Here is a 461373-nt window from a genome sequence, read left to right as displayed (position 1 = left end):
CAGTTCTTCTGATGAACACCACCCGTACGGTGCAATCGGCGTCGTAAATCGTGAGATATGCCGCCCCGCGCGAACGCCGCAGGGCGGCTTCTTCCGCTGTCCCGGGCGGCCCTTTCCGCCCGTCCCGTACGGCGTCCGCGTTCGCGAACCGGCGGGTCCTGGTGTAGGCCGGAATCCACGCTGCCGGGGTGGCCGTCCCCCGTGCTCCTCCTGAGAAGGAAGGAGCCGGACCCGGCCGTGCCTACCCACAGCAGGGGCAGGCTGCGCCGTCCGGGTCGTCCCATACTCGGATCCATGAACGGAAAATCGCGGCTCGGGGACTTCCTGCACACCCGGCGCTCCCAGCTGCGTCCGGAGGACGTCGGGGTGCCCACGTACGGGGAACGCCGACGGGTGCCGGGCCTGCGGCGCGAGGAGCTGGCGCTGCTGGCGGGGGTGAGCGTCTCCTACTACACGCGGCTGGAGCAGGGGCAGTCGCTGAGCGCGTCGCCCGAGGTGCTGGACGCGATCGCCGGGGCCCTGCGGCTGGACGAGTCGGAGCAGCGGTATCTGTACGACCTGGCCCAGGCCGACCGGCAGCGCACCCGGAGCAGGCGGCCCGCGCCGGAGCGCGTGACGGCGGCGGCCGGTCAACTGCTGGACGCGCTGGCGGACGCCCCCGCGATCGTGCTGGGGCGGCGCGGCGACGTACTGGCGTGGAACCGCCTGGGCCACGCGCTGTTCGCCGGTCATCTGGACCCCGGCGCTCCGGATCATCCGGGGCGGCGGCCCAACATGGCCCGGCTGGTGTTCCTCGACGGCCACACCCGCGACCTGTACGTGGACTGGCCGGCCAAGGCACGGGCGGTCGTGGGGAATCTGCGCCTGGTGGCGGCCCAGTATCCGCAGGACCCGGCGCTGCACGCGCTGCTGGGTGAGCTGAGCGCCACGAACGCGGAGTTCGCGTCCCTGTGGGCCGATCACCGGGTCAAGGCGTGCACCGTCGCCACGTACGAGATGCGGCACCCGCTGGTCGGACCGCTGACCGTGGTCCAGCAGACCCTGAGCCACGGGCCGGGCCCCACCGTCGTGGCCGCCACCACGGAGGCCGGCTCACCGTCACGGGCCGCGCTGACCCTGCTCGCCCAGGCCGTCACCGGGACCACGGCCCCGGCCGCCCCGGCGACCCCCTCCACCCCCATCCGGACCGGGCACCCCCGCACCACCAGGGCCTGACCCCCGGGCCCGTCGGGCCCACGTCCCCATCCCCGGCCGAGCCTTCCGTTCCCTTCCCTGCCGACCCACGCGTCGGCTCCCTCCCGACCCACGCGTCGGCTCTCTCCCCACCCATGCGTCGGCGCGTCGCTGCCGCATGCCCGAAAACAGATGAAGGAACCATGTTCTCCACCTTTTCCACGCTCTCCACGTCCGCCGTCTCGGCGGCGGTCCTGGTCGCGACCCTGACCGGAACCCTCGCCGGGACCACCCCGGCCTCGGCCTCGGCGCCCCGCCCGGCTCCGGCCGCTTCGGCGTCGGCCGGTCCCGTCACGGTGACCGGCGCGCGTATCGCCGTCCACTTCGACCTGGCCGGGGGCCAGACACCGGAGAACGTCGCCCTGGCCCCCGACGGCTCCTCGTACGTCACCTTCGCCAAGGCCCGTCGGATCGCGAAGCTCTCCCCCGACGGCACCAGCCGGATCCTGGCCACCCTGCCCGCCCCCGCCGACGGCGGTGTCCACACCCCGGCCATGGGCTTCCCGCTCACCACCGGCATCGTCCGCGCCTCGGACGGCACCCTGTACTTCCTGTACGCCACCGGCACCGCCGACCTGACCGGCGTCTGGCGCCTGCGCCCCGGCGGCCAGCCCCGGCGTATCGCCGCGCTGCCCGCCGACGGCCTCCCCAACGGGCTGGCCCTGGACTCCCGGGGCCGTACCCTCTACGCCGCCGACTCCGTACTCGGCACCGTGTGGAGCGTGCCCACCGCCGGCGGCACCCCCACCGCCTGGTCCACCGCGCCCGAGCTGGCCGCCGCCGGCTTCCTCGGCGCCAACGGTCTGAAGTTCCACGACGGGTCGGTGTGGACCACCAACACCGACCGGGGCACCGTCCTGCGTATCCCCGTGCGCCGGGACGGGAGCGCCGGTCCGGTCCGGACCGAGGCCACCGGACTGCCGGGGATCGACGACATCGCGTTCACCGGCTGCGGCGACCAGCTGCTGGCCGCGATCGACGCCACGAGCGAAGTCGCCCTCGTGCGCTCCGACGGCAGCCACACCACCGTGCTCACCCCGGCCGACGGCCTCCAGAACCCCACCGCCATCGCCCTGCGCGGCAGCACCGTCCACGTGATGAGCGCCGCCTGGCTCACCGCCGAGGACCCCAACCTCGTCGTCGCCCGGCTGAACCGCTGACGCCGCCGCCCGACACCCACCGCACCTCAGGAGAAGACCCCATGGAAACCACGCAGGCCACCACGACGGCGACAGGGACCGCGCAGGCCCCCGCGACGGCCACGGAAACCGGGCCCGACCTGATATTCGGCGCCGTCACCGTCACCCGCGTCGAGGAGACGCACGGTCCGATCATGCCCCCGGACCAGTTCTTCCCGGACCTGCCCGCGCACGCCTGGCAGGACCACCGGGAGATGCTGGTGCCCGACCACCTCGGCGCCGACGACGGCCTGGTGAACGTCGCCATGCAGACCTGGCTGCTGCGCAGCGGGGGCCGGACCATCCTGATCGACACCGGCGTGGGCAACGACAAGAGCCGCCCCGCCGTCGCCGGTTGGGACCATCAGCGGCTGGACTACCTCGGCAACCTCGCCCGTGCCGGGGTACGGCCCGAGGACGTCGACCTCGTCGTCAACACGCATCTGCACGTCGACCACGTCGGCTGGAACACCCGCCTGGTCGACGGTGCCTGGGTGCCGACGTTCCCGAACGCCACCTATCTGATGCCGCGCGCCGACTTCGAGTTCTGGAACCCGGCGAACAACGCGGACATCGCCGGGGGAGTCAACGAGAACGTCTTCGAGGACAGCGTCGCCCCCGTGCACGCCGCGGGGCAGGTGCTGCTCTGGGAGGGCAGCCACACCATCGACGGCGCCCTGCGGCTGGAGGCGGCTCCCGGCCACACGCCGGGCTCCGCCGTCGTCAAGCTCGTCTCCGGCGGCGACCGGGCCCTGTTCGCGGGCGACCTGCTGCACACGCCCCTCCAGGTCGCGCACCCCGACCACAACAGCTGCTTCTGCGAGGACCCGGTCCGGGCCCGTACCTCCCGCCGTGCCCTGCTCGGCTGGGCCGCCGACGCCAACGCCGTGGTCCTGCCCGCCCACTTCGGCGGCCACAGCGCCTTCGAAGTGGAGAACGTCACGGACCTCACGAACGTCGAGCACACCGACGGCGGCGGATTCGCGATCAAGAAGTGGGCGCCCATCCCCCGTTACTGACCCTCCGCCGCCGCCCCGGCCACCCCGGGGCGGCGGCACCCGACCGCTCGACCAGCGACCAGCGACCAGCGACCAGGAGAGCCGAGTTGGCACCCAGCGATCCCCCGGCCACAACCACCGCAACCACCGCCACCGTGGCCACCACCTCCGGCCCGGTCCTCGGCCGCCGCCGTCCCCACGGAACCGTCTTCCTCGACATCCCGTACGCCGCACCACCCACCGGGGGCGCCCGGTTCACCGCCCCGCGCCCGCACGAGCCGTGGACCGGGGTCCGTGACGCCACCCGGCCGGGCCCGACCGCGCCCCAGCCCGCCCGCGACTCCTTCGGCGTCCTCGACATGTCGCCGTACTTCGGCCCGGGATGGCGGCGCGGCGACGACTACCTCACCCTGAACATCTGGACCCCGCAGCCGGACCCGGCGCCCCGGCCGGTCATGGTGTTCGTGCACGGCGGCGGGTTCGTCGCCGGCTCCGGCACCGCGCCCCTCCACGACGGCACGGCCTTCGCCCGCGACGGCGTCGTTCTGATCACCGTCAACTACCGCCTGGGCATCCCCGGTTTCCTGCGTCTGCCCGACGCCCCGGACAACCGCGGCCTGCTCGACGTCCTGGCCGCCCTGCGCTGGATACGGGAGAACGCCGCCCGCTTCGGCGGCGACCCCGGCAACGTCACCCTCTTCGGGCAGTCCGCCGGGGCCATCGTCGTCGGGGGCGTCCTCGCCGACCCGGCCTCCGCCGGGCTGATCAGGCGGGCAATCGTCCAGAGCGGCAGCGGCACCGGCGCCTTCACCCCCGAACAGGCCGGCGTCGTCACCTCGGCGGTCGGCCGCGCCCTGGGCGTCGAGCCGACCGCCGCCACCCTGGCCGGTGTCCCGGACGAACGCCTCGTCGCCGTCACGGCCGGGCTGACCGGCCTGGACCTGCGTACCGCCACCCACCACGACCCGCTCGGCGGCATCACCGCCTTCAGCCTGGTCGGCGAGGAACAGCCCGCCACCGGGGTGCTGGCCGGGCGCGGAGCAGACGTCGACCTGCTGATCGGCGGCAACCGCGACGAAGGCAGCCTCTATCTGGCCCCACCGGGACTTCTGGCCGGCACCACCGACGCCGATGTCCTGGCCACGGCGGCCCGGTTCCACCCCGACCCCGGCGCGGCCGTCCGCGCCTACCGGGCACGGCACCCGGCCGCGTCGCCCGCCGAGCTGCGCACGATGATCCTCGGCGACGGACTGTTCGGGACCGGCACCCACCAACTGGCCGCCGCCCACGCGACGGTCGCCCCGGGACGGACGTACCGCTACGAGTTCCGCTGGCGCTCCGACGCCGTCGACGGACACCTCGGCGCCGCGCACGTCATGGAGCTGCCCTTCGTCTTCGACCGCCTCACCCTGCCGTCGCTGCGCGGCCCGTACGCGCTTCTCGGCACCACCGAACCACCCGCCGAACTGGCGGCCGAGATCCACCGCTCCTGGGTACGTTTCGCCGGGACCGGCAACCCCGGCTGGCCCGCCTTCACCCCGGCCGATGGCCACATCCGGCCACTCGGCGCCCCTTGACAACGGCCGACGAGAACGCAGAAGCGCCCTCCCGGCCTACGTTTCCGCAGGCCGGGAGGGCGCGTTATGTGGAGCCTAGGGGAGTCGAACCCCTGACATCTGCCATGCAAAGACAGCGCTCTACCAACTGAGCTAAGGCCCCGGAAGGGACATACGACGACATCGCGGGATGGCGCGGTGTCCGTCGGGGACCAGAGTACCGGTTGTCCACCCTGATCTCGCAAAAGGACAGGGACTCCCGGTGCGGGACCCCGCTCCGTAGGATGCCCCAGAGGTTCGCAGCAGCGAAGCTGCCGCCTGGGGAAGCGATGGGGAGACGCGAATGGACGCCGCACAGCAGGAATCGACAGCCAGAGCCAGAGAACTTCAGCGCAGCTGGTACGGGGAGCCGCTGGGGGCGCTCTTCCGGCGGCTGATCGACGACCTGGGGCTGAATCAGGCCAGGCTCGCCGCGGTGCTCGGTCTCTCGGCCCCGATGCTCTCCCAGCTGATGAGCGGCCAGCGCGCCAAGATCGGAAATCCCGCCGTGGTCCAGCGCGTTCAGGCGCTCCAGGACCTCGCCGGGCAGGTCGCCGACGGCAGCGTCAGCGCCGCCGAGGCCACCGCGCGGATGGACGAGGTCAAGAAGTCGCAGGGCGGCTCGGTCCTGACCGCCACCAGCCAGACGACGAACAGCTCCGGCGCACCGGCCGTGCGGCGGGTCGTCCGCGAGATCCAGTCACTGCTGCGGTCGGTCGCCGCCGCCGGTGACATCATCGACGCGGCGGATTCCCTCGCACCGAGCCACCCCGAACTGGCAGAGTTCCTCCGGGTGTACGGGGCCGGGCGCACCGCCGAAGCGGTCGGGCACTACGAGGCGCACCAGGGGTGAGGCACACCGGAGGTCGGGCCTGAGCCGGACGACGGGCCCCGGGTCCGTCCCGGCGGACCGGACCCGCACCGCGGCCGGGGGGCGACGGCCCGCCGGACAGGACGACTGGGAGCGAGCGCGGCACGATGGGTGAGGTCTTCGCTGGTCGGTACGAGTTGGTCGACCCGATCGGACGTGGCGGTGTGGGCGCCGTGTGGCGCGCCTGGGACCACCGGCGCCGCCGTTACGTGGCGGCCAAGGTGCTTCAGCAGAGCGACGCGCACACCTTGCTGCGTTTCGTACGGGAGCAGGCCCTGCGGATCGATCACCCGCATGTGCTCGCGCCGGCCAGCTGGGCCGCCGACGACGACAAGGTCCTGTTCACCATGGACCTGGTCGGCGGGGGATCGCTGGCCCATGTCATCGGCGACTACGGGCCGTTGCCCCCGCGCTTCGTGTGTCTGCTGCTCGACCAGTTGCTGTCGGGGCTGGCGGCCGTGCACGCGGAGGGCGTCGTCCACCGCGACATCAAGCCCGCCAACATACTGCTGGAGGCCACCGGGACCGGCCGGCCGCATCTGCGGCTGTCCGACTTCGGCATCTCCATGCGCAAGGGCGAGCCGCGTCTGACGGAGACCAACTACGTGGTCGGCACGCCCGGTTACTTCGCGCCGGAGCAGATGACGGGCGCGGAACCGGACTTCCCGGCCGACCTCTTCGCCGCCGGACTGGTCGCGCTCTATCTGCTGGAGGGCCGGAAGCCGGACGCCAACGCCCTGGTGGAGTACTTCACCGCGCACGGCACCCCCGGGGCGCCGCAGGGAATTCCCGAACCGCTGTGGCAGGTCCTCGCCGGGCTGCTCCAGCCGGACCCGGACGCCCGGTTCCGTACGGCGACGGGCGCGCGCAAGGCCCTCGCGGCGGCCGTCGAACTGCTGCCGGAGCCGGCGGAGGACGACGAGCCCGTCGAGGTGTTCGACCAACTCGGGCCGCTGCCTTCCCCGTTCGGCCCCGACGGGCCCGTCGCCGCCGCACCGGACCAGGACGGGCGGGCCGCCACGGCGCCCCCGTACCCGGACCCGTACGCGGGTCCGCACACGGGCAACGGGGTGACCGGGGGAGCTGTCACCGGCGGGGTCGGGGGCGGGGCCGCGGTCACCGGCGGGGTGACGGGCGGCGTCACGGACAGCCCGACGTCCACGGGCTCCATGTCCGAGACCGGCTCCTTCCATCTCCCCCCGCCGACCGCCGCGGAGCACCCGCACCCGCACCCGCAGTCGCAGTCGCAGTCGCAGTCGCAGCCACAGCCACAGTCGCAACCGCAGCAACATCTCCAAGAGCCCGTACACCCGCACGCGTCCCCTCCGCCCCTCACGCCGAGCGCACCCGGCGCACCCGACCCGTCCCAGGCGACCACCGCCGCCGTGCGGCACGACGTACCGCACACTCGTCAATACACCGCCCAGCGGCCCGGCGTTCCCGTGCCGTACCCGTACCCACAGACGCCGCCCCCCGTCCCGGCTCCCGTCCCGGCTGCCGCGCCCGCTTCGCACAGACGACCGGGACCGCCCCCGAAGGTGACGATCCCGGTTCTGCTGCTCGCACTGCTCTGCTTCGCCGTCGGCTTCTGGGCCCTCGCCCAGTCCTGAACACGGACACCTCACCCGGCGGTCCTGAACGGACCCCGCGCCCGGCCTGATCAGATCCTCACCGGTTCCTGATCAGGCGCCTCGCCCCGGCCGGTCCACGTTCTCGCCCCGTCCTGATCAGGTACTCACCCGTTCACGATCAGGTCCTCACCGCCCGATTCAGGCCCGCCGCCGGGCGAGCAGCGTCCACCCGCCGAGGCCCAGCAGCAGCACCGTCCCCAGTCCGATCCCGCCCGCCGCGACCAGCTTCATCGTCCCGCTGTCCCCGGCGGCCGGGGTGTCCCCGTTCTCCGCCTGGTCCAGGCTCTCGTCCGACACCGCGAACTCGCCGGCCGGGCCGTCGTACTCCGGCCCGTCCACCGCCGCGCCGTTCACCGTCAGGCTCAGCGTCACGTCGTACGGCCTCTGCCCGAACTTCTCGCCCACCTCCGGGTTGAGGCTCACGCGCACGTAGTACCAGCCCGCGAAACGCATCGCCCGCTCGCGCGCGGAGGAACGGAACCGGTTCGCGTAGTCCACCGGCGGCGCCGGATCCGTCGAGACCGACTTCGGCCGGCCGCTGTACGACGTCGACTCCGCGCTGTCGACCAGCCCTCTCGCCGGGTTGTGCACGGCGAGCGACATAGCCCCGCCGACGATGCCGTCCCCCTCCGAACTCCCCAGCTCCGCGGTGGCGAACAGTTGCTGGCCCCAGTCGACCGGTACCCGGTAGAAGACCGACTCACCGGGAACGACGCTCGCCGTCCAGGCACCCGCCTCCAGCCCGACGGCCGTACTGAACCCGGCACCGCCCTCCCGCGCCTCCGGAGCGGCGGACGGCGGCTCGGGAACCGCGCTCGACCAGTCACCGGCCGGCTCCGTGGGCCCCCCGGACCTGAGCCCCGGCTCGGACAGACGGCGCAGCTCCATCTCCCACGGATCCTGCGTGGACGTGGCCTTGGACTCACGCTCCACGACCACGCGGTACGTACCGGCCGCCGTGCAGGGGCCGGACTCCTCACCGTCGAGGGTCCGGGACGCGTACGCGGTCAACGGCCGCGGATAGTCGCCCGTGGGCGGGACGCGCGCCTCCTCGGAGTCACAGGTCCGGCCGTCGGGGTCCTCCACGGTGACCGTCAGCTCGTCACCGAGCCGCACCCGCGAACCCAACGCGGGTACGGCGGTGGCCGACACGTACGCGTTCTCCGCCGCGTCCAGGTCGATCAGGTAGTGGAGCCGCTCGCCCGGCCCGATCGAGTCGCGGTAGGTGACGCCCTCGTCGAGCGGTGGCGCGTCACCGTCGCTCTCCGCGCCCTCGATCACGTCGGCCTCCGGGTCGAAGGCGTACGGGCTCGGCCCCTCGGCAGCCCACGCCGCACCGGCCGGCCTGTCCGCACCGTCCGGCCCGGACAGGCCCGGCAGCACCGGAGCCCCCGCCTGCGCCGCCACCGCGCACACCGCCGCCACCGCGACCAGCGCGCCCCGGCCCCCGCTGCGCAGCCTCTTCACGAGCTTCCCCTTGTCGTCCCCTGGAACGGCCCGGCCGCCCACCACCAACAGCCCGCCCCCGACGCTCCTCGGCGTCCCGGGGCACCGCCCCATCCTGCCCCGCCACGCCCACCGCTGTCTCCGCGGACCGATGATCCGCCCGGCCCGCCCGCCCCGGCGTTCCACCGAAGCAACCGAACCGGCCGCCCCGGCGGATCCACGACAACACGAAGCCCCGGCCGCCTCAGCGACCGGGGCACGCGTACCGACTACCGGTTCTCACACACCCGAACCTGCGGGCACGGAGTCGGTCGCCTCCGTCCACAGATCCTGCTCGGCGCGATCCGCCTGGATCTGGCGGTACACGAGGAGCCCGCCGATGGCGGCCAGTGCGACCAGGAGAAGCTTCTTCACCGCGCGACCTCGTCTTTCGTTGTCTGGGGGCCTTCTGGCGCCCGACTATACACACCGGCCGAGACCGATCAGTGACCTGCGTACGCGCCCCACCGGGCCCCCGGAACACCTCGTCAACCCCCGCCGGACACAAAGCGATCCGCCCGGACGGAAGTCTCTCCGTCCGAACGGATCGTCGGGGCATGGCCGACCCCGCGGGGCCGGGCCCTCCACCGAACCTCACGGGCCGCACGAACCGGCGGCCCAGGTCCTCAGCAGGAAGCGATGCTGTTGAAGGTGCCCGTGACGCCGATCCACTGGTGGACCGTGGATGTCCTCGCACCCATCACGTAGCAGTCGCTGTCGCCGCCCCAGTCGACGATGACCCTGACCCGGACCGTGTAGTTGCACCCGTTCGTGATGGAGGTGTTGAAGCCCCCAGGAACGTTGTAGTGCGAGGCCCGGACACAGGACGGCAGCGCCGTCGCCCCTGCCGGAGCCGCCGAGGCGGCGGGAGCCGTCGCGACCAGCCCTCCGCCGGCCATTGCCACGGAGGCGATCGCCGCCGCGGCCTTCCTACGTACACGCATGATCTGCCCCTCGGATTGCACGGAGGCCCGGAGATTCGGGCCGTCACGTGCAGCATGCGGGGGCGTCCTTCGGAGAACCTTGCGCGAACCTTGAATCCACCGGTCAGCGGGCCTCGGTGTTACGGGGTAGTAGCGGGCAATCGAGATCCACACACGCAGACGGCCGGTAGATCCCGAGGATCTACCGGCCGTCCGACCTGCACTACAACCGCGGTGGGGCTAACAGGATTTGAACCTGTGGCCTCATCCTTATCAGGGATGCGCTCTAACCAACTGAGCTATAGCCCCGCGCTGCCCCTGAAGATTAGCGCACTCCAGGGCCAGTCCCAAAATCGGTAACGGAGCCTCCGTGACCCTCCCGGCCGGGCGTTACTCGTCCTCGGCGAGCGTCAGCTCGACGCCGCCCACGAAGCCCGCCGACAGGTTGTAGATGAAGGAGCCGAGCGTCGCCAGGGCCGTCGCCAGGACCACGTCGATCACCGCGATCACCGACGTGAAGATGAGCACCCGCGGCAGCGAGAGGAACGACTGGAGATCGAAGCCGTTGCTCTCGTTCGAGCCCGTCGCCTCGCTGATCGTCCCGCCCACCGTGGAGAAGACGCCCATCGCGTCCATGACCATCCACAGCACCGCCGCCGCGATCACGGTGCAGACGCCGAGCGCGATGGACAGCAGGAAGCTGACCTTCATCACCGACCACGGGTCGGCCTTGGCCACCCGCAGTCGTGCCTTGCGGGTGCGCGGAGTCGTACGCGCCCCCGTGCGCGGCAGGCGTACGCCCGCCGTCGAGGACGGCCGGCCACCACCCGCGTGCGCCTGTGCCGGCTGGCCCGGTGCCACGCCCGGTCCTGCGGCCTGGCCCAGCTGAACGTGCGGCTGGCCGCCCGGCGTGTGCGGTGCGGCCCCGGTCCCCCCGCCCGACGGCGTCGGATACGCCTGCGGCGGGTGGTACGGCTGCTGAGACTGCTGCTCGGCTGATCCGTATGTCTCGTAAGGGGGCTGCTGCCCCCGGGTGTCGGTCACCGTAACCCCCTGGGAGTCCGTGGCAGGGCCACGGGCACCGTTCGCTCCGGAAGCGGCCGATCCGGCGCCCGTGGCTCCACTCACGCTGTCTACTCCTCGTGCTCCGCGACCGAGGGCTGGGCGCCCTCGGTGTCCTCGGCAGGCTCGGCCCCTTCGGTCGCCGGAGCCCCGTCGGCGTCCTCGCCGACGACTCCTTCGACCTCTTCAGCCTCACGACCGGCCTCGGCATTACGAGCGATGCCGACGACGGCATCGCGCTTGCCCAGGTTGATCAGTTGGACACCCATCGTGTCACGGCCCGTCTCCCTGACTTCGTTGACCCGCGTACGGATCACGCCGCCGCCCAGGGTGATGGCGAGGATCTCGTCCGTCTCCTCCACCACCAGCGCACCCACGAGCGACCCGCGGTCCTCCACGATCTTCGCGGCCTTGATACCGAGGCCGCCACGTCCTTGGACGCGGTACTCGTCGACGTTGGTTCGCTTCGCGTAGCCACCGTCGGTAGCAGTGAACACGAACGTACCGGGCCGCACCACATTCATCGACAGCAGTTCGTCCCCTTCGCGGAAGCTCATCCCCTTCACCCCGGATGTCGCCCGCCCCATCGGCCGCAGGGAATCGTCCGTCGCGGTGAACCGGATGGACTGCGCCTTCTTACTGATGAGCAGCAGATCGTCGTCCGCCGACACCAGCTCGGCGCCGATCAGCTCGTCGTCCGCGCCCGAGTCCGTCTCCCGGAGGTTGATCGCGATCACACCACCGGAACGAGGGGAGTCGTAGTCCTTCAGCGGCGTCTTCTTCACCAGGCCGGCCTTGGTCGCCAGCACCAGGTACGGCACCGCCTCGTAGTCCCGTACGGCCAGGATCTGCGCGATCTTCTCGTCCGGCTGGAACGCCAGCAGGTTCGCCACGTGCTGGCCGCGCGCGTCCCGCCCGGCGTCGGGCAGTTCGTACGCCTTCGCCCGATACACCCGGCCCTTGTTCGTGAAGAACAGCAGCCAGTGGTGGGTGGTGGACACGAAGAAGTGGTCCACGATGTCGTCCGACTTGAGCTTCGTGCCGCGCACGCCCTTGCCGCCGCGCTTCTGCGAGCGGTAGTCGTCCGTCTTCGTACGCTTCACATAGCCGCCGCGCGAGATCGTGACGACGATGTCCTCCTCGGCGATCAGGTCCTCGATGGACATGTCACCGTCGAAGGGCACCAGCTTGGAACGCCGGTCGTCACCGAACTTGTCGACGATCACCGCCAGTTCCTCGCTGACGATCTGGCGCTGCCGCAGCGGCGACGCCAGGATCGCGTTGTACTCGTTGATCTTCTCCTGGAGCTCGTCGTGCTCGGCGACGATCTTCTGCCGCTCCAGCGCCGCCAGCCGGCGCAGCTGCATCTCCAGGATCGCGTTCGCCTGGATCTCGTCGATCGCGAGCAGCTCCATCAGACCGCCGCGCGCCGTCTCGACGGTGTCGCTGCGCCGGATCAGCGCGATGACCTCGTCGATCGAGTCCAGCGCCTTGAGCAGACCGCGCAGGATGTGCGCGCGCTCCTCGGCCTTGCGCAGCCGGAACTTCGTCCGCCGGACGATGACCTCGATCTGGTGCGTCACCCAGTGGCGGATGAACGCGTCGATCGACAGCGTGCGCGGCACCCCGTCGACCAGCGCCAGCATGTTCGCGCCGAAGTTCGACTGGAGGTCGGTGTGCTTGTACAGGTTGTTCAGCACGACCTTGGCGACCGCGTCGCGCTTGAGCACGACCACCAGCCGCTGCCCGGTGCGCGAGGACGTCTCGTCGCGTACGTCGGCGATGCCGCCGACCTTGCCGTCCTTCACCAGGTCGGCGATCTTCTGCGCGAGGTTGTCGGGGTTGGTCTGGTACGGCAGCTCGGTGACGACCAGGCACTGCCGGTTCTGGATCTCCTCGACGGCGACGACCGCGCGCATGGTGATCGAGCCGCGCCCCGTGCGGTACGCCTCCTCGATGCCCTTGCGGCCCACGACCAGCGCGCCCGACGGGAAGTCCGGGCCCTTGATCCGCTCGATCAGCGCGTCCAGCAGTTCCTCGTGCGAGGCGTCCGGGTGCTCCAGCGCCCACTGCGCGCCCGCCGCGACCTCGCGCAGGTTGTGCGGCGGGATGTTGGTGGCCATGCCGACGGCGATCCCGGCCGAGCCGTTGATCAGCAGGTTCGGGAACCGGGCCGGCAGGACCGTCGGCTCCTGGTTGCGGCCGTCGTAGTTGTCCGTGAAGTCGACGGTCTCCTCGTCGATGTCCCGGAGCATCTCCATCGACAGCGGCATCAGCTTGCACTCGGTGTACCGCATGGCGGCGGCCGGGTCGTTGCCGGGCGAGCCGAAGTTGCCGTTGGAGTCCACCAGCGGCATCCGCATCGACCATGGCTGCGCGAGGCGGACCAGCGCGTCGTAGATCGAGGAGTCGCCGTGCGGGTGGTAGGTGCCCATCACGTCGCCGACGACGCGCGCGCACTTGTAGAAACCCTTCTCGGGCCGGTACCCGCCGTCGTACATCGCGTACAGCACCCGGCGGTGGACGGGCTTCAGCCCGTCCCGTACGTCGGGCAGCGCGCGCGACACGATGACGGACATCGCGTAGTCGAGGTACGAGCGCTGCATCTCCGTCTCGAGCCCGACGGGCTCGACACGCATGCCCACGCCTTCCACGGCGGGCACCTCTTCGGGCATCACAGGGGTGTTCTCGTCGGCCATTGCTGGTCAGTGGTCCTTTCGGCCTGTTCGGAACGGTCAGAACGGTCAGCGGGAGACCGACTCAGATGTCGAGGAAGCGGACGTCCTTGGCGTTGCGCTGGATGAAGGAGCGCCGGGCCTCGACGTCCTCGCCCATCAGCACCGAGAACAGGTCGTCGGCCTGCGCCGCGTCGTCGAGCGTGACCTGGCCGAGGACCCGGTGGTCGACGTCCATCGTCGTGATGCGCAGCTCCTCGGCGTTCATCTCGCCGAGGCCCTTGAAGCGCTGGATCGAGTCTTCCCTGATCCGCTTGCCGTTCTGCTTGCCCAGGGTGACCAGGGCGTCGCGCTCCCGGTCCGAGTAGGCGTACTCGAAGTCGTCACGGCCCCACTTGATCTTGTAGAGCGGGGGACGGGAGAGGAACACGTGCCCCGCCTCGACCAGCGGGCGCATGAAACGGAAGAGGAACGTGAGCAGCAGGGTGTTGATGTGCTGGCCGTCGACGTCGGCGTCCGCCATCAGAATGATCTTGTGATAGCGGAGCTTCGCGATGTCGAAGTCCTCGTGCACGCCGGTGCCGAACGCCGAGATCAGCGCCTGCACCTCGGTGTTCTGGAGGATCTTGTCGATCCGCGCCTTCTCGACGTTCAGGATCTTGCCGCGGATCGGCAGGATGGCCTGGTACTGCGGATTGCGGCCGGACTTGGCGCTGCCGCCGGCCGAGTCGCCCTCCACGATGAAGATCTCGCACTTGGCCGGGTCGTTGGACTGGCAGTCGCTCAGCTTGCCCGGCAGCGACGCCGACTCCAGCAGCCCCTTGCGCCGGGTCAGGTCACGGGCCTTGCGGGCGGCGACCCGCGCCGTGGCGGCCTGGATCGACTTGCGGATGATGTCGGCCGCCTCGTTGGGATGCCGGTCGAACCAGTCCGTCAGGTGCTCGTGCACGATCTTCTGTACGAAGGTCTTCGCCTCCGTGTTGCCCAGCTTGGTCTTCGTCTGGCCCTCGAACTGCGGCTCGCCCAGTTTGACCGAGATGATCGCGGTCAGCCCCTCGCGGATGTCCTCGCCCGCCAGGTTGTCGTCCTTCTCGCGCAGGAACTTCTTCTCGCGCGCGTAGCGGTTGACCAGGCCGGTCATCGCCGCGCGGAAGCCCTCCTCGTGCGTACCGCCCTCATGCGTGTGGATCGTGTTCGCGAAGGAGTACACCCCCTCGCTGTACTGCGAGTTCCACTGCATCGCGATCTCCACCGAGAGCATCCGCTCCTTGTCCTCGGCGTCGATGTCGATGACCGTCGGGTGGATCAGCTCGCCCTTGCGGGAGTTGAGGTACTTCACGAAGTCGACGATGCCGCCCTCGTAGAAGTACGTGACGGTGCGCACCGGCTCCTCGGCGGAGGACTCGGCCGCGTCCGTGCCCGCGACGTCGGCGCCCACGACGGCCTTGGCCGATTCGCGCTCGTCGGTCAGCTTCAGGGTGAGGCCCTTGTTGAGGAAGGCCATCTCCTGGAAGCGGCGCGACAGGGTCTCGAACGAGTACTCCGTCGTCTCGAACACGTCGGGGTCGGCCCAGAAGGTGACCGAGGTGCCCGACTCGTTCGTCTCCTCGTTGCGCGCCAGCGGCGCCGTGGGCACCCCGAGCTTGTAGTCCTGCGTCCAGCGGTAGCCGTCGGTCTTGACCTCGACGGCGACCCTCGTCGACAGCGCGTTGACGACGGAGACACCCACGCCGTGCAGACCGCCGGAGACGGAGTAGCCGCCGCCGCCGAACTTGCCGCCCGCGTGCAGCACCGTCAGCACGACCTCGACGGCCGGCTTGCCCTCGGACGGCACGATGCCCACGGGGATGCCGCGGCCGTTGTCGACCACGCGTACGCCGCCGTCGGCGAGGATCGTGACGTCGATGGTGTCCGCGTGCCCGGCCAGAGCCTCGTCGACGGAGTTGTCGACGACCTCGGTCACCAGGTGATGAAGCCCACGTTCACCGGTCGAGCCGATGTACATACCGGGACGCTTGCGGACCGCGTCCAGGCCCTCCAGCACCGTGATCGCGTTGGCGTCGTACGAGGCCGATACCTCGCCGTTCTCACCGGTGGCTACGGACGGAGTCTTCTCGTTGGGGTTGCCGGAATCGGCCACGAAGCGCCCTTTCTGGCACAGCACAGGCCGTTCTCCGGACAGGGCGGGAGCGGCTGCGTCGTTCGGCTTGCGACAGTGTTTGTCAGTCTCAGGGGACGAGTCCCGCCGACGAGGCGGGATTCTTCATCAGTCTACCGGTAGCGGCGACCCGAATGGGGGTTTGCCGGTACCTGAGTCCGCATGTGCCGCCCTGAACCGGCGGTTGCCGACTCCCCATATTCGGGCAGGGGCTCCAAGAGGCTCACACGGGCTTTGAGCGCTTCTCGCTGTCAACCTCCCGCTACCGTGAGGGACGCCTCACGCTCCGCAGCGGTACGCGGGGGTCCCGGTGCCCTCCGGAGGGCACCGGAGCGATGCGGCGATACGGGGGTGAAGTGGGCCTCACGACGGGGTTGTTGGGGCGCTGACGAGGCGTTGCCGGGGAGCCGACCGGGGCGTTGCGGCACCGGCCGGGAGGGGTCGGCGGGGGCTCGTGTGGGGGCGGCCGGGACGCGTACGGGTGTGCGGGGGGTGCGGTTGGCCGTACGGGGGGCGTGGGGGGCCTGGGGCGGCTGCGGGACGTCTGCGCCCGGGGCGTCTGCCGTCCGGTCCGGTAGCCCCGGCGTACGCCTCCGGCGAGGGGTACGCGGGCGGGGCGGACGCGGCCGTACGTACGGGACGGGCCTGGCGTACGGCGACGGCCTATCGGCTCGGCTTCCGCGGGGCGGCGCCGGAGAGGCGGCGGGCGGGTGGCCGGCCCGGTCGTGAGAGGCGGCAGCCGCGCGGGAGTCGGTTCGTCCGACGGATCGGCGGCGGGGCAGGGACGGCGGCGGGTAAGGCCGTACCGGAACAGCCCCGCTCGCACCGGCTGCCGGGCCAGGCGGCCCCGGGCCGCCCCGCCTCACTCGTACGTGTCCCCCGGCCCCTTGCTCCCCGGGGCGCGCAGCCCGCCGAAGCGGCGTGGGGGCCCGCCCGGACCCCGTACCTTGATCATCTTTACCGTGCCGTGCCCCAGGTCCTCGTTCAGCCGGGCCACCAGCCGGGGGGCGAACAGCCGCAGTTGTGTCGCCCAGGGTGTGGAGTCGCAGACCACCGTCAGGATCCGCTCGTCCTCCTCGTACCGCTCGGGCACACAGTGCTTGGCGAGGTCCTCGCCCACGATCTGCGGCCAGCGGCCCATCACGCCGCCCACGGCGGCGGGCGTCTCCCAGCCGCGCTCGGCGATGAGGCGGCTGATCGCGGCACCCAGCGGCAGCGGGTCGCGGCCGTCGGCCCCCGCGCCCGAGCGCAGGCCCCCGCCCCGCCGGGCCTGCTTCTTCTGCTGGGCCGCGGTGCCCCGGGCCCGCGCCTGCTCCTTCGCCGCCCGCAGCGCGACCCGCGCCAGATCGACGCCCGACGGCTCGGCGGGCGCGGCACCGGACGCCGCCGGATCGGACGCCCCGCCCGTTCCCTCCGGCCGCGCCGCGCCGCCGCTGATGCCGCTGATGCCGCCGGTGCCGCTCATGTCCGCTCCACCGTGCCGTCGGCCACCGTGAACCGCACCCCGGCCAGCACCCCCGGCACGTCGTCGTCCACCGCCGCCGTCACCAGCACCTGCTCGCCGGGCGCCACCAGCTCCGCCAGCCGCTCCCGGCGCCGCGCGTCCAGCTCGGCGAAGACGTCGTCGAGGACCAGCACCGGTTCGTTCCCCTCGGCGCGCAGCAGGTCGTACGAGGCCAGCCGCAGGGCCAACGCGTACGACCAGGACTCGCCGTGGCTCGCGTAGCCCTTGGCGGGCAGCTGGCCGAGCTTCAGCAGCAGTTCGTCCCGGTGCGGGCCCACCAGCGTGACTCCCCGCTCGATCTCCTGCTTGCGCGAGGCCGCCAGCGCGGCCATCAGCCGGGCGTACAGCTCCTCACGCGAACGCGGCACGTCGGCCTGGCCGTCCGCGCCCGGCGCCTCGGGGCCGACCGACGAGGAGCGGTACTCCAGCGTCACCGGCCCGCCACCGGGCGCCAGTTGCTCGTACGCCTTGTCCGTCAGGGGCTGGAGCGTCTCGATCAGGTCCAGCCGCCGCGCCAGCAACTCCGCGCCCACCTGTGCCAGATGCTGGTCCCACACGTCGAGCGTGGAGAGATCCATGCCACGCCCGCCGTGCCGCCGCGCCATCGCCGCCGACTTGAGCAGGGTGTTGCGCTGCTTGAGCACCCGGTCGTAGTCGGAGCGGACACCCGCCATGCGCGGGGAGCGCGCCGTGATCAGCTCGTCCAGGAAGCGCCGGCGCTCGCCGGGGTCGCCCTTCACCAGCGCCAGGTCCTCGGGCGCGAACAGCACCGTACGGACTATCCCCAGCACATCACGGGGCCTGACCTGCGACGACCGGTTGATCCTGGCCCGGTTGGCCCGGCCGGGATTGAGTTCGAGCTCGATCAGCTGCGACCGCTCGCCCTGGGTGACGGCGGCCCGGATCACCGCGCGCTCGGCGCCCATCCGCACCAGTGGGGTGTCGGAGGAGACCCGGTGGCTGCCGAGGGAGGCGAGATAGCCGACCGCCTCGACCAGATTGGTCTTCCCCTGCCCGTTGGCCCCCACGAACGCGGTGACGCCCGGATCGAGCGGCACCTCGATCCGGGCGTACGAACGGAAGTCGGCCAGCGACAGATGCGTGACATGCATGGACCGGTGCCGACCTCCCCTGTTCCGCCCCGTCCGCGTGTGCGAACGGCTACTTCTTGTTCTTGGGTCCGGGCTGCTTGCCCGGCTTGACGGGCTTACCGGGCTTGCCGCCCGGACCGCTCTCGTCCGCCTGCTCGACCGCGTGGCCACCGAACTGGTTGCGCAGCGCGGCGACCATCTTCATCTGTGGCGAGTCGTCCTGCCGGGACGCGAAGCGGGCGAACAGCGAGGCCGTGATCGCGGGCAGCGGCACCGCGTGGTCGATGGCCGCCTCGACCGTCCAGCGGCCCTCGCCGGAGTCGTCGGCGTACCCGCGCAGGGCGTCCAGGTGCTCGTCGCCGTCCAGCGCGTTGACCGCCAGGTCCAGCAGCCAGGAACGGATGACCGTGCCGTCCTGCCAGGAGCGGAACACCTCGCGGACGTCGGTGACCGCGTCGACCTTCTCCAGCAGCTCCCAGCCCTCGGCGTACGCCTGCATCATGGCGTACTCGATGCCGTTGTGGACCATCTTCGCGAAGTGGCCCGCGCCGACCTTGCCCGCGTGGACCGAGCCCTTGTCGCCCTCCGGCTTGAGGGCGTCGAAGACGGGCTTGACCTTCGCGACGTGCTCCGGGAGGCCGCCGTACATCAGCGCGTAGCCGTTCTCGAGGCCCCAGACGCCGCCCGAGACGCCGCAGTCGACGAAGCCGATGCCCTTGATGCCCAGCTCCACCGCGTGCTTCTGGTCGTCCGTCCAGCGGGAGTTGCCGCCGTCCACGACCACGTCGCCGGGGGACAGCAGCCCCGACAGCTCGTCGACGGTCGACTGGGTCGCCGCACCCGAGGGGACCATCACCCAGACGACGCGCGGCGCCTTGAGCGCGTTCACCAGCTCTTCGAGGCTGTGGACGTCCGCGACGTCCGCGTTCCGGTCGTATCCGATGACGGTGTGGCCTGCGCGGCGGATGCGCTCACGCATGTTGCCGCCCATCTTGCCGAGGCCGACGAGACCGAGCTCCATCAGTGCTTCCTTACGCGTTGGGCCGACAGTCGTTCAGGCACGGGACGGGCGGCGACAGTGCCGCGAGGCCCCGCCCGAGCCTACGCCTGACCTGGTGGAACGGCCCGGCGACCCGGCCCCGGCCGCCGGGTGGCACCCCGACGGACCGGTGGGAGGGTGGGTCAGCCCGACAGGCGCACCGGCATGATCAGGTACTTGTACGCGTCGTCGGCCTCGGCGTCCACGGCCGGCTTCCCACTGAGGAGCGCGGGCTTGGTGGAGGTCGTGAAGGAGAGCTGCGCGACGGGCGAGTCGATGGCGCTGAGCCCGTCGAGCAGGAACGTCGGGTTGAAGGCGATCGAGATGTCGTCGCCGTCCAGCTTGGCGTCGACCCTTTCCACAGCCTGTGCGTCGTCGCTGGAACCGGCCTCCAGGATGAGCACGCCCTGCTCGAAGCTCAGCCGCACCGGGGTGTTGCGCTCGGCGACCAGCGCCACACGCTTGACGGCCTCGACGAACGGCGCGGTCTCGATCACCGCGACCGAGTTGAACTCCGTCGGGAACAGCGTCCGGTACTTCGGGAGGTCGCCTTCGAGGAGCCGTGTGGTCGTCCGGCGTCCGGCGCCCTCGAAACCGATGAGCCCCTCGCCCGCGCCGGAGCCCGAGAGCGCCAGGGTGACCGTGTCGCCGCTCGTGAGCGCCTTCGCGGTGTCCAGCAGCGTCTTGGCGGGCACCAGGGCGACCGCGGAGATGTCGGCGACCTCCGGCTTCCACAGGAACTCGCGGACGGCGAACCGGTAGCGGTCGGTCGAGGCGAGGGTGACGGTGTCGCCCTCGATCTCGATGCGTACGCCGGTGAGCACCGGGAGCGTGTCGTCGCGGCCCGCCGCGATGGCGACCTGGGCGGCGGCCGAGGCGAAGACCTCACCGGGCACGGTGCCGGTGGCGGTCGGCATCTGGGGCAGCGCCGGGTACTCCTCCACGGGAAGGGTGTGGAGGGTGAACCGCGAGGAGCCGCAGACCACCGTCGCCCGTACCCCGTCGGTGGAGATCTCCACCGGCCGGTTGGGCAGGGCGCGGCAGATGTCGGCGAGCAGCCGGCCGGAGACGAGGACCGTGCCGTCCTCCTCGACCTCGGCGTCGACCGAGACCCGGGCCGAGACCTCGTAGTCGAAGCTGGAGAAGCTCAGTGCGCCTTCCTCGGCCTTCAGCAGAAGGCCCGCAAGAACGGGCGCCGGCGGACGGGCCGGGAGGCTGCGGGCCACCCAGGCCACCGCCTCCGCCAGTACATCGCGCTCCACCCGGATCTTCACCGGAACCGCCTCCTGCTGTTGCTGACTCGCCGTGCCGGCCTTCTTCGTCCGTCGGCATGAGCTCACTCCGCCATGGGCAGGGTGAGGTTGCCGGGGACCAGTCTGACGTACGGCACCGACACTCGGTGCTCCTCGGGGTCAAGTCGGGACGGGCGGCCCGGTGCGGTCCGGCGCCGAGTTGTGCACAGCACCCACTTTCAAACGCCATTCCAGGTAACTCAGGGTGTTAGTAGTAGTAGGTCCTGTGGATTCCGTGGATAACCCCGTTTTCCCAGGTCAGGACCGTTTTTTTGTCCACCGGTCCTGTGGGCGACGACAGTGGATAACCCCGTCGCTCTGTGGACGGCCGAAAGTTCTGCACAGGCGGTGCACAGGGCACCCCGACTTCTCCCCAGGGTCGTCCCCAGCTTTTCCGAGGTTCCCCACAGGGCCCTCGGCAACCTCGGTGTGACGCCTTTCACTCTCCCCGGTGAACAGTCGTGTTTTGTTGCCGAACAGTGGACAGCGGTGTGGAGAAGTGGGCCGAGGCTGTGGGCAACAGGCCCCCGCCTGTGGGTTGCCGGTGGACAACCGGACCCGGTGTTCGCGGGCGGAAAAACTGTCCACAGGCTGTGGAGGAAAGTTGGCCACAAATCCCCAGGGGTCTGACCTGGCAAGATCCATTCCCGGCCGGTCCGCCTGTGGACACAGTCTGGACAACTTATCCATCCCCAGGGTGTGGACGGGAGATCGGGCCGCTTCCTGTGGAGAAGTGGCCCTCAACACCCCTTATTCGAACAGCGGTTGACCGGCTGCCGGATCCCGCCGACGCGCCGGACACCCCGCGGACGCGACGCCGGCCACCCCCGTGGACATGACCCGGGGCGGCCCGCCGACGCGACGAAGGGCGCCGCACGGACATGACGAAGGGCGCCCCCGGGGACGGTGTCCCGGGGGCGCCCTGGAGCCGGTCGGCCGACGCGGCCGGCCGCTCAGCCGTTCTTGATGCGGTTGGTGAGTTCGGTGACCTGGTTGTAGATCGAGCGCCGCTCGGCCATCAGCGCGCGGATCTTGCGGTCCGCGTGCATCACGGTCGTGTGGTCGCGGTTGCCGAACTGCGCGCCGATCTTGGGCAGCGACAGATCCGTCAGCTCCCGGCAGAGATACATGGCGATCTGCCGCGCCGTCACCAGCACCCGGCTGCGCGACGACCCGCAGAGGTCCTCCACGGTCAGCCCGAAGTAGTCCGCCGTCGCCGCCATGATGGCCGCCGCGGTGATCTCGGGGGCCGAGTCCTCGCCGCCGGGGATCAGGTCCTTGAGCACGATCTCCGTCAGCCCGAGATCCACCGGCTGGCGGTTGAGCGAGGCGAACGCCGTCACCCGGATCAGCGCGCCCTCCAGCTCACGGATGTTGCGCGAGATCCGCGAGGCGATGAACTCCAGCACCTCGGGCGGGGCGTTCAGCTGCTCCTGCACCGCCTTCTTACGGAGGATCGCGATACGCGTCTCCAGCTCCGGCGGCTGCACATCGGTGGTCAGCCCCCACTCGAAGCGGTTGCGCAGCCGGTCCTCCAGGGTGATCAACTGCTTGGGCGGCCGGTCCGAGGAGAGCACGATCTGCTTGTTCGCGTTGTGGAGCGTGTTGAAGGTGTGGAAGAACTCCTCCTGCGTCGACTCCTTGCTCGCCAGGAACTGGATGTCGTCGACGAGCAGGATGTCGACGTCCCGGTAGCGCTTGCGGAAGGTGTCGCCCTTGCCGTCGCGGATGGAGTTGATGAACTCGTTGGTGAACTCCTCCGAGCTCACGTACCGCACCCGCGTGCCGGGATAGAGGCTGCGCGCGTAGTGACCGATGGCGTGCAGCAGGTGCGTCTTGCCGAGCCCGGACTCGCCGTAGATGAAGAGTGGGTTGTACGCCTTGGCCGGCGCCTCCGCGACGGCGACGGCCGCCGCGTGCGCGAACCGGTTCGACGCCCCGATCACGAAGGTGTCGAAGAGGTACTTGGGGTTGAGACGCGCGTGCGGCTCACCGGGTCCCGGCGGCGGCGACGCCTGGGCGCCCAGCGGTCCGGCCGCCCCGCCCCGGCCGCCGTGCCGCTGCTGCTGCGGATCCAGGTCGTGCCGGTCCGGGCGCTGCTGGTCGTACGGCCGGCCCTCCGGCGGCTGCGGCGGCCGGTAGTCGTGCGAGGGTCCCCCCGGCCGGGCCGTCGCGTACGGGTCCCGGTCGTGGAAGCCGCCGTGCCGCTGCTGCTGCCAGGACAGGTCCTCCTGCGTCCGGGGCCAGGCGCCGGGCTCGGGGCGCTGCTGCGGGTAGTCGGGGTACGCGGGCCGGGCGGTCGGCATGCCGTCGTCGTCGGACGGGCGGCGGCCGTAGAGGAGGTAGCCGGTGTCGGGGCGCCCGTCGTCGTGGCGGGAGTCGTCCGGGCGGGGGTCGTCGTGACGCGCGTCACGGTCGCGGGGGTCCCGGGGATCACGGTCACGCGGGTCGCGGTCGCGGGGATCACGGCCGTCGTCGTGCTGCGGACCCTGGTAGCGGTTCTGGTGCGGCAGCGGCAGGGGATCCCCGGCCGAGTCGTCCACGGTGATGGCGATCCGGATGGGCCGGCCGCACTCCCGGCTCAGGGTCTCGCTGATGAGCGGGGCGAGGCGGCCTTCGAGCACCCGCTTGCCCCACTCGTTGGGCACGGCCAGCAGTGCGGTGTCGGCCACCAGCGCCAGCGGCTGGCAGCGCTCGACCCACTGCTTGTCCTTGGGCTCGACGCCCTGCTGGCCCTCCGTGAGGAGCTGCTCCAGGACTCGCGGCCACACTGCGGCAAGATCGGCAGGTACATCAGCCACAGGGCACGCTCTCTCGCTGGTCCCACGAATGTGTGGTTCTCGGGACGGGGTGGGAAGACCGGCGGAAAAGAATCCGGAGTCCGGTCACGGTAGTCAGGCGTTCCACGCGGTTCAAGTTGTTGTCCACAGGCTGTGCATAATGGAACGTGGCAGCTGACTGGTTTGACCGTATGGCGTAGCCGCGCGTACCGTGACCCGGTCGAGTTGTCGATGGCTGCTGCCGCCTGCCTCCGAAGGGCAAGGATCACGATCCGTGGTCGTGAAGCGGTGCACTTGGGCGTAATCGCGAGCTACTCGTGGGCGCACGGTGACAGCCAGGCGACGTCCCGCCCTTCCCATCATCACCTCTGGAGCCCCCGAGTGAGCAAGCGCACCTTCCAGCCGAACAACCGTCGTCGTGCCAAGACCCACGGCTTCCGGCTCCGTATGCGCACCCGCGCCGGTCGCGCGATTCTCGCGAACCGCCGTGGCAAGGGTCGCACCAACCTGTCCGCCTGATCGCCAACAGGTTATGACGTGCTGCCTACCGAGAATCGGCTGAGGCGGCGCGAGGACTTCGCGACCGCGGTACGCCGAGGACGCCGGGCCGGACGCCCGCTTCTGGTCGTACATCTACGCAGCGGTACTACGGGCCCGCACGCGTCTGGGGAGAGCGATCCCCCGACGCGGGCGGGTTTCGTCGTAAGCAAAGCCGTGGGCGGGGCCGTCGTCCGGACCCGCGTGAAGCGTCAGCTTCGTCACCTCGTACGCGATCGGCTGCCCCGGTTGGCCCCCGGTAGCCTGGTTGTCGTACGAGCGCTGCCCGGTGCGGGCGACGCCGACCATGCACAGCTGGCCCGAGACCTGGACGCCGCCCTGGAGCGGCTACTGGGAGGGGGCGCGCGATGAAGTACCCGCTGCTGGCTCTGATCAAGCTGTACCAGTGGACGATCAGCCCGTTGCTCGGGCCCGTCTGCCGGTACTACCCGTCGTGTTCCCACTACGGCTACACGGCCATCGACCGGCACGGCGCCGTCAAGGGCACCGGTCTGACGGCCTGGCGCATCCTGCGGTGCAATCCGTGGTCGCCGGGTGGCGTGGATCATGTGCCACCGCGCAAGCGCCCGCGGTGGCACGAACTGCTGCGCGACGCGTGGCGCGGCACCAGGGGCGGACAGTCCGCCGCCGGCGTGCCTTCCGGGGATTCGGCCTCGGCCCCCGAAACCCCGAGTCCGGCCGCAGAGACCTCGTCCCATGCTCAAGGAGCCTGATTAGTGGACACGATCGCCAGTTTCTTCAGTTTCATCACCACGCCTGTCTCATGGATCATCGTCCAGTTCCACAGCCTGTACGGGGCCCTCTTCGGCCCTGACACGGGCTGGGCCTGGGGCCTGTCCATCGTGTCCCTGGTGATCCTGATCCGGATCTGTCTGATCCCGCTGTTCGTCAAGCAGATCAAGTCGACCCGGAACATGCAGGTCCTTCAGCCCAAGATGAAGGCGATCCAGGAGCGCTACAAGAACGACAAGCAGCGCCAGTCCGAGGAAATGATGAAGCTGTACAAGGAGACGGGTACCAACCCGCTCTCCTCGTGCCTTCCGATCCTGGCGCAGTCACCGTTCTTCTTCGCCCTGTACCACGTGCTCTCAAGCATCGCCTCCGGCAAGACGGTCGGCGTCATCAACCAGTCGCTGCTCGACAGCGCGCGGCAGGCGCACATCTTCGGCGCCCCGCTGGCGTCGACGTTCACCGACAGCAGCGCCGAGGTCGCGTCCCTGGACGCCTCGCTGACCGCCGTACGCGTGGTCACCGCGATCATGATCGTCATGATGTCGGCGTCGCAGTTCTACACGCAGCGCCAGCTGATGACGAAGAACGTCGACCTCACCGTCAAGACGCCGTACATGCAGCAGCAGAAGATGCTGATGTACATCTTCCCGGTGATCTTCATGGTGATGGGCATCAACTTCCCCGTCGGTGTCCTCGTCTACTGGCTGACCACCAACGTGTGGACCATGGGCCAGCAGATGTACGTGATCAACCAGAACCCGACGCCCGGCAGCAAGGCCCAGGACCAGTACCTGGAGCGCCTGCTCAAGACCATCACCACGCACAGCGAGGTCCGCTCCAAGCGCCGGCGCACCATCGTCTCGGCGATCGTGGCCAAGGGTCCCGACCGTAACGACTACGAGCGCAAGTTCATCACCAGCCTCTCGAAGACCGGTCTGGTCGCCCAGGCGGACGGCACGGTGATCAAGGGCGAGGCACTCCCCGAGGGTGAGTCGCAGGCGGCGAAGCGGCAGCAGCCCAAGCGTCAGCCCAAGTCGAAGCGCCAGGCGGGAGCCGGACACCCGGCCGCGCCGGGGGCCGGTACGAAGCCGTCCGGCGCCGGTGACGAGACGCCCAAGACGTCGCTCCAGAAGAACGACGAGCCGCAGGACGCCCAGCCCAAGCCGCGCAAGACCGGCAACGGTGCCGCGCGGGCCAAGACCGGGCCGCGCAAGGGCCAGCAGCGGCCCAAGCACCCGACCAAGAAGTAAGCGCAGCGCCCCGAAGCCCGTAGCCAGCCCGTAGCAAGAAGGAGTCCATCCGTGTCGGAAGGCACCACCTCCGCCGCCGAGGGTAGTGACACCCTCACCCGCCTTGAGCAGGAAGGCGAGATCGCAGCCGACTATCTCGAAGGACTGCTGGACATCGCCGACCTCGACGGCGACATCGACATGGACGTCGAGGCCGACCGGGCCGCGGTCTCGATCATCAGCGACGTCAGTGGCCGTGATCTTCAGAAGCTCGTCGGCCGCGACGGCGAAGTGCTCGAAGCGCTCCAGGAGCTGACGCGGCTGGCGGTGCACCGGGAGACCGGCGACCGCAGCCGGCTGATGCTGGACATCGGGGGCTTCCGGGCGAAGAAGCGCACGGAGCTGGCCGAGCTGGGAGCCAAGACCGCCGACGAGGTCAAGAGCACCGGTGAGCCCGTCAAGCTGAATCCCATGACGCCCTTCGAGCGCAAGGTCGTGCACGACGCCGTCGCGGCGGCCGGACTGCGCAGCGAGTCGGAGGGCGAGGAGCCGGGGCGCTTCGTCGTCGTGCTCCCCGCCTGAGCGGTATTCCCCTTGCCGGCCCCGTCTGTCCACAGGCGGGGCCGGACGTGTGTCAGCCCGAGACAGTGACTGTGAATCACCGTGTGGTGGTTCGTACGGAAGGACGGTTCCCGTGACGGAGCCAGTAGAGCTTCCCCCTGCGCCGGACGAGGCGAGGACGGTGTTCGGGGACTCCCTCCCGACAGCCGTCCGGTACGCGGAGCTTCTCGCTGACGCGGGAGTCACCCGTGGTCTCATCGGGCCACGTGAGGTGCCACGGCTCTGGGAGCGGCACCTGATGAACTGCGCGGTGCTCTCCGAGGTGGTCCCCGAAGGAGTGAGCGTCTGTGACGTCGGCTCGGGCGCCGGGCTGCCGGGGATCCCGCTGGCCCTGGTACGGCCCGATCTTCGGATCACGTTGCTGGAGCCGCTGCTGCGGCGGACGAACTTTCTCCAGGAGGTCGTCGAGCTGCTGGGCCTGGATCATGTGACCGTGGTCCGGGGGCGCGCCGAGGAAGTCCTCGGGACCCTCCAGCCCGTCCATGTGGTGACGGCCCGCGCCGTGGCCCCGCTGGATCGGCTGGCCGGCTGGGGCGTGCCGCTGTTGCGTCCGTACGGAGAGATGCTGGCGCTCAAGGGGGACACGGCCGAGGAAGAACTGAAGGGCGCCCGGTCGGCCCTGAGCAAGCTCGGGGTGATCGACGTCTCGGTGCTGCGGGCGGGTGAGGGACTGGTCGATCCGCCCGCCACCGTGGTGCGCGCGGAGGTCGGGGAGAGCCCCGGCGGGGTGCGGTTCGCGGCGAAGCGGGCCAAGGCCGCCCGTGCGGACCGGGTGCGCCGCCGCCGCTGACGCGGTCACGGGCGTCGGTGGGACGCCGACTGCCCGTGATGCTCCATCGAAGGAGCGCTGACCGCCCTCCCCGGAGTGTCGGAACGACCCGGCCCCTCGGCGAGGGCATCGTGTTTCACGTGAAACGTCGCTCACTGCTCCAGGGCATCATCGACCGGGGTCGCGCCGCGTCCGTACCTCGGAGTAAGAAACCCCTCGTGAGGGGTAGCGGACTGGCCACGGAGAGGGAGTTATCCACAGAACCACGGGCCTCGCTGGTTCCCGACCCCGAAAGCATGGCAGGCTCTGTTCATTGCGAGCCTGAAGTCGAGGAGAGTGAATCCTTGCGGTCCGACGCCAACATCGCGGGACCGATGACCGATCCGGTCCCCGGCCCCCGTTCCGAGTCGTCGGGCGGCGATGTTTCACGTGAAACATCGCCGCCCCCGATCGACGACACCCCCATCGGCCGTGCCGCCCAGCTGGCCGTGGAAGCCCTGGGACGTGCCGGTGAGGGACTGCCACGCCCCGAACAGACGCGAATCATGGTGGTCGCCAACCAGAAGGGGGGCGTCGGCAAGACCACGACCACGGTCAATCTTGCCGCGTCGCTCGCGCTGCACGGCGCGCGCGTTCTTGTGGTCGACCTCGATCCCCAGGGCAACGCCTCCACGGCGCTCGGGATCGACCACCATGCCGAAGTCCCCTCGATCTACGACGTCCTGGTGGAGAGCAAGCCGCTCGCCGAGGTGGTCCAGCCTGTCGTGGACGTCGAAGGTCTCTTCTGCGCACCCGCCACCATCGATCTCGCCGGTGCGGAGATCGAGTTGGTGTCGCTGGTCGCACGCGAGAGCCGGCTTCAGCGGGCGATCGAGGCGTATGAGCAGCCGCTGGACTACGTCCTGATCGACTGCCCGCCGTCGCTCGGCCTGCTGACCGTCAACGCGCTGGTCGCGGGCGCCGAGGTGCTGATCCCCATCCAGTGCGAGTACTACGCGCTCGAAGGACTGGGACAGCTGATCCGGAACGTGGACCTGGTGCGGGCACATCTGAACCCCACCCTCCATGTGTCCACAATCCTGCTGACCATGTACGACGGCAGGACCCGGCTGGCCTCCCAGGTGGCGGAGGAGGTCCGCGGTCACTTCGGTGACGAGGTGCTGCGGACGAGCATCCCCCGGTCGGTCCGTATCTCGGAGGCACCGAGCTACGGGCAGACGGTACTGACCTATGATCCGGGTTCCAGCGGTTCGCTGTCGTACCTCGAAGCCGCTCGTGAAATCGCCCTGCGTGGGGTCGGCATGAGGTATGACGTCAAGCACGCCCACGCGATCGGCAACAGTCAGCAGAGCATTTCGGAGGGGACGCAGTGAGCGACCGACGTAGAGGCTTGGGGCGTGGGCTCAATGCACTGATCCCCCCTGCTCCACAGGAGAAGCAGGGAGCCTTGTCCGGGGAGACCAACTCCTCCGGAACGGCACCGGTGCTGACGGCGGAGCGGGGCGTCGCGGCGGCCAAGGTCACCACGCTGCCTCAGTCGCCGGCTCCGGCGTCGGCGGAGATCCCCGCACAGGAGAGCCCGGCCTCGTCCGAGGTGAAGGCACCGGACGGCGTGTACTTCGCCGAGGTGCCGATGGACTACATCACGCCGAACCCGCGGCAGCCCCGTGAGGTCTTCGACGAGGACGCGCTGGCCGAGCTGGTCACCTCCATCAAGGAGGTGGGTCTGCTCCAGCCCATCGTCGTCCGGCAGTTGGGGCCGGAGCGGTTCGAGCTCATCATGGGTGAGCGGCGCTGGCGAGCCTGCCGGGAAGCGGGCCTGGAGCGCATCCCGGCGATCGTCCGGGCCACCGAGGACGAGAAGCTGCTGCTGGACGCGCTGCTGGAGAACCTGCACCGCGCGCAGTTGAACCCGCTGGAAGAGGCCGCGGCCTACGACCAGTTGCTCAAGGACTTCCACTGCACGCACGATCAGCTGGCCGACCGGATCGGGCGCTCGCGTCCGCAGGTCTCCAACACCCTCCGGCTGCTGCGACTCTCCCTTCCCGTACAGCGCAGGGTCGCCGCCGGGGTGCTCTCGGCCGGGCACGCGAGGGCGCTGCTCTCCGTGGAGGACTCCGACGAGCAGGACCGGCTGGCCCACCGCATCGTGGCCGAAGGGCTCTCCGTACGGGCCGTCGAGGAGATCGTGACCCTGATGGGATCACGGCCGACAAGCCCGTCCCGGTCGAAGGGGCCTCGGGCCGGCGCGCTGCCGTCGCCCGCGCTGAACGATCTGGCGTCCCGGCTGTCGGACCGCTTCGAGACCCGGGTGAAGGTCGACCTGGGCCAGAAGAAGGGCAAGATCACCGTCGAGTTCGCCTCGCTGGTCGATCTGGAGCGCATCCTCAGTACGCTCGCCCCCGGTGAGGGGCGCGTCCTGGAGCGGGGACTCGACGCGGACGGCGACGCCGAGGACGACGAGGGCACGGAGGGCGTCGACCGGTCGAACGGCCCGGCTGCTGACGCGAACTGACGTTTCTTCCTTCCGCCGCACCGCCAACAGGGCGGGCCTGGTCCGGTGAACGCCGGACACGGCCCGCCCTTTGCCGTCCCTCGGTGTGCGGGGCATCTCTGGGTGGATACGATGCGTTCTGGTATGGCGCATCCACCTTGATCCATCGCAGAGGAAGGGCGGGGCCATGCAATCGGTGAGCCGGGGCCAACTGATGTCAGCTGGACTGGGCCTGGGGGTGGTCGGCGGCTTCGTCGGCAGCCTGATTCGGGAGCGCAGTGCGCTGACCGCGGCTCGTGGCGCGGCAGGCGCAGGAAGTGAGGATCTGCCTCAATGGGGCGTCGGCTCGTACCGCTCACGCTGGACAACCTTCCCGATCTCCCCCACCGGTGCGGGGAGTGTGTCTTCTGGGAGCTTGATCCGGTCAGAGGAAAAGCGGCGGTAGGAGCCGGTCGGGCGCGCGAGGAGAAGGAAGCCTGGATCTCGGGGGTCCTGCTGGAATGGGGATCGTGCGGCCGGCTGGTCTATGTGGACGACGTGCCCGTCGGGTTCGTCCTCTACGCGCCTCCGGCCTACGTACCGCGCGCCACGGCGTTCCCGACAAGTCCCGTCTCTCCCGACGCGGTCCAGCTGATGACGGGGTGGATCATGCCGGGCTATCGGGGGCAGGGACTCGGCCGGGTGATGGTGCAGACCGTCGCGAAGGATCTGCTGCGACGGGAGTTCAAGGCGATCGAGGCGTTCGGGGACGCGCGCTGGAAGGAGCCGGCCTGTGTGCTGCCGGCGGACCATCTGCTGGCGGTGGGGTTCAAGACGGTACGGACCCATCCCACCTACCCGCGTATGAGGCTCGATCTGCGCACGACGCTCTCCTGGAAGGAGGACGTCGAGCATGCGCTGGACCGACTGCTGGGCGCGGTGCAGAAGGACCCGGCGCTCAGACCGCTCTGAGACATGAACGGGCCCGTCCCCCTGCCGAGGGGGACGGGCCCGTTTCACGTGAAACATCGCGCGTGATGCGCGTGTGCCGCGCGCAGTTGTGCGGTGTCTCAGCCGGTCGCTTCCTTGCTCACCGGCGCGTCGCTGCCGATGAAGCTCTCCAGATCGCGCACGATCGCCGCCTTGGGCTTGGCGCCGACGATGGTCTTGGCGACCTCTCCGTTCTGGTAGACGTTCAGCGTCGGAATGGACATCACTCCGTACTTGGCCGCCGTGCCCGGGTTCTCGTCGATGTTGAGCTTGACGATCTCGATCTTGTCGCCGTACTCGGCCGCGATGGCTTCCAGAGACGGAGCGATCTGGCGGCACGGTCCGCACCAGGCGGCCCAGAAGTCCACCAGGACGGGCTTGTCGCTCTTCAGGACGTCCTCGTCGAACGAGGCGTCGGTTACATGCTTCAGGGCGCCGGCCACGGCGGCCTCCTCACTTCGGGGGTGTGCAGGGCAGTGGTGATGGTCAGACGGAGGCGGTCTTCTCCGCCTCGGCGCTCTTCTCCGGCTCGGGGGCGTTCTCGCTGTCGCCGAGGGCCGCGAGGAACCGCTCGGCGTCGAGAGCCGCGGAACAGCCGGTACCGGCAGCGGTGATCGCCTGACGGTAGGTGTGGTCCACGACGTCACCGGCGGCGAAGACACCCGTGAGGTTCGTGTGCGTCGAGGGCGCGTCCACCGTCAGATATCCCTCGTCGTCCAGGGCGAGCTGACCCTTGAAGAGCTCCGTACGCGGGTCGTGGCCGACAGCGATGAACAGGCCCGTCACCGCCAGCTCGGACGTCTCGCCGGTCTTGGTGTTGCGCAGTGTCAGACCGGAGAGCTTCGGGTCGCCGTGGATCTCCTCGACCGCGCTGTCCCAGGCGAACCGGATCTTCGGGTCGGCGAAGGCCCGGTCCTGCATGGCCTTGGAGGCCCGCAGGGTGTCCCGCCGGTGGACGATCGTGACCGTCTTGGCGAACCGGGAGAGGAACGTCGCTTCCTCCATCGCCGTGTCGCCGCCGCCGACCACGGCGATGTCCTGGTCCTTGAAGAAGAACCCGTCACAGGTGGCACACCAGGAGACACCGCGTCCGGACAGGGCGTCCTCGCGGGGCAGCCCGAGCTTGCGGTGCTGCGACCCGGTGGTCACGATCACGGCCTTGGCCCGGTGTACGGTGCCCGCCGTGTCGGTGACGGTCTTGATCTCTCCGGTGAGGTCGACGGAGACGACATCGTCGGGAACGAGCTCGGCACCGAAGCGCTCCGCCTGGGCCCGCATGTTGTCCATCAGATCCGGGCCCATGATGCCGTCGCGGAAGCCGGGGAAGTTCTCCACGTCGGTCGTGTTCATCAGCGCGCCACCGGCGGTGACGGCGCCTTCGAACACCAGCGGACGCAGTGACGCGCGCGCGGTGTACAGCGCGGCCGTGTACCCGGCCGGACCGGAGCCGATGATGATCACATTGCGGACGTCGCTCACGGGTTTCTTCCTCGTCTCTGCTGACTGCCTGCTACTGCCTGGGGGCGGTTCAGACTCTCACCCCACCCAACGGATCCTAAGGGCCGCGCATTCCCTTGGGGCCCCGGCAGCACCGGGTGGTCGGTCAGCGGCGGGGAAGGGCCTGCGTCAGCAGAAGTTCGCCCTTGACGGGCGGGGTGGCGTTCACACAGGCGGCGTCGATGACATAGGCCTGCACCATGCTCCCGTCGTTCGGGTCCGACAGGACGACGAGGAAGGCTTCCATGCCCTCGTACGTGCCTCGTTCGGCCGCGAGGGGGATGTCCGTACGGCCCGTTCCCTGCTGGACGCAGGGCGGCAGCTGCGCCATCACCTTCGGCGAGGTCTGCACAGTGGGGCCGTCCAGGGGCGAGCTCCCTTCATCGGCCGCGCGTGGTTCGCCGGTCGCCGGCGTGGACGCGAGAAGGGTGCGGACCTTGTCCCGGATCTCGGAGCCGGAGAAAGCCCCGACTCCGCGGTCGGCCAGACTCGATCCGGCGTCGGCCTTGTACGACGACTGGGTGTCATCGGTGGACGAGGACATCGTCTGGAACAGCAGGACACTCACGCCTATCGCCGCCGTGCCGAAGACGGCGCCGAAGATCGCACCACGGCGGCGGCGCGCCGGTCGGGTGCGGCCGGGTCCGGTGGCCGCGCGCGGGCGCCCTGCGGGGCGGTCCGCCCGAGGTGTATCGGCGACGGTCGCGCCGACGCGCGTTGTTTCACGTGAAACATCGCTCGACGCATCCGCGTCGAAGGGCTCGTGCTCCGACACGGCAGGGGGCACGGACACCGGCGTGGACGCTGGCGTGGACGTGCTCGGCAGTGTCTCGGCGGCGAGGGCGGCGTCGATCCGCGCGGCCACGTCGGCGGGCATCCGGGGTGCGCCGGGCAGCGAGCCCAGCAGCTCGCGGATTTCCTCCAGTGAGGCGTACACCTCCGCGCAGGACGGGCAGCCGTCGAGATGGCCGCGTACCTCGGTGCTCCGTTCGGGGGAGAGCAGGCCCTCGGTGAGATCGGAGAGCTCCGAGACATCCGGGTGCTCTGTCGTGCCGGTCGTCGCTGTCACGCGCGCCCACCTCCTCCCTTCACGGTGGCAGGACCGTGTGGTCCTCCATCTGGTCCGGTGTCCGGCTCACTGTCCGGTGTTCTGTCCGGTCCTCTGTTCTGTGGTCCCGGCTTCGATGGGACGGATGAGCCCGCCGTCCGGTTCCTCTGTGGTCCCACTCCGGCTCTTTCACCCGTGCCACCGGTGTTTTCCCGCAGATGGGTGAGGAGCGGCAGCAGTCGGGCCCGGCCACGCGCACAGCGGCTCTTGACGGTCCCGACCGGGACATCGAGGACCCGCGCGGCTTCCGCGACGGGGTATCCCTGCATGTCGACCAGGACCAGCGCGGCCCGCTGGTCGGCGGGCAGCTTGGCGAGGGCGGCGATCAGCTGCCGGTGCAGGTCCTGGCGCTCGGCAGGGGCCGCGGCGGACTCGTGCGGTTCGAGAAGCTGCTCCAGCCGCTCCGTGTCGTCCACGGGGGAGGTCTTGCGGGAGGCGGCTTTCCTCGCCCGGTCCAGACAGGCGTTGACGGTGATGCGGTGCAGCCAGGTCGTGACGGCGGACTGGCCGCGGAAGGTGTGGGCGGCGCGGAAGGCGGAGACGAGCGCGTCCTGGACGGCGTCGGCGGCTTCCTCGCGGTCTCCCAGCGTGCGCAGGGCCACGGCCCACAGCCGGTCCCGGTGGCGTCGTACGAGCTCACCGAAGGCGTCAGGATCCCCTTCGACGTGACGTGCCAGGAGATCCTGGTCGTTCACGCCGCCGAGTGCGGCGTCTTCCAACGGTGAGCCCCCTCCCCTGGTCCGCAGGGTCAGCCTATGACCTTGATCTCCGAGATCCCGCCCCGGAACTTGTTCGCGGACACGTCCGGCGCGAGTTCGGTGATGTGGATCAGTACGTACCTGGTTCTGACGGGCTTGTCCAGGGTGGCCTTGACATTGCTGCCGGTCTGCCCCAGTTCGGTGATGCGCTGGGAGAAGTCCGACAGGCCCGCCGGGGACGAGGCGTCCTCACCGGCGGCGAGGACCTGGACCTTCTGGCCGGCCCGGTACATGGCCACATCCACGCCGTACACGTCCTGCACGTCGCCGAGATCGACCACTATGCCGCTGCCGCCCTTGCGGTTGGGCAGATTGCCGTAGTTCGGATAGCCCGCGTACTCCGGGGTGATCCAGGCCGTGCCGGTGTCGCCGTCGGTGGCCAGGCCGACGGTCTCCGCCTTCACACCGGAGCCGTCGGGGGCGAACACCGACGTGCCGCTGATCTTGAGGTTCTTCGGCGTGCGGGGCGCGGGCTTCTCCTGCTCGCCCTCCGTCAGCTGGGACTGGCTCGTCTCGTCGCTCGCCGTGCGGTTGAGCAGATGGTCGGCGACCTGCCAGCTGGCGAGTCCGAGCGCGGCGATGAGAAGCGCGGAAACCGTCCACTTCAGTGCCTTGCCGGTCCGGCTCTGGAGCGGCGGGGGCGGGACGGGCACCGGCTGCGGGACGGCCCGGCCCACCGGACCGGAGGCCGGCCGGCCGTACGAGCCCTGCTGGTAGGTGGTGCGCTGGTAGTCGGGCGGCGCGGTGAACGTGGGCTCCGGGGGCCGGACGCGGGGCATCTCCGCGACGGCCCTCGCCAGCTCGTCGGGGGTGGTGCAGGGCGGTTCCTGACGCGAGGCGGTGGCGCCCTCGTTCACCAGCGCCCGCATGGCCAGCTCGGACAGTCCGCGGTGGACCCCGGCGCGGACCTGGTCGGGGGCGAGCAGACCGACGCCCTTCGGCAGGCCCGCGAGGCCGTACGCGTCCGTCTCGTACGGCCAGCGGTGCGTCAGGGCCGCGTACAGGAGGGCGCCGATCGCCTCGGTGTCGGTGCGCTGGGGGCGGTCCGCGCTGATGCCGCGCAGGGCGGCGTTCACGGCCAGGCCGCGGATCCGGTACTGGCCGGTGGAGCTGCGCAGCACGGAACCGGGGGTGAGCTTCAGATGGGCCAGGCCCTCGCGGTGCGCGGCCGCCATGGCCTGGGAGAGCTGGCTGACGAGCTGGTAGGCGTCGTGGGCGTCCATGGGGCCCGCGGCGAGGATCGCGGTGAGCTCCGTCGCGTCGGGCAGCCATTCGTGGACGACGTAGACGAGGTCGTTCTCCTCGACGGCGTCGAGGACCTGGACGAAGCGGGGGTCGCCGAGGAGCGCGGAGGAGCGGGCCGCCGCGAGGACGGAGCGGGCCCGGGGATGGTCGGCGGGCAGGAGATGGACCCCGACGGCACGGCGCAGCTTCTCGTCGACGGCGCGCCAGCTGCTGAACCCGTCCAGCCGGGTGAGGCACTCCTCGAGACGGTAGCGCCGGGCGAGCTTGTGGCCGCTGTGGAGCTCGGGCGGCGCCACGGTCGGCCGGGACTCTTGGCGCTTGTCGCCGTCCGGCTTGTCCTTCGCGGACCCGGCCGGTTTCCCGGTCCCGGTGCCACCGCCGGTGCCGTCGGCCGTGTCGGTCTCGTCGTCTGTGGTCTGGGCTTTCGCCACCCCGTCGGTGGTGGCCTTCTCCGCCTGGGCGGTCGGCGGTGTGTCACCGCTGTCGCCGGCCACCTCGACGGCGGTCGTGCTCCGTTCCGCCACCGTCGCTCCTGCCTCCCCATCCGTTGCGCACTGTCCAACAGCCACGCCAATTGTGCCCACAGTTGGACGCTATGCACGACACACGGCGGCCGGGGATGGTTGTGCCCGGCCTGCCGCCCGCTAGCGTCCGAGCCGGCCCCGGACCATTCCGACCAGCGCGTTCATCTCTTCGACACGCAGTTTTCGCGCGACCACGAAGAAGCCGCCCAGCAGGACGATCCCGCCGGCGGCCAGTGCGGCGAACGAGCCCAGAACCTCGCTGCCGAGCGCGCCCAGCACGTAGTACGCGACGGCTCCTGCGGCGATCGTGCCGGGGACGGACGCCAGGCAGAGCCGCGCGTACGTACGCACCACGCGCGAACCGTCCAGATCGCCGCCCAGCCGCTTCTTGAGCCTGCTCCAGGCGATACCGACGCCCACGGCGTACGCGAGGCCGTAGGAGGCGGCCATGCCCACGACGGCCCAGCGGGAGGGCAGGACGACGAAGCAGAGCGCGGAGGCGGCGGCGTTCACGGCGGCCACGATGACCGTGTTGTAGAAGGGAGTCCGGGTGTCCTCGTACGCGTAGAAGGCGCGCAGCACCACGTACTGCACGGAGAACGGGATCAGTCCGAGGCCGAACGCCATCAGCATGTAGCCCATGGAGCGCGCCGACTCGATGCCGGAGGACCCGAAGATCAGGGTGCACATCGGGATGCCGAGCGCGACGAAGCTGAAGGCGACGGGGACGATCGCGACGGCCGAGTTGCGCAGACCCTGCGAGATGTCGTCGCGTACGGCCCCGGCGTCGCCGTCGTTCGCCGAGCGGGAGAGCCGGGGCAGCAGGGCCGCCATGACCGAGACGGTGATGATGGCCTGCGGCATGCCCCAGATGAGCTGGGCGTTGGAGTAGGCGATGTACCCGGCGCCCTGGGTGCCCGAGTCGACGCCCGCCGCCGTGGAGAGCTGGGAGACGACCAGCACACCGGCCTGGTTGGCGAGGACGAACAGCACGGTCCACTTGGCGAGCTTCGCGGCCTTGCCGAGGCCGTGGCCCCGCCAGTCGAAGCGCAGCCGGATCCGGAAACCGGTCTCCCGGAGGTAGGGGATCATCGCGAGGGCCTGGACGGTCAGGCCGAGCACCACGCCGACCCCGAGGAGGCGCTCCGCCTCGGGGGGGATGGTCGCGACCGTCATCCCGGAGTCCTCGGCGGTGCCGTACACCCAGATGAACATGATGAGGGTGGCGATGATGATGATGTTGTTGAGGACCGGGGTCCACATCATCGCGCCGAACCGGCCGCGGGCGTTGAGGATCTGCCCCATCACCACGTGCACGCCCATGAAGAAGATGGTGATCAGGCAGTAGCGCACGAACGTGACGGCGACGTCGTTGGCGGCCGGGTTGTCGGCGATGCTCACCGACATGAGGCGCACCAGCAGCGGGGCCGCGAACACCGAGGCCGCGGTCAGCGTGCCGAGGATGACGACGACCAGGGTGAGCAGGCGGTTCGCATACGCCTCGCCGCCGTCGTCGTCGTTCTTCATCGCGCGGATGAGCTGCGGGACGAAGACGGAGTTGAGACCGCCGCCGATGGTCAGGATGTAGATCATCGTCGGCAGGGTGATGGCGAGCTGGAAGGTGTCGCCGAGGGTGGCGGCGCCGATCGCGGCCACGATCAGCGCGGACCGTACGAAGCCGGTGAGCCGGGACACGAGCGTGCCCGCCGCCATCACCGCGCTGGACTTCAGCAGTCCGGACGCCCGCCCGGCCTTCTTCGCGGGCGCCGGAGCGGGGATCGCCTCCGGCACGGCGGCGGCCTGCGGCCGTCCCATTCCCTGCTGGTCACGGAAGAGGTGGGCGAAGGCGTCGGGCTCCTGGTCACCGGTGCGCGCGTGGGTGACGAGCTCGTCGACGCCCGTGAACTGCGTGGTCCGGGCGTCGTCGCCGTACGGAAGACGCTGCGAGAGCCCGTCGGGCTCCGGCGGCGGGGGCTGGGCCCAGACGCGCGGATCGGGGCCGTACTGCTGCGCCGGCGGCTGCTGGTGGAGCGGCGGCGCCTGCGGGTGGGTGCCGGGCGGCGGCGGGGGATGCGCGGCGCGGTCGTACAGCGCCTCGGACACCGGGTCCTGCGCGGAGAGGTCCTGCGCGCGGTAGGGGTCCTGGTGGTAGGCGTCCTGGACGTACGGATCCTGGGCGTAGGCGTCCTGGGGGTACGGGTCCGGGGCGCCCGGCCCCGGCGCGTACGGGCCCGCCGCCGGAGCGTTCGGTCCGGCGCCGGGGGGCTGGGGCGGAACATGCCCTGCCGGATCGCCGCCGGGCCCCTGCCCGCGGTCACCGTCGTACGGCGCGTTCATCGTTACCCCACCTCATCGTCCCCGGCCGGCCGGCCACGACATCGCTCAACGGTCCACTTTCTCACCCTTGCCCGACGGGTCCCCGCTTTCCGGACGGGTGTCCGGGGTCGGGTCACTCGGCTGCCCGGGTCCGGCGCCGTCGCTCCCGGGGCCCGTGCCCAGGGCGTCGCCGGGTGCGTCCTCGCGTACCCCGGCACTGCCGGGGCCACCCTCGGCGCCGCCGTCAGTGTCCCCCGCGCCGTCGGGCGCCGTGTCACCGGTCTCGCCGTTCGCCTGCGCGGCGGCCAGGTCCTCGGCGGCCTTCGCCGCCACCGCGCGCTTGCGCTGGCTGTACATCTTGACCCCCGCCAGCACCAGCAGCAGCACACCGCCGGCGATGACGAGCATCACGGTCGGGGTCAGTTCGGAGACCCGTACCTGGAACGACATCGGGTCGCCGTACGGCCGCCCGTCCTTCGTGTACAGCTGCGCCGTGAGCCCCACCGGGCCGTTGGCGTTGGCCGCGCCGGTGAACTTCACCACCTGGGTGTGGCCGCCGTCGACCTTGATCGGCTGCGTGGCCACCGCGTTGCCGTCGTCCAGCTTCAGCCGGGTCGCGTTGGTGGACTGGAGGCGCAGGACGAGGTTGTCGACCCCTTGCAGCAGCTGATTCTGGACCGTCACCGGGATGGTCGCGCTGCGCCCGGACAGGGTCAGCTCCGACTTCTGGATGAGCTGGACCTCGCCGGAGAGGCTTCTCAGATAGCGGTTCACCGCGCCGCGGTACTTCGCGGCTCCCGCCTCGTCGCCCCGCCAGGACGTGGAGACCGCCCGGTTGACGGCGTTGGCGAACGGCGTCGCCACCCGGTCGGGAAGGGTCAGGATCGCCTTGAACTTCCCCAGCCGCTCGTCGATCCCCCGCAGTTCCTCGAACGCCGCCGGGGGCAGCTCCTGCTTGCGGAGCTTCGCCGGATAGCGCGAGGCACCGGGCACCTTCGTGGAGGCGTTGCCGTCGGGCTTCGCCGCCGCGGCGGCGACCAGGTCGAGCGGCTGGGTCCAGCGCTCCCCGTCCAGCCCCTGGAGAGCGCGGGCCATGGACTGCGCCTGGCCGGCCGACGGCGTCCGCTGTGGGGCGACGACGACGGTGCGCTGCTTCCCGGTGTCCTGGAGGGTCAGGGCCAGCGACTGGGCGAGGAACTTCTGCACCGCGAGGGTGGAGCCCGCCGCCGTGCTCACATCGCCCTCGAAGGCGGTGGACAGCCGGGTGTCGCTGACCACGGCCGTCGTACCGCCGCCGAGGGGGCGCGCGGCGCTCGCCGTGTACGGCAGGTTGTCCTGGATGCTGTCGCTGCGCGCGATCACCTTGTCGGCGCCCGCGGACGTGGCCACATCGACGATCGACGGGTCGACGGCCCCGTTCACCGGCCACGCGAAGTCGGTGGCGGGTGTCACGTGGAGGATGGTCTCCACGGTCCCGGCGGCGACCTCGCTGGAGCTCTGGAGATGGCCGAGGGTGCCGGAGACCTTCTCACCGCCGTGGGCGAGCGACGCGAGGTCGGGGTCGCCGAAGGGCAGCACCACGATGTTCGGGTTGGCGCGGACGGCCTTGTCGAGGGAGTTGAGCCAGTTCCTGGCCACGAGCTGGTTCTGGCCCGGGACCGTGGATCTGCCGCCGCGCACCTCGTACGGGTCGGTCATCGCCTCGACGGTGGCGAGCAGGTCCGGGTCCACGACCCAGGTGACCGGAAGCTGGCTGCCGAGGGAGACGAGCTGCTCCAGCCGGCCGCCGGGGGCCAGCTCCTGCGCCAGGTCGTCGTTCTCGAACACCGGGGTCTGCTGGTCGTCGGAGCCGGTCTCGGCGGAGACGTGCGAGGTGGAGATCAGCGGCCAGAGATAGGTGAACCTGGTCTTGGTGTCCACCTCGTCCGGCTGCCACGGCAGGAACGTGCGCCGGATGCCGAGGGTGTGGTCGTACGGCTCGGCGGACGTCCGGCCGGTCAGCGTCACGCCGAGCTGGTAGACGCCGTCCGCGCCGAGACCGAGCTTGCTCACCGGCACCGACAGGGCGAAGTCGTGGCTGATCCCCGAGGGGAGCTTGGCGAACTCGACCGTGTAGGAGCCGCCCAGCGGTGGCGGGTCGTTCGTGGTGTCGTTCGAGCGCTCGTCGGCGTCGTCGATGGCGGTCCGGCCGGTGAGCCGGGGACCGACCCGGAGGTCGACGCGGGCGTCGGTGACCGCCTTCTTGCCCTTGTTGGTCACCGTGCCGGAGATCGTGAGGGTGTCGCCCTTCTTCGGCGCGCTGGGTGCCAGGGTGTCGAGGGCGACGGCGACGGTGTTCGGACCGGACGGGGCGGCGGTGACACCCGCGGGGGCAGCCGCGGCGGCCGAAGTGGCCATCGGGCCGGCGGCGGCTGCCTGGGGCGCCGCCAGGCCCCCCAGCAGACCGGCGAGGAGCGGCACCCCCGCGGCTGCGGCGGCGGTGCGCCCCAGCCATCGGCGGGCAGGAGAGTGGTTCATCCCCTGGAAGTCTGCCGCCTCCGCCACGCGCCCGCCCGTTCCTCGTCGTCAATGGTCGTCGATTGTGCGTCCACGCATGGTAACGAGGTGCGCCGGGGCGAAGTGCCGGGGACCGCCTCTCATGATCGGAAGAATCTCACGAGGCGCGGAAAACCCGTACGACGGGAGCCCGCGCGACAGAACGGGCAGGGCTGGATCCGGTACGACGGCGGTGCGGACCGGGGCGGAGGCCGTACGGGCAGGTCCGGAACCCGGCGCGGGCCGGGGCGGAGAAAACGCGGACGACCGGGCCGACGGGGGCACGTACCCTTTTCTGTTGTGCCGAACGCCAACGAAGAGACCTCCCCCGCACTGAGCCAGGTGCAGCGCCGCGCGGTCAGCGAACTGCTGCGGGTGTCCCCTGTCGCCGACGACCTCGCACGCCGATTCCAGGAGGCGGGATTCACTCTCGCCCTGGTCGGAGGCTCGGTGAGGGACGCCCTCCTCGGCCGCCTCGGCAACGACCTCGACTTCACCACCGACGCCCGGCCCGACGACGTACTGAGAATCGTCCGGCCCTGGGCGGACGCGGTGTGGGAGGTCGGGATCGCGTTCGGCACGGTCGGCGCCCAGAAGGCGGGCACGGTCGGGGACACCCGGCAGGAGTTCCAGATCGAGATCACGACCTACCGCTCCGAGTCCTACGACCGCACGTCGCGCAAGCCCGAGGTGGCGTACGGGGACTCCATCGAGGAGGACCTCGTCCGCCGGGACTTCACCGTCAACGCGATGGCCGTCGCGCTGCCGCAGAAGACGTTCATCGATCCGTACGACGGCCTCCAGGACCTCGCGTCCGGCGCCCTGCGCACGCCCGGCACCCCCGAGGCGTCCTTCTCCGACGATCCGCTGCGCATGCTCCGGGCCGCGCGGTTCGCCGCGCAGCTCGACTTCGAGGTCGCCCCGGACGTCGTCTCCGCGATGAAGGCCATGGCCGAGCGGATCGAGATCGTCTCGGCGGAGCGCGTACGGGAGGAGCTGAACAAGCTGATCCTCTCCGGCCACCCGCGCAAGGGCCTGGCGCTGCTCGTCGACACCGGCCTCGCGGAGCGCGTGCTGCCCGAACTGCCCGCGCTGCGGCTGGAGAGCGACGAGCACCACCGGCACAAGGACGTGTACGAGCACTCGCTGACCGTCCTGGAGCAGGCCATCGACCTGGAGGAGAACGGGCCGGACCTGGTGCTGCGGCTGGCCGCGCTGCTCCATGACATCGGCAAGCCCCGGACGCGGCGCTTCGAGAAGGACGGCGGGGTCTCGTTCCATCACCACGAGGTGGTGGGGGCCAAGCTGGTCAAGCGGCGGATGACCGAGCTGAAGTACTCGAACGAGCTGGTGAAGGACGTCTCCCGGCTGGTGGAGCTGCATCTGCGGTTCCACGGCTACGGGACGGGCGAGTGGACCGACTCGGCGGTGCGCCGGTACGTACGCGACGCCGGCCCGCTCCTGGACCGGCTCCACAAGCTGACCCGCTCGGACTGCACGACCCGCAACAAGCGCAAGGCGACCGCGCTCTCGCGTGCCTACGACGGCCTGGAGGAGCGGATCGCGCAGTTGCAGGAGCAGGAGGAGCTGGACTCCATCCGGCCCGATCTGGACGGCAACCAGATCATGGAGACGTTGGGAGTCGCCCCGGGTCCGGTGATCGGGGCCGCGTACACGTTCCTGCTGGAGCTACGGCTGGAGAACGGGCCGATGGGGCACGACGACGCGGTGAGCGCGCTGAAGGAGTGGTGGGCCCGGCAGGGCTGAGCCCACGACGAAGCGCGGAACGTTGCGGTTCGGGTCGGGGTTCGAGTCGGGTGGACCGAGCCCACGACGGAGCGCGGAACGCGCGGATCGATGTTTCACGTGAAACAACGGCCGGGGAGCGGGGTGATGTTTCACGTGAAACATCACCCCTTCTCCGTGAGCGGCCGGTGCTTCCGCCAGCGGAAGAGTCCGGCCGCGATGCCCGCGTACAGCACCGCCACCCCCACGACGAGCGGCGCCGAACGCCCGTCCGGCGGCAGTATCAGGGCCGCCACTCCCGCCGCTCCGACGAAGGCGACGTTGAACAGCACGTCATAGAGGGAGAAGATCCGCCCCCGGTACGCGTCGTCCACCGAGGTCTGCACCACCGTGTCCGTCGCGATCTTGGCGCCCTGGGTGATCAGACCGAGGACGAACGCCGCGATCAGCATCGGGACGGGGGAGAACGGCAGCCCCAGTGCCGGCTCCAGTACGGCGGCGGAAGCGGAGCACGCCACCATCCAGCCGAACGAGCCGAGCCGGCCGACCGCCGACGGCGTGACGAGGGCGGCGACGAAGAAGCCCGCGCCGGAGACGACCAGCGCGATGCCCAGCAGCCCCAGCCCGTCCTCCTCGCCGAGCGACCAGGCGTAACGGCAGAGCATCAGTACCATCACCGTCAGCGCCCCGTAGCAGAAGCGTGTCAGCGTCATCGCGATCAGCGCGATCCCCGCGTCCCGCCGCTCCGCCAGATGGCGCACCCCGGCGGCCAGGCCCTGCGCGGTGGAGGCGAGGGCGGCCTTCAGCCGGGGTTGTACGAGCCCCGGATCGGGGCCGAGCAGATCGCGCCCCAGGGTGACGGCGGCCAGTGCCGACGACAGATACAGCGCGGCGCCCAGCAGCATCACGGCAGCGTCGGACTCGGAGATGAGCAGCCGCACCACGAAGGCGAGCCCGCCGCCGGCGGTCGCCGCGAGCGTTCCGGCCGTCGGCGAGAGGGAGTTGGCGACCACCAGTCGCTCGTCCTCGACCACGCGCGGCAGCGAGGCGGAGAGCCCGGCGAGCACGAACCGGTTGACGGCGGTGACGGCCAGCGCGGAGGCGTAGAAGAGCCAGTCCGGCAGGGAGCCGAGGATCAGCAGCGCGGTGCAGGCGGCCAGGAAGGCCCGCAGCAGATTCCCGCAGAGGATGATCTGCCGCCGCCGCCAGCGGTCGAGCAGTACCCCCGCGAACGGGCCGACGAGCGAGTAGGGCAGCAGCAGAACGGCCATGGCCGACGCGATGGCGCCGGGGCTGGTCTGTTTCTCGGGGGAGAAGACCACATGCGCGGCGAGTGCGACCTGGAAGACCCCGTCGGCCGCCTGCGAGAGCAGCCGTACGGTCAGCAGACGGCGGAAGTCGGGCAGACGCAGGAGCACGCGCAGATCGCGTACGGCAGACATGGGGATCAGCGTCACACACGCCGTCCGCACCCCATGCGAAGGGTCCCCGGACAGCCTGTCCGGGGACCCTTCGGCGAAGACACGGGGCGGGTACGGGTACGGGACCCCCGTACCGGACCGGTTCTAGCGCTCGACCTCGCCCGCGATGAACTTCTCGACGTTGTTACGGGCCTCGTCGTCGAAGTACTGCACCGGCGGGGACTTCATGAAGTACGAGGAGGCGGAGAGGATCGGGCCGCCGATGCCGCGGTCCTTGGCGATCTTGGCGGCGCGCACGGCGTCGATGATGACACCGGCGGAGTTCGGGGAGTCCCAGACCTCCAGCTTGTACTCCAGGTTCAGCGGGACGTCGCCGAAGGCGCGGCCTTCGAGGCGGACGTAAGCCCACTTGCGGTCGTCCAGCCAGGCCACGTAGTCCGAGGGGCCGATGTGGACGTTGTCGGCGCCCAGGTCGCGGTCCGGGATCTGCGAGGTGACGGCCTGCGTCTTGGAGATCTTCTTGGACTCCAGGCGCTCACGCTCCAGCATGTTCTTGAAGTCCATGTTGCCGCCGACGTTCAGCTGCATCGTGCGGTCCAGGACCACACCGCGGTCCTCGAACAGCTTCGCCATCACACGGTGCGTGATGGTGGCGCCGACCTGGGACTTGATGTCGTCGCCGATGATCGGGACACCGGCCTCGGTGAACTTGTCCGCCCACTCCTTGGTGCCGGCGATGAACACCGGGAGGGCGTTGACGAAGGCGACCTTGGCGTCGATGGCGCACTGCGCGTAGAACTTCGCGGCGGCCTCGGAGCCGACCGGCAGGTAGCAGACCAGGACGTCGACCCGCTGGTCCTTGAGGACCTGGACGATGTCGACCGGCGCCTCGTCCGACTCCTCGATGGTCAGGCGGTAGTACTTGCCCAGACCGTCGTAGGTGTGGCCGCGCTGGACCGTGACACCCGTGTTCGGGACGTCGCAGATCTTGATGGTGTTGTTCTCGCTGGCGCCGATGGCGTCCGAGAGGTCGAGACCGACCTTCTTGGCGTCGACGTCGAAGGCGGCGACGAACTCCACGTCACGCACGTGGTATTCGCCGAACTGCACGTGCATCAGGCCGGGCACCCTGCCGGCCGGATCGGCGTCCTTGTAGTACTCGACGCCCTGCACCAGCGAGGCGGCGCAGTTGCCCACGCCGACAATGGCTACGCGAACGGAACCCATCCTGGTTGCTCCCTGTGTGTGATCTCAATGTTGCGATGAAGTCCCGCGGTGATGCGGAACCTCATGGGGTGGTGTCCCCGGACGGATCCGGCCGGCCGGAGGTCTCCGGAGGCGAACCCCCGGAAGCCCCCGGCGGCCGGGGCAGGCCGTCCGGTTCTCCCGTTGTACCGCTGGTGGTGGTGCTGCGGGCCGTACCGCCCGCCGCGCCGTCGTGCCGGGCGGCGGAACTTCCCGGACCGGCCTCAGGGCCGGCCCCCGAAGCGGAGGAATCGGAGGAGCCGGAAGGATCGTCGGACCGTCGCTGGTCCCGTCCAGCCCGCTCGCTCTCGATCAGCTCGTTGAGCCAGCGCACCTCGCGCTCCACGGACTCCATGCCGTGCCGCTGAAGTTCGAGCGTGTAGTCGTCGAGACGTTCCCGGGTGCGGGCCAGGGACGCGCTCATCTTCTCCAGCCGCTCCTCCAGCCGGCTGCGACGGCCCTCCAGCACGCGCATCCGTACCTCGCGCTCCGTCTGTCCGAAGAAGGCGAAGCGGGCGGCGAAGTGCTCGTCCTCCCAGGCGTCCGGGCCCGTCTGCGACAGGAGTTCCTCGAAGTGGTCCTTGCCGTCCGCCGTGAGGCGATAGACGATCTTGGCCCGCCGGCCCGCCAGCGATGTGGCGAGCGCCTCCTCGGGCGCACTGCCCGGTTCCTCGATCAACCAGCCGCTGGCGACGAGCGTCTTCAGGCAGGGATACAGCGTCCCGTAGCTGAAGGCCCGGAAGATCCCCAGCGAGGTGTTGAGCCGTTTCCGCAGCTCGTAGCCGTGCATCGGAGACTCGCGCAGCAGCCCGAGGACGGCGAACTCAAGGATGCCCGAGCGTCTGCTCACTGCTCGCCTCCTCCGTCGTCCCGGCCACTTCTATCGTTCCGATGTATCGACTCGATACATCGGAACGATAGAACACCGATGCTCATGGGACAAGAGGGGTCATCGTGAACGGCGTCACATCAACAATTAGCCACGTCCAACTTGCCTGGTTTGGTGCGAAGTTCGGCCCTCGGAGAGGTTTGACCCTGCGTAGTCTGTGCGGCATGCAGACCACCGGGAACCGCGTGACGCGTGAAAGCGTCGTCGTTCTGGATGCATGCCGGATGAGCCCGACGCCGGGCGCATCCGTATTCATCTCGGGGGACCGGAACTCAACTGCCGCTTCCAGGCGTACGCGCCTGCCCGAGGAGTAGTCGTTCGATGAGCGAGCACCGTCGCAAACAGCCACAGCCGCAGGGTGGCCAGGGTGGCGGACGAGCCGCGGCCAGGCGTGCCGCACAGCGGCCGGCCGGCCGCCGCGCGGACCCCTCCCGCGGAGTCCCCACGGCTTCCCACGCCGAGTCCCACTCCGAGCCTTATGAACCGGAGCCTTCTTACGGAGGCCGGGCCGAAGCTCGCAGGGCACAGCGAGGCCGCCGGCGCGCGGCCGAGGGTGCCGCCGGAGCGGCGGCCCGGGGACGGCGTGGCGCCGGTCCCGCCCCCGGACGGCCGCGCGCCGGGCGCCCCGGCAGGAAACGCCTGATCGACTACCCCCGCCACGACAGGGACGGCTGGCAGCGCTGGGTCCCGTCCTGGAAGCTGGCGACGGGGATCTTCATCGGCTTCTTCGGCGGCATGATGGCCGCGGCGACGATCGCGTACGCCATGGTCGGCATCCCCCAGCAGAACCTCGCCTCCAAGGCCCAGAACAACGTCTACCTGTGGGACGACGGCTCCCAGATGGTCGCCACCGGCGGTGAGGTCAACCGCCAGATCGTCGGGATCGACCGCATCCCCAAGGACATGCAGAACGCCGTGATCTCCGCGGAGAACAAGACGTTCCGCGAGGACGCCGGCGTCGACCCGATGGGTATCGGCCGGGCCCTCTTCAACATGGCCCGGGGCGGCCAGACGCAGGGTGGTTCGACCATCACCCAGCAGTTCGTGAAGAACACGCGGCTCAGCCAGGAGCAGACCCTCAGCCGTAAGTTCAAGGAGTTGTTCATCTCCATCCGCGTCGGTGCGGAGATGAACAAGGAAGAAATCATGGAGGGGTACCTCAACACCTCCTACTACGGACGCGGCGCCTACGGCATCCAGGCGGCGGCGCGTACGTACTACGGCACCGACGCCATGAAACTCAACGCCAGCCAGTGCGCCTTCCTCGCCACCCTGCTCAAGGGCGCGACGTACTACGACCCGCACGGTTCGGAGGCGATCGACCCCAAGGCCGACGCCAAGTCCAACACCGAGCGGGCGAAGCGGCACTGGAACTGGATCCTCGACGAGATGGTGAAGGACAGTCACCTCGGCGCGGCCGAGCGCGCGACGTACAAGACCTTCCCGATGCCGGAGCTTCCCAAGAAGAACGCGCAGCTCAGCGGTCAGATCGGCTATCTGGTCGACCTCGCCAAGGCGTACTTCATCAACAACAGCGGGGGGAAGTACACGACCGACGACCTGGCCAAGGGCGGCTTCGAGATCAAGACGACCTTCAACAAGAAGAAGGTCGAGGCGCTGAACAAGGCCGTCACCGAGGTCTACAAGAAGAACATCGACCCGAAGAAGCGCCCGGACAAGGACACCCACGTCGAGTTCGGCGGCGCCTCGGTGGAGGTCGAGACCGGCAAGATCGTCGCCATCTACGGCGGTCAGGACGCCACCAAGCACTTCACCAACAACGCCAACGAGACCGGTGCCCAGGTCGGCTCGACCTTCAAGCCGTACGTGCTGGCGGCGGCGATGCGCGACGGAGTGCGTGATCCCGATCTGGAGCCGGAGCAGGGCGCCGACTCCCGCAGGCTGGTGTCGCCCGACGACAGTGAGTACAACGGCGAGAACAAGCTGAAGATCAAGGAGTACGACGGCTCGATCTGGACCAACGAGGAGGGCAAGGAGTGGCACCAGCGCAACGACGGCGACAAGGACTACCCGGAGATCAACCTGCGTGAGGCCATGAAGGTCTCGGCCAACTCCCCCTTCGTCCAGCTCGGCATGGACGTCGGCATCCCGCAGGTCCGGCAGGCCGCCGTGGACGCGGGACTGCTGGAGGACAGCCTGCCGGGCGGCAACAACCCGTCGTTCTCCATCGGCATCTCCGACCCCAGCGCGATCCGGATGGCCGGTTCGTACGCCACCTTCGCCGACAGCGGCACCCAGCGCGACCCCTACTCCGTCCAGGAGGTCAAGCGGGAGGGGACCGTCGTCTACAAGCACGACCAGAAGCCCGAAAGCGCGTTCACCTCCGCTGTCGCGGACAACGTCACGGACGTCCTGAAGTCCGTGGTCATGGAGGACGGCGGTACGGGCACCGCCGCACGGCTGCCGGACGGCCGCGAGGTGGCCGGCAAGACCGGTACGACCGACGGCAACAAGTCCGCCTGGTTCGTGGGCTACACCCCGCAGCTCTCCACCGCCATCGACATGTACCGGCTGGACGACAACGCGGAGAACAAGAACCGCGAGTTCCTGGAGATGTTCGGCACCGGCGGCCAGGAGAAGATCCACGGCGCCTCGTTCCCGGCCGAGATCTGGCAGGACTACATGACGGTCGCGGTGAAGGGCACGAAGATCCTCACGTTCCCCGAGCCCGAGCCGGTCGGTGAGGCCGTCTACGGAGGCGGTCTGAGCAGCCCCGAGCCGAGCCCGACCGAGACGCCCTCGGAGACGCCCTCCGAGTCCCCGTCGGAGTCGCCGTCCGAGTCGCTCGAACCGTCCCCGACCGAGTCCGAGACCTGCCAGCCGGGGGACAACGGCTGCCAGGACGGCGGCCCCGGCGGTCCGGGCGGCGAGGACCAGGGCGGCGTCATCGGAGACCCGGGCGCCACGTCCAGCGGACCACCCGAACCCGGCGACCCGCAGGGCGGTGACGGCGGAGGCTTCATCAACGGCGGTGGCGGCGGTGGTGGCGGCCGCGGGGACGAGGACGACAACTGACGAGTGACCCTGACCGGACCCACGACCGGGACCGGATCGGCGACTGATGGCTGACGACCGGGCCCGGACCGACCACCGGGACCGGTGAGAGGCCCCAGCGGGGCCCGGCAGCGAGACGAAGGCCGTCGCACCACAGGACGTACACCGCGCGTGTACGGCCCCGGTGCGGCGGTCTTCGCCGTGCCCGGGACGCCGTACGGCAGGATGGGCGCCATGCCGAGCACAGAAGACACCGCGCTGCCCACGGACCGGCCGGTCGTACCGCCCACCAGGCGGGACAGGATCGCCGCGGCCGGCAGCGAGCTGATCGGCGGTCCCATCGGCCGCTGGGCCTGGTACGGCGGCAGCCGGCTGACCCCGGTCCGGGTGGTCGCGCTCGTGATGATCGGGATGTTCGCGCTCGGCATGGTGCAGAAGATGCCCTGCTACGAGTGGGCGTGGTTCCGGGGCGCCAGTTCCCAGTACACGCACGCGTGCTACTCCGACATCCCGCACCTGTTCCTCGGGCGGGGATTCGCCGACGGCCTCGTGCCGTACTTCGACCGGCTCGACGGCGACATGCAGTACCTGGAGTACCCCGTACTGACCGGGCTGTTCATGGAGGTCGCCTCCTGGCTCACCCCCGGCGGCGGCTCCATCCAGCACCGCGAGCAGATGTACTGGATGGTCAACGCGGGCATGCTGATGATCTGTGCGGCGGTCATCGCCGTCTGCGTCGCCCGCACCCACCGGCACCGTCCCTGGGACGCCCTGTTCCTCGCCCTCGCGCCCGCGTTCGCGCTCACCGCCACCATCAACTGGGACCTGCTGGCCGTCGCGCTGCTGGCCGCCGGGATGCTGATGTGGTCGCGTGGCCGGGCACTGGCCTTCGGCGTGCTCATCGGTCTCGCGACGGCGGCCAAGCTCTATCCCGTACTGGTGCTTGGGCCGCTGCTGCTGCTGTGCTGGCGCGCGGGGCGGCTGCGGGCGTTCGCGGTCGCGCTGGGCGGTGCGGCGGGCTCCTGGCTGGTGGTGAACCTGCCGGTGATGCTGCTCGCGCCGGAGGGGTGGAAGAAGTTCTACACCTTCAGCCAGGAGCGGCAGGTGGACTTCGGATCATTCTGGCTGATCATCACCCAGCGCTCCGGACAGTCCCTGGAGGTCGACACCGTCAACACCTGGTCGATGGTGCTGATGGTCCTGGCGTGCGCGGGGATCGCGGCGCTCGCGCTGTCGGCGCCGAGGCGGCCCCGGTTCGCGCAGCTCGTCTTCCTGGTCGTGGCGGCGTTCATCCTGACCAACAAGGTCTACTCGCCGCAGTACGTACTGTGGCTCGTCCCGCTCGCCGCGCTGGCCCGGCCCCGGTGGCGCGACTTCCTGATCTGGCAGGCGTGCGAGGTCATGTACTTCCTGGGCATCTGGATGTACCTCGCGTACACGACGAGCGGCGACGCCCACAAGGGACTGCCGACGGAGGGCTATCAACTGACCATCGCCCTGCATCTGCTGGGGACGCTGTACCTGTGCGCCGTCGTCGTACGGGACGTCCTGACGCCGGAGCGCGACGGCGTACGGCGCGACGGGTCGGACGATCCGTCCGGCGGGGTGCTGGACGGGGCGCGGGACGTGTTCGTGCTGGGGCGGGCCGCCCGGCCCGGGGAGCGCGTGGCGCACGGCGTGGAGACCGCGCAGCGGGTGTCGTGGGGGGTGCGGCCGCCGGGGGCCGCCTGAGAGGCGTGCGACGCGTGTGTGACGTGTGCGTGCGCCGTAAGGTGTGCGCGTCGGAAACGGCGGGGGCCGGGCTTTCTCAAGCCCGGCCCCCGCCGTTTCGTCACGTCCGCCGTTTCGTCACCTCGGTCCCGCCCGGCGGTGTTCCGGTGAAACCGGCGGCCCGCCGCTCCGGTGGCTCAGCGGTCCACGAGCCGGTCGAACTGCGTCGTCGTGTGGCGAAGATGCGCCACCAGTTCGTCGCCGACCTTCGGCTCCTGCGCGTCGGCCGGCACGAACAGGATGGACACCTGCATGTGCGGCGGCTCGGCGAACCAGCGCTGCTTGCCCGACCAGACGAACGGCGAAAGATTCCGGTTGACCGTCGCCAGGCCCGCCCGCGCCACGCCCTTGGCCCGCGGCATGACTCCGTGCAGCGCCTTGGGCGCCTCCAGCCCGACCCCGTGCGACGTACCGCCCGCGACGACCACCAGCCAGCCCTCGGAGGCGGTCTTCTGCTGGCGGTAGCCGAACCGGTCGCCCTTGACGACGGGCGTCACGTCCAGCACGGCGCCCCGGTACTGCGTCGCCTCGTGGTCGCCCAGCCACAGCCGCGTCCCGATGCGGGCGCGGAACCGCGTCTGCGGGAACTGCCGCTGAAGACTGGCGAGCTCCTCGGCGCGCAGATGGCTGACGAACATGGTGTGCAGCGGAAGCCGGGCCGCGCGCAGCCGGTCCATCCAGCCGATGACCTCCTCGACGGCCTCGGAGCCGTCCGTACGGTCCAGCGGCAGGTGGAGGGCGAAGCCTTCGAGCCGTACGTCCTCGATGGCCGTGTGCAGCTGGTTCAGCTCCTCCTCGCGGACGCCGTGCCGCTTCATGGAGCTCATGCACTCGATGACGACACGGGCGCCGACCAGGGCGAAGACGCCGTCGACCGAGGAGACCGAGCGGACGACCCGGTCGGGCAGCGGTACGGGCTCCTCGCCGCGCCGGAAGGGGGTCAGCACGAGCAGGTCGCCGCTGAACCAGTCCTTGATGCGGGCGGCCTCGTAGATGGTGCCGACGGCGAGGATGTCGGAGTCGAAGCGGGACGTCTCCTCGGAGAGCCGCTCGTGGCCGAAGCCGTATCCGTTGCCCTTGCAGACGGGGACGATGCCCGGGAACTGGTCGATGACCGACTTCTGGTGCGCCCGCCAGCGCGCGGTGTCGACGTAGAGGGAGAGCGCCATGCCGGTCCGGAACCTTTCTCGTGGCTGCGGTGTATGAAGAACATGAAGAATATGGGCGTTCTTGGGGTGTTGGGGGCCTTGCGCGATATTCGTCGTCGCGTCCGGCGATGGGCGGCCCGGTCCCGGTTCCGGGCCGGTGTCAGGGACGGGGCCGGTGTCGGTGTCGGGCTCGGGTCAGCGGCGGGACATGTACATGTCGAGAGCCTTGTGGAGGAGCTTGTTGAGCGGGAAGTCCCACTCGCCGACGTACTCGACGGCCTCGCCACCCGTGCCCACCTTGAACTGGATGAGACCGAACAGGTGGTCCGTCTCGTCGAGGGAGTCGGAGATACCGCGCAGGTCGTAGACGGTCGCGCCCATCGCGTACGCGTCCCGCAGCATCCGCCACTGCATCGCGTTCGAGGGCCGGACCTCCCGCTTGTGGTTGGCCGACGCCCCGTACGAGTACCAGACGTGGCCGCCCACGATGAGCATCGTCGCGGCAGCGACGTTCTCCCCCTCGTGCCGGGCGAAGTACAGCCGCATGCGGTTGGGGTCCTCGGAGTTGAGGACGGTCCACATCCGCTGGAAGTACGAGAGGGGCCGCGGCCGGAAGTGGTCGCGCTCGGCCGTGATCTCGTACAGCCGCTGCCACTCCTCCAGGTCGTCGTAGCCGGCCTGGACGACCTCGACACCCGCCTTCTCCGCCTTCTTGATGTTGCGCCGCCACAACTGGTTGAAGCCCTTGAGGACATCGTCCAGGGAGCGGTTGGCCAGCGGCACCTGGAAGACGTAACGCGGCTGTACGTCCCCGAAGCCCGCCCCGCCGTCCTCGCCCTGCTGCCAGCCCATCTTCCGCAGCCGGTCGGCCACTTCGAAGGCACGCGGCTCGATGTGGGTGGCCTCGACGTCGCGCAGCCGCTTGACGTCCGGGTCCTGGATGCCGGACTTGATGGCCACGGAGTCCCAGCGGCGGATCACCACCGGGGGGCCCATCTTCACGGAGAACGCGCCCTGGTGCTTCAGATGGGCGAGCATCGGCTGGAGCCAGTCGCCGAGGTTGGGGGCGTACCAGTTGATGACCGGGCCCTCGGGCAGATACGCCAGGTAACGCTTGATCTTGGGCAGTTGGCGGTAGAGCACCAGCCCGGCGCCGACCAACTGGCCGTCCCTGTCGAACCAGCCCAGGCTCTCCGAGCGCCACTCCGTCTTCACGTCCGCCCACGCGGGGACCTGGCAGTGGCTGGCCGCGGGCAGGCTCTGGATGTAAGCCAGATGCTGCTCGCGACTGATGGTGCTCAGCGTCAGGGTCATGCGGGGCGCTCCTCGCAGATGTGTCCCCATGGAGATAGGGGGGCTCCGGCTCTCGCGCCGAAGCCTACTTGCAGCGGGAGCGCCCCGGCTTGGGCACGGGGCGGACCAGGACACGGCGGGTCCCGGTCCGGGGACCCGGTGGGTCAGTCGAACACGCCGCCGAAGAGGCCGCCGTGCGCCATGCCGAGGTAGAAGCCGACCGCCGACGACCCCAGGCCCATGATCAACGCGAACCGTTCGTGGGTCGTCACCGAGTGGAACTGGCCGTACAGCCCCGTGAGGATGCCGACGAGTCCCGCCCAGGAACTGAGCAGATGCAGGTTGTGGAACATTCCGGTGATGAAGGCGAGGACGCCCAGCACCCCCGTCACCCAGAGCAGGGTGTCCTGGAGCGGATGGGGCCGGTGATCGGTGGCGAAGAGGGAACCGGTCGGCTTCGACCGCGTCCTCGGGTGCACTGCCTGTGCCATGGGGCACCTCCTGGCGCCTTGCCGGAGGGCGGCGCATCGTAGCGTCGCCCGTCCCCGATGTGTCCAGAGTGCGGTCGAACCCGGCCGGATTTCAACCGGAAGCCGGTCTGCGGGTAGTCTGTACGGTCTGCACCGGTGTCTGCCCTGGCCAGAACGCGATCGCCGCTCGTCGAGCGGGATCGCCGAGGCGTTGTCAGTGGTGGCCGATACCGTTGCGCACGCATCACGACCCTCCTGCCACGGAACGACCGTGGCCGCTGAGTCCAAAGGAGGTGGGTTCCACATGCGTCACTACGAGGTGATGGTCATCCTCGACCCCGATCTCGAGGAGCGAGCAGTCTCCCCGCTGATCGAGAACTTCCTCTCCGTCGTCCGTGAGGGCAACGGAAAGGTGGAGAAGGTCGACACCTGGGGCCGTCGTCGTCTCTCCTACGAGATCAAGAAGAAGCCCGAGGGCATCTACTCGGTCATCGATCTGCAGGCCGAGCCCGCGATCGTCAAGGAGCTCGACCGACAGATGAATCTGAACGAGTCGGTCCTCCGGACCAAGGTCCTCCGTCCCGAGACCCACTGAGCCCTCGGCTCAGCGGTCATCGGTCCGAGTAGCAGCCAGCAGCAGCCAGCAGTAGAAGCAATCCCCGCCGAGAGGTTCACCCAATGGCAGGCGAGACCGTCATCACGGTCGTCGGCAATCTCGTCGACGACCCCGAGCTGCGTTTCACCCCGTCCGGGGCGGCGGTCGCGAAGTTCCGTGTCGCGTCCACTCCCCGCATCTTCGACAAGCAGACCAACGAGTGGAAGGACGGCGACGGCCTGTTCCTGACCTGCTCGGTCTGGCGTCAGGCTGCGGAGAATGTCGCCGAGTCGCTTCAGCGGGGCATGCGCGTCGTCGTGCAGGGCCGGCTGAAGCAGCGGTCCTACGAGGACCGCGAGGGCGTCAAGCGCACGGTCTACGAGCTGGACGTCGAGGAAGTCGGCCCCAGCCTGAAGACCGCGACGGCCAAGGTCACCAAGACCACCGGTCGCGGTGGCCAGGGTGGTTACGGCGGCGGTGGCGGCGGCCAGCAGCAGGGCGGCGGCAGCTGGGGCGGCGGCCCCGGTGGTGGTGGCCAGCAGGGCGGCGGAGGTTCCTCCGACGACCCCTGGGCGACCAGCGCGCCGGCCGGCGGCCAGCAGGGCGGCGGCGGAGGCGGCGGCTGGGGCGGGAACTCCGGGAATTCCGGCGGTTCCGGTGGCTCCGGTGGCTCCGGCGGCGGCTACTCGGACGAGCCGCCCTTCTAGGGCAGCTCGCTCCACACTTTCTTGATCACACAGGAGAAACACCATGGCGAAGCCGCCTGTGCGCAAGCCTAAGAAGAAGGTCTGCGCATTCTGCAAGGACAAGACCCAGTACGTGGACTACAAGGACACGAACATGCTGCGGAAGTTCATTTCCGACCGCGGCAAGATCCGTGCCCGCCGCGTGACCGGCAACTGCACGCAGCACCAGCGTGACGTCGCCACGGCCGTCAAGAACAGCCGTGAGATGGCGCTGCTGCCCTACACGTCCACCGCGCGATAAAGGGAGGGTGACGCAACCATGAAGATCATCCTCACTCACGAGGTCTCTGGCCTCGGCACCGCCGGCGACGTCGTAGACGTCAAGGACGGATACGCCCGCAACTACCTGGTCCCGCGTGGTTTCGCGATCCGCTGGACCAAGGGTGGCGAGAAGGACGTCGAGCAGATTCGTCGTGCTCGCAAGATCCACGAGATCGCCACCATCGAGCAGGCCAACGAGATCAAGGCCCGCCTCGAAGGCGTGAAGGTGCGTCTGGCTGTTCGCTCCGGCGACTCCGGCCGCCTCTTCGGCTCCGTCACCCCGGCCGACCTCGCCTCGGCGATCAAGTCCGCCGGTGGTCCGGACGTCGACAAGCGTCGCATCGAGCTCGGTTCGCCGATCAAGACCCTGGGCTCGCACCAGGTGTCCGTGCGTCTGCACCCCGAGGTCGCCGCGAAGTTCGGCGTCGAGGTCGTGCCCGCCTAGGCTTTCGCGCCCAGGCGTGTTCAGTCGCTCAGGTCGCCGGGTTCGCCCGGTGACCGGCAGACAGTGAGAGGGCCGCACCCCAGCCGGGGGTGCGGCCCTCGGTCGTGGCCCTGCTGGTCTTGGTTTCACGTGAAACCGTACGGGGGCGAGGTGGCGCGCGCCGTGGGTGCCGGGCCCGGCGCGGGGTGCTCGTGGCGTTCAGCGGGTGGCACCGGTGACCAGCCAGTGGCCGGACCGGGTACGCAGCCACAGCGTCAGCATGCGGACGCCCATCATCAGTGTCATGGCCCACCACAGGGCGGTCAGCCCGCCCCCGAACACGGGCACCAGCAGGGCGACCGGGGCGAAGACGGCCAGAGTGACGACCATTGCCCTGGCCAGATACGGGCCGTCGCCGGCGCCCATCAGCACACCGTCCAGCACGAAGACGACGCCCGCGACAGGCTGGGTGACCGCCACCACCAGCAGAGCGGGCAGCAGGGTGTCCTGGACCACCTGGTCCCCGGTGAACAGCGGGACGAACAGCGGACGCGCCAGCACGATGAGCACCCCGAGCCCCAGGCCGGAGACCACGCCCCACTGCACCATGCGGCGGCAGACCTCTCTGGCCCCTCGTGTATCGCCCGCCCCCAGATAGCGGCCGATGATCGCCTGCCCGGCGATGGCGATGGCGTCGAGCGCGAAGGCCATCAGGCTCCACAGCGAGAGGATGATCTGGTGCGCGGCGACATCGGCGTCCCCGAGGCGGGCGGCGACGGCGGTGGCGATCATCAGGACCGCGCGCAGGGAGAGCGTGCGGACCAGTAGGGGGACGCCCGCGTGGGCGCTCGCCCGTATACCGGCGAGGTCCGGCCGCAGCGAGGCGCCGTGGCGGCGGGCGCCCCGTACGACCACCACGAGATAGGCGGCGGCCATGCCGACCTGGGCGACGACGGTGCCCCAGGCGGAACCGGCGATGCCCAGCCCGGCGCCGTAGACGAGGGCCACGTTCAGCACCGCGTTGGCGGCGAAACCTCCGATGGCGACGTACAGCGGGGTCCGGGTGTCCTGGAGGCCGCGCAGGACACCCGTCGCCGCCAGGACGACGAGCATGGCGGGGATACCGAGACTGGAGATGCGCAGATACGTGATGGCGTACGGGGCGGCCGTGTCCGAGGCACCGAAGAGGTCGACGAACCAGGGCGCCAGGGGGAAGGTCACGGCGATCACGACGGTGCCCAGCAGCAGGGCGAGCCAGATCCCGTCCATCCCCTGCCGGATGGCCGCCGGGAGATCGCCCGCGCCGACGCGGCGGGCGACGGCGGCCGTGGTGGCGTACGCGAGGAAGACGAAGACGCTCACGGCGGTGCCGAGCAGGGCCGCGGCGATGGCGAGACCGGCGAGCTGCGGGGTGCCGAGATGGCCGACGATCGCACTGTCGACCATCAGGAAGAGGGGCTCGGCGACGAGCGCGCCGAAGGCGGGCAGGGCGAGGGCCACGATCTCGCGGTCGTGCCGTCGGCGGCCGGCCGTGGACCGGTCGCCGGAGTCCGGCCCGGGTGCCGTGGGGACCTGTGTCATGCGCTCAATCTAATCTTCCACAGGTAAGAGACACAATGCCGATGGGGTCCTTACCTTGCAGCGGGAGGCGGGCGCTGCTGTGCGCCGTTTGCTCGGATCGTGGACCGGTCGGAAAAGTTTTTCTCCCCCACAGCCGGTGGATGGAGAAATCGCAGGTCAGAGCCATGGTGTGGCGAGCGTCGCGAGGTTGTCCACAACGCTGTCCCCCGGTCCGTGCACAGGTTCCCCGGAGTTCTCCACAGCATATGGTCCTTCGTCCACATGGCCTGTGGATAACCAGATTGGCGGACGGTCCCGACGGGCCTACCGTGGACCGACGTCCGACGCGCCGGAACCGGAGCCTGGCCACCAGATTTGTCAGTGCCGTGCCGTAGAAAGAGGGCACGGCGAGGTCCGCCGGGCGGACGGGAGGAGGTGGCCGGTGAGCATTCCCGAGCCGTTGGAGGGCCCCTGGACCGAAGCCGGACCGAGCGATCGTCTGCCCGTCTCCCGCCAGCGCCGGGGCGAGGGCAGAGGCCGCGAGGAGCAGCACGAACGCGGCAGGGACACCCCGTGGGAGGGCGGATCGCCCGGCTTCGAGCGGGTGCCGCCCCAGGACCTCGAAGCCGAACAGTCCGTGCTCGGCGGCATGCTGCTCTCCAAGGAGGCCATCGCCGACGTCGTGGAGATCATCAAGGGCCACGACTTCTACCGCCCGGCGCACGAGACGGTCTTCCAGGCGGTCCTCGACCTGTACGCGAAGGGCGAGCCGGCCGACCCCATCACGGTGGCCGCCGAGCTGACCAAGCGCGGGGAGATCACCCGCGTCGGCGGGGCGCCGTATCTGCACACCCTGGTCCAGACGGTGCCGACGGCGGCCAACGCGTCGTACTACGCGGAGATCGTCCACGAGCGCGCGGTGCTGCGCCGGCTGGTCGAGGCGGGCACCAAGATCACGCAGATGGGATACGCGGCGGACGGCGACGTCGACGAGATCGTCAACTCCGCTCAGGCGGAGATCTACGCGGTGACCGAGCAGCGCACCAGCGAGGACTATCTGCCGCTCGGCGACATCATGGAGGGCGCGCTCGACGAGATCGAGGCGATCGGTTCACGCAGCGGTGAGATGACCGGTGTGCCGACGGGGTTCACAGACCTCGACTCGCTGACGAACGGGCTGCACCCCGGTCAGATGATCGTCATCGCGGCCCGTCCCGCGATGGGCAAGTCGACGCTCGCGCTGGACTTCGCGCGCGCGGCGTCCATCAAGAACAACCTGCCGAGCGTGATCTTCTCCCTGGAGATGGGGCGCAACGAGATCGCCATGCGCCTCCTCTCCGCCGAGGCGCGGGTGGCGCTGCACCACATGCGCTCGGGCACGATGACGGACGAGGACTGGACCCGGCTGGCCCGCCGGATGCCGGACGTCTCCCAGGCCCCCCTCTACATCGACGACTCGCCGAACCTGTCGATGATGGAGATCCGCGCCAAGTGCCGCCGTCTCAAGCAGCGCAACGGACTGAAGCTGGTCGTCATCGACTACCTCCAGCTGATGCAGTCCGGCGGCGCCAAGCGGGCGGAGAGCCGCCAGCAGGAGGTCTCGGACATGTCGCGAAACCTCAAGCTGCTGGCGAAGGAACTGGAACTGCCGGTGATCGCGCTCTCCCAGCTGAACCGTGGCCCCGAACAGCGCACCGACAAGAAGCCGATGGTCTCCGACCTCCGCGAGTCGGGCTCCATCGAGCAGGACGCGGACATGGTCGTCCTCCTGCACCGTGAGGACGCCTACGAGAAGGAGTCCCCGCGCGCGGGCGAGGCGGACCTGATCGTGGCCAAGCACCGTAACGGCCCGACGGCGACCATCACGGTGGCCTTCCAGGGCCACTACTCCCGCTTCGTGGACATGGCGCAGACCTGAGCGGTCGTGCTGTAGGGCCTCACTTCCCGTGTCGGAATCTCAGGATTGATGTCGGATACGACATCGTCGTGAGATTCGCCAGGCTCTTGAGGCCGAATTCGCTCAAATGTATGGACCTTCCAAGCTCTCTTGGTGCACGTACTGCCGTACGGCCCAGGCGCCCGCGACGCAGGCCGCCTCGGTGATTACGACAGCAGATTCGGGATCACCGCCGAGCTGCCCGTCTCGGAATGGGAAGGCCACGGCCCCGAACAACTCACCTTCGAGGAGTTCGAGGAAGTCCGGGGGTCTGCCCGTCGCCAAATTGCGGCCCGGCCAAGCTGACCTCTCGGTCCCGCGTGTTGGCGTACTCGCCTTTGTGCAGATCCGCCTACGGATGAACGTGCAGAGCAAGGAGACCTGTGAAGCGCGAGAGTCCAGGTTCGAGATGATGGAGCGGTGTCTCTTCGCTATTTCAATCAGACTGGCTGGACCGCGATCTTCAACGGCACCGACACCGAGATCGGCCGCATGGTGCGTGTGGAGGGCTGGGACCAGGCGACCGGGACGGCCTTGGTCGCCGATCCCAAGCGCGGCGCCCTGCGTCCGGTAACGGACTACGAGGACTTCTCCCACTTGGAACGAGCTGACCAGGTCGTGGCCGCGGTGCCGGGTGGAGGGTGGCTGGTGCACTGGAAGGATGAGGGGCCAGGAGGAACGCCGCTGACGAAGCAGGTACTGGCCTGGCTCATCACCTCGCAGGGGCGGGCGACAGCCATCACGGTCGATGCCCAGGGGCATGTCGAGGATGCCGATGGCGCCGACGCCTTCATCCCGCCGGGCGAGGGCCCGGTGTCCTGATCGGAGCTGGTCAGGCCACGTCGCTTCCGCCGACCGGGCACTCGATCAGTCGCTGACCACCCGCTGAAAGATCTCGGAGAACTCGCCGCTCCCAATCAGTCCGGCGATCACGGCGGTCATGTTGTCGATGCCCGGATCCCTGACGATCAGACCGTCCGAGACCCAGAAGTACCGGCCCCCAAGGGCCTCGTCGGTTCCTGCCCAGAGCTTCATCAGGCGCTCGACTTCCGCGACGGTGAACACAGTCGCAGTCCAACGAGATCCATCCTTCAGAGTCACGAAGACATCGACGTTGCAGACATCGTCCAAGCCCTCGCCGTCGCTGGGCAGGAACGACGCCTGGAAGTCCTCCGTGCGGACCCGATACCAGGGCTCGTCCCACCCTCGCTCGATCGCTTCAGACGATGTGCTGTGGCTCATCGCGCGAGTGTCCCTGGTCGGAGCATCCATCTCAACCGAGATCCTCTGCCGCACTGCTTCCGCGGTCAGAGCCGGGGACATTCGTCCGTACGCAACTGGGGAGGTTCGTATGCCGACACCGCGGGGGGTTCTTGGCATCATCGCGGCATGACCCCGACCTCCCCCGCACCGTCCGAGCCGTCGACACTGCTCAGCTCCTAAACCTGGCCCAGGAGGCCGCCATGCATGGCTTCAGCCAGCGGCTCCCGGTCTACTGGCTCCGGGATCACCTCGCCGCAGAGGCGACACACTGCCTGTTCCCGACGCTCGTGCAGCGGCTCACGCACCATCCCGAGACGCCGCTGCAGTGGAGGTGCCAGCAACTGCTGACCGTCAACACCGGCGAACAGATCTGGGGTCTGCTCGACGTCCTTCCGGTCACCTTCGACAAGATCCCGGAGACCTTGGACACGGCGTCCAAGAAGAACATCGTCAGCCGCATCGAGCGAGCAGTGAAGGTGCGCGAGTGGATGGAACGGATGGCTGACGGACAGTCTGAGGAAACGACATCGCTCTGAGACAGCAGCTGGCCGACACGTCGTGAGACTGAAGGGAAACATCCTTGTCACAGCGGCGGCGCCTGACACCGAAAGTGAGAACCTACACGTGCGTTCTCACTGGTCCTTTCAGCGTCCCACTGTGCTGCGCGCGGCACTGGCGAAGTCCCGGGCGGCGGCCTCGCTCACTGGCTGGTCCGCCTCGGTCTCGCCGGCCCGGGTTGTTCTGAGGCTCATCGGGCTTGGCGTTTTTCATCGGGCCTGCCGTGACCGATGAGTTTTGTGCGGATCCGTGGTCGATACGGCAGGACACACCGACAGCGGTGGTCCTGTGCCGGGGACGTTCCGGTGCGGGAGGAAGCACATGGAGGCTGTGATGAGCGTCGACGACTCCGACCAGGGGCACGCGATCCGGACGGGCGGGCAGGAGACACGGGTGAGCGGTCCCAGGGTGCTGGTCGCGGGGGCGAGCATCGCGGGACCCGCGCTGGCCCACTGGCTGCGCCGGCGGGGGGCCGAGGTGACCGTGGTGGAGCGGGCTCCCGAGCTGCGTCCCGGCGGGCAGGCGGTGGACGCACGCGGGGTCGCCAAGGAGGTCATCGGGCGTATGGGGTTGGACGCGGCGGTGCGGGCGGCGTGCACCGACACCGCCGGCGCGCACACCGTGGACGCGGACGGGCAGGTGCTGGAGACCTTCCGTGCCGACGACGACGGTGGCGACGGGTTCATCGCGGACATCGAGATCCTGCGCGGGGACCTGTCCCAGGTGCTCTACGACGACACCCGCGAGGGCGTCGAGTACGTCTTCGGCGACCGGATCGCCGAGCTCGCCCAGGACGCGGACGGCGTCGACGTGGTCTTCGCGGGCGGCGACCGGCGGCGCTTCGACTTGGTGGTCGGGGCGGACGGGCCGCACTCGGAGCTGCGAGCGATGGTCTTCGGGCCGCACGAGCGGTTCCTCCGCCACCTCGGGCACATGCTGGCCTTCTACAGTGTGCCCAACGAGTTCGGGCTGGACCGCTGGCTGCTGGAGTACCAGGATCAGGAGTCCGGGCGCTCCGCCCTCCTGCGGCCCATCCAGGACGCCACCCGGGCGATGGCCATGTTCTACTTCGCCCCGGCCGACTTCGACGTCGACCACCGTGACGTCGCGGCCCAGAAGATCCTGCTGAGGGAACGGATGGCGGGCCTGGGCTGGTTGGCCCCGGACATCCTCGCGCACCTGGACGACACCCCGGACTTCTACCTCGACCAGGTCGCCCAGGTGGTGATGGACCGCTGGTCGAGCGGACGGGTGGGACTGCTCGGGGACGCGGCGTTCAGTTCGTCGCCGATGTCCGGGCAGGGCACCGGGCTGGCCCTGGTCGGTGCCTACCTGCTGGCCGGAGAGCTGGCCGCCGCCGGATGGGACCCCGACGCCGGGTTCGCCCGCTACGAGGCGCGGATGCGCTCGTTCGTCGAGGCCAACCAGGAGATCGGCCGGTTGAACGCCCGCAGCCGCGACGTCTCCGGGCCGGACGCCGAGCCGCTCCCCGATTTCGCCGGCGACTGGTTCACGGAGCTGGTCGGGCGCGCGATCAACGGCGTCGAGCTGCCCGACTACGCGGGGGTGCCGGACTCCGCAGCTCCGGTGAGCGCCGATCACCTCGGCGCTCACCGGAGCTGACAGGATCATGGGGACATCCACCCGTGACGTCCAGGCCCGTTGATCCCAGCCGGAGTGCTCACCCGTCTCGTCTCAAGGCAGTTGTCAGTACGCGGCTCGCCGGCGTGGCTCGCTGACACGATGGATGAGAACGTACAAAGCCGCCCACTTGTACGGGTGATGGGGCTCCGGCGCCGGCGGGAAGCCGCTCAGCGCCTCGTCTCGTACCTGGTCAGGACCACGCCGTGGGGAAACGTCCGTGTCTCCACCAGGTTCAGGTTCACCCAGCTGTCCAGCGCGCTGTAGAACGGCGTGCCGCCGCCTACCAGGACCGGATGGGTGACGACCACGTACTCGTCGATCAGCCCGGCGCGCATGGCCGCCCCGGCGAGCGTCGCGCCGCCGATGTTCATGGGGTCACCGTCCTCGGCCTTGAGCCGCGTGATCTCGGCGATCGCGTCACCGGTGACCAGGCGGGCGTTCCAGTCGACCGTGTCGATCGTCGAGGAGAACACCACCTTCGGCGTGTCCCGCCAGTTCCGCGCGAACTCGATCTGCGCCGGGCCGGCGTCGGGCAGCTGGTCGCCGGTCGGCCAGTGGGAGCTCATCGCCTCCCACAGTTTGCGCCCGTACAGCGCCACGCCGCTCGCCTGCTCGTGGTCGAGCCACAACTGGAACAGCTCGGGGCTCGGCGGTCCGCCCCAGCTGATGTCGTCGCCGGGCGCGGCGATGTAGCCGTCCAGGGTCAGGTTCGCGCCGTAGATCAGTTTCCGCATGGCTCTGCCTTCCGTCCGTGGGTGTCCGGCGTATGGACCAGCGAGGCGCGGAAAACTCATCGGCACGCGACCCGGGCTCGCCGGTTCTCCTCGCACCCGGGGCTCAGCGTGGTGCACTCGACCGACTCGGGCAACCCGCCTGATCCCGGCCGCGACCTCGCGAGGAAGTGCCACGGAAGTGACACCGATCATGGGTGAGACAGCCGAGAACGCCCAGGTCACGCAAGATCGACATGTCACGAGGGGCGAGATCGTACAGGCCGGTCGCCCGTCAGCGAAGGCTCCTCGTCATCAGTCGTTCTCTGACCCCGTCCTCGGGCAGAAGGTCTCCGAGCTCTCCGGAGAAGTCGAAACCGTGGCGTCGATACAGCGTCACGGCGGGCTCGTTGCCCGGGAGCACCGTCAAGCGCAGCGTGGTGGCGCCCGTTCGTCGGGCCCATTCCTCCACCGTTGTGACCAGGAGGTCTCCGACGCCGCGGCCCCGGGCCTCGGGGCTGACCCAGACCGATCTCAGCTCGCGGGTGTCGCCGTCCACCGGCAGCCCGCAGGCCATTCCCACCGTCCGCCCGCGAAGAAGCGCGACGAGGTTGTGCGATCCCGGCACGGCCAGCCGCGCCCGCCACCGGTCCTCCCCGCCGTGGTGCCAGTCCCCGAGGCGGGACTTGAAGGAGTGCGGAGCCTCGGTCAGGGCGGCGAGACGCACGTCCCGCCACAACGGCCAGTCGTCGGTCGTGAGAACGCGCAGGCGCACCATGTGCGCGAGTCTGCCGCGTCGTCCCTGGAGCGGTCCACCATCGCTCCGCGGTGTGCCGCGTACAGGACGGCTTCCGGCACGACGTGGCGGCCGTGAACGGGCGTGCGGTGGGCGGCCGATGCCGGATCCGTCCAGGCTCACCTTTCGCCGCCGCGTACGGCCGGGGCCGCCCGGAGCTAGTCGGAGCCCCCGCCTCCCCCGCCTCCCGAGTCGAAGCCGCCCGAGCCCGAGCCCGTGTCCTGGTCGTGGTGGGTGTCGCGGTCACGGTCCGGGTCGGTGGAGTTGGCCAGGCGGATCAGCGACCGTCCCAGCCCGGAGGGGACCGAGGTGGCCGCGACGACGCGGCGCAGTCGTCGGTCGGGGTGGGCGGGAGGGCCGTCGATCACGTACGCGGGGAAGGTGCCCGCACGCTTCGCCTCCTCCAGGCGTCGCACGCCCGCCCGGGTCGGGCGGCGCCGTGCGAGGGTGAGCAGGCCGAGCGCCACCAGGGTGCGCCGGATCTCCGCGACCTCCGGTCCACCGCGCACGGAGGCGGCGACGCCCGCCAGGCTTCTCCCCCAGGGGCAGGCGGCGAGGACCGCCTCTTCCACCGGGTGTTCCACGAGCCCGTCGCCCTCCTCGGCCGGGCGGACCCGGGGGCCGGCGACGGTGACGGCCCCCCGGTCGCGCAGGGCGAAGAGCGCCGTGTCGCACACGCGTTGAGGTCCGCCGGCCAGATAGGCCACCTCGTACGCGTCCAGCGGTCGTTCGGCCGCCGAGACACGCCGCCGGATCGTTTTCCGCACAGGAATCCCCCCTGTCCCCGATGTCGCCTTTCGCCAGTATGGGGCTGATGCCCCGAACAAGGCACAGCACGGCGGCAGTTCAGAGGAAGACTTGAGGTGCGGGACGCGGGGGCACCCGCCCCGGTAGGAGGGCAGCCCGCACGGGTCCGTATATGAAGTCGACGGGGCCGTGTCCTACCGATAGATGTGGACCATGACCTCACCCTTCGAAGAACTTCTCCCCGGTACGCGGCGGGCCTTGCTGCACCGCGTCGCCACCGCGCAGGCCGAGGGCCGCGCCCCCTCGCTCGTCGGCGCGGTCGGGCGCGACGGGCACACCGTCTGGTCGGGCGCGCGCAGTTGTGTGGACGGGCACGAGCCGGACGCGGACACCCAGTACCGGATCGGCTCGATCACCAAGTGCTTCACCGCCGTTCTGGTGCTGCGGCTGCGCGACGAGGGGCTGCTCGATCTGGCGGACCCGCTGGAGAAGCATCTTCCCGGCACGGGCGTCGGCGAGGTCACCGTTGCCCAACTCCTCAGCCATGGGGCCGGTCTGGCCGCCGAGACGCCCGCGCCCTGGTGGGAGCGGACGCCGGGAACGACCCGCCCCGGTCTGGCCGATGTGCTCGGCGAGCGGCCCCTGCTGCATCCCGCCGGCCGACTGCACCACTACTCCAACCCCGGCTACACGCTGCTCGGTTCGCTGGTCGAGGCCGTACGGGGCGCCTCCTGGGAGGAGGTGCTGCGGCGGGAGATCCTGGAGCCGCTGTCGATGCGGCGTACGACCGTCGAGCCCGTCGCCCCGGCGGCCGGCGGCTGGGCCGTGCACCCGTGGGCGGACGCGATCCTGCCCGAGCCCAGCGAGGATCTGGGCCTGATGGCCCCGGCGGGCCAGCTCTGGTCGACCGCCGACGATCTGTGCCGCTTCGGCGCGTTCCTCGCCGAGGGCGACGACCGGGTGCTGAGCGCCGCGTCCGTACGGGAGGCCCGCACACCCGCCACGCCGCCCGAGGGCGGGGAGTGGGACGGCGGTTACGGGCTCGGCCTCCAGCTCGTCCGTCACGGCGGACGCACACTCGTCGGGCACACGGGCTCCCTGCCGGGCTTCGTCGCCGCGCTCTGGGTGAGTGTCGAGGACGGACTGGTCGCGGTGTCGCTGGCCAACGCCACCTCGGGGCCGGCGGTCGGTGCCGTCGCCGCCGAGCTCCTCGGCATCGTGGCGGACGCCGAGCCCCGGATCCCCGAGCCCTGGCGGCCTCTGCCCGAGGTCGATCAGGAACTGCTGTCGCTGACCGGACCCTGGTACTGGGGCGCGGCCCCGTTCGTCCTGCGGGTGACGGCGGACCGCGGCCTGGACTTCAGGCCGATGCGGGCGGCGGGCCGCCGCTCCCGGTTCGTGGCGCAGCCGGACGGCACCTGGAAGGGGCTCGACGGCTACTACGCGGGGGAGACGCTGAGGGTCGTCCGACGCCCGGACGGCGGGGTGAGCCATCTCGATCTCGGCTCCTTCGTCTACACCCGTGAGCCGTACGAACCGGGGGACGCGGTGCCGGGCGGGGTGGATGAGCAGGGCTGGCGCGGTCTGTGATGTTTCACGTGAAACCGGACGAACGGCCTCACCGAACCCCCTGCCACCTCTCGATCGGGGTCTAGCTGCCGGTCTCCAGGCTCAGTTTGAAGCCGACGTGCGACGCGACGAAGCCGAGCCGCTCGTAGAAGCGCAGGGCGTCCGTACGCGTCGCGTCGGACGTCAGCTGCACCAACTGGCAGCCCTGGCGGGCGGATTCGTCGATGGCCCACTGGATCAGCCGGGTGCCGAGGCCGGAGCCGCGCTCGTCGGCGTGCACGCGTACGCCCTCGATGACCGACCGGGTGGCGCCCCGGCGGGAGATACCCGCGATGATCGTCAGTTGCAGCGTCCCGACGACCCGGCCGTTCCGCTCGGCGACGGCCTGGTACTGGTTCGGGTCATCGGCGATCCGATCGAAGGCCCGGCGGTACAGGGCCAGGTCGTCCGGCGACTCGCGTGCCGCGCCCAGCGGGTCGTCGGCGAGCAGCGCCACGATCTCCGGCAGGTCACCGGCGTCGGCCGGTCGTATGTGCAGATCGTCCATGGGCCGCAGATTACGCCCGGCCCGTGTCCTCGCGTCACGCCGGGATGTTTCGCGCGCGCGTCCGCAGCCGGCGCCCCCGCCGGGTCAGTCCCCAGGGCTTCAGCACCGAGACGACGGTCATGAAGAGATACGCCGAGGTCGCCACCGACGGCGCGACGACCAGGCTGATGTCGGGCACGCCGCCGTTGTCCGCCGCGTGCTCGATCTCCGGCCGCAGCGAGAAGATCGTCGCGGCGGCGGTGGCGAGCGTGAGCCAGAACTTCACCCAGACCCAGCGGTGCCGGGCAAGGCCCCAGGGAGTCCCCAGGGACAGCACCAGACCGCTGCCGAGGGTGATCAGGGCGACGGGCGCCAGCAGCCACTCCGCGAAGACCCTCATCGCACGGTAGGAGGCTTCGGTGAGGGTGGAGTCGCCGGTGTCGTACGCGGTGATACCAAGGGTGAGCAGGCCGAGGGTGAGGCCCAGCCAGCTCACGGAGACGGCGACATGGACGACAAGGAGGGCCCGGCGGACGGGTCGCTTCAGTGGTTTCACGTGAAACACGGTGTCGTGCTTCGGACCGGAGGTCGTCTCACCGGGGGAGTAACCAGCCGTACTCGCCTCGGCGTACGCGGCGAGCCCAGGGGGCCGTGGACGGACCGCAGGACCGCTCCGGCCCGAGCGGGCGAATTCGGCCGGTTCGGCGGCCGAGCCCCGGTCCGCGGCCTCGGCCGGGTCTCCTCAGCCCAGGTCGGGAGCGTGCATCGCCCGTACGCCCTCGATGTTGCCGTCCAGATAGTGCCTCAGCGACAGCGGTACGAGATGGACGGCGGCGATCCCGACCCGGCTGAACGGGACCCGTACGATCTCGTACTCCCCGCACGGCTCGTCCATCTCCGGCCCGTGCCGCAGGTCCGGGTCCATCGATTCGAGGCGGCAGACGAAGAAGTGCTGCACCTTCACCCCGGTGACTCCGGCGTTCGCGATGTGTTCGACGGTGTCCACGAAGCAGGGCACGACGTCGGTGATCTTGGCGCCGAGTTCCTCGTCCACCTCGCGGTGGAGCGCGGCGACCACGGTGGCGTCGTCCGGCTCGACCCCGCCGCCGGGCGTCACCCAGTACGGATCCACACCCGGCTTGGTGCGCTTGATGAGGACGAGATGGTCGCCGTCGAGCAGGATGGCGCGTGCGGTGCGCTTGACCACGGGCCGTTCGGTCATGGGAAGAGGGTGGCCCGATACCGGCCGGTCGAAACTCCCCGGGGCTCGGCGGTCACCAGTCGACCGAAGCGCGCAGCAGCCATTCGTGCGCCCGCGCGATGTGCGGCAGAGCGAGCGTGCCGGTGCGTACGACGAGGAAGTAGGTGCGCAGCGGGGGCACCGGCGGGTCGTAGAGCGCGACGATCTCGCCGCGTTCCAGCGCGGGCGCGCACAGATAGCGGGGCAGTACGGCCAGTCCGGCGCCCGCCGCGGCGCTCTCCAGCACGGCGCGCAGGTCGGGCGCGATGACCGCGCCCGCCGCGGCCGGCCGCGAGTCGAAGACCGACGCCCAGTAGCGGGAGACCAGCGGCAGCGACTCGTGGACCTCCACCACCGGCAGCTGTTCCAGGACGACATGGCCCTCGCGCAGCACGTCGTGGCCCAGCCGGGCCGCCCAGCGCGGCGAGGCGACCAGGACGTGCTCCTCGTCGCAGAGCGGGGTCGCGGTGAGCAGTCCGCCGCGTGGCCGTGCGGTGGTGATGCCGAGGTCGTGGTGCCCGGCGGCGAGGCCGTCCAGGGTCTCCTCGGGGTTGGTGAAGAAGGAGGCGCGGAGCGCGAGGCCCTGGCTGATCAGCGGGGTGAGCGCGGGCAGGGCGCGTACGGAGGTGAACTCCGGTGGTCCCGCGAGATGGAGCGTCCGCACCCCCGACTCCTCGTCGAGCCCGGTCTCGGTGATCTCGATCAGTGCGTCGAGGTGCGGCGCGGCCCGGTGGGCGAGTTCGTCGCCGATGGTGGTGGGGGTGACGCCCCGGGCCTGGCGCAGAAAGAGCGGGCGGCCCAACTGGCGCTCCAGGGTGCGTATCTGGCCGGTGACCGCGGGCTGGGAGAGCCCGAGCAGGGCGGCGGCGCGGGTGAACGAGCCGGCGCGGTGGACGGTGAGGAAGGTGCGCAGCAGGGTCAGGTCCACGGCGGCCCTCCTCACGTTCCGGTCCCGCGCGGACCCGTCCCGGGGCCCGTCGTCGGGACATCCAACTATAAATAAGTCGATAGGTCGCTGTCGTCAGGGTGATTGGACACTGACGCAGAGTCAATTAGCCTTGTGGACGTGGTTCTTCGCGCGTGGAACCCGTGGGCGGCCCGAGTCACGAGGGGGGAGGCTCGGGACCGCCCGTCTCACGTCGGGACGTCGGGACGTCGGCCGGGATCGGGGCCGGCCGATCAGCGCGCGGCGCCGTCCAGGGCGCGCAGCACGTCGGCGATGAGGTCGTCGGGGTCCTCGGCGCCCACGGAGAACCGGATGAAGCCCTCCGGTACGTCGTCCCCGCCCCACCGTCCCCGCCGTTCCGCCGTCGACCGCAGTCCGCCGAAGCTCGTCGCGTCGTCCACCAGCCGCAGCCCGTCCAGGAAGCGCTCGGCGTGGTCCAGGCCGGGCAGGACGAACGACACCACACACCCGTAACGCCGCATCTGCGTGGACGCGAGGGCGTGCGAGGGGTCGTCGGGCAGCCCGGGGTGGCGCAGACCGGTCACGTCGGGGCGCCCGCGCAGCGCCCGCGCGAGGAGCAGGGCACTCGAACACTGCCGGTCGATCCGTAGCTGGAGCGTGGCCAGCGAACGGTGGGCGAGCCAGGCTTCCATCGGTCCGGGGATGGCCCCGGCGATCTTGCGCCAGCGCCGTACGCCCGCGGCCAGTTCGGGATCCTCGCAGGTCACATGGCCCAGCAGGATGTCGCCGTGCCCGGTCATGCCCTTGGTGTCGCTGGCGACCGAGAAGTCCGCGCCCAGTTCCAGGGGGCGCTGGCCGAGCGGGGTGGCGAGCGTGTTGTCGACGGCGACCAGGGTGCCCTGGTCGTGCGCGGCCCGCACCAGCCGGCGGATGTCGCAGACGTCGAGTCCGGGGTTGGACGGGGTCTCGATCCACAGCAGCCGGGCGCCGGCCAGCACGTCGAGCTGCGCGTCACGGGCGGTGGGCGCGGTGCGTACCTCGATCCCGTACGCGGTGAGCTGCTCACGCAGCAGTGGCAGCGCCTGATACCCGTCGTCCGGCATCACGACCGCGTCGCCGGTGCGCAGCTGGGAGAAGAGCACCGCGGAGATCGCGGCCATCCCGGAGGCGAAGGTGACCGTCTCGACGGCCCGGCCGGGGGCCTCCAGCTCGCCGATGGCACGTTCGAGATGGGTCCAGGTGGGGTTGGTGTCGCGGCCGTAGGTGTACGGGCCGGTCGGCTCGCCCGGCAGATGGAAGTGGGCGGCGAACACCGGACCCGGCAGGGTCGGTTCGTACTTCACCGGCTCGGGCAGCCCGGCCCGTACGGCGCGGGTGCCCTCTCCCACCCCGTGCGCGGGGTCCGGCGTGGTGCCGGTCTCGCTCGCCACGGCGATCAGTCCTTGTCGTCGGGCAGCGCGACGTTCAGCGCCCACGACACGACAGAGATGATGAGGCCGCCGAGCAGGGCGGTCCAGAAGCCCTCGACGTGGAAGCTCAGGTCGAACACGTCGGCGAGCCAGGAGGTCAGCAGCAGCATCAGCGCGTTCACGACCAGGGTGAACAGGCCGAGGGTGACGATGAACAGCGGCAGCGTCAGCAGCTGGACTATGGGCTTGACGACGAAATTGACCACACCGAAGATCAGCGCGACCACCACCAGCGCCAGGACCTTCGCGCCGGTGCTGTCGCCGGTCAGGGTGATGTCATTGATCAGCCAGATCGCCACGGCCAGCGCACCCGCGTTGGCGATCGTCTTGACTACGAAATTCTTCATGATGTGATCGTGGCATGAAGGCTTTCCGACTTGACGAGCTGGAGGCGGAACGTGCCGCCAACGACGGCGCTTATCTGCAATTTGTCCGGGAACGGAACATGTCCGTCGGTCTGTACGCGCTGGACGCCGGCACCGTCGACCCGCAGCAGCCGCACCGCCAGGACGAGGTCTACCTCGTCATGAGCGGGCGCGCCTCGATCACCGTGGGCATGGAGACGACCCTCGTCGGGCGCGGCAGCGTCGTCTACGTCCCGGCCGGGGTGCCGCACAAGTTCCACCACATCACCGAGGACCTGCGGGTGATGGTCGTCTTCTCGCCACCGGAGGGCTGAGGCCGCCGCGCGTACCGCCCTCGGCGCCCGGCCGGTACCGCCCCGGGCGCGCCCGGCGGGCGCCGACCCCACCCCGGCGTCAGGGTCGGATCAGGGGAGAGCCAGGGCCGCGGGCCCTCCGCTCCGGTCCGCGCCGCTCTAGCATCGGAGACAGTGGGGGCGGACCTCACGCGGGCCACGCGCCTCACGCGGGCACGCACCTTCAGGCACCTTCACGCACCGGGGCTTCAGGTGCTGAGGGCTTCGGGCACTCACGGAACGAGGTAGGGACGATGGCGGTGCGGGAGATTGTCGCGGGAATGCCCTGGTGGGTGAAGTGGATCGCGTTGCCCCTGATCGTCCTCTTCGTGTTCGGCGGACTGATCGCGACCGTGGTCGGCTTCGTGATCGGGCTGCTCTTCAAACTGCTGATCCTGGTGGCGCTGGTCGGCGGGCTCGTCTACGCCGTACGCACGTTCACGTCGTCGTCCTCGCACCGCGACTGACCGGCCCCGCCGACCGCCCCTCGCCCGGCGCGCCGGGGCAACCCAACGCCCCGGCCGTTAGCCCGCGCGGGGGAAAGGCACGGACGAAACGACTCCCACTCCAGAAGCTGCCATTAGAGTGGCAAGCCTCCGCCACATCCTGCGAAAACAGCGTCCATGGTCGATCTGACCAGCGCATTGTGCGAATGAGCGGTGCCGGACCTCGGACTCCGGTCCCGGTTCCCCGGGATGTGGCAGACGCGGGGGCGGCCCCCGCGAGCGGGCGCACGCCCGTCAGTACGCCTGGGGGTGACCTTTGGCCACAGCGTCCACGGCAGCTGCCCCTACCCTCATCGGTTCGGTGCGGCGCGCGCTGCGTCTGCTGGAGTCGGCCGGTGCCCATCCGAACGGCGCCCCCGCGAAACAGCTCGCACGGGAGGCGGGGCTGCCCCTGCCCACCGCGTACCACCTGCTGCGGACGCTGACCCACGAGGGCTATCTGCGCCGGGAGAAGGGCGTCTTCTTCCTCGGGGACGCGGTGGACCGGCTGGTGAGCGGCGCGGGACCGGGGCCCGGTCCGGCCCGGCGCACGATGGCCGAGTCGATGGAGCGCTGCCGCGACCTGATCGGCGCCCCGGTGTACTTCGGCGTCTACCGCGAGGGCGAGATCGAGATCGTCGCGGTGGCCGACAGTCCCGCCGCGCCGGCCGTCGCCGAATGGGCCGACTTCCGCGAGACCGCGCACGCCCACGCGATCGGCCAGTGCCTGCTGAGCCAGCTCGACGAGGACGCCCGCCGGGACCATCTGGACCGGCACCCCGTGGGCCCGCTGACCCCGTACTCCGTCGCCGACCGGCGCACCCTGCTCTCGCGCCTGGGCACCATGGGGCGTACGGGTCCTGTGCTGGAGAGACAGGAGTACGCGCTCGGCCATGTCTGCGCCGCCGTACCCATCCGGGCCGGGGCGACCGTCGGCGCCCTCGCGACGTCCCTGCCCCTCCATCAGGAGGAGCGATTGCTCCCCGCCGTCGAACGACTATGCAAAGAGTTCGAAAACTTGATCGGATCTCTGGAATTCTCTATCAGTATCTGAAATATCACTCCTTGTGATCCGTTTCTGCGTGTTGGACGATAAAGAAGAGGATCAAGGGGCTTCAGTAGTGGCAGTTCCACCACTAAACCCCTCAAAAACCCTCTGAATTTCTTACTCTCCGTAACTTTCCGTCATCCACTGCGGGGTCCACGATGCGCGAGTTGGTCCAGGCCGAAGTCCTGATGAATTTTCTTGTGTCGGAAGAGCTCTCCTTCAGAATTCCCGTGGAACTCCGTTACGAGACGACGGACCCCTACGCGGTGCGCATGACCTTCCATCTGCCCGGCGACGCCCCCGTCACCTGGGCCTTCGGCCGCGAACTGCTGGTCGACGGCATCAACGAGCCCAGCGGCGACGGCGACGTGTACATCTCGCCGACCGAGCCCGAGGAGCTCTCCGACGTTCACATCAGGCTCCAGGTCGGCTCCGAGCACGCCCTGTTCCGGGTCAGCGCGCCACCGCTGGTGGCCTTCCTCGACCGTACGGACCGGCTGGTGCCGCTCGGTCAGGAGATGACGCTCGGGGACTTCGAGACCGATCTGGAGGAGACCCTCGGCCGGATCCTCGCCGAGGAGAACGCCGGCTGAGCCACCCGGCGCACGGGCCCCGTCCGCCCTGCGCCGGTCCACCCCGCGCCGCTCGCCGCACACCGCCGGCACACGGGCTACGCCTTACGGCGCCGCCCGCCGCCACCGCGCGTCCGGAGCCCGCCGAACGGCCCTCCGGACGGTGACCCCGACGGAGCCTGTGACGGCACCTGTGAGGGCATCTGCGGCGGCGCCCCGGAAGGCGCGCCCGACGAGGCCACGGGCATCTCCCCGCCTCCCGACGACGACCCCGGCCTGTCGGCCGACACCACCAGCGCCGCCAGCGCCGTCGTCACCGGCACCGACGCCACCAGACCGATGGACCCCACCAGCGTCCGTACGATCTCCTCCGCCACCAGCTCGCTGTTGGCCACCGCCCCCACACTCGACTCCGCGATCGAGAAGAGCAGCAGCAGCGGCAGCGCCGCACCCGCGTAGGCCAGTACGAGCGTGTTGACCACCGACGCGATGTGGTCCCGCCCGATCCGGATCGCCGCCCGGTACAGCGCGCGCGGGCCCATGCCGGGGTCCGCCTGGCGCAGCTCCCACACCACCGAGGTCTGGGTCACCGTGACGTCGTCCAGCACGCCGAGGGAGCCGATGATCACGCCCGCCAGCAGCAGACCGCTCATGTCGATCTCCGGATACAGCCCGTGGATCAGTCCGGTGTTGTCGTCCGTGTTGCCCGTCAGGCTCGCCCAGCCGATGAACACCGACCCGAGCAGACCGATCAGCAGCAGCGAGATCAGCGTCCCCAGCACGGCGACGGACGTACGGGCCGTCAGCCCGTGGCACAGATACAGCGCGATCAGCATGATCGCGCTCGCCCCGACCACCGCGACGATCAGCGGATTCGAGCCCTGGAGAATCGCCGGCAGGATGAACAGGGTCAGTACGGCGAACGAGATGACCAGCGCGACCAGCGCCATCAGCCCGCGCATCCGCCCCACCACGATCACCGCGAGCGCGAAGATCCCGGCGAGCACGGCCATCGGCACCGTACGGTCCACATCGGTGACCGAGTACTGGAGATCGCGCGGCGCGTCCGGGGCGTAGGCGACCACCACGCCTTGTTTCACGTGAAACTGCCGCGGCGCGTCCGGCTGGACCACCTCGACGAACCGGCGCCCCGTGTCCTTGCCGGACATCACCTCGACCGTCGCCTTGACGCAGTCCCCGTTCTGCGCACGCTGCGCCGCACGCCCCTGGGGCGCGGAGGTGTCGTCCGTCGGCGGGACCTGAGCGGCGTTGACGTCCTTGCAGTCGACCTGTTCGATCTTCACCACCTGGCCCTGCTCGGTCTGCCGGTCGAAGCCGACACCGGTGCGTTCATGGGCGGGGGCGCCGCCGGGCCAGAGCACCACGAGTCCCACGACGACCGCCGTGGCGAAGGGAATCAGCACCGCGGCGATGACCTTGCGCAGGTGCTGCGAGACCGGCGCGGCCGGTCCATGGCTGTGCGAATGGCCGTGCGAGTGGCCATGCGGATCGGGTCTCTGCTGGGGTGAGGTCACCGACCGATCATCGCAAGACAGGGCAGGCCCTCTGTTCAGCACGCCGGACATCGCGTTAGCGTGGTCATGCCTTTACACACGCGGGAGCTCGGAGCACCGGGCTGAGAGGACGCTGACTGTGGAGTTCCGGGGCTTCCCCGGACCCCTGAGCTGCGTCGACCGCCGAACCTGTTACCGGGTAATGCCGGCGTAGGGAGTAGGTCTCCAATGACCGTTCAGGACACACGCACGTCTGCCTCCGACAGCTCCGACGGTTCCCACAGCTCCGACACCTCCAGCAGGCCCGTCGGCTGGCACAAGGGATATCTGGCGGGCTCGCGCCCCGACCTCCGGGTGCCGGTCCGTCAGGTGCGCCTCACCAACGGCGAGGACGTCACGCTGTACGACACGTCCGGGCCGTACACCGACCCCACCGTCGAGACCGACGTACGGCGCGGACTCGCACCGCTCCGGGAGAACTGGATCGTCGCCCGCGGCGACACCGAGGAGTACGCGGGGCGGCCCGTCCGCCCCGAGGACGACGGCCTCAAGCACACCTCGCCCCGGGGCGGCCTGCGCAATCTCGACGCGGTCTTCCCCGGCCGTCCGCGCCAGCCGCGCCGGGGCCGCGAGGGCCGGGCGGTGACCCAACTCGCGTACGCCCGGCGGGGCGACATCACCCCGGAGATGGAGTACGTCGCCCTCCGGGAGAACGTCCCGCCCGAGGTCGTACGCGAGGAGATCGCCGCCGGCCGCGCGGTGCTGCCCGCCAACGTCAACCACCCCGAGATCGAGCCGATGATCATCGGCAAGCGGTTCCTGGTGAAGGTCAACGCCAACATCGGCAATTCGGCCGTCACTTCCTCCATCGAGGAGGAGGTGGACAAGATGACCTGGGCCACCAAGTGGGGCGCCGACACGGTGATGGATCTCTCCACCGGCCGCAACATCCACACCACCCGTGAGTGGGTGCTGCGCAACTCCCCCGTTCCCATCGGCACCGTGCCGCTCTACCAGGCCCTGGAGAAGGTCGACGGCCGCGCCGAGGAGCTGACCTGGGAGATCTACAAGGACACCGTGATCGAACAGGCCGAGCAGGGCGTCGACTACATGACCGTGCACGCGGGCGTCCTGCTGCGCTACGTGCCCCTGACGGCCCGTCGCAAGACCGGCATCGTCTCGCGCGGCGGCTCGATCATGGCGGCGTGGTGTCTGGCGCACCACAAGGAGTCGTTCCTGTACGAGAACTTCGAGGAGCTCTGCGACATCCTCGCCACGTACGACGTCACGTACTCGCTCGGTGACGGCCTGCGCCCCGGCTCGATCGCCGATGCCAACGACGAGGCGCAGTTCGCCGAACTGCGCACGCTCGGCGAGCTGAACACCATCGCCAAACGGCACCAGGTGCAGACCATGATCGAGGGTCCGGGCCATGTCCCGATGCACAAGATCAAGGAGAACATCGACCTTCAGCAGGAAATATGCGAGGAGGCGCCCTTCTACACGCTCGGCCCGCTGACCACGGACATCGCCCCGGCGTACGACCACATCACCTCGGGCATCGGCGCGGCGATGATCGCCTGGTGGGGGACGGCGATGCTCTGCTACGTGACCCCCAAGGAGCATCTGGGCCTGCCCAACCGCGACGACGTGAAGACCGGCGTGATCACGTACAAGATCGCGGCGCACGCGGCTGACCTGGCCAAGGGGCATCCGGGGGCGCGGGAGTGGGACGACGCGCTGTCGGACGCGCGGTTCGAGTTCCGCTGGGAGGACCAGTTCAATCTGGCACTCGACCCGGACACGGCACGGGAGTTCCACGACGAGACGCTGCCCGCCGAACCGGCGAAGACCGCGCACTTCTGCTCGATGTGCGGGCCGAAATTCTGTTCGATGAAGATCAGCAGAAGCATCACAGAGCAGTTCGCCCCTGACCTGCTCTCTTCCGCTTCGGACGACGAGATCGAGGCGGGGATGCTGGAGAAGTCCAAGGAGTTCGCGGCGAACGGCAACCGCGTGTACCTGCCGCTGGCGGACTGACTGACCGACCGGCCGCCGCTCGGCGGTCGTGGGTTCCCGGCCGGTCCGTGGTCCGGCCGGGGACCCGCCCGTCCGTCCGTGGGACGCCCCGGCTCATTCCGGGTGGTGCTCGGGCCCGCCGTAGTCGGGGCTGGAGAAGTCCGGGCTGGAGTAGCTGGGGCGGCGGCCGGCCGGCGCGCCGTCGCCCGGACTGGAGAAGTTCGGGCGGCTGTAGCCCATTTTCGGCAGATGCTGGGCCGGGCGGGCCTTCGGCGCCGGCTTCACGGCGGGTGCGGCCAGGGCGTCGCGCAGGAAGGGCAGCAGACCGCGTACCAGTACGGCCTCCCGCCACGCCTCACGCGCCCCGGCCACCTCGTCGGGCCACGCGGGGTCCGACGCGTCGGCCGTGACCTGGGTCGCGCCGTTGCGCAGGGCCGTGATCAGCAGCCCGGCCGCCGCCACGGCCAGGCCGACGGCCGTGACGGCACCGAAGAACCAGCCGACGGTCAGCAGCGTCGCGGAGAAGGCGGGGACCGGGCTGAGCATTCTCAGCACGTAGCCGACGCACAGGAAGACGACGGCCGCCGCGGCCGCCAGGATCGGCACCAGGACGGCGACGATCGCGGCCAGCCCCGCGCCGGTCTCGGTGGCCCCGGCCACCGAGGGCGCGGAAACGGAGTCGGCCGACGGCGGGGCCGGGTGGCGGAACTCCTCGCGGACCTTCGTGTAGTACTCGTACTCGTCGGCGGCGGTGGCGGTTATCAGAGACGTCGCGTGGAGAGCCATCGTGCGCAGTTGTTCGGCGGTGAGCCGCTTTCCGACATCGGCCAGGTCCGGACGGTCGTGCGCGTGGCGCAGCGTCTCGTCGAGAATTCGCTCGAACTCGGCGCGATCCTCGTTCAGCAGATGCGGAGCGCTGTTCATGTGCATCCCCCGGTGCTCCGTCGGCCGGATCGCCCGCTCGTGGCGGGCGGTGGGCGAGAACGGAGGAGAGCCTGCTACGGATGAGCCGATGGTAGAGCGGTTGGGGCAGGAGGTGAGAGGGAGTTCACCGAAAACGCCTGCTCCCACTCTTCTCAGTTATCCAGGGGGAGCCTGACGACCAGTAGCTTTCCGGCCATGGTCACTCCGCCGTCCATGGCGACGGCGAGCCCGTCGGCGTAGACGTGCGGCCCGTCGACCACCGGCCCGGAGCTGTCCTCGCCGTCCGACGCGTCCTCGGTGCCCACGTCGCCGAGCAGATACGGGATCGGGCTGTGGCCGTGGACGATACGGCCCCCGCCGTACGCGGCCAGCAGTTCCCTGGCCGCTTCCGGGCCGCCGTTGTCGCGGAACGCGAAGCGCTTGGTGAGCTTGCGGAAGATGTCCCAGCACTCGTCGGCGTCGTTGCGGGTGAGGATGGCGCGGACGTTGTCGTTGACGTCCTCGATGGTGGTGCCGTAGTCGAGATACGCGGTCGTGTCGGAGTGCATCAGCAGGTGCCCGTCCTCCGCCACCAGGGCGTCGAGGCGGGACATCCACTGGAGGTGGACGTCCTGGAGGCGCTCCATGTCCACCTTCTGGCCGCCGTTCAGCAGCCAGGCGGCCTGGAAGGTGGCGGTGCCGGCGCCGGAGTTGACGGGGGTGTCGCCGAACCGCCGCGCGCCCAGCAGGAGCAGTTCGTGATTGCCCATCAGGGCCTTGCAGTAGCCGCCCGCCGCCGCGGCCTCGGCGGAGAGCCGCATGACGAGGTCGATGACGCCGACGCCGTCGGGGCCCCGGTCGGTGAAGTCGCCGAGGAACCAGAGGCGGGTGTTGCCGGCGGCCCAGTTGCCCGCACTGTCGATGAGGCCCTGTGCGGCGAGGGCGGCGACGAGTTCGTCGAGGTAGCCGTGGACGTCGCCGACGACGAAGAGCGGGCCGAGGCCGTCCTGGGTGCCGGGGCTCTCGACGGGGTCGACACGGACCTGCACGGTGCTGCCGGGGCCGATCACCGGGAGGTCGCGCTCGGTGGGGGTGTAGCCCTCGGGGATCTCGTCGCGGGGGATGGCGTTGCCCGGGTGGTCGGAGGGGGCCGCCTCGGCGACGGGCGGTGCGGGCGTGGTCGGTGTCGACGCCGGCGCGACGGGTGGTGCGGGAGGGAGCGGCGGGGCGGCTGCGGCGGGAAAGGCCGGTGCGGCGGGCGGGAGCGGCGGTACGGGCGGGTCAACAGGCACCGGCGGTACGGGTGCGGCAGGAGGGACCGGCGGCGCGGGCGCCACCGCCGTACCCGTACCCGCGACTGTGCCCGTGCCCGTGGCTGAACCCGTGCCGGGGACTGTGCCCGTGGCCGGAACCGTACCTACCAGGGTGCGTGGATCCGTACGCGGCACCTCGGCGTCGCCCTGCTGCCCCGGCATCACGGGGACCTGCGTGTACGGCGGCACCCGGAAATCGCGCAATGTCGCCGTCCGCACCACGGGTCCCTGACCGGACCCGGCCCCCTGAGTCATCGACCCCTCCACCACCGTCGCGCCTCCGTACACCTCTCGGGCCCCGCCTGGTCGGGCGGGACATCCCCACCGGAGGTAGGGGACGGTCCGCGGTGTCGTGCGCCCATCATAGGAATGCAGTGACCCCTCTGTGACGCACCAGGGGTGGTCAATCCGATTCCACCCGCGTTTCATCGACAGTTTTCACGCGGATCGCCCGAAATGCGCGATTCGGGCCTCTCCGTCTCAGTCTCTGGACGGAGACCTCGGGGCGCTGACCGTGGTGCGGGGCGGACGCCGCTGGGACGAGGTCCGGACGATCAGCTCCGTCGGTATCACCTGCTCCACCGGACGCCCGGTGTCGACTCCCTCGATGGCGTCGATGAGGAGCTGGACGACGGCGGTGCCGATCCGGCGCGGCTTCAGCGAGAGGGTCGTGATCGGCGGTTCGGTCGTCGCGTAGACGGTGGACTCGCTGCAACAGACGAGGAGGAGGTCCTCGGGGACCCGCAGGCCGTAGCGCCGGGCCGCGGCGAGCAGATCCGTGCCGTTGGGGTCGAACAGCCCGTACACCGCGTCGGGGCGGTCGGGGCGGGCGAGCAGCCGGTCGGCGGCGACGGCGCCGGCGCAGGGGTCGTGCGCGGGGTAGGACTCGTAGACCGGGTCCTGTCCGACCCGCTCGCACCAGCGCAGATACGCCGTGGTGGAGAGCCGGGTGTACGTGTCGGTGGTCGTCCCCGTGAGCAGCCCGATCCGGCGGGCGCCCGCCGCGGCGAGATGGTCGAGCAGGTCCAGTACGGCGGCCTCGTGGTCGTTGTCGACCCACGCGGTGACGGGGAGGGTGCCGGCCGGGCGGCCGTCCGAGACGACGGGCAGGCCCTGGCGGACGAGTTCGGTGACGACCGGGTCGTGGTCGGACGGGTCGATGACGACGGTGCCGTCGAGTGCGACGTTCGACCAGACATCGTGGCGGGAGGTGGCGGGAAGGATGACGAGGGCGTAGCCCCGGGCGAGTGCCGCGGAGGTCGCGGCCCGTGCCATCTCGGCGAAGTAGGCGAACTCGGTGAAGGTGAAAGGTTCATCCCCGTACGTGGTGACGGTCAGGCCGATCAGTCCCGACTTGCCGGTACGGAGGGTTCGGGCCGCGGCGGACGGGCGGTAGCCCAGCCGTTCGGCGACTTCTCGGACATGGCGGCGTGTGGCGTCGGGTAACCGCCCCTTGCCGTTGAGCGCGTCGGAGACGGTCGTGATGGAGACACCGGCTGCGGCGGCCACGTCCCGGATGCCCGCCCGACCTTGCCGGCTGCCCCGTCGGGATGTGTCCGTCCGGCTCACCTGGTGTTTCCCTGCTGGTGTCATGGCGAGCCGATAGTAGGGCTCATCACGGTGGTCAGGCCGGTCGCATATTCACCTACCTAGAGTCACGTTTCTGCATGATCATCAACGCTCAATAGACATGGAAAACAAGGGTATTGAGCGATCCTGTTGTGGTCTGTCAAGCGTGGAGCTGGATGGGCCTGGCGAGTCCCCGATGTTTCGAAGAGGTCTCAACTCACCCCCACGGGGGATGCGCGCCACGGAGTGAGCCACCGGCGCGCGCCAGGTCGGCGAACGCTCCCCCTGTCGGGGCCCGCCTTCCGGGCCTCTCGGACTCCCCGTTCGCGGTCGTGCGGAGACCGGTCCCGCGAGGGTTCCGCGTGCGTCGCGCGGCCGTTCCGGCGGGCGTCCCGGGGCCGGGCCGGCGAACGTCCGAGCGGCGTTCCGCGAGCCGTCCCGGGGCCGGGGCGGCGGGCGGTATTCGCAGGGCCCGTCAATCCTCTTAAGGTAAGCAGTATTGGTACATCCGCATGAGGTGAGCCGATCATGTGACCGGCCCCCGGAAGCGACAGAAGCGCCGGAAGCCCCAGAAGCCACAGAACGCCCGAGGAGGACCCGCGGTGAGCGAGACGAGCCCGAAGCTGCGCGCCGAGCTGGACGGCATTCCCACCTACAAGCCGGGCAGGCCGGCGGCGTCCGGCGGGCCCGCCGCGTACAAGCTGTCGTCCAACGAGAACCCCTACCCGCCGCTCCCCGGGGTGATGGAGAAGGTGCTGGCCTCGGCAGGCGCGTTCAACCGCTACCCCGACATGGCGTGCACCGGGCTGATGGGCGAGCTGGCCGAGCGCTTCGGGGTGCCCGTCTCGCACCTCGCGACGGGCACGGGTTCGGTGGGAGTGGCCCAGCAGTTGCTTCAGGCCACCTCGGGCCCCGGCGACGAGGTGATCTACGGCTGGCGGTCCTTCGAGGCGTATCCGATCATCACGCAGATCTCCGGGGCCGCGTCGGTGCGGGTGCCGCTGGACGCGAGCGACACCCACGACCTGGACGCGATGGCGGACGCGATCACCGAACGGACCCGGCTGATCTTCGTCTGCAACCCCAACAACCCCACGGGCACCGTGGTGCGCCGGGCCGCGCTGGAACGGTTCCTCGACCGGGTGCCGGGCGACGTGCTGGTGGTGCTGGACGAGGCGTACCGCGAGTTCATCCGGGACACCGACGTGCCCGACGGCGTGGAGATCTACCGGGAGCGCCCCAACGTGGCCGTACTCCGGACCTTCTCCAAGGCGTACGGCCTCGCGGGGCTGCGCGTCGGCTTCGCGATCGCCCACGAGCCGGTCGCCGCCGCGCTGCGCAAGACGGCGGTGCCGTTCGGGGTGAGCCAGATCGCACAGGACGCGGCGGTCGCCTCACTGCGCGCCGAGGACGAGCTGCTGGGGCGGGTGGGGTCACTGGTCGCCGAGCGCACCCGGGTGTACGACGCGCTGATCGGGCAGGGCTGGACCGTGCCGGAGACGCACGCGAACTTCGTGTGGCTGCGGCTGGGGGACCGGACGACCGACTTCGCGGCGGAGTGCGAGCGCGCGGGCGTGACCGTCCGGCCGTTCGCGGGCGAGGGGGTGCGGGTGACGATCGGTGAGTACGAGGCGAACGACCTGTTCTTGCGCACGGCGGAAACGTTCCGCAAGGAGCTCTGAGGATCGAGGGTCTGAGGATCCGCGGCCGAGGTCCTGTCCGCCGGGCGGGACCGAGGAGCTGATACGCGACGGATGCCTGTCCCGGGTCCGGCCTGCCCGGCCGGTCCCGAGCGGGGTGCCACGGCGCGCGGCCACGGCGGGACGTACGGAGGGGGACCCCCCCTTGAAGATCCCGTCGGACCGTGCGCCATACTTTTGCTTGTGAATGTGAACGCGTTCACAAGCGAGTGTGAGGTGTCCTGCTTCGCCCCGTTCTCATCGGGACGTTCGGGACACGTCGCCGCCCCCGGCAAGGGGCCCGCAAGGAGAAGGAGAGAGACGACGTGGACATGGCACTGGCCCCCGAGACTCTCGCGCGATGGCAGTTCGGCATCACCACCGTCTACCACTTCCTCTTCGTCCCCCTCACGATCTCCCTCGCCGCGCTGACCGTCGGCCTGGAGACCGCGTGGGTACGGACGTCCCGTCCCAAGTACCTCAGGGCGACGAAGTTCTGGGGCAAGCTCTTCCTGATCAACATCGCGATGGGAGTCGTCACCGGCATCGTGCAGGAGTTCCAGTTCGGCATGAACTGGTCGGACTACTCCCGCTTCGTCGGCGATGTCTTCGGCGCCCCGCTCGCCTTCGAGGCGCTGATCGCGTTCTTCTTCGAGTCCACCTTCATCGGCCTGTGGATCTTCGGCTGGGACAAGCTGCCCAAGAAGATCCATCTGGCCTGTATGTGGATGGTCTCGATCGGCACGATCCTCTCCGCCTACTTCATCCTGGCCGCCAACTCCTGGATGCAGCACCCCGTCGGCTACCGGATCAACGAGGAGCGCGGCCGGGCCGAGCTGACCGACTTCTGGGCCGTACTGACGCAGAACACCGCCCTCGCCCAGTTCTTCCACACCATCACGGCGGCCTTCATGGTCGGCGGCGCGTTCATGGTCGGCATATCCGCCTTCCACCTCGCGCGCCGACGGCGCGACGGGCGGCGGACCCACGTCGCGGTGATGCGCACCTCACTGCGGCTCGGTCTCGTCACCCTGGTCACGGCCGGCCTGCTCACCGCCGTCAGCGGCGACACCCTCGGCAAGATCATGTACGAGCAGCAGCCGATGAAGATGGCCTCCGCCGAGGCCCTGTGGGACGGCGAGGCGCCCGCGCCGTTCTCCCTCTTCGCGTACGGGGACGTCGACCAGGGCCACAACAAGGTCGCCGTCGAGATACCCGGCCTGCTCTCCTTCCTCGCCCACAGCGACTTCGACTCGTTCGTCCCCGGCATCAACGACGTGCAGAAGGCGGAACAGGAGAAGTACGGCCCCGGCGACTACCGGCCCAACATCCCCGTCGCCTACTGGGGCTTCCGCTGGATGATCGGCTTCGGCATGGCGTCGCTGGGCATCGGACTCCTCGGGCTCTGGCTGACCCGCCGGAAGTTCCTGCTGCCGAAGGCGCTGCGCACCGGCGAGGACGAGGTCCCGCATCTCGTGCTCTTCCGTTCCAAGGCCCTCGGCCCCCGCTTCGACCGGATCTACTGGCTGGTCGCCCTGTGGACGATGCTCTTCCCGCTCATCGCCAACTCCTGGGGCTGGATCTTCACCGAGACCGGCCGCCAGCCCTGGGCGGTCTACGGCGTACTGCGCACCGCCGACGCCGTCTCCCCCGGCACCTCCACCGCCGAGGTGCTCACCTCGATGATCGTCTTCACCCTGCTCTACGCGGCGCTCGCCGTCGTCGAGGTGCGGCTGCTCGTGACGTACGTCAAGGCGGGTCCGCCGGAGCTCACGGACGACGACCTCAACCCGCCCACGAAGATCGGCGGCCACGACAGCGAGGACGCCGACCGCCCGATGGCGTTCTCGTACTGACCCGTGCCGACCCGATGCCGACCGTGCCGATTCGCAATGCCCGTACCGACCCGTACCGAGGACTTTGAGGAGCTGATGTGAGTCATGGAACTCCACGACGTCTGGTTCGTCCTGATCGCCGTCCTGTGGACCGGCTACTTCTTCCTTGAGGGCTTCGACTTCGGGATCGGTGTCCTGACGAAACTCCTCGCGCGCGACCGCAAGGAACGCAGGGTCCTCATCAACACCATCGGCCCCGTCTGGGACGGCAACGAGGTGTGGCTGCTGTCGGCGGGCGGCGCGACCTTCGCGGCGTTCCCCGAGTGGTACGCCACCCTCTTCTCCGGCTTCTATCTGCCGCTGCTGCTCATCCTGATCTGTCTGATCGTGCGCGGAGTCGCCTTCGAGTACCGGGCCAAGCGTCCCGAGGAGCGCTGGCAGCGCGACTGGGAGCACGCGATCTTCTGGACCTCGCTGCTGCCGGCGGTGCTCTGGGGCGTGGCCTTCGGGAACATCGTGCGCGGCGTGAAGATCGACGCCGACATGGAGTACGTGGGCGGCCTGACCGACCTGCTCAACCCGTACGCGCTCCTCGGCGGGCTGGTGACGCTGACCCTCTTCACCTTCCACGGCGCGGTGTTCGCCGCCCTCAAGACGGTGGGGGACATCCGGGTGCGGGCGCGGAAGCTGGCCTTCGGGCTGGGGCTGCTCACGGCCGTGGCGGTGCTCGGGTTCCTCGGGTGGACACAGGCCGACAGCGGGGACGGCGTGAGCCTGGGCGCCCTCGTGGTCGCGGTGGTGGCGCTGGCCGGCGCGGTCGTGGCGATCAGGATGGGGCGGGAGGGGTGGTCGTTCGCGCTCTCCGGACTCACGATCGTGGCCGCAGTGGCGATGCTCTTCCTGACGCTCTTCCCGAATGTCATGCCGTCGTCGCTCGACCCGGCGTGGAGCCTGACGGTGACCAACGCGTCCTCGACGCCGTACACCCTCACGATCATGACCTGGTGCGCGGGCATCGCGACGCCGCTGGTGGTGCTCTACCAGGGCTGGACGTACTGGGTCTTCCGCAAGCGCATCGGCACCCAGCACATCGCCGATATCCAGCACATCGCGGACACCCAGCACAATGCCGGACCCCGCCCATTGCAGGCCCCCGGCACCTCGCCGACGCGTACCACCACGACTGACGCGCACCACTAGACCGTGTCCGACAAGACCTCGGACTCTGGTCCCGAACCGGGCGGGTGTTTCACGTGAAACCAATCGATCCGCGTCTGCTGCGGTACGCACGGGCCACCCGGCGTTTCCTGGTGGCACTGGTGCTTCTGGGACTGGCCGGTGCCGGGCTGATCGTGGCTCAGGCGGTGATCGTCGCCGAAGTGGTGGTGGGGGCGTTCGAGCGCGGACTCGATGTCTCCGGGCTCGGTACGCCGCTGGTCCTGCTCGGCGCGGTCGCCGTCGGACGCGGACTGGTCGCGTGGCTGACCGAACGTGCCGCCCACCGGGCGAGCGCGGCGGTCATGTCCGAGCTGCGCGGGCGGCTGCTGGAGCGGGCCGCCGAGCTGGGACCCGGATGGCTGAGCACGCGGCGCACCGGCTCACTCGTCGCGCTGGCCACCCGTGGCGTGGACGCGCTGGACGACTACTTCGCGCGCTATCTGCCCCAGCTCGGTCTCGCGGTGGTGGTGCCGGTCGCCGTACTCGCGCGGATCGTCACCGACGACTGGGTGTCGGCGGCCGTCATCGTGGCGACCCTGCCGCTCATCCCGCTCTTCATGGTGCTCATCGGCTGGGCCACCCAGTCCCGGATGGACCGTCAGTGGCAGCTGCTGTCGCGGCTGTCGGGGCATTTCCTGGACGTGGTCGCCGGGCTGCCGACGCTGAAGGTCTTCGGCCGGGCGAAGGCACAGGCGGAGTCGGTGCGGGAGATCACCTCGGCGTACCGGCGGGCCACGCTCCGTACGCTGCGGATCGCCTTCCTGTCGTCCTTCGCGCTGGAACTGCTGTCGACCCTGTCGGTCGCCCTGGTGGCCGTGGGTATTGGGATGCGCCTGGTCCACGGGGAGTTGGACCTCGCCACCGGACTCGTCGTGCTCATCCTGGCCCCGGAGGCGTATCTGCCGCTGCGGCAGGTGGGCACGCAGTACCACGCGGCGGCGGAGGGGCTGGCGGCGGCGGAGGAGGTCTTCGCGGTGCTGGAGACGGACCCGGCGACCCTCTCCCGCACCGACCCGGCGACCGGGGGACGGTGTACGGCCGAGGGGGCGGGCCCGCCCCGGCTGGAGCTGGCGGGTGTGACGGTGCGCCACGAGGGCCGGGCCGAACCGTCCCTGGACGCGGCCACGCTGGTGGTCGAACCGGGGGAGACGGTCGCCCTGGTCGGCCCGAGCGGCGCGGGCAAGACGACCCTGCTGAACGTGCTGCTCGGCTTCACCGTGCCGGACGAGGGTCACGTACGGGTGGGCGGCAGGGACCTCTCCGCCCTCGACCTGGACCGCTGGCGCGCGCAGATCGCCTGGGTGCCGCAGCGCCCGTACCTCTTCGCGGGGACGATTGCCCAGAACGTACGCCTGGCCCGCCCGGACGCGGATGACGCCGTCGTACGGAACGCGCTGCGCGACGCGGGGGCGTACGACTTCGTGAGCGCGCTGCCCCGGGGGACGGAAACCCAACTGGGCGAGGACGGTACGGGCCTGTCGGCGGGGCAGCGTCAACGCCTCGCACTGGCGCGCGCGTTCCTGGCGGACCGTCCGGTGCTGCTGCTGGACGAGCCCACGGCGGCACTGGACGGCGAGACGGAGGCGGGCATCGTGGCGGCGATCCGCCGCCTGGCGGAGGGCCGCACCGTGATCCTGGTGATCCACCGCCCGGCGCTGCTGCCCCTGGCGGACCGAGTGGTCGAACTGGGCGGTTCCGGTGCGCCGGTGGACCGGCCCTTGGGTGGCGGGCGGACACCGGGGCTCCGGCACGGGGGCGGCGTTTCCGTTACGGGGACCACTGACCGTACCGGCGGCGGCAGCAGCATCGGTACGGGAGCGGCCGGCGCAGGCCCAGACACCGGCACCACAGGCACAGGCACCGGCGGCGGCGCCACCTCCGGTCCAGGCACAGGCACCGGCGGCGGCGCCACCTCCGGTCCAGGCACAGGCACCGGCGGCGGCGCCACCTCCGGTACAGGCACAGGCGCCGCCGGGGGCCCGTCCGTGTTCGCGGACCAGACCGCCGCCCCGGACACTGACGCACGCCGGGGACGCGGCGCCACACCACGCCCGCTCGCCCGGATGCGCGCCGCCGCCGGGGCCCTGCGAGGTCGGTTCGTACTCGCGCTGGTGCTCGGGAGCCTGGCACTCGGGTCCGCCGTCGGGCTGATGGCCGTCTCCGGATGGCTCATCTCACGGGCGTCCGAGCAGCCACCGGTGCTGTATCTGATGGTCGCCGTGACCGCGACCCGCGCCTTCGGGATCGGGCGCGCCGTCTTCCGCTACGCCGAGCGGCTCGTCTCCCACGACGCGGTGCTCCGGATGCTCGCCGACCTGCGCGTCTCCGTCTACCGACGGCTCGAACGGCTCGCCCCCGCCGGGCTGCGCCACACCCGGCGCGGGGATCTGCTCACCCGGCTCGTCGCCGACGTCGACGCCCTCCAGGACTACTGGCTGCGCTGGGTGCTCCCGGTCGGCTCCGCCCTGCTCGTCGGCGCGGGCACCGTCGGCTTCACCACCTGGCTGCTGCCCGAGGCGGGCGCCGCGCTGGCCGTCGGCCTGCTCGCGGCAGGCGTCGGCGTGCCGCTGATCGGCGCCGCCCACGCGCGCCGCGCCGAACGGCGGCTCGCCCCCGCGCGCGGCCTGCTCGCCACCCGGGTCACCGAACTCCTCGAAGGCTGCGCCGAACTGACGGTCGCCGGCGCCCTGCGGAGCCGTATCCGCGCGGCGCGCGACGCCGACACGGCCCTCACGGCCATCGCCTCGCGCGGCGCCGCCGCCACCGCACTGAGCGGCGGCCTGTCCGCGCTTATCTGCGGCCTGACGGTGACCGCCGCCGCGTACACCGGTGTCGGGGCCGTGCACGACGGGCGGCTGCCGGGAGTCGCGCTCGCCGTTGTCGTCCTGACGCCGCTCGCCGCGTTCGAGGCCGTGGCCGGGCTGCCGCTCGCGGTGCGGTACCGGCAGCGGGCCGCGCGCAGCGCCGAGCGGGTGTGCGGGGTACTGGACGCGCCCGACCCCGTACGGGAGCCCGAGCGGCCTGCCGTCACTCCCGAATCGCCGTTCCCACTGGAGGTACGGGGGCTCTCGGCCCGGTACGCGGGGCAGGAGCGCGACGCGCTCGCCGGGGTCGACCTGACCCTGACCGCCGGGACACGGCTCGCCGTGGTGGGTCCTTCCGGCTCGGGCAAGACGACGCTCGCCCAGGTGCTGCTGCGTTTCCTCGACGCGCGCGAGGGCGTCGTCCGGCTCGGCGGGACGGACACGGCCACGCTGGACGGCGACACGGTGCGGCGGTTCGTCGGGTTGTGCGCGCAGGACGCGCACCTGTTCGACAGTTCCGTACGCGAGAACCTCGCCCTCGCCCGCCGGGACGCGACCGACGACGACCTGCGCGAGGCGCTGCGCCGGGCCCGCCTGCTGGACTGGGTCGACACGCTGCCCGCCGGACTGGACACCCTCGTCGGCGAGCACGGCGCGCGGCTCTCCGGCGGCCAGCGCCAGCGTCTGGCGCTGGCACGGGCGCTTCTCGCCGACTTCCCCGTCCTGGTGCTGGACGAGCCCGCCGAACACCTCGATCTCCCGACGGCCGACGCGCTGACGGCGGACCTGCTGGCGGAGACGGAAGGGCGGACGACCCTGCTGATCGCCCACCGGCTCCAGGGGCTCGACGCGGTGGACGAGGTGCTGGTGCTCGACGAGGGGCGGGTGGTGCAGCGGGGCCCGTACACCGATCTGATCGCGGTGGACGGTCCATTGCGCACGATGCGCGAGCGCGAACGAGAGCAGCGGCAGGGGCAGGCCCGGGGGCAGACGCGGGCCGTACGGGTCGATCAGCCGTCCTGATCGGCGAGACAGCCGCCGATAACCGACTTTCCATGTCAAATGCGACTCACTAGGGTCGACGGTATGACAGCCCCCGACCCCCGGGACCACCCCGACGCCGACGCGGCTCGCCGTCTCCAGGGCCTGTCCACCGAACTCACCGCGCGCGTCCCGCAACTGCTCGAAGCCATGCGCTCCGTCGGCACCGGACTCGAACTGCGCTCCACCCTCGACCGGATCTGCGAGACGGCGGCCCGTCTCACCGGGGCCCGTTACGCGGCGCTCGGCGTCGTGGACGAGACGGGCCGCGGTCTCTCCGACTTCGTCACGTACGGCGTGGACGAGGCCACCGCCCGGCGGATCGGCCACCGCCCGGACGGCCGCACCGGGCTGCTCGGCGCACTCATCCGCCACCCCGAACCCATCCGTCTCACCGACCTCGGCCACGACTCGCGCGCGGCCGGTTTTCCGCCCCACCACCCCGTGATGCGCTCGTTCCTCGGCGTCCCCATCCGCGTCCAGGGCGAGACACTGGGGAATCTGTATTTCGCCGAGAAGCGCGACGGCGCCGAATTCACCGACCACGACCAGCACTTGGCGCGGGTCCTCGCCACCGAAGCGGGCCTGGCGATCGGCAACGCCCGGCTGTACGAGGCGGCCCGGCGGCGCGAACGCTGGATCGACGGCTCGGTCGCCGTCACCACGGCCCTGCTGTCCGGCGAGGACGTCGCTCACCCCGAACACCCCGAACACCCCGACCCCACCGCCCCCACGGACGGCGACGCCGACGCCGACTACACCGCACACGCCCGCCACGCCCTGACCGTCGTCGCCGAACAGGCCCGCAAACTCGCCGACTCGGCCGCGGGCGTCGTCCTGCTGCCCACCTCCGACGGGGATCTGGAGATCGCCGCCGTCTCCTCCGACAACCCCGACGCCTCCATCGGCACCCGGATCACCGGACAGAGCGAGGTGGTCGCCCAACTGCTGGCGGGCGAATCCGTCTACGTGGAGGACTCCAGCACCGACCCGCGCCTGATCTCCCCGCTCTCCGCCCATTTCGGCCCGAGCATGCTGCTGCCGCTGCACAGCGACGGGCGGGTGCTCGGCGTCCTCGCGACCCCGCGCCATATCGGCGCACGCCCCTTCACCGAGTCGGAACGCGCCCTCGGCGCCCAGTTCGCCTCGCAGGCCGCCCTCGCCCTCATGATGGCCGAGGCGCAGCGCGACCGGGAACGGCTCGCGGTGTTCGAGGACCGCGACCGGATCGCCCGCGACCTGCACGATCTGGTCATCCAGCGCCTGTACGCCACCGGGATGATGCTGGAGACCGCGCAGCGGCGGTCGGCCGTGCCCGAGGTCCGCGCGGGTGTCGGCAAGGCGGTGGACGAACTGGACGTCACCATCCAGGAGATCCGTACGGCCATCTTCGCGCTGCAACAGGGCCCGGCCGAGGCGCCGTCCGGGCTGCGCACCCGCGTCCTGCGCGAGATCAACATGGCGGCCGTGCCGCTCGGCTTCCGGCCGACCCACCGTTTCGCCGGCGCGGTCGACTCGTCCGTCGGCGATCTCACCGGCAAGAACCTCATCGCGGCGCTCCGCGAGGCCCTGTCCAACGCCTTCCGGCACGCACGGGCGTCGCGGATCGAGGTCACGGTGGACGCGAGCGCCCACCTGCCGGACGGCACACCCGCCGTACGGCTGTCCGTCGCCGACGACGGGGTGGGCATCCCGGACGGCGGCCGGCGCAGCGGTCTGCGCAACCTGCGGCGGCGCGCCGAGTCACTGGGCGGATCGAGCGAGGTCGGACCGGGCCTCGCCCCGGACGGCGGCGGCACGACGGTGATCTGGCAGGCGCCGCTGTAGGCCACCGGACCGGGGTGTGTCCGCGCTGGGCGGGTCGATCTTGGGCGGTGCGCCCGGACCTGGGTGGTGCGCCGGACCTGGGCGGTGCCGTACCCGGCCGTGCCGGACCTGGGAGGTGCGCCCGGACCCGGGCCGTGTCCGGATTCAGTCGGTGTCCGGCACCTGGAGGGCGTCCCGCGCCCGTGCCACCAGCTGTTCGATGATCACGGCGACCCCGTCCTCGTTGTTGGCGACGGTGCGGCCGGACGCCGCCGCGATCACGTCCGGGTGGGCGTTGCCCATCGCGTACGACGAACCGGCCCATGCCAGCATCTCCACGTCGTTCGGCATGTCGCCGAACGCGACGACCTCGTCGGAGGAGATGCCCCGCTCGGCGCAGCAGAGCGCGAGGGTGCTCGCCTTGCTCACGCCGAGGCCGCTGATCTCCAGGAGCGCGGTGGGGCTGGAGCGGGTGAAGGAGGCGAGATGTCCGGCGGCCGTGCGGGCCAGGGTGAGGAAGGCGTCCGGTGCCAGGGTCGGGTGGTTCGCCAGCACCTTGATGACGGGATCCTTGTCCGTCGCCTCCTGGAGAAGCTTCTCGGCGACGGCGATGTGCGAGCCGGGGTCGTTCACGAAGGGCGGGTAGTCGGGCTCGTGGTCGAAGCTCGTCGTCTTCTCGACGGCGAAGGACGTGCCGGGAGCGGCGTCCCGGAGCGCCTGGACGACATCGAGCGCGGCGTCCGGGTCCAGGCCGCGGACCATCACCGCCTCGCCGACTCCCCCGCCGGCCCGCAGATCCACCACGACGGCGCCGTTGGCGCAGATGGCGAGGCCGTGCCGGTGCACATGGTCGCTGACGACCCCCATCCAGCGGGCCGGCCGCCCGGTGACGAAGAAGACCTCGATCCCGGCCTCCTCGGCGGCGGCGAGCGCGGCGACGGTGCGCTCGGAGACGGTCTTGTCGTCGCGCAGCAGCGTTCCGTCGAGATCGGTGGCGATCAGCCGGGGGCGGGCGGGCAGCGAGGATTCGATGGGGGAGGTCACCGGCTCATTCTCCCGTACCCGCGTGCACGGGCGTGCGCGGGGGCGCACACCTGAGCCGGCACGACAGCGGGCATTGCGGGCGAGCGGGGTGACACCGGGAGGTTCGCGCCCGAACGTCCCCACGCGTCACCGTCCGAACGCTCTCACGACGTAGCCACGACGTAGTCCCGACGTACTCACGCGTTCCCCGGGGGACGGCGAGGCGCCGTCAGCGCAGCTGGTCGGCCGCCTCGGTCGCGACGCGCTCGAAGACGTCCTGGTCCACGGCGAAGTCCGAGTCGGGGATCGGCCAGTGGAGCACGATCTCGGTGAAGCCGATCTCCCGCTGCCGGCCCGCGAAGTCCACGAAGGCGCCGACCGAGTCGAGCATCGTGGACCGGTCCGGCGTGAAGGCGGTGAGCAGGATCCTGTCCAGCTCAGCCGCGTCGCGGCCGATCGCCTCGCACGCCGCGCCGAGCTTCGCGACCTGCCCGCGCAGCGCTTCGTCCGACTGCGCGGGGGTGCCCTCGTCGAAGAGTTTCGGGTCGCCGGTGGTCACCCACGCCTGGCCGTACCGTGCGGCGAGTCCGAGGCCGCGCGGGCCTGTCGCGGCGACGGCGAAGGGGAGGCGGGGGCGCTGTACACAACCCGGCAGATTCCTGGCCTCGACCGCCGAGTAGAAGCCGCCCTGTTGGGTGACCGCGCCCTCGGTGAGCAGGCGATCGAGCTGGGGCACGAATTCGCCGAAGCGGTCCGCCCGCTCGCGCGGTGTCCACGCCTCCTGCCCGAGCGCCGTGGCGTCGAAGCCGTTGCCGCCGGCACCGATGCCGAGCGTGACGCGCCCGTCGGAGATGTCGTCGAGCGAGATCAGTTCCTTGGCGAGCGTCACGGGGTGGCGGAAGTTCGGCGACGTGACGAGGGTGCCCAGCCGGAGGCGTTCGGTCACCGTGGCGGCGGCGGTGAGGGTGGGCAGGGCGCCGAACCACGGGCCGTCGCGGAAGGTGCGCCAGGAGAGATGGTCGTAGGTGTACGCCGTGTGAAAGCCGAGCTCCTCGGCACGCTGCCACGTCGCCCGGCCTCCCTTGTGCCAGCGGTCGACGGGGAGGATCACGGTGCTCAGACGCAGACTCATGGGCCGAGCTTACGTTTCCGCCTGACCGGCCTGACCGGCCTGACCGGCCTGACCGGCCTGACCGGGCCGCGCCGGTCGGGCGCGTGGTGGGTGCGTGGTGGGTCGGCGGGGATCAGTCGCCGAAGCGCAGGTAGTCCGGGGGGACGGCGTCGGCCAGCCAGACGCCGTTGGCGCTGACGCGGAAGACGTGGCCGTCGCGGTGCATCGCGCCCGCGTCCACCGGGAGGACGATCGGCCGGCCTCGGCGGGCGCCGACGCGGGTGGCCGTCTCGCGGTCCGGGGAGAGATGGACGTGGTGGCGGTTCATGGGGCGCAGGCCCTCGGCGCGGATCGCGTCGAGGCTGCGGGCGACCGTGCCGTGGTAGAGGTACGCGGGCGGCTCGGCCGGTGGCAGGTCCAGGTCCACCTCGACGGTGTGGCCCTGGTTCGCGCGGATTCTGCCGCCCTCGACGGTGAAGCGCCGCTTGTCGTTGACGGCCACGACATGGTCGAGTTCCGCGCGGGTGACGGGAAAGTTGTGGGCGGCCGTGGCGCGGAGCAGCGCGTCGACCGTCACCCAGCCGTTCGGGTCGAGCGTGAGCCCGATTCGCTCGGGCTGGTGCCGCAGATGCTTCGAGAGGTACTTCGACACCTTGACGGTGCGCCGTTCGTCGGGCGTTCCCGTGCCCGGTGGGGTATGCGTTCCGGTCATCCGACCAGAGTGCCGGGAGGCACCGGGGAGGCGCCACCCATTTCGATCCGGTTCGACATGCGCACCGATCCGATTCGTTCCGACTTGTTTCGACTCGATCCGATCGAAAAAGATCAGTGTGAAAATGTTTGATCCACAGTCAACTCAAGTTATCCACAGGCGATTTGACGAATCTGTGGACAACCGACCTCCCTGTCAGCCCATTTGATCAAGTTGTCCGCGCTGCGAGTGGGTTGTGGCAAGGCTGTCCAACGTCCTTGCCTGTAACTCCCGTTCGGCCGCCGCGGTGACGAAGGCCGAGACGCCCTCCTCGCCAACCAGGCTCCGCAGAGCCTCGACCGTCCCGGCCGGCAGCGCCACCGACCGGGTCCCGGAGCGTGACAGCTCCACCTCGCCCGCCAACCGGCGCTGCTCCCGGTGCCGGGCGGCGAACAACCTCATGGCGCGAGCCAGTTCGGCGTCGACGGTCTGCCCGGCGAGGGGGCGCAGGCGCCGCAGGAGCGCTGCCGCCTCGGCGGCTTCCGCATCCGTCGTCGGCGGGTGGACCGGATACCGCGCGAAGACATGCTCCCTGGCGAACTCCAGGAAACGAACGGCGATGTGCTCGACCTGGCCGCGAAGTTCCCGCAGATGGGCGGAGAGAGCCGACAGCGGCACCCCCGCCGCGTACAACTCGGCCGCCACCGACAACTCTTGGGAGCTCGGTACGAGGAACTCGTCGTCCCTGCCCGCGATCGGCTCCAGCACCCCCAGCTCCACCGCCTCGATGAGCGCCGCCTCGCCGGGGGAGCCGCCGAACAACTCGTCCAGCTCGGCGCGGGTGAGCCGGGCGGGCCGCTCGTCGGTGCCGGGGGCGCGCGCCTCGGCGACCAGACCCAGCACCCCGCCGAGTCCGCGCCCGGTGTCCCACGCCTCCAGCAGTTCCTTGATCGAGGCCAGGGTGTAGCCCCGGTCGAGGAGATCCGAGATCTGGCGCAGCCGGGACAGATGGGTGTCCCCGTACATGTTGGCCCGGCCCCGCCGCCTCGGGGCGGGGAGCAGCCCGCGGTCCTGGTAGGCGCGGATGGTGCGGACCGTGGCGCCGCTCGCGTGCGCCAGGTCCTCGATCCGGTACCGGTCCACGTCCGTGGCCCCGGTCGTGCCCCGGGCTCCCGACGTACCTGCGTTCTCGGACACGCTCACCCCTCCCAGGGCTCAGGAACGGTGTGCCGCGTGGTGGACCGGCCGGCCGCCCCGGCTGCCGCGCGGGCCGCGGGCGAGGCCGCGAGATAGTCGACCGCCCTGCGGAGCGAACCCTCGTGCGAGGGATGGTAGGACCGCCGTAAGTACCGGGGTACGGCCGCCCCCAGCTCGCGCCAGGTCGGCAACAGGCCCTTGGCGACGGCGCGGTTGTGCTCGCGGAGCGAGTAGCGCGACCGGCCCCCGAGGCTCGGGTCGTGCCGGATCAGATACGCCGCTCCCCACCCCCACAGCCAGAGCATCACCGGCGCGGTGACGAGCATCGTCTCCAGCCGGCGGGCGTAACGCACCGGACCGGGGCCACCGCAGTGCTCGTACATGTCGAAGGCCACCGACCGGTGTTCGACCTCCTCGGCGCCGTGCCAGCGCAGCAGATCGAGCATCACCCCGTCCGCCCCCGCCCGGTCCAGCGCCTCCGCACGGAGCACCCAGTCGCCCAGCACGGCCGTGAACTGCTCGATCGCGGCGACGATCGCCAGCCGGAAGCGCAGCCAGTCCCGCGCCGGCCACGGCACACCGAACGGCGGCTTCTCCCCGAGAAGTTTCCCGAAGAGCAGGTCGACGTGCCGGGTGTACGGCTCGGTGTCCAGCCCCTGCTCCGCGAGGTGGCGCAGCACGTACGTGTGCTGCACGCTGTGCGTCGCCTCCTGTCCCATGAAGCCCTTGACCTGCCCGAGCAGCACCGGATCGTCCACCAGGGGCAGCGCCTCCCCGAAGACCCTGACGAACCACCGCTCACCCGCCGGGAGCAGCAGATGCAGCACGTTGACGACATGCGTGGCGGTCGGCTCGTCCGGTATCCAGTGCAGCGGGGTCCCGTGCCAGTCGAAGGACACCCGCCGGGGCGCGATCCCCCGAGGTCCGTCCGCCGCGCCGTTTCCGTCGGGGCGGCCGGGCGGCGGCTCCGACGCCTCCCCGTGCGGATCCGCCCGCTCCTCCCGCGCGTTCACAGCGGCGGATCCAGCCGGGCTATCGCGCGCGCCGTCCCGGGCGCGAAACGGGACAGCAGCCGGGCGCCGCGCGCCTCCGGAGTGACCGGTACGACGGCCTCGTTGCGGACGACGGCGCGCAGGATGGCGTCGGCGACCTTCTCCGGCGGGTAGTTGCGCAGCCCGTACAGCCGGGTCGCCCGTTTCCGGCGCCGCTTCTCCTCCTCCGCCGAGACACCGGTGAACCGCGCGGTGGAGGTGATGCCGGTGTTGACGAAGCCGGGGCAGACGGCGCTGACCCCGATGCCCTGCCCGGCCAGCTCCGCGCGCAGGCACTCGCTGAGCATCAGCACGGCCGCCTTGGACGTGCTGTACGCGGGCAGCGCCTTCGACGGCTGATAGGCCGCCGCCGACGCGGTGTTGACGATGTGCCCGCCCTGGCCGCGCGCCGCCATCCGGCCGCCGAATATCCGGCACCCGTGGATCACGCCCCAGAGATTGACGTCCAGGACCTGCTTCCAGTCCTCCGTCGTGGTCTCCAGGAACGGGCCCGACAGGCCGATCCCCGCGTTGTTCACCAGGACGTCGACCGTGCCGCCCTCGTCGGCGATCTTCCCGGCCAGCTTCTCCATCGCCTCTTCGTCGCTGACGTCGACGGTCTCCGCCCACACCTGGGGCGCGCCGATCAGCCGGGCCATCTCGGCGGTCCTGGCGACCCCTTCGGCGTCACGGTCGACCGCCACGACCCGGGCGCCCGCCTCGGCGAACGCGAACGCGGTGGCCCGCCCGATCCCGCCGGCCGCCCCGGTCACCAGGACGAGCTGCCCGCCGAACCGCTCCCCGTACGGGCCGCTCGCCACCAGCTCCCGCGCCCGGCGGTCCCGGTTCGCCCGGCGTGCCTTGCCGACGGTCCCGATGGCTGCCGCCGCGTCGTCCTCGTCGTCCGGATCGGGCTCGTGGGCCAGTACGAAATCGGTGATCCAGCGCGCCAGTTGATCGGGCCGGGACCGGGGGACCCAGTGCGTGGCGGGAAGCGTCCTGCGGACGAGCTGCGGCGCCCACCGTTCCAGATCCTCGTAGAGCCGCTCGGAGAGAAAGGGGTCCCCCGTCGGGGTGATCAGCTGGACGGGCACCCGCGCGTGCGCGTCGGCGCGCGGACTGCGCAGCCGTGCGCGGATGTTGTCCCGGTAGAGCCAGGCGCCGTGCGCGGCGTCGTCCGGCAGCGAGGAGGTCGGATACGCCTCGGCCCCGCGTGCCGCACCCTGAGCCGAGGTGGGCCGGCTCCCTCGCGGTGTCTTCTCGGCGCGCTCCAGCAGCTTCGGCCACCGCCGGCCGAGCGGCCCGCGCCACGCCAGCTCGGGCAGCCTCGGCGTGTGCAGCAGATACACGTACCAGGACTTGGCGCCCTGACCGAGCAGTTGACCCACCGCGCGCGGGGTGGGCCGGGTCATCCGCTGTTTGATCCAGTGCCCGAAGTGGTCCAGCGAGGGCCCCGAGATCGAGGTGAAGGAGGCGATACGGCCCGACGCGCGGCGTACGGTCGCGAACTCCCAGCCCTGCACGGACCCCCAGTCGTGCCCCACCAGGTGGACCGGTCTGCGCGGGCTCACCGCGTCGGCGACCGCCAGGAAGTCGTCCGTCAGCTTCTCCAGGGTGAAGCCACCGCGCAGCGGCTTCGGCGCCGTCGACCCGCCGTGCCCCCGGACGTCGTACAGCACCACGTGGAAGCGGTCGGCGAGCGACTCCGCGACCAGCGACCAGACCTCCTTGCTGTCCGGATAGCCGTGCACGAGGACGACCGTCGGCCGTGCCGGGTCACCCAGCTCGGCCACACACAGATCGACCTCGCCCGTGCGCACCCGGCGCTCACGCGCGCCGCCCGGCCCGGCCGCCGACGGAACTGACTGAAGCGACATCACGCACCCTCCGCCCAACGCCGCACATGCGGCAGATCGTCATCCAGCCAGAACGCGCTCTCGGCCGGGTCCCTGGAGTCGGTGACCACCAGGATCTCTTCGAACTTGGCTCCCGTACCCCGGAAGCCGAGGTGTGGCTCGACCGCCCACAGGCCGGGTCTCGGCGGGTGGTCGGAGAATCTGTACGGACTCCACAGGGGTGACCAGCCGTCCCGGTGCCCGTGCAGGGCGTCGCTCGCCAGACCCCTGAGCGCCTGCGTACCGAACCCGAACACGTGCGGCGACCAGCGCCGGTCCTTCACCCGGTCGACCTTGTGGGCGATCACCCCGAAGGGATACGCCCGGTGTCTGTTCTCATACCCCTGCCGGACCATCAGCCGGTCCACGTCCTCGTAGATCTCCCGCAGCGGGCGCCGCTCGCGCACCTCGGTCAGCAGCAACTCGCGATGCGCCCGGAGATCGGCGAGCAGCTTGTCGTGCAGCGGATGGGGGCCCAGACAGCCCGAGTAACCGACATCGGCGGGATATCCCCGGTACACCGGCGCCAGATCGAGGATGAACGGCATCCCCTCCGCCAGCCTGCGACCGGTGGGGAAGAACTGGAGCGGCACGCGGAACCCCGCGAAAGCCGTACGGTCCCCGAACCAGGCGAAGGGCAGATGGAACCAGTCGCGCACACCGCGCGCACGCAACCATTCGCGCTGCATCCGGGCGGCGTCGCGCTCCGTGACCCCCGGCCGCAGGCGCGCGGCCACTGCCTCGGCGCACTCGTAGGCCAGCCGCTGCGCGGATCTGAATCCCCGTAGCTCCGTGGCCCGTTCGCCCGCCACCGCTGAAGCCATGACCCGCCCCTCCGTGCCGCACCGATCGCCGTACGCGTTCGTAACATGACACTGATGAATGTGACAATGTCCGGCGGCGGCGTCAAGTGCGCTGATCAACCTGTGGATAACTCCCTGTGGACAACTCCTCGCGCACCCCTCCGACCGGGCTTTTTCCCCACCTCCGAGCGGAATTCCGGAAGATCTCCGGGGCCCCCGCCCGTACTTCTTCCCGGGACTCGCCCGGATCCTCGCCGGCGCCGCCCGACCCCGGTCGCACGTGCCCCCGCCCCGTCCCGCGACCTTCGGCCTGACTTTTGACGCGGCCCTTACGGGCCCGTACACCTCAAGACGGAGTCCGAGACAGCCGCCAGGGCTGACGCCCGCTGTGGCGCACACCACTACCGTCAGTCCCGTGACTGTGATCGCCACTGAAGCCCTGAGTAAGCGGTTCCCCCGGGTAACCGCGCTTGACCGGCTCTCCTTGGACATCGGACCGGGCGTGACCGGTCTGGTGGGTGCCAACGGAGCCGGCAAGTCGACCATGATCAAGATTCTGCTGGGTCTGTCCCCCGCCACGGAGGGCCGCGCCACCGTGCTCGGCCACGACGTCGCCACCGAAGGCGCCGCCATCCGCGAACGCGTCGGATACATGCCCGAGCACGACTGCCTGCCGCCCGACGTCTCGGCGACCGAACTCGTCGTCCACATGGCGCGGATGTCCGGCCTCCCCCCGACCGCCGCCCGCGAACGCACCGCGGACACCCTGCGCCATGTCGGCCTGTACGAGGAGCGCTACCGTCCCATCGGCGGCTACTCGACCGGCATGAAGCAGCGCGTCAAGCTCGCGCAGGCGCTGGTCCACGATCCGCAACTCGTCCTTCTCGACGAGCCGACGAACGGCCTCGACCCCGTCGGCCGCGACGAGATGCTCAGCCTGATCCGCCGTGTCTACACGGACTTCGGCATCTCCGTCCTCGTTACCTCGCACCTCCTCGGCGAACTCGAACGCACCTGCGACCACGTCGTCGTCATCGACGGCGGCACGCTGCTGCGCTCCAGCTCCACCCGGGACTTCACCCAGGACACGGCGACACTCGCCGTCGAGGTCACCGACACCGACACGCACCCCGACGGGACCCTCGCGCTGCGCCGGGCACTCGGTGCGGCCGGGCTCACGCTCCACGACAGCGAGGAGGACGGTCTCCCCGGCGCCGGGCACATCCTGCTCATCGAGGCGGCGGGCGAGGAGACGTACGACGTCGTACGCGACACCGTCGCCGAACTCGGCCTCGGCCTCGTACGGATGGAGCAGCGCCGCCACCGCATCGCGGAGGTCTTCCGTTCCAAGGACGCGGCAACGGCCGCAGCCGCCGCCGGACAGGCCCTCCCCGCCCAGCCCGGAACGGCCCCGCCCGCGACAACCCCCGGAACGGCCGCACCGGACACCGCGGATCTCGCACTCCAGAAGGGAGGCGGCCGCGATGAGCGCTGACCTCACCCAGATCCACAACATCGGCTACCGCAACTACGACGGCCCGCGCCTCGGCCGTGCCTACGCCCGCCGCTCCCTCTTCTCGCAGTCCCTGCGCGGCTCCTACGGCCTCGGCCGGTCCGGCAAGTCCAAGGTCCTGCCGATGATCCTGTTCGGCGTGATGTGCCTGCCCGCGGCGATCATGGTGGCCGTCGCCGTCGCCACCAACCTCAAGAGCCTGCCCGTCGAGTACACGCAGTACGCGATCTTCACCCAGGCCCTCATCGCCCTCTTCCTGGCCGCCCAGGCGCCCCAGTCCGTCTCGCGCGACCTGCGGTTCAAGACCGTCCCGCTGTACTTCTCACGCCCCATCGAGCGCGTCGACTACGTCCTCGCCAAGTACGGCGCGATGGCGTCCGCGATCTTCGTACTGACGGCCTCGCCGCTCGTCGTCCTCTACATCGGTTCGCTGCTCGCCAAGATGGACTTCGTCGACCAGACCAAGGGCTTCGGCCAGGGACTCGTCTCCGTGGCACTGCTCTCGCTGCTGTTCGGCGGGCTCGGCCTGGTCATGGCCGCCCTCACCCCGCGCCGGGGTTTCGGCGTCGCCGCCGTCATCGCCACGCTGACCATCACCTACGGCGCCGTCTCCACCATCCAGGCCATCGCCTCCGAGACCGGCTCGGACGGCGCCGTCCAGTGGTTCGGGCTGTTCTCGCCCATCACGCTCATCGACGGCGTACAGACCGCCTTCCTCGGCGCCACCTCGTCGTTCCCCGGCGAGGCCGGCCCCTCGGCCGGTGTCGGCGCCGTCTATCTGCTGGTCGTCCTCGCGCTCATCCTCGGCTCGTACGCCGTCCTCATGCGCCGTTACCGGAAGGTCGGGCTGTGACCACCATCAACATCGAGCACGCGTCGCGCTGGTTCGGCAACGTGGTCGCCGTCAACGACGTCACGATGACCGTCGGCCCCGGCGTCACCGGACTGCTCGGACCCAACGGCGCGGGCAAGTCCACCCTCATCAACATGATGGCGGGCTTCCTGGCCCCCTCCAACGGAAGCGTCACCCTCGACGGCGACACGATCTGGCGCAACGAGTCCGTCTACCGAAAGATCGGCATCGTCCCCGAACGCGAGGGCATGTACGACTTCCTGACCGGTCTCGACTTCGTCGTCGCCAACGCCGAACTCCACGGCCTCGGTAAGAAGGAGGCCCAGAAGGCGCTCGCCACCGTCGAGATGGAGTACGCGCAGGACCGCAAGATCGCGACGTACAGCAAGGGCATGCGGCAGCGCGTGAAGATGGCGTCCGCGCTCGTCCACGAACCGTCCGTGCTGCTCCTGGACGAACCGTTCAACGGAATGGACCCGCGCCAGCGCATGCAGCTGATGGACCTGCTGCGGCGGATGGGCGCGGCCGGCCGTACCGTCCTGTTCTCCTCGCACATCCTTGAGGAGGTCGAGCAACTCGCCGCCCACATCGAGGTGATCGTCGCGGGCCGGCACGCCGCGTCCGGCGACTTCCGCAAGATCCGCCGGCTGATGACCGACCGGCCGCACCGCTATCTCGTGCGGTCCAGCGACGACCGCGCACTGGCCGCCGCCCTGATCGCCGACCCCTCGACGGCCGGCATCGAGGTCGACGTCACCGAGGGCTCGCTGCGCATCCAGGCCGTCGACTTCGGCCGCTTCACCGAACTGCTGCCGAGGGTCGCCCGCGAGCACTCCATCCGGCTCCTCACGGTCTCGCCGTCCGACGAATCCCTCGAATCGGTCTTCTCGTACCTCGTAGCGGCCTGAGCGGCCTGAAAGGAGCTGTGACGTCCATGTACCACCCCACCGTCGCCCGGCTCACCTACCGGGCCCTGCTCGGCCGGCGCCGGGCCGCAGTCCTGCTGATCCTGCCTGCCCTGCTGATCGTCATCGCCGTGGCCGTACGGGCCTTCAACGGCGTGGACGACCAGATCGCGTCGGACATCCTCGGCGGCTTCGCCCTCGCGACCATGATCCCGCTGATCGGTGTGATCGCCGGAACGGGTGCCATCGGCCCCGAGATCGACGACGGATCGATCGTCTACCTGCTGGCGAAACCGGTCACCCGGCCGTCGATCATCTTCACCAAACTGATCGTCGCGATCGCCGTGACCATGGTGTTCTCCGCGGTCCCGACCTTCATCGCCGGCTACATCCTCAACGGCAACGGCCAGCAGATCGCGGTCTCGTACACCATCGCCGCGCTGGTCGCCTCCATCGCCTACAGCGCGCTGTTCCTGCTGCTCGGCACCGTGAGCCGGCACGCGGTCGTCATCGGCCTCGTCTACGCGCTGGTGTGGGAGACGCTGTTCGGCAGCCTGGTCAGCGGCGCGAAGACGCTCAGCGTCCAGCAGTGGTCCCTGGCGGTCGCCGAGAAGACCAGCGACGCGGGCATGATCTCGTCGGAGGTCGGACTGCCCCTGGCCGTCGGGCTGCTGGTCGGTGTGACGGCCGTGGCGACCTGGTACGCGGGGCAGAAGCTGCGCACGCTGACGCTCGCCGGCGAGGAGTGAACCGGCCCGGGGACCTACGTCGCGCGTCCCGATACGGGTAGGACGCAGGCAGTTGGTGAGGGGCCGCTTCTGGTCCCCACGTCCGATACGCCCCCCGACGCCCGCGCCTAGCGTCGGGATCATGCGCATCGGATTTCTCGGAACAGGATTTGTCGCCCGCGCGGTGGCCGTCGCGGCGGCCACCGCGGGCCACGACGTCGTGCTCGGCTCACGCCACCCGGAGGCGGCGGCCGACAGGGAACCGCCCCTGCCCGTCGTCGGTCTGACCGCGGCCGTCGAGCACGGCGAGATCGTCGTCAACGCCACGCCCGGCACCGTCTCCCTCGAACTCCTCGGCGGCCTGCGGGAGAAGCTCAAGGGCAAGGTGCTGCTCGACATCGCGGTGGGTCTCACCGGCGAGCGGGGGCTGGCGCACCCCAACTCCAGCATCGGCGAACAGCTTCAGCGGGCACTGCCCGCGACCAGGGTCGTCAAGACGCTCTGCACGATGGACTCCGCCACGATGACCGACCCCGGCGCGCTCAGCGGCGGAAGCACGGTCTTCCTGTCCGGCGACGACGCGGAGGCGAAGGCCCGGGTGGTCGCGCTGCTGGAGGACCTGGGGTGGCCCGCCGACTCCCGGCTGGACCTGGGCGGCATCGAGACCTCGCGCGGGCAGGAGCACTTCGCGCTGCTGTTCCTCGGTATCGCGGACGCCCTGGGGACGTACACCTTCAACATCAGGGTCGTCCCTCCCAAATAGGGCGCGCCGGACCCGTGCACGACACGACGCACCACGCCGGGGCACGAACGCGACCCGTCGACGGGGCCGTTCACGTCGTCCCCCCGAAGGGGGCTGTGGTCTCGACGTGTCCCGTACCGACATGTCGCGTAATTGAGTGGCGCGCCGGGCCCCCGGAGGTGCACAGTGGTGTTGTCAAGGCACCACTGGACCGGGAGAGGAGCGCGGCGATGACCGGTAGTTCGAGTCCGTCGAGCTCCCGACAGGGCAGTCCCGACACGGCACCGGAGTAACCACTTCCGCTCCGCGCAGCCGACGGTGACCCGCCCAAGGGGGCGGTCGCTTCGAGCGCGCGCGTCAGCGCGCGGACCGCCCCCTCCCACCACGTTCGCCTCAGGACTGCCGAAGCAGCCGCTCCAGCACCACCGCGATGCCGTCGTCGTCGTTCGACGCGGTCACCTCGTCCGCCACGGCCTTCAGCGTCCCGTGCGCGTTGGCCATCGCGACACCGTGCCCCGCCCAGCCGAACATCGGTATGTCGTTCGGCATGTCGCCGAACGCGATCGTGTCCGCCCCCGCCACCCCGAGCCGGCGCGCGGCCAGCGAGAGCCCCGTCGCCTTGCTCAGCCCCAGCGGCAGGAGTTCCACGATCCCGGGGCCCGCCATCACCACGGCGACCAGCCCGCCGGCCGTCTCCTCCGCGACCCGCGCCAGCGCGTCGTCGCTCAGCTCCGGATGCTGGAGGTAGACCTTGTTGATCGGTTCGGTCCACAGGTCGGCGGCGTCGTCCGGGAAGACGGCGGGCAGCCGGCCGCCTCCCGGCCGGTAGCCGGGCCCGAGGAGCACGTCACCGTCGAGACCGTCCCGGCTCACGCCCAGCGCGAGGGGGCCCGTCTGCGCCTCTATCTTCGCCAGCGCGAGGGCGGCCACCTGCCGGTCCAGCGTCACCGACGTCAGCAGTCTGTGCTCACCGGCGTGATAAACCTGCGCACCCTGGCCGCAGACGGCCAGTCCCTCGTACCCGAGATCGTCGAGGATGCTCCGCGTCCACGGCACGGCCCGCCCGGTGACGACGATGTGCGCCGCGCCCGCCGCCGTGGCGGCGGCGAGCGCGTCCCGTGTCCGCGCGGAGACCGTGTGGTCCTCGCGCAGCAGCGTGCCGTCGAGGTCGGTCGCGACCAGCCGGTACGGGAAGGCGGTGCCGGAGCCCGCCGGGCGGTCCCCGGAACTCACTTGGCGGTCTTGGCGGCGATCGGTTCCAGCGTCTCGCGCCCGCCCAGATACGGCCGGAGCACCTCGGGCACCCACACCGAGCCGTCGGCCCGCTGGTGGTTCTCCAGCAGCGCCACGATCGTGCGCGGTACGGCGCAGAGCGTGCCGTTCAGCGTCGCGAGAGGCTTGACCTGCGGCTTGCCGTCGGTGGTCGCGCGCATCCGTACGGAGAGCCTGCGGGCCTGGAAACCGTCGCAGTTGGAGGCGGACGTCAGCTCGCGGTACTTGCCTTGCGTCGGGATCCACGCCTCGCAGTCGAACTTGCGCGACGCCGAGGCGCCCAGGTCACCCGTGGCCACGTCGATCACCTGGAAGGGCAGCCCCAGACCGCTCAGCCACTGCTTCTCCCACTCCAGGAGCCGCTGGTGCTCGGCCTCGGCGTCGTCCGGCGCGACGTACGAGAACATCTCGACCTTGTCGAACTGGTGGACCCGGAAGATCCCACGGGTGTCCTTGCCGTACGTGCCCGCCTCCCGCCGGAAGCAGGGCGAGAAGCCCGCGTACCGCAGCGGCAGCTTGTCGGCGTCGATGATCTCGTCCATGTGGTACGCGGCGAGCGGCACCTCCGACGTACCGACCAGGTAGTAGTCGTCCTTCTCCAGGTGGTACACGTTCTCGGCGGCCTGGCCGAGGAAGCCGGTGCCCTCCATCGCGCGCGGGCGCACGAGCGCGGGGGTCAGCATCGGGACGAAGCCGGCCTCGGTGGCCTGCGCGATCGCCGCGTTCACCAGGGCGAGTTCGAGCAGGGCGCCGACGCCCGTCAGGTAGTAGAAGCGGGAGCCGGAGACCTTCGCGCCGCGTTCCATGTCGATGGCGCCGAGCGCCTCGCCGAGTTCGAGGTGGTCCTTGGGCTCGAAGCCCTCGGCGGCGAAGTCGCGCGGGGTGCCGATGGTCTCCAGGACGACGAAGTCCTCCTCGCCGCCCACGGGCACGTCCGGGTGAACGATGTTCCCCAGCCGCAGGAGCAGCCGCTTGGCCTCCTCGTCGGCCTCGTGCTGGGCCGCGTCGGCGGCCTTCACCGCCGCCGCCAGCTCCCGCGTACGGGCGAGCAGTTCGGTCTTCTCGTCGCCGGTGGCCCGGGGCACGAGCTTGCCGAGCGTCTTCTGTTCGGAACGGAGCTCGTCGAAGCGGACGCCGGACGCCCTGCGCCGCTCGTCGGCGGAGAGCAGGGCGTCGACGACGGCGACGTCCTCTCCACGGGCGCGCTGCGAGGCGCGGACACGGTCGGGGTCGTCTCGGAGCAGGCGAAGGTCAATCACCGCACCAGGCTACCGGTGCGGGGTTCCACCGCCCCACCCCCAATTTCTTCGCGTACCGCTTTGCCTGAATTGCGGCAATTGGGGAGAGTGGGAAAAGCGTGAAAAGCGAGGCGGTCTCGCGTCAATGGCGGGCGGTCAATTCCCCGGAATGAGGTGACTGTGATGCTGGGTTGACTCATATCCCTTGTGGCGCGCGGCATTTGAGGCGGCGTTGTCCACAGAGGCGGGCCGCTCCGAAAAGTTATCCACAGGCTGTGTGGGGAATCTGTGGATCGTGGACGACCTCGCGGTGAAGCCCCAGATGGGGGCGGGAGGATTCCCTACTTAAACCCGTTTCACACACTCATTCGGGTGGGACTTCATCCCTCCAACGAGTTGGTCGATGGAATGGAGATGACAGGGGGATGACGCGGGTCACATCGCGCCCTGTGGACGGAAGTGTGGCGACTGAGGCGATTTGTCGACCATGTCGGCCGCGACTGTCGACTTGTCCCCAGGGGAGGCGATGAGCCTGTGGATAACTCTGGGGACAGTGGACGGAGGGACGACGCGGGCCGGCGGTGAGCGGTGGGGCGAACGGCGGGTGAGCGGCGGAACGAGCGGTGGGCGAACGGTGGGGTGAGCGGTGGGGCGAACGGCGGGTGAGCGGCGCAAGGGCCCCGCCGTCCCGCCGTCCGGCTCTCCCGTCGGCTCAGATCCGGCCGTCCTGGCTGCGGGCCAGCCAGTCGGCGGCGTCCATGAACGCCGCGTCCGACGTCCCCGGGCGCGGCCCCCGTACGTCCCCCGACGCCACACCCGCCCTCGGGTACGACCCCAGGAACCGCACCTTCGGACTGATCCGCTTCAGCCCCATCAGCGCCTCACCCACGCGCCGGTCCGCGATGTGCCCCTCGGCGTCCACGGCGAAGCAGTAGTTACCGATGCCCGCGCCGGTCGGCCGCGACTGGATGAGCATCAGGTTGACCCCGCGCACGGCGAACTCCGTCAGCAGTTCGAGCAGCGCGCCCGGCTGGTCCTCCCCGAGCCAGACCACCACCGATGTCTTGTCCGCGCCGGTGGGCGCCGACGGCCGCGCGGGCCTGCCAACCAGGACGAAGCGCGTCTCCGCGTTCTCGGCGTCGTGGATGTCGGTCACCAGGGCTTCGAGCCCGTACGTCGCCGCCGCGAACTCACCCGCGAACGCGCCGTCGAACCGGCCTTCCTGGACCAGACGCGCGCCGTCCGCGTTCGAGGCGGCCGACTCCCACAGCGCGTTCGGGAGGTTCGCCCGCAGCCAGTTGCGCACCTGCGGCTGCGCCACCGGGTGCCCGGTGACCGTCTTGATGTCCGACAGCGACGTGCCGGGCCTCACGAGAAGCGCGAAGGCGATCGGCAGCACCACCTCGCGGTAGATCATCAGCGGCTCGCCCGAGGCGAGTTCGTCGACGGTCGCGGTGACACCGCCCTCAACCGAGTTCTCGATCGGTACGAGGGCCGCGGCGGCGTCCCCGTGCCGTACGGCGTCGAGAGCCGCGGGGACCGAGACCATCGGGATCAGTTCCCGGGTGGCGGCTTCCGGAAGGGTGCGGAGGGCGGCTTCGGTGAAGGTGCCCTCGGGGCCGAGGTACGTATAGCGCGTGGCCGACATGTGGTCACTTTAGTCCGATCGGCGGACGGCGGGGACGCGGGCGGTGCGGCGTGTGTCGTACGGGCGGACGGCAGGGACGCGGGCGGTGCGGGCGTGACGTGTCCGGGCCGACCGCTCTCGTACGCGTCGGCTCGGCCTCCCGCACGGGCGCGAGCGGCCTTCCGTACGAAGGCGCCTCGGTTCGTACGCGCGGGCCCGGCCGTACGCGCGCGTACCGGCCCTCAGGACTCCAGCAGCCGCTGGCCCACGTACTCGCCCTCGCGCGGCCCGCCCGGCACCGCGTACAGCCCGCTCGCCTCGTGCCGGACGAACGGCGACAGCGCGTCGCCCCGGTCGAGCTTGCGCTGCACGGGTACGAAGCCCTTCAGCGGATCGGCCTGCCAGCAGATGAACAGCAGGCCCGCGTCGGGGGTGCCGTCCGGGGCGATCCCGTCGTGGAAGGAGAACGGGCGGCGCAGCATCGCCGCCCCGCCGTTCTGCTCCGGCGCCGAGATCCGGGCGTGCGCGTTGTCCGCGATGACGAGCCTGCCGTCCGGACCGGCCCTGTCGAGATCCGGGGCGGTGGTCTCGGTGCCGCCGGTGAGCGGGGCGCCGTCGGACTTGCGACGGCCGATGACCGCCTCCTGGCGGTCGGCCGACAGGGCCTCCCAGTCGTCGAGCAGCATCCGGATCCGGCGGACGACGGCGTACGAACCGCCCGCCATCCAGTCGGGTGTTCCGGCCGGCGGCGATGCCGGGACGAAGATCCGCCGCTCGAAGTCGGGCTCCTCCGGCCCGGGGTTGTTGGTGCCGTCGACCTGGCCCATCAGATTGCGGGCCGTCATGGGACGGGCGGTGGCGCCGGGCGAACGGTTGAAGCCGTTCATCTGCCACCGCACGTGCGCCGCGTCGCCCGCCTCTTTAAGAAGGGCGCGCAGCGCGTGGAAGGCGACGAGGGCGTCGTCGGCACCGATCTGCACCCACAGATCGCCTTCGCCGCGGCGTGCGTCGAGCCGGTCCGACGAGAAGGCCGGCAACGGGTCGAGCGCCGACGGGCGGCGGTCGGCCAGCTTCGTACGGTCGAAGAAGGTACGGCCGAAACCGAAGGTGACGGTCAGCGCCGAGGGCCCCGCGTCCAGCGCGACGCCCGTGTCGCGCTCCCCGGCCGGTTCGCCCGCCATGAGCCGCCGCGCGGTCTCCGACCAGCGGCGCAGCAGGGCGGCGGCCTCCCGGCGTCCCGCGCCCGGCACGAGGTCGAGGGCCACCAGATGGCCCCGGGCCTGCATCGGGGAGGTGATGCCGGCCTGATGGGCGCCGAGGAAGGCGACGGTGGCCGCGCCGACGGCGGTGAGCGCGGTCGGCGCGGCGGGGCGGGTGGCGGCGTACGCGGCGCCCCCGCCGACGGCTCCGGCGACAAGACCTGCCGCGCCTGCCGCGCCGGCCGTTCCGATCAGCCGCCGCCGGGAGAGCGCGGGAGCCGCGTCGGCGGGGTCCGCCGGGGAGACCGTCGCGCGCGTGCCGTTCGCCTCACGGCCACGGGAAGTCTCGCGGTCGCTCACAGTCTCGCGGTCGCTCGAAGCCCCGCGGTCGCTCGAAGGCTCACGGTCGCCGGACCGCTCACGGTCACTGGACGTCTCGCGGTCGCGGGAGGCGCGGGTGTCGCTCACGGGTCAGCCGATCTTCATGTTCTTCTCGACGGTCGTCTGGTCGATGTCGGAGGTGCGTACGGTCACCTGGAGGTACCAGTCACCGGGCATCGGGATCTGAACCCGCTCCGCGGTCCAGTGTCCCGGTGCGACGCGCTCCGGCTGGACAGGCAGCGGCCCGATCTTCTCCGCCCTGAGGGTGTACGCGACCTTCACCTCGGGCACGTCCATCGGCTTGCCGTCCGGGCTGTCGATCCAGACGTGCATGAGGTTGGTACCGGGGCGGGCCGGGTCGAGGGTCAGCCGCAGGGTGCCCTTGCCGTTGACGCCGCCGGTGTCGAACGGCTCGGTGAAGTTCACGGGTTGGGCGGGGGCGGGCGCGGCGGCCTCGGCGCCCGCGCGGCCGATCTCCTGCTCCTGGGCGCGGCCCGGCTCGGTGCCCGTCAGCGCGGTCGTGACGGCGAGCACCACGACGGCGACGCACGCCTCGGCCAGTACGGAACGGCGCAGCCCGGACCGCTCGGTGTCGGCCTCTCTGGCGCGCTTCTTGCGGGCCGTGGCCAACGCGGTCCGCTGCCGGGCGAGTTGGACGGCACGCTCCGCGCCGGGCGCGCCGTCGTCGGCCCCGTCCCTGGCGACCTCGGGCTCCGTTTCGGATTCCGTTTCTGCTTCGTTCTCGTCTCCGGCGTCCGTTTCGCCGGCGGCCCGCGTCCCGGCTTTCGCCGGCTCGGCCAGCAGCCCCGTCCAGCGCCGTGAGAACGAGGCGGCGCCCAGCAGCACGCCGATCAGCGCGACCTTGACCAGCAGCAGCTGCCCGTACGACGTGTCGGTCAGCGCCGACCAGGAGCCGAGCTGCCGCCACGACTGGTAGACGCCCGTCACGGCCAGGACCACGACGCTGACGAAGGCGATCCGCGAGAAGCGCCGTACGGCGGCGGCTTCGATGTCCGGCACCCGGCGGAGGGCGACCAGCAGCGACACGAGGCCGCCGAGCCAGGCGGCCACGGCCAGCAGGTGCAGGACGTCGACAGGCATGGCGAGTCCGGTCTGGACACCGGTCGAGGCGTGCTCGGACAGCGCCCACGTGCCGGCGATACCGGCGGCGACGACGGTGCCGCCCAGGCTCAGCCCGAACGTCAGGTCCGCCCGCGCGCGCCTGGCGTCGGCGCCGCCGCTCGCGGGGAGCCCGGGAGCGTCCGCCGGAGCCCGCACCCGGGCTTCCGCCCCGGTGCCCCTCCCGGCATCGGCCCCCGCGTCAGTCCCGGCATCCGACCCGGCATCCGTCCCGGATTCCGTTGTTCCGGATTCCGTTTGGTATTCCGCTTCCGGCCCGGTCTCCGGCCCGGTCTCCGGCCCTGTCTCAGCGACGCGCTTCGCGTACGCGCCGAACAGCACCGCGATGAAGAGCGCCGCCGCGCCGAGCAGCAGCAGCCGGGACATGAGCGCCGCGCCCGTCTTGGTGTCCAGCACGGCCGCCAGCCCGGCGAGGTCGAACGCGTCGGCGAGCTTGCCGGACCCGGTGTACGGCGTCCTCAGTAGGAGGAGGACGAGTGTCGCCGCCGTCAGGGTGACCCAGCCGCCGACGACGAGCCGTTGCAGCGGCCGTACGGTCGAGCCGCGCTGCCAGCAGGCGAGGACGAACGCCGCCCCGCCGACGAGCAGCACGAACCCGGCGTACGAGAGGTAGCGCACCGCGTCGTACAGCACGCCGACGAGTCCGCCCCCGGCCTCCTGCTCGGGCACGGTGGCCTTGGTCTGCGACGGCGCCCCGACGGAGAAGGTGAACGCGCCCGAGACCGGGTGGCTGTCGGCGGAGACCGCCTGCCAGGCGACGGTGTACGTGCCGTCCACCAGTCCGGGCTTCAGGTCGACGGCGTAGCGGACCGTGCCGCCCTGGCTCAGGTCGCGCATCTTCGCGACGTCCACACGCTTGCTGGTGGGGTCGAGGACCCGGATGGAGTCGTCGCCCATGGCGATCTGTTCGGAGAAGGTGAGGGTGACGTCCCGTGGAGCGACGTCGACCACCGCCCCGTCCCTCGGGTCGCTGTCGGTCAGCGCGGCGTGCGCCGACGCCGTACCGGAGAACGCGCCGAGGAGGCCGCAGGCGAGCACGGCCGCGACGAGCAGCAGACGTGCCGGCCGTACGAGCTGAACGAGCCGTACGAACGGAACGGGCCGTACGAGGCGCACGAGCTGTATGTGCCGTGGGTGCCGGATGCGGGGGGCGGTGGCCGTCATGGTGAGTCAGTCCCTCAGTGCCGTGTCGGGTGGTAGGTGGGCTCCTTCACGGGAAGGTCGACCTCGATCGGGCCGGTCTTCTCGAAACGCAGTTCCACGGAGACCTGTCCGCCCACCTTGGGCGACTTCTTCAGGCCCATGAACATCAGATGGCTGCCGCCGCGCTCCAGACGCAGCTCGCCGTCGGCCGGGACGTCGAACGACGCCACCTGCCGCATCCGCCGGTCCACGGTCTCGTGGATGGTGACGTCGTCGGCGACGTCACTCGTGACGGAGGTGAGCCTGTCCGGCGCGCCGCCGCTGTTGGTGACGGTCAGGAAGCCGGACGCCATGTCGCCGACCGGCTGCGGCATGAAGGCACCGGTGACCTTCAGCCGGGGCCGGTCCTCGGAGGCGTCCGCCGACGAGCAGCCCGCGAGCCCCGTGAGCCCGGCCAGCGACACGAGCGCCGTCAGCGCCGCGCCGGCCGCCGGGAGCCCCCGGCGCGGAAGGCTCCGCCCCTTCACGGCTTCTCGCCCTTGATGAGTTTCGGCAGGTCCTTGGTGTAGTCCTCGACCGACGCGTCCTCGCCGTACAGGACGTAACCGCCGTCCGTCTTCGGTGAGAACGCGATGACCTGGGCCCCGTGCATGGAGACGACGCTGCCGTCCTTCTCCTTCGTGGCGGGTTCGATGCCGATGCCGAGTTGCCGGGCACCGGCCTGGATGGTCGGGAAGTCGCCGGTGAGGCCGACGAACGACGGGTCGCCCGCGCTGGGCAGCCACGCGGCCAGCTCGGCGGAGGTGTCCCGCTCGGGGTCGGTGGTGACGAAGACGACCTGGAGCTTTTCCTGGTCGGCCTTGGGCAGTGCCTTCCGGGCGATGGCGATGTTGCTCATCGTCAGCGGGCAGACGTCGGGGCAGTGCGTGTAGCCGAAGTAGATCAGCGTCGGCCTGCCCTTGGTCTCCTCCCGGAAGTCGTACGTCCTGCCCTCGGTGTCCTTCAGGACGAGGTCTGGCTTCTCGAAGGGCTTGTCCAGCACCGTCGCGGCTTGGGTCTTCGGCTGTACGGAGACGTCGGCGACGGGCTTGGACGCGTCGTCTCCGTCGTCGGCGCCGCTTCCGCAGGCGGACAGGGTCAGTGCCGCGACCGCCGTCAGTGCGGCGGCGGTGAGCACGGTCTTCTTGCGCATGGAGAGAGTTCCCATTGGTGGAGTGCGGGTACGGGCGCGGGCCCGGTGGCGGGCCCGCGCCCGGCGATCAGCTGGCGGGGGTGCTGTCGGCCGGGGTACGGCGGCGTCCGGCCAGGACGCCGAAGGCCACACCGGCCGCGCCGACGACGATGCCCACGATGCCCAGGGTGCGGGCCGTGCCGTCGCTGCTGTCGGCGGAGGCGGCCGAGGCGTGCTCCCCGTCCTTGGCACCGTCCTCGGCATCGGACTTGGCACCGGACTTGGCGTCGTCCTCCGCGGCGTCGTCGTCGGCCGCCGCGCCGTGGCCGCCCCCGGCGGCGGCCGTCAGCGCCAGCACCGGCGCCGGGCTCTCGGGCTCCGCGCCGCCCTCGGTCGGCGCGTCGATCCAGCGCACGACCTCCTTGTTGTCGTACGTCTGGAGGGTCTTGAACACCAACTGGTCGGCGTCCTCGGGAAGCTGGCCGACGGAGAGCGGGAACTGCTGGAAGTAGCCGGGCGCGATCTTCGCGTCTCCGGTGGCGGTCCAGGTGACCTTCGAGACGGCCTCGGTGATCTGCTTGCCGTGCAGCTCGATCGGCTTGGCGAGCTTGCTCTTGGTGACGACGATCTTCCATCCGGGCACCGCCTGCGGGGCCACCGAGGCCAGCGGGTGCTCGGTCGGGAAGTTCACTTCGAGCTTGACGGTCGACGCGTCGTCACGCTCGTTCGGCACCTTGAAGTTGACCGTCGCGTACCCGCCCTTGGCGGCCTCGCCGACCGGCTGCACGCCGACGTGCGCGAGAGCGGGACCGGCGAGCAGCACCACGGCGGACGCGGCGACGCCGCCGACGACCGCCACCCGGCGCGCGATGCGGTTACGGCCCCCGGTGGACGGCGACGGGACGGCGTGACGAGACGTGTTCGTACGAGAGGTGTTCATGACAGGAGACACTCCACGGTGAGGGGAGACGGTGGAACCGCGCGCGGATACGCGTCGGCGTCGCGACGCCCCTGCTCTCCGTACCGGGTACGGGGCGGGTCGTCGCGTCAGGCGGCGAGGGTGAATACGGCCGGCGGGCCGCGCCTGATCACCGAATGCTGGAGTGTCCGGGCCGTGTTCGGCGGCCCGCTGTCCTCGCGCGGTCCGGGCCGGGCCCGCGGACCCGGCACGGGTACGGGCGGCAGACCCGCGCTCAGGGCCCGTACGAGACCGAGGGCGGCCCGCAGCGCCCGCAGCCGCGCGCTGTCGGCGACGGCCTCACCGAAGCCGTCGGCGAGGCCGGGGGACGCGAGGGCGGCGAGCCTGCCGAGCGCGAGGTCGCCGCGGTGCATGAGCCAGCCGGTCGCGAGGGCGGCCAGCAGGTGCGCCAGGAACATGGGCAGGCTCGGCAGTTCGGGCAGCAACCCGGCCGTACCGCCCGCCGTCCCGGCCGTCCCACCGGTCAGCCCGGCCGCCGCGTCGGCGGCCGTCGCACCGGCCGAACCGTGCAGGTGAGCGCCCCGCGCGAGCCCGCCGGCCGAGGCGATCCCGCCGCCGAGCGTGCCGGGGTCGATCCCGGCGTCGGTCACGATGCGGCGCGCGTCGCCGGGGCTCAGCGAGGCCGGGCCCGCGCCGCAGATCAGCTTGGCCGCCATACGGATCAGTACGTCGTCGGCGCCGCCCCGCACCGTGAGCCGGTGCTGGCTGAGGCCGAACAGGGTGTGCAGCGCCAGTTGTCCGCCGGTCAGCGCGAGGGCCGTGGCGGGCAGCGAACGGGCGCGGCCCGCGAGCGGCGCGGCCACGGCGAGGACCCCGACGAAGCCGAGGACGAGCGTCCACCAGGGGACGGCCTGACAGGCCGCGATCACATGTCCGGTCGCGGACAGCACGACACAGACCGCGGTGAACACCGTGGCCCTCAGGAGCCGCGACCCGGCCCCGGCGCGTGCGACACGATCCGGCATGGCCGGGTCATCATCGCACTGCGACCGCCTGCCCGGTGCGGCAGGTCCGGAAGGTCACCCTCTGTCCTTGCCGAAGATCAAACTCGATCCTCGCGACGGTCCTTTACAACGGCGGGCGGTTCACGCACATCCGCCGGATGAGTTGTTTCACGCGGACGATGTGCTTACGGATCCCCTACAGGGGCAATACGTATCGGTATGTCGAGCTGTGGCCAGGAGGCTGGAGCATGAGCATCTGGTGGTCCCTCCATCTGCGGCGCGAAGCCGCGAGCGTCCCCCTCGCGCGCCGCCTTCTGATCGGCACGATGGAGACGGCGGGCGTCGACCCCGACATCTCCTTCGATCTCTCCCTCGCCCTGAGCGAGGCGTGCGCGAACGCCGTCGAGCACGGGGGCGACACGCTGCCCGGTGAGTCGCCGCGGGCGTCGGAGGCGTACCGGGTGACCGCGTACCTGGACGGCGAGAAGTGCCGAATCGAGGTGTCCGACTCGGGGCCGGGATTTCCCTCCCGGCGCGCCGTGCACCGCTCGGGCCTCGCCGCCCGGACCGCCGAGAGCGGGCGAGGTCTCTCGCTGATCGAACAGCTGGCCGACCATGTCCACTGCCGGAACCGGCCGGGCCGGGGCGCGGTGATCAGTTTCGACAAGATACTCAAGTGGCGCGAGGAGAGCCCCCTGCTGCCCGCGGGCGGCACACCGGCCACGGTCTGAGCGGTACGCGGGTACGCCGGTCGTCCGTACGCCGGTATCCGATACGCCGGCACGTACGCCGCCGTGTCCGGGGCCGCACCGCAGGTACACCGGCCCCACGACCGGGTGAGTCGTCCGTAAGAGCGAGCGGCCCGGTCGTGCGTCGTACGCGACCGGGCCGACGCCTGTCCGTGCGGAACCCGTTCGGGTCCGGTCCCATCCGGGTGAACCCGGACCCGACGGCCCGTGGCTCAGCCCTGCTTGACGGCCGCCATCCACGTCTCCACGTCGTCGGACGTGCGCGGCAGCCCGGCCGACAGATTCCGGTTGCCGTCCTCCGTGACGAGGATGTCGTCCTCGATCCGGACGCCGATGCCCCGGTACTCCTCCGGCACCGTGAGGTCGTCCGCCTGGAAGTACAGCCCCGGCTCCACCGTCAGGCACATACCGGGCTCCAGCGTCCCGTCGACATACGCCTCCGTGCGCGCCGCCGCGCAGTCGTGGACGTCCAGGCCGAGCATGTGCCCGGTGCCGTGCAGCGTCCAGCGGCGCTGGAGACCCAGCTCCAGGACCCGCTCGACCGGCCCGTCGAGCAGGCCCCACTCGACGAGCTTCTCGGCGAGCACGCGCTGCGAGGCGTCGTGGAAGTCCCGGTACTTCGCGCCCGGCTTCACCGCCGCGATACCTGCCTCCTGCGACTCGTACACCGCGTCGTAGATCCTGCGCTGCACCTCGTCGAACCGGCCGTTGATCGGCAGCGTGCGGGTGACGTCGGCGGTGTAGAGGGAGTGGGTCTCCACGCCCGCGTCGAGCAGGAGCAGGTCGCCGGAGCGCACGTCGCCGTCGTTGCGCACCCAGTGCAGGGTCGTCGCGTGCGGGCCGGCGGCGCAGATCGACCCGTAGCCGATGTCGTTGCCCTCCACGCGGGCACGCAGGAAGAACGTTCCCTCGATGTAGCGCTCGCTGGTCGCCTCGGCCTTGTCGAGGCTCCGCACGACGTCCTCGAAACCGCGGACGGTCGAGTCGACGGCCTTCTGGAGCTCACCGATCTCGAAGTCGTCCTTCACGGCGCGCGCTTCGGAGAGGAAGACGCGCAGCTCGTTGTCGAGCTCCGCCGTGACCTTGTCGGCCAGCGCCGCCTCGATGGCCGCGTCGTGCCCGCGCACGACCCGCACCGGGCCCGTCGCCTCGCGCAGCGCCCCGGCCAGCTCCCGTACGTCCTTCGCGGGCAGGCCGAGCAGCTGCTCGGCCTCGGCCAGCGAGTGCCGGCGGCCGACCCACAGCTCGCCCTGGACGCCGTCGAGCCAGAACTCGCCGTTCTCCCGGTTGGAGCGGGGGGTGAGATAGATCGTCGCCCGGTGGCCCTCGCCGCCGGACACCGGCTCCAGCACGAGGACGCCGTCCGCCGTGTGGTCACCGGTGAGATACGCGTACTCCGTGGCGGGCCGGAAGCTGTACTCCGTGTCGTTCGACCGGGTCTTCAGGCCGCCCGCCGGGATCACCAGGCGGTCACCGGGGAAGCGCGCGGACAGCGCGGCACGGCGGGCCGCGGTGTGCGACGCCTGGGCGATGGGCTCCAGGCCGCGCTGCTCCGTGTCGGCCCAGCCCGACTTCATGTTCTCGGCCAGCTCGTCGGACACGCTCATGTAGAGGCCATTCTTGCGCTGCTTGACGGGCTTCTCGTCGGACGCCGGGTCGGCGTCGTCGATTGCGGTGTCCTGAAGTCCCAGGGTTTCCGGGGTCTCCGGTGTCTCCGGGATGAGCTCCTCGGCCACGGTGTGCCTCCTCTGAACGACATTGGCCCTCTCGGGTCCCGGCACCATCGTATGGGTGTGCGGGTCGGGGGCCAGGGGGCCTGTGGACAACTTCCCGGAGCGGGGACAGGGCGGACCGGACAACCCGGAGGGGCGCGGTCCGCTTCGGCCGCCGCGGACAGTTCACGCGGGGCGGGGCCGCCGTCCGACGCCGGTTGCGCGCCTCACCCGGTGGCTCACTCGAACCGGACGGCCAGGATCACGACGTCCTCCGTGTCCGTAGCGCTCCCGGCGTCGGCTCCCTCGCCCCGCCCGGAGTCCTCGGACGCCCCCATCAGTCGCAGCACGTGGTCCGCGATCGCCCCCGGATCGTCCCTGAGGCTGCCGGGCACGCTCGCGGCGGCGGCGTGCAGCCGCGCGAAGGCGCGGTCCATCGGCTCCCCGGTACGCCGCAGCAGACCGTCCGTGTAGAGCAGCACCGTTTCTCCCGGCGCGGGCGACAGCTCCACGCTCGGTGCCTCCCAGCAGGTCAGCATGCCCAGCGGCGCCGACAGTGTCGTCTCGACGTACTCCGTACGCCGCTCCCCCACGATCAGCGGCGGCGCGTGCCCGGCCCCGGCGAACACGATCCTGCCCAGGGCCGGCTCGGCGAAGCCGAACAGCGCGGTGGCGGTGCGCGCCGGTTCGGTGAGCCGCAGCAGCAGTTCGAGGTCCGACAGGACGGCGACGGGGTCCTCGCCCTCCATCACCGCGTACGCCCGCAGGGAGGCGCGCAGCCGGCCCATGGCGGCCACGGCGCTCGGCCCCGACCCGCTCACCGAGCCGACGGCCAGTCCCAGGGCGCCCTCGGGCAGGGGCAGCGCGTCGTACCAGCCGCCTCCGCCGTGGCCGCTCGCGCGGTGCCGTACGGCGAGCCGTACCCCGGGGACCCGGGGGAGCCGGCTGGGCAGCAGTTCGCCGGCGATCGACGCCTCGCGCGCGCGGGCGGCCTCCAGTTCCCGCAGACGCGCCAGGTGTTCGGCGGCGTACCGGGAGTAGAGGCCCACCAGATGGCGCTGCCGTTCCACCGGTTCGGCGGGCTCGTCGTACAACCAGACCGCCACCCCGATCCGGCCCGACGTCCCGGCCGCGAGGGAGACCGCGTACGTGGCGCGATAGCCGAGCCGTACGGCCACGTCGCGGTGGAGCGGATCCAGCCCCGGGTCACCGAGGACGTCACGGACGGATTCGGCCGCCGTCGCTGGTTCGGCGCCGTCGTCCAGAAGCCTTCCGTAGGAGGACGCGTCGCGCGGGACGGTTTCCAGCTGGCCGAGCTCCGCGTGGCTGAGACCCAGCGCCGCGGTGGCGCCCCGGGCGTTCTCCTCCGTGCGGTGCGCCGGTTCGAGGACGACCAGGCCCCGCGAGGATCCGACGAGGGCGGCGCCCGCCCGTACGACCTCGTTCAGTGCCGTGTCCACCGAGTCCGTCCTGACCAGGCGTTCGGTGAGCTCATGAAGGGTGGTCAGGTCGGAGACCCAGCCGGCCAGCCGGTCCTGGAGCATGACCACGGGCGCACCGGGCGACGCGTCGAGGGGCTGGACAGTGTGCGCGGGCGCCGGAACGGCTGAATCGATTCCAGCCACTTTCGGCATGTGCGGAGCGCTCATGGCAACCGGCTTTCTGACTGGTGCGTTTCGCGCAATAGCATCGCGAACCACCAGGTGATTCATCGCCACTATCAGTGCATCCACATGTACACGCACAACTGAGGCGATGTCCAGCATTGTCCTGGCGGAACCGCTGGTGTCTGTGCGACGGTTGGCTTGGCGAGAAAAAGCCCTCAGCACGGTAGTCTGCGATCGACTGAGGGCACTCGACAGTGGCCCCCCCGGTGACGCGTGGGTGGCACCGAGGTATAGCGTCATCCCGCACGTGAAGAGTACGTAAACGGTGACGGACAGGGGCAGTTGGGACGGCCTCGGAACCTGACGGACGACTTCGGCGTCTTATCCGCCGTAGCTCGCGCGCCATCCCGGAGTGGCGGGGCTGCCACAGCGACACGGCAGTCCGTGAAGTGCGCCACCCGTCGCCACGCGTTAACGAAGAATGACTGCGTTCGGCCCAGGAGCGGTGAGTCCAGCCGCAGGTTGGCGAAGTCCGGCCGTGCCCCGTCCACAGGGGCGGCGAAGCGTCGACGGCACACGTCGACTGTACGCACAGCGATACGCACAGTGAAGCCATGCACACAGATCGATCGGTGTGGCATGGGGACCTCGGCGTTCAACGGAAAGGAACGAGCGCTCATGCGCGAGATCCTCGGAAGGCGACGCAGGCTCCTTTTCAGGCGCAAGGGGATGCCTGCCCCACTCGAAGTCGCGCTGACGTGTGCCACGGCATGGCAGTGGCCCGTACTCCCCGGAGCCGGCCTGAAGACGTCCCGCCGGGGTGATCGTGGGAGCGGCTGTGCCTGTCCGGATCCCGAGTGCGCCGTGCCCGGCGCGCACCCCTTCGATCCCGGCCTGCTGGCCGCCACGACCGACGCGCGCATGGTGCGCTGGTGGTGGGCCAACCGGCCCTCGGCCCCGATCGTGCTGGCCACCGGTGGCAGCGCGCCGTGCGCCGTGAGTCTGCCCGCGTCCGCCGGGGAGCGTGCGCTGGCGGCACTGGACGGGATGGGGATGCGCCTGGGCCCGGTCGTGGCGACTCCCACGCGCTGGTCGCTGCTGGTGGCCCCGTACACCCTGGAACGGCTGGGCGACCTCCTCTACACCAAGGACTGGGTGCCCAGCTCGCTCCGCTTCCACGGCGAGGGCGGCTATCTGGTGCTCCCGCCGTCCGAGGCGGCCGGCGGTCAGGTCCGCTGGGAGCGGGCGCCGCTGCCCGGGTCGGCGTCGCCGTGGCTGCCGGACGTGGAGGCGGTGGTGGACGCGCTCGTCGAGGCGAGCACGAGCGCGCCGGACGGCGGCAGCCGGCTCACCTACTGAGACCGTGAGACCGGGGTGCGGACGCACCCGCTGTCCGGGCCGCGCCGTCGAGGCGCGGCCCGGTTCTGTTGACGGCGCACGCGGGCGTACGGCCGGAACGGCGGATGCCTCCGTACGGCCGGAGCGGGCCCCCGGCCCCGGGCCCCGCGCCTCCGGAGCGGCGCACGCGCCCGTACCACCGGACGTCCTCGTACGGCTCCGGAATGCGCCGGGCGGGAATTGAGTTCCCGGCCGGGCGGCCCGATCCCACCGGACGGACGTATGAGCAGTACCGCCAGGTGGTCCGCCGTGCGATCGAAGAGGCCGTGAGCCGGGTTCTCGTGAAACTCCGAGTGAACGCCGACGGGGAAAGTCCGCGCGGTGCCGGACGGTCCCGGAGTTCGCGGGAAGTGCGGGACGAAGAGGGGCGCTGTTGCCCGGAGCTGACAGCAACTCGACTGCTGTGCGGGCCAGTTGAAAGAACCAGGGGGTTCGCGATGGCGACGGGCGAGGAGCGCCGCGCCGGGCGGGGACAACCCTGCAGTCTTCACTCCGGAAAATGCAGGAACAGTCCCCGGAGAACGACAACGCCCGGTCGCTGGCGACGGGGGATGCACCAGCGACCGGGCTTCTAGAACCGTAACAAGAGATCGGCGGTTGGCAAATTCGATCTGATGTATTCGGACAAGAAATTACTTGCCGGTACGGACGATTGTGACGACTGTCACCCGAACGGCGAATTCCCGGCCCGGGGCCGGGCCGGCCGTCAGCTGAGGGTGACCTGGCGGTTGGTGAGTCCACCGCGCGCCCGGCGCTCCTCGGCGGTCAGCGGCGCGTCCGAGGCGAGGGCCGCCGCCAGCCGCTCCTGGAACTCCGCCGCGGGCTTCTCGCAGTCCTCGGCGCGCATGGCGCTCGGCAGGTCCCAGACCGGAACCGTCAGCCCGTGCGCCCGGAACGAACCGACCAGCCGCGTCCCCTCGCCGAGACTCGACGTACCGGCGACGTGCAGCCGGGCCAGCGCGTCCAGCAGCTTCTCCTCGGGGTGCGGCATGACCCAGCGCAGATGGTTCTTGTCGGGCGTCTCGCACCAGTACGCGGCGTCCGTCCCGGTCAGCCGCACCGTCGGGATCGCCGCCGCGTTGGCGCGCTCCAGCGACGCCGTCACCTCGGCCGTCGCGTTCTCGGCGTCCGGCACCCAGAACTCGAACCCGGAGTGGACGACCGGCGCGAAGCCGGCGTCCGGGTCGAGCAGGTCCTGGAGGCGCGGGCCGTCGGCGGGGACGCGCTCGGCCGCGACCGGGTTTCCGGGCTCGGCGGTCAGCGCCCGCCGGAGTGTGTCGGCGAGGTCGCGGCTGAGGTCGCCGGAGGAGGTGTCGTTCTGGAGTGCGAGCAGCACGGAGCCGTCGTCGCGGCGCAGCGCCGGCCAGGCCATCGGCAGGACGGTCGCGAGTGTCACGGACGGTACGCCCTCCGGCAGGCCGCCCTTCAGGGTCAGCTCGACGGTCGCGGCGGGGACCAGCTCGCGCAGCGCGACCCAGTCGCACTCGCCGGCCAGACCCTCGAAGGGGCGCTGGACCAGCTCCGTGACGGCCTGCGCGGCGGCCCGGCCGTGGCACGCCTTGTAGCGGCGGCCGGAGCCGCACGGGCAGGGCTCACGGGCGCCCACGACCGGAATCGGACCGTCCGTGAGCTGAGCCTTCGCGGACTGAGCCTTCGCGGCCTTGGTCTGGGGGCGCTTCTTGGCCATGGTGGCTTCTCCCGATAGCGGCAGTGCGGTGTCGGGCGCGAGCCTAGCCGCACCGCGTATCGCCGTGGGCGCAACAGCCCCTCCGGACGGGGCGGGTGGGGGCGTGCGGGCCGCCCGTCGGTGCGCCGGGCGGTCCGGTCGGCGCTCGGCGCGGACCGCCCGTAGGGGTCGCCGTCCGGGCCCCCGGGCGAGCCACCGCCCCGGGCCGCCGACCTGGGCCGTCAGGGCAGATCGTCGGCCGGATCGAAGCTGTCGGCATACCCCAGCCCGGGGACAGCGACGCGCGTAGAGAAGTCCTCGTGGCGGTGTCCTTCGTTGACGACCACCCACACCGTGACCTCGCCGGACGAGCTGTCCCGTACGCCCCAGTCCTGGGCGAGCGAGCTGATGATGTTGAGCCCTCGGCCACCGCGCGCGGTGACCGAGGGGGTCGCCGGAGCCGGTCGTGTCGGGCCGCCGCCGTCCGTCACCTCGACGGTCAGCCGACCCGCTTCGTCGACCTCCCAGGCCGCGCGCACGTCTCCGTCGCCGATCTCGGCCCGCCCCAGCGGTCTGCCGTGCCGGCAGGCGTTGCTGAGCAGTTCGGAAAGAATCAGTACCGCATCGTCGACGACCGCGTCCGACATCCCCCGGTCGCGCAACTGCTCACGCATCCGATGCCTTGCCCGGCCCACGCCCGCAGGGCCATGGGGAACGGCCATGCTCGACGACGTGGGCACTTCCTGTGCCACCACAAACGTCACCCCCAAGACCTCCTTCGCCCCACGCCACGATGTGAATGCCCCAACGGCCGGAGCCGGAAACCGGCCAGAAGAAGGTGGCAGACGCACTCACCGAGGTCGAACACGGAACGAACGCGCCGGTGTACTCCAGGTCACCCTGTGTGCATCCGAATCCCTGGCAAGTCAGGCAAGACGCCCCAGTTGGGACAGCACCTGTTTGGGGCGGTTGGTGATGATTGCTTCCACCCCGAGGCGCGCGCAGAGTTCGACATCTTCCGGCTCGTTCACCGTCCAGACATGGACACGACGGCCTGCCTTGTGCAGGCGTTCCACATAGCCCGGCTGGTTCCGTACGAGGCGGATCCCCGGCCCCGCGATCCCGGCGCCCGCCGGGAGCCGTCCGTCGCGCAGCCGGGGCGAGGCGAACTGCATCAGATAGACGGTCGGCAGGTGCGGCGCGGCGGCGGCCACGCGGTGCAGGGACCGGGCCGAGAAGCTCATGACGCGTACGGGGGGAGTGCCGGAGGATCCGCCGGGCGCCGGGCGGTCGAGCCCGAACCGCGCCAGCGTCCGGAGCAGCCGCTCCTCCACCTGTCCGGCCCAGCGGGTGGGGTGCTTGGTCTCGATGGCGAGCTCGACGCGCCGGTCGGTGTCGGCGACCAGCTCCAGCAGGCGCTCCAGCGTCAGTACGGAGGTGAGGGAGCGGTCGTTCCAGTCGGGGCTCTCCTCGCTGTCCGTCGCCCCCCGCCAGGAGCCGAAGTCGAGGGCGGCCAGATCGGCGAGCTCCAGGGCGGAGACGGCGCCGCGTCCGTTGGAGGTGCGGTTCACGCGGCGGTCGTGTACGCACACGAGATGGCCGTCGGCGGTCAGCCGTACATCGCACTCCAGCGCGTCGGCGCCGTCCTCGATGGCCTTCTTGTACGCGGCCAGGGTGTGTTCGGGGGCGTCCTCGGAGGCTCCCCGGTGGGCGACGACCTGGATGCTGCGACGGCGTGCGTGAGTCACCCCGTCATGGTGTCACCGGTACGGGGTAAGCGCCGGGCGATGCCTCTTTTGGAACGTGCTGCGGATGCGTCCCGTTTGCCCCGTAATAAAGGATGGCGGGGAGACACACAGGTCCTGTTTACCGTGGCCTGACGTGCGGTGAGAAAAGCTGAAGGCAGAGACGTACGAGAGACGTGTACATGCCGAAGTGCGTGTGGCGACACCTGAACGCGGCGGAAAACAGCGCAACTCTTGCCGAAGACTGATGCGGAACCGAGGAGTAGAAGACTGTGAGCACCGAGAACGAGGGCACTGCGGTCCCGTCCGCCCCGTCCGTACCTCCCGTGCCGGTTGCCGCTCCTGAGGGCACACCCGCGTTCGCCCAGGGGGAGTTCGCCCACGATCAGCGGTACCAGGAGCCGCAGCAGCACCAGGCTCCCCGGTACCCGGACCAGCCCGGCCGCGCCAGCGAGCCCGGTCACGGCTCCGAGCCCACGACGCCGCTGCCGGGAGCCGTACCGGCGTACCAGCACGGCCCGGAGGGCCGGCCCGGCCCGTACGGCGAGCAGGGACAGCAGGGCCCGTACGGAGATCACAACCGACCGGGCCAGCACGGACAGCACGGGCACGCGGGCGGCCCCGGCCCGTCGGTCTCCACCGGTTCGGCCCCCGACTCCGGATGGCCGCCGCCCCCGCCGACGCAGCCTCATTACGGAGGCGGCGGCGGAGGCACCGGCAGTGGTGGCGGATGGGGCGAGCAGCCGTCCGGGCCGCAGCCGGCCCGCAAGCGCCCCGGCGGCCTGATCGCGGCCGTCCTCGCGGCGGCGCTGGTGGCCGGTGTGGTCGGCGGCGGGATCGGGTACTGGGCGGCGGACCGCAACAACGACAACAGCCTCGGCGGCGGCTCCACCACCGTCTCGGCGGCCGACGCCCCGGCGCTCAAGCGCGAGGCGGGCAGCACGGCGGCCGTGGCGGGCAAGGCCCTCCCGAGTGTCGTGACCATCGAGGCGCAGGCCCAGGGCGGCGACGGCGGCACGGGCACGGGCTTCGTCTACGACAAGCAGGGCCACATCCTCACCAACAACCACGTGGTGGCCTCGGCCGCCGACGGCGGCGACCTGACGGCGACGTTCTCCAACGGCAAGGTGTACGCGGCCGAGGTCGTCGGCCGCGCCGAGGGCTACGACGTCGCCGTGGTGAAGCTGAAGAACCCGCCGTCCGGCCTGAAGCCGCTGCCCCTGGGCAACTCGGACCAGGTGGCGGTCGGCGACTCGACCATCGCCATCGGCGCGCCGTTCGGGCTCTCCAACACCGTCACCACGGGCATCATCAGCGCCAAGAACCGCCCGGTGGCCTCCGGTGACGGCTCCAGCGACAAGAACTCGTACATGAGCGCCCTCCAGACCGACGCCTCCATCAACCCCGGCAACTCCGGCGGCCCGCTGCTGGACGCGCGCGGCGCGGTCATCGGTATGAACTCCGCCATCCAGCCCTCGGGCGGCGGGGGCGGGGGCAGCGGCCAGTCCGGTTCGATCGGCCTCGGCTTCGCCATCCCGATCAACCAGGCGAAGACCGTCGCGGGCGAGCTGATCAGGACCGGCCAGCCCGTCTACCCCGTCATCGGCGCGACCGTCTCCATGTCGGAGGGCGGCGACGGCGCGACGATCTCGGGCGACGGCGACGGCGGCACCCCGGCCGTGACTCCGGACGGGCCGGCGGCCAAGGCGGGGCTCAGGTCGGGCGATGTGATCACGAAGTTCAACGACGTGCCGATCGACAGCGGCCCGACGCTGATCAGCGAGATCTGGACGCACAAGCCGGGCGACAAGATCAAGATCACCTACACGCGGGACGGCAAGGCGTCGCAGGTCGACGTCACGCTGGGCCAGCGCAAGGGAGACACGCCGTAAGTCCTCGAAAGCCGGCGAGGGCGGCGACGGAGTAAGCAGACGGAGGAAACAGACGGAGGAATCCGACGGACCGGCCGCCCACGGAGGGCGCCCGGTCCGTCGTCGTCGCGGGGCGGTGCGGGGCTTCGCGGTGCGGGGCGGTGCGGGGGTCGGGCGGCGGCGGTTCGTCCCGCCCTGTCGGCCCTGTCGGCCTGTCGGCCGGTCGACACTGCCGGCCCCGTCCCGCCCGGTTTGTGCCGTTGGCTCAGTCCCGGCGGCCCGTCTCGGCGAGACGGTCGGCGAGGAAGGCGCGTTCGGCGTCGTTGTCCGCCAGCGCGATCGCCCGCTCGTACGCGACGGCGGCGTCCTGCGACCGCCCCAGACGGCGCAGCAGATCGGCCTTGACGGCGGGCAGGTAGTGGTACGCGGCGAGCCGCCCGTCCTGTTCGAGCGCCTCCACCTCGGCCAGCCCGGTCGCCGGCCCGTCCACCACGGCGACCGCGACGGCCCGGTTCAGCGCGACCACCGGCGAGGGCCAGATCACCAGCAGCGCGTCGTACAGAACCAGGATCTGCGCCCAGTCCGTCTCGGCGTACGTCGGCGCGGACGCGTGCAGCGAGGCGATGGCCGCCTGGAGTCCGTACCGCCCGGGGGAGCCGCCCCGGAGCGCGCCGACGACCAGCCGGTGGGCCTCGGCGACGGCGTCCCGGTCCCAGGTCGTTCGGTCCTGCGCCTCCAGCAGCGAGGGGCGCCCGGCCGGTGTCGTACGCGTGGCCCGGCGGGCGTGGCTGGCGAGAAGCAGCGCCAGCAGACCCCGTACCTCCCGCTCGTCCGGCAGCAGCGCGTACAGCGTCCGGGCCAGATCGAGTGCCCGCTCGGCGATGTCGTCCCTGGTCAGCGCCGGGCCGGTCGGTGCGGTGTGACCGGTGGTGAAGAGGAGATGGATGGTGGCGAGCACGGGGTCGAGGCGGTTCGGCAACTCGTCGGGCGCGGGCATCCGGAAGGGGATGCGGGCCGCCACGATCTTCTTCTTGGCGCGGGTGATCCGAGCCGCCATGGTGGGCTCGGGCACCAGGAACGCCCGCGCGACATCGGCGGTCGGCACGCCACAGACGAGGCGCAGGGTGAGCGCGATCCGGGCGGCGGGGGCGAGCGCGGGATGACAGCAGAGGAAGACGAGCCGCAGCCGGTCGTCGGAGACGGCCGCTCGACGCGCTTCGGGCCCGGCCCCGCTTCCGATCCTGGGTTCGGGCCCGGTCCCGGGATCCCTCTCGGTCCCGGTTTCGGTTCCGATCCTGGGTTCGGGCTGGGCCCCGGGATTCCACCCGTTCCCGGGCTCGGTCCCGGTTTCGGACTCCGTCCCGGTCCCGGTTCCGGACTCCGGCTCGATCAGGAGGTGCAGCTTCGACCGGAGCGTACGGGCGCGGCGCAGGGCGTCGAGCGCGTTGTGCCGCGCGGCGGTCGTCAGCCAGGCGCCGGGCCTGCGCGGTACGCCGCCGCGCGCCCACTCGGTGAGGGCGGCGGCGTACGCGTCCTGAACGCACTCCTCGGCCAGATCGAGATCGCGGGTGACCCGCACCGTCGCGGCGAGCACCGAGGCCCACTCGCGACGGTGCGCGTCCTCGACCGCGTCCCGGACCGGGGTCCCACCCGGGCTCACCCGGCGGAAAGCAGCGGCCGTACCTCCACCGCGCCGTCCATGATCGGAAGCAACCTGCCGATGGCGACCGCCGTTTCGAGGTCTTCCGTCTCGACCACGAAGAATCCGGCGATCACCTCCTTGCTCTCGATGAACGGCCCGTCGGTGACCAGCCCGTCCTTGTGGATGGTCCGCGTGGCGGCGCTCGGCTCCAGCCCCTGCTCGTGGACGACACGCGCGCCCATCGCCTCGATCTGCTCGCCGACGCGGAGGTTGGCCTCCATGACGTCCGGCGGGATGTCGGCGATGCCGCCGGGGGTTTCCTTCTCGTAGATCAGAATCGCGTACTGCGGCATGCCGCTCGTTCTCCGTTTCGGCTGTTCGTCGGGCGTTTGGCGTCGGGCATCAGGTGCCGGGGTGTTGGATGTCGGGGGGTGTTGGGATGTCGGGCGTCGGGTCGGTCGTGTCACCAGTTGCCCGTTTCCGGGCCCATGGCCCCGTACTCGACCCGGCCGGCCCTCTCGTACGTACTGATCACCACACCGCCGTCCGACCGCTCGGTCCGGGTGAGCTTCAGCCCGGCCGGTACGGTGCCGCTCCCGAAGAGCCGCTTGCCGGAGCCGATGAGCACTGGGAAGACCAGGACGAGGAACTCGTCCACCAGGTCGTGCCGCACCAGCGTCTGCACCAGATCACCGCTGCCGTGCACCTGGATCTCGCCGTCACCGACCTGCTTGAGGGCGGCGACCGCCTTGGGCACGTCGCCCGTGAGCAGCGTCGCGTTCTGCCACGACACGGTGTCCAGTGTCCGCGACGCGACGTACTTCCGCACGCTGTTCATCTTCGACCCGATCGGATCGTCGGCCTCGGCGAGCGGCCAGGTGGCGGCGAAGATGTCGTACGTCCGGCGGCCGACGAGCAGCGCGTCGGCGCGGCGCGTGAACCCGGCCATCCGCTCGATGAAATCGGCCCCGATGTGCGGCACCGCCCACCCGCCGTGCTCGAATCCGCCGTCCCGGTCCTCGTCACCGCCACCGGGCGCCTGCATGACCCCGTCGAGGGAGACGAATGTCATCACCGTCAGCTTGCGCATGCGCGTGTCCTTCGTTCGTTCGTACGTATGCCCGTGTGCTGCTGTCCGTGTGCTGCTGTCCGTGTGCTGCTGTCCGTGTGCCGCGCCTTCCGGCGGCGGCTTCACTGACAACGGCGAACGGGTCACCTCGTCATCGACACAAACCGGCGGACCAATCCGATCGACCGGGTCGGTCGGCCTTACCGACCGAGACGTTGTCGAAGGCCGCGGCGGTGCTGAAGCCCCGTGCCCCCTCACGGTCTCCGCCGCCGCTGGACGGCGGAGCACCCCAACTTTCTGGGATGGGAAGGCTGTCCGGGTTTTGCCAGCCTGAGGGGGCGCCGCCGGGCGGAGAATCACCCGCCCCGCGGCTCCATCAACTCTCCCGACTCCTTGGAGGAGCCATGTCCAGCACCCTCGGTCGACGCGCGTCACTCGGCGCCGTCAGCCTCGCCCTCGCCATTCCGCTCGCGCTCGGAACGGCGTTCCCGGCGAGTGCCGCCGAGGCCCCGGCCGGCGCGCGCACGGTCGCGGAACTGAGCGCGGCGGAAGGCGCCGCCCGTACGACGAAGGGCGCTGTGGCCGACCGGCCGGAACTCAACGGATACCGTCTCAAGACGCTCGGCAGCATGACCGTCTGGATCGTCATCGACGGCAAGCGCCGGGGGATTCCCGGCGACGCCACGTACCTCAACCTGTTCCACTCCTACGACGGAGTGCAGCAGGTGATCGACCTCGCCAGTATCACCGACGGAGGCCCCCTGTCCGTGGGTGCCATCCTGGCCGACGCCCCGTCGTCGGACACCATCTGGCTGATCAGCAACGGTCAGAAGCGCGGGATCACGGGCCGTGCGTGGGCTCGGTACGGTTTCGACGGAAGCAAGGTCAGAATGCTGGAGGACCTCGTCCTCAACTCCATACCCCAGGGGCCGAACATCGACCTCTGACCGTGTCGCCGTGCCGTGCGTCCCCGAGCGCGCGGTACGGCCGGCCGGCCCGTATCCGGCACGCGGCGTGACGCCCCGGGCCCGCTGCGGGCCGCCTTCGACGCGGGTGCGCGCCGGCCGCCGATCCGTACGTACAGGAACTCCCGCAGTTCAGCGGCCCACCGGGCGCCGAGGCAGCGGGGACGAGTACACGACGCTCGTCGTGACGGGGCCCAGGCCGCCGAGCTGGCCGGTGATCTCCTCGAGGTGGCGCATGGAACGCGCCGCGACCTTGATGACGAAGCAGTCGTCGCCGGTCACGTGGTGCGCCTCCAGGACCTCCGGCATCACGTCGACCAGGTCGTGGAAGGGCTTGTAGTTGCTGTTCGGGTAGCGCAGCCGTACGAACGCCATGATCGTCAGCCCGACCCGCTCCGGGTCCACGACCGCCGCGTAGCCGCTGATGATCCCCGCCTCCTCCAGCCGGCGCACGCGCTCGGTCACCGCGCTCGGTGACATGGAGACGGCGCGAGCGAGGTCGGCGAAGCTGGCGCGGCCGTCGCGCTGGAGGACGTCGAGAATGTGCCAGTCGGTGGCGTCGAGGGAAAACGCGGTCATGGGCGAGAAGTACCACGCATTTCCCGGCGAAGGCAATGAGAGGCCGTGGATGATGCCTTCGACGGAGCCTGGCCGGGCCGTAGATTCGGGGCCGTATCCCTCGTCAGGAAAGGCACCCGCCCATGACCATGACCGCTCCCGACCCCGTCCTGCGCGTGCCTCCCGCCTCGCCCGCCGAGGCCGCCGCCCACTTCCGCGCCTCGCTGCGCCTGTACGCCGACGTGTCCGACGTCGCGGCCGGGCTCGCGGCCGAGGGGGACTCCGGATCGGTGGTGCGGGACCCCGGATTCGTGGTGCTCGACTCCCGTTCCACCGAGTCCTGGGACCAGGGACACGTCCCCGGCGCGGTCCATCTGCCCACCGCCCTGATCGCCGAGCGGGCCGGGGACGTGCTGGACAGGTCGGTGCCTGTCGTCACCTACTGCTGGGGGCCCGGCTGCAACGGTGCCACCCGTGCCGCGCTCGCCCTGGCCGAACTCGGCTACCAGGTAAAGGAGATGCTCGGCGGGTTCGAGTACTGGGTGCGTGAGGGCTTCGCGTACGAGACCCTGCGGGGCCCCGAGCGCCGGGAGCCGGACGGGCTGACCGCCCCGGTCGCGGGAGCCTGCGGCTGCTGACCGGGCCGTCGGGCCGTACGGCGAAAGCGCGTTGCGGATGAGGCGCGAGACGCGGAAGCTTCCCGCATGAAGATGCACGCGAACCAGCTGACGGTGACGGCGCAGACAGTGCGCACGCTCGTGGATCAGCAGTTTCCGCAGTGGCGGGACCTGCCGGTCCGGGGTATCACCGCACAGGGCACGGTGAACGCCGTCTTCCGCATGGGGGACAAGCTGGCGGCGCGCCTGCCGCTTGAGGCCGCCGCCGTCGAGACGACCCGGCGCCGGCTCGAAGCGGAGGCGGAAGCGGCGCGCGAGTTGGCGGGCCGTACGCGGTGCCCCACGCCCGAGCCGGTCGCGCTGGGGGCACCAGGCGCGGGCTACCCGCTGCCGTGGGCGGTACAGACCTGGCTGCCCGGGACCGTGGCGGACGACGAGGACCCGGGTGAATCAGTCGCGTTCGCCCGCGATCTGGCGGACTTCATCGGGGACGTACGCGCGATCGGGGCGCGCGGCCGGACGTTCTCCGGTACGGGGCGAGGGGGCGACCTGCGCGCGCACGACGGGTGGATGGAGACCTGTTTCGGGCACAGCACGCACCTGCTGGACGTCCCACGGCTGCGACGGATGTGGGCGACCCTGCGCGATCTCCCCCGAGGAGCGGCGGAGGACGTCATGAGCCACAGCGATCTGATTCCGGGCAACGTGCTCGTGTCCGGCGGCCGTCTCGCGGGCATCCTCGACGTCGGCGGCTTCGGGCCGGCGGACCCGTCGCTGGATCTGGTGGGCGCGTGGCACCTGCTGGAGACCGGGCCGCGCCGGGTGCTCCGCGAGCGCCTGGGCTGCGACGAGCCGGAGTGGCAGCGGGGCAAGGCGTGGGCGTTCGTCCAGTCGATGGGACTGGTCTGGTACTACGTCGACAGCAACCCGGCGATGTGCCGGACGGGCCGCCGCACCTTGGCCCGTCTCCTGGCGGACGCGCCGCTGTGATCAGTCGCCGAGCAGGTAGCGGCGCCTGACGTCGGTGCCTGAAACCGGTGCCTGAAACCGGCGCCTGATAGCGGTGTCTGATGTCGGTGCCTGATGTCGCCCGGCGGGATGACGAGTTGACCCTCGCACAACTCGCCCGGGGAGATGACGAGTTGACGCTTGCACACCATCGACACCACCGTCACCGCACAACGGAGCACCGATGAAGCTACCCGTCGTCGTACACCGGGCGCGCCCGGGAGTTGAGGAGTTCAGGGTCATCCGGCCTGCTCGGCCGTCGGCCCGTGGCGTGCTCATCGACCAAGACCGGTACCCGGGCGCGTACCTCGACCAGGACGCCGCCCGTACCGTCCTAGAACAATCAGCGCGCGGCGGCGGCCCGCCGCTGCCGCGCCGTCTCGTACAGGACCACCGTCGCCGCGTTCGACGCGTTCAGTGAACTCGCCGAGCCCGACATGGGGATGCTCACCACGTGGTCGCACAACTCGCGCCAGCCCGCGCTCAGGCCGGCCGTCTCGTTGCCGATCAGCAGCAGCACCGGCTGGGTGAAGTCGAACTGGTCGACATCGGCATCGCCCTGCTCGTCCGTGCCGACCACGGCCACGTGCCGCCCCCGCGCCCGCTCCTTCGACAGCCACTCGGCCACCTCGTGGTGCGACGGGCTGCGGACCACCGGGAGGGCGAACAGGGAGCCCGTGGTCGCGCGTACGGCCTTCGGGTCGTAGACGTCCGCCGCGTGGCCGGTCACGATCAGGCCGTCCGCGCCGAAGGCGTCCGCCGAGCGGATGATGCTGCCGATGTTGCCCGGTTGGGTGGGGCGGTCGAACAGCACGCCCAGGAAGGCGTCGTGGACGGCGATCCGGCTCAGGTCGTCCGGCCGCATCTCGACCACGGCCAGGACCTCGGGCGCGCCGTCCGTGCGTTCACCCAGTTCGGCGAGGAGTTCGGGGGCCATCGCGACCCGGTCCGTACCGATGCCGCGCATCAGCTCCTCGGCCCACCGCGAGAGCGGCCGGCTCGCGTCGTACAGCAGGGCGCGTATCGTCCACCCGTGCTCGACGGCCATCGTGATCGGGCGCACGCCCTGGACGAGGAACTCGTTCTGGCGTTTGCGCTTGTTGCGGTTGGCGAGCAGCGCGTGCCACTGCTGGAAACGGGCGTTGCGGGTCGTGATCCGCTGACCGGCCACCCGTCCTCCTCGGCGCTCGGTGATCCCTGACCGAGGCAGGTTACAGGGGGCGCGCGGGGCTCAGCCCGTAGACCGGGACACCGTCCGTGGTGCTGCCGCGCGGGTGGATGCAGGCGTGCTTGCGCAGGAGACGCAGACATTCGTTGACGCGGTGCTCCGAGAGGCCGGTGCGGGCCGCGATCGACGGCAGGGGCTGCCGCAGTTCGCCGTCGGCGGCGAGGGCCGGTGCGATGGTGACGGCGACGGTCCAGACGTCCTCGGTGACCGACATCCGCGACTTCCAGTCGGTGAGCACGGCGTCGGCGGTCCTGCGCGGGGTGCGCGGGGCCGGCACGGCCGGGCGGTCGGTCAGAAGGTCACCGAGCCGGTCGGCGATGCGTTCCATGGCGCGTGCCGTGTCCTGTTGCGCGGTGAGCATGTCGCGCCGGATTTCGACTGTTTCGCGCTGTACGGCCGCGAACTGCTCGTCCAGCCGTATGTTCCGCTCCTCCAGCCGGACGATGGCCTCGGCGACCTGGTCGGGCATGGCGTAGGAGACGGGGGCGGGCGCGACGGGAGGTCGTACGTCGGCACCGGGAAGAGCGTAGGACCCGGTGCGCTGGACGGTGACGACGACCTCTGTGACCCACTTCCGGAACGGCAGGGTTTCCGGTTTCGTCACCGACGAGACCAGCATGATGAGCCCGTTCAAGTTCACCATGTTCATCGATTTCTTAAAGCCGTGACCTGCTGGAATGTGGCAACCGTAACGTGTGGTTAGCCTTTCGAGTTGGGTTCTGAAACTCTCCGGGACGTGATCCTTCAGGGTCTTGCGCGGGTTGGTGTAGCCGAGTTCGCCCAGCACGTCCGCCGCCGGGAACCACTGGCTCCCGTCCGGCATCGTCAGCCTCCGGATCCTCGCCCCCGTCGCCCCGTAGACGAAGTCCCCGATCTCGATCGCCTCGTCCGCCTCATGCCGCGCAGCCGTGTCCGACGGCTGAATGTGTTCGTTCATGCGAACCACCTCCATGCGAGGGAACGTAATAGCGAACAAACCCCAAACATGAAGAAAAACCGTGGAATTCACCGCTGAGGGTGAAGGGGGAGCGTTTCTGCAAGGCCCCGCGACGACGAGGCGCCGCAACGACCAGGGACCCGCAACGACGAGAGCCCGCAACGACCAGGAACCCGCGACGACGAGAGCCCACAACGACGAGGGCGCGGCCACCCCGTGGTGGCCGCGCCCCTTACCGCATCCCGCAGGGGGTCAGTCGCGCTGCGCGTTCTCCGGCAGCGGGCGGAGCTTCATCGTCTTCGCCGCCGACACACCCGAGTAGTGGTCGAGCAGCTTCGCCGCGTCCCTGTAGCGGTCCGTGCCGTTCAGGATCACGCCGATGTGCGTCTTGCCGTTACGGGTCGCGGCGAAGATCAGGCAGGGGCCCGCGGCCGTGCCCGTACCGGTCTTGACGCCGAGGGCGCCGGTGTACGAGCCGAGGAGCTGGTTGGTGTTGTACCAGGTGTACGTGCGCGTGCCGCCGGCCTTGGTGGGCGCCGTGCTCTTGTGGCTGGTGGACTTGACGACCGTACGCAGCGTGGAACTGTTCATCGCGTAGTCGGCGATCTTCGCCAGGTCGCGCGGGGTCGTGTAGTTGTTCCCGCCCTGCGAGATGCCGTCGAAGGAGTCGAACTTGGTGTTCTTCAGGCCGAGTTCGGTCGCCTTCGCGTTCATCTTCGAGATGAACGACTTCGTGCGCGCGGCCTCCGTCGTGCCCGTGCCGATCGCGTCCGCGAGGGCGTACGCCGCGTCGCAGCCGGACGGCAGCATCAGCCCGTACAGAAGCTGACGGATCGTCACCTTGTCGCCGGTGCGCAGATCCGCCGTGCTGGCGCCCTCGCGGGCGACGTAGTCGCGGTAGCTCTGCTTGATGGTGACCCGGCGGTCGAGGTCGATGTTCTTGGTGGTGAGGACGACGGCCGCCGTCATGATCTTGGTGGTGCTCGCCATCTGGCGGCGGATGTCCGCGTTCTTGGCGTACTTCTGGGCGCCCGTGGTGTCGTCCAGCAGGAAGGCGCCCTTGGCCGAAAGGGTCGGCAGGGCGGGGGCCTTCGGTGCGGCGACGGCTTTAGGTGCGGAGCCGGCCGCGTGGACCACGGGGGCGGCGAGGGTCGTGCCGGTCAGCAGTACGCCGGAGGTGAGGGCCAGCACCGCGGCCCTGCGCACGTTTCCGCTCACGCCTGTTACTCCTGCTCGTGTGAGGCTGGGTTTCAAGGAACGCTCCGATGTCGCGATCGCGTGGTTCTGTGGTGTTGTGAGCTCCGGGCTGTTCTCGGGGCGCTCCCTGGGAAGACTCGCGAGATGCCCGCAAGGATGCACGGGGTCCCCCGAACGGGTGCCTCCGTTCTGCCGTGTACCCCCGATCCCGCGATTTGGACGGGGCTCCTCTCGCATCCCTGTTGTATCTAAGCTGTGTTCATGCCTGCCGCACCCGCCGCCACCTCTCCCTCCCTCTCTTCCGCGACCTCGTCCGCGTCCGCCGTCTCCGTGAAACAGCCGCCCGCCGCCGACCGGGTCTACAGCCACATCAAGCAGGGCGTTCTCGAACGGCACTATCAGGGCGGCACCCTCCTTACGGAGGGCGAACTCGCCGAGGCCGTAGGGGTGTCGCGTACCCCCGTGCGCGAGGCGCTGCTCAAGCTGGAGGTCGAGGGGCTGATCAAGCTCTATCCCAAGAAGGGCGCCCTCGTGCTCGCCGTCTCCGCGCAGGAGATCGCCGATGTGGTCGAAACCCGGCTGCTGGTGGAGGAGTTCACCGTCCGCAAGGCCGTGCCCGCCTCCGCGTCGCTCGTCGCGCGCCTGGAGGAACTGGTCGAGAAGCAGCGCAGCCACGCCGACGAGGGGGATCTGGCCGCCGTGGCCGTCACCGACCGGTGCTTCCACGCCGAGATCGTGCGCAACGCGGGCAACGAGATCCTGTCGAAGCTGTACGACCAGCTCAGGGACCGGCAGTTGAGGATGGGCGTCGCCGTCATGGAGGCGCACCCCGAGCGCGTACGGACCAGCATCACCGAACACAGCGAACTGCTGGACGCCATCCGGGCCGGGGACGCCGACGCCGCCGCGCGGTGCGTGCGCGCCCATGTCAGCCGCGTCAAGGTGCTCATACGGGGTGAGGCGAGGTGAGCGCGGACTCCTCTTCAGGAGGATCGGCGAGAGAGGCGTCCGGCGACTCGGCCGACGAGGCGCCCGGTGGCGGTTCCACCGGCGACCCGTCCCGCGACCCGTCCTGCGACCCGTCCTGCGACCCGTTCGGCGGTTCCACCGGCGCCCCGTCCCGCGGATCGACCGACAAGCCGTCGTCCGGGTCGACCGGCCGGGCGTCCGGCAACTCGGCCCACCAGGCGCCCGGCCGCTCCTCCGGTCGAGGCCCCTCGGGAGAGGGTTCGTCCAGTCGCGGCTCGTCCAGTCGCGGCTCGTCCGGGCACGGCTCCTCCGGTCGCGGCCCCGCCCTCACCCTCCTCCCCGGCGACCCGCCCGGTGGTCGGCGGGCCGTCGCCGTGTGGAGTATCGGGGTCGCCGTCTACTTCGTCGCCGTCATCTTCCGTACGAGCCTGGGTGTCGCCGGTCTCGACGCCGTCGACCGCTTCCACGTGGGCGCCTCCGCGCTCTCCACCTTCTCGATCCTCCAACTCCTCGTCTACGCCGGGATGCAGATACCCGTCGGCCTCATGGTCGACCGGCTCGGCACCCGCCGGGTGCTGACCCTCGGCGTGACCCTGTTCACCGTCGGGCAGCTCGCCTTCGCCCTCGCCCCCGGCTACGGCACCGCCCTCGCCGCCCGCGCCCTGCTCGGCTGCGGCGACGCGATGACGTTCATCGCCGTCCTGCGGCTCGGCGCCCGCTGGTTCCCCGCCCGGCGCGGCCCGCTGGTCGCCCAGTTCACCGGCCTCTTCGGGATGGCGGGCAATCTGGTCTCCACGCTCGTCATCGCCCGGTCGCTGAGCGACCTCGGCTGGACGACGACGTTCGTGGGCAGTTCGATGGCCGGCGTCGTCGTCCTCGTCCTGTTGCTGCTCTTCCTCAAGGACCACCCCGAGGGCCATGAGCCGCCGCCGTCCGAGCACGCCGGCGCGGCCTACGTACGGAGGCAGATCGCCGAGTCGTGGCGGGAACCCGGTACCCGGCTGGGGCTCTGGGTGCACTTCACCACCCAGTTCCCGGCCATGGTCTTCCTGCTGCTCTGGGGGCTGCCGTTCCTCGTCGAGGCCCAGGGGCTGTCCCGCGCCGCGGCGGGCGACCTGCTCACCCTCGTCGTCCTCGTCAACATGGTGATCGGACTCGTCTACGGACAGGTCATCGCCCGCCACCACGCCGCGCGGGCGCCGCTGGCCCTCGGCACCATCGGGGTGACCGCGCTCGTCTGGGCGTCGACACTCGCGTATCCCGGTGACCACGCGCCGGCCTGGCTGCTGATCACGCTCTGCGTCGTCCTCGGCGCCTGCGGACCCGCCTCGATGATCGGCTTCGACTTCGCCCGGCCCGCGAACCCGCCCGCCCGTCAGGGCACCGCCTCCGGAATCGTCAACATGGGCGGTTTTACGGCCTCGATGACGACTCTGCTCGCCGTCGGTGTGCTGCTGGACGCGACCGGCGGCGACTACCGGGTCGCGTTCTCGTCCGTCTTCGTCCTCGAAGCGCTCGGGATCGTCCAGATCCTGCGGCTGCGGGCACGCACGGTACGGCGGGAGCGCGAGCGGCTGGTGGCGAGCCGGGTGGAGGCCGTGCACGTGCCCGCCTGAGCGCAGGCTCTCTCCTGGAACGCGGACCCTCCTGAAGAGGGCGGCGCGCTCCGGCGGGAAGGCGGTGCGCTGCGACGGCGGGAAGACAGCAAGCCAAGGCGGGAAGGGGGCACGCTACGGCGTGACCGCGAACTCCCGCAGGATCGCCGCCGCCAGGTCCGCGTCCCCGTCGATCTTGATGCGGTCCGGCACCGCGGCGGCCCGTACCCGCCCGCACGCCAGCCGGACGTACGTCTCCCAGTCCGTCACCAGCGTCACCGCAGGGCCGAGCGAGGGCGCGCCGTCGATCGTGCCGCGCCCCTCCGCGTCGACCCGGACCGTCCGCAGGAACTCGACGGGGCCGTGCACGTCGAGCACGATCGCCGTGTTCGGCGGCGCGCCCGCGTCCTTCGCGACGATCTTCGGGAGGGCTTCGAGGAGCGCGTCGCGGGTGATCAGCGCGCCGGGCGAGTCGAGGTTGCCGGGCTTGCTCAGCGTCGTACGCAGGTCCTGCTCGTGCACCCAGATGTCGAACGCGCGCGCCCGCATGGCCTGTTCGAGCGTCTGCTCGGTGCCGAGGGGAGCGCGGACCATGGTGTCCGGCTGGCGGTTCTCGTTCCGGATCTGGCGGTTGCGCCGGATGATCGTGTACTCCAGCTCGGAGGTCATCTCCGGGGCGGTGTGGTGGCGCCGTACGTCCACCTGCATCTCCATGTAGCGGGAGATCTCGCTCTGTACGTGGTACAGATCACGCGGCAGGGTGTGGATCGGCCGCGGGTCCCCGAGCATCTCGCACTCCAGCCCGATGACGTGCGAGACGATGTCCCGCACCGACCAGCCGGGGCACGGCGTGCGACGGTTCCACTCTCCCTCGACGAGTGGCTGGACCAGCTCGGCTATGGCTTCAACGGAGTGGGACCAGGCATCGGCGTAGTTCTGAAGGCTGGGATGGATGGTCACGGGACCCCTCGACGGTTCTGCGGTTAGCGGCTGGGCTGCTGGCGGCGCGGGCGGCGGGCGGCGGGCTGCGTGGGAGGTTCGAGAGCCTAAGTTACGCTGCCCGTTGGCACCCCGGCAGTGCTTTCGTGTGACGATCGTAGGCCCGTGTTGACGGCTCGAATGCCAGGACGGTGGTAGTGTGCGCGCCTCTCTCCTCCAGATCGCAGTAGACCCGGACGAATCGGTCAATTCCCGTAGAGAGCGTGTCGCTTCCTTGGTAAGGGAGCAGCGCGGCGCCGATCTGGTGGTCCTGCCGGAGCTGTGGCCGGTGGGCGCCTTCGCGTACGAGTCGTTCGGCACCGAGGCCGAACCGCTCGACGGCCCGACGTTCGCCGCCATGTCGGAGGCCGCGCGGGACGCGGGGGTCTGGCTGCACGCCGGGTCCGTCGTGGAACGCGCCCCGGAGGCCGTCCTGGACGGCGCTCCCGACCTCTACAACACCGCGCTCGTCATCTCGCCCGAGGGCTCGCTGGTCCGCGCGTACCGCAAGATCCACCGCTTCGGCTTCGACAAGGGCGAGGCGACGATGATGGGCGCCGGGGACGAGCTGGCCACCGTCGCCCTGCCGGACGCGGTGCTGGGCCTCGCCACCTGCTACGACCTGCGGTTCCCCGAGCTGTTCCGGGGGCTCGTCGACGAGGGCGCGCAGGTGTTCGTGATCCCGGCGGGCTGGCCGGCCCGCCGCCGCGCCCACTGGACGCTGCTGGCGCAGGCGCGCGCGGTGGAGAACCAGGCGTACGTGCTCGCCTGCTCGACCGCCGGGACGCACGCCGGGGTGGAGCAGTCCGGGCACAGCATCGTGGTCGACCCGTGGGGCGAGGTGCTGGCGGAGGCGGGACCCGGTGAGGAGGTCCTGACGGTCGAGTTCGACCCGGCGACGGTCGCGGCGACGCGCGAGCGGTTCCCGGTCCTGAAGGACCGGCTGCTGGGTGTGACGGCGCCCCGCCGCTGACCGGCCCGCCCGCCGGCCCTCGTGACCGCCTCGCTCACCGGCCCGGTGAGCCCCGGAGGCCGCCCTCCCACAGAGGCGCGAGGGCGGGCCCGGTGCCCCCGGTGCCCCGTCAGCCGTCGTCGTGTTCTTTGTCCGCCATCCGGATCACGCACACCGCGACCGCGATGAGCAGCGACGGGTCCGCGTCGTCCCGGAGCACGTCCACGGCGTACGTCTCCCGCACCCGGAACCACTTGCGCGACACGTGCGCCAGCAGTACGCCGTCGTGCTCGACCGTGAACTCGCGGTCGAGGATCCGGCCGCTGACGTCCAGTTCGGTGCCCTCGGCCAGGCGGACCCGGTAGTGGTCGCGCAGCAGCGACAGCCTCTTCTTACGGATGGTGGCCAGCGGTTCGCCGTCCCGCTCCAGGGTCATCGCGTCCCGCAGGCTGACCAGCTTCTGCCGGAGCGTGATCAGCACCCGCCCCTGAGGGTCCTTCAGTTCCAGGGTGTCGCGCAGCCGCAGCGCCTTTCCGTCCACGAGGAAGGCCTGGTCGCCCCGCTCGTCCTCGATCCAGTAGTCGTCGCCGATGGCGAAGATCTTGTCGCGCACCAAGTACTTCATGCGGTGTTCGTACCCGCCGTGCCACCGGGCCACGGCGTGACGGCGTCACCTGTACGCGTACGGGCGACAGCGCCGCGCGCGTCCGGCCCCCGCGTGCCGGGTCCCGCCGTCCCGCGCTCCTCCGTCCCGCGCTCCTCCGTCCCGCGCTCCGCCGTCCCGCGCTCCTCCGTCCCGGGTTCCTCCGTGCCCGGCCCCGGTGTGCCCGGCCCCTCGGGCCCCTCCGGCACCTCCCGCAGCCTCCGTGCCAGCAGCAACGTGACGGCGACCGAGGCCGCCGCCAGGACCGTGATGCCCGTGCCCGGTGAGGTCCGTTCGGCCACCGCGCCCGCCAGGACGGCGCACACGCCCTGGGTGGTGAGCATCCCGGAGGAGTGGAGCCCGAGCGCGTGCCCGCTCAGCTCGTCCGGTGTCAGGGCCATCAGCCGTTCCTGGGAGACGAGACTCGCCGCGTAGCCGACCGTGGCGAGGGTGACGGCGGCGACGGCGAGCGGCAGCGACGGGCCGAGGAAGAAGACCAGGTGCGGTACGGCGAGCAGCAGCAACAGCGGCACCGCGAGCCGCCGGCGCAGGCGGCGGGGGACGAACCGGCCGATCAGGACGTCCCCGGCGAGCATGCCCGCCGCACCGGCGGCGAAGAGGATGCCCGCGTGCCGGGGCGCGTACGCCACGTACAGCGACTCGCAGCCGACGACGAGCCCGTTGGGTACCCACAGCGCCAGGTACACCGTGCGGTGGGGCGGTGAGGACCACAGCCGGGCGTTGTTCCGCCAGGTCCGGCCGATCGACGGGCGGCCGGTGGCGCGCGGCGTCCTCCTACTGAGGCCGAGCCGCGCCACGCCCGCCGTCGCGAGGTACAGGGCGGCGCCGGTCAGCAGCGCGCCGCGCGGCGACAGGAGCGCGACCAGCAGCCCGCCCGTCGCGAAGCCGAGGATCTGCATGATGCCGACGGACATGTTGAGCGCGGACCGGCCGAGCAGATAGCCCTCCTTGGAGAGGACCTCGTTGAGGAGTCCGTAACGCACCCCGCCGCCGAGCGCGGAGACGGCGCCGAGGCCGAGCACGATCCCGAGGGCCGCCGGGACGGGCAGACCGGGCAGGGCGGTGGCGGCGGTGCCCAGCGCGAAGAGCAGCGACAGCGCGACCAGGGTGCCGCGCGGGGGCAGCCGGTCGGCCGCCGACAGCAGGGTCGTCGCGCCGACCACCTGGGCGAGGGCGGGGCCGAACATGGCGAGTGCGGAGAGCAGCGGCGAGCCGGTCGCCGTGTAGACGAGGGTGCTCAGCGCGAGCCCGCTCACGGTCTGGGCGGCGACCTGCCCGGCGGAGGTGAGGAAGAGCGGTCTGAACTCCGGTGTACGGAAAAGCTCCTGATACGTGCGCATGGCCGGAGTCTCCGAGGCGTAGCGGACAGCGGGTTAATGTTTCGCGCCACCGCGAAACCTCGTGAGTAGGGTGGGGCGCATGGGCTGGTGGCAGGTCGACGCGGACACACTGGCGGGGAGCCGGTTCGTCGTGTCGCCGCTGACCGAGACGGTGGCGAGCCTGCGGGCCCTGCACGACGGCCGCGCCGCGCACCCCGGCGAACGGGCCTGGCTGGACGCGCATCTGCCCGCCTACCGGTCACGGCTGGCCGCCGACCCGGTCACGGCGCTGCTCGTCCGGTCGGCCTTCGGCCGCGGCTGGAACGCGGACTTCATCACCCCGACGCCCACCGGGGAGGCCCTGACGGAGCAGACCTTCGACAACGAGCTGACGCGTATCCGGGAGGTCCCGCCGGAGACTGTCCGCGCCGATCTGCTGATCTCCCTGGACGGTCCGCTCCCCGCTCCGCTCGCGGACCGCGACGACCTCGCGGAGCGGGCGGCCACCCTGGTGGAGTGGGTGTGGGCGGAGACGGTGCTGCCGTACTGGCCCCGGCGCCGGCGGCTCGTCGAGGCCGACATCGTCGCGCGTACGGCGCAGCTGAGCCGGGGCGGCTGGGCGTCGGCGCTGGGCGACATGCGGCGCGGAATGCGCTGGCTCGGCGGCAACCGGCTCCAGATCTCCGCACGGCCGGGCCTCTCCCAGGAAATCCCGGGCGTCCGGCTGATGTTCGTACCGGTCTCGCCCCGGCAGAGCTGGGTCTCGTGGGACGCGGACCGGTACGCCGTGGTGTACCCGTGCGCGGGCGTCCTCGCCGAGGAGGGCACCCGCCCCCCGGTACCCGAACCGCTGCGCGCCCTGCTCGGCCCCGGCCGGGCGGCGGTGCTGGCGCTGCTGGGCGCCCCCAAGAGCACGACACAGCTCGTGGCACTGACCGGACAGGGCCTCGGCTCGGTCGGCCGCCACCTCCGGGTCCTGCTGGACGCGGGCCTGATCACCCGCCGCCGCTCGGGCCGCTCGGTGCTCTACTTCCGTACGGAGTCGGGCGAGACCCTGGTGGGCGCGGCGCCGCCGCCGGGCGGCGGGCGGGCCTGACGCACGCGCGTCCTCTGTCCCACCCGGCTTTCCTGGTGGGCCGTGACGAACGGGCGTGGAGCCGGGCCACCCTGCTCGCACTGTTCTCGATCCGGGAATGCGTGACGCGTGCGCGAAGCCGGGGCGGGCCGGATCGCAAGCGGCGGCGGCTCACGTGCGCGTCCCGTACGCGTGAAGCCGGGCACACACCCGCGCACGGGACGCGCCACGCGCGCCGGTGCTGTACTTCCGTACGGAGTCGGGCGAGGCCCTGGTGGGCGCGGCGCCGACGGGCGGCGGGCGGGCCGGGACGCACGGGCGTGGAGCCGGGCCACCCCGCTCGCACTGTCCTTGATCCGGGAATGCGTGACGTACGCGTGGAGCGGGGGCGGGCCGGATCGATCGCAAGCGGCTGCTGACGTGTGCGTGACGCGCGCGTGGCGCGTCATGGGCACACACCCGCGCACGGGACGCGCCACGCGCGTGTAAGCGGCGGTGACGGGTCCTCACCGCGCGGACTCCTCACGCGCGCGTGTACGGCGGTCAGCCCCCGGCTTGCCGACCCCTCCCGCCGGCGGACGAGCCACGCGCGCGTAGACGGCGGTCGGGGGCACGTACGCGCACGACCGGCCCGCCACCCGGCCTCCGCTCGCCCACGACCCGCCCGCGCGGACGGGCCACCCGGCCCCGGCGGGACCGGCGCGGCGGTAGGCGGCAGCCCGTACACCTTCCTCTTCCGCCGGAGAATCCAGGGGCCGGACCCCTTCCCGATCCCCTTCCGGAAGCCGGGGGCCCGGTCGTGTTGTCGGACGCTGGTGGCACCCTGGGAGCATGAACGATCCCGCTCCGACGTCCGCCCCCGCGCCCCGTCGCCGTGCCCGTGTCCGAGCCCCCGAGCTGGTCGGCAAGGGCGGCTGGCTCAACACCGGGGGCCGCGCGTACAGCCTCGCCGAGCTGCGCGGGCGCATCGTGCTGCTCGATTTCTGGATGTCCTGAACCATTGAGGGAACTCCAGATAGGGTGAATCCGTGCATCACCACACCATCGCTGACCTGTACCTCCGCCTGTCACTGGACAGGGAGGGCAAGACGGCGATCGACCGCCAGGAAGCGGACTGCCGCGCGTGGGCGGAGCGCAACGGGATCACGGTCCGCAAGGTCCACATCGACCGGGGACGGTCCGGGTACAAGAGCGTCAGCCGCAAGGGCTTCGACGCTGCGATCACTGCTGTGACGTCGGGAGTCGTCGGCGTGCTGATCGTGTGGAAGCTCGATCGGTTGAGCCGTAAGGGCATCGGTGAAGTCGGCAAGGCGCTGGACGACTTCAGCCGTGTGGGCGGACGGCTCGTGTCCGTCATGGACGGTCTCGATACGTCGAACGACAGCGCCCGCGTCACCATCGCGCTTCTCGCTGAGCTTGCCCGCAACGAGTCCCGGAACCTGGGCATGCGCGTCAGCAGCGCGAAGCGGTTCCTGCGGCAGCGTGGCCAGTGGATCGGTGGTCAGCCCCCGTACGGGCTCAAGGTGGACCCGGACACGAAGAGGCTCGTGCACGACCCGGAGACAGCCGTTTACGCGCGTCTGATCGCCGACGAAGCACTCTCGGGAAAGGCGCTCGTCCATGTGGCGCGTTTCCTGAATGAGCATGGGATCGAGTCGTCGCGTGGTGGGAAGTGGAATTCGTCCAGCGTGATGCAGTTGCTTCGCGGACCCGCTTTCGCAGGTCTCATGCCTCAGACCACGTACGAAGAGGCAGCGGACGGAACTCGGAAGTACGGCTCGAAGGTCATTCCGTACCGCGATCCCGAGACGCTGGACACCGTGAGCATCGGTGAAGGCATCATCACAGTGGGAGAACGCGAACTCATCATCAGGCAGCTTGAGTCCCGCACCTTCCCGCTCGCCGGAAAGCGGCACGGACACAAGCAGGGAACGGCGCTCCTCACCGGGATTGCCCGCTGTGGCCTGTGCGGGGCACGCATGAGTCAGGCGGGAACGTCGTATGCCTGTTCCTCGAACCGGATGGGGCGGGGTTGCGTCGGAGTCACTGCACGGGTTGAAAGCCTTGACGCCTACGTGAGGGACGCGTTCCTGAGCCGTCTTCCCGCGCTTGAGCCCGACGACGACCTTCTGGCCGTTATCGCGGAGCGCTGGGTGAAGCAGGAAGACCCGGAAGTGTTCGCGAAGCGCGATGCGATTGAGGCGGAGATCAGAGAAGAGGAAGCGCGTCTCGCTGACCTTGAGGAAGCACGTTACGTGCGGGGGGAGTTCAGCGGAGCGGACGCCATCGACCGGTACAACAGGCTTGCGGGAAGGCTCCGAGGGCGTATTGAGGGACTGCGTATGGGGCTCGCTGAGATGCCGGCGCCGACCATCGATATAACCCCGCTGTTGGACGGGGAACTTCTCGGAGAAGCGTGGGAAGCCAGCGATACGGCGGGGCGGCGGGAACGGCTCCGGCTCGCGATGGACTCCGTGACCGTCAGCAAGGGGCGACGGGGTGCGCGGTTCGTTGGCCACGAGCGCTGCGCCATCGCGTGGGCGGACCACTCGGGGGACCTGGGGGCGTAAGCCTGACGGGCGCCGTTCGCGGCCCGTTGCTACGTCGAGTAACGAATCCTCCCTGTCCGTCACCGTGAGTCGCCATGATGGTTCAAACTGACAAACTAACCCCCTATTTCCATCTCTCTCTAACGTGTGTTAGCAGAAAGTGAAATAGGGGGTTAGTTTGTCAGTTTGTGCACGGGTGGGCGAGGGGGCGGGTGGCCCCGTCAGGTGACCTGGGTGATCGTCAGGTGTCTGCTCCTCTCGGTCGGTACGGGTCTGGTGGTTGAGAGGGCGCGTGCGCTGCCGTGGCGCAGCGTGACGGCCGACGGGGCGTCCATCAAACGATGGTTTATGAGACGGCCCACCGGGTGACCCCAGGGGGCCGGATTGACGTTCAAAACCCGTCTCAAAACCCGCCGCAAGCCTCTACCGTTCTGAGACGAGTTATGAGACTGTCTCCTCGTGGACACGAACACGGGACACCTCATCGGATACGCGCGAGTCTCAGGGGACGACCAGGAAGCACAGTTGCAGCTCGACGCGCTCAAGGAGGCGGGTTGCGCTCGGGTCTTCACCGACAAGGCGAGCGGGAAGAACACGGAGCGCCCGGAGCTGACGGCCGTTCTCGACTACGTACGCCCCGGGGACACCCTGTGCGTGTGGAAGCTGGACCGGTTCGCGCGGTCGCTGATCGACCTGGTGAACATGGTGGACGCTCTTGCCACAAGGGGTGTCGGGTTCAAGGTGCTCACGGGTGCGCTGGCGAGCATCGATCCGAACACCCCGGACGGTCGCCTCATGCTCCAAGTCGTTGGCGCCATGGCGGAGTTCGAGCGGTCGCTGATTCAGGAGCGGACGCGTGCGGGTCTCGACGCTGCCCGTGCTCAGGGCCGTACGGGTGGACGTCCGGCGGTCATGGACGCTGACAAGCTCGCTGCTGCCAAGGCGCGCCGGGCGAAGGGGGAGAGTGTGACGGCGGTGGCCAAGGCGGTGGGTGTGTCCCGTGCGACGCTGTACCGGGCGCTTGCCGACACGGAGTGATCCGACTTCAGCCCGAGAGGCCGTTCACCGATGGGGTGGGCGGTTTTTCTCGTGTCCGGGCGTCGACGTCAAGACCTCTTGGGTGTCGCGCTCTTCCAAAGCTCTTCACCGTGCTCGCTGAACCGGTCGAACATGCCACCGTCACCGCGCCTGTGGAGGTGGAGGAGCGGCGAATCATGGCCAACCAGACGCGCAAGGTGGGGAGTTACGAGGGCGTCGGCATCGAACCGGAACACGGAGAGGCTCACATGGTTGATCGCGTCTTCCGGAGCGCTGAGGCGTGTCTCAAGGCCGTCCAATGGGCCGAGGCGGTCAAGGTGTTCCAGTGTGATGCGGATGCGTGTGGAGACTGTCAGGGCCACATCCTCGATGCTCTCCCGCTGGCGGGTCACCTCGCCGTCGGGGTCTCCCAGCAGGAAGCGGACGCGACACCCCGAAGCGACTTTCCGGCGCAGTATTTCGGGGAACGCGGGAACCTGGGTCCACAGGAAGTAGTTCGTGTATCCAGCGAAGAACAGGTCGGCGCCGGCATCGCTGATCAGCTCGTTCCACACCGTCGACGGGCATGCGGAGCGGTACGGGTAGCTGTGGACTAGTTCGCGGTCGTGGCCGCTCTTGATGCGGTCTTTGACTACCTGGGGCCAGATCATTTCCTCGTCCACTCCCAACGCCCGGCAGGCGTCATCGCGGTTCCGTGCGTGGGGCGTCAGCTCAGCGTCCGCCAGCCATCGTTCGACTGTCTTGCCAGTCACACCAATATGCACGGCAAGCTGACGTGTACTGACACCGGCATCTGCCATAGCTGATCGTAGGGCTGAGTTCAAGAGGTCTCCCGCAGACGTTTGGGCCTTTCTGTGACCGTAGCGAACAACGGCTCAACTGTCGTCCGCTCGGAGTGGATACGTCCATGAGGGCGCATCACGATCACGGAATGACCGAACCGACGCGTTACCAGACCATGCCGGTGGAACTGCCGTTACGTATGGAGTTGGAGCCGACCCCGGTGGAGGGGTGTCCGGGCTGCACCGAACTCGCGAACGTGCGGGACCGTGCGCGTACCGGTGGCGACATGACCACGGTGTCCGACTGCAACGTCTACATGAGGCGGCACCCGGAGGGGCACGGGTGATCGCGCGCGACGACATCGGCGCACAGGTGGAGGACGCCACCGGACGTGTCGGCATCCTGCGCGACGTGATCCCCGACTATGAGGACCCCGCCGAGCCCTCGTGGCTGCGCCGCAAGCGTCCGACGGCGTTCCTGCGGCCTGCGGGCGGGGGTGCCGAGTGGCTGGTGCCCCCGGACGATGTGAGGCGGGTGTAGCGGGTCCGGGGGTGTCGTGGCCGCCCTGGCGGTAGTGGCACCCTTGACGTCATGAGTAAGCGTGCACGCGTCCGCGCCCCTGAGCTGCAAGGGCGATCCTGGATCAATACCGGCGGTAAGGAACTGTCCCTCGCGGACTTCCGAGGTCGCACATTGGTGCTAGATTTCTGGACCTTCTGCTGCGTCAACTGCCTGCATGTCATCGACGAGTTGCGCGAGCTGGAGCAGAAGCACAGCGACACCGTCGTGGTCGTAGGCGTGCACTCGCCGAAGTTCGTCCACGAGGCGGAGCACGCCGCCGTCGTGGACGCCGTCGAGCGGTACGAGGTGCACCACCCCGTCCTCGACGACCCCGAGCTGGCGACCTGGAAGCAGTACGCCGTACGGGCCTGGCCCACGCTCGTCGTGATCGACCCCGAGGGGTACGTCGTCGCGCAGCACGCGGGCGAGGGGCACGCGCACGCCATCGAGCGGCTGGTCGAGGAGCTGGAGGCCGAGCACGCCGCGAAGGGCACCCTGCGGCGCGGCGACGGCCCCTATGTCGCGCCCGCCCCCGTCGCCACCGACCTGCGCTTCCCCGGCAAGGTCCTCGCGCTGCCCTCCGGGAACTTCCTGGTCTCCGACTCCACCCGCCACCAGCTGGTCGAACTGGCGGCGGACGGCGAGAGCGTCGTACGCCGGATCGGACACGGCGAGCGCGGCTTCGGACCCGACGGCCCCGGAGCCGACACCGGGTTCAGCGAGCCGCAGGGGCTCGCCGCGCTCGCGGACGGCCGGATCGCCGTCGCCGACACCGTGAACCACGCGATCCGCGCCTACGACCCCGTCACCGGCACCGTCGAGACCCTGGCCGGCACCGGCCGCCAGTGGTGGCAGGGCTCGCCGACCCACGGGCCCGCCCTGGAGGTGGCGCTCTCCTCGCCGTGGGACGTGGCCTGGTGGCAGGACCGGCTGTGGATCGCGATGGCCGGGACGCACCAGCTGTGGACGTACGACCCGGCGGCCGGCACCGTCGCCGTCGCGGCCGGGACCACCAACGAAGGCCTGGTCGACGGACCCGCCGCCGAGGCGTGGTTCGCGCAGCCCTCCGGGCTCGCCGCGACGGCGGACCGGCTGTGGGTGGCCGACTCCGAGACCAGCGCCCTGCGGTACGTGGAACGGTACGTGGAACGGGACGGGGAGGGGGACGGCAAGGCGGACGGGGCGGGCTTCGCCGTGCGGACGGCCGTCGGCACCGGGCTCTTCGACTTCGGCCACCGCGACGGCGCGGCCGGTCAGGCCCTGCTCCAGCACCCGCTGGGTGTGACCGCCCTGCCGGACGGCTCGGTGGCCGTGTCGGACACGTACAACCACGCGCTGCGCCGCTACGACCCGGCGACCGGCGAGGTCACGACGCTCGCCACGGATCTGCGCGAGCCGTCCGGCGCGGTGCTCGTCGGTGACGACATCGTCGTGGTCGAGTCCGCCCGGCACCGGCTGACCCGGCTGCGGCTTCCTGAGGAGGCCGTGCGCGTCGAGTCGGTCGCGCACCGCACCCGGCGCGCCACGACCGAGGTCGCGCCGGGCGCGCTGCGGCTGGATGTCGTCTTCGAGGCGCCCCGGGGGCAGAAGCTGGACACCCGTTACGGTCCCTCGACCCGGCTGCTGGTCTCCGCCACCCCGCCGGAACTGCTGGCGGAGGGGGCCGGTGCCGGTACGGAGCTGGGCCGGGACCTGGTCCTGGCGGACGGTGTCACGGAGGGGGTGCTGCACGTCTCGGCGATGGCCGCGTCCTGCGACGACGCTCCGGAGATCGAGTACCCGGCGTGCCATGTGCACCAGCAGGACTGGGGCGTGCCCGTACGGGTCACGGCGTCGGGCACGGGCCGGCTGGGTCTGGTGCTGGCCGGGCTGGACGCGTAGGGCGGGGAAGGCAGGTACTTCGTGGAGGTTCCATTCCGGACGCGGCGGAGGTTCCGTTCCGGACCCGCTGGAGGTTCTGTGGGTCCGGCGGTCGGGTGGTCCGGCGGCCCGGCGGGTCCGTCGGACAGGCCCTCGGGCGGGGCGCGCACCTGACGGGGTGCGGGGGCGTATCGCCCACCGGCCCGTACCGGGTCCCGTACCGCCCACCGGTCCGGCCGGGCGCCCTCCGGCCGGCGTGGGCGTACGCGTACGCCCGGCCCCGCGCCGCTCGGCGGGGCCGTACGCCGCGGGTTACAGCGGCCGGTCGCGCTCGATCACGGTCGGCTGCGCCTGCACGATCGCCCGCCGGCGCTTCGCCATGCTCGTGAACGTCGCGATACCGATGAGGCCGACCGCCATCAGGATCACCCCGACGAGGTCGAGGTTGACGCTCTCCGCCTCCCAGTCCGTCGCGAACGTGAGGATCGCCCCCACGGCGATCAGTGCGATGCATCCGCCTACGCCCATGAATCCCGCCTCCTGATACGAGTGGTGGCCGTTCCCGGGCCGCTATGCGGGTACCCGGCCCGGGAACACCCATGCAGGAGCAGGTGAGTTCGGCCTTCGCGCCGGCCCTCCCGCAGGTCTTGCGGCCGGTCTTCCCGCCGGCCTCGCGGCCGGCTCCCGCGTCAGCTCTCCAGGAACGCCGTCAGGGCGTTCGCCAGCAGGAACGGGTCGTCCGCGCCGCACAGTTCGCGCGCGCTGTGCATCGACACGATCGCCGCCCCGATGTCGACGGTCTTGATGCCGTGCCGGGCCGCCGTGATCGGGCCGATCGTCGTACCGCACGGCATCGAGTTGTTCGAGACGAACGACTGCCAGGGCACCCCGGCCCGCTCGCACGCCGCCGCGAACATCGCGCGCCCGGCGCCGTCCGTCGCGTACCGCATGTTGACGTTGACCTTGAGGATCGGGCCGCCGTTGACGCGCGGGTGGTGCGTCGGGTCGTGGCGCTCCGCGTAGTTGGGGTGCACGGCGTGGCCGGTGTCGGAGGAGAGGCAGACCGTGCCCGCCAGCGCCCGCGCCCGGTCCTCGGACGAGCCACCGCGCGCCAGGACCGAGCGCTCCAGCACCGTGCCGAGCAGCGGCCCGTCGGCGCCGGTGTCGGACTGGGAGCCGGTCTCCTCGTGGTCGAAGGCGGCGAGCACGGGGATGTACGGCAGGGCCGTGCCCGTCCCGGCGGCCCCGGCGACGGCGGCCAGCGCGGCCGTACCGGCGTGCACCGACAGCAGGTTGTCCATCCGGGGCCCGGCGACCAGTTCACGGTCGCGCCCGAGATACGCGGGCGGCTCGACGGAGTGCGGCATCAGGTCCCAGCCGGTGACGTCGGACGCGTCGACCCCGGCCTCCTCGGCGACGAAGCCGATCAGATCGCCCTCGGCGGCCTCGCCGAGCCCCCAGATCGGCTGCATGTGCCGCTGCGGGTTCAGCTTCAGACCGTCGGTGTTGACGCCCCGGTCGAGATGGACGGCCAGCTGCGGTACGCGCAGCAGCGGCCGGTCCACGTGGACCAGTCGGTGGGTGCCGTCCCGCAGGGAGAGCCGGCCGGCCAGCCCGAGGTCGCGGTCCAGCCATGTGTTGAGCAGCGGCCCCCCGTACACCTCGACGGCGACCTGCCGCCAGCCGTACGCGCCGGTGTCCGGCAGCGGCTTGACCCGGAGGTTGGGGGAGTCCGTGTGCGCGCCGACGATCCGGAACGGGGTGTGCTGCGCGGCCCCCTCGGGGACGTACCAGGCGATGAGCGCGCCGCCGCGCACCACGTACGCGCCGCCGCTGGTCCCCTCCCACGCGTCGGTCTCCCGGACCTGCCGGAAACCGGCCTTCTCCAGGCGCTCGGCCGCGTTCGCCACCGCGTGGTACGGCGTGGGGCTGGCGGCGAGGAAGGTCATCAGGTCGTCTGTGTGGCCGCGGTCGAAGCGGGCGGATGTGCTCATGGGATCACCATAACGAGCCATTCTTCAGCCACTCCCGGTGCCGATGGCGGACGCTGTCCGTCCGGAAACGTCCGAAAGCGCGCCGCCGCGCGCCGCGGAACCCACAAGCCCACCCGCGCACCCTCGCACCCCCCGCACGAACGCCGGACGGGCCTCGGGGGATGACGAGGCTCGTCCGGCTTCTCGGGAGCCGACGCCGGAGTCGGCGTTCGGGAGCCGATGTTCTTGAGGCGGCGTTCGATGGACGACGTTCTTGAGTCGGCGTTCGGGAGGCGTCCTCCTCAGGAGGCGGTCGCCGGAACGGGACCCTAGAAGGCCGCCTCGTCCAGCTCCATCAGCGAGTTGTCCACGGACTCGGCGACCGCGCGCTCCGTCGAGACACCGGGCAGGACGCTCGCGGCGAAGAACTTCGCCGCCGCGATCTTGCCCTGGTAGAAGGCCACGTCCTTCGCGGACGCCGTCTCCAGCTTCTCCACGGCCACCGCCGCGCCGCGCAGCAGCAGATAGCCGACGACCACGTCTCCCGAGGCCATCAGCAGCCGGGTCGTGTTCAGGCCGACCTTGTAGATGTTCTTGACGTCCTCGGCGGTGGCGGTGAGGTCCGTCAGCATCTTCCCGACGATCGCCTCCAGGTCGACGGCCGCCTTGGCGAGCGCGTCACGCGCCGGGGCCAGCTCGGTGCCGCCGGTGCCGACGGCGAGGAACTGCTTGATCTCCTCGGCGAGGGTGTTCAGCGCCTGGCCCTGGTCGCGGACGATCTTCCTGAAGAAGAAGTCCTGGCCCTGGATGGCGGTGGTGCCCTCGTAGAGGGTGTCGATCTTGGCGTCCCGGATGTACTGCTCGATCGGGTACTCCTGGAGGTACCCGGAGCCGCCGAGCGTCTGGAGCGACTGGGCGAGCTGTTCGTACGACTTCTCGGAGCCGTAGCCCTTGACGATCGGCAGCAGCAGGTCGTTCAGCGCGTGCTCCGCCTTGACGTCCTCGCCGTCCGCCTCCTTCTTGGCGATCTCGTCCTGGAGGGAGGCGGTGTACAGCACCAGCGCGCGCATGCCCTCCGCGTACGCCTTCTGCGTCATCAGCGAGCGGCGTACGTCGGGGTGGTGCGTGACGGTGACCTTGGGCGCGGTCTTGTCCATGAACTGGGACAGGTCGGGGCCCTGGACACGCTCCTTGGCGTACTCCAGCGCGTTCAGATAGCCCGTCGAGAGCGCCGCGATGGCCTTCGTGCCGACCATCATCCGGGCGAACTCGATGATCATGAACATCTGGCGGATGCCGTCGTGCTTGTCACCGATCAGCCAGCCCCTGGCGGGGTGCCGGTCGCCGAAGGTCAGCTCGCACGTGTTGGACGCCTTGAGGCCCATCTTGTGCTCGACGTTCGTCGCGTACACGCCGTTGCGCTCGCCGAGCTCGCCGGTCTCCCAGTCGAACTCGTACTTCGGTACGAGGAAGAGCGACAGGCCCTTCGTGCCCGGTCCGGCGCCCTCGGGGCGGGCCAGCACGTAGTGAAGGATGTTCTCCGACATGTCGTGCTCACCGGACGTGATGAAGCGCTTCACGCCCTCGATGTGCCACGAGCCGTCCTCCTGCTCGACGGCCTTTGTCCGGCCCGCGCCCACGTCGGAGCCCGCGTCGGGCTCGGTGAGCACCATCGTGGAGCCCCACTGCTGCTCCACGGCGATCCCGGCGATCTTCTTCTGCGCCTCGTTGCCCTCCTCGAAGAGGATGCCGGCGAAGGCCGGGCCCGAGGTGTACATCCAGATAGCCGGGTTGGCGCCGAGCAGCAGCTCCGCGTACGCCCAGATCAGGGAGCGGGGCGAGGTGGTGCCGCCGATCTCCTCGGGGAGGCCCAGGCGCCAGTACTCCGAGTCCATGAACGCCTGGTAGCTCTTCTTGAAGGAGGCGGGCACGGGTGCGGTGCTCGTCGCCGGGTCGAAGACGGGCGGATTGCGGTCCGCGTCGGCGTAGGAGGCGGCCAGCTCGGTCTCGGCGAGCTTGGTGACCTCGGAAAGGATGGTCCTGGCGGTCTCGACGTCCATCTCCGCGAACGGGCCCGTGCCGTACAGCTTGTCGCGCCCGAGGACCTCGAAGAGGTTGAACTCGATGTCGCGGAGATTCGACTTGTAGTGCCCCATGGCGACGGCTCCGTAAGCGGTTTGGGAGGCGAATTCCTCGTACCCGTACTCAGTGGTGACTACGATGATGCTACCCGCCGGTAATAAGATGCAACCCCCTCCCGGACATCTGTGACGAGCGCGACGAGTCACAACGAGTCGCATCCGGGGCCGCCGCGCGCCGGCGGGACGCGACGGGCGGCAACGAGAAGCGCCCGCCGGTCCAACCGGGGGCCTTTCCTCAGTACTCTTGGCGTCATGTACGGCTACGACCAGAACGCTGGCGCCCAGCAGCAGTACGCGCCCCCGCAGCAGCCGATGGGCGGCTACGGGGAGCAGCCGCTGTACCCCGAGCCGTCCCCTCCGTCGCTGGCGGACGCGGTGCGGGCGTTCACGACCGGGTCGCTCTCCGCGGAGGACTTCCAGCAGATCTTCGCCACGTCGAAGGTCTACTGCCCGCGCGGTGACAACCCCGGCTTCCTGGCCCTGCACAACACCCAGCAGCCGGTCATCCCGATGTTCAGCACGCTCAAGGAGCTGCGGCGGTACGCGGGCAAGGAGTCGAAGTACTTCGTGATCACGGGCGCGGAGGTCATCGACCTGCTGCCGACGGGCTACGGCTTCGTGATCGACATGGAGGGCGACCACCGGATGGTCTTCGACGCCAAGGCCGTGGAGCAGATGGTCGACTTCGCGATGCGCCGGATGTACGGCTGAGTCCTTCCCCGTTCTCGCCGTCCTCGCCGCGTCCTCTTCAGAAGGTTTCAGAGGTTTCAGAAGGAGCTGACGAAGGCGCCGGCCGGGCTGGATGATCCAGCCCGGCCGGCGCCCTTCCTACAGAGGTCGGAATCTAGCCGCAGTGCTCGGTGCGCTCCTGGTCCGTCATCGCCCGGGTGTGCTGGGTCTTGGTGCTGGGCGCGTCGGGCAGCGGGCCGGTCGCGTCGAACGGCACGTACCAGTAGTAGTGGCCGTAGAACGGGTCCGGGAAGTGCATTTCGTACTGCCCGCTGAAGCGCTGCATCTGCGCCTCACGTGTCACCCAGCCGACCTCGCCGGGCCGCACGTCGACGTTGGTCTGCTCCGACTCGGTGTGCGAACTCTCCCAGGTGTGGCTGTAGTTGGTCTCGATGCTCACCTTGAAGACCTTCGCGAAGCCCACCTCCGCGCTGAGTGAGACCCCGACGCTGTTGGACTCGCCGGTCGTGTCCGACCAGCCGACGGTGGAGCGCTGGAGGTCGGCCGTGCAGTTGAAGGCGCTGTCGCCGACCTGGTGCGCCTCGCTCATGGAGGTCTCCGGCGGGCCGGAGGGGTGGAAGACACAGAGGTCGGTGCCGTTGTCGCACTTGTCGAGCAGCTCACGGATGGTGGGCTGCTCCTCGGCCGCCTGGGCGCTGGTGGGGGCCAGTGCCATGCCGCCGGTGGTCAGCGCCGCCGCCAGCAGGATGGGGAGCCGGGCCCTGGTGCGCCTGGTCCTCGTGGGGCTGCCGTCGCTGCGGTTTTTGCTGCTGCGGGTGTGGTTCATGTGTGCTCCGTGCGATGTGGGGGGTCGGGTGTACGCGGTACGGGGCCGGCCCGGCGTCAGCTGAAGCCGATCGACTGGGTGCGGTCGTTCATGAAGGCGCCGATGTCGGGGGCGTTCTCCTCGAACGGTCCGTCCCGGTCTCCGCCGAGATTCGGCTCCGGGTAGAGCCAGAGCCAGCAGTTGGCCCAGGGCTGCACGGAGCTGATGCGGTTCTTCCAGTCGTCCGGCAGGTCGTACTGGTAGTTGACCCAGCCGTCCTTCTCGCAGGGCGCGGTGCCGTAGACGGTCAGCGAGGAGCCGCCGTACTGCGGGTCGTCGAAGAACGTGCCCTGGATGACGTCGCCGGCCATGACGCGGGGGCCGTTGCCCTGTCCGCTCTTCGCGGCGTCGAGCGCTTCGGGAAGGGTCGCGAAGCAGGTCTCGGCGCCCGTGCGGGCATCGACGGCGCAGTGCGGCTTCTCGTCGGCGACGGCCGACGGGGCGACGAGCGCGCCGGTGGCGAGCAGGGCCGCCGTGCCGACTCCGGTGCGGCGGGTGAAACGGGCGAATCTTGTCGACATGGGCAACTCCATTTCAGTGGGGGGAAGTTGGCCAGTTGTCGCCGGGGCTCCTAGCCGGGGAAACGGAAGGGAAACCAGATGCCCGCTCTTGCCCGCAATTCGGGTACGGAGACGCAGGTCGGCTCCTGGGGCGTGACCGCTTCAGTGGGGCGATCGGGCAATGGAGTGGCTGCTGGGGCGAGTCGTCCGGTTACGGAGGGTGGCTCGCGGACAGGCATGGCGAGGTGTGGCGGTGCACGTGGCGGCGGACGTGAGGACGGGCGTGGCTCGTGCGCGCGGACGCGCCGGGCGGGCGTGGCTCGTGCGCGGGCGCGAGAACGGGCGTGGCTCGACGTGCGGGCGCGCGCGACGGCGGGCGTCCGGGCGCGGCGGCGCGCGTCGGAAGCGGGCGCGGGCCGCCGGGAATACTTGCCCGCTTGCCAGATGTTCACCGTTCAACTAAATTGGAGCCAAAGCCGAGGAGGCCCCCGATGCCCGCTGTGACCGTCGAAAACCCGCTGACCCTTCCCCGCGTCACGGCGGCTCCCGACGCCGTCGCCCGCCCCGTACTCACCGTCTCCACCGCCCCCAGCGGTTTCGAGGGCGAGGGCTTCCCGGTGCGCCGGGCGTTCGCCGGGATCAACTACCAGCACCTCGACCCGTTCATCATGATGGACCAGATGGGCGAGGTGGAGTATCAGCCCGGGGAGCCGAAGGGCACCCCCTGGCACCCGCACCGCGGCTTCGAGACCGTCACGTACATCATCGACGGCATATTCGACCACCAGGACTCCAACGGTGGCGGCGGCACCATCACCAACGGCGACACGCAGTGGATGACGGCGGGCGCGGGCCTGCTGCACATCGAGGCTCCGCCGGAGCACCTCGTCGCGTCGGGCGGTCTCTTCCACGGCCTCCAGCTGTGGGTGAACCTGCCGGCCAAGGACAAGATGATGGCCCCGCGCTACCAGGACATCCGCGGCGGCCAGGTCCAGCTGCTCACCTCTCCCGACGGCGGCGCGCTGCTGCGGGTGATCGCGGGCGCGCTGGACGGGCACGAGGGCCCCGGCATCACGCACACCCCGATCACGATGATCCACGCCACCCTGCGGCCGGGCGCCGAGGTCACGCTGCCGTGGCGCGAGGACTTCAACGGTCTCGCGTACGTGCTGGCGGGCCGCGGCACCGTCGGCGCCGACCGGCGGCCGGTCCGCACGGGCCAGACGGCGGTCTTCGGCACCGGGTCCTCGCTGACGGTGCGCGCGGACGGGTCCCAGGACGCGAACACCCCGGACCTGGAGGTCGTGCTGCTGGGCGGACAGCCCATACGTGAGCCGATGGCCCACTACGGCCCGTTCGTCATGAACACCCGCGACGAGCTCCAGCAGGCGTTCGACGACTTCCAGAAGGGCCGGCTGGGAACGATCCCCGCCGTGCACGGGATGACGGAGGGCGGGGTGCCCGAGGCCGGGGCGTAAGGCCCGGCGGAAGCACACGCGCGACGGGCCCCGTCCGGACACCGGACGGGGCCCGGTTCGTCCCGCGCACGGCTGGGGACCGGTTCGTCCCGCGTACGGGCGGGGGCCGGTTCGTCCCGCGTACGGGGCGGGCTTCTCCTCCGGGCGGGGCTCCCCCTCTGAGTGACACCCCGTCATCCACCCGGCCCCATCCGTGGGACACCGGCACGGGCGCCGTGGTCGGGTGGGCGGATGGAGAAGACGCGCGGCGGCGGCCCACCCGGCGTGCTGCCCTCCGAGGTGTGGCGGGTCGGTGCCTGGTGCGCGGTCCTGCTGCTCGTCGCCGGGGTCACGGCCGTCGCGGTGTGGGTCGTCGTCACCTTCAAGACCGCCGTCACGCCCGTCCTGCTGGCCATCCTCGGAGCCGCGCTGCTCGGCCCGCTCCACCGGCGGCTGGTCGCCATGAAGGTACCGAAGTCCCTGGCCGCCGGGCTGACCTGCGCGGCCGTGGTCGCGGTTGTCGGCGGGGCCGGGTACATCGTGGTCCTCGCGCTCATCGAGACCGGCGACCAGATCGTGGCCTCGCTCAAACAGGCCGGGCAGGATCTCAGCAAGCATCTGGGCGCGGCCGGGACGTCGCTGGACGATCTCGCGTCGAACGCGAAGAGCCTGCTCGACAAGTTCGGCGGGACCGCCGCCTCCGGGGTGATCACCGGGCTCAGCGTCGTCGGCGAGATGATCGCCACCAGCGTTCTCGCGCTGCTGCTGATCTTCTTCTTCCTCAAGGACTCCGACCGGGTCTCCGGGGCGCTGCGCTCCCTCGCCCCGCGCCGTACCGGCGACACCGTCGAGGCGATGGCGCGGCGCGCGTTCGGGGCGGTCGAGGGCTTCATGCGCGGGACGACGTTCATCGCGCTCATCGACGCGGTCTGCATCACCGTCGGCCTGCTGATCCTGCGGGTGCCGGGCGCGGTCGGTCTCGGGGCGCTGGTGTTCGTGGCGGCGTACATCCCTTATCTGGGCGCGTTCCTGTCCGGCGCGGTGGCCGTGCTCGTCGCGCTGGCCGACCGGGGGGTGGTGATCGCGCTGTGGGCGCTCGGGGTCGTACTGGCCGTACAGGTGCTGGAGGGGCATGTACTCCAGCCGATGATCCAGAGCCGCACGGTGCAGATGCATCCGGCGGTGGTGATGCTGGCGATCACGGCGGGCGCGAGTGTGGCGGGCATCCTCGGCATGCTGCTGGCGGTGCCGCTGACGGCGGCGGCGTTCGGCGTACTGGCGGAACTGCGCGAGCGGTACGAGGCGGACTCGGCGCCGTAGGCCGCTCCGACCGCCGACGCCTGGCCCCGCGCCCTTGGTGCGCTGCGCTGTCGGCCGCGCGCCCCTCGTACCCGCGTACGTCCGGTGCGAGGGTGACCGTCCGCCTCGCGATGTACGGCACTCCGGTGCCGCTGGCTGGTCCGGCGCCTGGGGTCGGATGGGCTCCGGGCGGTGCTCGGAAGGCCCCGTTCGGCTTCGGCGCCTTGCCGCGTTGTCGGCCGCGTACCCGCGTACGTCCGGTGCGAGGGTGACCGTCCGCCTCGCGATGTACGGCACTCCGGTGCCGCTGGCTGGTCCGATGCCTGGGGTCGGATGGGCTCCGGGCGGTGCTCGGAAGGCCCCGCTTGGCCCCGGCGCCCAGGGGCGGACGGCCCCCAGGCGTGCCCGGAAGACCTGCGGGGCGGCGTGCCGGCGCACACCTCGGACGGGCCGCCGCGCCGGACACCGTACGGGCCGACCCGAGGGCCGCCGCCGTACGCGTAAGCCGCCGGTTCTCGTACGGAGCCGGCCCCCGCCCCGCGAGGCGCCGCACCCGAAGCCCCCTTCCCGTCCCGCCCGCCGCCGCCCCCGGCGGCCGACTCACCCCCCGTTCGGCGCCCCGGCCTCGTCCGGATCATCCGGATCGTCGGTCCCGTCCACCCCGTCCACCCCACCCGCACTGCCCGCACTGCCCGAGCCACCCGCCCCACCCGCACCCCCGGGCTCATCCGTGTCCTCCACACCCTCCGCTTCATGCACCTCGTTCTCCTCGTCCCCCTCGGCAGCCTCGTGCGCCTCGTAGATCTCGAACCAGGTGGACTTCCCCTCCCCGCGCGGATCCACCCCCCACGCGTCCGCCAGCATCTCCATCAGCATCAGGCCGCGACCGCTCGACGCCAGTTCTCCCGGGCGCCGCTTGTGCGGCAGCTCGTCGCTGGCGTCCGCGACCTCCACCCGGAGCCGCCGCCGGCCCCGTTCGCCCGCCGCCTCCGCGATCAGGACCGCGTCGCCGTCCGTGTGCACGAGCACGTTCGTCGCCATCTCCGACACCATCAGCACCGCCGAGTCGACCTGCTCGTCGTCCGCCCAGTCGTGCAGCAGCGCCTTGAGCTGCCGCCGGGCGCTCGCCACCTGCTCCGGTTCGGCCTGGGAGATCGTCAGCACCGTGCGGCGCGGGGGCCGCCGCGCCGGGGTGCTCTCCCGCGAGAGCAGCAGCAGCGCGATGTCGTCCTCGCGCCGGTCCGCGAGCGGCCCGGTCGTGTAGTGCGAGCCGGGCCCGTGGACCGCCCCGACCAGCGCGTCCGCGAGCTTCTCCAGCGACACGCCCGTGTTGCTCTCCAGCACGGGCCGCAGCCGCGTCCAGCCGCTGAGCATGTCGTGCCCGCCGGTCTCGATCAGCCCGTCCGTGCACAGCATCAGCGTGTCGCCGGGCTCCAGCACGACCCGGCTCGTCGGATAGTCCGAGTCCGCCTCGATGCCCAGCGGCAGCCCGCCGGGCGTCTGCCGGATGAGGGCCGTGCCGTCGGCCGAGCGGATCACCGGGTCGGGGTGCCCGGCCCGCGCGATGTCGAGGGTGCCGGACTCCGGGTCGACCTCCATGTACAGACAGGTGGCGAAGCGCGGCACGGTGTAGTCGGCGTCCTCGCCGGTGTCGACCTGTTCGGGCAGCGTCGGTCCCTGGGCGGTCGGGAACTCGTACATCCCGTGCAGGAACCGCGAGGCGCGCGACAGTACGGCGTCCGGCCGGTGCCCCTCGGCGGCGTACGCGCGCAGGGCGATCCGCAGCTGTCCCATCAGGCCCGCGGCCCGTACGTCGTGCCCCTGGACGTCGCCGATGACCAGCGCGACCCTGGTGCCGCCGGGCAGCGGGATGATGTCGTACCAGTCGCCGCCCACCTGGAGCCCGCCGCCCGTGGGCACGTACCGCGCGGCCACACTCATCCCCGGGATGTCCGGCCCCAGCATCGGCATCATCGAGCGCTGGAGCCCCAGCGACAGCTCGCGTTCCGACTCAGTCACCTCGGCGCGCGCCAGCGCCTGCGCGAGCATCCTGGCGACCGTCGTCAGTACGGAGCGTTCGTCGGGCGTGAACGTCACCGGGTTCTTGAAGGCCGCCATCCAGGCGCCCATCGTGCGCCCGGCGACGATCAGCGGCACGAACGCCCAGGACCGGCGGCCGAACCCCTGTGCCAGCGGCCAGGTCGCCGGATAGCGGTCGTGGTACTCCTTCGGCGTCGCCAGGTAGATGGCCCGGCCGGTCCGTACGACCTCGGCCGCCGGGTAGTCCGTGGACACGGACATCTCGGTGAAGGGCCCTTCCGCGCCGTCCTCGTGCCCGTGGTGGCCGATGACGGTGAGCCGCTCCCCGTCGACCCCGAACACCGCGAGCCCGTCCGGCGAGAAGCCCGGCATCGACAGGGACGCGGCCACCCGCAGCACCTCGGCGGTGGAGCGCGCCTCGGCCAGCGCCCGCCCGGCGTCGAGCAGGAACGCCTCCCGGGAGCGCCGCCAGTCGCCGGCGACCGGGCTCTGCCCCGTCAGCGCCGCCGTCTGCGGCTCGGGGATCTCCTGGACGGTGCCGAGCAGCTCGTAGTCCTCGCCGTACTCCAGCTCTTTGATCAGCGGTTTCGAACGGGTCCTGACCGTACGCAGCACCCGGCCGTCCTCGGCGACGATCCGCACCTGGGCCTCGGCGAGCGTCTCCTCGGCGATGGCGAGGCGGACGATGCCGTACGACTCGTTCCAGTCGACCGGGTGCAGACGAGCCCGCATGGCCGCTTCGCTGAGGACGGTGGGCTTGGCGGGCAGCCCGAAGAGCCGGGCGGCCTCCGCGTCGAGGGTGATGAAGCCGGCCGCGTTGTCCCAGTGCCACACACCGGTCGCGATCGCGGCCAGTACATCCTCGGTGCGCATTTCACCACTTTAGACCGGTATGGGGGGCCGGTGTGGGGTCGAGCGGGCGTGCGGGTGGTCCCGTGGACATGACCGGGTCCGGCCCCGGGCCCGGCCCGGCCCGACGCCCGGCACCCACCACGTCCCCCGCCCGACCCTCGGCCCGACCCCCGCCCCGGCACCCATCCGGCACCCACCACGTCCCCCGCTCCCCGCCCACCCCGGTCACGTCCCCGTAAACGCGGGGGAGGCGCCCCTGACCCTGCCGGTAGCCTGGTCCGGCCAACCACACCCGCGAAACGCAAAGACTGGATGAACGACGATGCATCGGTACAGGTCCCACACCTGCGGCGAGCTCCGCGCCTCTGACGTCTCCACCGACGTCCGGCTGAGCGGCTGGCTGCACAATCGTCGAGACCTGGGCGGCATCCTCTTCATCGATCTCCGCGACCACTACGGTCTCGTCCAGCTGGTCGCCCGCCCGGGCACCCCGGCCAACGAGGCGCTGTCCAAGCTCACCAAGGAGACCGTCGTCCGCGTCGACGGCACGGTCTCCGCCCGTGGCGCGGACAACGTGAACCCCGAGCTGCCGACCGGCGAGATCGAGATCGAGGTCACCGAGGTCGAGATCCTCGGCGCGGCCGGCCCGCTGCCGTTCACGATCAACTCCGACGACGGTGTCAACGAGGAGCGGCGGCTCGAATACCGCTTCCTCGACCTGCGCCGTGAGCGCATGCACCGCAACATCCTGCTGCGTACGGCCGTCATCTCCGCCATCCGGCACAAGATGACCGCCCTCGGCTTCAACGAGATGGCGACCCCGATCCTGGCGGCGACCTCCCCCGAGGGCGCCCGCGACTTCGTCGTCCCCTCCCGGCTGAACCCCGGCAAGTTCTACGCGCTTCCGCAGGCCCCGCAGCAGTTCAAGCAGCTGCTGATGATCTCCGGCTTCGACCGCTACTTCCAGATCGCGCCCTGCTTCCGCGACGAGGACGCCCGCGCCGACCGCTCGCCCGGCGAGTTCTACCAGCTCGACGTGGAGATGTCCTTCGTCGAGCAGGAGGACGTCTTCCAGCCGATCGAGAAGCTCATGACGGAGCTGTTCACCGAGTTCGGCGGCGGTCGCGAGGTGACCTCCCCCTTCCCGCGCATCCCGTTCCGCGAGTCGATGCTCAAGTACGGCAACGACAAGCCGGACCTGCGGGCGAAGCTGGAACTGGTCGACATCTCCGACGTCTTCGACGGCTCGGTGTTCAAGGCGTTCGCGGGCAAGCACGTGCGCGCCCTGCCGGTGCCGGACACGGCCGGCCAGACCCGGAAGTTCTTCGACGGCCTCGGTGACTACGCGGTCGAGCACGGTGCCAAGGGCCTGGCCTGGGTACGGGTGGGCGAGGACGGCGCGCTCGCGGGCCCCATCGCCAAGTTCCTCACCGAGGACAACGTCAAGGTCCTCACCGAGCGTCTGTCGCTCGTCCCCGGCCACGCGGTGTTCTTCGGCGCGGGCGAGTACGACGAGGTCTCGAAGATCATGAGCGCGGTCCGCGTCGAGGCGGCCAGGCGGGCCGGTCACTTCGAGGAGGGCGTGTTCCGGTTCTGCTGGGTCGTGGACTTCCCGATGTACGAGAAGGACGAGGAGACCGGCAAGATCGACTTCTCGCACAACCCGTTCTCCATGCCCCAGGGCGGTCTTGAGGACCTGGAGACGAAGGACCCGCTGGACGTCCTGGCCTGGCAGTACGACATCGTCTGCAACGGCATCGAACTGTCCTCGGGCGCGATCCGGAACCACCAGCCGGACGTGATGCTCAAGGCGTTCGAGATCGCGGGCTACGACCGCGAGACCGTCGAGCAGGAGTTCGCGGGCATGCTGCGCGCCTTCCGCCTCGGCGCCCCGCCGCACGGCGGCATCGCGCCGGGCGTCGACCGGATCGTGATGCTGCTCGCCGACGAGCCGAACATCCGCGAGACGATCGCCTTCCCGCTCAACGGCAACGCGCAGGATCTGATGATGGGCGCGCCGAGCGAGCTGGACGAGACCCGGCTGCGCGAGCTGAACATCCAGCTCCGTAAGCCGGTCACGAAGTAGCAGGCCACGTAGGTAGCAGGTCACGAGGTAGCCGGTACGAAGTAGCAGGTCACGAAGTAGCAGGTCACGAGGCAGCCGCGCGGCGGCCTCCTGTTTCCCGAAGGGCCCGGAACCGTACGGTTCCGGGCCCTTCGTCCGACGTCCTTCCGCCACCGGGCAACCTGAGAGTGTCCCCGGCACGTTGACCGGTCGTGGAAGACCGAACGGATGGGCGAGGGCGACGAGACGATGGACCCGGGCGACGGCGACTTCGAGGCGTTCGTCGCCGCCCGGGGGCCGCGACTGCTGCGGATGGCCTGGCTGCTGACGGGCGACGCGCACCTGGCGGAGGACCTGCTCCAGACGACACTCGCCAAGGTATGGCCCAAGTGGCACCGGATCTCCGGGGAACGGCCGGAGGCGTACGTCCGCAGGGCGCTGGTCCACACGCACGCGTCCTGGTGGCGCAGACGCTGGCGGGGCGAGGTGCCGCACGGCGAACTCCCGGACGCGGCGGGCTCGTTCGACGCGTACGAGAGCGTGGACCTGGAGCAGTCGCTGGCCGCCGCGGTGCGGTCGCTCCCGGTGCGGCAGCGGGCGGTCGTCGTGCTGCGGTACTTCGAGGACCTGAGCGTCGAGGACACGGCCGCGACGCTCGGCTGTGCGCCGGGCACGGTCAAGAGCCAGTCGGCGAAGGCGTTGCGCACGCTGCGGGCGGTGCTGCCGGTGCCGGTGGACGGCGGTGACCGGGGTGCCTGAGGACGGGCGCGGGGGCGGGGACCCGGCCGGTGACGCGGCCCGGCCCGGCGAGGAGCGTGAGCTGCGGATCCTGCTGGAGCGCGCGGTGCCCCGGCTGCCCGCTCCCGAGGAGCGGCTGCGGCGCGTACGGGAGCGGGCGGCCCGCAGCCGCCGGCGGCGCCGGGCGGCCGGGACGGCGCTGGTCGCGGTGACCGGTCTCGTCGTGTTCGGGGCCCTCCTGCCCGGCTTCCCGGGCGGCGGTCCGGACGGGAGCGCGCCACCCGCGAGCCCCGCCCCGACCGACCCGGACACCGGGGCCGGCCGGGCGGTCCGCTTCTCCGGCCTGCTCGGTCTCACCCTGCGGCCACCGCCCGGCTGGCAGGCACTCGCGGTGCCCGCCGACGCCGGGTCCGGCCGCACGGCACTCCGTGGCTATGTCGCCGGTCGGCGGGTACCGGACGCCCTCGCGCCGTCCTGCACGGGAAGGCCGGGCCAGGACTGCGACCCGGCCGCGACCCTGCTGCCCGGCAGCGTGCTGGTCACGCTGGACCTGGTGAAGTACGCCGGACTCCGCGCCAAGGCACAGGACCCGCCCACCCTCCACGGGCCGGCGGCGCCCTCGGTGCTCTGCCGCAAGCTCGACGGCACCGAGGAGTACGGCGCCCTGCTCGCGGGCCCGGACCCCGGTATGGACCTGGGCATCCAAGTCAGTGTCTGCGCGGCCGGGGCGGGGACGAAATCCCCGATCCTCGACGACGTTCGCGCCATGATCGCCGATGCGGACTACGCCCCCTCCGGAGCGTCCCCGGAGCCCCGCGAGGCTCCGACCACCCATGCCTCGGACCACGGGGGGACCGACACCCATGCGAACTGAAAGGTCACACATGTCTCACCGGGTACGCCCCCACCGCGTGGCCGCCCTCCTCCTCGCCTGCGGTTTCCTCCTCACCGGCTGCGCCGACGGGCCCGGCGCGGGCCGGTCCGCCCCGACGGCGGCGGACGCCAAGGGCGGCAGGGCGTCGGCGGGCACGGACTCGCGGGAGCAGCTGGCGGAGCGGACCGTGACCCCGAGGGAGATCCCGGCGCTCGGCCCCGGGACCCGGTCGGCGATTCCCGTCTCCGCCCGCCAGGCGGTCGTGGTCTCCGGCGACGCCCCGGACTCCAACCGCGCCATGCTGGTCCTCTACGAGCGCGACGCCGACGAGGGCTGGCGCTCGGTCTCCGACCCGTGGCCCGCGCACAACGCCCTGAAGGGCTGGACCGACGACCACCGGCAGGGCGACCTGCGCAGCCCGATCGGCGTCTTCGGCCTGACCGACGCGGGCGGCCTGCTGCCGAACCCGGGGACGAAGCTGCCGTACGACCGGGGCCCGGCCTTCACGATGAGCGGGGTCGGTTTCGAGGGCGAGTCGCTGGCGGGGTCGTTCGACCATGTCGTGGCGATCAACTACAACCGCGCGCCGGGCAACACCCCGCTGGACTGGACCCGCCCGCTGGGCGCGGACAAGGGCGGCGGCATCTGGATCCACGTGGACCACGGCGGCCCGACCCAGGGCTGCGTCTCCCTGCCGCTGAACCGGATGAAGGACCTGCTGCGCTGGCTGGACCCGGAGAAGAACCCGCAGGTGGTGATGGGCGACGTGACGTCCCTGGGCCGCTAGGCCGGCCGGGTCTGACAAATATTGCCGGGCGCGTGCGATGCCCGGCACGCACGCTCTCCCCCCGTAGCCCCCGGGGGGCACGGGAGGTGCCCCCTGAGTTGTCGAAGTCGGCCGAGTGCGCCCGAGTGCGCCCGGTCCATCCACGACGACGATCCTCCGCCTTGGCGATCGGACGCACCGGCGGGACATCAGCCGCTCCGCGCCGGGCGTACGCCCCGCCCCGCCCTGCGGGCGGACGACCCCATGTGTCAGACGCGGCCCAGGCCCTGTCCGGTGGATCGTGCCGGGCTCGTGCGGGGACGGCGGCAGTCGGCGACCTGCGGCGGGTCAGCCGGGTACGGCGGAACCTGGCGGACCCGCGGGTACGGCGGAACCTGGCGGACCTGCGGGTACGGCGGAACCTGGCGGACCTGCGGCGGGTCAGCCGGGTACGGCGGAGCCTGGCGGACCCGCGGGTACGGCGGAGCCTGGCGGACCCGCGGGTACGGCGGAGCCTGGCGGACCCGCGGGTACGGCGGAGCCTGGCGGACCCGCGGGTACGGCGGCAGCCGGTGGGTCGGCCAGTGCCTGGCTCAGGGCCGTCGTTTCGCGTGGATCGAGACGGGCGGCGAAGTGCCGCAGGGCGCCCTCCCGGTCGGTGGCGGCGTCCAGGGCCTGACGCATGAGTTCCACGGTGTAGAAGTCGGCGCTCCGGTCCGCGCCGTAGTGATACGACCGGCCGATCTTCACCCGGCTCAGCCAGCCCTTCTCCCGCAGCCGTTCGGTGACGGTCATCACGGTCGTGTACGCGGGCGTGCGGGGGCCGTCGAGCATGCTGATGAGGGCGTGAATGGTGACGGGGGTCTCCTGTCGCCACACGATCCGCATGATCTCCGACTCCAACTCGCCGAACGGCCTTATCGCCATGAAGCCCTCCTGGGGTTCGTGGTTCACCGGAGGACGTCGGTGTCCATGAGGTTCATGGTGCGTTCGCACGACGCGGCAGCGCTTCGGCCGAACGGCCGGAGCCCATCGGCCGAACGGCCGATACGGGTGGGGGCCGCTCGGGCCGGGGGCCGTCAGACCGAGGGACCGGGGTCCCGGTCGGTGCGCCCCGAGCCGGAACCCCGAGAACCGGAACCCCGTGAGTCGGAACCCCGAGAACCGGAACCCCGTGAGTCGGAACCCCGAGAACCGGAACCCCGTGAGCCGGAACCCCGAGAACCGGAACCCCGTGAGTCGGAACCCCGTGAGTCGGAACCCCGAGAACCGGAACCCCGTGAGTCGGAGCCGTGGGAGTCGGTGCCCTGCGAGAAGGAACCCTGGGAGACGGTGCCGGTGGCCCACGCCCAGGAGGCGATCTCCACGCGATTGCGTACGCCGAGCTTGGACTGGATGTGCGCCAGATGCGTCTTGACGGTGCCGAGTGACAGGGACAGCTCCGAGCCGATCTCCTGGTTGGTGCGGCCGATCGCCACCCGGCGTACGACGTCCAGTTCACGCCCCGTCAGACCGACCCGCGACGGCCGCCGACTGGGAGAAGAGTCCCGGGACGAGGCCGGGGAAGTGTCCCGGGACGTGTGCGGGGACGACGGCGGGCGCCCTTCCCTCAGCCGGCGCAGCAGCGGGACGGTGACGGCCGGGGAGATCAGCGCGTCCCCGCGCCGCGCCGCCCGGACCGCCTCGATCAGCAGTGCCGGGCTGGCGTCCTTCAGCAGAAACCCGCAGGCCCCGTTCTCCAGTGCCCGGTGGACGTAGTCGTCCTGGTCGAAGGTGGTCACCACGACCACCCGCAGCGGGTCGGCCACCCCGGGTCCGGCCAGCAGGCGGGTGACCTCCAGGCCGTCGAGTCCCGGCATCCTGATGTCGACGAGGCAGACGTCGGGGCGCAGCCTCCGGGCCAGCTCCACGCACTCGACGCCGTCGGCTGCCTCGGCCACCACCTCGACGCCCGGCTGGACGTCCAGCAGGAGGCGCAGTCCGCTGCGTACCAGGTGCTGGTCGTCGGCGACGAGGACCCGCGTCGCCGCGATCGCCGGGGAAGCCGGGGCCGCGTCGGTCACCGGGTCGATGTCGGTCACCGGGACGACCCCGCCTCGGCCAGTACGGGGAACGTCGCCGCCACCAGCCAGCCGTTGCCGCGCACCGGACCCGCCTGGAGGGTGCCGTCGACGTCCGGCATCCGTTCGTGCAGCCCCAGTATCCCGAAACCGCTCCGGCCGCCGGTGGGGGCGGCGGGCGGCTCCTCGGGAAGGGTGTTGTGCACCTCCAGCCGCAGCCGTTCGGCCGCCACGTCGACCCGCACCACGACCCGCTCACCGGGGGCGTGCCGCCGTACGTTCGTCAGCGACTCCCGTACCACCCGGTGCGCCGCTGTCCGCACCTCGGGCGTGACACACGCCGAGCGCACCGGGGCCGTCACGGACAGCGTGGCGTCCTGCGTACCGTCCCCGCAGAAGTCCGAGACGAGCGACGCCAGTTCGGCGACCATCTCGCCGGACCGCTGCGGCTCCCCGTCCACCTCCCGCAGTACGCGCACCAGTTGGCGCATGGAGTTCAGGGTCTCGGCGCCGGCGAGCTGGATGTTCCGCAGGATGGGGTCGATCTGTTCCGGGGCGCTCTCGCGGACGGCCCGTGCCGCGTTCGCCTGCATGAGGATGCCGGTCACGTGGTGGGCGACGAGGTCATGCAGGTTACGGGCCAACTCCAGCCGCTCGCGCTGTCGTACGGCCTCCGCGCCCCGGGTCCGCCGTGTGTCCAGGACGCGCAGGTAACTGCCGATCCCCACGGCCGCGCCCACGACGAAGGTCAGTGCGAAGGCGATCCAGAGCGCGTCCGGACTGCCCATGCGCGCCGGAGAGACGACGATCGCGGCACCGAGCGCGAGGGCCGGGAACGGCCGGGCCACCGACCGGCACACCTGACCCAGCATGATCGCCAGACAGACCGGCTCCAGCGAGCCCCAGAGGACGACCGGCCCGCCGGGCAGCGCCCAGACGGTGAGCGCCAGCGAACAGCACCCCGCCGCCCAGGAGCGCGCCCCGAGGGACAGCCGGCGCCGGGCCGGGGGAAGGAACAGCAGAAGCGCGGCGGCCGGGCCCGCCACCAGGGGAACGAGCCAGGCGTTCTCCGGGGTCCGCAGCCCCTTCGTGGACTGCGCGTCCACCAGCCAGAACATCCCGAGAACCACGAACAACGCGGCCGGGAGCAGTCTCCGGGCGGTTCGGGAAAGGGAGTGGTCTTCGGGGGGCGCGACGCCCGGAGCGGCGGGGCGGGTTTCCACGCCATGAGGCTAACCGACCACCACCGGAGCCGTTCACGCCCAGGTGCCCGGGCCGAACGGGCGCAACGGGCCGACCACGGCCCACCTTCTTCACCTGCTCGAAAAACTACACGACGTAGAACTTCTCCATTCGGCGGTCAGAAACTACAGTGCGTAGAAACAAATCCGGTGAGTGCGTATCCGAGTCCGTATCGGTGGCTGATTCACTGCGGGTCGAGTTCGCAGGGAAGGACCGTATACGCGGACATAGAACCTCTTGAATTCCATAAGACCTTAAGGGGCGTGGCGTGCGGAATCTCCGTGTGCGTGAGTTCCCGCCACCCGGACTCCCGGCGGGTCGATGACCGCAGGTCACGGGGTCGGCGCCCGGGAGTGGCCGTCCTCCGGGGGCGGCTGGAATGCCGAGCGGGTGGTTTCGCCCGCGCCAGGTGTGCCGCACGTGAACCGGCCTTTCGGCGAGATTCCGTTGACCGGGCCGCGGAATGATCCTTAATCTTCTGGCGACGGGTCGGATCGAAAGGGCGGGCGCGCCGAGGGATGTCAATGAATGCCAAGGCGCGTCAAGGCGAAGCAATTCGGAAAAGGGGCCTCCCGTGAATTCTCCAGGATATTTCCCGGGTGCTTTTCCGCTGAAGACCGGCCCGGACAGCACCGCGTCGACACCCCGTCGGCACACATTGTTTGAGGAGTTGCAGTGAAACCGATCAGAACGGTCAGCGCGGGATTCGTGGCCGCCCTGACGCTGGGCGCCGTCTCCGTGATCGGCCCGTCGCCCGCGTGGGCGGCGCCCGCCGGGGCTTCCGCCGGGGCCGCGGCCGGCTGTCCCGTGGCTGTCGACGAGGCGGAGTCGTTCCTCGCCATCGGCACCCGCGATCCCGTCATTCTGACGAATTACCTGGGAGTGAGGATCCGCAGCGGGGCGTACGTCGGTTCCGAACTTCAGCGGGCCCAGTACCTCCTGAACGAGCTGAAGCGCTGGTGCAACACCTGATCCCGGCCCGATCCCGCCCTATCCCCCTGATCCTCTGATCCCGGTGATCCCGGTGATCCCGTGATCCCCGCCTGATTCTCTGCCCGCGCCCGATCGATCCCTTTCTCGTCACGACTGATTGGAACGCAGTGAGCCGGATCTTCGTCACTCTCGCCTTCTCCGCGGCGGCGCTTTTCGCGGCCGTGGCCATGCCGTCCTCCGCCGGCCCGTGCGACCACCTCCAGCCCGGCACCTACGCGTACGCCGAGTGCATGAACGAGCACGGCTGGGGCTGACCTGCCTGAAAGCAGGGCCGCCCGGCCGGTCTTCGACGTCACGAGGTCGAAGACCGGCCGGGCGGCCCGTCCGTACGGTCCGTACGGTCCGACGAGTTCCGCAGACTTCCGCAGACCTCCGCAGACCTCTGTGGAACTCCGCAGAACTTCGCGGCACTTCGGGGAACTCCGCGAAGCCTTGAGAACCGCTACGCGGGCTTCTCCTCCAGCCGGGGGAACAGCACCGCGCCCTTCGTCACCGTCGTACCGGCCGGCAGCTGACCCCAGGTGCCCGCGTCCTGCACCCGCTGGTCCGCCAGCGGGCCCAGCGTCTCGTCCGCGCCCAGCGACTCCCACAGCTTCTGCGACGCCTCCGGCATGACCGGGTTGAGCAGCACCGCCACCCCGCGCAGCGACTCCGCCGCCGTGTAGAGGATCGTCGCGAGCACCGCCTGGCCGTCCGGGGAGGTGTCCTTGGCGACCTTCCAGGGCTCCTGCTCCGTGAGGTAGCCGTTGACCTGCTTCACGAAGTCGAAGATCGCCTGGATCCCGCCCTGGAAGTCCAGCTCCTCGCCGATCTTCCGGTCCGCCTCCGCGACCGCCTTCGTCAGCCCCTCCCGTACGGCCTCCTCGGCGACCCCGCCGGACGTCGTCTCCGGCAGCGTGCCGCCGTAGTACTTACCGACCATCGCCGCGACGCGCGACGCGAGGTTGCCGTAGTCGTTCGCCAGCTCCGAGGTGTACCGGGCGGTGAAGTCCTCCCAGGAGAACGAGCCGTCCTGCCCGAACGCGATGGCCCGCAGGAAGTACCAGCGGTACGCGTCCACGCCGAAGTGCGAGGTCAGGTCCTGCGGCTTGATCCCGGTCAGGTTCGACTTCGACATTTTCTCGCCGCCGACCATCAGCCACCCGTTCGCGGCGATCCGGCCGGGCAGCGGCAGGCCCTGCGCCATCAGCATCGCGGGCCAGATGATCGCGTGGAAGCGCAGGATGTCCTTGCCGACGAGATGGACGTCGGCGGGGAACGTCTCCTCGAACTTCCGCGGGTTCTCGTTGTAGCCCACGGCCGTCGCGTAGTTCAGCAGCGCGTCGATCCACACGTAGATGACGTGCTTCTCGTCCCACGGCACCGGCACGCCCCAGTCGAACGTCGACCGCGAGATCGACAGGTCCTGAAGGCCCTGCCGGACGAAGTTCACGACCTCGTTGCGGGCGGACTCGGGCTGGATGAAGCCGGGGTTGGCCTCGTAGTGCGCCAGGAGCTTCGGGCCGTACGCGGCGAGCTTGAAGAAGTAGTTCTCCTCCTTGAGGATCTCCACCGGCGTCCGGTGGATCGGGCACAGCTTCTGCCCCGCGAACTCCCCCTCGCCGTCCAGCAGTTCGCCCGGCAGCTTGTACTCCTCGCAGCCCACGCAGTACGGGCCCTCGTAGCCGCCCTTGTAGATCTCGTCCTTGTCGAACAGGTCCTGCACGAACTCCTGGACACGGTCGGTGTGCCGCTGCTCCGTCGTACGGATGAAGTCGTCGTTCCGGATGCCGAGGTGTTCCCAGAGCGGTCGCCACGCCTCGTCGACGAGCTTGTCCGCCCACTCCTGCGGGGTGACCCCGTTCGCCTCGGCCGTGCGCATGATCTTCTGGCCGTGCTCGTCCGTACCGGTGAGGTACCACACCTTCTCGCCCCGCTGGCGGTGCCAGCGCGTGAGCACGTCGCCCGCGACGGTCGTGTAGGCGTGACCCAGGTGGGGAGCGTCGTTGACGTAGTAGATGGGGGTGGTGACGTAGTACGCGCGCCCACCCTGCTCGTCGCATTCAGTGGCGGCCATGGTCGAAATCCTAACGGTCCGGCACAGGTGCCTTCACCTGGGTTAAACCTGAGATTGTGCTTAAAGAGCCCTGTTCGGGCACAACCGAACCCCCCGGCCCGCGCATCTTAAGGAGGAGAGGTCGGTCGGGAGCGGTCGCGGGGGAAGGAAGATCATGCGGGTGCTGGTCGCCGAGGACGAGGAAATCCTGGCCGAGCTGATCGCCACCGGTCTGCGGCGGGCCGGGTTCGCGGTCGACACCGTCTACAGCGGCGACGCCGCCCTCGCCTACCTGGGCCTGCACGACTACGACGTGGTGGTCCTCGACCGCGACATGCCCCGCGTCCACGGCGACGACGTCACCCGCAGACTCGTCGCCGACGGCTCCCCGACCCGCATCCTGATGCTGACGGCATCCGCCTCCATGGAAGAACGCGTCCACGGCCTCGACCTGGGCGCGGACGACTACCTGGGCAAGCCCTTCGGCTTCCCGGAACTGGTCTCCCGCGTCCGCGCCCTGCGCCGGCGCGGCGCCCGCGCGCTCCCGACGACGCTGGAACGGCACGGCGTCCGCCTGGACACCGCGGCCCGCACGGCCTCCCACGACGGCCGGGCACTCGACCTCTCGGTGAAGGAGCTGACCGTGCTCCAGATCCTCCTGGAGGCGGACGGCAGAACAGTCACCGCCCAACAACTCCTGGAACGGGCCTGGGACGCCCAGACCGACCCCCTGTCGGGCGTCGTCCGCGCCTGCGTGACCCGCCTGGGCGCGAAGCTCGGCACCCCGGCACTGATCAGGAGGGTGGACGCGGAAGGGGGAGGGTACGCGCTGTGAACCCGGCCCCTCGCCTCAGAAGCGGTAGACCTTCTCGCCGTCGGGGACCTGGTAGCAGCCGGAGACCAGCATCAGGCTGAGCCTCGGCCTCTCATCCTTCGCCATGTAGGTGATGTTGACGCTGTGCTTCTTCTCGTCGTTGTCGGCCGTGAGACTGAGATTCTGGTTCTTGCTGGTGTCGGGCCCGTACTCGACAACTTCCCAGCCGTGCTGGGGCAGCTCCGTTTTGAGCCGTTCCATCACACCGTCGAGCTGATCGGCCGAGGCGGGGAAGAGGCTCCACGGGTGAAAGATCCGGAAGTACGTCTCCGGGTCCTTGCCGTCGCACTCCGAGACACCCGGCCCGGGTTCGGTGGCCTTCCCCTTGATACCGATCAGGTCGAAGAGTTCGCTCGACACCTGCTCCGCCCGGTCGGCGGCGTCCTCCGAGTTGCTGGTGCCCGCGCTGGGGATGTCACCGGAGCCCTTGGTGCTCCCGGCGTTTCCCGTGCTGTCGGTGCCGTTGCTCTTGCCGTTGCCGTCGGTCATGGCGCATCCAGTGAGGGTCGAGAGCGTGAGGGAGATGAGGAGCGCGGACGCGCCCAGTCTGATCTTCAAGTCAGGGAACCTCGTCTGGTCGGAGTTTCTTCAGCACCGAGTAGGCGCGCCGGTCACTCGGTCGGCTTCAGTTTGGCGTTGCCACCGTTGCCGGCCACGACCATGCCCTGATTTCTCAGGCTCTCGGTGTTCTCTTTCCAGTAGTCACTATGACCCTGGGTGTCCGTGTTCAACTGGTTCGCGCCGAAGTGGTCGTCGCTCGGAATGATGAAGACGCCAACCCGCCAGTCATGGCCGCCGTGCCCCCAGCGTCCGATGTCGGGGACGGGATCCTTGTCCGCCTCCTGGTTCCAGACGTGGCCACGCGGGACATCCAGCTTCTCCGCGTTGCTCACCTGGACTCCGGGACTGCCGGCCAGGATCACATCGTCCGCGTTCAAGTCGCCCTGCCGCGCCGCCGATCCGATGAGCGTGGTGCCGTACGAATGCCCGATCGCCGTACGGTGCGGGTCCGACGCGCCCGTGTGGGACGCCTCCAGACCGTCGAGGAAGCGGTTGTACGCCGGGGCGCCGTCGTCCGCGTAGTGGCTGAACGGCGCGTCCTTGACTACGTCCTGCGGGGCGTCGTAACCGAGCCAAGTGATTGTGGAGACCGAGCCGTTGCCCTCTGCGGCGGCCACACGCCACACGTTCTCCATCCGGCCGATGTCCCCGGCGATGCTGGCCAGGTTCGATGTCGTGCCCGGCACGTAGACCGCCTGGTGGTCGGCCGTGTCCGGGTTGCCGTTGGCCACGATCGCCCGGCCGTTGCCCTCTGGGCTGAACCCGAGCAGATACGCCTCCGGGAGCCCCCGCTCCCCGGTCCGGTCGAAACGGGCCTGGATGCTCTGCATGCCCTTGAGGGACTTGTTCAACCGCTCCACCCGGTCGCCGTACTTGGCGTTCCACGCGATCCATTCGTCCGTGTAAACCTGTGAAGCACGCCCGCCCACGACCATCCACGTTTTCTCGGGCGGCGCCGGCGGGATCGAGTTCAGTTCCATCTGGAGTCTGCCGCGGTCACCTTCGAAGACCAGCCGGTTGGCCTCGTCCCGTACGGTCGCGGGCAGCCCGTCGAGCGCGCCGACGGTGCCTGGTTGCAGGGAGAGCCACGCCGCCTGCTGTTCCGGGTCAAGCGCGTTCCACCAGGCGGCGTTGACTGCGGGGGTGGCGTCCTTCGGGATATCCGGCAGCGAGTCGACGTACGCCCTGCCCGCCTCACGTACGTTACCCATGTCCGACTGCGTGTCCGCCCAGTCCTGCTTGGAGACGGTCAGGTCGTCGTCGGCCCTGAGCGCGCGGAGCTTCGGCGCCCACTTCGCGTCGGCGTCGGTAGCCTCCTTCAGTGCCTCGACGACCCGGTTGGCGTACGTCAACGCCCTTCCGTAGTACGGATTCGGGTGCTGAGCCATCGCCTGCTGCTCCAACGCGGCGGCCGTCGGATCACCCCCGGCGCCCCCGGAGACCGTCCCGCCCGGGGTGTTTTTCTCCGCGCCGGGCCTACTGCCCCCCGGGTAACTGACCGAGCCGTCCGCCCGCACGGTGCAGCCGTCGGCACGGGCGTCCTCGATCGCCGTGTCCAGCTTGCGCTTGGCGGCGGCCATGTCGAAGGCGAAACCGTTGAGCGCGGTGCCGACAAGGGTGCACTCGGTCTGCGCGTAGTGGAAGTTCTTGGACAGACTCTGCAACTCCCGCAGCGCGGCGGTGACCGCGTCACCTTTCAACCGGTCGCGCATGCCCGCGCTGATCCTGTTGTCGATCGTGTCCTTGGCGGCCATGGCCGTGTCACCGGCGGACCGGTATCCGGCGGCGGCTTCCTCGTACTCGGCGGCCTTGAAGGATTTCAGCGTTGCGAGATCCATGACCCCGGATCACCTTGCCTTCTCGTGGCCACCGACAGGCTCGGTGTCACCGTACTTGCCCTTGACCTGGTCGAGTTCGGCCAGCACGGCCTGATCGGATTTCAGCAGCTCGTGCCCGGCCCGCTCCAGCAGCCCGCCGAGTTCGCCGCAGCGGGCGCTGACGTCACCGACGTACTTCTTCCAGGAGTCGTACAACTCCTTCTGTGCCGCCGCGCTTTGACATCCGGCGGTCTCCCCGAGCCCGGCCTGCCCGTCGTGCAGTTGGGCCAACGCCTTGCCGATGTCGGCCTTCAGGCCGGTGACGCCCTCGCCGGCCCGCACCCACGCCTTCTTGTCCGACTTCAGGCTCTCGGAAGGAGCACCGCCACCGCCCGGATCGGCCGGATGCTGGTTGAGCCGCATCTGCGTGGCGGCGCGCGCACCGGCGTCGGCCTTGAGCCCTTCCCACTCGTCCCACGGCATCCGTGAAACCTCCCCCGTCACCCTGTCTCCCGTTCGCGGGGGACTCGATCAAGGAGACACGATCTACGGCTCCGAGGGGCGAAGTCAAACGATCACACAAGGTGCGCGCCGAGCCTGTCGCTGTGCCTGTCAGGGAGGCGACGCCGTCGAGGACGCACCCGCCGCACCCCCGGCCGCCGTCCGGTCCGTGGAATTCTCCGCTCCCACGGAAACCGCCCTGCTAGACAGCCCCCATGGAGAACGTCAAGATCCGCAACGCACGTCCCGACGACGTGACCGAGGTGTTGGGCTTCTGGCGGCGGGCCGCCGAAGGGGTCAGCGTCAGTGACGACGTCGACGGGGTGACCCGGCTCATCGACCGCGACCCCGACGCCCTGTTGGTGGCCGAGGACGAAGACGGACGCTCGTCGGCACGGTCATCGCCGGGTACGACGGGTGGCGCTGCCACCTGTACCGCCTCGCCGTCGACCCCGACCGCCGCCGCCAGGGCATCGCCGCCGCCCTGCTCGGCGCCGCGCACGAACGGTTCGCCGCACTCGGCGGCCGGCGGGCCGACGCCATGGTGCTGGACCGCAACGAACTCGCCCAGCACGCCTGGCGCGACGCCGGTTACGAGGCCCAGCCGCAGTGGAGCCGTTGGGTCAGGCTCCTTGGCCGAGGGCCGCGCGCAGGCGGGTCGTCAGGTCGGTGATCTCGTCCGGGGTCGGTGCCAGGATCCCGTTCTCGGCCATCAGGGCGTGATACTGCTGCCGTCCGAGCGGCACCCCGGGCGGCAACGCCGCGATGTGCCAGTGCAGATGCGAGTTGGCCTGCTGGCTGCCCAGCGACAGCAGGTACGTACGCTCCGGCCGCAGCACGCTCTCCACCGCCAGCGCGACCCGTCGTACGACCAGCATCAGCCGGGAGTACGACTCCTCGTCCAACTCCCTTACGACATGCTCCACATGGGCCTTCGGCGCGACCAGCACCCGGCCGGGCAGAGTGGGCCAGCGGTCCAGGAACGCGATGTGGGCCTCGTCCTCGTAGACCGTCGCGTGCTCGTAGTCCGGCTCCCCGCGCAGGAACGCGCAGACGAAGCAGGGGCCGTTACGGGCACGTTCCTCGTACGCGACCAGGTCCATCTCCATGGGCGTCGACCTCACTCCGGGTTCGGGGGCAGTTGCGCGCCGATCGCGCTGTCGAGTTCGTCCATCGTCCGCCGGAACGCCCGGTCGAGGTCGACGCCGTACCGGTACGCCAGTGCCCGTTCTTGTAACTCGTGTAGTTCCACCTGCGTTGAATGCTCCTTCCGCACGGCGAACCCCCGGTGCGCACGCCCGGCCTGACGGCGGACGCGCGCCCGGAACGTGCCTCAGACCGTGGCGACGAAGTCCGCCCAGGCGGCCGGGTCGACCACGAGGACCGCGCCGGAGTCGCGGATCTTGCTGTCACGGACGAGCACGGCGCCGGGGTGGCGGTCGGCCACCTCGACGCAGTTGCCGCCGTCGCCGTTGCTGTAGCTGGACTTGCGCCACGGGATGGCGCTCGGGTCGGGGCTAGGCATGGGCCTGCGTGCCGGCGAAGGCGACGAAGTGGCCCCACGCGGCGGGAGTGAGGAGAAGCACCGGGCCGGTCGGGGTCTTGCTGTCGCGGACGGGGATGACGCCGGGGTGGCCGTCGGACACCTCGACACACTCCCCGCCGTCGCCGTTGCTGTAGCTGGACTTGCGCCACGGGATGGCGCTCGGGTCGGGGCTAGGCATGGGCCTGCGTGCCGGCGAAGGCGACGAAGTGGCCCCACGCGGCGGGAGTGAGGAGAAGCACCGGGCCGGTCGGGGTCTTGCTGTCGCGGACGGGGATGACGCCGGGGTGGCCGTCGGACACCTCGACGCACTGGCCGCCGTCGCCGTTGCTGTAGCTGGACTTACGCCACTGTGCCGTGCTCAGGTCGGGTCGGGGGCGCATGGTTTGTTCTCCTCCAGCAGTCGCTCGATGAACGCCACGGAATCTCGCGGCGACAGGGCTAAGTCCCTCAGTAGATCGTAGGACAGCCGTAGTTTCTCGACCTCTGATGGATCTTCGATCAACTTCCCTGCGTGGGCGTCTTCCGTATATGCGACAGCCTTGCCGTCCGGAAGCCAGAGGACGGTGACCGAGGTGCCCAACAGGCCGTGTGGCCCCGCACTGAAAGGCAACACCTGGAGCGTGACGTTTGGCAACCGGCTTGCTTCCAGAAGGTGTTCCAGTTGCCGACCCCACTCCTCGGGGTCGCGGGTCTTGCGCCGGAGTACGGATTCGTCCAAGACGGTGCGGAAGTGTGGTGCGTTCTCACGCCGTAGCAACTCCTGCCGTCCCAGCCGCGCCGCGATCTCTTCGGTGAGGTCGTGCTCGTCGCGCGGTCGAGCTGCCTCAAACACCTCGCGGGCGTAGCCCTCGGTCTGGAGAAGACCGTGAATGGCTCCGGCGGAGTACGCGTACTGAACGGTTGCCTTCGACTCCAACTGCATGAACCGCTTGTACTTGTCCGCGAACGCGTCCTCCCGTGCCAACTGCCAGAGCATCATCAAATGCCCCGCCGTCCCGTACACCGCCTCCAGCGCCGCGATGACCTCCGGGCTCCCGATGCGCGCGCCCGTCTCCAGCTTGTGCAAGTACGCGCGGTCGTACGTTGTCGCCTCACCCAACTCGGCCAGGGACATGCCCGACTCCTCTCGCAGCCGTGCCAGTTCCTTCGCGAGCATCTGGCGTGCCGAGAGCTTCTGACCTGCGTTCGGCCTCCGTGCGACCACCGCAACTCCCCTGTGTCCAAAGGCGACCGGGCTATGGCCAAGCCCTTTTGGACTTGGTCTCCCGAGCCGATTCTTGATGCACGGAACGTGATTGCGCAATAACGGAAGGTTTGCTTCTCGTATGTTCGAACCAGAAACTCGAACGCTCTCCCCGATCTCCAACGAGCTGGCCGAGCTGGACGCCGTCGTACACAGCGGCGGTTTCTGGCGGCTGGTTCCCGAGGCCGTCCCCCGTGTGTACGCACCTGTGACACCTCAGCTCCTGCGGCGCGTTGAGCAAGGACTGAAGCGGGTGGCGCGATGAGCGGCAGCGAGGCTCGGCGGTTCCTGTCCCGGTTGATGAGTGCGTTCGGTACGGATGGGGTGCTGGTGGTGCGGAAGATCGACGGCAACGGCAACGGCAACGGCAACGGCAACGGCAACGACGGCGGCAACTCCACCGACGACGGCGACAACGACAACGACGGGGACGTGGAGCGGCTTCTGGGACCGGGTGCCGCGCTTGCGTGGCCCAAGTGCCGGTGCGGGAGCGCGAAGTGCCCGGACTACGTACCGCCCGCGCCGCCGTCCCCGGCCTCGGAGCTGAGCGCGCGGCTGGCGGAGCGCAACCGGCACAGCCGGCGCGGGCGCGGCGGGGGTGGGAGTGACAGGGGCTGAGTAGGGTCGGGCGCTATGAGCGATGTAAGCGATTTCAAGGACATTTCCCCCACCATCCTCGCCGACCATCTCGGCCGCGAGCACGTGATGGACATCGGTATCCGCCCACTCTGGCCGTCGGTGCCGCGTATCGCCGGGCCCGCGTTCACGGTCCGGTGCGCCGCCGGTGACCACCTCATGCTCCACGCGGCGATCTACCGCGCGGAGCCGGGCTCGGTCGTCGTCGTACAGGCGGGCGATGTCGATTACGCCCTCGCGGGCGGCAATGTCTGTGCCGTCGCACAACGGCGCGGAATCGCGGGGTTCGTCATCGACGGGGTCATCCGTGACCTCGCGGAGGTACGGGAGATGGGCTTTCCGGTCTTCGCACGCGGTGTCGTTCCCGCCCCGGCGGCGAAGGCGGTCGTCGAGCCGCTGAACCAGGAGATCCGGTGCGGCGGGGTGGCCGTGCGGCCGGGGGACATCGTGGTGGCCGACGAGGAGGGTGTCGTCGTGACGCCGTACGGCCGTCGGGAAGAGGTGCTGGCCGCGTCGCGGCAGCGGCTGGCCAAGGAGGCGGCGGAGACCCTGGACGAGTGGGAGGCCGCACACCGCGCCAAGATCGAGGCGCTTCTGGCCGGTGGGGGTGGGAGCTGACGTTCGCCTCGGGGAGCGTACGCCTGAGTACTCGGTGTCCACGAGAGACCACGCGTCGCCCCAGTTCGGCCCGAGCCCGGATCAGCAGTTCGGCCCTGTGCGACGACCGGACGGTCGTCGCACAGGGCCGAAGGGCTGTCGGGCCACGGGGGCAGCCGGCTCAGTTGACCTGTTCCAGGATCATGACCTCGTACTTCTTGCCGTCAATGATCTTTGTCTCGGTGCCGACCTGCTTGAACTTGCCGTCGCGCGGGATGAGGACCTCCGACTCCACGCCCCGGTAGCGGGACAGCGGGTCGATGTTGCGGCCCTGGCTGGACTTGATCTCCACCAGGACGTTCTCGCCGCCCGGGTTGGGCTTCGCCTTGTCGACGAATCCGGCGGACCGTTTGATGTCGGTCGACGTGCTGAGGTACTCCGGCATGGTGACCTCGCCACCGGCCGCGAACTTGTCGATCATGTCCTGCGGCATGAACGTGCCTCGGTAGAGCGTCGCGTCGGGGATCGGCGGCAGGTGCTCCAGGGCGGTGTCCATCTTGTCGATGAACTCATCGATCTTGCCCGCACGGGCCTTGCCGATCTCGCCGCTCCGCAGGTACTTGTTCGCGTCCAGGGCCCAGGAGCCGGTGTAGTCGGCGATGATCTTCGCGTCGGTGGCGGTGAAGTCCTTGGTCAGCGGGTTCTTCTTGGCGATGTCCTCGACTTCCTGCGCCCACCCGTTGCGGTCCCCCGGCCGGTAGTCGGGGATGCTGTCCAGCACGTTCATCGGGTTGGTGACGGTGGGCGGCTCCCCCTGGGCCACACCTGGGGTCGAGGTGTCGGGGCAGGCTCCCGCAGCGCCCTCACCGCTACCGGACACATTGGGGGAGCCCGGGTTTCCTCCGCTGACGTTGGGGCCCGTCGGGTCCCCGCCACCAAAGGCGTCGCTGAGGGCGTCCTCCGCCTCTTGGTACGTGTCGAAGCTGGACATGGCCGCCGCGGCCATCTCCGCCATCATCTGCTGCGCGGTGGACCCGGGGCCGGCGGCGAGCGTGGAGCCGCCGAGGGCGGTACGTGAGGTGAGGGGCCCGGCGGTGAACGTGGCGTAGGTCGTACGCGTGGCCGTGGCCGTACCGCCGCGGGCGCTTGCCAGGGCGAGCGTGTAGCGGCCACCGCCGGGGGCGGTTGTGTTCAGGCCGCCCGAGAACGAGGCCAGCGAGTTGAAGTTGGAAGCGAGTTCACCCTCACCGCAGGGGTCCTGCTCCTCCTCGTCTTCTTCCTCGTCGTCGTCGTCGTCATCATCATCATCGTTGTCGTTGTCGTCGTCGTTCTTGTCGTCGTCGTTCCTGCCACCTGTGCCGCCGGAGTTTCCGCCGGGGCCGCCTCCCGGGCCTCCGCCTGGTCCGCCACCAGGGCCGCCGGGTCCGCCGGGGCCGCCGCTGTTGCCGCCGCTGTTGCTTCCACCGCCGGTGCTGCCTCCACCGCTGGAGTTTCCACCGCTGGAGTTGTTGCCTCCGCTGCTTCCGCCACTGCTGTTGCCGCCGCTGCTGTTGCCGCCGCCGGTGCTGCCTCCACCGCTGGAGTTGCCTCCACCAGTACTGCCCCCGCCGCTGCTGTTCCCTCCGCCGGTGCTGCCGCCGCCGTTGTCACCGCCACCACTGCTGCTTCCACCGCCGGTGCTGCCTCCGCCGCTGCTGTTTCCACCGCTGGAGTTGTTGCCTCCGCTGCTTCCGCCGCTGCTGTTTCCACCGCTGGAGTTGCCGCCCCCGTTGTTTCCGCCTCCGCTGCTGTTGCCGCCACCTGAGTTGCCACCGCCGGTGCTGCCGCCGCCACTGGAGTTGCCTCCACCAGTACTGCCACCACCACTGCTGTTGTTGCCTCCGTTGTTGCCGCCCCCGTTGTTTCCGCCTCCGCTGCTGTTGCCGCCACCGGCAACACCGCCGCCCGTGTCGTCGCCGCCGCCGGTGTTGCCCCCTCCGCTGTTGCCGCCACCGGAGTTGTTTCCACCGCTGTTGTTTCCACCGCTGTTGTTTCCACCGCTGTTGTTTCCACCGCTGTTGCCGCCGCCGGTGTTGCCGCCGCCGGTGTTGGCGCCGCCGGTGTTGCCGCCACCGGTGTTGCCACCGCCGTTGTTACCGCCGCCATTGGAGTTGCCGCCCCCGTTGTTTCCGCCACCGCTGTTGTTTCCGCCACCGGAATTACCACCGCCGGAGTTGTTTCCTCCGCCGTTGTTTCCTCCGCCGCTGCTGTTGTTGCCGCCCCCGGCAACACCGCCGTCATCGTCGCCCCCACCGGTGTTGCCCCCGCCCGAGTTGTTGCCTCCGCCGTTGTCGCCGCCGCCGTTGTTACCGCCCCCGGTGTTACCACCGCCGTTGTCGCCTCCGCCGTTGTCGCCGCCCCCGGTGTCACCACCGCCGTTGTTACCGCCCCCGTTGTTGCCGCCCCCGTTGTCCCCACCGCCTGTACCGCCGCCGGTCTCCCCGCCTCCGTTGCTGCTTCCTCCGTTACCGCTTCCTCCGTTGTCGCCACCGCCCGTACCACCGCCGTTCCCGCCGTTCGCACCGTTCCCGCCGTCGTCGCCACCGCCACCGCCGTTACCGCCACCGTCACCCCCGGCCGTCGTCGACTCGCAGTCGCCGCCGAGGATGTCGCAGACCGCGTTCTGGAGGCCGCCCGAGACCTGAGGGCCCACGCCGCTGAACAGGAGCGTGCCGATGATGAGGGCGACCAGGCCGATCAGGCCGACGTACTCGACGGTCGACTGGCCACGGTTGCGCCGCCAGGTGATCAGGTGCGGAAGCGAGAGGACTTCGCCCCGGCGGAGCCGTTCGCGCGTGAGGCGCGGCTTCGACGCCCGCAGTTCCGGGGGGAGTTCGAACCAGGCACGGCTGGCGCCCAGGCAGATCAGCGCCAACAGGAGGCCGGGCAGCAGCAGTTGGCTGAAGCCGCGTTCGGAACCCGCGTACAGGTTGACGACGCTGCCGACCAGCAGCCACGCCTGGAGCCCGATCAGCCCGAACCAGACCGTTCTCCCGCCGGTCCAGAAGCGACCCGCGAGGATCGCGCCGGCGATCCCCGGGGCCACCGCGTACAGCGCCAGTAAGGCCAGCTTCGGCGTGATGTGCTCGCCCAGCTCCAGCAGTGCGGTGACCATGCTGACGCCGCCGAGCAGCGTGAGGCCGAACATCAGATACAGCAGGGCCCGCGCCAGGATCAGCGGGCGGGGCAACTGTCTGCGGTTGTCGGACGGCGCCGCGATGTCCGGGAGGGCCAGGACCACTGGGTCGGACATTGGAAACCCTTCCACCACACCACTCAGGACGTCCCGCCGGCGGCACAGAACCGCGGCACCTGCCTCGTGAGCGTACGGAGCGGAAGGACCCAACTCCCAGGGCCCGCAGACCTACCCCCGGGCCCAACCGGGCCGGGGTCCCGCGCCGACCCGTCCGGTCTCGCGGTGGGTCAGCCGGCCCGGTAGCGGGTGGCGAGCGCGGTGCTCTGGCCTCCGAAGGCGGCGAGGTCGGCCCGGAAGACGTCGTCCAGGAGCCCGCGGTCCTCGACCCCGGGAGCGATGACGACCTCGCCGAGTTCGAGGCCGCGCAGCGTGCCGGTGACGACGTCCTCGGCGCTCATGCGCGGTACGGCGCTCGCGTCGATGCCCTGGACGGAGTGGAAGTTGGTGGCCACGATGCCGGGGCAGACCACGTGGGCGCTCACTCCGGTGCCCTCCAGTTCGGCGCTGAGCGTCTGGGACATGGCCACGAGGAGGGCGAGGGTGCCCGCGTAGACGGCGCGGCGCGGCATGACGGAAGAGTCCGCGGGCCCGCTGAAAGCGATCATCCCGGCGATGTTGATGATCGTCCCCGTGCCGCGTTCCCGCATGCCGCCGACAGCGGCGCGCATCAGCAGGGTGGGGGCGAGGACCTTGACGTTGACGACCTCACGGGCCTGGTCGGCGGGCAGGTCGGCCAGCGGCATGTAGTGGGCGACACCGGCGTTGTTGATCAGGATGTCGAGCGGCTCGTCCGCGCAGTGGGCGGCGACGGCGTCGATGCCTTCCTGGGTGGACAGGTCGGCCGCGAGGGTACGGACCCTGACCTGGGGGTGGGCGTCGGCGAACGCGTCGAGGCGGTCCTGGCCGCGGCCGACGACGATCAGGTCGTGGCCGTCGGCGGCGAGGCGCTCGGCGAACGCCTTGCCGATGCCGGAGGTGGCGCCGGTGACGAGTGCGAGGCTGTTCATGCGGGGGTGTCCTTCCCTGGTCCGGCCTCCACTGTGCAGACAAAACGGGTGAACAGCGAGTGGACCCGCCTTCATAGGACTACCAGTACCAGGAACGCCTTCCGCCCCATAAGCCACACTGTTCGTCATGGCTACGACAGAACTCGGGGCAGCCCTGCGGCGCTGGCGGGACCAGGTCGCCCCCGGCGCCGTGGGCCTTGCCTCCGGCGGCCACCGGCGAGCCGCGGGACTGCGCCGTGAAGAACTGGCCGGGCTGGCCGGGATCTCCGTGGACTACATCACCCGCCTCGAACAGGGCCGCTCCGCCAACCCCTCCGCCCAGGTCGTGGAGGCTCTGGCCCGCGCCCTGCGCCTGTCCGACGATGCACGCGCCCTGCTGTTCCAGCTGGCCGGACTCGCACTCCCGGGTCCCGAGACGATCCCCACGCACATCGCGCCGAGCGTCCAGCGCATGCTGGACCGGCTCACCAACACCCCCGTCGTGGTCTTCGACGCCGCCTGGAACCAGCTTCTGGCCAACCCCCTCTACACCGCGCTGATGGGCGAATGGCACGGCAAGGACCTCAACGCGGTCTGGCGCAACTTCCTCGGCACCGGTTCCCGGGTGCGCCACACCCCCGAATCGAGGGGCGCACTACAGGCCCACCAGGCCGCCGCCCTGCGCGCCACGGCAAGCCGCTACCCGGCCGACCCGCGCCTGCGCGACCTCATCACCGCCCTGCGCGACAGGAGTTCGCACTTCGAGGAGCTGTGGCAGTCGGGCACCACCGCCCCGCAGCGCGGCGCGCGCAAGACCGTCGACCATCCCCGCGTCGGTGCCCTGACCCTGGACTGCGACACCCTCAACGTCACCGGCAGCGACCTGTACATCATGGTCTACACCGCCGAACCCGGCAGCCGGGACGCCGATCGCCTCGCCCTCCTGTCCGTGCTGGGGACACAGACCTTCGCCGGATGACCACTCGGGGACGACCACTCGGGCCGGAACGACCGGTCCGGGGTCAGGAAGCCGGCGTCGGTCACCCGGGTATGCCGCCCCGCAGCACCAACCGCGCCACCGCCTCCTTGGGCGGGCGCAGTTCGTCCTCTATGCGGGCCCGGTCGGGTTCGTCCAGCGTGATCGTCGCGGGGTGCTGCGGGGCGTCGGCCAGTCGTGCCGCGCGCCGGGCGTCGGAATCGTGGCGGGCGGAACCGGACACGCCGCCCCGAGGGTCGGGTCCGGGAGGCCGGACGGTTTCCTGGCGTTCGCGCAGGAGCGCCGCGTGCCGGGTGACGGTCTCCCACAGATCGCCCTGCGCGACCGCGGGGGCGCGGCCCTTGAGGAGCGTGCGTCTCTCGACGACCAGCCGGTGCATCTCCACGCCGATCGCCGGCGCCAGGCGCCGGTCACGCAGCGCGGCGACAGCGGCCCCCGAGGAGGCCGCGCGGGCCCCCGCCTCGTCCGCCTCGAACCGCGCACGCGCGGCGGCCGGGCGGGTGAGCCGCAGCAGCAGGCGGGCCGTCGCGGCCGTCACCGTTCGCGGCGGCCACAGCAGCCACTGCCCGGTCCGCGCCCGGCTGTTGAAGCGCCGCGCCCCCACGATCGCCTCGGCCGCGTGCAGGCTGAGGGGACTGGCGTCCCACGACGCGGGGGACGGGTCGCCCGCTCGCAGCGCCTGTGACCCGGCGGTCAGCGACCTGAGGGCCGAGCCGATCACCATGCCGAACCGGACGTTGCGGGGAGCGCTCCGGCCCAGTGCCTGAGTGATCGCGGCAATACGCTGCTGAGGGGAGTAGGCGGCCCAGAGCGGCAGACCCAGGACGAGGCAGCGCCGGCGGCGGAGCCCGTAGGGGATGACGGTCACGGAGAAGTCCGCGGTGAGCTGGACCGCGTCGACGTGTCGCGCTCCGGCGCTGTCCGCCGTCCGGCGCAGCAGCGCGAACAGGGTCCGCGCGTCGGCTTCCCGCAGCAGGGGCAGGTCGGGGTTCAGCCGCTCGGGGCGCGGGCGCAGGGCGACGGCCAGGCCCAGCAACAGCAGGCCGATCACCGGCTGGACAACGGTACGGAACCCGAGAACGATCAGCATCAGCCCGGCGGCGAACAGTCCCGCCGTCACGAGATGGACCACAGCGGCGACGGCGTACGCGGCTGCTGTCGCGCACCTGGCACGCAGCGCGCCGGCTTGTCGGGTCTGACGGTCGGCTTGCACAAATCCCCCCGGGTGAACGGTTGCTACCGCCCGAACATGCGTCGATCCGATCAGCGTCATCAAGCGAGGACAAGGTCGTTCAGAGACTGTTGAACAGGTTGTCCAGCGGGGCGGGTACGCGCCCGGGGGGCAGGGCTTCGACCAGGACGTGGCCGTAGCGGATCTTGCGGCCCTTCTTCGTACCCATGAAGCGGCGGTACTGCTGCTGCGGCGCACGGCCCTGCTGGGCGGGCTGGCGCAGGAAGGTCAGCAGCGCGCGCTCGTCGCCCTCCGCGCGTACGAGCTCCGCCACCCGGGCCACCCCGAGCGCGCGGATCAGTTCGTCCTCCAGGTCGGCCGCGCAGACGAAGAACTCGTGGTGGGCCGCGCCCGCCCGCTCGAAGCCCCGTGCGTAGAAGCTGTGTTCACGCTCGTCGCACAGGCCGGTCAGGCGCAGGCCCAGACCGGACGGGCCGAGGAGCTGGGCGAAGCGCGCGACGCTCATCGCGCCGCCCATCGGCAGGACACAGACGCCCTCCGCCGCCAGACTCCGGCCGCGTGCCGTGGCCAGGGCGTCGACCGCCGCCGCGTCGCTGGGGCCTTCGAGCAGGACGACCGTACGGACGGGCAGGCTCGCGGCCAGTGCGCGCGCGGTGGCGGCGGGACCGCCGGGGGCTTCGGGGGTGTCGGCCGGGCCGGCCGCCCAGGCGATGACCGCGTCCCGGAACGACCCCATGTCAGCCATGGGACGAGTCTTCGCTCTTTCCGCCCGCCGCGCCAAGGGATTTCCCGCCGTCACCGGGGCGGGAGCACACGGCGCTCGCTCCCGCCCCCGCTCGCTCGCTCAGATGTGGCCGAAGAACAGGCTGCCCGGTGCGTCCGGGTCGTTGGAGAGGAAGTGCTCACGCACGGACCGGATGAATTCCATGCGTGAGATCGCGCCGTCCCCGTCGGTGTCCAGCTTCATGAAGGAGTCCATCGCGTCGGGCGCGTCGATCCGCCACACGTCCCGCAGGAAGCGGGCGAACTCGTCCTTGCTGATCTCGTTGTCGCCGTTGACGTCGATCACGTCGAACATCGCGTGTCCGCCGCCCTCGGTCACGTTGAGCCGGCTCGTGTCGATGGCCGTGAGACGGCAGGCCGTGACGTACTGCTCCTTGGTGAGCCGGTCGCCGTCCACGCCCGCGTGACGCAGCAGTTCCAGCCAGTAGATCTGGTAGAAGCTCTGAAGTGCCCTGGCCCGGCGGTCGTTCTTGTCCAGCCGGTACGCCTCGATGTAGCGGTCGGCGAGCTTCTGGTAGTCCGCCCAGTCCAGATAACCGTCGTGGTTGGCGTCCATGGTGTCGAACGCGCGCTCGTGCTTGGTGGTGATGACGTCCTGGATGGCAGTGGTCATGGTTCAGGCGCTCCGAGAGTCGAGTGGGTCGGGAAAGATCATCGTCCGTCTCCCGCTGCCCCGACCGGGCTCAAGTCCCTTGTCATTCACCCCATCAGCCGCGTAAGTCCGATCAGAGGCGGACGCGGAAGCGGACCCGGACCCGGGCTCGGACCCGGGCGAACTCAGACATGGACGCGGTCGAAGTAGAGGCCACCAGCCGGGGCAGCCGGCGCCGTATCTCCTCGCGGTCCTCGAAGTCGAAACCCCAGTCCGGGTCGAGCAGCCGAGCATGCCACCCGGCACTGACAACGCCCGCCGGGCGACGAGCCGGCAGGTCGCCGCCCGCCCGACAACCGGGTTCCCGGCGACCGCCCGCCCGACAACCGGGCATCCGGCAACGAGACGCCCGACAACCGGGCTCCCGGCAACGAGCCATCCGGCAACGAGACGCGCCCTCCGGCAGAAGGCGGAGGGCGCGTCTCATGGTGTCGAGGAGCGGGCGGGTTGGGCGGACTTCAGGACGTACGGGCCGCCCACCAGGCCGGGAGCGCGGCGAGCAGGTTCTCGAACATCTCCGCGTCCGGGAGGTCCTTGGGCGCCGGGCCCGCGTGGAAGAAGGACACGTTCGGCGCCTTCTCGTCCGCGCCGAGCTTCCGCGCGACGTCGAAGCCCTTCGCGTCGTGTTCCCCGAACGCCACGAACTGCCAGAACAGCGGCAGCTTCGCCGCCTCCGCGAACGCCTGCTCCGCCGCGAGCCGGACCGTCGGCGCGCCGTCCGTCTGGAAGATCACGAGCGCGGGGCCGGGGTGGCCCGCCTTCTCGTGCAGGGCGACGACCTCCTCCACCGCGCGGTGGTAGTTGGTCCGGCCCATCCGGCCGAGTCCGGCGTGCAGTTCGTCCACCCGGTTCTCGTACGCGGTCAGGGAGACCTCGCCCGTACCGTCGATGTCCGTCGAGAAGAAGACGACCTGCACGGTCGCCTTCTCGTCCAGCTGGGCCGAGAGCGCGAGGGCCTGTTCGCCGAGGCGCTGGGCGCTGCCGTCCTTGAAGTACGGGCGCATCGAACCCGAACGGTCCAGTACGAGGTAGACGGTCGCCCGCTGCCCGGCGAGACCGGCCTTCTTGAGCGCCGCGCCCGCCGCCTTGTACGTGTCGACCAGGCCGGGGGCACGGGACTTGACGCGGGCGAGCGAGTACGCGGGCTTGCCCGGCTCGGCGACGGGGGTGAGGACGGCGGGCGCCGGGGCCTGAGCCGGAGCTTCGGCCGGGGCGTCAGCCGTATCCGCGTCGTTCACCGGTTCGGGCTCCGCCACCGGTTCGGGGGTGGGGAGGGGTTCGGGGACGACGACCAGGGCGACGGGCTCGGGGGTCTCTTCGGGCTCGGGGACGATGTCGGTCTCCGGCTCGGGCTGGGGCAGCTTGACGACCACCGGCTCGGGCTCGACCGCCGCCGCGGCCACCACCTCGGGCTCCGGCTCCGGGCGGGACTCCTCCGGCTCCGCGAGGGACGGCGTCGGCTCCGCGTGGGACGGCGTCGGCTCCGCGTGGGACTGCGCCGGGACCGCGTGGGACTGCGCCGGGACCGTCGGGGTCTTCGGCTCCTCCCGTTCCTCCCGCTTCGTCTGGGCCGGGACACTGCGCTCCGGCGTCGCCGGGCGCGGGTTGTCGAAGGCCGCGGCGACCAGGTCGTCGGCCTTCTCCGCCTCGGTCCTTCCGGCCCCTGACGTCCCCGTTCCTGACGTCCCGGCCCCGCTCCTCCCCGCCCGGGTCGTTCCCGCCTCGGCCTTCTCCGGAACCGAGGCCGGGGACCGCTCCGCGGCGGGAGTCGGCTCCTTCGCCGGCGCGGGCACCGTGGGGGCGGCCTTCGCGTCCGACGGCGTGGCCGTCGTGGCGGGCGTCGTGGACGGCGTCGTGGGTTCAGGCTGACGCGTGCGCTCGGTCTGGGCCGGAACCGTCATGGCCGCCGACTCGTCACCCTCCGCACGCTCGCGTCCAAACACCTTGCGCAGCAAGCTCCGAATGCCCATGGGCGAGCCTTTCAGATGAGTTGGGTGCGGCATATATCCGTACTTGGAACCGGGGACCGGGGGCTCACCCCGACCGAAACTCGGCATCCCTGGCCATGGCGGATACGTAAGGTTAGCGGCCACTCGCGCCCCGCCCCGGCAGGGGCGCCCCGGGACCTCGAATGTGCCCTCCTCCGAAGCCCGGTCGGCTCACATTCATTCCGTGTTCACCTTGAGGCCGCCGAACCGGGTGCCTACGCGCATAGCGTCGCCGCCGTCAGATCCCGACACCATGTCGGCGCGGGGCGCGCCGAGTAAAGCCCATCGGAGGGGAAAGTGCGCAAACTGCTGCCGCTGCTGAACTCGCACCCGGGCGGACGTTCCGCCATGACTTGCCGTTACCGCTGCGGTGACGCGTGTTTCCACGAGGTGCCCAACACCAGTGACAACGAGTACGCCGGCGATGTCATCGCCTCCGCGCTCTCCCGCCGGTCGGTCATGCGCGGCGCCGCTGTCGTGACCGTCGCCGCAGCCGCGGGCACCGCCATCGCCGCGGGTACCGGCGGCAGCACCCCCGCCTCCGCCGCCGCCCTCGCCGGTGCGGACGACCGCCACGGCAACGGTGGCAACAAGGCGGACGGCGCCCGTGGTCTGCGCTTCGCGGCCGTCGCGCCCAACACCGCCGACAAGGTGACCGTCCCGGCCGGCTACACGCAGAACCTCGTCATCCGCTGGGGCGACCCGATCCTGCGCGGCGCGCCGGAGTTCAACCCGAACAAGCAGACCGCCAAGGCGCAGGCCGGCCAGTTCGGTTACAACAACGACTTCCTGAGCCTGCTGCCGCTGAAGAGCGAGCGCGGCAAGCAGCTCCTCGTGGCCAACCACGAGTACACGGACGAGATCCTGATGTTCAAGGGGTACGACCCCGAGAACCCCACCCGCGAGCAGGTCGAGATCGCCTGGGCCGCGCACGGCCTGTCGGTCGTCGTCGTGGACGAGGAGCCCCGCAGCGGCAAGCTCACCGCCGTCTCGCGGCACGAGCTGAACCGCCGTATCACCGTCACCTCCGAGTTCCGGCTCACCGGCCCGGCCGCGGGCTCCGAGCTGCTGCGCACCTCCGCCGACCGCTCGGGCAAGAAGGTCTACGGCACGCTCAACAACTGCGCCGGCGGCACCACCCCGTGGGGCACGATCCTGTCGGGCGAGGAGAACTTCAACCAGTACTTCGCCAACGGGTCGAGCGCCACCGACAAGCGTTACGGCGTCGGCACGGCCGCCACCGAGCGCAAGTGGGAGCGGTTCGACAAGCGCTTCGACCTGAAGCAGGAGCCCAACGAGATCCACCGCTTCGGCTGGGTCGTCGAACTCGACCCGTACGACCCGGACTTCACGCCGCGCAAGCGCACCGCGCTCGGCCGCTTCAAGCACGAGGCCGCGCAGCCGCGTCTGACCTCCGACGGCCGCGCCGTGGTCTACATGGGCGACGACGAGCGGTTCGACTACTTCTACAAGTTCGTCTCGTCCAAGGCGATGAAGAAGGGCAACAGCCGCGCGGCCCGCGACCACAACCTCACGCTGCTGGACGAGGGCACGCTGTACGTCGCCAAGCTGAGCGGCGACAGCCCGGTGGACATCGACGGCACCGGCAAGCTCCCCGCGGACGGCGAGTTCGACGGCTCCGGCGTGTGGATCCCGCTCGCCACCGGCGACGTCTCGCACGTGCCCGGCATGACCGCCGACGAGGTGTACGTCTTCACGCGCCTCGCCGGTGACAAGGTCGGCGCCACGAAGATGGACCGTCCGGAGGACGTCGAGCCCTCGCCGCGCACCGGCCGGGTGTACGTCGCGCTGACGAACAACACCGACCGAGGTGCCGCGGGCAAGGCGGCGGCGGACGAGGCCAACCCGCGCAACGCCAACAAGCACGGTCAGATCCTGGAGCTGGCCGAGAACTGGGACGACCCGGCGGGCGACGGTTTCGCCTGGCGGCTGTTCCTGGTCGCGGGCGACCCCAAGGACCCGTCGACGTACTTCGCCGGCTTCCCGAAGGACAAGGTCAGCCCGATCTCCTGCCCGGACAACGTGGCGTTCGACCCGCACGGCAACCTGTGGATCTCCACGGACGGTGCCCAGCTCGGCTCGCACGACGGTCTGTTCGGTGTGGCGACGCAGGGCGAGCGGCGCGGTGAGCTGAAGCAGTTCCTCACCGTTCCGAAGGGCGCGGAGACCTGCGGCCCGATCATCCAGGACCGGCGTGTCCTGGTCGCGGTCCAGCACCCGGGCGAGATCACCGGCGCGACGGTCGAGAACCCGCTCAGCGCGTGGCCCGACGGTCCGGGCAAGATGGTCCGCCCGTCGGTCGTGGCGATCTGGCGCAAGGACGGCTACAACATCGGCGTCTGACGGCCAACCGCTCGTCGCACGTTCCTTCTCGTAGTTCGTAGTTCGTAGTCTGTCGTTCTCAGTTCTCAGTTCTCAGTTCTCAGTTCGTAGTTCGTGGTTCCTTCGTACGCGATCGCCGGACAGGCCGCCTCCGCAGCCTGTCCGGCGATCGTCTTCTACGGCCCCGGCCGACCCCTGCGGAGGGCGTGGCTCGTGGCGGCCTCTTCAGAAGGCCGCCGCATCTGACCGCCGCATGCGTCCTCGCATCCGTCCTCGCACCCGTTCCGGCGGAAAACCCTTGGCCCGGGTCGGCGGCCCCGCCTATCCTGGTCGGCGTCCTTGTTGTCTCCGACAGAGGTGGACGTTGCGCATCTGAGGTTCGCGATCATCACGCCGTACGGTTCGGGCTCGCCGCCCCCGTACGCCCGCGTGGGCCCGACCTCGATGCATGAGCCGTCCCCGACCTCTCGGGCAGCCGCATCCCCCTCCCGGTGCTGAGAAGCCCGGTGGTCCGTGTCGTACGGGCCCGGTCGCCGCGTGGTGCTCGCACACGACGCCCCCATCCCGACGCGCCCGCGAGGAACACCATGACGATGCCCATGCCCATGCCCATGCCCGGTGCCCCCACCGCTTCCCTCACCTGCTCCGCGCTCTCCTTCCACTGGCCCGACGGCGCCCCCGTCTTCGACGGGCTGTCCGTGAGCGTCCCCCGGGGCCGTACCGGCCTCGTCGGAGCCAACGGCACCGGCAAGACCACCCTGCTGCGCCTGCTGGCGGGCCAACTGCTCCCCTCCGGCGGCTCGGTGACCGCCGGCGGCAGCCTGGCCTGGCTGCCGCAGAACATCACCCTCGACACCGGTCTCCGCGTCGACCGGGCGCTCGGTATCGCCGAACGGCGCGCGGCCGTGCGGGCGATCGAGAGCGGCGACGTACGCGAGGAGCACTTCGACACCGTCGGCGAGGACTGGGACGTCGAGGAGCGCGCCGTCGCCATGCTCGGCTCCCTCGGGCTCGGCGCGATCGACCTGGACCGCACCGTGGGCGAGATCTCCGGCGGCGAGACGGTGCTGCTGCGGCTGGCCTCGCTGTTGCTGGAGCGGCCCGACGTCCTGCTGCTGGACGAGCCGACCAACAACCTCGACCTGCCCGCCCGCCGGCGGCTCTACGACGCCGTCGACTCCTGGCGTGCCGGTGTGCTCGTCGTGGTCAGCCACGACCGTGAACTGCTGGAGCGCGTCGACCGTATCGCCGAACTGCGCGCCGGTTCGGTGAGCTGGTACGGCGGCGGCTGGTCCGCCTACCAGGAGGCGCTGGCCGGCGAACAGGACGCGGCGGAACGGACGCTGCGCACGGCGGAGGCCGACGTACGGCGCCAGAAGCGGGAGTTGGAGGAGACACAGATCAAGAACGCGCGCAGGCAGCGGCACGACAAGAAGCTCAACGACCGGCGCAAGGCGTCCCGGATCGTCGCGGGCGGACTCAAACGCTCCGCGCAGGAGTCGGCGGGCAAGTCGCGGCTTCTTCAGGAGGAGCGGCTCAACGACGCGCGCGAGCGCCGCGAGGAGGCGGCGGACGCGATCCGCGACGAGGCCGAGATCCGGGTGAGCCTGCCCCGTACGGCCGTGCCCGCGGGCCGCACCGTCCTGACGCTGGAGGGCGTACGGCCCCGTTACGGGCGGCTGCGGGACGTCACGCTGGACGTACGCGGCCCCGAACGCGTCGCCCTCGTCGGGCGCAACGGCTCGGGCAAGACGAGCCTGTTGCGCACGCTCACCGGGGAGCTCGCGCCGGCGGCGGGGGAGGCGAGGACATTCGTACCGACGCGGTTCCTGCCGCAGCGGCTCGACGTGCTCGACCCGGAGCTGAGCGTCGCGGCGAACGTCGCCCGTCTGGCGCCCGGCGTCACCGACAACCACATCCGCGCGCAGCTCGCCCGCTTCCTCTTCAAGGGGGCGCGGGCCGAACAGCCCGCGGGCACCCTCTCAGGAGGCGAGCGTTTCCGCGCGGCCCTCGCCGCGCTGCTGCTGGCCGCGCCCGCCCCGCAACTGCTGCTGCTGGACGAGCCGACGAACAGCCTGGACATGGCGAGCGTGCGCCGGCTGACGGGCGCGCTGGAGTCGTACGAGGGCGCGCTGCTGATCGCGAGCCACGATCTGCCGTTCCTCGAATCGGTGGGGATCACGAGGTGGTTGGTGGCCGGCGAGGAACTGCGGGAGACGTCTCCGGAGGAGGTGCGGGCGGCGCTGTCGGGGGCGGACCCGACGGAGCCGGCCCTGCCGGAGGCAACCCGGCCGCCGACGGACCCGACGGACACAGACCCGACGGACACAGACCCGGCGGGCACAGGGCCGACCGACACAGGCCCGACGGACACAGGCCCGGCGGCGGCGGACACCCTCTAAGCTCGGGAGCATGGCTGCCGCCGCTGAAGCTCAGGCCGCTCCCGGGGACCAGGGGAGCGTACGCGCCGATGTCTGGATCTGGTCGGTCCGGCTGACCAAGACCCGCTCCCAGGCGGCGTCCGCCTGCCGTGCGGGACACGTCCGCGTCAACGGGGAGCGGGTGAAACCCGCTTATCTGATCAAGCCGGGCGACGAGATCCGGCTGCGTCACGCCGAGCGCGAACGGGTCGTGGTCCTCACGCGCGTCATCCGCAAACGCGTGGGCGCCCCGGTCGCGGTCCAGTGCTACGTGGACAACAGCCCGCCGCCCCCGCCCCGCGAGTTCGCGGGCCCGGTCGCGGTCCGCGACCGGGGTGCTGGCCGCCCGACGAAGCGCGAACGCCGAGTGCTGGAGGAACTCCACAAACGCCGTTTCGGCTCGACGGACGGCTGACGGGGGAATTGGGTGGTTTCGGCGGGCAGTCCGAAGATCCACCCCGTACGGTCACGTCACGTGTACGGAAAGTAAAAGTCGTCCTCATGGGGAAGGTCATCTCCATGAACCACGACTGTGACCAGCACATGAGGCTTCGGCTTCCGCGTCACCCCCGCAGTGTCGGGCGGGCGAGAGAGGCGCTGCGCGGGCTGGTGAGCCTGCCGGGGGAGTTGGGGGACACGGCGGCGTTGCTGCTGTCGGAACTGGTCACCAACGCGTTGCGGCACGGGTCGCCCCCGGGCCGGGAGATCGTGGTGTCCGTACGGAGGGCCGACGGGTTGCTGCGGCTGGAGGTGGAGGACGCGGGGGACACGGTGCCCAGTCCGCGTACGCCCGAACTTGTCGACGAGTGCGGCCGGGGGCTCGCCCTGGTGGTCGCGCTCGCGGACGACTGGGGGGTGGAGCCGAGACGGGGTCCGGGGAAATTGGTCTGGGTGACGCTGAAGGCACCGGACGACTGAGAGCCGCGCGGGGCCGGTGGTACCGGGGCGGGGCGGTCCGAGTTGCCGGGGCGCGTCGGCGGGTGTGCCCTGGAAGGAGGACGAGCGGGAGGAGTTCTCTGCCATGGCCTCACAGGCACCGACGTCCACCACGGGACCGCGTCACGCCCGGCCCTCGGGTCCGGCGCGTCCCTCGCGCTTCGCGGGCCGGGGCACCGGCCGCCGGACCGGACGTGGGACCGGCCCCAGGAGGCGGCGTATCCCGCCGCACCTCATCGCCGTGCCGGTCGCGCTGGGCATCCTCTACGGCGTCTGGGCCCCGTTCATCCAGCGTCACGGCACCCCGCTCAACGCCCTCCAGATCACCCTCGGCGTGGTCTCCGGACTGGCACTGGCCATCCTGGTCTTCGGCCTGCTGCGCCTGCCGAGGACGGTGCCCCGGGAACTGCGGGCGGCGGCCTACGCCGTGGTGGCGGGCGGCTCCGTCGGCTTCCTGCACAGCCTCACGTACGCGAGTGTGCTGCGTTCGTCGGGCATCGGCCTGGCGGTGGGCGGCGCGACCGCGATCGCCACGTTCTACTTCTTCCACACCCGGGAGCCTTGACCGCGTCCTCGTCCCGCGCGCCCGCCGGATCCGATCCGGCGGGCGCGCGGTCCGTCCCGACGCAAGCCCCCAGGGTTCCGGCGGTCGTCGAGGTCGGCCGCCGGGCACACTGATCTGGCCTTTCCCGACGGCTTGACCTTCCCCGAAGGGCAAGCCCCAGCATCGGGCCTGCCGGGCGACGTGCCCGGTACGAGGAAAGGGACAGCGGTGGCGCGGACCGGTGGGAGGGGCGGGGGCGATGTGCACGGCGGTGAGAGGGACGGCGGCGATGCGGACGGCGGTGAGAGGGACGGCGGCGGGCTCGCGAACCCACCCGAACTGACCATCGGCGCGTTCGCCCGAGCGGTCCGTCTGTCGCCGAAGGCGCTGCGTCTCTACGACGAGTTGGGTCTGCTGACACCGGCTCGGGTGGATACGGCGACCGGCTACCGGTACTACACCGGGGCGCAGTTGGAGCGGGCTCGTCTGGTGGCGTGGCTGCGCCGCGTCGGGATGCCGCTGGCGCGGATCGGCCAGGTGTGCGACCTGGCCGAGAAGGACCCGCGCGTTGCCGGCCGGGACATCGAGGCGTACTGGGCGCGGGTGGAGACCGAAACCGCCGCGCGCCGGGACCTGGTGGCCTTCCTCGTTGGACAGCTGTCGGGGAGACCGGCAGGGAAAGGCGCCGAAGACATGCAACGAACAGGTGAGGAACGAACAAGCCAGGAACGAACAAGCCAGGAACGAACGAGCGGGGAGCCAACGAGCGGGGACGTGGCGATGCGGTTCGCCGCCGGGTCGGACCGGGGGCTTGTCCGGCCGGTCAATCAGGACACGGCGTACGCCGGTTCAAGGCTGCTCGCCGTCGCGGACGGGTTCGGGGACGAGGGCGCACGGGCGAGCGGGGCGGCGATCGACGCGCTGGTGGCTCTGGAGGAGTCGGTCCGGGGCGCCGATGTGCTCAACGGACTGGCGGACGCGGTGGAGCGGGTGAACCGTGCGAACCGGGTGGACCCGGGCGCGGCGGCCCCGTCGGCCGCCGAGACGGCTGCCGCGAACGCCGAGACTTCCGGGACCACCCTCACCGCGATGGTGTGGACCGGATCCCGGCTGGCGCTCGTCCACATCGGTGACACCCGCGCGTATCTGCTGCGGGGCGGTGAGATGTCCCGTATCACGCACGACCACACTCTCGTGCAGTCCATGATCGACGCCGGCAGCCTCACCCCGGAGGAGGCCGCGTCCCATCCGCAACGGGCGCTGCTCCTGCGCGCACTGGACGGCGACGGAGACCACGCCCGGCCCGATCTGCGGCTGTACGACGTGGAGCCCGGCGACCGCTATCTGCTCTGCTCGGACGGGCTGTTCACGGTCGTACGGCCCGAAGAGATCCGTCAGGTGCTCACGGCGACGGCGGACCCGGAGGACGTTGTACGCGAACTGATCGCGCTGGCCCTCGACGCGGGAGGACCGGACAACGTGGCCTGCGCGGTGGCCGACGCCGTCCTGCCGTAAGGGGCACCCGACGCCCGCACCGGGGCGGGGTCCGGCGCCGGGCTCCGGGAGCCGAGCGTCGGACCCGACGCCCCCACCGCCTGCCCCCGGTCCCCCGCCCCTGACCCCCGTCGCCGGAAATATCGGTCGCCGAACCGGATGCCCGGTTGTAGCCTCGCCCCTCATGAGCTGGCTGCCCGACGACTTCGTCCACCCCGTCCATGTGCCCGTCCCCGGCACCGCGCTGCATCTGCGGCCGATCCGCGAGGCGGACACCCCCATCGACTACCCCGCCGTGATGGGTTCCCGGGAACGTCTCTGGGAGATCTACGGCCCGGCCTGGTCCTGGCCCCCGGAGACCATGACCTACGAACAGGACCGTGCCGACCTGCTGCGGCACGAGCAGGAGATCGCCGCGCACGAGTCGTTCAACTACGCCCTGCTGGACGCCGGGGAGACGGCGATCCTCGGCTGCGTCTACATCGACCCGCCCGACCGGGCCGGCGCCGACGCGGACATCTCCTGGTGGGTGGTGGACGACCACGTCGGCGGCGGGACGGAACGCGCGCTGGACGCGCTGGTCCCGGGGTGGATCGCCGCCGACTGGCCGTTCCGGCAGCCCCGTTACGTGGGCCGCGACATCACCTGGCGGGACTGGCTCGCGCTGCCGCCCCTCCAGTGACACCCTGTCCGGTGAGGTCCGGTGAGGTCCGGTGAGGTCCGGTGAGGTCCGGTGAGGTCCGGTGAGGTCCGGTGACCGCCGCCGGGGCCGTCGGCCGTACCGGCATCAGTCCCAGCGGTCCTCGTTGAGGAAACGGGCCACGGCGCGCCAGGAGTTGGGGCCCATCACCCCGTCCACCGGACCGGTGTAGCCGTAGCCGCCCGCGAGCCGCTGGAGCGCGGCCCAGGTGTTCGGGCCGGGAACGCCGTCGACCGGGCCGGTGTATCCGTGGTGGTCGCGCAGGTCGCGTTGCAGGGCGGCGTACGTGTTGGGGCCCGGGGCGCCGTCGACCGGGCCCGCGTAACCCGCCTCGATCGACAGCCACTTCTGGGCCCGCTGCCAGAACACCGCGCCCGGCACACCGTCCTGCTCCGTCGCCGTCTTCGGCAGCCCGGCGCTCCCACCGCCACCGCTGCCGAGGAAGGTGAGCGGATTGATGCGCTTCCCGTTCGGGTCGATCATGTGCCAGTGCACGTGCGGCCCGGTGGACGAGCCCGAGCCTGGCGCGCCGACCGCGCCCCCGGAGAGCCCGACGGTGCCGCCGGAGGCGATCGACGCACCGTTGCCGAGTACGAACGCCGACAGGTGCATGTACTGGGTGCGGTAGCCGTTGCTGTGGGCGATGGTCACGGTGTGCCCGCCGGTCCCGTTGTTCGGGATGTTGGTGACGACCCCGCCGCCGGCCGCCGGGAGCGGGGTGCCGACGCCCATGCCGTAGTCGAGGCCGCCCAGCGAGCCGCTGTTGAGGTGGTCCTGCCAGGTGCCGGTCATGGTGTACCCGCTGAACGGGTTGTGGAAGGCGTCGCGCGGCGCCCTGGTCCCGGCGTACGCCGGCGTACCGGCAGCTCCGGCGAGGCCGAGCCCGACCAGGCCGAGTCCGACTGCCCCGGCGCCGAGCGCCCCGGCGGATCCGCGTATCAGCGCGCGTCGGCTGAGCGCGTGGGGGGTTGGATGCTGCTGCTCGTTCATGGTGACTCCTGTGGGGGGAGAGGTGTGCCAGGCGTCCGAAGGTAAGGGATTTCAGCGCCGGTTGATACGGCCGTGGGCGAACCGCTTGCCGGTCGCGCACGAAGCGCGCGCCCCTGACGGAGTCCCCGACGGAGCCCCTGACGGAGCCTCGGCCGTGCTCCGGATCTCGTCGGCGGACGCGTTGTCAGACCCGGCCGCTAGGGTTTTTCGCATGACCGAAACGTCCGCGGCCACATCACCGGCGGCGTCCTCGGCCGTCGCCGATCTGCGTGACTGGCGGCGGCTGTTGGACGATCCGCCGGACCCGGAGATCACGGAGAAGGGCCGGCTCCTGAAGGAAGCCGCCATGCTCGACTTCGGCGTGCGGGAGAGCGCGATCGCCTCCTGGCTCTACACCAAGTGCCACCGGCAGATCCCGACCCTCGCGCTGGAGACGGCCGCCGTGGTCGCCACCGGGGACGGCAGCTGTGTGCTGCTCTACAACCCGGAGTTCTTCGCGGCGATCGGCGCGGACGGGGTGCGTTTCGTGCTCTTCCACGAGGCGCGGCATCTCATCCACCGGCATCTGTACGTGGAGGCGGAGCTGCGCGCGGACCCCGTGTTCACCGTCGCCGCCGAGGTCTCCATCAACCATGTCGCCATGCGGCGGCTGCGCGCCAAGCTCCCCACGCGCCCGGCCGACGGGGGCGTACGGGAACCGGTGGGCGTCGATCCGTACGCGATCCACGCCGGGTACGAGGAGGATCTGCGCGCACGGGGCCTGGAGCCGCTGGCGTACGAGCAGTTCGTCGAGACGGACATGACCGTCTACGGCGAGCTGAAGCGGATGAGCGACCCGCCCGTGCCCTCCGGTCCGGTCTGTCCGCATCTGGCCGTCGGCGGAGTGCCCCTGGACGAGGAGACCGTGGGCCTGGTCGTGGAGGGCGTCCTCGCGGACGTGCTGCGTGCCGCCCTGCGCGGCGAGGGCCCCGCCCACGAGGAGATCCTGCTTCTCGCGGACCGTACGGAGGGCGGCGGCGAGCGTGTCGCCAGGCTGTGGGGCCGGCTCGGGCTCGGCGCGCTGCGCGGCCGGACCGAGCCCACCCGCCGGGTCGAGTGGTGGAAGCGCTGGCTGGCCGACACGCTCGCCTCGAAACTCCGCGACGGCGAACGGCTCGTCTATCCCAGGAAGCACGGCGCGGTGCTGCTCGCGCTCGGACACGAGCCGATGCTGTCGCGGCGCGGCCGGGAGCGTACGAAGGTCGTGGTCGTCGCCATCGACACCTCCGCCTCCATGCCCCGGCGGGTCATCGACTGGCTGGTCACCCTGATCGGCCGCACCGACGGCGTCGAGACGCACTGGCTGAGCTTCGACGGCGAGGTCATGCCGTTCGTGGCGGGCGAACGGGTGCGGGGCGGTGGCGGCACGGACTTCGGCAAGGTCGTGGAGTACGTGGAGGGGCGCCGGGAGGCCGGCGGCAGGCGCTGCGAGGCCGAGCCGGACGCCGTGATCATGGTCACCGACGGTTACGCGCCGCAGGTGACCCCGGCCCGGCCCGAGCACTGGATATGGCTGATCACCGACGGCGGTGACGACTGGCCCGAGCGCCACAGCCCGCCCATGGCCTGCCACCGCGTGACGACCGGCGACAGCTGACCGTACGGCCCCGCCCGCGCCCGTGCCCCCTGTCGAGCACCGTCCCCGCCGAGCCGCACGCCGCCCGTTGTTCCGAGCCGCGCCCGCCACCGCGACCACCCCTGCCCGTCCCACCCCTGCCCGTCCCACCCCTGCCCGTCCCCCCTGCCCCGTCCCTCCCCTGACCAGGACTGGACCACTGCCGTGATCACGACCGCCGCCGACCGCGAAACCTCCAGGCCGGACGCCTCCGGACCGGACACCTCCGCGCCCGTCACATCCGGACCCGACGTCTCCGCGCCTGCCACCGCGTGGCCCGTCACCGCCACCTATCCCGAGCGGCCCGCAGGCCGTCAACCGGGCGTGCGGCTCGCCGAGTTCATCGACGCCATGATCGCCACGGGGCAGACCGGCCAGGTCTTCGGCGAGCACGGCATCGGCAAGACCTCCACCTTCCTCGGCCACATCCCGCGCGCCCACCCCGGCACCCGTGTCGTCCTCGTCCCGGCGGCCAACCTCACCCCCGACGACCTCCTGATGAACGCGCCCGTACGGGACGACAGGACGGGCGAGCTGGTCCTCACCCAGTTGATCATGAGCCAACTCGCCCCCGGTGAGCCCTTCGTGCTGCTGATCGACGACTCGTTGCAGGCGGGCGCGACGATCCAGTCCCAGCTCATGCAGATCGCCTGCAACTGGACCCTCGGCGAGCACAACCTGCGCGCCCTCGGCTGCGTCGGGGTCTTCCTCTCCGACAACGAGTCGCCGGCCGAGACCGGTTCGGCGCGCGGCGACCTCGCCGTGCTCGACCGCATGGTCACCCTGCGCCTCACCGCCAACGACACCGCCTGGCGGCACGCGCTCGCGGCCCGCTTCCCCGACCGGGACCTCGGTGAGGTATTCCGGATCTGGAGCGGCCTGACACCCCGGCTGCGCGGCCTGCTCTCCCCGCGCACCCTGGAGCACGTGCTGGACTGCGCCCGCGCCGGCCTGCCGCTGAGCTGGGGCCTGCCACTGGTGGGCGGGGTGCGGCTGAGCCTGCGCGACCTGCGCAAGGACGGTACGGAGGGGGCGGACCGTACGGCGGAGATCCTGGACGCCCTCGCCTCCGCCGTGGGCGCGGACAATCCGCGCACGGTGGCCGACCCCGTACGCCGCATCCTGCGCACCGCCCTCCGGGAGCGCTGGGCGGTGCTGCTGCAAGGGCCGCCCGGCTGCGGAAAGACGGAGATCACCAAGACCGTCGTACGGGAGGAACTGGGCGCGGACCCGGTCTACTTCTCGCTCCCCGTGACCAACGTCGAGGACCTGTGCGTGCCGGTCCCCAGCCCGGACGGGCGGCTGGACACGCTGCTGGCGCGGGCGCTCTCGGGGCCGGACGAGAAGGTGATCGTCTGGGACGAGTACAACCGGCCGAAGGACAAGGCCGCGTTCGCCAAACTGATGGAGATCACCCAGGAGTGGTCGCTGGCCGGGCGGCCGGTGGAGGGGCTGCGCGCCCAGATCGCCCTCCAGAACCCGCCGTACCACCTGGGCAGAAAACTCCAGGTCAGCCGGAACAACGTGGCGCAGGCGAGCCGCTTCACGGTCAGCTACGAGGTACGGCCCGAGGACATCCCGGCCAACGAGTGGCTGATCGCGGAGTACGGGCAGCTGGCGGAGACCGTCCTCGACTGGTGGAAGAACGACATCGACGACGAGGGCCGGGACTGGATCACCAAGCGGACGCTGGAGCGCCTCATCAAACTGCGCCGGGCCGGGCAGCCCCTGATCTCCGGCCTGATCTATCTCGGCGACGGCGAGTTCGCCCCGGTCCCGCTGACCGCCCTCGAAGCACGGCTGGACGGCGCGAATGAGGAAACGGCGCTCGGCTTCAAGGAGTTGGTGCGGGACATAGACGTCTGGGAGAAACGGCTGGCCGTCGCGTCGGAGACCTCGTCCGAGGGGACGAACGACACGGACGCGGTGCACCGGGCGCTGGCCAACGCCGAACTGTCCCAGCTCACACCGCATGTCGACGCGGTGGCCCGGCTGCTGCGACGGCTGCCGCCGAAGCTGCGCGCCACGTATCTGGTCGGGCAGACGGCGGACCGGCAGCGCTACTGGGTCACTGTGCTGGCCCGTATGAAGGCACTCGCCGCGTCGTCGTGAACCGGCCACGCGCCCACCCGCCGCCACCCGGGCCCGACCTGACCGACTCCACGACTCCGACCTGACCGACGCCGAACTCCAACTCCTGACTCCGTCCTTCCGACCGCCCTCCGACCGCCCTTCCGCGCCCTCCGACCGCCCTTCCGCGCCCTCCGACCGTCCTTCCGAGAGAGCCGAGCCACCACGATGCGCCTCGCCGACCCCGCCTGTGTCTCCGCCGCCTACGCCCTCGCCGACCGTGAACTCACCCGCGCGCTGATCGCCCGGCTCCGGGAGGAGACGGTCGAACTGCTCGTCAGCAGGGCCGTGTTGCCGGAGACCCTCCTGGAGGAGGTGCTCGGTTCCCGCGACCCGGATCTGATCGGCGCGCTGCTCACCTCGGCCACCGCCCATCGCGACGAGGTTTTCCGGCGGCTGGCCGCGAAGGGCGACCCGGCGCTGGCGGGGAGTCTGTACGGCGGCCGTGCCGGGGACCGTACGACCGAGCAGCGGCTGGCGGTGTGGGAGGGCGCGGCGGCGACGGTGGGCGATCCCGGCTGGCGCGCGGCGGACGGACTTCCGGCGCGGCTGATGGGGTGCCTCGTCCCGGAGCTGCTGGAGCCCGCTCTGCTGTCCCCGTTCCCCGAACTGGCCGCGCACGCGCGGCGCGTTCTCGACGCCCAGGCCGAGCTGGCCGAGCGGGCGGCGCGGGCGGCCTCCCGGTCGCGGACCGCCGGGTCGGCGGCCGACGGGTCGGCGGTCAAGGGGCTGGCGGTCAAGGAGTCGGAGAGCGGCTCCCGGGCGTGGCGGCGGTGGCCGAAGACGACGGAGGAGCTGGTCGCGGACCTGCGGGACAGTAACTTCAGCGGCACGATCTATCCGCCGTCCGCCCCGGGCGCGCTGGACTGGGACGCGCTGCTCGCCGAGCACCGCGCCACCCCGTTCGCCTTTCGGCGGCTCCCCGTCCTGTGGACGCACCCGCACTGCGCCGAGGGCATGGCCCGCACCGCCTTCGAGCCGGTCGCCGGGACCAGCGCGGGAACGGCGTCCGCGCTGACCGGAAGCGCACTCGAATCCGCCAACGAGATGGGCCTCGCCGCCCTCCTGCGCCCCGGCATCACCTCCGGCGCCTTCCCCGTCGACCGCGTGCTGGCCGAGGTCGCACCCGCCCGCAAGGTTCTCTGCGCACTCCCCGACGACCACAAGGGAGTACGAGCCGCCCTCGCCGCCCAAGCCGCCCGTCTGGGCGCGGACTTCGCCCCCTGGCGGGCGGTCTTCACGCTGCTCCCGCGTTTCCCCGGTTCCGTCACCGAACTGATCGACGCCGCGCTCGCCGAGACACCGAAACATCTCGGCAAGACATGGCCGAAGCCGCTGGGACCCGAGTTCCCCAGCCGCAGGCAGGCGAACGGGCGGGCGGCGTGGCTGCGTCTCTACAACGGGGCCGGCCACGAGGTGCGTTGCGCGCTCGGGGAGCACATGGACGTGCGCGCCATCCAGCAGTTGCTGCTCTGGCACAAGCCGAGTCCCGAACTGCGCGCGCACCTGGTCCGGGTACGGGGCGTGTCCGTCCTCGCGGGTCTCGCGGACTGGGAGACCCCGCCGGAGGTGATCGCCGAGCTGATCGCGTACAACGACCCGGAGATCAACGCCGCGCTCTTCCTGCACAGCGATCTCACCCTGGCCCAGCGGCGTCACGTTCTCTCCGGGCGTCGCCTGCGGGAGGGAGAGCCCGCCGTCACCCCGGCCGCCGACCGGCTTCCGCTGACGGAGGCGCTCGTCGGCGGCGTACGGGAGAGCGCGCGGCGGCCCTGGCTGCTGGCCTGCGCCGATTCGGGCCACCCGCTGTTGTGCCGCGTGCTGCTGGGCAGCCCCCGGGCGAAGATGCACACGCCCGCGCTGGAACTGCGCATGCTGGTACGGCTCTGGGAGGACCAAGGCCCGGACGCGGTGCGGGAGTTGCTGGACGAGACCGACTTTCCCGGCCGCAGGCGGACGGCCGGCCAGGCCAGGCAGCCGAAGCACCCGCTGTCGCCGAACACCCTCAAGGCGGGACGGGCGGCGCTGGAGTCGGCCCGCCCCGAATCAAGCCCGGAGCCGGGTCCGGCACCGAGCCCGGGTCCGGCGTCGGGTCTCGACTCGCTGCGCGCGGCGGAGCGGGCGGCGGCGGGACCGGCGGGGCGGGCGGAGTTCCTGGCCGAGAAGGGGGCCGGCACCGGGGACGACGACCTGGAGTGGGCCCTCGACCTGCTCACCGAGGAGATCGGTCCGGCGCCCGTGCCCTGGGCGGAGCTGGTGGCCGGTCACGGCGTGAAGCCGCTCCACGACCGGCTCCTCGTCCGGCTCGCGGAACTGGACGGCTGCCCGCCGGCGCTCGTGGACGAGTCGGCCGGCGCCCGGCTGCGTCTGTCGCACCCGGAGTACCGCCCCCGGCGCGGTGCGAAGCCCCCCACGGCCTCCGAGATGCTGGCGAAGCTGCCGCTGCGGGTGGACAACGGCGGTTGCCGCTGGCTGGAGGGTGCGTACGAGCTGGGGCAGCTCACCCTGCCCGAGGTGGTGGAGTCCGGCTTCCCGGCACGGGCGACCGTACCGTTCCTGGCCCGGGTGCTGACCCCGGCCGGGGGCGCGGACCCCGGGGCGCCGGAATCCGCGGAGATACGGGACACCCGCCGCGCGCTCGCGGCGCTGGCCGCGGAGCACCTGGCGAACGACCCGGAGGGCTGGACCCTCGCACTCCGCCTGATCCCGGAATTCGAAGGCCCTCTCCCGGATCTGCTGCTCGCCTCGGGCGCGGTGGTCGCCTGACCGCCACGCCCACGCCCCATCGGCATGCCCGCGCCCCACCGCCACGCCCGCGCCCCACCGCCACGCCCACGCCCCACCGGCACGCCCGCCGGACACCGGCGCCCGCCGTCGCCTGCCGGGCCCACACCCACCCCCGGCGCAAGCGGGCCGCCGCCGCCCAGGCCCGCCCGCAGACTCCGACCTCACCCCCACCGGCCCCCGACGGCGGCGATGCGGCCGGCCACGGCGCGCACGCTGCTTGCAGTCCACCGGAGCGTCGCCCGACGGCCGGCGCGTCTGCCGGTTCCCCGGACCGGGGAGCGGATCGTGGCACGCGCGACGGACGGCCGCTACGCCACCGGGCCCTCGAACCGCCCCACGTACCGCTTCTGCCAGGGCGTTTCCACCGCGCCCCGCGCGTAGTGCGCACGGACGTACGCGACCGCCTCCGCGTTCGGCACTCCGTCGAGGACCGCGAGGCAGGCCAGAGCCGTGCCCGTACGTCCCCGTCCGCCGCCGCAGGCGATCTCGACCCGTTCGCCGCCCGCCCGCGCCAGCGCCTCCCGCAGCGAGCGCGCGGTCGCGGCCCGGTCCGACGGCAGCCGGAAGTCGGGCCAGCGCACCCAGCGCGCCTCCCACTCCACGGCGGGCGGCTCCTTGCCCAGCAGGTAGAGCGCGAAGTCCGGCACCGGACCGGCCGGGAGCGGGTGACGCAGCCCCCGCCCCCGTACGAGCCGCCCGGAAGGCAGCCGCAGCACGCCCGCCGCCGTCGGCTCCCAGGTCGTGGACTCCCGGCCCGACGACTCCTCGCCCATGGTCACCGAGCCCCTCTCCACGTCACCGAACCCGCTCATGGCCACCGAACCCGCTCATGGTCACCGAGCCGCGCCCCGTCCCATGCCCCGCCCCGTCCCCGCCTGTGTTTCCGCCCCTGTCTGCTGTCGCTCTCGCCCTACGGCTTGACCGCCAGGAACCCCCACTGCACACAGTCCGCCGCCCCTTCGGGAACGGACTCGCCCTCCGGCACGACCAGTTCGGGCAACGGCCGCAGCCCCGGTGCCACCAGGTCCAGCCCCTCCGCGCAGGCCGCGATCTGGTCCGGTGTCCGGGCCAGATAGGCGCCCTCCGGGTCCGCCGCCACGTAGTGCTCCTGCATCTTGAGCGTGCCGGGAGTCTCGATCGTGTCGCACACCGCCAGGTAGGAACCGGAGGCGAGCCGGCTCATGTACGCCCCGACCAGCGCCGCCGCCTCGGCGGGCGGAAAGTGCCCGAGCGTGGAGAGGACCAGCAGGGCCACCGGCTCGTCGAGGTTCAGCGTCCTCGCCGCGTCCTCCAGCACCGCGTCCACGTTCCGGAAGTCCTGCTGGAGGTAGTGGATCTTCCCCTCCGGCGAACTCCGCAGCGAACTCGCGTGGTTGAGCACGACCGGGTCGTTGTCCACGTACACCACCCGCGACTCCGGCGCCGCCTTCTGCGCCAGCCCGTGCGTGCCGCTCCCCGTGGGAATCCCCGTCCCCAGGTCCAGCAACTGCCGTACCCCGCCGTCCCGGACGACGTACTCCGCCACCCGCTCCTGGAACGCCCGCGACTCCATGGCCGCCGTCTTGATCTCCGGGAAGTCCCGCATCATCACATCGGCGAGGTCCCGGTCGACCTGGTAGTTGTCCTGGCCGTTCTGCGCGTAGTTCCAGATGCGCGCGGAGTTGGGGACCGTGGGCATGACGTTGGTACCGGGGCGAACGGAGTCGCTCATCCGAAGTCCTTACTCGTCAGAGGCAGCGGGGTGAAGCGAGGGGGTGCGTACCCACTGGTCACGTCCACCGCGATTCGGTAGTTCTCTACGGCTTCGGAGTCGTCGGTGATGAGCGTCATGGCCGGGTGGAGGCCGATCTGGATCAGTCGCTCCCCCATCCCGAACTCCTTGAAGCGGAGGATCTCAAGATGGCCGCAGAGGCTGATGGCCAGCGGATGCGGTACGCGCGGCGGAATGACCTGGATGGCCACCGACGAACCCACATCGGCGATCCGGGTTTCAAGATAGTCGAGTTGACGGGCCATCACACCGGGACCGCCCACTTGCCGCCGCAGAGTGGCTTCTTCCAGCAGCACCCACAGGCCGGCGCGTTTCTCGTCGGGGTCGGGCCCGTCCGCTCCGCCGATCGTGTGCGCCTTGCGGGCCTCCAGCAGTTCCAGCCGCAGACGGCGTACGGCGGGGTCCTCGTACGGATTGCGCAGGCTCATCAGGGCCTCGGCGTACTCCGTGGTCTGGAGCAGGTCGGGCAGTACGCCGGGCGCGTACGAGCGGATGCTGGTCGCCGCTGACTCCAGATCGATCACGCCGACCTCGGCGACCTCGCGCCAGGGGTGCCACCAGCCCGGTTTCTTCGCCTCGTTCAAGGCGTGCAGGACCTCGGCGCGCTCGGCGGGCGGTGTCTCGTAGAGGTCGAGGAGGACGGCGACCATGCGCGGATTCGGCACGGTCTCCGCGTTCTCCCAGCGGGCCGGAGTGGCGCGGTCCTTCTTGAGCGCGTCGGCGACGGTCTGGAGTGTCATGCCCGCGGCCTCGCGGCGACGTCGCAGGTCGGCCCCGAAACACCGCAGAGCGACGGTGGGGCCCGATCTCGGCTGGCTCACCGGGCCCTCCTCGCTTCGTGCGGGTGGGGAGGGTCTCCACCTCTCCGTTCAGCGGACACCACGATACCGCCGAGCGAACTCTGTCACGTTGCAGAGTGTCCGTGACGTGGCTAAGGTGGACTACGGAGTTCCCCTACGCGGCATCCCCCAGACCGCCGCGCCAGGGCCGGGAACCGACCTCGTCGGCACGCTGCCGAAGCGTGAGGGCGAGGGGTCACGGAGAACCGATGCCATGCACGTCTCACTACCGGCCGTTCCGGAGCAGATCCAGGTCGCGCGCCGCATTGTCCGTAACGAAGTCGCCGGTCTCGGCTGGTCACCGGCGAAAATCGCGGCCTGTGAAGAGGTGGCGGCCCAGCTCGCCGGGCATGTCGTCGGCGTCGTGGGAGTCACCGGCTACTACCTCGGTGTGACCAAGCGCCCCGGGCCCGAGGACGATGTCGCCATACGGGTCAGTGTGACGATCCTGGACAGCCCCGACGCGGTACTGACCGTGCCGAAGCAGAACCGGACACCCGGTGACATGGCGGCGGCGGGCGCCGTGGGGTCGACAGTTCCGGTGGGACCGACCGGAGCCGCAGGACCCGTGGGACCCATGGGGGAGGACGAGGCCGCCGGCCCGGTCGAGGATGAGCGGACCCTGGCCGAGATCCTCAGCAAGCGGTGCGGAACCAAGGTCAACATCGTGGCGCAGCAGGGCAGTTGGGCAGCCTCGGCGACACTTCCGGCCACCTGGAGGACGCATTGAGGGGTCCCGCAGCGGACGAGCCCGTACGGCAGTCGGCGTATGAGCCCGCACGGCAGTCGGCGTACGAGACGGCCTCGGCCCACGCGGGGGCGCGCCACGCGAGCAGATCACCCGCCGCACCGCCGCCGCCCGTGACCCACGCGTCGGCCCTCGGCGCCGGTCACCGGCTGCCGCGTTCTCAGCGCGCCCGCAGATGGGCCTCCTGGTACCGGCCGACACGCGCGGAGCCACAGGTATCGGCCGGCGATCGCGGAGCTACGCACAGTGGGGGAGAAACAGACGTGAGCCGTTCGGTGCTGGTCGTCAGCGGCGCGAGCGGGAGCGCGGAGAGCGTGGCCGCGGCCTATGCCCGCCAGGACGACTGGGTGGGGTTCCTGTACGAACGCGGTACGCCGCCCGGCGAGCTGTACAACGTGCGGTGCGACGTCAGCGACGGGCTCCAACTGGACGCGGCCGTATCGGAGTTCGAGACCGGGCACGGCGCGGTCGACGTGCTGGTCGTGGACGCCGACCGGCACGACCGCGACGCGGAGGAGAACCCCGTGGCGGCGGCGGCCGGTACGCGCGCCCGCGCCAACGCGATCATCGGGCGCACGCTGCCGGGGATGCGGGAGGCGGGCCACGGGCGCATCGTCCTCATCGCGTCCACGAAGGGCCTCGGCCGGGGTTCCGCCCTGGCGGGCGGCGCCCCGCACGCGGACCTGATGAGCCTGGCGTGGCACCTGGTGCACGAGTGCCGTGGCTCGGACGTGACGGTCAACGTCATCACGTACGGCTCCACCCACGACGCCGGCCGCCAGGCCCGCACCCTCCGGGCCCGTCAGATCGCCGACCTCGCGGTGCACCTGACCAGGCCGGAGGCCACGGACACCGGAGCGGTGATCCCGATCGAGGTCCTGGCGGCGATCCCGTCCCGCTGACGGGCCGGGCGCCGCCGCCTCAGGACCCGGGCGTCGCCGTCCCCCGAGCCAGCTCGTCGGCCAGCCGGCGCAGGACCGTCCGGTTGGCGCGGCGCATCGTGGCCCGGACGACGGGAGCGAGCAGCCGGTCGGGGAGCGGGGCACGCTCCCAGGTGTACGTGAACGAGACCCGGCTCCCGCCCGCCGGCAACGGCCCGATGTCGTACGTGCCATGCGCCAGGCGCCGGCCGCCCGCGCTGACGTTCCGCTCGACGATGCGGCGGGGCGGCTCGGCCGCGACGACCTCGACGGTGACGTCGGTCTTCGTCCCGCCCAGCGCGGCGGTGACGGTGGCACCCGACCCGACACCCCGACCGGGGCCGCTGTAGCGCCAGTTGGTGAGGTAGTGGTCGGTGAATCGCTCGTGGTGCGCCATGACGTCGAGGAAGTCGTACACCTGCGCGGGTGTGTGCGGCAGGTCGATCGAAACGGTGACAGACCTCATGCACCGGATGGTACAGAGAGCGGTTGCCGGACGCGGTGACTCCGCCGACCCGGGATGACGGCCCCGGCCATTGGCGGGCCACCTCCGGTCGAAGGGTCTAGTCGGCCATGATCTCCCGGACCTCCTGCGCACAGCCGCACGAGGCGGCGATCTTGCCGGCCCACGTCAGCGCGTCCTCACGGGAGGGCACGTCGATGACCGAGAACCCGCCGAGGACCGCCTTGGTCTCCGGGTACGGGCCGTCGGAGACGGTCCCGTCGGTGGCGACGACGCTTGCCCGCTGGCTCTCCAGCCCGCCCCCGAAGACCCACACCCCGGCTTCCTGAGCCTCCCGCACCACCGCGTGCGAGGTCTCCGACAACTCGGCCAACCGCTCCTCGGTGAACGCCGCCATCGCGCCGTCGTCGAACGAGATCAGATACCGCGCCATTCAAGGCTCCCTTGACTGTCGGCCCCCGTCGGGCCACTTCTCAGCCTATGACGAACGCGAGCCCTGACGGGGGTTGTTGGCGCCGGCGGCGTACGCGACGAAGCCTGCCCAGGCGGCGGGGCTGAGGGTGAGGACGGGGCCGCCGGGGTTCTTGGAGTCGCGGGCGGGGACGGTGTGGGTGGTGGGAACCAGGTCGGGTGCCCATTCGACGCAGCCGCCGCCGTTGCCGTTGCCGTACGTCGACTTGACTCACCGGGCGTGAGTGACGTCCAGGCTGGTGCTCATGACGGAAGTGCCTTCATGACTGCGCGGATGTACTTCGCCGTTTCCTTCGGCGACAGGGCGCTCGCCCTGAGCAGATCGTAGGCGCGCCGGCGGGGCCTGACGAGTCTCTTTTCCTCCATCAATGTGCCGGGGGAAATGCTTTCCTCGTATATGACCACCGCCGCCAGGCTTTCCAGGCTCATGCCCGCCTCTTCGCGGCAGCGGCGCATCTCGGAGCCGAACGGATCGCGGGCCGAACGCTCCGGCGACAGTTCGCGTGGTCGTGGTGCCATGGGCGAACCCCCTTGTCCCCGTTGGGCTCTTGGGAGAGAAATGGCTTCTGATCGTACGCGTATGGACCGATTCTTGTTGCACAGAAGGTAGTGACGCGATGACGGAAGGCACGCCTCCCACATGTGCGAACAGGGACTCGACAAGCCCGCTCCGGCGGACTCCGGTACGGCGGAACTCGAGGCCGTGATTCATGCCGGAGGCTTCTGGCGGCTGGTGCCCGAGGTCGTACCGCGCGTCTATGGCCCCGTCACCCCAGAGCTGTTGGAGCGCGTGCTCCACCGACTGAAGCGAGGTGCGCAATGACGCAGAGCGGTGCCCGGAGATATCTGTCCAGGCTCACGGAGCAGTTGGGTACGGACGGCGTCCTGGTGGTGCCCAAGGACCGCCGGGCCGAGGAGCCGTCCCTGCCGGCGGACGCCGTCCACCGCCGGCCGCCGTGCGAGTGCGGGCACTCGCCGTGCCCGGACTCCGGCCCGAAGGACCCGAAGGACCCGAAGGACCGTACGCACACGGCGAACCCGAAGAACCGCACGGGCACGGCGGACCCGGCCGGTCCCCCCGAACCGGCCGGGTCATGAACCGCCTCCGGTGTCAGCCGATGCTCTGGCCGTAGACGCGGTTCACGGTCATCGTCATCAGCACCCGGCGGTCGGAGACCATCACCGCGCGGTACTCGTCCCAGTCCGGGTGCTCCCCGGAGGCCCGGCGGTAGTACTCGACCAGGGCTTCGACCTCCGGGCCGTCCGGGTCCGTGCCCGGTCCGGCGAGGGTGACCGGGCCCTCGGCGGTCGCCCAGGAGCGGCCGTCCGCGGCGGTGACCTCCAGCGCGGCGCGCGGGTCGCGGCGCAGGTTCACCGTCTTGGCCCGGCCCTCGGTCATCGACACGTACAGGACACCGGCGTCGGCGTCGTAGAAGGGCATCACGGGGGAGAGCTGCGGCACCCCGTCCGCCTTGATGGTGGCGAGGACACCGAGGCGGCTCTCGGCGAGCAGCGTGCGGGGGTCGAAGGGGGAGGAGGGCGTGGGTGTGGTCATATCGGCTCCAAGTGCTGACGGGGTGTCGGTTATTCCGATGCTCCCTCTCCCCCTTCCACCGACGGCGCCCGGACCACCGACGGCGCCCGGAACTGCTCGATCAGCGTCATGTATCCCTCGGCGCCCCGGCCCGCCGCGACGGCGCGGTCCGCCACGGCCTTGACGTACGCGGGGAACTCGGTGCTGACTCCGAGGGATTCACTCTCCTGGAGGAGGTGGACCATCGCGGCGACGTGTGTGTCCAGGCTGGAGTCGAACGCCGGGAACACGCCCTCGTCGATCTGTCGCGCGTAGCCGGACAGCCATTCGGTCACGGTGCCGATGCCCTGCCGGGCGATCGGCGCGAGTGCCGAGGCGTCGACCCCGGCCGCGCCCAGTACGGCGGCGCCGTGCAGGAAGCCGTTGAGGATTCCCCACATCAGGGCCAGTACCGCGACTTCGTGGAGCGACGACAGGCCGGGGTCGTCGCCGAGGTGGCCGGTTCCGCCGCCGAGGACCCGGAGCGTCGGCTCGTGCGCCTCGAAGGCCGCGCGGGGACCGCTGTACAGGAGGGTGGCGTCGGCCGTACCGATGCCGTCGGGGGCGGCCAGGATCGCGCCCTGGAGGTACGTGCCGCCGTGCCGCGCCGCCCACGCGGCCGTCTCGCGGGCCTGACCCGAGGTGCCCGAGGACAGGTTGACCAGCACGCGGCCGTCGAGGTGGCCGCTCATCGGGTCGAGGAGGGCGTCGACGGCGTGGTGGTCCGTGACGCAGACGATCACGAGCCGGCCGGCCGCGACGGCTTCGGCGACCGAGCCGGCGAGCTTCGCGCCGTCGGCGACGAGGGGGTCGGCCTTGGCCGCCGTACGGTTCCAGACGGTCGTGGGGTGGCCCTCGCGCAGGAACGCCCCGGCCAGCGCCTGGCCCATCAGGCCCAGGCCGAGGACGGTCACCGGGGCGGGGTCGGTGGCTTTGTCGGTGGCTTGGTCGGTGGTGCGGTCGGTCGTGGGGTCGGTCGTCCGGTCGGTCGTGGGGTCGCTCATGGTGGTCGCTCCTCGGTCCTGTGATGGCGCGCGTGGCAGAATCCTCAACGTTGAGACCGATGTGAAGGTCAAGCGGAGCAAGCGGAACAGGGGAGGAACCCGGCGTGCTGATCGGGGAGTTGAGTCGGCGGACCAAGGTCAACGCACATCAGCTGCGGTACTACGAGGCCCAGGGACTGCTCGAACCGGGCCGGGGCGCGAACGGCTACCGCGAGTACGGCGCCGAGGCCCCCACGACCGTGATCCAGATCAGACGGCTCCTCGAAGCCGGTCTGTCGACGGAGGAGATCGCGGTCCTGCTGCCCTGCGCCTCGGGCTCGGCGCCCGAACTCGAACCCTGCCCCGAGCTTCTGGACATGCTGCGGGCCCGGCTGCGCGGGCTGGACGACCACCTGGACATGCTCGCCCGCACCCGGCAGACGCTGCTCGACTACATCGAGGTCACGGAGCGCCGGGAGCCGGCGTACGCGGGGGACTGCGGGGACTGAGCGCGGGGGCACGTCTGTTCTCCCCCGGGGCATGACCTACTTTTGAATCATTCTGGCGAGGCGTTAGGTTAGGCTCACCTAAGCGATTTGGCCGTTCTGTCCCGATGCCCCGATGTTCTGATGTCCCGACGTCTCACTGTCCCGGGGTCCGGACGTCGTACCAGTGGCTTGACGGCTTGATCCCCCGTCCACACCAACGAGGTCGCATCCGCCGTGTCCGTCCAGTTCCCGCCCTCCGCGGCGCCGCTCGCCGCCCACCCGGTGGACGTGCTGCCGGTCCCCGTCCGCCGCCGACTGCTGGACCTGGCGCGCGGGACGGAGCCCGTGTCGGCGTACGTGTACGACGGCGAGGTGGCCGCGAACCGGGCGCGCGAACTGCGGGCCGCGCTTCCCGGCTGGGCGGCCGTCTACTACGCGGTCAAGGCCAACTCGTACCCCGGCGTCGTCGCCGCCCTCGCCCCGTACGTCGACGGCTTCGAGGTCGCCTCGGTCAGTGAGCTGGAACTGGCCCTGGAACAGGGGCACTTCGAGGACGGCGTGGCACCGGCCGTCGTCGCCGCGGGACCCGCCAAGTCCGTGCCCGTCCTCACCGCCCTCGTCCGGGCCGGAGTCGAGGCGATCAACGCCGAGAGCCTGCTGGAGCTGCGCCGGATCAGCCGTATCGCCGTCGCCGAGGGTGTCGCCGCGCGCGTCGCGCTGCGCGTCAACCCGGCGGAGATCCCGATCCGCGGCTCACTCCACATGGGCGGCGCGCCCTCGCAGTTCGGTGTCGCCGAGCCCGACGTGCCGGACGTGCTGGCCGCCGCGCGCGGGCTCCCCGGTCTGGACGTCGTCGGCTTCCACATCCACGCGGCCTCGAACAACCTCGACGCCGACACCCATGCGGCGTACCTTCGTTGGTGCGTCGAATGGAGCGTTCGTACGGCCGCCGCTACCGGTGTCGAGCTGCGGCACGTCGACATCGGCGGCGGCATAGGTGTCGCCTTCGAGGGCGAGGCGCCGTTCGACATGGCCCGGTTCGGTGAACTCGCCGCGCTGGTCGAACCACCCGTGGGGGTGAAGGTCGTGCTGGAGCCCGGCCGGTTCCTGGTCGCCGACTGCGGCTGGTACGCGGCCGAGGTGACGGACGTCAAAGCCTCGTACGGCGAGTGGTTCGCCGTACTGCGTGGCGGAATCAACCACTTCCAGCTGCCGACCTCCTGGGACATCGTGCACAACGTCGCCGTGCTGCCGGTCGACGCGTGGGAGGCGGGCGAGGAGTGTCCGAGGCCCACGGCCGAGCACACCCGTGTCACCGTCGTGGGCGAGCTGTGCACGCCGGAGGACACCCTGCTGCGGGACGTGCTCGTGGAGCGGGTGCGCGCGGGGGACCTCGTCGTCTTTCCCAACGCCGGTTCCTACGGCTGGGAGTTCGCCATGCATTCCTTCCTCGGGCACCCGGTCGCCGGTCGCCACCTGCTCTGAGCCGTCTTCTCGCCCCACTCTCATACTTCGGAGCTTTTCCATGACCGTTCCCGCTGTCACGCTGCCCACGTCCGGGCGGCCCCGCGACAACGCGGCCCCGGACGCCCGCGCCATCCTGGAGCGGCAGCGCGCCAGGGAGTCGTCCGCGCGGACGTACGCCCGTTCCTTCCCGATCGTCCCGGTACGCGCCCACGGCATGACCGTCGAGGGCGCTGACGGCCGCCGCTATCTCGACTGTCTCTCCGGTGCCGGAACGCTCGCCCTCGGCCACAACCACCCCGTGGTGCGCGAGGCGATCCGCCGCACGCTCGACAGCGGGGCCCCGCTGCACGTGCTGGACCTCGCCACGCCGGAGAAGGACGACTTCACGGACGCGCTGTTCGAGACACTGCCCCGGCCGTTCGCCGACCGGGCCCGCGTGCACTTCTGCGGGCCCGCCGGAACGGACGCCGTCGAGGCCGCGCTGAAGCTGATGCAGACGGCGACCGGGCGGCGCGGGCTGCTCGCGTTCACCGGCGCGTATCACGGGATGACGGCGGGCGCGCTGGCCGCGACCGGCAGCGTGGCCGTCAAGGAACCGGTAGCGGGCGGCGGCGCGGCGGGCGGTGAGGTGACGCGGCTGCCGTATCCGTACGCGTACCGCTGCCCGTTCGGCGTCGGCGGCGAACGCGGCGCGGCGCTGGCGGCGACGTACACCGAGCGGCTGCTGGACGACCCGGCCGGCGGGGTCGTCCGGCCTGCGGCGATGATCCTCGAAGCGGTCCAGGGCGAGGGCGGCGCGGTGCCCGCGCCCGACGGGTGGCTGCGGGAGATGCGGCGGATCACGGGCGAGCGGGGTATCCCGCTGATCGTGGACGAGGTGCAGACGGGCGTCGGGCGCACGGGCGCGTACTGGGCGGTCGAGCACAGCGGTGTCGTGCCCGACGCGATGGTGATGTCGAAGGCGGTCGGCGGCGGGCTGCCGCTGGCGGTGATCGTGTACGACGAGGCGTACGACGGGTGGCTGCCCGGCGCGCACACCGGCACGTTCCGGGGCAACACGCTGGCGATGGCGGCGGGCGCGGCGACGCTCAGGTACGTGACGCGGGAAGGGCTCACGGAGCGGGCGGCGACGGTCGGGGCGCGGCTGGCCGCGCGGCTGGAGGGGGCCAGGTCGGAGCTGCCGCTGATCGGTGATGTCCGGGGGCGCGGGCTGATGATCGGCGTCGAGATCGTGGACCCGGAGGGGCCGTTGGACGCGTGCGGGGCGCGGCCGGTGGCGCCGGGGCCGGCGGCGCGGGTGCAGGAGGGGTGCCTGAGGCGGGGGCTGATCCTGGAGCTGGGTGGGCGGCACGGGTCGACGGTACGGCTGCTGCCGCCGCTGGTGATCACGGACGAGGAGGCGGAGTCGGTGCTGGAACGGCTGACGGAGGCGATCGCGGAGGCGGGCGCGGAGGCGGGCGGTTCCGTGGGCGCCGGTGCCGTGGGTACCGGTGGCGTCGCGGGGTGGACGGCGTGACGACGGAGGCGCTGGGCGCCGCCGTCGAGGAAGCGCTGAGGGTGCTGCGACCGACGCCGGGCGGTACGTCGGTGCCCGCTGGTACGGCGGTCGTGGACGGTGGTCCGGGTGCGGGTGGCGCCCAACTGCCGCCCTCCGGAGCGGAGTTGTCGGGCGGGATGGGCGGTGCGGCGGCTCTGGAGCCGCTGGTGCGTGAGGTGCTGGACGCGCTCGCCGAGGGCGCCGCCCGGCGCGGCGGTCCGGTGGCGGCCGGTGCGCCCGCCGGCATCGGGGCGGCCGTCACCGAGGTGTTCCGCACCGCTCACGGCCCTGGCGCGCTGGGCCGGTTGGCCGAACTCCTCGCGTACGGCGGCGCGGACCCGGCCGACCCCGCGTGCGCGGCGCATCTGCACTGCCCGCCGCTGGCCGTCGCCGTCGCCGCCGACCTGGCGGTCTCCGCGCTCAACCCCTCCCAGGACTCGTGGGACCAGGCGCCCGCCGCAACCACCCTGGAAACGCTGCTTCTTGAGGAGCTGGCGGCCCTGGTCGGCTACGACCCGGGCGCGGCTGCGGGCGTCCTGACCTCGGGCGGCACCGAGTCCAACCTGATGGGGCTGATGCTGGCCAGGGACCGGGTGCTGGGCGCCGCGACCGGCCGGCAGGTCGAACTGACCGGTGTGGGACCGGGGTCCGGGGCCGGGGCGCGGCCGAGGATTCTGGCGTCCGCCGCCGCGCACTTCTCGGTCCAGCGGGCCGCCGCGCTGCTCGGGCTCGGCGAGGACGCGGTGATCCCGGTCCCGGTCGACTCCCAACTCCGCATGAAAGCGGGTGCGTTGGCGTCGACACTGGAACGGTGTGTGGAGCGCGGGGAGTTGCCGGTGGCGATCGTCGCGACCGCCGGGACCACCGACACCGGGGCGATCGACCCGCTGCCCGAGTGCGCGGAACTGGCGGCGGCCTACGGGGCGTGGCTCCATGTGGACGCCGCGTACGGCGGGGGCGCGCTGCTCTCCGACCGGCTGGCGCCGCTGCTGGCCGGGATCGAGCGGGCCGACTCCGTCTCCCTGGACTGGCACAAGCTGGGCTGGCAGCCGGCCGCCGCCGGGATCTTCCTGGTGCGGAAGGCGGAGACGTACGCCTCGCTCGCCCGCCGCGCGGTCTATCTGAACCCGGCGGACGACGAGGAGGCGGGCTATCCGAGCCTGCTGGGCCTGTCGCTGCGTACGACACGCCGCGCCGACGCCTTCAAGATCGCGGTGACGCTGCGCACCCTGGGCCGGGCCGGGCTGGGGCAACTGGTGGACGCCTGCCACGAGTTGGCGGTGGGGGGCGCGCGGGCGGCGGCGGCGCACCCGCGTCTGGAGCTGCACGGCGGGACGGGGCCGGGGGAACCGGCGCTGACCGCGTTCCTGTTCCGGTACGTCCCCCGGCAGGGGGCGGACGACGGGGCCCGCACCGACCGGCTGAACGCGGCGCTGCGACGGCGGCTGCTGCGCGAGGGCGAGGCGGTGGTGGGCCGTACGGAGCTGCCGGGCGAGGGGCCGGGGCGGATCCGGCTGAAGCTGACGCTGCTGAACCCGTGGACGACGCCCGCGCAGGTCGAGCGGCTGCTGGCCGCGGTGGTGTCGGCGGGCGAGAGGGAGGAGGAGGGGTGGTGAGCGCGGACCGTACCGACGGGTACTCCCACCGTGACTCCGTTCCGGAGTCCGCTCCTGACTCCACCCCGGACCCCGCTCCTGACTCCGGCCCGGACCCCGCTCCTGACTCCGCTCCTGCGGTGCCCGGGGAGCTGAAGCGGTCTGCCGACCCCCTCGACCATCCCGATCATCTCCGTGCCGCCGACTCCGCCGCCCTCGCCGCGCTGCTGCGCGCGTACGTCCGGGAGACCGGTATCGACGTGCCCGACAGCGGTGAGCTGCTGCGACTGGCCCTGCCGTGCAGTGGGGTGACCCTTCGCGTGCGGGTGCGGTACCGGTCCGCCACGGGGTGGCACCGGTTCGGGGGAGTCCGGGTCTTCACCTCGGACCGGGGCGGCAGCCTGCCCGCCGACGCCGCGTTCGTCGCCGCCGCCCTCGTACGGGAGACGACCCTGCGGCGCCGCGCGCTCCCGTATCTCGGCGCGGACGCCGTCGGGCGGGTCCTCAACTCCGCCGCGCGGACGGGGGCGCATCTGCTGCGGCGGCGGGAGGAGAAGCCGGGCGCGCACGGGCCGACGCCCTTCCTCGACGCCGAGCAGGCACTGCTGCTGGGGCATCCCTTCCATCCCGCGCCCAAGAGCCGCGAGGAAGCCTCGGACGCCGAACTGGATTCCTATTCACCGGAGTTGCGAGGTTCCTTCCCGCTGCACTGGTTCGCCGTGCGCCGGGACGTCCTCGTCGGTGAGAGCGCCGACGGCCGGGCCCCCGCCGATCTCCTGCGGCCCCTGACCGCCGGGCTCGGCCTGCGCGTACGGGAGGACGAGGCCGTGCTTCCCGCGCATCCGTGGCAGGCGAGGGACATCCTCGGGCGGCCCGCCGTCGCCGCGCTGGTCGACGCGGGCCTGCTGCGGCCCCTCGGTCCCGCCGGGCCCCACTGGCACCCCACCTCGTCCGTACGGACCGTCCACCGGCCCGGCGCCGACGTCATGCTCAAGCTCTCCCTCGGCATGCGGATCACCAACTCCCGCCGCAACAACCTCCGTTCCGAGATGCGCCTCGGTGTGCGCGCCGCCCGGCTGCTGGCCGCCGGGCCCGCGCGCCGACTGCGCGCCGAGCACCCGGAGTTCGGCATCCTGCGCGACTTCGGGTGGGTGTCGGCGGGCGGCGGCACGAGCGACGGCGGGACCGGGGCAGGGGCAGGGGCCGAGACCGGGCCGGAGACCGGGTTGGAGACCGCCGTACGCGACAACCCGTTCCGGGGCGGGGAGTTGGAGGGGCTGTGTGTCGCCGGGCTGGTCGCGGAGCGGACCGGTCCCGGTGACGGCTCACCGCCCCCGTACCGTTCGCTGCTCTCCGAGGCCGTCACCCGCACCGCCCGCACCCACGGCGTCTCCACCGGCGAGGCGTCCGCGCGCTGGCTGGCCGCGTACCTGGACGTGCTCGCCGTCCCGCTGATCCGGCTGCACGCCTGGTACGGCATCGCACTGGAGCCGCACCACCAGAACACCCTCGTCGCGCTCGCCGCCGACGGCCTGCCGTGCGCCGGCTGGTACCGCGACAGCCAGGGCTACTACGTCGCCGCGTCCCACGCGGACGCCGTGGAGCGGCTGTTGCCGGGCGCGGCGGACGGCCTGGACCTCGTCTTCGACGACGCGTTCGTGGACGAGCGGGTGGCGTACTACCTCGGGATCAACAATCTCCTCGGTCTCGTCGGCGCGTTCGGCGCGCTCGGGCTGGCCGACGAAGGCGCCCTGCTGCGGGTGCTGCGCGCCCGGCTGGAGCGGCTGCGGTCGGCCGAGCCCGGCGCGAAGGGGCTGCTGGACCTGCTGCTCGACGCACCCGTGCTGCGCTGCAAGGGCAACTTCCTCACCTGCGTGGACGGGCTCGACGAACTCGTCGGGGACGTACAGTCCCAGTCCGTCTACGTCGATCTGCCCAACCCCCTGTCCGACCCCGCGTCCAGCCCTCTCTCCACTCCCCTGCCCGACCCCCTGCCCAACCCCTTTGCGGAGGACCACCGGTGACCGATTCCCCGTCCGATTCCGGTACGCGTGTGTACGACCTGGTCGGCATCGGGATCGGCCCGTTCAACCTCTCGCTCGCCGCGCTGGCGGACGGCACACCGGAGTTGCGCACGCTGTTCCTCGACGCGAAGCCCGCGTTCTCCTGGCACCCCGGGCTGCTGATGGCGGGCACCACGCTCCAAGTCCCCTTCCTGGCCGACCTGGTGACGATGGTCGACCCGACGAGCCCGTGGTCGTACCTCAACTACCTGCGCCACCACGACCGGATGTTCCCCTTCTTCTTCTCCGAGCGCTTCCACATCCCGCGCCGCGAGTACGACGCCTACTGCCGCTGGGTCTCGGGCGCTCTGCCGTCCTGCCGATTCGACGCGTACGTCGAGGAGTTGGGCTGGGACGAGGCACGGGACGTCTTCGTCGTCACCCACCGGTCGGCGGACGGCACCGTCACGCGGACGCTCGCCCGGCAGGTCGTCCTCGGGGTGGGCACCGAACCGGTCGTGCCGGAGGCGCTGCGCGGGCTCATCGAGGACGGCGCGCACACGGGGCGGGTCCTGCACAGCGCCGACTACCGCACCCACCGTTCCCGCCTCGCGGCCTGCGACGACGTGACGGTCATCGGCGCCGGGCAGTCCGGCGCCGAGGTCGCGCTGGACCTGCTGCGGCACCAGGACGGGGACGGCGCGGGCGGCCCGTACGTCCGCTGGCTGGCCCGTACGAACGCGTTCGCGCCGATGGAGTACTCCAAGATCGGGCTGGAACACTTCACCCCCGACTACATCCGCTACTTCCGCGCGCTCCCCGAGTCCCGGCGCGAACACCTCGTGCAGGAGCAGTGGCAGCTCTACAAGGGCGTCAGTGAGGAGACGCTGGCCGCCCTGCACGACGAGCTGTACGAGAGAACCATCGGCGGGACCGAGCCAAGAGCCGCGCTGCATCCGGCGGTCGACATCGTCGCGGCCGAGGCCGAGGGTTCCGGTTATGTGCTGACGTGCCGTCATATCCAGCAGGACAGGCACTTCGAGATCCGTACGTCCGCGATCGTGTCGGCCACCGGGTACGCGGCGACACGGCCCGCCTTCCTGGAGGGCGAGCGCGGCCTGCGCGCGCTGGTGCGCTGGGACGACAAGGGCCAGTACCGGATCGACGGCGACTACCGGGTGGCGCTCGACCCCCGGGTGTCGGGAGGGCTGTACGTGCAGAACGCCGAACTGCACACGCACGGTGTCGGCGCGCCCGACCTGACGCTGGGCGCCTGGCGCGCGGCGACCATCCTGAACGCGGTCGCCGGGCGCACGGTGCTGCGGGTCCCGGAGCGGGCGGCGTGGACGACGTTCGGGGCGCCGCGCGCCGAGGGTGCCGAGCAGGAGCCCGTCACCGCCGTCGTGCCCGCCACCGCCGTCGTACCCTCCGCCGCGTCCGCCGTTCCCGCCGTGCCGGCCGCACCGCCCGTGTCCGCCGCACCGGCGGTCTCCGCTGTTCCTGCCGTGTCCGCCGTTTCCGAGGAGAAGCGCCGATGAACCACCCCGAGCGGGACGCCTGGGCACAGGCCGGGCGGCGGCTGCTGGTCAAGGCCGTGGAGGAGTTCGCGTACGAGGAGCTGCTGGTCCCCGTACCGGCGACGGTGCCCGTACCGGAGACGGTCCCCGTACCGGAGACGGTGCCGGTTCCGGATCCGGAGCCCTCGGCGCCCGCGCCCGCACCGCCGACCGATCCCGTGTCCGGCTCCCCCGGCCCGTACCGGCTCGATCTCGGCGGCGGCGTCCACTGGACCCTGCGCGCCCGCCGGGGCACCTTCGGCACCTGGCGTGTCGAGCCCGGCAGCCTGCGCCGCCACCCCGCCCTCCCGGACGGCCAGGAGCCGGGCCCCGAGCGCCTGTTGCTCGACGCGCGCGGGGTGCTCGGCTGGGACGGCCCCACCACCGCCGAGGTGCTGCGCGAACTGACCGCCACCCGGCGGGCCGACGCCGGGGCCATCGGCCGGGCGCTGCCCGCCGCCGCGCTGGCCGACCTCGGGCATCTGGAACTGGAGGCGTACCAGGACGGGCATCCCTGCATGCTCCTCAACAAGGGCCGGCTCGGTTTCTCCGCCTCCGACACCGCCGCGTACGCGCCCGAATCGGCGCCCGCCGTAAGGCTGTTGTGGGCGGCCGTGCACAACGGGCTCGCCGTGTACGCGGGTGTCCCCGGCCTCGACGCGGAGTCCCTGCTGGCCGAGGAGCTGGACCCGGCCACGCGGGAACGTTTCGCCGCCGTGCTCGCCGCCATGTGCGCCCGAACCGGCCTGGCGGCCGGGGAGTTCGTCTGGCTGCCGGTGCACCCGTTCCACTGGGACGAGGCCGTCGCCACCCTCTTCGCGCCGAGTGTCGCCGAGGGCCGCATCGTCCTGCTCGGCCCGAGCGACGACCGCTACCGGCCCCTCCAGTCGATCCGCACCCTCGCCAACCTCGACCGGCCGCACCGCCGCAATGTGAAGGTCCCGCTCCTCATCCGCAACACCCTTGTCTGGCGCGGGCTTTCGACCCGCCCCACCGAGGCCGCGCCCGAGGTGAGCGCCTGGCTGCACGCGGTCCGGGACGCCGACCCGTATCTCCGCGACGAGTTGCGCGTCCACCCGCTCGGCGAGGTGGCGGCCGTCGCCGTGGGCCACCCGCTGTACGAGTCGGTCGAGGACGCCCCGTACCGCTACCACGAACTGCTCGGCGCGGTCTGGCGCGAGCCGGTGACCGCGCTGCTCGACACGGCGGCGGGTGAACGCGCCCGCACCATGGCCGCGTTGCTCAAGACCGGGTCCGACGGGCGGGCGCTCACCGCCGAACTGGTGGCCCGCTCGGGACTCGCCCCGGCAGCCTGGCTGGAACGATTCTTCGCGGCGCTGCTGCCGGGTCTGCTGCACTACCTCTACCGCTACGGCGTCGCCTTCTGCCCGCACGGCGAGAACACCGTCGTCCTCTTCGGCCGCGACGAGATCCCGTTCGGCATCGCGCTCAAGGACTTCGCGGAGGACGTGAATCTGCTGCCGGGCGACCGGCCCGAGTACGCGGATCTCCCCGAGCGCGCCGACCGGGTGCTGCTGCGCTGGCCGGCGCACGAACTGGCGCACTCGCTGCTGAGTGCGGTCTTCGCCGGGCACTTCCGGTTCTTCGCCCCGCTGTGCGCCGACCAACTCGGCGTCCCCGAGCCCCAGTTCTGGGCCCTCGTACGCGCCGAGATCGAGCGCTACCACACCCGCTTCCCCGAACTGGCCGACCGCTTCGCGTCGTACGGGCTCCTCGCCCCCACCTTCGACCGCGTCGCGCTCAACCGCGAACAGCTCCTGGGCGGCGGCTTCCACGACCGGGCGGAGCGGGACGAGGGCTTCGACGTGGTGCACGGCACGGTCCCGAACCCGCTGGCCACGCCCCCCTCCGACACAGCGGACCGATCGGGCACGGCGGACCGGACAGGAACAGAGGACCGGACATGAGCGACGACCCCTCGCCGTACGAGTCGCCCTACCAGCGGCTGCGCGCGGAGGCCGCCGCCGGAAAGATCGAGGAGGTGATCGTCGCCGTCCCCGACCTCCAGGGACGCCTCCAGGGCAGCCGGCTCTCCGTGCCGTACTTCCTGGACGAGATCGCCGGCGGCGCCGGCGGCTTCGGCGCGTGCGTCTATCTCCTCGCGTCGGACGTCGAGATGGACACCGGCCCCGGCTACGCCATCGACGCCTGGAAGACCGGCTTCGGCGACTTCCTGCTCCGCCCGGACCCCGCCACCCTGCGCACCCGCCTCCCCTGGGACGAGGGCACGGCGCTGATCCTCGCCGACGCGCACTGGCCGGGCCCGGACGGAGCGTCACCCGGCTCCCCGGTCGCGGTCGCCCCCCGCCACATCCTGCGCACCCAGCTCGACCGCCTCGCCGAACGCGGACTGACCGCGCTCGCCGGAACGGAACTCGAATTCCTCGTCTTCCTCGACACCTACCGCGCCGCCCGCGAGACCCGCTACGAGAACCTGACGACGGCCACCGCGCACAACGTCGACTACGCCCTCCAGGGCCTGACCGACATCGAACCCGTCGTCCGCCGCATCCGCCGCGAGATGGGCCGGGCGGGGCTCGCGATGGAGACCGCGCGCGGAGAGTGCCACCCGGGGCAGTACGAGATCGTCTTCCGTTACGCGGAAGCCATGACGACCTGCGACAACCACGTCTTCTTCAAGAACGGTGCCAAGCAGATCGCCGCCCAGGAGGGCGTGTCGCTGACCTTCATGCCGAAGTACGACGCGGGCGAGGGCAACTCCTGCCACCTCCACCTCTCCCTGCGCGCCACGGACGGCACCCCCGTCCTCGCGGACCCCTCCGCCGAGGACGGCATGTCGGCCCTGATGCGCCACTTCGTGGCCGGCCAGCTCGCCTGCCTGCCGGACCTCACCCTGCTGATGGCCCCGAACATCAACTCGTACAAACGCCTCCAGCCGGGCGCGTTCGCCCCGACGGGCATCGCCTGGGGCCGCGACAACCGCACCTGCCCGATCCGCGTGGTGGGCACCGGCCCCTCCCTGCGCCTCGAACACCGCGTCCCCGGCGGCGACGCCAACCCCTACCTCGCCCTCGCGGCGGCCATCGCGGCGGGCCTCCACGGCATCGACCACGCCCTCGAACTCCCGCCCCCACACACCGACAACGCCCTGACGGACCCCTCGGTCCCCCGCCTCCCCCGCACCCTCACGGAGGCCCTGCACCTGTGGGAGACGAGCGCCACGGCGGCGACGCTGTTCGGCCCCGAGGTGCTCACCCACTACGCGGCGGCGGCCCGCGCGGAACTCGCCGCCTTCGAATCCTCGGTGACGGACTGGGAACGCGTCCGCGGCTTCGAACGCCTCTGAGGGCGCCCCTGCGGAATCAGAGTCAGAACCGGACCGCGCGGGCGACGGCGGACGGCCCCGGGTACTCCCCGGCGACGGCGTCCATCAGCACCTCGTCCCAGACCTGCCCCAGCCAGTACCCGGCCTGCCGGAGCGTCCCGGCCACCCGGAAACCCGCCTTCTCGTACGCGCGGACGGCCGGCAGATTCGGCGCCAGGACCTTGAGCCAGACCATCCGCAGGTTGGTGACATGGAAGGCGTAGTCGAGGCTCAGCCGCGTGGCCGCCGTCCCGAGCCCGCGCCCCCTCGCCTCCGGGGCGAGCATGACGACGAACTCGGCGGTGCGCACGGCGTGATCCGGCAGCAGGCCGGCGACACCGGCGGGTACGGGCCGATCGGCACCCGTGTCGTAGATGGTGAACCGGATGTTCTCGCCGCGCAGTTGGTGCGCCATCCCCTCCGTCCGGGCTTCCAGGGACTCCGGGCCTTTTGCCGCCCGTAGCCCACCAGGAGGGCCGGGTCCTGTTCCCAGCGCCAGTACGTCTCCACGAGATCGGCTCGATAAGGACCGAGCGCACACGAACCGGCACTCAGCCACAGGATCGGATCAGGGACGGCACTGATGACGGGCCTCCGACGGTGAGCAGGATCGTGCAGTCGCGTGTCGCGAGCGGTTCGGCGACATGGGCGCCGTCCACAGTCTGCACCCAGGCGTGAAGGCGTACGGGGTCGGGCGCGACACCATGGCACCATCGGACGGCACGGCGCCGGGCGGCAAGGAGAAGCAGGGCCGCCGCAGACTCCTCCAGGCAGGCCGTACGCCCCGGGGAGTACCAGCCCGCGCGCCGGACGGCCTGGACCGCGGCGAGGGCCTGCTCGGGGGTGGCTGGGCGTTCGCAGGTTGACGCGGCTCTCCGCAGCAGGCCGACAACTGAGCGCATGCCGCCGAAGCGCCCTGCCACGAAGACGGCGGACAGACAGGCTGCCGCGCCGACCGTCGGCGTGGGAGCCGTACGAGCCGGGCACACGATTCCCGCCGAGTGCTCCGCGCTTCCCCAACTGGCCTGTGGAACCTCACCTTTGACCGGATCCGCCCAGGGCGTGAGGGCGTCGCTCGGGACGAGCAGGCCCAGGGTGACGAGACGGCGGGCGAGAGCGGGCTCCATCTGGTCGAGCCGTCCGGTGCGTGCGGCCGTCCGCCAGGACAGCGAAGCGGCGGGGAGCAGACATCGCACGGCACCGGTGCGGTAGTCGACGAGGACCAGGACGTGTCCGAAGTCCACCGCGCGGACGTGGCGGGGGCAGGTGAGGGGGTAAGGCAGATCAGCCACAGTGGTCCCCCCTCCCCGGAAGCGCACGTCCAGGAAATGCCGGGAGCACGGTCGAGAGCACGCAGCCAGGCTTCGGCGCTCAGCGCCAGTTCGAGAGTCGCGAGCGGCATGGGGATGCCTGCGGCGGCTTCAGTCAATTGGCTCCGCAGAAGGCGGGGTTCGACAAGTCCGAGATCCGCGAGACGGCCTTCGGCGAGGCTCATGAGCTCGGGAAGGTTGGCACGCATTCCCGCGAAGTGGTCGGCGTTGAAGCTTCCTTTGGTGGTGCGGCCCGCCACCTGCGACGGCAGCAGGTCCTTCATCGCGCGAGCCAGAACCGGTTTGTAGGCGTGGACGGGGGGTTGCGCGTCGAGTGGAGTGCTCAGGACGGCATGGACGACGTTCGCGTCCAGGAAGGGATTGTGCAGACTGACGTCGTGAGCGGCGGCGAGTTCCACGTCAGCTGCCGCTGTGCGGGCGATCTCGCGGATTTCGTCCACGAGGACGCGTGCGGACACGGTGATGCCCGGAAGCTGGTCGGGTACGGCTGCGGCTTCGGCGAGTGCGTCGGCCAGGAACCGTGCCCCGGTGGGTGTGGCCCAGCTGGGCAGCGGTATCGGAGTGAACCACCGGATGTCACGGGAGCCGCCGGGATCGAACCGAAAGCCGTCACGGCTGACCTTGCCGACGGGGTTGGCGGTCTCGAAGTCGCGGGCGAGGGCGGTGAGGCTGTCACAACGGCTGGTACGGGCAAGCACACGGGCGTCGCGAAGGAGTGGGAAGAGAGGACGGTGCCGGAGACGGGCCCACCCCAGGGCTTCGGCGAAGGCGCGTGTGAGCCGCCGTTGTCCGACGAGGTCGGCCAGTTGAGCGGGCGGGCGGAACAGGACACTGTCGCCACCGTCGCCCGTGAGATGGGTTCGGCTGTTCAACTGTTCCCTCATCCAGTCCAGTTGGCCTCGGAGCCGGGCGTGCGTCAGCGTGCAGGGGGCGGGTTCGTCCGTGGGCGGCACCGTCTCGATCGCGGTGTAGGGGAGATGCTCGACGCCGAGTGGGAGCAGATGGTGGGCGATACGTAGCGGGTGCGCGTCCCCTACCAGTCGCGCATGACGCAGATCCCCACCGTTCAGGTCGCCTTGAGGGTGGACCGTCACGGCGTTCAGCGGTCGGGGTGAGGTCCGCGCGGCAGAGGCCAGAACGGTCACCGCGCTGGAATCCAACCCGCCGGACAGATCGCAGGTCAGGTCGGCATCGAGAGCGACGCGCAGGGAAACAGCCGCCGTCAGGGCGCCCCGAAGCCGGCGGTGCGGTACACCGGATGCGGGTTCGGGCCGCCAGACGGTGGTGACGTGCGGGTCCCCGCCGTCGGCGGGCAACTCGGTCGTGGTGCCCGGCGTCAACTGCCGAACTCCGGTGAAGAACGAACGCGTTCCCGCTGCCGGGACCGACGGCGCGAAGATGCCGCATGCCGTCCGGCGGACATCCACCGACGCGTCGGTGAGCGAGGCTAAGGCGCGCGCCGAGGTCGACCACGCCCAAGCCCACCGCCGCCCGCCTGATCGACCGGTACCGCCGGGCGCGAGCCCTCTTCAACGCGGGGGCACACAAGGATCTGCTCCAAGCGCTCCCGGATCTTCTCGCCACCGCCCACGCCTGTGCGGAACGGCGCGAAGCGGAACAGCGGGAACCGGACGGTTACGCGCGCGTCGCGGCCTGCTACGACCTGGCCACCGAGGCGCTGTCCAAGATCGGTCGGCATTCCGCGAGCCGGCTGACCGCCGACCGGTCGAACACCTTCTCCGGCCTCTCCGGGTCCCCGCTCGCCGCAGCGGCTTCTGCCCGTGCGTTCAGCATCGTCCTGCGCCACGAGGGCCGGTCCGCGACGGCGCGGCGGATCACTCTGCACGCGGCGGCGCGAGTCGAGGCCACCGGGCTGACCACGGAAGCCCAGGCCGCGACGTACGCCCAGATGCTCTGCACGGTCGCCTACGCCGCCGCCCGCGCCGACGACCGCGACCTGGCCCTGGAGGCGATCCGGGACGCCGAGCGGGCCGCGTCCCTGTTGCCGGAGCCGGGCGGCGGCCCCCGGTCGACGTTCCGCGTCACACCGGCATCCGTGGCTCTCTACAAGGTCGGTGTGCTGTGGGCACTCGGCGACTCCGGCGCGGCGGTCCACGCGGGCGCCGGTATCCGGCCCGGCCAACTCCCCACTGCCGAGCGCCGTGGACGCCTGCACACCGACATGGCCAGAGCCTGGTGGCAGTGGGGGAAACCTGAAGAGGCGGCGCTCGCACTTCTCGCCGCCCACCGCGAGGCGCCCTCGGAGGTCTGCGACAGGGCCGGTATCCGGGCCATTGTCGGCAGCCTCGCCGAGCGGCACTCCCGGACCGCCGGGGTGCGTGAACTGACCCAGCTCGTCGGGGCGGTTGACGGATGAGGCGAGGTCGGGTGAGCGGTCAGCCCGTCGTCCCGCCGTAGGTCTGGTCGATCTCGTCCAGTACCTTGCCCGCGCCCGTGTAGCCGATGCCCAGCATCCAGAGGTTGTCGTCGACCTTGAACGTCTGGTTCCGCTTCGCCGCGGTCAGGTTCTTCCAGAGGGGGCCGCCGAGGACGGTGGTCTCCTTGGCCTTCTTCGCGTCGCCGTACGTCGAGTAGAAGATGACGTCCGCGTCGGCCTGGTCGATCTTCTCCGGGCTGACGTCCAGGGAGAAGCCGGTCTTGTCCTGGTTGGCCGGGCGGCCCACGCCGAGGTCGGAGAGGATCGAGCCGACGAACGTGTCGTTGAGGTAGAGGCGGGTGTCGGCGCCCTCCACGAAGCGGACGAAGCCGAACGTGGTCTCCTTCACCGCCGCCGGGCCGCCGAGGGCCGTCGTCAGGGACGTCACGCGGGTGTCGTACGCGGCGGCGATCGTCTTCGCCTCGGCCGCCCTGCCGAGCGCGGCGGCGTGGAGGGTGAAGTTCGCGCGCCAGTTGGGGCCCGTGGTCTCGGTGAAGACCGTCGGGGCGATCGCGGAGAGCGGCCGGTAGTTCTTCTCGTCGCGGACCTTGCTGCTCAGGATCAGGTCCGGTTCGAGGGCGGCGATCGCTTCGAGGTTCGGCTCGGCGATCAGGCCCACCGGCTTGATGTCCTTGAGCGTGTCCGGCGGGAGGTACGTGGAGAACGGCGCGCCCGCGACGGACGTCGTCGCGCCGACCGGGGTGATGCCCAGGGTGATCGCCGAGTCCAGCGCGTCCGTGTCGAGGACGACGACCCGCTTCGGGTCGTCCTTGACGGTCACCTCGCCCATGGCCGTCCGTACGGTGTGCGTCGCGCCCGAACCCGCCTTGTCGGAGGGCTTGTCGCTGTCACCGCCGCCGCACGCGGTGAGCGAGAGGGCGGCGAGCGCGGTCGCGGCGGCGGTCGCGCCGGCGCGGCGGGTGTGACGTGTGGACACGGTGGCACTCCCTCACGGCCGCCCGGGGTCGGTCCGGACGTAACTCGGACGACCCGAAGTTTAGCGGGGAGTAGTCGCCAACGCCCGTTCGTCGCGGGCCGGTCACCGGACCCGGACCCGGTGCCGGCGAGAGTGCCGCCCGCCTCGACGGACCGGTCGAGTATCGCGAACGATGTCCTTCCGCCCACGCCGCCGCCGAACGGCGGAGCGCACCGGCCAGGGGACATACCGCTCTCGGGAGCCATTCGTGTGCTGACGGCGTCCTTGGGGAAGACGTGCGATGACCCCCCACGGTCCGACGACCCCACGGTCCGACGACCTCCACCGTCCGATGACCCCCACAGTCCGAGGAGAGACGAGCGCCATGAACTTCGCCGCGAGTACGCCGGAGAACGGACCCACCACCGGGACCACCCTGGGCGAGCAGCTGCTCCTGCTGGCCCTGGACGACGAGTCCGGTGCCGAGAAGGAGTCGGCGAACGTCGCCTACGCCATCGCCGCCGCGTCCCTGGTGGAGCTGGTGCTGGCGGGCCGGGTCGTGGTCGAAGGCGACCGGGTCACCGTCCGCGACGCCGCGCCGCTGGGCGATCCCACGCTCGACGCGGCGCTGGCCGACATCGCCGGCTGGAACAAGCCCCGGCCGCGCGCCACGAAGGAGTGGGTCGAGCACCTGAAGCGCGGCGCGGTGGCCGGGACGACCCGGAACCTTGTGGCGAAGGGCCTGGTCCGGGAGGAGAAGAAGAAAGTCCTCGGCCTCTTCCCCGTCACCCGCTACCCGGAGGCCGACGGCACGGCGGAGGCCGAGCTGCGGCGTGTCCTGGACGAGGTCGTGATGCGCGGGGCGACGCCCGACGAGCGCATGGCGAGCCTGGTGGCGCTGCTGCACGGGGCGAAGCTGCACGGACTGCTGTACGCCAAGCCGGAGCTGGCGACCGCCAAGACCAACATGGAGCGCATCGCGCACAGTCAGTGGGCGGCGCCCGCCGTGCAGCAGGCGATCAAGGCGGCCGAGGACGCGCTGACGGCGATCATCGCGGTGACGGTGGTGACGACGGTCGTCGCCAACTGAGCCTGTTCCGGGACAGGGCTTGGGCACGGTTCGGGGACGGGGGCTTGGGCACGGTTCGGGGAGGGCCCCGGTCGACCGGGGCGGCTCGGTGCCACGCGCAGCTGATGGGACGTCACCAGCCGGTGAAGACAAGGTGGTTGATCAGCAGCGCGACGACCGCCTGACCGGTCAGCCACCCCCGCCGCCGGCCGGGAAGCAGGGCGGTGGCGGGGAGCAGCCACAGCATGAACGGGAGCCAGATGCGTTCCGTCTCCGCCTTGCTCATCCCGGACAGGTCGGCGACGAGGATCGCGAGCAGTGCCGCCAGGACGAGCACGGCGAGGCCCTGCCGGGCCGTGGGCGAGGTCCGGTCCCGTACGGCGCGGGGCGCGAGCGCCAGGACCCGGCCGAGACCGGCGACCGTGGCGAGGCCGACGGCCAGGGTCGTGGCGGCGAGATTCCCCCAGATCCAGTAGGCGTACGGGCGCACCCCGCCCGCGCCCTGGTAGTAGCGCACGACCAGCTCCTCGTAGCCCTCCCACCAGTTGAACCCCGCGAGCGTGAACGCCACCGGCACCACCAGGGCCCCCGCCAGCACCGCGGGCAGCGGGCGCGCGGTGCGGGCCACGAGCAGGACGCCGAGCCCGGGGAGCGCCATGAGCGTCAGGCCGTACGAGAGGTAGCAGGTGAACCCGTACAGCAGCCCGGCGCCGAGCGCGGCGGTCACGGGGAATCGGATCGTGCGTGTCGCGGCGAGCGCCAGCAGGGCGAGCGACCAGGCGGTGACGCCCGCGAAGTAGCCGTCGGCGGAGGTGCCCATCCAGACGGCGGCCGGGGCGAGTGCCAGGAACGGCGCGGCGCGGCGCGCGGTGTGCTCGTCGGTGAGGGCGCGGACGGTGACGAGTACGGCCGCCACCGCCGAGCCGCCGACCACGACGCACCACGCCCCGGCCCAGGAGCCGCCGCCGAGGCCGATCCGGTCCAGCCAGACGAAGCTGAGGGTGGCGCCGGGCGGGTGGCCCGCGACATGGGCGGGCCAGTTGCCGGGCGGGCCGATCACGATGTGCTCGGTGAAGCCGCGCAGGGTGGTGCCGATGTCGGCGAACCGGTCGATGACGGTCAGGTACTCGTTCTTGGTGGTGAGGCGGCGCGCCACGCCCCAGTGCCAGCCGTCGACCAGCGCCAGCGAGAACGTCCACGCCAGCGCGGCGGCCCAGGTGGTGAACAGCAGCGCGCGCCACGGCAGCCGGGCGGCGAGGCCGGGCCCGTACGCGACGATCAGGACGGCCACGGCGAGCGCGGCGGGGGTGCCGGGGCCGACACGGGGGTCCCAAGTGCCCAGCAGCGGGGGCCAGTTGACCTGGAGGCTGCCGTCCGCGTGCTGGATCGCCCGGCCCACGAGCACGGCGGCGGTGACGAGCGCGACACCGGCGGCGGCGGCGATCAGGTCCCGCCGGCGGGCGAGCCCCCGGGGTCTTTCGGAGCGGTTGCGAGGCTGGTCGCCGGGGCGTTCGGGGGCATGGAGGGCCGCCTTCACGGGCTGGTGTCCTCGTTCATCCGTCGTCACTCCGGCACCGTACGCAGCGTGCGGCGGGTTCCGGTGGCACGGCGGGACCGCGTCACCATTTCGTCAGAAGTCGTACCCCCTCCCGGGCGGGTGCGCGGGTTTACGGTCGCGGAATGGATCACCCATCGCTGCTCTCGAAGACACCACCACTGCCGACGGATCCCGGTTTCTGGCGCAGTCCGGTGCGTGGCGTCCGGTTCACCGCCGTGCTCGGTCTCGTCCTGCTGGTCGGGCTGACGCTCGTCTCCGTGACGGGCCTGATCTCGTACGCGGCGTACAACCCCGATCTCGCGGCCGTCAACAACAAGACGCCGGACCGGGGCTGGCTGGGCTTCTACCTCTTCGACTGGCCGACGGACCCGTACTGGCTCTACCGGCTCACCCAGGGGTTCCACGTCACCGTCGGTATCGCGCTGATCCCGGTGGTGCTGGCGAAGCTGTGGTCGGTGATCCCCAGGCTGTTCGCCCTGCCGCCGGTCAGATCGCTCGCGCACGCGCTGGAGCGGATCTCGTTGCTGCTGCTGGTGGGCGGGGTGCTGTTCGAGCTGGTCACGGGGGTGCTCAACGTCCAGTTGGACTATCTGTTCCCCGGGTCCTTCTATCCGCTGCACTTCTACGGGGCGTGGGTGTTCCTCGCGGGGTTCGTGGCGCATGTGGCGCTGAAGACACCGAAGGCGCTGCGGGCGATCCGGGGCGGTGAGCTTCGCACGAAGGAGGGGGAGGGGGCCGCCGGGGTGGCCGGGGCGCACCGTGCGCCGGACGGAGGCAGCGGGGGCAGCGGCGTCGGCGCGGGCGCGGACAGCGGGGGAGAGGGCGACGAGCTGGCGTCGCCGAGGCCCGCCGCCGCGACCGTCTCGCGGCGCGGCGCCTTCGCGGTCGTCGGCGCCGGCTCGCTGTTCCTGCTGCTCACGACGGTGGGCCGGAGCTTCGACGGGCCGCTGCGCCGTACCGCGCTGCTCGCCCCGCACGGCTGGGAGGACCCGGGCGGCGGCCCGAACGGCTTCCAGATCAACAAGACGGCGGCGTCCGTCGGGGTGCGCGCGGCCGACACCACGGACGGGTGGCGGCTGACGGTCAGCGGCCCCGCCGGGGACGTCCGGCTCTCGCGCGCCCAGCTGCTCGCCCTGCCCCAGCACACCGCCGACCTGCCGATCGCCTGTGTGGAGGGCTGGTCGACGTCGAACCAGTCGTGGCGCGGCGTACGGCTGCGGGACCTCGCCGCACTCGCCGGATACCCGGACGACCCGCCGGGGGTGTTCGTGGAGTCCCTCCAGCTCAGGGGGAGTTTCCGGACGGGCGCGCTGCGCGACAACCAGGTGCGTGACGGCCGTTCGCTGCTCGCGCTCCGGGTCAACGGCGAGGAGCTGTCGCTGGATCACGGATTCCCGGCGCGGATCATCGTCCCGGCCGCGCCCGGGGTGCTGAACACGAAGTGGGTCACCAAACTGACGTTCGGAGCAGTCTGATGCGTACGCGGAACCCGGCCGGACTCGCCCCCAAGTACCGCGCCCTGCTGGGCAGCCCGGTCCAGATCGTGCTGCTGCTGGGCACCCTCGCGTTCGCCGGCTACGCGGGCGTACGCCTGCTGGCGGGCGAGACCTTCCTGATCGTGGTCTGGTTCGCCGGCGCCGCGCTCGTGCACGATCTCGTGCTGCTGCCGCTCTACACGGCGGCCGACCGGGCGGTGGCCGCCGCGCTGGGGCCCCGGCGGCGGCTCGTCGGCTTCGTGCGCGTACCGGCGTTCCTGTCGCTGCTGCTCCTGCTGGTGTGGTTCCCGCTGATCACGGGGCGGGTGCGGCGTTACGAGCCGTACGCCGCCCTGCCGGACGACGGGTTCCTGGCGCGCTGGCTGCTGGTGACGGCCGCGCTGTTCGTGTGCTCGGCGCTCTGTCTGGTGACACGGGCGGCGCTGCGGACGGTGCTGCGGCGCAGGGCCACGAAGGGGCGTCCCTCCGCCTCCCACTGATCGACGGGCAGCCAGCCGAGTGCCCGCCCGTGACGGAGCAGGGCCGGGGTGCCGAGGCGGGCCCACGGGAAGTGCGGGAACCCGCCGGGCGGCGGCGGGTGGCGGCCGTCGTCCACGCGGACGCGGACCCGTTCGTCGACGTCCACGGGCGCGGTCTCGACGATGATCAGCCCGCCGTGGGCCAGCAGTCCGCCGGCCCGGCGGAGCAGCCCGGCGGGGTCGCCGCCGATGCCGATGTTGCCGTCGATGAGCAGGACGGTGCCCCAACGCCCCTCGCCGGGAAGGGGATCGAAGACGGAACGGCGCAGGGCGGTGCCGCCGAGGCGCGTCGTACGCTCGACGGCCGCCGCGCTGACGTCGACGCCGAGCGCGCGGCGGCCCCGGGCCGCGAGGGCGGCGACGAGCCGGCCGGGGCCGCAGCCGATGTCCAGGACGGCGCCCTCGCAGCGGCGCAGGGCGGAGAGGTCGGCGGCGTCGGCGCGGGCGCACCAGCGTTCGACGTCCAGGGGCAGCAGCCAGCCGTCCGTACGGCGCAGGAACAGCGGGCCCCGGCCGGTGCGGAGGGCGTCGGCGTACGGGTCGTCGCTCCAGGCGGCGGCCTCCGCCGTACCGGTGCTCGCGGTCGCGCCCGTGCCCGCGGTCGTGCCCGTGCCCGTCGTACCCGCGCTCGCGGTCGTGTCGGTGGTCACCGGGCGCCCACCGGGGTCAGGCGGCGGTGGGTGGCGGCGAACAGCCCGTCCGGAGCGAGCGCCGCGACGTACGCGGCGTCGGCCGCCGAGTCCACGTCGCGCAGCGGCGGCAGGTCGTACACGCCGAGCCCGGCGTCCACGAGACGGCGGCGCTGGACGGCACCTGTCCCGGGTACGGACATGGGCACCCCGCGAATCAGGTCCGGCGGGGCCGACTCGGGCGCGGCGAGGCCGAGCGCCCAGAAACCGCCGTCGTCGGCGGGCCCGAACCAGGCGTCGGGGCGCGGGTGCCCGGCCGGGGCGGGCGCGAGGGCGGGGGCGAGCAGGTCCGGGGTGAGCTGCGGGGTGTCCATGCCGACGAGGAGCGTCGGCCCCGCACACGACTCGAAGGCGGCGGCGATCCGCTCGTCCAGCCCGCCCGCGCACTGCGGCAGCACCTCGATGCCGGGCGGCAGCCAGCGCCCCGGGCGGCCTTCGAGGACGAGGACGCGGCGGCGGGCGGGGAGGGCCAGGACGGTCCGCAGGGTGTCGGCGAGCGCGGCCTCGGCGAGGAGCGCGGCCTCGGTGGGGCTGAAGGGCGGCGTGAGGCGGGTCTTGACCCGGCCGGGGACGGGTTCCTTGGCGATGACGAGGACGGTGGTGGCGCCGGGGCTGCCGGGCGGGGTCACTTGGCGGCCTCCACGGGGGTGTCCGGCCGGGCGTCGGCGGGCCGGGCGGGCGGTACGGGTGCGTGTGCCGTGGCCGATGCCGCCGGGGCCGGGGCCGGGGCCGGGGCCGCCGGGGCCGCCTGGGTCGGGGCGGGCGAGGCCGGTGGGGTCGGCGGTCGGACCAGGACCGCGCGCATGTCGCGTACGGCGTGCCAGGTGCCCCGCCAGGTGCCGGTGACCTTGGACTTTCCCGTACGCGGCCGGTACGGCACATCCGTCTCGGTCACCGTCAGTCCGGCGTCGGCCGCCCGCACCACCATCTCCAGCGGATAGCCGCTGCGCCGGTCGGTCAGGCCGAGCGCCAGCAGGTCCGCGCGGCGGGCGGCGCGCAGCGGGCCGAGGTCGTGGAGGCGGACACCGGTGCGGCGGCGCAGCATGCGGGAGAGCGCGAGGTTCCCGGCGCGGGCGTGTGCGGGCCAGGCTCCGCGCCCCTCCGGGCGACGGCGGCCGAGCATCAAGTCGGTTTGTCCGAGCGCGACTTGGCGGACGAAATCGGGAAGCAGCCCGGGGTCGAGGGAGGCGTCGCAGTCACAGAAGCACACGTACTCGGCGTCCGACGCGAGGAGGCCCGCGTGGCAGGCGGCACCGAAACCGCGCCGGGGTTCCTGCACAACTGTCGCGCCGAACGAGCGTGCGACGTCGGCCGATCCGTCCGTGGAGCCGTTGTCGACGACGATCGCGCGCCAGCCGAGGGGGATGCGGTCCAGCACCCAGGGCAGTGCGGCTGCCTCGTCCAGGCAGGGCAGTACGACATCGGCGGTGAGGTCAGCGAAGTGGGTCACGGCGCTCACCCTACGGACCATAAAGCCGCATACCGGACTTCTGGACCTTACGAAACACGGACGTCCGGCCGGTCCGGGACGGCGCCACGCCCTTCGGCGGTCCGGAGTGCGAGGCTGGACGCATGCGGAACGACGCCCTCGACGCCCCTGACGGACCCGGTGAATTCGGTGACTCCGGTCAATCACCTGAACTGCGCGAACCCGGTGCAGGCGATGCACGGGGTGCAGGCGGAGCGCGCGACGCACGGGGTGCGCGGGGTGCGGCCGACGGGCTCGGCGCGCCGGGGCAAGCGCCGGCCCATGTGCTCGTCGTGGACGACGACCCGACCGTGGCCGAGGTCGTCGCCGGCTATCTGGACCGGGCCGGTCACGACGTCGAGCGCGCCCCCGACGGCCCGTCGGCGCTCGCCCAATTCGCCCGTCGGCGGCCGGACTTGGTGGTCCTGGACTTGATGCTGCCCGGTATGGACGGGTTCGAGGTCTGCCGCCGGATGCGCCGGCTGGGCGGCGGCCCGGTGCCGGTGATCATGCTGACGGCGCGCGGGGACGAGGAGGACCGGGTACTGGGCCTGGAGACGGGCGCGGACGACTACGTCACGAAGCCCTTCAGCCCACGGGAGTTGGTGCTGCGCGTGGGGTCGGTGCTGCGCCGGGCGCGGGCGACGGTGCCCGCCCCCGGGACGTCACCGGCGGGCGACGTACTGCGGACGGCGGGGCTCACCCTGGACCCGGCGGCCCGCCGCGCCACCCGCGAGGGCGCCGAACTGGCGCTCACCCTGCGGGAGTTCGACCTGCTGGCGTTCTTCCTGCGGCACCCGGCTCGGGCGTTCTCGCGGGAGGAGCTGATGCGCGAGGTCTGGGGCTGGGACTTCGGCGACCTGTCGACGGTCACCGTGCATGTCCGCCGCCTCCGCGCCAAGGTCGAACACGACCCGGCCAGCCCTCGGTTGATCCAGACGGTGTGGGGGGTGGGATACCGCTTCGCGAGCACGGAGCAGCCGCCCACCGCCGAGGGCTCACCGCACACCGCCGAGTGGCCGCCCCCGTCCGGGCGGTCCGCCCCCGGCTCCGGGCGCGGCGGGGACGAGGCCGTCGCCACCAATTCCGCCGAACCGGCCGTGCCCGGAGCCGGGTTCGGCGCGTTGCGGGAGCTCGGCCCGGCCGGTGAGTCGGGTGAGTCCGGCAGGTTCGGCGGGGCCGGGGCCGTGGGCGGCGGGCCCGTATCGTCTGCGGAGGCCGGGGCGGCACCCGCCGCCGGTACGGCCGAACCGGCTGTGCCCGGAGCCGGGTTCGGCGCGTTGCGGGAGCTCGGCCCGGCCGGTGAGTCGGGTGAGTCCGGCAGGTTCGGCGGGGCCGGGGCCGTGGGCGGCGGGCCCGTATCGTCTGCGGAGGCCGGGGCGGCACCCGCCGCCGGTACGGCCGAACCGGCTGTGCCCGGAGCCGGGTTCGGCGCGTTGCGGGAGCTCGGCTCGGCCGGTGAGTCGGGTGAGTCCGGCGGGTTCGGCGGGGCCGGGGCTGTGGGCGGCGGGCCCGTATCGTCGGCGGGGGCGGGGGCGGCACCCGCCGACGACGCTCCGGCGAGCAGGTCGGCCGGATCCGCGCACCCCCTGCCGCCGCCTTCCCCGTCGCGCCGCCCGTCCCCACGCCAGGACGACGGCTCCGCCCCCGCCCCATTCCCCACCCACCCCACGACACCCGGCGGCCGACCGTGAACGACACGCTCCTCATCGCTCTCATCGCGTTCCTCGGCGCCGCCGCCGCGGGGCTCCTCGGGGCCCTCGCCCTGCGCCTGTTCCGGCACCGGTCGCTCGTCGTGTCCGTCACTGTCGTGGCCGCGGTCGGGGTCACCGCCATGTTCGCCGGGACGCTCGCCGTCGCCTGGGCGATGTTCCTGTCGCCGCACGATCTCACCGTCGTCACCACGGTCGTCGCCATGGCCGCCGTCGTCTCCCTCCTCACGGCCGTTCTCCTCGGACGGTGGATGGTCGCCCGCAGCCGCGAACTGACCCTCGCCGCAAGGTCGTTCGGCGACGGCGGCGTGTTCGCCGCGCCCGCCGCCCCCGCGACCGCCGAACTTGAGGCGCTCACACGCGAGTTGGCGGCCACCAGTGCCAAACTCGACAGCTCGCGCGCACGGGAGCGCGCCCTGGAGACCTCCCGGCGCGAACTCGTCGCGTGGATCTCCCACGACCTCCGCACCCCGCTCGCCGGGCTCCGCGCCATGTCGGAGGCGCTGGAGGACGGCATGGCCGTCGACTCCCCGCGCTACCTCCGGCAGATCCGCACCGAGGTCGAGCGGATGAACGGCATGGTCGGCGATCTCTTCGAACTCTCCCGTATCCACGCGGGATCGCTCATCCTGAGCCCCACCCGCGTCTCCGTGTACGACCTGGTCGGCGACGCCCTGGCCGGTGCCGACCCGCTGGCGCGCGAACGGGGTGTCCGGCTCGTGGGGGACCGTATCGACGCCGTACCCGTCGAGGTCGACAGCAAGGAGATGAGCCGTGTACTCGGCAATCTGCTGGTCAACGCCATCCGCCGGACCCCGGCCGACGGAACGGTCGCCGTCGCCGCACGTCACGCCGAGGGCGGGGTCGTGCTGTCGGTGACCGACGGTTGCGGCGGCATCCCGGAGGATGACCTGCCGCGTGTGTTCGACACGGGCTGGCGCGGCAGCGACGCCCGTACGCCCCCGGCCGGGGCGGGCCTCGGACTGGCGATCGTGCGCGGCATCGTCGAGGCCCACGAGGGGCGTGCGGCGGTCCGTAACGTCACGGGCGGCTGCTGCTTCGAGGTGACGCTCCCCGCCGTGGCGTGAGCGCGGGCGCGCCGGGGCGGCGGGGTGCCGTGCCCGCTCCGTACGGTTCGTCCATGACGCCTCCCACGCCGCCGACGCCCCGGACGGCCTCCACGCCCCCGACCCCGTCCCCCTCCCCGCTCCCCGACTTCCGTGAACTGCACCACCAGAAGCTGCCGTTGGTGCTGCCCAACGCCTGGGACATCGCCTCGGCCCTCGCCTTCGCCGGGGCCGGGTTCGCGGCGGTCGGCACCACCAGCTTCGGCGTCGCCTCCGGACTCGGCCGCCCGGACGGCGGACGGTCGACGCGCGAGGCGAGCCTCGCCCTGGCCCGCGCGCTGGCCCCGCTGCCGGTCCATGTGAGCGTGGACATCGAGGACGGGTACGCGGACGACCCGGACGAGGTCGCCGCGTACGTCGCCGCCCTCACGGCCGAAGGTGTCGTCGGCGTCAACATCGAGGACAGCACCGCCGAGACGCTGATCGACCCCGCCGCGCACGCCGCGAAGGTCGCGGCGGTGAAGCGGCGCTGCCCGGAGGTGTTCGTCAACGCGCGCGCCGACACGTACTGGCTCGGCCAGGACGCCACCGTGCGCGCGACGCTGGAACGCGCCGCGCGCTACGTCGAGGCGGGCGCGGACGGCGTGTTCGTGCCCGGCGCCACCGACCCCGCCGTGCTGCGCGAACTGACCTCGGCCGTTCCCGTCCCCCTCAACGTCCTCGCGATCCCGGGCCGGTCGCCCGCCGAACTGGCCGAGTGGGGCGTACGCCGCGTGAGTACGGGCTCCCTGCCCTACCGCGCCGCGCTCCACGCGGCGGTCGCGGTCGCGGAGGCCGTACGCGGCGGCGGTGACGTACCGGCGGCGACGCCGTACCCGGATCTTCAGGCGAGGCCGGCCGACCACGCGTCGCGCTCCGGGCACCCGCGCGGGTAGGCCCGGTCCGGTGGCCGGCCGGCGTGCGACGCGACGCTACGGCATCCGCGTACGCGGGGCCCGTTCGGGCGCCCGCGGTCAGTGCCCCGGCTCACGCAGCGGGGCCGTCGCGAACTCCGCCATGCCCTCGGCGAACCCGACCTCCGGCTTCCACCCCAACTCGTCGCGCAGCGCCCGCGAGTCGGCCGTCACATGGCGTACGTCGCCGAGGCGGTACTCACCGGTCACGACGGGCGCGGGCCCGCCGTGCGCCGCCGCGAGCGCGCCCGCCATCTCGCCGATGGTGTGCGGGTCGCCGCTGCCGGTGTTGTACGCGGTGAATCCGGGCGTCCTCGTCGCGGCGAGGACGCCGAGCGCGGCCACATTGGCGGCGGCGACGTCCCGTACATGCACGAAGTCCCGCCGCTGGCGCCCGTCCTCGTACACCCGGGGCGCCTCGCCGCGTGCGAGCGCGGACCGGAAGAAGGAGGCGACCCCCGCGTACGGGGTGTCGCGGGGCATCCCCGGCCCGTACACGTTGTGGTACCGCAGCGACACGGCCCGCCCGCCCGTGGCCCGCGCCCATGACGCGGCCAGGTGCTCCTGGGTGAGCTTTGTCGCCGCGTACACGTTCCGGGGATCGGCCGGCGCGTCCTCCGCCACCAGGCCGGGCGTCAACTCCGCACCGCAGACCGGGCAGTGGGGCTCGAACCGGCCCGCCTCCAGATCGGCGACCGCGCGCGGGCCCGGCCGGACCGTACCGTGGCGCGGACAGTCGTAGCGCCCCTCGCCGTACACGACCATCGACCCGGCGAGCACCAGCGGACCCACCCGCGCCTCGGCCATGGCGGCGAGCAGCACGGCCGTGCCGAGGTCGTTGCACCCCACGTACGCGGGGGCGTCGGCGAAGTCCTTGCCGAGGCCGACCATGGCGGCCTGGTGGCAGACGGCGTCGACGCCCCGGAGCGCCCGGTCGACGGCGTCCCGGTCCCGTACGTCCCCGACGACCAGCCGCTCGCCGTCGCGCACCGGCCGGGGCGGGGCGCCGCCGTGCGCGGAGGGCAGCATCGCGTCGAACACGACCACGTCGTGTCCGCGCGAGACGAGAGCGGCCGCGACCTGCGACCCGATGAACCCGGCTCCGCCGGTGACAAGTACACGCATGCCCGCCACGCTAGGCCGACGATCACCACACGTCCGGTACCGGCGACGGCATGTCACGGGACCGTAAGACCCGTGACGCCGTGGGGCGGCGACGCGTGCCCGGCCCGTTGTCAGACCCGTGGTGCATGATCGGCACATCGGCTCTTCGAGGGGGATGAGGATCGCCATGCCGGTGACGAATCAGCAGGTGACGGGCCACGCGTTTCTGCGGGGGCTCTACCCGGACACGTATTTCCCGGACCCTCTTCTCGACAAGGGCCGGGAGATCCTGCTGCGGCTGTGCGCACGCGTCGAGGCGGCACGCCCCCAGGACCTGACGGCGCTGTACGTGCTCACGAACGCGGCGACGGAGGAGTTCAACCGTCTCCAGGAGGAGTTCTGGGCGGCGGGGAGCGAGATCGAGACGATGGCGCGCGACGAGATAGCCGGGGACTTCCACTTCATCGCGACGGCGTACGGCTTCCCGGACGCGGACCTGGAGGAAGCACTCGCCGAACGCGACTGGTGACACGGCGGAGTCCGCAGGCGTGGACAGGCGGGCCGAGTTCGGCGTTTGCGCGTGGTCGCGTCCCGTTCTAGCCCGACCCGCCGAAGAGCTGGGTCCAGTACAGGGCGAGTTCGCCGCCGTCGCGCAGGCCGACGCCGAGGTGGGTGAAGCCGGGGGTGAGGATGTTGGCGCGGTGGCCGGGGCTGTTCATCCAGCCCTGGACCACCTCGGCCGCCGAGCGCTGGCCGCAGGCGATGTTCTCGCCGACGGCGCGGTGCCCGCTGCCCGCCGACCGCGCGCGGTCCCAGGGCTGTCGGCCCTCCGGGGACGTGTGGGAGTAGAAGCCGCGCGTGACCATGGCGTCGCTGTGGGACTGGGCGGCCGTGGTCAGGTGCGGGTCGGGGGACAGGGGGCGCAGGCCGGCCGCCCGGCGTTCGGCGTTGGTGCGGGCGAGGACCTCGGCGGTGACCGCCGTCAGGCCGTCCGGGGTCAGGGGGCGGGTCCAGACAGCCGTCCAGAAGATGTCGCCGCCGGGGGCCGGGGCGTGGGCGAGGCCGACGCGGGTGAGGGCGGGGTCGCGCACGGTGGCGGCCGTACGGGGGTCGCCCAGGCAGTAGGTGAGGAAGTCCGCCTCGGTACGGGGGCCGGAGACCAGGTGCTCGGCGACGGTCAGATAGCGGTGGCCCCGGTCCGTGATCCGCTGGTACAGCGAGGTGCCCGGTGCCGGGCCGAGGCTGCCCCGGGCGGCCATCCCCGCGCAGTGGGCCTCGGCGGCGGCCGTGAGCGCGGGGTCCGGGGTGACGGGCGGGGCGCCTGAGCGGGCGCGTTCGGCGTTGACGAGGGCGGTGAAGGGGTCGTCGTCCTCGGTGACGGCGATGCCGAAGTCCCGTGCGATCCCGGCCAGTCCGTCCGCGTACCCCTGGCCCAGGGCCCGGAGTTTCCAGCCGCCGCCCCGGCGGTAGACCTCCGCGAGCAGCAGGACGGTCTCGTGCGTCGGGCGCGGCGGGGTGAACCGCGCCAGGGAGCGGCCCGCGCTTCCCGTCACGGACAGCGCGGGCACCGGCAGCCGGCCGAGCGGTACCGCCGGGTCGGCGGGGCTCACCACCACCGTGACCCGGCTCGCGCCGGCCCGCAGCCGGCCCATGTCCAGGGTGACCGTGTCTCCCCGGAGGGTCGCGCCCGGCGCCGACGGCTGGTTGTAGAAGACGAAGTCGCCGTCCCCGGAGACCTGTCCGCCGTCGCCGGTGATCAGGACGGACAGGTCGAAGGGGCCCGGCACCCGGAGGGCGAGCGGGCCGGCGGCGTCCGGCAGGGTCAGGTTCCCGCCCGGGACCAGATCGAGCACCGCGCCTCCTTCCGTTCCGGTCGCGCGACGCGGGCACCGAGTGCCGAGCGCCCCGTGCCCTGCCCCGCGCCCCCGTCGTGCGTTCGCGTGTTCGTGCGTTCGTGCGTTCGTGCGTTCGTGCGTTCGTGGGGAGAACGCATGGCGCGCGCGGCTCGGTTCCCCGCCAATTGGCGTGTTCCGGGAACTCGGGCCCGGCACGTCGCGACAACTCATCAGGACGCACACGTACCCCACCAACACCGGAGGCCGACCGTGGCGAGCGACACCTGGTACGACGACGACAGTCTGTGGGTCGACTTCGCCCCCGCCATGTTCTCCGGTGCCCGCGCCGAGACCGTCGCCGAACTCGTCGGCACCGCCTCCCTGTTGGACTTCCCGCCCGGCTCCCGGATTCTCGATCTCTGCTGCGGCCCCGGCCTCTTCCTCGTCCCCCTCGCCGCGCGCGGCCACCGGGTCACCGGCGTCGACCTCAGCCCCGCCATGCTGGAGCGCGCCGGGACCGCGTGCCGGGAGGCGGGCGCGGCGGACGTCGAACTCGTACGCGCGGACATGCTCACCTACGTCGCCCCCGACTCCTACGACGTGATCCTCAACGTCTTCACCTCCTTCGGCTACTTCGAGAACCCGGACGACAACCTCCAGGTCCTGCGCAACGCGTGGCGCAGCCTGGCACCGGGCGGCCGGCTGCTGGTCGATGTCATGGGCAAGGAGGTCCTCGCGGGCTGGATCGGCCGTCCACAGGCTGTGGACCTGCCGGACGGTTCGTACGTCGTGCAGCGCGACACCGTCCTCGACAGCTGGCGCCGGCTGCGCACCGACTGGACGCTCGTACGCGGATCGACCGCCCGCACCGCGTCCATCAGGTCGTTCCTCTACAGCGCCGCCGAACTGCACGACCTGTTCCTGGCCGCCGGGTTCGCCGACGTCGAGTGCTTCGGGGACTTCGACGGCGGCCCCTACGACCAGACCTCGCGCCGGCTGATCGTCCGGGGTGTGCGGAAGTGACCTCCCCGTACGGCCTTTGGGGACGCGGCCCACCACGCCCCCCGGCACCCGCCGCCGGCCCGTCCGATGCCCGTACGTCACGCTCCACCGCCCTGGAGGACCCGTACGCCATGCCCCAGCTCAGCCCCACCACCCCCCGCGTCCCCCGCCTCTCGGTCCCCGTGCACGACCACATCACGGACGCCGTCAAGGCCCCCGCCTTCCTGCGCCTCTCCGAGAACGTCGTCCTCGCCCGCTTCGAGACGATGAAGGTGTACGCGGCGCTCGGCGCCGTACGTGAACTGCTCGAACGCGGCCGGATCGTGCCCGGCCAGACCCTCGTGGACAGCTCCAGCGGTATCTACGCCCTCGCACTGGCGATGGCCTGCCACCGCTACGGGCTGCGCTGCCACATCGTGGCGTCGACCACCGTGGACGCCACGATGCGCGCCCAGTTGGAGGTCCTCGGCGCGACCGTCGACCAGATGCCGCCGTCCCGGAGCCTGCGCCTCGACCAGGAGCGGCGGGTGCTGCACGTACGCCAACTCCTCGACTCACGGCCGGACTTCCACTGGATGCGGCAGTACCACGACGGGGTGCACCACGCCGGTTACCGCGAACTGGCCGCCCTCGCGAGCGCCGCGCTGCCCGGTGCTGACCTGACCGTCGTCGGCACCGTCGGGACGGGCGCGTCGACCGGCGGGCTGACCCGCGCGCTCCGCGAGGAGCGCCGGGACGAGGGGCGCACCGTACGGCTGGTGGGCATCCAGCCCTTCGGCAGCGTCACGTTCGGCAGCGAGGGGTTCAGCGATCCGGAGGCGATCATCGCGGGCATCGGCAGTTCGATCCCGTTCGGGAACGTGCGCCACGAGCTGTACGACACCGTGCACTGGCTCGACTTCCGGCACGCCATGGCCGGTTCGGTCGCGCTGCTGCGGCAGCACGCGGTGTTCGCGGGGCTGTCCACCGGCGCCGCGCATCTCGTCGCGGCCTGGGAGGCGGCGCGCGATCCGCACCGCACGCATCTGGTGCTCGGCGCGGACACCGGACACCGTTACGCCGAGCGGGTGTTCGCCCGGCACGCCGAGGCGTCCGACCCGGGCACGCTGCGGCCGGAACGCATCGACGACCTCGCCGAACTGCGCCCGCCCTGGGCCGTGATGGAGTGGGCCGGCCGACCCGCCCCGCCGAACGCCGCAGTGCCGCCCGACACCGTCGTCCCGCCCGACGCCGTCCTTCCGTCGGGCACGGTGGCGGCGCCGGATGCCGTCGTCGCCGCCGAGAGCGAGGCCACCCGATGACCATCGCCGCCCTGGAAGCACTCTCCTTCGGTCTCGCGCGTACGGCCGAGGCCGCCCGCGCCGCCGGGCACCGCCTCGTCCTGCTGACCGGCGACCGGAGCGTCTACCGCCACGAACTGGCCACGGCCGGCTCCGCCGACGCTTCCCCCGACGGACCCGCCGGCGGACTGGAGGTCGTGGACGTCGACACCTTCGACCCCGCCGCCGTCCGCGGCGCCCTCGCGCGGCTGCCCGACCTCGCCGGGCTGATCAACTCCACCGACACCTGGAGCCTGCCCGCGGCCGAACTCGCACAGGAACTCGGGTTGCCGGGTCCCGATCCGGAGGCCGTAAGACTTCTCCGTGACAAGGCGCGGGTACGGGACACGCTGCACCGGGCCGGGTTGAGCGCCGGGACGTCGGTCGTGGTCGAACCCCGTTCGGACAGTGCGCAGTTGATACGCGAGGCCGTCGGGCTGCCCGCCGTGCTGAAGGTGTCCGCCGGGACCTCGTCGCGCGACGTGTGGATCGTGCCCGACGAACCGGCTCTGGACCTCGCGCTCGCCGAGGCCGCCGAGCGCGCGCAGGCGCCCGGCGGGCTGAACGGCCGGCTGTTCGCCGAACCCTTCCTCGCCGGTCCCCTCTACAGCGCGGAGACCCTGAGCTGGGAGGGGCGTACACGGCTGCTGGGCGTACTGAGCCGGCAGACCTCGCGCCGGCCCGCCGTGCGCGAGGAGGCCGCCGCCTTCCCTGTGGCGCTCCCCGACGGTCGACTGGCGGCGATCGAGCGGTGGGTGGGCGACGTGCTCGCGGCGGCCGGGCACGACCAGGGCTTCGCGCACGTCGAGTTCGTCCTCACCCGGCGCGGCCCGGAACTGGTCGAGATCAACCGCCGTATCGGCGGCGCCCTCGTCGCCGAGGCGATGTGCCGGACGCTGGACGTCAACGTGTACGAGGCCCTGGTCGACGTCACGCTCGGCCGTCGCCCCGCCCTTCTGGACGCGCCGCTGCGACCGGTGGGTCCGGCCGTCGCGTTCGTGCTCGTGTACGCGGACGAGCCCGGTGTCCTGGAACGGTGGGACGGCCTCGACGGGCTCGACGCCTTTCCCGGCGAGGTGAGTTGGTACCCGGTGCGGGCGCCGGGCGACGCCGTGCCGCACGTGCACGACCAGCGCGGCTGCACCGGCATGGTCCTCGCCGAGGCGGAGACGGCCGAGCTGGCGCAGCACCGGGCGTGGAGCGCGGCGACGACGGTGCGTCCGGTGATGAAGACCGCCGACGGGGCCGACGGGCGGGGATGAGGGGCGGGAGTGAGGGAGCGGGGACGAGGGGCGGCCAGGCCCGGTGGGAACGGGCACGCGCGGGCGGCGAGTTGACCGGTTGAACCGGGTCTCACCGCCCGCGCCGGGCCGCCCTCACGGGTGGGACGTCACACGGCGAGTGCCACGGCGGTGACCGGCGCCGTCTCCTCCGTTGTCCCGCCGCCCGCGCCGCCCCGGTCCGAGCACTCGGCCGCGCCTTCGCCCCCGTCCGGTTTCCACACCGCCGCGAGATCGCGCCGGGCCCGTGCGACCCGGGACCGTATCGTGCCCACCGGGCAGCCCAGTGTGTCGGCGGCCTCCATGTAGGAGAGCCCGAGCAGCCGGGTCAGTACGAACGCCTGCCGCCGGCCCGGGTCCATCGCGGTCAGCGCGTCGGCGAGTGCCACCGACTCCTCGAAGCCGGGCAGATGGCGCGGCTGGGCCCGGTCCGCGGCGGTCACCCAGTCCGCGGTGTCGGCGATCCGGGGCCGTACCGCCGCGCGCCGGTAGCGGTCCACGACCACCCGGCGCGCGATGGCCAGCAGCCAGACGCGCGCGCAGGAACGCCCCGCGAACCGCGCGAGACTCGCCAGTGCCCGCAGATAGGTCTCCTGCGTGAGGTCGTCGGCGCCGCGCATGTCGGCGCTGAGGTGGGCGACGAAGCGGCGTACGTCGTCGTACGTGGCCCGCACGAAGAGTTCGGCCGCCCGCCGGTCGCCGAGACCGGCGGCCAGGGCCCATGCGGTGATCTCGGCGTCATCGGCGGTGCCGGCGGTGCCCAGGGGGCGTTCGGGGATGCGTCGTTCGGAGGTGGGCCGTTCGGGGATGTGGCGTACGGAGGTCGGATGTATGTGGGTGGGAGCCAGGGGGCTGGGGGGTATGCGTGTGGGCACGGGTGTGTGCGGCGCGGCAGTTGTCACGAGAAGTCCTTCGCGTCCGGGCGTCGTGGCCCGTGAGTCGGAGCGGCGGCACGCGCGTACGCGGGCGTGCGGGCGCACGGGCGCACGCGGGCATGCCGGGAGGGGGAAAGCGCTCAGGACGGAAGGAGTGGCGGCCCGCGCCGTGACACGACGTGCGGGGCCGGGAGTTGGGCCGGGGGCCGGATCGGCCGGTACGCGACCGGGGAGGGGAGTACCGGGAGGTGCGCGGGGCCGCCGCCGCTGAGCACCTCGCGTACGAGGCGCAGCCGCCGGAGGGCGAACTCGTACGCCAACCGGCCCGCGAACAGGGCGAGTACGCCCATCAGCCGTACGAACGCGCGGTCGCCGCGCCACAGCCACCAGCCGCACACCAGCCCCGCGAGAAGGTGGGCGGTGACCATGCCCGAGGTGAGGCCCGAGCTGTCGAGCAGCCCCAACAGCCCCTTCGTGCTGAGGAGTTCACCGAACGCCTCGTGGGACATCTGGTCCTCGGCGGCCCGGTGGCCGGTGATGTGTCCGGCGTGGCCGCCGTGCGGCCGGGGGTGCAGGCCGCCGAACACGGTGTGCAGCAGGAGCTGTCCGGCGGCGCTCGCGCCGACGATGACGCCGCCGCCCCGTTCCCTCCGGGAGAGTAACCAGCCCGCGCCGCACATCGGCACGAACGCGAGCGCGAGTACACGCGGCGGCAGCGAGCCGCCGGACGACAGGGCGTGGCCGAGCCCGGACACCAGGACGCACACGGCGGCGAACACCGCCGTGCGCACGAGGCGGAGTGCGGGTCCGGCTCCCATGTCCGTCATGGTGCCAGCGTGAAGGGGAGGTCGGGAAAGGCCACCTGATGGGTATACATCCGATGTTCACGCACTTTGCAGGGACATGGAGTTGATGTGATCCAGGTCACATGACATGGCGGGGAGGGCCTGCCGGAGTCGGCCCGCCCCGCCCCAGTCCGCTCGACCCCGCCCGCCCGGCCCCGCCCTGTGTCCGCCCTGTCTCGCCCCGTCCGGCTAGCGTGCCGCGAACTGCGTGAGGATGGCCTGCACCTCGTAGATGTCGACACCCTTCGTGAAGGTCTTCTGGATCGGCACCGTGGCACCGGAGAGCCAGATCTTCAGCTCCGCGTCGAGATCGAAGGTACCGGCCGTCTCCACGGCGAAGTGCGTGATGCTCCGGTACGGAATCGAGTGGTACTCGGTCTTCTTGCCGGTTATCCCCTGCTTGTCGACCAGGATCAGCCGCCGGTCGGTGAAGAGGATCGAGTCCCGGACCAACTGGTAGGCGGCGTGCACCTGTTCGCCCTGGCCCAGCAGCCGTGCGTAGTCCTGCTGCGCGGTGGCCGGATTGATCGTGTGCGCGTTGCCGAACAGTGCCATGTCGTCCCCCATTTAACCGAGTTGCACGATCTTCGCACTATACCGGCCGGGGTGTGCCGAACACCTCCGGCTCGGTGGCGTAGGGCAGCCCCTCCAGCGGGCGGTCCGTGCAGAAGCGGGCCATCAGATCGGCGAAGTCGGCGATACGTTCCACCGGGGCGAGGTGGTCCGTCTCCTCGACCGTCATGAACCGGGCCTCCGGCAGGCACGCGGCCATCACCCGGCCCATCGCGGGCGTGGTGAGGGTGTCGTGCTCGCCGGTGACGACCAGGCTGGGGAGGGCGGGGACCGGTTCCGGGCGGTACCACTCGTGCCGCATCAGCCGGGAGTTGTGCTCCGCCGACATACGCAGCTGCTCCGGGCTCTGGGTGGCGATCTGCTGGTAGACGAGCCGGGCGACGGCGGCCTTCTTGCGTACGTGACCGGTGCCGGGAGGCGACATGAACCGGTCGGCCAGTTCGCGGGCGATGGGCTCGGTCTCCCCGCGCCGGATCATGCCGTCCCAGCGTTCCATGGCCGCCGCGTAGTCGGCGGGGATGACGGTGGTCATCCCGACCAGCATCAGCCGGGCCAGATGGTGGGGGTAGTGCTGGGCGAACCGTACGCCGACGGCCCCGCCGTAACAGGCGGCGACCAGGTTGACGCGGGGGACCCGGAGTTCCTCCAGGGCGTGGCGTACGGCGGCGGCGAGGAAGTCGACGCCGTACCTCGCGGGCAGGAAGTCGGCCGTCCCGTACCCGGGCAGATCGACGGTGATGACCGAGGTCAGAGGCGTGAGCCACTTCTCGTGCCGCTGCCAGGAGTAGCGGTCCTGGGACGACCCGCCGAGGATGACGACGGGTTCGGTGTCGGTCCGGCCCCGGCCGGCGACCCGGCAGGTGTAGCGGAAACCGCCGAAGGTCAGGTCGTGTTCGACGGCCTCCGCGCACTGCCCGGCGCCGTCGGCCGCTCCGTCGGCGGACTGGACCGGGATGGAAAGCGTGGCGTTGGTGGGCACAGACACAGGGTGGCTCCAAGGACTGAGGTGGGTGTCGCCGTCCGGGCACGTGGCCCCCGCACGTCCCGCAGTGGCGGCACACCGGATCCGGACGCGAGCGAGCAGGAGCTTTCCGCTTCACTGCTCCTACCAACGACCAGAATTCGGCACGAAATCACCCGTGGACGGCTCTTGGTCAGAAAGTGGAACGGGATTCCCTCGTACGAGTTCCAGGAATTCGCGCACATCTGCGTATGGCGGCCGGGTGCCCCAGCGGCGTACGCGGCAGCGGTGCGCGGTGGCGGTGGGACGGGTGTTGGGACGACGGCGGGTCCGGGGCGGAGCTGGCCGGGTGCTGTCTGTTCTGTACATGCCGAGGCGTGATAGGCAGCGAACACGGCCGCGAGAGCGACGGCGAACCCGACCGTGAGGAGGCGCCCTTCGTGGGTGAGCGTGAACAGTCGTGGGAGAGGTGCGTGACGCGCGCGCTGTCCGGGGCCGGGCGGGAGCCCGCGCTGGTGCTCGTCGAGGGCGACGCCGGGATGGGCAAGAGCAGACGGGTGCGCCGGCTGCTGGACTCGCCCGGGGTGCGGGCGGTGGAGAAGGTGGTGGTCACCTTCCGGGCGACGGGCGGCTTCTCGGTCGCCGGTCCGGACGGCCCTGACGGTTCTGACGGTCTCGAAGGTTCGGGCGGTTCGGATGGTCGGGGCGGTCGGGGCGGTCGGGGTGGTTGGGAGGGTGCGCGCGGTCGGGACGGCCGGGGCGGTCCGGCCGGGCTCGTACCCGTACCCGCGCCCGTGCCCGTGCCCGCCGTCGCGGTCGCCCCGGGCTCGCCCGCCGTACGGCTCACCGCCCCGCAGGCACTGGAGGCGCTCCTCGCATCCGCCCGTCCGGCGCTGCTCGTCGCGGAGGACCTCCACCACGCGGACGACGACTGTCTGGCCGTGCTGCGCGCTCTGCTGACCGGGCCGCCGACGCCCTTCGCGGCGGTGCTCACCTACCGGCCTTCGCAACTGCCTCGCGCCGGGCTGCCGTTGGGCCGGGCAGTGGACTATCCGGCGCGGCTGTCCGTCGTACGACGCCGGCTTGAGCCGCTGGACGAGCGGCGGGTACGGCGCCTGGCCGGGGAGTCGCTGGGGGCGGAGCGCTGCCCGCAGGAGTTCGTGGCGCGGCTGCGGCAGCGCACCGGCGGCGTTCCGCAGGTCGTCGTGGACCTGCTGCGGATGCTGCGCGACGCCGCCGCCGACGGTGATCCCGAGCGGCCCGCGCGGGATTGCTTCACCGCCAGGGACGTGGACGAGGCCGGAGTGCCGGTCAGGCTCGCGGAGTTGGTGCTGGACCGGACAGCCGCGCTGCCGGAGCCGTACCGCCCGGTCGTCCGCGCGGCTGCGGTGCTGGACGAGCCGGCGAGCGCCGAGGACCTGGCGGAGGTCGCGGGCTGCGGCGCGGACAGCGGCCGTACGGCGCTGATCGCGGCGCTGGAGGGCTCGGTGCTGTGCGAGACGGGCGAGGGCCGGTACGGGTTCGCCGTACCGCTGGCCGCGTCCGCGCTCCGCGCGCAACTGCCGGGGCCGGTGCGGGAGCGGCTGCACGACCGGGCGGCGGCGGTGCTCGCCGCGCGGGAGCCGGTGCCGTGGGCGCGGATCGCCCGCCACTGGCGGTGCGGTGGCCGTACGGAGGACTGGCTGCGGGCGGCGGAACGCCTCGGGCAGGGCGGCGACTACGAGGATCACGGCGGTGAACACGAGGATCACGACGGCGACCACTGCGAAGCGCCCGGTGCCGGACGGGGTGACGGACGCGGTGACGGACGGGACGGGGGCCAAGGTGACCGGCGGGGTGATGTGCGCGACGACGAGGGCGCCGTCGCGCTGCTGGAGGAGGCGCTGGACGCGGGCGGTCTGCCGCCGGACCGGCGGGGGCGGCTGGCGCTGACGCTCGCCCGTGACGCGGTGCTGGGTTGCCGGTCCGAGGCGACGGTCCGCGTGCTGCGCGGGAGCGTCGAGGACCCGGCGCTGCGCGCCGCCGACCGGGGCGAGATACGGCTCGAACTGGGCCTGCTCCTGCACAACCGCAAAAGACGCTTCGCGGAGGGGCGTGCCGAACTGCGTTGTGCGGCGGACGAGTTGGCGGGGGCCGGGCGGCCCGCGCTGGCCGCGCGGGCGATGGCGGCGCTGGCCAACCCGTTCTTCCCCGGGGCCTCCCTTGCGGAGAACCTGACCTGGCTGGAGCGCGCGCAGACGGCGGCCGACGCGTCGGGGGACGGCACCGCGCGCACGGCCGCCGCCGCCTGCCGGGCGACCGTCCTGATGAACACCGGCGATCCGGCGGCATGGCGGCTGGTGGCTCGCCTGCCGCGTGACAGCCCGGACCGGGCCGGACGCCAACAGGTCGCGCGGGGGCTGTGCAACACCGCGAACGGCGCGGTGTATCTCGGTCACCACCGGCGCGCGGACGCCCTGTTGACGGAGGGCATCGACCTGGCGGCGCGCAGCGGCGCGCCTTTCCTGGAAGGGGTCGGACGCGGTACGGCCCTGTTCCGCGACTGGCTGACCGGCCGCTGGGAGGGCCTCGCCGAACGGTGCACGGGGCTGGTCGCCGAGGACGGCAGCGCGAGCGACGCCCGGGTGGTGCTGGCACTGCTGGCGCTGGCGCGGGGCGACTGGGCGGCGGTACGGGACTGGCTCCCGTGCGGGGGCGACACGTCGTACGAGACGTGTGACGCGTACGAGGTGTACGAGACGTGCGAGGTCCCGGTGGCGGCCACGGCGGCGGGCGCCCGTATCCGGCTGCTGCTGGCCCGGCAGGAGACGGAGGCCGCCGCCGACGCGGCGACGGCCGCCTGGACGTGGCTCGGCGGGAAGGGGGTCTGGGTGTGGGGCGCTGAGTTGGCGCCCTGGGTCGTCGGGGCCCTGGCCGGTGCGGGGCGGCGGGCGGAGGCGCGGCGGGCGGTGGCCGAGTTCGCCGCCGGGCTGACCGGGCGGGACGCTCCGTCGGCGACGGCCGCGCTGCTCTGGTGCCGGGCCCTGCTGGCGGAGGCGGACGGCGAACCGGCGGCGGCGCGGGCGTGGTTCCGGCAGGCGGGTGTGGCGTACGCCGGGCTGCCGCATCCGTACGCCCGCGCGCTGATGGCGGAGGGCGCGGGCCGGTGCGCGCTCGTGGCGGGTGGGGGCGAGGGCGTGGGTGGGGGTGGGGGTGGCGACGGCGTTGACGGCGATGCGGAGGCGGACGAGGCGGTCGGGGAACTCACCCGCTGTGTGGCGGAGTTGACCGCTCTCGGCGCGGTCTGGGACGCCGCGCGCGTACGGGCGACCCTGCGCGCCCACCGGCCCGCCGCGCACCGCCGGCCGCCGGGCCGGCCCTCGTACGCGGAGCGCATGTCCCCGCGCGAGGGGGAGGTCGCGGAGCTGGCGGCCGCCGGGCTCACCAACCGCGAGATCGCGGCGACGCTCTATCTGTCCCCACGCACGGTGGAGCAGCATGTGGCGCGGGCGATGCGCAAGCTCGGTATCGCCAGCAGACAGGGCCTGGCGCGCGAGGTGGCACGGGTCCGGCCCGCGTACGACCACGGCGAGGGCGACGGCCAGGGCTGAACCGCCGGGCGCGTAGGACGACTTGGCGAGACGCGAGGGCGCGGCGAGAGGCGGGCCGACCGTCGTACGTGGTCGGCCCGCCTCAGCGGGCGCTCAGCCGCTCGGTCCACTCAGTCCACTCAGTCCCTCAACTGGCGGGCTTCTGATCCGGCGGGCCGGCGAACCGGCCAAGTGCCAAGTGCCAAACTGCTCTACTGCTCTACTGCTCTACTGCTCTACTGCTCTACTGCTCTACTGCTCTGTGGCTCAACTGCGCGCTGCCCTGCTGCTCTGCGGCTCTGCGGCTCTACTGCGCGCTGCTCAGCCACACATGGTCGTGCGCATCACATCGGACTGGCTCGCCCAGCTGGCGCAGCCCTCGCCCGAGTGTCCGTACCAGTTGTGGCCGAACTCGTGGGCGGCGAGCAGGGCGAAGTCGCCGACCATGGTGGACAGTTCGATGCGCTGGCCCGCGCCCCAGTTGCAGCCCACGACATTGCCCGCGCCGCAGCCCTGGACGTAGCCGCCGACACAGGAGACCGGGGTGCCGCTGGAGGCCGTCTCGGTGCCGCTGCCCCAGTAGTTGGCGCCCTGGCGTATCGCGCCTTCGCGACCGGCGCAGGACGCGGTGATGTGGTAGCTCCAGGCCGGTACCCGGACGGCACGCTCGTCGGCGTCCACGGGCGGGAGGTCGGAGAGGTCACCGGTCTCGAAGCGGGGCGAGGGGGTGGGGTCGGCGACGGTGGCCTCGGCGGCCTGGGTCACCGCGGCGGGACGGGCGGTGTCACTGTTCTCGACGGCGTTGGCCGACGTGGGGAGCGCGAGGAGAAGGGCTGCCGCGACGGCCGATGCCCCAGCGATTCTTCGGATTGACGAGAGCATGACATGTCTCCTTGTGGGGGGAGCGGCGCACGGTCACGTCGGGACGACCCGCCGTGGACGACGCCGCGAACAGTCGGGCCCGTGGGGGTGGGCCCCGTACATGGGGGGATCGGCAGCAAAGTACGTGCGCCGGGGGCGCTCGCCTATCCGGGTCGGCCGAGATACGGATACGCAAAGAACCCCCACGGGTGTGTGGCGTGGGGGTTCTTGGTTGGTGCCCTGAGTGCCCTGAGTGCCGTCTGCCGTCTGCCGTCAGTGCGGCTGGGCGGGCCTGGCCCGGCGGCCGGTCGGGCCAGGCGGTCAGCGCAGGCCGAAGCGGTCCGCCCAGGAGATGACGTCCGTGGTCGTCGCGTTACCGCCGCACAGCACGAGACCGAGGCGGGCGTCGTCGCCGACGCGTTCCAGGACGCGCCGGGCGGCCGGGAGGAGACAGCCGGCGGCCGGTTCGGCCCAGACCTTCGCGTGGTTCGCGAGGTCGAGGGTGCCCTGGACGGCCTCCGCGTCCGACACCACGATCACCTCGCTGACCAGGGCGGAGACATGGTCGTAGGTGAGCTGCGAGACCGTGGGCGCGCTCAGCGTGGAGACGATGGAGGACAGCCGCACCGGCAGCGGGCCACCGGCGGCCAGCGCCTCGGACATGGCCTGGGCGCCCTCGGTCTCGACACCCCAGACCCGGACGCCGGGCATGCGCGCGTGCAGCGCGGCGGCCACGCCGGAGATCAGCGCGCCGCCGCCGATGGAGACGAGGACGTCCGTGATCCCGCCGCCCGTGCCGCCCGTGCCGCCGACGGCGCCCGTACCGGCCGCGTTGCCGGTGCCGCCCGTACCGTCCGTACCGCTCGTGTCGGCCGTAGCGCCCGCGTCCTCGGCGAGTTCGAGTCCGACCGTGCCCTGTCCGGCGACCACCACCGTGTCGTCGAAGGGGTGGACCATGGTCAGGCCCTCGGCCTGGAGCTGCGCCATCAGCGCGAACGCGTCGCCCATCGTGTCGGTCAGCCGCACCGTGGCCCCGGCCGCCGTGGCGATCTCGACGGCGCGCGCGGGCGCGGACTTCGCCATGACGACGGTGGCCTTCACACCGAGCGATTCGGCCATGACCGCGACGGAGATCGCGTGGTTGCCGCCGCTCACCGCCACCACGCCGGCGGCGCGGTCCGCCTCGCTCAGCGACAGCAGCTTCGCCGCCGCGCCGCGCGCCTTGAACGAGCCCGTGCGCTGCAACAGCTCCAGCTTCGCGGTGACCGGCACCCCGAGGAGCGCGGACAGGCCGGGGCTCCGGACCGTGGGCGTACGCACGACATGTCCGGCGATCAGGCGCGCCGCCGCTTCGATGTCCGAGATGCCGATCACGACACGTACCTCCTGTTGACGCCCGCTTGCCGCCGTCTCAGGAGAGAACCGTACAGATCGCCCCCGGCGCGCCGGGGGCGGGGGCCGCACTCCGGAAGCTTCGCCGGGCAGTGCCCAAGCCCTGTCCGGAATCCGCCGCCCCCGCCCGCTCGTACCGCCGGACAGCGCCTAGTACTGCAACGCCGTGGCGACATCCCTGCCGATGCGTTCGACGGCGCCGAGGTCGAGCCCGTAGTGGACATAACGGCCGTTGCGTTCCGTACGGACCAGCCCGAGGTCGCGCAGCGCCCGCAGGTGGCGTGACACCTGCGGGCGCGTCATCGACAGCCGGTCGGCCAGGTCCGCCGTGGTCATCGACTGGCGGGCGATGAGCCGGCAGAGCCGTACGCGGCTGGGATCGGTCAGCGCCAGCATGCGGCTGCGGGCCAGGGTGACGCCGACGACCTGCGCGTCCACCGGGAAGTGCACGACCGGCGGCAGACCCGGTTCGTTCTTCACGACCAGGTGCGGGGCGCCGTAGCGGGTGGGGACGAGGAGCACCGGGGTACGGGCCGGGGAGATCACCGCGTGGTGCACCTTGTCGAAGACGACGCGAGGCGGGTCGGTGAGCCGGACGCTGGACGGGCTGAGCGCCGCGAGCGCCGCCGCGGGGCCGTCGTCGGCGAGCCGCTGCCGTACGCGGTGGGCGGCGAGCGCCAGATGAGGTCTGGTCTCGGTCCACAGCGCGGCGAAGAAGACGGGGCGGCACAGGCGGAGGAAGGCGAGGACGTCGGCGCGTAAGGCTTCCGGGTCGCGCAGCAGCGCCTCGGCGAGTTCGAGGTGCGGCTCGGGGAGCGTGGAGGCGGCGTGGCGCAGGGAGGCGGCCTGGGCCGGGTCGTGGAGGACGCGGTCGAAGGCGTAGCCGCGGTAGCCGCTGGCGCAGGAGTACGCGGTGAGTTCCGCGAACTGGTCGACGGTGAGGCGTGACAGCGGGGACAGCGAGGACAGGGGAGACGGCGGGGAGAGGGCGGAAGGGGAGGCGGGCGACGGGGTCTGCGGGTCCTGAGGGGTTGGTGGGGCATGCGGAGGTGGTGGGGCATGCGGGGGTGGCGAGGTGCGCGAGGTCGACGGAGCTTGCGGGATGGGCTGAGTGTGGGCGGTCGGCGGTGGAACGGTCTCCGGTGAAGTGACCGGCGTCCACTCCGCCCGCTCCAGCCCCACGTAGAACCCCCGCCACCGCAGAGCCGTCCACAGCGGGGAGAACCGCCGCAGCCCGGCCCGGAAGGCGGGTGGCGCCGTGCGGGCCACCTCCTGGGCCCAGGGCGCGTGCTCGGCGTGGTGACCGTGTCCGTGCGCGGTGAGCACGTGCAGGCACGCGGCCAGTTCGGCGAGGGGCGACACCGCCACCGTGAAACGACCCGGCCCCGCCCCCTCCAGCACGACTACGACCGACATGGCCGGAGTGTACGAGCGCCGTCCGGGGCACCGCTCGGGTCCCCGCTCCCGGTGGTCTTCCCTGCCGCAGCGGTCCCCCCGGCCTCGTCCCTCTCCCCGGACCCCTCCGCCCCCCGGGTCACCTCCGCATCCAGCTCTGCCGCATCGAGTTCCTCCGCTTCCAGTTCCTCCGCTTCGAACTGCGCCGCTTCGAACTCCGCCCGTGCCGCCGCCAGGAACTCCGGGTCCGTGACCAGGTCCACCACCACACGGGCCAGCCCGGTCGCCGCGATCCGGGTCCTGCCGTGCGCGAAGGCCGTCACCGACGCGTCCCGCATGGCGTGGGAGTGGCTGGGCGTACCGAACGCGGCGGTCTGCACGTACGGATGGATGGTCGGCAGCAGTTGGGAGAGGTTGCCGATGTCCGACGAACCGGCCGGCTCGTCGGGCCCGCCGGGCCCGATCTCCACGCCCAACGCCCGTACCGTGGCGCCGAATCGGGCGGCGAGCACCTTGTTGTCCCGGCGTTCCGCGTACAGGGGGCCGGTCTCCGAGACTGCCGCCTCCGTGCCGGTGGCCAGCGCCGCCCCGCGCGCCGCCGCGCCGACCCGTTCGACCAGCGCCCGGGCGGCGGCGGACGTGCTGTCCCGTACGTAGAAATCGACCGCGGCCCGCGCGGGCACCACGTTGGGGGCTGCTCCGCCGTCCGAGACGATCCCGTGGATGCGGGCGGTCGGCGGCACGAACTGCCGCATCGAATCGAGCGCGTTGAGGAAGAGCTGGGCGGCGGCCAGCGCGCTGCGCCCCTCCCAAGGACTTTTCGCGGCGTGCGCGCTCACGCCGGTGAACTCCGCCCGCAGATGCGCGGCGGCCAACGCGCGCTGGGTGGTCGCCGAACGGTCCGCCGGATGGAACATCACCGCGGCGTCGACACCGTCGAAGACCCCGGCGTCGGCCAGCCGGACCTTCCCGGCGCCGCCCATCTCCTCGCCGGGCGTGCCGATGACGGCGATCGTCCCCGGGTGGCCGGGCAGCGCGCGGGCGGCGGCGATCGCGGCGGCGGCGCCGCCGGCCGCGATGAGGTTGTGGCCGCAGCCGTGCCCGACGCCGGGCAGGGCGTCGTACTCGGCGAGCACGGCGACGTACGGACCGGGCGTGCTCCCCTCGTGCACGGCCACGAACGCGGACGCCACCCCGCCCGCCCCGGTCTCGACGGTGAAGCCCGCGTCGGCGAGCCAGCCGGTCAGCACCTCCACGGCGTGGAACTCGGTGAACTTCAGCTCGGGCCGCGTGTGGATGGCGCGGCTGACCTCCTCCATGCGGGGCCGCAGCGCGGCGAGTTGATCGGTGAGGCTTCTCAGGGAAGCGGTGGATGTGCCCCCGGTGGTTGTGATGGCGGTAGTTGTGGTGGAGGTAGTTGTGCTGCCAGTAGTTGTGCTGCCGGTGGATGTACTGCCGGTGGTCGTGCCGGACATGGGACTCCCGTCGTACGAGATGACGTTCGCGTTCCGGGTGAGTGACGCGGACCGCACGACGAGCTTGCGTCCGCCGCCCTTCCTCAGGTCTGCGATTACCGCGCCCCAGGTAACCCGCCCCGTGTCCTGAACCACTCACTCTCCGCGCCGCCGCCCGGCGGCACCCCGCCCCGCTCGCCCCGCCTCCGACCAGCCCTCCCAGCCGCCCCGCCCGGACCGACGTCATACCTGACCGATCGGACAGTTATGGTGGGACGCATGGCACGTCCTGCCTCCGCCCTGCGCGGACACATCCTGGAATCGGCGTTGCGGCTGTTCGCCACCCGTGGCTACGAGGGCACGTCCCTGCACGACATCGCCACGGCCGTGGGCTGCTCGAAGGCGTCCCTGCTGTACCACTTCACCAGCAAGGACGCGATCCTCACCGAACTGCTCACCCCCGCCGGCGAAGGACTCGCCGCGCTCGACGCCCGGCTCCTCGGGCTCGACGGGCAGGAGGCGGCCGAGGCCGCCGTCACCGGTTACGTCGATCTCGCCATGCGTTTCCGGCGCGAGATCAAGATCCTCTTCGAGGACATCCCGGGCATGACCGCGCACCCGGCGCTCGGCAGCATTCCCGGCACCGTCGACCGGCTCCTGGACGCGCTCGCCGGCCGGTCCACGCGGGCGCGGGACGTCGTCGCGGCGTACATGGTCCTCGGGGCCGTGTTCATCACGGGCGCCAGCGACGTCGACGTACCGGAACAGGAACTGCGCGACGAGTTGATCCGCGGCGCGCTGCGCACGCTGCGGCCCGACCCCGACTGACCGGGACACGGGAGCCCGCACCCCCGTATCCCCGTACGCGCACCACCCCGCACCGCGCGCACCCGCACCAGACCCCCCGCACCACAGCCCCCCCGCACCACAGCCCCCCGCAGCACACCCCCTGCCCAAGCCGACCACCGAGAAGAGAAACCTTTCCGATGGCTTCCCTGCTGTACCGGCTCGGCCGGTTCTCCTTCCGGCGGCGCAAACGCGTCGTCGCCGTCTGGCTGCTCCTGCTCGCCCTGCTGGGCGGAGCCGCCGTCACCCTCATGGGTCCGACGAGCGACAAGTTCACCATGCCCGGCACCGAGTCCCAGCGTGCGATGGACTCGCTCCAGAAGCAGTTCCCGCAGGCCAGCGGCACCACCGGCACCATAGTCATCGCCGCGCCCGAGGGCGCGAAGCTCGCCCCGGCCGCCGTCGCGCCGGTGGTGGAGGAGGCCGCCGCCGTGCCCGGCGTGCTCGGCGCGGTGGACCCGTTCCAGGCCGGTGCCGTCTCGAAGGACGGCCGCTACGCCCTGGTCCAGGTGCAGTTCGAGGACGCCGCCGACGACGTGACCGACGCGCAGCGCGCCGCGTACGAGAAGGTCGGCGCGGACGCCGAGGGGCTGCGCGTCGAACACGGCGGCGAGGTCCTCACCGCCAAGGTCGAGGTGGGCTCCACCGAGGTGATCGGCGTGCTGGTCGCCGCGGGCGTCCTCGTCGTCACCTTCGGCTCGCTGGTGGCGGCCGGTATGACCCTGCTGAACGCGCTCGTCGGCGTCGGCGCGGGCATGGCCGGGCTGTTCGCGCTGAGCAGCGTGATCGACCTCACGAGTACGGCTCCGATCCTGGCCCTCATGCTGGGGCTGGCCGTCGGTATCGACTACTCGCTGTTCATCACTTCGCGTTACCGCCAGTATCTGACCGAGGGGGTCGACGCCGAGGAGGCGGCGGGCCGCGCGGTCGGCACGGCCGGTTCGGCGGTGGTCTTCGCGGGCGCCACCGTGGTCATCGCACTGGCGGGGCTGACCGTCGTCAACATCCCGTTCCTGAGCGTGATGGGCCTGGCCGCCGCCGGTACGGTCGCGGTCGCCGTCGTGGTCGCGCTCACCCTGCTTCCGGCGCTGCTCGGGTTCGCGGGCAGCCGCGTACTGCCCCGCAAGCAGCGCGACGCGGGGCGCACGGGGGAGGACGCCAACTCTTCCGAGACGACGGGGACCACCGAGTCCACCGACTCCACTGATTCCACCGAAGTCACCGGCACCCCCCGGGCGTTCGGTTTCCGCTGGGGCCGGACCGTCACCCGGCTCCGTGTCCCGGTCCTCCTCGTCGGCATCGTCGGCCTCGGCGTGCTCGCCCTGCCCGCCGCCGACATGCGCCTGGCGCTCCCCGACGCGGGCACCGCCGCCGCCGGCTCCGCGACCCGCGAGGCGTACGACCTGACCAGCGAGGGATTCGGGCCCGGCTTCAACGGCCGCCTGATAGCCGTGGTTTCGAGCGACGACGCCGCGAGCACGGCCGTCGCCGCGAAGGAGGCCGCCGCGCGCATCCAGGGCACCAAGGACGTACTCGCCGTCGCACCACCGCAGTTGAACAAGCAGGGCACCACGGCGCTCCTCACCGTCATCCCCAAGGCCGGTCCCACCGACGAGACGACCGAGGCGGTCGTGCACGCGGTCCGCGACCGCGTCGCGGACATCGGCGAGGTCCCGGGCGCGGCGGGCGCCGATGTCGCGCTGTCCGGCACGACGGCGGTCGGCATCGACGTCTCCGAGAAGGTCGCGGACGCCATGCTGGTCTATCTGCTGCTGGTCGTCGGCCTGTCGATCCTGCTGCTGATGCTGGTCTTCCGCTCGCTCCTGGTCCCGGTGAAGGCCGCGCTCGGCTTCCTCCTGACCATCGGCGCCACCTTCGGCATCACGGTGGCGATCTTCCAACAGGGCAATTTCGCGAGCCTGTTGGGCGTCGACACCCCCGGTCCGCTGGTGAGCTTCCTGCCGATCCTGCTCATCGGCATCCTGTTCGGGCTGGCCATGGACTACGAGGTCTTCCTGGTCTCCCGGATGCGCGAGGAATTCGTCCACGGCGCGAGCGCCCAGGAGGCGACCGTCAGCGGCATGGGCCACAACGCCCGCGTCGTGACCGCCGCCGCGCTGATCATGACGGCCGTGTTCGGCGGCTTCGTCTTCATGCCCGACCCGATCATCAAGTCGATGGGCTTCGCACTGGCCGTGGGCGTGCTCGTGGACGCGTTCGTCGTCCGGATGGCACTGGTCCCGGCCGTGATGTCACTGCTCGGCCGCGCCGCCTGGTGGCTCCCGCGCGCCGTCGACCGCGCCCTGCCCAACCTGGACATCGAGGGCGAGAGCCTTCAGCGGACGCTCGTACCAGGACAGGGACAGGGACAGGGCGCCGCGTCCGCGTCCGGGACGGGGACCGAGTCCGAGACTGAGTCGGGGGACCGCGTCAGGGTGTGACGCCCCACGGCCGACGTGCGCGACGGCCGGACATGTACGACGGCTGAACGTGTGTGTGATGGCTGACACATCGTCAGAACGGCCTGGCCCGGCCCCTCGGAGGGGGATCGGGCCAGGCCGTTCCCTATGCTGGAAACGCGTGCTTTCTACAGTGCTGTAGAAGTGAGCATGCGTCAGTAATCCGGGAACGAAGGAGGGAACACCTCGATGGTGTTCAAGCGACTGCTCGGTTCACTCGGCGTCGGTGGGCCGACGGTGGAGACGCTGCTGGAGGAGGGGGCCGTCCTGCCGGGAGGGACCCTGCGCGGGGCGGTTCGGCTGACCGGTGGCAGCGTGGCGTACGACATCGACCGTGTCACGCTGGAACTCGTCGCCCGTGTCGAGGCGGAGCACGACGAGGGCGAGCACGAGGGCTACGCCGGGTTCGAGCGGTACGAGATCGGCGGGGGTTTCCGGCTGGGGGTGGAGGAGCCGTACCGGGTGCCGTTCGCGGTGCCGGTGCCGTGGGAGACGCCCGTTTCCGAGCTGCACGGTGAGCCGCTCGGCGTGCTTCTGGGCGTACGTACGGAACTTGAGGTCGCCGGGGCCAGGGACAAGGGCGACTTCGACGCGTTCGCCGTACGGCCGCTGCCGGTGCAGGAGGCCGTACTGGAGGCGCTCGGGCAGCTCGGCTTCGGGTTCCGGTCGGCGGACCTGGAGCTGGGGCGTATCAACGGGAGCGGGCAGCGGTTGCCGTTCTACCAGGAGATCGAGCTGATCCCGGCGCCCAGGTACGCGCATCTGCTCAACGAGATCGAGCTGACGTTCCTGGCGCGCGCGGACGGCACGGAGGTCGTCCTGGAGGGCGACGGGCACGGCGGCGCGGGCGTGGACGACGCGCTGGACCGGCACGAGGTCGGGCACGAGTACGTCGCGGGCATGGACTGGAACGCGGTGGTCACGGGCTGGATCGACCAGCTCGCCGCGCGGTACGAGGGGCACGGCCACAGCGGCGGTCACGGTCACAGCGGTCACGGCTCGGGGCACGGCTCCGGCATGGGCGCGGGCGCGGCCGGGCTGGCCGCGGGTGCCGCGGGCGGGGTCGTCATGGCCGAAGTCGTGGACGAGGTGGGCGACTTCTTCGAGGGCGACGAGGACGAGGCGGGCGAAGAGGCGGAAGAAGGCTAGAAGGAACTGGTGGGGGCGGGGCCCGTATCGCGACGAGCGGCGGGCCCCGCCCCCTCAGTGGCCGCCCGTTCTCGCCGCCTCCACGGACAGGTTGGGCACGATCCGGCGCAGCCACGCGGGCATGAACCAGTTGGCCGGACCGATCAGATGCATCAGGGCCGGGACGAGCAGGCCCCGGATGATCAGGGCGTCCACGAGTACGGCGAAGGCCAGGCCGAATCCGAACTCCTGGAGTACGTGGTCGTCGCCGATCAGGAACGACCCGAACACCAGGATCATGATCCCGGCCGCCGCCGCGATGACCCGCCCGGTCTTCGCCTGACCGTGCGTCACCGCCAGGTGGTTGGAGCGGACCGGATCGGCGGGCGGGTGATTGGAGCGGACCGGGTCGGCGGGCGGGTGGTCGCCACGTACGCGGTCCGAGGGCGGTTCGCCGGCCCGGTGTGCCTGGCCGGCCCGGTCGGCGTCGTGTGTCGGGATGTCGTGTGCCGGGGCGCCGCGCCGGTGGCGCCACTCCTCCTGCATACGGCTGACCAGATACACCTCGTAGTCCATCGAGAGCCCGAACAGCACCGAGAACAGCAGCACGGGGATGAACGCGTCGACCGGCCCCGCGACCGGCACATGAAGCACCGAGAGGCCCCAGCCCCAGGTGAAGACGGCGCAGAGCGCGCCGAGCGCGGCGCCGACGGACAGCAGGTTCATCACGGCCGCCACCAGCGGAATCAGCAGACTCCGGAACACCGCCATCAGCAGCAGGAACGCCAGGATGACGACGACGGCGATGAACAGCGGCAGCTTCTCGCTCAGCACCCGCGAGAAGTCGATGTTGGTGGGTGTCTCCCCGCCGACATGGACCGGGGGATGGCCGGGCCCCTCCGCCTTCGGCGCCAGATCGCGGATGGTGCCCACGAGGGTGACGGTCCGCGCGGAGCCCGGACCGGTGCTCGGGTAGAGGATGGCGAGCGCGACCTTGCCGTTGGGCGAGGTGGTCGGCGGGGTCACCGAAACCACCCCGGGTGTCTTGGCGGCGGCGGCGAGGAACGCGGCGAACGCCTGTGTGTCGTTAGGTGAGTTGATCTCGCTGACCAGCTGGAAAGGCCCGTTGTAGCCGGGGCCGAACCCCTTGGCCAGGGTGGTGTACGCCCGCTGGGTGTGGGAGCCGATCGGGTCGTTCGCGGCCCCGGAGGAACCGAGCCGCAGCCAGAACAGCGGGAGCGCCACCACGACCACCAGGACGAGCGCGCCCAGGGCGACCGGGACCCGGCGCCGTTCCACCAAGGACGCCCAGCGCAGCCAGAACCCGTGCGCGTCGTCGGCGACGGGCCCCTTCTCCTTGTGGGCGCGGCGCTCGCGGCGGGAGAGGGTCTTCGGGCCGAGGAAGCCGAGCATGGCGGGCAGGAAGGTCAGCGAACTGGCCATGGTCAGGGCCACGGTGAGCGCGGACGCCGCCGACAGGCCGTACAGGAAGTCGATGCCCAGCGCGAACTGCCCGAGCAGCGCGATGCATACGGTGATCCCCGCGAACAGCACCGTCCGGCCGGACGTGTTGACCGCCTGCTCCGTCGCCTTTCCGTACGGCAGGCCGGACTTCACGGCGCTGCGGTGGCGGCTGATGATGAACAGGCCGTAGTCGATGCCGACGCCGAGCCCGATGAGGACGGCGAGGTCGCTGGAGACGCTCGGGGTGTCCATGACGTGCGACAGCAGGCTGATGACGGACGTGCCGATGAGCAGCGCGACGGCCGCCGTCACCAGCGGCATCAGCGAGGCGAGAAGCGCGCCGCCGAAGACGATCAGCAGAATGACCAGCGCGGCGACGGCGCCCACGGCGACGGACAGGCCGGGGCCGGCGTTCTCCTCGTTGCTGATGGACTGACCGCCGAGCGAGATACGGACGTTCGGCCCCTCGGCGGTCTCGGCGGCGTCGATCAGCTTGCGGGCGTCGGACTTCGTGACGTCGGCGGCCTTCATCTTCCAGCTCACGTCGGCGAAGGCGATCGTGCCGTCCTTGCTGATCTGCGCCGCGCCGCGCGGGCTGTAGGGGCTGACGACCGAGGCGATGCCGGGGAGGGCGGCGACCTTGGTGAGGGCGTCCGTGACCGGTGTCCGTACCGAGTCGGACCGTACGGTGGCGCCGCCGGTGGCCTCGATGACGATCTGGTCGCTCTCGCCGGACGCGGCGGGGAAGTTGTCGGTGAGGAGGGTCACGGCGGCCTGTGCGTCGGTGCCCGGCAGGCTGGCGCTCTCGTTGTACTTGCTGCCGAGTGACCGGTCGGCCGCGACGGTGGCGACGAGGAGTACGAGCCAGAGGGCCACCACGAGGCGGCGGTGCAGGAAACACCAGTGGGCCAGACGAGACACGATGTTTCTCCGCCGGGATGTCGAGTGCCGGACAGGACCAACGAAGGTCTACTCGACGGGTGCGCGGGCGGGGCGAAACGTCACTCCAACGAGGGCGGTTCCTTGGACCGGGCGGCGACGGGCGTCGAGGGGCGTCGAGGGAGCGAAGCGGGGGCGGCGGCGAGGGGGTGGGCGGTGCCGGTTGCCGCGTACGGCCTCGGTCAGGCCGTACGGCCCCCGTCCAGTCAGGTTGTACGGCCCCCACCCCCGCCTCCCTTTGCGGAGCGCGGCGGGGACCCGGCGCAGCGTACGCACGTACGGGCCGCCGGCCGTACCTCCAGCCGCTCGGCGGGGATCGGCTCGCCGCACACCTCGCAGCGCCCGTAGTCGTTTCGGTCCAGCCGTTCCAGTGCCTGGTCCAGGCCGGTCACCTGCTCGCGCGCCTGTGCCAGCAGGGAGGCGACGTGGGCGCGTTCGAAGGCGGTGCTCGACCCGTCGGGGTCGTGCTCGTCGTCCACCGCCACCAGGGCGTTGGCCTGCACAATCGCGTCGAAATCCCGCTCCAGCGCGGCGATCCGGGCCTGCGTGTCGGCACGCTCGGCGATCAGCCGCGCGCGTGCGGACCCGTGTCCGTCGCCTGCCTCGGGGCTCATGGAGGTCAGAACACCGCGCCCCGCCGGCGCATTCCGACAGCCCGTTCCGCGATCCCGGTGGCCCAGGCTCCGGGATCGCGGGTGCGGGTGCGGGTGGACGGACGCGCGTACGCGGGGCGTCAGCGCAGGGTCTTCAGCATCTCCGCGCGGAAGGGTGTCACGTCCCCGCCGCGTCCGCCCAGGACCTTCGCCGCCCACTCGGGGTCGGCGATCAGCGCCCGGCCGACGGCCACCATGTCGAACTCGTCGCGCTCCATCCGCTCCAGCAACCGGTCGATGGGCGTGACGGCGGAGTCGTTGCCCTGGAAGGCGCCGAGGAACTCGCCGTCCAGGCCGACCGAGCCGACGGTGAGCGTCGGCCGGCTGCTGAGTTTCTTGACCCACCCGGCGAAGTTCAGGTCGGAGTCCTCGAACTCCGGCAGCCAGTAGCGGCGCGTCGACGCGTGGAAGACGTCGACCCCGGCCTCGGCCAGCGGCGTCAGCAGGGCGTCGAGTTCGGCGGGCGTCCGGGCGAGCTTCGCGTCGTAACTGCCCATCTTCCACTGCGACAGCCGCAGGAAGAGCGGGAAGGAGTCCGACACGACCGCGCGCACGGCGGCCACGATCTCGGCCGCGAAACGGGTCCGCGAGACGAGGTCACCGCCGTACGCGTCGGTACGGCGGTTGCTCCCGGCCCACAGGAACTGGTCGATCAAGTAGCCGTGCGCGCCGTGCAGTTCGACCCCGTCGAAGCCCAGCCGTTCGGCGGCGGCGGCCCCGTCCGCGAACGCGCCGATGACATCGTCCAGATCCTTGGCCGTCATGGCGCGGCCTTTGGGCTCGCCCGACAGCGACACGCCGGAGGGGCCGACCGGCTCCGCCTCCAGGACCGGCGGCGCGCCCTCCTCGCGTGTGACGCCCACATGCCAGAGCTGCGGGATGATCACGCCGCCCGCCCGGTGTACGGAGTCCACGACGTTCGCCCACCCGGCGAGCGCGTCCGCGCCGTGGAACCTCGGAACCTGGTCGCTCGTACCGGCGGACTCGTGGCCGACGTAGGTGCCCTCGGTGATGATCAGTCCCACGTCGCTGTCGGCGCGCCGGGTGTAGTAGTCCGCCACGTCCTGGCCCGGTACGCCGTTCGGCGAGAACTTCCGGGTCATGGGTGCCATGGCGATCCGGTTGCGTGTGGTGAGCCCACGGACCGAGAAGGGCCGGGCGAGGGTGTCCGCCGCTTGCGGGCGGGGGGTGAGCGCGTCTGTCACGGCGTGTCCTGTTCCTCGGGGGCGGTGGGGGCGGTGGGTCGGGCAGGTGCGTCGGGTGCGTCGGTTTCCTCGCGAGGGCGTGTCTGTCGGTCGCCAACGCTCGCCTGTCCTCCGCTCATTCCGCTTCGGACGGATGTGGCCCACGTCTCCGTACGTCTCCGCACGTCGTCCCGCGTCCGCGCCCGTCGTCCCCGCGTCTTCTCACGCTCCGTCACGGGCGGGAACAGGGGCAACCGTCGGGAGGTGTCCGCCGTCTCTCCTGGCGCGCAACCCTCCACCGGACGAGCAGCAGAGGCGGACACGGACCATGAGCGTGGCGGCGAATCGGGTCGGGCGTCCCAGGGAAGTCGAGGCGGCCTTCGTGGTCTTCCTGGTGGCGATCGTGGCGGACCTGGTGATGTGGGTGCTCGGTACGTTCGTCATCGCCCCGACGGGATGGGACGACATGCGCCAGGAGATGGGCGCGGACGGCGCGACACGGCAGATGGCCCTGTCCGCCGGTTTCACGGTGGTCACCAGCGGGCTGTTCCTGTTCTTCGTGTTCCAGATGCGCCGGGGGCACAAGTGGGCGCGGATCGTGCTGACGATCACGAGCGCCCTGCTGCTGGTCTCCGTCGCCGACATCATGAGCATGAACAGCGGCGGATCGGGGTCGGCGGGCGGCGTCCTCCGCGAGCTGATCGACGCCGCGAGCCCTCTTCTGCTGGTGGCTGTCGCGGTCGTGCTGATGTTCCTGCCGGCCGCGAACCGCTACTTCTCCCCGAACTCGGCCGCCGCCGCCGCTTCGGGGACCCAGGAGTCCTCGGCGCCACGCGAGGACTGACGGACGGGCTGACGCACGGGGGCACGTACGGAGCGGCGTACGGAGTGGCGTACGGCGCGGCCTACGGGGAACGAACTGCCTTTTGTGGTGGCCGGATTGACGGATTGGTGTCCGTCCGGGTTGGGCAGTGAGCAGGGGAACTTCGTGTCATGTCCACGTCTTTCTCTTCGCAAGGAGGTCCACCATGCACATTCGTAAGGTGACCGGCGGGCTCGTCGCCGCCCTCGCTGTGACGTTCTCCCTGATGGGCGGCCAGGCCACGGCCGCGCCGGCCCCGTCCCAGGCTCCGGCCGCCGACCGGGCCGCGGCGGCGCGCGTGGTCACGTACGACGCCAGCGGCGCGGCCGAGTTCCGGTCCGCCGTCGACCGGGGCGCGGCGATATGGAACGAGAGCGTCGCCAACGTCGAGCTGCGCCCGGTCGCGTCCGGCCAGCGCGCCAACATCCGCGTCCTGGCGGACAACGGCTGGCCCCGCGCCCAGACCACCTCGCTCGGCAACGGCACGGTCTGGATCGGGCGCCTCGCGGTGACCGAGGGGCACAACACCACCCGCATCTCGTCCCACGAACTGGGCCACATCCTGGGCCTGCCGGACATCAAGCCCGGCCCCTGCACCAGCCTGATGTCCGGTTCCACGGCGGGGACCTCGTGCACGAACGCGTACCCGAACGCGTCCGAGAAGTCCGCGGTCGAGCGCTACTTCGCCGGCGGGTTCGCCCGTACGGCGGGAACCGCCCCGCTCAGCACCACGATCGTGGGCTGACACCAGGACGGATCACTCGTACGCCCCGGAGCGCGCATCGCATCGCGTCGTCACGCGTCGCGTTGCCCGACATCGTGCTGCCTGACCTCGCCTCGCGTGGTCTCGCGTCGCGCCGCGCTCCGGGGCGTACGTGTGCGGACACCGGGCGAGGCGGGGCGGGCCGACGGCCGGGGCCGGCCCCAGGGCCGTCGCCCGTCAGTCCTTCAGATGGGCGAGCGCCCTGATGATGCGGTCGGCGATGTCCGGCGGCCAGGGGAACGCGGCGGTCACGGCCCGCTGATGCGCCAGGCCGTGCAGCCCCAGCCACAGCGCGACGGCGTCGCCCGCGACATCGGTGCTGGTGGCCTGCCCCGCCGCGACACAGGCGGCGAGCAGGTCGCTCAGGATCCCCAGGCTCGCCGCACCGAGCGAGGTCAGCTCCTCCTCCGTCACTGAACTCTCGCCCAGGGTCGGCACCCAGAGCCCGCCGAACATGGTCCGGTAGCGCTCCGGATGGAGCCGGGCGAAGTCGAGATACGTGGTGCAGCCCGCGTACAGGCGCTGCCGGGGATCGTCACCGGCCGCCTCCACGCCGGCGCGCAGACCGCGCTCCAGCTCCACGAACTCCCGCCGGACGACGGCCAGCATGATGGCCGGCTGGTCGGGGAAGTGCGGGTAGATCGAGGGGGCGGCGATGCCGACCCGCCGGGCGACCGAGCGCAGGGTGATGGCGCGCTCGTCGCCCGCCTCGTCGAGCAGTTCCGCCGCCGCGTCGACGATCTCCTCGCGCAGACGGCCACCCTCGCCCCGGCGGTTGCGGGCGCGGGCCGGTTTCGGCGCGGGTGCGGGTGTGTCCGCCGCGCGGCTGCCCCGGGTCGGCGTGCCGCTGCCGCTGCCGCTGCCGCTATTCTCCGCGCCGCTGTTCTCCGCGCCGTCGTGGCCCGTGCCGCCGTCCCCCGCGTCGCTGTGCCCCGTGCCGCTGATATTCACACTGCCGTTCTTCCCACCGGTGTTCTTCACACCTGTCACCTTACGCCGCGAAGTTTACTTTGGACCCGTCGGCGGTTCCGCTTGTGCGGCCTGACTGAACGGCTGTAGCCTTACGAACGTAAGCAAACGAGCGCAGCCCCAAGGAGACCGTCATGACCAGCGCCGTCACCACCCTCACCACCGAGATCGTCCTTCCGGGCAAGGTCGAGCCGCGCGGCCTCGTCGTCCACACCCGTGAGCTGCCGGCGCCCGCCGAGGGCCAGGTCGTGCTGCGGATGGACGCGACGGGCGTCTCGTTCGCCGAGCAGCAGATGCGCCGGGGCAAGTACTACGACCAGCCGGCCTTCCCCTTCGTACCCGGCTACGACGTGGTCGGTACGGTGACGGCCGCCGGCCCCGGCGTGGACCCCGCGCTGACCGGCCGCCGCTTCGCCGCCGTCACCAAGACCGGCGCCTGGGCCGGACATCTGCTGCTCGACGCGGCCGACCTGGTGGCCGTGCCCGACGACGTGGACGCGGCAGCGGCGGAGACCGTACTCGTCAACGGCATCACGGCCTGGCAGATGCTCCACCGCAAGGCCAAGGTCCGCTCGGGCGGGACCGTCGTGGTGCTGGGCGCCAACGGTGGTGTCGGCTCCACCCTCGTCCAGCTCGCCCGGCACGCCGGGATCACGGTCATCGGCACCGCCGCGCCCCGCCACCACGCCACGCTGCGGGAGCTGGGCGCGATCCCGGTCGACTACCGCGACCCGGAGATGTACCGCAGGATCGCCGAGATCGCGCCGGGCGGCGTGGACGCGGTCTTCGACCACGTCGGCGGCGCCGGGCTGGTCGAGTCGTGGCGGCTGCTCCGGACCGGCGGAACTCTCGTCTCGTACGGCACCGCCGCCACCAAGGACGAGGAAGGCAACTCGCAGCTGCCGGTGCTGAAGGTGTTCGCACGGCTGCTGGCCTGGAACGCCCTGCCCAACGGCCGGAGCGCGTACTTCTACAACTTCTGGGCGGGCCGCCGCCGCCCGGAGACCTTCCGCCGCCGGCTGAGCGAGGACCTGACGCGGGTGCTGGGGCTGCTCTCCGCCGGGGTGCTCACCGCGCAGATCGCCGGGCGGTTCCCGCTGTCCGAGGCGGCGTCGGCGCTGGAGCTGGCGGAGTCGCGGACGGTCGCGGGCAAGGTCGTCCTCGTCCCGGACGAGGACGCGGGCACGGGCGCGGGCGCGGGCACGGGCACGGGCATGGACGTCGGCATGGACGCGGGCGGCGGTGCGTGAGGCGGCGGGCCGGTCCGTGCCTGCGGCCGTACGCGGGGAGCCCGCCGCCACGGACACGGCTACCGCCACGGCCTCTGCTACCGCTACCGCCGCGACCGCCGGCCGGGCGCCCGCGCCCCGGACCGCCCGCCCCCGCAACCGCCGGGGAGAAGGCAGCCAGCTGCGCGCCGACATCCTGGCCGCCGCGACCGACCTGCTCGACCGGGGCGGCGCACGCGCCGTCACCCTGCGCGCCGTGGCCCGCCGGGCCGGGATCACCGCTCCCTCGATCTACCCGCACTTCCCCGACCTCCCGGCCCTGATGCGCGCCCTCGTCCACGAGGCGTTCGGCGAACTGACCGGCCGGCTCCGGGCAGCCGTCGCCCCGGTGGCCGACGACGAGCCCGAAGAAGACCCCGAAGAAGACCCCGACGACGACCCGGGCAACGACCCCGACGTCGCTCTCGATGCCGCCGAAGGCGCCGAGGACCGTCTGTACGCCGCCTGCCTCGCCTATCTCGACTACGCCGCCGCCCGCCCCGAGCGCTACCGCGCCATGTACGGCGAACCCCCCGGCCACCCCGGATGCGGCGGAAGCGGCGCCGACCGGCGGGCCCCGCGCGGCGCGGAAGCCCTGAACATCCTGGCCGGGGCGCTCGCCGACTGTGTGAACGCGGGCCGCTCGGCCAGCACCGATCCGGCGGCCGACGCGTCAGCCCTCTGGCTCGGCCTGCACGGACTCGCGCACCAGCGCGCCAACTCCCGCATCTCGCCGCTGCCCGCCACTCGCGTACGGCCCTTCGTGGCCGCGCTGTCCCATCTCGACCGGCCCCGCCAGGCAGAACACCTGACTTTACGCCCGTAAACATACGCCCCAGAACCCGGAGGACCCACCATGTCTCTGTCCCTCACCATCCCCGCCCCGAACGCCACCCCCATCCCTGCCCCCGCCGTCGCGCCGCATCGCCCGGCCGTCGAGGTCGACAACCGCGCGACCTACGCGAGCTTCGGCCTCGCGTACGTCCTCGGCCACGGCGCCTCCGCGCTCTCCCAGGGCGCCACCCCACTGCTCGACCTGCCCGGCTGGCTGCCCACCGCGCTCCTCGGCGCGGGACTCGCGGCCGGCACCGTCAGTGCGACCCTCGCCGCCGCCCGCGCCCAGCGCGCCGCCACCGGGCCGGACATCCTCGTCGGCAAGATGCTCGGCGCCTCCTGGATCGTCGGCTTCGCCGCGCTGTTCCTCGCCATCACCGGCCTGACGAACAGCCTCGGCATGCCCGGCCTCCAGTCCGTGCTCTGGCCCACGGGGTCGGGCCTCGTCGTGGGCCTGCTCTACCTCGCCGAAGGCGCCGTACGCCGCAATCCGCTCCACTACGGCCTCGGCGTCTGGCTCGCCCTGATCTCCACGGCGGCCCTCCTCCTCGGCACCCCCGCGCTCTTCTGGGTCCTCACACTCGCGGGCGGCGGGGCCTACGCACTCGCCACCGTCCTCGAATCCCGCCGCCTCCGCGCCCTCGCCTAGGCCGTACCTGACCAGCGGAACGTCCCGGCGCCCGCCCGCCGGGCGCGCACGGCGGGACGGATGCTCGTACGTTGGAAGCGTTGGAAGCGTTGGAAGCGTTGGAAGCGCTGGAAACGTCGAAACAAGAAACGCGACAAGTCGGGCAAGAGGTCACGCGCGGGACGACGGGGCGGGTCTGGAGCGACGGTCATGCCGGAGATCGACTACAGCGATCTGTTCGCCGCCTCGCCGAGCCCGTACCTGGTGCTCGACACACAGCTCATGATCATCGACGTCAACGAGGCGTATCTGCGGGCCACCGGCCTGCGCCGGAACGACCTGCTGGGCAACTTCATCTTCGACGCGTTCCCCGACAACCCCGGCGACCCCGAGGCCGACGGCGTACGGAATCTGTCGGCCTCGTTCGACCGCGTCCTCGCCACCGGCGAGCCCGACACGATGGCGCTCCAGCGTTACGACGTCCCGGACCCGGAGCGTCCGGAGCGGTTCGCCGAACACTGGTGGTCCCCGGTGAACACCCCGGTCACCGACTCCGACGGCGGCGTGACCTGCATCATCCACCGTGCCGAGGACGTCACCGCCTTCGTCCGCTCCCGCCGCTTCCGCCATGTCGTCGGCGGGGAGCTGACCGCACGCGAGGAGGGCATGGAGTCCGAGCTGTACGCGCGCGCCCGCGAACTCCAGCGGCTCAACGACGAGCTGCGGCTCGCCCACGGCCGGGAGCGGCAGGTCGCCGTCACCCTCCAGGAGGCGATGCTCCACTCGCCCGACCTGGCCCATCACCCGGACATCGCCGTGCGCTATCTGCCGGCGATCGGCTCGCTCAACGTGTGCGGCGACTGGTACGACACCGTCGACCTCAGCGACGGGCGGTTCTCCGTCGCCGTGGGTGACGTCGTCGGCCACGGACTTGAGGCCGCCACCGTCATGGGCATGCTCCGCAGCGCGCTGTCCGCCGTCAGCCGCGCCGTCCCCGGGCCCGCGCAGGCCCTGGAGATCCTCGGCCTCTACGCCCGCTCCCTCGACGGCGCCCTGTCCACCACCGCCGTCACCGCGCTGGTGGACACCCGCAGCCGCCTCGTCACGTACAGCAGCGCCGGGCACCCGCCGCCGGTCCTGCTGCACCACGACAGCACCTGCGAACTCCTCGACCAGGCCACCGACCCGCCCCTCGGCGCCCGGCCCGAACACGTGGTCCGCCCCCAGGCAGGCACCAGCTACGCCCCGGGCGACACCCTCGTCCTCTACACCGACGGCCTGATCGAGCGCCGGGGCGAGGACATCGACGCCGGGCTCGGCCGCCTCACGAATGCGCTCGCCACCTGCGTGGATCTCCCCCCGGAGGAAGTGGCCGACCGGGTCCTGCAACGTCTCCACCTGACCGCCGGCGCCGGCGACGACATCGCTCTCGTCGTGATCCGCCTGTAGCCGACCACAGAACCCCCGCAGGCATGCGGAGAACCCGCGAGAACCCGCGAGAACCCGCGAGAAAAACTTGTCGCGGCGATGTCGAGAACGCGGAGCCGGTTCCGTCCCCGTAGTGAACGCGACCAGCACGCGACCGGAACGCGACCACAATGGGCCGCACCTCACCGAGGAGACACACATCATGGCCAAGTACCTGCTGCTCAAGCACTACCGAGGCGCCCCGGCCGCCGTCAACGACGTCCCCATGGACCGCTGGACGCCGGAGGAGATCTCGGACCACCTGCGCTACATGGACGACTTCGCCGACCGGCTGCGGGAGACCGGCGAGTTCGTCGACGGCCAGGCGCTCTCGCCGGAGGGGATGTTCGTCCGGTACGACGGCGAGGGCCGCCCACCGGTGACCGACGGCCCGTTCGCCGAGACCAAGGACCTCATCGCGGGCTGGATGGTGATCGACGTCGACACCCGGGAGCGGGCCGTCGAGCTGGCGGGGGAGCTGTCGGCGGCCCCGGGCGCGGGCGGAAAGCCGATCCACGAGTGGCTCGAACTGCGCCCGTTCTACGGCGTGTCGCCCACCATCACGGAGTGACGCACGCGATGAATCCGCCGCCGGAGCCACGACGGGACCCGCCGCCGGAGCCACCGTCCGACCAGGCACCGAACCCGGCGTACGAGTCGGCCACGCACCCCCCGGCCACCGACCGGGCCACGCGCCCGGCGTCGGCCACCGACCCGGCGTGGGACGAGGAGCTGCTCCGCAGCCTCACGCCGGGCGTCCTCGCTGTCCTCGTCCGCCGGGGAGCCGACTTCGCGGCGGCCGAGGACGCCGTACAGGACGCGCTGGTGGAGGCCGTGCGGGTGTGGCCGGCCGGGACGCCGAGGGACCCGAAGGGCTGGCTGGTGACGGTGGCCTGGCGGCGCTTCCTCGACGCGACCCGGTCGGACACCGCCCGGCGGCGGCGCGAGGGCCTCGCCGACGAGGAGCCGCCGCCGGGCCCCGCGCCCGCCGCGGACGACACGCTCCAGCTCTACTTCCTGTGCGCCCACCCGTCCCTGACCCCGTCGTCGGCCGTCGCGCTCACGCTGCGCGCCGTCGGCGGGCTGACGACACGTCAGATCGCGCGGGCGTATCTGGTACCCGAGGCGACCATGGCGCAGCGGGTCAGCCGGGCCAAGCGCACGGTCTCCGGCGTACGGTTCGACCGGCCGGGCGATGTCGCCACCGTGCTGCGCGTGCTCTATCTGGTCTTCAACGAGGGGTACTCGGGCGACGTCGACCTCGCCGCCGAGGCCATCCGGCTCACCCGCCGGCTCGCGGCGGCGATCGACCACCCCGAGGTGGCGGGGCTGCTCGCGCTGATGCTGCTCCACCACGCACGCCGCGCCGCGCGGACCACACCGGACGGGGACCTGGTCCCGCTGGCCGAACAGGACCGTTCCCGCTGGGACACGGCGGCGATCACCGAGGGCGTGCGGGTGCTTCAGAACGCCCTCGCCCGGGACCGCCTGGGCGAGTACCAGGCCCAGGCGGCCATCGCGGCGCTGCACGCCGACGCGCCGGCGGCGGAGGAGACCGACTGGGTGCAGATCGTCGAGTGGTACGACGAACTCGCCCGCCTCACCGACAGCCCGATCGTCCGTCTCAACCGCGCGGTGGCGATCGGCGAGTCCGACGGCCCCCGGGCCGGCCTGGCGGCGCTCGCCCGCGTGGACGCCACCCTGCCCCGCCACACGGCGGCCTCGGCCTACCTCCACGAACGCGCCGGCGACCTCACCACGGCGGCCCGCCTCTACACGGAGGCGGCGACGAAGGCCCCCACCCTCCCGGAACGCACCCACCTGACCCGCCAGGCGGCCCGCCTCAACGCCCGCGCGTCCGGCTGACGGGCCGGGGGCCCTTTGCCACGCGCAGCAGGCAGGTCGGGCCCCGGTCCGTCATCGGCGCGCCCGCCCCCAAAGCGCCCACGCCCAAAGCGCCCACGCCCGACGCACCCACCCAAAGCGCCGCCCTCAACGCGCCCGCCCCGTCGTCGCGTACACCACCAGGTTGTCGCGGTATTCGCCCCGGGCCCGGTCGTACGTGCCGCCGCAGGTGATCAGGCGGAGGGACGGGGGGCCCGTGGTCGCGTAGACCTGGCTGTCCGGGAGGGCGTCCTTCGCGTACTGGCGCAGGGCCCGGACGGTGAACGTCACGTCCTTGCCGTCCTCGCGGCGCAGCGTTATCCGGTCGCCGGGGCGCAGTGAGGACAGTCCGTGGAAGGCGCCCGGTCCGGTCGCCGAGTCGACGTGGCCGACGACCACCACCGCGCCGGGGTCGCCCGGCCGGGGCCCGTCGCTCCACCAGCCGACCCGGGCTGGGTCCTCCGGTACGCCGAGGCGGCCGTCCTGCTGTACGCGCAGGCCGAGGAGCTTCTGGTCGAGGTCGATGGCGGGTATGCGTATGCGGGCCGGGGGCGGGGCGGGGGTGCGGTCCCCGGTGGAGCCGGCCGCCTCGTCCGGGCCCGAGTGGACGGGGACGGCGCCTATGTCCGTGCGGCCCGGCACCCGTTCGCCGGGGGTGGATATCAGGGCGGAGACGCCGACGCAGGCCAGCGCCGTACCGGCGACGACCGTTGCGGCGGCGGCGGCCCGGCGGGAGCGCCGCGGTCGCCCGCCCCGCGAGGAGCGGGGCGGGCGACCGGGCAGGAGCGGGCGGGTCATACCTGTCCGGCTCGGCGCCGGCGCAGGGCCATGACCCCGGCGCAGGCGAGCAGGGCGCCGCCGCCCACGGCCGTGACGGGTACGACGGGGAAGCCGTCGCCGAACGACGCGCCGCCGAGGCCCGCGCCGACACCACCGTCGGGGTGCAGGGAGTCGGCCTGGTTGACGGCGGCGGTGTTGGGCAGCGCCACGTACGGGAACGAGGCGCCGGGCTCGCGGTACGGGGTGTCGACCTTGTCGCCGGCGGCCAGCGCGGTCACGATCTTGCCGGTCTGCGCGGCGCCTTCGAGGGCCTGGAGCTCGATGTCGACGACGTCGTCGTTGAGCCGGCGGCCGTTGGGGAAGCCGGCCAGGTCCTGGCCGAGGACGCCGAGCCGGTTGGGCTTGGCGGCGGGCGGCACGGACATGTTCAGCCGCAGTTCCTCGGCGGGCACGATCGCCGCCTTGTCCGCGTCCGCGTTCAGCTGCTGCGCGTTGAGGTCGGCCTTGATGGGGCCGCACGCCTTGCAGATGCCGGTGAGGAAGATCTCGACCAGGTCGTTGCGCGGGGTCGCGGGGGCGGGGAGGCCGTAGATGCTCTGGACGAGCTTGGGGACGATCGGGTCCTTCACCGCGTTCACGACCGGGGTGACGCTGGCGTCCTTGTCCGGGCTGAGCGCGTTGAAGGCGTCCTTGTACTTCAGCGGTACGACGACCTCGTTGACCAGCGGGTTGCCCAGGCGCGAGACCTGGCGCCAGCCGTCCTCGCCGCTCGCACCGCCGTCGCCGTTCGCACCTGCCTTGTCCGGCACGGCGCCCGCGTCCTGCGGTTTGCCGTCGGCCGTGTCGTTCTCCGGGCCCTTCGCGGTGACCTCGGCGCCCTTGCGGTCGGTGGTGGACCACACACCGATCACGGGGTTGCGCGTGGGATCGCCCTTCAGGGCGACGGACTTCTTCGGCACCTGGATGGCGACCGTGTTGACGTTGTAGCCGGCGAGCGTGTTGTGCCCGGTCTCCGAGAGGTTGCCCCCGTAGAGGAGGTCGAAGATCCGCAGATCCAGGAAGAACGGGTCGGACGCCTGCCCCGCGAACGTCTGGCCGCCGTCGGGCAGCGGCCGCACCGCCTGCTTGCGCAGCGACGCGTAGTCGGGCATCGACGCCTTGCCGACCTTCGAGGGGGCGGCCGGCGCGTTGTCGAGGAGCGTCCGGCGGTTGCCGCCGCTGTCGGTGACCGTCAGGTCGTACGTCTGCCGGAAGTTCAGGGTCGGGTCGTCCAGGGTCTTCACGACGCCCGTGTTGTACAGGAACTGGTCCGCGGAGTCCCGGATGTGGTCCGTGAACTCCCAGGTGTACGTGGTGTCGGGCTTGCCGTTGCCGTCCGCGTCGATCTTGATGTTGTAGCGCGCGTCGCTGGCGAACGGGTAGAAGTTCGGGCCGCCGTTGGGCTCCTGGAAGGGAATCCAGTTCGCCACCAGGGTGACGGTGTCCGGCTTGTCAGGGCTGGTGAAGGCGTACACGTCGGTGTTGTCCGCCCTCGGGTCGCCGGCCGTCATCGGCGCCTCGCGGTGGCTGGAGGCGGAGCTGGTGGCCGGGGCGAGGCCGGTGACCGCCGCTGCGGCGACCAGGGAGAGCGTGCCGGCCGCGGCGAGCGTCCGCTCGGCCCGGCGGGGCGCCGGCTTACGTCCGGGCGCGGGGTTTCGTCTGGACAGACGGAAGGACTGCATGGGGCATCCGATCCGGTGAGAGCCACGTCCCTCCGGTGTCCGGGAGGGCGGGGCGGCTGAGAGCTGCGGAGGTTCCGCACGCCACCCCCGGCCCGCGGAGGCGCCCGTGATCGGCGATGGCTGCGCGTGGAGAACTCCCGGATGTGACGTAGGGCTGATCAAAGGTCACCATGCGCGCATGGGGCTCGCAACGGCTCGGCGTCCGAACGTGGCGGGTGCGGCCTGCGTACGTCCCGGACGGCGCTGCGTACGGCTTAGTAGCTGTTTCCGATCCCAGGTTCTGGGCAGATTTGCGCCCTAGCCTGGACCGGTGTCTGAGGGTGCCAGGAGGGCTGGCGAGAGGGGCTGTCGGGCTTGCGGCGAACGCCTCAGGCCGGGTGCCCGGCCCGAGGCGGTGTTCTGTTCGTCGGTATGTCGTTCCAGGCAGTGGCGCAAGGAGCAACGGCTGCGGAAGCGGTTGGCGGCCGTCCAGGGTGAAGCCGGCGCGGTCGAGTGCCCGGAGTGCGGAGCTCGCTGGGTGGCCGGTGTTGACCGCCGCTCAGACGCCCGGTTCTGCTCGCGACGGTGCGTCGTGAGGGCCTGGCGGAAGCGGAAGGATCCGTTCGCGGACCGTTCACAGTGACCACTGACCGAACGCATCCTCGGACCGGTTCCGTTCACAGAACGGTCAATTGTGGTCATTCCTTGTGATCTTCGTATTTGCGGTCCGACTCTCGGAAGCAGATGCGGTCCTTGCCCTGTCGCGGCCCCAAGTGCCGTGCCTCGGGCCGTATTTGGATGGTGAAAGCCATGTCCGAGCAGATTGAGAGCATCGGAGCCGTCAGCCAGTCCCGCTACGAGCAGATCGTTGCCGAGCTGCGGAAAGTCGTCGAACAGCAAACCCGCGGCAAGTTCACGATCGGCGACCGGGCCCTGGAGATCGAGCCGGTCAGGCCCCGTGGTGGCACCCCGGACACCGAGTGGACAGTTCGGGAGTCCCTGGTCCGTCTGGCCGAGGACATCGGCCTGATGTTCAACACGGTGAAGAACGCGAGGTGGATCGCGTCGCGCTGGCCGAAGGAACACCGCCAGGCCGACGTGTCGTTCACGATCCACCGCATCCTGGGCCGGATTGAGGACGACACGGAGAGGTGGGCCGCGATCAAGAGCCCTCCCGAGGGCAAATCGCGGTGGACTGCGGACGACGCCAGGCGGCGGGTCGGCTGGACGGTCGACAGCCCGGAGACCCCGCAGGAGAGGATCACCGCGATTCACCACCTGGCCCAGGACGAGGAGGTTGCCGCGACGGTGACCACCGATTTCCTCCGGCGCCCGCAGGTCGCGGCCAAAGTCTCCACGGAGAACAAGGTCCGGGTGGTGGAGGAACTGACCCGCGACGAGGGCGTCGCCACCACGGCGGCAATGAACCTCCTGCGGCGGCCGGACGTCGCGTTCAAGGCGATGAGCGATGACACCGCCCGTTTCCAGGTCAACCATGCTCAGAACGAACGCAGCTGGCAAGCCCGTCAGCACTTTGAGGACACCAGCCCGGTCGCCCCGGCGGTCCGCAAAGTCGACCGGACGGTGAAGTTCCTGGACCTGGTGACCGCCTGCCACGCGTTCGTCGCCGCGGCCGGCCGCACCGTCCCCGGCCTGCGCGACCGGACCCTGTCCGAAGACGAAGGCGCCATCGTCCACCAGAACGTCGCGAAAGTGCGGGCGACGCTGGACTGGATCGAGACCGCGGTCGACACCGGCAAGGTCGACATGGACGACGAGCTCGCGGCCATGCTGCGGGGCGAGTAGTCGTGCCCCGCGCCTCCCGGCGCAAAGGGGACGCCGCCAGACGGCACGCGGACACCGTCCGCTTCGTCCTCTTCGAAGCCCGCCCGGCCGGACTGGAGTTCCACCAGCTGGTCCGCGCCAGCGCACTCTCCCCGCACCAGGTCCGATCCGGCCTGGCCGCGCTGAAGGACGAGGCCGGGTCGAAAGGCTGGCCGCCGCTGATCTGGAATCGGCTCGACGGCTACCAGCTCGGCGCGGAACGGGCCGCGCTGGAAGCCTACGAACGACAGGTCGTGGGCGAGAAACTGACCCAGTTCCGGCGGTTCATCACCGGCACCGTCGCACCGCACGCCGCCGCCCACCCGAACGACAAGTGGGTACGGCACATCGTCGCCCAGCTCAACTCCATCGAATCCACACTCGACCTCATCGCCTCAGCCTGACCTACCCCCGCACCCATGTCTGGAGACACCTGTTGCCATGCGCCGCCGCCGCTATCCCACCGACACCACCGACACCGAATGGGCCCTGCTCGAACCGCTGCTGCCCATCCCGGCCTGCGAGACCACGATCGGCGGCCGCCCGGAGAAGCACCCCCGGCGGGAGATCGTGGACGCGATCCGCTACGTCGTGGACACCGGCTGCAAATGGAGGGCCCTGCCCGCCGACTACCCGCCCTGGCGCACGGTCTGGGGCTTCATGGCCCGCTGGGCGGCCGCCGGCATCGTCGGCCAGATCCGAGACCACCTCGCCGGGCGGATCCGCCGGGACATGGGGAAAGGACTCCGGGCGGTCGCCACCATCATCGACTCCCAGTCCGTGAAAGCCGCCTCGACCGTCGGCAGGGACAGCCGGGGATACGATGCGGGCAAAAAGATCAACGGCCGCAAACGGCACCTCGTCGTCGACACCCGCGGCCTGCCGCTGCTCGTGATGGTCACCCCCGCCGACCTGCACGACTCCGCCGCAGCGAAGGAGGTCCTCTTCCGCCTCCGCCTGATGCACCCCGAGATCACCATCGTCTGGGCCGACCGAGCCTACGCGGGCAAGCTCGTGACCTGGGCCAAACGCCACCTCAACCTGACGATCAAAACCGTCAGCAGGCCCAAGGACGCCACCGGCTTTGTCGTCATCCCCCGGCGCTGGGTTGTCGAACGAAGCCTCGCCTGGATCATGAACGCCCGCCGCCACGCCCGCGACTACGAGCGGCTCGTCCAACACTCCGAGACGCTGATCACCTGGGCAGCCATCACTCTCATGACCAGGCGCATCGCAGGAAAGGACGCTGCACCAAACTGGCCGAGGAAATCCGCGCCAACCAGCGGTTGAACCCCTTCGCGCACATTCACCAGCCTGAGAAACTACCCGCGGTTCGAGTCATAGCTCCACCGAGCCTGGCCGTCATTGCCATGTAGCACTTGGCGGGGCGTCCCGTCTCCGGCGATGCCGAGCGCGCCGACGGGGGAGCAGGCGGACCCGGGCACACCCCACAAGCCTGGACACCGCCGGCCAGCTCCGCACGGGCACGCTCCGCACGGACCGGCCGCAGCGCCCTTTCCCCCCGGCGAAGCAGTCACCCCGGCGAACCTCAGCGATGGGAGCCCCGATACCGACAGCAGAGATACCCCAGCCAGGCGTCGGCGTACGGTGCGGCCGGGCGGCGGCCGGGGGCTGCGGTGCGCGCCGGGGCTGCGCTGGCCGCTCGACAGCCGCGATCTGCTCACGCACCCGATCCAGGGAGAGGGCCAGCCAGGGTTCCAGTGTGCGGAGACGCTCCAGGTCAGGAGGCAGATACTGAGTCCGTTTGGGTGGCATCGAGACGGCAGTCGCATGGAACGGAACTGCCTGGGCAAGTCCGGTTCGGAGGTCTACTCCACTCGCCGAACTAGAGCCCAGGAGGCTCCCTGATGCGTCGCTTCTCTCTGCTCACCGCTGTTCTGTCATTAGGGGTCAGTCTGGCTGTCGTCAGCCCCGCGCAGGCCGTTGACCCGGTCGGTACGTTCTCCGGTTCCGCCTGCCCGGCCAACAAGGCATGCCTCTACAGGGACTCCAACTTCACCGGCGGCGGTGTCTACCTCTCGCGCTGGAGCGAGATCTCCGAACTCTGGCGGTACGGCTTCAACGACCAGATGTCGTCCTGGTCGAACGACACGGGTGTGCCGTGCTTCTGGTGGAAGAACGGAGTCGGCAGCGGCACCCATGTGATGGACCCGGGCTACCGCGTCAACGTGCTGTCGTCGGAGGACAACCACGCGTCCTCCGCCGCCTGCTACAACTGATCCCACCTGCGCCCGGACACTGGGAGTCCGCACCATCGGCTCGTCCACCTGGTTGCTGGGGTGGCATGCTGAACGGTTCACGCGAGGCCAGGATGCCACCGTTGTGTACCGGCCCTCGGCGGTGCGGAGTCCCGCCCGATCCCGTTCGCGGGCGGCCGGGCATGAGCTCAAGAAGATCCTGAGACCAGGACCGTCGGCCCAGTGGGCCACCTGGAGTGGGCCGGCGGACTCGGTTCCCCGCCCTCCGCCGGCCTTGTCAGAGTCACCGCCGACCCGGGGAGAGCGGTGTTCCTGACGGACGGTGAGGGATCCATCGATCGTGCCTGATCGTGCCTGAGGGGAGGGCTCAACTGTGAGGACGACTGGATCAGGAGTGCCGTGTGTGCCGGGTGCTTGGCCGCTGCTCGGGCATGCGGTGGTACTGCTGCGGGACCCGCTGGGCTTCCTCAGATCCCTCCCGGAGCACGGTGATCTGGTGGCCGTGCGGCTCGGCAGAGTCCGCGCGGTGTTCGTCTGCAGCCCTGAGCTGGTGCAGCAGGTGCTGCGCGACGACCGGACATTCGACAAGGGCGGGCCCTTGTTCGACCGGCTCCGGGAGACCACCGGGGACGGACTGGGCAGTTGTCCCCACGCGGCGCACCGGCGGCAACGGCGCCTGGTGCAGCCCGCGTTCAACCGGTCCAGGTTGCCCGGATACGGCCGGGTTCTTACCGGCCAGGTCGAGGGAGTAACGGCGTCCTGGGACGACGGTGGGACGGTGGATGTCGTGGCGGAGATGCGCGAGCTCAGCACGGCGATCCTGCTGGGCACCGTCTTCTCCGCCGAGTCGCTGCCCTCGCCCCTGGCCCTTCCCGGGGCGGGCGCCGACCTGCGCACGGTCGTTGCGGGCATCGGCGCCCGGACCGTGCTGCCGCCCGCCCTCGCGGGGGTCGCCCTGCCGGGCAGCCGCCGCTACTTCCTGGCCCGGGACAGGCTGCGCCGGTTCGCCGGAGATATCGTCGCGGCCCGCCGGGGCGGCGACGGTGGTGATGACGGGGATCTGCTGTCGGCGCTGCTGGCGGCCGGGGACCCGGATTCGGGACGGGGTCTCTCGGACACCGAACTCGTCGACCAGGTCGTCACGATGTTCGTGGGGGGTATCGACACGACGGCCGCCACCATGGCCTGGATGCTGCACTCCGTGGCCGGCCGCCCCGATATCGCCCGGCGGCTCCAGGCCGAGGCCGACACCGTCCTGGCAGGCCGTGCGCCCTCGGTTCAGGACCTGCCCGCGCTGTCCCTGGCCAGGCAGGTGGTCACCGAGACGCTGCGCCTGCACCCGGTGGTGTGGATCGTCACCCGCACGGTGACCGCGGACACCGTGCTCGGCGGCCACCCGGTCTCCGCCGGCACCGTCGTCGCTTTCAGCCCTTACCTCATCCACCAGCGCGCCGACTGCTACCCGGACGCCGACGTCTTCGACCCCGACCGCTGGGGCCCCGGACGCACCCCGCCCGACCGGCATGCCTTTCTCGCATTCGGGGACCGCGCCCGCAGCTGCGTGGGAAACGGCCTCGCCCAGGCAGAGGCCGTGATGACCCTGGCGGCCGTCGCCTCCCGCTGGAACCTGCACCCTGTCGGCGGCGGCCCGGTCCGTCCTACCCGGGCCGCGGTCATGAGCCCGCGCGGCCTCCGGCTGCGGGTCACCGCCCGCACCGACACAGACAGCAGGCGGTAGCGGCGGCCGGCACCCGGACCTGAGCCACAGAACATGCCCGGCCCCCAGGCGACGGCCGCCGCGCCGCCAGGAATCAGCCGATCAACGGAATGATCAGCGGGTAGAGGTCGAGGTCGGTAATGATCAGCAGGGTCTGATCGAGCCAGCTCATGTACTGCTCCTTCGGGTGGTAAGGACTTCCGGCCAGTCTGGTCGACACCGCCCGGCGAACGGTGGACGCACAGACACTTGATCGGGATCTGAGGACAAACGACCGGAAAGACGCTGGCCCTGACCGATTTTCTGCCAGCTGGGCCCGGCAAGCCGGGCTAAGACCAGGTGCCCCTACCGTCCCGCACCTCCTGGGGCGTGAGGGCAGGGGCGCCGATCATGCGGATCCCTGCCAGGCGTTCGAAGACGGCGACCCGGAACCCCCCGGGTAGGCCCTCATGCACGCCACCGACGCCCGAGTGCGCATTGACCGGCCTCCTGCCACCGGTTTCGGTCTCCCGGCGGACTGTCACCGGCCTCCTCCGGAGTGCCCTGACACCGGAGACCGCCGGCACCGTCCGCGGCCAGGCCGATACCAGGACCGCCACGCAACGAAGCCGTGGCCTGGGCAGGAGAGCGGGGGCAGGCTACGTCAGCTCTGGATCAGGAGTGTCCGCATATAGATCCTTTGGGAGATTTAAAGCTAAATCACATGAGATGATCTGCGGGACGTCGGCTTTGACCGGCCGGGCAACCCGGCAGGGCAAGGCCCCTGACCACCAGACGAAATGGGGTAGCCGGTGCGTGCCGGAACCAGTTCCACACAGGACAGCCGACCGGGGCGCGGCCTCACGTGGCCGTGGTTCCTGGTGGTGGTGATCGTGTACGCGGCCATCATCCAGGGGCTGGGCGCGCTGATCGGCGTGGACACCAGCTACTCCGACAGCCAGTTCCCCACTACCGAGTCCCTGGTGCGCAACGCACTGATTCCTATCGGGGCGTCGATCGTGTTCGCGGCGGCGGTCGTCACCTGGCTCGGCTGGTGGCGCGAGGTCCTGCACTACCGCGCGCCTGTGCGGCGCTGGGTGCGCTGGGTACCGATCTCGATGCTCGTGGTCGCGCTGGTCGGGGTCAACTACGGTCACCTCGCCGACCAGAGCCTCTCCCTGGTGGCCTGCCTGCTCGTCCTCGGCCTGTTCGTCGGCGTCGGAGAGGAGTTGATGTTCCGCGGTATCGGCGTCCACGTATTCCGCCGGGCCGGACTCACCGAAGGCAAGGTCGCCCTCTACTCCTCCCTGGTCTTCGGCCTCGTGCACATCAGCAATGCCTTCGGCGAGGGAGCACAGGCCATTCTCCAGGCCCTCATCGTCTCCACCTCGGGCTACTTCTTCTACCTGTGCCTCCGCGTCGGCGGCATCATCCTGCTGCCGATGCTCGTCCACGGACTCTGGGACACCAGCCTGATCTCCAACCTCGTCGGCGACGAGCCCCAGGCGTCCGTAGGCATGGCCCTCATCATCCTCCTCCAGGTCACCCTCATCGTTGTGCTGCTCGTCAAGCGCCACAAGATCGAACCCGTAGCCCTGAGCCGCCGCGAACCGGTCACAGGCCCGAACCGGTCCGCCGCATAGCCAGTCTCAGCACCATCGCCCCGACGGGACATCAAGTTGGTCCCCTCAGAAGCCGTTCGGCTTGACCTCTCGGTGACGGCAAGCCAAACGGCTCTGTCACCACTGAGGCCCCAGACTCTCCTGAACAGGAACTTCAGGTTCAGGAACAGGTACTTACGCCCGCCGGGCTACGGGGGTCACCAGGGCCCGGCGACGGCGCGGAGGGTGAGGCCGATGCCGACGAGGAGGACGAGGGCGGAGGTGGCGACGGGTCCCCAGCGGGCCAGGCGGCGGAGCCGCTTCCAGCGGGCGGCCGTCGCGGTGCGGGTGCGGCGTTCGACGTGGTCGCGCAGCCGGACCAGGAGCAGCCCGGCCAGGGTGAGCGTGCCGGCCATGCCGAGTCCGTAGGCGAGGACGAGCAGGACGCCGAACGCGGTACGGCCGAGGGCGACGGCGCCGAGCAGGACGACGAGGGCCGAGGGGCTGGGGACGAGGCCGCCCGCGATGCCCATGCCGATGAGCCCGCCGCGGGTCGCGGTGGCGGGGCGGGGATGGGCGTGGGCGTGGGTGTGGGGCTGGGGGTGATCGTGGGTGTGGGTGTGGGGTCCGGTGTGGACGGGGGTCAGCACGGCGACGGGCGAGGGGCCGGAGTCGGCGGGCTGTTCGGGGTGGGGCTCCGGGTGCGGACGGGTCTCCGGGTGGGGATGGGGGTGCCCCTGGTGGTGCCCGTGCTCATGCCCGTGTTCCCCGTGCCCGTGATGGTGGTGGCCGTGGGTGGGCTCGCCCCGTACGGCGGAACGGAGCAGCCACAGGCCGATTCCCGTGACCAGGAGCCCGCTGGCGAGGCCGAGCCAGGTCAGGACGGTTTCCCCGGCGAGGGTGGTGGCCACCGGCAGCAGGAGCCCGAGGGTGAGAACTCCGGCGGTGTGGGTGAGGGTGACGGTCGCGCCGACGGTCACCGCGTCGCGCGGTGTGCCGCGCCGCCCGGCGAGGTAGGCGGCCATGATGGTCTTGCCGTGGCCGGGCATGGCCGCGTGCGAGGCGCCGAGCACGACGGCGAGCAGGAGCGCCAGCAGCCCGACGGGAACGGTGAGTTCGCGCGTACCGACCAGGGAGTCGAAGGCGCCCGTCACCTTGTCCAGCACGGCCGTGACGGGACCGGGCACCCAGTCCGCGCCGGGCCGCGCGGCGCCCGCCGTCCCCCCGCCCGGCCCGCCTGGCGCCGTGCGCAGGTCGGCGGAGCGCTGGTCGAGCGGCGACGCCAGCGGATCGGCCGGGTATCGGCGCAGCTCGTCGGTCGCCGAGACGGCGGGCACGTCGCTCGCGGTGAGGGTGACGCCGCTGCCCCGCGCGGTGATCTCCTGCCAGCCGATCCGGCGGCTGTCGTAGGCGGTGCGTACGGTCAGGTCCGCCGGGCGCCGCAGGTCGGCCGGGGCGGAGAGCGCGCAGCGCAGCCGGCTCGTACGCAGCCCGGCCTCGCCGGGGTGAAGCGTGAAGCCGCTGCCCCGGACGCTGAAGCCCAGCGGCGTACCGCCGTCGTCGACCCGCAGTCCTTCGGCGGCGTTCGCGCAGGCCGTACGCGCGTACCGCCCCGCCTCGGCGCCGCTCACGGTGCCGCTGCCGTCACGGTCGACCCCGGGGAGCTCCTGCGCGGCGGCGATCTCGGCGCGGTCGACCACGAGGACGGCGTCGACCCGGTCGGTGTGGAGGGTGAGACCGGTGTGGTGGTTGACGGTGAAGTTCCCCAGCGGGTGCGCGGACGCGTCCGGCGCCCCCACGCCTCCGGCGACGACCACGGCGGCGAGCAGCAGTCCGGCCGCGAGCCCGCGCCGCGAGGCCGGCGCGCGACGCGAGTTGAGGGTGCGAGGGATGGCGCGGGCGTGAAGAGAGGCGAGGTTCATGAGGAGGCGTCGATCCGGTCGAGGGCGGTGCGGGCGCGCGGGGCGTGCAGCGGGTGGAAGCGCGGGTCGAGGGCCAGCGCCCGCGCGAGGTCCTCGCGGGCCGCCGCCGTGTTCCCGAGCGCGTCGTGGATCATCGCCCGGTGGTAGTGGGAGAGCGCGCCGCGCGTGCCCAGGGCCAGGGCCCGGTCGGCGTACGGGAGGGCTTCCGCGTCCCGCCCCGCGCGGTGCAACGCCCAGGCGTGGGCGTCCTGTACGGCGATGAACGGCCGCGCCTCGACGGCCTCGCGCCCCATCGTGACAGCCCGGTCCGCGTCGCCGTGATCGGCCTCGAACAGGATCGCGTCCGTGTCCGCCGGGGCGCCCCCGGCCCGGCGCACCCGCTCCTGCGCGCGCAGGATCCCGTACTGCGTACGGGCCTCCGCCTTCCGCCCGAGCGACTCCTGAAGCTCGCCGAGGCCGAGGACGTACTGCGGCAGCGGGACGATCGCCACGGCCGCCGTGTAGTCCTCGACCGCCTGCCGGTCGTGCCCGAGCGCCGCGTGCGCACGGGCCCGCGCCTCCAGCAACGGAGCGTCGTCCCTCTCGCCGCCCGGACGACGTGAGCCACCTGAACCACCCGCGCCGCTCCCATCGCCCGCCCCTGCCCCTGCCCCCGCCTCGCGAAGGCCCGCCGACGCCTCCCGCAGCGCCGTCGCCGCGTCGCCCGACTCCTGTGCCAGCGTGGCGAGATGGAGCCGCGCGAAGGCCCGGTCGGACGGCGAGGCCGCACTGTCCAGCGCGCGTTTCATGAGCGCGCGGGCACGCGGAACGTCCCCGCGCAGCTCCCACGTGTAGGAGGCCCGCGCGAGCGACGCGGTGCCGGGCCGCAGATCGGTCATGCGCTGCACGGCGCGGTACGCCTCCTCGTAGCGCCCGAGCTGCGTGTACGCGTCGGCCAGCACACCCTGCGCCGCCGCGTTCGACGGGTTGGTCGCGGCGGCCTTGCGGCCCCAGGTCAGGGCGGTCGCGAAGTCGTGCCGCGCGGCGGCGAGCGCGCCCATGCCCGTCTCCGCCTGGTAGTTGTCGCGCGGCTGGATCCTCAGCGATCGGCGCAGCGCCGACTCGGCCCTGGCGTGGACGGCCGGATCCGCGCCGGTACGGCCCTCCTCGACGTACGCCATTCCCAACTGCGCCCAGCCCACGGAGTTCTCCGGCACCCTCCGCAACTCCGCCCGGAGCGCCTCCACGGACCCCCGGGGCGCGCCCGCTCCCGAGCCGGACCCCGAACTCGCCCCCGGATCATCGCCGTTGACGCCGCCGGAACCCGGCTCCCACGGCGAGAACCCGACGGCCCCCACCGCGAACAGCACCGCCGCCAGACCCACCGCGACAGCGGCGGCACGCAGGGCACGCGGCCTTCGGCGGCCGGGAGATCGAGAGCTCGGGCCGGTGGGTTCCATCTGCTGGGACACGGTCCTCCTCGCGGAGCGCGTACGGACAAGGGCGGGGGCGGTGCCCGTCGACCGGGACACACCGTGCACCGGACCACCGGTACGTAGAAGGCAGACAAGCATGAGGAACGGGGGTTTCCTGACGATTTCGGGCGCAGCCGCCTTCCGCCGAACGTGCCGTGCCTCGAAGACCACCGCGAAACCGCAGGTAGCAACCCGTTCCCGGCGGGCGGGAAGCGCACCCAGAACGTGCCGCGACACGAGGCCGCCCGTTAGCCCGATCGACGGCGCCGGGCTCTCGCGTCGAGCGGTCTCCGGCGCGCGGGGGGTGGCGGATGCCCCGAAGTGTCGACGCGGATGTGCCGAGAGGCCGACGGCCGTCGCGTGCGCGCTGCCGTAATGACGACGGTCCGATCGACGGGTCGCCTTTTGATCAATTCCGCTCGCATTTCACTCGACGGCGGCCACGGTCACCGAAATCCCCGAAATCACGGGGGAAGCGGGTGTGCCCGCCCCGTTCGGTATGCCGTGCAAATTACCCGGAGGATTGGTGATGCTGCCGTGAGTGGGAAGCGTGCACAAAGGGAACGTGGCTGTGCGTTTTCGTGATAGAGTCCTATTGATTCACAGGACGCCACGAAAAAAGGGGAATGGCGTGAACACCGAGAAGGTTACGGCTCGACGTCTTACGGCCGAAGAGGTTGCGGAGTTGGGCCTCCAGGATCATATCTTCGTCTCGGCGGAAATGGATGGCCTTCCTCTCGACTGCTATGCCCCGGCTTTTCTCACGGAGCCGGGTAAGAACTTCGAGGGAGGGTCCTTCACCGCGAAGACCGTCTTCGGTCAGGAAATCCACGTTCTCCCGGACAGCGCCGAAGAACGCGGAATCTGGGTCGCCGACAAGGCGGGAGAGGAAATCGAGGTTCTCCAGGGAGCCGGTGTCCTCCTGAATCTCGCGCTTTTCGTTCCCAACGGAAACCGGGAATCCCTGGATTCGCTCTACACCGCCGCCCGCGACGCATTCGGCGCCGGAATCGTGCAGCGCTGGAGCGAGGAAGTCGTGGACGTTCCGGACGTCAAGGTCGACCTCTTCGAGGAGCCGGCCCGGGGCCGGAAGAACTCCGGCGGTCAGAACCGTGACCGCCGCGCCCTGGACATCTACCCGACCCGCGTACGGTTCCTGGAGCCCAGCGACGGCTGGAAGTTCGTCGTCGAACCGCACAAGGAAGTCGTCGACGAGACGCCCACGATCTGACCTTCTGATCCGACGGCGGGTCGGTGACTGTGCCGACGGCCTGAATTCCCTCGTGGTCGCGCACGCACGCGCGAGGGCGGCATCGCGAGCGAGTCGCGGCGGATCGGCCACAACGCTCGTCCACAACGCTCGGCCGGGGTTTCCCCGGCCGAGCGTTTCGCGTCCCCTTGCGCCGACCGACCCCGACCCTCGCTGCCCAGCCCCCGCCCCGCACGTGACATGGATCACCAAACTGTCCCGTGCACGGAAAGCAACTATCCCCATATGGGGCGATTTCCCGTCGTGTGAGTGCGGTGCGCCGTACGTGTCCCGTTCTTAACGTGCTTTCGGCAACGGTGTTTGCGGTCATACGATCACCGGCGAAGCCTGCGTGGGTTCATCCGCAGCGCTGCCTTTTACCTTTTGACACCGCATGTCGGACCCGCGAAGGACTCCGTTGAAGATTCGCCGCATTCTTGCCACGGCCGTCACCGCCGCCGTGACCACTCCCGTCCTCCTGCTTTCCGCCGGCCCGGCGCTGGCCGACGCCAATCCGTCCACCGCCTCGTCGCGGACACAGCAGGGCGCCCAGGTCAGGGTTTCCATCGAGGAACTGGAGAAGGCCGCCGAGAAGGCGCGCAAGGCGTACGACGAGGCCGTTGCCGCCCAGGAGGCCGCGTACGTCGTTCTCAAGGCCGCCCTTTCGGACGACGCGCCCCTCGCTGTCGCCGCGAAGCAGGCCAGGCAGGCCGCAGCTGAGGCCGCCACCGCCAAGGAGAACGCCGACAAGGCGCTCGCCGACGCCAGGACCGCGCTCGCCGCACTGCCCGAGACCGCGACCGACGAGGAGAAGGCGGCTGCCGAGAAGGCCGTCACCGACGCCGGGGCCGGGGCCGTGTCGGCCGCCGAGGCCAAGGCCGCCGCCGACGAGAAGGCCGCGGCGGCCGGCGTGGCGAGTGACGACGCCCGCGTCGCCGCCGCCAAGGAGTACTCGAAGGTCCAGAACGCCACCAAGGCGGCCCTTGAGGCGAAGGAGAAGGCCGACAAGGCGCTCGCCGACGCCAAGGAGGAAGCGGAGGCGGACCCGGACGAGCCGGAGTGCGTCATCGAGAGCGGGTTCACCACGGTCGTCACCGGCCTGCCGTCCAAGATCGTCGCGGGCTCCACGACCGACTTCTTCCTCCGCGTGAAGAACGGTACGAAGAAGACGCTGCACCAGGTCTCCCCGTTCGTCTTCTTCCACGCGACGGACAAGACCGGCTACAACGTCATCGACGGCGCCTTCCGCCTCCAGTGGTCGACCGCCGCCTCCCCCAAATGGAAGAGCGTGAACGACGGCACCGTCGGGTCCCTCGGCGCGCTGAAGGCCGGCGCCCGCGCCGACGTGAAGCTGCGCCTGAAGGTCGACGCCAAGGCCCCGGCCGGCGACGGTCTCGCCTTCGTCGCCGGTGACTACGTCAACAACGACGAGTCCTGCGGCGGCAACTTCCCGACCGAGTACGCCTTCGAACTGCTCGCCGCCGGCAGCGCACCCGGCGACGTGGACGACGCCGAGCCCGGCAAGTCCACGCCGACGGCCCCGAACACCGAGCCGCAGGGCGGCACTTCGGCCACCTCGGTGGACGCGGCCGGCACCACGGGCTCCCTCGCCAGCACCGGTTCGTCGTCCGTGCTCCCGCAGTTGGCCGCGGCAGCCGGAGCGGCCGTGGTCCTCGGCGCCGGGGCGGTCGTCCTCGGCCGCCGCCGCAAGGCGGACTCCACTTCCTGACACGGCGTCAGCCGACCGTGCCCCAGCGAAAGGGCGCCCCTTCCCGGGGCGCCCTTTCCGGCTGTTGACCGCCCACAAGGCGGGCGCGCGCGGCGACGGCGTCTCCGGAGTCCGTGCCGAGGCTCACCCCCCTGCACTCGCACCTGTGTCCCGTGTTCCGTGTCCCGCAGGCCAATCTCCGCCACAGTGAGGTGAGATGAACGCGTACCGCCGGAACCGCCGCGTGAATCCGAAAGGAGAGAGCACCGCATGACCACGCCCCCACCCTCCCGGGAGTCGACCGTCCGGATCGGTGTCCTCGCCCCGCTGACCCGGCCCGGCTGGGCCGAGGCGGGCCGGCACCTGGTCGCCGGAATGGAACTGGCCGTTCGCGAGGTCAACGACGCCGGCGGGATCGGCGGACGACCACTCGAACCGCTGATCCGCGACACCGCCGCCGACCCCCGGCGCGCCGAGGCGGCCGTGGACGAGCTGGCACATCTCGGCGCGGTGGCCCTGGCGGGGGAGTACCACAGCGTCGTCGCCCGCGCCGCCGCCACCAGGGCCGACGCCCTCGGCCTGCCGTTCCTCTGCTCGTCGGCGGTGCTCGACGCGCTCACCGAACAGCCCACGGAACGGGTCGCGCGCCTCGCCCCGGCGCAGTCCCACGGCTGGCGGATCTACGCGGACTTCCTCCTCGCGGCGGGCCACCGCCGGATCGCCGTGGCGGCCGAGCCGAGTGTCTACTGGGCGACCGGGACCCGGATCCTGCGCGACCACCTCGCGCCGCGCGGCGCCACCGTCGCCGAACTCGACATGCGTGCCCTCACCTCCGCCGACGTCGGCGACGCACTCGTCGAGCAGCGCGCGACCGCCCTGCTCCTCCTGGTCGGCCACCCGGAACCGGCGGTGCCGATCGTCCGGTCCGTCCGCCGTGACCGGCGCCTCGCCGACCTCATGATCGGCGCGCCCGCCGGACAGCCGGAGTTCGCCGAATGGGCGGCGTCGCTGGGCGCGGAGGGCGCCGGGATCCCGTTCCTGCGCTATCTGCCCGAGCAACTCGGGCCCCTCGGCGTACGAGTCGACAGGGCCCTTCGCGAACTCCTGTCCGCAGCACCGTCGTTCGTCGCCTTCGAGGGCTACGACACGATTACCGTCCTCGCCGACGTGCTGCGTTCCCACGGCACGGACCGGGCCCGTGTCGCCGACGCCTGGCCGCACGTCGCGGTCGAGGGCACCCGGGGCCGGATCCGGTTCTCCCGTACCCCCGGCATCGGCGTACGGCAGTGGACATGGGCCCCGGTCCAGGTGGTCGACCGGGATCCGGCGGACCCCGACCGCTTCCGGGTCCTCCACACCGCCTGAGCGACCGCGGACGCCCGCCCCGCCCCCGCCCACGCCCGCCCCGCCCTCGCCCACGCCCTGCCCGGCGCACCCCGCCCACGCCAGTCCCGCACGCCCACCCCCCCCCACACACACACCGAAGGGCTCATCGAACTCGCCGATGAGCCCTCCGAGTCGCCACTCCTCCGTGAGCCCCCGCTCAGCCCGCCGTCGGCGCCAGCACGGTCCAGTCCGCGCCCGGAGCGGTCTCCGTACCGTCGGCCAGAACGGCCGTCACCCAGTAGTAGTGGGTGGTGCCGGAGCCCGCCGAGGTGTCCGTGTACGACGTGGCCGGCGTGGACGCGTTCGGGTCCGCACCGGTCAGCGGCGCGTACCGGCCCGCCGCCCGGTCCCAGCGGTACACGCGGTAGCCCGTCGCGCCCTCCACGGCGTTCCAGGACAGCTCCACCGTGCCCCGGGTCCCTGTCCCGGCGCTCAGGCGCAGGGGCGAGCCCGGGGGTGTGGCGACCGTCGGCGTCAGGTCCAGCGCGGTGACGATCCTGACGTCCGCCGTCCTGGTCGACCGGTAGTTCGAGTTGCCGCTGGTGTCGACCGCGTCGATCCAGAAGCAGCGCTCGCCGCCGTCGGGCTTCCCCGGGTACACGAAGTGCGTGGTGGACTTGTCGACGTAGGCGTACTCCGCCCCGCTGCACATGGTGTCCTCGTCGTCGCGCAGGACCTCCCCCGCGTACACCACGTAACGCGCCAGGTCGGGCTCGGTGTTCGCCTTCCAGCCAAGCTTGATGCCGTACTCGGTCGCCTCGGCGGTGACCGCGCCGACCGCCGCCGGCGGGGTGAGGTCACGGTCGGAGGCGAGCGTGGTGACGGTCGCGGTGGCGGAGGCGGCCGACTCCTGGCTGCGGTCGTCGTAGCCCTTCACCACGTAGTGGTACGTGGTCCGGTCGGCCGTGCCGGCGTCGGTGCAGCCGTACGACGTCCCGCCGTTGGCGGGGGTGGCCGACCGCCCGCCGCACCGCACCGGCTCACCGCTGGTGTCCACCGGCAGCGACGTGGAGCGGTAGATGTGGAAGCCGTAGTACTTCCCGCCCGTGGCCGGGTCGACCTTCCAGGTCAGCGCCGCCCGGTTGCCGTCGGCCCGCACGGTGACCTCGTGCGGCGCGGCGATGGGTCGCGTCGCCTGCGCGGTGGCGGACCCGGAGGAACGGCCGGCCCCGTCGATCGCCTTGACCAGGTACGTGCGCGGATCGGACCGCGGGGCCGCCGTGTCGGTGAGACCGGTGGCGGTGGTCGTGCCGAGGGACCGGCTGCTGCCGTTGGCGGCCCGCGACTCGACGGCGTACTTGACGGCGCCCGGCACCGCCTTCCAGGTCAGCTTGTTCCCGCCGTCCAGGCCCTGTGCTGTCAGCCCGGTCGGTGTGGTCACGGCGACGCCGGCGACGGACACGTCCGCGCTGCCCGTGGAGACGTTGCCGGCCTTGTCGTACGCCCGGACCTCGTAGGCGTAGGTGCGACCGGCGACCGGGGGCAGGCCGGCGTAGGAGGTGCCGGTGGTCGTCAGGACATGGGCCCACGTGGAGCTGCCCGCGTCCCGCCGGTAGACCCGGTAACTCGCCAGGTCCATCTCCTTGTTGGCGGCCCAGGACACCACGGCTTTGGCGGTGGCGTTGTCGAGCCTGCCCGTCACCGTGCCCGGGGCGAGCGGCCGGACCTTGTCGACCGTGGCGGTGACGCGCGGGGCGTAGGAGAACTTGACGTTCGCGGAGCCGGTCCACGCGACGAAGTCGACGCGCAGGGTGTGCTTGCCCGCCGGAACGGTGAGATTGAGGGTCTTGCTCTGCGTGCTGGAGACGTTCTTCCACACGTCGACCTTGCGGACGCCGTCGAGGTAGACGCGGATGCCGTCCTGGGTGGCGGCGGAGAACGTGAACGGGCCACCCGAGCCGAAGTCGCGGGTGAGGCTCCAGCGCACGGCGAAGTTGTCCCGGGGCAGGGTGACACCCGCCGGGTCACCGGTGCCGTAGTTCTCGCTGATGGAGCTGTCACAGGTGGTGAGCTTGGGGGTGCCGGTGAAGGCGGTGTTGGCGTAGAACTGCGCCTGCCAGGTGGGCGAGGCACATGTCACGGCCGCGACGGCCGGGGTCGACGCGACGCCGAGCAGCGTGCCCGCGACGGCGCAGACGACGCCCGCCGCGCCGACGGCATTCGACCGGTGGTGGGGTCTCACAGAAAGGGGCTTCCTTTCGGCCATGATCAACGGGGTGTGGGAGTGGCGAGAAGATGACCCTCCGGAGCCCCGTTTGGTTGTAAGCCCGGTCCCGCCGCTTCCTGACGACCGCCCCGCGACCTGGTCGGCACACGCGGGGGACACCACACGGGCCGAGGTGTCAGGATGCCTGCCATGAGGGCAGACAACGCGTCGCCGGGCAGCGGGATCCGGCTGCTGGTGGTGGACGACGAACCGGCCATCCTCGACGTGCTGGCGACCTCGCTGCGGTTCCTCGGGTACGAGGTGACCGAGGCGGCGACCGGACGTGCCGCGCTCGCCGCCGTACGGGAGCACGCCCCCCACCTGGTGCTGCTGGACGTGATGCTGCCCGACCTGGACGGTTTCGAGGTGGTCCGGCGGCTGCGGCAGGGGGGTTCGGAGGTGCCCGTGGTCTTCCTGACCGCCCGGGAGAGCGGCGCGGACGTGGTGGACGGACTGGATCTGGGCGCCGACGACTACATCACCAAACCGTTCCGGCTGGCCGAAGTGGCCGCGCGGGTACGGGCGGTGCTGCGCCGCGGCGAGGGCCGGACCGCGCGCGGCGTCCTCGGCTGCGCCGACCTGGAGGTGGACACCGACACCTACGAGGTACGCCGCGCCGGGCGGCGCGTGGAGCTGTCTCCCACCGAGTACCGGCTGCTCTGCCATCTCCTGGTGAATCAGGGGCGGGTGCTCACCCATGAGCAACTGCTCGAACACGTGTGGGACTTGGGCGACGGCGACCCGGGCGTGCTGAAGACGTACATCTCCTATCTGCGCCGCAAGCTGGACGCGCGGGGGCCGTCCCTGATCGAGACCCGCCGCGGCATCGGCTACACCCTGCGCGCACCGGACACCCGGTGAGCCCCCGCCGCGCCGGGCGTCTCGCGCCACGGCCCCGCTCCCTGCGCGGGCGCCTGCTGCTGGCCGTCCTGGCACTCGCGGCGACGGTCCTGCTCGCCCTCGACGCCGTCGTGTACGGGGCCCTGAGCGGCTACCTCACCGACCGCACCGACATCACGCTCCGCGCCGTACGCCACCGCGTGGCCGAGCAGTTGACCGCCTCCGGGCCCGGCGGGACGCTCGGCAACGACGTACGGCTGCTGGGCGCCCCGGAGTTCTACCTCCAGCTGCGCAAACCGGACGGCAGCGTAAGGGAGTTGGCACCGGGACTGCGGGACCCCGCCGACGCCGCCCCGGCGGTGCCGGACCCGCTGCCGAAACCCGGCGGCCGGGAACCGGTCACGGTGGGCTCGACACAGCCGGGCGGCCCGGAGTACAGGCTGCTGACCCAGCGGATACGGGGCCGGGGCACCCTCGTCGCGGCCGTGCCGCTCGACCAGTCGCAGGGCACGCTGCGACGGCTGCTGATCGCCGAGGCCGCCGCGACGGGCGGCGCGCTGGTGCTGCTGGCCGGTGCCGGACTGTGGATACTGCGCCGGGGCCTGCGACCGCTGGAGACGATGGCGCACACCGCCGACACCATCGCCGCCGGACACGCCGCGGGCCGGGTCGCCCCGGCGGGCGAGGACACCGAGGTCGGCCGGCTCGGCCTAGCGCTCAACACGATGCTGGACAGACAGCAGGCCACCCAGGACCGGCTGCGCCGGTTCGTGGCCGACGCCTCGCACGAACTGCGCACCCCCGTCACAGCCGTCCTCGGCTACGCCGACCTGCACCACCAGGGCGTCCTCGCCGTGCCGGAACAGCGGGAGCGCGCGATGAACGGCATCACCACCGAGGCGCTGCGCATGCGTCGCCTCGTGAACGACCTGCTGCTCCTCGCCCGGCTGGACACCGTGCCGGCCGGGGAGCACCGCCCGGTGGACCTGGCCGTGATCGCCCGCGACGCGGTGGCCGCCGCGCGGGTCGTGGATCCCGACCGGCCGCTGGAGGTCCGTACGGGGGAGGGGGCCGTGGTGCACGGGGACGCGGAGCAGTTGCGGCGCGCGGTGGACAACCTGCTGGCCAACGTACGCAACCACACCCCGGCCGGGACGCCGGCACGGATCACGGTACGGCGGGTGCGCGCATGTTCGGATGACGCTCCGTCATCTCATGCTCCGGCGGGACGACTTGGGAACGCCAGCGCCCCCGAGGACATGGCCGTCGCGCGTGAACCCACCAGACTCGAACCCGCCAGACTCGACCTCACCAGACTCGAACCCACCACGCGTGAGCCCACCACACGTGAACCGGCCGGGCCCGAACCGGTCGTCGAACTCGAAGTGGCCGACGAGGGCCCGGGGATCGCGGCCGAGGCGCTGCCACGCGTCTTCGACCGCTTCTACCGCGCCGATCCCGCCCACAGCGGCGAGGGCAGCGGGCTGGGACTGGCGATCGTCGCGGCGGTGGCGGAGGCGCACGCGGGCACCGTCGGTCTCACCGGCGCGGAGGGCCGGGGCACGCGCGTGACCGTCCGCCTGCCCCCGTGCCCGGCGGACAGATGAACGGAGCGCGGAGGCAGGGTCACAGGAACGCCAAGGTCCTGTCGTGTCCGTCCAGGATCTTCGCGGGGTCGGTGTCCAGGACGTTCCGCAGCAGTGTGGCGTACACGTCGCGGAAGTCGGTCGTGGTCCGCAGGTCGTCGTCGGTGAGCGAGGCCAGGCTCGGCTGGTCGCCGTAGAAGCCGCCCTTGACCGGCTCGCCGAGGACGAACACCGGTCCCGAGGTGCCGTGGTCGGTCCCCTGGCTGGCGTTGGCCTTGGGGCGGCGGCCGAACTCCGAGTACACGGCGACGACGACCTTGCGGCCCGCCTCCGTCTTCCGTACACGCTCCATGAACCGCCCCAGATCGGCGTCGAGTTGACCCAGCAGCCGGGACTGCGTGGCCTTCTCGTTGGCGTGCGTGTCGAAGCCGCCGAGGCTCACGCTGTACGCGCGGGTGGACACCCCCGCCTCGATCGCCCGTGCCACGACGTCGAGTTGAGCGCCGAGTTGACCCTGGCCGCCCGCGGAGGCCCCCTCGTTCCCCTCGTCCTCGTCGCGGGGCTCGTTGGGGTCCTGGGAGTCCGGCTCCTTCTCGCCGCCGAAGGCCGAGACGACCTCGGTGAGATCGGCCAGCGACGTCCCGGCCCGCTTCAGCAGGGGATGGGCGTCCTCGCCGACGCGGGACAACTCGGCGCAGGTACGCCGCCAGGCGTCCGGCAGCGCCCGGCCCCCGAGCCGTACGGCCGCCCCCGCCGTGGTCTCCCCGGCCATCAGCGGCGGCAGGGTGGCGCCCACGGAGACGCCCTTGAGCGGGTCGCCCCCTCCGGCGTGGTCCAGCCAGCGGCCCAGCCAGCCCGAGGGCACGGGGCCGGACGGCGAGGCGGTCTGCCAGATCGCCATGGAGCGGAAGTGACTGTGGTCGGGCTTGGGGTAGGATACGCCGCGCACCACGGCGAGCCGCTTCTCGTCCCAGAGCTTCTTCATGCCCTTCAACCCCGGGTTGAGGCCGAGCCCTTCGCCCAGTGCCAGGACCTCGTCCTCCCCGTACGCGAGATCGCCCCGCAGGTCCCGGTAGTGCGAATCGGCGGCGGGCACCAGGGTGTTGAGGCCGTCGTTGCCGCCGTAGAGGGTGACGAGTACGAGGGTCGAGGCGTCCGCGTCCGGCCCGCCGGAGCCGGTCGCGAGCAGCTCGTCCACACCCCATGCGGTCACCCCGGCGGCGAGCGCGGCGCCGCCGATCACCCCGCTGGTGGTGAGGAACTTGCGTCGGGTCCAGGTGTCCACGTGCGCTCTCTCCTTCAGCTCAGTACGAGGTGTTCGGGGGCGGTCAGCGCGACGGCCGTGACATGGCGCGGGTCGCGCGCGGCGGCGGTGAGCACCGCACGGGTGGTGTCGCCCCAGCGTCCGACGCCGAGCTTCCGGGCCAGCAGCTCCGGGCGCTCCTTGGCGGAGGCGTCCTCCACGTCGCTGAGATCGGCCCGCCGTACGAGACCTTGCGCGAAGCCGATCCGTACCTGCGCCGCGGCCGTGGTCAGCCACGCGGCACCGGCCGGCCAGCCGCCGACGCTCTCCGGCGCGAACGGCACCTGGCCGAGCCCGGCCAGGGTGCGGGTCAGCAACTGCCCGCGTACCTTCTCCGGCAGTTCCGAGGGCCGTACGCCGAAGGCCCGCAGGCTGCCCACCACGTACTCGATCGGCTGCTTGACCAGCACGTTGTCTGCGTCCGCGAAGGCCTCGTCGGTGAACAGGGCCCGGAACAGGGCGGTGCTGTCGCGCCGCTCGCCGTAGGCCGCGACGATCCGGGCCAGGGCCGCCTCCGACGGCTTGTTCTCGTTGCTGACCAGCGCGCGCCACATGCGTCCCGCCACGTGGGCGCGGGAGTCGGGGAGGCTCACCAGGTGGTCCACGAGGGTCAGGGCGGTGAAGCCGGCCTTCTCACCGACGACGGTCCGCGGCGCCGGGTCGTGCCGGCGGGGCTGGAAACGGGACTCCCAGGGGTGGGCGTTCCGGTCCAGTGTCCAGCCGGTGAGGGCGGCGGCGGCCTCGCGTACGTCGGCCTCGGTGTAGTTGCCGACGCCGAGCACGAACAGCTCCATCAGCTCCCGGGCGAGGTTCTCGTTCGGGGCCTTCGCGGTGCTGCCGTCGGCATCCAGCCACACCATCAGCGCGGGATCCACGACCATGGCGCGGGCCAGCGCGCGGAAGTCACCGCCGCCGAGGCGCCGCAGCGTCTCGTTCTGCCGAAGCATCGCGGCACCGGACTTCACCTTCTGGATGGAGGTGGCCCAGTGGTTGTGCCACAGCAGTGTGCGCTTCTCCTCCCACGGGTGCTCGGCGGCCACCATGCGGTCCAGCCACCACAGCGTCACCTCCTCGCGCTGCTGCTTGAGCGCCTGACGGAACTTCTTGCGTACGGGGTCGGCCCCGGCCCCGTCTCCTGTCCCGTCTCCGGTCTCCGCACCGGCCCCGGTTTCCGCACTGGCACTGGCGCCGGCGCTCGGCTCGTCGTCGGGGTCGCGGGCGCCGTCGGGGTCGCCGGAGCCTTCGGTGGCGCGGGCGCCGTCGCTGTCACGCGCGCCGTCGGACTCCTCTCCGCCGGGTGTCCCGCGGGGCCGGCCGTTCCTGCCCTTCCGCTTCTCCAGGCGCTCCTCGGCCTTGGCACTGCGCGGCGGCAGCGGCCCCAGCCGGGGCACGGGCGTCAGGTCGGCCCCGGGATCCCGCGCGGTGGCCAGCACCCGGTCGAGGGTCGCGTCGAAGCCGGACCTCTCCGCGGCGTCCACCGCGTCCGGACCCGCGTCGAATCCCGTGCGCTGGAGCAGGCGCGTGACCCGCTCCCTGGTGTCGAGTGTCCGTCCCATGACCATGACCGCGAGGATGCCGGACGTCCGTCCCAACAGGGTCGGCGGACGGTGGGAATCCGGTGTGAACGCCCGAGCCCCCCGGTATGAACGCCCGAGCCCCGCCGGAGCGGGCGACCGGTCGGCGGGCGTCCCCGGGCGCCGCTGTTGCGGGGGAGCGGAACGCTGCGCAAGGTGGAACGGGGGAGACCGGCGACACGGAGAGACGTCCGAAGCTGCCGAGCAGAGGACCACGATCATGGGAACGACGGAAACCACCCGGGCCGGGGCGGCCTGGCCCCGGCTGCGCGTCGACGACTGGGCCGAGACCCGCGACACGCTGCACATGTGGCTCCAGATCGTCGGCAAGGTCCGGCTGGCCCACGCGCCGCTGCTCAACCACTGGTGGCAGGTGGCCCTCTACGTCACTCCCCGGGGGCTGACCACGTCCGCCGTTCCCTACGGCGCCGGGGCCTTCGACATCGAGTTCGACTTCGTCGACCACACGCTGCGGCTGCGCGGCAGCGACGGCGGTGCCCGCGCCGTCGCCCTGGAGTCCATGCCGGTGGCCGATTTCCACAGCCGGGTCGGGCGGGCACTGGAGGAACTGGGCGTACCGACGACCATCCAGGACCACCCCAACGAGGTCGAGCCGGCGATCCCGTTCTCCGCCGACTACGAGCACCACACGTACGACCCGCGTGCGGCGCACCTGTTCTGGCGCCAACTCCTCCAGGCGGAGCGGGTGTTGAGTGCCTTCCGTGGCGAGTTCGTCGGCAAGACGAGCCCGGTGCACTTCTTCTGGGGGGCGATGGACCTGGCGTGCACCCGGTTCTCCGGCCGCCGCGCCCCCGTCCATCCCGGCGGCGCCCCGAACTGCGGCGACTGGGTCATGGTGGAGGGCTACTCGCACGAGCTGAGCAGCTGCGGGTTCTGGCCCGGAGGCGGGGACGAGGGGGCCTTCTACTCGTACGCCTACCCCGAACCGCCCGGGTTCGCCGACCGCCCGGTCACCCCGTCGGACGCCTTCTACAGCCGGCCGAACGGCCAGTTCCTGCTGCCGTACGAGTCGGTACGCACCGCCCCCGACCCGGACCGTACCCTCACCGGCTTCCTGCACAGCACGTACGCGGCGGCGGCGGACGGGGCCGGCTGGGACCGCGCGTCGCTGGAAACCGATCCGGAGCGCTGGTCCGACCGCTGAACGTCCCTCCGGCGGCAGACAGCACTCACGACCCGAGTGGAAGGACACCTCTCATGACCTCCCGTGACGACTGGCCGACACCCGAGCACGGCCTGGTGCTGACCCACTTCCTCACCGTGCGGGACTTCGCGGCCTCAAGCCGCTTCTACGCCGACATCTTCGGCGGGCAGGTGGTGCTGGAGGGGAACCCCGGCATCGTGAAGATCGCCAACGGCTGGATCATCATGAACGCGGGCGGCGGCCCCACCCCCGACAAGCCCGACGTCATCCTCACCGCCCCCGAACCCGGCGACCCGGTGTCGTCCTTCCTCAACGTACGGGTGGCCGACATCGCGGCCTTCCACGCCGAGGCGACCGCGAAGGGCGCCGAGTTCCTCACCGCCCCCCTCGACCGCGAGGCCGAAATCCGCTGCTACCTCAAGGACCCGGACGGCTACCTGATCGAGATCGGCCAGGCCACGGGCATGCTCGACGGCATCTTGGCGGACCAGGCGGACCCGGACCCGTCGTGAGCGGCTTCTGACCTTCTGGCCGCGGCGAGGAACTCGGGCTGCCCGCCGACATGGTCGCGGGCATCGCCCGGCAGGAGATCGGCGGCCGGCCGGGCTGTCTGGACGACATCACCGACGCCATCCGCGAACAGGCCGACGCAGACTTGGGGTTGAGCCCCGTCTCACCGGAGAACCTGCCGTCGCGCCTCGGCGGAGACCCGGACGAAACGTCCTTGACCCCGGTGCCGGTGCCGGTGCAGGTGCCGGTGCCGGTGTCCGAGGTGGCGAGGCCATGCCCGCCGGACACGGCCTACGGGCGGGGGCTGATCGCCCTGTCCTTGTCGTAGATGTTGTCCGGTGTGGCGACCGTGGTGATCGCCCGTGCGAGCAGGGTGGACGGCTCCTGGCCCTGGTACGGGATGTCCGTGTTGATCATGATGACCAGGGTGGCCTTCTTCGAGGGCAGATAGACCGTCACGGTCTCGTACCCGGGGATCGAGCCGTTGTGCCCGATCCATCCGTTCGTCTTGAAGATCCCCAGGCCGTAGCTGGTGCCGGGGAACCCGGTGGGCAGCGTCCTGAGCCGCTGCCGCTGGGTCTCCGGGCTGAGCAGCTTCCCGGTGGCGACGATCGGGGCCCAGCGGCGCAGATCGTGCAGGTCCGAGATCATCGCGCCGGCCGCCCAGGCCCAGCTGGGGTTCCAGTGCGTGGTGTCGGCGGTCTCGCCGCTCAGCGTCTGGTCGGTGTAGCCGTGCGGGTGCGGCACGGGGAACCGGGGCCCGTTCGGGAACAGCGTGTGGCGCAGATGAGCCGGGCCGAGCACCCGCTCGTGGATGAAGTCGGCCAGCCGGCGACCGCTGACCTTCTCGATCACCAGGCCGAGCAGGACGAGATTCGAGTTGGAGTACTGGAATTGCGTACCCGGCGCGAAGGTGTTCGGGTGCTTGAAGCCGTACGCGAGCGTTTCCCGGGGGGTGAAGTAGCGCTCGGGGTCGCTCAGCAGGGCCTGCGTGAAGTCGGCGTCCGCCGTGTACGGGAAGAGGCCGCTGCGCATCCCGGCGAGCTGACGCAGCGTGATCCGGTGGCCGTTGGGCACGCCGCGCACGTACGCGGAGATCGGGTCGTCCAGCTCGACCCGGCCGTCGTCCACGAGCTCCAGCAGCGCGGTGACGGTGAACGTCTTGGTCTCGCTGCCGATGCGTACGTAGGAGTCGGCGGACATCGGCCTGCCGGTGGCGGTGTCGGCCACGCCGGTCGCGCGGACGTAGCTGCCCCTGCCTGGCATCCACAGTCCGACGACGACACCGGGGATGCCCGCCTGCTCGCGGACCTTCTTGATGGTCCGGTCCAGCCGGGCGGTGAGCTCGGGGCCGAGACCGTCCGGCGTGGGGCCGACGGTGACGTGCCGGGCGGGCTCCGCGGCGGGGACGGCCGTGGCGGGAACGGCGGCGATCGGGGCCAGTACGGAGGCCGCCAGCAGCGCTGCGGCGACCAGACGGCGGGGGTGCGTACGTCGCATGCGGGACGCCTCTTCCGGAAGGGGGCGGACGGCCCGCCTCTCGGAGAGCGCGGACGGCAGAACATCACCACCGGGACCCCTGCCTCAAACCCCCTCGGCACCCGCGCGCCATGAACTCCACCCGTTCGGAGCCACCGGGGGGCCACCCGCGCGGCCCGCCCGCCCGCCCGGCCACGGTCACGGGTACGCGCCTGTCGGCGTACCGGCGTACTTGTGTCACAGATCATCGACAGCGCCAACCGGACGGGCGGGCCCCGGGTCTTGACGGGCGAACGGCCGACCCCGCCCGCAGCCAGTGCCGATCCGCACCGGCGCGTACCACCCGTAGCACCCGTACCGGCCCTCGCCACCCCGTACGGCCCGTCCGCAGCCCTACCAGCCGTACCAGCCGTACCAGCCGTACCAGCCGAGGAGACCCTCCCCATGTCCGAGACATCCACTTCCGTGGTCCGGCGCTTCCGTGGCCGGGCCACGGCACTCGCCGTGTTCGCTACGGCCCTCGCCCTCGCCGCCCCGATGTCGGCGGCGGCCGTGACCGACGGGACCCGTGCCGCCGCGCCCGACCCGGTCTCCGTCCTGAAGTACACCGCCAAGGAGCGCAAGGACGCCGTCGCCCACTGGACGCCCGCCCGTATCAAGGCCGTCGGCAAGTCCGTGGACCTCGGCCCGACCGGGCCGAAGGCCAAGCCGTACACGGGCACCGCGCTGAAGACCGTGGGGCGCCTGTTCTTCGTCAACTCGCGGGGCGCGGACACCTGGTGCACGGCCACCGCCGTCAAGAGCGCCAACCGCTCCGCGGTCATGACCGCCGCCCACTGCGTGCGGCTCGGTTCCTCTCCCGGCAACACCAACACCACGATGGTGTTCGCCCCCGGCTACACCAAGGGCAAGAAGCCGCACGGCGTCTTCGCGGTCCGCGCCGCCGCCACCCCCAAGACCTGGGTGAACGACTCCGTCGACGACATGGCCACCCTGGTCGTCGACCCCGACACCAAGGGCCGGAAGCTCACCGACGTGGTCGGCGCCCAGCCCGTCGCCTTCAACCGCCCCGTCGGCGCCACCGTCTCCGCCCTCGGCTACTCCGCCACCCGCCCCCAGCTCGGCGAGGAACTCCTGCGCTGCACCGGCAGGACGAAGCGGGAACACGGCACGCTGGTCATCCCCTGCGACCTGACCGGCGGCGCCAGCGGCGGCCCCTGGCTGGCCGACTTCAGCACCACCACCGGCAAGGGCACCCTGATCTCGGTCAACGCCTCCCTGGACTCCCTGACACCGACCAAGATGTACGGGGAACTGCTCGGGGCGACGGCCAAGAAGGTGTACGACAAGGCCCAGAACAGCTGACACGGGGCGACCGGCACTCCCGGGGCGGGAGCCACGGGACCCACGGGCGCCGAACTGTTCGACTGCGAAGCCGAGTTGCGGCCGTACGCCGAACACTTCCGCGCCGCTGCCCGGGTGGGTCCGCAGCACCCGCTCGGACGGTTGCTCCGGACCCACGGGCCGGTCAGTTGACGGTCAGGACCGCCGTGTTGTTCGTGCGGTCGGGGTCGAAGTCGAAGGGGTACTCGCCGAACTCGCCGAACTGGGGGTGAATGCTCACGGCGCCGGTCGCGCCGGGCACCACGGTGTCGACGCGCACGGAGAACGGGAACGTGTACAGGGCGTCCTCCAGCACCGCGTGCGGCAGGCGGCAGTCGTAGCGGGGGGCGCCCGTCCGCGTCGGGTAGTAGCCGCCGGCGAGGGTACGCGGGGAGCAGCCGGACGGCACGCCGGTGACCTTGGCGCCCCTGGGCACGACCAGCCGGACGGTGGCGACCGGGTCTCCGGAGCCGAGGTTGCCGAACCAGGCCGGGCCGTTGTTCCTGAACGTGAGCTCGGCCGTGGCCGTCGCGCCCGCCGCGCCGGAGACGGCGTCACCGGTCACGGAGAAGTCCGCGGTGTTCTCCACGCCGAACTGCGTGACCGTGTAGTTGTTCTCGGAGTCGAGGTCCTGGGCACCGTCGCCCGGCTCGACGTCGATGTCGAGCCGCTCGTTCAGCGCGTGCGGGGCGAGCCGCACCGTCAGCGGCTCGGGCAGTTCGAAGGAGTCGCCCGGGGCCAGCACCTCGTCGAACGCGCAGATCGCCGTGTTCCACGGTGGGCCGTCGCTGCCGTCCGTGGTGGTGTGGGTGCAGGCGTCGTACCGGGTCAGCTCTGTCAGGCCGTACGAGGCGTACAGCTTGAGGGTGAATCCGTTCGCGCTCTCGTTGCCGTTGTTGGTGACCTTGAACGGGATGGTCAGCTCGTCGCCGGGCTGACCATCCTCGATGTCGGTGACGGGGTCGATGGCGAGGTCGGGCCCGGCGCCGACGGTGAGCTCGGTGTCGAAGCTCTCCTGCGGCGCGGTGAGTGTGCCGCCGGGCCTGACCTTGGCCGTCGCCTCATAGGTGATCCTGCCCTGCGCGCCGACCTCGGCGCCGTCGGCCGCGCGCACCGTCAGGAACACCTGGTCCTCGTAGTCGCCCCCGATCGCGGGCACCACGGGGATGTCGCACACCGCGCTCGTGCCGCTCGGCGCGCAGTTGTCGGGCCAGGTCACCTCGGCGACCCCGACGAGCTCGGAGACATCGACGGTGAGCCTGCCGTCGATCACCGTGTAGTTGTCGTTGTCGTGGTAGATGCCGACGCCGAGGGTGAGGGACTTCGGCTGAGCGCCGTCGATGCCGCGCGGCAGCGTCCGCTCGGACGGCGGGTTGATCCACAGCTGGTCGCTCTGGAGTGCGTTGTTGTCGGCGACGTTGTCGGCGGACGCGGGCGCGGCCAGGCCGGCGGTCAGCAGACCGGCCGCCATTGCCATGGCGGCGCCGGATCTGAGACGTACCGGGCGTCCAGCAGAGAACAGTCTCATTGCCCCCCCAGGGGTGTGGTGACACGACTGATGCGCCGGTGGCCCGGCGCACCGGACGGATCATCACATGGCACGGGATCCAGTCGCGCCCCAATTTTCCCGGCCCTGCTGGGGAACCCTCGGAAACCGGCCAACCCCCCACTTCATCAGGGAACTTGGACCGGCGCGCCGTGCCACGACCCCGTTGTGCCGAGTCAGCGAAGTCCGGCGAAGAGATCGTTCTCGGGCAGGGCCGCGCCGGTGGTGTCCTTGACGCGTACGAAGGTCTCCGTGCCCATGAAGTCGCCGAACCTCTCCTTGCCCATCTTGAGGAAGAAGATGTTCTCGCCCTGACTGGCGTGCGCGGCCAGCGCGTCGTACTTCTGGCCGCTGAACGCGGTGGCGTCCACCCACGTGGTGATCTCGTCGTCGGGCAGGCCGATCTCGTCCATCGCGGCGACCTCGGCGGGATCCGGCTCCGGCATGTCCCCCTGGAACTCGCGCATGGTCTCGCCGAACCGCCGCACCATCGAGCGGGGCATCGTCGTCCAGTAGACCTTCGGTGTGAGTGCGGTGATCTCCGCCGTGGTCTCCTCCGGCGTGGTCTCCTCCGTCGCGATCATCTCCAGCGCCGCCATCGTGATGCGGTGGGCCTGGATGTGGTCGGGGTGGCCGTAGAAGCCGTTCTCGTCGTAGGTGACGACCACGTCGGGCCGGTAGTGCCGCATGAGTTCCGCGAGCCGGGCGGCGCCTTCCCGCACGGGGGTCCCCCAGAAGGATCCGGGGGCGTCGTTGCTCGGCCAGCCCGCCATCCCGGAGTCGGCGTAGTCCAGCATCTCCAGGTCGCTGATCTTCAGGACGTCACAGCTCGCTCTGAGTTCCTCCCGGCGCATCGAGGCGACGGCGACCGGGTCGTGGCCGGGGTCGCCCGGTTTGACGCCCCCCGGTCCGTCGCCGCAGCCGCCGTCGGTACACGTCACGAGGACCGTGCGGATGCCCTCCGCCGCGTATCGCGCGAGGATCCCTCCGGTGCCGGTGGCCTCGTCGTCGGGGTGGGCGTGTACGGCCATGAGAGTCAAGGGCCGGTCGGTCATGAAGCAGTCCTCCTGCGGAAGTACGTCATATGCGTCAGGCACGTGGTGTACGTGGTGTACGTGGTGTACGTCGGGTACGTGGTGTACGTCGTGGTCCGGTACCGGCGGGCGTATCGCGATCCTGGGGCCGGATCCTGGCGGGGAGGCCGACCTCACGGTCTCCCCTTTTCCCGCCGGCGCGCCGCCGGTCCCTCGACTGCAACCGTTCCGACCGGCCCGGCTGTTCCCGGCACGGCCGCTCGGCCTTCCGAATGTCGGATTCTCCACGCCGAGCCCTCACGCCGAGCGCTCACGCCGAGCGCTCACGCCGAGCGCTCACGCCGGGGGCGCCGCCGGGGCTCGTACGGCGGGACCGCGAGAACGTGGCCGGACCGCCGCGCGCGTCGAGGCCCACGAATCCCGGCGGCGCCCGGACATGAGAAATCCGGTCGAAGCCCGGACAGGAGCGCGGGCCCGTCGCACACTGTCTCCATATGTCAGGTCCTCTGCGGCCCTGACGGAAATAGGGGGGTGCGTACACCGTGAGCAGGTGGAAGATCCCGAGAGCTGACGTCACCAACTCCGGCGACGCGCGGGCCGAGGGACCCAACGCGTTCGCCAATACGGGCATCATCTGGAAGTTCACTCAGTATCTCGTGGCAGCCAAGCCTCCCCCCTGGCCCGAACAGGTCGCGGCGGCTGCCGAGTTCCTCGCGGGGCAGGTCCTCGACCGGGGAAGGGAACAGGAGCGTCGCCGGGGTATCGGTGATCCCTATCCGCTGCCGCTGCGGTGGCACACCGCACCGTCCGACCTTGTCGACCAGGTGGCCAACATTCGCGGGACGCAGCCCGGCGAGGAGCCTCGGTCGCTGGTTCTGGACGGTCGGTTCGGGGAGATCGCGACGGTGTACCGGACCGTTCCCTCCGGGCGGCTCGTCCTGCTCGGCGACGCCGGATCGGGCAAGAGCATCGTCGCCCAGCGGCTCGCCCTCGATCTCATCGCGACCCCGCTCACCGGATCGGACCCGGTGCCGGTCCTGTTCAGCGTGCGGTCCTGGAATCCGGTGGAGGACCGGCTGGTGGACTGGATCAGCGGTCAGATATTACGGGATTACCACGGTTTGACCGCTCTCGGCCAGGAGGGCCAGACTCTCGCGGCCGGGCTCCTGGAGGCTCGCCGGGTGATGCCCGTACTGGACGGGTTCGACGAGATGGCCCCGAGCCTCTACCGGGACGTGCTGCGGGAGCTGAACGCCACGGACATGCCGCTCGTGCTGACCAGCAGACCCGGCCAGTACGCCGCGGCTGTCGCGGAGGCGGGCGTGCTCAGACGCGCCGCGGCCGTTGTCCTGGACGACCTGACCCTGGACGACCTGGCGCCCTACCTTCCCCGGACCGCGCAACTCGCGACCGCCGACCGGTGGGACCTGTTTCTCACGCGGCTGCGTGAGGGACCCGAGGGACCGGGGGAACTCCCCGACGGATCAGGGGAATTGACGAGTACGGCGGCGGGTACGGCGCTGGCCACTCCCCTGATGGTCGGCCTCGCCCGCGCCGTCTACAGCAACGCCCGCCCGGACGGTCCTTCTCCCCTCGAACTCCTCGACGCGGAACGGTTCCCGTCGGCCGAGGCCGTCAAGTCCCACCTCCTGGAAGAGTTCCTGCCGGCCGTCTACGAACGGCGCCCGAACCGCCACCGGTCCCCCGGGGAGAGCCCGGCCGCCCCACAGTGGGACATCAGGGACGTACGCCGCTGGCTCGGCCACCTCGCCCGGCGCGCACCGGGTCAGGACCTCGATCTGGCCTGGTGGCTCATGGGGGACGACGTACCCAGATCGCGTCGGATACCCGTGTTCGCGGTGCTGGCCGGCCTTCTGGGCGCTCTCGCGGGTTTCCTGGTGTTCGGCCCCCCGGGCGCCCTGGCCGGTGCCCTGGCCGTGGGGGCGCTCGGCGCGGTCGTCGGCTGGAGCAGCGGGCCGGTGCCGGCCCGTATGGAGTTACGGACAGCGGGCCGGGCCAGGCACGCGCTGCCGCAACTCGTGACCGGGCTCACCGGCGGAGTCGTCGTCGGCCTCGTCGGCTGGCCCGCCGTCAGCGCGTGGGGCTGGCCCGCACTCGCGCTCGCGGGCGGGGTCGGCAGCGCCCTGGGAAGCGGTCTGTCGGGCTGGGCCCGGCACAGCGACCCGGAAGCCGAGGCCAAGCCCGTACTGCTCGAAACTCTGCTCGGGCTCGGGGGCGGGCTCGCGGGCGGATTCGCCGTGGGGCTGATCGGCCTCCTGGCCGACGCGCCCGTCGGCGGCTACGCGGGCTGGCTCGCGCTCGGAGCGACGATCGGCCTGGGCTTCGCCCTCGGGGCGGCGCTGCTGGCGCCGACCCGCAAGGAGACCGTGGTCACCCCGACCGAACTGCTCCTGTCCAACCGCACGTACACGGTCTTCCAGTCGATCACCATCGGGACCTCGTACGGCCTGGTCCTCACCGCCCTGGTCGGGCCGCTGTGCGGAATCGTGTTCGGGCCCGTCATCGGCCTGGCCTTCGGCGTGGGGGCGCACGCCTGGGGGCGGTGGCTGGTTCTCGGCCGCTTATGGCTGCCCCTGACCGGTCGGCTGCCCTGGCGGGCGTGGGTCCTGCTGGCGGACGCGCACGAGCGGGGGGTGCTGCGCCAGGCCGGCGCGGTCTACCAGTTCCGCCACGATCTGCTGCAACGCAAGATCGCGGCGGACGAGGCGAGGGACGAGGCCGGGCACAGGGCCGGGCACGGGACCGGGGGCAGGAACTGACGTCCCTGATCCGTGGGGGTTTCACCTCTCGGTGATGCCCGTATCGGCCTCACCCTCACCCTCTGGTCCGCTGAGGTTGTGGCCTCCGCTGCCGTACGGGACGGCGTCGGGGCGCGTCGTAGCCGGATGCCCGTCCGGACCAGTCGTGCCCGATCGCTGTCCGCGCCTGTCACCGATGTCAGCTGAGGCCCTTCCGGCACAACGGCGAATGTGCCAGCGTGAGTTGATGACTACGTCCTCACCCCCGCCGGGCAGCGACCACGGACGCACGGATCAGATGATCGTCCTCGGACTGGCCTGGCTGCGCGGCGCGCAGTTCGCCCTGTGGATCTGGGTTCCGGTGGTGCACGGGTTCGGCCGCTACGCGCCTGAGGTCTTCGTGATGTACGTCCTCTCCGCGGTCTGGTCGGCCGCTCTCTTCACCGTGGCGATCCGCCGCCACCGGCTCTCCCTGGGATGGGTGGCCGGCGATGTGGCGGTGGCGGTGGTGGGCGCGATCGTCGTCAGCCGTGCCTACCCGCCGGCCGAGGCGGCCTCGATCACCAACTGGGTGATCCCCCCGCTGTGCGGAGTCGCGGTCACCGCGGCGATATTCGGTGGTCGTTTCCGCGTCCCCGCCGTAGCGGTGGTGGTGGGCGCCTGGCTGGTGGGAGCGTGGCCCGCGACGGAAACCTCCGCAGCGCGGGAACTCTTCTCCAACGCCGCGATGATGGCACTCTTCGCCGTTGTCGCGGGAGTCACCGGCGCGCTCCTGGCACGTTCGGCCCAACACGACTGCCGCTGCGACGACTTGAGCGACGGAATTCTCCGGACCCTGGACAGCGTCGCCCGGGGCGATTACGACGACTCCCCCGAGCGCCTCAAGGATCTGTGCAGGCGGGACGCGGCGCGACTCCGAGGGGCGGGCGGAAACGCGGAAGGTACGGCGTAGGTACGCCGTCGCCCCGGGGCCTCGTCGAGCGGCGGCTCCGACCCGCGGCGCGGCCCGGAGGCGTGATCCGGAGGCGTGATCCGAAGGCGTGATGCGACGGCGTGATCCGGATTCTCGGAGTTCGGCGGTCCGCGGATGTCGAGAACGTGCCACCGGCTCCGTCCCAGGAGCATCGTTGGTACTGACGCCCGTACGAGAAAGCCAGCCGCACGAGAAGGCCGGCCGCACGAGGAAGAAAAGGAGCACCAGCATGGCGATCCAGCGGATGGACAACGTCGGCATCGTCGTGGAGGACATGGACGCCGCCATCGCGTTCTTCGTGGAACTCGGCATGGAGCTGGAGGGCAGGGCGGAGGTCAAGGGCCTCTTCGCCGACCGGTGCACCGGACTCGACGGCGTCCGCTGCGACATCGCCATGGTCCGGACCCCGGACGGTCACAGCCGGATCGAGCTGGCGAAGTATCGCAGCCCGGCGGTGATCAGCGCCGGGCCGCGCGACCGGCCGCACAACATTCTGGGCACGCACCGCGTCATGTTCGCCGTCGACGACATCGAGGACACCGTTGCCCGCCTGCGCCCTCACGGCGCCGAACTCGTCGGCGACATCGCCCGGTTCGAGGACAGCTACCTGCTCTGCTATCTCCGGGGTCCGGACGGCATCATCGTCGGACTGGCGGAGCAACTGAGCTGAGCAGGAGAGACCGAACCACACGGCAGGACGCGGCGGCCACCCTTTCGGACGTCGCTGAGGATCATCGAGGACCGCTGAGGATCACTGAGGTCGTGACGGTTGCGGTTGCCGTTGCGGCGGTGGTTGCGGCCAGCCTCCTTCGATCGCCGGGCCGCTACCCGGGGGAATGTTCGCCGCTATCAGCGCTGCGGCCTCGCGGGCGCCGAGGCGGGATCCGAGCACCCGTGACGGGATGTGCGGCGACCACGGCGAGCGGAGGAGGACCACGTCCCACCGTCCGCATTCTGTCGGCACCGCACGTGGGACCTCCTCGTAGAAGGGGTCAGCCGTACTGCTGAGGAGGCTGAACTCCCCGTGCGACGGAAACGGGAAGAAGACGCGCAGGGCCGGCTGCGCGTACAGGGCCTCGGCCAGTTCGGCGTCGCCCAGCCTGATCACCGGCGAGCGCTCCAGGGTCAGCCGCCACGCGGTCGAGACGACCCTTCCCGGAGGCGCCGCTTCCAGCGGGCTTGCCGCGAGCAACGTCCAGTCGCGCCGCAGTTGTTCGATGGACGCCCCTTCGCGCCAGGCATGCAGGATGGCGTCGACCACCGCGAGGTCATCTGTACTGCCGAAGGCTCCCCACAGCCATCCGGAGTCCGCCGAGATCTCGATGCGGAACTCGCGTTCGTCGGCGTTGGTCGCGAATACGGCGAACCGGGCCTCTCCACGTGCGCAGCATGCGGCGACCGCGGGGTCGTATCTCTCGACGGGATCGAGCGGTTCAGCACCGCGCCCGCGCCCGCGCCGAACCGCCTCGCGGGCCAGCGCTTCTCCCAGGCCACCTGGCACGGCCAGCTCCGGGTAGAGCTCGGGCGGCACTTCGATTGAGCGTTCGGGCATTGTGCGCACCCTAGGGGCAGTGACAACGAGGCCGGGCGAGCCCGCCCGCACGAAGCACCATCCCGGCGGCGCAGAGCGAAGGGCGAAGGGCGCAGGGGCTTCAGGGCTTTCTGGCGACCGCCCCGTACATGGCGATGTCGCGGCCGTCGATGCCGGCCTGTTCGGGGCCGGGGTGCCAGGTGTGCACCTGGGTGACTCCCGGCTCCTGCAATTCCAGTCCCTCGAAGAACGAGGTGGCGGTGGGGAGATCGCGTAGCGCCATGGGCATGCTCTGCTGCCGGTATTCCTCCGCCACCCGGTTGACCTCCTCGGGTGCGAAGTCGGCGGTGCCGATGGTCATCGCCAGATAGCTGCCGGACGGCAGCGGTTCCAGCAGCCGCTTGACCAGGCGCCGGTCGTCCGGAGGCAGGATGAAGTGCAGGATGCCGATCACCATCAGGCCGACGGGCCGGTTCAGATCGATGAGGTCACGGAACTCGGGGCTGTCCAGAATGGTGTCGGGCTCGTGCATGTCGGCGTCCACGTACGCGGTGGCCCCTTCCGCCGAGCTCTGGAGCAGGGCGCGGGCGTGGGCGAGGACGACGGGGTCGTTGTCGACGTAGACCACATGTGATTCCGGCGCCACCTCCTGCACGACCTCGTGCAGGTTGGGCGAGGTCGGCAGACCGGTCCCGACGTCGAGGAACTGGCGGATGCCTCGCTCCTCGGCGAGGAAGCGCCCGGCCCGGTGCATGAAGCGGCGGTTTTCCCTCATGTGGACGGGCAGGGCGGGCCAGTGCCGGCACATGGCGTCGCCCGCTTCGACATCAACGGGATAGTGATCCTTGCCGCCCAGAATGTAGTCGTACACCCGTGCGGAGTGGGCGCGCGAGGTGGCGAGTCCGCTCTGTCGTTCGTGCGGAGCATTCATGCGGCGCCTCTTTCGGTCGAGGACGGCTCATCCACGGTATGAACGTGGCGTTCCGGTCGCAAGCGAAACAGCGGGAACAGCGGGATCAGTGAGATCGGGAACAGCGGGTTCGGGAACAGCAGGAACAGCGGGAACAGAGGGACGAGGATGCGTTCGGCAGGCCGGCCAGGCCGACCGGCGGCTTTTCGTATCCCCGGAACCGTGGGGAAGGGCCCCGGTGCTGCGGGGGCGGGGCCGGGCCGCCGGGATCACCGTTCCCTCCGGGCGTGCAGGGCGATGACGGCGATGTCGTCCCAGCGGTTCTGGACGGGCGGCAGAAGCCCCCGGATCAGGGTCGGCTGGGATACCCCCATTCGGACCAGTGCGTCGGTGAGCTCACGCAGCCGCCGGAGACCGTCACCGATGTCCGTGCCCGGCACCTCCACGAGTCCGTCGGTGTAGAGCACCAAGGTGTCGCCCTCCCGGATGACCGCGTGGTGGTCGTTACGGGGCAGGGCTTCGCCGACGCACAGCGGTGGGTCCGAGGCCGCGAAATCGTGCAGGTACCGCGACGGCGCGTCGGCCGGGATCAGCAGGGGTGGCGGGTGGCCGGCGTTGGACAGGGCGATGTGCCAGACATCGTCCCCCCGCCGGTGCAGGACCGCGTGCACCGCCGTGACCATCGACGGGCTGTCGAGCGCCTGCACGATGCGGTCGAGCCGGCTCAAGGTGGCCGCAGGGCTGGCGGCCGGGCCGCTGTCGTACGCGAGTCCCCTGAGCATGCTGTTGACACGCCCCATCGCGGTGGCCGCGGCCACGTCGTGACCTGCGATGTCGCCGATGGACAGGGCGAGTGAGTCGGCCGAGAGCCGGACGGCGTCGTACCAGTCCCCGCCGACCTCGGCGGTCGAGTCGGCCGGATGGTAGAGCGCCGTGATGACGAGACCTTCGACGGACGGCGGGACGGCCAGGAAGGACTGTTGCAGTACGAGCGCCATGTCGCGGATGCTCTGGAGTTCCATCGTGCGGCGCAGGGGCCCGCTCATCTGCTGAAAGACGTCCTGTAGCAGGTACAGGTCGGCCTCGTCCGAGGGCGGGTTGCCCCGGCAGGTCGCCGTGGTCGCCAGCGCGACGGTCCGGCCGTCCACCACGACGGGCAGCAGGGCCACGCTCGTCGCCCTGGCCTCCCGCAGCCAGCGTACGGAGACCTTGGAGAGCCTGTCCTCCGGCGGCCTTCCGGGCGGGAAGGTCAGCAGCCCGGCCTCCTGGCTCTCGATGACCTCGTGTACGGCGGAGCCCAGCAAGAAGTCCGCGTCCAGCGGATGCATGGGCGGCAGCCCGGGGGCGAGCCCCACCCGCTCCGCCGACGCCGCGGCCGGTACGCCCTCGGAAGCCCGGAAGGCAGCTTCGGCGTCGCCCTGCACCTGGAAGACAGCGACGGCGTCGGCAAGTTCGGGCACGACGGCCGCCGCGGTGGTCAGAAACGCCTCGGACAGGTTGTGCGCGGCCGGTACCGGCGCCATACGGGCCAGCAGCTTCTCCCGCATACGGGTGCGCCAGTGGGCCTCGGCATCGGTGGCGGTACCGACCCACTCCACTTCCCCGTTCCGGTCCGGGACAGGCGCAGCGATGATCTTGATGTGGCGGAAACGGGCGGGGGCGTCCTGGAGCCGTACTCGTACGATCGTGTCGAGGGGGGACCGCTGCTGGTTGGCCTTGCGCCACGCCCGCTGGAACCAGTCCCGGTCCTTCGGATGCACCGCGTCCATCCATGAGCTCTCACCGTCGGGGTGCCACAGCCGCTCCGGCATCCCGCTGCCCATCAACAGGGTGACGACCCCGTCGGCCGACATCACCCAGACCGACTGCGGCACGGCGCCCAGGAGTGCTTCGTACCGTTTGAGGAGACGTTCCTCATTCACCGCCCCCTCCCCCGCTGCGGGGCCGACGACCGCCCGGAGCCGCGAGGAGCGTCGGCTTTCTCCCGGCCCGCACCCGCCGGCCAGGCGCCGTCACCGACACGGCCGCCCCTGTCACCGCCACCGACACGGCCGCCCCCCGTCACCGCCACCGACACGGCTGCCCTCGTCACCGCCTCCTCACAGGCCCGGGGGCCCGGCTCCGCGCCGAGCACCAGCGGATCATCGCCTCTCATGCTCCGATCATCTCTCGCATACGGGACAACAGCACGCCCTGGCCTTTCGCCCACCCGGCCACACCTTCGCGGCCGGGCACGGACCTCCGCCGCCCCGGCGCCCCGCCCCGGATGCGACCGGCCTGACCACCCTTGTCGCCCTGATCACCCTCGTCGCTCTCGCCGTGGTCGGCACCCTCGTCGCCCTGCCCGCCGTCCATCGCCGGGCCGTACACGTGATCGGTCCGGAGGTCGGCACACCGGTCCTCGGGATCCACCGGGATCCACCGGACGGATGAGCGAGTGAGGCCATGAGCTGGACCCGCCGTCCCGTGCCGACGGGCCGGCGAAATATCCCTCCAGGCACTGCGTGCGAGACACGTACGATCTCGGCGGAACGAGCAAGCCGGACGACCAACGGGGGATTCTTCATGCAGTGGCCAGCCCGCCAGGAATTCGACCACTGGGCCGGACGGCAACAGAGTTGGGGCGTCGGCCTGATGGCGGTGTCAGCGGCACTGTTCCTCTGGCTGGGCTACCTGCTGCTGATCCCGTTCACCGTGCACAACTACCACGATGAAATCGCGTGCGAGGCGCCGGTGTTCTACGACAGCGAGAGCAGCTCGTACAGCGAAGGCGCCGCGAAACTGTGCAGCGTCGAGCGCGACTGGCCGGAACTGCTCGGGCTCGGATTCCTTGCCGTACCACCGGCCGTCGCGGGCGCGGCACTGTTCACCAGCGGAAGCGCACGCAAGCGAGCAAGCGACCACGTCTTCCGGATCCTGGAGATGCAGGAGTCCGAGGAGCGCGCACGGCAGAAGAAGGCGACGCCAAAACACTGAGTGTGTGCTTCTGTTCCGGACCGTGCGATTGGCATCTGGTCGGGGCCGCTCACGAGACGGTGCAGGGGCAGTTCGCCCGAAGGGCGGCTTTCTCGCGCGCCCGGCGGGAGACGGGAGGCATGGCCGCGCCGCGGGTCCCCGCCTGCGGTTCGATCCGCGTCGCACGGGGCCGACGGCGGACACGGGTCGGAGCTGACGACCGCCTCGGTGGCCATGGCCACCGACGCCCGTGCCGCCCGTCGACGCCCGTGCCGCCCGCGACCATCTGCGAGTCCTTCTCGGCCGGTCAGCCGGTCAGCCGGTCGGTCGGTCGGCTGGGACCGGTCTGCGGCCTCCCGGTACGTCCGCCGGTTCATGGTCCTGGTACTGGTCCTGGTCGCGACGGTCGCGACGGTCGTGCCGCGCGTGGCCCGCCGGTCGTGACGGCGGACCCGCCGCCGCCCCGGGCAGGTGGAGGCAGTCGACCTGAAGGTGTCCGCGCCGCCCACCCGCGCCTCCGCCGGGCCCGTCGCCGCCCCCGCCACGGAAGCGTTCCCGCCACGGGGGCGTCCCCTCGCCGTACCGCCGGTCAGGAGGCCGGACGCCGCGCCGTCCTCACGCGAGTTCCGCCAGTTCCGCCAGTCCCGCGAGCTCCGCAGCCGCCTCCCGCACCGCCGGGAGCGCGTCGTCGGGTACCCCGGCGACGCGCAGCGCCGCGTCCGCCGCCGCCGAGGCGAAGGTCTCCACCCGGCGCGTCGGCGCGGAGCGGTGGACGAGGATGACGCCCTCGATGAGACCGAACACGAGGTCCGTGCGCAGCGAGTGGGCATCAGGCGAGTGGGGATCGCCCGACGCCTCGCACACACCGGTGGACGCGAGCAGTTGCGCGTACGCGTCCTTGAGGCGGTGCCGGGCCTCGTGGAAGCCGGTGAAGCGCTCGCCGCGGACCTCGGGAAGCAGGTACAGGGCGCCGAGGTTGTGCGGCCCCGCGCACAGCAGGGTCACGTCCGACCTGCACAGATACCACAGCCGCGCCTCGGCCGGCACCTGTGCGGCGTCGCCGAGCAGGCGGCCCGCGAGGGCCAGGGACGGGGTGACGGTGCCCTCCAACAGCTCGGCGAGCAGGTCCTGTTTGCCGCCGACGTAGTGGTACATCGTCGCCTGCCGCATCCCGGCCCGCTCCGCCACCGCCCGCGTGGTCGTGGCGGCGTACCCGTGCCGGGTGAACAACTCGGCTGCCGCGGCGAGGAGTTCCTCTCGGGGGGACAGGCCGCTCGCCGGCAGCGGGGCGGCGCGCGGTCGGCCCGCACGGCGGGTGCCCCGCACCGGGGGCGGGGCATCACGCCGCGCGTCGAGGGCCGTTGCCGGGACGTCCATGGGCCGATCCTCGCACAGGCCGCCTTTCGCGCGGCCGGGCCGCCTGGCCCTGTCCGGCGGATCGTGGATCAGCCCGGGGCGTCTGGTGCGGTGCGTCGCGAGGCGGCGGACCGCCTTCGTACCGGGCGTACTCGGGCAGCTCCGACCGCAACGCGAGATGCCGTGCCGGGCGCTCCGGGCCCACGACGATCCGCCGCACAGGACCCGGTGCCGACGAGCGTCCGGTGAGGGCGCGGTAACAGGGCCGCAATGCCCACGCAACCGCCCGGAATCCACCCGGCCCTAATTTCTGTCGCACGACAGAAAAGAGCGAGTAGAGCCCGGACGGCCGGAGGTCGAGTGATGGCGACAGGCACCACACACGCGACAGGCACCACACACGAGGCGCGCGCCCACGCCCGTTCACAGGAGAGCGCTCACGCCCGCTCACAGGAAGGCGCCCACGCCCGCTCACCGGAGGGGCGGCGCGCCGAGGCCATGCCGGTGGTGCCCGCGACGGACTGGCCCGATCCGCCACGCGAGGCCGGACCCCTGGTCTGGGCCGAGACCGTCGCCGGTGGCTCCTACACCCACCAGGTCCTTGCCCGGGGCACCGAACTGCGCCTGACGGATGTGGGCGGAGAGGCGTGCGTACACCTGCTGCTGTACGCGGCCGGACGGCCGTGGGAGCGCCTGAACGCGGCCGACACCGTGAAAGTGCAGTGGAACGCCTACCTCGGGGAGGGACGGCTGCTCCTGTCCGACCAGGGCCGGGTGCTGGCCTCGGTGGTCGCCGACACCTCGGGACGCCACGACGCCCTGTGCGGCACCTCCACCCTCCGGCGCAACACCGAGCGCTACGGGGACGGTTCACCGCACTCGGCCACCCCCGCGGGGCGCGAACTGCTCACGCTCGCCGGCCTCAAGAACGGCCTGGGCCCCCGCGACCTGCCGCCGTCCGTCTCCTTCTTCCAGGGTGTCCGGGTGGCGGACGACGGTGCCGTGGAGTTCACCGGCTCCGCCGGTCCCGGCGCCTCGGTGACCCTGCGCGCCGAGCAGGACGTCGTCGTCCTCCTCGCCAACGTGCCGCACCCCTGCGACCCGCGCCCCCGCTACACCTGCGGCCCGCTCGAAGTGCTCGCCTGGCCCGCCCGTCCCACCCAACAGGGCGACGCGCTCTGGGACGCCACCCCCGAAGCACGCCGCGCCTTCCTCAACACCACCGCTCTTCTCGCCGCCGGGGGGCTCGCATGACACCGGTGACCGCCCTCCCCGCCGAGGTGCGGACGAGCACCGTGGTGCCGCCGCGCGCGCCCTGGTCCGCCGTCGTACGCTCCGGCGACCTGCTCACCCTCACCGACCTGCACGGCAACCAGGCCGTCGACTTCCTCGTGTACGACGCCCACGACACCGCCGTGCGCTACAGCGCGCCCGACACGATCCAGGCGCGGGGAAACGTCTTCCTCACCACCGGCTCCAGGCTGATGTCGAACGAGCACACGCCGCTGATGACCGTGGTCGAGGACACCTGCGGGCGCCACGACACCCTGGGCGGTGCCTGCTCCAAGGAGTCCAACACCCTGCGCTACGGCCACCACACGTACCCGCAGCACGCCTGCGTCGACAACTTCCTCATCGAAGGCGCCCGTTACGGGCTCGGCAAGCGCGACCTGGTCAGCAACGTCAACTGGTACATGAACGTGCCCGTCGAGGAGGACGGCACGCTCGGCATCGTCGACGGCATCTCGGCGCCCGGCCTGCGCGTGGTCCTGCGGGCCGACACCGACGTACTCGTACTGGTCTCCAACTGCCCCCAGATCAACAACCCCTGCAACGGGTTCACCCCGACCGCCGTGGAGATCACCGTCAGTGCCCCGCCCGCCGCGGAGATCACCGTCAGCACCCCGCCTCCCGTCGCCGGTGCCACCGGGGGAGCGGCATGACCTTCGACACGGTCCTCGTGGCCAACCGGGGCGAGATCGCCGTACGCGTCATCCGCTCGGCCCGGCGCATGGGCCTGCGCACGGTGGCGGTCTTCTCCGACCCCGACCGGGGCAGCGCGCACGTACGCCTCGCCGACGAGGCGTTACGCCTGGGACCCGCCCCCGCCAAGGAGTCCTACCTCGACGCGGACCTGGTGCTGCGCGCCGCGAAGGACAGCGGCGCCGGTGCCGTCCACCCGGGTTACGGGTTCCTGTCCGAGGACGCCGCGTTCGCCCGCCGGTGCGAGGCCGCCGGCATCGCCTTCGTGGGACCCGCGCCCGAGCACCTCGATCTCTTCGGCACCAAACACACCGCACGGGCCGCCGCCGAGGCCGCCGGTGTCCCGCCCGCGCCCGGCACCGGACTGCTCGCCCGCGTGGACGACGCCCTGGCGGCGGCCGGGCGCATCGGCTACCCCGTCATGCTGAAGGCGACCGGCGGCGGAGGCGGCATCGGCATGAGCGCCTGCCGCACCCCCGGGGAACTGGCCGACGCCTGGGACCGGGTCCAGCGGGTGGCCGCCGCGTCGTTCGCCACGGCCGGCGTCTTCCTCGAACGGCTCGTCGAGCACGCGCGCCACATCGAGGTACAGGTCTTCGGCGACGGCCAGGGACACGTCGTCACCCTCGGGGACCGGGACTGCTCCCTTCAGCGCCGCAACCAGAAGGTCGTCGAGGAGGCTCCCGCACCCGGCCTGCCCGACGGGACACGGTCCCGACTCGCCGACGCCGCACGGCAGTTGTGCGCCTCCGTCGGCTACCGCTCGGCGGGCACCGTGGAGTTCGTGTACGACGCGGCGGCGGACGAGGCGTACTTCCTGGAGGTCAACACACGGCTCCAGGTGGAGCACCCGGTCACCGAGGCGGTCCACGGAGTCGACCTGGTCGAGTGGATGCTGCGGCTGGCGCGGGGCGACACCGGGGTGGTCCGCGAACCGGGCCCGCCGCGCGGCCACGCCGTGGAGGCCCGCCTGTACGCGGAGGACCCGGCCAAGGACCACCGCCCGAGCGCCGGGCTGCTCACCGAGGTCGTCCTGCCTCCGGACGTCCGCGTCGACACCTGGGTGGAGTCCGGCACGGAGATCACCACCGCCTACGATCCGCTGCTCGCGAAGATCGTCGCGCACGGCGCCGACCGCGCCGAGGCGCTCGCCCGGCTCGACGCCGCACTGGCCGCGACCCGCCTCAGCGGCATCGAGACCAACCTCGGACTCGTACGCGCCGCACTCGCCGATCCCGGCGTCGCGGCCGCCCGCCACACCACCGCCACGCTCGGCACGGTCACCGACCCGGCGCGGCGCGTCGACGTCCTCACCGGCGGCACCCACACCACGGTCCAGGACTGGCCCGGCCGCACCGGCCACTGGCAGGTGGGCATCCCGCCCAGCGGTCCCATGGACGACCTGTCGTTCCGCCTCGGCAATCGGGCGCTCGGCAACGACGAGGGGGCACCCGGCCTCGAATGCACGCTCCAGGGCCCGAGCCTGCGCTTCAGCCACCGCACCACGGTGTGTGTCACGGGCGCCCCCTGCGAGATCACCGTGGACGGCGCGCCCGCCCCGCAGTGGCAGCCGCTCACCCTGTCCGCCGGGGCCGTCCTCGCCGTGGGCACTCCGCGCGAGGCCGGGCTGCGCACGTACGTCCTGGTCGCGGGCGGTCTCGACGTGCCGGCGTACCTCGGCAGCGCCGCCACGTTCACCCTGGGGCGGTTCGGCGGACACGGCGGCCGGACCCTGCGTACCGGGGACGTCCTGCACGGCGGCGAGGCCCGCACCGCCGGTACCGCGCCGGTGCCGCACGCGCGGCGGCCCGTCCTCACCACGTCCTGGGACATCGCCGTCACCGAAGGACCGCACGCGGCGCCCGAGTTCTTCACCGAGGACGACATCCACGTCTTCCACGCCGCCGACTGGACGGTCCACTTCAACTCGGCCCGCACCGGCGTACGCCTGGTGGGACCCGCACCGCGCTGGGCCCGCACCGACGGCGGCGAGGCGGGCCTGCACCCCTCCAACATCCACGACACGCCCTACTCGGTGGGCGGCGTCGACTACACCGGCGACATGCCGGTGCTGCTCGGCCCCGACGGTCCCTCCCTCGGCGGCTTCGTCTGCCCCGCCACCGTCGTCACCGCGCAGCGCTGGAAGCTCGGGCAGCTCAGGCCCGGCGACACGGTGCGCTTCGTGCCCGTCACCCCGAGGACAGCCGCCGCACTGCGCCGCGCGCCCCACGCCCCGGTCGCCGCCGACCGCGCGGCCGTCGTGGACGGCGGCGTCCTCGCCCGGCACGACGACGTCACCTACCGGCGCGGCGGCGACGACAACCTGCTCGTCGAGTTCGGGCCCCTCCAGCTCGACCTCGCGCTCCGGCTGCGCGTCCACGCCCTGATGGAAGCCGTCGCCGCGGCGCGCCTGCCCGGCGTCACGGACCTGACCCCGGGCATCCGCTCGTTACAGATCCGCGTGGATCCCGACGTGCTCGACCAGGGCCGGCTGCTGGACGAGGTGACCGCCGTCGTACGGGCCCTGCCGCCCACCGAGGAGCTCGTCGTTCCGTCCCGTACGGTGCGGCTGCCCCTGTCGTGGGACGACCCCGCGACCCGGGAGGCCATCGCCCGCTACATGGCGGGCGTCCGCGACGACGCGCCCTGGTGCCCCTGGAACATCGAGTTCATCCGCCGTGTCAACGGACTCGCGGACGTGTCGGACGTGTACCGGACCGTCTTCGGCGCCGAGTACCTGGTGCTCGGACTGGGCGACGTCTACCTCGGCGCCCCCGTCGCCACGCCCCTCGACCCGCGCCACCGCCTCGTCACCACCAAGTACAACCCGGCCCGTACCTGGACCGCCGAGAACTCCGTCGGTATCGGCGGCGCCTACCTCTGCGTCTACGGCATGGAGGGCCCCGGCGGCTACCAGTTCGTGGGCCGCACCACGCAGGTCTGGTCCACCTGGCAGCAGCGCGGCGCCTTCCGGCCCGGCTCGCCGTGGCTGCTGCGGTTCTTCGACCGCATCACGTGGTACCCCGTCGAGGCCGGCGAACTCCTCGATCTGCGCGCGGACATGGCGGCGGGCCGCTTCACCCCGCACATCGAGGAGGGCACCTTCTCCCTGGCCGAACACCGGCGCTTCCTGGCGGACAACGCCGCGTCCATCGCCGATTTCCGGGCGCGGCAGGCAGCCGCGTTCGGAGCTGAACGGGAGGCGTGGGAGGCGAGCGGTGAGTTCACCCGCGCCGAACGGGCGACCGCGCCCCCCGAGGCACCCGCAGCCGTCTCCGTCCCTCCCGGCGGCCACCTGGTGGAGGCGGAGTTCGCGGCCGGCGTCTGGCAGGTCGCCGTGGCGCCGGGCGACCGGGTGGCGGCCGGTCAGCACCTGCTCACCCTGGAGGCGATGAAGATGGAATCCCGCGTCCGGGCCCCGGCGGACGGCGTCGTCCTGGACGTCCTCACCGCCCCGGGCGCCCAGGTCGAACCGGGTACCCCGCTCGTCGTTCTCGCCCCGGCGACGTGACGGCGTCCGTGCCGGGGCCGCCGACGGAAGCCCCGGGCTGCGGGGACGCGCTCCGTGTGCCTGTACGGCCTCCGGGAACCCGGCCTCCGGGCTGCGGGCGTGAGGACGGTTCCAGCCTCACGGCCACCGGCGGCGACCGCCCCGACTCCGGTCCGCGGGCGCGTGGACGGCTCCGCCCGGCCGCACCGTACGGACGCGCGGGCGCGGGCTCCGTGTGCCAGTACGGTACGGCCTCCGGGAACCCGGCCTCCGGGCTGCGGGCGCGAGGACGGTTCCAGCCTCACGGCCACCGGCGGCGACCGCCCCGACTCCGGTCCGCGGGCGTGTGGACCGCTTCGCCCGGCCGCACCGTACGGACGCGCGGGCGCGGGCTCCGTGTGCCAGTACGGTACGGCCTCCGGGAACCCGGCCTCCGGGCTGCGGGCGCGAGGACGGTTCCAGCCTCACGGTTGCTGGCGGCGACCGCCCCGACTCCGGTCCGCGGGCGCGTGGACCGCTTCGCCCGGCCGCACCGTACGGACGCGCGGGCGCGCGCTCCGTGTGCCGGTACGGTACGGCCTCCGGGAACCCGGCCTCCGGGCTGCGGGCGCGAGGACGGTTCCAGCCTCACGGTTGCTGGCGGCGACCGCCCCGACTCCGGTCCGCGGGCGTGTGGACGGCTTAGCCCGGCCGCACCGGTCGGCCCGCACCCTCCCGTCAGGTCACTACGGACCCTCCCGCGCCGAGGCCGGCACGGCCCCTCCCGCACCAAGGTCACCACCGACCCACCCCCCACCCTCCCGCACAGAAAGGCACGTCATCCCCGTGACCACCGCACCAGGCCCGGCCGTGCTCCGTGTCCGCGCCGCCCACGACCTCATCGCCCGTGCCGACCGGCCCGAGATCTGGATCGACCTCCGCCCGCGTGACGAGGTGGAGAACGAGGCGCGGACCCTGGACGCCCGCCTCGCCGCGGGCGAGCACCTGCCGCTGGCCGGGCGCCTCCTGGCCGTCAAGGGCAACATCGACGTGGCCGGCCTGCCGACCACCGCCGGCTGCCCGGCGTACGCCTACACGCCCGACCACGACGCGCCCGCCGTGGCCCGCCTCAGGGCGGCAGGCGCGATCGTGCTCGGCACCACCAATCTCGACCAGTTCGCGACCGGCCTGACGGGGACGCGTTCACCGGTCCACGGGGCCGTACGGGGCGCCGTCGACCCGGCACGGATCAGCGGCGGCTCCAGCTCCGGCTCCGCCGTGGCCGTCGCGCTCGGGATGGCCGACCTCGCCCTCGGGACGGACACCGCGGGCTCCGGGCGGGTGCCCGCCGCCTTCAACGGCATCGTGGGCCTCAAGCCCACGCCCGGCCTGGTGTCCACCGAGGGAGTCGTTCCCGCGTGCGCGAGCCTCGACTGCGTCAGCGTCTTCGCCCGCACCCTGCCGGAGGCGGAGCAGGCGCTCGGCCACCTGGTCACAGGTCCGGCCGTGGCCGCCCCCGCACGGGCGCCGGGCCCGTGGCGGATCGCGGTCCCGGACCCGGCAGCGCTCGGCGAGCTCGACCCCGGCTGGGCCGAGGCATACCGGGCCGCCGCCGCACGGCTGGAGGCGGCCGGGGCCCTCCTGCGTACCGTCGACCCGGCCCCGTTCCTCGACGCGGCGGCCCTGCTGTACGACGGGGCGTTCGTCGCCGAACGCTACGCGGCGGTGGGGGAGTTCCTCGACGGGCTGGGCATGGACGTGCCGGACCTCGACCCGACCGTAGCCGGGATCATCCGCCGAGCCCGTGACATCCCGGCGCACCGCCTCTTCACCGACCGCGCCCGGCTCGCCGAACTGCGCTCCCGCGCCCTCGCCACGCTCGGCGACGCGGACGCCCTGCTGCTGCCCACCACGCCGGGCCACCCCACCCTCGCCGACGTCGCCGCCGATCCCCTCGGCGCCAACGCCCGCCTGGGACGGTTCACCAACTCGACCAACCTCTTCGGCATGGCAGCGGCAGCCGTCCCCGGCGGTACGGTCACCGGACTCCCCTTCGGCGTCATGCTCATCGGCCACGCGCACACCGACGAACGCCTGGCCCGGATCGCCGCCCTGCTCACCCCGACCACCCGCATCGCGGTAGCCGGCGCCCACCTCACCGGCCAGCCCCTCAACCCCCAACTCCTCGCCCACGGAGCCCACTTCGTACGCACCACCACGACGGCCCCGCGCTACCGCCTCCACGCCCTGCCCACCGACCCGCCCAAGCCCGGCCTCGAACGCGTCCCCCACGGAGCCCGCATCGAGGTCGAGATCTGGGAACTCTCCCCCACCGGCCTGGGCGCCCTCGTCGCCGCACTGCCCCAGCCCATGACGATCGGCAAGCTGGAACTGGCCGACGGCACCCTGGCCCCGGGCTTCCTCTGCGAACCCACCGCCCTCGGCGCCGGCGCCGAGGACATCACCAAGTACGGCGGCTGGCGGGCCTACTTGGCGGCGACGAGCTGACGGGGCGCGGAGCGCCGGCGGAGGCGGCGACCTTACTCGGGACCGGGCAAGGGTGTACGCCCTCGCCGGGCACACGGCGCGCCGCCATCAGTCCTCACCGCTCGGCTTACCCAGTGACACTTCCGGAGTCCGGCGGAAGCTCGAGATCCGTCGTCTCGCGAGACCCGGTCGGGATGCTGCCCGGTGCCCAACCGAGAACCTCTTCGAAACGCCGGGCCGCGAAGGGAAGGGGAGGGCGTCCGCGAGCACTCTCGTGGAGTCTGATGGTCGCCTGGCTCAACTGGGTGCGATGCGAAAGCTCCTTCACGGAGATGCCCTCGGCTTCCCGCAACTCGATGAGAGCTTTCGCCAACTGCTCGGTTTCTTCGCTCATGACCAGAGCATTCCCCGTCACGAACACTCGGTCTGCGTCCCGGCCTGATCCGCATCCGCATCCGCATCCGCATCCGCATCCGACTCGCGACTCGCGCTCTGAGCTTGCGGAATCACCCGGTGCTGCGTAGACCTGCCCGCCTCTGACCTGGGAAACGCGGCCCTGGGAGCGTGCCGCAGTGGCTTCGTTCGGCCCCGGCTGTCCGCTGTTCACCGTCCTGACCGGCACATGACGGAACACCATCCCCGGTGGTCGGACCCCCGGTGGTCGGCCGAGACGCCGGTGGTCGGCCGGTCGAGAACTCAGCGGGAGCGGCCACGTTCGGTACGGCCGCAGACCCCGGCGCGGCAGCGGGGTCGGGACCGCGAATCGGCGCCCTGGCCCGTGCGGCGCTGCCCTGCCGCATTGGTGCGTCAGCTCTGTGTGGTTTCGTCGTCCGTCTGACCGGCCTCCTCGGCTACGCCTGCTTTCTCGCGCATCTTGCGCACCAGCTCAGCTTTCCGGTCGGCCGCACTCTGGCGGTCGAGGTTGCGGTGCGGACCATTGTTCTGCCGCTCGGCGCGTGACAGCCTCTTGCGCTGGCCGCCACCCATGCCTACGGGGTTGTTGATGTTCTTGCTCACGGTCATGGGTTCTCCCCGAGTGATGTGAAGTGTTCTACGGATTATCGGTGGGGGCGGGCATGGCGACGCCAAGGACGTCGGCAGGGCCCCATCACGTTCTCACTCGTAGATCGGCGTCCTGGCCTTGGGTCGAGTATGCGCCGTACACGGACATGCTGGGCACGTATCAGTGCACGCGCGAGACGTCGCTCCCGAACTCCCCGATCGTCCGTGCCCCGAATCGTCCGTGCCCCGAATCGTCCGTGCCTCGAATCGTCCGTGCCCCGATCCTCCGAGCCCCGACCGTGCCCGACATGGCCCCCGGCTGCCGGGCGATCGCGTCCAGCGGCCGGCCACCTTCGGCAGGAACCCTTGTACCGCTCGGCAAGAGCACACCGGACATCGAGGGGCTTACGGCCTTCAGCACGTGACGATCCCCGGGGCGGGCGTCCGGCCGGGCCGCGGGACGGCGGGCGCGAGGCCCGCGCTGGTAAGGTCGAGAGTCACGCTTGCAGAGAGCCTGGGCCCGTGCCGGACAAGGCACGGGCCCAGGTCCGTTCAGGGCGCCGAATCGAGGAACCCGCAATGAAGGCGAAGCAATCGGCCTCCGATCGCGCCGGTCGCTCCGGACCCGGCAGGTCCGGCCAGGGGAGGGCCCCGCAGGGCGAGCTCTCGGTGCCGGGCACGCCGGCGTCCGACCTCCCGCCCGTCGGCTCCTTCGAGGAGCTGGAACTGCCGGTCGAACTGATGGGGGTGCTGGCGGAGCTCGGGATACGGGAGCCGTTCCCGATCCAGGCGGCCACCCTGCCGAGCGCGCTGGCCGGCCGGGACGTCCTCGGCCGCGCGCGGACCGGCTCGGGAAAGACCCTCGCCTTCGGGCTGGCGCTCCTCGCACGTACGGCGGGCCGGCGCGCCGAACCGAAACGCCCCCTCGCGCTGGTCCTGGTGCCGACAAGGGAACTCGCGCAGCAGGTGAGCGAGGCGCTGGCGCCCTACGGGGAGGCGCTCGGGCTGCGCTCGGCGACCGTGGTCGGCGGGCTGGCGATCAACCGGCAGGTGGCGGCGCTGCGGGCGGGTGCCGAGGTCGTGGTGGCGACGCCGGGACGGCTGGCGGATCTCCTCGCGCGGCGGGACTGCCACCTGGACCGGGTGCGGATCGCGGTGCTGGACGAGGCGGACCAGATGTGCGACATGGGTTTTCTGCCGCAGGTCTCGGAGATCCTCGACCGGACGCCCCCCGGCGGGCAGCGGATGCTGTTCTCCGCGACGCTCGACCGCAACGTCGATCAACTGGTCAGGCAGTATCTGAGTGAGCCGGTGTTCGCCGGGGTCGATCGGGCGGAGGGCTCGGTCGCGACGATGGAGCACCACGTACTGAACGTCCATCCCGCCGACAAGTACGTGACCGCCACGGAGATCGCGGCCCGGGACGGGCGGGTGCTGATGTTCCTGGACACCAAGCACGGTGTGGACCAGTTCACCCGCCACTTGCGGAGCAGCGGCATACGGGCGGGCGCTCTGCACAGCGGGAAGTCGCAGCCGCAGCGTACGCACACGCTGGCCCAGTTCAAGGACGGGGAGATCACGGTGCTGGTGGCCACCAACGTCGCTGCCCGTGGCATCGACATCGAGCACCTGGACCTCGTCGTCAACGTGGATCCGCCCGCCGACCCCAAGGACTACCTCCACCGCGGCGGGCGCACCGCGCGTGCCGGGGAGTCCGGCAGAGTGGTCACTCTGGTTACGCCCGGCCAGCGCCGGGACGTGAACCGGATGATGTCGGATGCCGGGATCCGGCCCACGGTCGCTCAGGTTCGCTCCGGCGAGGAGAAGCTGACCAGCATCACCGGCGCGAAGCGCCCGCCGGTGCAGGACGGGGCGAAGACCGGCAACGCGGCGTTCCGGGGTATGGGCACCCGCACGGGCCGCCCGCCGAAGGAATCCCGCAAGGCGGCGGAGGCGCGCACGATGGCGGAGGCCCGCAAGGCCGCCCGAGCACGCAGGGTCCGCTGACGGGCGCTACGGCCGTCGCGGTCGGGAGACACAGGGAGGCACCCGCTGCCTCGAATCGAGTGGAGTGTCAAGGAGCGCCGGATGGTGAACAGGGTCCAACGGCCCCATGAGGAAGCCGAGTTCGATTTCATTCTGGCAAGGGCGGACGTGCCGGTGCTCGCGTACTTCCACGGGGTGTGGCCCAAGGCCGCGGCAGCGTGCAAGGAAATGGACGCCGTCGTACGGGAGGTGGCTGACGCCTACCAGGACCGACTGATCGTCGTGCGGGCCGACATCGCAAGGTGCCCCGGCCCCGTACGCCGGTACGGCGTCACCGACGCGCCCTTCTTGGTGCTGATCAATCGGGGCGAGGCGATGGCGGCCAGGAGCGGTCCGATGTCCCGGACAGCGCTCGGGGAGTTCCTGGACGCCCACCTGTGAGCACACCGCCTACCGACCGGCGGGGTTGTGCCCGCAGCGACCGGCCGGGCACCGTCGCGGCCGCAGATGTACGACTCTTCACCGAAACCGGCGGGTGCCCTGGGTGAGGTCTTGGTTCCTGGACTGGACAACAAACAACCCCCGGTCATGACCTGGGGGTTTGTCGTGGAGCGGGTGACGAGAATCGAACTCGCGCTCTGAGCTTGGGAATCAAGGGCGCCCAGGGGCACCACAGAGCCCTGGCCAGGGATTACTTGGACCTACGGGCCGTTCTGGAGCTGATTGGATTGACCGCTTCTGACCTTGGTGTGCCGCACAGAAGGGCTGGGATGGGGCTGGCCTGTGAACGGAGGGATACGAAGGCGGCTCGGGCGACCTCAGCCGGTACGACGAGGGACGTCGCGTTCGGGGCGACGGAGCGGTGTGCTCGCGCGAAGGATCGCATCCCTGATGTCGCTGAGCTTCGCGGCCGCAGCTGGGGTCCACTCCTTCTCCTGTTCACTGAGACGGAGCGCATCCTCAATCGCACTGAGCTTCGCGGAGGACAGGACGCCCGCCTGCACGATCAGGTCGTCCCGGGACAGTGTGGTCAGCCAGGTGCAAGGGGTGAAGCCCGGATGCGAGAAGCCGAACCGCAGCACGCCTTCGACGGGCAGTCCTTCCGTAGCTCCTACTGCCACTTCGACTCCCAGAGCGCTGATGTCGACGTCAGCCGGAGCGACGACCTGCATCGCCCGGAACCCGCGCGCCTCGTCTCCCGACAGGAGTACGACCGGCCGCCGCTCGTCGAACTCGACCCACCAGACTTCGCCGCGTTGCACATGTCCTCCTGGCCCGGGACTGCGGGCGAACCCCGCACACTCGCGACCGAAGCACGGAAGTAGTGCAGCCCCGTCTCCGGACGCCTTGACTGTTTGAAGGACTCTAATCTGCGTCGCCAGGTCGGCCGCCACTACTCTGGCCAACGATTCTGATCTTTGGTGGGGGCTGCCGTGGGAACGCGGTGGCTGTCGTACTCGGTCGGCATGACCATCACCGAGCAGATCCACCAGGCTGTGCTGATGGTGCCGCCGTCCGCCTGGACGCCCGCCGTCGAACCCGGCGGCGAGATCCGCGACGGCGCCTGGGCCGCCGAGCTGTCCGGCGACTTCCTGACCGGCTGGCCGAAAGGGATACGTCTGATCGTCCGCAAGGAACGGCCGCACCCCGGAGCCCAGTTGCGGATCACCGATGCCGACGGGCTGCGACTCACCGCGTTCGCCACCAACACCACCCATGTCCTAATCGCCGCACTCGAACTGCGTCACCGGCAGCGGGCCCGGGCCGAGGACCGCATCCGGGCCGCCCGCGCCACCGGCCTGCGGAACCTGCCCCTGCACGACACCGCACAGAACCATGTCTGGCTGGAGATCGTTCAGATCGCCCTCGACTTGCTCCCGTGGATGCCGATGCTCGCGCTGACCGGCAAGCCTCGGCTCTGGGAGCCCCGCCGACTCCGGCTCCGCCTCTTCTCCGCCGCCGCCCAGCTCGTTACCACCGCCCGCCGCCGGCACCTGAGATTCGCCCGCCACTGGCCCTGGACCGACGTGATCACCAGCGCGATCCACAGGCTCGACGCGCTCCCGAACCCCGGATGACCAGCACGTTCCCGTCCCTGCGAGCGATGCCACCCACCGGAGCCGTGGAACCCGGCGCCCACCCGACGCGATAGCCGGGCCATCAGCCTGACCTCCACCAGCCCGGACAGCCGAAACAGCCCACCGGAGAAACCGACGGACCGTCACGAAAGATCGAGGTTAGCCGACCAGCTGAATGCTTGGCCGGTGTCGCCACCCTGGATGCCTTGTTGATCAGGACCTGAACGCGCCTCCAGATGGCTTCGGCGGTTTGACCGTGCAGTCGGCAGGGCTCAGCTCTTGCGGACCCTCCTTCCCTCCCGCGTTGATCGTCATCAGCCACTTCATCTGATGCTCGTCTTGCGCAGGCTGAGCCTCGGAAGCTACCGAGGCTCTGTCAGGGCTCTCCGCACAAGCGATGGGGTAACAGCGTGGACACGCACAGTGCCGCACCCTCTACCCATGAGCCGAACGGCGGCTTACGGTGAGGGCCTTGTAGATCAGGGGGAGAGCTGCACGGATGTTGAGCGTGAGTGAGCCCAGGCCAGCCGAGCCGTTGCGCGGAGACCTGAGGCAGAAGGACCGGATGGAGATGCTCCAGGACAGCTACCTCAGGGCGGTGGCGGCAGCGTCTGGATGCACGATGGCGAAGCCAGAGCCAGACGATGGGATCGACTGGCAGCTGACTCATTCGTCATCAGCCCATGTAGTTGACTGCCAGATCGACTTGAAGATTCAGCTCAAGAGCACTTGGACTTCCGCCCCCAATCCTTCCAATGGATTCGTTTCTGTAAACTTGAAAAATGACAGACTTGCAATGATGGCTCGCACTCCGGTCGCCGTTCATCGAATACTTGTGGCGATGATTGTTCCTAAAGAATTTGCTGGTTGGGTCGAGGCGAGTCATGACTACCTTTCCCTGAGGCATTGTGCTTACTGGCGAAGCGTTACGGGCGTGGCTCCGACGGGTGGAGATTCATCCTCCATTAGAGTCTCGACTGCGCAAATATTTGATGACGTGGCGCTGTGTAAGATCATGGAGAGAATTGGGCAGGGAGGGGCTCCATGATTTCCCCAAGTTATGAGGGAATTGCCGCCCGACTCAACGATGCGCAACTTGCACATCTCCTAGAAATCACCGGGTGGGAGAAATTCGGCGGTCAAGAGAGCGTTTACAGTCGCTGGAGGCCGGCGGGTCGAGAGCGGGCAGCAAGTTTGCTTCTTCCTCAAAATGATAATCTTGCAGACTACTCGGAGCTACTTGCTCAGGCCGTTGCGCAGGCGTGGAAGCTTGGAAGCGCTCGCCTGCGAGCGCTGATGGAGAAAGCTGCAGCTGCGCACGTGCTCGGCGACGAGATGAAATTTCATAAGGAAGCGAGAACGTTTCAGGGGACGATCCAGTGGCTGGCCGGGGAGGACTTGCATGCAGCGGCACGTAAATCTATGGCCGTTGCTGCAAAATCACGCAAATCCAGGCTAGCTTACTACGGAAATTCCAATGCGCACCTGGCTCGTTCGTTCTTGGAGTCGGTTTTGATGGGGCAAACTGAGGTGGGTAGTTATGTGGTGACTGCCTATGTGCCTCCGCAGGAAGTTTTTACGGAAAAGAAGCTGCACCCAGGGGACACGCTCCCGTCCACGGGAACGCATACCGGGCGTGATATTACCCGGGGTCTGGTTGATGTCCTCCAAGCGACGAGGGAGGTGGTTGACCACTTTTCGAACACTGGATCTAGTGCAGGATTTCTGGAGGGCGTGGATAGAGGTTTCTGTTTCGAGATCACACAAGCGGTTCGGGATCTCGTCAGAGACTCCGATGGTGCTGAGGTGGGAATTGAAATGAATGTTGCGGCCGACCTATTTTCCGATGCTCGTGTCGAGTCGCACAAAATGGAGTTTTCGCCAGCTGACTATCCCATTCTTGAGACTGCTGGCAATGTCCTCGCTGCCACGACACGGCCCCGTAGGGTTACGGTTGTGGGTGCGGTAACGCTCCTTGAGCGGCCACAGTTCGGCCGTCCTGGACTGATTCGTATTAACGTGTTGTCGGGCACCACCGCAAAGAAGATGCGCGTGAGGCTCAAGGCGGAGGATTATGATCTCGCCATGGACGCCCATCGAGACAACATGGCTATTCGAGTGACAGGGCGCCAAGAGATTGAGGGTCGGTATTACTGGTTGTACGACCCGGAACGAATTGACCTGATCCCCATGGAAACGGTCCGATCTGCTGCTGAATCCCCCAGCTCTGATCAGCATCCTCTTTTCTAGCGGACTGGAGAGCCTTTCCGGAGCGGGCTGGTTAACTTCGATCACTGAATATGAGGAGCTCATGGCCACATGGAGAGACCTTTCACTGCCTTCACGCCGAGAAGTTTGGCGAGACCTCCGTGGGCTACGTACGGGGGTTGTTGGGCCTGGGCGAACCAACCCTGACCGGTCGGCTGTGTTCACTGCAGCTCTGGAGCAGGCGCAACAGTTTATGGAGGCCGCAGAGTCTGCGGGCCCAGCCACTCGGCCCGTGCAGATCTTTTATTCACTATCGCAGTTCGGTCGAGCGATCTCAGCTGCGTCTAGCGCCCTTTCTGGGGAAGATTGGTTGGTTAAAGGGCATGGCATTGGCACAAAAAACCTCGACGTACGAAATGGGCTCGATTGTGTGCAGGTCGTCCCTCATGAAAACGGCTCTTTGATCGGGGTTGCCCGCGCAATGGGGGTTCCCCCGCTGGCAGCCAAGAGTAAATTGTCACTAGGTGAATTGTGGCCACTAATTCCAGAAGGGCAGTCGGTGCCTCTTGCGAGCGTTCGCGCGTTTCCTGCACTCAATTTTCATGCGGGTGCGTTGGTGCACCGAAATGGCAAACGTTGGTGCCGGGTTTCTTTGATGCCGATACCCCCAGAAGTGAAATCTGCTGCTGATGTAGATGCGTCTGCGCTAAAGGATTTTCTGGCGCATTACCCATCGTTGAGTGGCTGGTCCAATACTCCTGACGTTCCTGATGTTATTCAGTGGCAGAAGCAGGGGGGTATCGACTCGCTGCAGATCTACCTGCCGTCGAACCTTGAGGCTCACGCGCAAGCCGAGGAGGGAGTGGCAGAAGCCCTGGAGCGAGCTACGCTGTATCGTGGTCCGAGTGACGCGTACGTATTTCCCGCTCTGGGCGGTATGACGGAATCCGTCCACCCATTTCTAGTATGGTGGGCAGTTCTCTTTGGGCTGTCGATTTTGGCGCGCTACGAGCCCGCTGGGTGGGCGGCGATGATTGATATCGACACGTCGGGTACTGCCAATGCCATTGAAAACTTGCTCGAACACGCGATTGGAGTAATACCTCACCTTGCGCTTATTGCGATTAAGGATGTATCGGGCAGTTGAAGTGCGCCCGCAGGGGTACGAAAATGTCGGGTTCCTGGGCGTGTGCTGTGTGTGATTATCGAATAAATCAGGGAAAGTTTTATTGTTTTATCTGATTGGGGATGCGCTTCATGGAGGAGGAGGCTGATTGTCTCGGGATCCAACGAAAGGACATGCCTTTCTTGACGCCAAGCGGAAGTGCATCAGCAAGGCAAGCCGTGAGCACCGTGACTGGAGCCATCCATCCCGCGTATCGTCCTTCACGTGACTGATGCGTCCGTGACGGACAGGACTGAGATCCAAGCCGGCGTCCTCGCCGAGTTGATCAGCGCTTTCGGCCTCGAAGAGGTGCGGGAGAGGTTCTACCTCCCCGATGGGCTGATGAACGCGAACTGGAAGGTGGACACCGCAGCCGGGGCGTTCGCGCTCAAGCGGGTCACCGACGTGTCGCTCGATCGGCTGGTGCGCAACCTTGGGGTGTTGGATTCGCTGGCCTCTGATGGCGTCCCGGCAAGTGCCCCCGTCCCCACCGCCTTCGGCTCTCTGGTGGCAGAGGCTGGCGGCGGTGTCTGGTGCCTCTTCCCGTGGGTGACCGGCAGCCATCTCCGTGGTGTGGACCTCAGCCTCTCCCAGGCCGCTTCTCTCGGAGTGCACCTGGGGCGCCTCCACGAGGGGCTCGATCGGGCCTGCGGCAAAGGTCTGCTGACTGCAGTGCCGGAGACGGTGCCCGCCGAGGTGACGACGCCGGAGCGGGCAGTGGCAAAGGCCGAGCGATTGTCCGGAGCGGTGGGAAACAAGGGTCCCGGCACTGCCTTCGATATGGCGGCGATGGCCGCCCTGGAGCAGCGACGTGTGCTGATTGGCAATCACGCCGATCGTCGGCCGCGGGACGAGGTGCCTGCGGGCAGGCACGGGTGGACGCACGGTGATGTCCAGTATCGGAATCTGCTGTGGGAGGGCGGAAAGCTGGCCGCCATCCTCGACTGGGACCGTGTCGGCGTCCGTCCGTACGCCGAAGAGGTCGTGCGGACGGCCCAGGTGCAGTTCGGTGTGGACGGGGTGTTCGACCTCCCGCGAGTGTCGGCGTTCGTCCGTGGCTACCGTTCCGTGGTTCCGCTGGAGACGTCGGCGTTGCTGGATGGTGTGCGGCGGCTGTGGTGGAAGCGAATGACGGACTTCTGGCAGCTGGAGTTCCACTACGACCGCGGTGACTTCTCGTTCGACGAACTCTTCACGGCGGATGAGGCGTTGCTGCACTGGTGGACGGAACGACTCGATCAGGTCGAGGACGCGTTCGCCGCAGGGTAGATCCCGAGCGCTTCGAGTTCGGGCAGCCTGGGGCGCGTGAGCCGCGCTGTGTGGCCTCGGGCCTGCTTACCGAGGGCGTGGTGGTCGGCGGCGTTGATGGCGTTTGCCCAGGCCCGTGGACCCGCAGTGTGGGGGAGGACGATTCCGTGTGGGCCGATGGCTTCCGGGATGCCGCCCCTGTCGCTGCCGATGCTGGGTGTGCCGTGCAGCGCGGCTTCGACGATCACCCGGGGGAACGCGTCCTCCACTGTGGACGGCACCAGCAGCAGGCGGTGGCCTTGGTAGAGGGTGTCCATGTCGTAGGTGCGGGGGACGTAGTTCACGTTCGGGTGGGCGGCGAACTCGTCGGCGGTGTTCCACCAGCCTTCGACCAGCGTGAAGTGCTGGTCGGGCATCAGGCGGATGACCTTGTGCAGGAGGTCGGAACCCTTCGCTGGGATGGGGTTGACCATCAGGACCGACTCGGTCCGCAGCGTGTTCGTACTCCGCGGGGGCTGTACGAACGGCGGGTGGAAGACGGCGAGACGCGTGTCGTGGTGTTTGGGCGCTCGGCCGAGTACGAACTCCGATACGGCCAAGCCGTATTGAGGTCGTCCGGCCAGGACCCCAAGGCCGGTCTTCGATACGGAGTGCAGGATGCCTGCGACGAGCGCAGCGGGCCGGGCCTGCTCGGCGAGGTCGGCCGCACCCTCTTGAGAGGTGAACACGACATCGGGATGCAGGCCGGCCAACTGCTCGTGAAGGGTGGCGGCGATCTGATGCTGCGGTACGGCGATGCAGTCCACTCCGTTCCAGCGGTAGCGGAGCGCTCCCTTGGCCTTCACGTACGGAGACCGGCGTGCGTCGAGCAGGTCCCGCAACTGGGGGAGTTGCGTGCTCTGATCCCAGGGGGCCTGGTGTGACCCCAGGTAGACGACCTGCCAGCCTGCGGCGGCGAGTTCTTCGGCCAGTAGCTGCTGGGTGACTTCGGCACCGCCGATGAGAAGCGGTGGCGGGGTGCGTCGCCAGGCGAAGAGGGCAGTGGGCATGGGCGGGTCACCTGGTCCAGAGCGAGACGAGGGCTTCCACCGTGCGAGCGATGTCGTCCCGGCTGGTGTCGGCAGGGATCACGGTGACCTCTCGGGACACGGGAGGATGTGCGCGGGCCAGGAAGTAGTCGCGGGTGTGAGTGAGGAAGGCGGGCTCGTGCAGGAAGTAGTCGGGCTCGGTGGCCGTGTGGCCGGCGGTCTTTCGACGCAGGCGAAGCACTTCGGCGGGTACGTCGAGGTAGACCGTGTGGTCGGGGCGCAGGTGGGGGAGCACCTGGAGCCGGTCGCGTAGCCGGTGCTGGACGGCGAAGCCGAACAAGGTGTCGAGGGCATGGGCGTGGGCGAGGAGAGTGTCCACGGAGCGGTCGAGGATCACGAAAGGCTTCGCGGCGGCGAGTGCCGTGCGGACGCGGGTCTCTTCGACAGCCATGAACGTCTCAAAAGCGGCGACCTGTTCGGTGGCGGACGCGGTGCGAGCCGGGGGTATGGCGTCCCGGCTTCCGATCTGCTTGACGTAGCAGTCCGCGATGTAGGCCCGGCCCTCGTAGCCGTGCCTGCGCAGGTGACGTATCGCCGTCGACTTTCCCGCGTACGAGGGTCCTTCGACCGCGATGACCTTCACAGCGACTCCGTCCGGTAGAAGCGCTCCGCGTACGTGCCGGAACTGCCCAGACGGTCGGCGGCGACGGTCCAGGCGTGCCGGATCGGCCGGTACATCTTTCGGGCCGGGTACATCTGCGAGCCGTGCATCCGCAGGACGGTGCACTTGTCGAGAACTACCGAAGTGATGTCGACCAGCGAGGGTACGAGCTCCGCCCGCGCACGGGAGCGGAAGAGGTGCTGGTCGCAGCCCGCGAGCGCATAGGTGGGCCAGAACGCCAGGTCCTCCCAGAACCACCGGCATCCGAGGCGGACTGCGGCCTCGTGTACGAGCAGGTGGTCGGGGTGGCGGGTGACGGCGGCGGGGGCGAGGAGTTCGGCGTCCGGGTGGGCGGCGACGATCGAGCGGAGTTGCTCTGTGATCTGGTCGAGGCGGCCTTGGCCGTATGGGCGGTACGGAGGTTCCGCGTCCTTGTGGCCGAGGGCGAGGCGGGTCGCTCCGAGCGGGGCCAGGGCGGCGGCGCCTTCGCGGTCCCGCAGGTGGGAGACGGCGGACTCGGTGCTGTAGGCGTATTCCAGGGACGGGTGGACGCTGGTGGAGCGGGTGAAGACCGTGGCGACGGTGAGTGGGCGGGGGCGGGCGAGGAAGGTGCCGGCAGCCGAGAGCGTGAAGTCGTCGTGGTGCGGTTCGAGCGCGAGGACGGGACGGCCGACAGGGCGGCGCAGCTTGATGAAGTGGGGTTGGCCGCTGTGCGGGGCCATCAGCTCGATGACCTGGTGGTCGCGGGCGCGGTGACGGGTGAGGAGCTGGTGGGTCCACTGGTGGTGGGCGTGGTCGAGGTCGTCGGGGAACGTGTAGATCCCTGTCGCGTCCGGCACCGGCAGGGCGATTGGCTGTGCGGAGGTGTGGGCGAGGGCGGTTGGGGCGTTCATCCGGGGCTCCTGGTTCATCGGACGGTGGTCTCGTACCAGTGGCGCCACATGCGCGGGGACCTGAGCCTGAGACGGGCGGTGACGGGGTTCTGCCACCACAGCATCCGGAGGCTCGACCACTGGTCGTAGCGGCGGGTGGAGGGGCGTACGCGCAGGTCGTCCAGGATCTTGACCGGTGCGTTGGTGGCGCGGCCGTGGCTGGTCAGGCGGGCGAAGAAGTCGACGTCCTCGCTCATGAGTAGGTCTTCGCGGTAGCCACCGATCGTCTTGAACGCGGCGGCGGTGGCGAACTGGGCGACCCCCTGTGCGCCACCGTGGCGGGCGCGGTAGTGGTCCCAGTAAGCGCACAGCAGCCGTGCCCCGAGGCGGTCCGGCGTGTAGAGCGGTGGGATCGCTCCGCCGACGGCTCCGGCGTCCAACGCGGATGCTGCCGCGCTGATTGCCTCGATGGGCAAGGCGACATCGGCGTCGGTGAAGAACAGCCGAGGGCTGCGAGCAGCGGTCGCACCGGCGTTGCGTACCCGGCCGATCCTGCGGACAGGCTCGCTGATCACGCGGACCCCGAATGAGGCTGCCATGTCGGCGGTGGCATCGGTGGAGGCGTTGTCGACCACAATCACCTCCCCTTGCTCACCGCTCGCGGCCTCCCACTGCGCGAGGGAGGCGAGGACGGTCGGCAGGTAGCGCGGCAGGTAGGCGGCTTCGTTGTGGGCGGGGATAACTACCGTCAGGCCGGGGGCGCGGCTGGTCATCGTGCTCTCCTTCTCGCGTTCGGTGCGTGGGAGTGCCCCGTGTGGGGCCGGAAGAGGTGTGGCGTCCGGCGGGACAGCTCGGCCAATCGGTCTGACCAGATGGTCCGGTTGCTGCCGGGGCTGGCGTGGGTCCAGCAGCTCACCGTGACGAAGGCCGACCACGCTGCGAGGTGGGTGTCACTCACGGCGTGGGGATAGGCGCCGAGGATGGCGTGCCGGTCCCACTGTGCGTGGGCGTCGGTCATGACGAGAGCGTGTGCCAGGTCCGCCTCGCGGCGCCTAGGGGCGGCGTCGGTGAAGTCGACCAGGTGACGGGTCTGCCGGGTGCCGGCGAGGACCACGTTGTCGAGGTGGGGGTCACCGTGGCACCACACGGCGGACGCCTCGTCTGGTGTGCCGGTGATGATGGCAAGGGCGGGGGCGAGCCGGTCGAGTACGTCGGGCGGGCAATGGCGACTCAGGGAGGCAACCGTTTCGACCGCTTGGCGCTGAGGGGCCGCGGTGGTGACCGGTGCCTCGTGCACGCGGCCGAGGAGCGTGCCGAGGTCCCTCAGCGCTTGGAGGCGCGGGACGCTGCCCGAGCGAACGGCAGAGCCGAGGGTGTCCGGGCCCAAGTCCGAGGTGATCAAGGCGGTGGCGCCGGTGGTGGAGGTAGTGCCGTAACCGAGCACCCTCGGTACGGGCACGGCAGCTGAGACCGCACGTATCGCCGTGGCTTCGGTGAGGGCGTTCCGGCGTGCGGTGCGGGAGTAGAGCTTCACGATCACGCTCGGGCCGTGGTGGAGGGCGACCCGGTAGACGGCGGTACGAGAGCTGGCCGTCAGGCGTTCAGCGGCCTTGGCGGGACTTCTCAGGAACAGGCCGCAGGCGCGAGAGACCATCGGCGGGACGATTGGGACGACGGGGGAGGCGTTCATCGGAGCTCCGGTTGCTCGGCGTGGGCGGAGCCCAGGGCGCGGACATGGCGCATGGTGTGTCGCAGGTGCGCGCGGTACTCCCGGACTTCCTCGGTGCGGGGGCAGGCGGCCTGCCACGGCTTCTCGGGACCCACGAAGTGGACGAGGGGTGCGGCGGCGTCGGGGCGCGGAGAGCGGGCGACAACGCGACGGGCCCAGTTGCCGCGTTCGAGGAACCGGCCGAGCTCGAAGCGGTTGTAGCCGGGCCCGACCGGTCGAACGCGGCCGGCATGGAGGAGCCAGAGGTTCAGGGCGTCCTGGTCGTTGTGGTGGATGTGCCGACGTTGCCGAACCAGTGCGTGAGCGACTCCGCGACGTACCCGGGGCAGGTCGGCGACGTGGGCCCACAGCAGACCGGCGTTGTAGTACGGCCTGCCCTTCAGGTGCGGCCAGCGTTCTGCCACACCCGGCAGGGCGTGACTGTCGCCGATCGACGGACCGAACTCATCTGGTACAGCGCCCACTTCACCCGGGCGCAATTCGTTCAGCGGTGCGCTCAGGTCGCCTCGGACAAGAGTGTCGGCATCGACGTAGATCACATACGGGCGCCGGACGAACTCGGCGGTGAACTCGAACCGCAGGTAGGTGGTGACGCTGATGTACGAGGCGTCCGCCATCCGCGCGGTATTGAGCGGGGAGCGGTGGGCCAGGTCGAATGAGCCGAATCCGGCCCGTCGCGCGAGGTGCGAGAGGAGTACAGCCTCGGACGGAGTCAGGTCGAGGGTGAGGACGCGCAGCGCCACATCCCGACGAGCCCGTGGAGTGAGGCTGTCGGCGAGGGCGGTGACGGCGGCCAGTCCGGGGACGAGGTAGCGCTGGTCGAGGCACAAGCCGAATGCGTACACAGCGGGTTCGCCTTCCAGAGGCAGGGATGGGGATGGGTTGTGGCGGTCGATCAAGGCGCGTCCCGCCGGCGTGCGGACCGGGACGCGCGGGTCTCCAGCACGTGAAGGGAGTCGGGGTCGTCTGTCTCCCACTGGTGCGCCATGCCGCCCGCCGGTCGACGCAGGACCCAGGTCTGCTTCTGCCTGATGTCGGTCACGATCGCCTGCCTGCCGGCCGGTGCTGTCCCGGACGAGATCGCCGACCTCCGCACGTACGCCGCTCATTGGACGCTTCCGGGGATGAGGCGTCCCCACGGCGTCCAGCCGGCCGCCGCGTCGAAGAGAATGCGGCGCCGCTCGTGCTGGCCGGGCGTGTGTCGGGAGGGGCTGTTCGTCGCCTCGGCCAGGAACCCGCCACGGTCGCGGATGACGACGCCGAGCGCGGCGAACTGGGCGGCATCGTCGGTGACGTGTGCGGCTCCGGCAACGACGATGCCCCGGACCAGGCCGGACGACAGGGCACCCGTGATGGCCGACCAGCCCGACCGGGTGTCCAGGGGCACTGCGGGGTCGTCGTCGGACCAGACCCCGGCGACGTGCCAGTGGCGGGCATCGGCGTGATTGCGAGCGCGACGCTCAGCTTCGCGTACGGCGGGAGGTTCGGCGGCGCAGGAGTAGACGGCGACGGGGACGTGCCCGAGGCCGCCGGACGGGGAGTTCGGCATGCCCCAAGCGTGCTGAGAAGGCTGTCCCGCTAACAGGTACGGGCCGTGGTTACGGGGGAAGTTGGGGACGGGGCGGGCTGTCACGCCCCGTACAGGTAGAGCCCCCCGCAGCCGTGCCGACTGCCACGGAGCGTGGCAGTCGGCAAACTCCTGACCGCCGAACTACCACGGGTCGTGGTCGTGTGCGGTCAGCGCACGCCCAGCGGGACGCCGGCCGCGTGCGCGAGCCCGCGAAGTCGGCCCACGGACACACCCGCCAGCCGCGAGATGATCACTCCGGGCAACATCTGGTGCTGCACCCACCCCGGCGCCATGGTGCAGACCGCCTCCAGGGTGTCGGCCGCCCGCTCCCACCGGCGGCACTCCACATGGGTCAGGGCGACATCGAGTCCGTAGCGGGCGCGCGTCGCGAGGGGAACCGTCTCGTCCAGCTTGATGGTGTCCATGAGCCGCAACGCCCCCGCCGTATCGCCCAGGGCGACGGCGATGCTCATGGCCTGCGTGGCGGCGTACAGCGGGCCGTACGGCTGGGCATGGGCCGCCGCGTGCGTACTCACCGCCGAGGCGGGCGCCGACCGCGTGGGCCTGGGAGAGGTACTCGCGCGCAGTATCGGCAGAGGCCCCTCCCCTGGAGGCGGCCACGGCTGCGTTGGTGACCAACTGCCCGTACACGGACAGCCGGTCAGGGTCGTGCTCGGACATCCTCGGCTCGATCCGGTTGGCTTGGGCGGCGGCGAGGGCGAAACCCTGCGCCGTACGTCCGTCACGGAGGTTCACCCACGCTGTCGTGGCGGCGAGATGTGCCTCGCGCAGGTCGTCCCCGGCCTGGACTGCGATCTGTCGCCCGTAGGTGAGGGCGGCGTAGGCGAGGTCCCGCGAACCCCAGACGTTGGCGGCCATACCCGCTGTCTGGAAGACGTCGGCCAGGACGCCGGCTGCTGCTTCTTTCTCGTCGTTACCGGCGGCGTCGTATCGCGCGCGGGCTTCCGGCAGCAACGCGGCCAGCACGGTACCGAGTTCGGCGTACCGGCCTGCCCAATAGGCGGCGTCCGCGCGCTTGACGACGGTGCGGAGCTCGGCGACGGTGCCCGGCTCGGCGGCGGCGGGGATGCCGATCGCGGCGTCATGCGTGGCGGCCGAGAGGATACGCAGGGCCGCCCGCTCGTCACGGTCCATCGAGCGGCGCGGTGCCTGCTGCCCGAGGAGTACGGCGATGTCGGTACCGAGGGCGGAAGCGATGGCCAGCAGGGAGGGGAGCGAAGCGGTGCCACCGCGCTCCAGCTTCCGTACGACACCGACGGATACTTGGGCGGCCTCCGCGAGCTGCTCTTGCGTCATCCCGCTGCGGAGGGTCTTGAGTCGTTCGGCGGTGGTGTATTCCGACCATTGCATGGCAGTGACCCCCCGGGCCGATCAAGTCAGGCTTGGACCGTACCCACTTCGCTAGGGATGCGTGCACCCTTTGGCGGAGAGGGAGTTGGGGGGCGTCTGGAAAACGCCTACACCGGGAGGACCGCGCTCACACCGAGCAGGCGCTCAAGCTCGGCGACCGACTGGTCCTCTGTGGTCGCGAGGACGGTGGTGATGCCAAGGGCCTCGGCGGGCGGAAGATTGACCGGGTGGTCGTCGACGAAAACGCAGGCCGGGCCCGGCAGGCCGAGGCGGTCCAGGGTGAGCTGGTAGATGGCCGGGTCCGGCTTCGCCAGACCGACCACTTCCGAGATCACGTGGACGTCGAACAGGTTCCAAATGCCGGCCTGCTCGTACGGGTTGAACGGCTCCAGCCCGAAGCTGTTCGACAGGAGCGCCAGCCGGTACCCCGCATCCTTTGCGGCGCGGGCGAGCGCTGCCATCCGCTGGGCCGCTGGCACTTTCGCCCAGGCTCGCCCCATCAGGTTGTCGGCGTTCACGTGCGTGCCGAGCAGGGCGGCGGTTCCCTCGTTCCACTCGGCCTGGCCGATCTCGCCGATCTCCAGGGCCGTGTACAGCCGTCGGCCCTCGGGATCGTCGTTGAGGGTCGCCCGCCAGGCTTCCGCGAGGAGCCCTTCCGACTCGCACCAGGCGCGGTGTACGGGACGTGGATCACCGGTCAGTACCCCGGCGAAGTCCAGGATGAGCCCGCGTGGGGTGTGGTGGTGGGCGGTGTCCGTGGGCTGCGGCATGCTGCGGGGTTCCTCTCCGTTGACCTCAACGACGACGCTACCGCTAGGTGTTCCGCTCCTTCACCGCTGTGCGATTCGTCGGCTCTGCCGATGACGTTGTGCAGGATGCCCTGGGCCTGGGGCTGGCGGAGTCCGGGAACCTGGAGGGCGCGGTCCCAGGGGCCAGTTCGCCGGGGGCAGACAGGAAAACTTCACGGAAGACTGGCTATGCGGGGCAACGCATGTCAACGTAAACGACCTTGCCTGAGCATTCTCAGGTCGGGTGGTCTGTAGCGCGGCAGCCCGGTCAGGATCGATACCCCGTTGCCGGGCCTCTCCTGTTGACGCGTCTTGCGCTCCGTTCCTTCCCATCGGCGTTCTGAAGATCCCTCTCGTGGCCTTGGAGGCGCTCCTGAATCCGCATTTCCCGTTCGATCCTTCCCTCGCGACCGGCGAGTCTCCCGCGTACTGGGTCGGCCCCCGGCACCTGGCCGGCGACGACGGCCGTCTCTACGATGCCGTCGCGGACAGCCTTTCCGACTTGGGCTGGACGAGCCTGACAGTCGTCCGCGGGCGGCGTGAGCCCGACGAGCTGCCGGAGGATCATCAGGTGCTGCGCAGCACCGTGCTGCACATCAGTCCGCGCGCTTTGCGGTGGGCTCAGTGGGTGCTGCCGGACGAGCCGTTTCATCTCGGTGGGCTGCCGGTCGCATGGCAGGTTTCTGCCCGTTCGGATGCGAGTAGTCCGCTCGCGGACTGGTCTGCCTACTTCACCCCCAATGTCCCAGGCGAGGTTATTGCCGACTTTCTCTTGGCGGTAGACGGGTGTGGCCAGCCCACGGCTTTGCCCGCCGGTCCGGAGATAGTTCTCGACGCGGTCACCGCGCACGGGTGGTTCCGCGATGCCGACCAGCCTCACGGGGCGGCGATGCACCCCACGTTCACCGCCCGCCTCGCCCTTGCCGAGGTGCCGCCCCTTATCCAGGACGCCGACTCGCGTGCCCTGACGGTCGAGGCGGATGATGCGGGGGCGAGGGCCTGGCAGGCGTGGGCTGAACCCAGTGAGGGCGCCTCGTATCTGTGGGCTGCGTCGTTCAGCGCGAGCGTGCCGCACGGCCTGGTCGCCGCGTTCGCGTCCTCGCTCAGCTCGTCGGCACCGGTGATTCGCCGGGTGCTGCCGGAGAACACATGGGACCAGCTCCTGTGTGCCCCTGCCGACTCAGCTGGGCCTGCTGGAACTTCCACGCTATGAAGCCGGCCTCCCGATGGGAGGCCCGGCTTCGCTCTGTTCCGGCACCACTTGGCCGCTGCCGAGTGAGAGCCCGCCAGGACTTGCACGCTGTCCTGTTCGTGGGCCTTGCGTCAGTGCGTGCGGTGGCCCGCGTGGGGTTGCTTGTTCTCCGTCCTGAGCGGGGCGGCGTGGCGTTCAGGCTTGGTACGTGATGCCCGACGGGACGTCTTGCCGTGCGTTCAGTCTTCGTGCGGGGCGTACCTGTCGGCGTTCGCGCCGATGGTCAAGGCCAATCGGTCGTACTCCATCAGGTCCTCGTGGGTCATGAAGGGGACGAAGGCTTCGTGGTGGGAGACGGCGTACTTGATTATGAGTTCGAGCATCTCGCGCGTGGCGGCTTCGGCTTCGACTCCGGCTTCGGGGTTGTGGACATGGAGGCCGACGGCTTGGAGTTCTTCGGCGGTGGCGTCACTGAGGATGACCTGTTCTTCTGCTGTGAAGAGGCGTCCGTCGAGGTGGCGATAGACGAGGGAAGCTCGCGAAGAGCATCGACGCCGAAGTCCGGCAGCAGCGCGGCGAAGCAGCCGAGCAGGCCCAGGCGGAGACGCGGAAGCACTCCGGCTGAGGTCGTGGCGGCCTCGCCCGAGGCGGCGTGGCGGAGGCGGGACCGCTTAGCCAGCAACAGCGGTCCTGTCTCCGCTCCATGCCCCCGGGCGGAGTTCGCAGGAAGCGGCATTGCCTTCGCAATGCCGCAACGCCTCACGCTCCCGTGACCCAGTTCACAGGAAATGCGTCTCGCCATTCGAGAAGTCCGGCGCGGAATGGCCCGCGCGTCGCGCGGAAGGCCGCCGAAACCGCGCTACTGCCAGCAGAAAGGGCTGGTGGAGGGCTGGCGGGACAAGAAATGGTCTAGACAACAAAGGAGGCCCAAGTCGCTGACTTGGGCCTTCGTCGTGGAGCGGGTGACGAGAATCGAACTCGCGCTCTGAGCTTGGGAAGCTCATGTTCTACCATTAAACTACACCCGCTTGGAGCGCCCGTGGTGTGCGGTGCTTCCGGGGGCACTCTACCCCAATGTCGACTCTCCTCGCTCGAGGCCGCCGTGCGGTCGCGGGAGTTGGGGCGTAGCCTCCGTACCCGGGCGGTGCCGAGGCGGGCCCCGCCCGGGTACGGAGTGCCGCTTGGTTGGCCGTCCCGTTGATCCCCTAATGTGTGGGCTCGTCCGCGTTCTTGGGGAAGGGACCTGATGGACTTGATGGATCGCACCGTCGTCCGCTGTGCCGAAGGGCATGTGTTCAGTACTACGTCGTTCCCGATGCAGCAGCTTGACGCCGGGCGGCTCGGGCCCGGGCGGCTCATTCGGTGTCCGCGGTGTGCGCGGTTGCGGCATGCCGTGCCGGTGAAGGCCGTGGCGGCCGTGCGGCGCTGACGAGGGCCGATGGGCGGGGGCGCGCGGGGTTGCCCGGGTTGGGGTGGGTCCGCGCGTTCCCCGTATCCTCGGGGCGTGCTTCTCTCTGACAAGGACATCCGGGCCGAGATCGACTCCGGGCGCGTACGTATCGACCCCTACGACGAGTCGATGGTGCAGCCGTCGAGCATCGACGTGCGGCTCGACCGGTTCTTCCGTGTGTTCGAGAACCACCGGTATCCGCACATCGACCCGGCCGTCGAGCAGACCGATCTGACGCGCAGGGTCGAGCCGGAGGGGGATGAGGCGTTCATCCTGCACCCCGGCGAGTTCGTGCTCGCCTCGTCGTACGAGGTCATCTCGCTGCCCGACGACATCGCCTCCCGGCTGGAGGGGAAGTCGAGCCTGGGGCGGCTGGGGCTCGTCACCCACTCCACGGCCGGTTTCATCGACCCCGGTTTCTCCGGGCACGTGACGCTGGAGCTGTCGAATCTCGCGACCCTGCCCATCAAGCTCTGGCCCGGTATGAAGATCGGGCAGTTGTGTCTGTTCCGGCTCAGCTCGCCGGCGGAGTTCCCGTACGGTTCCGAGCGTTACGGGTCGCGCTACCAGGGGCAGCGCGGGCCCACCGCCTCCCGGTCGTATCTCAACTTCCACCGGACGCAGGTGTGACGCGGGTATGACGGGGGCGGGCGACCTGCGGGAGAACCTGACGTACGAACGTTTCGGGGTCGCCGTACGCGAACTGGCGCACACCGTCGCGGACGACGGGTACGAGCCCGACATCGTGCTGAGCATCGCCCGTGGCGGGGTCTTCGTCGCCGGCGGGTTGGCCTACGCACTCGACTGCAAGAACATTCATCTGGTCAACGTGGAGTTCTACACCGGGGTCGGGACGACCTTGGAGATGCCGGTCATGCTGGCTCCCGTGCCGAACCTCGTGGACTTCTCCGACAAGAAGGTCCTCATCGCCGACGACGTCGCCGACACCGGGCGCACCCTCAAGCTCGTTCACGACTTCTGTACGGACCGTGTCGCCGAGGTCCGCAGCGCCGTCATCTACGAGAAGACGCAGTCGCTGGTGAAGTGCGAGTACGTCTGGAGGCGCACCGACCGGTGGATCAACTTCCCCTGGAGCGTCGAGCCGCCCGTCGTACGCCGCGACGGGCAGGGGCCGGACGTCTGAGGGTCCGGACGGGCCGGACGGGCCGGACGGGCCGGACGGGCCGGACGGGCCGGACGCCTGAGGGTCCGGACGTCTGAGAGGCCCGGTCACGGGTCCGGAGCCACGCCCTTTCAACGCCGCGGGCCCGTCCTCCCTAAGGAGGACGGGCCCGCGGCGTCGATACGTCAGATCGTGCCCAGCTTGATCAGCGACAGCAGCGCGATCAGCTGGATCGCCGAGGCGCCCAGCGCCTTCGGCCACGGCAGGTCGTGCGACTTGCTCACCATCATCGTGAACAGCGCGCCCGCACCGACCCAGGTGGCCCAGCCGACCATCTGTACGAGGGAGTTCTCGCCGCCGAGGAAGAGCGCGAAGACCAGGCGAGGGGCGTCCGTGATCGACATGATCAGCATGGAGAGGCCGACCGTCGGCTGCCACGCTCCGTCGCCGCCCAGCTGGCGGGCCAGGGTGTGTGTCACCGCGCCCAGGATGAGGCCGCCGACCACGAAGGCCACGCCCGTCGTGAGCGTGTACGGGATCGCCGTCGAGAGGGTGGCGTTTATGGCCTCGTCGCGGGCCCCGTCGAAGCCGAAGATCGCGAGCAGGCCGTAGAGGAACGTGACGACCAGCGCCGGGCCCCAGACCGGGTAGTCGCGCATCTGCCAGAACGTCGCGTTCGGGCGCAGCACGATGCCGCTCAGCAACTGCTTCCAGTGCAGGCGCGGGCCGGTCGGGGCGGCGGGTGCCGAGCCCGCGTTGTACGTCGCGCCGCCGCCGTAGTGGTCCTCGTCCACGCTGAACTGCTGCGTGTGTCCGGGGTTGTTGGCGTACGGGTCGTGGGAACCGCCGCCGCCCTGCTGCTGGTTGTACGGGTCGCCGAAGTACTCCGGCTCGCCGTGCCCGCTGGGCTGACCGCCGTGTCCACCCGGTCCGGGGTAGCCGTAACCGCCCTGCTGGGGGCCGGGTCGACCGGCGCCCGCCGGGGGCCACTGCTGCTGCGGAGGGTGCGGCTGTCTGCCGTGCGGGGGCGCCGGCTGTCCGCCTCCGTACTGAGGAGGGGGTGCCGCCTGCCGTCCGTACGGCTGCTGCTGCGGTTGCTGCTGACGTGTGCGGTTGTCCCGGCCGCGTCCGATCCTGAATCCAGCCACGTCACCGAACGTACCCGCTGTGGACCGATGCAGGGCCGGAGGGCCCGGACAGGCAAGCCTTTGCGGCCGAGCTGTGACATCCCTTAAGGGGTCCCCGGGGGGCTTGCCGCACCACGAGTGGGGGGCTGACGACACCTGTCCCGTGGGCCTCGGCCGTCACGCTACTTGAGGAAGATCGACGTGCTGAAGCTGATCACCGGGCGCTCCGCCGGCTTGCCGTCCTTCCCCGCCGGGTGGAGCGCGACGAGATCGCGTTCCTCGGCCTGGTGGGTGCGGGTCACGATGTCCGGGCGCTTGTCGCCCGTCAGGTCCGACGACTCCAGCAGGTCCGTGGTGGGGGTGCCGTCCGCGCCCGGCAGTGTCGGCGCGGGCGGGAGCGCGACGGCCTTGAAGGTGTATGTGCCGCCCGGCTCGCCGGGTCCCCGCGGGCCGCCCAGCAGGAGTTTGCCCTTGGCTTTCTGACCGGGTGCGTGGGTGCGGGGGGCGTGGACGAGGTCGTCGTAGCCGTCGCCGTCGGTGTCGGCCTTGGTGGGGGCGTACAGGACGGGGCCGCCGCCCGGCAGGGGGGCCGCGGCGGCGTCGGGCGCGCCCGCGCGCGTGAAGGGGCCACTGAGGTGGCTGACCCGCCCCTCGGTGGCGCTGACGGCGAGGTCGGTTTCGCCGTCCCCGTCGAAGTCGCCGCACACCGGGTGGTCGGGCCAGTCGTCGCCGTACCGCGCCTTCTCGGGGATCTTCAGGACGACGGCCTTGCCCTTGATGCCCTCGGGGCCGCCGAAGAGGAGCTGGAGCGGGACGGGCGGGCGGCCGACGCCGTCGTACGGAGGGTCGGTGCTGACGACCAGGTCGGAGAAACCGTCCCCGTCCAGGTCGCAGGCGGCCACCGCGTCGAAGGCGGCCGGGAGGACGCCGTCGGTGGCGGCGCCGTTGGCGGTGGGGCTGAGGGTCTGGCGTACGGCGGGGTCGATCCCGCGCGGTGAGCCGGAGCCGTACACGATGCCGATGCCCGCGTCGTCGCCCTGGATGGCGTCGGGTGCCTTGACCAGGTCGTTCAGGACGAGGTCGCGGTGTCCGTCGCCGTTGAAGTCGGACGGGACCTCGCTGCCGTCGCCGCGCGGGACGGGCCGCTTCGGTACGGAGGCGCCGCCGGAGCGGGGCGCCGTGTCACCGTTCTTGGCGCCGCCGTCCGGCCGCCCGCCGTCGCTGTCGGAGCCGCCGCAACCGGTCAGCAGCAGGGCCAGCGCCGTACAGAGGCCGGCGCCGGTCAGTGCCGCCGTCGTCGCGCCGTAGCCGCCGGTGCGTATGCGCACGACCCCCACCCACCCATTTCTTCCGACTCGTCGCACATGGCACTCGCCGCCACATGGTGCTTCAGATGATGCTCCAGTTCGCGCGTCGCGGTAAGGAAACAGACCGATCGCGATCACGGCCCGATCGTCCCAGGAGGCGCCCGCCGGGACCGGCAAGGGAAAGGCCGGACCCGCCCCCGAGGCAGGTCCGGCCGCGCCCTCTTCAGGAGGCGGGCTACGCCGCCGGCTCCGGTTCCGGTTCGGCCGCGGGCTCCGGGGAGTCCTCGGGGCCGGAGGGCGTACGTACGGAGTCCAGCAGCAGTTGCGCCACGTCCACGACCTGGAGCGACTCCTTCGCCTTCCCCTCGTTCTTCTTGCCGTTCACCGAGTCGGTGAGCATGACCAGGCAGAACGGGCAGGCCGTCGACACGATGTCCGGGTTCAGCGAAAGGGCCTCGTCCACGCGCTCGTTGTTGACGCGCTTGCCGATCCGCTCCTCCATCCACATCCGCGCGCCGCCCGCGCCGCAGCAGAAGCCGCGTTCCTTGTGGCGGTGCATCTCCTCGTTACGGAGGCCGGGCACCTTCGCGATGATCTCGCGCGGCGGTGTGTAGATCTTGTTGTGCCGGCCCAGGTAGCAGGGGTCGTGATAGGTGATCAGCCCCTCGACCGGGGTGACCGGCACCAGCTTCCCCTCGTCGATCAGGTGCTGGAGGAGCTGTGTGTGGTGGATGACCTCGTACTCGCCGCCGAGTTGGGGGTACTCGTTGGCGATCGTGTTGAAGCAGTGCGGGCAGGTCGCGACGATCTTCTTCGAGGACTTCGGCTTCCTCGTGTCCGGGTCGGAGCCCGTGGCGGAGCCACTGTCGTCAAGCGTCTCGCCGAAGGCCATGTTCAGCATCGCCACGTTCTCCTGGCCGAGCTGCTGGAACAGCGGCTCGTTGCCGAGGCGGCGGGCCGAGTCGCCGGTGCACTTCTCGTCGCCGCCCATGATCGCGAACTTCACACCCGCGATGTGCAGCAGTTCCGCGAATGCCTTGGTGGTCTTCTTCGCGCGGTCCTCGAGAGAGCCCGCGCAGCCCACCCAGTACAGGTAGTCGACCTCGGAGAGGTCCTCGACGTCCCGGCCGACGACCGGCACCTCGAACGCGACCTCCTTGGTCCACTCCAGGCGCTGCTTCTTCTGGAGGCCCCAGGGATTGCCCTTCTTCTCCAGGTTCTTGAGCATCGTCCCGGCCTCGGACGGGAACGCGCTCTCGATCATGACCTGGTAGCGGCGCATGTCGACGATGTGGTCGATGTGCTCGATGTCGACGGGGCACTGCTCGACGCACGCGCCGCACGTGGTGCAGGACCACAGGACGTCCGGGTCGATGACGCCGTTCTCGGCCAGCGTCCCGATCAGCGGGCGTTCGGCCTCCGCGAGGGCGGCGGCGGGCACGTCCTTCAGCGCCTCCGCGGACGCCTTCTCCTCGCCCTCGGGCGTCTTGCCGCCACCGGCCAGCAGATAGGGCGCCTTGGCGTGCGCGTGGTCGCGCAGCGACATGATCAGGAGCTTGGGCGACAGGGGCTTGCCGGTGTTCCACGCGGGGCACTGCGACTGGCAGCGCCCGCACTCGGTGCAGGTGGAGAAGTCGAGGATGCCCTTCCAGGAGAAGTGCTCGATCTGCGAGACGCCGAAGACGTCGTCGTCGCCCGGGTCCTCGAAGTCGATCTCCTCGCCGCCCGACACCATCGGCCGCAGCGCGCCCAGGGCCGTACCGCCGTCGGACTCGCGCTTGAACCAGATGTTCGGGAACGCGAGGAAGCGGTGCCAGGCCACGCCCATGGTCGTGTTGAGGCCGAGGGTGATGGCCCAGACCATGGTCACACCGAGCTTGATCATGGCGGTGAGGTAGACGAGGTTCTGGAGGGTGCCGAGGCTGAGCCCGTCGAAGGCCGCGACCAGGGGGTACGAGACCCAGTACGCCGCCTCGTAGCCGTCGACGTGGTGCAGGGCGCCCTCCAGGCCGCGCAGGACCAGGATCGCGACGCCGATGGTGAGGATCACGTACTCGACGAAGAACGCCTGCCAGGCCGTGGAACCCGCGAAGCGCGACTTGCGGCCGGCCCGCGAGGGCAGGTTCAGCAGCCGGATCGCCATCAGTACGAGGATGCCGGCGGTCGTGGCGAGCGCGATGAACTCGATGTAGATCTCGTACGGCAGGAACGTGCCGATGCCCGGGATGATCCAGTCGGCCCGGAACAGCTGGCCGTACGCGTTGACGATCGTCAGACCGAGCGTCAGGAAGCCGATGGCGACGAACCAGTGCGCGAAGCCGACGACGCCCCAGCGGTTCATCCGCGTGTGGCCGAGGAACTCCCTGGCCAGGGTGATCGTGCGCGCCCGGGGGTCGTCGGTGCGGCTGCCGGCGGGCACGGGTGCGCCGAGCTTCACGTACCGGTAGATCTGCGCGACGGCTCGGGCGATGAGCGCGACGCCGACCACGGTCAGCACCAGCGACACGATGATCGCGGTGAGTTGCATGGGGGGCTCCTCGGGCCTGCGAGGGTGGGATGAGCGGCACCCCGGCAGTGGCGGCCACCGCCTCCTTAAGAGGTGCTGCTGCTAAGTCTCTGAAAAGTGGTGCTACTGAGCGGTAAGAGTTGCTACTAAGCGGTAACTTAATCGGTTTGTGCTGAGGATACCCAGTTATCCCGCCGCACTGTAACCGCGCGGCCCGTGATCTGTGTCGCTGAGGTGACCCTGGGCGGGGATCCGGGGCGCGGCGGCGTGCGTACGGTGCGGGGCTCCCGTCGCGCACGGCGTACGGAGCAGGATCGCCAGGTCCAGGCCGATCCAGTGGTGCTCCACGTAGTGCTGGTCGAGCAGCGCGGGCTCGTCCCAGGGCCAGGGGGAGTGGCGGCGCAGCTGGGCGAGGCCGGTGAGGCCCGGCCGTACGGACTGCCGCCAGGGCGCGGCGGCCCCCGGGTCGCCGGGGGCGAGCGGGGCCGGGCCGACGAGCGACAGGTCGCCCCGTACGACGTGGGGCAGGCGCGACAGCAGGTCGAGCCGGTGGCGGCGGGTGGCGAGCGAACGGACCCTGAGGGCGCGACCGTTGAGGCCGACGCGGGGCTCGCGGGTGAAGGCGCGGCCGGGGTGCCGCGGGGACAGCGCGAGGGCGAGCGCGACGGCGGTGAGCAGGGGCGCGGTCAGGGCGAGCAGGAGCGAACCGAGCGTCAGGTCCAGCAGGCGCTTGGGGTCGAGGAGATCGAGAAGGTGATCGGCGACGCGGGTGAGGGCGCGGCTGAGGGCGCGGTGGGCGCGGCCACGCGCGTGTGCCGCGCGGCGGAGGGCCGACCGGCGGACGGCGCCGAGTGCGCGACCGGCGCGGCCCGTACGACCGGCGTCGCCCGAGCGGGCCGCGTCGCCCGCGCGGTCCGCCGGGCCGGTGCGGCTCCGGCTTCGGCTCCGGCTTCGCGTGTGGCCCTGGCTCCGGGCGCGGGTGTTGCTGTCACGCCTCGTGAGGACCCTGCGCCGTGTAAGGGCCCCCCGGCTCGGACGCGGAACCATGCGCTACCCCCGACCGTTGTGGGTCACTGTGTACGGCATCATGACTTTTGCGATTCAGCTGCCGGACGATCGTGTCTCAGTACGGAGGCGAAGTTCCGAAGGCGCGCGGACCTGCGGTAACCGCAGGCGTTCCGGATAAGGCACCCGAATCGGACAGCACGATAGTTGAGCCTGTCCGACTCAGGTCTGTTGACGCGTGAGGATCAGTCGTGCATGCTTGAGCCTGTTCCACTCAAGTCAGCTGGAGGAATCGAAATGGCACGTGCGGTCGGCATCGACCTGGGCACGACTAACTCCGTCGTCAGCGTTCTCGAAGGCGGCGAGCCCACCGTCATCACCAACGCCGAGGGCGCCAGGACCACGCCGTCCGTCGTCGCCTTCGCCAAGAACGGCGAGGTGCTCGTCGGCGAGGTCGCCAAGCGCCAGGCAGTCACGAACGTCGACAGGACCATCCGGTCGGTCAAGCGCCACATGGGCACCGACTGGAAGATCAACCTCGACGGCAAGGACTTCAACCCGCAGCAGATCTCCGCGTTCGTCCTTCAGAAGCTGAAGCGCGACGCCGAGTCCTACCTGGGTGAGAAGGTCACGGACGCGGTCATCACCGTCCCGGCCTACTTCAACGACTCCGAGCGCCAGGCCACCAAGGAGGCCGGCGAGATCGCGGGTCTCAACGTCCTGCGCATCGTCAACGAGCCGACCGCCGCCGCGCTGGCGTACGGCCTCGACAAGGACGACCAGACGATCCTCGTCTTCGACCTCGGCGGCGGCACCTTCGACGTGTCGCTCCTGGAGATCGGTGACGGCGTCGTCGAGGTGAAGGCCACCAACGGTGACAACCACCTCGGTGGTGACGACTGGGACCAGCGCGTCGTCGACCACCTGGTGAAGCAGTTCGCCAACGGCCACGGCGTGGACCTCTCCAAGGACAAGATGGCTCTCCAGCGTCTCCGCGAGGCCGCGGAGAAGGCGAAGATCGAGCTGTCGTCCTCCACCGAGACCACGATCAACCTGCCGTACATCACGGCGTCCGCCGAAGGCCCGCTGCACCTGGACGAGAAGCTCACGCGCTCGCAGTTCCAGCAGCTGACGGCCGACCTGCTGGAGCGCTGCAAGACCCCGTTCCACAACGTCATCAAGGACGCCGGCATCGCGCTGTCCGAGATCGACCACGTGGTCCTGGTCGGCGGCTCCACGCGTATGCCCGCCGTCGCCGAGATCGTCAAGGAGCTCACCGGCGGCCGTGACGCCAACAAGGGCGTCAACCCGGACGAGGTCGTGGCCATCGGTGCCGCGCTCCAGGCCGGTGTCCTCAAGGGCGAGGTCAAGGACGTCCTGCTGCTCGACGTCACCCCGCTGTCCCTCGGTATCGAGACCAAGGGCGGCATCATGACCAAGCTGATCGAGCGCAACACGACGATCCCGACGAAGCGCTCCGAGATCTTCACGACGGCCGAGGACAACCAGCCGTCGGTGCAGATCCAGGTCTACCAGGGCGAGCGCGAGATCGCGGCGTACAACAAGAAGCTCGGCATGTTCGAGCTGACCGGTCTGCCGCCCGCCCCGCGCGGTGTGCCGCAGATCGAGGTCGCCTTCGACATCGACGCCAACGGCATCATGCACGTGGCCGCGAAGGACCTCGGCACCGGCAAGGAGCAGAAGATGACCGTCACCGGCGGCTCCTCGCTGCCGAAGGACGAGGTCAACCGGATGCGCGAAGAGGCCGAGAAGTACGCGGACGAGGACCACCGCCGCCGCGAGGCCGCCGAGACCCGCAACCAGGCCGAACAGCTCGTCTACCAGACCGAGAAGTTCCTCCAGGACAACGAGGACAAGGTCCCCGGCGACGTCAAGACCGAGGTGGAGACGTCCATCGCCGAGCTGAAGGAGAAGCTCAAGGGCGAGGACACCACCGAGATCCGCACGGCCACCGAGAAGGTCGCCGCGGTCTCGCAGAAGCTCGGCCAGGCCATGTACGCGAACACCCAGGGCGACGGCGCCACCGACGCGCCCGGCACCGAGCAGGCCGGCCCGGCCGGCGGCGCGGACGACGTCGTGGACGCCGAGATCGTGGACGACGAGAAGCCCAAGAAGGACGGTGCCGCGTGACGGAGGAGACTCCGGGCTTCGAGGAGAAGCCCGACGTCCCTTCCGGCGCCACCCCCGAAGACGCCGCGCCGAAGGCCGCCGAGCCGGACTCCGCCAAGGAGCCGGGCCCGGCGGCCCCCCCGGCCGGGGACGTACAGCAGGACGCCACACAGACCGCCCTGATCGCACAGCTGGACCAGGTCCGTACGGCGCTCGGTGAGCGCACGGCCGACCTCCAGCGGCTTCAGGCCGAGTACCAGAACTACCGCCGCCGGGTCGAGCGGGACCGCATCACGGTCAAGGAGATCGCCATCGCGAACCTCCTGACCGAGCTGCTGCCCGTGCTGGACGACATCGGGCGCGCCCGGGAGCACGCCGAGCTCGTGGGCGGGTTCAAGTCGGTGGCGGAGTCGCTGGAGACGGTGGCCTCCAAGATGGGCCTCCAGCAGTTCGGCAAGGAGGGCGAGCCCTTCGACCCGACCATCCACGAGGCGCTGATGCACAGCTACGCGCCGGATGTCACCGAGGACACGTGCGTCGCGATCCTCCAGCCTGGGTACCGGTTCGGCGAGCGGACCATCAGGCCCGCGCGCGTCGCCGTGGCGGAGCCCCAGCCGGGGGTCCAGCCCGGGGAGAAGGCGAAGACCGCCGACGAGCCGGACACGGACGAGGAGAACGGTGGCCCGGACGAGGGCTGACGTGCCGGGGCCCACGGGTCCCGGTGGCGGCACGGACGGGCAGTACGCATGACGGGCAGTGAGGAGGGACGTCGGGAATGAGTACCAAGGACTTCGTGGAGAAGGACTACTACAAGGTTCTCGGCGTCCCCAAGGACGCCACCGAGGCCGAGATCAAGAAGGCGTACCGGAAGCTCGCCCGCGAGTTCCACCCGGACGCCAACAAGGGCGACGTCAAGGCCGAGGAGCGCTTCAAGGAGATCTCCGAGGCGAACGACATCCTCGGTGACCCCAAGCGGCGCAAGGAGTACGACGAGGCCCGCTCGCTCTTCGGCAACGGGGGCGGCTTCCGGGCCGGCCCCGGCGCCGGCGGCGGGTCCTTCAACTTCGACCTGGGGGACCTCTTCGGAGGCGGCCCCCAGGGCGGCGGGCCGCAGGGCCAGGGCCAGGGCGGCGCGGGCGGCTTCGGCGGCGGACTCGGGGACGTGTTCGGCGGCCTCTTCAACAGAGGCGGGCCCGGCACCGGCACGCGGACGCAGCCGCGCCGGGGCCAGGACATCGAGTCCGAGGTGACGCTCAGCTTCACCGAGGCGGTCGACGGGGCCACGGTCCCGCTCCGGATGTCCAGCCAGGCCCCCTGCAAGGCGTGTTCGGGCACCGGCGACAAGAACGGCTCACCGAGGGTCTGCCCGACCTGTGTCGGCACCGGTCAGGTGTCGCGCGGCTCGGGCGGCGGCTTCTCGCTGACCGACCCCTGCGTGGACTGCAAGGGCCGTGGGCTGATCGCCCAGGACCCGTGCGACGTCTGCAAGGGCAGCGGCCGTGCCCGGTCCTCGCGGACCATGCAGGTCCGCATCCCGGCGGGCGTCAGCGACGGCCAGCGGATCCGGCTGCGCGGCAAGGGCGCGCCGGGCGAGCGCGGCGGTCCCGGGGGCGATCTGTACGTGGTGGTCCACGTCGGCTCGCACCCGGTCTTCGGCCGCAAGGACGACAACCTCACCGTCACGGTGCCGGTCACCTTCGTGGAGGCGGCGCTCGGCGGCGAGGTGAAGGTCCCGACGCTGGGCGGTCCGCCGGTCACCCTGAAACTGCCCGCGGGCACCCCCAACGGACGTACGATGCGCGCCCGGGGGAAGGGTGCCGTACGCAAGGACGGCAGTCGCGGCGATCTCCTCGTCACCGTCGAGGTGGTCGTTCCCAAGGAACTCGGTGCCGAGGCTCGTGACGCGCTGGAGTCCTACCGGAAGGCGACCGCGGGGGAGAACCCGCGGGACGAGCTGTTCCAGGCAGCGAAGGGAGCGTGACTCCATGGACGGGGTCGGGCGGCGTCGACCGCAGTCATCGTTCAACCGGGCCTTCGAACTGACCGACGAGTCGCCGGTGTACGTCATCTCGGTGGCGGCTCAGCTGTCGGGGCTGCATCCGCAGACCCTGCGTCAGTACGACCGGTTGGGTCTGGTCTCGCCGGACCGGACGGCGGGCCGCGGCAGGCGTTACTCGGCACGCGACATCGAACTGCTGCGCCAGGTGCAGCAGTTGTCGCAGGACGAGGGTATCAATCTGGCCGGCATCAAGCGGATCATCGAACTGGAGAACCAGGTCGCCGCGCTCCAGGCCCGCGTGGCGGAACTCGGCGCGGCGGTGGACGGCGCGGCGGCGGCGATGCGCCAGCGCGAGGCCCAGGTCCACGCGTCGTACCGGCGGGACCTGGTGCCGTACCAGGACGTGCAGCAGACCAGCGCGCTGGTGGTGTGGCGCCCGAAGCCGAAGCTGTCGTCCGACTAGGGACTGTCCGGCGGATCTTCGGGGATCGGCCGGCACGAGCCGGCGACTGAGCTGTTCGGGTCCGTCGTCCGTCGGGAACTCCCGGTGGGCGGCGGGCCTTTCGCGTGCCCCGGCCGCCGTCGGCGTCCTCAGGGGGTTCCGGGAGGCTGGGGCGGCTGGGGGTCGGCCAGGCCCGACCGGGCCAGCAGGGCGCCCAGATGGGTGCGCGTGGAGGCGTTGAGGGCCTGCATCAGCTTGGCGATGTGGGAGCGGCAGGTACGGACGCTGATGCCCATCCGGCGGGCCACCACCTCGTCGCTGGTGCCCTCGACGAGGAGCCGGGCGATGCCGCGCTGGACCTGGGTGACCGGGGCCCGCGGCGCGGGCGCCGTGAGCTGTTCCGTCAGCGGGGTGCCCTGCGCCCACAGCACGTCGTAGACCTGGACGAGATAGGTCACCAGACCGGGGTGCCGGATCTCCAGAGCCGTCGTCCGGTCGGGGTCGGCGGGGATGAGCGCCACCTCACGGTCGATGATGATCAGCCGCTCGACGGTCTGCTCGACGGTGCGCACCTCCAGCCGGTCGGCCGGCACCCGCGTCAGATACTCCTTGAGGTGCGGGCTGTAGCGCGCCGGGTGCTGGTAGACGTGGCGCAGCCGCGCGCCCCGCTCGATGGCCGCCAGGGAGTTCCTGAGGCCCTGTTCCATGGCTTCCTTCGTACGGTTGCCGCCGGGCTGCGCCGTGAGGATCTCCGACGTCGCGGCGGCCGACGCCTCCCGGAGGGCCGACTTGATGCGGGGGACGCCTTCGAGGACCGTGATGGAGAGATTGGGGTCGGCGCTCGGCACGGCCGCCAGTGGTGCCAGGGAGTCGGCCAGCAGGGTCGTGAGCCGTACGCGTTCGTGGATCTCCCGTGTGATGGGCAGCAGCAGATGGGCCAGGGCGGCCGACGGGGGCACCGCGCGCAGCCACTGGGGATCGTCCGGGTCCGGACGCAGCAGCGCCATGTCCAGCAGGCAGGGCGCGGCGGTCAGCCGGTCGCGGCGGACACCACCCTCGCGCAGCGCCTCCGTGTAGAGGGGCACGGCCGCGTCGCACAGCTCCCGCTCGCTGTGCGGATGGGTCAACTTTGGTGCGGTTCCTGCCACTTGGGCACCCCCCTTTTTCTGCAGTGCAGGAAGATGGCGGTGGTGCGAGTCTAACTACCGGGGGACGCTTGCCGGTGGCTGGGAGTGGTCGACTCCCCGCGCACACCTCCCCGCGCACGCATCCCCGACGCGCCCGAGGGCCGCGGCCGTTCACCCCCCGGCGCGGCCACGCCCCTGTCCAGGGGCGTGGTGTCGTGCGCGGACCGGGCGGCGGACGGAACGGGGGTAACGGGTCAGTGGTCCTGGTCCAGGATTCCCGACTGGGCGATGAGATAGCCGAGTTGCGCCCGGCTGCCGCTTCCGAGCGTGGTGTTGAGCTTGGCGATGTGCGCCCGGCAGGTGCGTACGTTCATGCCGAGCCGGCGCGCGATGGCCTCGTCGACGTGGCCGTCGACCAGGAGTTTGGCGATGGACCGCTGGATGCTGGTGATGCCGTCCAGCTCGGGCGCGTAGGACAGTTGGTCGTCCCAGGGCGTCCCGTGGAGCCAGAACTGCTCGAAGACACCGACGAGATACTGCACCAGGCCCTCGTGGCGCAGCTCCAGGGCGATCTGGCGGTCGCTGCGGGCCGGGACCAGGGCGACCTTCCGGTCGATGATGATCAGCCGTTCGATGATCTCCTCAAGAGTCCGCACCTCGGCGCCGTAGGGCGCGACGTGTTCCACGAAGGCCAGCGTGGAGGGGTGGTGGCGGGCGGTGTGCTGGTAGAGCGTGCGCATCTTGACGCCGTTGTTGAGCAGCGGCGCCACCCGCTCCAGCCCCTTCTCCAGCGTGTCGGGCCTGCGCCCGCTGCCGGGCTGGACGGTCAGCAGTTCCTCGGTGCACTCGGCCGTGAGGCGGTCGAGCGTGGTGTTGATGAGGCTCAGTCCTTCGAGCACGGTGATGGCGTGCGTCGTGGAGGGGTCCAGAGCCGTGAGGCTCATGAACGGCTCGAAGGTGTCGGCCAGCGAGGTGGCTATCTGCCGGCGCTCCTGGATCTCACGCTCGATGGGGTGCGTGAGCTGGTTGAGCGCGATCGCCGGGGGCACCGGACGCAGCCACTGCGGATCGTCCGGGTCCGGGTGCAGCAGGGCCAGATCGAGCAGGCAGGGCGCGGCTTCCGCGTCCGACCGGGACAGCCGACCGGAGCGCAGAGCTGCCGCGTAAAGGTTTTTACCCGCTTCGCACAGTTCGCCGGGGCTGTGTCTGTGCCCGGAAGTAGCCTGATTTGACTGCATTTGTCACCCCCTCAGGGTCCTGAATTACAGGAACATGATGCCCGTGGTCGCTGGTGGTTGCGTGAACTGTGGGCCATCGTCTTAGACGCGGGGGGAGGGATAGTGATCAGAATGGGGTGGAGATCGTCCATGAAGAGGATGGTTCGCACACTTTGCGCACTTGCTGTTGCTGCGACTGCTTTCACGGTCGTCGCCGCCAACGGTGAACCCACTTGGGAGACCGAGCCGGCGCACTCTGTGCAGGCTGTACCGGGTGAGCCCACGTGGGAGAACCCGCCGGTGGACCTGGGCGCATGACTGTCCCGCCCGACGACAGGGTCTTTCGGCGCGAGATGGCTTCGGCCTACCGGTCCGGATGGCACTTCATCGATCTCGTCACGGCGATTCCTCATCGCGGCGACTCGCTGATGGTCACCCTGTTCGGCGAGCCCGTGGTCGTCGTCCGCGAGGAGGACGAGGACGTCCGTGCCTACCGGTGTCTGAGGAAGCCCCGGGGGGCGCCGCAGCCCGTACGCTGCGCGATTCGGTACGACATGATTTTCGTCAATCTTGACCAGCGTGACCACCAGCTGGTCGAACCACAGACCATTTCCGCCACCCCCCGCAGTGCCTGAGCGATTCCCCCGTCGTAGTAGATCGCTCGGGCGCTTCCCCCACACAGCGGCGCCATCGTGGACCTGAAACGCGATGGCGCCGCTGTGCTGCCCGCATACGGGCGCGGATCCCGGGCCCCCGGCTCGGCGCGGACCTCCCCGGCGGTGCCGTCCGCAGGCCGGCGCGGGCCCGCTCGCGTCGCCGGGCACGTTCCTGTGGGTGTTTCCGCGGGTGGCTCCGCGTACGGGCCCGCACCGGCTCGCGCCGGGCGGTGTGCCGGTTCTCATCCTCTGCCCAGTGCGCGGTCGACCGCGATCTCGACCACGACCCGGTCCGGGTTCGGCCTCGGCTCGCGCTCGTAGCGGGCCGCGTAACGGCCTACGGCGTCCGCGACCCGATCGGGGTCCGCGCTCACCGTCGCGACGCCCTCAAGAGTCGCCCAGCGCCGTCGGTGGACCTGGCAGACCGCGACCCGCGCCCCGGCCGGACCCGCCGCCAGGATGTGGGCCACCTTCATGGAGTCCTTGCCGGTGATGACACGTGCCAGCCGTGCCTCCGACTCGTACGTCACCCCCACGGGGACCACGTGCGGCGTGCCGTCGGGCCGGAGCGTGGTCAGTGTGCACAGGTGGCGCTCCCGCCAGAAGGCGAGATAGTCGGCGTCGGGATCGCGTACGTCTTGGGCCATGCCGGAAGAATAGGCGCGTAACGGCCTCCCGGGGCCCTGGTGGCGGGAGTTCGCCAGCGCCGCACGCCGGGCCGCTCGTCCATCCGCTTGTCCGGCTGTCGGTCGGGCCGCTCGTCCGGTGGTCCGGTCGTACGACAAAGCGCACGAGTCGTACGAGCCGTGCGTCGAAGCGCGCGGGCGGGCCCCACCGGCCGGCCGCTGGCCGGTGGGGCGGCCGGGGGCCCGAACGGCCCCACGGGCCGGATGTCGCGGTGTCGGAGCTGGCTCTCCCAGCCTTGAGTGGAATAGACTCAACTTTGCGTACGTTGGTTGGGTCAGGTCCCTGGTGGGCCGACCCTGCGCCGAGGAGGAGAGACCGGACGTGGACGCCGAGCTGACCAACAAGAGCAAGGCCGCGCTCAACGCCGCCACCGACCGCGCGGTGTCGGAGGGCCATGCCGACCTGACCCCCGCGCACCTGCTGCTCGCGCTGCTCGGGGGCGAGGACAACGAGAACATCACCGACCTGCTCGTCGCGGTCGACGCCGACCAGGCTGAGGTACGGTCCGGGGCGGAGCGGCTGCTCGCCGAGCTGCCCAGCGTGCGGGGCACCACCGTCGCACCGCCCCAGCCCGACCGGGCGCTGCTCGCCGTCATCGCCGACGGCGCGAAGCGCGCGAGGAAGCTGGGCGACGAGTACCTCTCGACCGAACACCTGCTCATCGGGATCGCGGCCGAGGGCGGCCGGACCGGGGAGATGCTGGACCGGCGGGGCGCCGGGGCGAAGAAGCTGCTGGCCGCGTTCGAGAAGGCAAGGGGAGGACGCCGGGTGAGCACACCCGACCCGGAGGGCCAGTACAAGGCCCTGGAGAAGTTCGGCACCGATTTCACGGCCGCCGCGCGCGAGGGCAAGCTGGACCCGGTCATCGGCCGCGACCAGGAGATCCGCCGTGTGGTGCAGGTGCTGTCGCGCCGTACGAAGAACAATCCCGTACTGATCGGCGAGCCCGGCGTCGGCAAGACCGCCGTCGTGGAAGGACTCGCGCAGCGCATCGTCAAGGGCGATGTGCCGGAGTCCCTGAAGAACAAGAAGCTGGTCTCCCTGGACCTGGGCGCCATGGTCGCGGGCGCCAAGTACCGCGGCGAGTTCGAGGAGCGGCTGAAGACCGTCCTGTCCGAGATCAAGGACAGCGACGGGCAGATCATCACCTTCATCGACGAACTGCACACCGTCGTGGGCGCGGGCGCCGGCGGCGACTCCGCCATGGACGCGGGCAACATGCTCAAACCGATGCTCGCGCGCGGCGAACTGCGCATGGTCGGCGCGACGACGCTGGACGAGTACCGCGAGCGCATCGAGAAGGACGCCGCGCTGGAACGGCGCTTCCAGCAGGTGCTGGTCGCCGAGCCGAACGTCGAGGACACGATCGCGATCCTGCGCGGCCTCAAGGGCCGTTACGAGGCCCACCACAAGGTGCAGATCGCCGACGCCGCCCTGGTGGCCGCCGCCGCGCTCTCGGACCGCTACATCACCTCGCGCTTCCTGCCGGACAAGGCCATCGACCTGGTGGACGAGGCCGCGTCCCGCCTCCGTATGGAGATCGACTCCTCGCCCGTCGAGATCGACGAGCTCCAGCGGGCCGTCGACCGCCTCCGTATGGAGGAGCTGGCGCTGAAGAACGAGTCCGACGCCGCGTCCCGGCAGCGGCTGGAGAAGCTGCGCCGCGACCTCGCCGACCGCGAGGAGGAACTGCGCGGACTCGACGCCCGCTGGCAGAAGGAGAAGCAGGGCCTCAACCGGGTCGGCGAGCTGAAGGAGAAGCTGGACGAGCTGCGCGGACAGGCGGAGCGCGCGCGGCGCGACCAGGACCTCGACACCGCGTCCAAGCTGCTGTACGGCGAGATCCCGGCCGTGGAGCAGGAGTTGGCGGCGGCGGCCGAGGCCGAGGAGGAAGCCTCCAAGGACACCATGGTCAAGGACGAGGTCGGCGAGGACGACATCGCCGACGTCGTCGGGTCGTGGACCGGCATCCCGGCGGGCCGGCTGCTGGAGGGCGAGACGCGCAAGCTCCTCCGTATGGAGGCCGAGCTGGGGCGCCGGCTGATCGGGCAGTCGGAGGCGGTGGAGGCCGTGTCGGACGCCGTACGGCGCAGCCGCGCGGGCATCGCGGACCCGGACCGGCCCACCGGCTCGTTCCTCTTCCTGGGCCCGACCGGTGTCGGCAAGACCGAACTGGCCAAGGCGCTGGCCGACTTCCTCTTCGACGACGAGCGGGCCATGGTCCGTATCGACATGAGCGAGTACGGCGAGAAGCACTCCGTCGCGCGCCTGGTGGGGGCCCCTCCCGGCTACGTCGGGTACGAGGAGGGCGGCCAGCTCACCGAGGCCGTACGCCGCAGGCCGTACAGCGTGGTCCTGCTGGACGAGGTCGAGAAGGCGCACCCGGAGGTCTTCGACGTCCTGCTCCAGGTGCTGGACGACGGGCGCCTCACCGACGGCCAGGGCCGGACGGTGGACTTCCGCAACACCATCCTGGTGCTCACGTCGAACCTCGGCAGTCAGTACCTGGTCGATCCGATTCCCTCGGCCGAGACGAAGAAGCAGCAGGTCCTGGAGGCCGTACGGGCGTCCTTCAAGCCGGAGTTCCTGAACCGGCTGGACGACCTCGTGGTGTTCTCCGCGCTCGCCAAGGACGAGCTGGCCCGGATCGCCGAGCTCCAGATCGGCTTCCTGGCCAAGCGGCTGGCGGACCGCCGGCTCACCCTGGACATCACCCCGGAGGCCCTGGCGTGGCTCGCCGAGGAGGGCAACGACCCGGCGTACGGCGCGCGCCCGCTGCGCCGGCTGATCCAGACGGCCATCGGCGACCGGCTGGCCAAGGAGATCCTGGCCGGTGAGGTCGTGGACGGCGACACCGTGCGGGTGGACCGCGCGGGGAACGGGCTGATCGTCGGCCCGGCGTCAGGCGGGCGGGAGCCGGAGGCCGGGGCGGGGGACGGGGCCGCGCCGGGAGCGCCTTCTTTGGAGAAGACGCCGTAACCGCCCGGCGCCCGCCGCCCACGCGGTCCCGGCGCCCCCGCGGTCCGGATGCCCGGTTGGTCCGGGCCGGGGCATACGCTCCCGGCGTCCGTGTGGTCCGGGGCCCGATTGCCGACGGGGTGCCGGGTTTCCGGCGGGGGATCGCGGCTAGGGTCGGTGTCAGACAACGGCATGCCATCCTCAGGAGAATCCAGCGATGACCATCGACCCGTCCTCGATTCCGAACTTCGGGGCCCAGCCCCAGCAGCAGGCTGCGGGAACGGCGGGCCCTGTCGTCCCCGACCAGGACCTGGTCAAGCAGCTCCTCGACCAGATGGAGCTGAAGTACGTGGTGGACGACGAGGGTGACCTCGCCGCCCCGTGGGAGGACTTCCGCACGTACTTCATGTTCCGCGGCGACGCCGACCAGCAGGTCTTCTCGGTGCGGACCTTCTACGACCGTCCGCACGCCCTTGAGGACAAGGCGAAGATCCTCGACGCGATCGACGACTGGAACCGCCGCACCCTGTGGCCCAAGGTCTACAGCCACACGCACGAGGAGGAGGGCGCCCCGACGACCGTCCGCCTCATCGGCGAGGCCCAGATGCTGATCGGCACCGGCGTCGCCCTGGAGCACTTCGTGTCGTCCACCGTCAGCTGGGTGCGCGCGTCGATCGAGTTCGACAAGTGGATCGTGGAGACCTTCGGCCTGACGCCGACGGAGGACAAGCCGGCCGAGCAGCCCCCGGCCGAGGACGCCTGACCCGGCCACCCGCAGCCGGTACAAGGCCGGCACGAGGGCCCGGCACGAGGGCCGCGATCCCGAGACGATCACGGCTCCCGGCCGGGCTTTCGCATGTACGCGCTCGGCCGGGCTCCGTGTGCACGCGCACGCCCGGCCCGGGGACGCCGCCACGACCCGGCCCGCCGGCGGACGCCCGTACGGCCCCGTGCGACCCCGCGTGCCGAGCAGCCCCCGGCCGAGGACGCCTGACCCGGCCACCCGCAGCCGGTACAAGGCCGGCACGAGGGCCCGGCACGAGGGCCGCGATCCCGAGACGATCACGGCTCCCGGCCGGGCTTTCGCATGTACGCGCTCGGCCGGGCTCCGTGTGCACGCGCACGCCCGGCCCGGGGACGCCGCCACGACCCGGCCCGCCGGCGGACGCCCGTACGGCCCCGTGCGACCCCGCGAGGTCCCGTGCGCCTACACCGACGCTCCCGTCACGATGCCCAGCAGCGTGAGCACGAGGAACGCCGTGCCCCACACCAGCGCGTGGCGTATGCAGCGGTACTTCGTCCAGGCGATCTGCGAGAGGACCGCCAGCTGGCTCAGGTTCCGGGACACGAGGTCGGTGCGGCGGACCGTGCGCTCCAGCTGCCCGGACGACAGCGCGAGCCTCGCGTCGCCGAAGTAGTGGGTACGGAGGTGGCGGGGGTTCCCGAGCCGCGGGGCCACGGCCAGACCCAGCAGGACGAGTGCCGGTACGCAGGCGGCGCAGCCCGACCAGAGGAGGACCTGCGGGACGACGGCGTACTGCCGCAGGTCGACGGCGCCGCCGCCGATCGCGCCGAGTACGGCGGTCAGGGCCGCGCCCAGGGACGCCAGCATGAGACCGGCCTTGTTGTCGGCCTTGGTGAGTTCCTCGCGGGCCTCGGACAGCAGGACGCGGGCGAGTTCCGCGCCGCGGTCGGCCGCGGTGTCGGCGGCCGGTCCTGTTGGGGCGTCGCCCCCGGTTGTGCTCATGTCTCCCCCTCCGTTGCGTCGATGACAGGCGGCCGCCCCGGGTGTCCGGGGCGGCCGTGGCACTGTTCTCCTGAGGCGGGCGGGCGGGCGGGCGGGCGGGTCGGCGGTCGGGCGGTCCGGTCAGACCGTCGACGTACGGCGGATTTCGTCCTCCAGCGCGTTCACCGCCTGCCGGACCCGGATGTTCATCTCCGCCTTGTGCTCGCGCAACTCGGCCTCCGACTCGGCGCGATGACGCCGGACGTCCTGGTCGACGGCGTCCTGGGCGAGCTCCAGTTCCGCCAGCACCCGGCGCTCGGTGATCCGGATCTCCTCGTCGTGGATCTTCACCGCGCTGTTGCTCGCACTGGTGAGCATCCGGTCGTACGCGGACTCGCCGCTCAGGTACTTCACCAGCACGGGAAGGATGTCGAGGAGCACGAACAGCAGCCGGACCAGCCAGATGCCCACGAACAGCACCGGGTTCCCGGTGGCGAGCCGGTCGAGTGCCAGCATCCGTTCCAGGACACCGATCTCCTGGTGCTTCACGCGCTCCTCGTCCAGCCGCTGTTCGATGCCGTCGGCCCGGGTCCGGAGGAAGTCCCCGCGCGACACGGTCTGTTCGGCCTCGATCTTCGAGATACGGCTGTCCATGCGGGCCAGCCGCTTCTCGTTCTCGTCGGTGTCGTGGATCGCCCGGTACTCCTGTGCCTTCTCACGCAGCCGCAGGCATTCGGACGTCCGTTGGAGCAATCCCGTGGCGGCCATGCGGATCATCCGGCGGCACTCGTCCCGTACCTCGGAGTCGAGCGCCTCCAGCCTGGTGGTGTCCCGGTCCACCCGCTTCCGCAGCTCGGTGGCGTCCGCGCGTACGGCGACCAGTTCCTCGGCCTGTTCGCCGGGCGACTTGCCGAAGGAGAGCACGTACGTTCTGCCACAGCCCTCCGGGGCGGCGGTCCGTGTCGTGGACGGCATGGGGTTGCAGCGGACCAGATCCGTGCGCAACTGGTCGATGTCGTCGGTCCGTTCGCCGGCGACGCGCTCCTCGATGGCTGTCTGGAAGATGCGCAGGACCAGGGGCTCGGCGATCACCGTGCCGAGCATCAGGGCGATCAGCAGCCGTGTGAGGAGGGGGCCGACCCGTCGCCGGGCGTTCGGCTGCGGAGTCACCAGCCAGCGGTCGAGGTTGAGCACGAACAGCATCCAGATGACCGTCGGGACCAGGGCCACGACGGAGACCCGGCCGAGCACCTCGCCCGCGAAGTTCCACATGGAGAACGCCGCGATGACGGAGGTGCCGAGCACCACTCCGCCGAGGGCCGTGTACTTGCTCCGCTCGTACCTGACCCTGGCCAGCAGCTCCTCGTCGACGCCGGTCAGGGTACGCAGCCGTCGTGCCGGGTCGAGGTCGAAGGAGCGGCGGGCGGTACGGGCGGGGGCCCCGTCCCCGGTGGCGCGGGTGGTCGTGGACGAGTCCCTCACGGTGCGGGCGGCGGCCCGGTGACGCCCGGTGTGCGCCGTGGTGTCGTGACCGGTGGCCCGGCCGTTCACCGTGCCGGGCGCCGGAGGCGTCACACGGTCCGTCAGGAAGTCAGTCAAGGAGATCGTCCTCGTCCCTGACGAAGCCGCCCCGGGGGTCCCGCGAGCCGTTCCGGCCCGTCTCCGTACGACCGGGTCGGGCCGGCCCCGGCCCGACCATCCGGGAACCGTCGGCGGCACTCACGCCCGGCGCGGACCTGCGGTCTTCCCGCAGCAGCTGTTCCAGGACCTGGTGGAGGTCGACGTAGTCGCTGCCGCCCATCTGCCGCAGCAGCGTCAGGACCGTGTCGCGCTGCATCTGCGCCTCGGCCGTCTCCCGCGCCTGCGCGTGGACCCGCTCCGACACCTCGGCCTCGTGCCTGCGGGCCGACGCCTTCTCGGTGTCGCGGTGGATGCGCGACGCCGCGTCGGTGACGCCGATCTCCTGCCGGGCGATCCCGAAGGCGTCCACGTGGTCCGATCCCCGCGCGAGGAGATCCGCTATCTGGAGGGCGTCCTGGGTCTCGAAGTCGCGCTGGCCCCGCTGGAGTTCCCACAAGCGTTGCTTGTCGCGCCGCTTCTGCTCATGGTCCCGCAGGTCGTCCGAGGCGTGGACCTCGGCGCTGACGAACTCCACGCTCATGCCCGCGACCCGGGGCGGCACGATCGCGCTGTAGGCGGTCATGCGGTGGCCGACCTGGGTCCGCACCGCGTTGACCTCCTCGACCCGGTGCCCGGCGCTCATCCTGGCCAGGTCGCCGTCGCCCATCAGGTAGGCGCGCAGCGGAACGGTGACGTCGATGACGCCCTGCCGGGCGATGACCGTCGGGTCGGTCACCTGGCAGGTGAAGGAGGCGCGTACCGAGAACCTGTCGGCCTCGCTGACGGAGGGGAGCGTCCGCTCCACCTCGACCAGACGCGCGCGGGTGTCGACGAGGCTGACCGAGGAGGCGTCGAGCACGTCGGGGTGGGACGGGTCGAACACCATGCCCTCGGGGAACAGGCGGTAGTTCCCGCCGACCCTGAGAACATAGACCGCGCCGGTCGGCAGCTGCGGCACGTCGTCGCGTCGGCGACGCCGGGACCACCAGGTGCCCTGGACGGTCGCCAGGATGTGTTCGGCGATGACCGGGTAGTTCACTTGCTTCGGCCTCCTTGAGGGGCGGTGAAGGGTGGGACGGACAGGAGGGACGCGGTGGAGCGCCGGGAGTCCCCCGGCGGCCGGCCGCGCAGCGATCCCAGGAGCACCCGCGCCAGTTGGCGGGCGCCGGGGATCGCGTAGTCGGGACGCTTCAGGGCGAGGGACAGGTGGCGGCGGAGCGCGGCCCACTGGAGCTCGCTCATGGCGCTCTGCATGGCGTCGCCGAGCCGGCTCACGGCGTCGGTGACGGACGGGTCGTCACGCAGCTGTACGAGCGTCCGGCACAGCGCGGCGACCGCGCGGCTCCGGTTGCCGCTGTGCAGGACGTCCACCCACAGGGACCCGAGGTGGCGGGCGCTGTCCGGGGCGGTACGCAGGAGCGCCGCCGTGACGGGTTCGGGCGTGTCCAGCCGGTCGGCCTCCAGGAGCTGGACGGCGGTCCGCAGGGCGATCGACCGCTCCCGTGATCCCGGCGCCGCGTCGGCGATCACGGTGCGTACGTGCCGGAGGGTGAACAGCGCCCGTTCCGGGTCCTGTTCCTCGGCGGCGGTCTGTAGAAGCAGGACCAGTGAACGGCGGGCCGAGAACGCGACGCGTTCCTGGCGCTGCGTCAGGAACCAGAGCCAGTTGAGTGTGTCCAGGCGGTAGAGCGAGGCCAGGCGGCCGGTGAGCGCCATGGCGGCCGTCACGGCCCGGCCGGGCCCGCTGTCGGCCGTCCAGCCCAGGGCGATGTGCATGGCCTGCGGCGCGAGATGCTCGACCCCGGACATGAACTGGAGCGTCAGAGCGGCGGTCACGCGCTGGCTGGTGAGCCCCTCGGACCACACCTTCAGCATGTTCTCGTCGACCTCGACGAGCGCGTGCCGGGCCAGGAGCGCGACCCCGCGGGCCACCTCCGTACGGGTGTCCAGGTCGCCCAGCAGGGCCAGTTCACCCAGCCACTGGCGCAGCGGGTACCAGAGCTCGTAGCCGTACAGCTCGTGCAGCTCCTCGATGACGAACTCGCGGACACGGGGTTCGGCGAAAACCAGGCGGCGCTCGCTGCGCCCGGAGTCGCGGCCCGGCTCGGGCCGGTGTTCCACGCGTACGAGCCCCTCCGCCCACTCCTTCCAGTGGGCCCGCGACTGCCGGGCCACCGCGCCGCGCACCGGTGTCCTTACCTGGTCGTCCGGTTCCTCGACCGGCGGCGTGCCACCGCTCAGCTCCCAGTCGCGCACCTCGGCGAAGAGGGAGGCGCACTCCTTCTCGAACGTCCGCTCCGGGATGCCCTCCAGAAACGCCAGGGCCGCGAGGGGGATCAGGCGGTCCGCGGCCGGCTGCTTGCCGAAGAACGCCCGGACCAGCTCCCGGCACCGGTCCCGCAGGGTTTCCAGCGCCTTCTCCGCGCCGTCCCGGGACAGGACCTCGGCCGCGGCCACGATGTCCGCCGGCCGCCGCTGCTCCCGGATCCGCTCCAGCAGCTCGCGCTCGGTGTCGGGCGGGAGGGCGGCGCCCGGCAGCGACTCCCGGCAGTGCTCGAACAGTTCCACGGGGTCCGGGGCCCGCCACTTCACGCAGTGGTCCCGCAGGGCCAGTCGGCGGTGGCTCGCGAGGCCGGCCGTGACCACCAGGTAGGAGCCCTTGCGGCGGAGTTCCTTGCTCAGCCGCTCGATCGCGTACGCCTGCACGGCCTCGACGTTCAGCTCGCCGACGTAGTCGCGGATGACGTACCCCTGGCCCGCCTTGAGGTCCCGCGACGAGGCCAGCTCGGCCAGGGAGTTGGCGGGCGACAGGCTGCGCAGCCTGGCCTTCGTGCCCAGGAACTCCCTGAGCAGGGCGAGGGATCCCACGCCCCGGCCGCAGTTGTCCTGGCCGGTCAGCACGACGAGGGAGTTGTCGCGCAGCTTGTCGAGCGCCTCGTCGAAACAGCGGCGCGGCGGGACGTAGAACCGCAGGGCGCGGTCCGCCTCCTCGGGTTCGACGGTGCCCGAGGCGAGACCGGGGGACGAGGCACCACCGAAGCCGAACGCCGCTCCGGAGGCGTCGACGACGCCGTAGAAGTTGTTGTAGTTGTTGTTGCTGACGAGCTGGTGGACGCGGCGCAGGTCGTCGTAACCCCGGTCGTCCTCGTCGTGTTCGTCCGGCTCCGGACGCCGGACCGGACCCGCGTCCGGCTCGAAGCCGTCCGCGCCGGCCTCCGGCGCGTTGTCCGCGTCGTCCGGCGCGGGGGGCGCGGGTTCTTCTTCGGGGGCGGGTACGGACGGTGCGGCCGGACCGTCGTTCGGGTCCGGTTCGTCAGTCACCGGCGCTCCCGAAGCCGAAGACGGCGCCCCGGGCGTCCATGGGCCCGGCGACGTTGGTGACGCTGATCCGGTCGGCGCGGTACTCGTTGCTGATCCCGGTCCCGCCGGCGCCGCCCGTGGCGGCCGGTCCGGGAGCGGCCCGCGCGGGTGCCCCCGGCGCCGGCTCCGCGAGACCGGCGGCTGCCGCGGTCCTCGGCCCGGACGGGGCCGTGCCCGGCGCGCCGGGGACCCGCAGCCAGGCCGTGGCCCCGTACTCCTTCACCCGGACCGTGACCCGGGTGAAGTCCTCGGGGGTCAGGGTCGTGTGACGGCCGACCACCGTGGAACGGAAGACGTCGTCGGACAGCAGCAGCGCCAGGTCGGCCTCGGGGTGCGCGGCGAGGGCGTCGTAGAGCGGGTCGGAGTTCAGCAGGCGCGCCGTGGCCACCACGGCCGTGCCGGCGAAACCGTTGTCGGCCAGCTCCACGAGTCCCTGGTGGATGACGGCCCGCAGCCGCATCCGGGCTCCGGGTACCCGACGGGCGTTGTACTCGCGCAACGCGGCGGCGAGATGGCGGACGTAGTCGTCGACCAGCCGCGGTTCGTTTCCGTCGACGGGTCGTACGGCGAGCTGTTCGTCGCCCTTGCGCTGGATCTGCCACTGCGCGCGGTCCAGACCGGCCCCGCGGGCGGCACGGTCGAGGAGCCGCGGCAGGTCGTGCTGGATTTCGGACTGCTCACGGTCGTTGTTGCTTCCGTAAGCCTGTGCGTCCACGGCTATGCAGGTACAGGGATAGAAATCAGGCCACGCAGCCACCCGATCATTTCCTCTCTGGGCTGGCGACGGGCGGAAACCGCCCATGAAGTGCTGCCCGAGAGGCTAGGAGAGGGAGCGCGAAGTGATCCCGTATCAGTACGGGTTGTCAGCTGCGACTTTGGCGTATTCGAGCAACTTCGGAACGTCACGGATGACTATGTTGCGGTAACTGCGTTCCACCAGTCCCTCGGCTGTCAGCACGGCCAGGTTCTTTTCGGCCGTGGTGAGCTTCAGACCGGCCAGCGACGCGAGCTCTTTCTGTGTCAGGGCTACGTCACAACGCTTGCCGTCGCTGTTCTGCGAGGGCGGGGCGTACGCCTGGCACAGCTCGGCCAGGACCCGGGCCAGCCGGGTGAGCGAGTCGTACGCCTGGAAGTCGATCCGTCGCCGGTTGGCCCAGCGCAGCCGGGCGCACAGCATGCGCAGGGCGGCCCGCATGGCGTCCGGGTGGCCGGAGAGGAAGGTTTCCAGTGCCCGAACCTGGATGATCCGTGCCGTCACGTCACCGCACGCGATCACCGTGCCGGACCTCGGGCGCTCCTCGAAGGCCGCCATCTCGCCGACCAGATCGCCCGCCACACGGACGGCGAGCAGCATGTCGTAACCGCTCTCGGCGCTGGCGACGACCTTGACGACACCGCTCGTGATCACCAGGACGTGCCGGCTTCCGTCGCCTTGTTGCAGAAGAGTGCGGTGCGGCGGATAGGACATCGGGGTGCCCTGGCCGAGGAGTTCCTCCCGCGTCGTGCTCCGCAACCGGCCGAGAAATGTGGATGGCGGCCACGCGTGATTCACCAGTACCCCCGACGATCCGACCCGGCGGCGCGGCGGCGCCGTACGAGCGGACCATGCTGCCCGTGCGCCCGGTGTCGGCACATGGACGGGCCGGAATGTGGCCTGTTTCTCCGTCACAAGGCCAGAATTGACCGAACGCACATTCCCGTATGAACAATTGATCTATTGAATCTGGCTGATCTGGTTGATCCGATCGATCTTATTGATCACGACGCCAAGCGCCGCAGCCGCCCGACCGCCTCATCAAGAACGGCGTCCTTCTTGCAGAGGTGCAAGGTAAACGCACCTAAGCAACCCACTCCCTAGGTCCCCAGCAGAGGGGGCCACACGCCTCATAGAGCGGCCGTAAGCCCCCAGGTGGGGCGCGGGCCCCGCTGAGGGGCCGGGGAGCCCCCAGCGGAAGGGGGAGGGCTTGGACGATGGCACTGACCGTAGAACGACCCACCACCTTCAGCGGACCGAACTCCCGCGCACGGGTCGCCGTGCCGTACATGATCATCGACCCCAACGGGGACATGGACATTTATGCGCGGAAGAGCGTTTCCCGGAAGGGACGCGAAGACCGTGAGCTGAGCGTCAACCAACAGATCAAGGACGGCATCCGGTGGGGCGAGTGGAACAAGTACCGCCCCCGGTACGTGTGGGTGGACAACGGGATCAGCGGCAGCAAGGACGTTCACCGTCCCGGGTACGACGCAGGACTCCGTGCCCTTGAGGGTGGTGGTACTCGCTGCCTCTGGTCGTACAAGCTGGACCGCTTCAGCCGCAAGGGCGCGCTTGCGGTACTGACGATCATGGATCGTCTCGAAGGCAAGCGGATCTTCTTCGGGTCCGACAATCTCGACACGAGCGAACCGAAAGACCGCCGCATGATCATGTGGCGGGCGGAGGACGCAAAGGAGTTCTCTGACCAACTGTCGGATCGTGTGGCCGACGCGTGGCGGTATTCCAAGGACGAGGGAATCTGGCTCGCCAAGCGCATCCCCTACGGGCTGAAGAAGGATCTCAAGACTCGGCGACTCTTCCCGGACACGGCACCGGCGATCCCCGAAGAGCCTGACGGGCTGACGAAGGCTGACGTGATCCGGCGCATCGTGCGGGAGGTGGGTGGGGGCGCCACCGTCCCCGCCGTGATCAAGCGTCTTCACGCTGAGGGCATTTTCCCGCGTCCGGGGTATCGGTGGAGCCCCAACCGGCTTTACAAGATCCTTCGGCACCCGGCTTACATCGGTTTTCAACCGGCCAGTGACTGGGACGACCGGGAAGACCCCATCTACCGGAACGACAAAGGGCAGCGGGTCACGGTCGGGAAGGGCGTTGTTACCGAAGCCCAGCAACTCAAGGCCCGCAAGGTGGTCGCGGAGCGAACAGCCCTGTTCGGGAAGAAGGGCACGAAGAGGGGCGTCCGTTCGGTGGGCCGGCACGAGCTTTCCGGCGTGCTGCATTGCTCCGGGTGCGGGCGGACGCTGATCAAGCGGGGCGTGTCCTTCGGCTGCCCGCACAAGAACGCCGGGGGCGTCCCGTGCCCTGCTCCGGCGTCGATCACGGCAATTCACGCACAGAGCTTCGTGCTTCAGGCATTCGTGAACCGACTCACGGCCAGCGCCCCAGATGATCCGTTGCTTCAGGCTGTGGCGGCCCGCTGGCTGGACAGCCACCGTCCGGACAGCGTGGCGGAGCGACGGGAGGCCGAAGAGCGCCTTGCAGATGCTAAGGCAGCCCTTGAGGATCTGGTTGCGGCGAAGTACAAGCGCAAGGAGTTTGAGGGTCCGGCCGCTGAGTTCTACCCCGGCTTGCTCAAGGAGGCGGAGAACGCCGTTCGTGCCGCTGAGTCCGTGCTGAGCCAGATTCCGGAGCCCACGGCGGATATCGGTTTTCTCCTGGACGCGGCAGCGATTCGGGAGGCGTGGGAACAGGCGACGACGGAGGAGCGGCGGGAATTGCTCTCGCTGGCTCTTGACGGTGTGTGTGTCCGTCCGAAGTTCGGCGCGGGGCGGACCCCGGTCACTCCGGAGCGGTTCCACTACGCATGGACAGGAATCAACCGGGTCCTCAACCCGGCGGATGTCACACTGGTTGCGTGAGTCAGGCAAGGGGCTGGGCCTTCGGGGCCAGCCCCGTTTTGCCGCCGAGCATTTGTCATGGGCATGGCATTAAGTCCGGCGGTGGGTGGGCGCAAATTGCCCCGATAAGTCCATCGCGAAGAGTCAGGCGATCGGACACCTACTGATCACTAGTGACGAAGTGCTGAAGTGGCGAAGAGATCCAATCCATCCTACGAAGCCCAAATATCTCTTCTGTGCAAGCAACCCCGGACCGCCCACCACTCCGTCACTTCGTCACCGGGGCCCGCCACGGGCCCCCGCCCGCCCGGCCAACTCCCGCCTCTGATTGGGCAATCCACTCACTAGATACAGGGTGAGGGCGGGATACCGCGCACCCTTCCGGCTGAGTGCCAATCGGCGGCCTGAGACCCCCCTCGTCAACTGCCCGCGCGGCTCCCCGGTGTGGCTTCTCCACCCGGGTTCTGAGCCCCGGGCCTTGCGTGGCACTGGGGGATATGTGACGGACCCAGCTATTCGGGTCCTATCACTGGGTGCCGGCGTTCAGTCCTCAGCTCTTCTCATCGCGTCGGCTCGTGGTCTGCTTCCGAAGGTGGATGCGGCGATTTTCGCTGACACGGGATGGGAGCCGGGGGCCGTCTACCGGCATCTGGATAGGTTGGAACACGAGATCGCGGACCCGGCCGGTATCCCGGTCCACCGTGTCTCATCCGGGAATATTCGACGCGATGCGCTGGACGCGCGCCACCGGTTCGCGTCCATGCCTCTCTTCATCCGGAATCCGGATGGCGGAGACGGCATGCTGCGACGGCAGTGCACGGCTGAGTACAAGCTGAAGCCGATCAAGGCTGCTGTCCGTGAACTGCTTGGTTACCCGGGCCGGACGTACATCCCGCGTGACGTGTACGCGGAACAGTGGATCGGGATCAGTACCGATGAGATAGGTCGAGCCCGGGATTCCGGGCTCAAGTTCTCCCGGAACGTGTTTCCGCTGCTTGACCTCCGGTGGTCACGCGACGACTGCCGCACGTATCTGACGGAAAACGGATTCGGCGAGACGCCCAAGAGCGCCTGTATCGGGTGTCCGTTCCACGGCAACGCCCAGTGGCGGAAGATGCGGGACGACTCTCCGGAAGAGTGGAAAGACGCGGTTGACTTCGATGCGTCGATTCGGGCAGGTAACGCCCGTGCCACCGCGAACGGTGTGCCTCTGCTGGGGCAGGCGTTCCTACATCGCTCCCGGAAGCCTCTCCACAAGGCGCCGATAGACCACGTCACGCGCAACGAGCGCGTTGAGGCGGGGGACCCTGACGGGTGCTCCCCCTTCTCGTGTCGTTCGGGTGAGCCCGTGGCCTAGCGTCCGGCCCACGCAACACCGACCACCCATGCCGTTCACGGGGGCGCCTGAGCTGCCCATCAGTAACCCACTCTCCGGGGTGGCCGAACGGGGCTCGCTCAGGCGGAACGGCATGGGTCTTCTTCGTTCAACCTGCTCACGCGAGTAGGTAGGGGGTGCTCGTGCGCACGCGCTGTCTGGACTGTCGGGCCTATGCCACCCATGCGGGGCGTTGTGCTGAGCATCACCGGGCCTACGAGTCCGGTCGGTCTGTGCAGTCCCACCGCAAGCGCCGTGAGGCCATCGCGCGGGGCAATGCTGCGGCGGCTCGTCTTCGTCGTGCGCTGAAGCGTGTGGGCCGTGGCTCGTGTGCGCGGTGCGGCCTGTCCTTCCTGGCTTCGGCCATGGACGTGGACCACATCGTCCCCCTGTCCCGTGGCGGTGAGGACGTGGACGGCAACGTTCAGCTCCTGTGCCGCTCGTGTCACAAGGCGAAGACCCGCGTGGACATGGGCTACGGCGCTCCGCCCTTCTGAGGGAGGGGGAGAGCGGCCCGGAAGCTCCCGCGCCTGCCCGCCGGCGATCCCGGCCCCAGCTCGGAAAACGCGCCCTGGGTGCGGCTCCATTTTGGGGGCCCGGCCCGGCGCTGACCTGGGCGGGCTTCCCGGGGCATGGTCGAGAACGAGCCCGTGAGCGCCCCGCTAAGCCCCCTGAACATGCCTGTCCCGCCCGTGCATCCCGCGCCCCGCACCACCCGGGGCGGACTGAGGGAGTCGTGAGGCGGGACGCCGGAGGGCGCGCCGCCTGGCGGTGGCCTTGCCCACGAGTTGGGCGCCACGGCGCAGCCACTCCGGCACCCTTCCCTGAGCACCGCACCCGCTGAGGGGCCCGACTACCTCAGAGGTAGGTGTCCGATGTCCCGCGCGAAGTCTCCGGCCCAGCGGACGGGCAACCCCAACGGCGCCGTATCCCCGGAGTCCGCTCCTTTGGTCTACGAGGGGCGTGCACCGCGCGTGCCGGTCCATCTGAAGGCAGCGGGCCGGGAAGTGTGGCGGGCGGTCTGGCAGGCGGGTGGCGGGGCGTACAGCCCGGAGACGGACCGCAACATCATCCTGCGGTATGCGGAGCTTCACGACAGGCGGGCGGACCTTCTGGCGCTCATCGACGCTGAGGGCCTGTCCGCCGTGGGGTCCACGGGTCAGCCGGCGATTCATCCGGCCCTGCGGTACGTGGAGACCACGGAGCGCGAACTACGCGCCATCGAGACAGCCATTGGCTTCAGCCCAGAAGCGCGGATGCGCCTGGGCATCGTCGCTGCGGAAGCCCGCCAAGTGGCGGCAAGTCCCGCCGATTTCTAACCCTTCCGAAGCTCCGCGCGGACCCTGCTTTTCAGTCGCTTGATCGCGGCGGATGTCCAGTCAGGTCCGAAGTCGATACCGCGTCCGTCTTCCAACTTGTAGCGCTCCACACGCTCTAGTACATCGGTCCAGTCGATACGGGTCTCTGAGTACCAGCCATCCACCACACCGACGGTCATTTTAACGATCTCGTCTGTGATGTCGTTGGCTACTGCCGGGGCATAGTCCGAGGTCATGACGGCATTCTCAGTGCTGTTTCAGATTTTGTGAACCCCCTTTTGTGGGTCGATTTTTAAGGCCCATTCACACGTGAATAAGGGGTGCCGCATGTGGGATGGGATTGATCCTGTCATCGCGCGGCACATACCCCCCGGTGCCGCCTTTCCTTCGGAGGGCCACCGCGTCGCCAACTGGATTGAGAAGTTCTGTGTCCTGACCGGGAGTTTCGCCGGTCGGCCGTTCACCCTTCTCCCCTGGCAGCGCGAACTACTGGTTGACGCCTACCGCCTTGAGCGGGACGCGTTCGGCCGGTGGCGCCGGAAACACCGGACCGTCGTGGTCTGCGTGGCCCGGAAGAACGGCAAGTCAACCCTTGCCGCCGGGATCATGCTCTACCACCTGGTGGCGGACCGGGCCGACGCTCAGCGCCAGATCATCGCGGCCGCGAACGACCGGCCGCAGGCCCGCATGGTCTTCGACGCGGCGAAAGCCATGGTGCTGGCGTCCCCGAAGCTCTCTGCGGTCTGCGATGTCCAGCGGGACATCATCCGGTACGCGGACAACACCTACCGGGTGGTGTCCGCCGACGCGGGCCGCCAACAGGGCCTGAACCCTTCTTCGGTCTCGCTGGATGAGTACGCCTTCGCCAAGAGTGCGGATCTCTTCGACGCGCTGACCCTGGGGTCCGCCGCGCGGAATCAGCCCATGTTCTGGGTGATCTCCACGGCCGGCCCGGACCCTGACGGCGCCTTCGCCCAGCTCTGCACCCAGGGCGAGCGGGTGAACTCCGGGGAACTTGAGGACCCCACGCTCTTCTACCGCTCGTGGGGCCCGCGCATCGGGGACACGGTGGACCACACCGACCCCACTGTCTGGGAGCGCTGCAACCCCTCCTTCGAGATCCTTAACGCGGCCGACTTCGAAGCCGCGTGCCAGCGCAGTACCGAAGCGTCCTTCCGGATCTACCGACTCAGTCAGTTCGTCCGGGGCGGTAGCTCGTGGCTGCCTCACGGTCTGTGGGACCGCCTGGTGGCGGACGGCGAACTCCGCCCCGGTGACGCCGTGGTCCTGGGCTTCGACGGAAGTTGGAAGGGCGACTCAACAGCGCTGGTCGCTGCCCGTGTTCGTGATCTGCGCGTGTTCGTGCTGGGCCACTGGGAGGCGCCGCCTGATGACGCCCACTGGCGTGTGCCCATGGCTGACGTGCGGGACGCTCTCCGCTCCGCGCTGGACACGTACACCGTGCGCGTTCTCGTGGCGGACCCGTACCGCTGGGAGGAGACCCTTGACCGCCTTGAGGCGGAGGGCCACCCGGTGGAGGCGTTCCCGACCAACAGCCTGAAGCGGATGATCCCCGCGACCCAGGCCGTGTACGACGCGGCCCGGGACGGGCGCCTGAGCCACGACGGGAACCCGGCGCTTGCCCGCCACATCGGTAACGCCGTACTGCGGGAGGACCGGCACGGGGCCCGCATCACCAAAGAGCACGCTTCGAGCCGCCGGAAGATCGACCTTGCCGTTGCCATGATCCTCGCCGTCCACGGCGCGGTTCTGTGGCGTGAGGACAACCCCGGCTTCGTTGACGCGCCAATCCTCGCCACCTGGGAGACCGGCGGTGAGGTCTTCGCCTACGGGGGTAGCGCGGAGTTCTTCAACGATCTTTGAACCTACTCGCGTGAGTAGGTCGGGGGGTGGGGATCGTGGGCTTCTGGTCTGCGTTGTTCAAGCCCCGCGCTCCTGAGTCGCGGGCCAACTGGGAACCGGACACGGACCTCTACCCCTTCCCGGGGGTGGTGTCCTCCGCCGGGCAGCGGGTCAACGCGACCACGGCGCTTCAGGTCTCTGCGGTCTTCGCGTGCATCCGTCTCCTGTCCGAGACGATAGCCACGCTGCCCATCACGACGTACTCACGCCGGGGCGGGGTCCGCCGTGAGGTGAAGTCGCCCCTCTGGCTGGACTACCCCACGGCGGAGCCGGGCGGGCTGGGCAGGATCGACCTGATCTCTCAGATCGTGTTGTCGCTCCTCCTTGAGGGCAACGCGTATCTGGCTGTGCGGTGGTCGGCGGACAACACGGCAATTGCCGGGCTGGACGTGCTGGACCCGTCCCGGATCGTCACCCACGCGGTCATGGTGGACGGCGGGCGCCGAAAGGTCTTCGAGGCGTTCGACATCGACGCGGACGGGAACGAGGTGGCCATCGGCTTCTTCACGTCGCGGGAGATCCTGCACATCCCCGGCATGATGCTGCCGGGCGAGTTCACGGGTGTGAGCCCGATCAACTACGCGCGCGAGTCCATCGGTCTCGCCCTTGCCGCCCAGACCTACGGCGCCAAGTTCTTCAGCAACAGCGCGGTCCCGGCTGCCATCGTGGAAGTCCCCGGCGCCATGTCGGAGGACGGTCTAGCCCGCGCCCGGGAGGCGTGGCGGCTGGCCAACTCCGGCCCGGAGAACGCTCACCGCGTCGCCCTGCTGACGGAGGGCGCCCGGTTCTCGAAGGTCTCGCTGAGTCCGGACGAAGCCCAGTTCCTTCAGACCCGTCAGTTTCAGGTTCCTGAGATCGCAAGGATCTTCGGAGTCCCGCCCCACCTGGTGGCCGACGCGACGAACTCCACGAGCTGGGGCAGCGGTCTGGCCGAACAGAACGAAGCCTTCACGACGTTCAGCCTGAATCCCTGGCTTGAGCGGATCGAAGCCGGCTTCAACCGGCTCCTGTTCGCGCAGTTCGCCAACCGTCAGCTCTTCGTGAAGTTCAACCGGGACGGGCTCAAGCGCGGCACGCCGAAGGACCGGATGGAGGTCTACAGCCTCGCGCTTCAGAACGGCATTTTCAGCATTGACGAAGTCCGGGCCGCCGAAGACCTTGAGCCCCTGCCTGACGGTCTGGGCGCCGCGTACCGGGTGCCGCTGAACCTGGGCGACGTGTCCGCAGATGACGAGCCCCCCGCGCCTGAGACCGCCCCGGAGCCGGATGACCCGGACCCGGAGGAGACGAACGAGGGGGACGAAGAGGATGACGACGGAGACCCGGAGCCTGATCTCTCCGGCTGAGATCCGGGCCAACGGCGGCACCACCACCATGCGCGGGTACGCCTACCGGTTCGGGGAGCTGTCCCACGACCTGGGTGGGTTCCGGGAGCGCATCGCGCCGGGGGCCGGGATGGCGTCGCTTGAGCGCAACGACGTGGTGGCCACCTTCAACCACAACGTGGACGGGGTCCTTGGCCGGCGCTCCTCCGGCACGCTCCGCGTGGGTGAGGACGCTCACGGCGGTTGGTACGAGGTGGATCTCCCGGACACCACCACGGGCCGGGACGTGGCCGAACTCCTCAAGCGCGGGGACGTGAAGGGATCTTCCTTCACCTTCCGCGTGGGCAGGGGCGGGCAGCACCGGGCGGGCACCGACCCGGAGACCGGTCTCCCGATCCGGGAGATCACCGAAATGGACGTCGCGGAATTGGGGCCTGTCCTCAACCCGGCGTATCCCACAACTGACGCGGCACTTCGGTCCATCGAGGCAGTGCTGGGCGTCGCGCTCCGTGCCGCGAAACCGGACGACGAAGCCCCGGAGGAGTCCGACGAGGACACCGGGGACGCGCCGCCGGAGAGCACGGACGAACCGGCTGGGGGGCCGGAGGCGAACGAACCGGCGGACGAGCCCGAAGCGGACGAGCCGGACGAGCACAAGACGGCGCGTGCACTGTTCCGCGCCCTCAGTACCACGGGGGAAACACATGGACGCAACGACACTGAGCGCGAACTTCGAGGCGCGTGAGCGGGCCACCGCCGAACTCCGGTCCCTGACCGAGGAGTTCGCGGGCAAGGAGATGAGCGCGGACGCGCGGTCCAAGGAGACCGCGCTTCTGGGCGCCATCGCCGACTATGACGGCCGGATCAAGAGGGGCATCGAAGTCCTGAAGTCCGGCGAGAGCGTCAGCGCGCTCATGCAGGGGCTGACCGGCACCGGCTCCAAGAAGGAGACCCAGGACAAGTTGGCCCAGGCTGCCGCCCAGCTCCGTGCCCTGGGTGTGAACCAGTCGGTGGCCTTCGCGCCGGAGTCCCGCGCGGGCATCGACACGAAGACCAATCCGGGCAACACCACCTTCGGCCGGACCCTGTACGGGCGGCTTCTGGCTGAGGCGGTGGAGCGGTCCACCATCATGCGGGGCGGGGCGTCGATCCTCACCACGTCCGGCGGTGAGCCCATGGACTTCACCGTTGTCGTGGGCCGGGCCCAGGCGGGCATCGTCACCGAGGGCGGCAACATCCCGGAGTCGAACCCGACCACGGTTCAGCGTCCGGTCGGCGCGTACAAGTACGGCTACGCGTCCACCGTGTCCAGTGAGTTCGTCGCGGATCAGGCGCTTGACCTTGTCGGCTTCCTGGTGGGTGACGCCGGACCCGCCATCGGCGCGGGCATGGGCGGTCACTTCCTCACCGGTACGGGCACGAACCAGCCGCGCGGCATCATCACCGCCGGTTCACCGGCCACCGCCACCTTCACCGCCACGGCCAAGGACGCCACGGTCAGTGACGCACTCATCGACCTGTACTACGAGCTGCCCAGCTCCTACCGGGGCAACGCGGCCTTCGTCGTCTCGGACAAGGTCGCGGCCCAGATGCGGAAGCTGAAGAGCACGGACGGTCAGTACCTGTGGCAGTCCTCCGTCATCGCCGGCGCCCCCGACACCTTCAACGGGCGCCCGGTCCTCACCGACGTGGGCGTCCCGGACACGAAGGTCACCTTCGGCGACCTGTCGAAGTACACGGTCCGCCTGGCGGGCCCGCTCCGCGTCGAGCGGTCCATCGACCTGAAATTCCTCTCGGATCAGATCGTGTACCGGTTCCTTCAGCGTGCGGACGGTCTCCTTCTGGATGAGCGCGCGGTCAAGGTGCTCACGGTCGGCGGCACCGGCGCGTAACGGCGCCGTACGAACGAGGGGGTCAACCTGCTCACGCGAGTAGGTTGCCCCCGCCCCTGGGGGTGTCTTGTCCTACGCCACGGTGGCCGAACTCCGGGAGCTGGACGGGCTGGACGACACGGCCCTGTTCCCGGATGCCACGCTCAGCGAAGCCATCGACTACGCCGTTGAGACCGTCGAAAACTACTGCGGTCGCCGCTGGGAAGGCGTCGATGCCGCCCCGGAAACCATCCGCTGGTGCGTCCGCAGAATCGCCCGGCAGTACGTCTTGGACCTTGTGTCCCGCGTCCCTGACCGGGCCCTTCAGCTTCAGTCCGAATTTGGTTCCATTCAGCTTGCCCAGGCGGGCGGCGACTGGCGGCCGACGAGCCTGCCGGAGGTCAACGCCCAGCTCAACCGGTACCGGGTCCGCCTGCCGTTCATCTTCCTGTAGGGGGCGCCGTGTCGTTGGTCTTCAACGCCAAGGTGGCGCTCTTCGAAGCGCTCCGGACGCTGGTGCCTGCCGGGGTGCAATGCACCTTCGCGGAGCGCGGGCAGTCCGACCGGCGCCGTCAGATTTGGTTGGGCGCCACCGTGGACGAGGAGCTTGAGCCGGTCGCCATGCGTGCGGGCCCGCGCAAGCCCACGGCGGTCACGGGCTACGTCGAGGCCCACGCGGTGGTGATCGCACCCGGTGACCCGGTGACCGCTGAGCGGGGCGCCTACGAGCTGCGTGAACTGGTGGCGGACGCATGCCGCGCGGTGGACCGGACGGCCGTGGCGGGGCTCGTGGACCTCCGCCCGGAGTCGTCATCCGTCGAGACCGCCGAGACCACCGACGGGGTGTTCAGCGCCCTGACCGTCCGCGTGAGAGTTCGCGGGCGCATCACGACTTAGGGGGAGTCATGGCGCTTGACGCTGCCATTGGCATTGGAGAAGAGAGCACGTACGGCACTCCCGCCGCATCCGTCATCGGGTACGAGGGGAAGGCCGATTCGTGGAAGGTCGCCAAGGAGTTCATTGAGTCGGTCGGCTTCCGGCGGGGGATGCAGACCGCCCGCGCGGACCGCCGCAACATCATTCAGATGGGCGGGGAGGGTGAGCTTGAGGTTGATCTCCTGGACGTCGGTGCCGCCGCTCTTCTGAGTGCCGCGTTCGACAAGCACAGCTTCAGCGACGCGGGCGGGGTCCGGACGCACGTCTTCGAGAGCGCCACGGTGAGCGATGCTTCGTCGTGGACGGCCCAGATGATCCGGCCGACCGTCGAAGGCGCGGACGTGGTCTACCGGCACGTGGGCTGTGTGGCCACTGAGTGGGAGCTGACCGCCGAGACTGAGAACGCGGTCACGCTCAATGTCTCCTTCGATTTTCAGGACGTGTCGCACAGCTCCGCGCCGGCTGAATCGCTGCCCATCGAGTACCCGGCGGAGGCCCGCCCCTACGACTGGTCCCGTACGGCGCTGACCCTTACCCGGGCCGGGGCCGCCGTGGTGCTGGACGCGTCGAAGTTCTCCATGACCGGTGACCGGGGCATGAAGACTGACCGCCGCTTCCTGCGGGGCACGGCTCTGAAGAAGAAGCCGGTCAGGGCCGCCGTGCCGACGTACGAGGGTGAGCTTGAGGGGGAGTTCACCGGCGAATCCCTGAAGCTCTACGAGTCGTTCGTTGCCGGTGACGTGGTCTCTCTCCGGGCGGACTTCGCGGGTCTGACTCCCGGTACGAGCTTCCGCGTGGACGCTCCGGCCATTCAGTTCACCGGGGAGTCCCCGGAGGCGTCCACGGACGACGTGACCGTTCACACGCTGCCCTTCCGCGTGCTGGACCCGGGCACCGGTGGAGCCGCGATCATGGCCACCTACACGGAGCCGGTGCCTGCGGCCCCGGTGCAGTTCGAGGCAACCGGCACCCCAGACAAGGGGTGAGCCGTGGCCCGGACGTCCGCGTTCACGGTCCGCGTCGCCGGACTGCGTGAGCTTCAGAAGAACGTCCGCAGGCTCAGGAGCCGGGACCTGAACAACTCCGTCCGGGCCGCGAACAAGGCAGCGGCCGAGGTGGTGAAGCCGGAGGCGGAGTCAACGGCCCCGCAGGGCAGGCGGGACGCGAAGTCCAGCAAGCGCTACAAGCCGGGCAGGCTGGCGAAGTCCGTCAAGGTCACAGCGTCCGTCAAGGGCGCCGCTGTGAAGGCGGGCTCTGCCGCGCGGGTGCCGTACGCGGCGGCAATCCACTTCGGATACCCGAAGCGCGGGATCAGCCCCAACCGGTTCCTGTACCGGGCCATGGCCCGCAAGAGCGAAGCCGTTTCCGAGACCTACGAGCGCGAGATCAGTGCCGTGGTCCGTCAGCACCTTGAAGGGGGCTAACCGTGGGGCAGAAGAGACCGGTCAAGACCGTCCGCCAGGCGAACCCGGCAGCGAAGGCCGTGGGCGGTGAGCTGGGCGAACTGCTGTCGCTGGATCTCGACAGTCTCACGATCGATGAGATCGACGTGATCGAGGAGATCACCGGCGGCCCGCTGGACGAGCTGAAGAAGCCCGGGGCACGCCGGGGCCCGATGCTGCGGGCCATGGCGGTGGTCCTCAAGCGCCGCACCGATCCCGGCTTCTCCATCGAGGACGCGGGCCGGCTCCGCCTTCAGTTCAAGCCGGGCGGGGCGAAGCCGGACCCTACCGCGCCCAGCGCGTAGTTGCGTGTGCCCGGCTCGTGTCCCACTTCCGTGGGCTCATGTGGTCGGACGTGCGGTCCCTGCCCCTGCGGGATTTCAACGCGCTGGTTGAGCAGATGTCGGCGGACATCGAAGCGCAGAACAGGCAGAGCCGGCGCGCGTCGCGGGGGCGTACGGCCCAGGGCTCTTCGGGGGAACGGCGGACGCCGGTCATGACATAGCACGGGGGACCGGTGGCACGACCCATCACGATCACCCTTCTCGGGGACGAGTCGGATCTCGCGGACTCCCTTGAGCGGTCCGCCACGGACGTCACCGCGTTCGCGGATCAGGTCGAAGAGGCACTGCGGCAGGCGACCGAACAGGCGGGGGACCTGGGCGACGCGGTGTCCGACGGCATCGCGGACGCCGGGGACGAAGTGAACTCCTTCGGTGACCGCTTCGGCGGAGCCGCCGCCGTGGCCGGTGCCGCCGTTGCCGCCGGGCTCGTGGCCGGGATCACCGAGGCTCTGGACGAGGAGAAGAACACCGATCTTCTCGCCGCGCAGTTGGGCGCGAGTCCGGCGGAGGCCCAGAGCCTGGGCAAGGCGGCCGGTGAGATCTACTCGTCCGGCTGGGGCGCGTCCGTCGAGGACGCCAACGCGGCACTCAAGGCCCTGTGGCAAGAGGGTCTTGTCCCGGCCGACGCCACGGCGGACGAGCTGGCCGACGTCGGGAAGCGGGCCATGGACGTGGCCAACGTCCTGGGCGACGAAGTGGGACCGACGTCGAACGCGGTCTCCAACATGATCAAGACGGGGCTTGCGCGCAACGCGCAGGAAGCGTTCGACATCATGACGGCCGGTGCCCAGAACGGCGCCAACAAGGCCGAAGACCTGGCCGACGTCTTCAACGAGTATTCGACCAACTTCCGCACGATGGGCCTTGACGGCGCCACCGCCATGGGGCTGGTCTCCCAGGGCCTCAAGGGTGGCGCCCGGGACGCGGACCAAGTCGCCGACGCCATCAAGGAATTCAGCCTTGTTGCCGGTCAGGGCGGCAAGGCGGTTGAGGAAACGTTCAACTCCATCGGATTGAACGGCTCCAAGATCGTCAAGGACGTGGCGGCCGGAGGCGACTCCGCGAAGGTGGCCATGGACAAGGTCCTTGACGCGCTGCGGGAGATGCCCGCATCGGCGGAGCGCGCGAGTGTCGTCAAGACCCTGTTCGGCGGTCCGGGCGAAGACCTGGGCGCGGCCTTGTTCTCGCTCAACGTCGATACCGCCGCCAAGAGCCTGGGCAAGGTCGAGGGCGCCGCGAAGCGGGCCGGCGACACCCTGCACGACAACGCGTCAACGAAGCTCTCCGCGTTCTGGCGCACGCTCCAACACGGCGCCGTCAACGTCGTGGGCGGTGCGGTCCTCCCGGCACTGGAACAACTGATCGACGGGGCCGTTGCCGTGGGCGGATTCATCGCCGACAACAAGGTCCCGATCACGGCCGTGGCCACGCTGATCACGATCCTTCTTCTCCCGGCGCTCATCGCCTGGGGGACCACGGCCACCACGTCCGCCGTCGCCAACGGCATTGCCTGGGCCACCTCTTCGGCGACCGCCACCACGGGCGCCGCCACCCAGGTACTGGCGCACTGGGCCGTGGTCGGCGGCTGGGTGAAAGCTGCCGCACAGGCGGTGATATCCGGCGGCATCGTCGTGGCCGGGTGGATCGCCATGGGCGCCCAGGCGCTCGCACAGGGCGCCCGGATGGCTGCCGCGTGGCTGATAGCCATGGGCCCTGTCGCGCTCGTCATCGCTGCCGTGGTGGGTCTCGTGGCGCTGATCGTGGCCAACTGGGACGCGATCGTCGGCGCGACCACCCAGGCATGGGACTGGGTGTGGAGCAAGGTCAAGACGGCTTTCGACTGGCTCGTCAGCCTGTTCCTGAACTTCGCCGGCCCGGGACTCCTGCTCAAGCACTGGGACACGATCAAGCGTACGGCGGCCGACGCGTTCAGCTTCGTCTACGACAAGGCCAAGAGCGGACTCAACTCCGTGGTCTTGTTCTTCACCTCGCTGCCCGGCCGGATCAGTTCAGCGGCCGGAAGCGTGGCCCGCGCCGCGCTGGGGGTCGGCGGCTCCGTCGTGGACGGGCTCAAGGGCGGGCTCTCCCGCCTGGGCGGCTTCGCCTCAAGCCTGGCCTCCGCAGTGAGCCGCGCGACGAAGGGCGCGGTCAACGGAGTGGTGGATCTCCTGAACTGGGCCATCCCGAACAGGCTCGGGTGGGGCGCCCTGTCCATCGACATCCCCGACAGCCCGATTCCTCACGTCCGCGCCATGGGCGGTCCGACGCGTGGCCTGACACGTGTAGGTGAGCGCGGACCTGAGTGGGTCCAACTGCCCGGTGGATCAAACGTGATCCCGAACCACGCGGCTTCCGGGGGCGGAGTCGTGGTCAACGTCCGCTCTCAGGCGGACCCGTGGGCCATCGGGCGGGAAGTCGCCTGGGCCCTTCGCACCGCATGACCGACCTACTCACGTGAGTAGGTCGGAGGGGGGACGGACGTGGCGGAGTTGGAAAGCTGGACCGCCGAATACGGCGGGCTCGTCATGGGGGAACCCGACTCCGCCATATCCATCGTGGCCGTTGACGGTCTCGTGTCCCTGCCCGACGTGCGCTCTTCGGACCTCACCCTTGTGCAGCAACACGGGCTCTACCCCGGTGACGACTACCTGAACGGGCGGCCGGTGACCCTGACCGTCGAGGTCTACGGCGCCACGGACGAGGAGTACGACCGGGCACTGAGCCACGTCTACGCCGCGTTCGCCCCGGCCGGACCGGAACGGCCCTTCAGGTTCCGGTTCCCGGGCCTTGCCGCCGGAGCCGCCGCGTTCGTCAACGCCCGGCCGCGCAAGCGCTCCGGCCCCATCGACCTGAATTTTGCTCACCGCGTGTGCAACGTGGTGGTCGAACTGTTCGCCACGGACCCGCACATCTACGCGGACGCGGTGACCACGCTGACCCTGTCCAGCCCGTGGCAGGGGACCGCCCCGAAGCTCCGCTTCACCTCCCCGGGTTCCGTTCCCGCGCTGCCGGTGATCGTGCTGGACAACGCCAAGGACTGTGTCCTCACGGACGAGATCACGGGTCAGTTCTTCGGGATGAACCCGTTGGCCGGCGGGTTCACGATCAACTCACCTGCCCAGAGGCTGACTTCGACGGACACCGGAACCCTGTTCAACGACCGGATCACCCCCGGGTCCGTGTGGCCCGAATACGGCTTCGGGGAGCACCGTCTCAGCCTCACGAGCGGCGCCGTCACCCGGGCGACCACGGCGGTCTTCTCGTGGCGGGACCGGTGGGTGTGATGGCCGCGCCCAGGTACACCGTCGTTCAGACCAACGTGAAAACCGGTGTGGTGGTCACCCGCCTTCCGGTCACGGGCATTTCATTCACGCACACGCTGAACGCCACCGGTTCCGCCACAGTGGGAATCCCCCTGTTCGCGCCGGAGGCCAACCCGGAGACGCTGAGCCCGGGTGTCAGCGGGCTCGTCATCCTGCGGGACGGGGCCCCGGTGTGGGGCGGGATCGTGTGGACCGCCTCCGCAGACATCGAGGCGGGCACGCTCTCCCTGGGAGCCTCCGGCTTCCACTCCCACTACAAGGGCCGGGTCTTCGCCAACGGCTGGACCTCCCGCACAGTCGAACAGGCGGACATCCTCAAATCGTGGTTCGCCTACTTCAACGCGGACAACGGCATCGGCACGGCCACGGACACCGTGACGACCACCGGAGCCAAGAGAACAAGCGTGTGGACCCGGTACGAGCTGAAGAACGCCGGTGAGGCCATTGAGGAACTGGCCGACAACATCAACGGGTTCAACTTCCGTTATGTGCCGTACTGGCTCACCCCGAACGTCAGGGTGGGCCACCGGTTCGTCATCACGAGCCGGGCGGGCTCCGCGACGCGGACACTGACCCACCGCGCGAACTGCGACGTCACCCAGGTCAGTTACGACTCAACGGCGCTGTGCACCGTGGCCTACGCGACCGGAGCCGACAAGGGCAACGGTGAAAAGCTCGTAGGGATCTTCGAGAACGCTGAGCTTGCCGCGCGGATGCCCGAGCGCGTCACGGTCGGCACGTACGCGGACGTGAAGGAAACCCAGACCCTCATTGGCAAGGCACAGGCCACCGTCAACGCGGGTTCGGTGCCCACCGCCATCCCGGAACTGACCCTCTACCCCGGTGACTTCGGGCCGCTGGACTTCGTCCCCGGCGACTACGTGGCCGTGGACGTGGACGCCGGATACGTGGCCTTCCTTGACGAATTCGCGGTGACCGAGTGCACCACGGCGGTGGACGCGAACGGTACGGAGACGATCCGCCTGGCGCTCGCCAGTAAGGAGTTGTTCAGCAATGCCAACCCAAGCTAACAACGTCCCGCCGTCGCTGGTGAACGAGCTTGCGGAGGTCAGGCGCCGGCTGTCCGCGATCGAGCGCGCCCCCGTCCCGGTGAACCGGTTCGACCGGTACCCGGTGGTGGAGTGGGCGGCCCAGGGGCGCCCGGCGGTGGGCGGGAACGTGTGGTCGTCCGTCGGCATCGCCAACGTCACCGGCATGACATTCGACCGCGTGGAGATCAAGTTCATCACCGATTGGCTCACCCCCGGCAGGCGTGAGGCGGAAGTCCGGCTTGCGGCCTACCGGCACACCGGCCGGGCCGAAAGGGAGATCGTCAGCGCGTCCAGTGTGCTCAACCTGACCGGACTTCCCGCCCGGACCATCGGCGTGGTGGTCATGAGGTGGGTTCACGGCATCCCGTACGGCTGGGACTACGCGGACGACACCACGATCTACACCATCGAGGTTCAGCACCGGTACAAGGTCGGCCCCGAGGAATACACGCCCAGCACCCGCGACGTCTTCGGCTTCCACAAGCTGACGAGCCGGGCGGCCCCCGGCACCGGCGGAGCGCTGGAAATGTCGAACAACGAGACCTACGAAACCATGGTGCTGCCGAAGACCCGGCCCGGCGTGAGCGGGGGGTGGGTGACGATCCCGGACATCGTCCCGGACAACGAGCTTCACGGGAGTTACAGCATTTCGGCCATGCACTACTGCGTCGGTCTCCCGGCGGAACGCATCCCGGAGGCCACCGCGAAGGGCTGGGCGTGGATACGCGGGACCAACGGCGGATGGGGCCGCGACCCGGACATCACTGAGCCTGACTTCGGAGTTTAGGGGGCGGTATGGATCTGGCCCGCTTCTACGGGGCCGCCGAAATCGTCGCTCCGCTGCTGGTCTTCGTCGGCATGGTGCTTCACCGGTGGAAGACCGGGATGCGCGCCGCCTGGCGGGAAGAGGCGGAAGCCTGGGCCAGCAAGGCGGAGCGGCAGGCGGAAGAACTGATCGAGCTGCGCGAACAGGTCAAGGAGCTGCGGCGTGAGAACGCCGAACTCCGCGCCCAGGTCGCTGAACTCCTCGCTCGTCCGTAGCTCAACAGGGTGTCCGACCTACTCACGTGAGTAGGTCGGATGCCCCTTTTTCATGGGGGAAGCATGAACACACCGACCGACCCGAACCCGCTGCCGCCCACCATTCCGACCGTGGGCGTCCACGGCCGCTACCGGCGCCCCGATGGGCGCCCCCTCAGCGGGACCATCACCTTCACCGCCCCCGGACTCCTCACTTTTCCCGCCTCGGACCTGTTCCTTGCCGGGCCCGTCGTCGCGGCCCTGGACGAGAACGGGGCCTTCTCCGTGACGCTGCCCGCGACGGACGCCCCGGACATGAATCCCACCGGCTGGGCCTACACCGTCAAGGAGAACCTTGCCGGGGTGGTGGGCTCCCGGGTCTTCGCCCTGTTGCTGCCTGCGGACGTCCCGGACGTGGACCTTGCCGATGTGGCGCCCGCCGATCCGGCCACCCCGGACTACGTCCCCGTACCTGGGCCACAGGGTGAGCCGGGGCCCATGGGCCCGGAAGGGCCGAAGGGTGAACGGGGCGACACGGGGCCGGCCAGCACGGTTCCGGGGCCGAAGGGTGATCCGGGTGATACGGGCCCGGCCAGTACCGTCCCCGGCCCGAAGGGCGACAAGGGCGACCCCGGGGAGGGCTCCGTCAGCTCCGTCAACGGGAGCCTGGGTCCGGACATCGTCGTCACTGTCAACGGCAGGGGCGCGGGCTCTCCGGACATTACGCTTCTCGCCTCCGACATCGGCGCCGTCGCGGCCACGGACCGGGGAGCGCCGGGAGGGGTGGCGGCACTGGACGAGACCGGCAAGGTCCCTTCGTCCCAACTCCCCGTCCCGGCCGGAGCCGTCACAACCGTCAACGGGAAGCCGGGACCGGACGTCACGCTTACCGCCTCCGACGTGTCCGCCGTTGCCGCGTCCGCCAGGGGAGCCGCGAACGGCGTCGCGTCGCTGGACGGCGCATCCCGTCTGCCGCTGGCCCAGCTCCCGCCGGAAGTACCCACGGACCACATGTGGGAGCCCAGTGACCTCGGCCTGAAGGCATGGGCGTTCGACCCGGCGGTTGGGCTGAGTACACCCCTCTACCCGGGCAACGCCACGCAACGGGTCACGGCTGTCTCCCTCAAGAGCACCCAGACCATTTCCAAGGTCTGTTGGCACTTCGGAGGTTACGCGGGCGGCATGCTCGCCGGCTCCTGGGCAGCGGTCTACAACGCGTCCGGCACCCGCGTGGCGACCACAGCCGCACTGACCGGCGAGACCGTGGTTGCCGGGGTGCACAACGCGGGCGGCCAGACCGTGGCCGCACCCCTCACCACGAGCCCGTCACTGCCTGCCGGGACTTACTACGTGGCGTGGTCCTTCAGGTACAACACCACGACCCAGGACGGGCCCATGATGCTCTGCGCGGACTCCGCGTACAGTGCCCCGCCGAACGTCTTCGGGCTCAACAACGTCAAGCGGTATGGCTCCTTCTCCGGCACGGCCCCGACGTCGGCCCCCGCCACTCTCGCGCTCGCCTCCGTGGAGAACGGTTCCAACCGGTTCTGGGCCGCACTCGCGTAGTGGGCAATCGACCCACCAGACCCCCAGTGCACGCCCCTGTCCGGCCTTCGGGCGGGGGCACGGCACGAAACGAGGGGGCGCGCATGGCGCGATTCACCGGGGCAACATGGAAGCCCATTCCAACCAACTACACGGCCGGGGGGCAAGCCTCCGTCCGGGGTGTGGTGATCCACATCATGGACGGAACCTACGGCGGTACCGATTCCTGGTTCCGCAACCCTGCCGCACAGGCGTCGTCCCACTTCGGCACGAGCCGCGCCGGTCAGCTCTGCCAGTGGGTGGACACGGCAAACAGAGCCTGGGCCCAGTCCGGCGGCAACAGGACATGGCTCAGCGTCGAGAACGAAGGACGCGGGGGCGATTCGCTCACGGACGCCCAGCTCACCCGGTGCGCCGAAGTGCTCGCCTGGGCCCACAAGATCCACGGCGTCCCGCTTCAGCTCACCACCGACCCGAACGGGCGCGGCCTGGGCTATCACGCCATGGGCGGAAGCGCCTGGGGTGGACACCCGTCGTGTCCCGGGTCCCGCGTGGTCGCTCAGCTCCCGGAGATCCTGAAGCGCGCGAAGAAGATTGCGGGCAGCTCCTCCCAGGCTCTGGAGCCCTTCCCCGGCGCGGACTTCTTCAGGAAGAGCCCGAACAGTCCCATCGTCACGGCCATGGGTCGCCGGCTCGTGGCGGAGGGGTGTTCCGCGTACGCGGACGGCCCGGGACCGCGCTGGACGGAAGCGGACCGGAAGTCCTACCAGAAGTGGCAGAGCAAGTTGGGCTACACCGGGGCCGACGCGGACGGGTGGCCGGGTGCCACGAGCTGGGCCAAGCTCCGCGTCCCGAACGTCTGACCGTCACCCGGCGTGCCGCCGGAAGCGGCGAACCCACGCCCGCGTGGACGAGCTGGCCCACGCCGCGCCGCACATCATCACGCACAGCAACTAGCAAGGGGAATCCGCATGATCGTGGAGTTCGTACAGAAGCACGCTGCCCGGATCTACACCGTGGCCGTGGCGCTCCTGGCACTCGTGGCCCACTACGCCCCGGAACTGCCGTCCGCGCTCATCCTGGGCGTGGTCGCTGCGGTGCTGGGCACTGGTGAAGCAGTCCAGCGCCTTGAGGACCACAAGACCCGGGCCGCGTACTCCGGGCAGTACCGGCCGTAGGCAATCGACTCCCCAGAGCCCCGGTGAGAACCACTCACCGAAGGGACCGGGATGCCGTACCGAAACATCGCACTCATGGGCCGGGCCGGGGCCGGCAAGGACACCGTCGGCAGCCGACTCGTGCACTCATGGGGGTTCACGCGCGTGGCCTTCGCGGACCCGCTCAAGGAGATGGCCCTCCGTATCGATCCGGTCGTCAAGTACGAGCCCGCCGGGTACGGCCCCGTCCCCGTCCGCCTGGCCGACATCGTCAACCGGTGGGGCTGGGAAGAGGCCAAGGTCCGGAGCCCGGAGATCCGCCGCACCCTTCAGCGCATGGGGCAGGCGGTACGTAACCAGGACCCCGACTACTGGCTGACGCTCGCCATGGACAAGGTGGCCGCCGCCGACGTGCTGACCATGCCGGTGGTCGTCACCGACGTCCGCCACGCCAACGAGTACGAAGCCCTGAAGAACCGGGGGTTCACCCTCGTACGGGTGAACCGGGCCAGCGTCCGGAACCTGGGAACCAACGGCGACCACGTGAGTGAGACCGACCTTGACGGGTATCCGGCGGACCTGACCATCACGAACAACGGCACCTTCTCCGAGCTGCGCGAAGCCACAGACCGGCTTCTCAGGCGCGAGTAGCGGAACGCCCCTCACCCCGACCGGGTGGGGGGCCTTCGTCATGTCCCAAGCTACTCACGTGAGTAGGCCGAATCCGGTAACAAGAATCTGGATTCGGTGCTACGGTTTTTCTGAAAACGCGGGCCGGGGGGAACGCCGGGCGCGGTGAAACCTGAGAAGGGCAACCATGCCGAAGAAGGGTCAACGCCTGCCGTGGCGGCTGTTGTTCGTCTGGGTCGGGAGCGGGATCAAGGGCGCCAACGCTCACGATTCCGAAGAGGACGCGACGAAGGCCGCGTTGGACATGTTCCGCACCGCGCGACTGCGCGAGTCGGAGCTTGAGATCACCATTGAGAACCGGGACACAGGGGAGAAGATCCACATGGCCACGAACGACGCGCTGACGGCAGAGATCAAGGCGAACGTTGAGCGGGCCCGCTCGTACGCGGTGAACGGGGCTGAGGCGGGGGTCATCGCGGATCTGGTCGCGGAGACCGAAGGACTCCTCAAGGGGCTCAAGGGTGCCGGGTCGGTGAAGCTCCGGAACGCGCTCCGTGAGGAACTGACGGACGCGCTCAAGGCGACGCCGGAGGCTGAGGGGGCGGAGGAGCCCGCCGGAGCGATCGAGGGCGACGTCATCCCCAGCCACGTCGCGGCGCTGATCGACAAGGGCGCGGAGACCGCCCTTGAGGCCATCACCCTGGGCGCCAAGATGGCAGAGGTCGCCGAAGCGGTCTCCCAGATCCAGTTGGCCATGCGGAAAGAGTCCGTCCACAAGAGCGGGCTCCCTGACCTCCTGGCCGGTGGCAAGAAGACCCGGGACCGTGCCGGGGACATCTACCGGCGGGTGGCGGCCCAGCTCAACCCGGACGACGTCGACCGCGCGGATGCCCTCAAGTCCCTTCAGCGAAGCGTCCAGAACAAGAACAGTGACGTACTCGTCTCCTACCTTCGAGGGCTGGACGCCGACAAGGGCGCGGGACTCGAAGAGGCGCGGCGGTACTTCCCGGATGCTGCCGCCAAGTACCTGAAGGCCAAGGAGAAGGAGACGGGCAAGAAGCCGGCAAGTCTGACCGAAGCGGTCTACGCGCTGTACGCGACGAACGGAATGGAACTGCCCCGCAAGGGCCGGACCGAGCTTGAGCGTGAACGCCGTGCCCAGGGCAAGGAGCTGGAAAGCAGCACGAAGGATGACGACTCGAAGCTGACCCCCGAAGTCCGCCTTGAGAACTACTTCACCACGATCATGGGCGAACTCGACAAGGCGCAGAAGAACGCGGCCAAGCTCAACGGCACCCAGAAGCGGAAGGTCCGGAATCGCCTGACGGCGCTTGCCGCACGTGCCCAGGAACTGGCCGACAGCATCTGACCCACCCCGGCCCGAAGCCCCGTCAGTCCTCTGTGGACCGGCGGGGCTTCGTCGTACTCGGGGCTGGCTCAGCTACTTCGGCCTATCGAGTGCCCGCCGTTGCCGGGCGCGTTCCCGCTGCCGCTCCTGACGTCTACGGGTACGTTCTAGTTGCCGCTCCTTCCGCCTGCGGGCGCGTTCCCGCTGCCACCCCTGCAACAGTTCTTTGCGGTGATTGGAGTTCTGCGGCCACATGCCCCGGACAAGCACGATGAAGCCCACGAAAATGGAGATGATCAAAACAGCCCACCAAGGGACCGTATCCGGCAGGGAAAACATGATCTGAACCTTCCGACCTTGAATGGTCGGCGGGTCACTCAGGCAGCTAGTACGACGCTCCCCAGCGTGCTGCGGCGGTGCCCGCCCCGGTAAGTCATCACGGGAAGGGCAGAGTTGGGGCCGCGCGGTGTGACCTGCGGCAACGTGTCGATGGGGTCGGGCTTCCAAATCGGGAGGTCAATAGCGCTGGACCTACCCATCAGCCGCGACAACAGGACCATGAGAAGGCGCGTAAGGAAGCGGAGTACGGACGCGACAACTTCGGCCAGCGCGGAGAGGAAGTCCCGTGCGGCCAGACGGCGTTCAGCAGAGGTTGGCGCTGATCGCATTCGCTCTGCCGCGCCCTTCAAGCGCTCATAAGCACTTCCTTTTTCTTCTTCTGAGTCTTCGACTGTGATTTCATAAAGCAACCGCTGGAAAGACTTATTCCGCTTTCTGCGCGCACGGGCACTCTCTTTGCCCCAGACTTCGGTAAGAGCCCTACGGTTTGCCTCAATCCGCCTCAGCTCGAACGTCGCCCAGGCGAAAGCCGCTTCAGACTTCCCTGACCCCGTAGTGGCGTAAATCAGCCTTGGGGTGGTGTCGAGTTCGAAGTCTTCCAAGACGGTTTTCAGCGTCTCGGCAGCGAGAGAATCAGCAGTGTAGTAGTTGTCCCGCTCAAAGATTTGCACAGGCTCGTCCATTTCACCTCCACTCCGACCTAGGCGTGTTGCTGAGCAGTCTAACCGGCCGCTCTGACATCGGCCTTGACCGGACAGTGAGCCCGTCTTGTGTGAGCGGGGCAATGCGCACCCCAGACCCGTGGTGACCACCCACCACGAGCCTGAAGGGGGTCGGCCCATGGGCCAGATCCGAACCCTTACCCGAAGCGGCAGCCGCTTCTACTTCGATCCGGAGAAGCCTGACGTCAAGGTCCCCGGGGTGACGTCCGTCATCAGCATGTTGCCCAAACCATTTCTCGCGTTCTGGAACGCCAAGATGGTGGCGGAGCTGGCCGTTGACTCGCTGCCGTTTGTTCAGCAGATGGCGGAGCGGGACCGGCAGGGTGCCGTTGACTACCTCAAGGGCGCCGCCAGGCGGTACACGAAGCGCCGCGCGGATGTGGGCTCCGACGCGCACGACCTGTTCGAGCGCATGATCCGGGGCGAGATCCCGGGCCGCGTGCACCCGGACCTGATCCCGTACCGCGACAATTTCGCGGAGTTCCTTGAGGCGGTGAACCCGGAGTTGGTCCGTGCCGAAGACGTGGCGTGGAGTGATCAGCACGGGTACGCGGGGAGCTTCGACGCCATCCTCAACGTGTGGCTGGACGCGGACGGCAGGCCGACCCCGGACCGTTCCGGGGAGCGGCACACGGTGATTGCCGACTGGAAGACGTCGAAGGCGACCTATCCGGACGTGGCGCTTCAGATGTCCGCGTACGCGCACGCTGACCGGATCATCGACGCCCAGGGGGTGAGCGAGCCCATGCCGGAGTTCGACGGGGCGTGCGTGCTCCACATCACGGATGAGACGTGGGCGTTCAAGCCGGTCCGGATCGACTCCGCCGACGTGTTCGCGACCTTCCTGCGGCTCCGTCAGATATTCGTCTGGGACCGGGAGACGTCCAAGACGGTCATCGGCCGGGCCATCGCCCAGGCTGCCGCCCAGCTCGTGACGGGCACACAGCGACGTGCGAAGTAGCGGTGCCCACTTTCCCATGCCGTGGGCAATCGGCCCCCTAGACCACGGGTGAAGGGGGAAGGTGCGGCCGGCTCAGAGCCCCGCCCTTTCCCCTGATCACTCAACACCCCAGGGGGAGAGCGCTTATGGCGCTTCAGATATTCGCCACCGACCCGGACGCGCGGCCGAAGCCGAAGCCGGAGCACGAGTTCAGCAACGACTACGTGTTTCAGTTCCGGTCGGGCATGGTGGTCAAGAAAAAGCCTGTCAGTCTGGCCAACTGGCGGGTGCTGACCGGCGACCCGGCCGTTGCCGACGCGGTCGCCCAGCTCCTGGGCGGGAGCGTCGAGGAGTACGACCCGGCACGGGAGATGAATCTTCAGATCCTGACGGACACACCGTCCGTGGAGATCGTCCTTGCGGGCAGCAAGGCCATCGAGGACAAGCTCATCCTCTGGGGCCGCACAGGTCCGGTCCACGAGTGCGACGGAGTGAGCTACCTGTCCCCGCCGGAACGCAAGGGGGAGCCGTGCGGCTGTCCGAAGCTCATGAGCGAACGCAAGGAAGCGGCCCGCCAGGGCATCGGCCCGGCCCCGTCGATCAAGGTCACCTTCCGTCTGGCCCATGACTACGAGCTGGGCAAGGGGCGGCTCATCGCTTCCGCGTGGACCCTGGCGGAGGTCATCCACGAGGTGAAGGACGCGCTTGACGACATCGAGGGAGAGGCGCTGTGCCGCCTGACCCTGGAACACGTCAGCTACACGAACAACGCGGGGATCAAGGTGGACTTCCGGAAGCCGGTGATTGAGGTGCTGGGCGCGTACAACGACGCCATCGCTGAGGAGCGTTGAGTTGGGGGGCGGGTACCTTCCCGGCTCGTTCCTGACCGCGAAGGCGGGGAGCGGTGAGTTCATGACGCTCCTTCGGTCTCTGCCTGATACGGCGCTCAAGGCGCCTCTCTGGGAGTGGAAGCCGGGCGAGATCCCGCACGTGATCCATGAACGCCGGCGGCGCTTCGGGGTGGATGAAGAGGAGTTCGTCTATGGGTAAGCGAGGGACGGTCTCCGACTACGCGGGCAACGAGCTGTACCGGGGTGACCTGATCACGTACGGGGCCCGGCAGGGGAACAGGGTCCGCCTGGCTGACGCCATCGTTGAGAAGGTCACCGTCCGCAAGGTGGACGGCATCCTTCGCCCGATGCTTCTCGTCCAGCCAACAGGGACTGAATCGGGCTTCGTGCCGCGAAAGCGTCTGCGGCGGGAGTGGATTTCGACCGAGCACGCGCGGTTGTGCCTGCCGGACGTGACGGGCGAGCGCGACGCGTAGAACACAGGGAAGGGCCGGACGGAACCCCACTGGGTGCTGTCCGGCCCTTCGGCATTTCCAACCTGCTCACGTGAGTGGGTTGATGAGGGGGAGAGGGATGGACATTCGGATCACCGGGGCGACGGCTCCGGCACTGGGGGACGTACGCGGCCTGGGGCGGGGGGACACCCTGTGGCTTGAGGCCGGGGCGCGAGACCGCCGGGACTGGGGCCGGTACGTGGACGCGGTCGCCCAGGCGGTGCACCGTGGCGCGGACGCGCGGTGGGCACGTGGCTAACCCGTCGAAGGCGCGCGGGACCGCGTGGGAGTCCGCCGTGAGGGACTACCTCAACGAAGCGCTGGGGCTCGTGGACGGGTCGGGCAGGGTGAAGGACGTCTTCTCTGCCCTCAACGTCCGGCGGGCGGCCCAGGAGGGCGCCAGGGACGTGGGCGACGTGCACTGTGCCCCGTTCGTCCTTGAGTGCAAGGACGTGAAGTCCCCGGCGGTTCCTATGTGGCTCCGCCAGGCGCACGTTGAGGCGTTCCACGCGGGCTACCCGTACGGCGTGGTGGTCCATAAGGTCCGGCGGGCCAACGTCCGGCTGGGCCGGGTGCACTTCGGCGTACGGACGTGGACGCGGGTGCGCACGGCACTGGGGGTGTCCGCACGGGAGATGCGGGAGCGGTACGCGTTCACCCCGGCGGTGCGCGGTCTTGACTCCGCCCGCTGGTACCTGACCACCGATCTGGCCCGCTTCGCCCAGCTCGTGGCGGACCTCCGCGCGGCTCGGTAGGGCTGGCAATCGGCGCCCCAGAGACCGGGTGAAGGAGGCGCCGAACATGTTGTTCACTCACCTACTCGCCCGGTTCTCCCAGGTCACCGAAGAGGCGGACGGGGGTTATCTCGCCCTGTGCCCCGCGCACGGCGACTCCCGCCCGTCCCTGCGGATCTGGCGCGGCGACGATCACAAGGTCCGCGTCACGTGCCGGGCCGGCTGCCTGACCGAAGACGTGATCGGTGCCGTGGGGCTCAGCTTCCCGGACCTGTTCAACTCCGGCGGGGAGGGGCTGACCGTCTCGTCCGTGCGGCCCCAGCTCGTGGGCGTCGGGGAGTCGGCAGCACTCGCCCGTTACGTGGACGAGTCATCCGCCTTGTTGCGGAGGCTGGACGGTGAAGCCGCCGGGCGGGCCGCCCAGTACGCAGCGGGCCGCTTCGGCATCGACATGGACGGGGCCGCTGACCACGGGCTGGGCGTGGACGACGGGGAGGCCATCGGCCACTTCCCCTACCGGTCCCGCTCGTTTCTGGCGTACCCGCGTCTGACGGTGCCGCTGAGGGACTTCTCCGGCACGGTTCGGGGGCTTCAGGGTCGGGATCTCACGGGGCAGTGTCCGGGGCGGTGGCTGAGCCTGATGAACCCGCCGGGGATGCGGTGGACGGGGTACGGGGTGTTTCGCGGTGGTGGTGGCTACGGGGTCACGATCGTCACGGAGGGGCCGGGGGACGCGCTCACCGCCACGGGGGTGGGGTACGACTCCGTTGCTGTGCGGGGCGCGAGTCTGGCGGGGAGCCCGGACCTGATAGAGGAGTTGGCCGAAGGGCTCAAGGGCTCCCACGTTCTGGTTGCCGGTGACCACGACGACGCGGGGACACGGTTCACCCAGCGTCTGGCGGAGGGCCTTGCCGCCCACGGGGTTTCCGTGTTCGAGCTGGACATCCCCACCGCCGGTCACGATCTGACGCGGTGGCGTGAGGATGACCCCTCCGCCTTCCCGTCCGCTCTCCACCGTGCGGTCAAGGCGGCCCGGCCCGTCACGCCCGTGGGTGACGTACTCGTGGACGGGGCGACCGGGGCTCTGGTCCCCGACGCGGACGAAGCCGCCCGCGCCGTCCGGCTCATGACGGAATTCGCTGAGCAATATGGATCGTCGGACGTGCTCAACGCTCACGCGCTCGTGGCGTTTACCCGGGGCACGATCAAGCACGCCCCCGGGCTGGGCTTCTACATGTGGTCGGGCACGGTCTGGGAGCGCAGTGACACCCGCGTCCGTCAGGCCATCCACTACATGGGCGCGGCACTGACGGTGGCAGCCGCTGAGCTGAGCAGGGAGCACGCCGAGAAGGGTGGGGATGCGAAGAGCGACCCCGGGGCCCGGCTTCAGAAGACTGCCCGGGGCTTCACGCTGACGCGGAACATCGACTCCCTGATACGGGAGCTGCGGGCGGTCCCGTCCGTGCACGTGGACGCGTCGGAGTTCGACGCCCACCCGGAGCTTCTGACCTTCGCCAACGGCACGGTGGATCTCCGCTCCGGGGAGCTGCGGAAGCACGACAAGCGCGACATGCTCACGTACGCGCTGGACATCGACTACCGGCCGGAAGCTCAGTGCCCCCGGTGGCTTACCTTCCTTGCCGAAGTCTTCCCAGGCAGGCCGGAGTTGGGCGACTACTTCCGGCGGCTCGTGGGGTACGGCATCACCGGCAGCGTGGCGGAACAGTGCTTCGTCATCTGCTGGGGCAAGGGCGCCAACGGTAAAAGTGTGGCGACCGACACCCTGACCGCCGTGTTCCGGGCGGTCACGAAGACAACCGCGTTCGCCACCTTCGAGGACCGGCCCAGCGGTGGTATTCCCAACGACATCGCGGCACTGAGGGGCAGCCGGCTCGTGATGGCGAGCGAGGGTGAGAGCGGCAAGCCGATGTCGGAAGCGATTCTCAAGCGCGCGTCCGGCAAGGACATGATGTCCGCGCGATTCATGAGGCAGGAATTCTTCGAATTCAAGCCCAGCTTCCTCATTGTCCTTTCCACGAATCACAAGCCCCGGTTCCGGGGGCAGGATGAGGGTTTGTGGCGCCGGGTCAAGATGCTGCCTTTCACGCGGTGGTTCTCCCCGGAGGAGCGTGATCCCTACCTTGACCGGACGCTCATGGCGGAGGCGGCCGGTATTGCCGCTTGGGCGGTCCGGGGCGCCGTGGAGTGGTACGCGGGCGGGCTTCAGGACCCGCCGGTCATCGCGGACGCCACGCGGGAGTACCGGGAGACCTCCGACGCGCTCAGCGGCTTCTTTCCCGGCGTTCTTGAGCGGCACGAAGATGCCGCGATGCCGGGCGGTGACGCGTTCAACGCCTATCTCGACTGGTGCACGGCGGAGAACCTGCCCGCCAAGGAGATATGGACGAGACGGGCGTTCTTCGGCGCGATGGAAGAGCGCGGAGTTGTCCGCAAGAAGACCAACAAGGGCATCGCGCTCGTAGGCGTCCGCCTGGCCGTGGACGAAGCGACGCCGGCCGGTCCCGGGATCTTCGCCAAGTAGGCCCACACACGCAAAGGGGGTGGGCTTGCCATGCCCATTTTGGAATTGTGCTCCGGTTACGGGGGCTTGGGAATCGCGGTGGAGAGCCTGACCGGGGAGCGCGTGCGCTACGTCGCGGAGAACGATCCGCACGCCTCCCAGATCCTGGCGGCCCGGTACCCGGACGCCCCGAACCTCGGGGACGTCCAGACCATCGACTGGGCCGCCCTCATCGGAGAAATCAACATCGTCACGGCGGGCTTCCCGTGCCAGGGAATCAGCAACGCCGGACGAAGAGGGGGCTTGAGTGATGCAAGGTCAGCAATCTGGTTCAACGTCCTTGACGCCGTTCGCGTTCTTCGACCGGAACTCGTGTTCCTGGAAAATGTCGCCGCGATCCGGACGCGCGGGCTCCCGGAAATCCTCGCGGGGCTGGCCACGAGCGGGTATGACGCTAAATGGATCAGCCTTCGAGCTTCCGCAGTCGGAGCGCCCCACCACAGAGACCGTTGGTTCTGCCTCGCCGTTCCTGCGGACGCCCACGGCGAATCTCGGTTCCAACGGTGGACCCCAACACCCCCTCAAACGCCTGAAGAAGATCAGTTCTGCGGGGGGGGGGGGGGGCAGTAGCCAGCCTCACGCGGCAACTCTTGCCGACGAAGCCTGTTTTCTTCTTCCCCACTCCGACCGCCTCCGACGGTTTGGGCGGGCCGGGCCAGTCGAAGACCCGTCAGGGTTCTTCGAATCTCCGGACTGTCATCGTTCTCCTTCCGCATGGTGGGGCGAATACCTCCCCGCCGTGAGGCGCTGGGAGGAGCTGACCGGACGCGCCTCGCCTCCGCCCACGGAGCGCGGGCCGCGCGGTGGCCTCCGGCTCACTCCCCAGTGGTGCGAGTGGCTGATGGGCCTCCGCGCCGGCTGGGTCACCGGGATACCCGGGCTGACCCGCAAGCACCAACTCAGGGCCCTGGGCAACGGAGTTGTTCCCGCCCAGGCGTTCGAAGCCTTCCGGCGGCTCATGAGCTGACCGGCCAACCGCAGTAGCACGGGCAGAGGCCCGCCCAGAACGACCGGGTGGGTCCCTGTCCGTGCGCGCGTTGGGTGTGCTCTGCCCCCGTTCACGGGGAGACATACCTTGCAGACCCACCGCCACGCGGTGGCCGGGGACATCGTCACCGTCCACGTTCCGCAGACCCGAGAAGACCTCACCCGCTTCAGCTCCTGGCTTGCCCGCGCCAACCGCCGGGGCGCCGTCGCGCTCGACACGGAGACGAGCGGGCTGGGCATCTACAGCCCCGGTTACCGCCTCCGTACGGTGCAGTTCGGAGACGAGCGGGACGCCTGGGTCGTCCACTGGGAACGCGGACCCGTCTTCCAGTCCGCCGCCCGTGCAGCCCTCCGCCGCATAGACCGCTTCCTGATCCACAACGCCCCCTTCGACTGGGCCGTGTTGGACGAGCACGCCGGGGCGCCGCTCGAATCACTCGCACCGCGCACCACTGACACCCGGCTCAAGGCCGGTCTTCTCGACCCCCGGCAGCCCCAGGAAGGCGGCATCGGGACCGCCCTCAAGTCCTTGTCCGCGTACTGGGTGGACCCCTCCGCCCCCGACACGCAAGGGGACCTGACCCAGGTCTTCAGGGGCTTGGGCCTGACGAAGGCCACCGGCTGGGCCGGCATCCCCCTGGACCACCCCGTCTTCAACCTGTACGCCGGGTTGGACTGCATCTACACGGCCCGCCTTGACCCCGTGCTCACGCGGGAGCTGGACCGCCTGGGGGTGCGCCCCGAACTCGTCCAGTACGAACACGAGCTTGCCCGGATCTGCACCCACATGCAGCGCGCCGGGATGGTGCTGGACGAGACCTACGTTCACGAGCTGCGCGCCACCCTCACCGAGGAGCAACACCGCTTCGCGGACGTGGCTCGCCGGTACGGCGTCGAGAACGTCAACTCCACCCGCACTCTGGCGGAAGCGCTCCTTGGGATGGGCGAGCGCCTGACGGAGCGCACCGGGGGCGGCGCCCTGAAGGTGGACAAGGCCGTCCTCTCCGCCCTGGCGGACCTGAGCCTTCAGGGCGAGCGCGTGAACTCCCGCACTCCCAACCCCCTGGCGGAAGCGGTGATCCGCTCGAAGCGGGCCGGGAAGTGGCGTGCGTCGTACGCGGACACCTTCCTTGAGGTCGTGGACGCCGGGGGCCGCGTCCACCCCTTCGTGCACTCCATGGCCGCGCGGACGGGCCGAATGAGTGTGACCCGGCCAGCGCTTCAGACGCTGCCCAGCTCGGACCAGATGATCCGCCGGGCCCTTCTGGCGGACCCGGGGCACGTCATGGTCTCGTGCGACTTCTCCGCCGTGGAGATGCGTGTCCTTGCCGCCCTGGCGGGTGTGCGCCGGATGCGGGAAGGATTCCTTGCCGGGGAAGATATCCACTGGTTCACGGCCCGGCTCGTCCGGGGCGCCGGGGCAACGGAGTCGGACCGGAAGGTAATGAAGGGCGCCGGGTTCTCGAAGGTGTACGGCGGAGGCGTGGCCACGGCTGCCCGCCAGACCGGAGCGAGCGAAGAGGCCATGGCCCGCGCCTTCGCGGAGTACGACCGGCTGTATCCGGAGATCAAACGTGCGTCCCGCCGGTGGCAGCGGGAAGCGTACGAGTCCGGCATGGTCTTCGTCAGCGCGGCAGGCCGCCGGCTGCCGCTGGACAGGGACAGGACGTACGCGGTGGTCAACTACGCGTGCCAGTCCGTGGCGCGGGACTGCCTGGGCCAAGCCCTCTTGAACATCGAGGAAGCGGGGCTTCTCGACATGCTCAAGCTCCCGATCCATGACGAAGCGCTCCTCTCGGCTCCGCGCGAAGACGCGGCGGATGTGGCCCGCGCGGTGGAACAGGCAATGACCTTCGACCTGTACGGCGTCCCGATCACGGCCGAAGCCGAAATCGGAGGAAGGAGCTGGGGCAGCCTCTACGGCGCCGACTTCTGACGAGAACCGACCTACTCACGTGAGTAGGTCGGGCCCGCGCCCCCTCGTAACGGCGGTATAACGCCCGGCGGCATTGGGGGCCCCGTGTCATTCCAGCGAATGAGCCCGGTCTGAGCACCCCGGATGAGGTGCGGTCACGCATCGGAATTCTCAACAACTACCGCCCGTCGCACGGGATCTAAGTCTGTGAAAACACCAGCGGTGTTCGCACGGACACCGACCAACGCGACGACGTAGGCCCTGATCAAGCCCCGTCAAGCACCCCGGAACGGGGCTTGATCTGACGCGCCTTCACTTAGCCATTCACGGGATTCGTGCGCCCTGAAACAGGTGTGGCCCCGGCCACTTTGCGCGCTCTCGGCTCCCGCCCTTTTCGGGCAATCGGCTCCCCAGAAAGCGGGTGAGCCGAAGGAGAGCCACCCGTGTCAGAGCTTGCAATTTCCGTAGTTCGAGCTGCCCAGAACCAGGACCTTGAGGCCATAGCCCAGGTCATCGCAGCGACAGAAGGACGCGTATCAGTGCTCGCCCGGAAGGCGGCACGACGCATGGCGGAGAGCGGTCCGCGTCACGAGGAATACCGCGAAGAGTTCGAACAGATCGGCCGGATAGCGGTCTGGGAAGCCCTCGGCAGGTTTGACGAGTCGGTGACCGGTGACTTCCTCGGGTTCGCGTACACGACCGTCGAAGCCACCCTTCTCAATTCGACCCGTGCGGAACGGAACCGGGGTGCCGACCCCGACGCGGCAAAAACGTTCCTCTCCATGCTGAGAATGGCCGGGGACGATCCCTATCTCGCCGAAAGGCTGGCCCAGACCGTCCCGCCCGCCGGACGTCGTCTCAGCGCGGACCGGGCCCACGCGGCGCGCCTCGCCTACCAGGGCGCCGAGAGCCTTGACGCGCCCCTGCCCGGCGCGGGAACCGACGAGGCATGGGAGCCGGCCGCACCCGCCTTCGGAGTGCCGGATGAACTGATCACCTCCGATGATGTGGCCCGCGAAGAGCGGCGGATCAAGTGCGCGGTCGTCCAAGGGATCTTGGACACGATGGGCGACGGGCAGGCGCACGTACTCCGGGCCACGTACGGGATCGACCCCGTCCCGTTCTACGGCAACACCAACGAAGAAGAGCTTGCCGCCGACCTGGGAACGACGGCGAAGGCCGTACGCGAAGCCCGGAGCAAGGGTCTCAAGTCCTTCGGCAGGCGCTACGTGAAGGTGGCCGCGAAGAGCCCGGAGCATGCGGCCGAACTCACCGCAGCCATGGCTAGAAACCTGACTCGCAAGGGCGCCATGACGTAGGCAATCGACTCCCCAGACCTGGGGCGAGACCACCCAGGGGAGAGCCCATGACTACCACCTTCACCACGGCCGACGGCGGAACCATCGACGTGACCCGCCGTGACGCAGAAGTCGACATCCACCTGAAGGACAAGACGGGCCGGACGGTCGCGACGGTCGAACTCGCGAGTGGCGACGCCTCCGCGCTCCTGGCCTGCCTCGCGGACGCCTGATGCCCGGCCTGACCGGACGAGACCCATTCACCCAGCACCACCAGGAGAACCCCATGCCCCCCAACACGGTTCGCGAGACGAAGGCCACCTTGAACGCGGGCACCGGCCGCGTACTCGCCTGGCACAACGACAAGGAAGCCCGCGCGGTCTCACTGGCCGTACCGGGAGACCGGGCCAAGCTCAGCGCGACCCAGGCCCGGGAACTGGGGCTGTGGCTCATCGAGGCGAGCGAAGCCGTGATGAGGCCCAACCGCCCGCCGCTCCGTACGGCCATGCTTCGCACGGACCATGTAGCACGCTGGTAGTCCGCAGGCTCAGGGGAGCCGGCTCACTCGCAAGGGTGCGCCGGCCCCCCTTTTTTGGATCTTCAGTTCACAAGCGCACATTGCCGCGCTGCGTTGTACACCTCAAGGATGAGCCAGGACAAGCCGCCGGAAGGACGAAGTGGTGGCTGAAAAGCGATGAACATAAGAGTCCGATTCCAGCCCCCCAGCGTCGCACCGAAGGGCAAACGCCATGCACGACGACCCGTTCACACTCGCACTGACGGTCTGGGTCCCGTCCGGCGCCGCCCGCGCGTGGCTGCCGTGTGAATTTCTGCGTCCACTGCTGGGTGAAGAGCCAATTCGGGTATGCGCAGAGACTCGCGCTGTGATGGCGGCCCAAGGTCGCCTAGTGGCAAGGCTGTTGAGTTCGCCGGTTGCACCCGCGTATCCCGGCTTGCGTGTCCTCGGTCGGCACAAGGGCACGGGACAGCTCGTGGCCACTGCCGAATGGGTGCGCAGCAAGGAGACGCGGCAGCTGGTTCCCGCGACCGCCGGTGTGTGGCTCGCATGCGACTGGTTGCACAAGCAAGATCGTCCACTTGTGGCGTAGCTGTTACGGAAGGTTCCATTCCGCATCCCTGTGACGCGTGTGAATATCAGCGCAGAAACGACAGAGCACGAGGCACCACCATGAACCACACGGTTTCACTCTCCCTCGCCGCACTCGGTGCGGCGCTGGCAGCGATAGGGCTGGGCTGGCTGACCTTCGGCAGCCCTGAAGCCCCACCCCTCCCCATGCCGCTCGTCCAGCAGTCCGGCGCCCCCGCGCCCGCCATCGGCCCCGAGCTGGACGTACCGCTTGTCTTCCTTCCGCTGCCGCCGAACGAAGTCATGGCAGTACCGGACAGCAAGAAGTCCGCGCCACGAGGAAACGGCAAGGAGCCCGCGCGGCCTGAGCCGAGACCCACCGCTAGCGCGCCCGTCGAGGCGGGAGACGGCGGCCCGCTCAAGGACGCGGAGGAAGACGGCAAGTTGCTGGACGACGTGGGGAGCGTCCTGTTCCCCGACTCACCCGGCATCCCGGACGTCTACCTTCCGTTCCCCGGGGCGGAAGGCGGGGGCCTGCCCGGCGGCCCGGACACCGTGGGCAACGAGCCGGCCGTTGACCCTCTTCCGGCCGTCGACGCGGGCGCCGTGCCTGGCGAGCTGGCTGACGCCCCGCCGCCGGAGGAGTGAATGCCCGATAGTGGGCCACGGTTCAACCACATCAAAGCCCCGCTGCGCCTCCCGATCCGGAGGTGTGGCGGGGCCTTCGTCGCTCCACGTGCCGGGCCACCCGAGACCGCCACGTCCGGTCATCCGGTTAAGCGGGGTCTTGACAGGTGAGACGTGGGGTGCTGGACCCCCAATGGGTGGGTAAGTCACCGTTGAACGCGCGCCCACTCCGTCCGGCGTAACGTGGTTGAGGGAGGTATCCGCATGACAGCCGAAACCGACATCCGAGAGAACGTCAAAAAGTTGAGGCGCACGGGTGGAATGAGCCAAGAGGGCTTGGCCGCCGCTTCCGGGTTGTCCGTGAGCACCGTGCAAAAGGTGGAGCAGGGCGGACACGTCCTGACCGAGACTCTGCACGCAATTGCGCGGGGGCTCGGCGTGCCAACATCCACTCTCTTCACCGCTGGTTCGCCGGCCCCTGTGGTCGGTGACGAGACCACACGACAGAGCCTTGTCCCCCTCCGGATGGCGCTCATGCCACCGATGGGTCTTGAGGGGGTCTTGAACAAGTCGGTCCCTACCGGGGAGGAGTTGACGGGACTACGCCGCAAGATCCTTGACACACATGCGCTCTACAGGGCCGACAAGTTCGATTCGGTCGCAAAGGATCTACCCTCGCTGCTGTCCAACGCAGATGCGGCAGTCCAGTTGACGGAGGGCAACGAGAAGCGCCACGCCACCGTTACGCACTCACTCGCGCTACTGGTTGCCGGAAAGTACCTGACGCAAGTTCGTCAGTACGACATGGCGTACCACGCGCTTGCCGAAGGTATCCGGCTCGCTCGGCAGGCGGAAGAACGGCAAACCGCCGCAACGGGCGTGGTCGGCATGTGCTGGTTGTTGCTCAGGCAAGATCGTTTCAGCGAGTGCCACCAGCTCGCCACCACGACGGCCGAACTGATGGAACCGCGCATGACGGAAGCCGACAGCGGGCGCGTTGGGCTCTGGGGTGAACTGTGGATGCGAGCGGCTGCCGCGTCGATCCGGGACAACCAACCGAACGACGCGAAGGAAGCTCGGCGCATGGTGGCGCGGGCAGCCGGAGGGATGACCAGGGAAGACCAGGCGTTCCCCTCTACGTGGGGCGGTTTCGGGCCTGTTACCGCTGCGATCAAGGCCGTTGAAGACTGTCTCGTCAGTGGCGACAGTGCCGCCGACGCTCGCGCAGTGATCGCACGCTCCGAAGAAGGTGTGTTGGCGCCCGAGGGCCTTAAGCGGGTCGGCAAGCCACAGGGTGCCAACTGGGCGCGTCACCGGCTCGACGTGTCCCGAGCCCACACGATCCTCGGGGCACATCAAGACGCCATGAACGAATTGGTGGACATCAAGAACGACCGAGCCGAGTGGATGAGGCATCAGCCGATGGCACGACGAGTCATGTCCGACGTGCTCAAGTCCCGAAAGCGGACGCTGACTGACGAGATGCGCGAGATGGCGTCATTCCTTGGGGTTGTCGCGTAGGACACCACAGAGGAACAGAGCAAGTCCCACGGAGCGTGGGAGTTTGGTAGCTGAGAGCTTCAAACTCCCGCGCTCTGCGCGTGGCCTGAGTGTTCGTCACCTTCATACGGTCGACGTGTCCCAACCGAGCTACCAAATTCGGGGGCACGACGATGACCGACCGACGCAGCGACGCCGACCGCCTACGCCGCCGAGAGCTGCACGACACCGCAACCGGAGTCGTCTGCCCGCTCGATGACCTCGCGCTGACGCTCGCCCTGATCGAGTTCGGCGCACCTTTCGAGTGGGACGCGTTTCCCGAGACCTTCCGTGCTTGGGGAGGTGAAACCGCGTGAACGCGACCGAGAACCGCGAACCACCCGCCGTGGGCACGCTGTTGCACGACACCGAGCGGGACAAGGTGGGCGAGTTTCGCGGCGCTGTCGGTGGCGTCTGGCATCTCCGCCCGCCCGGCGGCGGGAAGGAATGGGAAGTAGCGCCCCGGAACGTCATGCCGGCTGGTCCGTACGAGCTGCTGCGAGCGGCGACCGCCGAGGACAACGCCACGCGACGGGCGTACCGGTTGTGACTGCTTCCCGCCCCCCGTCCGTGGGCACCCGGTTGGTTCTCGCCCTCGGGGCTGCCGAGATCCGATTACGCGAACGCTTCCCGTACACCATGTGGCTGCTTGCGCCCGCTCGCCCCAAGGGACGGCCCGTTGACCGTGCTGGCACGGTTCACGGTCCGGTCCACTGCGAGGAAGCCCCGTCGCCCGTGGAAGATCCCTCGCCCGACCACCCCCCTGCGGAAGCCCTGGAACGGCTCATTGGGGAACTGGTTGACTACTTCGCACGCAGTGGGAGTGACGTGATGCGCTCGCGACACCGGTTCTTCGGCTGGACGATTACGCCCAATACCGAGCCCGACGCGCCCCCGACTCTGCATCTGTTTCGGTGCACCACGGAAGACGAGCAAGGCAACCCGTGTGGTGCCGAGTCTCCCGAATCCGAAATGTTCGAGGTGGCGCAGAAGTGGCCGTTCGAGCACATGAAGGAAGTGCCCGAGCACACCGGATACGAACAGGTGTTACGGCGACCGTGGGGCATGGTGCGCGGAGACCCGGTATGAGCGGCAGTGACGGGCTGACCCGGTCCTACTGGTGCGAAGTGCGTGCGGAAGGCGAGGTGTACGGGACGGGGGAAACCGCCGCGTTCGTGCTCGGCACCTTCGGCACCATCTCGCCGAAACTCGCGCTCCGGTGGCTCCGGGGACAGGCCGAACGAATCGCGGACGGGCTCGACCCCGACCCCGCGCACTCGGCGTGGGTTGAATCGTGGATGCGCGTGGACCCCGCGCCTATGCCCGACTGCCCTACGGCGTTGCGGGACTGGACGGACGATCCCGCAGAGCACCGGGCCGCGCGAGACCAACTCGCGGAGGGTGCTCCGCTGTCGGTGGTCATGTCGGACAGCGGGTGTCGCTACACCCTGACCGTCTGGCCCATCGTCGTCCGGACGCCTGACCCCCTTGCCGAACTGCCCGCGTCTGGCGGGCCCATACACACCCGCTCCGGTCACACGAGCCACAGGAAGGCCCGTCGGTCGGGCTGGCTCATCCCCTTTCTGTGACCGGAGCGGGGCTTCCCACCCCCCGAGCGAGGACCGCCCGATGGTCAGATGTAACACGCCATTCCGCATACCCCCGAACCTGATCGACTCCGCTTCCAAACGGGTTGGTTGGGGCGTGGGCACCAGTGATGCGCTGCTTTTGGTGCGCTGCGAGATGCAAAGGCACCGCAGCGGAGACCACGCGGTTCTCGTTGTGTTCGTACCCGACGCGTCCGGCCGCGCGGCGTGGGTGCTCTGGCGGGGCCAGCACACGTTCGACGTAGAAGTCATGGACCCGTGCCCGGCGCGGAACCAGTCCGATGCCTGTCCGCTGTTCGCCGACCACACCGGGGCTCATCCGTTCCGGGACGCGGACATCAACCGCGCGGCACTGCGACGTCAGGCAGGGATGGAGCGCGTCCGGCTCAACAAGGCCGAGATCATCTCGCGGTACCGCGCCGGCGAGTCCATGAACAAGCTCGCGTCCGCATTCGGTGTGTACCCCATGTGGCTCGCTGCCCGGTTCGACGCGTGGAGGGAACCCCGGCGGGACATGTCCGCCGCGCAGAGGCTCCGCCGCGTGAGTGAACGACCGCCGGTAGCCCCTGCCCCACCAGACGCCCCGTTGGCCACCAACGGCCCGGCGGGGTCAACACCCGCACCGACGAGAGAGATTCCACCCATGGCACACGGCGACATCCACCGCGCAGAACAGCCCCGGCGACGCATCGGGGCCGTGGTCCTCGTCCGCAACAACGCGGGAGACGTGCTGTTGGTCAAGCCCACCTACAAGGAGGGGTGGCAGCTTCCCGGTGGGGCTGCCCACCAGGGCGAGAAGGTGAGCGACGCGGCGGCCCGCGAATTGAAGGAAGAGACCGGGCTCAACATCGATGTCACGCACTTTGTTGCGCTGGATCACGTGCCCGCCAACGAGGAGACCGGCTCGCCCGAGGGCTTCAACGTCGTCTGCAACGGCGGGACTTTGACGGCCCAAGATGCCGCGAACGTTGCCGTCCCCGAGGACGCCGCGAAGGAACTGTCCTCGCTCCGGTGGGTTCCGCTCGCCGAACTCGACTCGCACGCCCTGCCCTACCAGGAACGGCGTATCCGTCAGGCCGTGGCCGCCATCGAACAGGGGCTTCAACTGCCGTTGCTGTTCGTGGGCGAACCGGCCGGCGACTAGTCCAGACTTCCGCTCCCGGTGGGGACTTCCCTGGGCGCCGGTTCTTCCATCCACCGGTTGCCCACCCGGTAGCGGGGTCCATCCGTGGCGACGGACGGACCACCCCCGAGCCCAACCGGGCCGGGACCAACGAGAGAAGGGGGGGACTGATGGCCGAGACCATCACGCCCGAGACCGACGAGCCCGAGACCATCGAGCCGAGCGGGGAACCGACCGGGGGCAACCAGGGCACGGACGACGCCGAACCGCTCGATCTGGTGGGCGCGCTGCTCGCCGCGTAGGTCGCGGTTAGTTCCATCAACGCCGTTCCGGCGGGGAGAGAGCGGGAGACCGGCCCCCGCCGGAACGGTCACCAGACTGAGAAAGACATTGGGGATCAGTGATACGCGAGGAATCAGTCTCGACCGTGGCGCCTGCCGGGAGCGAGACGACGCGGACGGGCGATACGGCGCCGACAACGGCTGAGAACCCGGAACAGCCGCCCGAGTGTGCCGAGTGCGCAGAGCTGAAACGGGCTGAGGCAGCCGCCAACGAAGAGGGCGACCGGAGTGCGGCCGTCGACAAGCGCGTCTTGCTCCATCGCCACAAGAAGGCGCAGCACCGGACGACGGACCTCGCCGCCGACAGCGAATGAGGTATCCCGCCGCTCCCAGCATCCCTCTGCCCCGGACCCTCCCTCAATCACCGGCCGTAGGAGGCCCGTTGCCACGCAGAACCAAAGAGGAAGTACAGGCCGCAAAGGAGCGGTTCATCGAAGCGCGAGCGGACGTGGTCGCCCGCTACAACGACGGTGAATCCGCCGCCGCGCTCGCCGCTGAATTCGGCGTTCACGCGACATGGTTCGCCGAGCGGCTGGACGAGTGGGAAGTGCCACGACGCGACCCCTCCGCCGCGTCCGTCGTGCGCGGCCCCCTGGCCAAGCTGCCGTTCGAGCGTGATACCCAACCATACGGATAAGCCTTCACCGGCCCCGTTCGCGCGTCGACCCACGCACGGACGGGGCCCGCTCATTCTCAGATCCCAAGGAGATCACTGATGCTCAAGTGCACCGCCGTAAAGCAACTGCCCCCCATCCCGAACGCCGCAAAGGAACCGCCTCACGTCATCTGCGAGCTTGGCGAGCACGGCGACACCGAGCACGCGCAAATGCTCTGGGACGAAGACGAACGCGACGGTGCAGTCTGGGCACGTTGGGACGGCGCGCGCGGCGGGGGCGTTGAATTTATGGTGTGGTGCGGCTTCTACCACAAGGGACGTGATGAGGCGTGCGGACTCTTCAAGGGTCATCCCGCCGGGCACTCCTGGGATGTCGTGGACCCGACCCTAAAGGCCCTGGCGGACCTCATCGCGGGGAAGGTCCCGTACGTGTTCCTGCCGGATGACAAGCCCCTGCCGCCGTGAGACGACTCCGACGCTCCGGAGTGCCCCTAGTCGCCCTGGTGCTCGTCCTCGCCGGCTGGCCCGCCCGGTTCCGCAACGTACGTTCCGCGCTGAGGCACGGTGAAAACCCAGCCCGCTTCCCGCAGGTGCTTTACCGCGTTTCGGGCGGTCTCCCGGGCCACGCCGAAGCGTTGAGTCAAGGCGGACTCAGAAGGGATTTTCCGGTTCACCGGAAGGGCGCCACTCTCGATCTCCTGAACGATCAAGGCGGCAATCTGCCGGTACACCGGCGTGGGCGACTCGTGGTCGATCTCAGGCATCCCACCAGCCTAGACAAGGGCGAACATCCGGTCAGACGTCTGTACGTCGCTGTACGTCAATAGACGAAGATAGACAAGTCTAGGTAGTGTCAGCCCAGACAGAACCCCGGCGACGGAGGCGGCTGGTATCCGCTAATCCGTCCCGGGGCATGGCCAACAGCCCAAGGAGCTGTGACATGCGAGACCTTATCGTGCGCGCCCTGGAACTCATCGGCACTCTGTTCGGCAGCAAGCCCGGACGCCACTCCGCCGCTCACCTGAACGCCCCGGCAGCACCCACCCCGGCCCCAGCGGAGCCCCTTCCGCCCCACGTCCAGGAGCGCAACGAGCGGTTGGACGGGGAAGAGGTGGAACTCATCCGGCCGTACTACGCCGCGTACTTGCGGAACCAGGAAGCCGAGACGCTGAACCTCCGGACGGCGCGCAAACGTCAGCGGGAACTCTTCTGGGCCGCCATGGGCATGGACTACCCCGGGGTGCGTCTCCACGGGGCGCCCTCGGCCTGATTTGCCCAGCTCCGGACGCTGAATCAGCGTTTCCGCAGCACAGACAACCTTTCGATTGCTGCTTCTATCACACCCTTCCGCTTGCAGAACGCGAACCGTACGAAGGGCGCGCCCTCGGACCGGTGGTCGTAGAAGACGGCGTTCGGTACGGCCACCACGCCGCACCGTTCCGGCAGCGCCCGGCAGAAGGCGAAGCCGTCGCTCTCGCCGAGGGGGCGGATGTCCGTCGTGACGAAGTACGTGCCCGCCGGGCGGTAGACCGCGAAACCCGCCGCCGTGAGGCCCGCCGACAGCAGGTCGCGCTTGGCCCGCAGGCCGTCGCGGAGCTCGTGGAAGTAGCTGTCGGGGAGGCGGAGCGCCTCGGCCACGGCGTACTGGAACGGGCCCGCCGAGACGTACGTCAGGAACTGCTTCGCCGACCGGACCGCCGTCACCAGCTCCGGGGTGGCCGTCACCCAGCCGACCTTCCACCCCGTGAACGAGAACGTCTTGCCCGCGCTCCCGATGGTGACCGTCCGTTCGCGCATTCCCGGGAACGACGCGATCGGCAGGTGCTCGCCGTCGAAGACCAGGTGTTCGTACACCTCGTCGGTGACGACCAGCAGATCCCGCTCGACGGCCAGCGCCGCCACGGCCGCCAGCTCCTCGCGGGTGAGGACCGTGCCGGTCGGGTTGTGCGGGGTGTTGAGGAGGATCAGCCGGGTACGCGGGGTGACCGCGTCGCGCAGCTCGTCCAGGTCCAGGTGGTACGCCCCGTCGCGGGGCCGCAGGGTCACGGGCACGCGGGTGCCGCCCGCGAGGGCGACGGAGGCGGCGTACGAGTCGTAGTACGGCTCCAGGGCGATCACCTCGTCGCCGGGCTCGACCAGGGCCAGCAGGGACGCTGCGATCGCCTCGGTGGCGCCCGCCGTGACCAGGACCTCGGTGTCGGGGTCGTACGTCAGGCCGTACCAGTGCCGCTGGTGGCCGGCGATCGCGGTGCGCAGCTCGGGGACGCCGGGGCCCGGCGGGTACTGGTTGCCGCGGCCGTCGCGCAGCGCCCGTACCGCCGCCTCCCGGACCTCCTCGGGCCCGTCGGTGTCGGGAAACCCCTGGCCCAGGTTGATCGCGCCGGTGCGGACGGCCAGTGCCGACATCTCGGCGAAGATCGTCGTCCCGAACTCCGCGAGGCGGCGGTTGAGCAGGGGCCGGGCGCGGCCGGGCGCCGCCGGGGTGTCGCTCGCGGCGGGTGTCGGGGGATTCGTGGCGGTCATGGCGGCCATCCTGCGCCGAAGCTCTGGACTTGCTCAAGTCTGCTTTGGCCCGGTGGGGGCGGGGGCATCCCCCAGTCACAACAGAAGACGGCACGAAGCCGATCACTGGCGAAGCCGGTCCGCGAGGGCGCGGGGGGCCTCGTCTCGGGGGAAGAAATGACGGTGGGGTCGATGGGAGTAGTGGGACTGGCCTTCGGGTTTTTCGTCCTGTTGGTTGTCGGGTTCCTGTTCGCGCTGGGGAGCTTCGCGAAGCGGCTGGCGCGGAACCAGAACCGCGGGTTCCGTGCGAGCGGCCGGCGGTCGGGCGGCGACGGCGGGGGCGGTGAGCACACGAGCTGGTGGGCCGGGGGAGACAGCGGTGGCGGTGGTTCGTCATCGGACGGAGGCGGCTCGTCGTCGTGCGGAGGAGGTTCGTCCTCCTGCGGCGGGGGCGGGGGGTGTGGCGGCGGAGGCAGCTGACACGGGGCAGCTGGTCCGTAGTCGACGAGGGTGCCCGGCGGAGTGAACTTCCGCCGGGCACCGTCGTGTTGGGGCTCGTGGCGAGCCGTGGGGCGGTTGTTCGTTGAACAGGTGAACTGTGGTGCCCCCGAGGGGATGGAAACCCCGTCAAGTTGGGTAAAAACGCGGTGGGCGCCCCTTACTTCGTGATTCTCTCGCTGTTGAGATTTCCAGCCCCCGGACCTCGGGCCTCGAACCTCGGACCTTCGTGCGGAGCCGAGCAGACGATCTCCACCGCCGTCACTCCTCAGCTCTCAGCCCTCTCAACTCTTCTCTCCCACACCCCAGTTCACCGCTGCCACCTCTCCCTTTCATCCTCCGGGACGCCACCCGGTCCACTTTGCCAAGCGTGTTTGCGGAGCCGACCCATGCTCAGAACTCTCCTTACCGCCTACACCGACACCCGTGCCGCCGACCTGGCCTGGGCCCTGGGGCGCGAACCGCTGCCCGCCCTCGCCGTCCTTGATCTCGAACTCACCGGCGCGAAGGTTCAGTTGAGGCTTCTCGGCGCCTCCCATCAGGTGCTTGTCGAGGAGGCACAGGGGAGTTGCTCCGAAACGGTGGCCTGCATCCCGGGCAGCAGTACGCCGCTGCCGCTGGGTGTCGCCGAGCGCGTGGGGGACTGGGAGTACGAATTCGCAGCCCGGGTCGAGACGTTGTCGCAGGGCTCGTTCGCGGGGCGCGCGCAGGAGTTGCTCGCGCTGGTCGCGGACCATCCGAACGGACTCGCGGGGACGTTTCCCGGTGAGCCCTACGCGTTCACCGCGATGCTCGTGCAGCGGCACGAGGGGCAGGTGTCGTGGCGTACCTGGCACGCGTATCCGCAGGAGGGGGCGCTGGTGGTGACGCGGACGCGGGTGGGGGTGCGGGTGCCGGTCGCGTTGTAGGGGGTGGGGTCCGGTCGGTGAGGCGGTGAGGCGGTGAGGCGGTGAGGCGGTGAGGGTGGCCGGGGCGGGGGTGGCGGGGGTGCGGGTGGGGTGGTCGGGGGCGTGCGGGGTGACGTGGGGGCGTGCGGGTCAACTGGGCGGGTGTGAACGCCGGTTACCACTCTTGTGGGTGACCGGCCGCACGGACGTCGTGACGTAGCGTTACTGAAATGATCGACCAGTCCGTGGTCGGCCCGCCCGAGAACGCGGTCCGGCTGCCCGTCCGACCGAGCGCGGGTCGCTTCCTGATCCTCGCCGTCGTTTTCGTGTGCGCCGCGTGCGGGCTGGTGTACGAGCTGGAGCTGGTCGCCCTCGCGTCGTATCTGATCGGGGACTCGGTCACCCAGGCGTCGGTCGTCCTGTCCCTGATGGTCTTCGCGATGGGCCTCGGCTCGCTGCTCGCGAAGCGGCTGCGCTGCCGGGCGGCGGTCGGTTTCGGCCTGGTGGAGGCGGCGCTCGCGCTGCTGGGCGGCTGCTCGGCGCTGGTGCTGTACGCGACATTCGCCTGGATGGGCGAGTCGCGGCCCGCGCTGATCGGGTTCTCGCTCGCCATCGGGGTGCTCATCGGCGCGGAGATCCCGCTGCTCATGACCCTCATCCAGCGGGTCTCGCGGCAGGACGCGGGCGGGACGGTCGCCGATCTCTTCGCGGCGGACTACGTGGGCGCGCTGGTCGGCGGGCTGGCGTTCCCGTTCCTGCTGCTGCCGTGGTTCGGCCAGCTCACGGGCGCGCTGCTGACCGGCGCGGTCAATGTGGTCGCCGGCGGCGCGCTGGTGCTCTGGGTCTTCGGCCGGGATCTGACGGGCCGTGAGCGCGGACTGCTGCTGCTCGTGAACGCGCTGGTGCTCGCGGTGCTGGGCACGGCCGCCGTCCTGGTGGACGACTTCGAGCGGGCCGCGCGGCGGGCGGTGTACGGGGACGGGGTGCGGGTCGCCGTCCAGACGGAGGTCCAGGAGGTGGTCCTCATCGGCGGGCGCGACGGGCCGGTGGACCTGTATCTGGACGGGCGGCTGCGGGTCAGCGAGCGGGACGAGTTCCGGTATCACGAGGCTCTGGTGCATCCGGCGATGCGCGGGCGCCACGCGCGCGTGCTGATCCTCGGCGGCGGGGACGGGCTGGCGGCGCGGGAGGTGCTGCGGTATCCGGACGTCCGTTCGGTCACCCTCGTGGAGCTCGACCCCGGCGTGGCCCGTCTGGCGCGTACGGACCCGGCGCTGGCGGAGCTGAACCGGCATGTGTACGACGACCCCCGCCTCCGGGTGGAGTACGCGGACGCGTTCGCGTGGCTGCGGGAGCGCGGGGCGGCCGGGCCGGGGACGCCCGGCGGGACGGGAGAGCGGACGAAGGACGGGCCGGGCGGTCGGGCGGGGCCCGGGGCGCAGCCGTACGACGTGGTGGTCTCCGACCTGCCGAACCCGGGGATCACCCCGAGCACCAAGCTCTACTCGGAGGAGTTCTACGGGCTCGCGTCCCGGGTGCTGGCCGAGGGTGGGCGGCTGGCCGTGCACGCGGGGCCGCCGTCGGCCAGGCCGCGTACGTACTGGACGGTCGACGCCACCCTGCGGGCGGCGGGGTTCCGTACGAGCCCGTACAGCGCCACGGGGCGGGTCTCCGGCTTCCGGGCGGGGCCGGACCGGGTGCGCGACGCCCAGCGCGGGGCCGGCGGCGCGGGGGTGGGCGCACGGCCGGACTGGGGGTTCCTGCTGGCCGCCGTCGGCCGGCCGCCGGAGGTCGGGCTCCCCCGGGACGCGCCTGCGCTGCGGTCACTGGCGCCGCCCGTCCTGGAAGCGGGGGTACGCGGGGCGGAACGCACCCGGATACCGGATCTGCCCCCGTCGACGCTGGTGCATCCGAGGTACGCGGGGTGAGCGGTGCCGCCGACCCGGCCCCGGCAGCCGTTGTGCGCGGGGGGACGCCTGATGCGGCGGGGCTGAGTAGGCTCGGATCCCATGGAGCATGAGGTGTTCATTCCGGTTCCGGCTGAGACCCTCCGCGAGGCGCTGCGGGACCATGCCCGCGTGGCGCGCTGCGTCCCCGGACTCCAGCAGGACGCGGAGGAGTCGGCGCGTCCGCTGTCGGGTCGCCTGAAGGTCCGCGTGGGCGGCCACGCGATCACCTATCGCGGCGCGCTGACGCTCACGGAGCGGGCGGGCGGTTTCACGGCGGAGGGCCAGGGCGCGGAGGTACGCGGTACGGGCTCCGCGACGGCGCGCGTCCGCGTCGTCCTCGCGGAGACCGCCGGGGGCACGACGCTCACCTTCACGGCGACGTCCACGGCGGACGGCCGCCTGGCGGACATCGCCCCGGAGCTGTCGGAGTCGGCGGGCCGGAGACTGCTGGACCGTTTCGCGTCGGCGCTGGGGGCGGGCGGCGACACCGGCACGAGCCGCGCGGATGCGGTCGCGGGGACCGGAACGGCTGCGGGGACGGACCAGGGTGCGACGGGCGCGACGGATGTGACGGGTGCGGACGGCGGTTCCGGCGCGGCCTCCGGTGAGGGGCCGCCGCCGGGCCCGGGGGGCGGGGGCGCCTCGGACACCGGGTCCGGTGCTTCCCGTGGCGGGGGCGACGGTGACGTGAATCCGGCGGGCGGGGGCACCTCCGGCCGCGCCCCGGGCGCCGGGGCCGGTGTGCCCGGCGGTGACGCCGACGGGGCACCGACCGGCGCGGAGGCCACCGGGGCCCCGGATGAGGCCGGGGGCGCCGGTGGTCCCGGAGGGGCCGAAGCGGGTGCGTCCGGCGGTGCCGCTTCGGGTGGGTCGGGGGGGCCCGTCGAGTCTTCGCGTGTTCCCGGTTCCGATTCCCCGGGTGAGTCCGGCCGGCCCGGTCCCGGCCGGTCCGCCGACGGCGGTTCCGCAGACCCGGACGAGACAGACGGCTCCGGCGGTGCCGGAGAGGCCGAAGCGGGTGCGGATGGCGGGGCCGGTGGCTCCGCGACCGGCGAGGACTCCTCCGGCGACGCCGATCTGGCGGGTCCGGATGGGGACTTCGGCGGGGGCGAGTTCGACGTACCCCTTTCGCCCTCCGAGCTTGATCCGTCCGTCGGCTTCGGGGCCACGGCCTCCGGGGAAGGGGACTTCCTCGTGCCGCTCGATCCGCCCGCCGAGGCCGCCCACGCCCGGCGGACCATGATCGGGCGCAGCGCCGAGGAGGTCGATCACGCGCCGCCGCGCGGGCGTTACGCCCCCGAGCAGGCCCCGGACGCCAGTGGCCCCGGCGTCGCGCTCCGCTGGGTCGCGCCCGCCGCCGCGCTCGCCATCGCCGGGGCCGTCGTGGTGGGGCGCGCGCTGCGGCGCAGGCGTTGAACCGTACGGCGGGTCCCGGCGGTTAGGGTCATGGCGTGAGTACGGACACGGACCAGAAGCGCGAGATCCGACTGGCGGCCGGCGACGCCGAGTTGACCATCCATCCGGCGGTCGGCTGCCGGATCGCCGGCCTGCGCGTCGGCGGTACCGAACTGCTGCGGCAGGGCGACCGTTACGGCTGCTTCCCGATGGTGCCCTGGTGCGGGCGCGTAGACCGGGGGCGGTTCCGCAACGGCGACACGGCCCATCAACTGCCGCTCAACTCCCCGCCGCACGCCATCCACGGCACCGGCCGCGACGTCGCGTGGCGCACGGCCCGCAAGGGCGAGAGCGAGGCGGCGTTCACGTACGAGCTGGCCGACCCGTGGCCGTACACCGGCCGCGTCACGCAGCTCTTCGAGCTCACCGCCGACTCGCTGACGCTGTCGCTCGGCGTCGAGACGTACGACGACTCCTTTCCCGCGCAGGCGGGCTGGCACCCGTGGTTCCTGCGCCATCTCGACGGCTCCACGGCCGACGCGGACGCCGTACGGCTCGACTTCTCCCCGCAGTGGCAGGAGGAGCGCGGCGCCGACCATCTGCCCACCGGCCGCCGGATCGACCCGAAGCCCGGCCCGTGGGACGACTGCTTCGGCATGCCCGACGGCGTCGAGGCGACCCTGACCTGGCCGGGGCGGCTGGAACTGAAGGTGACCAGCACCGCCGAGTGGGCCGTCGTCTACGACGAACAGGCCGAAGCTGTCTGCGTGGAGCCGCAGACCGGCCCGCCGAACGGGCTCAACACCGAACCCCGGCTGGTCACCCCCATCGACCCGCTGGAGATCCGTACGACCTGGAGCTGGCGCCACCTCTGACAGCGGCACCGGTTGGGGGCGGCGCGGTCTCGAAGGGCGGCGTGGTCTCGAAGAGTGGCCCGGTCTCGAAGGGCGGCCCGGTCTCGAAGGGCGGCGCGGTCTTCGACCCCGGCGCGGTCTTCGACCCCGGCGCGGTCTCGGAGGGCGGCGCGCAGCGGCCCCGGGGAGCCCCCGGAACCCGGCCCGTAAGCTCAGGGCCATGACTGACGTACGCGCTGAGCTGCTCCAGCAGATCAAGGACAAGGCCGTCGTGCACGGCAAAGTGACCCTCTCGTCGGGCATCGAGGCCGACTGGTACATCGATCTGCGCCGCATCACGCTCGACGGGAAGGCCGCGCCGCTCGTCGGCCGGGTCATGCTCGACACCGCCGCCGCGGCCGGTCTCGACTACGACTGCGTGGGCGGCCTGACGCTGGGCGCGGACCCGGTGGCGACGTCGATGCTGCACGCGTCGGCTGCACGGGGCGGATCGCTGGACGCGTTCGTCGTACGCAAGCAGGGCAAGGCCCACGGGATGCAGCGGCGTATCGAGGGCACCGACGTCAAGGGCCGCCGCTGTCTGGTCGTGGAGGACGTGTCGACGACCGGCGGGTCCCCGCTGACGGCCGTCGAGGCGGTGCGTGAGGCGGGCGGTGAGGTCGTCGCCGTCGCGGTGATCGTGGACCGGGGGGCGGCCTCGGCCGTCGAGGCCGCGGGGCTTCGTTACGTCGGCGCGTACACGCTGGGCGACCTCGGCCTGGCCTGACGCACGGGCCGACCTGACGCACGGCCGAGGGTCCGACGCACGGCGTGGTCCGACGTACCGACGCAACTACGAGCCGACGTAGCGACGTAGCGACGTACCGATGTACCGATGTACCGATGTACCGATGTACCGACGTAGCGAGACGTACTGACGTACGGCCCCGCCGAGGCCCCACGGGGCCTGACCCATGGCGCAGGCACGAGAGTCTGGAAAGATGAGGGCGACAATGACGTCGCCCCCAGGTCAGGGACAAAGCACCTCACACCCCGCACATCACAAGGAGCGGCCCGATGCCCATCGCAACCCCCGAGGTCTACGCCGAGATGCTCGACCGGGCGAAGGCAGGCAAGTTCGCCTACCCGGCCATCAACGTGACCTCGTCGCAGACCCTGCACGCCGCGCTGCGCGGTTTCGCGGAGGCCGAGAGCGACGGCATCATCCAGATGTCCACCGGTGGTGCGGAGTTCCTCGGCGGCCAGTACAACAAGGACATGGTGACGGGCGCGGTCGCGCTCGCGGAGTTCGCGCACATCGTGGCCGCCAAGTACGACATCACCGTCGCGCTGCACACCGACCACTGCCCCAAGGACAAGCTGGACACGTACGTCCGTCCGCTGCTCGCCGTGTCGGCCGAGCGCGTCAAGGCCGGCCGTAACCCGCTCTTCCAGTCGCACATGTGGGACGGCTCCGCCGAGACCCTCGCCGACAACCTCGACATCGGCGAGACGCTGCTCGCGCAGGCCGCCGCCGCGAAGATCGTCCTTGAGGTCGAGATCACCCCGACCGGCGGTGAGGAGGACGGCGTCTCGCACGAGATCAACGACTCCCTCTACACGACCGTCGACGACGCGCTGCGCACCGCCGAGGCCCTGGGCCTGGGCGAGAAGGGCCGCTACCTGCTGGCCGCGTCCTTCGGCAACGTGCACGGCGTCTACAAGCCGGGCAACGTGGTGCTCCGTCCCGAGCTGCTGAAGGACCTCCAGGAGGGTGTCGCCAACAAGTACGGCAAGCCCGCCGGCAGCCAGCCGTTCGACTTCGTCTTCCACGGCGGTTCCGGTTCCTCGGCCGAGGAGATCGCGACGGCGCTGGAGAACGGCGTCGTGAAGATGAACCTGGACACCGACACCCAGTACGCCTTCACGCGGCCGGTCGTGGACCACGTGTTCCGCAACTACGACGGTGTGCTGAAGGTCGACGGCGAGGTCGGCTCCAAGAAGACGTACGACCCGCGCACCTGGGGCAAGCTGGCCGAGGCGGGCATGGCCGCGCGCGTGACCGAGGCGTGCGCCGCGCTGCGGTCGAAGGGCACCCGGCTCAAGTAGCCGACCGTTTCCACCTCGCGGGCCCGGTGTCGTTCGCGATGCCGGGCCCGTGGGCTGTCCCGGGACCAGGACCGGGGATCAGGACCGGGGATCAGGACCCGTACAAGGACGAGTACGAGGACGAGGACGAGGACCAGAGCCGGGACCAGGACCGCGCGGGTGCACGCCGCACGCGGGCACCGGGCCCGGAGGAGGACCGTTCACCGTGGACGACCGCGCTGTGGAGGACCAGACGATGGACGACGGGACCGTGGACGACGGGACCGCGCGCGCCGGAAGCCCGCCGCCGCACGCCGCCCCACCCCATGCCGCCCCACCCCCCGGAACCCCGGCCCACGCCGCCGCCCCACCCCCCGGAACGCCACCCCCCGGAACCCCGGCCTACGACTTCGACACCCCCGTCGACCGCCTCGGCACGTGGAGCGTCCAGTGGGACGGTGTCGCCGACCGGTTCGGCGTGGCCGGGCTGCTGCCCTTCACCATCTCCGACATGGACTTCGCTTCCCCGCCCGAGGTGCTGGCCGCGCTCCACGCGCGCCTCGCGCACGGTGTCCTGGGCTACACGGACTGGCGGCACAAGGACTTCCTGTCCGCGCTGCGCCACTGGTTCGCCACCCGCCACGCCACCGACCTCGACACCGACCGTGTCGTGTACGGGCCGTCCGTGCTCAACCAGGTGTCGCAACTGCTGCGCATGTGGAGCGCGCCCGGTGAGGCCGTGGTCGTCCACACCCCCACGTACGACGGTTTCCGCAAGGCGGTCACCGGGCTCGGCCGTGAACTGCGCGGGGCGCCGGTGGGTGACATGGCCGCCCTGGAGCGGGAGCTGGCGCGCGCCGACAGTACGGTGCTGATCCTCTGCTCGCCGCACAATCCGACGGGCCGGGTGTGGTCGGAGGGTGAGCTGACGGAGTTCGCCCGGCTCGCGGAGGCGTACGGCGTCGCGGTCATCAGCGACGAGATACACGCCGACTTCGTGCACCCCGAGTTCGCCCCGCCGGGCCGCCGCCATCTGCCGTGGACCCATGTCGCCACCGGCCGCTGGGCGCTGGTCACCTCGGCGACGAAGTCGTTCAACTTCCCGGCGCTGAGCGGTTCGTACGGTGTCATCGGCGACCCCGCCGACCACGCCGAGTTCGTCCGCCGGATGGAGACGGCCGAAGGGCTCGCCTCCCCGGCCGTCCTCGCGCTGACGGCCCACATCGCCGCGTACCGCGAGGGCGGGCCCTGGCTGGACGCGCTCAACGCGTACGTCCGGGGCAACCTCCGCATGGTCGCCGCCCGTCTCGACGCGGCCTTCCCCCGGCTGGGCTGGCGTCCGCCCGAGGCGGGTTACCTCGCCTGGATCGACCTCCGGCCGCTCGGTGTGGACGACGCCGCGCTCCAGCGCGAGCTGATCGAGCGCGAGAAGGTGGCGATCATGCCCGGGACGACGTACGGCCTCGACGGTTTCGTACGGCTCAACGTGGGCTGTCCGCGTGCCAAGGCCGAACGGGGCACGGACGCGTTGATCCGCGCGCTGGGCCGGCTCGCCACGTAGCCCCCGTGCGGGGATGATGCCCCCATGGACATCAGGCTGGGCACGGCCTCCGGCCGCTGGATCGTGCTGACGACGGTGCTCGGCTCCACCATGGCGCTGCTCGACTCGACCGTCGTCAATGTCGCACTGCCGCACATCGGTGACGATCTGCACGCGAATCTGGCGGACCTCCAGTGGACGGTCAACGCGTACATGCTCACGCTCGCCGCGCTGATCCTGCTCGGCGGGTCGCTCGGGGACCGTTACGGGCGGCGGCGGATCTTCGTGCTGGGAATCGTGTGGTTCGCGATCGGGTCGCTGCTGTGCGGGATCGCGCCCACCGCCGAGGTGCTGATCCTCGCGCGCGCCCTCCAGGGGGTCGGCGGGGCGCTGCTGGTGCCCGGGTCGCTGGCGCTGATCCAGGGCAGTTTCCATCCGGACGACCGGGCGCGGGCGGTGGGGCTGTGGTCGGGGTTCGGGGGCGTGGGGGCGGCGGTCGGGCCGTTCCTGGGCGGATTCCTGGTGGACGGGCCCGGCTGGCGGTGGGTCTTCCTGCTGAACGTGCCGCTGGCCGCGATCTGTGTGCCGGTGGCGCTGCGGCACGTACCGGAGTCGCGGGACCCGGCGAAGCACGGGAGTTTCGACGTGCTGGGCGCGGCGCTGGGCGCCCTGGCGCTGGGGCTGGTGACGTACGCGCTGATCGCGAAGGTGTGGTGGTCGGGGGCGGCGGGGGTGCTGGTGGCGGTGGCGTTCGTGCTGCTGGAGCGGCGGCGGCCGGATCCGATGCTGCCGCCGTCGATCTTCTCCTCGCGCCTGTTCACGTCGGTCAACCTGGTGACGCTGTGCGTGTACGCGGCGTTCGGCGGGTTCTTCTTCCTGGCGGCGTTGCAGCTCCAGGTCGTGGCGGGTTACTCGGCGCTCGCCGCCGGTACGGCGCTGCTGCCGACGACCGTGCTGATGCTGCTGTTCTCCGCCAGATCGGGGGAGCTGGCCTCGCGGATCGGACCACGCATCCCGCTGACGCTGGGGCCGTTGCTGTGCGCCGCCGGGCTGCTGCTGATGCTGCGGGTGGGCGGTGGGGCGGACGCGTCGTACGTCAGGGACGTCCTGCCCGCGCTGGTGGTGATGGGCCTCGGGATGGTGACGCTGGTCGCGCCGCTGACCGCGACCGTCCTGGCGTCCGTCGACAACGCGCGGGCGGGGCTGGCCAGCGGCATCAACAACGCCGCCGCGCGGGCCGCGGGCCTCCTCGCGGTGGCGGCGCTGCCGCTGCTGGCGGGCATGGGGCCGGAGGTGTACCGGTCGGCGACGCAGTTCGACGCGGCGTTCGACCGGGCTATGCCGATGCTCGCGGGGGTGCTGGTGCTGGGGGCGCTGATCGCCTGGGCGAGGGTACGGGCGCCGGGCAAGGCCGACGCGAGTGCGAAGGCGGGCGCGGCGGCCCCGAGCCTGCCGCAGTGCAAGGTGAACTGCGGCCTGTCGGCGCCCCCGCTGGAGCCGACGGTACGGGCGGAGCCGGGTGACGCGGACGGCGCGTACCGGGCGGAGGCGTGAGCCTGGTGGTGGGTGCGGGACGGGTGGGGGCGTGAGCCTGGTGGTGGGTGCGGGACGGGTGGGGGCGTGAGCCTGGTGGTGGGTGCGGGACGGGTGGGGGCGTGAGCCTGGTGGTGGGTGCGGGACGGGCGGGAGGGGTGGTGCCCGTGTGCGGCGCGGGCGGCGCGGGCGGTGCGGGCGGTGCGTACTGGGCGGGCGGTGCGTATGGGACGGACAGGCGGGCGAGCCCGACGCCCGGCCTCCGACGCTGGCCCCTGGCCCCTGGCCCCTGACGCCTGACGCCCGGCCCCGGCCTCTGACGCCCGGCGCGTGAGCCCGACGCCCGGCCCCGGCCTCCGACGCTGACCCCTGGCCCCTGACGCCTGGCCCCGGCCTCTGACGCCTGGCGCGCGAGCCTGACGCCCGGCCCTGGCCTCCGACGCTGACGCCCAGCCCTGATGCCTGGCCCTGCCCCCGCCTCTTGAGGCCCCACGTCTGCCCCCGGCCTCTGACGCCCGGCGCGTGAGCCCGACGCCCGGCCCCGGCCTCCGACGCTGACGCCCGACGCCCAGCCCTGACGCCTGGCCCCTGATGCCGGACGTCTGCCCCCGGGCCCTGCCCCCGCCTCCTGACGCCCCACGTCAGCCCCCGCCCCCCGGCCCGCGGTTCCCCGTCCCTCCTCGCCCGCCAGCCCGCCCACCCTCCCGCGCACCCCACCCGCCCTCCTCGCCGCCCCGCGATTGCCGGTGGCAAACCCGCACCGCCGCCACGGATTCCGGCGCGACCTGGGACACTCGGAACCATGGCCATCCACAAAGACCTCCTCGGGGGACCGCCCCCCACGCACCTGCCCGACGACCCGGAACCTCGCGAGCTCCTCGCGAACGGGACGGCGCCCGCCGACGTCGCGGCGAAGTACCCGACCTCGTCGCTCGCCTGGGCACAGCTCGCCGACGAGGCGTTCGAGAGCGGCCGGGTCGTGGAGTCGTACGCGTACGCCCGTACGGGCTACCACCGCGGTCTCGACTCCCTGCGCCGCAGCGGCTGGAAGGGCCACGGCCCGGTGCCGTGGGAGCACGAGCCGAACCGGGGCTTCCTGCGCGCCCTGCACGCACTCGCGCGCGCCGCGCAGTCGATCGGCGAGCAGGACGAGTACGAGCGCTGCTCGGGCTTTCTGCGGGACTCGTCCCAGACGGCGGCCGACACCCTCGGCTGAGCCGTTCGCGGAGCCCCTGTCCGCCGGGCCGCCACGCCGGCCCCGCGCCCCCCGTACCGCCTAGCGTCACCTCGCGTCACCCCGCGCCGCAGGTCCCCGGCCGTCCGAACGGCCTCCGACCTGCGGCGCGTGTGCGTCCGAAAGACTGCGGACCGCCCGCACACGGTCGTTACGCTCGCACACGCCATCGAATCCGGTACGAGGTCCCGGCACCCTCTCCCCCGACGCCGGTCGTAGCAGGGGAGAGGTCTTTCGTGGGCAAGCGTGCCCTGGCCCGTCACGGGCCCCGTCGTCGCCGTCCGTACGCCCGCGCCGGGCTCCTCGGCGTGGTCCTGACCGTGGTCGTCGGTGGCGGCGCGGCCCTCGCCGGGTGGCCCGGGAGCGGTCCGGCGCCGGACCCGGAGGCGCGTAAGGCCCCCGCGCCCCCGGCCTCCTTACCCCCGTCGATCAAAGGTCCAGGTCCAGGTCCAGGTCCAGGTCCGGATTCAAGTCCCGGTCCCACCCGGTCCGCCGAGCCGGCCCGCCGTATCCCCGTGCCCTCCCACGGCCCCGGTGACTTCCACACCGCCCGCGCCGCCGGTTCCCCGGTCGGCTCCGGCGACGCCGTACGCCGTTACCGGGTGCAGGTCGAGAAGGGCATCGCACTCCCCGCGCCGGAGGCCGCCGTCGAGATCGAGACAATTCTGGCGCACCCGCGCGGCTGGACCGCCGACGGCCGTACGTCCTTCCAGCTGGTCGCCTCCGGCCCCGCCGACTTCGACGTCAAGATCGCGACGCCCGGCACGGTGGACCGGATCTGCGGCGCTGCCGGTCTGCGTACCCGTGGCGAGGTGAACTGCACGGTCGGCCGCAGCGTCGTCGTGAACCTCAAGCGGTGGGTGCTGGGCTCCGAGCAGTTCGACGGGCCGGTGACCGAGTACCGCGCGCTGATCGTCAACCACGAGGTGGGCCACCGGCTCGGCAGGCCCCATCTCACCTGCGGGCGGAAGGGCGGACCGGCTCCGGCGATGATGCAGCAGATCAAGGGGTTGCACGGCTGTCGTGCGAATGCCTGGCCGTACGCGGCGAACGGGACGTACATCACAGGCCCGGCCGTCCCGTGAGGACGGGATTATGATGCGAACAGGGGACCGGAGCTCCGATGCCGATGGGAAGGGGCGGACCGCTACCCGGTAGCAATATCGAGGAGACAGAGATGTCGCAGCACCCCGATACCTCCGGAGCCGGTTCGGAAGCCCCGAACCTCGACTTCGCGGGTACGACCCCGTACGAGGACTACGTCCAGGCGGACGTCCTCACCCATCTCCAGCATCTGAAGTCCGACGATCCGGGCGAGATGGTCTTCCTGGTGACCACCCAGGTCATGGAGCTGTGGTTCACCGTCATCGTCCACGAGTGGGAGACCGCGTCGCGCGCGCTGCGCGAGGACCGGGTGCCGGTCGCGGTCGACGCGCTCAAGCGGTCGGTGCGCGAACTGGAGGCGCTGAACGCGTCCTGGACCCCGCTGAGCCAGCTGACGCCCGTGCAGTTCAACTCGTACCGCAGCGCCCTCGGCGAGGGCTCCGGCTTCCAGTCGGCGATGTACCGGCGGCTGGAGTTCCTGCTCGGCGACAAGTCGGCGTCCATGCTCGTCCCGCACCGGGGCGCGCCGCGCGTCCACGCCGAGCTGGAGAAGGCGCTCCAGGAACCGAGCCTGTACGACGAGGTGCTGAGCCTGCTCGCCCGGCGCGGGCTGCCGGTGCCGGCGTCGGTGCTGAACCGGGATCTCACCCAGAAGTACGAGCCGTCGCCGGCGATCGAGAAGCTCTGGGCCGACGTGTACGCGGAGCCCGACCAGAACGGCGAGATCATCCGGCTGGGCGAGGCGCTGACGGACGTAGCCGAGCTGGTGTGGCGATGGCGCAACGACCATCTGGTGGCGACGCGGCGGGCGATGGGGTCCAAGACCGGCACGGGCGGGTCCGCCGGGGTTGCGTGGCTGGAGAAGCGCGCGCAGAAGAACGTGTTCCCGGAGCTGTGGACGGCGCGCAGCCATGTCTGAGACAGCCATGTCCGGGGCAGCCATGTCCGAGGAACTGATCAAAGGGGCCGCCGAGTTGGACGCGGCGGACCAACTGGCGTCCTGCCGCGAGCTGTTCGCGCTCGACGACGACTCCGTCTATCTGGACGGCAACTCGCTGGGCGCGCTGCCCCGTCACGTACCGGCGCGCGTCCAGGACGTCGTCACCCGGCAGTGGGGCCAACTGCGCATCCGTTCCTGGACGGAGGGCGGCTGGTGGACGGCCCCGGAGCGGATCGGCGACCGGATCGCCCCGCTCCTCGGCGCGGCACCCGGCCGGGTGGTGGTCGGCGACTCCACAAGTGTCAACGTTTTCAAGGCGGTTGTGGCGGCGGCCCGGCTGGCGGGGGAGGGCCGCGACGAACTCCTCGTGGACGCCGAGACGTTCCCCACGGACGGCTACATCGCCGAGTCGGCGGCGCGGATGACCTCCCTGCGCGTGGTACCGGTGTCCCCCGCGGACGTATCGCGCGCCGCCGGCCCGCGTACGGCCGCCGCGCTCGTCAACCACGTCGACTTCCGTACGGGCCGGCTGCACGACCTTCCCGGCATCACGGCCGCGCTGCACGGCGCGGGCGCGCTGGCGATCTGGGACGTGTGCCACAGCGCGGGCGCCCTGCCGGTCGAGCTGGACGCGCACGGAGTCGACCTGGCGGTGGGCTGCACGTACAAGTACCTGAACGGCGGACCGGGTTCACCGGCCTTCCTGTACGTCGCCGAACGCCACCAGGCGGCCTTCGACTCCCCGCTCCCGGGCTGGACCTCGCACGTCGACCCGTTCGGCATGACACCCGGCTACGCGGCGGCGCAGGGCGCGACACGCGGCCGGGTCGGCACACCGGACATCCTCTCCATGCTGGCACTGGAGGCGTCGCTCGACGTGTGGGACGGCGTCTCGCTGGACGTCCTGCGCGCCAAGAGCCTGGCGCTGACGGACTTCTTCCTGCGCTGCGTGTCGGCGTACGCCCCGCCGGACCGGGTCGCCTCACTGACCCCGGAGCCCCACGCGGAACGCGGCAGCCAGGTGGCCCTGCGCTGCGCGGAGGCCCCCGCGGTGATGACGGACCTGATCACCCGCGGCGTCATCGGCGACCTCCGCCGCCCGGACATCCTGCGCTTCGGCTTCACCCCGCTGTACGTAGGCTTCCGCGACACGGAACGCGCGGCGCGGGTGCTGGGGCAGGTACTGCGGGAGATCCCGCCGACGACCCCGGCGCCGACCTCGGCGTAGACGGGGACGCACGGGCTGGAAGGTGCCGGGGCGGGGGCGCGGTCGCGCTCGGCCCCGGCACGCTCGTCTACAGGAGGGTGCCGGCTCGCCGGCTTCTGTGTCGCGGATGAGGGTGGCGAGTGCTGCACGGATGTCGGTGAAGTAGGCGCCTTTCCGGCTGGCGACGGCGATGGAGGCGTTGCCGGTGAGCGCTGTCCAGTTGGGGGGACAACACCCTCGTACCGGGACCTGCACGGGGATCGTCCGGAGCCGCGATGTGCCGATCTGCCGCGCTCCGCCCCTCCGCGGGTTGACGCCGCTGGTCGGGTACCTACACAAGGCGTACGGTTTGAGGAGCGGTCAGGGCGGTATCCGTCCTAGGACGGGATGAAACTGCACCTAGCTAGTGAGGTAGCCATGCTTCTGAGGTTCCGTGTCACCAACCACAAGTCCATCCGTGACACCGCTGAACTCGTGCTCACCAAATCGAGCTTTGAAGGAGTACGTCCTGCGGATGGCGGCTGGGACTCGGTGACTAACCGTGTGGTCGGCATCTTCGGCCCCAACGCATCCGGAAAAACCACCATCCTGGACGCAATGGATTTCGCAGTGAAGGCCATCAGTAATTCCACCAGGTGGAGTGACCGAGAATTCTTTCCCCACGCCCCATTTCTCCTCGACAAGGAATCGAAAACGGAAACTTCCGCGTACGAGTTTGACTTTACGGTCAACGGGACGCGTCACGCGTACGGATTCGAGAGCAGCTCCAAGGGGGTTGCCTCTGAGTGGCTCTACTCGTTCCCGGAAGGGCGCCGTCGTACTCTGTTTGAGAGAAGCGGGCCAGGGCCGGGAAGCATGACATTCAGCAGGAACCTCAAGGGAGAGAATGTTCGAATTTCGCGCTTGATGGGGAGCTACAACCTTTACCTCTCCACGGCAAGTATGGCAAATCACGCTCAGTTGCAGAGTGTCAACCATTACCTGACCAAGCATTTGCGCTACGCTGCATTTTCTGAATTCTATAAACAGAGTCGAATCAGGGCGGTCAAGAAATGGATCGAAGAAGAGGAGACTCTGGGGCAGGCTCAATCTTTGCTGCGTTTCGCCGACCTTGGGATTCAACGCCTCTCCTTGGAGGAAGTTGAAGTCGACGAGAAGACTCAGTCGACCATGCGCAAGACAATCAAGGCCCTAACGAATGAGGGGGATGACGAAGAGGCATTTTTCGCCGAACTTTTGGAAGAGCAAAGGAAGGTGATCAGTTTTTGGCACACGGGGCCATCCGTCGAGGATTCTCACAATCTGGATCTGAGCAACGAGAGTAGCGGCACGGTTGCCTGGCTTTCCCTTGCGTTGCCCGCATTGCGGGAGATTAAATACGGCGGAGTGCTGATCGTTGATGAACTCGATTCCAGTCTGCACCCGAGGCTGGCGTCAGCACTCATCGCCATGTTCAAGTCTCCGGAGATCAATCCACGCGGGGCGCAGCTTGTCTTCACCTCGCACGACACTTCCCTGATGGGCCACCTCTCGGGCGATGGCCTGGATCAGGAGGAGATGTGGTTCTCTGAGAAATCCTCCGATGGAGTCACGGAGATTTATCCGCTGACAGATTTTCCCGTCAAGAAGGATCATAGCGTAGAACGTCGATATCTCGGCGGAAGGTATGGGGCAGTTCCCACGCTTGCTTGGGAGGAATTGTTTGCGTCTCTGCGAGTGGAGGCGCAAACATGAGCCGCCGTCAATTGCGTGGCACCCAGAGGATCTCGAAGTCGAAGAACACGCGATACGAGCACACGAAGATTCTCATTGCCACCGAAGGCGTCAACACGGAACCTCAGTATTTCGAGAAGTTCACGGCATTGGTAAGAGCAAAAGCCGTCCGAGTGGTCAGTGTCAAGCCGGTCGGAGTCGGTCGAGACCCATTAAGTGTAGTAAATGAAGCGAAACGACTTCGGGATCTTGAGAAAAGGAGTGGGGATCCTTATGATGCGGTTTGGTGTGTTGTTGATGTGGACGAACACGCCAGCCTTGAGAGGGCATGTATCGAAGCCGGCCGTCTGAGTATCGAAATAGCGATCAGCTCACCGTGCTTCGAAATCTGGCTGCTGTGGCATTTTGAGAACCGCACATCATGGGTGGATGCAAACACGCTCTCAAAACTCCTGCAAAAAAGGGGAATCTCCGGTAAGAACATGTCTGACAGATTCCCTTATGGAAATTATCCAGAAGCCATCGCCAGATCCTCCAAGTGTGAATCGATTAAAGTAAAGCATGCGCCTCCAAATCCGCACAGTTCGGTCCCGAGGCTGATTTCGGCGTTAGTGAAGGCGCATGGTCAAAATGGTTAACACGATTTTTAAGACAGAGCATCCTGCAGGTTGGGGGTCCGCGCGGCGCGTAGTTGGGCAGAGTCAGGACCGTGCCACTCGCATCTTCGAGGAGCTCGGTGCCGTCGGCGCCTGGAACGAAGGTGTCGGGCTCGCTCCAGGCGCTGAGGTATCGGCGCCGACTACCGATTCGGGCAGCCAGGGTCATGCTGCCTGTGCCCGCGTGGGCACAGGCAGTGCGAGCAAGGCAGACACCACGGTTCCGACGATATGAGGGAGGAAGCATGGTGATGGCGGTGTCGAAGGCCGCCGCCTGCTGACGTCGGGCGCGCCGAGCGTCGGCGGTGAGTCCGAGGGCGTCGGCAGCGTGCCTGGTGTCAACCGCGAACTGGGCCGTTCGGCCGAGGAAGAACGCGGTGAGATCAGTGTCGCCAGTAATAAGGGGAGCATCGACCGCGTTCGCGGTATGACCGTGGGCTGTGCGTTCATCACCGATGTGCTGGGAGAACGACCACGCCAGTCCCTCGTCGTGTCTTCGAAGCAAGGAGTCAACGGCTTCGTTGCCACAAGTGGACCGATGTCCTGTCGCGAGCCGACGAACTGGGCGACCGGCTCACCGCCGCGCTACGCACGAGCGATCGCGTCATTCGCCGGAGCGTCGCCCGGTGATGAAGCGCCGTGAGCGGGTGCCGGACCGGGAGACAGGACGGGCCGTGGGGTCCCCGGAGGGGTTCCCCGGCGTCGAGGCGCGCCACTGGGGGTTCGCGGCGTACGGGGCCCGCCCGGCACCGGGGGCCTGAGCGCGACGGTGGTGGGGTGGTGGGGGTGAGGCAGTGCCGTGAAGCCGGGGGCGGGATGCTGATACCGTCCCCGCTGATCAGGTCAAGTCGGGTCTCTCATCGAAAGGTTGGAGCAGCGTGTCGGATTCCGCCGCCCACGATTCAGCGGATGTCGCCGCGGTCGCCCGTGACCTCGCCGAGTCCGAGGCGCTCTTTTCGCGTCCGAGGGTGGAGCCCGACGTCACCGTCGCGTACGGGGAGCACCCTGATCAGGTGATCGATTTCTACGCGCCGCGCGGTGGGCTCGAAGGCGTGCCGTTGGTGGTGGTGCTGCACGGCGGGGCGTGGCGGGCGCCGTACGACCGGAGGCATCTGACGCCGTTCGCCGGGTTCCTGGCCCGGCGCGGGTTCGCCGTCGCCAACGTGGAGTACCGGCGCGGGGGCAGTGACAACGCCGAGGCCGGGCGGTGGCCCGAGACCTTCGACGACGTCGCCGCCGCGATGGACGCGCTGCCCGCGCTCGTGGCCGACGCGCTCCCGGCGGCCGACCCGAACCGGATCGTGGTCACCGGGCACTCCGCCGGGGGCCATCTCGCGCTGTGGGCCTCGGCGCGGCACGTACTGCCCGAGGGGTCGCCCTGGCGGCTGGACGCGGCTCCGCCGCTGCGCGGCGTCGTCGCCATCGCCCCCATCGCGGACTTCACCAGCGCCGTCGAACTGGACGTCTGCGGCGGGGCCGTCGCCCAACTCCTCGGTGGGAGCGAGCGGTTGAAGGAGCGCGAGGAATACGCCGACCCGTCCGCCCTGCTGCCCACCGGGATCGCCACCGCCGTGGTGCACGGGCGGAACGACATCGTCGTCCCGGGGGCCGTCTCCGAGGCGTACGTCGACGCCGCCGCCCGCGCGGGAGAGATGGTCGGCCTCACGCTCCTTGAGGACGTCGGGCACTTCCCGCCGGTCGACCCCGGCGCCGACGCGTGCGCGGTCGTCGCCGAGGAACTGGCCCAACTCGCCTACTGACAGGGGCATTTGTTCAGTCGGGTCGGGCCGGGTCGGGCGTGGCGGACCGGACGGTGCGGACGCGTGGTCACGTCGCGGACGGAAACTGACCGCGAGCCCTCCTACCGTCGGCCCATGACCCACCACACGAACGTGAACCTCGTGTCCGGCGCCACCGGTACGGTCGGCCGGCAGATCGTCCTCGAACTGCGCAGCCGGGGCCACCGGGTACGGGCCCTGACCCGTGACCCGGCCGCTGCGGACTTCCCCGACGGCGTCGAGGTGGTACGCGGTGACCTCGCCGACCCGGCGTCCCTCGCCCCCGCCCTCGACGGCGTCACCGGCCTGCATCTGATCACCTTCGACGGCGGCCTCTTCGCCCCGCTGGAGACCGGCCCCGACATCCTGAAGCTGGCCGCCGGGGCCGGGGTGCGCCGGGTCACCGTGCTCAACGGCGGCGGCGACACCCCGCTCCAGGACGCCGTGACGGCGGGCGGCATCCCGTGGACCGTGCTCATGCCCGTCGAGTTCATGGCCAACGCACTCGCCTGGGCGGAGCCCGTACGTACGGAGGACACGGTCCGCGAGCCGTTCGTGGAGCGACTGAGCGCGATGGTCCACGAGCGGGACATCGGCGCGGTCGGCGCCGTCGCCCTCAGTGAGGACGGGCACGGCGGCAGGACGTACGTGATCACCGGGCCCGAGGCGCTGACGGTCCGCGACAAGGTCGCCACGCTGGCCGCCGCCCGCGACCGGAGGATCGGGCTGGTCGAGCTGACCGAGGAGCAGGCGGCCGCGCGGTGGCGGGCCGCCGGGCAGCCGGAGGAGGTCGTCCGCTTCCTGCTGGAGGTGTACGGGAACACCCCGCCGGTGGGCCGGACCCCGCTCCGTACGGTGGAGGAGGTCACCGGGTGCCCCGCGCGGACGTTCGCGGAATGGGCGGCCGAGCACGCGGACGCGTTCCGGCCCTCGGTGCGGGTGCCCGCGACGTAGCTCCCTTCGGGAGCCCGCCGCGCAACGAGCCGCCTCTGGGAGCCCGCCCGTACGGGAGCCCGAGCCCGCCGTGCGGGAGCCCGAGCCCTCGGAGCAGCCCGCGCCCGCCGCGTAACGAGCCGCCTCTGGGAGCCCGAGCCCTCGGAGCAGCCCGCGCCGCCGTGCGGGAGCCCGAGCCCTCGGAGCAGCCCGCGCCGCCGTGCGGGAGCCCGCCCGTACGGGAGCCCGCGCCCGCCGCGCAACGAGCCGCCTCCGGGAGCCCGCGACCTCCGAGCAGCCCGCGCCCGCCGCGTAGCGAGCCGCCTCCGGGCCCCCACCAGTCGCCACGTAGTACCTGGGACGGACGGAGAAGTATCCATATCACTGGTGACGACCGGTGCCCGTCCCTCCCCTACCTTGGAAAACGTGACCACGACAGAGCAGAAGACCGCGACCGGGAAAGCCCGGAGCCCCGAGTTCCGGGCCGCAGCCGGCCTCCTCGGGAGCCTGCGCCAGGACCTCTTCCACGACGCCTTCGCCTACCGGCCGATGCCGCGCATGGCGACGGACGGCCCGATCACGCGCCGGCTGCCCGGTCCGCTGCGCGAGGGAGTGGCGTGGCTTCCGCACGCCGTGATCGGCTTCTGCGCGCTGTTCGCCCTGCTCACCGGAACGTCCAACGGCACGGGGCTGCTGGAACTGCTCCCCGTGATCCCGGTCCTGCTGGTCCTCATCCGGCCCGTCGCGGCCTGGTGGCTGGCCCTCGCGATCACCGCGGTCACCGCGATGGGCGGCACCTCCTACTACAGCGACTGGCCCTGGACACCCGGCGCCTTCGCCTCGTACCTCGCCGTGATGACCATCGTCGCGATACGCACCAACCCCCGCACCGCGGGCTGGATGTGGCTGGTCACACTGGCGTACGCCCTGGTCGCCGAGACGCTCTTCGGCGGCATGTACGCGTACAGCTCGACGAGCGGGCCCTTGCTCGTCGTCTCCGCGCTCTTCCTGCTGACGGTCTCCGCCGTCCACATCCGCCGCGACGCGAAGAAGGAGGTGGCGGTCCAGCTCAGCGTCAACGCCGTCGAGCGCAGCCGCCGCACGCTCCTGGAGGAGCGCACCACCATCGCCCGCGAGCTGCACGACGTCGTCGCGCACCACATGTCGGTCGTCGCGATCCAGGCGGAGGCCGCGCCCTACCGGGTGGAGAACCCGCCGCCCGAGCTGGAGCAGGCGTTCGCCACCATCCGGGAGAACGCCGTCGCCGCGCTGACCGAGCTGCGCCGCGTCCTCGGTGTCGTACGGGCCGACGACTACGACGCCCCCGACGCGCCCCAGCCGACCCTCGCCGAGCTGGATGGGCTGCTGTCCAACGTCCGGGAGGCGGGCCTGACCGTGGAGAAGACGGTCACCGGAGCGGTACGGGAGCTGCCGCAGGGCGTCGAGCTGTCGGCGTACCGGATCATCCAGGAAGCACTCAGCAACGCCCTTCGGCACGCGCCGGGCGCCACGGCCAAGGTCGAGGTCGCGTACGTGCTCGGCGGGATCGGCCTGCGGATCGTCAACACACCGCCGCGTGGGCTGGTGAAACCCTCGCCCGGCGCGGGGCACGGCATCACGGGGATGCGGGAGCGGGTGACCATGCTGAACGGTGATATGACCGCGAGGGCCCAGGCGGACGGCGGTTACGAGGTGACGGCGTTCATCCCGGTCGCCGCCCCCGAGGACGACGAGAACGGTGGCGCCGCCCCGGCCGCCGACGGGGAGCGGTCATGACGATCCGCGTCCTGATCGTCGACGACCAGGTGATGGTCCGTGAGGGTTTCTCGGTGCTGCTGAACGCGATGCCGGACATCGAGGTCGTCGGCGAGGCGGTGAACGGCCGCGAGGCCGTCACCCAGGTCGCGGCCCTCGCCCCGGACGTCGTCCTGATGGACATCCGCATGCCGGAGCTGAACGGCATCGACGCGACTCGCGAGATCGTGGCGGCGGACGCGGACGCGAAGGTACTGGTCCTGACGACGTTCGATCTCGACGAGTACGTGTACCAGGCGCTGCGCGCGGGTGCCTCCGGCTTCCTTCTGAAGGACGCCTCGGCACGCCAACTGGCCGACGGGGTAAGGGTGGTGGCGTCCGGCGAGGCCCTGCTGGCGCCGACGGTGACGCGTCGGCTGATCACCGAGTTCTCCAAACTCGCGGAGGCCCCGCGCCCGCCCGCGCTGGCACAGATGGGCGAGCTGACGGAGCGCGAGACGGAGGTCCTGGTCCTGATCGCGCAGGGGCTGTCGAACGCGGAGATCGCCAGCCATCTGGTGGTGGCCGAGTCCACGATCAAGACGCACGTGAGCCGGATCCTGGTGAAGCTGGGGCTGCGGGACCGCACACAGGCGGCGGTGTTCGCGTACGAGGCGAGACTGGTCACACCGGGGTGAGCGGTTTCTTTACGCGGGGGTGGTTCGGTTCTCCGTGCGCCGGGGTGAGCAGTGGTTCTCCGTGCGCCGGGATGAGTGGTGGTTCCCGCGCCGGGATGAGCGGCGGGCTTTTCACGCCGGGGTGGGCTGGTGCGCTCGCGCCTGGGGGTGAGCAGTCTCTTCGCGCGGGGGTGAGCCGACTCGTTGGTACGGGGGTCGTGCCGGGGGAGTCGGCGTCCCGCGGTGGGGGCGAGCGTTCCTTTGCGCCGGGCGGTCCCCGCGTGCCGGGGCGAGCGGCGGTCTCCCGCCGGGTCAGCCGGGCGTGTTCGCGCCGGGTGAGCGGCGGGCCTTCGGCGCCTGAGGCGAGCCGGTTCGTTCGCACGGGGCGGGCCGGGCCCGGCTTTCGCGCCGGGGGAGTGGCGGTTCGTCCCGCTGAGGCGGGCCTCCCGCGCGTGCCGGGGTGAGCCGGTTCGTTCGTACGGGGTGAGCCCGGCCTTCGCGCCGGTGAGCGGCGGCTGCCCCCTCGCCCCCAGGTCAGCCTCCCCCGCCAGGCGTGATGTGTCTGACACCGCCCGGGGGGACGGCCACGGGCTCCGTACGCGTAACGTGCGCCCATGGCAGAGTCCCGGCCCGCACCCGACGCAACCGACGTACCCGCACCCGAGCCCCGGCCCGCACCCGGTTCGACCCCCGGTCCCGGCCCCGTGGCCGACCTCGCGTCCCCCGCCCCCGTGGCCTCGCACGCGTCGTCCCACGTCGCGTCCGGGCCGGCGTCCTCGGCCGTACCCCCGCCCACGTCGCCCGCCCGGTCCTTCGACCCGTGGTCGCCCGACTTCGTCGCCGACCCGTACCCCGTCTACGCGGAACTGCGCGAACGCGGCCGGCTGCACTACTTCGAGCCCTCGCGGCAGTGGCTCGTCCCGCACCACGCCGACGTGTCGGCCCTGCTGCGGGACCGGCGGCTGGGGCGGACGTACCTCCATCGCTTCACGCACGAGGAGTTCGGCCGGGCGCCGACACCGGAGGCGCACGAGCCGTTCCACATCCTCAACGGCAACGGCCTGCTCGACCTGGAGGCACCGGACCACACCCGGATCCGCCGCCTCGTGTCGAAGGCGTTCACCCCGCGCACCGTCGAGGCGCTCGCCCCGACCGTACGGCGGCTCGCCGCCGAACTGGTCGGCCAGCTGTGCGCGGCGGGCGGCGGCGACCTGCTCGCCGAGGTGGCGGAGCCGCTGCCGGTCGCCGTCATCGCCGAGATGCTGGGCGTCCCCGAGTCGGACCGGGCGCTGCTGCGCCCCTGGTCGGCCGACATGTGCGCGATGTACGAGCTGAACCCGTCGGAGGAGGTGGCCCGGCAGGCCGTCCGGTCCTCGCTCGAATTCACCGCTTATCTAAGGGAGTTGATCGCTGCCCGGCGGGCCGCCCCCGGCGCCGACCTGCTCACGGCACTGATCGCCGCGCAGGACGCGGGGGACCGGCTGAGCGAGCAGGAGACGATCTCCACCTGCGCGCTGCTGCTCAACGCGGGTCACGAGGCGACGGTCAACACGACCGTCAACGGCTGGTGGACGCTGTTCCGGCACCCGGAGCAACTCGCGGCCCTGCGCGCGGGCGAGGCGTCGTTGTCCACAGCTGTGGAGGAACTGCTGCGCTTCGACACCCCGCTCCAGATGTTCGAGCGCTGGGTCCTGGACGACATCGAGATCGACGGCACCGTCGTGCCGCGCGGCTCCGAACTCGCCCTGCTCTTCGGCTCCGCCAACCGCGACCCGGCTCGCTTCGACCGCCCGGACACCGTGGACCTGACCCGTGCGGACAATCCGCACGTGACGTTCGGCGCGGGCATCCACTACTGCCTGGGCGCGCCCCTCGGGCGGCTCGAACTGACCGCGTCGTTCGGCGAGTTGCTGCGCCGGGCACCGACACTCCGGCTCGTGGCCGAGCCGGAGTGGAAGCCGGGATATGTGATCCGGGGGGTGCGGGAACTCCTCGTGGAGCTGTGACCCGGGGAGACAGGGAACGGCTCATGGAGCTGTGATCCAGGGGATGACGGAACCCCTCGTAGAGCCAGAGCCAGAGCGGTGAGCGGTGACCCAACTCCCCTCCCCCCTACGCTACTTCGTCTCCAGGTCCCGCCGCCGGAACCCCGCCAGTCCCAGCGCGATCAGCCCGGCGGCGACCGCCGTGAGGATCAGCAGGGGCGTCCAGCTCATCGAGGCGGCCGGAAGCCGGGGCACGTGCCCGAAGGGCGACAGGTTGTTCATCCAGGCCGGGAACTGGAGGACCGACCCGAGATATCCGACCACGAACGCGTACACCGGCACGATCCAGGCCGCCGCCCCGGCGCGCGGGTACCAGCCGTAGAGCGCGACGGCCACCCCCACCGTCACCCACAGCGCCGGCGCGTACGCCAGCGCGGCGCCGGTCAGTCGCGGCGCCAGCCCGCCGTCCCCGGCCGAGGCCGCGCCCGCGAGGCCGAAGCCCAGCCCGGCCACGAGCAGCAGCGCCGTTCCGCCCGCGAGGGCCACCGCCACATGGCTGCCCACCCAGCGGTCACGGGAGAGCCCGGTGGCCAGGAGCGGTTCGGCGCGGCCCGCGTTCTCCTCGGCGCGCGGCCGGAGCGTGGCCATGACCACGTACACGGCGGCCACCACGGCGATCACGACCATCACCGTCGACGCGAACGACTCGGCCAGTGACGCGCCGCCGATCTTCGCCAGCGCCTCCCGCACCTGATCGATGTCCCCCACCATGTCCTCGGCCTCGCCGAGGATGGAGCCGTACATCAGCCCCATCACGAACAGCCCCGCGACGAAGCCCAGCAGGGTCGCGCGGTGCAGCCGCAGGGCGAAACCGAGCGGCCGGGTCAGCGCGCCGGAGGCCGTACGCCTGCCGAGCCGGGACGCGCGCAGGCCCGCGCCCACGTCGCGCCGGGTGCTCAGGACGAAACCGCACGCGGCGGTCAGCGCGGCGAGCACCAGACAGAGCAGCAGCGGCCACCAGCGGTCGTCGACGAAGACGTACGTGCGCTGGACCCAGCCGATCGGGGACAGCCAGGACAGCGCGTCGTTCCCGACGTCACCGGCGGCGCGCAGCGCGTACGCGACGCCGATCACGGCGAGGGCCATGCCGGAGGCGCCGCGTGTGTGGGCGGTGATCTGTACGGTGACGGCCGCCACGCCCGCGAAGACCAGACCGACGGCGGCGTGCGCGAGCCCGTACAGCAGCGCCGAGCCCGTACCGACCCCGCCGAGGCCCGTGGCGAGGAGGCCCAGTGTCAGCAGGGCCGCGAGCGCGAGGTTCGCGACGGTGGCGACGGCCAGCGCGGCGGCGAGGTGGGCGTGGTGGCCGACGACGGTGGAGCGTACGAGTTCGGCGCGCCCGGTCTCCTCCTCGTCGCGGGTGTGCCGGGTGACGATGAGGACGCTCATGAGGCCGACCAGGACGGCCATGAAGCCGAGGAGTTGGTGGCTCATCATCGAGCCGATGGTGGAGTCGTCCAGGTAGTGGCGCGGGCCGGTCATGGCGAGCGCGGCCGGGCTGTCCATGGAACCGACGGCCGCTGCCCGCTGCTCCGCGGTGGCGTACAGGGTCTTGTACTCGGCCGCCGTGGACAGCGTGCCGAGGGTGAGGGCGATCACCCAGACGGGGATACGGACGCGGTCCCGGCGCAGGCCGAAACGCGTCAGGGTGCCGGTCCCGGCGAGGGCGCCGGAGCCGGTCCGGCCGGGCGCGGACGCGCGGTCGGCGGCGGGTGCCGTGACGGTGGTCATCGCGCGGCCCCGCCCTCGGTGGTGGCGGGCGCGCCGTCGGCCGCTTCGTCGTGGGTGCCAGCCCCGGCGGCTTGTCCGTACGTTTCCCGGTCCCGGTCCCGGTCCCGGTCCCGGTCCCGGTCCGTGCGCCCGCCCGCCGACGCGTCCCCGTCCCCGCCCGCGTGCCCGCCCGCCGCGAGTTCGTCGCCGTAGTGCCGCAGCATCAGCTCTTCGAGGGTCGGCGGGTGGCTGATCAGGCTCCGGATGCCGAAGCCGCCGAGGGTACGGATCGCGGTGTCGAGGTGCGCGCCGTCGACCGCGAAGTGCACCCGGTGGCCGTTGGCCCGGACGCCGTGGATGCCGGGCAGGGCGTCGAGCCCGGTGGCCGGGCGCGCCGTCTCGGCCTCGACGGTCGTACGGGTGAGGTGGCGCATCTCGGTGAGCGTGCCGGACTGGACGGTACGGCCCTGCCGGACGATGCTCACCCGGTCACAGAGCTTCTCGACCTGGGCGAGGATGTGGCTGGAGAGCAGGACGGTCCGCCCGGCGGTCTTCGCCTGGAGGATGACGTCCTGGAAGACGACCTCCATGAGTGGGTCGAGACCGGCCGTCGGCTCGTCCAGCAGGAGCAGTTCGGCGTCGGAGGCGAGCGCGGCGACGATGGCCACCTTCTGCCGGTTGCCCTTGGAGTAGGCGCGGCCCTTCTTGGTCGGGTCGAGGTCGAACCGTTCGATCAGTTCGTCGCGGCGCCGCCGGTCCAGCCCGCCGCGCAGGGTGGAGAGCAGGTCGATGGCCTCGCCGCCGGTGAGGTTGGGCCACAGCTCGACGTCACCGGGTACGTAGGCGAGCCGCCGGTGCAGGGCGACGGCGTCGTTCCACGGGTCCTGGCCGAGGAGCTGCGCGGCGCCCGAGTCGGCGCGCAGGAGCCCGAGCAGCACACGGATGGTGGTGGACTTTCCGGCGCCGTTGGGGCCGAGGAATCCGTGGACCTCACCGGCCTCGACGGTGAGGTCGAGGCCGTCGAGCGCGTGCGTCCGGCCGAACGACTTGTGCAGTCCGGCGACGGTGATTGCCTTCTTCATATTTCTGAACGTACGCTTCTTTCAGAAATTTGTGAAGTTAAGGAAGCGTATGAATCGATCGATAGACTGGTCACACAGAGCCATCAGCACCCGAGAGACCGAGGTCGGCGAATGAGTGAAGGCCACCGCCCCCAGCACGACAGTGGCCGTGACCACGTCAACGGCCAGAACGCCGACGGCCGGAACGCCGACGGTCGGAACGCCGACGGTCGGAACGCCGACGGTCGGAACGCCGACGGTCGGAACGACAAAGGCCAGGACACAGACGGCCAGGACGCCCACGGCCGGGACACAGACGATCGGGCCGTCGGCGCCGAGGCCGTCCGCGGCCGGAACGACGAAGCCGCCGTCTCGCAGTTCGTCGAAAGCTTCGCCGCCCAGCTCGTCGAGGCGGGCATGACCCGTATGCCGGCCCGGGTCTTCGCCGCGCTGCTCTCCTCCGAGCGCGGCGTGATGAGCGCGGCGGAACTGGGCGAGCGGCTGAAGGTCAGTCCGGCGGCCGTATCGGGCGCGGTCCGCTATCTCGCCCAGGTCAACATGGTCGTCCGGGAGCGGGAACCGGGCTCGCGCCGGGAGCGCTACCGCGTGCAGGGCGACCAGTGGTACGAGGCCCTCACCAACAGGGACGTCATGCTGCGCCGCTGGCGGACCACGATGCAGGAGGGCGTCGACCACTTCGGTCTGGACAGCCCGCAGGGCCGCCGGATCAACGAGACGCTGGAGTTCTTCCTCTTCCTGGAGGAGGAGCTGGGATCGATGATGGAACGCTGGACGAAGCACCGGGCGGAACTGCGCGGCGAATGAGCCCGCCCCGTCACCACCGGCCGGCCGCCACCCACCGGAGCTCCGGACGGACCGCCCCGCCCTCTCACCCCTCCGCCGGAAGCGTCAGCCCCCACGCCCCCGCCCGCAGCGTCCATGTCCGGGTCCGCACCGGCCCCGTCACCGCCGTGTCCGCCCGGTAGCGGAAGTCCGCGCCCGAGACCGTCACCGACAGCGCGCTCGCGGTGATCGGCTCGGCCGAGGAGCGTGTACGGACCACGACCTCCGCCCGCCCGCCGAGCGAGCGCACCGTCACCGAGTCCACCGGGTCGTCCAGGTCGCTCAGCACGACCCCGTCCGCCTCCACCCGCAGCCGGTGCGTGTGTACGGCGAGCACCTGCGGCACCGGCTTGACCAGCGTACGGACCAGCGAACGGCAGGCGCCCCACACCGAAAGACCGCCCGCGTGCTCCCCGCCCCGCCCGTCCTCCCCCGGCGGCAGCGCCGGGATGCGCAGACCGCCCAGCACCACCCCGTCGCTGTCGTCCACGAGCAGGTCCAGCCGCCGTACGACCCCGTCCAGCACCGCCCGCGCCGCCGCGACCGCCCCCGTGGGCACCCCGAGCGAGCGCGCCAGGTCGACGGAGGCCCCGACCGGCACCAGCGACAGCGCGCCCGCCGCCAGGTCCCGTTCCCGGTGCAGCAGGGCGACGGTCCGCAGCAGGGCCCGGTCGTCGCCGATCACCACCGGCCGCCGGGTGCCTCTGCGCGCCAGCATCCTCGCGAAGTCGGCGGGACTGTCGGGCAGGCAGAATTTCGCGGTGGCGCCCGCGTTCAGCACGTCCTTGGCGATACGTACTGATTCGCCGTCGGTTCTGCGGGCGATCGGGTCGACGACCACCAGAAGCTGCTGGGCACCGTTCTCGGCGGGCTCTGGAGCCGACACCTCGGTCCTTCCTCGGGTAGCATCTTTGTGCAAGAGCCCCTTGCGCTATTGCGCCAGGGGCTTGGTCTATTCCGGGGCAACCGGTTCGACGGCTCGGGTTTTGTCGTACGGATTCGTGCGGCGTGGTGCGGATTCGTGCGAGGTGTCGCGCGTGTGCGTCCTGCGTTTGTGCGTAAGTGCGTGCGTCCCCTGGCCTTGGACATGCCCCGCCCGGAAGGGGTGTACGCCTGTGCCCGCACTTGTGCTGCTCGGTGCTCAGTGGGGTGACGAAGGCAAGGGAAAGGCCACCGACCTGCTCGGTGGTTCCGTGGACTATGTGGTGCGTTACCAGGGTGGCAACAACGCCGGCCACACGGTCGTCGTCGGCGACCAGAAATACGCGCTGCATCTCCTCCCTTCCGGAATCCTCTCCCCCGACTGCACGCCCGTCATCGGCAACGGCGTCGTCGTCGACCCGGCCGTCCTGCTCTCCGAGCTGAGTGGGCTCAACGACCGCGGTGTCGACACGTCGAAGCTCCTGATCAGCGGCAACGCGCATCTGATCACGTCGTACCACACGACGATGGACAAGGTGACGGAACGGTTCCTCGGCTCCCGGAAGATCGGCACGACGGGCCGCGGCATCGGCCCGACGTACGCCGACAAGATCAACCGGGTCGGTATCCGTGTCCAGGACCTGTACGACGAGTCGATCCTGACCCAGAAGGTCGACGCGGCGCTGGACTTCAAGAACCAGCTCCTCGCCAAGCTCTACAACCGGCGCGCCATAGAGGCCGGGAAGATCGTCGAGGAGCTGCTGGAGTACGCGGAGAAGCTGCGCCCGTACGTCAGCGACACCACGCTCGTCCTCAACGACGCCATCGACGCCGGAAAGGTCGTCCTCTTCGAGGGCGGTCAGGGCACGCTCCTGGACGTCGACCACGGCACGTACCCCTTCGTCACGTCGTCCAACCCGACGGCGGGCGGCGCCTGTACGGGCTCCGGCGTCGGCCCCACGAAGATCAGCCGGGTCATCGGCATCCTCAAGGCGTACACGACACGCGTCGGCGCGGGCCCGTTCCCGACCGAACTGCTGGACGCGGACGGCGAGGCGCTGCGCCGTATCGGCGGCGAGCGGGGCGTGACGACGGGCCGCGACCGCCGCTGCGGCTGGTTCGACGCGGTGATCTCGCGTTACGCGACGCGGGTCAACGGTCTGACGGACTTCTTCCTCACCAAGCTGGACGTGCTGACCGGCTGGGAGCGCATCCCGGTCTGTGTGGCGTACGAGATCGACGGCCGGCGCGTCGAGGAACTCCCTTACAGCCAGAGCGACTTCCACCACGCCAAGCCGATCTACGAGTACCTGCCGGGCTGGTCGGAGGACATCAGCGAGGCGAAGACCTTCGACGAACTGCCGAAGAACGCGCAGGCGTACGTGAAGGCGCTGGAGGAGATGTCGGGCGCCCCGATCTCGGCGATCGGCGTGGGACCGGGCCGTACGGAGACCATCCAGATCAACTCCTTCCTGTAACAAGTAGCGGGTGACGAGCAACGCGTACGCGTAACGCGCAGCGGGTGACGAGCAACGCGTAACGCGTGACGCGCAGCGGGAAACGGGGAGGAACGGCGGGCGAGTTCGCCGGTTGCTCCGCCCCGGTGGCCAGGACGGCCGCCGGGGCGGAGCCACCCTTCACCGGCGCCCCTGCACGAGCGCCCCGTCACCAGCGCTGCGAACCGCCGCGCCCCGCCTGCCTATCCTGAGATCATGTACGTCTACGCCTTCGCCTACGCGGCTGCCGCCGTGCTCTTCCTGGTCTTCCTCGTCGGCGTGGTACGTGACCGACGGCGGTTCAGCCACGCCGTCATTCTCGGACTCGCCCTGTCCGCCCTGTCCTTCGGCCTGATGAGCCAGCTCGCCGTGATGACCACGGGGCCGTGGTTCGACGCCGTGCTGCTGGCGGTGGTGCTGATCCCGGCGCTGGGCGTCGTCCTGCTCGCCTGCTTCCTGGTCTCCAACGGCGTGCAGATGGTGCGGAAGGAGGGCCGCCGCCCGGCCAATCTGCTGTCGCTCCTCGCCGGGTTGGGCATCTTCGGCGTCATGGGCCTGGCGGTCGCGGCGGCGTTCGAGCGGACGGGTCCGCTCACCTGGATCGCCGCGAGCACCCTGCTCGTGACCGGCTATGTGTCGTTCCTCTTCCTCTGCTTCGTCGGATACGCCTTTCTCTACGGGCGGTTGCGCATCAACCGGCACGTCGACTTCGTCGTCGTCCTCGGCTCCGGCCTGCGCTCCGGTGCCAAGGTGCCGCCCCTGCTGGCGAGCCGGCTGCACCGCGCGCGTTCGGTGTACGAGAAGCAGGCCGCGCGCGGGAAGCCGCCGGTGGTCGTCACCTCCGGCGGGCAGGGCCCCGACGAACTCCTCCCCGAATCACACGCGATGGCGAATTTCCTGATCGGCCGGGGACTTCCCGAGGAGCACATCCGGCGCGAGGACCGCTCCCGCACCACGGACGAGAACCTCCGGCTGAGCATGGAGATCATGGCGGCGGAGAAGCCGGACTACCGCTGTGTGATCGTGACCAACAACTTCCATGTCCTGCGGGCCGCGCTCGTCGCCCGGGAGACCGGCGTCCGGGGCCAGGTCATCGGCTCGCCCACGGCGGCGTACTTCTGGCCGAGCGCCACCATCCGGGAGTTCGCGGCGGTCTTCCTGGCCCACCGGCCGGTCAACTTCGGGATCTGTCTGGTGCTGGCGGTGGCGGGGGCGTTCGTCTGACCCCGTTCGCGGCCCCGGCCCCGTTCGCGCCATTCGTTCTCGCCGTCCGGCGTCGTCCCACCGGCCACCGGCCACCGGTCATTGGCCACCCGCTGTCGGCCACCGGCTGTCGGCCACCGGCCACCGGCCACCGGCTACCGGTCCGTGTCCGCGCAGATTTCCAGCCCCTCCGACGTCCCGCACGGCAGGTGCCCCTGCGCGCGGACGAGGTCCACACCGCCGCCCCTGATCATGTAGGAGAGGAAGTGCGACGCGAGGGAGTCGGGGGAGGGGCGGCCGTAGGTGTACGCGTACTCGATCTCGCGGTACGGGTAGGCGCTCTCCGCGACGGTGTCGATCGAGGGCGGGTGGCCGTCCAGCTTCAGCCGGTGGAGTCCGTCCACACCGCTGCTTGAGCGCAGTTCGCTGTAGCCGATGGCGCCCGGCACATCGCTGACGGTGTTCAACACCTGTTGTGTGGTGTCGAGTTCGCACCGGAAGACGGGCCCCGCCGGATCGGCGGGCCGGCGGCAGTCGCCGACCGTGTCCACCTTCTGGGCCTCCTCGTCGCCCCCGAGCACCTTGCTCTCGAAGACGGAGCGGGTGCCCGATCCCTTGTCGCGGCTGATGAGTTTGACCGGCAGGCCCCGGGGTCCGCCGACCTCGCCCCAGTCGCGTACGGCGCCGCTGTAGATCCTCCGTACGTCGGCGGTGCTGAGCCCGTCGAGCGTCACGTCGTCGTTGACGACGAGCGTGAACACGGACATCGCGACCTGGTGTTCGACCAGTTCGCGGAAGCCTGAGGTCTTCGGCCCGTCGGAGAGGGTGACCACGGTCCGGGAGGCGTTGGTCGCCAGTTCCAGCACCCCGGCCGCGCTGCCGTCGGCGTCCACCTCGATGTCCGAACCGGGGCAGTCCTTCTCGTACTTCTTCGCCAGCTCCTCCACCACCGGCTCGAACGCCGTCGATCCCGTCAGGGTCAACTCGCCCTTCGCGCAGCCCATCGGCGGCCGGTGGTCGTCGCGTACGAGGATGAGCGAGGCGAGCGTGACGACACAGACCGTGAACAGGACGGTGATGATCCGGGCCGGGCGGCTGAAGACCGGCGGCTTGACGTCGGGCGTCACGGAACGGTTCGGCACGACCACGCCGTCCCGGAGCCCGCCGCTGACGGTGACCGGGCTGTCCACGCTGCCGCCCGTGAGCAGCACGAGCAGTTTGTAGTGCTGGCCCGGATTGAGCGGGACGCGCGGGACTTGGAGGGTGCCGCCGCTGTGTTCGAGCCCGGCGGTCGGCTCGAAGTGCTCCATGAGGTGTTCGGCGTCCGGCGGTTGCGTGACGGCGACACCCCGGATGACCCGGCCGGTGAACTCGGCGGTCAGGCCGTGGATTCCGTGCGCGGTGTAGTCGTTGTCGGCGATGGACTGCGAGCCGTCGTTCTCGATGCGCAGGAGCACGAGGGTGGCGTCGGACATGTCGGGGGTCTCGTTGAACAGCCCGAGCCGTACGTTCGCCCGGCCGGGCCGTACGTCGCTGCCGATGGCCGTGTCCATCTGCACGCGGTACCCGATCCGCTTCCGGCGCGGCACCCGGCGCTCGTACCAGAGCACCCCCACGGAGGCGAACACGCCCAGTACGGCGGTGAGTACGGCCACGACGTTCTCGGCGCTGAACCACTCCACGACCTGTCGCCCCCCAGCACACTCCGACCTCGTGAGGTGACGGTAAGTGGCCCCGGAAGGGACGTCAGTACGGGCGAGGATTTCGATGACGGATGTTCACGCGCCGTTTCCCGGGGCGGACCGGCCCGCGCAGGTCACGGCGTCTGTGGCGGTGGATGCGGGGGTGGATGCGGCGGTGGATGCGGCGTGGTGGGTGGGGTGGCCGGCGGGTTCACCCCCTCGGGTGAATTCCCCATCGATCCGACGGACCCTCATATGAACCCTTATAAGGGACATTTGATCGATCGAGGCAGGTCGCGCCCGGCCTGATTTACGGGCTCCGGTTGCCGAACCGCCCTGCGGGGGCGGTCTGTCGGCATTTGCCTTCGTCACGGTGTGTGGCGCTACGGTCACGGAGTCGCCGCCAATCCGGTCCGGCGGCGGACACGTTGAAGCCCCCGCAGTGCAACAACACCCGGGGGCGTGACATTCAGGAGCCATGCACTCCCATGCGTATTTACCGTACAACGCAGACGCGGTCCTTCTCCACGTTCGGCAACGCGCTGCTGCGCGACCGGAACATCTCGTGGTGCGCGGCGGGCGTACTGATGTACCTCCTGAGCCTCCCTTCCGGGAGCCGCGCCTCGATCCGGTCGCTGGCCGAACAGCGCAAGGAGGGCCGCGCACGGATCGCCGACGCCCTTCATGACCTGGAGCGTTCCGGCTATCTGCGCCGGGTGCTGGTGAAGGATCCCGATTCCGGCCTGGTCTCCACGGTGTACGAGGTATTCGACCGCCCGTCCACGGATCGGGTGACGGACGACGCGCCGGCCAACCACCTTGAAGATGGCCGAAACCTGGCCTCCGGTGAACGGGCAGGCGGGACGGCGGGCTTCCTCCCTTCGGGAGAAAAGACTGGGTTACAAGAACCTCCCTCCCTGAGCCGCGCCCCGAAACCGACGCGACGCCGGGGGCGTGAGCCGGGCCCTGGCCGGGCCCCGGGGGCGGAGCCCGGCCCCGCGCCGGGCCTGGCGGCGGGCCCGGGTCCTGCGTCGGACCCGGACCCTGGCCCGGGTGCGGACTCGCGTCCTGCGCCCGGCCCGGCCCCGGGGGCGGAGCCCGGCTTTGCGCCTGGCCCCGCGCCAGACCTGGGCCTGGCGGCGGAGCCTGGCCTCGCGTCGGGCCCGCTCCCGGGCCCGGGAGCGGACTTGGGCCAGGGGGCGAACCCCGGGCTTGATCCAGGCCTGGGCTTGGCGGCGAAGCCCGGCCCCGCGCCGGGCCTGGCGGCGCACTCGCTTCCTGCGCCCGGCTTGAACGCCGCTCCCGGCCCGAACCCGGGCCGAGAGGCGGACCTTGGCCAGGCGGCGAACCCTGTGCCGGACGCGAACCCGGACCCTGGCCCGGGTGCGGACTCGCGTCCTGCGCCCGGCTTGAACGCCGCTCCCGGCCCGAACCCGGGCCGAGAGGCGGACCTTGGCCAGGCGGCGAACCCTGTGCCGGACGCGAACCCGGACCCTGGCCCGGGTGCGCACTCGCGTCCTGCGCCCGGCTTGAACGCCGCTCCCGGCCCGAACCCGGGCCGAGAGGCGGACCTTGGCCAGGCGGCGAACCCTGTGCCGGACGCGAACCCGGACCCGGACCCTGGTCCCGCGTCGCGGCCTGCCGAGGTGCCCGTTCCCACGAAGGCGCGGCCTGTGGCCCGGCGGAGGCGGCTGCCCAGGGTGAGCGTTCCCGAACAGCTGCGCTCGGCAACGGAGTTGCTGCTCTCGCTCGGCACCCGTGAGCCCCGGCTCACGCTCGGCACGGCCGAGGCGATGCGCCTGGCGCCGCTGGTCGGCCAGTGGCGGGAGGCGGGCGCGAGCGACGCGCAGTTGCGGGAGGCGCTGACCGGCGGCCTGCCCGCCCACATCCTCTCGCAGCCGGGCCTCCTCGCGGACCGCCTGCGCCGCAAGCTGCCGGTACGCGCGCCCAGTCCCGAACCCCGGCCCCCACGCCCCGAATGCGCCGACTGTGGCGCCCCGTTGGCGCCGGGGTCCCGGTGCCGCGTCTGCGTCCCTCCGCCCCCGACGCCCGAGGCCCGCGGCTTCCGGGCGGCGGCCCGCAGGGGCCGCGCCCTGGCCCGCGAGGCGCTGGCGGCCGGGGCGGTGCCGGGCGACGCCTGCCCGGCGATCTGAGACTCCCGGCCCCGAGAGAGGGCCGGGTCACTCAAGAGAATGAATCCCATGACCATCCAGTCGGAACGGCCGCCCGAGACGGTATACCGCCCGTATACTGCCTTCATGGCCGACACCACCGTCAAGGTTGACCCCGCAGTCCGTGACCGCCTCATGGTTCTCGCGCGCGAGCGCGGGCTGACGATGCGCGACCTGGTCGCCGAACTGGCGGGGGCGACGCCCACGAAGGAAGAGCTGCGAGTGCGGTACGAGGCGACGAAGGCGTACTGCGAGACGCACTTCGGCGTGACGCTGACCGACGAGGACCACGACAGGGCCGAAAAGGTCTGGCAGGACTTGGAGGCCGGTCGGCCCGTGGACAGCCTGTGAACGGGTCCACCGGAGTCGTCTACGACGAGACCGCGCTCATCGCGCTCGGCGCGGGCAACTGGCTCGCCTCGCAGTTCATCTCCAACACCGAACACGGCCCCACGCGGCACGTGTACGTGCCGGCCCTCTGCCTTGCCGCCGCCGACGGCCGACGCAGGGGACTGGCCGACCATGTCGGCGCGCTCCCGGCCGCCGAGATCGTGGAGCTGGACTTCGCGGGTGCCTCGGCGGTGGGCGCGTTGCTCCGCGACGGTGTCGAATGGCGTCTGGGCCAGGCGATCCATCTGTCCCGCCCGACGGTGGACTGGCCTGACGGCCGTCCGGTTGTCACGGCGGATCCGGAGCTCTACGCGGACATGCCGCTCGTCCGCACGATCCGGCTGCCCGAGCAGCGATAGACGGGGCACGGGTGCGGGGTCGTACTACAGGCCCCGCACTTCGGACGCCCGTCCACGATCGCCACGGGGCCGCCCCGTCCTGACGGGCTACCCGTCCCGTTACAAGGGCACCGGCGTGCGCGCCATCCAGTTGGAGAAGTAGCCGCGAGAAGGTAGCGGGACGGGTGCGGGGCCGGGTGCACACGGTCCCGCACCCACGCCCGGCCACGCCGACCACTCAAGCCGCGCAGACCACAACATCTCCGGCCCGCGTCGGGCAACCGCCGTCGTTCAGTTCTTCCCGTCGAGGTCCACGCACAGAACCAGCACGCACAACCCCGGGTCCTGCGTGGAGGGTTCCGCCGTGGGGGGCGCCGTCGGGGTCGGCTGGGCCGGCTCGCTCGGTGGCGGGGTGGTGGGCTGGAGCGCGGTGGGAGGCGTCTCCGGCGTCGCGGACGCGGGAGGCGTCGTCGGCGTCGTAGGTGACGCGGGGGACGCGGGGGACGACGACCCGGCCTCCGAGGGCGCGCCGGCCTGCGCGGCGCCCCGCTTCGCGGGGGCGTCCACCGGGGCGATCGACGTGGCACTGCCCGGCGAGTTGGCCGTGCCCCTGGCCGCCTTCGACGGGCCGGAGCCGGTCCTGGCGTCCTCGGGTACGCGGACGCGGGGCCGCTCGGTCTGCGCGCCGGTGGTGGTGTCGGTGCCGTCCACCGACGAGGTGGGCGGCGCGACCGTCGGGTCCGGCGTCGAGGACGCCTGCGCCTGTCCGGCGGACGGCCGAGACGACGGCATGAACGCGAGTGTCAGTCCGCCGCCGACGAGCGCGACGGTCGACGCGACGACCGCCCGACGCCGCTGCTTCTTCCAGTCCGCCAGCCGCCGGCGGCGCGCGGCGCGCCCCGTCGCGGAGGGGGTGGCCGGTCCCGCGGGCGTCTCGACGTCGGGCTCCGGCTGGAAACCCGGGAACGCGTCGAACTCCCGCGTGTGCGTGATCTCCGACATGACCGCGACGGTCGACGGCGTGTGGTGGACGTGGGGGTCCGTGGGGTCGATGTCGGGCGCGTAAGCACCACAACCGGGGCACACGAAAACCCCGTTGAGCGTCCGGCGGCACGTCGAGCAGTAGTCCATCCGCGATCTTTCTGTGCTGACTGCGCGCCGCCGGAAAACCGGCGACCGGTGGGGTTTAGCACTCAGGATCGAGCGCGCAACAACCTAACGGGCTCTCCCGGAGGCGTTGCGGACCCTGTGTGTGGCTCCTGCGAAGATCACGAAACGGTGTACACGCCGGGCGACTTGACGTGTTTCCCCGTTCACGGGCCGTGCCGGTCCGCCCGAGGGACGATCGGGCGCGAACCGTCCGGATTTGCCATCCTGTTCCGGCATGCCCGTTCCCGGTGGGCAACGCCGCCGGCCCCTGGTGGTACCAACGGTGGGGCTCTGACGACGCGGTATTGACGCTTCGTACCCGTTCGGCGACTCTAGGTGAGGAATGCTGTGTCGGCAGTTGGAGGTGCTTGTGGACGTCGTCGTAGTGGCCAAACATCGCTCACCCATCGGGGACGACGGGGCCCAGCCCAATCGGCCCATTCCCCCACCACCGCCTCCGACGCCGCCCGCGCCTGCTCCGGGCAAGAAGTAGCCGGGCGGTGAGCGGTGCCCCGGAGAAAGCTGGGCAGGTGGAGGGGCTGATCGGCGAAGTCGATCAGCTGCTGGGGATGCCGATGCCGGTGCCGCTTCGGCAGGCGCTGGAGGCCGTGCCCCGGCATCTGTTCCTGCCCGATCGGTTCTGGTTGAGGGACGGGGAAGGCGGCTACCGGGTCTGTGAGCGGGCATCGGACCCCGAGGGGTGGCTGGAGGCCGCGTACTCCGACGCGCCTCTCGTCACGCGGTTCACCGACGGGCTGCCGACCTCCTCGGCGTCGATGCCGTCGATGGTGGTCCGTACGCTGCATCTCGCCGGTTTGGGCGATCTTGACGGAACATCAGGTCGGGTTCTTGAGCTGGGGACGGGGACCGGGTTCAACGCCGCGCTGCTCTGCGCTCTCGTCGGAGAACGTCGGGTGAGCAGTGTGGAACTCGACCCCGAGCTGTCCGAGTTGGCCGGGCGGAATCTGCGAGACGCCGGTTGCGCACCCGAGTTGGTTGTCGGGGACGCCGCCCAGGGGTGGCCGGCCGGGGGGCCGTACGCGCGGGTCGTCGCCACCTTCTCCGTCGACCGCGTGCCGCGCGCCTGGCTGGAGCAGACCGAGCCCGACGGGCTCGTCGTCACGCCCTGGGCCTCCGCCTGGTGCCGGTACGGGACGCTGGAGCTGGCCGTCGGTGGGCACGGGCGGGACGCGCGAGGACGGTTTCACGCCTTCGCGTCGTACATGCCCATGCGGCGGGCCAATGCGGCCGGGACCGGGACCGGGGCCGAGAGCCCCGGGGGTCCGGCGGCGGAGTCCGTCAGCGGGCTGTCCCCGTGGACCGTCGCCGGTGGGGATCTGGACGCCGAGTTCCACATCGGGCTCAGCGTGCCCGGTGCCGCCTTCGCGTGGGACAGCGGTGGGGAGCACGCGCCCGTACGGCTTGAACTGACCGACGAGGCAGGGGAGTCACGCGCCACCGTCGACTACGACGGTCACCGGGCCGACCGGTTCGCCGTCGCGCAGGCGGGGCCCCGGCGGTTGTGGGACGAGGTCTCCGACGCGTACGAGCGGTGGGAGAGCCTGGGGCGCCCGGGAGTTGGGCAGTACGGCGTCACCGTTGACCGCAGCGGAGAGCACGCGACCTGGGTGACGGCGACCGGCGGCCGGGAGCGGCCGGTCGTACCGTAGCGACTTACTCGGCCCAGCCGAGGAACGTCGTCCAGGCGGGAGCGGCGACCGAGAAGGTGGGACCGTCCAGGGACTTGGAGTCGCGGACGTGGACCGCGTGGGAGCAGGCGGCGACCTCGACGCAGTCGCCACCGCTGGAACTGCTGTAGCTGGACTTGTGCCAGTCGAAGGCGACTTCGACGCAGTTGCCGCCACTGGCATTGCTGTAGCTCGACTTGAACCACCGCAAGGTGCTGGTCATTCCCGATCTCCTGCCAACCGTTCGATGAGGCCCAGCGATTCACGAGGATCAAGGGCCTGTGATCGGATCTTCGCATAGCGCTGGGCGTAGGTGCTCACCTTTGCCGGGTCGGAGATCAGCAGGCTCTCCTCCTGCGGTTCCAGGTAGACCAGGTGGTCGTGTTCCGGGGTTTCGATCAGATCCAGCTCGCCGTGACCACCCGCGTACTCGCCCAGCAGTCCGCAGCCCAACGGGAGTACCTGAAGTGTCACGTTACGGCGCTTCGCGCACTCCGCCAAGTGCAGAAGCTGGTCACGCATGACCTCCTCGCTGCCGATCTTGCGGCGCAGCACCGACTCCTCCAGGATCACCTCGATCAGCGCCACCGGCTCGCGGTCCAGCAGCGAGTTCCGCGTCATCCGAGCCTCGACCAACTCGTCCACCCGTTCGTCGGCCAGCGGTGGAAAGCCTCCGCCGATCAGCGCCCGCGCGTACGCCTTCGTCTGGAACAAGCCGTGCACCACTAGCGCTGCGTAGAGCCGCAGGCCCACCGCCTCCTGCTCCAGCAGCGCATAGCTCTTGAACTGCTCCGGGTACTTGTCCAGCCGTACGAAGTCCCGCGCCGCCAGGAAGATGCCGATCTCGTCGCCGATCGCGTGCTCCATCGCCACCAGCATCTCGTCGCTGGCCGGTTGCGCACACGTCTCCATCGCACTCACCGCCGCCGCCGAGAAGCCCATCCGGACGCCCACTTCCGTCTGCGTCAGCCCTTTCCTCAGCCGCATGAGGCGGGCGATCTGAGCCACCAGTCGCGTCGCCGGGCCCGCCGTTGCCTTGTTCTCCGCTCGCGCCATTGCGATCTCCGTTTCGACTCAACCGGACTCAACCGGTCACAACTGATCTGCCGTGAATTCCACTGCGCAGTAAGGAAGTTCACGCAGGTCAACCACTGCGCGACGACTCTCCGCACGTCATGGAAAACGTTAGCGGTGACTACGCAGAATGTCCGCGTGAATACAGAGAATGAGCGTTCATCGCAGCTGAGGCTTCGCAAGGACGAGGATGAAGTCGACATCGACTGGGTCCCGGACCGAGGATTCAAGCTCCGAAAGGCCGGGGTGTGTTTCGACGCCGTACGTGTGGACGGCCAGGAGGGCCGCCGGCTCGCCGACATGATGGACTCGCTCACGAACGGGGACCCCGGCCCGATCGTCACCGAGTCCAACGGGCGCCGGGCGGTGTACTTCTACCTCCCCCCGGGCAGCACCGCGAACCGGGTCTGGGCACCGGGAGTGACACGATTCAACTCGTGCAGCGGGACCGTGAGTTACGTTCCGGTGCCCGCGTTCAGCGGGGACACCTGGCCGCTGTTCTGGTACTGCCCGCCGTCGGGCCCGGACCGCTTCGTCCACCCGGCGATCCTGCGCAACGCGGCTGCCGCGCTGTTCGGGCGTCCCATGTCGTTCGGCGAAGAGGAGGGCCCCTGAAGGCGGCACGGCGGGGAGATCCGGTCTGGGCCCTGCGATAGGTCCGTGGGCCCTTCGGTCCCGATGGCGCGCATACGTACGGTGTGGCATGCGCGCCATGGCTGAACGCCTCGGCCCGGAATCTGAGCAGTTGGTGGAGGAATACTCCCTTGTCGAACACACAGGCCCTGGCTTTCCAGGTCGGCGTACCCGCCCAACGCCGGGAGCTGCCACGATCGCTGGCGGTGACCCGCGTTCTGCTGTATCTGATGTTCGCCCTCACGCTGCTGGGCGGCGTCGGCGTGGTGGACTCGCTGCTCGACCTGGGCCGCCACATCACGCCGACGCTCAGCCTGCTGGCGGTGTACGCGGTGACGCCGGGCATCGCGGCGGTGATTCTGGCGCGGCGGCTGTGGACCGGCGGGAAGCTCGTCTGGTTCGGGCTGATCGGTCTCCAGGTATGGCTGGTGGTCGGCAGCGTCGTCAACCTGTACGCGGGTTCGGAGCGCGGGCTCAGCCAACTGCTGCTGCCGCTGATCCTGTTGGCGCTGATCGGCGCGGGTGCGAGCCGGGCGTGGTTCGAACTGCCCTCGGACCGGCGGGCCTTGAGGCCGCGTATGACGCGGGAACGGCTCCGGCGGGAGGCGGTCCCGTCCCTCCAGCACATGATCAAGTGGCGCCGGAACCGTGGTCAGTCGACGGTCGAGTACGTCGGCATGATCGGTCTGGTCTCCCTGATCATCGGCACGCTTCTCTTCAGCGGCGTCGGAACCCAGGTCGCAACCGGCCTCCAGAACGAGGTCTGCAAGATCCTCGGCGGCGACTCCTGCCCCAGCGACACGCTCGCGGGGGGCGGCGGCGAGACGGGCGGTGGTGACGCGGGCGGGAACGACTCCGGTGGGGGGAACAACGGGGGCGGTGACAACGGTGGCGGGAACAACGGTGGCGGGAACAACGGTGGTGGGAGCAACGGTGGCGGTGACAACGGCGGTGGTTCCGATGGTGGGAACGACTCCGGTGGTGGGAGCAACGGCGGTGGTGACAACGGTGGCGGGAATGACGGCGGTGGTGACAACGGCGGTGGTGACAACGGTGGCGGGAATGACGGCGGTGGGAGCAACGGTGGCGGTGACAACGGTGGTGGTTCCGATGGTGGGAACGACTCCGGTGGTGGGAGCAACGGTGGCGGTGACAACGGCGGTGGTTCCGATGGTGGGAACGACTCCGGCGGTGGGAACAGCGGCGGTGGTGACAACGGCGGCGGGAATGACGGCGGTGGCGACAACGGCGGCGGGAACAACGGCGGCGGATCCAGCGGTGGCGGGTCCAACGGCGGTGGCAACTCTGGCGGCGGAAGCAACGGCGGAGGGTCCAGCGGTGGCGGGTCGAACGGTGGTGGCTCCAGCGGCGGTGGTTCGAACGGTGGTGGCTCCAGCGATGGTGGTTCGAACGGCGGTGGCAACTCCGGCGGAGGGTCCAACGGTGGTGGCTCCAACGGTGGTGGTTCGAACGGCGGTGGCAACTCCGGCGGAGGGTCGAACGGTGGTGGCTCCAACGGTGGTGGTTCGAACGGCGGTGGCAACTCCGGCGGAGGGTCCAACGGTGGCGGGTCGAACGGTGGTGGCTCCAGCGGCGGTGGTTCGAACGGCGGCGGCAACTCCGGCGGTGGCTCCAGCGGCGGAGGTTCGAACGGCGGTGGCTCCAGCAGTGGTGGATCCGACGGCGGTGGCTCCAGCGGCGGCTACGACTGCAATCCGGTCATGGCCCCTTGGGGCATCACGCAGCACTGCACCACCTCGGGCGGGAGCGGCTCCAACGGCGGAGGTAGCTCAAGCGGTGGCAAGGACAACAAGGACGAGGACGACGACAAGAGGGACGACGACGACAAGGACAAGGACAAGGACAAAGAAGACGACAAGGACGACGACAAGATCCAGTGCAACCCCACCGGCGCGGGGTCGCAGTGGGGCCTGACCGGCTGCAAGACCGGCGGGAGCGACGGCGGTAAGGACGACAAGGACAAGGAGAAGGACAAGGACGAGAAGGACAAGGACGAGAAGGACGACGAGGAGAACGACGAGGACAAGGACGACGAGGACGACAAGGACGACTGCCCCGACGCCACCAACGCCTCGTACTACGGCCCTCTGACCACGGGCGTCTCCGGTTCCGGCCGTTACACGCTCGCCTCGGCCGGTGTTCGTACGGGCGGCCCCGGAAGCCTCTACGCCGGCGGTGTCGCGCTCGCGGCCCCCGTCCCCATGTCCCCGGCGGATCTGATGCTCACGACGGCCGGAGTCTCCCTCCCGGGTGTCGACACCTACCAGGACATCGAGAACCAGATCTCCAACGCTCTCGGTCTCACCGACGAGCCCGACAACCCGCCGGATCCGGCGCCGGAGACCGGGCCCGAGGAGGACGACGGCAACGGTGAGCCGGGGGGCAGTTGCTCGACGCCCACCGACCCGATGACCGTGCTGGACGGCATCCCGGACTTCCGCCCCGCCGACAAGAAGCAGTGGGCGCAGGAAGTCGAGGACATCGCCCGGCAGAACCCGCTGACCAAGGACTTCACGGCGGAGGACGCGCTGATCGTCGCCGACTACACCGGTTCCTGGGCGCTGGACGCCAACAAGTACCTGCGCGGCGACCCGATTCCCGGTCGCCGTGGGGAAAGGGTCCCGGAGTTCATCGAGCGTATGGACCAGGCGCTGGAGCATCTCCCGCCGGTCCAGGGCACGTTCCACCGCGGCACCTTCATGCCGGAGGACCTGCTGGAGAGGTTCGCCAACGGCGACGAGGTCGAGTTGCCCGAGTACCTGAGCACGTCCAGCGATCCGGCGAAGGCCGACCGCGCCGCCAAGAACGCGAAGAGCAACGGCCGTAAGGGCGAGAACGTCGTCATGGAGATCACCACGGACGACGGCCGCAACATCGACCCGCTGTCCCGCTACCGGGGCAAGGAGTCCGAGGTCCTCATCCCGCGCGGTGGCAAGTTCGTGAAGACGGGCGAGACGACGAAGATCATCGACGGCAAGGAGTACAAGGTCATCCAGGTGAAGCAGGTGCCCTGAGCCGTAGGCACGGCGTTCGGCCCATGCGTACGGCCCTGTGCGGAGACCATCCGGTCCCCCGCACAGGGCCGTACGCGTGCCCGGACCCTTTCGGGTCCCGAAGGGCGAGGGCTCAGTAGGCGTAGCTCGTGTTGCCGCCCAGGGAGGCCGCGACGTGTTCGGCCGCCGGGTCGACGTGCAGGGTGTGGACCGACGAGGTGGCGGGCGCGGCGCCGTTGTCGCCGACCTGGCCCTCGGTGTTGTGGCCCCAGGCGAAGATGTCCTCGCCGAAGACGGCGATGCCGTGGTGGGCGCCGGCCGCGATCTGCTGGGCGTCCTGGAGGCGGGGGATGTCGATCGGAGCCGTACGGTTGGTGTAGGTCTTCGTGCCCTTGGCGGCGGCCGGGTCGGCTTCCAGAAGCTGGTTGTTCTGGTTGTCGCCCCAGCCCCAGACCCGGCCGTCCGCGGCCCGGACGTAGTTGTGGTGGGCGCCGGCCTCGATGTCGCTGATGTCTTCGAGCCAGTCGACGTCGACGGGCACGGTGCTGTTCGTGGTGGAGGAGTTGCCGAGCTGGCCGGAGGCGTTCTTGCCCCACGACT

Annotated in this window: 407 protein-coding genes, 3 tRNA genes and 9 pseudogenes (1 of these 419 running past the window's edge); 234 read left to right on the top strand and 185 right to left on the bottom strand. The window is 70.9% G+C overall.

Annotated elements, in window-relative coordinates; translation table 11 throughout:
- Positions 1–294 precede the first annotated feature (294 nt).
- The 4 genes from OG875_RS15670 to OG875_RS15655 all read left to right on the top strand — a co-directional run bounded on the left by OG875_RS15670 (position 295) and on the right by OG875_RS15655 (position 4986).
- A complete protein-coding gene (locus OG875_RS15670; RefSeq protein WP_330174853.1) occupies positions 295–1215 on the top strand; it encodes a helix-turn-helix domain-containing protein in 921 nt (306 codons plus the stop codon).
- Between the two features lie 161 nt (positions 1216–1376).
- A complete protein-coding gene (locus tag OG875_RS15665; protein ID WP_330174852.1) occupies positions 1377–2393 on the top strand; it encodes an SMP-30/gluconolactonase/LRE family protein in 1017 nt (338 codons plus the stop codon).
- Positions 2394–2434: 41 nt separating this feature from the next.
- The gene (locus OG875_RS15660; RefSeq protein WP_330174851.1) at positions 2435–3430 is read left to right on the top strand and encodes an MBL fold metallo-hydrolase; all 996 of its coding nucleotides are present in this window, start codon (positions 2435–2437) and stop codon (positions 3428–3430) included.
- A 134-nt stretch (positions 3431–3564) separates the two neighbouring features.
- Positions 3565–4986: a carboxylesterase/lipase family protein gene (locus OG875_RS15655; RefSeq protein WP_330174850.1), complete on the top strand. Its 1422-nt coding sequence runs from the start codon at positions 3565–3567 to the stop codon at positions 4984–4986.
- 69 nt (positions 4987–5055) lie between these two features.
- Here OG875_RS15655 and OG875_RS15650 read toward each other — a convergent pair.
- A tRNA-Ala gene (locus OG875_RS15650) sits at positions 5056–5128 on the bottom strand.
- A gap of 180 nt (positions 5129–5308) precedes the next feature.
- On the opposite strand from OG875_RS15650, the gene OG875_RS15645 reads away from it, so the two are divergent.
- Positions 5309–5857 carry a helix-turn-helix domain-containing protein gene (locus tag OG875_RS15645; protein WP_330174849.1) on the top strand — a complete coding sequence of 183 codons (549 nt, stop codon included), beginning with the start codon at positions 5309–5311 and terminating at the stop codon, positions 5855–5857.
- A gap of 125 nt (positions 5858–5982) precedes the next feature.
- On the top strand, positions 5983–7485 hold the full coding sequence (locus OG875_RS15640) for a serine/threonine-protein kinase (protein ID WP_330174848.1): 1503 nt from the start codon (positions 5983–5985) through the stop codon (positions 7483–7485).
- A gap of 159 nt (positions 7486–7644) precedes the next feature.
- Here the strand turns inward: OG875_RS15640 and OG875_RS15635 are convergent, their stop codons facing one another.
- The 12 genes from OG875_RS15635 to dnaA form a co-directional block, all read right to left on the bottom strand.
- Positions 7645–8973, bottom strand: coding sequence for a hypothetical protein (locus tag OG875_RS15635; RefSeq protein WP_330174847.1), 1329 nt, complete (start codon positions 8971–8973; stop codon positions 7645–7647).
- Between the two features lie 258 nt (positions 8974–9231).
- On the bottom strand, positions 9232–9366 hold the full coding sequence (locus OG875_RS15630; protein ID WP_003958712.1) for a DLW-39 family protein: 135 nt from the start codon (positions 9364–9366) through the stop codon (positions 9232–9234).
- A 251-nt stretch (positions 9367–9617) separates the two neighbouring features.
- A complete protein-coding gene (locus OG875_RS15625; protein ID WP_330174846.1) occupies positions 9618–9935 on the bottom strand; it encodes a hypothetical protein in 318 nt (105 codons plus the stop codon).
- Between the two features lie 214 nt (positions 9936–10149).
- Positions 10150–10223, bottom strand: a tRNA-Ile gene (locus tag OG875_RS15620).
- Positions 10224–10304: 81 nt separating this feature from the next.
- The gene (locus tag OG875_RS15615; protein WP_330174845.1) at positions 10305–10958 is read right to left on the bottom strand and encodes a DUF3566 domain-containing protein; all 654 of its coding nucleotides are present in this window, start codon (positions 10956–10958) and stop codon (positions 10305–10307) included.
- A gap of 89 nt (positions 10959–11047) precedes the next feature.
- On the bottom strand, positions 11048–13675 hold the full coding sequence (gyrA, locus tag OG875_RS15610) for a DNA gyrase subunit A (RefSeq protein ID WP_330174844.1): 2628 nt from the start codon (positions 13673–13675) through the stop codon (positions 11048–11050).
- A gap of 61 nt (positions 13676–13736) precedes the next feature.
- Complete coding sequence (gene gyrB, locus OG875_RS15605; protein ID WP_330174843.1) at positions 13737–15815, bottom strand: DNA topoisomerase (ATP-hydrolyzing) subunit B; 2079 nt, start codon at positions 15813–15815, stop codon at positions 13737–13739.
- Between the two features lie 856 nt (positions 15816–16671).
- A complete protein-coding gene (locus OG875_RS15600; protein ID WP_330174842.1) occupies positions 16672–17274 on the bottom strand; it encodes a DUF721 domain-containing protein in 603 nt (200 codons plus the stop codon).
- Positions 17271–18425, bottom strand: a complete 1155-nt coding sequence (gene recF, locus OG875_RS15595; protein ID WP_330174841.1) for a DNA replication/repair protein RecF — start codon at positions 18423–18425, stop codon at positions 17271–17273. Before recF ends, OG875_RS15600 begins: the two co-directional genes overlap by 4 nt.
- Before the next feature lie 49 nt (positions 18426–18474).
- Positions 18475–19425: a phosphogluconate dehydrogenase (NAD(+)-dependent, decarboxylating) gene (gene gnd, locus OG875_RS15590; protein ID WP_330174840.1), complete on the bottom strand. Its 951-nt coding sequence runs from the start codon at positions 19423–19425 to the stop codon at positions 18475–18477.
- A 161-nt stretch (positions 19426–19586) separates the two neighbouring features.
- Entirely contained in the window at positions 19587–20717 is a 1131-nt protein-coding gene (gene dnaN / locus OG875_RS15585) for a DNA polymerase III subunit beta (protein ID WP_330177755.1), read from the bottom strand.
- 971 nt (positions 20718–21688) lie between these two features.
- A complete protein-coding gene (dnaA, locus tag OG875_RS15580; protein WP_330174839.1) occupies positions 21689–23536 on the bottom strand; it encodes a chromosomal replication initiator protein DnaA in 1848 nt (615 codons plus the stop codon).
- Positions 23537–23896: 360 nt separating this feature from the next.
- Between dnaA and rpmH the strand changes: the two genes are divergently transcribed.
- The 9 genes from rpmH (at position 23897) to OG875_RS15535 (ending at position 30869) form a co-directional block, all read left to right on the top strand.
- A complete protein-coding gene (rpmH, locus tag OG875_RS15575; RefSeq protein WP_078850492.1) occupies positions 23897–24034 on the top strand; it encodes a 50S ribosomal protein L34 in 138 nt (45 codons plus the stop codon).
- Positions 24035–24052: 18 nt separating this feature from the next.
- Positions 24053–24424, top strand: coding sequence for a ribonuclease P protein component (gene rnpA, locus OG875_RS15570; protein ID WP_330174838.1), 372 nt, complete (start codon positions 24053–24055; stop codon positions 24422–24424).
- Positions 24421–24786, top strand: a complete 366-nt coding sequence (gene yidD / locus OG875_RS15565) for a membrane protein insertion efficiency factor YidD (RefSeq protein ID WP_330174837.1) — start codon at positions 24421–24423, stop codon at positions 24784–24786. The genes rnpA and yidD overlap by 4 nt, the downstream gene beginning before the upstream one ends.
- A 3-nt stretch (positions 24787–24789) precedes the next feature.
- Positions 24790–26055: a membrane protein insertase YidC gene (yidC, locus tag OG875_RS15560; protein WP_330174836.1), complete on the top strand. Its 1266-nt coding sequence runs from the start codon at positions 24790–24792 to the stop codon at positions 26053–26055.
- A gap of 51 nt (positions 26056–26106) precedes the next feature.
- Positions 26107–26616, top strand: a complete 510-nt coding sequence (locus tag OG875_RS15555; protein WP_330174835.1) for a Jag family protein — start codon at positions 26107–26109, stop codon at positions 26614–26616.
- A gap of 112 nt (positions 26617–26728) precedes the next feature.
- Complete coding sequence (rsmG, locus tag OG875_RS15550) at positions 26729–27445, top strand: 16S rRNA (guanine(527)-N(7))-methyltransferase RsmG (protein ID WP_330174834.1); 717 nt, start codon at positions 26729–26731, stop codon at positions 27443–27445.
- Between the two features lie 275 nt (positions 27446–27720).
- Positions 27721–28797 carry a ParA family protein gene (locus OG875_RS15545; protein ID WP_330174833.1) on the top strand — a complete coding sequence of 359 codons (1077 nt, stop codon included), beginning with the start codon at positions 27721–27723 and terminating at the stop codon, positions 28795–28797.
- Positions 28794–29939 carry a ParB/RepB/Spo0J family partition protein gene (locus tag OG875_RS15540; protein WP_330174832.1) on the top strand — a complete coding sequence of 382 codons (1146 nt, stop codon included), beginning with the start codon at positions 28794–28796 and terminating at the stop codon, positions 29937–29939. Before OG875_RS15545 ends, OG875_RS15540 begins: the two co-directional genes overlap by 4 nt.
- A gap of 312 nt (positions 29940–30251) precedes the next feature.
- Positions 30252–30869: a GNAT family N-acetyltransferase gene (locus tag OG875_RS15535; protein ID WP_330174831.1), complete on the top strand. Its 618-nt coding sequence runs from the start codon at positions 30252–30254 to the stop codon at positions 30867–30869.
- 98 nt (positions 30870–30967) lie between these two features.
- On the opposite strand, the gene trxA is transcribed toward OG875_RS15535, so the two are convergent.
- From trxA to OG875_RS15500, 7 genes are all read right to left on the bottom strand, one after another.
- The gene (trxA, locus tag OG875_RS15530) at positions 30968–31330 is read right to left on the bottom strand and encodes a thioredoxin (protein WP_330174830.1); all 363 of its coding nucleotides are present in this window, start codon (positions 31328–31330) and stop codon (positions 30968–30970) included.
- 43 nt (positions 31331–31373) lie between these two features.
- Entirely contained in the window at positions 31374–32366 is a 993-nt protein-coding gene (gene trxB / locus OG875_RS15525) for a thioredoxin-disulfide reductase (RefSeq protein ID WP_330174829.1), read from the bottom strand.
- Between the two features lie 124 nt (positions 32367–32490).
- The gene (locus OG875_RS15520; RefSeq protein ID WP_330174828.1) at positions 32491–33453 is read right to left on the bottom strand and encodes an anti-sigma factor family protein; all 963 of its coding nucleotides are present in this window, start codon (positions 33451–33453) and stop codon (positions 32491–32493) included.
- A complete protein-coding gene (gene sigM / locus OG875_RS15515; protein WP_330174827.1) occupies positions 33450–34211 on the bottom strand; it encodes an RNA polymerase sigma factor SigM in 762 nt (253 codons plus the stop codon). Before sigM ends, OG875_RS15520 begins: the two co-directional genes overlap by 4 nt.
- 29 nt (positions 34212–34240) lie before the next feature.
- The gene (locus OG875_RS15510) at positions 34241–36019 is read right to left on the bottom strand and encodes a protein kinase family protein (protein ID WP_330174826.1); all 1779 of its coding nucleotides are present in this window, start codon (positions 36017–36019) and stop codon (positions 34241–34243) included.
- Between the two features lie 120 nt (positions 36020–36139).
- Complete coding sequence (gene murJ / locus OG875_RS15505) at positions 36140–38356, bottom strand: murein biosynthesis integral membrane protein MurJ (protein WP_330174825.1); 2217 nt, start codon at positions 38354–38356, stop codon at positions 36140–36142.
- A 45-nt stretch (positions 38357–38401) separates the two neighbouring features.
- Entirely contained in the window at positions 38402–40879 is a 2478-nt protein-coding gene (locus tag OG875_RS15500) for a DUF6049 family protein (protein WP_330174824.1), read from the bottom strand.
- A 291-nt stretch (positions 40880–41170) separates the two neighbouring features.
- On the opposite strand from OG875_RS15500, the gene OG875_RS15495 reads away from it, so the two are divergent.
- Entirely contained in the window at positions 41171–42637 is a 1467-nt protein-coding gene (locus tag OG875_RS15495; RefSeq protein ID WP_330174823.1) for a CCA tRNA nucleotidyltransferase, read from the top strand.
- A gap of 143 nt (positions 42638–42780) precedes the next feature.
- Here the strand turns inward: OG875_RS15495 and OG875_RS15490 are convergent, their stop codons facing one another.
- The 3 genes from OG875_RS15490 to OG875_RS15480 form a co-directional block, all read right to left on the bottom strand.
- Entirely contained in the window at positions 42781–44058 is a 1278-nt protein-coding gene (locus OG875_RS15490) for an MFS transporter (RefSeq protein WP_330174822.1), read from the bottom strand.
- Between the two features lie 123 nt (positions 44059–44181).
- A complete protein-coding gene (locus OG875_RS15485) occupies positions 44182–45264 on the bottom strand; it encodes an inositol-3-phosphate synthase (protein ID WP_330174821.1) in 1083 nt (360 codons plus the stop codon).
- A 61-nt stretch (positions 45265–45325) separates the two neighbouring features.
- Positions 45326–46132 (bottom strand): PadR family transcriptional regulator, encoded by an 807-nt coding sequence (locus OG875_RS15480; protein WP_330174820.1) that lies wholly within the window; start codon positions 46130–46132, stop codon positions 45326–45328.
- 804 nt (positions 46133–46936) lie between these two features.
- Here OG875_RS15480 and OG875_RS15475 point away from each other — a divergent pair.
- Both OG875_RS15475 and OG875_RS15470 read left to right on the top strand, forming a co-directional pair.
- Positions 46937–49207 carry a transglycosylase domain-containing protein gene (locus OG875_RS15475; protein WP_330174819.1) on the top strand — a complete coding sequence of 757 codons (2271 nt, stop codon included), beginning with the start codon at positions 46937–46939 and terminating at the stop codon, positions 49205–49207.
- A gap of 213 nt (positions 49208–49420) precedes the next feature.
- The gene (locus tag OG875_RS15470; protein ID WP_330174818.1) at positions 49421–50917 is read left to right on the top strand and encodes a glycosyltransferase family 87 protein; all 1497 of its coding nucleotides are present in this window, start codon (positions 49421–49423) and stop codon (positions 50915–50917) included.
- Positions 50918–51093: 176 nt separating this feature from the next.
- Here the strand turns inward: OG875_RS15470 and OG875_RS15465 are convergent, their stop codons facing one another.
- The 3 genes from OG875_RS15465 to OG875_RS15455 all read right to left on the bottom strand — a co-directional run bounded on the left by OG875_RS15465 (position 51094) and on the right by OG875_RS15455 (position 53888).
- The gene (locus OG875_RS15465; RefSeq protein WP_330174817.1) at positions 51094–52125 is read right to left on the bottom strand and encodes an alanine racemase; all 1032 of its coding nucleotides are present in this window, start codon (positions 52123–52125) and stop codon (positions 51094–51096) included.
- Positions 52126–52299: 174 nt separating this feature from the next.
- Positions 52300–53418: a lipid II:glycine glycyltransferase FemX gene (locus OG875_RS15460; protein ID WP_330174816.1), complete on the bottom strand. Its 1119-nt coding sequence runs from the start codon at positions 53416–53418 to the stop codon at positions 52300–52302.
- 143 nt (positions 53419–53561) lie between these two features.
- A complete protein-coding gene (locus OG875_RS15455; RefSeq protein WP_330174815.1) occupies positions 53562–53888 on the bottom strand; it encodes a hypothetical protein in 327 nt (108 codons plus the stop codon).
- A 283-nt stretch (positions 53889–54171) separates the two neighbouring features.
- Here OG875_RS15455 and rpsF point away from each other — a divergent pair, with 283 nt between their 5' ends.
- The 4 genes from rpsF (at position 54172) to rplI (ending at position 55914) form a co-directional block, all read left to right on the top strand.
- Positions 54172–54462 (top strand): 30S ribosomal protein S6, encoded by a 291-nt coding sequence (gene rpsF, locus OG875_RS15450; protein WP_073787253.1) that lies wholly within the window; start codon positions 54172–54174, stop codon positions 54460–54462.
- An 83-nt stretch (positions 54463–54545) separates the two neighbouring features.
- The gene (locus OG875_RS15445; RefSeq protein WP_330174814.1) at positions 54546–55169 is read left to right on the top strand and encodes a single-stranded DNA-binding protein; all 624 of its coding nucleotides are present in this window, start codon (positions 54546–54548) and stop codon (positions 55167–55169) included.
- A gap of 43 nt (positions 55170–55212) precedes the next feature.
- Positions 55213–55449, top strand: coding sequence for a 30S ribosomal protein S18 (gene rpsR, locus OG875_RS15440; RefSeq protein ID WP_003967857.1), 237 nt, complete (start codon positions 55213–55215; stop codon positions 55447–55449).
- A gap of 18 nt (positions 55450–55467) precedes the next feature.
- Positions 55468–55914, top strand: coding sequence for a 50S ribosomal protein L9 (gene rplI / locus OG875_RS15435; protein ID WP_330174813.1), 447 nt, complete (start codon positions 55468–55470; stop codon positions 55912–55914).
- Positions 55915–56112: 198 nt separating this feature from the next.
- On the opposite strand, the gene OG875_RS15430 is transcribed toward rplI, so the two are convergent.
- Entirely contained in the window at positions 56113–57474 is a 1362-nt protein-coding gene (locus OG875_RS15430) for an MATE family efflux transporter (protein ID WP_330174812.1), read from the bottom strand.
- A 421-nt stretch (positions 57475–57895) separates the two neighbouring features.
- Here OG875_RS15430 and dnaB point away from each other — a divergent pair, with 421 nt between their 5' ends.
- Both dnaB and OG875_RS15420 read left to right on the top strand, forming a co-directional pair.
- Entirely contained in the window at positions 57896–59371 is a 1476-nt protein-coding gene (dnaB, locus tag OG875_RS15425; RefSeq protein ID WP_330174811.1) for a replicative DNA helicase, read from the top strand.
- 438 nt (positions 59372–59809) lie between these two features.
- Complete coding sequence (locus OG875_RS15420; RefSeq protein WP_330174810.1) at positions 59810–60211, top strand: hypothetical protein; 402 nt, start codon at positions 59810–59812, stop codon at positions 60209–60211.
- 45 nt (positions 60212–60256) lie between these two features.
- Here the strand turns inward: OG875_RS15420 and OG875_RS15415 are convergent, their stop codons facing one another.
- The gene (locus OG875_RS15415) at positions 60257–60631 is read right to left on the bottom strand and encodes a hypothetical protein (protein ID WP_330174809.1); all 375 of its coding nucleotides are present in this window, start codon (positions 60629–60631) and stop codon (positions 60257–60259) included.
- 221 nt (positions 60632–60852) lie between these two features.
- Between OG875_RS15415 and OG875_RS15410 the strand changes: the two genes are divergently transcribed.
- Both OG875_RS15410 and OG875_RS15405 read left to right on the top strand, forming a co-directional pair.
- On the top strand, positions 60853–61188 hold the full coding sequence (locus tag OG875_RS15410; RefSeq protein WP_330174808.1) for a hypothetical protein: 336 nt from the start codon (positions 60853–60855) through the stop codon (positions 61186–61188).
- 355 nt (positions 61189–61543) lie between these two features.
- Complete coding sequence (locus OG875_RS15405) at positions 61544–62833, top strand: FAD-dependent monooxygenase (protein ID WP_330174807.1); 1290 nt, start codon at positions 61544–61546, stop codon at positions 62831–62833.
- Between the two features lie 188 nt (positions 62834–63021).
- Here the strand turns inward: OG875_RS15405 and OG875_RS15400 are convergent, their stop codons facing one another.
- The 3 genes from OG875_RS15400 to OG875_RS15390 all read right to left on the bottom strand — a co-directional run bounded on the left by OG875_RS15400 (position 63022) and on the right by OG875_RS15390 (position 65127).
- Positions 63022–63588: a dihydrofolate reductase family protein gene (locus tag OG875_RS15400; RefSeq protein ID WP_330174806.1), complete on the bottom strand. Its 567-nt coding sequence runs from the start codon at positions 63586–63588 to the stop codon at positions 63022–63024.
- 271 nt (positions 63589–63859) lie between these two features.
- Positions 63860–64342: a GNAT family N-acetyltransferase gene (locus OG875_RS15395; protein ID WP_330174805.1), complete on the bottom strand. Its 483-nt coding sequence runs from the start codon at positions 64340–64342 to the stop codon at positions 63860–63862.
- Between the two features lie 176 nt (positions 64343–64518).
- Complete coding sequence (locus OG875_RS15390; RefSeq protein ID WP_330174804.1) at positions 64519–65127, bottom strand: TIGR04222 domain-containing membrane protein; 609 nt, start codon at positions 65125–65127, stop codon at positions 64519–64521.
- 193 nt (positions 65128–65320) lie between these two features.
- Here OG875_RS15390 and OG875_RS15385 point away from each other — a divergent pair, with 193 nt between their 5' ends.
- Positions 65321–66697 carry a serine hydrolase domain-containing protein gene (locus tag OG875_RS15385; protein WP_330174803.1) on the top strand — a complete coding sequence of 459 codons (1377 nt, stop codon included), beginning with the start codon at positions 65321–65323 and terminating at the stop codon, positions 66695–66697.
- A 61-nt stretch (positions 66698–66758) separates the two neighbouring features.
- Here OG875_RS15385 and OG875_RS15380 read toward each other — a convergent pair whose 3' ends face one another.
- The 6 genes from OG875_RS15380 to OG875_RS15355 form a co-directional block, all read right to left on the bottom strand.
- Positions 66759–67223 (bottom strand): GNAT family N-acetyltransferase, encoded by a 465-nt coding sequence (locus OG875_RS15380; RefSeq protein WP_330174802.1) that lies wholly within the window; start codon positions 67221–67223, stop codon positions 66759–66761.
- A gap of 34 nt (positions 67224–67257) precedes the next feature.
- Positions 67258–67758: a DUF2269 domain-containing protein gene (locus OG875_RS15375; protein WP_330174801.1), complete on the bottom strand. Its 501-nt coding sequence runs from the start codon at positions 67756–67758 to the stop codon at positions 67258–67260.
- Between the two features lie 186 nt (positions 67759–67944).
- Positions 67945–68424: an NUDIX hydrolase gene (locus OG875_RS15370; protein ID WP_330174800.1), complete on the bottom strand. Its 480-nt coding sequence runs from the start codon at positions 68422–68424 to the stop codon at positions 67945–67947.
- Between the two features lie 52 nt (positions 68425–68476).
- Positions 68477–69370 (bottom strand): LysR family transcriptional regulator, encoded by an 894-nt coding sequence (locus OG875_RS15365; RefSeq protein ID WP_330174799.1) that lies wholly within the window; start codon positions 69368–69370, stop codon positions 68477–68479.
- Between the two features lie 251 nt (positions 69371–69621).
- Positions 69622–70779, bottom strand: coding sequence for a cystathionine gamma-lyase (locus OG875_RS15360; protein WP_330174798.1), 1158 nt, complete (start codon positions 70777–70779; stop codon positions 69622–69624).
- A gap of 5 nt (positions 70780–70784) precedes the next feature.
- A complete protein-coding gene (locus tag OG875_RS15355; protein ID WP_330174797.1) occupies positions 70785–71165 on the bottom strand; it encodes a phage holin family protein in 381 nt (126 codons plus the stop codon).
- Positions 71166–71179: 14 nt separating this feature from the next.
- Here OG875_RS15355 and OG875_RS15350 point away from each other — a divergent pair, with 14 nt between their 5' ends.
- From OG875_RS15350 to OG875_RS15335, 4 genes are all read left to right on the top strand, one after another.
- On the top strand, positions 71180–71497 hold the full coding sequence (locus OG875_RS15350) for a cupin domain-containing protein (RefSeq protein ID WP_330174796.1): 318 nt from the start codon (positions 71180–71182) through the stop codon (positions 71495–71497).
- A 278-nt stretch (positions 71498–71775) separates the two neighbouring features.
- On the top strand, positions 71776–71982 hold the full coding sequence (locus tag OG875_RS15345; RefSeq protein WP_330174795.1) for a DUF5326 family protein: 207 nt from the start codon (positions 71776–71778) through the stop codon (positions 71980–71982).
- Positions 71983–72277: 295 nt separating this feature from the next.
- Entirely contained in the window at positions 72278–73054 is a 777-nt protein-coding gene (locus OG875_RS15340) for an IclR family transcriptional regulator (protein ID WP_330174794.1), read from the top strand.
- 152 nt (positions 73055–73206) lie between these two features.
- Positions 73207–73641, top strand: coding sequence for an SsgA family sporulation/cell division regulator (locus tag OG875_RS15335; RefSeq protein ID WP_330174793.1), 435 nt, complete (start codon positions 73207–73209; stop codon positions 73639–73641).
- A gap of 77 nt (positions 73642–73718) precedes the next feature.
- On the opposite strand, the gene OG875_RS15330 is transcribed toward OG875_RS15335, so the two are convergent.
- Positions 73719–75155: a YibE/F family protein gene (locus tag OG875_RS15330; RefSeq protein ID WP_330174792.1), complete on the bottom strand. Its 1437-nt coding sequence runs from the start codon at positions 75153–75155 to the stop codon at positions 73719–73721.
- A gap of 207 nt (positions 75156–75362) precedes the next feature.
- Between OG875_RS15330 and thiC the strand changes: the two genes are divergently transcribed.
- The gene (gene thiC, locus OG875_RS15325) at positions 75363–77174 is read left to right on the top strand and encodes a phosphomethylpyrimidine synthase ThiC (protein ID WP_330174791.1); all 1812 of its coding nucleotides are present in this window, start codon (positions 75363–75365) and stop codon (positions 77172–77174) included.
- Between the two features lie 93 nt (positions 77175–77267).
- On the opposite strand, the gene OG875_RS15320 is transcribed toward thiC, so the two are convergent.
- The 3 genes from OG875_RS15320 to OG875_RS15310 all read right to left on the bottom strand — a co-directional run bounded on the left by OG875_RS15320 (position 77268) and on the right by OG875_RS15310 (position 80962).
- Positions 77268–78083, bottom strand: a complete 816-nt coding sequence (locus OG875_RS15320) for a hypothetical protein (RefSeq protein ID WP_330174790.1) — start codon at positions 78081–78083, stop codon at positions 77268–77270.
- Between the two features lie 146 nt (positions 78084–78229).
- Positions 78230–79639, bottom strand: a complete 1410-nt coding sequence (locus OG875_RS15315) for a metallophosphoesterase (protein WP_330174789.1) — start codon at positions 79637–79639, stop codon at positions 78230–78232.
- A 210-nt stretch (positions 79640–79849) separates the two neighbouring features.
- The gene (locus OG875_RS15310; RefSeq protein WP_330174788.1) at positions 79850–80962 is read right to left on the bottom strand and encodes a LacI family DNA-binding transcriptional regulator; all 1113 of its coding nucleotides are present in this window, start codon (positions 80960–80962) and stop codon (positions 79850–79852) included.
- A gap of 578 nt (positions 80963–81540) precedes the next feature.
- Here OG875_RS15310 and hisC point away from each other — a divergent pair.
- From hisC to OG875_RS15285, 5 genes are all read left to right on the top strand, one after another.
- Positions 81541–82620: a histidinol-phosphate transaminase gene (hisC, locus tag OG875_RS15305; protein WP_330174787.1), complete on the top strand. Its 1080-nt coding sequence runs from the start codon at positions 81541–81543 to the stop codon at positions 82618–82620.
- 323 nt (positions 82621–82943) lie between these two features.
- Positions 82944–84473 carry a cytochrome ubiquinol oxidase subunit I gene (locus tag OG875_RS15300; protein WP_330174786.1) on the top strand — a complete coding sequence of 510 codons (1530 nt, stop codon included), beginning with the start codon at positions 82944–82946 and terminating at the stop codon, positions 84471–84473.
- 84 nt (positions 84474–84557) lie between these two features.
- Positions 84558–85652: a cytochrome d ubiquinol oxidase subunit II gene (cydB, locus tag OG875_RS15295; protein ID WP_330174785.1), complete on the top strand. Its 1095-nt coding sequence runs from the start codon at positions 84558–84560 to the stop codon at positions 85650–85652.
- Positions 85653–85705: 53 nt separating this feature from the next.
- Positions 85706–89497 (top strand): thiol reductant ABC exporter subunit CydD, encoded by a 3792-nt coding sequence (gene cydD / locus OG875_RS15290; RefSeq protein WP_330174784.1) that lies wholly within the window; start codon positions 85706–85708, stop codon positions 89495–89497.
- 63 nt (positions 89498–89560) lie between these two features.
- On the top strand, positions 89561–91342 hold the full coding sequence (locus OG875_RS15285) for a sensor histidine kinase (RefSeq protein ID WP_330174783.1): 1782 nt from the start codon (positions 89561–89563) through the stop codon (positions 91340–91342).
- Positions 91343–91486: 144 nt separating this feature from the next.
- On the opposite strand, the gene OG875_RS15280 is transcribed toward OG875_RS15285, so the two are convergent.
- The 7 genes from OG875_RS15280 to OG875_RS15250 all read right to left on the bottom strand — a co-directional run bounded on the left by OG875_RS15280 (position 91487) and on the right by OG875_RS15250 (position 99093).
- Complete coding sequence (locus OG875_RS15280; RefSeq protein ID WP_330174782.1) at positions 91487–92365, bottom strand: Cof-type HAD-IIB family hydrolase; 879 nt, start codon at positions 92363–92365, stop codon at positions 91487–91489.
- A 208-nt stretch (positions 92366–92573) separates the two neighbouring features.
- Positions 92574–93476, bottom strand: coding sequence for an LLM class flavin-dependent oxidoreductase (locus OG875_RS15275; RefSeq protein ID WP_330174781.1), 903 nt, complete (start codon positions 93474–93476; stop codon positions 92574–92576).
- 112 nt (positions 93477–93588) lie between these two features.
- Positions 93589–94167, bottom strand: coding sequence for an RNA 2'-phosphotransferase (locus OG875_RS15270; protein ID WP_330174780.1), 579 nt, complete (start codon positions 94165–94167; stop codon positions 93589–93591).
- Between the two features lie 195 nt (positions 94168–94362).
- Complete coding sequence (locus tag OG875_RS15265; RefSeq protein ID WP_443079117.1) at positions 94363–95343, bottom strand: MerR family transcriptional regulator; 981 nt, start codon at positions 95341–95343, stop codon at positions 94363–94365.
- A 2-nt stretch (positions 95344–95345) separates the two neighbouring features.
- Positions 95346–96257, bottom strand: coding sequence for a metal-dependent hydrolase (locus OG875_RS15260; protein ID WP_330177753.1), 912 nt, complete (start codon positions 96255–96257; stop codon positions 95346–95348).
- A 95-nt stretch (positions 96258–96352) separates the two neighbouring features.
- Positions 96353–98251 carry an SDR family oxidoreductase gene (locus OG875_RS15255; RefSeq protein WP_330174779.1) on the bottom strand — a complete coding sequence of 633 codons (1899 nt, stop codon included), beginning with the start codon at positions 98249–98251 and terminating at the stop codon, positions 96353–96355.
- On the bottom strand, positions 98251–99093 hold the full coding sequence (locus OG875_RS15250; RefSeq protein ID WP_330174778.1) for a M24 family metallopeptidase: 843 nt from the start codon (positions 99091–99093) through the stop codon (positions 98251–98253). Before OG875_RS15250 ends, OG875_RS15255 begins: the two co-directional genes overlap by 1 nt.
- Positions 99094–99460: 367 nt before the next feature.
- Here OG875_RS15250 and OG875_RS15245 point away from each other — a divergent pair, with 367 nt between their 5' ends.
- The 5 genes from OG875_RS15245 to OG875_RS15225 all read left to right on the top strand — a co-directional run bounded on the left by OG875_RS15245 (position 99461) and on the right by OG875_RS15225 (position 103834).
- The gene (locus OG875_RS15245) at positions 99461–100567 is read left to right on the top strand and encodes an ABC transporter ATP-binding protein (RefSeq protein ID WP_330174777.1); all 1107 of its coding nucleotides are present in this window, start codon (positions 99461–99463) and stop codon (positions 100565–100567) included.
- Positions 100557–101438, top strand: a complete 882-nt coding sequence (locus OG875_RS15240; RefSeq protein WP_330174776.1) for an ABC transporter permease — start codon at positions 100557–100559, stop codon at positions 101436–101438. The genes OG875_RS15245 and OG875_RS15240 overlap by 11 nt, the downstream gene beginning before the upstream one ends.
- Positions 101435–102346, top strand: coding sequence for an ABC transporter ATP-binding protein (locus tag OG875_RS15235; RefSeq protein WP_330174775.1), 912 nt, complete (start codon positions 101435–101437; stop codon positions 102344–102346). The genes OG875_RS15240 and OG875_RS15235 overlap by 4 nt, the downstream gene beginning before the upstream one ends.
- A 26-nt stretch (positions 102347–102372) precedes the next feature.
- Positions 102373–103092 carry an ABC transporter permease gene (locus tag OG875_RS15230; RefSeq protein ID WP_330174774.1) on the top strand — a complete coding sequence of 240 codons (720 nt, stop codon included), beginning with the start codon at positions 102373–102375 and terminating at the stop codon, positions 103090–103092.
- Between the two features lie 121 nt (positions 103093–103213).
- Positions 103214–103834: an NADPH-dependent F420 reductase gene (locus OG875_RS15225; protein ID WP_330174773.1), complete on the top strand. Its 621-nt coding sequence runs from the start codon at positions 103214–103216 to the stop codon at positions 103832–103834.
- Positions 103835–104206: 372 nt separating this feature from the next.
- Here OG875_RS15225 and OG875_RS15220 read toward each other — a convergent pair whose 3' ends face one another.
- The 9 genes from OG875_RS15220 to OG875_RS15180 form a co-directional block, all read right to left on the bottom strand.
- A complete protein-coding gene (locus OG875_RS15220) occupies positions 104207–105046 on the bottom strand; it encodes an HAD family hydrolase (protein WP_330174772.1) in 840 nt (279 codons plus the stop codon).
- Positions 105043–106344 carry a serine--tRNA ligase gene (gene serS / locus OG875_RS15215; RefSeq protein ID WP_330174771.1) on the bottom strand — a complete coding sequence of 434 codons (1302 nt, stop codon included), beginning with the start codon at positions 106342–106344 and terminating at the stop codon, positions 105043–105045. Before serS ends, OG875_RS15220 begins: the two co-directional genes overlap by 4 nt.
- 691 nt (positions 106345–107035) lie before the next feature.
- Positions 107036–107971: a prephenate dehydratase gene (gene pheA, locus OG875_RS15210; RefSeq protein ID WP_330174770.1), complete on the bottom strand. Its 936-nt coding sequence runs from the start codon at positions 107969–107971 to the stop codon at positions 107036–107038.
- Positions 107972–108192: 221 nt separating this feature from the next.
- Entirely contained in the window at positions 108193–109509 is a 1317-nt protein-coding gene (gene efeB / locus OG875_RS15205) for an iron uptake transporter deferrochelatase/peroxidase subunit (RefSeq protein ID WP_443079262.1), read from the bottom strand.
- Positions 109510–109620: 111 nt separating this feature from the next.
- Positions 109621–111834, bottom strand: coding sequence for a copper resistance CopC/CopD family protein (locus tag OG875_RS15200; protein ID WP_330174768.1), 2214 nt, complete (start codon positions 111832–111834; stop codon positions 109621–109623).
- 14 nt (positions 111835–111848) lie between these two features.
- Complete coding sequence (locus OG875_RS15195; protein WP_443079116.1) at positions 111849–112340, bottom strand: copper chaperone PCu(A)C; 492 nt, start codon at positions 112338–112340, stop codon at positions 111849–111851.
- Positions 112337–113005, bottom strand: coding sequence for an SCO family protein (locus OG875_RS15190; RefSeq protein WP_330174767.1), 669 nt, complete (start codon positions 113003–113005; stop codon positions 112337–112339). Before OG875_RS15190 ends, OG875_RS15195 begins: the two co-directional genes overlap by 4 nt.
- A 67-nt stretch (positions 113006–113072) precedes the next feature.
- A complete protein-coding gene (locus tag OG875_RS15185; RefSeq protein WP_330174766.1) occupies positions 113073–113924 on the bottom strand; it encodes a YcnI family copper-binding membrane protein in 852 nt (283 codons plus the stop codon).
- A 107-nt stretch (positions 113925–114031) separates the two neighbouring features.
- Positions 114032–114928, bottom strand: coding sequence for a hypothetical protein (locus tag OG875_RS15180; RefSeq protein WP_330174765.1), 897 nt, complete (start codon positions 114926–114928; stop codon positions 114032–114034).
- Between the two features lie 227 nt (positions 114929–115155).
- On the opposite strand from OG875_RS15180, the gene OG875_RS15175 reads away from it, so the two are divergent.
- The gene (locus OG875_RS15175; RefSeq protein ID WP_330174764.1) at positions 115156–115638 is read left to right on the top strand and encodes an ATP-binding protein; all 483 of its coding nucleotides are present in this window, start codon (positions 115156–115158) and stop codon (positions 115636–115638) included.
- A 230-nt stretch (positions 115639–115868) separates the two neighbouring features.
- On the opposite strand, the gene OG875_RS15170 is transcribed toward OG875_RS15175, so the two are convergent.
- On the bottom strand, positions 115869–117392 hold the full coding sequence (locus OG875_RS15170) for an aminopeptidase P family protein (RefSeq protein WP_330174763.1): 1524 nt from the start codon (positions 117390–117392) through the stop codon (positions 115869–115871).
- Between the two features lie 215 nt (positions 117393–117607).
- Complete coding sequence (locus OG875_RS15165) at positions 117608–119134, bottom strand: PP2C family protein-serine/threonine phosphatase (RefSeq protein ID WP_330174762.1); 1527 nt, start codon at positions 119132–119134, stop codon at positions 117608–117610.
- 519 nt (positions 119135–119653) lie between these two features.
- Between OG875_RS15165 and OG875_RS15160 the strand changes: the two genes are divergently transcribed.
- Positions 119654–120334, top strand: coding sequence for a bifunctional DNA primase/polymerase (locus OG875_RS15160; protein WP_330174761.1), 681 nt, complete (start codon positions 119654–119656; stop codon positions 120332–120334).
- A gap of 745 nt (positions 120335–121079) precedes the next feature.
- Here OG875_RS15160 and OG875_RS15155 read toward each other — a convergent pair.
- The 3 genes from OG875_RS15155 to OG875_RS15145 form a co-directional block, all read right to left on the bottom strand.
- Positions 121080–122060 carry a DUF5926 family protein gene (locus tag OG875_RS15155; RefSeq protein WP_330174760.1) on the bottom strand — a complete coding sequence of 327 codons (981 nt, stop codon included), beginning with the start codon at positions 122058–122060 and terminating at the stop codon, positions 121080–121082.
- A gap of 221 nt (positions 122061–122281) precedes the next feature.
- Complete coding sequence (locus OG875_RS15150) at positions 122282–122890, bottom strand: ATP-binding protein (RefSeq protein WP_330174759.1); 609 nt, start codon at positions 122888–122890, stop codon at positions 122282–122284.
- Between the two features lie 75 nt (positions 122891–122965).
- Complete coding sequence (locus OG875_RS15145; RefSeq protein ID WP_330174758.1) at positions 122966–123787, bottom strand: glycerophosphodiester phosphodiesterase; 822 nt, start codon at positions 123785–123787, stop codon at positions 122966–122968.
- A 269-nt stretch (positions 123788–124056) separates the two neighbouring features.
- Here OG875_RS15145 and OG875_RS15140 point away from each other — a divergent pair, with 269 nt between their 5' ends.
- Positions 124057–125676 (top strand): S1C family serine protease, encoded by a 1620-nt coding sequence (locus OG875_RS15140; RefSeq protein WP_330174757.1) that lies wholly within the window; start codon positions 124057–124059, stop codon positions 125674–125676.
- 244 nt (positions 125677–125920) lie between these two features.
- Here the strand turns inward: OG875_RS15140 and OG875_RS15135 are convergent, their stop codons facing one another.
- From OG875_RS15135 to OG875_RS15125, 3 genes are all read right to left on the bottom strand, one after another.
- The gene (locus OG875_RS15135) at positions 125921–127315 is read right to left on the bottom strand and encodes an RNA polymerase sigma factor (RefSeq protein ID WP_330174756.1); all 1395 of its coding nucleotides are present in this window, start codon (positions 127313–127315) and stop codon (positions 125921–125923) included.
- Entirely contained in the window at positions 127312–127650 is a 339-nt protein-coding gene (locus OG875_RS15130) for a YciI family protein (RefSeq protein WP_330174755.1), read from the bottom strand. Before OG875_RS15130 ends, OG875_RS15135 begins: the two co-directional genes overlap by 4 nt.
- Positions 127651–127760: 110 nt before the next feature.
- A complete protein-coding gene (locus OG875_RS15125; RefSeq protein ID WP_330174754.1) occupies positions 127761–128387 on the bottom strand; it encodes a dihydrofolate reductase family protein in 627 nt (208 codons plus the stop codon).
- Positions 128388–128770: 383 nt separating this feature from the next.
- Between OG875_RS15125 and OG875_RS15120 the strand changes: the two genes are divergently transcribed.
- Positions 128771–129313, top strand: a complete 543-nt coding sequence (locus tag OG875_RS15120; protein WP_330174753.1) for a hypothetical protein — start codon at positions 128771–128773, stop codon at positions 129311–129313.
- Between the two features lie 150 nt (positions 129314–129463).
- Here OG875_RS15120 and OG875_RS15115 read toward each other — a convergent pair whose 3' ends face one another.
- Positions 129464–129910, bottom strand: a complete 447-nt coding sequence (locus tag OG875_RS15115; protein ID WP_330174752.1) for an Lrp/AsnC family transcriptional regulator — start codon at positions 129908–129910, stop codon at positions 129464–129466.
- 122 nt (positions 129911–130032) lie between these two features.
- Here OG875_RS15115 and OG875_RS15110 point away from each other — a divergent pair, with 122 nt between their 5' ends.
- Together OG875_RS15110 and OG875_RS15105 are read left to right on the top strand one after the other, a co-directional pair.
- Positions 130033–130527 carry a rhodanese-like domain-containing protein gene (locus OG875_RS15110; RefSeq protein ID WP_330174751.1) on the top strand — a complete coding sequence of 165 codons (495 nt, stop codon included), beginning with the start codon at positions 130033–130035 and terminating at the stop codon, positions 130525–130527.
- A 66-nt stretch (positions 130528–130593) separates the two neighbouring features.
- Entirely contained in the window at positions 130594–131496 is a 903-nt protein-coding gene (locus OG875_RS15105; protein WP_330174750.1) for an aminoglycoside phosphotransferase family protein, read from the top strand.
- A gap of 361 nt (positions 131497–131857) precedes the next feature.
- On the opposite strand, the gene OG875_RS15100 is transcribed toward OG875_RS15105, so the two are convergent.
- The 3 genes from OG875_RS15100 to OG875_RS15090 all read right to left on the bottom strand — a co-directional run bounded on the left by OG875_RS15100 (position 131858) and on the right by OG875_RS15090 (position 134897).
- Positions 131858–132685 carry an RNA methyltransferase gene (locus OG875_RS15100; protein ID WP_330174749.1) on the bottom strand — a complete coding sequence of 276 codons (828 nt, stop codon included), beginning with the start codon at positions 132683–132685 and terminating at the stop codon, positions 131858–131860.
- A 40-nt stretch (positions 132686–132725) separates the two neighbouring features.
- Positions 132726–133679 carry a BRO-N domain-containing protein gene (locus tag OG875_RS15095; protein ID WP_330174748.1) on the bottom strand — a complete coding sequence of 318 codons (954 nt, stop codon included), beginning with the start codon at positions 133677–133679 and terminating at the stop codon, positions 132726–132728.
- 252 nt (positions 133680–133931) lie between these two features.
- The gene (locus tag OG875_RS15090; protein WP_330174747.1) at positions 133932–134897 is read right to left on the bottom strand and encodes a D-alanyl-D-alanine carboxypeptidase family protein; all 966 of its coding nucleotides are present in this window, start codon (positions 134895–134897) and stop codon (positions 133932–133934) included.
- A 240-nt stretch (positions 134898–135137) separates the two neighbouring features.
- Between OG875_RS15090 and OG875_RS15085 the strand changes: the two genes are divergently transcribed.
- A complete protein-coding gene (locus tag OG875_RS15085; protein ID WP_330174746.1) occupies positions 135138–135845 on the top strand; it encodes a GntR family transcriptional regulator in 708 nt (235 codons plus the stop codon).
- A gap of 374 nt (positions 135846–136219) precedes the next feature.
- The gene (locus tag OG875_RS15080; RefSeq protein ID WP_330177751.1) at positions 136220–137461 is read left to right on the top strand and encodes an MFS transporter; all 1242 of its coding nucleotides are present in this window, start codon (positions 136220–136222) and stop codon (positions 137459–137461) included.
- A 114-nt stretch (positions 137462–137575) separates the two neighbouring features.
- Here the strand turns inward: OG875_RS15080 and OG875_RS15075 are convergent, their stop codons facing one another.
- Positions 137576–138400, bottom strand: a complete 825-nt coding sequence (locus OG875_RS15075) for a maleylpyruvate isomerase family mycothiol-dependent enzyme (RefSeq protein ID WP_330174745.1) — start codon at positions 138398–138400, stop codon at positions 137576–137578.
- Positions 138401–138578: 178 nt separating this feature from the next.
- Here OG875_RS15075 and OG875_RS15070 point away from each other — a divergent pair, with 178 nt between their 5' ends.
- Entirely contained in the window at positions 138579–139391 is an 813-nt protein-coding gene (locus OG875_RS15070) for a carbon-nitrogen family hydrolase (protein WP_330174744.1), read from the top strand.
- 109 nt (positions 139392–139500) lie between these two features.
- On the opposite strand, the gene OG875_RS15065 is transcribed toward OG875_RS15070, so the two are convergent.
- Together OG875_RS15065 and OG875_RS15060 are read right to left on the bottom strand one after the other, a co-directional pair.
- Positions 139501–139995, bottom strand: coding sequence for an LURP-one-related/scramblase family protein (locus tag OG875_RS15065; RefSeq protein ID WP_330174743.1), 495 nt, complete (start codon positions 139993–139995; stop codon positions 139501–139503).
- Positions 139992–141374 (bottom strand): MFS transporter, encoded by a 1383-nt coding sequence (locus tag OG875_RS15060; protein WP_330174742.1) that lies wholly within the window; start codon positions 141372–141374, stop codon positions 139992–139994. Before OG875_RS15060 ends, OG875_RS15065 begins: the two co-directional genes overlap by 4 nt.
- A 79-nt stretch (positions 141375–141453) precedes the next feature.
- Between OG875_RS15060 and OG875_RS15055 the strand changes: the two genes are divergently transcribed.
- The 4 genes from OG875_RS15055 to OG875_RS15040 all read left to right on the top strand — a co-directional run bounded on the left by OG875_RS15055 (position 141454) and on the right by OG875_RS15040 (position 146015).
- Positions 141454–142449 (top strand): ArsR/SmtB family transcription factor, encoded by a 996-nt coding sequence (locus OG875_RS15055; RefSeq protein WP_330174741.1) that lies wholly within the window; start codon positions 141454–141456, stop codon positions 142447–142449.
- 810 nt (positions 142450–143259) lie between these two features.
- Positions 143260–143424: a hypothetical protein gene (locus OG875_RS15050; protein WP_330177967.1), complete on the top strand. Its 165-nt coding sequence runs from the start codon at positions 143260–143262 to the stop codon at positions 143422–143424.
- A 32-nt stretch (positions 143425–143456) separates the two neighbouring features.
- Entirely contained in the window at positions 143457–144998 is a 1542-nt protein-coding gene (locus OG875_RS15045; RefSeq protein ID WP_330174740.1) for a recombinase family protein, read from the top strand.
- Between the two features lie 438 nt (positions 144999–145436).
- A complete protein-coding gene (locus tag OG875_RS15040) occupies positions 145437–146015 on the top strand; it encodes a recombinase family protein (RefSeq protein WP_330174739.1) in 579 nt (192 codons plus the stop codon).
- 68 nt (positions 146016–146083) lie between these two features.
- Here OG875_RS15040 and OG875_RS15035 read toward each other — a convergent pair whose 3' ends face one another.
- Positions 146084–146665 (bottom strand): XRE family transcriptional regulator, encoded by a 582-nt coding sequence (locus OG875_RS15035; RefSeq protein ID WP_330177750.1) that lies wholly within the window; start codon positions 146663–146665, stop codon positions 146084–146086.
- Between the two features lie 281 nt (positions 146666–146946).
- Here OG875_RS15035 and OG875_RS15030 point away from each other — a divergent pair, with 281 nt between their 5' ends.
- From OG875_RS15030 to OG875_RS15020, 3 genes are read left to right on the top strand one after another with little or no spacing between them, the layout of a single operon-like run.
- Positions 146947–147144: a hypothetical protein gene (locus tag OG875_RS15030; RefSeq protein WP_114660140.1), complete on the top strand. Its 198-nt coding sequence runs from the start codon at positions 146947–146949 to the stop codon at positions 147142–147144.
- Complete coding sequence (locus OG875_RS15025) at positions 147141–147338, top strand: hypothetical protein (protein ID WP_228447158.1); 198 nt, start codon at positions 147141–147143, stop codon at positions 147336–147338. The genes OG875_RS15030 and OG875_RS15025 overlap by 4 nt, the downstream gene beginning before the upstream one ends.
- 51 nt (positions 147339–147389) lie before the next feature.
- A complete protein-coding gene (locus OG875_RS15020; RefSeq protein WP_330174738.1) occupies positions 147390–149240 on the top strand; it encodes an NHL domain-containing thioredoxin family protein in 1851 nt (616 codons plus the stop codon).
- Between the two features lie 291 nt (positions 149241–149531).
- On the opposite strand, the gene OG875_RS15015 is transcribed toward OG875_RS15020, so the two are convergent.
- From OG875_RS15015 to OG875_RS15005, 3 genes are all read right to left on the bottom strand, one after another.
- Entirely contained in the window at positions 149532–149747 is a 216-nt protein-coding gene (locus OG875_RS15015; protein WP_330174737.1) for a DUF6458 family protein, read from the bottom strand.
- A gap of 161 nt (positions 149748–149908) precedes the next feature.
- Entirely contained in the window at positions 149909–151213 is a 1305-nt protein-coding gene (locus OG875_RS15010; RefSeq protein ID WP_330174736.1) for a M18 family aminopeptidase, read from the bottom strand.
- A 308-nt stretch (positions 151214–151521) separates the two neighbouring features.
- Positions 151522–153348 (bottom strand): acyl-CoA dehydrogenase, encoded by a 1827-nt coding sequence (locus tag OG875_RS15005; RefSeq protein WP_330174735.1) that lies wholly within the window; start codon positions 153346–153348, stop codon positions 151522–151524.
- Positions 153349–153585: 237 nt separating this feature from the next.
- Between OG875_RS15005 and OG875_RS15000 the strand changes: the two genes are divergently transcribed.
- Positions 153586–154044: an SseB family protein gene (locus OG875_RS15000; protein ID WP_330174734.1), complete on the top strand. Its 459-nt coding sequence runs from the start codon at positions 153586–153588 to the stop codon at positions 154042–154044.
- A gap of 133 nt (positions 154045–154177) precedes the next feature.
- Here the strand turns inward: OG875_RS15000 and OG875_RS14995 are convergent, their stop codons facing one another.
- Together OG875_RS14995 and OG875_RS14990 are read right to left on the bottom strand one after the other, a co-directional pair.
- Positions 154178–154849, bottom strand: a complete 672-nt coding sequence (locus OG875_RS14995) for a hypothetical protein (RefSeq protein ID WP_330174733.1) — start codon at positions 154847–154849, stop codon at positions 154178–154180.
- Between the two features lie 56 nt (positions 154850–154905).
- On the bottom strand, positions 154906–155409 hold the full coding sequence (locus OG875_RS14990; protein ID WP_330174732.1) for a hypothetical protein: 504 nt from the start codon (positions 155407–155409) through the stop codon (positions 154906–154908).
- 470 nt (positions 155410–155879) lie between these two features.
- Here OG875_RS14990 and OG875_RS14985 point away from each other — a divergent pair, with 470 nt between their 5' ends.
- Positions 155880–156866, top strand: a complete 987-nt coding sequence (locus OG875_RS14985) for a pirin family protein (RefSeq protein WP_330174731.1) — start codon at positions 155880–155882, stop codon at positions 156864–156866.
- 231 nt (positions 156867–157097) lie between these two features.
- Positions 157098–158165: an AI-2E family transporter gene (locus OG875_RS14980; RefSeq protein WP_330174730.1), complete on the top strand. Its 1068-nt coding sequence runs from the start codon at positions 157098–157100 to the stop codon at positions 158163–158165.
- Between the two features lie 579 nt (positions 158166–158744).
- Here OG875_RS14980 and OG875_RS14975 read toward each other — a convergent pair.
- A complete protein-coding gene (locus OG875_RS14975; RefSeq protein ID WP_330174729.1) occupies positions 158745–161057 on the bottom strand; it encodes an ATP-binding SpoIIE family protein phosphatase in 2313 nt (770 codons plus the stop codon).
- Between the two features lie 301 nt (positions 161058–161358).
- Between OG875_RS14975 and aspS the strand changes: the two genes are divergently transcribed.
- The 4 genes from aspS to OG875_RS14955 all read left to right on the top strand — a co-directional run bounded on the left by aspS (position 161359) and on the right by OG875_RS14955 (position 165500).
- Positions 161359–163122: an aspartate--tRNA ligase gene (gene aspS, locus OG875_RS14970; protein WP_330174728.1), complete on the top strand. Its 1764-nt coding sequence runs from the start codon at positions 161359–161361 to the stop codon at positions 163120–163122.
- Positions 163123–163329: 207 nt separating this feature from the next.
- A complete protein-coding gene (locus tag OG875_RS14965; protein ID WP_330174727.1) occupies positions 163330–163860 on the top strand; it encodes a SigE family RNA polymerase sigma factor in 531 nt (176 codons plus the stop codon).
- Positions 163853–164713, top strand: coding sequence for a hypothetical protein (locus OG875_RS14960; protein WP_330174726.1), 861 nt, complete (start codon positions 163853–163855; stop codon positions 164711–164713). The genes OG875_RS14965 and OG875_RS14960 overlap by 8 nt, the downstream gene beginning before the upstream one ends.
- A 10-nt stretch (positions 164714–164723) precedes the next feature.
- A complete protein-coding gene (locus OG875_RS14955; protein WP_330174725.1) occupies positions 164724–165500 on the top strand; it encodes a hypothetical protein in 777 nt (258 codons plus the stop codon).
- A gap of 420 nt (positions 165501–165920) precedes the next feature.
- Here the strand turns inward: OG875_RS14955 and OG875_RS14950 are convergent, their stop codons facing one another.
- The 3 genes and pseudogenes from OG875_RS14950 to OG875_RS14940 all read right to left on the bottom strand — a co-directional run bounded on the left by OG875_RS14950 (position 165921) and on the right by OG875_RS14940 (position 168762).
- Positions 165921–166433, bottom strand: coding sequence for a BlaI/MecI/CopY family transcriptional regulator (locus OG875_RS14950; RefSeq protein ID WP_330174724.1), 513 nt, complete (start codon positions 166431–166433; stop codon positions 165921–165923).
- Positions 166434–166807: 374 nt separating this feature from the next.
- Positions 166808–167542, bottom strand: a pseudogene (locus tag OG875_RS14945) (response regulator); the annotation flags it as partial.
- Between the two features lie 14 nt (positions 167543–167556).
- On the bottom strand, positions 167557–168762 hold the full coding sequence (locus tag OG875_RS14940; protein ID WP_330174723.1) for a sensor histidine kinase: 1206 nt from the start codon (positions 168760–168762) through the stop codon (positions 167557–167559).
- A gap of 694 nt (positions 168763–169456) precedes the next feature.
- On the opposite strand from OG875_RS14940, the gene OG875_RS14935 reads away from it, so the two are divergent.
- Both OG875_RS14935 and OG875_RS14930 read left to right on the top strand, forming a co-directional pair.
- Positions 169457–169753, top strand: coding sequence for a hypothetical protein (locus tag OG875_RS14935; RefSeq protein WP_330174722.1), 297 nt, complete (start codon positions 169457–169459; stop codon positions 169751–169753).
- 128 nt (positions 169754–169881) lie between these two features.
- Positions 169882–170028 (top strand): hypothetical protein, encoded by a 147-nt coding sequence (locus OG875_RS14930; protein WP_330174721.1) that lies wholly within the window; start codon positions 169882–169884, stop codon positions 170026–170028.
- Between the two features lie 188 nt (positions 170029–170216).
- Here the strand turns inward: OG875_RS14930 and metG are convergent, their stop codons facing one another.
- A complete protein-coding gene (gene metG, locus OG875_RS14925; protein ID WP_330174720.1) occupies positions 170217–171830 on the bottom strand; it encodes a methionine--tRNA ligase in 1614 nt (537 codons plus the stop codon).
- 154 nt (positions 171831–171984) lie between these two features.
- Here metG and OG875_RS14920 point away from each other — a divergent pair, with 154 nt between their 5' ends.
- Positions 171985–172644 (top strand): response regulator transcription factor, encoded by a 660-nt coding sequence (locus OG875_RS14920; RefSeq protein WP_330174719.1) that lies wholly within the window; start codon positions 171985–171987, stop codon positions 172642–172644.
- Between the two features lie 15 nt (positions 172645–172659).
- Here the strand turns inward: OG875_RS14920 and OG875_RS14915 are convergent, their stop codons facing one another.
- The 3 genes from OG875_RS14915 to OG875_RS14905 are packed head-to-tail and all read right to left on the bottom strand — an operon-like array spanning position 172660 to position 175544.
- On the bottom strand, positions 172660–173241 hold the full coding sequence (locus tag OG875_RS14915) for a hypothetical protein (protein WP_330174718.1): 582 nt from the start codon (positions 173239–173241) through the stop codon (positions 172660–172662).
- A gap of 53 nt (positions 173242–173294) precedes the next feature.
- The gene (locus OG875_RS14910) at positions 173295–175082 is read right to left on the bottom strand and encodes an alpha/beta hydrolase (protein ID WP_330174717.1); all 1788 of its coding nucleotides are present in this window, start codon (positions 175080–175082) and stop codon (positions 173295–173297) included.
- A gap of 9 nt (positions 175083–175091) precedes the next feature.
- The gene (locus OG875_RS14905; protein ID WP_330174716.1) at positions 175092–175544 is read right to left on the bottom strand and encodes a hypothetical protein; all 453 of its coding nucleotides are present in this window, start codon (positions 175542–175544) and stop codon (positions 175092–175094) included.
- Positions 175545–175777: 233 nt separating this feature from the next.
- On the opposite strand from OG875_RS14905, the pseudogene OG875_RS14900 reads away from it, so the two are divergent.
- Positions 175778–176235, top strand: a pseudogene (locus OG875_RS14900) (GNAT family N-acetyltransferase).
- On the opposite strand, the gene OG875_RS14895 reads toward OG875_RS14900, so the two are convergent.
- The 6 genes from OG875_RS14895 to OG875_RS14870 form a co-directional block, all read right to left on the bottom strand.
- On the bottom strand, positions 176186–176671 hold the full coding sequence (locus OG875_RS14895; protein WP_330174715.1) for an HIT family protein: 486 nt from the start codon (positions 176669–176671) through the stop codon (positions 176186–176188). The pseudogene OG875_RS14900 and the gene OG875_RS14895 overlap by 50 nt on opposite strands.
- 11 nt (positions 176672–176682) lie before the next feature.
- The gene (locus tag OG875_RS14890) at positions 176683–176814 is read right to left on the bottom strand and encodes a hypothetical protein (protein WP_330174714.1); all 132 of its coding nucleotides are present in this window, start codon (positions 176812–176814) and stop codon (positions 176683–176685) included.
- Positions 176815–176895: 81 nt separating this feature from the next.
- Entirely contained in the window at positions 176896–177087 is a 192-nt protein-coding gene (locus OG875_RS14885) for a DUF397 domain-containing protein (RefSeq protein ID WP_330174713.1), read from the bottom strand.
- A complete protein-coding gene (locus OG875_RS14880; protein WP_330174712.1) occupies positions 177080–177286 on the bottom strand; it encodes a DUF397 domain-containing protein in 207 nt (68 codons plus the stop codon). The genes OG875_RS14885 and OG875_RS14880 overlap by 8 nt, the downstream gene beginning before the upstream one ends.
- On the bottom strand, positions 177279–177488 hold the full coding sequence (locus tag OG875_RS14875) for a DUF397 domain-containing protein (protein WP_330174711.1): 210 nt from the start codon (positions 177486–177488) through the stop codon (positions 177279–177281). Before OG875_RS14875 ends, OG875_RS14880 begins: the two co-directional genes overlap by 8 nt.
- The gene (locus OG875_RS14870) at positions 177467–178264 is read right to left on the bottom strand and encodes a helix-turn-helix domain-containing protein (RefSeq protein ID WP_330174710.1); all 798 of its coding nucleotides are present in this window, start codon (positions 178262–178264) and stop codon (positions 177467–177469) included. Before OG875_RS14870 ends, OG875_RS14875 begins: the two co-directional genes overlap by 22 nt.
- Positions 178265–178433: 169 nt before the next feature.
- Here OG875_RS14870 and OG875_RS14865 point away from each other — a divergent pair, with 169 nt between their 5' ends.
- The 3 genes from OG875_RS14865 to OG875_RS14855 are packed head-to-tail and all read left to right on the top strand — an operon-like array spanning position 178434 to position 179605.
- On the top strand, positions 178434–178616 hold the full coding sequence (locus OG875_RS14865; protein WP_330174709.1) for a hypothetical protein: 183 nt from the start codon (positions 178434–178436) through the stop codon (positions 178614–178616).
- Positions 178613–178969, top strand: a complete 357-nt coding sequence (locus OG875_RS14860) for a hypothetical protein (RefSeq protein WP_330174708.1) — start codon at positions 178613–178615, stop codon at positions 178967–178969. The genes OG875_RS14865 and OG875_RS14860 overlap by 4 nt, the downstream gene beginning before the upstream one ends.
- Before the next feature lie 15 nt (positions 178970–178984).
- Positions 178985–179605, top strand: coding sequence for an RraA family protein (locus OG875_RS14855; RefSeq protein WP_330174707.1), 621 nt, complete (start codon positions 178985–178987; stop codon positions 179603–179605).
- Between the two features lie 160 nt (positions 179606–179765).
- Here OG875_RS14855 and OG875_RS14850 read toward each other — a convergent pair whose 3' ends face one another.
- Both OG875_RS14850 and OG875_RS14845 read right to left on the bottom strand, forming a co-directional pair.
- Positions 179766–182876 carry an ADP-ribosyltransferase gene (locus OG875_RS14850; RefSeq protein ID WP_330174706.1) on the bottom strand — a complete coding sequence of 1037 codons (3111 nt, stop codon included), beginning with the start codon at positions 182874–182876 and terminating at the stop codon, positions 179766–179768.
- 170 nt (positions 182877–183046) lie between these two features.
- Entirely contained in the window at positions 183047–183826 is a 780-nt protein-coding gene (locus tag OG875_RS14845) for an SDR family NAD(P)-dependent oxidoreductase (protein WP_330174705.1), read from the bottom strand.
- 127 nt (positions 183827–183953) lie between these two features.
- On the opposite strand from OG875_RS14845, the gene OG875_RS14840 reads away from it, so the two are divergent.
- The gene (locus tag OG875_RS14840) at positions 183954–184784 is read left to right on the top strand and encodes a helix-turn-helix transcriptional regulator (RefSeq protein WP_330174704.1); all 831 of its coding nucleotides are present in this window, start codon (positions 183954–183956) and stop codon (positions 184782–184784) included.
- 61 nt (positions 184785–184845) lie between these two features.
- Here the strand turns inward: OG875_RS14840 and OG875_RS14835 are convergent, their stop codons facing one another.
- The 4 genes from OG875_RS14835 to OG875_RS14820 form a co-directional block, all read right to left on the bottom strand.
- Entirely contained in the window at positions 184846–186015 is a 1170-nt protein-coding gene (locus OG875_RS14835) for a M48 family metallopeptidase (RefSeq protein ID WP_330174703.1), read from the bottom strand.
- Between the two features lie 79 nt (positions 186016–186094).
- A complete protein-coding gene (locus OG875_RS14830; RefSeq protein ID WP_330174702.1) occupies positions 186095–186739 on the bottom strand; it encodes a TOPRIM nucleotidyl transferase/hydrolase domain-containing protein in 645 nt (214 codons plus the stop codon).
- A 99-nt stretch (positions 186740–186838) separates the two neighbouring features.
- On the bottom strand, positions 186839–187390 hold the full coding sequence (locus tag OG875_RS14825; protein ID WP_330174701.1) for an EF-hand domain-containing protein: 552 nt from the start codon (positions 187388–187390) through the stop codon (positions 186839–186841).
- Positions 187391–187887: 497 nt separating this feature from the next.
- Entirely contained in the window at positions 187888–189399 is a 1512-nt protein-coding gene (locus OG875_RS14820) for a VWA domain-containing protein (RefSeq protein WP_330174700.1), read from the bottom strand.
- Positions 189400–189714: 315 nt separating this feature from the next.
- Here OG875_RS14820 and OG875_RS14815 point away from each other — a divergent pair, with 315 nt between their 5' ends.
- The 8 genes and pseudogenes from OG875_RS14815 to OG875_RS14785 all read left to right on the top strand — a co-directional run bounded on the left by OG875_RS14815 (position 189715) and on the right by OG875_RS14785 (position 197836).
- Positions 189715–191781 (top strand): PhoX family protein, encoded by a 2067-nt coding sequence (locus OG875_RS14815; protein WP_330174699.1) that lies wholly within the window; start codon positions 189715–189717, stop codon positions 191779–191781.
- 566 nt (positions 191782–192347) lie between these two features.
- Positions 192348–192881, top strand: a pseudogene (locus tag OG875_RS30995) (ATP-binding cassette domain-containing protein); the annotation flags it as partial.
- Positions 192882–192953: 72 nt separating this feature from the next.
- Positions 192954–194162, top strand: a complete 1209-nt coding sequence (locus tag OG875_RS14810) for an ATP-binding cassette domain-containing protein (RefSeq protein WP_443079261.1) — start codon at positions 192954–192956, stop codon at positions 194160–194162.
- A 10-nt stretch (positions 194163–194172) separates the two neighbouring features.
- Entirely contained in the window at positions 194173–194595 is a 423-nt protein-coding gene (locus OG875_RS14805) for an RNA-binding S4 domain-containing protein (protein WP_330174698.1), read from the top strand.
- A gap of 86 nt (positions 194596–194681) precedes the next feature.
- A complete protein-coding gene (locus OG875_RS14800; RefSeq protein ID WP_330174697.1) occupies positions 194682–195098 on the top strand; it encodes an ATP-binding protein in 417 nt (138 codons plus the stop codon).
- A 103-nt stretch (positions 195099–195201) separates the two neighbouring features.
- Positions 195202–195681 carry a hypothetical protein gene (locus OG875_RS14795; RefSeq protein ID WP_330174696.1) on the top strand — a complete coding sequence of 160 codons (480 nt, stop codon included), beginning with the start codon at positions 195202–195204 and terminating at the stop codon, positions 195679–195681.
- A 318-nt stretch (positions 195682–195999) separates the two neighbouring features.
- Complete coding sequence (locus tag OG875_RS14790; protein ID WP_330177748.1) at positions 196000–197175, top strand: MerR family transcriptional regulator; 1176 nt, start codon at positions 196000–196002, stop codon at positions 197173–197175.
- 163 nt (positions 197176–197338) lie between these two features.
- A complete protein-coding gene (locus tag OG875_RS14785; protein ID WP_330174695.1) occupies positions 197339–197836 on the top strand; it encodes a GNAT family N-acetyltransferase in 498 nt (165 codons plus the stop codon).
- 105 nt (positions 197837–197941) lie between these two features.
- Here OG875_RS14785 and OG875_RS14780 read toward each other — a convergent pair whose 3' ends face one another.
- Positions 197942–198844, bottom strand: coding sequence for a peptidoglycan DD-metalloendopeptidase family protein (locus OG875_RS14780; protein WP_330174694.1), 903 nt, complete (start codon positions 198842–198844; stop codon positions 197942–197944).
- 211 nt (positions 198845–199055) lie between these two features.
- Here OG875_RS14780 and OG875_RS14775 point away from each other — a divergent pair, with 211 nt between their 5' ends.
- The 3 genes from OG875_RS14775 (at position 199056) to OG875_RS14765 (ending at position 205394) form a co-directional block, all read left to right on the top strand.
- Complete coding sequence (locus OG875_RS14775) at positions 199056–200480, top strand: DUF2201 family putative metallopeptidase (RefSeq protein WP_330174693.1); 1425 nt, start codon at positions 199056–199058, stop codon at positions 200478–200480.
- A 369-nt stretch (positions 200481–200849) separates the two neighbouring features.
- Positions 200850–202610, top strand: coding sequence for an ATP-binding protein (locus tag OG875_RS14770; RefSeq protein ID WP_330177747.1), 1761 nt, complete (start codon positions 200850–200852; stop codon positions 202608–202610).
- Between the two features lie 186 nt (positions 202611–202796).
- Entirely contained in the window at positions 202797–205394 is a 2598-nt protein-coding gene (locus tag OG875_RS14765) for a hypothetical protein (protein ID WP_330174692.1), read from the top strand.
- A gap of 329 nt (positions 205395–205723) precedes the next feature.
- Here the strand turns inward: OG875_RS14765 and OG875_RS14760 are convergent, their stop codons facing one another.
- The 3 genes from OG875_RS14760 to OG875_RS14750 form a co-directional block, all read right to left on the bottom strand.
- Positions 205724–206188, bottom strand: a complete 465-nt coding sequence (locus tag OG875_RS14760) for a protein-tyrosine phosphatase family protein (RefSeq protein WP_330177746.1) — start codon at positions 206186–206188, stop codon at positions 205724–205726.
- A gap of 137 nt (positions 206189–206325) precedes the next feature.
- Positions 206326–207126 (bottom strand): SAM-dependent methyltransferase, encoded by an 801-nt coding sequence (locus tag OG875_RS14755; protein WP_330174691.1) that lies wholly within the window; start codon positions 207124–207126, stop codon positions 206326–206328.
- Positions 207123–208007, bottom strand: coding sequence for a helix-turn-helix domain-containing protein (locus OG875_RS14750; RefSeq protein WP_330174690.1), 885 nt, complete (start codon positions 208005–208007; stop codon positions 207123–207125). Before OG875_RS14750 ends, OG875_RS14755 begins: the two co-directional genes overlap by 4 nt.
- A gap of 232 nt (positions 208008–208239) precedes the next feature.
- Between OG875_RS14750 and OG875_RS14745 the strand changes: the two genes are divergently transcribed.
- Together OG875_RS14745 and OG875_RS14740 are read left to right on the top strand one after the other, a co-directional pair.
- Positions 208240–208755: a hypothetical protein gene (locus OG875_RS14745; RefSeq protein WP_330174689.1), complete on the top strand. Its 516-nt coding sequence runs from the start codon at positions 208240–208242 to the stop codon at positions 208753–208755.
- Between the two features lie 281 nt (positions 208756–209036).
- Entirely contained in the window at positions 209037–209675 is a 639-nt protein-coding gene (locus OG875_RS14740) for an SDR family NAD(P)-dependent oxidoreductase (RefSeq protein WP_330174688.1), read from the top strand.
- A 19-nt stretch (positions 209676–209694) separates the two neighbouring features.
- Here OG875_RS14740 and OG875_RS14735 read toward each other — a convergent pair whose 3' ends face one another.
- The 4 genes and pseudogenes from OG875_RS14735 to OG875_RS14720 form a co-directional block, all read right to left on the bottom strand.
- Positions 209695–210159 carry an SRPBCC family protein gene (locus tag OG875_RS14735; RefSeq protein ID WP_330174687.1) on the bottom strand — a complete coding sequence of 155 codons (465 nt, stop codon included), beginning with the start codon at positions 210157–210159 and terminating at the stop codon, positions 209695–209697.
- A 97-nt stretch (positions 210160–210256) separates the two neighbouring features.
- Complete coding sequence (locus OG875_RS14730; protein WP_330174686.1) at positions 210257–210589, bottom strand: YciI family protein; 333 nt, start codon at positions 210587–210589, stop codon at positions 210257–210259.
- Positions 210590–210634: 45 nt separating this feature from the next.
- Positions 210635–210823 (bottom strand): annotated as a pseudogene (locus OG875_RS14725) (DUF397 domain-containing protein); the annotation flags it as partial.
- Positions 210824–210870: 47 nt separating this feature from the next.
- On the bottom strand, positions 210871–211146 hold the full coding sequence (locus OG875_RS14720; RefSeq protein WP_330174685.1) for a hypothetical protein: 276 nt from the start codon (positions 211144–211146) through the stop codon (positions 210871–210873).
- Between the two features lie 300 nt (positions 211147–211446).
- Here OG875_RS14720 and OG875_RS14715 point away from each other — a divergent pair, with 300 nt between their 5' ends.
- On the top strand, positions 211447–211725 hold the full coding sequence (locus tag OG875_RS14715) for a hypothetical protein (RefSeq protein ID WP_330174684.1): 279 nt from the start codon (positions 211447–211449) through the stop codon (positions 211723–211725).
- Positions 211726–211738: 13 nt separating this feature from the next.
- On the opposite strand, the gene OG875_RS14710 is transcribed toward OG875_RS14715, so the two are convergent.
- Entirely contained in the window at positions 211739–212182 is a 444-nt protein-coding gene (locus OG875_RS14710) for a PPOX class F420-dependent oxidoreductase (RefSeq protein ID WP_330174683.1), read from the bottom strand.
- A 29-nt stretch (positions 212183–212211) separates the two neighbouring features.
- Positions 212212–213204: an NAD(P)-dependent oxidoreductase gene (locus OG875_RS14705; protein ID WP_443079115.1), complete on the bottom strand. Its 993-nt coding sequence runs from the start codon at positions 213202–213204 to the stop codon at positions 212212–212214.
- A 104-nt stretch (positions 213205–213308) separates the two neighbouring features.
- Here OG875_RS14705 and OG875_RS14700 point away from each other — a divergent pair, with 104 nt between their 5' ends.
- The 8 genes from OG875_RS14700 to OG875_RS14665 all read left to right on the top strand — a co-directional run bounded on the left by OG875_RS14700 (position 213309) and on the right by OG875_RS14665 (position 225157).
- Positions 213309–213692 carry a MerR family transcriptional regulator gene (locus OG875_RS14700; protein ID WP_330174682.1) on the top strand — a complete coding sequence of 128 codons (384 nt, stop codon included), beginning with the start codon at positions 213309–213311 and terminating at the stop codon, positions 213690–213692.
- Between the two features lie 213 nt (positions 213693–213905).
- Entirely contained in the window at positions 213906–215156 is a 1251-nt protein-coding gene (locus OG875_RS14695) for an alanine racemase (RefSeq protein ID WP_330174681.1), read from the top strand.
- 40 nt (positions 215157–215196) lie between these two features.
- Entirely contained in the window at positions 215197–216654 is a 1458-nt protein-coding gene (locus OG875_RS14690; protein ID WP_330174680.1) for a diaminobutyrate--2-oxoglutarate transaminase family protein, read from the top strand.
- Between the two features lie 158 nt (positions 216655–216812).
- The gene (locus OG875_RS14685) at positions 216813–218291 is read left to right on the top strand and encodes a pyridoxal phosphate-dependent decarboxylase family protein (RefSeq protein ID WP_443079260.1); all 1479 of its coding nucleotides are present in this window, start codon (positions 216813–216815) and stop codon (positions 218289–218291) included.
- A complete protein-coding gene (locus tag OG875_RS14680) occupies positions 218288–220294 on the top strand; it encodes an IucA/IucC family protein (protein WP_330174678.1) in 2007 nt (668 codons plus the stop codon). Before OG875_RS14685 ends, OG875_RS14680 begins: the two co-directional genes overlap by 4 nt.
- Positions 220291–221811, top strand: coding sequence for a lysine N(6)-hydroxylase/L-ornithine N(5)-oxygenase family protein (locus OG875_RS14675; RefSeq protein WP_330174677.1), 1521 nt, complete (start codon positions 220291–220293; stop codon positions 221809–221811). Before OG875_RS14680 ends, OG875_RS14675 begins: the two co-directional genes overlap by 4 nt.
- Positions 221808–223757: an IucA/IucC family protein gene (locus tag OG875_RS14670; protein WP_330174676.1), complete on the top strand. Its 1950-nt coding sequence runs from the start codon at positions 221808–221810 to the stop codon at positions 223755–223757. Before OG875_RS14675 ends, OG875_RS14670 begins: the two co-directional genes overlap by 4 nt.
- On the top strand, positions 223754–225157 hold the full coding sequence (locus tag OG875_RS14665) for a glutamine synthetase family protein (protein WP_330174675.1): 1404 nt from the start codon (positions 223754–223756) through the stop codon (positions 225155–225157). The genes OG875_RS14670 and OG875_RS14665 overlap by 4 nt, the downstream gene beginning before the upstream one ends.
- A gap of 22 nt (positions 225158–225179) precedes the next feature.
- Here the strand turns inward: OG875_RS14665 and OG875_RS14660 are convergent, their stop codons facing one another.
- The 3 genes and pseudogenes from OG875_RS14660 to OG875_RS14650 all read right to left on the bottom strand — a co-directional run.
- A complete protein-coding gene (locus tag OG875_RS14660; protein ID WP_330174674.1) occupies positions 225180–225590 on the bottom strand; it encodes a GNAT family N-acetyltransferase in 411 nt (136 codons plus the stop codon).
- Positions 225591–225726: 136 nt separating this feature from the next.
- Complete coding sequence (locus OG875_RS14655; RefSeq protein WP_330174673.1) at positions 225727–226467, bottom strand: lasso peptide biosynthesis B2 protein; 741 nt, start codon at positions 226465–226467, stop codon at positions 225727–225729.
- A 107-nt stretch (positions 226468–226574) separates the two neighbouring features.
- A pseudogene (locus tag OG875_RS14650) lies at positions 226575–227933 on the bottom strand (albusnodin/ikarugamycin family macrolactam cyclase); the annotation flags it as partial.
- Between the two features lie 482 nt (positions 227934–228415).
- On the opposite strand from OG875_RS14650, the gene OG875_RS14645 reads away from it, so the two are divergent.
- Positions 228416–228883 (top strand): hypothetical protein, encoded by a 468-nt coding sequence (locus OG875_RS14645; RefSeq protein WP_330174672.1) that lies wholly within the window; start codon positions 228416–228418, stop codon positions 228881–228883.
- 19 nt (positions 228884–228902) lie between these two features.
- On the opposite strand, the gene OG875_RS14640 is transcribed toward OG875_RS14645, so the two are convergent.
- Entirely contained in the window at positions 228903–229880 is a 978-nt protein-coding gene (locus OG875_RS14640; protein ID WP_330174671.1) for an ABC transporter substrate-binding protein, read from the bottom strand.
- Positions 229881–230244: 364 nt separating this feature from the next.
- Between OG875_RS14640 and OG875_RS14635 the strand changes: the two genes are divergently transcribed.
- Positions 230245–230949 (top strand): GOLPH3/VPS74 family protein, encoded by a 705-nt coding sequence (locus OG875_RS14635; RefSeq protein WP_330174670.1) that lies wholly within the window; start codon positions 230245–230247, stop codon positions 230947–230949.
- Positions 230950–231061: 112 nt separating this feature from the next.
- Here the strand turns inward: OG875_RS14635 and OG875_RS14630 are convergent, their stop codons facing one another.
- Complete coding sequence (locus OG875_RS14630; protein WP_443079114.1) at positions 231062–232495, bottom strand: hypothetical protein; 1434 nt, start codon at positions 232493–232495, stop codon at positions 231062–231064.
- A 113-nt stretch (positions 232496–232608) separates the two neighbouring features.
- Here OG875_RS14630 and OG875_RS14625 point away from each other — a divergent pair, with 113 nt between their 5' ends.
- Positions 232609–233961 (top strand): molybdopterin-dependent oxidoreductase, encoded by a 1353-nt coding sequence (locus tag OG875_RS14625; protein WP_330174669.1) that lies wholly within the window; start codon positions 232609–232611, stop codon positions 233959–233961.
- A gap of 334 nt (positions 233962–234295) precedes the next feature.
- Here the strand turns inward: OG875_RS14625 and OG875_RS14620 are convergent, their stop codons facing one another.
- The 3 genes from OG875_RS14620 to OG875_RS14610 are packed head-to-tail and all read right to left on the bottom strand — an operon-like array spanning position 234296 to position 236660.
- Positions 234296–235150 (bottom strand): methyltransferase domain-containing protein, encoded by an 855-nt coding sequence (locus OG875_RS14620; protein ID WP_330174668.1) that lies wholly within the window; start codon positions 235148–235150, stop codon positions 234296–234298.
- Entirely contained in the window at positions 235147–235818 is a 672-nt protein-coding gene (locus tag OG875_RS14615; protein WP_330174667.1) for a TIGR04282 family arsenosugar biosynthesis glycosyltransferase, read from the bottom strand. Before OG875_RS14615 ends, OG875_RS14620 begins: the two co-directional genes overlap by 4 nt.
- Positions 235815–236660, bottom strand: coding sequence for a glycosyltransferase family 2 protein (locus OG875_RS14610; RefSeq protein ID WP_330174666.1), 846 nt, complete (start codon positions 236658–236660; stop codon positions 235815–235817). Before OG875_RS14610 ends, OG875_RS14615 begins: the two co-directional genes overlap by 4 nt.
- A 281-nt stretch (positions 236661–236941) precedes the next feature.
- On the opposite strand from OG875_RS14610, the pseudogene OG875_RS14605 reads away from it, so the two are divergent.
- From OG875_RS14605 to OG875_RS14595, 3 genes and pseudogenes are all read left to right on the top strand, one after another.
- Positions 236942–237626: pseudogene (locus tag OG875_RS14605) on the top strand (response regulator); the annotation flags it as partial.
- Between the two features lie 721 nt (positions 237627–238347).
- The gene (locus OG875_RS14600) at positions 238348–239457 is read left to right on the top strand and encodes a sensor histidine kinase (protein ID WP_330174665.1); all 1110 of its coding nucleotides are present in this window, start codon (positions 238348–238350) and stop codon (positions 239455–239457) included.
- Positions 239458–239510: 53 nt separating this feature from the next.
- Complete coding sequence (locus OG875_RS14595) at positions 239511–240371, top strand: isocitrate lyase/PEP mutase family protein (RefSeq protein WP_330174664.1); 861 nt, start codon at positions 239511–239513, stop codon at positions 240369–240371.
- Positions 240372–240449: 78 nt separating this feature from the next.
- Here the strand turns inward: OG875_RS14595 and OG875_RS14590 are convergent, their stop codons facing one another.
- Complete coding sequence (locus OG875_RS14590) at positions 240450–241514, bottom strand: NAD-dependent epimerase/dehydratase family protein (RefSeq protein ID WP_330174663.1); 1065 nt, start codon at positions 241512–241514, stop codon at positions 240450–240452.
- Positions 241515–241680: 166 nt separating this feature from the next.
- Between OG875_RS14590 and OG875_RS14585 the strand changes: the two genes are divergently transcribed.
- Positions 241681–242022 carry a DUF5713 family protein gene (locus tag OG875_RS14585; protein ID WP_330174662.1) on the top strand — a complete coding sequence of 114 codons (342 nt, stop codon included), beginning with the start codon at positions 241681–241683 and terminating at the stop codon, positions 242020–242022.
- Positions 242023–242089: 67 nt separating this feature from the next.
- Here OG875_RS14585 and OG875_RS14580 read toward each other — a convergent pair whose 3' ends face one another.
- A complete protein-coding gene (locus OG875_RS14580) occupies positions 242090–243346 on the bottom strand; it encodes a CAP domain-containing protein (RefSeq protein ID WP_330174661.1) in 1257 nt (418 codons plus the stop codon).
- A gap of 309 nt (positions 243347–243655) precedes the next feature.
- Here OG875_RS14580 and OG875_RS14575 point away from each other — a divergent pair, with 309 nt between their 5' ends.
- The 3 genes from OG875_RS14575 (at position 243656) to OG875_RS14565 (ending at position 246911) form a co-directional block, all read left to right on the top strand.
- Entirely contained in the window at positions 243656–244351 is a 696-nt protein-coding gene (locus tag OG875_RS14575; RefSeq protein WP_330177743.1) for a class I SAM-dependent methyltransferase, read from the top strand.
- 110 nt (positions 244352–244461) lie between these two features.
- Positions 244462–245631 carry a pyridoxal-phosphate dependent enzyme gene (locus OG875_RS14570; RefSeq protein ID WP_330174660.1) on the top strand — a complete coding sequence of 390 codons (1170 nt, stop codon included), beginning with the start codon at positions 244462–244464 and terminating at the stop codon, positions 245629–245631.
- Positions 245628–246911, top strand: a complete 1284-nt coding sequence (locus OG875_RS14565; protein WP_330174659.1) for an ATP-grasp domain-containing protein — start codon at positions 245628–245630, stop codon at positions 246909–246911. The genes OG875_RS14570 and OG875_RS14565 overlap by 4 nt, the downstream gene beginning before the upstream one ends.
- Before the next feature lie 128 nt (positions 246912–247039).
- Here OG875_RS14565 and OG875_RS14560 read toward each other — a convergent pair whose 3' ends face one another.
- The 4 genes from OG875_RS14560 to OG875_RS14545 form a co-directional block, all read right to left on the bottom strand.
- Entirely contained in the window at positions 247040–247708 is a 669-nt protein-coding gene (locus tag OG875_RS14560) for a sigma-70 family RNA polymerase sigma factor (protein WP_330177742.1), read from the bottom strand.
- 236 nt (positions 247709–247944) lie between these two features.
- Positions 247945–248631 (bottom strand): hypothetical protein, encoded by a 687-nt coding sequence (locus OG875_RS14555; protein WP_330174658.1) that lies wholly within the window; start codon positions 248629–248631, stop codon positions 247945–247947.
- Positions 248632–248838: 207 nt separating this feature from the next.
- Positions 248839–249204: a PH domain-containing protein gene (locus OG875_RS14550; protein ID WP_330174657.1), complete on the bottom strand. Its 366-nt coding sequence runs from the start codon at positions 249202–249204 to the stop codon at positions 248839–248841.
- Between the two features lie 37 nt (positions 249205–249241).
- Positions 249242–250201: an alpha/beta fold hydrolase gene (locus tag OG875_RS14545; protein WP_330174656.1), complete on the bottom strand. Its 960-nt coding sequence runs from the start codon at positions 250199–250201 to the stop codon at positions 249242–249244.
- Positions 250202–250560: 359 nt separating this feature from the next.
- Between OG875_RS14545 and OG875_RS14540 the strand changes: the two genes are divergently transcribed.
- Entirely contained in the window at positions 250561–253773 is a 3213-nt protein-coding gene (locus OG875_RS14540; protein WP_330174655.1) for a helix-turn-helix transcriptional regulator, read from the top strand.
- Between the two features lie 300 nt (positions 253774–254073).
- Here OG875_RS14540 and OG875_RS14535 read toward each other — a convergent pair whose 3' ends face one another.
- From OG875_RS14535 to OG875_RS14520, 4 genes are all read right to left on the bottom strand, one after another.
- A complete protein-coding gene (locus OG875_RS14535; protein WP_330174654.1) occupies positions 254074–254634 on the bottom strand; it encodes a hypothetical protein in 561 nt (186 codons plus the stop codon).
- Between the two features lie 300 nt (positions 254635–254934).
- Positions 254935–255987: a threonine/serine dehydratase gene (locus OG875_RS14530; RefSeq protein ID WP_330174653.1), complete on the bottom strand. Its 1053-nt coding sequence runs from the start codon at positions 255985–255987 to the stop codon at positions 254935–254937.
- 168 nt (positions 255988–256155) lie between these two features.
- The gene (locus OG875_RS14525) at positions 256156–257421 is read right to left on the bottom strand and encodes an ArsR/SmtB family transcription factor (RefSeq protein WP_330174652.1); all 1266 of its coding nucleotides are present in this window, start codon (positions 257419–257421) and stop codon (positions 256156–256158) included.
- Positions 257409–258719: an amidohydrolase gene (locus OG875_RS14520; RefSeq protein ID WP_330174651.1), complete on the bottom strand. Its 1311-nt coding sequence runs from the start codon at positions 258717–258719 to the stop codon at positions 257409–257411. The genes OG875_RS14525 and OG875_RS14520 overlap by 13 nt, the downstream gene beginning before the upstream one ends.
- Positions 258720–259133: 414 nt before the next feature.
- Here OG875_RS14520 and OG875_RS14515 point away from each other — a divergent pair, with 414 nt between their 5' ends.
- From OG875_RS14515 to OG875_RS14505, 3 genes are all read left to right on the top strand, one after another.
- Positions 259134–259682, top strand: coding sequence for a TetR/AcrR family transcriptional regulator (locus OG875_RS14515; protein ID WP_330174650.1), 549 nt, complete (start codon positions 259134–259136; stop codon positions 259680–259682).
- A 158-nt stretch (positions 259683–259840) separates the two neighbouring features.
- Positions 259841–262141, top strand: a complete 2301-nt coding sequence (locus OG875_RS14510; protein ID WP_330174649.1) for an MMPL family transporter — start codon at positions 259841–259843, stop codon at positions 262139–262141.
- Between the two features lie 207 nt (positions 262142–262348).
- The gene (locus OG875_RS14505) at positions 262349–263308 is read left to right on the top strand and encodes a sporulation protein (protein WP_330174648.1); all 960 of its coding nucleotides are present in this window, start codon (positions 262349–262351) and stop codon (positions 263306–263308) included.
- Positions 263309–263362: 54 nt separating this feature from the next.
- Here the strand turns inward: OG875_RS14505 and OG875_RS14500 are convergent, their stop codons facing one another.
- The 3 genes from OG875_RS14500 to OG875_RS14490 form a co-directional block, all read right to left on the bottom strand.
- Positions 263363–265672, bottom strand: coding sequence for an MMPL family transporter (locus OG875_RS14500; protein ID WP_330174647.1), 2310 nt, complete (start codon positions 265670–265672; stop codon positions 263363–263365).
- A 224-nt stretch (positions 265673–265896) separates the two neighbouring features.
- Positions 265897–266304, bottom strand: a complete 408-nt coding sequence (locus OG875_RS14495; protein WP_330174646.1) for a TraR/DksA family transcriptional regulator — start codon at positions 266302–266304, stop codon at positions 265897–265899.
- A 119-nt stretch (positions 266305–266423) separates the two neighbouring features.
- Complete coding sequence (locus tag OG875_RS14490) at positions 266424–267548, bottom strand: NADH:flavin oxidoreductase (RefSeq protein WP_330174645.1); 1125 nt, start codon at positions 267546–267548, stop codon at positions 266424–266426.
- Positions 267549–267855: 307 nt separating this feature from the next.
- Between OG875_RS14490 and OG875_RS14485 the strand changes: the two genes are divergently transcribed.
- Together OG875_RS14485 and OG875_RS14480 are read left to right on the top strand one after the other, a co-directional pair.
- Positions 267856–268371: a hypothetical protein gene (locus tag OG875_RS14485; protein ID WP_330174644.1), complete on the top strand. Its 516-nt coding sequence runs from the start codon at positions 267856–267858 to the stop codon at positions 268369–268371.
- A gap of 184 nt (positions 268372–268555) precedes the next feature.
- Entirely contained in the window at positions 268556–269134 is a 579-nt protein-coding gene (locus OG875_RS14480) for a snapalysin family zinc-dependent metalloprotease (RefSeq protein ID WP_330174643.1), read from the top strand.
- A 195-nt stretch (positions 269135–269329) separates the two neighbouring features.
- Here the strand turns inward: OG875_RS14480 and OG875_RS14475 are convergent, their stop codons facing one another.
- Positions 269330–270133 (bottom strand): TetR/AcrR family transcriptional regulator, encoded by an 804-nt coding sequence (locus OG875_RS14475; protein ID WP_330174642.1) that lies wholly within the window; start codon positions 270131–270133, stop codon positions 269330–269332.
- Positions 270134–270255: 122 nt separating this feature from the next.
- On the opposite strand from OG875_RS14475, the gene OG875_RS14470 reads away from it, so the two are divergent.
- The 6 genes from OG875_RS14470 to OG875_RS14445 all read left to right on the top strand — a co-directional run bounded on the left by OG875_RS14470 (position 270256) and on the right by OG875_RS14445 (position 276184).
- On the top strand, positions 270256–271371 hold the full coding sequence (locus OG875_RS14470; RefSeq protein WP_330174641.1) for a medium chain dehydrogenase/reductase family protein: 1116 nt from the start codon (positions 270256–270258) through the stop codon (positions 271369–271371).
- A complete protein-coding gene (locus OG875_RS14465) occupies positions 271364–272215 on the top strand; it encodes a TetR/AcrR family transcriptional regulator (protein WP_330174640.1) in 852 nt (283 codons plus the stop codon). Before OG875_RS14470 ends, OG875_RS14465 begins: the two co-directional genes overlap by 8 nt.
- 30 nt (positions 272216–272245) lie before the next feature.
- Complete coding sequence (locus OG875_RS14460; protein WP_330174639.1) at positions 272246–272872, top strand: ABC transporter permease; 627 nt, start codon at positions 272246–272248, stop codon at positions 272870–272872.
- Between the two features lie 189 nt (positions 272873–273061).
- A complete protein-coding gene (locus tag OG875_RS14455) occupies positions 273062–274300 on the top strand; it encodes a PP2C family protein-serine/threonine phosphatase (protein WP_330174638.1) in 1239 nt (412 codons plus the stop codon).
- 181 nt (positions 274301–274481) lie between these two features.
- Complete coding sequence (locus OG875_RS14450; protein ID WP_330174637.1) at positions 274482–274889, top strand: YciI family protein; 408 nt, start codon at positions 274482–274484, stop codon at positions 274887–274889.
- Positions 274886–276184 (top strand): RNA polymerase sigma factor, encoded by a 1299-nt coding sequence (locus tag OG875_RS14445; protein ID WP_330174636.1) that lies wholly within the window; start codon positions 274886–274888, stop codon positions 276182–276184. Before OG875_RS14450 ends, OG875_RS14445 begins: the two co-directional genes overlap by 4 nt.
- Before the next feature lie 126 nt (positions 276185–276310).
- Here OG875_RS14445 and OG875_RS14440 read toward each other — a convergent pair whose 3' ends face one another.
- Together OG875_RS14440 and OG875_RS14435 are read right to left on the bottom strand one after the other, a co-directional pair.
- Entirely contained in the window at positions 276311–277000 is a 690-nt protein-coding gene (locus OG875_RS14440; protein WP_330174635.1) for a class F sortase, read from the bottom strand.
- The gene (locus OG875_RS14435) at positions 276997–278703 is read right to left on the bottom strand and encodes a DUF4331 domain-containing protein (RefSeq protein ID WP_330174634.1); all 1707 of its coding nucleotides are present in this window, start codon (positions 278701–278703) and stop codon (positions 276997–276999) included. Before OG875_RS14435 ends, OG875_RS14440 begins: the two co-directional genes overlap by 4 nt.
- A gap of 789 nt (positions 278704–279492) precedes the next feature.
- On the opposite strand from OG875_RS14435, the gene OG875_RS14430 reads away from it, so the two are divergent.
- The 5 genes from OG875_RS14430 (at position 279493) to OG875_RS14410 (ending at position 284463) form a co-directional block, all read left to right on the top strand.
- Positions 279493–280488, top strand: coding sequence for a DUF6192 family protein (locus tag OG875_RS14430; RefSeq protein WP_330177741.1), 996 nt, complete (start codon positions 279493–279495; stop codon positions 280486–280488).
- Between the two features lie 2 nt (positions 280489–280490).
- Positions 280491–280910: a RacP protein gene (locus OG875_RS14425; RefSeq protein ID WP_326680947.1), complete on the top strand. Its 420-nt coding sequence runs from the start codon at positions 280491–280493 to the stop codon at positions 280908–280910.
- Positions 280911–280947: 37 nt separating this feature from the next.
- Positions 280948–281796, top strand: coding sequence for an IS5 family transposase (locus OG875_RS14420; protein WP_326680948.1), 849 nt, complete (start codon positions 280948–280950; stop codon positions 281794–281796).
- Positions 281797–282374: 578 nt separating this feature from the next.
- Positions 282375–282746, top strand: coding sequence for a peptidase inhibitor family I36 protein (locus OG875_RS14415; protein ID WP_326680949.1), 372 nt, complete (start codon positions 282375–282377; stop codon positions 282744–282746).
- 382 nt (positions 282747–283128) lie between these two features.
- Entirely contained in the window at positions 283129–284463 is a 1335-nt protein-coding gene (locus tag OG875_RS14410; protein ID WP_330174633.1) for a cytochrome P450, read from the top strand.
- A gap of 73 nt (positions 284464–284536) precedes the next feature.
- Here OG875_RS14410 and OG875_RS14405 read toward each other — a convergent pair whose 3' ends face one another.
- Complete coding sequence (locus tag OG875_RS14405; RefSeq protein WP_329307903.1) at positions 284537–284662, bottom strand: hypothetical protein; 126 nt, start codon at positions 284660–284662, stop codon at positions 284537–284539.
- A gap of 571 nt (positions 284663–285233) precedes the next feature.
- Between OG875_RS14405 and OG875_RS14400 the strand changes: the two genes are divergently transcribed.
- Entirely contained in the window at positions 285234–286064 is an 831-nt protein-coding gene (locus OG875_RS14400; RefSeq protein WP_330174632.1) for a CPBP family intramembrane glutamic endopeptidase, read from the top strand.
- A 176-nt stretch (positions 286065–286240) separates the two neighbouring features.
- Here the strand turns inward: OG875_RS14400 and OG875_RS14395 are convergent, their stop codons facing one another.
- Positions 286241–287944, bottom strand: a complete 1704-nt coding sequence (locus tag OG875_RS14395) for a nickel/cobalt transporter (RefSeq protein WP_330174631.1) — start codon at positions 287942–287944, stop codon at positions 286241–286243.
- On the bottom strand, positions 287941–289395 hold the full coding sequence (locus OG875_RS14390; protein ID WP_330174630.1) for a tetratricopeptide repeat protein: 1455 nt from the start codon (positions 289393–289395) through the stop codon (positions 287941–287943). The genes OG875_RS14395 and OG875_RS14390 overlap by 4 nt, the downstream gene beginning before the upstream one ends.
- Before the next feature lie 634 nt (positions 289396–290029).
- Between OG875_RS14390 and OG875_RS14385 the strand changes: the two genes are divergently transcribed.
- The 3 genes from OG875_RS14385 (at position 290030) to OG875_RS14375 (ending at position 293720) form a co-directional block, all read left to right on the top strand.
- The gene (locus OG875_RS14385) at positions 290030–290629 is read left to right on the top strand and encodes a hypothetical protein (protein ID WP_330174629.1); all 600 of its coding nucleotides are present in this window, start codon (positions 290030–290032) and stop codon (positions 290627–290629) included.
- A 436-nt stretch (positions 290630–291065) separates the two neighbouring features.
- Positions 291066–292376 (top strand): peptidase, encoded by a 1311-nt coding sequence (locus tag OG875_RS14380; protein ID WP_330174628.1) that lies wholly within the window; start codon positions 291066–291068, stop codon positions 292374–292376.
- Positions 292377–292625: 249 nt separating this feature from the next.
- Positions 292626–293720 carry an ABC transporter substrate-binding protein gene (locus OG875_RS14375; protein ID WP_330174627.1) on the top strand — a complete coding sequence of 365 codons (1095 nt, stop codon included), beginning with the start codon at positions 292626–292628 and terminating at the stop codon, positions 293718–293720.
- A 178-nt stretch (positions 293721–293898) separates the two neighbouring features.
- Here OG875_RS14375 and OG875_RS14370 read toward each other — a convergent pair whose 3' ends face one another.
- Positions 293899–295923, bottom strand: a complete 2025-nt coding sequence (locus OG875_RS14370; RefSeq protein ID WP_330174626.1) for a PA14 domain-containing protein — start codon at positions 295921–295923, stop codon at positions 293899–293901.
- Positions 295924–296097: 174 nt separating this feature from the next.
- Here OG875_RS14370 and OG875_RS14365 point away from each other — a divergent pair, with 174 nt between their 5' ends.
- Positions 296098–296808: a response regulator transcription factor gene (locus OG875_RS14365; protein WP_330174625.1), complete on the top strand. Its 711-nt coding sequence runs from the start codon at positions 296098–296100 to the stop codon at positions 296806–296808.
- Positions 296805–298394 (top strand): sensor histidine kinase, encoded by a 1590-nt coding sequence (locus tag OG875_RS14360; protein ID WP_330174624.1) that lies wholly within the window; start codon positions 296805–296807, stop codon positions 298392–298394. The genes OG875_RS14365 and OG875_RS14360 overlap by 4 nt, the downstream gene beginning before the upstream one ends.
- Positions 298395–298413: 19 nt before the next feature.
- Here the strand turns inward: OG875_RS14360 and OG875_RS14355 are convergent, their stop codons facing one another.
- Together OG875_RS14355 and OG875_RS14350 are read right to left on the bottom strand one after the other, a co-directional pair.
- Positions 298414–299658 carry a DUF1501 domain-containing protein gene (locus tag OG875_RS14355; protein WP_330174623.1) on the bottom strand — a complete coding sequence of 415 codons (1245 nt, stop codon included), beginning with the start codon at positions 299656–299658 and terminating at the stop codon, positions 298414–298416.
- Positions 299659–299672: 14 nt separating this feature from the next.
- Positions 299673–301238 (bottom strand): DUF1800 domain-containing protein, encoded by a 1566-nt coding sequence (locus tag OG875_RS14350; RefSeq protein WP_330174622.1) that lies wholly within the window; start codon positions 301236–301238, stop codon positions 299673–299675.
- A gap of 232 nt (positions 301239–301470) precedes the next feature.
- Here OG875_RS14350 and OG875_RS14345 point away from each other — a divergent pair, with 232 nt between their 5' ends.
- The 3 genes from OG875_RS14345 to OG875_RS14335 are packed head-to-tail and all read left to right on the top strand — an operon-like array spanning position 301471 to position 303253.
- Entirely contained in the window at positions 301471–302415 is a 945-nt protein-coding gene (locus OG875_RS14345; RefSeq protein WP_330174621.1) for a DUF5996 family protein, read from the top strand.
- A 53-nt stretch (positions 302416–302468) separates the two neighbouring features.
- Entirely contained in the window at positions 302469–302927 is a 459-nt protein-coding gene (locus OG875_RS14340) for a VOC family protein (RefSeq protein ID WP_330174620.1), read from the top strand.
- A 50-nt stretch (positions 302928–302977) separates the two neighbouring features.
- The gene (locus tag OG875_RS14335) at positions 302978–303253 is read left to right on the top strand and encodes a hypothetical protein (protein WP_330174619.1); all 276 of its coding nucleotides are present in this window, start codon (positions 302978–302980) and stop codon (positions 303251–303253) included.
- Here OG875_RS14335 and OG875_RS14330 read toward each other — a convergent pair.
- Entirely contained in the window at positions 303217–304425 is a 1209-nt protein-coding gene (locus OG875_RS14330) for a serine hydrolase domain-containing protein (RefSeq protein ID WP_330174618.1), read from the bottom strand. The two genes, OG875_RS14335 and OG875_RS14330, sit on opposite strands and share 37 nt — an antisense overlap.
- Positions 304426–304848: 423 nt before the next feature.
- Here OG875_RS14330 and OG875_RS14325 point away from each other — a divergent pair, with 423 nt between their 5' ends.
- On the top strand, positions 304849–305769 hold the full coding sequence (locus OG875_RS14325; RefSeq protein WP_330174617.1) for a trypsin-like serine peptidase: 921 nt from the start codon (positions 304849–304851) through the stop codon (positions 305767–305769).
- 163 nt (positions 305770–305932) lie between these two features.
- On the opposite strand, the gene OG875_RS14320 is transcribed toward OG875_RS14325, so the two are convergent.
- Positions 305933–307264, bottom strand: coding sequence for a CARDB domain-containing protein (locus OG875_RS14320; protein ID WP_330174616.1), 1332 nt, complete (start codon positions 307262–307264; stop codon positions 305933–305935).
- A 245-nt stretch (positions 307265–307509) separates the two neighbouring features.
- Positions 307510–308388 (bottom strand): PIG-L family deacetylase, encoded by an 879-nt coding sequence (locus OG875_RS14315; protein WP_330174615.1) that lies wholly within the window; start codon positions 308386–308388, stop codon positions 307510–307512.
- A gap of 521 nt (positions 308389–308909) precedes the next feature.
- Between OG875_RS14315 and OG875_RS14310 the strand changes: the two genes are divergently transcribed.
- The 3 genes from OG875_RS14310 to OG875_RS14300 all read left to right on the top strand — a co-directional run bounded on the left by OG875_RS14310 (position 308910) and on the right by OG875_RS14300 (position 312769).
- A complete protein-coding gene (locus OG875_RS14310) occupies positions 308910–311147 on the top strand; it encodes an NACHT domain-containing protein (protein WP_330174614.1) in 2238 nt (745 codons plus the stop codon).
- 226 nt (positions 311148–311373) lie between these two features.
- Complete coding sequence (locus OG875_RS14305) at positions 311374–312078, top strand: hypothetical protein (RefSeq protein WP_330174613.1); 705 nt, start codon at positions 311374–311376, stop codon at positions 312076–312078.
- A gap of 250 nt (positions 312079–312328) precedes the next feature.
- Positions 312329–312769: a VOC family protein gene (locus OG875_RS14300; protein ID WP_330174612.1), complete on the top strand. Its 441-nt coding sequence runs from the start codon at positions 312329–312331 to the stop codon at positions 312767–312769.
- An 81-nt stretch (positions 312770–312850) separates the two neighbouring features.
- On the opposite strand, the gene OG875_RS14295 is transcribed toward OG875_RS14300, so the two are convergent.
- The 3 genes from OG875_RS14295 to OG875_RS14285 all read right to left on the bottom strand — a co-directional run bounded on the left by OG875_RS14295 (position 312851) and on the right by OG875_RS14285 (position 316462).
- Positions 312851–313651: a DUF6193 family natural product biosynthesis protein gene (locus tag OG875_RS14295; protein WP_330174611.1), complete on the bottom strand. Its 801-nt coding sequence runs from the start codon at positions 313649–313651 to the stop codon at positions 312851–312853.
- Positions 313652–313751: 100 nt separating this feature from the next.
- Positions 313752–314561: an SAM-dependent methyltransferase gene (locus OG875_RS14290; protein WP_330174610.1), complete on the bottom strand. Its 810-nt coding sequence runs from the start codon at positions 314559–314561 to the stop codon at positions 313752–313754.
- 248 nt (positions 314562–314809) lie between these two features.
- Positions 314810–316462, bottom strand: coding sequence for a SpoIIE family protein phosphatase (locus OG875_RS14285; RefSeq protein WP_330174609.1), 1653 nt, complete (start codon positions 316460–316462; stop codon positions 314810–314812).
- A 643-nt stretch (positions 316463–317105) separates the two neighbouring features.
- Here OG875_RS14285 and OG875_RS14280 point away from each other — a divergent pair.
- The gene (locus tag OG875_RS14280) at positions 317106–317516 is read left to right on the top strand and encodes a hypothetical protein (RefSeq protein ID WP_330174608.1); all 411 of its coding nucleotides are present in this window, start codon (positions 317106–317108) and stop codon (positions 317514–317516) included.
- Between the two features lie 594 nt (positions 317517–318110).
- Here OG875_RS14280 and OG875_RS14275 read toward each other — a convergent pair.
- Positions 318111–318872, bottom strand: coding sequence for a TetR/AcrR family transcriptional regulator (locus OG875_RS14275; RefSeq protein ID WP_330174607.1), 762 nt, complete (start codon positions 318870–318872; stop codon positions 318111–318113).
- Between the two features lie 342 nt (positions 318873–319214).
- Here OG875_RS14275 and OG875_RS14270 point away from each other — a divergent pair, with 342 nt between their 5' ends.
- The 4 genes from OG875_RS14270 to OG875_RS14255 all read left to right on the top strand — a co-directional run bounded on the left by OG875_RS14270 (position 319215) and on the right by OG875_RS14255 (position 326811).
- Positions 319215–320105 (top strand): urea amidolyase associated protein UAAP1, encoded by an 891-nt coding sequence (locus OG875_RS14270; RefSeq protein ID WP_330174606.1) that lies wholly within the window; start codon positions 319215–319217, stop codon positions 320103–320105.
- Positions 320102–320794, top strand: coding sequence for an urea amidolyase associated protein UAAP2 (locus OG875_RS14265; RefSeq protein ID WP_330174605.1), 693 nt, complete (start codon positions 320102–320104; stop codon positions 320792–320794). The genes OG875_RS14270 and OG875_RS14265 overlap by 4 nt, the downstream gene beginning before the upstream one ends.
- A complete protein-coding gene (gene uca, locus OG875_RS14260; RefSeq protein ID WP_330174604.1) occupies positions 320791–324345 on the top strand; it encodes an urea carboxylase in 3555 nt (1184 codons plus the stop codon). The genes OG875_RS14265 and uca overlap by 4 nt, the downstream gene beginning before the upstream one ends.
- A gap of 804 nt (positions 324346–325149) precedes the next feature.
- Positions 325150–326811 carry an allophanate hydrolase gene (locus OG875_RS14255; RefSeq protein ID WP_330174603.1) on the top strand — a complete coding sequence of 554 codons (1662 nt, stop codon included), beginning with the start codon at positions 325150–325152 and terminating at the stop codon, positions 326809–326811.
- Between the two features lie 786 nt (positions 326812–327597).
- Here the strand turns inward: OG875_RS14255 and OG875_RS14250 are convergent.
- On the bottom strand, positions 327598–327813 hold the full coding sequence (locus OG875_RS14250; protein ID WP_330174602.1) for a DUF6243 family protein: 216 nt from the start codon (positions 327811–327813) through the stop codon (positions 327598–327600).
- Positions 327814–328371: 558 nt separating this feature from the next.
- Here OG875_RS14250 and OG875_RS14245 point away from each other — a divergent pair.
- Positions 328372–329799: a DEAD/DEAH box helicase gene (locus OG875_RS14245; protein WP_330174601.1), complete on the top strand. Its 1428-nt coding sequence runs from the start codon at positions 328372–328374 to the stop codon at positions 329797–329799.
- An 81-nt stretch (positions 329800–329880) separates the two neighbouring features.
- Positions 329881–330219, top strand: coding sequence for a thioredoxin family protein (locus OG875_RS14240; protein WP_330174600.1), 339 nt, complete (start codon positions 329881–329883; stop codon positions 330217–330219).
- Between the two features lie 377 nt (positions 330220–330596).
- On the opposite strand, the gene OG875_RS14235 is transcribed toward OG875_RS14240, so the two are convergent.
- The gene (locus tag OG875_RS14235) at positions 330597–331040 is read right to left on the bottom strand and encodes a type II toxin-antitoxin system PemK/MazF family toxin (RefSeq protein WP_330174599.1); all 444 of its coding nucleotides are present in this window, start codon (positions 331038–331040) and stop codon (positions 330597–330599) included.
- A 180-nt stretch (positions 331041–331220) separates the two neighbouring features.
- On the opposite strand from OG875_RS14235, the pseudogene OG875_RS14230 reads away from it, so the two are divergent.
- The 5 genes and pseudogenes from OG875_RS14230 to OG875_RS14210 form a co-directional block, all read left to right on the top strand.
- Positions 331221–331856 (top strand): annotated as a pseudogene (locus OG875_RS14230) (transposase); the annotation flags it as partial.
- 571 nt (positions 331857–332427) lie between these two features.
- Complete coding sequence (locus tag OG875_RS14225) at positions 332428–332904, top strand: DUF4365 domain-containing protein (RefSeq protein WP_330174598.1); 477 nt, start codon at positions 332428–332430, stop codon at positions 332902–332904.
- The gene (locus tag OG875_RS14220; protein WP_330174597.1) at positions 332901–334106 is read left to right on the top strand and encodes a hypothetical protein; all 1206 of its coding nucleotides are present in this window, start codon (positions 332901–332903) and stop codon (positions 334104–334106) included. The genes OG875_RS14225 and OG875_RS14220 overlap by 4 nt, the downstream gene beginning before the upstream one ends.
- Positions 334107–334167: 61 nt before the next feature.
- Positions 334168–335211, top strand: coding sequence for a YaaC family protein (locus OG875_RS14215; RefSeq protein ID WP_330174596.1), 1044 nt, complete (start codon positions 334168–334170; stop codon positions 335209–335211).
- A 243-nt stretch (positions 335212–335454) separates the two neighbouring features.
- Positions 335455–336498, top strand: coding sequence for a phosphotransferase (locus OG875_RS14210; RefSeq protein ID WP_330174595.1), 1044 nt, complete (start codon positions 335455–335457; stop codon positions 336496–336498).
- On the opposite strand, the gene OG875_RS14205 is transcribed toward OG875_RS14210, so the two are convergent.
- The 11 genes and pseudogenes from OG875_RS14205 to OG875_RS14155 all read right to left on the bottom strand — a co-directional run bounded on the left by OG875_RS14205 (position 336468) and on the right by OG875_RS14155 (position 344478).
- Complete coding sequence (locus tag OG875_RS14205; protein ID WP_330174594.1) at positions 336468–337526, bottom strand: glycosyltransferase; 1059 nt, start codon at positions 337524–337526, stop codon at positions 336468–336470. The two genes, OG875_RS14210 and OG875_RS14205, sit on opposite strands and share 31 nt — an antisense overlap.
- A gap of 7 nt (positions 337527–337533) precedes the next feature.
- Positions 337534–338148 (bottom strand): dTMP kinase, encoded by a 615-nt coding sequence (locus tag OG875_RS14200; protein ID WP_330174593.1) that lies wholly within the window; start codon positions 338146–338148, stop codon positions 337534–337536.
- Positions 338145–339059, bottom strand: coding sequence for a PIG-L deacetylase family protein (locus OG875_RS14195; protein ID WP_330174592.1), 915 nt, complete (start codon positions 339057–339059; stop codon positions 338145–338147). The genes OG875_RS14200 and OG875_RS14195 overlap by 4 nt, the downstream gene beginning before the upstream one ends.
- A 14-nt stretch (positions 339060–339073) precedes the next feature.
- Positions 339074–339811, bottom strand: a complete 738-nt coding sequence (locus OG875_RS14190) for a glycosyltransferase (RefSeq protein WP_330174591.1) — start codon at positions 339809–339811, stop codon at positions 339074–339076.
- A complete protein-coding gene (locus OG875_RS14185) occupies positions 339808–340692 on the bottom strand; it encodes a phosphotransferase family protein (protein ID WP_330174590.1) in 885 nt (294 codons plus the stop codon). The genes OG875_RS14190 and OG875_RS14185 overlap by 4 nt, the downstream gene beginning before the upstream one ends.
- Positions 340693–340724: 32 nt before the next feature.
- Positions 340725–341612 (bottom strand): glycosyltransferase family 8 protein, encoded by an 888-nt coding sequence (locus OG875_RS14180; RefSeq protein ID WP_330174589.1) that lies wholly within the window; start codon positions 341610–341612, stop codon positions 340725–340727.
- Between the two features lie 50 nt (positions 341613–341662).
- Entirely contained in the window at positions 341663–341809 is a 147-nt protein-coding gene (locus tag OG875_RS14175) for a hypothetical protein (RefSeq protein ID WP_330174588.1), read from the bottom strand.
- Positions 341810–341872: 63 nt separating this feature from the next.
- A complete protein-coding gene (locus OG875_RS14170; protein ID WP_330174587.1) occupies positions 341873–342316 on the bottom strand; it encodes a hypothetical protein in 444 nt (147 codons plus the stop codon).
- A 188-nt stretch (positions 342317–342504) separates the two neighbouring features.
- On the bottom strand, positions 342505–342873 hold the full coding sequence (locus OG875_RS14165) for a hypothetical protein (protein ID WP_330177966.1): 369 nt from the start codon (positions 342871–342873) through the stop codon (positions 342505–342507).
- A 709-nt stretch (positions 342874–343582) separates the two neighbouring features.
- Positions 343583–343654 (bottom strand): annotated as a pseudogene (locus OG875_RS14160) (helix-turn-helix domain-containing protein); the annotation flags it as partial.
- 161 nt (positions 343655–343815) lie between these two features.
- Complete coding sequence (locus OG875_RS14155; RefSeq protein WP_330174586.1) at positions 343816–344478, bottom strand: HAD-IA family hydrolase; 663 nt, start codon at positions 344476–344478, stop codon at positions 343816–343818.
- A 379-nt stretch (positions 344479–344857) separates the two neighbouring features.
- Between OG875_RS14155 and OG875_RS14150 the strand changes: the two genes are divergently transcribed.
- On the top strand, positions 344858–345709 hold the full coding sequence (locus OG875_RS14150; protein WP_330177740.1) for a DUF317 domain-containing protein: 852 nt from the start codon (positions 344858–344860) through the stop codon (positions 345707–345709).
- A 218-nt stretch (positions 345710–345927) separates the two neighbouring features.
- Here the strand turns inward: OG875_RS14150 and OG875_RS14145 are convergent, their stop codons facing one another.
- Positions 345928–346071, bottom strand: a complete 144-nt coding sequence (locus OG875_RS14145; RefSeq protein ID WP_330174585.1) for a hypothetical protein — start codon at positions 346069–346071, stop codon at positions 345928–345930.
- Between the two features lie 571 nt (positions 346072–346642).
- Positions 346643–346716, bottom strand: a tRNA-Gly gene (locus OG875_RS14140).
- 218 nt (positions 346717–346934) lie between these two features.
- On the opposite strand from OG875_RS14140, the gene OG875_RS14135 reads away from it, so the two are divergent.
- The 3 genes from OG875_RS14135 (at position 346935) to OG875_RS14125 (ending at position 348282) form a co-directional block, all read left to right on the top strand.
- Positions 346935–347117: a hypothetical protein gene (locus OG875_RS14135; protein ID WP_330174584.1), complete on the top strand. Its 183-nt coding sequence runs from the start codon at positions 346935–346937 to the stop codon at positions 347115–347117.
- 75 nt (positions 347118–347192) lie between these two features.
- Positions 347193–347768 (top strand): dCTP deaminase, encoded by a 576-nt coding sequence (gene dcd / locus OG875_RS14130; RefSeq protein ID WP_330174583.1) that lies wholly within the window; start codon positions 347193–347195, stop codon positions 347766–347768.
- Positions 347769–347775: 7 nt separating this feature from the next.
- On the top strand, positions 347776–348282 hold the full coding sequence (locus OG875_RS14125) for a phosphoribosyltransferase (protein ID WP_330174582.1): 507 nt from the start codon (positions 347776–347778) through the stop codon (positions 348280–348282).
- A gap of 164 nt (positions 348283–348446) precedes the next feature.
- Here OG875_RS14125 and OG875_RS14120 read toward each other — a convergent pair whose 3' ends face one another.
- From OG875_RS14120 to OG875_RS14105, 4 genes are all read right to left on the bottom strand, one after another.
- Positions 348447–349409: a Yip1 family protein gene (locus OG875_RS14120; protein ID WP_330174581.1), complete on the bottom strand. Its 963-nt coding sequence runs from the start codon at positions 349407–349409 to the stop codon at positions 348447–348449.
- 161 nt (positions 349410–349570) lie between these two features.
- Positions 349571–350716, bottom strand: a complete 1146-nt coding sequence (locus OG875_RS14115) for an FG-GAP repeat domain-containing protein (RefSeq protein WP_443079113.1) — start codon at positions 350714–350716, stop codon at positions 349571–349573.
- Between the two features lie 214 nt (positions 350717–350930).
- Positions 350931–353222: a (Fe-S)-binding protein gene (locus OG875_RS14110; RefSeq protein WP_330174580.1), complete on the bottom strand. Its 2292-nt coding sequence runs from the start codon at positions 353220–353222 to the stop codon at positions 350931–350933.
- 165 nt (positions 353223–353387) lie between these two features.
- The gene (locus tag OG875_RS14105; RefSeq protein WP_330174579.1) at positions 353388–354248 is read right to left on the bottom strand and encodes a sugar transferase; all 861 of its coding nucleotides are present in this window, start codon (positions 354246–354248) and stop codon (positions 353388–353390) included.
- Between the two features lie 255 nt (positions 354249–354503).
- Between OG875_RS14105 and dnaK the strand changes: the two genes are divergently transcribed.
- From dnaK to OG875_RS14085, 4 genes are all read left to right on the top strand, one after another.
- Positions 354504–356357 carry a molecular chaperone DnaK gene (dnaK, locus tag OG875_RS14100; RefSeq protein WP_330174578.1) on the top strand — a complete coding sequence of 618 codons (1854 nt, stop codon included), beginning with the start codon at positions 354504–354506 and terminating at the stop codon, positions 356355–356357.
- Entirely contained in the window at positions 356354–357034 is a 681-nt protein-coding gene (gene grpE, locus OG875_RS14095) for a nucleotide exchange factor GrpE (protein WP_330174577.1), read from the top strand. Before dnaK ends, grpE begins: the two co-directional genes overlap by 4 nt.
- Before the next feature lie 77 nt (positions 357035–357111).
- Entirely contained in the window at positions 357112–358317 is a 1206-nt protein-coding gene (gene dnaJ / locus OG875_RS14090; RefSeq protein WP_330174576.1) for a molecular chaperone DnaJ, read from the top strand.
- A gap of 4 nt (positions 358318–358321) precedes the next feature.
- The gene (locus tag OG875_RS14085; protein WP_330174575.1) at positions 358322–358798 is read left to right on the top strand and encodes a heat shock protein transcriptional repressor HspR; all 477 of its coding nucleotides are present in this window, start codon (positions 358322–358324) and stop codon (positions 358796–358798) included.
- 128 nt (positions 358799–358926) lie between these two features.
- Here OG875_RS14085 and OG875_RS14080 read toward each other — a convergent pair whose 3' ends face one another.
- Positions 358927–359904 (bottom strand): helix-turn-helix transcriptional regulator, encoded by a 978-nt coding sequence (locus tag OG875_RS14080; RefSeq protein WP_330174574.1) that lies wholly within the window; start codon positions 359902–359904, stop codon positions 358927–358929.
- Between the two features lie 254 nt (positions 359905–360158).
- Positions 360159–361142 (bottom strand): helix-turn-helix transcriptional regulator, encoded by a 984-nt coding sequence (locus tag OG875_RS14075; RefSeq protein WP_330174573.1) that lies wholly within the window; start codon positions 361140–361142, stop codon positions 360159–360161.
- 293 nt (positions 361143–361435) lie between these two features.
- Here OG875_RS14075 and OG875_RS14070 point away from each other — a divergent pair, with 293 nt between their 5' ends.
- Positions 361436–361756: a hypothetical protein gene (locus OG875_RS14070; RefSeq protein WP_023539836.1), complete on the top strand. Its 321-nt coding sequence runs from the start codon at positions 361436–361438 to the stop codon at positions 361754–361756.
- Between the two features lie 263 nt (positions 361757–362019).
- Here the strand turns inward: OG875_RS14070 and OG875_RS14065 are convergent, their stop codons facing one another.
- A complete protein-coding gene (locus OG875_RS14065) occupies positions 362020–362424 on the bottom strand; it encodes a pyridoxamine 5'-phosphate oxidase family protein (RefSeq protein WP_330174572.1) in 405 nt (134 codons plus the stop codon).
- Positions 362425–362785: 361 nt separating this feature from the next.
- Between OG875_RS14065 and clpB the strand changes: the two genes are divergently transcribed.
- Positions 362786–365443, top strand: a complete 2658-nt coding sequence (gene clpB / locus OG875_RS14060; RefSeq protein ID WP_330174571.1) for an ATP-dependent chaperone ClpB — start codon at positions 362786–362788, stop codon at positions 365441–365443.
- A 196-nt stretch (positions 365444–365639) separates the two neighbouring features.
- Positions 365640–366185: a YbjN domain-containing protein gene (locus OG875_RS14055; protein ID WP_330174570.1), complete on the top strand. Its 546-nt coding sequence runs from the start codon at positions 365640–365642 to the stop codon at positions 366183–366185.
- Positions 366186–366629: 444 nt separating this feature from the next.
- On the opposite strand, the gene OG875_RS14050 is transcribed toward OG875_RS14055, so the two are convergent.
- The 6 genes from OG875_RS14050 to OG875_RS14025 form a co-directional block, all read right to left on the bottom strand.
- A complete protein-coding gene (locus OG875_RS14050) occupies positions 366630–367169 on the bottom strand; it encodes a Pycsar system effector family protein (RefSeq protein WP_330174569.1) in 540 nt (179 codons plus the stop codon).
- A gap of 120 nt (positions 367170–367289) precedes the next feature.
- Entirely contained in the window at positions 367290–368747 is a 1458-nt protein-coding gene (locus OG875_RS14045) for a DUF4407 domain-containing protein (RefSeq protein ID WP_330174568.1), read from the bottom strand.
- Positions 368740–369807, bottom strand: coding sequence for a hypothetical protein (locus tag OG875_RS14040; RefSeq protein WP_330174567.1), 1068 nt, complete (start codon positions 369805–369807; stop codon positions 368740–368742). Before OG875_RS14040 ends, OG875_RS14045 begins: the two co-directional genes overlap by 8 nt.
- Positions 369804–372089: a hypothetical protein gene (locus tag OG875_RS14035; protein WP_330174566.1), complete on the bottom strand. Its 2286-nt coding sequence runs from the start codon at positions 372087–372089 to the stop codon at positions 369804–369806. Before OG875_RS14035 ends, OG875_RS14040 begins: the two co-directional genes overlap by 4 nt.
- Positions 372082–372843 carry a hypothetical protein gene (locus OG875_RS14030; RefSeq protein ID WP_330174565.1) on the bottom strand — a complete coding sequence of 254 codons (762 nt, stop codon included), beginning with the start codon at positions 372841–372843 and terminating at the stop codon, positions 372082–372084. Before OG875_RS14030 ends, OG875_RS14035 begins: the two co-directional genes overlap by 8 nt.
- Positions 372844–372978: 135 nt before the next feature.
- Positions 372979–373641: a Crp/Fnr family transcriptional regulator gene (locus OG875_RS14025; RefSeq protein ID WP_330174564.1), complete on the bottom strand. Its 663-nt coding sequence runs from the start codon at positions 373639–373641 to the stop codon at positions 372979–372981.
- A gap of 458 nt (positions 373642–374099) precedes the next feature.
- On the opposite strand from OG875_RS14025, the gene OG875_RS14020 reads away from it, so the two are divergent.
- The 4 genes from OG875_RS14020 to OG875_RS14005 all read left to right on the top strand — a co-directional run bounded on the left by OG875_RS14020 (position 374100) and on the right by OG875_RS14005 (position 378437).
- The gene (locus OG875_RS14020; RefSeq protein ID WP_330174563.1) at positions 374100–375764 is read left to right on the top strand and encodes a recombinase family protein; all 1665 of its coding nucleotides are present in this window, start codon (positions 374100–374102) and stop codon (positions 375762–375764) included.
- Between the two features lie 478 nt (positions 375765–376242).
- Complete coding sequence (locus OG875_RS14015) at positions 376243–377100, top strand: hypothetical protein (RefSeq protein ID WP_330174562.1); 858 nt, start codon at positions 376243–376245, stop codon at positions 377098–377100.
- 155 nt (positions 377101–377255) lie between these two features.
- Positions 377256–377615, top strand: a complete 360-nt coding sequence (locus OG875_RS14010; protein ID WP_330174561.1) for an HNH endonuclease — start codon at positions 377256–377258, stop codon at positions 377613–377615.
- Between the two features lie 378 nt (positions 377616–377993).
- Complete coding sequence (locus OG875_RS14005) at positions 377994–378437, top strand: phage terminase small subunit P27 family (RefSeq protein ID WP_330174560.1); 444 nt, start codon at positions 377994–377996, stop codon at positions 378435–378437.
- Here the strand turns inward: OG875_RS14005 and OG875_RS14000 are convergent.
- Positions 378434–378673, bottom strand: a complete 240-nt coding sequence (locus tag OG875_RS14000; RefSeq protein WP_330174559.1) for a hypothetical protein — start codon at positions 378671–378673, stop codon at positions 378434–378436. The two genes, OG875_RS14005 and OG875_RS14000, sit on opposite strands and share 4 nt — an antisense overlap.
- Before the next feature lie 91 nt (positions 378674–378764).
- On the opposite strand from OG875_RS14000, the gene OG875_RS13995 reads away from it, so the two are divergent.
- The 19 genes from OG875_RS13995 (at position 378765) to OG875_RS13905 (ending at position 396374) form a co-directional block, all read left to right on the top strand.
- A complete protein-coding gene (locus tag OG875_RS13995; RefSeq protein WP_330174558.1) occupies positions 378765–380321 on the top strand; it encodes a terminase large subunit domain-containing protein in 1557 nt (518 codons plus the stop codon).
- Between the two features lie 35 nt (positions 380322–380356).
- Complete coding sequence (locus OG875_RS13990; RefSeq protein ID WP_330174557.1) at positions 380357–381706, top strand: phage portal protein; 1350 nt, start codon at positions 380357–380359, stop codon at positions 381704–381706.
- Positions 381669–382430, top strand: coding sequence for an HK97 family phage prohead protease (locus OG875_RS13985; protein ID WP_330174556.1), 762 nt, complete (start codon positions 381669–381671; stop codon positions 382428–382430). The genes OG875_RS13990 and OG875_RS13985 overlap by 38 nt, the downstream gene beginning before the upstream one ends.
- Complete coding sequence (locus OG875_RS13980) at positions 382390–383577, top strand: phage major capsid protein (RefSeq protein WP_330174555.1); 1188 nt, start codon at positions 382390–382392, stop codon at positions 383575–383577. Before OG875_RS13985 ends, OG875_RS13980 begins: the two co-directional genes overlap by 41 nt.
- 67 nt (positions 383578–383644) lie before the next feature.
- The gene (locus tag OG875_RS13975) at positions 383645–384010 is read left to right on the top strand and encodes a hypothetical protein (protein WP_330174554.1); all 366 of its coding nucleotides are present in this window, start codon (positions 383645–383647) and stop codon (positions 384008–384010) included.
- A gap of 8 nt (positions 384011–384018) precedes the next feature.
- A complete protein-coding gene (locus tag OG875_RS13970) occupies positions 384019–384453 on the top strand; it encodes a hypothetical protein (protein ID WP_330174553.1) in 435 nt (144 codons plus the stop codon).
- 8 nt (positions 384454–384461) lie between these two features.
- The gene (locus OG875_RS13965; RefSeq protein ID WP_330174552.1) at positions 384462–385478 is read left to right on the top strand and encodes a phage tail tube protein; all 1017 of its coding nucleotides are present in this window, start codon (positions 384462–384464) and stop codon (positions 385476–385478) included.
- Between the two features lie 3 nt (positions 385479–385481).
- On the top strand, positions 385482–385916 hold the full coding sequence (locus OG875_RS13960; RefSeq protein ID WP_330174551.1) for a hypothetical protein: 435 nt from the start codon (positions 385482–385484) through the stop codon (positions 385914–385916).
- Positions 385917–385918: 2 nt separating this feature from the next.
- A complete protein-coding gene (locus tag OG875_RS13955) occupies positions 385919–386239 on the top strand; it encodes a hypothetical protein (protein ID WP_330174550.1) in 321 nt (106 codons plus the stop codon).
- A gap of 212 nt (positions 386240–386451) precedes the next feature.
- Positions 386452–388719: a phage tail tape measure protein gene (locus OG875_RS13950; RefSeq protein WP_330174549.1), complete on the top strand. Its 2268-nt coding sequence runs from the start codon at positions 386452–386454 to the stop codon at positions 388717–388719.
- 39 nt (positions 388720–388758) lie between these two features.
- A complete protein-coding gene (locus tag OG875_RS13945; RefSeq protein WP_330174548.1) occupies positions 388759–389562 on the top strand; it encodes a hypothetical protein in 804 nt (267 codons plus the stop codon).
- On the top strand, positions 389562–390632 hold the full coding sequence (locus OG875_RS13940) for a hypothetical protein (RefSeq protein ID WP_330174547.1): 1071 nt from the start codon (positions 389562–389564) through the stop codon (positions 390630–390632). The genes OG875_RS13945 and OG875_RS13940 overlap by 1 nt, the downstream gene beginning before the upstream one ends.
- Positions 390616–391440, top strand: coding sequence for a hypothetical protein (locus OG875_RS13935; RefSeq protein WP_330174546.1), 825 nt, complete (start codon positions 390616–390618; stop codon positions 391438–391440). Before OG875_RS13940 ends, OG875_RS13935 begins: the two co-directional genes overlap by 17 nt.
- 8 nt (positions 391441–391448) lie before the next feature.
- Entirely contained in the window at positions 391449–391694 is a 246-nt protein-coding gene (locus OG875_RS13930) for a hypothetical protein (RefSeq protein WP_330174545.1), read from the top strand.
- 63 nt (positions 391695–391757) lie between these two features.
- Complete coding sequence (locus tag OG875_RS13925) at positions 391758–393239, top strand: hypothetical protein (protein WP_330174544.1); 1482 nt, start codon at positions 391758–391760, stop codon at positions 393237–393239.
- 83 nt (positions 393240–393322) lie between these two features.
- Positions 393323–394081, top strand: a complete 759-nt coding sequence (locus OG875_RS13920) for a peptidoglycan-binding protein (protein WP_330174543.1) — start codon at positions 393323–393325, stop codon at positions 394079–394081.
- Positions 394082–394189: 108 nt separating this feature from the next.
- Entirely contained in the window at positions 394190–394396 is a 207-nt protein-coding gene (locus OG875_RS13915) for a hypothetical protein (protein WP_330174542.1), read from the top strand.
- 51 nt (positions 394397–394447) lie between these two features.
- Positions 394448–395026, top strand: a complete 579-nt coding sequence (locus tag OG875_RS13910; protein ID WP_330174541.1) for a deoxynucleotide monophosphate kinase family protein — start codon at positions 394448–394450, stop codon at positions 395024–395026.
- Positions 395027–395192: 166 nt separating this feature from the next.
- Positions 395193–396374 carry a hypothetical protein gene (locus tag OG875_RS13905; RefSeq protein WP_330174540.1) on the top strand — a complete coding sequence of 394 codons (1182 nt, stop codon included), beginning with the start codon at positions 395193–395195 and terminating at the stop codon, positions 396372–396374.
- A 356-nt stretch (positions 396375–396730) separates the two neighbouring features.
- Here the strand turns inward: OG875_RS13905 and OG875_RS13900 are convergent, their stop codons facing one another.
- Positions 396731–397375, bottom strand: a complete 645-nt coding sequence (locus OG875_RS13900) for a hypothetical protein (RefSeq protein ID WP_330174539.1) — start codon at positions 397373–397375, stop codon at positions 396731–396733.
- A 157-nt stretch (positions 397376–397532) separates the two neighbouring features.
- On the opposite strand from OG875_RS13900, the gene OG875_RS13895 reads away from it, so the two are divergent.
- The 23 genes from OG875_RS13895 (at position 397533) to OG875_RS13785 (ending at position 414619) form a co-directional block, all read left to right on the top strand.
- Positions 397533–398375, top strand: a complete 843-nt coding sequence (locus tag OG875_RS13895; RefSeq protein WP_330174538.1) for a hypothetical protein — start codon at positions 397533–397535, stop codon at positions 398373–398375.
- Between the two features lie 125 nt (positions 398376–398500).
- On the top strand, positions 398501–399205 hold the full coding sequence (locus OG875_RS13890) for a hypothetical protein (RefSeq protein ID WP_330174537.1): 705 nt from the start codon (positions 398501–398503) through the stop codon (positions 399203–399205).
- 191 nt (positions 399206–399396) lie between these two features.
- Positions 399397–399681, top strand: coding sequence for a hypothetical protein (locus OG875_RS13885; RefSeq protein ID WP_330174536.1), 285 nt, complete (start codon positions 399397–399399; stop codon positions 399679–399681).
- A 97-nt stretch (positions 399682–399778) separates the two neighbouring features.
- Positions 399779–399958: a hypothetical protein gene (locus OG875_RS13880; RefSeq protein ID WP_330174535.1), complete on the top strand. Its 180-nt coding sequence runs from the start codon at positions 399779–399781 to the stop codon at positions 399956–399958.
- A gap of 37 nt (positions 399959–399995) precedes the next feature.
- Entirely contained in the window at positions 399996–400454 is a 459-nt protein-coding gene (locus OG875_RS13875; RefSeq protein WP_330174534.1) for a hypothetical protein, read from the top strand.
- Positions 400455–400500: 46 nt separating this feature from the next.
- The gene (locus OG875_RS13870) at positions 400501–402975 is read left to right on the top strand and encodes a phage/plasmid primase, P4 family (RefSeq protein ID WP_330174533.1); all 2475 of its coding nucleotides are present in this window, start codon (positions 400501–400503) and stop codon (positions 402973–402975) included.
- A 30-nt stretch (positions 402976–403005) separates the two neighbouring features.
- A complete protein-coding gene (locus OG875_RS13865) occupies positions 403006–403584 on the top strand; it encodes a DNA cytosine methyltransferase (protein WP_330174532.1) in 579 nt (192 codons plus the stop codon).
- A gap of 169 nt (positions 403585–403753) precedes the next feature.
- Positions 403754–403981: a hypothetical protein gene (locus tag OG875_RS13860; protein WP_330174531.1), complete on the top strand. Its 228-nt coding sequence runs from the start codon at positions 403754–403756 to the stop codon at positions 403979–403981.
- Positions 403982–404089: 108 nt separating this feature from the next.
- Positions 404090–405937: a DNA polymerase gene (locus tag OG875_RS13855; RefSeq protein ID WP_330174530.1), complete on the top strand. Its 1848-nt coding sequence runs from the start codon at positions 404090–404092 to the stop codon at positions 405935–405937.
- Between the two features lie 545 nt (positions 405938–406482).
- Entirely contained in the window at positions 406483–407235 is a 753-nt protein-coding gene (locus tag OG875_RS13850) for a hypothetical protein (protein WP_330174529.1), read from the top strand.
- Between the two features lie 47 nt (positions 407236–407282).
- Complete coding sequence (locus OG875_RS13845; RefSeq protein WP_330174528.1) at positions 407283–407447, top strand: hypothetical protein; 165 nt, start codon at positions 407283–407285, stop codon at positions 407445–407447.
- 53 nt (positions 407448–407500) lie between these two features.
- Positions 407501–407752, top strand: a complete 252-nt coding sequence (locus OG875_RS13840; RefSeq protein ID WP_330174527.1) for a hypothetical protein — start codon at positions 407501–407503, stop codon at positions 407750–407752.
- Positions 407753–408403: 651 nt separating this feature from the next.
- Positions 408404–408949, top strand: coding sequence for a hypothetical protein (locus tag OG875_RS13835; protein WP_330174526.1), 546 nt, complete (start codon positions 408404–408406; stop codon positions 408947–408949).
- A 243-nt stretch (positions 408950–409192) separates the two neighbouring features.
- The gene (locus OG875_RS13830; protein ID WP_330174525.1) at positions 409193–410449 is read left to right on the top strand and encodes a helix-turn-helix domain-containing protein; all 1257 of its coding nucleotides are present in this window, start codon (positions 409193–409195) and stop codon (positions 410447–410449) included.
- A 152-nt stretch (positions 410450–410601) separates the two neighbouring features.
- Positions 410602–410784, top strand: a complete 183-nt coding sequence (locus tag OG875_RS13825; RefSeq protein ID WP_330174524.1) for a hypothetical protein — start codon at positions 410602–410604, stop codon at positions 410782–410784.
- The gene (locus OG875_RS13820; protein WP_330174523.1) at positions 410781–411017 is read left to right on the top strand and encodes a hypothetical protein; all 237 of its coding nucleotides are present in this window, start codon (positions 410781–410783) and stop codon (positions 411015–411017) included. Before OG875_RS13825 ends, OG875_RS13820 begins: the two co-directional genes overlap by 4 nt.
- 185 nt (positions 411018–411202) lie before the next feature.
- The gene (locus tag OG875_RS13815; protein ID WP_330174522.1) at positions 411203–411556 is read left to right on the top strand and encodes a DUF7848 domain-containing protein; all 354 of its coding nucleotides are present in this window, start codon (positions 411203–411205) and stop codon (positions 411554–411556) included.
- On the top strand, positions 411553–412056 hold the full coding sequence (locus OG875_RS13810) for a hypothetical protein (RefSeq protein ID WP_330174521.1): 504 nt from the start codon (positions 411553–411555) through the stop codon (positions 412054–412056). Before OG875_RS13815 ends, OG875_RS13810 begins: the two co-directional genes overlap by 4 nt.
- 115 nt (positions 412057–412171) lie before the next feature.
- Complete coding sequence (locus tag OG875_RS13805; protein ID WP_330174520.1) at positions 412172–413218, top strand: NUDIX hydrolase; 1047 nt, start codon at positions 412172–412174, stop codon at positions 413216–413218.
- Between the two features lie 149 nt (positions 413219–413367).
- Entirely contained in the window at positions 413368–413499 is a 132-nt protein-coding gene (locus OG875_RS13800; protein WP_330174519.1) for a hypothetical protein, read from the top strand.
- Between the two features lie 98 nt (positions 413500–413597).
- Positions 413598–413852, top strand: coding sequence for a hypothetical protein (locus tag OG875_RS13795; RefSeq protein WP_330174518.1), 255 nt, complete (start codon positions 413598–413600; stop codon positions 413850–413852).
- 68 nt (positions 413853–413920) lie between these two features.
- Positions 413921–414175 (top strand): hypothetical protein, encoded by a 255-nt coding sequence (locus tag OG875_RS13790; RefSeq protein ID WP_330174517.1) that lies wholly within the window; start codon positions 413921–413923, stop codon positions 414173–414175.
- 78 nt (positions 414176–414253) lie between these two features.
- Positions 414254–414619 carry a hypothetical protein gene (locus OG875_RS13785; RefSeq protein ID WP_330174516.1) on the top strand — a complete coding sequence of 122 codons (366 nt, stop codon included), beginning with the start codon at positions 414254–414256 and terminating at the stop codon, positions 414617–414619.
- 26 nt (positions 414620–414645) lie between these two features.
- On the opposite strand, the gene OG875_RS13780 is transcribed toward OG875_RS13785, so the two are convergent.
- Entirely contained in the window at positions 414646–414918 is a 273-nt protein-coding gene (locus OG875_RS13780) for a GntR family transcriptional regulator (protein WP_330174515.1), read from the bottom strand.
- 176 nt (positions 414919–415094) lie between these two features.
- Here OG875_RS13780 and OG875_RS13775 point away from each other — a divergent pair, with 176 nt between their 5' ends.
- A complete protein-coding gene (locus OG875_RS13775) occupies positions 415095–415424 on the top strand; it encodes a hypothetical protein (protein ID WP_330174514.1) in 330 nt (109 codons plus the stop codon).
- A gap of 23 nt (positions 415425–415447) precedes the next feature.
- Here OG875_RS13775 and OG875_RS13770 read toward each other — a convergent pair whose 3' ends face one another.
- Positions 415448–416677, bottom strand: coding sequence for a pyridoxal phosphate-dependent aminotransferase (locus OG875_RS13770; protein WP_330174513.1), 1230 nt, complete (start codon positions 416675–416677; stop codon positions 415448–415450).
- A gap of 866 nt (positions 416678–417543) precedes the next feature.
- Here OG875_RS13770 and OG875_RS13765 point away from each other — a divergent pair.
- From OG875_RS13765 to OG875_RS13670, 20 genes are all read left to right on the top strand, one after another.
- Positions 417544–418062: a DUF2617 family protein gene (locus tag OG875_RS13765; RefSeq protein WP_330174512.1), complete on the top strand. Its 519-nt coding sequence runs from the start codon at positions 417544–417546 to the stop codon at positions 418060–418062.
- 209 nt (positions 418063–418271) lie between these two features.
- Positions 418272–419969, top strand: coding sequence for a polyamine aminopropyltransferase (locus OG875_RS13760; protein ID WP_330174511.1), 1698 nt, complete (start codon positions 418272–418274; stop codon positions 419967–419969).
- A gap of 81 nt (positions 419970–420050) precedes the next feature.
- Positions 420051–421406: an SRPBCC domain-containing protein gene (locus OG875_RS13755; RefSeq protein WP_330174510.1), complete on the top strand. Its 1356-nt coding sequence runs from the start codon at positions 420051–420053 to the stop codon at positions 421404–421406.
- Positions 421407–421441: 35 nt separating this feature from the next.
- The gene (locus tag OG875_RS13750; RefSeq protein ID WP_330174509.1) at positions 421442–422260 is read left to right on the top strand and encodes an aldose epimerase family protein; all 819 of its coding nucleotides are present in this window, start codon (positions 421442–421444) and stop codon (positions 422258–422260) included.
- A 199-nt stretch (positions 422261–422459) separates the two neighbouring features.
- Positions 422460–423005 (top strand): orotate phosphoribosyltransferase, encoded by a 546-nt coding sequence (pyrE, locus tag OG875_RS13745; RefSeq protein ID WP_330174508.1) that lies wholly within the window; start codon positions 422460–422462, stop codon positions 423003–423005.
- 290 nt (positions 423006–423295) lie between these two features.
- Positions 423296–424327, top strand: a complete 1032-nt coding sequence (gene fbaA, locus OG875_RS13740) for a class II fructose-bisphosphate aldolase (RefSeq protein WP_330174507.1) — start codon at positions 423296–423298, stop codon at positions 424325–424327.
- 205 nt (positions 424328–424532) lie between these two features.
- Positions 424533–425867, top strand: a complete 1335-nt coding sequence (locus tag OG875_RS13735) for a MalY/PatB family protein (RefSeq protein WP_330174506.1) — start codon at positions 424533–424535, stop codon at positions 425865–425867.
- Positions 425868–425891: 24 nt separating this feature from the next.
- Positions 425892–427400 (top strand): MFS transporter, encoded by a 1509-nt coding sequence (locus OG875_RS13730; RefSeq protein ID WP_330174505.1) that lies wholly within the window; start codon positions 425892–425894, stop codon positions 427398–427400.
- Positions 427401–428181: 781 nt separating this feature from the next.
- On the top strand, positions 428182–428595 hold the full coding sequence (locus OG875_RS13725; protein WP_330174504.1) for a DUF3151 domain-containing protein: 414 nt from the start codon (positions 428182–428184) through the stop codon (positions 428593–428595).
- A gap of 533 nt (positions 428596–429128) precedes the next feature.
- The gene (locus tag OG875_RS13720) at positions 429129–429698 is read left to right on the top strand and encodes a DUF3152 domain-containing protein (RefSeq protein ID WP_330174503.1); all 570 of its coding nucleotides are present in this window, start codon (positions 429129–429131) and stop codon (positions 429696–429698) included.
- A gap of 92 nt (positions 429699–429790) precedes the next feature.
- Positions 429791–430636 carry a tryptophan 2,3-dioxygenase family protein gene (locus tag OG875_RS13715; RefSeq protein WP_330174502.1) on the top strand — a complete coding sequence of 282 codons (846 nt, stop codon included), beginning with the start codon at positions 429791–429793 and terminating at the stop codon, positions 430634–430636.
- On the top strand, positions 430629–431885 hold the full coding sequence (kynU, locus tag OG875_RS13710) for a kynureninase (protein ID WP_330174501.1): 1257 nt from the start codon (positions 430629–430631) through the stop codon (positions 431883–431885). The genes OG875_RS13715 and kynU overlap by 8 nt, the downstream gene beginning before the upstream one ends.
- A 396-nt stretch (positions 431886–432281) precedes the next feature.
- On the top strand, positions 432282–433598 hold the full coding sequence (locus tag OG875_RS13705; protein ID WP_330174500.1) for an AAA family ATPase: 1317 nt from the start codon (positions 432282–432284) through the stop codon (positions 433596–433598).
- Positions 433595–434215, top strand: a complete 621-nt coding sequence (locus OG875_RS13700; RefSeq protein WP_330174499.1) for an RloB family protein — start codon at positions 433595–433597, stop codon at positions 434213–434215. Before OG875_RS13705 ends, OG875_RS13700 begins: the two co-directional genes overlap by 4 nt.
- Before the next feature lie 346 nt (positions 434216–434561).
- Positions 434562–434876 carry a hypothetical protein gene (locus tag OG875_RS13695; RefSeq protein ID WP_330174498.1) on the top strand — a complete coding sequence of 105 codons (315 nt, stop codon included), beginning with the start codon at positions 434562–434564 and terminating at the stop codon, positions 434874–434876.
- A 235-nt stretch (positions 434877–435111) separates the two neighbouring features.
- A complete protein-coding gene (locus OG875_RS13690; RefSeq protein WP_330174497.1) occupies positions 435112–435993 on the top strand; it encodes an alpha/beta hydrolase in 882 nt (293 codons plus the stop codon).
- A 114-nt stretch (positions 435994–436107) separates the two neighbouring features.
- Entirely contained in the window at positions 436108–436965 is an 858-nt protein-coding gene (locus OG875_RS13685) for an SDR family oxidoreductase (protein WP_330174496.1), read from the top strand.
- A gap of 405 nt (positions 436966–437370) precedes the next feature.
- A complete protein-coding gene (locus OG875_RS13680) occupies positions 437371–438720 on the top strand; it encodes a sensor histidine kinase (RefSeq protein WP_330174495.1) in 1350 nt (449 codons plus the stop codon).
- Positions 438717–439376: a response regulator transcription factor gene (locus OG875_RS13675; RefSeq protein ID WP_330174494.1), complete on the top strand. Its 660-nt coding sequence runs from the start codon at positions 438717–438719 to the stop codon at positions 439374–439376. Before OG875_RS13680 ends, OG875_RS13675 begins: the two co-directional genes overlap by 4 nt.
- A gap of 593 nt (positions 439377–439969) precedes the next feature.
- Positions 439970–441361 (top strand): cytochrome P450, encoded by a 1392-nt coding sequence (locus tag OG875_RS13670; protein ID WP_330174493.1) that lies wholly within the window; start codon positions 439970–439972, stop codon positions 441359–441361.
- A gap of 111 nt (positions 441362–441472) precedes the next feature.
- On the opposite strand, the gene OG875_RS13665 is transcribed toward OG875_RS13670, so the two are convergent.
- Together OG875_RS13665 and OG875_RS13660 are read right to left on the bottom strand one after the other, a co-directional pair.
- Positions 441473–443131, bottom strand: coding sequence for an ABC transporter permease (locus tag OG875_RS13665; protein WP_330174492.1), 1659 nt, complete (start codon positions 443129–443131; stop codon positions 441473–441475).
- Positions 443128–444192, bottom strand: a complete 1065-nt coding sequence (locus OG875_RS13660; RefSeq protein WP_330174491.1) for an ABC transporter ATP-binding protein — start codon at positions 444190–444192, stop codon at positions 443128–443130. The genes OG875_RS13665 and OG875_RS13660 overlap by 4 nt, the downstream gene beginning before the upstream one ends.
- 324 nt (positions 444193–444516) lie before the next feature.
- Here OG875_RS13660 and OG875_RS13655 point away from each other — a divergent pair.
- Positions 444517–444996 (top strand): annotated as a pseudogene (locus tag OG875_RS13655) (GbsR/MarR family transcriptional regulator); the annotation flags it as partial.
- Positions 444997–445060: 64 nt separating this feature from the next.
- Here the strand turns inward: OG875_RS13655 and OG875_RS13650 are convergent.
- Positions 445061–445900: a diacylglycerol kinase gene (locus OG875_RS13650; RefSeq protein ID WP_330174490.1), complete on the bottom strand. Its 840-nt coding sequence runs from the start codon at positions 445898–445900 to the stop codon at positions 445061–445063.
- 229 nt (positions 445901–446129) lie between these two features.
- On the opposite strand from OG875_RS13650, the gene OG875_RS13645 reads away from it, so the two are divergent.
- A complete protein-coding gene (locus tag OG875_RS13645) occupies positions 446130–447413 on the top strand; it encodes an adenylosuccinate synthase (RefSeq protein ID WP_330174489.1) in 1284 nt (427 codons plus the stop codon).
- Between the two features lie 234 nt (positions 447414–447647).
- Entirely contained in the window at positions 447648–448655 is a 1008-nt protein-coding gene (locus OG875_RS13640; protein ID WP_330174488.1) for a YdcF family protein, read from the top strand.
- A 134-nt stretch (positions 448656–448789) separates the two neighbouring features.
- On the opposite strand, the gene OG875_RS13635 is transcribed toward OG875_RS13640, so the two are convergent.
- Positions 448790–450316: a substrate-binding domain-containing protein gene (locus OG875_RS13635; protein ID WP_330174487.1), complete on the bottom strand. Its 1527-nt coding sequence runs from the start codon at positions 450314–450316 to the stop codon at positions 448790–448792.
- A 1700-nt stretch (positions 450317–452016) separates the two neighbouring features.
- Between OG875_RS13635 and OG875_RS13630 the strand changes: the two genes are divergently transcribed.
- From OG875_RS13630 to OG875_RS13620, 3 genes are all read left to right on the top strand, one after another.
- Positions 452017–452469 carry a hypothetical protein gene (locus tag OG875_RS13630; RefSeq protein ID WP_330174486.1) on the top strand — a complete coding sequence of 151 codons (453 nt, stop codon included), beginning with the start codon at positions 452017–452019 and terminating at the stop codon, positions 452467–452469.
- Between the two features lie 105 nt (positions 452470–452574).
- Positions 452575–452838, top strand: a complete 264-nt coding sequence (locus tag OG875_RS13625; protein ID WP_330174485.1) for a hypothetical protein — start codon at positions 452575–452577, stop codon at positions 452836–452838.
- Positions 452835–453236: a hypothetical protein gene (locus OG875_RS13620; protein WP_330174484.1), complete on the top strand. Its 402-nt coding sequence runs from the start codon at positions 452835–452837 to the stop codon at positions 453234–453236. Before OG875_RS13625 ends, OG875_RS13620 begins: the two co-directional genes overlap by 4 nt.
- Positions 453237–453506: 270 nt before the next feature.
- Here the strand turns inward: OG875_RS13620 and OG875_RS13615 are convergent, their stop codons facing one another.
- A complete protein-coding gene (locus tag OG875_RS13615) occupies positions 453507–454346 on the bottom strand; it encodes an SCO2400 family protein (RefSeq protein WP_443079112.1) in 840 nt (279 codons plus the stop codon).
- Positions 454347–454864: 518 nt separating this feature from the next.
- Between OG875_RS13615 and OG875_RS13610 the strand changes: the two genes are divergently transcribed.
- The gene (locus tag OG875_RS13610) at positions 454865–456034 is read left to right on the top strand and encodes a protein-L-isoaspartate O-methyltransferase family protein (RefSeq protein WP_330174482.1); all 1170 of its coding nucleotides are present in this window, start codon (positions 454865–454867) and stop codon (positions 456032–456034) included.
- Between the two features lie 4 nt (positions 456035–456038).
- On the opposite strand, the gene OG875_RS13605 is transcribed toward OG875_RS13610, so the two are convergent.
- Positions 456039–456275, bottom strand: a complete 237-nt coding sequence (locus tag OG875_RS13605) for a DUF397 domain-containing protein (protein ID WP_330174481.1) — start codon at positions 456273–456275, stop codon at positions 456039–456041.
- Entirely contained in the window at positions 456272–457108 is an 837-nt protein-coding gene (locus tag OG875_RS13600) for a helix-turn-helix domain-containing protein (RefSeq protein WP_330174480.1), read from the bottom strand. The genes OG875_RS13605 and OG875_RS13600 overlap by 4 nt, the downstream gene beginning before the upstream one ends.
- A 186-nt stretch (positions 457109–457294) precedes the next feature.
- Between OG875_RS13600 and OG875_RS13595 the strand changes: the two genes are divergently transcribed.
- Together OG875_RS13595 and OG875_RS13590 are read left to right on the top strand one after the other, a co-directional pair.
- Positions 457295–457741: a hypothetical protein gene (locus OG875_RS13595; RefSeq protein ID WP_443079259.1), complete on the top strand. Its 447-nt coding sequence runs from the start codon at positions 457295–457297 to the stop codon at positions 457739–457741.
- Between the two features lie 149 nt (positions 457742–457890).
- Positions 457891–460794 carry an ADP-ribosyltransferase gene (locus tag OG875_RS13590; protein ID WP_330174478.1) on the top strand — a complete coding sequence of 968 codons (2904 nt, stop codon included), beginning with the start codon at positions 457891–457893 and terminating at the stop codon, positions 460792–460794.
- Between the two features lie 112 nt (positions 460795–460906).
- On the opposite strand, the gene OG875_RS13585 is transcribed toward OG875_RS13590, so the two are convergent.
- Positions 460907–461373, bottom strand: partial view of an RCC1 domain-containing protein gene (locus OG875_RS13585; RefSeq protein WP_330174477.1) — the final stretch only. Its footprint extends 727 nt past the window's final position; 467 of the gene's 1194 nt are visible here — the last part of the coding sequence; the start codon falls outside the window, past its right edge — the gene reads right to left on this strand; the stop codon is at positions 460907–460909.

This window comes from Streptomyces sp. NBC_01498 (assembly GCF_036327775.1).
Taxonomy (GTDB): Bacteria; Actinomycetota; Actinomycetes; order Streptomycetales; family Streptomycetaceae; genus Streptomyces.
Note: the sequence above shows the minus strand (reverse complement) of the source record. Positions and strands in the feature narration are given on the sequence as shown.

Bases quoted from the DNA above. Each gene is read 5' to 3' on its own strand.
- rpsR (WP_003967857.1), top strand. From the start codon at position 55,213: ATGGCGAAGCCGCCTGTGCGCAAGCCTAAGAAGAAGGTCTGCGCATTC.
- OG875_RS15320 (WP_330174790.1), bottom strand. From the start codon at position 78,083: ATGCACATGAACAGCGCTCCGCATCTGCTGAACGAGGATCGCGCCGAG.
- OG875_RS15175 (WP_330174764.1), top strand. From the start codon at position 115,156: ATGAGCATCTGGTGGTCCCTCCATCTGCGGCGCGAAGCCGCGAGCGTC.
- OG875_RS13685 (WP_330174496.1), top strand. From the start codon at position 436,108: ATGACCCACCACACGAACGTGAACCTCGTGTCCGGCGCCACCGGTACG.
- OG875_RS15660 (WP_330174851.1), top strand. From the start codon at position 2,435: ATGGAAACCACGCAGGCCACCACGACGGCGACAGGGACCGCGCAGGCC.
- OG875_RS14910 (WP_330174717.1), bottom strand. From the start codon at position 175,082: ATGGATCTCGCAACGCTGAAATCCTTCAAGGCCGCCGAGTACGAGGAA.
- OG875_RS14190 (WP_330174591.1), bottom strand. From the start codon at position 339,811: ATGACCAGCCGCGCCCCCGGCCTGACGGTAGTTATCCCCGCCCACAAC.
- OG875_RS15020 (WP_330174738.1), top strand. From the start codon at position 147,390: ATGAGTAAGCGTGCACGCGTCCGCGCCCCTGAGCTGCAAGGGCGATCC.
- OG875_RS15085 (WP_330174746.1), top strand. From the start codon at position 135,138: ATGCCTGCCGCACCCGCCGCCACCTCTCCCTCCCTCTCTTCCGCGACC.
- pyrE (WP_330174508.1), top strand. From the start codon at position 422,460: ATGACTGACGTACGCGCTGAGCTGCTCCAGCAGATCAAGGACAAGGCC.
- OG875_RS15230 (WP_330174774.1), top strand. From the start codon at position 102,373: ATGTACCACCCCACCGTCGCCCGGCTCACCTACCGGGCCCTGCTCGGC.
- OG875_RS13850 (WP_330174529.1), top strand. From the start codon at position 406,483: ATGGCGGAGAGCGGTCCGCGTCACGAGGAATACCGCGAAGAGTTCGAA.
- OG875_RS14365 (WP_330174625.1), top strand. From the start codon at position 296,098: ATGAGGGCAGACAACGCGTCGCCGGGCAGCGGGATCCGGCTGCTGGTG.
- OG875_RS14785 (WP_330174695.1), top strand. From the start codon at position 197,339: ATGAGCTGGCTGCCCGACGACTTCGTCCACCCCGTCCATGTGCCCGTC.
- OG875_RS15475 (WP_330174819.1), top strand. From the start codon at position 46,937: ATGGTCGGCATCCCCCAGCAGAACCTCGCCTCCAAGGCCCAGAACAAC.
- OG875_RS15010 (WP_330174736.1), bottom strand. From the start codon at position 151,213: ATGAGCACATCCGCCCGCTTCGACCGCGGCCACACAGACGACCTGATG.
- OG875_RS15470 (WP_330174818.1), top strand. From the start codon at position 49,421: ATGCCGAGCACAGAAGACACCGCGCTGCCCACGGACCGGCCGGTCGTA.
- OG875_RS15190 (WP_330174767.1), bottom strand. From the start codon at position 113,005: ATGCGCAAGAAGACCGTGCTCACCGCCGCCGCACTGACGGCGGTCGCG.
- OG875_RS15155 (WP_330174760.1), bottom strand. From the start codon at position 122,060: ATGGCCAAGAAGCGCCCCCAGACCAAGGCCGCGAAGGCTCAGTCCGCG.
- OG875_RS15095 (WP_330174748.1), bottom strand. From the start codon at position 133,679: ATGAACGAACACATTCAGCCGTCGGACACGGCTGCGCGGCATGAGGCG.
- murJ (WP_330174825.1), bottom strand. From the start codon at position 38,356: ATGAACGCGCCGTACGACGGTGACCGCGGGCAGGGGCCCGGCGGCGAT.
- OG875_RS14225 (WP_330174598.1), top strand. From the start codon at position 332,428: ATGCTCCAGGACAGCTACCTCAGGGCGGTGGCGGCAGCGTCTGGATGC.
- OG875_RS14535 (WP_330174654.1), bottom strand. From the start codon at position 254,634: ATGCTCTCGTCAATCCGAAGAATCGCTGGGGCATCGGCCGTCGCGGCA.
- OG875_RS13810 (WP_330174521.1), top strand. From the start codon at position 411,553: ATGAGCGGCAGTGACGGGCTGACCCGGTCCTACTGGTGCGAAGTGCGT.
- OG875_RS14520 (WP_330174651.1), bottom strand. From the start codon at position 258,719: ATGGAGGAGGTCAGCCGCGCCATCCACACGCGGCCCGAGCTGAAGTTC.
- OG875_RS14770 (WP_330177747.1), top strand. From the start codon at position 200,850: ATGATCGCCACGGGGCAGACCGGCCAGGTCTTCGGCGAGCACGGCATC.
- OG875_RS14965 (WP_330174727.1), top strand. From the start codon at position 163,330: ATGGGCGAGGGCGACGAGACGATGGACCCGGGCGACGGCGACTTCGAG.
- OG875_RS15460 (WP_330174816.1), bottom strand. From the start codon at position 53,418: ATGACCCTGACGCTGAGCACCATCAGTCGCGAGCAGCATCTGGCTTAC.
- OG875_RS15275 (WP_330174781.1), bottom strand. From the start codon at position 93,476: ATGAGTCTGCGTCTGAGCACCGTGATCCTCCCCGTCGACCGCTGGCAC.
- dnaJ (WP_330174576.1), top strand. From the start codon at position 357,112: ATGAGTACCAAGGACTTCGTGGAGAAGGACTACTACAAGGTTCTCGGC.
- OG875_RS14975 (WP_330174729.1), bottom strand. From the start codon at position 161,057: ATGCGCACCGAGGATGTACTGGCCGCGATCGCGACCGGTGTGTGGCAC.
- OG875_RS13995 (WP_330174558.1), top strand. From the start codon at position 378,765: ATGTGGGATGGGATTGATCCTGTCATCGCGCGGCACATACCCCCCGGT.
- OG875_RS15380 (WP_330174802.1), bottom strand. From the start codon at position 67,223: ATGGACGATCTGCACATACGACCGGCCGACGCCGGTGACCTGCCGGAG.
- OG875_RS14280 (WP_330174608.1), top strand. From the start codon at position 317,106: ATGCAGTGGCCAGCCCGCCAGGAATTCGACCACTGGGCCGGACGGCAA.
- OG875_RS13985 (WP_330174556.1), top strand. From the start codon at position 381,669: ATGACGACGGAGACCCGGAGCCTGATCTCTCCGGCTGAGATCCGGGCC.
- OG875_RS14565 (WP_330174659.1), top strand. From the start codon at position 245,628: ATGACCATCGCCGCCCTGGAAGCACTCTCCTTCGGTCTCGCGCGTACG.
- OG875_RS14395 (WP_330174631.1), bottom strand. From the start codon at position 287,944: ATGAACCTCGCCTCTCTTCACGCCCGCGCCATCCCTCGCACCCTCAAC.
- OG875_RS14440 (WP_330174635.1), bottom strand. From the start codon at position 277,000: ATGACCCGCCCGCTCCTGCCCGGTCGCCCGCCCCGCTCCTCGCGGGGC.
- OG875_RS13725 (WP_330174504.1), top strand. From the start codon at position 428,182: ATGGCCATCCACAAAGACCTCCTCGGGGGACCGCCCCCCACGCACCTG.
- OG875_RS13675 (WP_330174494.1), top strand. From the start codon at position 438,717: ATGACGATCCGCGTCCTGATCGTCGACGACCAGGTGATGGTCCGTGAG.
- OG875_RS15370 (WP_330174800.1), bottom strand. From the start codon at position 68,424: ATGACCGAACGGCCCGTGGTCAAGCGCACCGCACGCGCCATCCTGCTC.
- OG875_RS14240 (WP_330174600.1), top strand. From the start codon at position 329,881: ATGGTGAACAGGGTCCAACGGCCCCATGAGGAAGCCGAGTTCGATTTC.
- OG875_RS14795 (WP_330174696.1), top strand. From the start codon at position 195,202: ATGGCCTCACAGGCACCGACGTCCACCACGGGACCGCGTCACGCCCGG.
- OG875_RS13775 (WP_330174514.1), top strand. From the start codon at position 415,095: ATGCGAGACCTTATCGTGCGCGCCCTGGAACTCATCGGCACTCTGTTC.
- OG875_RS13765 (WP_330174512.1), top strand. From the start codon at position 417,544: ATGCTCAGAACTCTCCTTACCGCCTACACCGACACCCGTGCCGCCGAC.
- OG875_RS13895 (WP_330174538.1), top strand. From the start codon at position 397,533: ATGGGCCAGATCCGAACCCTTACCCGAAGCGGCAGCCGCTTCTACTTC.
- OG875_RS14845 (WP_330174705.1), bottom strand. From the start codon at position 183,826: ATGAACAGCCTCGCACTCGTCACCGGCGCCACCTCCGGCATCGGCAAG.
- OG875_RS15485 (WP_330174821.1), bottom strand. From the start codon at position 45,264: ATGGGTTCCGTTCGCGTAGCCATTGTCGGCGTGGGCAACTGCGCCGCC.
- OG875_RS14920 (WP_330174719.1), top strand. From the start codon at position 171,985: ATGCGGGTGCTGGTCGCCGAGGACGAGGAAATCCTGGCCGAGCTGATC.
- OG875_RS14505 (WP_330174648.1), top strand. From the start codon at position 262,349: ATGGTGTTCAAGCGACTGCTCGGTTCACTCGGCGTCGGTGGGCCGACG.
- OG875_RS13830 (WP_330174525.1), top strand. From the start codon at position 409,193: ATGACAGCCGAAACCGACATCCGAGAGAACGTCAAAAAGTTGAGGCGC.
- OG875_RS14050 (WP_330174569.1), bottom strand. From the start codon at position 367,169: ATGAGCACAACCGGGGGCGACGCCCCAACAGGACCGGCCGCCGACACC.
- OG875_RS14990 (WP_330174732.1), bottom strand. From the start codon at position 155,409: ATGTCGACAAGATTCGCCCGTTTCACCCGCCGCACCGGAGTCGGCACG.
- OG875_RS15405 (WP_330174807.1), top strand. From the start codon at position 61,544: ATGAGCGTCGACGACTCCGACCAGGGGCACGCGATCCGGACGGGCGGG.
- OG875_RS14110 (WP_330174580.1), bottom strand. From the start codon at position 353,222: ATGCAACTCACCGCGATCATCGTGTCGCTGGTGCTGACCGTGGTCGGC.
- OG875_RS15670 (WP_330174853.1), top strand. From the start codon at position 295: ATGAACGGAAAATCGCGGCTCGGGGACTTCCTGCACACCCGGCGCTCC.
- OG875_RS14715 (WP_330174684.1), top strand. From the start codon at position 211,447: ATGACGCAGAGCGGTGCCCGGAGATATCTGTCCAGGCTCACGGAGCAG.
- OG875_RS14215 (WP_330174596.1), top strand. From the start codon at position 334,168: ATGGCCACATGGAGAGACCTTTCACTGCCTTCACGCCGAGAAGTTTGG.
- OG875_RS15535 (WP_330174831.1), top strand. From the start codon at position 30,252: ATGGGGCGTCGGCTCGTACCGCTCACGCTGGACAACCTTCCCGATCTC.
- OG875_RS14610 (WP_330174666.1), bottom strand. From the start codon at position 236,660: ATGGTCCGTAGGGTGAGCGCCGTGACCCACTTCGCTGACCTCACCGCC.
- OG875_RS14720 (WP_330174685.1), bottom strand. From the start codon at position 211,146: ATGGCACCACGACCACGCGAACTGTCGCCGGAGCGTTCGGCCCGCGAT.
- OG875_RS14020 (WP_330174563.1), top strand. From the start codon at position 374,100: ATGGCACTGACCGTAGAACGACCCACCACCTTCAGCGGACCGAACTCC.
- OG875_RS14645 (WP_330174672.1), top strand. From the start codon at position 228,416: ATGCTCTGCACGGTCGCCTACGCCGCCGCCCGCGCCGACGACCGCGAC.
- OG875_RS14955 (WP_330174725.1), top strand. From the start codon at position 164,724: ATGTCTCACCGGGTACGCCCCCACCGCGTGGCCGCCCTCCTCCTCGCC.
- OG875_RS14330 (WP_330174618.1), bottom strand. From the start codon at position 304,425: ATGCGACGTACGCACCCCCGCCGTCTGGTCGCCGCAGCGCTGCTGGCG.
- OG875_RS14660 (WP_330174674.1), bottom strand. From the start codon at position 225,590: ATGGCGCACCAACTGCGCGGCGAGAACATCCGGTTCACCATCTACGAC.
- OG875_RS14070 (WP_023539836.1), top strand. From the start codon at position 361,436: ATGACTGTCCCGCCCGACGACAGGGTCTTTCGGCGCGAGATGGCTTCG.
- OG875_RS14860 (WP_330174708.1), top strand. From the start codon at position 178,613: ATGAGCGGCAGCGAGGCTCGGCGGTTCCTGTCCCGGTTGATGAGTGCG.
- OG875_RS15665 (WP_330174852.1), top strand. From the start codon at position 1,377: ATGTTCTCCACCTTTTCCACGCTCTCCACGTCCGCCGTCTCGGCGGCG.
- aspS (WP_330174728.1), top strand. From the start codon at position 161,359: ATGCATCGGTACAGGTCCCACACCTGCGGCGAGCTCCGCGCCTCTGAC.
- OG875_RS14685 (WP_443079260.1), top strand. From the start codon at position 216,813: ATGGGCGGTGCGGCGGCTCTGGAGCCGCTGGTGCGTGAGGTGCTGGAC.
- OG875_RS14270 (WP_330174606.1), top strand. From the start codon at position 319,215: ATGGCGACAGGCACCACACACGCGACAGGCACCACACACGAGGCGCGC.
- OG875_RS15455 (WP_330174815.1), bottom strand. From the start codon at position 53,888: ATGGCACAGGCAGTGCACCCGAGGACGCGGTCGAAGCCGACCGGTTCC.
- OG875_RS14495 (WP_330174646.1), bottom strand. From the start codon at position 266,304: ATGAGCCCCGAGGCAGGCGACGGACACGGGTCCGCACGCGCGCGGCTG.
- OG875_RS13915 (WP_330174542.1), top strand. From the start codon at position 394,190: ATGATCGTGGAGTTCGTACAGAAGCACGCTGCCCGGATCTACACCGTG.
- OG875_RS14105 (WP_330174579.1), bottom strand. From the start codon at position 354,248: ATGGTTCCGCGTCCGAGCCGGGGGGCCCTTACACGGCGCAGGGTCCTC.
- OG875_RS15185 (WP_330174766.1), bottom strand. From the start codon at position 113,924: ATGAACACCTCTCGTACGAACACGTCTCGTCACGCCGTCCCGTCGCCG.
- OG875_RS14730 (WP_330174686.1), bottom strand. From the start codon at position 210,589: ATGGCGCGGTATCTGATCTCGTTCGACGACGGCGCGATGGCGGCGTTC.
- OG875_RS15005 (WP_330174735.1), bottom strand. From the start codon at position 153,348: ATGGGGCACTACAAGTCGAATCTCCGCGACATCGAGTTCAACCTCTTC.
- OG875_RS13865 (WP_330174532.1), top strand. From the start codon at position 403,006: ATGCCCATTTTGGAATTGTGCTCCGGTTACGGGGGCTTGGGAATCGCG.
- OG875_RS15445 (WP_330174814.1), top strand. From the start codon at position 54,546: ATGGCAGGCGAGACCGTCATCACGGTCGTCGGCAATCTCGTCGACGAC.
- OG875_RS14570 (WP_330174660.1), top strand. From the start codon at position 244,462: ATGCCCCAGCTCAGCCCCACCACCCCCCGCGTCCCCCGCCTCTCGGTC.
- OG875_RS15120 (WP_330174753.1), top strand. From the start codon at position 128,771: ATGTCCAGCACCCTCGGTCGACGCGCGTCACTCGGCGCCGTCAGCCTC.
- OG875_RS15285 (WP_330174783.1), top strand. From the start codon at position 89,561: ATGACAGCCCCCGACCCCCGGGACCACCCCGACGCCGACGCGGCTCGC.
- OG875_RS15050 (WP_330177967.1), top strand. From the start codon at position 143,260: ATGAACGATCCCGCTCCGACGTCCGCCCCCGCGCCCCGTCGCCGTGCC.
- OG875_RS14830 (WP_330174702.1), bottom strand. From the start codon at position 186,739: ATGGCTGACATGGGGTCGTTCCGGGACGCGGTCATCGCCTGGGCGGCC.
- OG875_RS15000 (WP_330174734.1), top strand. From the start codon at position 153,586: ATGTACGGCTACGACCAGAACGCTGGCGCCCAGCAGCAGTACGCGCCC.
- OG875_RS14525 (WP_330174652.1), bottom strand. From the start codon at position 257,421: ATGTCGGTCGTAGTCGTGCTGGAGGGGGCGGGGCCGGGTCGTTTCACG.
- OG875_RS15465 (WP_330174817.1), bottom strand. From the start codon at position 52,125: ATGGCGCTCTCCCTCTACGTCGACACCGCGCGCTGGCGGGCGCACCAG.
- OG875_RS15030 (WP_114660140.1), top strand. From the start codon at position 146,947: ATGACCGAACCGACGCGTTACCAGACCATGCCGGTGGAACTGCCGTTA.
- OG875_RS14480 (WP_330174643.1), top strand. From the start codon at position 268,556: ATGCACATTCGTAAGGTGACCGGCGGGCTCGTCGCCGCCCTCGCTGTG.
- OG875_RS14595 (WP_330174664.1), top strand. From the start codon at position 239,511: ATGACGCCTCCCACGCCGCCGACGCCCCGGACGGCCTCCACGCCCCCG.
- OG875_RS14345 (WP_330174621.1), top strand. From the start codon at position 301,471: ATGGGAACGACGGAAACCACCCGGGCCGGGGCGGCCTGGCCCCGGCTG.
- OG875_RS13840 (WP_330174527.1), top strand. From the start codon at position 407,501: ATGCCCCCCAACACGGTTCGCGAGACGAAGGCCACCTTGAACGCGGGC.
- OG875_RS15225 (WP_330174773.1), top strand. From the start codon at position 103,214: ATGCGCATCGGATTTCTCGGAACAGGATTTGTCGCCCGCGCGGTGGCC.
- OG875_RS14065 (WP_330174572.1), bottom strand. From the start codon at position 362,424: ATGGCCCAAGACGTACGCGATCCCGACGCCGACTATCTCGCCTTCTGG.
- OG875_RS14895 (WP_330174715.1), bottom strand. From the start codon at position 176,671: ATGGAGATGGACCTGGTCGCGTACGAGGAACGTGCCCGTAACGGCCCC.
- OG875_RS14325 (WP_330174617.1), top strand. From the start codon at position 304,849: ATGTCCGAGACATCCACTTCCGTGGTCCGGCGCTTCCGTGGCCGGGCC.
- OG875_RS14340 (WP_330174620.1), top strand. From the start codon at position 302,469: ATGACCTCCCGTGACGACTGGCCGACACCCGAGCACGGCCTGGTGCTG.
- OG875_RS14450 (WP_330174637.1), top strand. From the start codon at position 274,482: ATGGCCAAGTACCTGCTGCTCAAGCACTACCGAGGCGCCCCGGCCGCC.
- OG875_RS14085 (WP_330174575.1), top strand. From the start codon at position 358,322: ATGGACGGGGTCGGGCGGCGTCGACCGCAGTCATCGTTCAACCGGGCC.
- OG875_RS14305 (WP_330174613.1), top strand. From the start codon at position 311,374: ATGACTACGTCCTCACCCCCGCCGGGCAGCGACCACGGACGCACGGAT.
- OG875_RS15250 (WP_330174778.1), bottom strand. From the start codon at position 99,093: ATGGCTTCAGCGGTGGCGGGCGAACGGGCCACGGAGCTACGGGGATTC.
- dnaK (WP_330174578.1), top strand. From the start codon at position 354,504: ATGGCACGTGCGGTCGGCATCGACCTGGGCACGACTAACTCCGTCGTC.
- OG875_RS14905 (WP_330174716.1), bottom strand. From the start codon at position 175,544: ATGCCGTGGGACGAGTGGGAAGGGCTCAAGGCCGACGCCGGTGCGCGC.
- OG875_RS14765 (WP_330174692.1), top strand. From the start codon at position 202,797: ATGCGCCTCGCCGACCCCGCCTGTGTCTCCGCCGCCTACGCCCTCGCC.
- cydB (WP_330174785.1), top strand. From the start codon at position 84,558: ATGGAACTCCACGACGTCTGGTTCGTCCTGATCGCCGTCCTGTGGACC.
- OG875_RS14435 (WP_330174634.1), bottom strand. From the start codon at position 278,703: ATGCAGTCCTTCCGTCTGTCCAGACGAAACCCCGCGCCCGGACGTAAG.
- fbaA (WP_330174507.1), top strand. From the start codon at position 423,296: ATGCCCATCGCAACCCCCGAGGTCTACGCCGAGATGCTCGACCGGGCG.
- OG875_RS14705 (WP_443079115.1), bottom strand. From the start codon at position 213,204: ATGAGCGACCCCACGACCGACCGGACGACCGACCCCACGACCGACCGC.
- OG875_RS14775 (WP_330174693.1), top strand. From the start codon at position 199,056: ATGACCGAAACGTCCGCGGCCACATCACCGGCGGCGTCCTCGGCCGTC.
- gyrA (WP_330174844.1), bottom strand. From the start codon at position 13,675: ATGGCCGACGAGAACACCCCTGTGATGCCCGAAGAGGTGCCCGCCGTG.
- OG875_RS14220 (WP_330174597.1), top strand. From the start codon at position 332,901: ATGATTTCCCCAAGTTATGAGGGAATTGCCGCCCGACTCAACGATGCG.
- OG875_RS13880 (WP_330174535.1), top strand. From the start codon at position 399,779: ATGGACATTCGGATCACCGGGGCGACGGCTCCGGCACTGGGGGACGTA.
- OG875_RS14315 (WP_330174615.1), bottom strand. From the start codon at position 308,388: ATGACCGACCGGCCCTTGACTCTCATGGCCGTACACGCCCACCCCGAC.
- OG875_RS14375 (WP_330174627.1), top strand. From the start codon at position 292,626: ATGACCACGCCCCCACCCTCCCGGGAGTCGACCGTCCGGATCGGTGTC.
- OG875_RS14555 (WP_330174658.1), bottom strand. From the start codon at position 248,631: ATGACGGACATGGGAGCCGGACCCGCACTCCGCCTCGTGCGCACGGCG.
- OG875_RS15625 (WP_330174846.1), bottom strand. From the start codon at position 9,935: ATGCGTGTACGTAGGAAGGCCGCGGCGGCGATCGCCTCCGTGGCAATG.
- OG875_RS14275 (WP_330174607.1), bottom strand. From the start codon at position 318,872: ATGGACGTCCCGGCAACGGCCCTCGACGCGCGGCGTGATGCCCCGCCC.
- OG875_RS15200 (WP_330174768.1), bottom strand. From the start codon at position 111,834: ATGACGGCCACCGCCCCCCGCATCCGGCACCCACGGCACATACAGCTC.
- OG875_RS14470 (WP_330174641.1), top strand. From the start codon at position 270,256: ATGACCAGCGCCGTCACCACCCTCACCACCGAGATCGTCCTTCCGGGC.
- OG875_RS15600 (WP_330174842.1), bottom strand. From the start codon at position 17,274: ATGAGCGGCACCGGCGGCATCAGCGGCATCAGCGGCGGCGCGGCGCGG.
- uca (WP_330174604.1), top strand. From the start codon at position 320,791: ATGACCTTCGACACGGTCCTCGTGGCCAACCGGGGCGAGATCGCCGTA.
- OG875_RS13760 (WP_330174511.1), top strand. From the start codon at position 418,272: ATGATCGACCAGTCCGTGGTCGGCCCGCCCGAGAACGCGGTCCGGCTG.
- OG875_RS14690 (WP_330174680.1), top strand. From the start codon at position 215,197: ATGACCGTTCCCGCTGTCACGCTGCCCACGTCCGGGCGGCCCCGCGAC.
- OG875_RS14880 (WP_330174712.1), bottom strand. From the start codon at position 177,286: ATGCCTAGCCCCGACCCGAGCGCCATCCCGTGGCGCAAGTCCAGCTAC.
- recF (WP_330174841.1), bottom strand. From the start codon at position 18,425: ATGCATGTCACGCATCTGTCGCTGGCCGACTTCCGTTCGTACGCCCGG.
- OG875_RS14550 (WP_330174657.1), bottom strand. From the start codon at position 249,204: ATGGCACTGTTCGGCAACGCGCACACGATCAATCCGGCCACCGCGCAG.
- rpsF (WP_073787253.1), top strand. From the start codon at position 54,172: ATGCGTCACTACGAGGTGATGGTCATCCTCGACCCCGATCTCGAGGAG.
- OG875_RS15355 (WP_330174797.1), bottom strand. From the start codon at position 71,165: ATGAAGAATTTCGTAGTCAAGACGATCGCCAACGCGGGTGCGCTGGCC.
- OG875_RS15415 (WP_330174809.1), bottom strand. From the start codon at position 60,631: ATGAGCCACAGCACATCGTCTGAAGCGATCGAGCGAGGGTGGGACGAG.
- OG875_RS14995 (WP_330174733.1), bottom strand. From the start codon at position 154,849: ATGAACCACACCCGCAGCAGCAAAAACCGCAGCGACGGCAGCCCCACG.
- OG875_RS13920 (WP_330174543.1), top strand. From the start codon at position 393,323: ATGGCGCGATTCACCGGGGCAACATGGAAGCCCATTCCAACCAACTAC.
- OG875_RS14075 (WP_330174573.1), bottom strand. From the start codon at position 361,142: ATGCAGTCAAATCAGGCTACTTCCGGGCACAGACACAGCCCCGGCGAA.
- OG875_RS13845 (WP_330174528.1), top strand. From the start codon at position 407,283: ATGACTACCACCTTCACCACGGCCGACGGCGGAACCATCGACGTGACC.
- OG875_RS14980 (WP_330174730.1), top strand. From the start codon at position 157,098: ATGGAGAAGACGCGCGGCGGCGGCCCACCCGGCGTGCTGCCCTCCGAG.
- OG875_RS15130 (WP_330174755.1), bottom strand. From the start codon at position 127,650: ATGCCGCAGTACGCGATTCTGATCTACGAGAAGGAAACCCCCGGCGGC.
- pheA (WP_330174770.1), bottom strand. From the start codon at position 107,971: ATGTCGGCCACGCGCTATACGTACCTCGGCCCCGAGGGCACCTTCACC.
- OG875_RS14430 (WP_330177741.1), top strand. From the start codon at position 279,493: ATGTCCGAGCAGATTGAGAGCATCGGAGCCGTCAGCCAGTCCCGCTAC.
- OG875_RS14510 (WP_330174649.1), top strand. From the start codon at position 259,841: ATGGCTTCCCTGCTGTACCGGCTCGGCCGGTTCTCCTTCCGGCGGCGC.
- OG875_RS13885 (WP_330174536.1), top strand. From the start codon at position 399,397: ATGGGTAAGCGAGGGACGGTCTCCGACTACGCGGGCAACGAGCTGTAC.
- OG875_RS15645 (WP_330174849.1), top strand. From the start codon at position 5,309: ATGGACGCCGCACAGCAGGAATCGACAGCCAGAGCCAGAGAACTTCAG.
- kynU (WP_330174501.1), top strand. From the start codon at position 430,629: ATGTCTGAGACAGCCATGTCCGGGGCAGCCATGTCCGAGGAACTGATC.
- OG875_RS14335 (WP_330174619.1), top strand. From the start codon at position 302,978: ATGGTCGCGGGCATCGCCCGGCAGGAGATCGGCGGCCGGCCGGGCTGT.
- OG875_RS14295 (WP_330174611.1), bottom strand. From the start codon at position 313,651: ATGCCCGAACGCTCAATCGAAGTGCCGCCCGAGCTCTACCCGGAGCTG.
- OG875_RS14625 (WP_330174669.1), top strand. From the start codon at position 232,609: ATGGATCACCCATCGCTGCTCTCGAAGACACCACCACTGCCGACGGAT.
- OG875_RS13665 (WP_330174492.1), bottom strand. From the start codon at position 443,131: ATGACCACCGTCACGGCACCCGCCGCCGACCGCGCGTCCGCGCCCGGC.
- OG875_RS15310 (WP_330174788.1), bottom strand. From the start codon at position 80,962: ATGACACCAGCAGGGAAACACCAGGTGAGCCGGACGGACACATCCCGA.
- OG875_RS14745 (WP_330174689.1), top strand. From the start codon at position 208,240: ATGCACGTCTCACTACCGGCCGTTCCGGAGCAGATCCAGGTCGCGCGC.
- OG875_RS13835 (WP_330174526.1), top strand. From the start codon at position 408,404: ATGAACCACACGGTTTCACTCTCCCTCGCCGCACTCGGTGCGGCGCTG.
- OG875_RS14800 (WP_330174697.1), top strand. From the start codon at position 194,682: ATGGGGAAGGTCATCTCCATGAACCACGACTGTGACCAGCACATGAGG.
- OG875_RS15055 (WP_330174741.1), top strand. From the start codon at position 141,454: ATGGGCTGGTGGCAGGTCGACGCGGACACACTGGCGGGGAGCCGGTTC.
- OG875_RS14820 (WP_330174700.1), bottom strand. From the start codon at position 189,399: ATGGGCATTCGGAGCTTGCTGCGCAAGGTGTTTGGACGCGAGCGTGCG.
- OG875_RS13605 (WP_330174481.1), bottom strand. From the start codon at position 456,275: ATGACCAGCACCTTGCGGTGGTTCAAGTCGAGCTACAGCAATGCCAGT.
- OG875_RS13900 (WP_330174539.1), bottom strand. From the start codon at position 397,375: ATGGACGAGCCTGTGCAAATCTTTGAGCGGGACAACTACTACACTGCT.
- OG875_RS13755 (WP_330174510.1), top strand. From the start codon at position 420,051: ATGGAGCATGAGGTGTTCATTCCGGTTCCGGCTGAGACCCTCCGCGAG.
- OG875_RS15395 (WP_330174805.1), bottom strand. From the start codon at position 64,342: ATGGTGCGCCTGCGCGTTCTCACGACCGACGACTGGCCGTTGTGGCGG.
- OG875_RS15110 (WP_330174751.1), top strand. From the start codon at position 130,033: ATGACCATGACCGCTCCCGACCCCGTCCTGCGCGTGCCTCCCGCCTCG.
- OG875_RS14805 (WP_330174698.1), top strand. From the start codon at position 194,173: ATGGCTGCCGCCGCTGAAGCTCAGGCCGCTCCCGGGGACCAGGGGAGC.
- OG875_RS14635 (WP_330174670.1), top strand. From the start codon at position 230,245: ATGAACTTCGCCGCGAGTACGCCGGAGAACGGACCCACCACCGGGACC.
- yidD (WP_330174837.1), top strand. From the start codon at position 24,421: ATGAAGTACCCGCTGCTGGCTCTGATCAAGCTGTACCAGTGGACGATC.
- OG875_RS13600 (WP_330174480.1), bottom strand. From the start codon at position 457,108: ATGGCGCGAGCGGAGAACAAGGCAACGGCGGGCCCGGCGACGCGACTG.
- OG875_RS15400 (WP_330174806.1), bottom strand. From the start codon at position 63,588: ATGCGGAAACTGATCTACGGCGCGAACCTGACCCTGGACGGCTACATC.
- OG875_RS14155 (WP_330174586.1), bottom strand. From the start codon at position 344,478: ATGCCGCAGCCCACGGACACCGCCCACCACCACACCCCACGCGGGCTC.
- OG875_RS14590 (WP_330174663.1), bottom strand. From the start codon at position 241,514: ATGCGTGTACTTGTCACCGGCGGAGCCGGGTTCATCGGGTCGCAGGTC.
- OG875_RS14885 (WP_330174713.1), bottom strand. From the start codon at position 177,087: ATGCCTAGCCCCGACCCGAGCGCCATCCCGTGGCGCAAGTCCAGCTAC.
- OG875_RS13730 (WP_330174505.1), top strand. From the start codon at position 425,892: ATGGACATCAGGCTGGGCACGGCCTCCGGCCGCTGGATCGTGCTGACG.
- OG875_RS13625 (WP_330174485.1), top strand. From the start codon at position 452,575: ATGGCCGACACCACCGTCAAGGTTGACCCCGCAGTCCGTGACCGCCTC.
- OG875_RS13930 (WP_330174545.1), top strand. From the start codon at position 391,449: ATGGATCTGGCCCGCTTCTACGGGGCCGCCGAAATCGTCGCTCCGCTG.
- OG875_RS14350 (WP_330174622.1), bottom strand. From the start codon at position 301,238: ATGGTCATGGGACGGACACTCGACACCAGGGAGCGGGTCACGCGCCTG.
- OG875_RS14135 (WP_330174584.1), top strand. From the start codon at position 346,935: ATGGACTTGATGGATCGCACCGTCGTCCGCTGTGCCGAAGGGCATGTG.
- OG875_RS14760 (WP_330177746.1), bottom strand. From the start codon at position 206,188: ATGGGCGAGGAGTCGTCGGGCCGGGAGTCCACGACCTGGGAGCCGACG.
- OG875_RS14460 (WP_330174639.1), top strand. From the start codon at position 272,246: ATGTCTCTGTCCCTCACCATCCCCGCCCCGAACGCCACCCCCATCCCT.
- thiC (WP_330174791.1), top strand. From the start codon at position 75,363: ATGACCGTTCAGGACACACGCACGTCTGCCTCCGACAGCTCCGACGGT.
- OG875_RS14875 (WP_330174711.1), bottom strand. From the start codon at position 177,488: ATGCGCCCCCGACCCGACCTGAGCACGGCACAGTGGCGTAAGTCCAGC.
- OG875_RS13925 (WP_330174544.1), top strand. From the start codon at position 391,758: ATGAACACACCGACCGACCCGAACCCGCTGCCGCCCACCATTCCGACC.
- OG875_RS15350 (WP_330174796.1), top strand. From the start codon at position 71,180: ATGAAGGCTTTCCGACTTGACGAGCTGGAGGCGGAACGTGCCGCCAAC.
- OG875_RS13980 (WP_330174555.1), top strand. From the start codon at position 382,390: ATGGACGCAACGACACTGAGCGCGAACTTCGAGGCGCGTGAGCGGGCC.
- OG875_RS13640 (WP_330174488.1), top strand. From the start codon at position 447,648: ATGTACGTCTACGCCTTCGCCTACGCGGCTGCCGCCGTGCTCTTCCTG.
- OG875_RS15105 (WP_330174750.1), top strand. From the start codon at position 130,594: ATGAAGATGCACGCGAACCAGCTGACGGTGACGGCGCAGACAGTGCGC.
- OG875_RS14985 (WP_330174731.1), top strand. From the start codon at position 155,880: ATGCCCGCTGTGACCGTCGAAAACCCGCTGACCCTTCCCCGCGTCACG.
- OG875_RS13910 (WP_330174541.1), top strand. From the start codon at position 394,448: ATGCCGTACCGAAACATCGCACTCATGGGCCGGGCCGGGGCCGGCAAG.
- OG875_RS14250 (WP_330174602.1), bottom strand. From the start codon at position 327,813: ATGACCGTGAGCAAGAACATCAACAACCCCGTAGGCATGGGTGGCGGC.
- OG875_RS14850 (WP_330174706.1), bottom strand. From the start codon at position 182,876: ATGTCCGACCCAGTGGTCCTGGCCCTCCCGGACATCGCGGCGCCGTCC.
- OG875_RS13905 (WP_330174540.1), top strand. From the start codon at position 395,193: ATGCCGAAGAAGGGTCAACGCCTGCCGTGGCGGCTGTTGTTCGTCTGG.
- OG875_RS15065 (WP_330174743.1), bottom strand. From the start codon at position 139,995: ATGAAGTACTTGGTGCGCGACAAGATCTTCGCCATCGGCGACGACTAC.
- rplI (WP_330174813.1), top strand. From the start codon at position 55,468: ATGAAGATCATCCTCACTCACGAGGTCTCTGGCCTCGGCACCGCCGGC.
- OG875_RS14665 (WP_330174675.1), top strand. From the start codon at position 223,754: ATGAGCGACGACCCCTCGCCGTACGAGTCGCCCTACCAGCGGCTGCGC.
- OG875_RS15060 (WP_330174742.1), bottom strand. From the start codon at position 141,374: ATGCGCACGTATCAGGAGCTTTTCCGTACACCGGAGTTCAGACCGCTC.
- OG875_RS14840 (WP_330174704.1), top strand. From the start codon at position 183,954: ATGGCTACGACAGAACTCGGGGCAGCCCTGCGGCGCTGGCGGGACCAG.
- OG875_RS13670 (WP_330174493.1), top strand. From the start codon at position 439,970: ATGGCAGAGTCCCGGCCCGCACCCGACGCAACCGACGTACCCGCACCC.
- OG875_RS14005 (WP_330174560.1), top strand. From the start codon at position 377,994: ATGTCCCGCGCGAAGTCTCCGGCCCAGCGGACGGGCAACCCCAACGGC.
- OG875_RS14865 (WP_330174709.1), top strand. From the start codon at position 178,434: ATGTTCGAACCAGAAACTCGAACGCTCTCCCCGATCTCCAACGAGCTG.
- OG875_RS13965 (WP_330174552.1), top strand. From the start codon at position 384,462: ATGGCGCTTGACGCTGCCATTGGCATTGGAGAAGAGAGCACGTACGGC.
- OG875_RS14185 (WP_330174590.1), bottom strand. From the start codon at position 340,692: ATGGTCTCTCGCGCCTGCGGCCTGTTCCTGAGAAGTCCCGCCAAGGCC.
- OG875_RS14485 (WP_330174644.1), top strand. From the start codon at position 267,856: ATGAGCGTGGCGGCGAATCGGGTCGGGCGTCCCAGGGAAGTCGAGGCG.
- OG875_RS15015 (WP_330174737.1), bottom strand. From the start codon at position 149,747: ATGGGCGTAGGCGGATGCATCGCACTGATCGCCGTGGGGGCGATCCTC.
- OG875_RS15240 (WP_330174776.1), top strand. From the start codon at position 100,557: ATGAGCGCTGACCTCACCCAGATCCACAACATCGGCTACCGCAACTAC.
- OG875_RS13800 (WP_330174519.1), top strand. From the start codon at position 413,368: ATGGCCGAGACCATCACGCCCGAGACCGACGAGCCCGAGACCATCGAG.
- OG875_RS15255 (WP_330174779.1), bottom strand. From the start codon at position 98,251: ATGTCGCTTCAGTCAGTTCCGTCGGCGGCCGGGCCGGGCGGCGCGCGT.
- OG875_RS13890 (WP_330174537.1), top strand. From the start codon at position 398,501: ATGGCGCTTCAGATATTCGCCACCGACCCGGACGCGCGGCCGAAGCCG.
- OG875_RS14515 (WP_330174650.1), top strand. From the start codon at position 259,134: ATGGCACGTCCTGCCTCCGCCCTGCGCGGACACATCCTGGAATCGGCG.
- OG875_RS15035 (WP_330177750.1), bottom strand. From the start codon at position 146,665: ATGATCTGGCCCCAGGTAGTCAAAGACCGCATCAAGAGCGGCCACGAC.
- OG875_RS13770 (WP_330174513.1), bottom strand. From the start codon at position 416,677: ATGACCGCCACGAATCCCCCGACACCCGCCGCGAGCGACACCCCGGCG.
- OG875_RS13705 (WP_330174500.1), top strand. From the start codon at position 432,282: ATGCTTCTGAGGTTCCGTGTCACCAACCACAAGTCCATCCGTGACACC.
- OG875_RS14145 (WP_330174585.1), bottom strand. From the start codon at position 346,071: ATGCTCGAACTCATAATCAAGTACGCCGTCTCCCACCACGAAGCCTTC.
- OG875_RS15115 (WP_330174752.1), bottom strand. From the start codon at position 129,910: ATGACCGCGTTTTCCCTCGACGCCACCGACTGGCACATTCTCGACGTC.
- OG875_RS15125 (WP_330174754.1), bottom strand. From the start codon at position 128,387: ATGCGCAAGCTGACGGTGATGACATTCGTCTCCCTCGACGGGGTCATG.
- OG875_RS14780 (WP_330174694.1), bottom strand. From the start codon at position 198,844: ATGAACGAGCAGCAGCATCCAACCCCCCACGCGCTCAGCCGACGCGCG.
- OG875_RS13615 (WP_443079112.1), bottom strand. From the start codon at position 454,346: ATGGACTACTGCTCGACGTGCCGCCGGACGCTCAACGGGGTTTTCGTG.
- OG875_RS14420 (WP_326680948.1), top strand. From the start codon at position 280,948: ATGCGCCGCCGCCGCTATCCCACCGACACCACCGACACCGAATGGGCC.
- OG875_RS15180 (WP_330174765.1), bottom strand. From the start codon at position 114,928: ATGCCGGATCGTGTCGCACGCGCCGGGGCCGGGTCGCGGCTCCTGAGG.
- OG875_RS13715 (WP_330174502.1), top strand. From the start codon at position 429,791: ATGTCGCAGCACCCCGATACCTCCGGAGCCGGTTCGGAAGCCCCGAAC.
- metG (WP_330174720.1), bottom strand. From the start codon at position 171,830: ATGGCCGCCACTGAATGCGACGAGCAGGGTGGGCGCGCGTACTACGTC.
- OG875_RS15335 (WP_330174793.1), top strand. From the start codon at position 73,207: ATGCGCGAGTTGGTCCAGGCCGAAGTCCTGATGAATTTTCTTGTGTCG.
- OG875_RS14170 (WP_330174587.1), bottom strand. From the start codon at position 342,316: ATGCCGAACTCCCCGTCCGGCGGCCTCGGGCACGTCCCCGTCGCCGTC.
- gnd (WP_330174840.1), bottom strand. From the start codon at position 19,425: ATGGAGCTCGGTCTCGTCGGCCTCGGCAAGATGGGCGGCAACATGCGT.
- OG875_RS14870 (WP_330174710.1), bottom strand. From the start codon at position 178,264: ATGCTCGCGAAGGAACTGGCACGGCTGCGAGAGGAGTCGGGCATGTCC.
- OG875_RS14000 (WP_330174559.1), bottom strand. From the start codon at position 378,673: ATGACCTCGGACTATGCCCCGGCAGTAGCCAACGACATCACAGACGAG.
- OG875_RS14455 (WP_330174638.1), top strand. From the start codon at position 273,062: ATGCCGGAGATCGACTACAGCGATCTGTTCGCCGCCTCGCCGAGCCCG.
- OG875_RS13700 (WP_330174499.1), top strand. From the start codon at position 433,595: ATGAGCCGCCGTCAATTGCGTGGCACCCAGAGGATCTCGAAGTCGAAG.
- OG875_RS14735 (WP_330174687.1), bottom strand. From the start codon at position 210,159: ATGAGGTCTGTCACCGTTTCGATCGACCTGCCGCACACACCCGCGCAG.
- OG875_RS13785 (WP_330174516.1), top strand. From the start codon at position 414,254: ATGCTCAAGTGCACCGCCGTAAAGCAACTGCCCCCCATCCCGAACGCC.
- OG875_RS14245 (WP_330174601.1), top strand. From the start codon at position 328,372: ATGAAGGCGAAGCAATCGGCCTCCGATCGCGCCGGTCGCTCCGGACCC.
- OG875_RS13780 (WP_330174515.1), bottom strand. From the start codon at position 414,918: ATGCCTGAGATCGACCACGAGTCGCCCACGCCGGTGTACCGGCAGATT.
- OG875_RS14585 (WP_330174662.1), top strand. From the start codon at position 241,681: ATGCCGGTGACGAATCAGCAGGTGACGGGCCACGCGTTTCTGCGGGGG.
- OG875_RS14855 (WP_330174707.1), top strand. From the start codon at position 178,985: ATGAGCGATGTAAGCGATTTCAAGGACATTTCCCCCACCATCCTCGCC.
- OG875_RS14670 (WP_330174676.1), top strand. From the start codon at position 221,808: ATGAACCACCCCGAGCGGGACGCCTGGGCACAGGCCGGGCGGCGGCTG.
- OG875_RS15430 (WP_330174812.1), bottom strand. From the start codon at position 57,474: ATGACACAGGTCCCCACGGCACCCGGGCCGGACTCCGGCGACCGGTCC.
- OG875_RS13870 (WP_330174533.1), top strand. From the start codon at position 400,501: ATGTTGTTCACTCACCTACTCGCCCGGTTCTCCCAGGTCACCGAAGAG.
- OG875_RS14265 (WP_330174605.1), top strand. From the start codon at position 320,102: ATGACACCGGTGACCGCCCTCCCCGCCGAGGTGCGGACGAGCACCGTG.
- OG875_RS14415 (WP_326680949.1), top strand. From the start codon at position 282,375: ATGCGTCGCTTCTCTCTGCTCACCGCTGTTCTGTCATTAGGGGTCAGT.
- OG875_RS14125 (WP_330174582.1), top strand. From the start codon at position 347,776: ATGACGGGGGCGGGCGACCTGCGGGAGAACCTGACGTACGAACGTTTC.
- OG875_RS15490 (WP_330174822.1), bottom strand. From the start codon at position 44,058: ATGTCTGCCGTACGCGATCTGCGCGTGCTCCTGCGTCTGCCCGACTTC.
- OG875_RS14195 (WP_330174592.1), bottom strand. From the start codon at position 339,059: ATGAACGCCCCAACCGCCCTCGCCCACACCTCCGCACAGCCAATCGCC.
- OG875_RS15160 (WP_330174761.1), top strand. From the start codon at position 119,654: ATGCGCGAGATCCTCGGAAGGCGACGCAGGCTCCTTTTCAGGCGCAAG.
- OG875_RS15640 (WP_330174848.1), top strand. From the start codon at position 5,983: ATGGGTGAGGTCTTCGCTGGTCGGTACGAGTTGGTCGACCCGATCGGA.
- OG875_RS14055 (WP_330174570.1), top strand. From the start codon at position 365,640: ATGACCATCGACCCGTCCTCGATTCCGAACTTCGGGGCCCAGCCCCAG.
- OG875_RS15410 (WP_330174808.1), top strand. From the start codon at position 60,853: ATGCATGGCTTCAGCCAGCGGCTCCCGGTCTACTGGCTCCGGGATCAC.
- OG875_RS13935 (WP_330174546.1), top strand. From the start codon at position 390,616: ATGCCAACCCAAGCTAACAACGTCCCGCCGTCGCTGGTGAACGAGCTT.
- OG875_RS15385 (WP_330174803.1), top strand. From the start codon at position 65,321: ATGACCTCACCCTTCGAAGAACTTCTCCCCGGTACGCGGCGGGCCTTG.
- OG875_RS15545 (WP_330174833.1), top strand. From the start codon at position 27,721: ATGGCAGGCTCTGTTCATTGCGAGCCTGAAGTCGAGGAGAGTGAATCC.
- OG875_RS14290 (WP_330174610.1), bottom strand. From the start codon at position 314,561: ATGAATGCTCCGCACGAACGACAGAGCGGACTCGCCACCTCGCGCGCC.
- OG875_RS14205 (WP_330174594.1), bottom strand. From the start codon at position 337,526: ATGCCCACTGCCCTCTTCGCCTGGCGACGCACCCCGCCACCGCTTCTC.
- OG875_RS14300 (WP_330174612.1), top strand. From the start codon at position 312,329: ATGGCGATCCAGCGGATGGACAACGTCGGCATCGTCGTGGAGGACATG.
- OG875_RS15165 (WP_330174762.1), bottom strand. From the start codon at position 119,134: ATGCTGGACATCGCCTCAGTTGTGCGTGTACATGTGGATGCACTGATA.
- OG875_RS14320 (WP_330174616.1), bottom strand. From the start codon at position 307,264: ATGGCAATGGCGGCCGGTCTGCTGACCGCCGGCCTGGCCGCGCCCGCG.
- OG875_RS14575 (WP_330177743.1), top strand. From the start codon at position 243,656: ATGTTCTCCGGTGCCCGCGCCGAGACCGTCGCCGAACTCGTCGGCACC.
- OG875_RS14825 (WP_330174701.1), bottom strand. From the start codon at position 187,390: ATGACCACTGCCATCCAGGACGTCATCACCACCAAGCACGAGCGCGCG.
- OG875_RS14710 (WP_330174683.1), bottom strand. From the start codon at position 212,182: ATGACCACACCCACGCCCTCCTCCCCCTTCGACCCCCGCACGCTGCTC.
- OG875_RS14755 (WP_330174691.1), bottom strand. From the start codon at position 207,126: ATGAGCGACTCCGTTCGCCCCGGTACCAACGTCATGCCCACGGTCCCC.
- OG875_RS13825 (WP_330174524.1), top strand. From the start codon at position 410,602: ATGACCGACCGACGCAGCGACGCCGACCGCCTACGCCGCCGAGAGCTG.
- OG875_RS13940 (WP_330174547.1), top strand. From the start codon at position 389,562: ATGGCCGCGCCCAGGTACACCGTCGTTCAGACCAACGTGAAAACCGGT.
- OG875_RS15270 (WP_330174780.1), bottom strand. From the start codon at position 94,167: ATGACCGGAACGCATACCCCACCGGGCACGGGAACGCCCGACGAACGG.
- OG875_RS13660 (WP_330174491.1), bottom strand. From the start codon at position 444,192: ATGAAGAAGGCAATCACCGTCGCCGGACTGCACAAGTCGTTCGGCCGG.